Origin of the sequence: Micromonospora sp. WMMD1120 (genome assembly GCF_029626235.1) — a bacterium.
In the GTDB taxonomy this organism is placed as follows: domain Bacteria; phylum Actinomycetota; class Actinomycetes; order Mycobacteriales; family Micromonosporaceae; genus Micromonospora.
The window spans coordinates 4,560,001-5,021,373 of sequence record NZ_JARUBO010000005.1; the positions used below are offsets into that span (position 1 = coordinate 4,560,001).

330 protein-coding genes, 1 tRNA gene, 2 rRNA genes and 2 pseudogenes (2 of these 335 cut by a window edge) are annotated in these 461,373 nt (G+C 71.8%); 206 read left to right on the forward strand and 129 right to left on the reverse strand.

What is annotated here, in order from left to right; genetic code table 11:
• From O7634_RS21320 to O7634_RS21340, 5 genes are all read left to right on the forward strand, one after another.
• Window positions 1–1,300, forward strand: a 23S ribosomal RNA gene (locus O7634_RS21320) (it extends 1,813 nt beyond the left edge of the window).
• Between the two features lie 86 nt (window positions 1,301–1,386).
• Window positions 1,387–1,503 (forward strand): 5S ribosomal RNA (gene rrf, locus O7634_RS21325).
• A gap of 295 nt (window positions 1,504–1,798) precedes the next feature.
• Window positions 1,799–3,202 (forward strand): hypothetical protein, encoded by a 1,404-nt coding sequence (locus O7634_RS21330; RefSeq protein ID WP_278151872.1) that lies wholly within the window; start codon window positions 1,799–1,801, stop codon window positions 3,200–3,202.
• Window positions 3,203–3,222: 20 nt separating this feature from the next.
• Complete coding sequence (locus O7634_RS21335) at window positions 3,223–4,191, forward strand: Replicase polyprotein 1ab (RefSeq protein ID WP_278151873.1); 969 nt, start codon at window positions 3,223–3,225, stop codon at window positions 4,189–4,191.
• On the forward strand, window positions 4,188–5,219 hold the full coding sequence (locus O7634_RS21340) for an HAD-IIA family hydrolase (protein ID WP_278151874.1): 1,032 nt from the start codon (window positions 4,188–4,190) through the stop codon (window positions 5,217–5,219). The genes O7634_RS21335 and O7634_RS21340 overlap by 4 nt, the downstream gene beginning before the upstream one ends.
• Before the next feature lie 26 nt (window positions 5,220–5,245).
• On the opposite strand, the gene O7634_RS21345 is transcribed toward O7634_RS21340, so the two are convergent.
• Window positions 5,246–5,584, reverse strand: coding sequence for an SCP2 sterol-binding domain-containing protein (locus tag O7634_RS21345; RefSeq protein ID WP_278151875.1), 339 nt, complete (start codon window positions 5,582–5,584; stop codon window positions 5,246–5,248).
• Window positions 5,585–5,696: 112 nt separating this feature from the next.
• Here O7634_RS21345 and O7634_RS21350 point away from each other — a divergent pair, with 112 nt between their 5' ends.
• The 5 genes from O7634_RS21350 to O7634_RS21370 all read left to right on the forward strand — a co-directional run bounded on the left by O7634_RS21350 (window position 5,697) and on the right by O7634_RS21370 (window position 12,387).
• Complete coding sequence (locus O7634_RS21350) at window positions 5,697–6,323, forward strand: hypothetical protein (RefSeq protein WP_278151876.1); 627 nt, start codon at window positions 5,697–5,699, stop codon at window positions 6,321–6,323.
• Between the two features lie 28 nt (window positions 6,324–6,351).
• Window positions 6,352–6,651, forward strand: a complete 300-nt coding sequence (locus O7634_RS21355; RefSeq protein WP_278151877.1) for a hypothetical protein — start codon at window positions 6,352–6,354, stop codon at window positions 6,649–6,651.
• 39 nt (window positions 6,652–6,690) lie between these two features.
• A complete protein-coding gene (locus O7634_RS21360; RefSeq protein WP_278151878.1) occupies window positions 6,691–7,545 on the forward strand; it encodes a TlyA family RNA methyltransferase in 855 nt (284 codons plus the stop codon).
• A 46-nt stretch (window positions 7,546–7,591) separates the two neighbouring features.
• Entirely contained in the window at window positions 7,592–8,476 is an 885-nt protein-coding gene (locus O7634_RS21365; protein ID WP_278151879.1) for an NAD kinase, read from the forward strand.
• A gap of 191 nt (window positions 8,477–8,667) precedes the next feature.
• Complete coding sequence (locus tag O7634_RS21370) at window positions 8,668–12,387, forward strand: S8 family serine peptidase (protein WP_278151880.1); 3,720 nt, start codon at window positions 8,668–8,670, stop codon at window positions 12,385–12,387.
• Between the two features lie 48 nt (window positions 12,388–12,435).
• Here the strand turns inward: O7634_RS21370 and O7634_RS21375 are convergent, their stop codons facing one another.
• Window positions 12,436–13,455 carry a helix-turn-helix domain-containing protein gene (locus O7634_RS21375; RefSeq protein ID WP_278151881.1) on the reverse strand — a complete coding sequence of 340 codons (1,020 nt, stop codon included), beginning with the start codon at window positions 13,453–13,455 and terminating at the stop codon, window positions 12,436–12,438.
• 89 nt (window positions 13,456–13,544) lie between these two features.
• On the opposite strand from O7634_RS21375, the gene recN reads away from it, so the two are divergent.
• The 9 genes from recN (at window position 13,545) to O7634_RS21420 (ending at window position 26,297) form a co-directional block, all read left to right on the forward strand.
• The gene (gene recN / locus O7634_RS21380) at window positions 13,545–15,302 is read left to right on the forward strand and encodes a DNA repair protein RecN (RefSeq protein WP_278151883.1); all 1,758 of its coding nucleotides are present in this window, start codon (window positions 13,545–13,547) and stop codon (window positions 15,300–15,302) included.
• Window positions 15,303–15,421: 119 nt separating this feature from the next.
• Window positions 15,422–16,600, forward strand: coding sequence for a putative cytokinetic ring protein SteA (steA, locus tag O7634_RS21385; protein WP_278151884.1), 1,179 nt, complete (start codon window positions 15,422–15,424; stop codon window positions 16,598–16,600).
• A gap of 27 nt (window positions 16,601–16,627) precedes the next feature.
• Window positions 16,628–17,569 (forward strand): copper transporter, encoded by a 942-nt coding sequence (locus O7634_RS21390; RefSeq protein ID WP_278151885.1) that lies wholly within the window; start codon window positions 16,628–16,630, stop codon window positions 17,567–17,569.
• Between the two features lie 43 nt (window positions 17,570–17,612).
• On the forward strand, window positions 17,613–18,479 hold the full coding sequence (locus tag O7634_RS21395; protein WP_278151886.1) for a hypothetical protein: 867 nt from the start codon (window positions 17,613–17,615) through the stop codon (window positions 18,477–18,479).
• A 1-nt stretch (window position 18,480) separates the two neighbouring features.
• Complete coding sequence (locus tag O7634_RS21400; protein ID WP_278151887.1) at window positions 18,481–20,157, forward strand: lipid II flippase MurJ; 1,677 nt, start codon at window positions 18,481–18,483, stop codon at window positions 20,155–20,157.
• Window positions 20,154–21,359: a glycosyltransferase family 4 protein gene (locus O7634_RS21405; RefSeq protein WP_278151888.1), complete on the forward strand. Its 1,206-nt coding sequence runs from the start codon at window positions 20,154–20,156 to the stop codon at window positions 21,357–21,359. The genes O7634_RS21400 and O7634_RS21405 overlap by 4 nt, the downstream gene beginning before the upstream one ends.
• Entirely contained in the window at window positions 21,359–23,758 is a 2,400-nt protein-coding gene (locus O7634_RS21410) for a hypothetical protein (RefSeq protein ID WP_278151889.1), read from the forward strand. The genes O7634_RS21405 and O7634_RS21410 overlap by 1 nt, the downstream gene beginning before the upstream one ends.
• A 197-nt stretch (window positions 23,759–23,955) precedes the next feature.
• The gene (locus O7634_RS21415) at window positions 23,956–25,701 is read left to right on the forward strand and encodes a CTP synthase (RefSeq protein ID WP_278151892.1); all 1,746 of its coding nucleotides are present in this window, start codon (window positions 23,956–23,958) and stop codon (window positions 25,699–25,701) included.
• Window positions 25,698–26,297 carry an NUDIX hydrolase gene (locus tag O7634_RS21420; protein ID WP_278151893.1) on the forward strand — a complete coding sequence of 200 codons (600 nt, stop codon included), beginning with the start codon at window positions 25,698–25,700 and terminating at the stop codon, window positions 26,295–26,297. The genes O7634_RS21415 and O7634_RS21420 overlap by 4 nt, the downstream gene beginning before the upstream one ends.
• Before the next feature lie 85 nt (window positions 26,298–26,382).
• Here the strand turns inward: O7634_RS21420 and O7634_RS21425 are convergent, their stop codons facing one another.
• Window positions 26,383–26,685, reverse strand: a complete 303-nt coding sequence (locus O7634_RS21425) for a TM2 domain-containing protein (RefSeq protein ID WP_347404277.1) — start codon at window positions 26,683–26,685, stop codon at window positions 26,383–26,385.
• Between the two features lie 268 nt (window positions 26,686–26,953).
• On the opposite strand from O7634_RS21425, the gene ald reads away from it, so the two are divergent.
• From ald to O7634_RS21470, 9 genes and pseudogenes are all read left to right on the forward strand, one after another.
• A complete protein-coding gene (gene ald / locus O7634_RS21430) occupies window positions 26,954–28,069 on the forward strand; it encodes an alanine dehydrogenase (RefSeq protein ID WP_278151895.1) in 1,116 nt (371 codons plus the stop codon).
• A gap of 39 nt (window positions 28,070–28,108) precedes the next feature.
• Window positions 28,109–29,074 carry a site-specific tyrosine recombinase XerD gene (locus O7634_RS21435; protein WP_278151896.1) on the forward strand — a complete coding sequence of 322 codons (966 nt, stop codon included), beginning with the start codon at window positions 28,109–28,111 and terminating at the stop codon, window positions 29,072–29,074.
• A gap of 179 nt (window positions 29,075–29,253) precedes the next feature.
• Entirely contained in the window at window positions 29,254–30,177 is a 924-nt protein-coding gene (locus O7634_RS21440) for a ParA family protein (protein WP_278151897.1), read from the forward strand.
• Window positions 30,178–30,200: 23 nt separating this feature from the next.
• Window positions 30,201–31,112: pseudogene (locus tag O7634_RS21445) on the forward strand (segregation/condensation protein A); the annotation flags it as partial.
• 52 nt (window positions 31,113–31,164) lie between these two features.
• Window positions 31,165–32,049 carry an SMC-Scp complex subunit ScpB gene (scpB, locus tag O7634_RS21450; protein WP_278151898.1) on the forward strand — a complete coding sequence of 295 codons (885 nt, stop codon included), beginning with the start codon at window positions 31,165–31,167 and terminating at the stop codon, window positions 32,047–32,049.
• Entirely contained in the window at window positions 32,036–32,806 is a 771-nt protein-coding gene (locus O7634_RS21455) for a pseudouridine synthase (protein ID WP_278151899.1), read from the forward strand. The genes scpB and O7634_RS21455 overlap by 14 nt, the downstream gene beginning before the upstream one ends.
• A 196-nt stretch (window positions 32,807–33,002) precedes the next feature.
• On the forward strand, window positions 33,003–33,683 hold the full coding sequence (cmk, locus tag O7634_RS21460; RefSeq protein WP_278151900.1) for a (d)CMP kinase: 681 nt from the start codon (window positions 33,003–33,005) through the stop codon (window positions 33,681–33,683).
• 212 nt (window positions 33,684–33,895) lie between these two features.
• A complete protein-coding gene (gene der / locus O7634_RS21465) occupies window positions 33,896–35,302 on the forward strand; it encodes a ribosome biogenesis GTPase Der (protein WP_278151901.1) in 1,407 nt (468 codons plus the stop codon).
• Between the two features lie 182 nt (window positions 35,303–35,484).
• Window positions 35,485–35,558, forward strand: a tRNA-Pro gene (locus tag O7634_RS21470).
• 311 nt (window positions 35,559–35,869) lie between these two features.
• Here the strand turns inward: O7634_RS21470 and O7634_RS21475 are convergent.
• The 3 genes from O7634_RS21475 to O7634_RS21485 form a co-directional block, all read right to left on the reverse strand.
• A complete protein-coding gene (locus tag O7634_RS21475; RefSeq protein WP_278151902.1) occupies window positions 35,870–37,081 on the reverse strand; it encodes a hypothetical protein in 1,212 nt (403 codons plus the stop codon).
• A gap of 141 nt (window positions 37,082–37,222) precedes the next feature.
• Complete coding sequence (locus tag O7634_RS21480; protein WP_278151903.1) at window positions 37,223–37,627, reverse strand: DUF4265 domain-containing protein; 405 nt, start codon at window positions 37,625–37,627, stop codon at window positions 37,223–37,225.
• A gap of 192 nt (window positions 37,628–37,819) precedes the next feature.
• Window positions 37,820–39,502, reverse strand: coding sequence for a hypothetical protein (locus O7634_RS21485; protein WP_278151904.1), 1,683 nt, complete (start codon window positions 39,500–39,502; stop codon window positions 37,820–37,822).
• Window positions 39,503–40,042: 540 nt separating this feature from the next.
• Between O7634_RS21485 and O7634_RS21490 the strand changes: the two genes are divergently transcribed.
• The 5 genes from O7634_RS21490 (at window position 40,043) to O7634_RS21510 (ending at window position 46,591) form a co-directional block, all read left to right on the forward strand.
• Window positions 40,043–41,611, forward strand: coding sequence for a glycoside hydrolase family 43 protein (locus O7634_RS21490; protein ID WP_278151905.1), 1,569 nt, complete (start codon window positions 40,043–40,045; stop codon window positions 41,609–41,611).
• A 786-nt stretch (window positions 41,612–42,397) separates the two neighbouring features.
• Window positions 42,398–43,540 carry a sigma factor-like helix-turn-helix DNA-binding protein gene (locus tag O7634_RS21495; RefSeq protein WP_278151906.1) on the forward strand — a complete coding sequence of 381 codons (1,143 nt, stop codon included), beginning with the start codon at window positions 42,398–42,400 and terminating at the stop codon, window positions 43,538–43,540.
• 129 nt (window positions 43,541–43,669) lie between these two features.
• Complete coding sequence (locus O7634_RS21500; protein WP_278151907.1) at window positions 43,670–44,707, forward strand: PQQ-binding-like beta-propeller repeat protein; 1,038 nt, start codon at window positions 43,670–43,672, stop codon at window positions 44,705–44,707.
• Window positions 44,708–44,876: 169 nt separating this feature from the next.
• Window positions 44,877–45,449: a sigma-70 family RNA polymerase sigma factor gene (locus tag O7634_RS21505; RefSeq protein ID WP_278151908.1), complete on the forward strand. Its 573-nt coding sequence runs from the start codon at window positions 44,877–44,879 to the stop codon at window positions 45,447–45,449.
• Complete coding sequence (locus O7634_RS21510; protein WP_278151909.1) at window positions 45,446–46,591, forward strand: hypothetical protein; 1,146 nt, start codon at window positions 45,446–45,448, stop codon at window positions 46,589–46,591. The genes O7634_RS21505 and O7634_RS21510 overlap by 4 nt, the downstream gene beginning before the upstream one ends.
• A gap of 393 nt (window positions 46,592–46,984) precedes the next feature.
• On the opposite strand, the gene O7634_RS21515 is transcribed toward O7634_RS21510, so the two are convergent.
• The 3 genes from O7634_RS21515 to O7634_RS21525 are packed head-to-tail and all read right to left on the reverse strand — an operon-like array spanning window position 46,985 to window position 50,855.
• The gene (locus O7634_RS21515; protein WP_278151910.1) at window positions 46,985–48,976 is read right to left on the reverse strand and encodes a hypothetical protein; all 1,992 of its coding nucleotides are present in this window, start codon (window positions 48,974–48,976) and stop codon (window positions 46,985–46,987) included.
• Complete coding sequence (locus tag O7634_RS21520; RefSeq protein WP_278151911.1) at window positions 48,976–50,130, reverse strand: 5'-methylthioadenosine/S-adenosylhomocysteine nucleosidase; 1,155 nt, start codon at window positions 50,128–50,130, stop codon at window positions 48,976–48,978. Before O7634_RS21520 ends, O7634_RS21515 begins: the two co-directional genes overlap by 1 nt.
• Window positions 50,127–50,855: an NUDIX domain-containing protein gene (locus O7634_RS21525; RefSeq protein WP_278151912.1), complete on the reverse strand. Its 729-nt coding sequence runs from the start codon at window positions 50,853–50,855 to the stop codon at window positions 50,127–50,129. The genes O7634_RS21520 and O7634_RS21525 overlap by 4 nt, the downstream gene beginning before the upstream one ends.
• 304 nt (window positions 50,856–51,159) lie before the next feature.
• Between O7634_RS21525 and O7634_RS21530 the strand changes: the two genes are divergently transcribed.
• Window positions 51,160–51,537, forward strand: a complete 378-nt coding sequence (locus tag O7634_RS21530; protein WP_278151913.1) for a hypothetical protein — start codon at window positions 51,160–51,162, stop codon at window positions 51,535–51,537.
• Window positions 51,538–51,672: 135 nt separating this feature from the next.
• On the opposite strand, the gene O7634_RS21535 is transcribed toward O7634_RS21530, so the two are convergent.
• The 5 genes from O7634_RS21535 to O7634_RS21555 form a co-directional block, all read right to left on the reverse strand.
• Window positions 51,673–52,221: a cupin domain-containing protein gene (locus O7634_RS21535; protein WP_278151914.1), complete on the reverse strand. Its 549-nt coding sequence runs from the start codon at window positions 52,219–52,221 to the stop codon at window positions 51,673–51,675.
• Window positions 52,222–52,248: 27 nt separating this feature from the next.
• Complete coding sequence (locus tag O7634_RS21540; RefSeq protein ID WP_278151915.1) at window positions 52,249–53,706, reverse strand: MFS transporter; 1,458 nt, start codon at window positions 53,704–53,706, stop codon at window positions 52,249–52,251.
• Window positions 53,703–56,165 (reverse strand): AMP-binding protein, encoded by a 2,463-nt coding sequence (locus O7634_RS21545; RefSeq protein ID WP_278151916.1) that lies wholly within the window; start codon window positions 56,163–56,165, stop codon window positions 53,703–53,705. Before O7634_RS21545 ends, O7634_RS21540 begins: the two co-directional genes overlap by 4 nt.
• Window positions 56,152–56,856 carry a thermostable hemolysin gene (locus O7634_RS21550; RefSeq protein WP_278151917.1) on the reverse strand — a complete coding sequence of 235 codons (705 nt, stop codon included), beginning with the start codon at window positions 56,854–56,856 and terminating at the stop codon, window positions 56,152–56,154. The genes O7634_RS21545 and O7634_RS21550 overlap by 14 nt, the downstream gene beginning before the upstream one ends.
• A gap of 304 nt (window positions 56,857–57,160) precedes the next feature.
• Entirely contained in the window at window positions 57,161–58,021 is an 861-nt protein-coding gene (locus O7634_RS21555) for an oxygenase MpaB family protein (RefSeq protein ID WP_278151918.1), read from the reverse strand.
• A 335-nt stretch (window positions 58,022–58,356) separates the two neighbouring features.
• Here O7634_RS21555 and O7634_RS21560 point away from each other — a divergent pair, with 335 nt between their 5' ends.
• From O7634_RS21560 to O7634_RS21575, 4 genes are all read left to right on the forward strand, one after another.
• On the forward strand, window positions 58,357–60,312 hold the full coding sequence (locus tag O7634_RS21560) for a TetM/TetW/TetO/TetS family tetracycline resistance ribosomal protection protein (RefSeq protein ID WP_278151919.1): 1,956 nt from the start codon (window positions 58,357–58,359) through the stop codon (window positions 60,310–60,312).
• A 98-nt stretch (window positions 60,313–60,410) separates the two neighbouring features.
• Window positions 60,411–61,133, forward strand: a complete 723-nt coding sequence (locus tag O7634_RS21565; protein WP_278151920.1) for a class I SAM-dependent methyltransferase — start codon at window positions 60,411–60,413, stop codon at window positions 61,131–61,133.
• Window positions 61,134–61,370: 237 nt separating this feature from the next.
• A complete protein-coding gene (locus tag O7634_RS21570) occupies window positions 61,371–62,648 on the forward strand; it encodes an MFS transporter (protein ID WP_278151921.1) in 1,278 nt (425 codons plus the stop codon).
• Window positions 62,649–62,686: 38 nt separating this feature from the next.
• Window positions 62,687–63,709: a 3-oxoacyl-[acyl-carrier-protein] synthase III C-terminal domain-containing protein gene (locus O7634_RS21575; protein ID WP_278151922.1), complete on the forward strand. Its 1,023-nt coding sequence runs from the start codon at window positions 62,687–62,689 to the stop codon at window positions 63,707–63,709.
• 10 nt (window positions 63,710–63,719) lie between these two features.
• Here O7634_RS21575 and O7634_RS21580 read toward each other — a convergent pair whose 3' ends face one another.
• The 4 genes from O7634_RS21580 to O7634_RS21595 all read right to left on the reverse strand — a co-directional run bounded on the left by O7634_RS21580 (window position 63,720) and on the right by O7634_RS21595 (window position 68,255).
• The gene (locus tag O7634_RS21580) at window positions 63,720–64,811 is read right to left on the reverse strand and encodes a hypothetical protein (protein ID WP_278151923.1); all 1,092 of its coding nucleotides are present in this window, start codon (window positions 64,809–64,811) and stop codon (window positions 63,720–63,722) included.
• Window positions 64,760–65,953, reverse strand: a complete 1,194-nt coding sequence (gene metK / locus O7634_RS21585; protein ID WP_278151924.1) for a methionine adenosyltransferase — start codon at window positions 65,951–65,953, stop codon at window positions 64,760–64,762. The genes O7634_RS21580 and metK overlap by 52 nt, the downstream gene beginning before the upstream one ends.
• A 63-nt stretch (window positions 65,954–66,016) precedes the next feature.
• Window positions 66,017–67,750: a thiamine pyrophosphate-binding protein gene (locus O7634_RS21590; RefSeq protein ID WP_278151925.1), complete on the reverse strand. Its 1,734-nt coding sequence runs from the start codon at window positions 67,748–67,750 to the stop codon at window positions 66,017–66,019.
• A gap of 22 nt (window positions 67,751–67,772) precedes the next feature.
• Window positions 67,773–68,255, reverse strand: a complete 483-nt coding sequence (locus tag O7634_RS21595) for a nuclear transport factor 2 family protein (protein WP_278151926.1) — start codon at window positions 68,253–68,255, stop codon at window positions 67,773–67,775.
• Between the two features lie 582 nt (window positions 68,256–68,837).
• Here O7634_RS21595 and O7634_RS21600 point away from each other — a divergent pair.
• The 15 genes from O7634_RS21600 (at window position 68,838) to O7634_RS21670 (ending at window position 83,980) form a co-directional block, all read left to right on the forward strand.
• The gene (locus O7634_RS21600; protein WP_278151927.1) at window positions 68,838–69,533 is read left to right on the forward strand and encodes a methyltransferase domain-containing protein; all 696 of its coding nucleotides are present in this window, start codon (window positions 68,838–68,840) and stop codon (window positions 69,531–69,533) included.
• A 14-nt stretch (window positions 69,534–69,547) separates the two neighbouring features.
• On the forward strand, window positions 69,548–70,597 hold the full coding sequence (locus O7634_RS21605) for a saccharopine dehydrogenase (RefSeq protein ID WP_278151928.1): 1,050 nt from the start codon (window positions 69,548–69,550) through the stop codon (window positions 70,595–70,597).
• Window positions 70,594–71,745, forward strand: a complete 1,152-nt coding sequence (locus O7634_RS21610; RefSeq protein WP_278151929.1) for a saccharopine dehydrogenase family protein — start codon at window positions 70,594–70,596, stop codon at window positions 71,743–71,745. The genes O7634_RS21605 and O7634_RS21610 overlap by 4 nt, the downstream gene beginning before the upstream one ends.
• Window positions 71,746–71,853: 108 nt before the next feature.
• Window positions 71,854–72,843 carry a DMT family transporter gene (locus O7634_RS21615; RefSeq protein WP_278151930.1) on the forward strand — a complete coding sequence of 330 codons (990 nt, stop codon included), beginning with the start codon at window positions 71,854–71,856 and terminating at the stop codon, window positions 72,841–72,843.
• 11 nt (window positions 72,844–72,854) lie between these two features.
• A complete protein-coding gene (locus tag O7634_RS21620; RefSeq protein WP_278151931.1) occupies window positions 72,855–74,078 on the forward strand; it encodes an ATP-grasp domain-containing protein in 1,224 nt (407 codons plus the stop codon).
• Between the two features lie 102 nt (window positions 74,079–74,180).
• A complete protein-coding gene (locus O7634_RS21625; RefSeq protein WP_278151932.1) occupies window positions 74,181–74,453 on the forward strand; it encodes an acyl carrier protein in 273 nt (90 codons plus the stop codon).
• Complete coding sequence (locus O7634_RS21630; RefSeq protein ID WP_278151933.1) at window positions 74,450–75,556, forward strand: hypothetical protein; 1,107 nt, start codon at window positions 74,450–74,452, stop codon at window positions 75,554–75,556. Before O7634_RS21625 ends, O7634_RS21630 begins: the two co-directional genes overlap by 4 nt.
• Window positions 75,553–77,028 (forward strand): AMP-binding protein, encoded by a 1,476-nt coding sequence (locus tag O7634_RS21635; RefSeq protein WP_278151934.1) that lies wholly within the window; start codon window positions 75,553–75,555, stop codon window positions 77,026–77,028. The genes O7634_RS21630 and O7634_RS21635 overlap by 4 nt, the downstream gene beginning before the upstream one ends.
• The gene (locus O7634_RS21640; RefSeq protein ID WP_278151935.1) at window positions 77,021–78,295 is read left to right on the forward strand and encodes an alanine racemase; all 1,275 of its coding nucleotides are present in this window, start codon (window positions 77,021–77,023) and stop codon (window positions 78,293–78,295) included. Before O7634_RS21635 ends, O7634_RS21640 begins: the two co-directional genes overlap by 8 nt.
• On the forward strand, window positions 78,292–78,531 hold the full coding sequence (locus O7634_RS21645; protein ID WP_278151936.1) for a phosphopantetheine-binding protein: 240 nt from the start codon (window positions 78,292–78,294) through the stop codon (window positions 78,529–78,531). The genes O7634_RS21640 and O7634_RS21645 overlap by 4 nt, the downstream gene beginning before the upstream one ends.
• A complete protein-coding gene (locus O7634_RS21650) occupies window positions 78,528–79,712 on the forward strand; it encodes an acyl-CoA dehydrogenase family protein (RefSeq protein WP_278151937.1) in 1,185 nt (394 codons plus the stop codon). The genes O7634_RS21645 and O7634_RS21650 overlap by 4 nt, the downstream gene beginning before the upstream one ends.
• Window positions 79,699–80,784 (forward strand): acyl-CoA dehydrogenase, encoded by a 1,086-nt coding sequence (locus tag O7634_RS21655; protein WP_278151938.1) that lies wholly within the window; start codon window positions 79,699–79,701, stop codon window positions 80,782–80,784. Before O7634_RS21650 ends, O7634_RS21655 begins: the two co-directional genes overlap by 14 nt.
• An 11-nt stretch (window positions 80,785–80,795) precedes the next feature.
• Window positions 80,796–81,716, forward strand: coding sequence for a hypothetical protein (locus tag O7634_RS21660; protein ID WP_278151939.1), 921 nt, complete (start codon window positions 80,796–80,798; stop codon window positions 81,714–81,716).
• Window positions 81,713–83,299, forward strand: coding sequence for an amino acid adenylation domain-containing protein (locus O7634_RS21665; RefSeq protein WP_278151940.1), 1,587 nt, complete (start codon window positions 81,713–81,715; stop codon window positions 83,297–83,299). Before O7634_RS21660 ends, O7634_RS21665 begins: the two co-directional genes overlap by 4 nt.
• A 69-nt stretch (window positions 83,300–83,368) precedes the next feature.
• Window positions 83,369–83,980 (forward strand): DUF4240 domain-containing protein, encoded by a 612-nt coding sequence (locus O7634_RS21670; protein ID WP_278151941.1) that lies wholly within the window; start codon window positions 83,369–83,371, stop codon window positions 83,978–83,980.
• A 29-nt stretch (window positions 83,981–84,009) separates the two neighbouring features.
• Here the strand turns inward: O7634_RS21670 and O7634_RS21675 are convergent, their stop codons facing one another.
• A complete protein-coding gene (locus O7634_RS21675; RefSeq protein ID WP_278151942.1) occupies window positions 84,010–84,936 on the reverse strand; it encodes an SDR family NAD(P)-dependent oxidoreductase in 927 nt (308 codons plus the stop codon).
• A 166-nt stretch (window positions 84,937–85,102) separates the two neighbouring features.
• On the opposite strand from O7634_RS21675, the gene O7634_RS21680 reads away from it, so the two are divergent.
• Complete coding sequence (locus O7634_RS21680) at window positions 85,103–85,966, forward strand: helix-turn-helix transcriptional regulator (RefSeq protein ID WP_278151943.1); 864 nt, start codon at window positions 85,103–85,105, stop codon at window positions 85,964–85,966.
• 269 nt (window positions 85,967–86,235) lie between these two features.
• On the opposite strand, the gene O7634_RS21685 is transcribed toward O7634_RS21680, so the two are convergent.
• Window positions 86,236–87,156 (reverse strand): hypothetical protein, encoded by a 921-nt coding sequence (locus tag O7634_RS21685; protein ID WP_278151944.1) that lies wholly within the window; start codon window positions 87,154–87,156, stop codon window positions 86,236–86,238.
• Window positions 87,157–87,420: 264 nt separating this feature from the next.
• On the opposite strand from O7634_RS21685, the gene O7634_RS21690 reads away from it, so the two are divergent.
• Window positions 87,421–88,713: a serpin family protein gene (locus O7634_RS21690; protein ID WP_278151945.1), complete on the forward strand. Its 1,293-nt coding sequence runs from the start codon at window positions 87,421–87,423 to the stop codon at window positions 88,711–88,713.
• Between the two features lie 37 nt (window positions 88,714–88,750).
• On the opposite strand, the gene O7634_RS21695 is transcribed toward O7634_RS21690, so the two are convergent.
• Window positions 88,751–88,945, reverse strand: a complete 195-nt coding sequence (locus O7634_RS21695; protein ID WP_278151946.1) for a hypothetical protein — start codon at window positions 88,943–88,945, stop codon at window positions 88,751–88,753.
• Window positions 88,946–88,948: 3 nt separating this feature from the next.
• On the opposite strand from O7634_RS21695, the gene O7634_RS21700 reads away from it, so the two are divergent.
• Window positions 88,949–89,209, forward strand: coding sequence for a hypothetical protein (locus O7634_RS21700; RefSeq protein ID WP_278151947.1), 261 nt, complete (start codon window positions 88,949–88,951; stop codon window positions 89,207–89,209).
• Window positions 89,210–89,230: 21 nt separating this feature from the next.
• Here O7634_RS21700 and O7634_RS21705 read toward each other — a convergent pair whose 3' ends face one another.
• Window positions 89,231–89,734 (reverse strand): O-acetyl-ADP-ribose deacetylase, encoded by a 504-nt coding sequence (locus O7634_RS21705; RefSeq protein ID WP_278151948.1) that lies wholly within the window; start codon window positions 89,732–89,734, stop codon window positions 89,231–89,233.
• Between the two features lie 18 nt (window positions 89,735–89,752).
• Entirely contained in the window at window positions 89,753–91,288 is a 1,536-nt protein-coding gene (locus O7634_RS21710) for a hypothetical protein (protein WP_278151949.1), read from the reverse strand.
• 356 nt (window positions 91,289–91,644) lie between these two features.
• Between O7634_RS21710 and O7634_RS21715 the strand changes: the two genes are divergently transcribed.
• Complete coding sequence (locus O7634_RS21715) at window positions 91,645–93,390, forward strand: family 43 glycosylhydrolase (RefSeq protein WP_278151950.1); 1,746 nt, start codon at window positions 91,645–91,647, stop codon at window positions 93,388–93,390.
• 88 nt (window positions 93,391–93,478) lie between these two features.
• Here O7634_RS21715 and O7634_RS21720 read toward each other — a convergent pair whose 3' ends face one another.
• Window positions 93,479–95,488, reverse strand: a complete 2,010-nt coding sequence (locus O7634_RS21720; RefSeq protein WP_278151951.1) for an immunoglobulin-like domain-containing protein — start codon at window positions 95,486–95,488, stop codon at window positions 93,479–93,481.
• The gene (locus O7634_RS21725) at window positions 95,437–96,438 is read right to left on the reverse strand and encodes a LamG domain-containing protein (protein ID WP_278151952.1); all 1,002 of its coding nucleotides are present in this window, start codon (window positions 96,436–96,438) and stop codon (window positions 95,437–95,439) included. The genes O7634_RS21720 and O7634_RS21725 overlap by 52 nt, the downstream gene beginning before the upstream one ends.
• Before the next feature lie 245 nt (window positions 96,439–96,683).
• Between O7634_RS21725 and metH the strand changes: the two genes are divergently transcribed.
• Window positions 96,684–100,301: a methionine synthase gene (gene metH / locus O7634_RS21730; protein ID WP_278151953.1), complete on the forward strand. Its 3,618-nt coding sequence runs from the start codon at window positions 96,684–96,686 to the stop codon at window positions 100,299–100,301.
• An 8-nt stretch (window positions 100,302–100,309) separates the two neighbouring features.
• Here metH and zwf read toward each other — a convergent pair whose 3' ends face one another.
• From zwf to O7634_RS21750, 4 genes are all read right to left on the reverse strand, one after another.
• On the reverse strand, window positions 100,310–101,803 hold the full coding sequence (zwf, locus tag O7634_RS21735) for a glucose-6-phosphate dehydrogenase (RefSeq protein WP_278151954.1): 1,494 nt from the start codon (window positions 101,801–101,803) through the stop codon (window positions 100,310–100,312).
• A 231-nt stretch (window positions 101,804–102,034) separates the two neighbouring features.
• Window positions 102,035–103,816 (reverse strand): hypothetical protein, encoded by a 1,782-nt coding sequence (locus tag O7634_RS21740; RefSeq protein ID WP_278151955.1) that lies wholly within the window; start codon window positions 103,814–103,816, stop codon window positions 102,035–102,037.
• Complete coding sequence (locus O7634_RS21745; protein WP_278151956.1) at window positions 103,813–104,859, reverse strand: macro domain-containing protein; 1,047 nt, start codon at window positions 104,857–104,859, stop codon at window positions 103,813–103,815. The genes O7634_RS21740 and O7634_RS21745 overlap by 4 nt, the downstream gene beginning before the upstream one ends.
• Window positions 104,856–105,467: an NUDIX hydrolase gene (locus O7634_RS21750; RefSeq protein ID WP_278151957.1), complete on the reverse strand. Its 612-nt coding sequence runs from the start codon at window positions 105,465–105,467 to the stop codon at window positions 104,856–104,858. The genes O7634_RS21745 and O7634_RS21750 overlap by 4 nt, the downstream gene beginning before the upstream one ends.
• A 132-nt stretch (window positions 105,468–105,599) precedes the next feature.
• Here O7634_RS21750 and O7634_RS21755 point away from each other — a divergent pair, with 132 nt between their 5' ends.
• Window positions 105,600–107,729, forward strand: a complete 2,130-nt coding sequence (locus O7634_RS21755; RefSeq protein WP_278151958.1) for a TIR domain-containing protein — start codon at window positions 105,600–105,602, stop codon at window positions 107,727–107,729.
• A complete protein-coding gene (locus O7634_RS21760) occupies window positions 107,707–107,991 on the forward strand; it encodes a RyR domain-containing protein (RefSeq protein WP_278151959.1) in 285 nt (94 codons plus the stop codon). The genes O7634_RS21755 and O7634_RS21760 overlap by 23 nt, the downstream gene beginning before the upstream one ends.
• A 9-nt stretch (window positions 107,992–108,000) precedes the next feature.
• Here the strand turns inward: O7634_RS21760 and O7634_RS21765 are convergent, their stop codons facing one another.
• Complete coding sequence (locus O7634_RS21765; protein WP_278151960.1) at window positions 108,001–109,719, reverse strand: hypothetical protein; 1,719 nt, start codon at window positions 109,717–109,719, stop codon at window positions 108,001–108,003.
• A gap of 312 nt (window positions 109,720–110,031) precedes the next feature.
• Here O7634_RS21765 and O7634_RS21770 point away from each other — a divergent pair, with 312 nt between their 5' ends.
• From O7634_RS21770 to O7634_RS21805, 8 genes are all read left to right on the forward strand, one after another.
• Window positions 110,032–111,081, forward strand: coding sequence for a helix-turn-helix domain-containing protein (locus tag O7634_RS21770; protein WP_278151961.1), 1,050 nt, complete (start codon window positions 110,032–110,034; stop codon window positions 111,079–111,081).
• 11 nt (window positions 111,082–111,092) lie between these two features.
• Window positions 111,093–112,622, forward strand: coding sequence for an ABC transporter ATP-binding protein (locus O7634_RS21775; protein ID WP_278151962.1), 1,530 nt, complete (start codon window positions 111,093–111,095; stop codon window positions 112,620–112,622).
• The gene (locus O7634_RS21780; RefSeq protein WP_278151963.1) at window positions 112,619–114,367 is read left to right on the forward strand and encodes an ABC transporter ATP-binding protein; all 1,749 of its coding nucleotides are present in this window, start codon (window positions 112,619–112,621) and stop codon (window positions 114,365–114,367) included. The genes O7634_RS21775 and O7634_RS21780 overlap by 4 nt, the downstream gene beginning before the upstream one ends.
• A gap of 231 nt (window positions 114,368–114,598) precedes the next feature.
• Window positions 114,599–117,070, forward strand: coding sequence for a GDSL-type esterase/lipase family protein (locus O7634_RS21785; RefSeq protein WP_278151964.1), 2,472 nt, complete (start codon window positions 114,599–114,601; stop codon window positions 117,068–117,070).
• Window positions 117,071–117,280: 210 nt separating this feature from the next.
• Window positions 117,281–117,703, forward strand: coding sequence for a hypothetical protein (locus O7634_RS21790; RefSeq protein WP_278151965.1), 423 nt, complete (start codon window positions 117,281–117,283; stop codon window positions 117,701–117,703).
• A 274-nt stretch (window positions 117,704–117,977) separates the two neighbouring features.
• Window positions 117,978–118,319 (forward strand): hypothetical protein, encoded by a 342-nt coding sequence (locus O7634_RS21795; RefSeq protein WP_278151966.1) that lies wholly within the window; start codon window positions 117,978–117,980, stop codon window positions 118,317–118,319.
• Window positions 118,320–118,570: 251 nt separating this feature from the next.
• Window positions 118,571–119,365, forward strand: a complete 795-nt coding sequence (locus O7634_RS21800; protein WP_278151967.1) for an SGNH/GDSL hydrolase family protein — start codon at window positions 118,571–118,573, stop codon at window positions 119,363–119,365.
• 127 nt (window positions 119,366–119,492) lie between these two features.
• Entirely contained in the window at window positions 119,493–120,722 is a 1,230-nt protein-coding gene (locus O7634_RS21805; RefSeq protein ID WP_278151968.1) for a serine protease, read from the forward strand.
• Between the two features lie 283 nt (window positions 120,723–121,005).
• Here the strand turns inward: O7634_RS21805 and O7634_RS21810 are convergent, their stop codons facing one another.
• Entirely contained in the window at window positions 121,006–121,803 is a 798-nt protein-coding gene (locus O7634_RS21810; RefSeq protein WP_278151969.1) for a hypothetical protein, read from the reverse strand.
• A 437-nt stretch (window positions 121,804–122,240) separates the two neighbouring features.
• On the opposite strand from O7634_RS21810, the gene O7634_RS21815 reads away from it, so the two are divergent.
• From O7634_RS21815 to O7634_RS21850, 8 genes are all read left to right on the forward strand, one after another.
• Window positions 122,241–124,472, forward strand: coding sequence for an ATP-dependent RecD-like DNA helicase (locus O7634_RS21815; RefSeq protein ID WP_278151970.1), 2,232 nt, complete (start codon window positions 122,241–122,243; stop codon window positions 124,470–124,472).
• 79 nt (window positions 124,473–124,551) lie between these two features.
• Window positions 124,552–125,001, forward strand: a complete 450-nt coding sequence (locus O7634_RS21820) for a hypothetical protein (protein WP_278151971.1) — start codon at window positions 124,552–124,554, stop codon at window positions 124,999–125,001.
• A gap of 534 nt (window positions 125,002–125,535) precedes the next feature.
• Entirely contained in the window at window positions 125,536–126,360 is an 825-nt protein-coding gene (locus O7634_RS21825; protein ID WP_278151972.1) for a recombinase family protein, read from the forward strand.
• 52 nt (window positions 126,361–126,412) lie between these two features.
• Window positions 126,413–127,099 (forward strand): SGNH/GDSL hydrolase family protein, encoded by a 687-nt coding sequence (locus tag O7634_RS21830; protein ID WP_278151973.1) that lies wholly within the window; start codon window positions 126,413–126,415, stop codon window positions 127,097–127,099.
• Between the two features lie 274 nt (window positions 127,100–127,373).
• Complete coding sequence (locus O7634_RS21835; RefSeq protein ID WP_278151974.1) at window positions 127,374–144,107, forward strand: type I polyketide synthase; 16,734 nt, start codon at window positions 127,374–127,376, stop codon at window positions 144,105–144,107.
• The gene (locus tag O7634_RS21840; RefSeq protein ID WP_278151975.1) at window positions 144,104–150,622 is read left to right on the forward strand and encodes a type I polyketide synthase; all 6,519 of its coding nucleotides are present in this window, start codon (window positions 144,104–144,106) and stop codon (window positions 150,620–150,622) included. Before O7634_RS21835 ends, O7634_RS21840 begins: the two co-directional genes overlap by 4 nt.
• 3 nt (window positions 150,623–150,625) lie before the next feature.
• Window positions 150,626–174,316, forward strand: a complete 23,691-nt coding sequence (locus O7634_RS21845; RefSeq protein WP_278151976.1) for a type I polyketide synthase — start codon at window positions 150,626–150,628, stop codon at window positions 174,314–174,316.
• A 28-nt stretch (window positions 174,317–174,344) separates the two neighbouring features.
• Window positions 174,345–175,877 (forward strand): cytochrome P450, encoded by a 1,533-nt coding sequence (locus O7634_RS21850; RefSeq protein WP_278151977.1) that lies wholly within the window; start codon window positions 174,345–174,347, stop codon window positions 175,875–175,877.
• Between the two features lie 165 nt (window positions 175,878–176,042).
• Here O7634_RS21850 and O7634_RS21855 read toward each other — a convergent pair whose 3' ends face one another.
• Both O7634_RS21855 and O7634_RS21860 read right to left on the reverse strand, forming a co-directional pair.
• The gene (locus O7634_RS21855; RefSeq protein ID WP_278151978.1) at window positions 176,043–178,205 is read right to left on the reverse strand and encodes a UvrD-helicase domain-containing protein; all 2,163 of its coding nucleotides are present in this window, start codon (window positions 178,203–178,205) and stop codon (window positions 176,043–176,045) included.
• A gap of 103 nt (window positions 178,206–178,308) precedes the next feature.
• On the reverse strand, window positions 178,309–179,538 hold the full coding sequence (locus tag O7634_RS21860) for a helix-turn-helix domain-containing protein (protein ID WP_278151979.1): 1,230 nt from the start codon (window positions 179,536–179,538) through the stop codon (window positions 178,309–178,311).
• Window positions 179,539–179,757: 219 nt separating this feature from the next.
• Here O7634_RS21860 and O7634_RS21865 point away from each other — a divergent pair, with 219 nt between their 5' ends.
• From O7634_RS21865 to O7634_RS21875, 3 genes are all read left to right on the forward strand, one after another.
• Complete coding sequence (locus O7634_RS21865; RefSeq protein WP_278151980.1) at window positions 179,758–181,800, forward strand: M6 family metalloprotease domain-containing protein; 2,043 nt, start codon at window positions 179,758–179,760, stop codon at window positions 181,798–181,800.
• 76 nt (window positions 181,801–181,876) lie between these two features.
• Entirely contained in the window at window positions 181,877–182,308 is a 432-nt protein-coding gene (locus tag O7634_RS21870; RefSeq protein ID WP_278151981.1) for a hypothetical protein, read from the forward strand.
• Window positions 182,305–182,886 carry a TlpA disulfide reductase family protein gene (locus O7634_RS21875; RefSeq protein WP_278151982.1) on the forward strand — a complete coding sequence of 194 codons (582 nt, stop codon included), beginning with the start codon at window positions 182,305–182,307 and terminating at the stop codon, window positions 182,884–182,886. Before O7634_RS21870 ends, O7634_RS21875 begins: the two co-directional genes overlap by 4 nt.
• Window positions 182,887–183,038: 152 nt before the next feature.
• On the opposite strand, the gene O7634_RS21880 is transcribed toward O7634_RS21875, so the two are convergent.
• Window positions 183,039–184,283 (reverse strand): PQQ-dependent sugar dehydrogenase, encoded by a 1,245-nt coding sequence (locus tag O7634_RS21880; protein WP_278151983.1) that lies wholly within the window; start codon window positions 184,281–184,283, stop codon window positions 183,039–183,041.
• 186 nt (window positions 184,284–184,469) lie between these two features.
• Between O7634_RS21880 and O7634_RS21885 the strand changes: the two genes are divergently transcribed.
• The 8 genes from O7634_RS21885 to O7634_RS21920 all read left to right on the forward strand — a co-directional run bounded on the left by O7634_RS21885 (window position 184,470) and on the right by O7634_RS21920 (window position 199,645).
• The gene (locus tag O7634_RS21885; protein ID WP_278151984.1) at window positions 184,470–185,165 is read left to right on the forward strand and encodes a demethylmenaquinone methyltransferase; all 696 of its coding nucleotides are present in this window, start codon (window positions 184,470–184,472) and stop codon (window positions 185,163–185,165) included.
• A gap of 507 nt (window positions 185,166–185,672) precedes the next feature.
• Window positions 185,673–188,492 (forward strand): LuxR family transcriptional regulator, encoded by a 2,820-nt coding sequence (locus O7634_RS21890; protein ID WP_278151985.1) that lies wholly within the window; start codon window positions 185,673–185,675, stop codon window positions 188,490–188,492.
• A gap of 151 nt (window positions 188,493–188,643) precedes the next feature.
• Window positions 188,644–189,660: a hypothetical protein gene (locus O7634_RS21895; RefSeq protein WP_278151986.1), complete on the forward strand. Its 1,017-nt coding sequence runs from the start codon at window positions 188,644–188,646 to the stop codon at window positions 189,658–189,660.
• 166 nt (window positions 189,661–189,826) lie between these two features.
• Window positions 189,827–192,097: a TOMM precursor leader peptide-binding protein gene (locus O7634_RS21900; RefSeq protein ID WP_278151987.1), complete on the forward strand. Its 2,271-nt coding sequence runs from the start codon at window positions 189,827–189,829 to the stop codon at window positions 192,095–192,097.
• Between the two features lie 41 nt (window positions 192,098–192,138).
• Window positions 192,139–193,599, forward strand: coding sequence for a SagB family peptide dehydrogenase (locus tag O7634_RS21905; protein ID WP_278151988.1), 1,461 nt, complete (start codon window positions 192,139–192,141; stop codon window positions 193,597–193,599).
• Window positions 193,596–194,405: a hypothetical protein gene (locus tag O7634_RS21910; RefSeq protein ID WP_278151989.1), complete on the forward strand. Its 810-nt coding sequence runs from the start codon at window positions 193,596–193,598 to the stop codon at window positions 194,403–194,405. Before O7634_RS21905 ends, O7634_RS21910 begins: the two co-directional genes overlap by 4 nt.
• On the forward strand, window positions 194,402–196,588 hold the full coding sequence (locus tag O7634_RS21915; protein ID WP_278151990.1) for an NHLP family bacteriocin export ABC transporter peptidase/permease/ATPase subunit: 2,187 nt from the start codon (window positions 194,402–194,404) through the stop codon (window positions 196,586–196,588). The genes O7634_RS21910 and O7634_RS21915 overlap by 4 nt, the downstream gene beginning before the upstream one ends.
• Window positions 196,589–196,612: 24 nt before the next feature.
• Entirely contained in the window at window positions 196,613–199,645 is a 3,033-nt protein-coding gene (locus O7634_RS21920) for an ATP-binding cassette domain-containing protein (RefSeq protein ID WP_278151991.1), read from the forward strand.
• 9 nt (window positions 199,646–199,654) lie between these two features.
• Here O7634_RS21920 and O7634_RS21925 read toward each other — a convergent pair whose 3' ends face one another.
• Window positions 199,655–200,401, reverse strand: coding sequence for a MerR family transcriptional regulator (locus O7634_RS21925; RefSeq protein WP_278151992.1), 747 nt, complete (start codon window positions 200,399–200,401; stop codon window positions 199,655–199,657).
• A gap of 362 nt (window positions 200,402–200,763) precedes the next feature.
• Between O7634_RS21925 and O7634_RS21930 the strand changes: the two genes are divergently transcribed.
• From O7634_RS21930 to O7634_RS21950, 5 genes are all read left to right on the forward strand, one after another.
• The gene (locus O7634_RS21930) at window positions 200,764–201,126 is read left to right on the forward strand and encodes a hypothetical protein (protein ID WP_278151993.1); all 363 of its coding nucleotides are present in this window, start codon (window positions 200,764–200,766) and stop codon (window positions 201,124–201,126) included.
• A 145-nt stretch (window positions 201,127–201,271) separates the two neighbouring features.
• Window positions 201,272–201,646 (forward strand): class IIb bacteriocin, lactobin A/cerein 7B family, encoded by a 375-nt coding sequence (locus O7634_RS21935; RefSeq protein ID WP_278151994.1) that lies wholly within the window; start codon window positions 201,272–201,274, stop codon window positions 201,644–201,646.
• Between the two features lie 28 nt (window positions 201,647–201,674).
• Window positions 201,675–202,841 carry a YcaO-like family protein gene (locus O7634_RS21940; protein WP_278151995.1) on the forward strand — a complete coding sequence of 389 codons (1,167 nt, stop codon included), beginning with the start codon at window positions 201,675–201,677 and terminating at the stop codon, window positions 202,839–202,841.
• Window positions 202,834–204,228, forward strand: coding sequence for a TfuA-like protein (locus O7634_RS21945; protein WP_278151996.1), 1,395 nt, complete (start codon window positions 202,834–202,836; stop codon window positions 204,226–204,228). Before O7634_RS21940 ends, O7634_RS21945 begins: the two co-directional genes overlap by 8 nt.
• Window positions 204,229–204,238: 10 nt before the next feature.
• On the forward strand, window positions 204,239–206,365 hold the full coding sequence (locus O7634_RS21950) for a radical SAM protein (protein WP_278151997.1): 2,127 nt from the start codon (window positions 204,239–204,241) through the stop codon (window positions 206,363–206,365).
• Window positions 206,366–206,425: 60 nt separating this feature from the next.
• Here the strand turns inward: O7634_RS21950 and O7634_RS21955 are convergent, their stop codons facing one another.
• From O7634_RS21955 to O7634_RS21970, 4 genes are all read right to left on the reverse strand, one after another.
• Window positions 206,426–208,897: an ABC transporter permease gene (locus O7634_RS21955; protein WP_278151998.1), complete on the reverse strand. Its 2,472-nt coding sequence runs from the start codon at window positions 208,895–208,897 to the stop codon at window positions 206,426–206,428.
• Window positions 208,894–209,655, reverse strand: a complete 762-nt coding sequence (locus O7634_RS21960; RefSeq protein ID WP_278151999.1) for an ABC transporter ATP-binding protein — start codon at window positions 209,653–209,655, stop codon at window positions 208,894–208,896. Before O7634_RS21960 ends, O7634_RS21955 begins: the two co-directional genes overlap by 4 nt.
• 111 nt (window positions 209,656–209,766) lie before the next feature.
• Entirely contained in the window at window positions 209,767–210,423 is a 657-nt protein-coding gene (locus O7634_RS21965; RefSeq protein WP_278152000.1) for a response regulator transcription factor, read from the reverse strand.
• The gene (locus O7634_RS21970; RefSeq protein WP_278152001.1) at window positions 210,411–211,637 is read right to left on the reverse strand and encodes a sensor histidine kinase; all 1,227 of its coding nucleotides are present in this window, start codon (window positions 211,635–211,637) and stop codon (window positions 210,411–210,413) included. Before O7634_RS21970 ends, O7634_RS21965 begins: the two co-directional genes overlap by 13 nt.
• Before the next feature lie 168 nt (window positions 211,638–211,805).
• Between O7634_RS21970 and O7634_RS21975 the strand changes: the two genes are divergently transcribed.
• Window positions 211,806–212,051: a hypothetical protein gene (locus O7634_RS21975; RefSeq protein WP_278152002.1), complete on the forward strand. Its 246-nt coding sequence runs from the start codon at window positions 211,806–211,808 to the stop codon at window positions 212,049–212,051.
• A gap of 92 nt (window positions 212,052–212,143) precedes the next feature.
• Here the strand turns inward: O7634_RS21975 and O7634_RS21980 are convergent, their stop codons facing one another.
• From O7634_RS21980 to O7634_RS21990, 3 genes are all read right to left on the reverse strand, one after another.
• Entirely contained in the window at window positions 212,144–214,414 is a 2,271-nt protein-coding gene (locus O7634_RS21980) for a glycoside hydrolase family 44 protein (protein ID WP_278152003.1), read from the reverse strand.
• A 70-nt stretch (window positions 214,415–214,484) separates the two neighbouring features.
• Window positions 214,485–217,568 carry a hypothetical protein gene (locus O7634_RS21985; protein WP_278152004.1) on the reverse strand — a complete coding sequence of 1,028 codons (3,084 nt, stop codon included), beginning with the start codon at window positions 217,566–217,568 and terminating at the stop codon, window positions 214,485–214,487.
• A 115-nt stretch (window positions 217,569–217,683) separates the two neighbouring features.
• A complete protein-coding gene (locus O7634_RS21990) occupies window positions 217,684–218,367 on the reverse strand; it encodes a TetR/AcrR family transcriptional regulator (RefSeq protein ID WP_278152005.1) in 684 nt (227 codons plus the stop codon).
• 407 nt (window positions 218,368–218,774) lie between these two features.
• On the opposite strand from O7634_RS21990, the gene O7634_RS21995 reads away from it, so the two are divergent.
• The gene (locus tag O7634_RS21995) at window positions 218,775–219,233 is read left to right on the forward strand and encodes a hypothetical protein (protein ID WP_278152006.1); all 459 of its coding nucleotides are present in this window, start codon (window positions 218,775–218,777) and stop codon (window positions 219,231–219,233) included.
• Window positions 219,234–219,361: 128 nt separating this feature from the next.
• On the opposite strand, the gene O7634_RS22000 is transcribed toward O7634_RS21995, so the two are convergent.
• Window positions 219,362–219,673 (reverse strand): hypothetical protein, encoded by a 312-nt coding sequence (locus O7634_RS22000; RefSeq protein WP_278152007.1) that lies wholly within the window; start codon window positions 219,671–219,673, stop codon window positions 219,362–219,364.
• Between the two features lie 220 nt (window positions 219,674–219,893).
• Here O7634_RS22000 and O7634_RS22005 point away from each other — a divergent pair, with 220 nt between their 5' ends.
• Window positions 219,894–220,061 carry a hypothetical protein gene (locus O7634_RS22005; protein ID WP_278152008.1) on the forward strand — a complete coding sequence of 56 codons (168 nt, stop codon included), beginning with the start codon at window positions 219,894–219,896 and terminating at the stop codon, window positions 220,059–220,061.
• Window positions 220,062–220,088: 27 nt separating this feature from the next.
• Here O7634_RS22005 and O7634_RS22010 read toward each other — a convergent pair whose 3' ends face one another.
• Window positions 220,089–222,944 (reverse strand): BTAD domain-containing putative transcriptional regulator, encoded by a 2,856-nt coding sequence (locus O7634_RS22010; RefSeq protein WP_278152009.1) that lies wholly within the window; start codon window positions 222,942–222,944, stop codon window positions 220,089–220,091.
• A gap of 187 nt (window positions 222,945–223,131) precedes the next feature.
• Here O7634_RS22010 and O7634_RS22015 point away from each other — a divergent pair, with 187 nt between their 5' ends.
• The 4 genes and pseudogenes from O7634_RS22015 (at window position 223,132) to O7634_RS22030 (ending at window position 225,174) form a co-directional block, all read left to right on the forward strand.
• Window positions 223,132–223,986: a hypothetical protein gene (locus tag O7634_RS22015; RefSeq protein ID WP_278152010.1), complete on the forward strand. Its 855-nt coding sequence runs from the start codon at window positions 223,132–223,134 to the stop codon at window positions 223,984–223,986.
• Between the two features lie 135 nt (window positions 223,987–224,121).
• A pseudogene (locus O7634_RS22020) lies at window positions 224,122–224,406 on the forward strand (Scr1 family TA system antitoxin-like transcriptional regulator); the annotation flags it as partial.
• Entirely contained in the window at window positions 224,397–224,588 is a 192-nt protein-coding gene (locus O7634_RS22025; protein ID WP_278152011.1) for a DUF397 domain-containing protein, read from the forward strand. The pseudogene O7634_RS22020 and the gene O7634_RS22025, both read left to right, overlap by 10 nt.
• Window positions 224,589–224,763: 175 nt before the next feature.
• Window positions 224,764–225,174, forward strand: a complete 411-nt coding sequence (locus O7634_RS22030; RefSeq protein ID WP_278152012.1) for a hypothetical protein — start codon at window positions 224,764–224,766, stop codon at window positions 225,172–225,174.
• 25 nt (window positions 225,175–225,199) lie between these two features.
• Here the strand turns inward: O7634_RS22030 and O7634_RS22035 are convergent, their stop codons facing one another.
• A complete protein-coding gene (locus O7634_RS22035) occupies window positions 225,200–225,655 on the reverse strand; it encodes an NUDIX domain-containing protein (RefSeq protein ID WP_278152013.1) in 456 nt (151 codons plus the stop codon).
• A gap of 81 nt (window positions 225,656–225,736) precedes the next feature.
• Here O7634_RS22035 and O7634_RS22040 point away from each other — a divergent pair, with 81 nt between their 5' ends.
• Both O7634_RS22040 and O7634_RS22045 read left to right on the forward strand, forming a co-directional pair.
• Entirely contained in the window at window positions 225,737–226,984 is a 1,248-nt protein-coding gene (locus O7634_RS22040; RefSeq protein WP_278152014.1) for an NAD(P)/FAD-dependent oxidoreductase, read from the forward strand.
• Window positions 226,985–226,992: 8 nt separating this feature from the next.
• On the forward strand, window positions 226,993–227,478 hold the full coding sequence (locus O7634_RS22045; RefSeq protein ID WP_278152015.1) for a MarR family transcriptional regulator: 486 nt from the start codon (window positions 226,993–226,995) through the stop codon (window positions 227,476–227,478).
• On the opposite strand, the gene O7634_RS22050 is transcribed toward O7634_RS22045, so the two are convergent.
• The 3 genes from O7634_RS22050 to O7634_RS22060 are packed head-to-tail and all read right to left on the reverse strand — an operon-like array spanning window position 227,403 to window position 229,495.
• Window positions 227,403–228,398, reverse strand: a complete 996-nt coding sequence (locus O7634_RS22050; RefSeq protein ID WP_278152016.1) for a sporulation-delaying protein SdpB family protein — start codon at window positions 228,396–228,398, stop codon at window positions 227,403–227,405. The genes O7634_RS22045 and O7634_RS22050 overlap by 76 nt on opposite strands.
• A complete protein-coding gene (locus tag O7634_RS22055; RefSeq protein ID WP_278152017.1) occupies window positions 228,332–228,850 on the reverse strand; it encodes an SdpA family antimicrobial peptide system protein in 519 nt (172 codons plus the stop codon). The genes O7634_RS22050 and O7634_RS22055 overlap by 67 nt, the downstream gene beginning before the upstream one ends.
• A 6-nt stretch (window positions 228,851–228,856) precedes the next feature.
• Complete coding sequence (locus tag O7634_RS22060) at window positions 228,857–229,495, reverse strand: hypothetical protein (RefSeq protein WP_278152018.1); 639 nt, start codon at window positions 229,493–229,495, stop codon at window positions 228,857–228,859.
• 244 nt (window positions 229,496–229,739) lie between these two features.
• Between O7634_RS22060 and O7634_RS22065 the strand changes: the two genes are divergently transcribed.
• Complete coding sequence (locus tag O7634_RS22065) at window positions 229,740–232,544, forward strand: BTAD domain-containing putative transcriptional regulator (protein WP_278152019.1); 2,805 nt, start codon at window positions 229,740–229,742, stop codon at window positions 232,542–232,544.
• A gap of 127 nt (window positions 232,545–232,671) precedes the next feature.
• Here the strand turns inward: O7634_RS22065 and O7634_RS22070 are convergent, their stop codons facing one another.
• The 4 genes from O7634_RS22070 to O7634_RS22085 all read right to left on the reverse strand — a co-directional run bounded on the left by O7634_RS22070 (window position 232,672) and on the right by O7634_RS22085 (window position 239,902).
• Window positions 232,672–234,513 (reverse strand): bifunctional UDP-sugar hydrolase/5'-nucleotidase, encoded by a 1,842-nt coding sequence (locus tag O7634_RS22070; protein ID WP_278152020.1) that lies wholly within the window; start codon window positions 234,511–234,513, stop codon window positions 232,672–232,674.
• A gap of 113 nt (window positions 234,514–234,626) precedes the next feature.
• A complete protein-coding gene (locus tag O7634_RS22075; protein WP_278152021.1) occupies window positions 234,627–237,353 on the reverse strand; it encodes a molybdopterin cofactor-binding domain-containing protein in 2,727 nt (908 codons plus the stop codon).
• Window positions 237,350–238,171, reverse strand: coding sequence for an FAD binding domain-containing protein (locus O7634_RS22080; RefSeq protein ID WP_278152022.1), 822 nt, complete (start codon window positions 238,169–238,171; stop codon window positions 237,350–237,352). The genes O7634_RS22075 and O7634_RS22080 overlap by 4 nt, the downstream gene beginning before the upstream one ends.
• Before the next feature lie 156 nt (window positions 238,172–238,327).
• Window positions 238,328–239,902 carry a helix-turn-helix domain-containing protein gene (locus O7634_RS22085; protein ID WP_278152023.1) on the reverse strand — a complete coding sequence of 525 codons (1,575 nt, stop codon included), beginning with the start codon at window positions 239,900–239,902 and terminating at the stop codon, window positions 238,328–238,330.
• Window positions 239,903–240,035: 133 nt separating this feature from the next.
• On the opposite strand from O7634_RS22085, the gene uraD reads away from it, so the two are divergent.
• From uraD to O7634_RS22175, 18 genes are all read left to right on the forward strand, one after another.
• Window positions 240,036–240,539, forward strand: coding sequence for a 2-oxo-4-hydroxy-4-carboxy-5-ureidoimidazoline decarboxylase (uraD, locus tag O7634_RS22090; protein WP_278152024.1), 504 nt, complete (start codon window positions 240,036–240,038; stop codon window positions 240,537–240,539).
• Window positions 240,536–240,862 carry a hydroxyisourate hydrolase gene (gene uraH / locus O7634_RS22095; RefSeq protein ID WP_278152025.1) on the forward strand — a complete coding sequence of 109 codons (327 nt, stop codon included), beginning with the start codon at window positions 240,536–240,538 and terminating at the stop codon, window positions 240,860–240,862. The genes uraD and uraH overlap by 4 nt, the downstream gene beginning before the upstream one ends.
• 4 nt (window positions 240,863–240,866) lie before the next feature.
• A complete protein-coding gene (gene pucL, locus O7634_RS22100; RefSeq protein WP_278152026.1) occupies window positions 240,867–241,733 on the forward strand; it encodes a factor-independent urate hydroxylase in 867 nt (288 codons plus the stop codon).
• Window positions 241,730–243,100 carry an 8-oxoguanine deaminase gene (locus O7634_RS22105; RefSeq protein WP_278152027.1) on the forward strand — a complete coding sequence of 457 codons (1,371 nt, stop codon included), beginning with the start codon at window positions 241,730–241,732 and terminating at the stop codon, window positions 243,098–243,100. The genes pucL and O7634_RS22105 overlap by 4 nt, the downstream gene beginning before the upstream one ends.
• 47 nt (window positions 243,101–243,147) lie before the next feature.
• Window positions 243,148–244,710, forward strand: a complete 1,563-nt coding sequence (aceB, locus tag O7634_RS22110; RefSeq protein ID WP_278152028.1) for a malate synthase A — start codon at window positions 243,148–243,150, stop codon at window positions 244,708–244,710.
• Window positions 244,710–245,882 carry a hypothetical protein gene (locus O7634_RS22115; protein ID WP_278152029.1) on the forward strand — a complete coding sequence of 391 codons (1,173 nt, stop codon included), beginning with the start codon at window positions 244,710–244,712 and terminating at the stop codon, window positions 245,880–245,882. Before aceB ends, O7634_RS22115 begins: the two co-directional genes overlap by 1 nt.
• Window positions 245,879–247,195 carry an allantoinase AllB gene (gene allB / locus O7634_RS22120; protein WP_278152030.1) on the forward strand — a complete coding sequence of 439 codons (1,317 nt, stop codon included), beginning with the start codon at window positions 245,879–245,881 and terminating at the stop codon, window positions 247,193–247,195. The genes O7634_RS22115 and allB overlap by 4 nt, the downstream gene beginning before the upstream one ends.
• On the forward strand, window positions 247,192–248,190 hold the full coding sequence (gene alc, locus O7634_RS22125) for an allantoicase (RefSeq protein WP_278152031.1): 999 nt from the start codon (window positions 247,192–247,194) through the stop codon (window positions 248,188–248,190). Before allB ends, alc begins: the two co-directional genes overlap by 4 nt.
• Window positions 248,187–248,777, forward strand: coding sequence for a nucleotidyltransferase family protein (locus tag O7634_RS22130; protein ID WP_278152032.1), 591 nt, complete (start codon window positions 248,187–248,189; stop codon window positions 248,775–248,777). The genes alc and O7634_RS22130 overlap by 4 nt, the downstream gene beginning before the upstream one ends.
• Window positions 248,770–249,912, forward strand: coding sequence for an XdhC/CoxI family protein (locus tag O7634_RS22135; RefSeq protein ID WP_278152033.1), 1,143 nt, complete (start codon window positions 248,770–248,772; stop codon window positions 249,910–249,912). Before O7634_RS22130 ends, O7634_RS22135 begins: the two co-directional genes overlap by 8 nt.
• 55 nt (window positions 249,913–249,967) lie before the next feature.
• A complete protein-coding gene (locus O7634_RS22140) occupies window positions 249,968–251,500 on the forward strand; it encodes an RICIN domain-containing protein (RefSeq protein ID WP_278152034.1) in 1,533 nt (510 codons plus the stop codon).
• Window positions 251,501–251,632: 132 nt separating this feature from the next.
• Window positions 251,633–251,920, forward strand: a complete 288-nt coding sequence (locus O7634_RS22145) for a WXG100 family type VII secretion target (protein ID WP_278152035.1) — start codon at window positions 251,633–251,635, stop codon at window positions 251,918–251,920.
• Window positions 251,921–251,964: 44 nt separating this feature from the next.
• Window positions 251,965–252,246, forward strand: a complete 282-nt coding sequence (locus O7634_RS22150) for a hypothetical protein (protein WP_278152036.1) — start codon at window positions 251,965–251,967, stop codon at window positions 252,244–252,246.
• 121 nt (window positions 252,247–252,367) lie between these two features.
• Window positions 252,368–253,054, forward strand: a complete 687-nt coding sequence (locus O7634_RS22155) for a hypothetical protein (RefSeq protein WP_278152037.1) — start codon at window positions 252,368–252,370, stop codon at window positions 253,052–253,054.
• A gap of 3 nt (window positions 253,055–253,057) precedes the next feature.
• Window positions 253,058–255,430 carry a hypothetical protein gene (locus O7634_RS22160; protein ID WP_278152038.1) on the forward strand — a complete coding sequence of 791 codons (2,373 nt, stop codon included), beginning with the start codon at window positions 253,058–253,060 and terminating at the stop codon, window positions 255,428–255,430.
• Entirely contained in the window at window positions 255,427–256,173 is a 747-nt protein-coding gene (locus O7634_RS22165) for a hypothetical protein (RefSeq protein ID WP_278152039.1), read from the forward strand. Before O7634_RS22160 ends, O7634_RS22165 begins: the two co-directional genes overlap by 4 nt.
• Window positions 256,173–256,628 (forward strand): YbaB/EbfC family nucleoid-associated protein, encoded by a 456-nt coding sequence (locus O7634_RS22170; protein WP_278152040.1) that lies wholly within the window; start codon window positions 256,173–256,175, stop codon window positions 256,626–256,628. Before O7634_RS22165 ends, O7634_RS22170 begins: the two co-directional genes overlap by 1 nt.
• Entirely contained in the window at window positions 256,628–256,945 is a 318-nt protein-coding gene (locus tag O7634_RS22175) for a hypothetical protein (protein WP_278152041.1), read from the forward strand. The genes O7634_RS22170 and O7634_RS22175 overlap by 1 nt, the downstream gene beginning before the upstream one ends.
• Window positions 256,946–257,013: 68 nt before the next feature.
• Here O7634_RS22175 and O7634_RS22180 read toward each other — a convergent pair whose 3' ends face one another.
• Together O7634_RS22180 and O7634_RS22185 are read right to left on the reverse strand one after the other, a co-directional pair.
• Window positions 257,014–257,775 (reverse strand): hypothetical protein, encoded by a 762-nt coding sequence (locus O7634_RS22180; RefSeq protein ID WP_278152042.1) that lies wholly within the window; start codon window positions 257,773–257,775, stop codon window positions 257,014–257,016.
• A gap of 144 nt (window positions 257,776–257,919) precedes the next feature.
• Window positions 257,920–259,566 (reverse strand): hypothetical protein, encoded by a 1,647-nt coding sequence (locus O7634_RS22185; protein WP_278152043.1) that lies wholly within the window; start codon window positions 259,564–259,566, stop codon window positions 257,920–257,922.
• Between the two features lie 157 nt (window positions 259,567–259,723).
• Between O7634_RS22185 and O7634_RS22190 the strand changes: the two genes are divergently transcribed.
• From O7634_RS22190 to O7634_RS22210, 5 genes are read left to right on the forward strand one after another with little or no spacing between them, the layout of a single operon-like run.
• Window positions 259,724–273,016 carry a toxin glutamine deamidase domain-containing protein gene (locus O7634_RS22190; RefSeq protein ID WP_278152044.1) on the forward strand — a complete coding sequence of 4,431 codons (13,293 nt, stop codon included), beginning with the start codon at window positions 259,724–259,726 and terminating at the stop codon, window positions 273,014–273,016.
• On the forward strand, window positions 273,013–273,396 hold the full coding sequence (locus O7634_RS22195) for a hypothetical protein (RefSeq protein WP_278152045.1): 384 nt from the start codon (window positions 273,013–273,015) through the stop codon (window positions 273,394–273,396). Before O7634_RS22190 ends, O7634_RS22195 begins: the two co-directional genes overlap by 4 nt.
• A gap of 12 nt (window positions 273,397–273,408) precedes the next feature.
• Window positions 273,409–276,054, forward strand: coding sequence for a LuxR C-terminal-related transcriptional regulator (locus O7634_RS22200; protein WP_278152046.1), 2,646 nt, complete (start codon window positions 273,409–273,411; stop codon window positions 276,052–276,054).
• 28 nt (window positions 276,055–276,082) lie between these two features.
• The gene (locus O7634_RS22205) at window positions 276,083–278,485 is read left to right on the forward strand and encodes a right-handed parallel beta-helix repeat-containing protein (protein ID WP_278152047.1); all 2,403 of its coding nucleotides are present in this window, start codon (window positions 276,083–276,085) and stop codon (window positions 278,483–278,485) included.
• The gene (locus O7634_RS22210) at window positions 278,482–280,710 is read left to right on the forward strand and encodes an AAA family ATPase (RefSeq protein WP_278152048.1); all 2,229 of its coding nucleotides are present in this window, start codon (window positions 278,482–278,484) and stop codon (window positions 280,708–280,710) included. Before O7634_RS22205 ends, O7634_RS22210 begins: the two co-directional genes overlap by 4 nt.
• Here O7634_RS22210 and O7634_RS22215 read toward each other — a convergent pair.
• Together O7634_RS22215 and O7634_RS22220 are read right to left on the reverse strand one after the other, a co-directional pair.
• Window positions 280,688–283,084, reverse strand: coding sequence for a hypothetical protein (locus O7634_RS22215; protein ID WP_278152049.1), 2,397 nt, complete (start codon window positions 283,082–283,084; stop codon window positions 280,688–280,690). The genes O7634_RS22210 and O7634_RS22215 overlap by 23 nt on opposite strands.
• The gene (locus O7634_RS22220) at window positions 283,084–285,189 is read right to left on the reverse strand and encodes a hypothetical protein (protein WP_278152050.1); all 2,106 of its coding nucleotides are present in this window, start codon (window positions 285,187–285,189) and stop codon (window positions 283,084–283,086) included. Before O7634_RS22220 ends, O7634_RS22215 begins: the two co-directional genes overlap by 1 nt.
• A 26-nt stretch (window positions 285,190–285,215) precedes the next feature.
• Between O7634_RS22220 and O7634_RS22225 the strand changes: the two genes are divergently transcribed.
• The 7 genes from O7634_RS22225 to O7634_RS22255 all read left to right on the forward strand — a co-directional run bounded on the left by O7634_RS22225 (window position 285,216) and on the right by O7634_RS22255 (window position 291,272).
• Window positions 285,216–285,503: a hypothetical protein gene (locus O7634_RS22225; RefSeq protein ID WP_278152051.1), complete on the forward strand. Its 288-nt coding sequence runs from the start codon at window positions 285,216–285,218 to the stop codon at window positions 285,501–285,503.
• Window positions 285,500–285,802 carry a hypothetical protein gene (locus O7634_RS22230; protein ID WP_278152052.1) on the forward strand — a complete coding sequence of 101 codons (303 nt, stop codon included), beginning with the start codon at window positions 285,500–285,502 and terminating at the stop codon, window positions 285,800–285,802. Before O7634_RS22225 ends, O7634_RS22230 begins: the two co-directional genes overlap by 4 nt.
• Window positions 285,792–286,679, forward strand: coding sequence for a hypothetical protein (locus O7634_RS22235; protein ID WP_278152053.1), 888 nt, complete (start codon window positions 285,792–285,794; stop codon window positions 286,677–286,679). The genes O7634_RS22230 and O7634_RS22235 overlap by 11 nt, the downstream gene beginning before the upstream one ends.
• Window positions 286,680–286,802: 123 nt before the next feature.
• Window positions 286,803–287,360 carry a sigma-70 family RNA polymerase sigma factor gene (locus tag O7634_RS22240; protein WP_278152054.1) on the forward strand — a complete coding sequence of 186 codons (558 nt, stop codon included), beginning with the start codon at window positions 286,803–286,805 and terminating at the stop codon, window positions 287,358–287,360.
• A gap of 9 nt (window positions 287,361–287,369) precedes the next feature.
• The gene (locus tag O7634_RS22245; RefSeq protein WP_278152055.1) at window positions 287,370–288,926 is read left to right on the forward strand and encodes a S8 family serine peptidase; all 1,557 of its coding nucleotides are present in this window, start codon (window positions 287,370–287,372) and stop codon (window positions 288,924–288,926) included.
• A gap of 101 nt (window positions 288,927–289,027) precedes the next feature.
• Window positions 289,028–289,813 carry a zf-HC2 domain-containing protein gene (locus O7634_RS22250; RefSeq protein WP_278152056.1) on the forward strand — a complete coding sequence of 262 codons (786 nt, stop codon included), beginning with the start codon at window positions 289,028–289,030 and terminating at the stop codon, window positions 289,811–289,813.
• A 133-nt stretch (window positions 289,814–289,946) separates the two neighbouring features.
• Window positions 289,947–291,272, forward strand: coding sequence for a hypothetical protein (locus O7634_RS22255; protein WP_278152057.1), 1,326 nt, complete (start codon window positions 289,947–289,949; stop codon window positions 291,270–291,272).
• On the opposite strand, the gene eccB is transcribed toward O7634_RS22255, so the two are convergent.
• Together eccB and eccD are read right to left on the reverse strand one after the other, a co-directional pair.
• Window positions 291,247–292,653, reverse strand: a complete 1,407-nt coding sequence (eccB, locus tag O7634_RS22260; RefSeq protein ID WP_278152058.1) for a type VII secretion protein EccB — start codon at window positions 292,651–292,653, stop codon at window positions 291,247–291,249. The two genes, O7634_RS22255 and eccB, sit on opposite strands and share 26 nt — an antisense overlap.
• A 1-nt stretch (window position 292,654) precedes the next feature.
• Complete coding sequence (gene eccD / locus O7634_RS22265; protein WP_278152059.1) at window positions 292,655–294,049, reverse strand: type VII secretion integral membrane protein EccD; 1,395 nt, start codon at window positions 294,047–294,049, stop codon at window positions 292,655–292,657.
• Window positions 294,050–294,205: 156 nt separating this feature from the next.
• Here eccD and eccCa point away from each other — a divergent pair, with 156 nt between their 5' ends.
• Window positions 294,206–298,147: a type VII secretion protein EccCa gene (eccCa, locus tag O7634_RS22270; RefSeq protein ID WP_278152060.1), complete on the forward strand. Its 3,942-nt coding sequence runs from the start codon at window positions 294,206–294,208 to the stop codon at window positions 298,145–298,147.
• 30 nt (window positions 298,148–298,177) lie between these two features.
• Here the strand turns inward: eccCa and mycP are convergent, their stop codons facing one another.
• Window positions 298,178–299,416 carry a type VII secretion-associated serine protease mycosin gene (gene mycP, locus O7634_RS22275; protein WP_278152061.1) on the reverse strand — a complete coding sequence of 413 codons (1,239 nt, stop codon included), beginning with the start codon at window positions 299,414–299,416 and terminating at the stop codon, window positions 298,178–298,180.
• A gap of 13 nt (window positions 299,417–299,429) precedes the next feature.
• The gene (locus O7634_RS22280) at window positions 299,430–301,847 is read right to left on the reverse strand and encodes a hypothetical protein (protein WP_278152062.1); all 2,418 of its coding nucleotides are present in this window, start codon (window positions 301,845–301,847) and stop codon (window positions 299,430–299,432) included.
• 191 nt (window positions 301,848–302,038) lie between these two features.
• On the opposite strand from O7634_RS22280, the gene O7634_RS22285 reads away from it, so the two are divergent.
• Window positions 302,039–303,292: a hypothetical protein gene (locus tag O7634_RS22285; RefSeq protein ID WP_278152063.1), complete on the forward strand. Its 1,254-nt coding sequence runs from the start codon at window positions 302,039–302,041 to the stop codon at window positions 303,290–303,292.
• Window positions 303,293–303,304: 12 nt separating this feature from the next.
• Here O7634_RS22285 and O7634_RS22290 read toward each other — a convergent pair whose 3' ends face one another.
• Together O7634_RS22290 and O7634_RS22295 are read right to left on the reverse strand one after the other, a co-directional pair.
• Window positions 303,305–303,508: a hypothetical protein gene (locus tag O7634_RS22290; RefSeq protein WP_278152064.1), complete on the reverse strand. Its 204-nt coding sequence runs from the start codon at window positions 303,506–303,508 to the stop codon at window positions 303,305–303,307.
• A 35-nt stretch (window positions 303,509–303,543) separates the two neighbouring features.
• Window positions 303,544–304,176: a class I SAM-dependent methyltransferase gene (locus tag O7634_RS22295; RefSeq protein WP_278154043.1), complete on the reverse strand. Its 633-nt coding sequence runs from the start codon at window positions 304,174–304,176 to the stop codon at window positions 303,544–303,546.
• Between the two features lie 51 nt (window positions 304,177–304,227).
• Here O7634_RS22295 and O7634_RS22300 point away from each other — a divergent pair, with 51 nt between their 5' ends.
• The 3 genes from O7634_RS22300 (at window position 304,228) to O7634_RS22310 (ending at window position 305,857) form a co-directional block, all read left to right on the forward strand.
• Window positions 304,228–304,443: a hypothetical protein gene (locus O7634_RS22300; protein WP_278152065.1), complete on the forward strand. Its 216-nt coding sequence runs from the start codon at window positions 304,228–304,230 to the stop codon at window positions 304,441–304,443.
• Between the two features lie 209 nt (window positions 304,444–304,652).
• Complete coding sequence (locus tag O7634_RS22305; RefSeq protein ID WP_278152066.1) at window positions 304,653–305,204, forward strand: thiamine pyrophosphate-binding protein; 552 nt, start codon at window positions 304,653–304,655, stop codon at window positions 305,202–305,204.
• Window positions 305,153–305,857, forward strand: a complete 705-nt coding sequence (locus tag O7634_RS22310) for a hypothetical protein (protein WP_278152067.1) — start codon at window positions 305,153–305,155, stop codon at window positions 305,855–305,857. Before O7634_RS22305 ends, O7634_RS22310 begins: the two co-directional genes overlap by 52 nt.
• On the opposite strand, the gene O7634_RS22315 is transcribed toward O7634_RS22310, so the two are convergent.
• The 3 genes from O7634_RS22315 to O7634_RS22325 form a co-directional block, all read right to left on the reverse strand.
• Entirely contained in the window at window positions 305,851–306,336 is a 486-nt protein-coding gene (locus O7634_RS22315; RefSeq protein WP_278152068.1) for a GNAT family N-acetyltransferase, read from the reverse strand. The two genes, O7634_RS22310 and O7634_RS22315, sit on opposite strands and share 7 nt — an antisense overlap.
• A gap of 89 nt (window positions 306,337–306,425) precedes the next feature.
• Complete coding sequence (locus tag O7634_RS22320; protein ID WP_278152069.1) at window positions 306,426–306,614, reverse strand: DUF397 domain-containing protein; 189 nt, start codon at window positions 306,612–306,614, stop codon at window positions 306,426–306,428.
• Window positions 306,614–307,465, reverse strand: a complete 852-nt coding sequence (locus O7634_RS22325; protein WP_278152070.1) for a helix-turn-helix transcriptional regulator — start codon at window positions 307,463–307,465, stop codon at window positions 306,614–306,616. Before O7634_RS22325 ends, O7634_RS22320 begins: the two co-directional genes overlap by 1 nt.
• A gap of 443 nt (window positions 307,466–307,908) precedes the next feature.
• Between O7634_RS22325 and O7634_RS22330 the strand changes: the two genes are divergently transcribed.
• A complete protein-coding gene (locus O7634_RS22330; protein ID WP_278152071.1) occupies window positions 307,909–308,175 on the forward strand; it encodes a hypothetical protein in 267 nt (88 codons plus the stop codon).
• Between the two features lie 5 nt (window positions 308,176–308,180).
• Here the strand turns inward: O7634_RS22330 and O7634_RS22335 are convergent, their stop codons facing one another.
• Together O7634_RS22335 and O7634_RS22340 are read right to left on the reverse strand one after the other, a co-directional pair.
• Window positions 308,181–309,152, reverse strand: coding sequence for a zinc-binding dehydrogenase (locus O7634_RS22335; protein ID WP_278152072.1), 972 nt, complete (start codon window positions 309,150–309,152; stop codon window positions 308,181–308,183).
• Window positions 309,153–309,228: 76 nt separating this feature from the next.
• The gene (locus O7634_RS22340; protein WP_278152073.1) at window positions 309,229–309,585 is read right to left on the reverse strand and encodes a VOC family protein; all 357 of its coding nucleotides are present in this window, start codon (window positions 309,583–309,585) and stop codon (window positions 309,229–309,231) included.
• A gap of 248 nt (window positions 309,586–309,833) precedes the next feature.
• On the opposite strand from O7634_RS22340, the gene O7634_RS22345 reads away from it, so the two are divergent.
• Window positions 309,834–310,634, forward strand: coding sequence for a hypothetical protein (locus O7634_RS22345; protein WP_278152074.1), 801 nt, complete (start codon window positions 309,834–309,836; stop codon window positions 310,632–310,634).
• 21 nt (window positions 310,635–310,655) lie between these two features.
• On the opposite strand, the gene O7634_RS22350 is transcribed toward O7634_RS22345, so the two are convergent.
• Together O7634_RS22350 and O7634_RS22355 are read right to left on the reverse strand one after the other, a co-directional pair.
• Window positions 310,656–311,222, reverse strand: coding sequence for a GNAT family N-acetyltransferase (locus O7634_RS22350; protein WP_278152075.1), 567 nt, complete (start codon window positions 311,220–311,222; stop codon window positions 310,656–310,658).
• Window positions 311,223–311,285: 63 nt separating this feature from the next.
• Window positions 311,286–311,804 carry a phosphoesterase PA-phosphatase gene (locus O7634_RS22355; RefSeq protein ID WP_278154044.1) on the reverse strand — a complete coding sequence of 173 codons (519 nt, stop codon included), beginning with the start codon at window positions 311,802–311,804 and terminating at the stop codon, window positions 311,286–311,288.
• A gap of 163 nt (window positions 311,805–311,967) precedes the next feature.
• Here O7634_RS22355 and O7634_RS22360 point away from each other — a divergent pair, with 163 nt between their 5' ends.
• Both O7634_RS22360 and O7634_RS22365 read left to right on the forward strand, forming a co-directional pair.
• Window positions 311,968–312,321: a hypothetical protein gene (locus tag O7634_RS22360; RefSeq protein ID WP_278152076.1), complete on the forward strand. Its 354-nt coding sequence runs from the start codon at window positions 311,968–311,970 to the stop codon at window positions 312,319–312,321.
• Window positions 312,318–314,816 carry a hypothetical protein gene (locus tag O7634_RS22365; RefSeq protein WP_278152077.1) on the forward strand — a complete coding sequence of 833 codons (2,499 nt, stop codon included), beginning with the start codon at window positions 312,318–312,320 and terminating at the stop codon, window positions 314,814–314,816. Before O7634_RS22360 ends, O7634_RS22365 begins: the two co-directional genes overlap by 4 nt.
• A gap of 20 nt (window positions 314,817–314,836) precedes the next feature.
• Here the strand turns inward: O7634_RS22365 and O7634_RS22370 are convergent, their stop codons facing one another.
• From O7634_RS22370 to O7634_RS22380, 3 genes are all read right to left on the reverse strand, one after another.
• Window positions 314,837–315,391 carry a hypothetical protein gene (locus O7634_RS22370; protein ID WP_278152078.1) on the reverse strand — a complete coding sequence of 185 codons (555 nt, stop codon included), beginning with the start codon at window positions 315,389–315,391 and terminating at the stop codon, window positions 314,837–314,839.
• 170 nt (window positions 315,392–315,561) lie between these two features.
• Window positions 315,562–315,831: a GlsB/YeaQ/YmgE family stress response membrane protein gene (locus O7634_RS22375; RefSeq protein ID WP_278152079.1), complete on the reverse strand. Its 270-nt coding sequence runs from the start codon at window positions 315,829–315,831 to the stop codon at window positions 315,562–315,564.
• Between the two features lie 91 nt (window positions 315,832–315,922).
• The gene (locus O7634_RS22380) at window positions 315,923–317,770 is read right to left on the reverse strand and encodes a glycoside hydrolase family 15 protein (RefSeq protein ID WP_278152080.1); all 1,848 of its coding nucleotides are present in this window, start codon (window positions 317,768–317,770) and stop codon (window positions 315,923–315,925) included.
• A 222-nt stretch (window positions 317,771–317,992) separates the two neighbouring features.
• Between O7634_RS22380 and O7634_RS22385 the strand changes: the two genes are divergently transcribed.
• Window positions 317,993–319,180, forward strand: a complete 1,188-nt coding sequence (locus O7634_RS22385; protein ID WP_278152081.1) for a low temperature requirement protein A — start codon at window positions 317,993–317,995, stop codon at window positions 319,178–319,180.
• Between the two features lie 30 nt (window positions 319,181–319,210).
• On the opposite strand, the gene O7634_RS22390 is transcribed toward O7634_RS22385, so the two are convergent.
• The 3 genes from O7634_RS22390 to O7634_RS22400 all read right to left on the reverse strand — a co-directional run bounded on the left by O7634_RS22390 (window position 319,211) and on the right by O7634_RS22400 (window position 321,125).
• Entirely contained in the window at window positions 319,211–319,402 is a 192-nt protein-coding gene (locus O7634_RS22390; RefSeq protein ID WP_278152082.1) for a zinc-binding dehydrogenase, read from the reverse strand.
• Entirely contained in the window at window positions 319,350–319,784 is a 435-nt protein-coding gene (locus O7634_RS22395) for a hypothetical protein (protein WP_278152083.1), read from the reverse strand. Before O7634_RS22395 ends, O7634_RS22390 begins: the two co-directional genes overlap by 53 nt.
• Before the next feature lie 300 nt (window positions 319,785–320,084).
• Window positions 320,085–321,125, reverse strand: a complete 1,041-nt coding sequence (locus O7634_RS22400; protein WP_278152084.1) for a LacI family DNA-binding transcriptional regulator — start codon at window positions 321,123–321,125, stop codon at window positions 320,085–320,087.
• A gap of 523 nt (window positions 321,126–321,648) precedes the next feature.
• Between O7634_RS22400 and O7634_RS22405 the strand changes: the two genes are divergently transcribed.
• The 3 genes from O7634_RS22405 to O7634_RS22415 all read left to right on the forward strand — a co-directional run bounded on the left by O7634_RS22405 (window position 321,649) and on the right by O7634_RS22415 (window position 325,656).
• Window positions 321,649–323,358 carry a cellulose binding domain-containing protein gene (locus O7634_RS22405; protein ID WP_278152085.1) on the forward strand — a complete coding sequence of 570 codons (1,710 nt, stop codon included), beginning with the start codon at window positions 321,649–321,651 and terminating at the stop codon, window positions 323,356–323,358.
• A 298-nt stretch (window positions 323,359–323,656) separates the two neighbouring features.
• Window positions 323,657–324,430, forward strand: a complete 774-nt coding sequence (locus O7634_RS22410; RefSeq protein WP_278152086.1) for a hypothetical protein — start codon at window positions 323,657–323,659, stop codon at window positions 324,428–324,430.
• Window positions 324,431–324,561: 131 nt separating this feature from the next.
• Entirely contained in the window at window positions 324,562–325,656 is a 1,095-nt protein-coding gene (locus tag O7634_RS22415; protein WP_278152087.1) for an MFS transporter, read from the forward strand.
• Here the strand turns inward: O7634_RS22415 and O7634_RS22420 are convergent.
• A complete protein-coding gene (locus O7634_RS22420; protein WP_278152088.1) occupies window positions 325,653–325,910 on the reverse strand; it encodes a hypothetical protein in 258 nt (85 codons plus the stop codon). The two genes, O7634_RS22415 and O7634_RS22420, sit on opposite strands and share 4 nt — an antisense overlap.
• A 338-nt stretch (window positions 325,911–326,248) precedes the next feature.
• On the opposite strand from O7634_RS22420, the gene lanKC reads away from it, so the two are divergent.
• The 4 genes from lanKC (at window position 326,249) to O7634_RS22440 (ending at window position 332,537) form a co-directional block, all read left to right on the forward strand.
• Window positions 326,249–328,846 carry a class III lanthionine synthetase LanKC gene (gene lanKC / locus O7634_RS22425; RefSeq protein ID WP_278152089.1) on the forward strand — a complete coding sequence of 866 codons (2,598 nt, stop codon included), beginning with the start codon at window positions 326,249–326,251 and terminating at the stop codon, window positions 328,844–328,846.
• A gap of 5 nt (window positions 328,847–328,851) precedes the next feature.
• Entirely contained in the window at window positions 328,852–328,971 is a 120-nt protein-coding gene (locus O7634_RS22430) for a SapB/AmfS family lanthipeptide (RefSeq protein WP_013734295.1), read from the forward strand.
• Window positions 328,972–329,043: 72 nt separating this feature from the next.
• Complete coding sequence (locus O7634_RS22435) at window positions 329,044–330,774, forward strand: ABC transporter ATP-binding protein (protein WP_278152090.1); 1,731 nt, start codon at window positions 329,044–329,046, stop codon at window positions 330,772–330,774.
• Window positions 330,771–332,537, forward strand: coding sequence for an ABC transporter ATP-binding protein (locus tag O7634_RS22440; protein WP_278152091.1), 1,767 nt, complete (start codon window positions 330,771–330,773; stop codon window positions 332,535–332,537). The genes O7634_RS22435 and O7634_RS22440 overlap by 4 nt, the downstream gene beginning before the upstream one ends.
• A 29-nt stretch (window positions 332,538–332,566) precedes the next feature.
• On the opposite strand, the gene O7634_RS22445 is transcribed toward O7634_RS22440, so the two are convergent.
• The 3 genes from O7634_RS22445 to O7634_RS22455 all read right to left on the reverse strand — a co-directional run bounded on the left by O7634_RS22445 (window position 332,567) and on the right by O7634_RS22455 (window position 335,141).
• Window positions 332,567–333,142: a response regulator transcription factor gene (locus tag O7634_RS22445; protein WP_278152092.1), complete on the reverse strand. Its 576-nt coding sequence runs from the start codon at window positions 333,140–333,142 to the stop codon at window positions 332,567–332,569.
• A 120-nt stretch (window positions 333,143–333,262) separates the two neighbouring features.
• Entirely contained in the window at window positions 333,263–333,868 is a 606-nt protein-coding gene (locus O7634_RS22450) for a response regulator transcription factor (protein ID WP_278152093.1), read from the reverse strand.
• A 193-nt stretch (window positions 333,869–334,061) separates the two neighbouring features.
• The gene (locus O7634_RS22455) at window positions 334,062–335,141 is read right to left on the reverse strand and encodes a hypothetical protein (protein ID WP_278152094.1); all 1,080 of its coding nucleotides are present in this window, start codon (window positions 335,139–335,141) and stop codon (window positions 334,062–334,064) included.
• A 260-nt stretch (window positions 335,142–335,401) separates the two neighbouring features.
• Here O7634_RS22455 and O7634_RS22460 point away from each other — a divergent pair, with 260 nt between their 5' ends.
• The gene (locus O7634_RS22460) at window positions 335,402–335,953 is read left to right on the forward strand and encodes a hypothetical protein (protein ID WP_278152095.1); all 552 of its coding nucleotides are present in this window, start codon (window positions 335,402–335,404) and stop codon (window positions 335,951–335,953) included.
• 25 nt (window positions 335,954–335,978) lie between these two features.
• On the opposite strand, the gene O7634_RS22465 is transcribed toward O7634_RS22460, so the two are convergent.
• Window positions 335,979–336,623 (reverse strand): alpha/beta hydrolase, encoded by a 645-nt coding sequence (locus O7634_RS22465; RefSeq protein WP_278152096.1) that lies wholly within the window; start codon window positions 336,621–336,623, stop codon window positions 335,979–335,981.
• A 103-nt stretch (window positions 336,624–336,726) separates the two neighbouring features.
• Here O7634_RS22465 and O7634_RS22470 point away from each other — a divergent pair, with 103 nt between their 5' ends.
• Both O7634_RS22470 and O7634_RS22475 read left to right on the forward strand, forming a co-directional pair.
• Window positions 336,727–337,455: a hypothetical protein gene (locus tag O7634_RS22470; protein WP_278152097.1), complete on the forward strand. Its 729-nt coding sequence runs from the start codon at window positions 336,727–336,729 to the stop codon at window positions 337,453–337,455.
• Between the two features lie 69 nt (window positions 337,456–337,524).
• Window positions 337,525–337,830 carry a hypothetical protein gene (locus tag O7634_RS22475; protein ID WP_278152098.1) on the forward strand — a complete coding sequence of 102 codons (306 nt, stop codon included), beginning with the start codon at window positions 337,525–337,527 and terminating at the stop codon, window positions 337,828–337,830.
• Window positions 337,831–337,907: 77 nt separating this feature from the next.
• Here the strand turns inward: O7634_RS22475 and O7634_RS22480 are convergent, their stop codons facing one another.
• Window positions 337,908–338,264 (reverse strand): DoxX family protein, encoded by a 357-nt coding sequence (locus O7634_RS22480; RefSeq protein ID WP_278154045.1) that lies wholly within the window; start codon window positions 338,262–338,264, stop codon window positions 337,908–337,910.
• A gap of 270 nt (window positions 338,265–338,534) precedes the next feature.
• Between O7634_RS22480 and O7634_RS22485 the strand changes: the two genes are divergently transcribed.
• From O7634_RS22485 to O7634_RS22540, 12 genes are all read left to right on the forward strand, one after another.
• Entirely contained in the window at window positions 338,535–341,078 is a 2,544-nt protein-coding gene (locus O7634_RS22485) for an AfsR/SARP family transcriptional regulator (protein WP_278152099.1), read from the forward strand.
• 210 nt (window positions 341,079–341,288) lie between these two features.
• On the forward strand, window positions 341,289–342,869 hold the full coding sequence (locus tag O7634_RS22490) for an AMP-binding protein (protein ID WP_278152100.1): 1,581 nt from the start codon (window positions 341,289–341,291) through the stop codon (window positions 342,867–342,869).
• A gap of 50 nt (window positions 342,870–342,919) precedes the next feature.
• Complete coding sequence (locus O7634_RS22495) at window positions 342,920–343,675, forward strand: DUF3050 domain-containing protein (RefSeq protein ID WP_278152101.1); 756 nt, start codon at window positions 342,920–342,922, stop codon at window positions 343,673–343,675.
• Between the two features lie 170 nt (window positions 343,676–343,845).
• On the forward strand, window positions 343,846–344,919 hold the full coding sequence (locus O7634_RS22500; protein WP_278152102.1) for a type III polyketide synthase: 1,074 nt from the start codon (window positions 343,846–343,848) through the stop codon (window positions 344,917–344,919).
• Entirely contained in the window at window positions 344,916–345,473 is a 558-nt protein-coding gene (locus O7634_RS22505) for a cupin domain-containing protein (RefSeq protein WP_278152103.1), read from the forward strand. Before O7634_RS22500 ends, O7634_RS22505 begins: the two co-directional genes overlap by 4 nt.
• Window positions 345,474–345,478: 5 nt before the next feature.
• On the forward strand, window positions 345,479–346,636 hold the full coding sequence (locus tag O7634_RS22510) for a DegT/DnrJ/EryC1/StrS family aminotransferase (protein WP_278152104.1): 1,158 nt from the start codon (window positions 345,479–345,481) through the stop codon (window positions 346,634–346,636).
• Window positions 346,633–347,631: a class I SAM-dependent methyltransferase gene (locus O7634_RS22515; protein ID WP_278152105.1), complete on the forward strand. Its 999-nt coding sequence runs from the start codon at window positions 346,633–346,635 to the stop codon at window positions 347,629–347,631. Before O7634_RS22510 ends, O7634_RS22515 begins: the two co-directional genes overlap by 4 nt.
• Before the next feature lie 195 nt (window positions 347,632–347,826).
• Window positions 347,827–348,765: an aromatic prenyltransferase gene (locus tag O7634_RS22520; protein ID WP_278152106.1), complete on the forward strand. Its 939-nt coding sequence runs from the start codon at window positions 347,827–347,829 to the stop codon at window positions 348,763–348,765.
• A gap of 33 nt (window positions 348,766–348,798) precedes the next feature.
• A complete protein-coding gene (locus O7634_RS22525) occupies window positions 348,799–350,565 on the forward strand; it encodes an FAD-dependent monooxygenase (protein ID WP_278152107.1) in 1,767 nt (588 codons plus the stop codon).
• Window positions 350,566–350,627: 62 nt separating this feature from the next.
• The gene (locus O7634_RS22530) at window positions 350,628–352,142 is read left to right on the forward strand and encodes an FAD-binding oxidoreductase (RefSeq protein ID WP_278152108.1); all 1,515 of its coding nucleotides are present in this window, start codon (window positions 350,628–350,630) and stop codon (window positions 352,140–352,142) included.
• 79 nt (window positions 352,143–352,221) lie between these two features.
• Window positions 352,222–353,859, forward strand: a complete 1,638-nt coding sequence (locus tag O7634_RS22535) for a prenyltransferase/squalene oxidase repeat-containing protein (protein ID WP_278152109.1) — start codon at window positions 352,222–352,224, stop codon at window positions 353,857–353,859.
• 158 nt (window positions 353,860–354,017) lie between these two features.
• Complete coding sequence (locus O7634_RS22540; protein ID WP_278152110.1) at window positions 354,018–356,132, forward strand: MMPL family transporter; 2,115 nt, start codon at window positions 354,018–354,020, stop codon at window positions 356,130–356,132.
• Between the two features lie 73 nt (window positions 356,133–356,205).
• Here the strand turns inward: O7634_RS22540 and O7634_RS22545 are convergent, their stop codons facing one another.
• Complete coding sequence (locus O7634_RS22545; protein WP_278152111.1) at window positions 356,206–358,824, reverse strand: AfsR/SARP family transcriptional regulator; 2,619 nt, start codon at window positions 358,822–358,824, stop codon at window positions 356,206–356,208.
• Window positions 358,821–359,783 carry an AfsA-related hotdog domain-containing protein gene (locus tag O7634_RS22550; RefSeq protein WP_278152112.1) on the reverse strand — a complete coding sequence of 321 codons (963 nt, stop codon included), beginning with the start codon at window positions 359,781–359,783 and terminating at the stop codon, window positions 358,821–358,823. The genes O7634_RS22545 and O7634_RS22550 overlap by 4 nt, the downstream gene beginning before the upstream one ends.
• Window positions 359,784–360,028: 245 nt before the next feature.
• On the opposite strand from O7634_RS22550, the gene O7634_RS22555 reads away from it, so the two are divergent.
• Window positions 360,029–360,193 carry a hypothetical protein gene (locus O7634_RS22555; protein ID WP_278152113.1) on the forward strand — a complete coding sequence of 55 codons (165 nt, stop codon included), beginning with the start codon at window positions 360,029–360,031 and terminating at the stop codon, window positions 360,191–360,193.
• Complete coding sequence (locus O7634_RS22560; RefSeq protein ID WP_278152114.1) at window positions 360,193–360,966, forward strand: hypothetical protein; 774 nt, start codon at window positions 360,193–360,195, stop codon at window positions 360,964–360,966. The genes O7634_RS22555 and O7634_RS22560 overlap by 1 nt, the downstream gene beginning before the upstream one ends.
• A gap of 55 nt (window positions 360,967–361,021) precedes the next feature.
• On the opposite strand, the gene O7634_RS22565 is transcribed toward O7634_RS22560, so the two are convergent.
• Entirely contained in the window at window positions 361,022–362,113 is a 1,092-nt protein-coding gene (locus tag O7634_RS22565) for a LuxR C-terminal-related transcriptional regulator (RefSeq protein WP_278152115.1), read from the reverse strand.
• A 116-nt stretch (window positions 362,114–362,229) separates the two neighbouring features.
• Between O7634_RS22565 and O7634_RS22570 the strand changes: the two genes are divergently transcribed.
• The 3 genes from O7634_RS22570 (at window position 362,230) to O7634_RS22580 (ending at window position 366,695) form a co-directional block, all read left to right on the forward strand.
• Window positions 362,230–362,523 carry a hypothetical protein gene (locus O7634_RS22570; protein WP_278152116.1) on the forward strand — a complete coding sequence of 98 codons (294 nt, stop codon included), beginning with the start codon at window positions 362,230–362,232 and terminating at the stop codon, window positions 362,521–362,523.
• A 183-nt stretch (window positions 362,524–362,706) separates the two neighbouring features.
• Window positions 362,707–365,010: a LuxR C-terminal-related transcriptional regulator gene (locus tag O7634_RS22575; protein WP_278152117.1), complete on the forward strand. Its 2,304-nt coding sequence runs from the start codon at window positions 362,707–362,709 to the stop codon at window positions 365,008–365,010.
• Complete coding sequence (locus O7634_RS22580; RefSeq protein WP_278152118.1) at window positions 365,007–366,695, forward strand: AMP-binding protein; 1,689 nt, start codon at window positions 365,007–365,009, stop codon at window positions 366,693–366,695. The genes O7634_RS22575 and O7634_RS22580 overlap by 4 nt, the downstream gene beginning before the upstream one ends.
• A gap of 2 nt (window positions 366,696–366,697) precedes the next feature.
• On the opposite strand, the gene ispG is transcribed toward O7634_RS22580, so the two are convergent.
• The 5 genes from ispG to O7634_RS22605 form a co-directional block, all read right to left on the reverse strand.
• Complete coding sequence (gene ispG, locus O7634_RS22585) at window positions 366,698–367,855, reverse strand: flavodoxin-dependent (E)-4-hydroxy-3-methylbut-2-enyl-diphosphate synthase (RefSeq protein ID WP_278152119.1); 1,158 nt, start codon at window positions 367,853–367,855, stop codon at window positions 366,698–366,700.
• Between the two features lie 32 nt (window positions 367,856–367,887).
• Window positions 367,888–369,804: a 1-deoxy-D-xylulose-5-phosphate synthase gene (gene dxs / locus O7634_RS22590; RefSeq protein ID WP_278152120.1), complete on the reverse strand. Its 1,917-nt coding sequence runs from the start codon at window positions 369,802–369,804 to the stop codon at window positions 367,888–367,890.
• 75 nt (window positions 369,805–369,879) lie between these two features.
• A complete protein-coding gene (locus O7634_RS22595; RefSeq protein ID WP_278152121.1) occupies window positions 369,880–370,941 on the reverse strand; it encodes a polyprenyl synthetase family protein in 1,062 nt (353 codons plus the stop codon).
• A 41-nt stretch (window positions 370,942–370,982) separates the two neighbouring features.
• On the reverse strand, window positions 370,983–371,948 hold the full coding sequence (locus O7634_RS22600) for a 4-hydroxy-3-methylbut-2-enyl diphosphate reductase (protein WP_278152122.1): 966 nt from the start codon (window positions 371,946–371,948) through the stop codon (window positions 370,983–370,985).
• A gap of 257 nt (window positions 371,949–372,205) precedes the next feature.
• Window positions 372,206–373,261 carry an SMP-30/gluconolactonase/LRE family protein gene (locus tag O7634_RS22605; protein WP_278152123.1) on the reverse strand — a complete coding sequence of 352 codons (1,056 nt, stop codon included), beginning with the start codon at window positions 373,259–373,261 and terminating at the stop codon, window positions 372,206–372,208.
• Between the two features lie 214 nt (window positions 373,262–373,475).
• On the opposite strand from O7634_RS22605, the gene O7634_RS22610 reads away from it, so the two are divergent.
• The gene (locus O7634_RS22610; protein WP_278152124.1) at window positions 373,476–374,654 is read left to right on the forward strand and encodes an aminotransferase class I/II-fold pyridoxal phosphate-dependent enzyme; all 1,179 of its coding nucleotides are present in this window, start codon (window positions 373,476–373,478) and stop codon (window positions 374,652–374,654) included.
• 25 nt (window positions 374,655–374,679) lie between these two features.
• Here the strand turns inward: O7634_RS22610 and O7634_RS22615 are convergent, their stop codons facing one another.
• From O7634_RS22615 to O7634_RS22625, 3 genes are all read right to left on the reverse strand, one after another.
• Complete coding sequence (locus tag O7634_RS22615; RefSeq protein WP_278152125.1) at window positions 374,680–374,928, reverse strand: hypothetical protein; 249 nt, start codon at window positions 374,926–374,928, stop codon at window positions 374,680–374,682.
• 203 nt (window positions 374,929–375,131) lie between these two features.
• Window positions 375,132–375,323 (reverse strand): DUF397 domain-containing protein, encoded by a 192-nt coding sequence (locus O7634_RS22620; RefSeq protein ID WP_278152126.1) that lies wholly within the window; start codon window positions 375,321–375,323, stop codon window positions 375,132–375,134.
• Window positions 375,314–376,081, reverse strand: coding sequence for a helix-turn-helix transcriptional regulator (locus O7634_RS22625; RefSeq protein ID WP_278152127.1), 768 nt, complete (start codon window positions 376,079–376,081; stop codon window positions 375,314–375,316). The genes O7634_RS22620 and O7634_RS22625 overlap by 10 nt, the downstream gene beginning before the upstream one ends.
• Window positions 376,082–376,342: 261 nt before the next feature.
• On the opposite strand from O7634_RS22625, the gene O7634_RS22630 reads away from it, so the two are divergent.
• Window positions 376,343–376,564, forward strand: a complete 222-nt coding sequence (locus tag O7634_RS22630; RefSeq protein ID WP_278154046.1) for a hypothetical protein — start codon at window positions 376,343–376,345, stop codon at window positions 376,562–376,564.
• Window positions 376,565–376,908: 344 nt separating this feature from the next.
• Here the strand turns inward: O7634_RS22630 and O7634_RS22640 are convergent, their stop codons facing one another.
• From O7634_RS22640 to O7634_RS22665, 6 genes are all read right to left on the reverse strand, one after another.
• Window positions 376,909–378,372: a PepSY domain-containing protein gene (locus tag O7634_RS22640; RefSeq protein WP_278154047.1), complete on the reverse strand. Its 1,464-nt coding sequence runs from the start codon at window positions 378,370–378,372 to the stop codon at window positions 376,909–376,911.
• A gap of 133 nt (window positions 378,373–378,505) precedes the next feature.
• Complete coding sequence (locus O7634_RS22645) at window positions 378,506–379,051, reverse strand: copper resistance CopC family protein (protein WP_278154048.1); 546 nt, start codon at window positions 379,049–379,051, stop codon at window positions 378,506–378,508.
• 32 nt (window positions 379,052–379,083) lie between these two features.
• Complete coding sequence (locus O7634_RS22650; protein ID WP_278152129.1) at window positions 379,084–380,322, reverse strand: Dyp-type peroxidase; 1,239 nt, start codon at window positions 380,320–380,322, stop codon at window positions 379,084–379,086.
• Window positions 380,319–380,918, reverse strand: coding sequence for a copper chaperone PCu(A)C (locus O7634_RS22655; protein WP_278152130.1), 600 nt, complete (start codon window positions 380,916–380,918; stop codon window positions 380,319–380,321). Before O7634_RS22655 ends, O7634_RS22650 begins: the two co-directional genes overlap by 4 nt.
• Window positions 380,919–380,986: 68 nt before the next feature.
• Window positions 380,987–383,044, reverse strand: a complete 2,058-nt coding sequence (locus tag O7634_RS22660) for a copper resistance protein CopC (protein WP_278152131.1) — start codon at window positions 383,042–383,044, stop codon at window positions 380,987–380,989.
• 147 nt (window positions 383,045–383,191) lie between these two features.
• Window positions 383,192–384,277 (reverse strand): hypothetical protein, encoded by a 1,086-nt coding sequence (locus O7634_RS22665; protein ID WP_278152132.1) that lies wholly within the window; start codon window positions 384,275–384,277, stop codon window positions 383,192–383,194.
• Window positions 384,278–384,447: 170 nt separating this feature from the next.
• On the opposite strand from O7634_RS22665, the gene O7634_RS22670 reads away from it, so the two are divergent.
• A complete protein-coding gene (locus O7634_RS22670; RefSeq protein WP_278152133.1) occupies window positions 384,448–385,140 on the forward strand; it encodes a hypothetical protein in 693 nt (230 codons plus the stop codon).
• Window positions 385,141–385,155: 15 nt separating this feature from the next.
• Here the strand turns inward: O7634_RS22670 and O7634_RS22675 are convergent, their stop codons facing one another.
• Together O7634_RS22675 and O7634_RS22680 are read right to left on the reverse strand one after the other, a co-directional pair.
• Window positions 385,156–386,031 (reverse strand): alpha/beta hydrolase, encoded by an 876-nt coding sequence (locus tag O7634_RS22675; protein ID WP_278152134.1) that lies wholly within the window; start codon window positions 386,029–386,031, stop codon window positions 385,156–385,158.
• A gap of 10 nt (window positions 386,032–386,041) precedes the next feature.
• Window positions 386,042–387,064, reverse strand: coding sequence for a hypothetical protein (locus O7634_RS22680; RefSeq protein WP_278152135.1), 1,023 nt, complete (start codon window positions 387,062–387,064; stop codon window positions 386,042–386,044).
• Between the two features lie 396 nt (window positions 387,065–387,460).
• Between O7634_RS22680 and O7634_RS22685 the strand changes: the two genes are divergently transcribed.
• Entirely contained in the window at window positions 387,461–389,218 is a 1,758-nt protein-coding gene (locus O7634_RS22685; RefSeq protein ID WP_278152136.1) for an FG-GAP-like repeat-containing protein, read from the forward strand.
• 475 nt (window positions 389,219–389,693) lie between these two features.
• Window positions 389,694–392,690, forward strand: coding sequence for a glycoside hydrolase family 95 protein (locus tag O7634_RS22690; RefSeq protein WP_278152137.1), 2,997 nt, complete (start codon window positions 389,694–389,696; stop codon window positions 392,688–392,690).
• 68 nt (window positions 392,691–392,758) lie between these two features.
• On the opposite strand, the gene O7634_RS22695 is transcribed toward O7634_RS22690, so the two are convergent.
• Together O7634_RS22695 and O7634_RS22700 are read right to left on the reverse strand one after the other, a co-directional pair.
• Window positions 392,759–396,223: an alpha-glucuronidase family glycosyl hydrolase gene (locus O7634_RS22695; protein WP_278152138.1), complete on the reverse strand. Its 3,465-nt coding sequence runs from the start codon at window positions 396,221–396,223 to the stop codon at window positions 392,759–392,761.
• 183 nt (window positions 396,224–396,406) lie between these two features.
• On the reverse strand, window positions 396,407–397,489 hold the full coding sequence (locus O7634_RS22700) for a LacI family DNA-binding transcriptional regulator (protein ID WP_278152139.1): 1,083 nt from the start codon (window positions 397,487–397,489) through the stop codon (window positions 396,407–396,409).
• A 184-nt stretch (window positions 397,490–397,673) separates the two neighbouring features.
• On the opposite strand from O7634_RS22700, the gene O7634_RS22705 reads away from it, so the two are divergent.
• The 4 genes from O7634_RS22705 to O7634_RS22720 are packed head-to-tail and all read left to right on the forward strand — an operon-like array spanning window position 397,674 to window position 401,774.
• Window positions 397,674–398,894: an extracellular solute-binding protein gene (locus tag O7634_RS22705; RefSeq protein ID WP_278152140.1), complete on the forward strand. Its 1,221-nt coding sequence runs from the start codon at window positions 397,674–397,676 to the stop codon at window positions 398,892–398,894.
• Window positions 398,891–399,991: an ABC transporter ATP-binding protein gene (locus O7634_RS22710; protein ID WP_278152141.1), complete on the forward strand. Its 1,101-nt coding sequence runs from the start codon at window positions 398,891–398,893 to the stop codon at window positions 399,989–399,991. The genes O7634_RS22705 and O7634_RS22710 overlap by 4 nt, the downstream gene beginning before the upstream one ends.
• The gene (locus O7634_RS22715; protein ID WP_278152142.1) at window positions 399,988–400,887 is read left to right on the forward strand and encodes an ABC transporter permease; all 900 of its coding nucleotides are present in this window, start codon (window positions 399,988–399,990) and stop codon (window positions 400,885–400,887) included. Before O7634_RS22710 ends, O7634_RS22715 begins: the two co-directional genes overlap by 4 nt.
• Window positions 400,887–401,774 carry an ABC transporter permease gene (locus O7634_RS22720; RefSeq protein ID WP_278152143.1) on the forward strand — a complete coding sequence of 296 codons (888 nt, stop codon included), beginning with the start codon at window positions 400,887–400,889 and terminating at the stop codon, window positions 401,772–401,774. The genes O7634_RS22715 and O7634_RS22720 overlap by 1 nt, the downstream gene beginning before the upstream one ends.
• Here the strand turns inward: O7634_RS22720 and O7634_RS22725 are convergent.
• The 4 genes from O7634_RS22725 to O7634_RS22740 all read right to left on the reverse strand — a co-directional run bounded on the left by O7634_RS22725 (window position 401,752) and on the right by O7634_RS22740 (window position 406,003).
• A complete protein-coding gene (locus O7634_RS22725) occupies window positions 401,752–403,305 on the reverse strand; it encodes an FGGY family carbohydrate kinase (RefSeq protein WP_278152144.1) in 1,554 nt (517 codons plus the stop codon). The two genes, O7634_RS22720 and O7634_RS22725, sit on opposite strands and share 23 nt — an antisense overlap.
• Before the next feature lie 75 nt (window positions 403,306–403,380).
• Entirely contained in the window at window positions 403,381–404,094 is a 714-nt protein-coding gene (locus O7634_RS22730) for a hypothetical protein (RefSeq protein WP_278152145.1), read from the reverse strand.
• A gap of 99 nt (window positions 404,095–404,193) precedes the next feature.
• Window positions 404,194–404,856, reverse strand: a complete 663-nt coding sequence (locus O7634_RS22735; RefSeq protein ID WP_278152146.1) for a response regulator transcription factor — start codon at window positions 404,854–404,856, stop codon at window positions 404,194–404,196.
• A 16-nt stretch (window positions 404,857–404,872) separates the two neighbouring features.
• Window positions 404,873–406,003: a sensor histidine kinase gene (locus tag O7634_RS22740; RefSeq protein WP_278152147.1), complete on the reverse strand. Its 1,131-nt coding sequence runs from the start codon at window positions 406,001–406,003 to the stop codon at window positions 404,873–404,875.
• Between the two features lie 144 nt (window positions 406,004–406,147).
• Here O7634_RS22740 and O7634_RS22745 point away from each other — a divergent pair, with 144 nt between their 5' ends.
• The 9 genes from O7634_RS22745 to O7634_RS22785 all read left to right on the forward strand — a co-directional run bounded on the left by O7634_RS22745 (window position 406,148) and on the right by O7634_RS22785 (window position 414,981).
• Entirely contained in the window at window positions 406,148–407,140 is a 993-nt protein-coding gene (locus O7634_RS22745; RefSeq protein ID WP_278152148.1) for a carboxymuconolactone decarboxylase family protein, read from the forward strand.
• Window positions 407,141–407,149: 9 nt separating this feature from the next.
• Window positions 407,150–407,587 carry a DUF6220 domain-containing protein gene (locus O7634_RS22750; protein ID WP_278152149.1) on the forward strand — a complete coding sequence of 146 codons (438 nt, stop codon included), beginning with the start codon at window positions 407,150–407,152 and terminating at the stop codon, window positions 407,585–407,587.
• Window positions 407,584–409,326: a multicopper oxidase family protein gene (locus tag O7634_RS22755; protein ID WP_278152150.1), complete on the forward strand. Its 1,743-nt coding sequence runs from the start codon at window positions 407,584–407,586 to the stop codon at window positions 409,324–409,326. The genes O7634_RS22750 and O7634_RS22755 overlap by 4 nt, the downstream gene beginning before the upstream one ends.
• A gap of 40 nt (window positions 409,327–409,366) precedes the next feature.
• A complete protein-coding gene (locus tag O7634_RS22760; RefSeq protein ID WP_278152151.1) occupies window positions 409,367–409,792 on the forward strand; it encodes an OsmC family protein in 426 nt (141 codons plus the stop codon).
• Window positions 409,793–409,840: 48 nt separating this feature from the next.
• Window positions 409,841–410,926, forward strand: a complete 1,086-nt coding sequence (locus O7634_RS22765; protein ID WP_278152152.1) for a hypothetical protein — start codon at window positions 409,841–409,843, stop codon at window positions 410,924–410,926.
• Window positions 410,927–411,052: 126 nt separating this feature from the next.
• Window positions 411,053–412,456 (forward strand): non-reducing end alpha-L-arabinofuranosidase family hydrolase, encoded by a 1,404-nt coding sequence (locus O7634_RS22770; RefSeq protein ID WP_278152153.1) that lies wholly within the window; start codon window positions 411,053–411,055, stop codon window positions 412,454–412,456.
• A gap of 159 nt (window positions 412,457–412,615) precedes the next feature.
• Entirely contained in the window at window positions 412,616–413,230 is a 615-nt protein-coding gene (locus tag O7634_RS22775; protein ID WP_278152154.1) for a dihydrofolate reductase family protein, read from the forward strand.
• Between the two features lie 60 nt (window positions 413,231–413,290).
• A complete protein-coding gene (locus tag O7634_RS22780) occupies window positions 413,291–413,965 on the forward strand; it encodes a hypothetical protein (RefSeq protein ID WP_278152155.1) in 675 nt (224 codons plus the stop codon).
• A gap of 122 nt (window positions 413,966–414,087) precedes the next feature.
• Entirely contained in the window at window positions 414,088–414,981 is an 894-nt protein-coding gene (locus O7634_RS22785; protein WP_278152156.1) for an SGNH/GDSL hydrolase family protein, read from the forward strand.
• A gap of 54 nt (window positions 414,982–415,035) precedes the next feature.
• Here O7634_RS22785 and O7634_RS22790 read toward each other — a convergent pair whose 3' ends face one another.
• Window positions 415,036–415,764, reverse strand: a complete 729-nt coding sequence (locus tag O7634_RS22790; RefSeq protein ID WP_278152157.1) for a TetR/AcrR family transcriptional regulator C-terminal domain-containing protein — start codon at window positions 415,762–415,764, stop codon at window positions 415,036–415,038.
• Window positions 415,765–415,882: 118 nt separating this feature from the next.
• Between O7634_RS22790 and O7634_RS22795 the strand changes: the two genes are divergently transcribed.
• On the forward strand, window positions 415,883–416,863 hold the full coding sequence (locus tag O7634_RS22795) for an NAD(P)-dependent alcohol dehydrogenase (protein ID WP_278152158.1): 981 nt from the start codon (window positions 415,883–415,885) through the stop codon (window positions 416,861–416,863).
• Window positions 416,864–416,951: 88 nt separating this feature from the next.
• Here O7634_RS22795 and O7634_RS22800 read toward each other — a convergent pair whose 3' ends face one another.
• The 3 genes from O7634_RS22800 to O7634_RS22810 all read right to left on the reverse strand — a co-directional run bounded on the left by O7634_RS22800 (window position 416,952) and on the right by O7634_RS22810 (window position 419,914).
• Window positions 416,952–417,980 carry a glycoside hydrolase family 11 protein gene (locus tag O7634_RS22800; protein WP_278152159.1) on the reverse strand — a complete coding sequence of 343 codons (1,029 nt, stop codon included), beginning with the start codon at window positions 417,978–417,980 and terminating at the stop codon, window positions 416,952–416,954.
• Window positions 417,981–418,331: 351 nt separating this feature from the next.
• Window positions 418,332–419,498, reverse strand: a complete 1,167-nt coding sequence (locus tag O7634_RS22805) for a DUF6596 domain-containing protein (RefSeq protein WP_278154049.1) — start codon at window positions 419,496–419,498, stop codon at window positions 418,332–418,334.
• A gap of 8 nt (window positions 419,499–419,506) precedes the next feature.
• A complete protein-coding gene (locus O7634_RS22810; RefSeq protein WP_278154050.1) occupies window positions 419,507–419,914 on the reverse strand; it encodes a YciI family protein in 408 nt (135 codons plus the stop codon).
• A 197-nt stretch (window positions 419,915–420,111) separates the two neighbouring features.
• Here O7634_RS22810 and O7634_RS22815 point away from each other — a divergent pair, with 197 nt between their 5' ends.
• From O7634_RS22815 to O7634_RS22860, 10 genes are all read left to right on the forward strand, one after another.
• Complete coding sequence (locus O7634_RS22815) at window positions 420,112–420,567, forward strand: Fur family transcriptional regulator (RefSeq protein WP_278152160.1); 456 nt, start codon at window positions 420,112–420,114, stop codon at window positions 420,565–420,567.
• Window positions 420,564–422,840 (forward strand): catalase/peroxidase HPI, encoded by a 2,277-nt coding sequence (katG, locus tag O7634_RS22820; protein WP_278152161.1) that lies wholly within the window; start codon window positions 420,564–420,566, stop codon window positions 422,838–422,840. The genes O7634_RS22815 and katG overlap by 4 nt, the downstream gene beginning before the upstream one ends.
• 184 nt (window positions 422,841–423,024) lie before the next feature.
• Window positions 423,025–423,702 (forward strand): hypothetical protein, encoded by a 678-nt coding sequence (locus tag O7634_RS22825; RefSeq protein WP_278152162.1) that lies wholly within the window; start codon window positions 423,025–423,027, stop codon window positions 423,700–423,702.
• A gap of 197 nt (window positions 423,703–423,899) precedes the next feature.
• On the forward strand, window positions 423,900–424,718 hold the full coding sequence (locus tag O7634_RS22830) for a basic amino acid ABC transporter substrate-binding protein (protein ID WP_278152163.1): 819 nt from the start codon (window positions 423,900–423,902) through the stop codon (window positions 424,716–424,718).
• 77 nt (window positions 424,719–424,795) lie between these two features.
• On the forward strand, window positions 424,796–425,590 hold the full coding sequence (locus O7634_RS22835) for an amino acid ABC transporter permease (protein WP_278152164.1): 795 nt from the start codon (window positions 424,796–424,798) through the stop codon (window positions 425,588–425,590).
• A 5-nt stretch (window positions 425,591–425,595) separates the two neighbouring features.
• Window positions 425,596–426,435, forward strand: coding sequence for an amino acid ABC transporter ATP-binding protein (locus O7634_RS22840; RefSeq protein WP_278152165.1), 840 nt, complete (start codon window positions 425,596–425,598; stop codon window positions 426,433–426,435).
• Between the two features lie 293 nt (window positions 426,436–426,728).
• Window positions 426,729–427,733, forward strand: coding sequence for a multicopper oxidase domain-containing protein (locus tag O7634_RS22845; protein ID WP_278152166.1), 1,005 nt, complete (start codon window positions 426,729–426,731; stop codon window positions 427,731–427,733).
• Window positions 427,734–427,758: 25 nt separating this feature from the next.
• Entirely contained in the window at window positions 427,759–431,691 is a 3,933-nt protein-coding gene (locus tag O7634_RS22850; protein ID WP_278152167.1) for a ThuA domain-containing protein, read from the forward strand.
• A gap of 8 nt (window positions 431,692–431,699) precedes the next feature.
• Window positions 431,700–433,226 (forward strand): plastocyanin/azurin family copper-binding protein, encoded by a 1,527-nt coding sequence (locus O7634_RS22855; protein ID WP_278152168.1) that lies wholly within the window; start codon window positions 431,700–431,702, stop codon window positions 433,224–433,226.
• Between the two features lie 32 nt (window positions 433,227–433,258).
• Entirely contained in the window at window positions 433,259–434,236 is a 978-nt protein-coding gene (locus tag O7634_RS22860; protein ID WP_278152169.1) for a hypothetical protein, read from the forward strand.
• A gap of 131 nt (window positions 434,237–434,367) precedes the next feature.
• On the opposite strand, the gene O7634_RS22865 is transcribed toward O7634_RS22860, so the two are convergent.
• Window positions 434,368–434,991: an HD domain-containing protein gene (locus O7634_RS22865; protein ID WP_278152170.1), complete on the reverse strand. Its 624-nt coding sequence runs from the start codon at window positions 434,989–434,991 to the stop codon at window positions 434,368–434,370.
• The gene (locus tag O7634_RS22870; protein ID WP_278152171.1) at window positions 434,988–436,115 is read right to left on the reverse strand and encodes a helix-turn-helix transcriptional regulator; all 1,128 of its coding nucleotides are present in this window, start codon (window positions 436,113–436,115) and stop codon (window positions 434,988–434,990) included. Before O7634_RS22870 ends, O7634_RS22865 begins: the two co-directional genes overlap by 4 nt.
• A gap of 85 nt (window positions 436,116–436,200) precedes the next feature.
• On the opposite strand from O7634_RS22870, the gene O7634_RS22875 reads away from it, so the two are divergent.
• The 3 genes from O7634_RS22875 to O7634_RS22885 all read left to right on the forward strand — a co-directional run bounded on the left by O7634_RS22875 (window position 436,201) and on the right by O7634_RS22885 (window position 436,968).
• Window positions 436,201–436,407 carry a hypothetical protein gene (locus tag O7634_RS22875; protein ID WP_278152172.1) on the forward strand — a complete coding sequence of 69 codons (207 nt, stop codon included), beginning with the start codon at window positions 436,201–436,203 and terminating at the stop codon, window positions 436,405–436,407.
• A complete protein-coding gene (locus O7634_RS22880; protein WP_278152173.1) occupies window positions 436,404–436,583 on the forward strand; it encodes a hypothetical protein in 180 nt (59 codons plus the stop codon). Before O7634_RS22875 ends, O7634_RS22880 begins: the two co-directional genes overlap by 4 nt.
• Window positions 436,584–436,794: 211 nt before the next feature.
• Window positions 436,795–436,968, forward strand: a complete 174-nt coding sequence (locus tag O7634_RS22885) for a hypothetical protein (protein ID WP_278152174.1) — start codon at window positions 436,795–436,797, stop codon at window positions 436,966–436,968.
• Window positions 436,969–437,101: 133 nt separating this feature from the next.
• On the opposite strand, the gene O7634_RS22890 is transcribed toward O7634_RS22885, so the two are convergent.
• Window positions 437,102–438,238 (reverse strand): DUF1996 domain-containing protein, encoded by a 1,137-nt coding sequence (locus O7634_RS22890; protein WP_278152175.1) that lies wholly within the window; start codon window positions 438,236–438,238, stop codon window positions 437,102–437,104.
• Window positions 438,239–438,639: 401 nt separating this feature from the next.
• Between O7634_RS22890 and O7634_RS22895 the strand changes: the two genes are divergently transcribed.
• On the forward strand, window positions 438,640–439,890 hold the full coding sequence (locus tag O7634_RS22895) for an Ig-like domain-containing protein (protein ID WP_278152176.1): 1,251 nt from the start codon (window positions 438,640–438,642) through the stop codon (window positions 439,888–439,890).
• Between the two features lie 34 nt (window positions 439,891–439,924).
• Here the strand turns inward: O7634_RS22895 and O7634_RS22900 are convergent, their stop codons facing one another.
• Window positions 439,925–440,629 (reverse strand): SDR family oxidoreductase, encoded by a 705-nt coding sequence (locus O7634_RS22900; protein ID WP_278152177.1) that lies wholly within the window; start codon window positions 440,627–440,629, stop codon window positions 439,925–439,927.
• 113 nt (window positions 440,630–440,742) lie between these two features.
• Between O7634_RS22900 and O7634_RS22905 the strand changes: the two genes are divergently transcribed.
• A complete protein-coding gene (locus O7634_RS22905) occupies window positions 440,743–441,126 on the forward strand; it encodes a MerR family transcriptional regulator (protein ID WP_278152178.1) in 384 nt (127 codons plus the stop codon).
• An 83-nt stretch (window positions 441,127–441,209) separates the two neighbouring features.
• Here O7634_RS22905 and O7634_RS22910 read toward each other — a convergent pair whose 3' ends face one another.
• The gene (locus tag O7634_RS22910) at window positions 441,210–442,025 is read right to left on the reverse strand and encodes an ROK family protein (RefSeq protein WP_278152179.1); all 816 of its coding nucleotides are present in this window, start codon (window positions 442,023–442,025) and stop codon (window positions 441,210–441,212) included.
• On the reverse strand, window positions 441,958–442,272 hold the full coding sequence (locus O7634_RS22915) for a hypothetical protein (RefSeq protein WP_278152180.1): 315 nt from the start codon (window positions 442,270–442,272) through the stop codon (window positions 441,958–441,960). The genes O7634_RS22910 and O7634_RS22915 overlap by 68 nt, the downstream gene beginning before the upstream one ends.
• A 41-nt stretch (window positions 442,273–442,313) precedes the next feature.
• Here O7634_RS22915 and O7634_RS22920 point away from each other — a divergent pair, with 41 nt between their 5' ends.
• A complete protein-coding gene (locus O7634_RS22920) occupies window positions 442,314–443,540 on the forward strand; it encodes an MFS transporter (RefSeq protein ID WP_278152181.1) in 1,227 nt (408 codons plus the stop codon).
• Between the two features lie 37 nt (window positions 443,541–443,577).
• Here O7634_RS22920 and O7634_RS22925 read toward each other — a convergent pair whose 3' ends face one another.
• Entirely contained in the window at window positions 443,578–444,951 is a 1,374-nt protein-coding gene (locus tag O7634_RS22925; protein WP_278152182.1) for a serine hydrolase domain-containing protein, read from the reverse strand.
• A gap of 306 nt (window positions 444,952–445,257) precedes the next feature.
• Between O7634_RS22925 and O7634_RS22930 the strand changes: the two genes are divergently transcribed.
• Window positions 445,258–446,568: an FAD-dependent oxidoreductase gene (locus O7634_RS22930; protein WP_278152183.1), complete on the forward strand. Its 1,311-nt coding sequence runs from the start codon at window positions 445,258–445,260 to the stop codon at window positions 446,566–446,568.
• On the opposite strand, the gene O7634_RS22935 is transcribed toward O7634_RS22930, so the two are convergent.
• From O7634_RS22935 to O7634_RS22960, 6 genes are all read right to left on the reverse strand, one after another.
• Window positions 446,565–447,041: a heme-degrading domain-containing protein gene (locus O7634_RS22935; protein ID WP_278152184.1), complete on the reverse strand. Its 477-nt coding sequence runs from the start codon at window positions 447,039–447,041 to the stop codon at window positions 446,565–446,567. The genes O7634_RS22930 and O7634_RS22935 overlap by 4 nt on opposite strands.
• A 68-nt stretch (window positions 447,042–447,109) precedes the next feature.
• Window positions 447,110–448,567, reverse strand: a complete 1,458-nt coding sequence (locus tag O7634_RS22940) for an SDR family NAD(P)-dependent oxidoreductase (RefSeq protein ID WP_278152185.1) — start codon at window positions 448,565–448,567, stop codon at window positions 447,110–447,112.
• Window positions 448,568–448,841: 274 nt separating this feature from the next.
• A complete protein-coding gene (locus O7634_RS22945; protein ID WP_278152186.1) occupies window positions 448,842–449,747 on the reverse strand; it encodes a siderophore-interacting protein in 906 nt (301 codons plus the stop codon).
• Between the two features lie 27 nt (window positions 449,748–449,774).
• Window positions 449,775–451,874: an iron ABC transporter permease gene (locus tag O7634_RS22950; RefSeq protein ID WP_347404315.1), complete on the reverse strand. Its 2,100-nt coding sequence runs from the start codon at window positions 451,872–451,874 to the stop codon at window positions 449,775–449,777.
• A gap of 5 nt (window positions 451,875–451,879) precedes the next feature.
• On the reverse strand, window positions 451,880–452,863 hold the full coding sequence (locus O7634_RS22955; RefSeq protein ID WP_278152188.1) for an ABC transporter substrate-binding protein: 984 nt from the start codon (window positions 452,861–452,863) through the stop codon (window positions 451,880–451,882).
• Between the two features lie 33 nt (window positions 452,864–452,896).
• The gene (locus O7634_RS22960) at window positions 452,897–453,730 is read right to left on the reverse strand and encodes an ABC transporter ATP-binding protein (protein ID WP_278152189.1); all 834 of its coding nucleotides are present in this window, start codon (window positions 453,728–453,730) and stop codon (window positions 452,897–452,899) included.
• Window positions 453,731–453,832: 102 nt separating this feature from the next.
• Here O7634_RS22960 and O7634_RS22965 point away from each other — a divergent pair, with 102 nt between their 5' ends.
• A complete protein-coding gene (locus O7634_RS22965; RefSeq protein ID WP_278152190.1) occupies window positions 453,833–457,003 on the forward strand; it encodes a BTAD domain-containing putative transcriptional regulator in 3,171 nt (1,056 codons plus the stop codon).
• Here the strand turns inward: O7634_RS22965 and O7634_RS22970 are convergent.
• From O7634_RS22970 to O7634_RS22995, 6 genes are all read right to left on the reverse strand, one after another.
• Entirely contained in the window at window positions 457,000–457,827 is an 828-nt protein-coding gene (locus O7634_RS22970; protein ID WP_278152191.1) for an ABC transporter permease, read from the reverse strand. The genes O7634_RS22965 and O7634_RS22970 overlap by 4 nt on opposite strands.
• On the reverse strand, window positions 457,824–458,801 hold the full coding sequence (locus O7634_RS22975) for an ATP-binding cassette domain-containing protein (RefSeq protein WP_278152192.1): 978 nt from the start codon (window positions 458,799–458,801) through the stop codon (window positions 457,824–457,826). Before O7634_RS22975 ends, O7634_RS22970 begins: the two co-directional genes overlap by 4 nt.
• A 106-nt stretch (window positions 458,802–458,907) precedes the next feature.
• Complete coding sequence (locus O7634_RS22980) at window positions 458,908–459,711, reverse strand: methyltransferase domain-containing protein (protein ID WP_278152193.1); 804 nt, start codon at window positions 459,709–459,711, stop codon at window positions 458,908–458,910.
• Window positions 459,712–459,717: 6 nt separating this feature from the next.
• Window positions 459,718–460,449, reverse strand: coding sequence for an ABC transporter ATP-binding protein (locus O7634_RS22985; protein ID WP_278152194.1), 732 nt, complete (start codon window positions 460,447–460,449; stop codon window positions 459,718–459,720).
• Complete coding sequence (locus tag O7634_RS22990) at window positions 460,449–461,192, reverse strand: ABC transporter ATP-binding protein (protein ID WP_278152195.1); 744 nt, start codon at window positions 461,190–461,192, stop codon at window positions 460,449–460,451. The genes O7634_RS22985 and O7634_RS22990 overlap by 1 nt, the downstream gene beginning before the upstream one ends.
• A protein-coding gene (locus tag O7634_RS22995) for a branched-chain amino acid ABC transporter permease (protein ID WP_278152196.1) crosses the window boundary here: on the reverse strand, window positions 461,189–461,373 show its 3' portion. 832 nt of this gene lie beyond the right edge of the window; only the last 185 of its 1,017 coding nucleotides appear in the window; its start codon lies beyond the right edge, outside the window; it ends in the stop codon at window positions 461,189–461,191. The genes O7634_RS22990 and O7634_RS22995 overlap by 4 nt, the downstream gene beginning before the upstream one ends.

The window sequence follows — 461,373 nt, forward strand, 5'->3', positions numbered from 1 at the left end:
CCAAACCGACACAGGTGGTCAGGTAGAGAATACCGAGGCGATCGGGCGAACTGTGGTTAAGGAACTCGGCAAATTGCCCCCGTAACTTAGGGAGAAGGGGGGCCGGAGACGTGAAGCCCCGCGCGGGTGGAGCGTTGTATGGCCGCAGAGAGCAGGGGGAAGCGACTGTTTACTAAAAACACAGGTCCATGCGAAGAAGTAATTCGATGTATATGGACTGACGCCTGCCCGGTGCTGGAACGTTAAGGGGACCTGTTAGCTCCTTTTGGGGGCGAAGCGGAGAACTTAAGCGCCAGTAAACGGCGGTGGTAACTATAACCATCCTAAGGTAGCGAAATTCCTTGTCGGGTAAGTTCCGACCTGCACGAATGGCGTAACGACTTCCCCACTGTCTCAACCACAGGCCCGGCGAAATTGCAGTACGAGTAAAGATGCTCGTTACGCGCGGCAGGACGGAAAGACCCCGGGACCTTTACTATAGCTTGACATTGGTACTTGAGTTAGCTTGTGTAGGATAGGTGGGAGCCGGTGAAGCTCATACGCCAGTATGGGTGGAGGCAATCTTGAAATACCACTCTGGTTGATTTGGGTATCTAACTTCGGACCGTTATCCGGTTCAGGGACAGTGTCTGGTGGGTAGTTTAACTGGGGCGGTTGCCTCCTAAAGGGTAACGGAGGCGCCCAAAGGTTCCCTCAGCCTGGTTGGCAATCAGGTGTTGAGTGCAAGTACACAAGGGAGCTTGACTGTGAGACTGACAGGTCGAGCAGGGACGAAAGTCGGGACTAGTGATCCGGCACTTGCGAGTGGAAGCGGTGTCGCTCAACGGATAAAAGGTACCCCGGGGATAACAGGCTGATCTTCCCCAAGAGTCCATATCGACGGGATGGTTTGGCACCTCGATGTCGGCTCGTCGCATCCTGGGGCTGTAGCAGGTCCCAAGGGTTGGGCTGTTCGCCCATTAAAGCGGTACGCGAGCTGGGTTTAGAACGTCGTGAGACAGTTCGGTCCCTATCCGCCGTGCGCGTAGGATACTTGAGAAGGGCTGTCCCTAGTACGAGAGGACCGGGACGGACGAACCTCTGGTGTGCCAGTTGTTCTGCCAAGGGCACGGCTGGTTAGCTACGTTCGGAAGGGATAACCGCTGAAAGCATCTAAGCGGGAAGCCTGCTTCAAGATGAGGTATCCCACCCACTTTTGTGGGGTAAGGCCCCCAGCTAGACGACTGGGTTGATAGGCCGGAAATGTAAGCCCGGTAACGGGTTCAGTTGACCGGTACTAATAGGCCGAGGACTTGACTACTAAGCTGCTACGCGTCCACTGTGCAACTCTGAACGAGCGAACACCCGCGTGATCATGCCGTGGGTTGTTTGATATGTTCATAGTGTTACGGCGGTCATGGCGGAGGGGAAACGCCCGGTTACATTCCGAACCCGGAAGCTAAGCCCTCCAGCGCCGATGGTACTGCACTTGTGAGGGTGTGGGAGAGTAGGACGCCGCCGGACAATCTTCCAGTCGAGGGCCGCCCCATCCGGGTCGGCCCTCGACTGCGTAGCGCCATTGGTGGCGCAACTAGGAAGGATTTACCTGTGAGTTCAGGACCGCAGGGCGGAGACCGTCCCCGTCGTTACGAAGACCGTACTGACGGTGCGGGCGGACGCGACCGCGGCCCGCGTCGCGATGACCGAGACCGGCCCCCGTACCGAGGCGACCGCGACAGCGGTGGCGGCAGCCGAGGCGGATACGCCGGCGGCCGCGAGGGTGGTTTCCGCGGCGGCGAGCGCCGCGAGGGTGGTTTCCGTGGCGGTGACCGTGATGGTGGCTTCCGCGGCGGCGAGCGCCGCGAGGGTGGTTTCCGTGGCGGTGACCGTGATGGTGGCTTCCGCGGCGGCGAGCGCCGCGAGGGTGGTTTCCGGGGCGGTGACCGTGACGGTGGCTTCCGCGGCGGCGAGCGCCGCGAGGGTGGCTTCCGGGGCGGTGACCGCCGCGAAGGTGGCGCGCCGCGCGAGGGTGGCTTCCGCGGCGGCGAGCGCCGCGAGGGTGGTTTCCGGGGTGGTGAGCGTCGCGAGGGTGGTTTCCGGGGCGGTGACCGTGACGGTGGCTTCCGCGGCGGCGAGCGCCGCGAGGGTGGCTTCCGGGGCGGTGACCGCCGCGAAGGTGGCGCGCCGCGCGAGGGTGGTTTCCGTGGCGGTGACCGCCGCGAGGGTGGCTTCCGGGGCGGTGACCGTGATCGTGGCGGTGAGCGTCGCGAGGGTGGCTTCCGGGGCGGTGACCGTGATGGTGGCTTCCGTGGTGGTGAGCGTCGCGAGGGTGGTTTCCGGGGCGGTGACCGTGATGGTGGCTTCCGTGGTGGTGAGCGCCGTGACGGTGGCTTCCGTGGTGGCGAGGGTGGCTTCCGTGGCGGTGAGCGTCGCGAGGGTGGCTTCCGGGGCGGTGACCGTGACGGTGGCTTCCGCGGCGGTGAGCGCCGTGACGGTGGCTTCCGTGGTGGCGAGGGTGGCTTCCGTGGCGGTGAGCGTCGCGAGGGTGGCTTCCGGGGCGGTGACCGTGACGGTGGCTTCCGCGGCGGTGAGCGTCGCGAGGGCGGCTTCCGTAGCGGCGACCGCGATGGCGGTTTCCGTGGTGGTGACCGTCGTGAAGGTGGCGCGCCGCGCGAGGGTGGCTTCCGTGGTGGTGAGCGTCGCGAGGGTGGCTTCCGCGGTGGTGACCGTGAAGGTGGTTTCCGTGGTGGTGACCGTCGTGAAGGTGGCGCGCCGCGCGAGGGTGGCTTCCGTGGTGGTGAGCGTCGCGAGGGTGGCTTCCGCGGTGGTGACCGCGAAGGTGGTTTCCGTGGTGGTGACCGTCGTGAAGGTGGCGCGCCGCGCGAGGGTGGCTTCCGTGGTGGCGAGCGTCGCGAGGGTGGCTTCCGCGGTGGTGACCGCGAAGGTGGTTTCCGTGGTGGTGACCGTCGTGAAGGTGGCGCGCCGCGCGAGGGCGGCTTCCGGGGCGGTGACCGCCGTGAGGGTGGTTTCCGGGGCGGTGACCGCCGTGAGGGCGGGTTCCGCAATGATGACCGGCCGCGCCGCGACGGGGAGTTCCGTCGGGACGACCGCGCTGGTGGCGCCGAGTCGGCCGAGGGCGGCCGTGCTGCGGCCCCGGCGCTGCCGGATGACATCGTCGCGACCGACCTCGACAAGGACGTTCGCGCCGAGCTTCTCTCACTGAACAAGCCGGTCGCCGAGACGGTGGCCCGGCACCTGGTGGCCACCGGTCAGCTGATCGACGAGGACCCGGCCGAGGCGCTGGCGCACGCGCTGGCGGCCCGGCGGCTCGCGTCGCGTATCTCCGCCGTCCGTGAGGCGGTCGGGCTGGCCGCGTACCACGCGGGGGAGTGGCAGACGGCGATCGCCGAGCTGCGGACGTACCACCGGATGAGCGGGCTGCAGAGTCACCTGGCCGTGCTGGCGGACTGTGAGCGGGCGCTCGGTCGGCCAGAGCGGGCCATCGACCTGTTCCGGGGCGCCGACCGCGACAAGCTGGACCAGGCCGTGGCGGTCGAGCTGCTGATCGTCGCCGCCGGAGCGCGGGGAGACCTCGGGCAGAAGGACGCCGCCGTGGCGATGCTCCAGGTGCCGGACCTCACCAGCGAGACCACCGCGCCGTGGACGGCCCGGCTGCGGTACGCGTACGCCGACGCGCTGCTGGCCGTCGGACGCCGTGAGGAGGCCCGGGAGTGGTTCTCCCGTGCCGCTGACGTGGACACCGAGGGTGAGACGGACGCCGCCGAGCGGCTGCTGGAACTCGACGGTGTGGTCATCGAGGGCGACGACGAGGACGAGGACGCTACGGCGCCGGAGCAACCGGACGCCGCCGCCGGCCCTGCCGAAGACGAAGACGACCTCGAGGACGAAGACGACCTCGAGGACGAGGACTTCGACGACGACGAGGAGGGCGGCGCGGTCGGCCGTGCCGACGACGACGAGGGCTTCGACGACGAGGACGAGGACCGGCACCCGAGCGGAAGCACGGACGTGCCCGCCGCTGGCGAACGTGACGTGCCCTCCGCCACCGCGCTGAGCACCGATGCGACCGACGCCGACCGCGCGAGTGCCGACGCCGACCGGGCGGACACCGCCGTCGCGGACACCGACGCGGCGAGCGTTGGCGAGGCTGGTGCGGCCCGCACCGACGAGTCCGGGTCGACGCAGCGGTGAGCGGGGGCGGCGGGGAGCGCCTGGTTGACGGGTACAGCCTGGTCGTCTTCGACCTGGACGGTGTGATCTACCTGATCGACCGGCCGATCCCCGGCGCCGTCGAGGCGGTGGCCCGGCTGCACGACGAAGGGCGGGCGGTGGCGTACGCCACCAACAACGCGTCCCGGCGGTCCAGTGAGGTCGCCGACCTGCTGACCGGGATGGGTGTGTCGGCCCGGCCGGAGGAGGTGCTGACCTCTGCCGCCGCCTCGGCCGAGCTGCTGCGGGACCGGCTACCCGAGGGCGCGCCGGTGCTGGTGGTCGGCGCGGAGGCGCTGCGGGCGGAGCTGCGCGCGGTGGGCCTGACCCCGGTGACCCGGGCGGACGAGAACCCGGCCGCCGTGGTGCAGGGCTACGGGCCGCAGGTCGGCTGGGCAGAGCTGGCCGAGGCGTCCGTCGCGGTACGGGGCGGCGCGCTCTGGATCGCCACCAACACCGACCGGACCCTGCCCAGTGGGCGGGGCCCGTTGCCGGGCAACGGCTCGCTGGTGGCCGTGCTGCGGACGGCGCTGGAGCGGGACCCGGACGTGGTGGTCGGGAAGCCGGAGCCGGCGCTGTTCGAGACCGCCGCCCGACGTGGCGGCGGTGGCCGGAGTCTGGTGGTGGGTGACCGGTTGGACACCGACATCGAGGGCGCCCGGCGGGCCGGGCTGGACAGTCTGCTGGTGCTCACCGGTGTGCACGGCGTACCGGATCTGCTGGCCGCCGAGCCGGGGCGGCGTCCGACGTACGTCGCGAGGGACCTGGCGGGGTTGTTCGACCCGGCCGCCGCCGTGCGGGTCCCGGGCCCGGCGGACGCGGGCGGCTGGTCGGTGACCGACCGCGACGGCACGGTGGAGCTGGCCGGGTCGGGTCGGGCGCTGGACGCCCTGGCCGCGCTCTGCGCGGTGGCCTGGTCGGCGTCGACGCCGGGGCTGCCGACGATCCGCCCGGTGGGCCCGGACGCGGCGGACGCGGTGCGGAGCCTCGGTCTGACCGCCACCGCGTAGGCGGTGTCGCCGGCGGGGCTGGTCGGCTAGAGGAGCTTGCGCAACTTCAGCAGGTCGAACGGGTTGGCCTTGATCGACACGCGTCGAGACGCCACCGCGCTGGTGACGTCCAGCTCCCCACGGACCAGGGCGAGCAGGTCGTCGCTGGACGTGCTCAGCGCGATCCTGGCCTTGGGGTCGTCGCCGTCGGCCAGCTCGACCAGCCGGCCCCCGGTGATCCGGCCGTGGAACGCGGTGTCCAGGTCGGTGATCCGGCAGGCGAGCGTGCGGTCCAGGTCGATCCGCTCGCGCACGGTCTCGGCGTTGCGGTCCAGCCGGCCGGCCAGCTCCTGCAATGCCTGCCGGCACTCGTCCACGCTGGCCACATCGCCCCCTCGTTGATCGCCACGCCGTCCTCGGCACCGTACCGCACGGGACGGTCCGGGGTGCCCGGTAGCGTGACACCTGCACACCCCGCCCCCGTGGAAGGACTCAGGCATGCAGGACGCGTGGCGCGCCTACCTCGAACTGGCCATGGGCCTGACGGAGGCGCCCCGGAAGAAGGCCCAGGACGTGGCGCGCCGCCTCGTCGGCTCCGGCGGCGCGACCGCCGCACAGCTTCAGGCGCTCGGGGAGGAGCTGGTCAGCACCAGCGCCGCCAACCGGGAGGCGCTGACCAAGCTGGTCCGTTTCGAGGTCGACCGGGCCCTCGGCGCGGTCGGCCTGGCCACCGCCGACGAGGTGGCCGAGTTGACCCGGCGGGTGCGCGACCTGGAGCGGCAGCTCCGCGAGGCACGGTCGGCCGACCCGGCCGGCGGGTCGAGCGCCGGCCCCACCCCGCAACCCGACAGCACCCGCGTCGCGCCGCCCGACGAGGGCCTGGTGCCGTCGTCCGGCGAGTCGGGCGCCCCCGTGTCGGCGCCGGTCGCCGACGAGGCGGTGGCGAAGAAGGCGGTCGCCAAGAAGGCCGTGGCGAAGAAGGCCGTGGCCAAGAAGGCCGTGGCGAAGAGGCCGCCGGCGACGGTCAGTCGGACCGCCGACGAGCCGCCGACGCCGGCGGCGATGCCGGCCAAGAAGGCGGCCAAGAAGACCGTCGGCGAGCAGCGGCCGGACGGTTCCTCGTGAGCGCCGCGCCGACCGGTCGGAGGGCCCGGTGACCGGCGACGCCCGGCCGGGTCCGCCGCCCGGCGTGCGGCCGGGACCGCCGCCCGGCGTGCGACCCGGCCCGCCGGCCGGTGGGTCGTTCGCCGCCCGGCCGGGTCCGCCGCCGGTCAGCGCCCGGCCGGGTCCGCCGGCCGATCCCGCCGAGGACGACACGCCGCACCCCGCCGTCGAGGCCGCCGTACGGGCCATGGCCAACGCGGCGACACTCGCCCCGGCCGACCAGATCGCGCAGTACGAGGCGGCCTACCAGACCCTGCGGGAAACCCTCGCCACCATCGACCAGACCTGACCGGCAACGGGCGGGCCTGAGCAGACCGGAGAACCACCCATGGCACGTCGCAACCGGTTGGACGCCGAACTCGTCCGCCGCGGCCTGGCCCGCTCCCGCGAGCAGGCCGCCGCGTTGGTGGAGGCCGGCCGGGTCCAGCTGCGCGGTGTGGTCGCGCGCAAGGCCGCCGCGATGGTCGATCCCGCCGACCCGCTGCTGGTGACCGGTGCCGACCCGACCGAGGAGTACGTCTCCCGGGGCGGGCACAAACTCGCCGGGGCGCTGGCCGCTTTCGCGGGGCTGCGCGTGGCCGGGCGGCGGTGCCTGGACGCGGGCGCGTCGACAGGTGGATTCACCGACGTGCTGCTGCGCGCCGACGCCGCCGAGGTGGTGGCGGTGGACGTCGGCTACGGACAGCTCGCCTGGCCGCTGCGCACCAACGAGCGGGTCCGCGTCCTGGAGCGCACGAACGTTCGTACCCTCGAACCGGACGCGATCGGCGGGCCGGTCGACCTCACGGTGGCCGACCTGTCGTTCATCTCGTTGCGGCTGGTGCTGCCGGCGTTGGCCGGCTGCACCCGCGACGACGGCGACCTGGCGCTGATGGTCAAGCCGCAGTTCGAGGTCGGCAAGGAGCGGGTCGGCGCCGGCGGCGTGGTCCGCGACCGGGAGCTGCGGGCCGAGGCGGTGCTGGACGTCGCCGCGGCGGCCGCGCAGCTCGGCCTCGGGCTGGCCGACGTCGCCGCCAGTCCGCTGCCCGGACCGAGCGGCAACGTGGAGTTCTTCGTATGGTTGCGCCGGGGCGCGCCACCGGCCGACCCGCAGCGGGTGCGCGCGGTGGTGGCGGCCGGGCCGGACGGTTCGACGACGGCCGGTGACCTGCCGGACGTGGCGGCGGAGGAGGTCGCAGGGTGAACGCGCGCAGCGAGGGCACGTCAGCGGTCCACGGGCGGGCGGTCCGATGAGCCGCACCGCGCTGCTGGTGACCCACACCGGCCGTCGACGCAGCACCGAGCACGCCCGGTCGGTCGCGGCCGATCTGATCGCCGCGGGTTTCGAGGTACGGGTGGTGGCCGACGAGGCCGACGACCTCGACCTGCCCGGGGTGGTGCCGGTCGCCGGCCCGCAGGCCGCCGAGGGCGCGGAGATCGTCCTCGCGCTCGGCGGGGACGGGACGTTCCTGCGCGCCGCCGAGCTGGCCCGGCCGGCGAAGGCGCCGCTGCTCGGCATCAACCTGGGCAAGGTGGGCTTCCTGGCCGAGGCGGAGATCGACGACCTGGACACCGCGGTCCGGGACGTCGTCGGCCGTCACTACACGGTCGACGAGCGGCTCACCCTGGACGTCACCGCCGAGTTCGACGGCGGGCCGACCATCGAGTCCTGGGCGCTCAACGAGATCAGCATCGAGAAGGGCGAGCGGGCCCAGATGCTCGAACTGCTCGTCGACGTGGACGGGCGTCCGCTCTCCCGGTACGGGTGCGACGGGGTCGTCTGCGCCACGCCCACCGGCTCCACCGCGTACGCGTTCTCCGGCGGCGGTCCGGTGGTCTGGCCGGAGGTGGAGGCGTTGCTGCTGGTGCCGATCAGCGCGCACGCGTTGTTCAGCCGGCCGCTGGTCACCGCGCCGACCTCCACCTTCGTGATCACCGTCGATCCGTTCACCACCCTCGCGGTGCTCTCCTGCGACGGGCGGCGGGTCTACGACCTGCCACCCGGGGCGCGGGTGACGGTGCGCCGGGGCGCGCTGCCGGTGCGCATCGTGCGGTTGCGGCCCCGGCCGTTCACCGATCGGCTGGTCGCCAAGTTCGCGCTCCCCGTGCACGGTTGGCGCGGCAGCCGTCGGTGACCGGGCACGCCCGGCGGTGGCAGCCGCCGGTGACGGTGGCGCACACCGTCGGTGGATGAGGGGTGTCCACCTGACGACATGTCGCCGCTGCGGCGGATGGCGACTAGTGACCCGGTGACGTGCTGCGTCGCAGACTCCGATCGGCCCTCGTCTACGGATGATGGGCCTGGAGGAGTAGAGGAGCGCATCGCATGCACTGGTCCCCCCGCTGGCTCGCCGTCGGCGCGGTCGGCGCGCTGGTGGTCGGCCTCGCCGCACCGGCGTCCGCCGACCCGCCCGTCCGGCCCACCGGCCCGAATCCGGGCACGCCCGTTCCGGGCGCCGCACCCGTCCGCATCACGCTGATCACCGGCGACCAGGTCGACCTGGTGCCGGCGGCGCCCGGTCGGGTGGCCGCCACCGTCCGTCCGGGACCCGGGCGCGACCGGATCATCTTCCAGACCACGCAGGTCGACGGCACGCTGCGGGTGCTGCCCAGCGACGCCCTGCCCTACGTCTCCAGCGGGGTTCTCGACGGGAACCTGTTCGACGTGCAGGAGTTGGCCGCCGACGGTTACGGCGACACCGCGCGGGGCACCCTGCCGCTGATCGTGCGGTACCAGGAGCCGGCCGCCGGCCGGGTGCGCGCCCTCGCCGGCGCCACCGACGCCCGTCCCCTGGAGAGCATCAACGGTGCGGCGCTGCGGGTGGGCAAGGGTGACCTCGGCGGGCTGTGGAGCACGCTCGCCGGTACGCCGACCAGCCGGGCCACGGCCGGCGCGCCGCGGCTGGGCGGCGGCATCGCCCGGGTCTGGTTGGACGGACGGGTCCGTCCGACGCTGGAGCACAGCGTGCCGCAGATCGGCGCGCCGACCGCCTGGGCCGCGGGGCGGGACGGCAACGGCGTGACGGTCGCGGTGCTCGACACCGGCGTCGACGCCACCCACCCCGACCTGGCCGGTCGGGTCGCCGAGGCGCGGGACTTCTCCGGCAGCGGCAGCGCCCGCGACGGGCACGGGCACGGCACCCACGTGGCGGCCACCATCGCCGGCAGCGGGGCGGCGTCGGACGGGCTGCGCAAGGGGGTGGCGCCCGGGGCGCGGCTCCTGGTCGGCAAGGTGCTCGACGACGGTGGCTCCGGCTACGACTCGTCCATCATCGCGGGCATGGAGTGGGCCGCCCACTCCGGCGCGAAGGTGGTCAGCATGAGCCTCGGCGGTGATCCGACCGACGGCACCGACCCGATGAGCCAGGCGGTCAACGACCTGACCGCCGAGACCGGGGCGCTGTTCGTGGTGGCCGCCGGCAACGCGGGCGCGGCCCGGACCGTCGGCTCGCCCGGCGCGGCCACCGCGGCGCTCACCGTCGGCGCGGTGGACCGCGACGACAACCTCGCCGACTTCTCCAGCCGTGGTCCGCGGGTCGGCGACAACGGCCTCAAGCCGGAGATCACCGCGCCGGGCGTCGGCATCGTCGCCGCGCGGGCCGCCGGCACCACGATGGGTACGCCGGTCGGCGACGCGTACACGACCGCGTCCGGCACGTCGATGGCCACGCCGCACGTGTCCGGGGCGGCGGCGATCCTGGCGCAGGAGCACCCGGACTGGAGCGCTGGGCGGCTCAAGGACGCGTTGGTGAGCACGAGCAGGGCGAACCCGGCGCTGACGGTCTTCGAGCAGGGCGCCGGTCGGGTGGATGTGGCGCGGGCGCTCGGTCAGCGGGTGTACTCCTCCGCCACCGCCGACTTCGGTCGCGTCTCCACCGGCGGCGCGGCGGTCGAGCGGAGCGTGACGTACACCAATGGCACGACGGTGGCGCAGACCCTGCGGCTCGCCCTGGACCTGCGCAACCTGGACAGCGGCACGGCCGAGACGGACGGGGTCGCGGTCGGCTCCGGGACGGTGACGGTCCCGGCGGGTGGCAGCGTGGCGGTGCCCCTGCGGGCCGACCCGGCGAAGCTGGGCCGGGGCCCGCACGGTGGCTGGCTGGTGGCGACCGGAACCGACGGGGTGGCGGTGCGCACGCCCGTGGGGCTCACCGTCAGCGGCCCGTTGCACGAGGTCACCGTGAAGGTGTTGAACCGGCGGGGGGAGCCGGCCCTGTCGCCGGCGCTGACCCTCTTCGGTGAGCAGCCCGAGTCGGACTACTGGGGTTGGTGGCCCGGTGAGGGCACCCTGCGGGTCGAGGAGGGCACGTACGTGCTGACCGCCCTGATCGAGCACGGCGCGCCGCTGGACGAGCAGATGACCCAGGCTGTCGACCCGGAGCTGGTCGTCGACCGGGACCTGACCGTGGTGCTCGACGCCCGCACCGGCACGCCGGTGCGGATCGAGACGCCGAAGCCCAGCGAGCAGCGGGCCACGCTCAGTTGGTACGTGCACCGGGTGCTGGGCAACGGCCGGCAGATCGACCACGGGGTGATGGCCTACAGCACCGTGCAGCAGGTCAACGTCACGCCGACCCGGCAGGTGCGGCAGGGTGAGTTCGAGTTCGCGTCGCGCTGGCAGCTCGTCGCGCCCATGGTGGACGCGACGGTCAGCGGGGTGTCCGGTCCGTCGGACATCAACCTGCTGGGAACCTCGCCGGCGCCGACCGGTCGGCGCAGGCTGCCGCTGGTGTGGGCCGGCGTCGGTTCGCCGGCCGAACTGGCCCGGGTCCGGGGCGCCGCCGCTCTGCTCGCGACCGACCCGGACCGCGCCGAGGAGGAGCAGGTGGCCGCCGCGGCGGCGGCCGGCGCCGCCGCGGTGCTGATCGTCCGCCCGCAGGACCGGAGCGCGTGGACGGTCTGGCGGCCGGCCGAGGAGCAGTTGCCGATCCCGGCGATGGTGGTGGCGTACGACGACGGGCAGCGACTGATCGCGGCGGCACGCGGTGGCCGGGCGACACTGGACCTGACGCTGACGGTGGACAGCCCCTACCTGTACGACGTGTGGCAGGTGGCGAAGGGGCGGGTGCCGGAGCGGGTGGTGCACACGGTGACCGCGAAGAACACCGCGCAGGTGACCGCCAGCTACGGCGACCTGGGGGCGGGTTGGGCCACCGAGGAGCGGTTCGGCTGGCGTCCGTGGCAGACGTACGCCTGGAACGACGACCAGCGTCTGGTGCGCAACGGCACCACCCGGCAGGAGTTCGTCAGCGCCGGGGACAGCTGGTGGCAGCAGCGGGTGCTGCACAAGTCCATGTTCATGCTGTGGGGGCAGTTGACCGGTGGTCTGACCCAGGCGCCCCGGCGCTACGACGCCGATGACCGGGTGACCGAGACCTGGCACGCGCCGGTGGTCCGTCCGGCGGTGCCGGCCAGCGGGGCGCCGGTGCCCACGCGTACCGGTGACAGCCTGGACCTGCGGGTGCCCGAGTTCGTCGACGCCGGCGGGCACTACAGCGTGGCCGGCGCCAGCGAGGAGTCGGACGCCGTGCGGGTGGGGGTCAGCCGGGACGGGCGGCAGATCGCCGACCTGTCCGACGGCTGGGCGCCGGTGCCGACGACGGCCGGTCCCGCCCGTTACCGGCTGGACGTGAGCACGCGGCGGTCCTCCGCGCAGTGGCGCTACGGCACGCGTACCGACACGGCCTGGGAGTTCACCTCGGCCCGCCCGTCCGGCGCCGCCGCCCAGCCGTTGTCGCTGTTGCAGGTGGACTACCGGGTGCCGGCCGACCTGTCCGGCACGGTACGGGGCAACCGGCCGCACCGGGTGGGCCTGACGCTGCGTCAGCCGGCGGGGGTGCCCGCGCCGAGCGGCACCCGCGTCCAGGTGCAGGTGTCCTTCGACGGTGGTGTCACCTGGCGTAGCGCGCCGACCACGGGGTCCGGTAGCCGGTACACGGCGAGCGTGCCGGCCGGGCGCGGGACGGTGTCGCTGCGGGTGCACGCCACCGACCGGGCCGGGAACAGCGTGCGGCAGACCGTGATCGACGCGTACGGGCTGCGCTGACCGGAGGGGTGGGGCCCGTCGTCGTGCCGGCGGCGGGCCCCACCCGCGTCAGAGCCAGCCGCGTCGGGCGACCTGGAACGCCAGGCCGGGTCGGGTGTCGACGCCGGCGGCGGCCATCAGGTCGGCGATGCGCCGCTGCACGGTCCGCCGGCTCACCCCGAGCTGGGAGGCGATGGACTTGTCCGGTACGCCGGCCACGAACAGCGACAGCAGTCGGGCCTCGTCGGCGTCGGGTTGGTAGCCGTCGCCCGACTGCTCCGCGGGGTCCGGGCGGCGTCCCTCGGGTGTCGGCGCGGTGAGCGGGTCGTCGAGGCGGAGCCGGGTGGCCACCCGCCAGTGGCTCTCGAAGAGCGCGAGCAGCGCGTCGAGCAGTTGACTGCGGCCGATCACGGCGGCGCTCGGTTCGCCGCCGTCACGGTCGGGCACCAGCGGGCAGATGGCGGTGCGCGCGTCCACGATGGCCAGTCGGACCGGCAGCCGGTCCAGCACGCGGGCCTGCTCGCCGGCGGCGACGCCCTTGGCCAGGTCGGCCAGCGCGCCCGGTTCGAGCAGCAGGTCCCGTTCGTAGATGGCCCGGTAGCTCACCCCGCGGGCCAGCGCGTCGAACTCCTCGACGTTCTCCGGGCCGGCCATCGCCAGGGGGTTGGCCCGGCAGAACCAGAGCACCTCGTCGCGCGCCGTATTCTGCAGATCGCGCAGACGCTCGCGCAGCGCGCGGGCGCCGGTGATCACCTCGACGAGGTGGTCGACGTGGTGGCGGCGCAGGCCGGTGCGGTACTCCTCGGCGAGTTGGGTGACCCGGCGGCGGGCCGCCTCCAGGTCTGCCTGGTGGCGCAGCAGCGTCCCGCCGAGGGCGACGTCCGGGGCGGTCGGGCGCAGGGGGGCGTCCGGGTCGTTGTCGGTGGGCTGCACGAGGCCCTTGCCGCGTAGCGCCTCGACCTGGGCGACGACCTGCTCGCGTGGCCGGTGCAGGCGGTGGGCCAGCTCGTCGACGCGAGCTGTGGTGAGCTGGAGCAGGCAGCGGTAGAGCTCCTCCTCCGCCGAGGTCAGGCCGATCACGTCCAACACGGGGCAGAACTGTACGTCGGCTGGGAGCGCGACGCACCGGGGCCCGTCGGCTGGTCAACTGTCGGGCCTCGCGTCTACTGTCGGTTGCTGTGCTGGACGAGCTGCGCATCACCGGACTGGGCGTCATCGAGGACACCACCCTGCCGTTGACCGGCGGGATGAACGTCATCACCGGCGAGACCGGTGCGGGTAAGACGATGGTGGTGACCGGCCTCGGCCTGCTCTTCGGCGGCCGGGCCGACGCCGGGCGGGTCCGTGCCCAGCCGGGCCGGGCGGTGGTGGAGGGCCGGTTGCGGCTGCACGGGCGGGTCGCCGACGCGGTGCACGCGCGGATCAGCGAGGCCGGTGGTGAGCCCGACGAGGACGGCTCGGTGCTGCTGAGTCGCACGGTGACGGTGGAGGGGCGCTCACGGGCGCACGTCGCCGGCCGGAGCATGCCGGTGTCGATGCTGAGCGAGGTCGGTGAGCAGGCGGTCGCCGTGCACGGCCAGTCCGACCAGCTACGGCTGCTGCGCCCCGCCGAGCAGCGGGCGGCGTTGGACCGGTTCGCCGGCCCGGCGCACGAGAAGCTGCTCGACGCGCTGCGCGAGGCGTACGCGGGGTGGCGGCGGGTGGTCGACGACCTCGCCGACCGGCGGCGCAACGCCCGCGAGCGCAACCAGGAGGCCGACCTGCTGCGGCTCGGCCTCGACGAGATCACCCGGGTCGATCCGCAGCCCGGCGAGGACGACGAGCTGAAGACCGAGGCGCAGCGCCTGGAGCACGCCGAGGGCCTGCGGACGGCGGCCCAGATCGCCCAGCAGTGCGTGGCCGGCGGTGTGGAGGCGACCGACGAGACGCCGGACGCGGCGGCGCTGCTCGGCACCGCGCGCCGCACCCTGGAGGCGCAGGCCGGCACCGACCCGGCGCTGGGTGAGTTGGCGGCACGCCTGGAGGAGGCGGCGACGCTGGTCACCGACGTGTCGGCGGAGTTGTCGACATACCTGGCGGCGCTGGACGCGGACCCGGCCCGGCTGCAGCAGGTCTACGAGCGGCGGGCGGCGTTGCGGGCGTTGACCCGCAAGTACGCCGACGACGTCGACGGGGTGATCGCGTGGGCCGACCGGGCCCGCACCCGACTGTCCGACCTGGACACCTCCGACGACCTGCTGGACGAGTTGGAGCGGGAGGGGCAGCGGCTCGCGGTCGAGGTGGCCGACCTGGCCGGGCGGGTGTCGACGTCCCGGCAGGAGGCGGCGGTCCGGTTCGCCGACCAGGTGACGGTGGAGTTGGCCGGTCTGGCCATGCCGCACGCGCGGATCGAGGTGGCGGTGCTGCCGCGCCCGGCCGGTCGCGCCGAGCCGACCCTGAGCGTCAACGGGGTCGAGGTGGGCGTCACGCCGGATGGTGGTGACGAGGTGGAGTTGCGGCTGCTGGCCCACCCGGGCGCGCCGGCGCTGCCGTTGCAGCGCGGCGCCTCCGGCGGTGAGCTGTCCCGGGTGATGCTCGCCATCGAGGTGGTCTTCGCCGGCTCGGGTGGTCCGCCCACGCTGGTCTTCGACGAGGTCGACGCGGGTGTCGGCGGGCAGGCGGCGGTGGAGATCGGCCGGCGGCTCGCCCGGCTGGCCCGCAGCCACCAGGTGCTCGTCGTCACGCACCTGCCGCAGGTGGCGGCGTTCGCCGACCGGCACCTGGTGGTGGCGAAGGACACCGGTGGCGCGGTCACGACGAGTGGGGTGCGGGTGGTGGAGGACACCGAGCGCGCCCGGGAGTTGGCCCGCATGTTGGCGGGTTTGCCCGATTCGGATCTGGGTATCGCCCATGCCGAGGAGCTGCTGGCCGTGGCCGCCAAGGAAAGGCGGTTGTGACGCCCCGTATTGTGAGCGCAAGCACACCGCCCCGTGTCGTCGTGTGCTTCCCTGGGTAGGCGGCCCTGCTCAGGCATGTCGCGACAGAAAAGCCTGCCTCACATGCCAGGATGGTCACGATGCGTCTACCCACGTTGCGCCGGAACCGGAACGCCGAACCGGGCAGAGTCCTCGGCACCGCGCGTCTGGATCGCCGGACGAAACGCCTGGTCGGTCGGCTGCGCCCGGGTGACATCGCGGTCATCGACCACGTCGACCTGGACCGGGTCGCGGCCGACTCGCTGGTGGCTGTCGGTGTCGCGGCGGTCCTCAACGCGAAGCCCTCGGTCTCCGGCCGCTACCCGAACCTCGGGCCGGAGGTGTTGGTCGCCGCCGGCATCCCGCTCCTCGACGACCTGGGTGAGGGCGTCTTCGAGCGGATCCGCGAGGGCGACCAGGTGCGCCTGGAGGGCAACACGGTCTTCGCCGGTGACGAGCCGGTCGCGCACGGCAGTCTGCAGGACGCCGAGACGGTCGCCAAGGCCATGGCCGACGCCCGGGAGGGCCTGTCGGTGCAGTTGGAGGCGTTCGCCGCCAACACGATGGACTACCTGCGCCAGGAGCGCGACCTGCTGCTCGACGGCGTCGGCGTGCCGGACATCGAGACCCAGATCCAGGGGCGGCACTGCCTGATCGTGGTGCGCGGTTACGACTACAAGGCCGACCTGGACGTGCTGCGCCCGTACATCAGGGAGTTCAAGCCGGTGCTCATCGGCGTCGACGGTGGCGCGGACGCGCTGGTCGAGGCCGGCTACACCCCCGACATGATCATCGGGGACATGGATTCGGTCACCGACGACGTGCTGCGCTGCGGCGCCGAGGTGATCGTGCACGCCTACCCGGACGGCCGGGCGCCCGGTCTGCCGCGCGTCAACGGTCTCGGGGTGCCGGCGATCACCTTCCCGGCGGCGGCGACGAGCGAGGACCTGGCCATGCTGCTCGCCGACGAGAAGGGCGCGTCGCTGCTGGTCGCTGTCGGCACCCACGCCACGCTCGTCGAGTTCCTGGACAAGGGGCGCGGTGGGATGGCCTCGACGTTCCTGACCCGGTTGAAGGTCGGCGGCAAGCTCGTCGACGCCAAGGGGGTGAGCCGGCTCTACCGGCAGAGCATCTCCGGCTCGTCGTTGCTGCTGCTGGTGCTGTCGGCGATCGCGGCGATGGCGTCCGCGGTGGCCGTCTCGACAGTGGGGAAGGCGTACCTGGGCGTGGTCGCCGAGTGGTGGGACAATTTCGTGTTCCAGCTCTACCGGCTTTTCTAGTTCCCGACCGATCAAGAGGCTGCAAGCGTGATCAACTTCCGCTACCACGTGGTGTCCCTCACCGCGGTCTTCCTGGCGCTGGCGATCGGCCTGGTGGTCGGCACCGCCGCCCTCAACGGCCCGGTCGCCGACTCGCTCGAGGGCCAGGTCACCGGCCTGCGCAAGGACAACCAGCACTGGCGCCAGACGGTCAGCAACATGGAGAAGCAGCTCGGGCTGGAAGAGGAGTTCGCCGAGGAGATGTCGCAGGTCGTCCTGCCCGGCACCCTCACCGGGCGGCGGGTCGTGGTGCTCAGCCTGCCCAACGGGCGCGACCACACCGAGGGTGTGCTCAAGAAGCTCCAGCTCGCCGGGGCCACCATCACCGGCCGCGTCGATTTGCAGGACAAGTTCATCAACCCGGACAACAACACCAACCTGCTGGAGCTGGCGGTCACCGCGGCCCGCCCGACCGCGCAGACCACCGGCCTGCCCGGCAACGGGCACGGCGTGGAGACCTCCAGCGCGCTGCTGGCCAGCGTCCTGCTGGACCGGGCGCAGGGCACCGCGCCGGTCAGCGACGCCGACCGGCGGGCGGTGCTCGCCGCGTACAACAACGCCGGTTATCTGACCACCGACAACAACAAGGTCACCGGCTCGGCGGAGGCGGTCGTCGTGGTCAGCGGCCAGCCGTACGTCGACAAGGACTCGGAGAAGCGCGACGAGTCGGTCGTGAAGATCGCCGAGCAGTTCGACCGGACCGGTTCGATCGTGGTGGCCGGCAACGGCTCGGTCGGCGGCAACCTGGTGTCCGTGGTCCGGGGTGACCCGGTGCTGGCCCAGACCATCTCGACCGTCGACAACGCCAACACCGGGCAGGGGCAGTTGGTCACCAGCCTCGCCCTGGTGCAGCAACTCACCGAGAGGAAGGCCGGGCAGTACGGCGTCGGCGACAACGCCGCGTCCCTGCTGCCTAGACTGCCCCAGTGAGCGAACGACGTACCCCCGTGTCCGAAGCCGACGAGGTGCTGGCATGAGCATGCTGGGCCGGCTGTTGATCGCCGGGGCCGGTGCCGCCGCCGCCCGCTACGCGCTGCGGGAGACGCGGACGTCTCCGGCCGGGCCGGCGTTGCGGCGCACGAACTTCCGGGGCCGCACGGTGACCCTGGCGGCCGGGCCGGCGCTGGCCGCCGGCGCTGCCGCCGCCGGGGCGTTCGGCGCCACCAGTGGCGCGTCCGGCGCGGCCGCGATGGTCGCCGGTCTCGGCGCCGGTGGCGTCGGACTCTACGACGACGTGGTCGGCGCGCGGCCCGAGCAGAAGACGGCGAAGGGTTTCGCCGGTCACCTGGCGGCGTTGCGGGAGGGGCGGATCACCGCCGGTCTGGTCAAGATCGTCGGGGTGGGCGCCGCCGGGTTGGGCGCCGCGGCGCTGCTCGCCGCCGATCCGCGGGTCGCCGCGCATCCCCGCCGGCAGCGCCACGGCACTGTCGGTCGTGGTGTCGACGTGCTGCTCGGCGCCGGGGTGATCGCCGGCACTGCCAACCTGCTCAACCTGCTCGACCTGCGGCCGGGGCGCGCCCTCAAGTCCGGGCTGCTGCTCGCCGCGCCGCTGGCCGGCGGCCCGCACGGCGGGATCGCCGCGGGCGCCGCCGGGGCCGCCGCCGGGCTGCTCCGCGACGACCTGGCCGAGGACGTGATGCTCGGCGACAGCGGCGCGAACGCGCTCGGGGCGCTGCTGGGTGTCGCGCTGGCCGCCCGGTCCGGCCCGCTCGGCCGGGCCGGTCTGCTCGCCGTCCTCGCCGGGCTGACCGCCGCCAGCGAGAAGGTCAGCTTCACGGCGGTGATCGGGCGGACCCCGGGGCTGCGGGAGCTCGACGCACTGGGCCGGCGCGCCGACTGACGTGAACAGACCGGCACCTCTCGCCGGCGCCGGCCGGCTGGCCGGGGCAGCCGCGCTCATCGCCGTGCTCACCGTGGCCAGTCGACTCGCCGGTTTCGGCCGTACCGCCGCGTTCACCTGGAGCCTGGCGCCCACCGACCTCGGTGGCGCCTACGTGGTGGCCAACGCGGTACCCAACTTCATCTTCGAGATCGTCGCCGGTGGCGCGTTGGCCAGTCTCGTCGTACCGCTGCTGGCCGGCGCCGTCGCGGTCGGCGACCGGACGGCGGTGGCCCGGACCACCGGGGCGCTGCTGACCTGGACGTTGGCCCTGCTGGTGCCGCTCGCGGTGCTCGTGGTGCTGTGCGCCGGGCCGGTGGTCGAGGCCCTGGGGCACCACCTCACCGCCGCCCAGCAGCAGAGCGGCGTACGGATGCTGCGGGTCTTCGCGCCGCAACTGCCGCTGTACGGGGTCGGGATCGTGCTGACCGGGGTGCTCCAGGCGCACCGCCGCTTCGCCTGGCCGGTGCTCGCCCCGCTGCTGTCCAGCCTCACCGTCATCGTCGTCTACCTGGGCTTCACCGCGACCCAGGGCCGCTACGCCACCGTCGGCGGGGTGAGCCCCGGCGGTGAGCTGCTGCTCTCCGCCGGCACCACCCTTGGCGTAGTGGTGCTGTCGTTGTCGCTGCTGATCCCGGTCCGCGCGCTGCGCCTGGGCCTGCGACCCGGGTTCGGGTTCCCGGCCGACGCGCGGGCCCGGGTCGGCGGATTGGCGGTGGCCGGCGCGGTCAGCGTCACCACCCAGCAGATCGCCCTGATCGTCAGCCTGAACCAGGTCACCGCCGGGGCGCGGAGCAACCCGGGTGTCTACAACCTGGCGCAGACGGTCTACCTGTTGCCGTGGGCGGTGCTCGCGGTGCCGCTGGCCGTGGCCGCCTACCCGACCCTGGCGGCGGCGCGGTCCGCCGGTGACGAGCCGACCTACCGGGCGACGCTGGCCCCGGCCGTGCGGGGTGTGCTGCTGTTCAGCTGCCTCGGCACGGCCGCGTTGATCGGGACCGCCGCTCCGGTGGGGCACTTCTTCTTCCCGGAGTCGACAGCGCCGACGGCCGCCGCCGCGATCATCGGGTACGCCCCCGGCCTGGTCGGCTACGGCCTCTTCGCGGTGCTCACCCGGGCGCTGTACGCGCGGGGGGAGACCCGGGCGGCCACCCTCGCCACCGCTGTCGGTTTCCTGCTGGTGCCGGTCGCCGTCCTGGTGCTCGGCGCCCTCCTCCCGCTGGCCGACCGGGTGCTCGCGGTGACCGCCGCGAACTCGGTCGGGATGCTGGTGCTCGGGGCGCTGCTGCTCACGGCGGTGCGGCGCGGCGCCGGCTCCGCCGCGCTGGCCGGCGCGCGCCGGGCCGGACTGGCCGGTGGTCTCGCCGGCGCCCTCGCCGCACTCGCCGGGGTCGGCCTCACCCACTGGCTCGGGCCCACCCCGACGATCGCCGCGGCACTCGGTCAGGGCATGCTGTCCGGGGTTCTGGTTGGCGCCGTGTTCCTCGCCGTGGTCTGGTTCGTCGACCGGCGGGACGTGCGACCACTGCTCGCCGGGGTGCTCCGGAGGCTGGGCCGGCGAGGGCCGTCCGGCGGCGCGCCGACGCCGGGCGCGGACGCCCCGGGGCGGGGCGACGGGAAGGAGACGGTGGGCCAGTGAGCGCGCAGATCGAGCCAGCGCGGCCGACCGGCTGGTCGGGCGCCGTCGCGTTGGTGCTCGCGTCCAGCACCGGTGGAGTCGGCCAGCACGTCCGGTCGGTGGCCCGTGGCCTCGTCGAGGGCGGCGTCACGGTGCTGGTCTGCGGGCCCGCCGCCACCCAGGAGCAGTTCGACTTCGTCGCCGCCGGTGCGCGGTTCGTGCCGGTGGAGATCCCGGCCAGCCCGACCCCGGCTGACGCCCGCGCGGTGCTCGCGCTGCGCCGGGCGCTCACCGCCACCCACCTCGACGTGGTGCACGCGCACGGCCTGCGGGCCGGGCTGGTCGCCGTGCTCGCCCGTCCGCCCGCCCCGCTGGTCGTCACCTGGCACAACGCGGTGCTCGCCGGGGGCCTGCGCGGCGGGGTGTCCCGGCTGGTCGAACGGGTGGTGGCCCGCGGCGCGCGGGTGGCGCTCGGCGCCTCGACGGATCTGGTGGACCGGGCCGCCGCCGTGGGCGCCGCCGACGCCCGGCTCGCCCCGGTCGCCGCGCCGACGCTGCCCGCGCCGCGGCGGCGGGCGGCGGCGGTACGCGCCGAGTTCGGCGTACGCCCCGACCAGCCGTTGATCGTCTCGGTGGGTCGACTGCACCCGCAGAAGCGCTACGACGTGTTGATCGACGCGGCGGCCCGGTGGCGGACGCGTACCCCGCCGCCGGTCGTGGTGATCGCGGGCAGCGGGCCGGCCTACCTGCCGCTGGCCGCGCGGACGTCGGCGGCCCGCGCCCCGGTGACCCTGCTCGGGCACCGCACCGACGTGGCCGACCTGCTGGCCGGCGCCGACCTGGCGGTGGTGAGCAGCGACTGGGAGGCGCGGCAGCTCTTCGCCCAGGAGGCGTTGCGCGCGGGTGTGCCGCTCGTCGCCACCGCCGTCGGCGGACTGCCCGAGCTGGTCGGTGACGCCGCCGCGCTGGTGCCGGCCGGCGACGTGGACGCCCTCGACGCGGCGGTACGCGCCTTGCTCGACGACCCGGCGGCCCGCGCCGAGCTGGGCCGGCGCGGCGCGGAGCGGGCGGCGTCGTGGCCGACCGAGGCGGACACCGTCGCCGCGCTGGTCGACCTCTACGGCGAGTTGGCCGCGCGCCCCGACGATCCGACGTCCGTGCCCGGCACCGGCGGGTCGGCGTCCGCGCCGGACGCCGACGCCCCGAGAACGGGTCACCGGTGATGCTGCGCCGACTCGCCCCCGCCCTGCTGACGCTGCTCGTGGTGGCGCTGGGTGTCGCGGCGCTCGCCGCCCGCCCACCGCGGCAGGCGCCGCAGCGCACCGCCGACTTCGTGGTTCTCGCCGGGGTGGCGGGGCTGCGCTGGGAGGACGTCGACCCGCAGCACACCCCGACGTTGTGGCGGATGGCGCAGCAGGGGTCGATCGGCTCGCTGTCGGTGCGTTCCGCGCACCGGCCCACCTGCCCGGTGGACGGCTGGTTGACCCTGGGCGCGGGCAGCTTCGCCGCGTGGAACGGCAGCCGCTCGGCCGAGGGCTGCCCGGTGGCCGGCGTGGCGGTGGAGCAACCCGACGGCATCGGCGCGAACCTGCCCGACCAGGAGAGCGTGGTCCAGCACAACCAGCAGCGGCTGCCCTGGGGCACCGTGCCGGGTTCGCTGTCGGAGTCGGTGCGCTGCTCGGTCGCGATCGGCCAGGGCGCCGCGGTGGCCGCCGCCCGGCCGTTCGGCCGTGTCGACAGGTACGCCCCGGCGCTGCCCGCCGACCCCCGGGCGCTGCTGGGCTCCTGCGTGCTGAGCATCGTCGACCTGGGCACCGTGCGGGGGGACGATCCGGCGACCCGGGCCGAGGAGGCCCGGGAGGCGGACGCCGCGCTGGCGCGGGTCCTCGCGGCCCGGCCGCCGCGATCGTTGGTGCTGGTCGCCGGGGTCTCCGACACCGCCCAGCCGTCGCGGCTGCACGTGGCGGTCGCCGACGGGCCGGGCTGGGAGCGCGGGTGGCTCACCTCGGCCAGCACCGGCCGCGACGGCTACCTGCAACTTGTCGACCTCGCGCCGACCGCCCTGGCGGCGTTGGGCCGCCCGATGCCGGAGCGGCTGTTCCTGGGTCGTCCGGCGACCAGCGTCGGTGGCCGCCCGGCGGACCTGGCCGAGGCGATCGACGCCCCGGCGAGCGCCGACCGGGAGGCGGCCGCCCAGCGGACCGTCTCCGGCACGTTCTTCGCGCTGCTCGCCGGCGCGCAGGTGCTGCTGGCGGTCGCGATCCTGCCGCTGCTGCGCCGGGCCCGCCCGCACGCCGGCCCGGACGGCCCGACCACGATCGGTAGGCGGGTCGCGGCGGTGGTGGAGCTGCTGCTGGTGGCGGCGGCGTTGACGGTCCCGGCGGCGCTGCTGGCCGACGCGGTGCCCTGGTGGCGGGGCGCGTACCCGGGGTGGACCTTCGCCGGGGTCACCGCCGTGCTGGTGCTCGCCGGCACCGTGGCGGTGCGCCTCGCGCCCGGGTACGCGGGCACCCTCGGCCCGCTCGGCGCGGTGGCCGGTCTCACCACGCTCGTCGTCGGGCTGGACGTGCTCACCGGTGCCCGGCTGCAACTCAACGGGGTGGTCGGGTACTCCGCGTTGCAGGGCGGCCGGTACGCCGGGCTGAGCACCGTGGGGCTGGGGGTGTTCCTGGCCGGCGCGCTGCTCAGCGGAGGGTGGCTGGCCCAGCGGGTGCACCGGAGCTGGCGGCCGGCGGTGATGGTGGCGGTGGGTGGCCTCGCCGTGGTGGTGGTCGGCAGCCCGTACCTGGGCGCCGACCCGGTCGGCGCGATAGCGCTCACCGCCGGGGTGAGCGTCGCCGCGGTGATCAGCGCCGGCGGCTGGTTGACGATCAGCCGGTTGGCCTGGGCGACGATGGCCGCGTTGGCGGTCGGCACCGGGTTCGCCGTGGTGGAGCTGCGCCGTCCGCCGGCGGAGCGGGGCAGCCTGGGTCGTTTCCTCTCCGCGCTCGGCGACGGCACCGGCGGGTTCACCGTGCACCGCTCCAGCGCGGAGAACTTCGAGACGCTCGTGAACAGTCCGCTGACGGTGCTGGCGCTGGCCGGTGGGTTGCTGGTGTGGTTCGCCCTGTTGCAGCCGTGGGGCGGGCTGATGCGCCTGTTCGGCATCTACCCGGCGGTGCGGGCCGCGTTCGGCGGTACCGTGGTCGCCGCGGTGCTCGGCGGGGTCCTCGACGGCGCGGCGCTGGACGTGCTGGGCGCCGCGGCCGCGCTGGTGGTGCCGATGGCGGTCCTGGCGTCGCTGCGGGTGCTCGGGCACGCCGCCGACCGCACCCGCCCGGTCCCGGGTCGTGTCCTCGGCAGCGGCGCCGACGACGAAACGGGGCCCGGCGGGGTGGGACCGGCCCGGGGCGGTGACGGCCCGAGCGGTGGTGGCGGGCCGCTGGGCGCCGGGCATCCGCGTCCGATCAGTGGCCCGCCCGCCACCGGGGGGCCGGCCGGAGCGTCCCCCGCCGGGGTGCGGTCCCGGCCGGAGGACGCCGACGACCCCGACGACAGCGGGGACACCGACGGGCCGACGCCGTCCACGCCGGCGCCGCCCCGGCAGGTCTCCCGGTCATCGACGGAGGTTGCCACCTCCTGAGCGTCGGGCGTCGTCCGGATGTCCCGCGGGTGTCGCGGCCGGGCCTCGTCCCGATGCCCGGAGGTGTCGCCGCCGGGGTGCGGCCTGCGGGTACCCGCCCGGGAGGTGTTACCGTCGAATCCCGTGGATCGCGTGATCACTCTGCTGATCAAGCACGGCGGTCTGCATGACCGCGACAGACGACACGGGAGCAGGCCTTGGCCCCATCAGCACGGACGACCAGGCATATTTTCGTCACCGGGGGCGTCGCCTCCTCGCTGGGTAAGGGCCTCACCGCCTCCAGCCTCGGCAACCTGCTGACCGCGCGCGGGCTGCGCGTGGTGATGCAGAAGCTCGACCCCTACCTGAACGTCGACCCGGGGACGATGAACCCGTTCCAGCACGGTGAGGTCTTCGTCACCGAGGACGGCGCGGAGACCGACCTCGACGTGGGGCACTACGAGCGTTTCCTCGACCGGGCGCTGTCCGGCAAGGCGAACGTCACCACCGGGCAGATCTACTCCGACGTGATCGCCAAGGAGCGGCGCGGTGAATACCTGGGCGACACCGTCCAGGTCATCCCGCACATCACCAACGAGATCAAGTCGCGGATCTTGGCGATGGCCGACCCGGACGAGGACGGCCAGCTCCCGGACGTGGTGATCACCGAGGTCGGCGGCACCGTGGGCGACATCGAGTCGCTGCCGTTCCTGGAGGCGATCCGTCAGGTCCGTCACGACCTGGGCCGGGACAACTGCTTCTACCTGCACGTGTCGCTGGTGCCGTACCTGGCGCCGTCGGGTGAGCTGAAGACCAAGCCGACCCAGCACTCGGTGGCGCAGCTGCGCAACATCGGTATCCAGCCGGACGCGATCGTGCTGCGCTGCGACCGGGAGATCCCGGAGAAGCTCAAGGAGAAGCTGTCGCTCTACTGCGACGTCGACCGCGAGGCGGTGGTGGCCGCGCCGGACGCCCCGAGCATCTACGACATCCCGAAGGTGCTGCACCGTGAGGGGCTCGACGCGTACGTGGTGCGCCGGCTCGGGCTGTCCTTCCGGGACGTGGACTGGACCAGCTGGGACGACCTGCTGGAGCGGGTGCACCGGCCCCGGCACACGGTCACCGTCGCCGTGGTCGGCAAGTACGTCGACCTGCCCGACGCGTACCTGTCGGTCAGCGAGGCGATCCGGGCGGCGGGCTTCGGCCACCGGGCCCGGGTGCAGCTCAAGTGGGTGCCCAGCGACGAGTGCGTCACCCCGGCCGGGGCGGCGGCGTCGCTGGCCGGCGTGGACGGCATCCTCATCCCGGGCGGGTTCGGCGTGCGCGGGATCGAGGGCAAGATCGGCACCGCCCGGTACGCCCGCGAGAACGGCATCCCGCTGCTCGGCCTCTGCCTCGGCCTGCAGTGCATGACCATCGAGGTGGCCCGGCACCTGGCCGGCCTGGACGGCGCGAACTCGCTGGAGTTCGACGAGCAGGCCATCCACCCGGTGATCGCCACCATGGCCGACCAGGAGGACATCGTGGCCGGCCGGGGTGACCTGGGCGGCACCATGCGGCTCGGGGCGTACCCGGCGACGCTGACCGAGGGCTCGATCGTCGCCGAGGCGTACGGCAGCACCGAGATCAGCGAGCGGCACCGGCACCGCTACGAGGTGAACAACGCCTACCGGGACGCGCTGACCAAGGCCGGTCTGCGCTTCTCCGGCACCTCGCCGGACGGCCGGCTGGTCGAGTTCATCGAGCTGGACCGCAGTCTGCACCCGTTCTTCGTGGCCACCCAGGCGCACCCGGAGCTGAAGAGCCGCCCGACCCGCCCGCACCCGCTGTTCGCCTCGTTCGTCAAGGCCGCTGTGGCGTACTCCCAGGCCGACCAGCTCCCGGTCGACCTGGACGCGGCGACGGAGGCCCCGACGTCGCGCAAGGCCGCCCGCAACGGCGCCGCCACGAAGGCGTCGGCGTGACCGACCACCGCTACGAGGTCCGCTCCCGCGAGGAGCGCTACCGGGGGCGGATCTTCGACGTGGTCACCGAGGAGGTGACCATGCCGGGCGGCGGCACCGGGCTGCGCGACCTGGTCCGGCACGTCGGGGCGGTGGCCGTGGTGGCGCTCGACGACGCCGGTCAGGTGGTGCTGATCCGCCAGTACCGGCATCCGGTCGGTCGGCACCTGTGGGAGCTGCCGGCCGGGCTGATGGACGTCTCCGGCGAGGAGTTGCCGGCGGCGGCGCTGCGCGAGTTGGCCGAGGAGGCCGACCTGACCGCCGCGCGCGTCGACGTGCTCGTCGACCTGCACAGCTCGCCGGGCTTCACCAACGAGATCGTCCGGGTGTTCCTGGCCCGGGACCTCGCCGACGTGCCGGCCGACGAGCGGCACGAGCGCCGCGACGAGGAGGCCGACCTCCAGGTCGTGCGCATCGACCTGGACGAGGCGGTCGCGATGGTCCTGGCCGGGGAGATCACCAACGCGTCCGCGGTGGCCGGGCTGCTGGCCACGGCCCACGCCCGGGACACCGGTTTCGCGGCGCTGCGCCGGGCGCAGGCGCCGCTGCCGCGCTGAGCGCCGCCGCCGGTCCAGGCCGGTTCGGGAGTACGACGAGAGGGGCCCCGCGGTCAGCCGCGGGGCCCCTCGTCGTGGTGCCGGCTCAGGAGTCGCGCAGCGGACGGCCCTGCGCGTCCGTACCGCCGTTGACCAGGATGAGAATGCCGTCGATCAGGCCCCAGAAGCCGCCGAGGCCGCAGGTCACCAGGCTCACCACGAGCTGGAGAACGGCGATCTTGGTGTGTCCGGTGTAGAACCGACCGGCACCGAAGGTGCCCAGCAGGATGCCGAGGACGCCCGCGACGATCTTGCTCTTGTCGGAAACGCCCTGCGGGTACCCCGGCTGGGGGTACCCGGGCTGGTAAGGAGGAGTGGTCATGGGCGGACACACTAGTGATCGACTCATCAGCTGTCCGCACCGCCACCCGCCAGATGGGACGATGAGGGCCGAACACTGTCCTGTCGGCTGAGGTGGCGTCACGCGAGCGAAACGGGGCGGCACACCTGACACATCGTCAGGACACCCCGGCACCGGATGCCACTGTGCTGGCTCGCGGCGGCGCGCAGCGCGCCTAGACTGCCGCCGTCGGGACCGGTGGACCGCGGTGGCAACGGGGCCAGCCGCGGCGCCGCGCAGTCGGGGGAGCGCAGCCCCGAGGAGAGGTGTCTGCAACGTGAAGGTCGGAATCCCCCGCGAGGTCAAGAACCACGAGTACCGGGTGGCGATCACGCCCGCCGGCGTCAACGAGTTCACCCGCTTCGGTCACCAGGTGTTCGTCGAGGCCGGCGCCGGGGTCGGCTCCAGCATCACCGACGAGGAGTTCGCCGCCGCCGGCGCGACGATCCTGGCCACCGCCGACGAGGTGTGGGAGACCGCCGAGCTGGTGCTCAAGGTCAAGGAGCCGGTCGCCGAGGAGTACCACCGCATGCGCGAGGGGCAGGTGCTCTTCACCTACCTGCACCTGGCCGCCTCCAAGGAGTGCACCGACGCGCTGCTCGACCGGAAGGTCACGGGCATCGCGTACGAGACCGTCGAGCTGCCGGACAGGTCGCTGCCGCTGCTCGCCCCGATGTCCGAGGTGGCCGGCCGGCTCGCCCCGCAGGTGGGCGCCTTCTACATGATGCGTACCGGCGGTGGGCGCGGGGTGCTGCCCGGCGGCGTCTCCGGCGTGTACGCGGCCAAGACCGTGGTCATCGGCGCCGGCGTCTCCGGCCTGAACGCCGCCGCCATCGCGTTGGGTCTGCAGTCCGAGGTGCTGCTGCTGGACAAGAACGTCGCCCGGCTGCGGCAGGCCGACGCGATCTACCGGGGGCACCTGCAGACCGTCGCCTCCAACGCGTACGAGGTCGAGCGGGCCGTGCTCGACGCCGACCTGGTCATCGGCGCGGTGCTGGTGCCCGGCGCGAAGGCCCCGAAGCTGATCTCCAACGAGCTGGTGTCCCGGATGAAGCCGGGCAGCGTGCTCGTCGACATCGCCATCGACCAGGGCGGCTGCTTCGAGGACTCGCGTCCCACCACGCACGCCGACCCGGTCTACAAGGTGCACGACTCGATCTTCTACTGCGTGGCGAACATGCCCGGCGCGGTGCCGAACACCAGCACCTACGCGCTGACCAACGTCACCCTGCCGTACGCCCTGGAACTGGCGAACCAGGGCTGGCGCGAGGCGCTGCGCAACGACCCGGCGCTGGCGCTGGGCCTGAACACCCACGACGGTCAGGTCACCTACGGCCCGGTCGCCGAGGCGCACGGCATGGCCGTCCTCCCGCTGGCCGACGCCCTGGCCTGACGCGGTGGCGGGCTGAACGGCGGCACGGACTCCGCCGGCGTGGGTAGCGCGCCCACGCCGGCGCTGCGCCGTGCCGTCCGCGGCTACCTCGACCACCTGACCGTCGAGCGGGGCCTGTCGGCGAACACGCTCGCCTCGTACCGCCGGGATCTGGAGCGGTACCTGGCGACCCTGGCCGACGCCGGCGTCACCGACCTCGCGTCGGTCGGCGCCGGCCTGGTCGAGACGCACCTCGCGCGGCTGCGCGCGGGCGACGACGACCACCCGCCGCTCGCCGTCTCCTCCGCCGCCCGCGCGGCCAGCGCCGTGCGCGGCCTGCACCGCTTCGCCGTGCGCGAGGGCCTCACCGGCGCCGATCCCAGCCGCGACGTCCGCCCGCCCACCCCGCCGCGCCGGCTGCCCCGGGCGCTGCCCGTCGACGACGTGGTCCGGCTGCTGGAGACCGCCGGCCCGATCACCGCCACCGGCGACGACGCGCCCCTCGGGCTGCGCGACCGGGCGCTGCTGGAGTTCCTGTACGGCACCGGCGCGCGGATCTCCGAGGCGGTCGGCGCGGCCATCGACGACCTGGACACCGACGAGGGCACCGTCCTGCTGCGCGGCAAGGGCGGCCGGGTGCGGCTGGTGCCCATCGGCGGGTACGCGGTCGACGCCCTGCGCGCCTACCTGGTCCGGGCCCGCCCCGGGCTGGCCGCCGCCGGCCGGGGCACCCCGGCGGTCTTCCTCAACGCCCGCGGCGGTCCGTTGTCCCGGCAGGGCGCGTGGGGCATCCTGCGCCGCGCCGCCGAGCGGGCCGTGCTGCCCGTCGACGGGCCGGCCGCCGTGTCCCCGCACACGTTGCGCCACTCGTACGCCACCCACCTGCTCGACGGCGGCGCCGACGTCCGGGTGGTCCAGGAGCTGCTCGGACACGCCTCGGTGACCACCACCCAGGTCTACACCCTGGTCACCGTGGAGCGGCTGCGCGAGGTGTACGCCACCGCCCACCCGCGCGCCCAGGGCTGAACCGCTCGCGGTCGACGCCGACACGCCGGGCCGGTGCTGAACCCCCTGCTGGTCGGTGGCGTACAGTCGGCATCGGCGCGGACCTCCTGGAGCGACACGACCGGGGTGCGCAGCGGCGCCGCGAAGGACGTCGGACGGCTCCGACGCCGGGTGGGTCGTCGGGAGGGGGCAACGAGCACATGGCTGGCAACGGTGACCGTGCCGAGACCTGGACGTCGGAGCTCCGCGAGCAGCAGGCCACGCTCGGCGCGGACCTGGGTCCGGCGGACCCGGCTGCCTACACGATGCGCAAGCCGATCCCCGAGCCGATGCCCACCGACCGGCACGGCCCCGCGCGGATCATCGCGATGGCCAACCAGAAGGGCGGCGTCGGCAAGACCACCACCACCATCAACCTGGGCGCGGCGCTCGCCGAGTACGGGCGCAAGGTCCTGCTCGTCGACTTCGACCCGCAGGGCGCGCTGTCGGTGGGGCTGGGGGTCAACCCGCACAACCTCGACCTGTCCGTCTACAACCTGCTCATGCAGGACGACGTGACCGCCGAGGACGTCCTGATCAAGACCGACGTGGCCGGTCTGCACCTGCTACCGGCCAACATCGACCTCTCCGCCGCCGAGATCCAGCTCGTCAACGAGGTCGCCCGGGAGATGGCCCTGGCCCGGGTCCTGCGCTCGATCCGCAAGGAATACGACTACATCCTGATCGACTGCCAGCCGTCGCTCGGCCTGCTGGCGATCAACGCGCTGACCGTCGCGCACGGCGTGCTCATCCCCCTCGAATGCGAGTTCTTCAGCCTGCGCGGGGTGGCGCTGCTGCTGGACACCATCGACAAGGTGCGCGAGCGCCTCAACTTCGACCTGGAGCTCGAAGGCATCCTCGCCACCATGTACGACAGCCGCACCACGCACTGCCGGCAGGTGCTGCAACGGGTGGTCGAGGCGTTCGGCGACAAGGTCTACCAGACCGTGATCACCAAGACGGTGAAGTTCCCTGAGTCCACCGTGGCCGGCTCGCCCATCACGACGATGGACCCGGCGTCCTCCGGGGCGCGTAACTACCGTCAGCTGGCCCGCGAGGTGATCGCCGCCCAGTCGGAGCGGTAGCCGGAACGCCCGGTGCCCGCCTCGTGGACTACGGTCGTGCGGTGACCGCGCCACCAGTGGACCCACCCGAGGCCGCAGCGCCGGCAGTGGTCGACGGCGCGCCGCCCGCTGATCCCGCCGCGCCGCCCGCTGATCCCGCCGCGCCGCCGGTTGATGCCGCCGCGACCGGCTTCACGGTGCGGCTGGCCAACTTCACCGGCCCGTTCGACCTGCTGCTGCAACTGATCGGCAAGCACAAGCTCGACGTCACCGAGGTGGCCCTGCACACGGTCACCGACGAGTTCATCGCCTACATCCGGGCCATGGGCGACGACTGGGACCTGGGCGAGGCCAGCGAGTTCCTGCTCGTCGCCGCGACCCTGCTCGACCTGAAGGCCGCCCGGCTGCTGCCCGCCGCCGACGTCGAGGACGAAGCCGACCTCGCCCTGCTGGAGGCCCGGGACCTGCTCTTCGCCCGGCTGTTGCAGTACAAGGCGTACAAGGAGGCCGCCGCGCACATCGCCGAGCTGGAGGCCGTCGGCGGCCGCCGGTACCCGCGCGCGGTCAGCCTGGAACCCCGCTACGCCGAGGCGCTACCCGACCTGGTCCTCGGCATCGGCCCGCAACGGCTGCTGAAGCTCGCCGTGAAGGCGATGACCCCGAAACCGGTGCCCGAGGTCTCCATCGCCCACGTGCACATGGTCCGGGTCAGCGTCCGGGAACACGCCGCGATCCTCACCGCCCGGCTGCGCCGCGCCGGCACCGCCACCTTCTCGCTGCTCTGCGCCGACTGCGAGGCGACCCTGGAGGTGGTGGCCCGGTTCCTGGCGCTGCTGGAGCTCTACCGGGAGGGCCTGGTCTCCTTCGTGCAGGAGCAGGCCCTGGAGGAGCTGACGGTGCGCTGGACCGGCCCGGCCGACGGCGACACCGACCTGCACGTCGACGAGTACGCCGGCAACCCGGCCGACCCGGAGCAACCGGCAGCGGGCACGACGGAGGATGAGCGGGATGAGTGACGAGCAACGCCGGGAGTCGCTGGCCGACCAGGCCGCCGCGTGGGTCCCGCCGTGGGAACGCCCCCGCCAGCACACCCCGCCCCACGACGACACCGCTGACGACCCCCGGGCGGCGGCCGAGGGCGCGCCGGACCTGGCCGCCCCTGCTCCGGGTGAGGCGGGGGAGTCGGCCGAGGCAGAGGAGCCGGCTGGGGCGGGGGAGTCGGGCGAGACCGGAGAGCCGGCTGCGGCGGGGGAGCCGGCTGCGGCGGGGGAGGCTGCGGGCGTACCCGAGCGGCAGCCGGCGGGGCGGCGGCGGGTGACGGCCGCGCCGGAGCCGGCGCCGGAGCTGCCCGACGCCGAGCTGCGCGGCGCGTTGGAGGCGATCCTGCTGGTGGTCGACGAGCCGGTGAGCGAGCTGGTGCTGGCCCAGGTGCTGCAGCAGCCGGTGGAGCGGATCGGGCCGGTGCTCGACGAGATCGCCGCCGGGTACACGGCGGCGGGGCACGGGTTCGAGCTGCGTCGGGCGGCCGGTGGGTGGCGGCTGTACACCCGGCCGGAATACGCGACGTACGTCGAGCGGTTCGTCCTGGACGGGCAGTCCGTACGATTGACCCAGGCCGCGTTGGAGACGCTCGCCGTGGTCGCCTACAAGCAGCCGGTGACCCGTTCGCGCATCTCCGCGATCCGCGGTGTGAACTGCGACGGGGTGATCCGTACGCTGGTGACCCGCGGCCTCGTCGAGGAGTGCGGCACCGAACAGGACAGCGGGGCGTTCCTCTACCGGACCACCACGTTGTTCCTGGAGAAGCTCGGGCTGAACACCGTCGACGAGCTGCCGCCCCTCGCACCCTTCCTGCCCGACGACGTAGAAGAGCTTGCTGATGCGACCCGATAACCGTGCCCCGAAACCCGACGCCCCCGTCTACGAGGGGGCGGAGCGCCTGCAGAAGGTGCTCGCTGCCGCCGGCGTCGGTTCCCGGCGCGCCTGCGAGGACCTGATCTTCCGCCGCCGGGTCACCGTCGACGGGCGGGTCGCCAAGCTCGGCGACAAGGTCGACCCGGCCACCGCCGTGATCCACGTGGACGGCGAGCGCCTCCAGGTCGACGTCCGGCTGGTCTACGTGGCGATGAACAAGCCGCGTGGGGTGGTCACCACAATGGCGGACGACAAGGGCCGCAACGAGCTGGCCGAGTTCATCGGCAGGCGACTGGACCAGCGGGTCTACCACGTCGGGCGGCTCGACGCCGAGAGCGAGGGACTGCTGCTGCTCACCAACGACGGCACCCTCGCGCACAAGCTGATGCACCCCTCGTACCAGGTGCTGAAGACCTACCTGGCCGAGGTGGTCGGCCCGATCCCGCGCAACCTGAGCAAGCGGCTGCTGGCCGGCGTGGAGCTGGAGGACGGGCCAGTGCGGGTCGACTCGTTCAGGGTGGTGGGCACCCTGGGCAAAACCGCCCAGGTGGAGCTGAGCCTGCACGAGGGGCGCAAGCACATCGTCCGCCGGCTGATGGACGAGGTCGGGCACCCGGTGACCCGGCTGGTGCGTACCTCGATCGGGCCGATCCGGTTGGGTGACCTGCGCACCGGCCGGCTGCGGCGGCTGACCAACGCCGAGGTCACCGCGCTGTTCAGCGCGGTGGGTGACTGACCCCCGAGTTCCGGGTACGGCTGCCGGTAGGCTCCACCGATGGCCGGGACGCGGTCGCGGAGGTGGCGTGGGTCGCCTCCCGCGGCGGCGCACGCGGGTCCGCGGACGGGACCCGGCATGATTGATGACGATTGACCAACCGCTTGCGGCGCCGAATCACCGGGCGATCCGCGAGGTACGGGCTGAGGAGGACACGGTGGAGCAAAACGTACGGGCCGGGCGATGTGTGGTCGCAGTGGACGGGCCGTCCGGTTCGGGTAAGTCCACCGTGTCGCGGCGACTCGCCGCGAACATCGGCGCGCGCTACCTGGACACCGGGGCGATGTACCGGGCGATCACGTGGGCCGTGCTGCGCTCCGGCGTGGACCTCACCGACGCGGCGTCGGTGGCCAAGGTCGCCGGCGAGGCGGACCTGCGCATCGGCACCGACCCCGAGGGGTACGGCGTGACGGTCGACGGTGTCGGCGTGGACGCGGACATCCGGGGCGCCGAGGTGACCGCCGCGGTCTCCGCCGTCGCGGCGGTGGCGGCGGTTCGTGAGCTGCTGGTTCGCCGGCAGCGCGAGATGATCGCCAACGCCGGTCGGATGGTGGTCGAGGGTCGCGACATCGGCTCGGTCGTGGCGCCGGACGCCGACCTCAAGGTCTTCCTGACCGCCTCCGAGGCGGCCCGGGCGGCCCGGCGCAGCGCCGAGGACTCCGCCGACGTGGCGGCCACCGCCGCCGACCTGGCCCGCCGGGACCGCCTCGACTCGACCCGCAAGGTCAACCCGCTGGCGCAGGCGCCCGACGCGGTGGTGCTGGACACCACCGAGCTGGGCATCGACGAGGTCGTCGCCCGGATGCGTGACCTGCTGTCCGAGCGGGGCGTGGCATGAGGTTTGTCGTGGGCGCGGCGTGTGGCGCTCCGATGCGCAGCGGAGGAGCGGCATGAGCGAGCGTAGCGAGCGAATCATCGGGCTCAGCGTGGTTGTGCCTCATGGCGGTCCGGAGCGCAGCGGAGGAGCGGCATGAGCGAGCGTAGCGAGCGAATCATCGGGCTCAGCGTGGTTGTGCCTCATGGCGGTCCGGAGCGCAGCGGAGGAGCGGCATGAGTGGCGATGGTGGTGGCTGGGTCGAGCTGCGGGAGCCCGACGTCGCCGTCGAGGAGCCGTCCGGCCCGCAGCCGGTGGTGGCCGTTGTCGGCCGCCCCAACGTGGGCAAGTCGACGCTGGTCAACCGGATCATCGGCCGCCGGCAGGCGGTCGTCGAGGACGTCCCCGGGGTGACCCGGGACCGGGTGCCGTACGACGCGCAGTGGAACGGCCGGGCGTTCACGGTGGTGGACACCGGCGGTTGGGAGCCGGACGCGAAGGACCGCGCGGCGGCCATCGCCGCGCAGGCCGAGACCGCCGTCGTCACCGCCGACGTGGTGCTCTTCGTGGTCGACGCGATGGTGGGCGCCACCGACGTGGACGAGGCCGCGGTGAAGATGCTGCGGCGCAGCGCCAAGCCGGTGATCCTGGTGGCGAACAAGGCCGACAACGCGTCCATCGAGATGGAGGCCGTGTCGCTCTGGTCGCTCGGCCTCGGCGAGCCGTTCCCGGTGTCGGCGCTGCACGGGCGCGGTTCCGGTGACCTGCTGGACGCGATCCTCGCGGCGCTGCCGGAGGCCCCGACGATCGTGGAGAATCGCCCGCGCGGGCCCCGCCGGGTGGCGCTGGTCGGGCGGCCCAACGTCGGCAAGTCCAGTCTGCTCAACCGGTTCTCCGGTGAGGAGCGGGCGGTCGTCGACTCGGTCGCGGGCACCACTGTGGACCCGGTGGACAGCCTCGTCGACATCGGCGGGCAGACCTGGCAGCTGGTGGACACCGCCGGCCTGCGCAAGCGGGTCGGCAAGGCCAGCGGCACCGAGTACTACGCCAGCCTGCGCACCGCCGGCGCGATCGAGGCCGCCGAGGTGGCGGTGGTGCTGCTGGACGCCAGCGAGCCGATCAGCGAACAGGACCAGCGGATCCTGTCGATGGTCACCGAGGCAGGCCGGGCGCTGGTCATCGCGTTCAACAAGTGGGACCTGGTCGACGCCGACCGCCGGTACTACCTGGACAAGGAGATCGACCGGGAGCTGCGCCGCATTCCCTGGGCGATCCGGCTGAACCTGTCCGCGATGACCGGCCGGGCGGTCGACAAGCTGGCGCCGGCGCTGAACAAGGCGCTGACCAGTTGGGAGACCCGCGTACCGACCGCGCACCTCAACCAGTGGTTGACCGCGCTGGTGCAGGCCACGCCGCACCCGGTTCGCGGTGGGCGCGCGCCGCGCATCCTGTTCGCCACGCAGGCCGGCGTCGCGCCGCCGCGGTTCGTGCTCTTCACCACCGGCCCCCTGGACGCCGGCTACCAGCGCTTCGTCGAGCGCAAGCTCCGCGAGGAGTTCGGGTACGAGGGCAGCCCGATCGAGATCTCGGTGCGCCCGCGCAAGAAGCTCGGCCCCGGCGGCCGGGGCAAGGCGCACGGTTAGCCGTAACGCGGGAAACGCCGGACGGGCCTGGTGCCCGTCCGGCATTTCCGTGCCATCCTCCTAGGAAGCTTTAGGGGATGTGCTGTGGCTCCGGTGCTTGCGGCGCGGGTGGGGCCTGTGCGGACCGGATGGGGCGGCTGCGCTAAGCTGTACCGGCTGCCGCGGGGGAGACCACGCGGGGGCGGGACGTGGCGCAGCTTGGTAGCGCACTTGACTGGGGGTCAAGGGGTCGTCGGTTCGAATCCGGCCGTCCCGACACAGGTGAGGGGCCATCTCGGAAGATCGAGACGGCCCCTTTGTCGTGCCTGGGTTACTAACCCTCAGCGTCGGAGATCCGGTCCATGGCGACTGCGCCGCTCAGGAGCGCCGGCCGTAGTTGGTTTGCCGGTAGACGCTCTCAGTGACGGTCGTGCCGGAGTGGCCGCCGAGGGCCGCGATCTGCGACCTGGCGGCGCGCAGGGTCGGACCAAGACATCCGACCCTGCCGACGACCGCCTGGTCACCTGGCCGGCTCTGCGGCCGGCTCGCCGTCAGCGAGAGTGGCGGTTTCGCCCGCGGCCGTTCCCGCTACTGCGGGGCGGCTTTCTCGGCCTCCTTGAGCACGGCCAGACTCAGCCAGGAGGTGAACTGCTGGTCGATGATCTGGCGTGTGCGCAACGCGTTCAGCACTGCCTGTGGATCGGTGACCTGCCATACCCTGACGTCGAAGCAGGGCAGCCCGTCGTCGTTGAAGTTCTGTTTTGGCAGGAACGGCAGTGCCCGCCAGGCGATGCCGGCGTTGCGCAGTTGGTCGACCCCCATGAAGGTGCCGAGGTTGGTCAGTAGGGTGGGCAACGGCACTGCGCGGCCACCGCCGTAGGTGGTTCGCAGGTTCTGCAACGTGATCAGCTCGTTGCCGCTGACGGTGACCTCGGCCCGGTTGAGTTCGGCCCACCACAGCGCGTCGTACGCGCCGATATACCCCTGGAACAGCGCAGCCGTACCGTCGGTGGCCCGCTCCAGGACGAACTCGTGGATGGCGTCGTTCACCACGTTGATCAGTACCGGGCCCGGGTAGTCGGCCTGGACCAGCTGGGCCAGTTTGGCAGCGCCGTTGGGGCCGGACAGCCTGAACTCCTCGGCAACCAGCTGCACCTCGCCGCCGAGGTCCTGGACGCGGCCGAGGAGATATTTGGCGGTGGGGCCACAGGCGCCGAAGAAGTTGAGAAACTGGGACCGGCCGAATGTCATTGTCGCGGGGTCGTACCAGGCCAGCACACTCGGCGGGTGCCGGACCACGCGGTGGGCCGTCAACTGCTGCGAGTACGGGGCACCCGGCACCCAACCCTGCAACGCGTTGTCCACCTCGCCCCAGTCGGTGAATCGCCAGCGTTCGGCAACCGTGTCCGCGGCCAGCGCCGCGAAGCCGGGGCTGCCCAGCCACGCCGCGCCCTGGACCAGAGCCTGGTACACCTCGGTCTGCTGCAGGGCGAGCAAGGTGGGGTACTCGATGGCCGCCTGACCCCGGCCGATACGTACGGTGCCGGCTTTCTCCGCACCGGACGGAGCGGTGTGGTTCACCGAGAGCGCGCTGGGCGCCGTAGCAAGGGCGCCGGTCCAGTTCGCTTGCCGCAGCACTGCCAGCGCTTTGACCAGCGCGTCTGCATCGACGAACTTCCACAGCTTCGTCAAGCTGCCGAACAGCATCGCCGGTATCCCGTCTGACACCGCCCCCACCGCAGCAGCATGCTGCGGCAGGTTACTGGCCCGGTAGATGAGCGAGCCGACCTGTACCGTCACGTTGTCCCTCCTCCGTTGGCTCTGACAAGAGCCGCCGGGACCACGATGGGCCACAGACCGTGTTGAAGCAGTCACCCGGGCGACACGCCACAATCGAGCGGGCTCCTGCTGCCAACGATCGTCAGGAACCAGCGGTGGGCGCTACGGTGCCACCACCGTCCGCCAAGCCTCGGTGACACACAACTCGTCGTAACCCCACCAGCCATAGCGCTTGCCTGTGTCGAGCAGATGGCGCACACGTCGGAGATCGGCGTTGGGCGGAACGTCGATTGCCGTCACCCCGAACATGCCGGTGCCGGGGATGCCCAGCGCGCTGAATCTCTCGAGGATGGCTTCGGTACCAACATCGAGTGGGCCGAGCGGACTGCCGGGGGCAAGTGTCACCCGGATCGCGCAGTAACCGGATGCCTCGAGTTTCTCCCGTACCCAGAGCTGCCCGTCCTCGTCACGCTGAACTCGAAAGATGTCGCCCTTGGCGGCGTTCAGCTTGGCCCAAGGCGCGGATGGCAGCCGGACTCGGTCCGGCGCGAGAGGCTGGGCACCCATCCCGAGGGCTGAGGCTGGTCCACCTGACATCGGGAACCACACTTGCACCCGTTCCACTGCCGGTGCGGCCGGGACGTCGCTTGTCGGGGGCATCGCTTCAGTTTGCTACACCATTGAGGTACCAGCGTCGTATCGACGCACCTGGTAGTGGTGCAGGCCGGGCCGAAGCGCCATGGCGAGGATGTCCCAACATCACCTCCCTTTGGCGTCGATGGTGTAGACCACGTCTGACCCGACGTCGTGGCGGGTGATGCCGGGGACGTCGGCGATGTTGAGCAGTGGTTCGTATGGGGTCCCGTACACCCGGTCGCGCAGCAGGACGACGCTGCGGATGCCGAGCTGGTGTAACCGTTCCATGGCCGGCTCGCTGGGGAAGGTCGCCATGACGTCGCGGATCGCCTGACGGCTGGGCGTGGTGTAGCTGGCCGCACCGTTCACCATGGTGGGAAAACCGTCGGTCGACCACAGTAGGACGTTGAGGTCGTTGCCGTCGTCGGACGGCAATACCATGGTCGGAGCGTGCGCGGCGGCTAGCGCCATCGCGGCCGGTTTGGCTGGGGTTTGGGGGTGCTTCAGGTCAGGTAGACCCTCAGCCAGCACGAGAACCAGCAACGGAACGGTCAGTAACCGTGCCGCTTCCACCGACCATTCCGGCTTGGCGTTCCTGCGAGCCACCTCCGCCAGGTGGGAAACCAGGCCGGCCGCGAGGATGGCCATACAGAGAGTGGGCCACAAGATCAACCGACCTGGTGTACGGGAACCGTCGAACCCGGGCACGTAAAGATAGAGCAGACGGTAGATCGGCCCGTTCGTGCCCAGCGCGAACAACACTCCGACGACCGTCCCGAACAGCAGCAGGAGCCGTTGCACTGGTGACCAGCGGGATATGAACAGGCCGGCGAAGGCCAGTAGATACAGTGCGTACCCGCAGAGCAGCACCTTCTCCGTCGGTGCGCCACCAAGAGCGGTGCGGGCGTCGGTGTGCAGGGTGCCCCAGGGCAGCGAGGACTGCGGCGCCACGAGAAGTCCGCGCAGTGTCGGGGAGAAGTGCGCGACGTAGTCCCAGTCCCGGGTGACACGTGGGTTGAGCTCGCGCACGTGTTGGTACGCGTACGCGAAGTATCCGGTCACCGCGGTGAAGACCAGCCCGCCGATCAGATCACTGACGATCAGCCGGCGGTCAAGGCGTGGGCGGTGGATCAGCCAGGCTGTCAGTGTGATCAGGCAGAGAGTGGCGAGGACGTATACGAATCCCAGCCCCACGCCGAAGCCAAGACTGACCTGCCAGGCCGCGACGAGCCAGCCGGCGAACGCCCATCCCGGCCGGACTCGTTCGGCAAGGTAGCCGCGGGTCAACGAGAGTCCGTGGCCGCGCGCCAGCATCGCCAAGGCCAGAGTGATGCCACCGGTGGAGAGGATGTTCAGATGGCCGTCGTGGCCGTAGCGCCAGGGCGCGTAGGCGAGGGCGGCCCCGGCCACCGCGGCGGCGACCTTGTTCGCGCCAAGTTGGCGCAGGAGCGCGTAGCCGCCGAGGAAGGCGAGCGCGAAGGCCAGCACGAACAGGATGTTGTAGCGCAGCACGGCGGCGACCACACCGTTGCCTATCAGCCCTGCCGGGGCATAGCCGAGCAGGCTGTCGTTCAGGGCCAGGCCGTACTTGTCGGGATAGAAAGCGTTGGTATCCCAAAGGCCACGCAGACCGTGGGTGACAGCGTGGCCATTCCATCCCACCAGCCATGCTTGGGCGGTCGGGTCACCCACGTCACCGACGATGGTGTGGGCCGGGTCGGCGATCGGCGCGGTCTTGGCGCCGGCAGTCATCAGGCGAAGCGCGTACGGCGGAATCAGCCAGATCATCGCGACGGCGAGGAGCACTGAACCGAGGCTCGCGATACTCAGCTCCCGCCGATGGGCTCCACGTGTCAGCCGATCCCTCGTGCCTGAAATGGCACGCGCGAGTCGGCCATCGCGTCCGCGCTCGCGGGGAGTGACGGTTGATGTGGGGCCTTCTGCCGGTGGCTCTACCTGCGTCGTCACATTGACCCTCACTGTTGAACCGCCGCAGTAAATCATGAGCAGAGCGGCGCATAGAGTCAAGACCTCGATCAATGCCGATCAGCTAGCCAGGACTTACGCTACGTATCAATGGCGTCCTGTCATGCAGGAGTCGCGATCGGTGCAGCGGCGCGTCTTCCCGCTGTCGAAACAGGACCCGCCAGGGTCGCTGCAGGCCCTCACCGGGCTCCGGACCCACGGGACGCCCGCGGCCGGATCCATCCGCTGCCGGACTGCTCGCGATCGCGGTCGCGGCGGTGGCTCCGGGACCAAGCCGCGTCGTGGAGATCGTGGAACACCGTGCTGTCGGGGAAGCGCTCAGCGTAGTCGGGCATGGCGGACCGAGTAGAGTTCAGCCACGTGTCACCTGCGACCTTCCGCAATCCCGTGATTCCCGGATTCTTTCCGGACCCCAGCGTCTGTCGGGTCGGCGAGGACTACTACCTGGTCTGTTCGAGCTTCGAGTACTTCCCCGGCGTGCCGATTTTCCACAGCCGCGATTTGATTTCCTGGCGGCAGATCGGCAACGTGTTGGATCGGCCGAGCCAGCTCGACCTGCCGGCTGACACCTACGCGTCGCGGGGCATCTTCGCGCCGACGATCCGCCACCACAACGGCATCTTCTACCTGGTGACCACCAATGTTCGGATCTGGCGGCATCTGATCGTCACCGCGACCGACCCGGCCGGGCCGTGGTCGGAGCCGGTCCACTTCGAACTCCCGCTCATCGACCCGTCGCTGACCTGGAATGAGGACGACAACTGCTGGCTCACCCTGGCCGGCACATCGAACTACCGCATCGACCCGGCCGCCGGCGAGGTGTTCGAAGGACCAATCCCGCTGTGGTCCGGTACCGGCGGCCAGTATCCGGAAAGTCCGCACCTCTACCGGATCGGCGACTGGTGGTACCTGTTGCTCACCGAGGGCGGCACGCACACCGGGCACGCGGTGTCGGTGGCCCGGTCCCGCAGCGTCCGTGGACCGTTCGAGCCGGCTCCGGTCAACCCGATCCTCACCCACCGCGGCCTGCGGCGACCGATCCAGGCCACCGGTCACGCCGACCTGGTCGACGACCCGAGCGGCAACTGGTGGATGGTGCTACTGGGCATCCGACCCAAGGGACAGCGGCCGCCGTTCCACGTGCTCGGACGGGAGACCATGCTCGCCCCCGTGCGGTGGGAGGACGGCTGGCCGGTCGTCGGGCCGGTCGACGAGGAGGTGCCGATGCCACCCGGCGTCGCGGCACCGGCGGCGCCCGCGGCGCTTGACGTCCGCGACGACTTCGACGCCGACCGGCTCGATCCATCGTGGATCTCACCGCGCAGCCGTCCGGACGGAAGCTGGTCGCTCACCGAGAGGCCCGGCTGGCTCACCCTCACCGCCCTTGGTCCGACGCTGGACCGGCCGGGCGCCACCATCGTGGGGCGGCGTCCGCAGCACCACGACTGCCGGGCCTGCGTACGGATGGAAACCGATGGCCGCGCCGGCCTGACCGTCCGGATCGACGAGGCCCACCACTACGACCTGGAGATTTTTGACGGTACGGCGCGGGTGTGGGCCCGCATCGGCCCACTGCGCCAGAGCGTCGCCGAGTGCGCCGTACCGCCCGGCCCGGTGGACTTGGCCGTCACCGCCCGGTCGACCAACCCGCTCCCGCCGACGGTCACCTCGGCCGAGCAGTTCGCCCGGCGGTCGGGGCCACTCGGAATCCGGGCCGCGGGCCCAGACACGGTGACGTTCTCGGTCGACGCCGGCGACGGTCCCACCGTGCTCGCCGCCCTCGACGGCCGCTACCTGTCGACCGAGGTGGCGGGGGGTTTCACCGGCCGGGTTGTCGGCATGTACGTCACCGAGGGCACAGCCGCCTTCGACTGGTTCGACTACCGGGCGGAGCCGGACGCCGGAGCGGGCCCGGCTACCGTCGCCTGACGGCACGCCCCCGCCGGCCGATCCAAGGCTCGGCGTCTGGGCGTCGCCCGTGCCGAATGTCACCTAAGCGCGCGGAGCGCCTCGGCCGACAGCGCCGGTGGACCGGGCCGGAGCGGTACGCGGTGGCGGCGGATGCGGTCGGCGAGGTGGTTGGGTGCGACTGGTCAACGAGACCTCGTGTATCGATGCCCGAGCGGTGCCATCACCACCGGAGTCGGTAGCTGTCTGCTTCGTGGCAAGACGGGTGACCACGTACCGCAGCGGCGCCAAGGTGCGGAAGTGCACGGACTGGTTCCTGGTCCGGCAACGGGTCGGAATTTGGTGCACCAGCTGGCGCGAACCCGCGGGCCCATCGGTGAGGACCGCCGCACTGAGTCCCGCGACGGCGGGGAGTTGCTGGTCCTGCCGGCAACTCCCAGAGCCGGTTGGCCGAGTGCGCGCTCGCACGTTCGGCCGCGGCGATCCGAGCATGATCACCTGGATCGTCAGCACGTCATCACGGTGCGATCCCGGGGCGTGACCACTGCGCGGTGGGGCGGCCGTTGAGACGCCACGGGTGCCCGGTGAGCCGCGGCCAGCCCTCCGGCGAGTCGGGCATCGGCGCGCACCTGGTTCTACCGGATCGCCACGAACGTCTTTCTCGACAGCCGCAAGGCGGCCGGTCGCCGGACGACACCGTACGGTGACCCGCTGGAATGGTCCACCGAGCTCGGTCCCTATCCCGACGCCCTGCTGACCGACGATCCGCAGACCGCTCTCGCCGCCCGGGAGACCGTCGAGCTGGCCGTGATCGCCGCGCTCATGTACCTGCCGCCGCGGCAGCGGGCGGCCTTCGTGCTGCGCGACGTCCACGGCTGGACGCCGCAGGAGATCGCCGCCGCGCTCGACACGGTCGTAGCGGCCGTCAACAGTCTCCTCCAGCGGGCCCGCCACACCCTCCGGCGGCGCGCTCCGTCGAACCCACAGGACTGGTGCCGTCCGCAGCTCACCAGCACGGACAAAGAGATCCTGCGCCGCTACGCCAACGCGAAGGACCCGGAGACGATCCGGACGCTGCTCGCCGAGGACGTACGGATCACGATGCCGCCCGAGCCGCCGGTCGTCGGGATCGACGCGGCCGCGGAGTTCCTCGGCCGAGCGCCGGACTGGCGTACGCTCCCCACCTCGGCCAACGGACGCCCGACACTGATCAACTATCTCCGCCGGCCCGGCAGCCCGCACTACGAGGCGTTGGTCGTCGACGTACTCCGGATCGAGAACGGCAAGATCGTGGAGAGCAAATGCCTTCATCGGTGCCCATCACGTTGCCGCCTTCAACATGCCCGCCACGCTCGATTCGTAGACGAGCAAGGCTCAAGTTCAGTGACCGAGGAGCGCACCCGCCTGAACCAACCGGGAGGACACATGATCAAGGTCTTGTTTGAGAATCCCTGGCTGTCCCTGCGGACTGTCTACGCCCCCGACCGAGGGATCGACGGGTACGTGTTCAGCCACGAGGACCGCTGTCAGGGCCGCATCGTCGCCGTCCTGCCCTACCACGACACGCCCGCCGGTCGGCGGTACCTGGTGCGCAGCGAGGTAACCCCCTGCTGGTCGCTCGACCCACAACTGTCCGCCCTCACCGGCGGTTACGAAGGCGGCGACATCGAGGACGACGCCGTCCGCGAGGTCCTCGAAGAGGCCGGGTATGCCATCACCCGGGCGGACCTGGTTCCCCTCGGGGACAGCTACGCCAGCAAGTCCGCCGACACCGTCTACAGTCTGTTCGCGGTCAACGTCACCGGCCGAGCCCAGAGCGTGGCCACCGGAGACGGGAGCGCCCTGGAGGCGCGGGGGTCCACCAGGTGGCTCGACACCGCCGAGGTGTGCAAGGTCCGTGACCCGCAGGTCGCGGTGATGGTGATGCGGCTCGAACACCAGCGGCCCTGACCGGGATGCCAGCGCCCGCCGAGCCCCGCCCACGGTCGACCTCCTCGTGTGCTGTCCCGCTCGCCGGAGTCACCGTCTGCCGTGGCGGCCTGCCGTCAGAACCTCGGGGTCGTCCGCAAGACTAGGGTCGTGGATCAACGGCTCACGGTGCTGTGGTCACGGCTTCTGCATCTGCGTTCGAGCGCGGTGGCGTTGGCGGTGGCGTCCGGGGGGCTCGTCGTAGCGGAGCGGCACTCGCGTCTGGTTCGCCTGGTCCCCCGGAGCGGGGCACCGCTGTGGGAGCAGAACGTTGAGGACTGCTGGGGGACCACCGTCCTCGCGGGGGACCGCTGCCTCTATCTGAGTCAGGCGGGTGTCCTGCACTGTTTCGACGCGCACAGCGGGCAGCGGACGTGGTCGACGCCGAAGCTGCGCCTGCGCCACTACGTCAGTGTCAGTGGATCCTTTGCCTTCCTGGGCGGGTGGCGTGGCTACCGTCCGCTGATACGGGTGGATCTGGCGAACGGCGAGCCTCTTGTAGACCAGTTCCTGGGACCTCTGTCAGGCAGCAGCCTGGCCTGGCCGTTGGCCGTACCCTCACACCCGGAGCGGGACGGCATGGCCGATGCGATCCTCGTCGCGACTGCCACACGGGCGGCGCTGCTGCTGTTGGACGCTCAGACGGGCGTCACCAGAGGTGAGTGGATGCTGCCGGAGCCGGTGCGCTTCCCCGACTCCGGCATCGCCTTCAGCGCCAGCAGGGACGGCCGCATCGTCTTTGTCAGCGGTAGGCGCACGGTCATGGCTGTGCATCCGGCCAGCCGCGAAGTGGAGATCCTGTGGCGGCACGACCGTGACCTGCCACCGCTGCCACCTCTCCTCACCGCTGGGACGCTGTGGCTGGCTGAAGACACCGGCGTCACCATCATCGATCTCGGCCGCGGTGCCCGTACCGAGGTGACGCGTCTTCCGCACGGTGCTACCAGTGCGGGTGTCGCCGTGTCCGGAGGTGCGCTGTTTGCCCGCGCGCGAAACCAACTCATCCTGGTGGATCAGGCCGGGGAGATTGCCGCTCGCGTGGGACTGGGGGCACCGATCGCGCGGCTACTTAGCGACGGTCGGTCGCTGGTACATGCTATCGGCAAAGGTCACCTATCGGCGATCGGCATCTCGACCACGCCGATCTGAGCACTCTCGGTTCCTGGCCGACCTCACCAACGCTGATCGCGCCGCAGCCCGCTGCCCGCTCCCCGCGAAGTCACTTCGGGGCGACTGCTGGCCGTCGGACGTCGCGGCTGAACACTTTTCCGGCCGACCGGCAATGTCAGGGTGGAGCAGGACTTTGCCGAGGAGGGCCATGGCTTCGGATGCGGATCTGATCGGCCGGTCTCTGGATGGCGATGCCGACGCCTTCGTGGAGGTGGTCGAGCGTCATGAGGTCGCCGTCGGTTCGTATCTCGCTCGCCGGGTGGGGCGGGATGCGGCGGAAGACCTCCTGGGCGAGGTCTGGGTTGCCGCGTTCGAGTCGCGGCGATCGTACGACCGGTCGTACAACGACGCTCGCCCGTGGCTGTACGGGGTGGCATTGAATCGCCTGCGGCGCTACTGGCGGTCCCGGCCGGCCGAGGACCTGGTCGCGGACGTGCCCGACGTGGCTCCCGGATGGGACCAGTGGTCGGCGGTGGACCTCGGTGTGGACGCACGGGCGGTGCTCCGCTCGGCTCTGACGCGGCTCAAACCCGAAGAGCGGGAGGTCCTCAGGCTCGTCGCCTGGGAGGACCTGACCGCGGCCGACGCCGCGCGGGCACTCGGCATACCGGCCGGCACCGCACGGCGGCTGCTGAGCCAGGCCAGGACGGCGTTGCGCGACGCCCCGGGGGTGTCCGCGCTCCTCAAGGACCGCAACAGCGCGAAGGAGAGGCACCGATGACCGACGAGCTCGACCTGGTCGGTGCGTTGGACAGCGCCGAACCACTACGCCCGGAGGCGTACCAGCGGGCGCGGGCGGTGCTGCGGGCGGCTATGGCCGACCCCGGAACCGTGCGGCCGCTGGGCGCGACATCGACGCAGGACACGATCATGGAGGCGACCTCAACAATGGAAACGACGACGGCCACGCGGGATTACGAATCCAGCCCGGCGCCTCAGCGCCGCCGCAGGATCGGTATCGCGGGCCGATTGGGCATCGGCGCCGGGGTGGGGGTTGCCGCCGCGGCGGCGGTCGTCGCTGTGGTGCTCAACTCGTCGGCGCCCGTGGGCGTCGGGGCCGGCACGGATTCGTCAGCCGCCGCCCCGGGCTCGACCAGCGTCGACGGGACGGCCGAGCGCGCGCCGCTGATGACCCTGGCCGGGTCCATCAAGACGGTCGCCCCGGCGACGGGCGACGCGTGGCTGGTGAAGGCGACGCAGGTCCACGGCACCAAGACGATGCAGGTGGTCTACACGCTGTACACCGACAGTCACGCGATCTATACGGGCAACAGCGTACGGGACATCAAGCGTGCGATCGCCCGTGACCAGGACCAGATGACGGACGGCGGCTACGCCCCGCTGCTCAGGGCAGCTGTCGCCGCGGCGGACAGCAGCCCGACCGACGGCCGGACCCAGATGCTCAAGGCGGCCAAGGATCCGCTGGTGGGCCTCGACCCCGCGGCGCAGAAAGCGGTGTGGGACAAGCGGCAGGCGGACGCCCAGGTGATCATCAAGCAGAAGGGTGGCGACGCCGCGCCGAAGCCGTACAGCCCTCAGGCCGTTCAGCGGCACTTCGACAACGCCCTGTGGACGTACAGCACCCAGGCGCTGTCCGCCGGCGAGGGCAACAGGCGGGTACGCGCCGGTGTGCTGCGTCTGCTGTCCACCATCTCTGCGGTCAGCGTCACGGACTCGACCACCAACGGCAAGGCCACGCTGACGATCACCGCGGGCCCCGAGGTGTTCGGTGGCGAGGGCAGCGAGGTGCTGACCATCGACGCCACGACCGGCATGCTGGTCGAGGGCGTCTCTACCGTGCCGGGTCTTCCCCGAGCCGCCACGACGTACGAATCCTCCCGGGTGACGGAGGCCGACCTGTAGGTCGGGAACTCCCACCCGCCGGCACGCGGCATGCCAGCGGGTGGCGCGATGACGGTGCGGGCCGCCTCCGGGCGGCCTCACCGTCGTTCTCGTGTTCGCACGGCCTGTGCCGATTGCGATGATCGACGCGTGACGTCCACCCCGGACCCGGCGGCGTATGACGACTACCCGTACCCGCGAGACGTCCGAAATCGCTGTGCCGAACCGTGGGCAGCCGGCCCGCTACCATCCACCCGTGCTGCGGAAGCGTCGATGGTTGAGGTGGATCCTCCTCGTCAGCGGTGCGGGGTTTCTGCTGGTGGGCGGCTACTGGTTCTTGACTACCATGAAGTGCACGTTCCAAATAGGTCGACTCTAACGCAATCTCGGTAATGGGATTAATGCCAACCTGACCTAATTGAGCAACCCGCGAATGGCGCTCGCGAGGTTAGTGAGTTTCTCGTCTGCCCGGTGGCGTCGGTGCTTGACCCATTCCTTGCCTTCGGCGGCGATGCCTTCGAGGACGTGCAGGGTGTGACTGAGCCCGGCGGCGTCTAGCGATAGTTCAGCGATTTTGGTTGGGTTCTCGTCGTGCTGGAGTGTTCCGTTGTCAGGATCGCTTACTCGGATTGAGATGGGCTCTCCGTTGAACAGAGTCAGCTCGAAGGTCTGCTGTCGGGTGGCGATTCCGTCGATCCGTACGGCGGCGACGGCGTCAAAGCGGTAGTTGAGCCGTTGGGTGGTGCGGCTTGCGGAGGTTTCGAAGTCGAGATCGATGTTGACCTGCCGGACGCCGTCGTCAGTGAGGAGAAACAGCAGCAGGCGATACCGGGAGTACCGCCATGGTCCTTGCGGGTAGCGGGCCTTCTTGCAGGAGGGTGCCGGCGCCTCGATGAAGGCGTGTGCGATTACCTGGCTGGGACGGAGTCGGTATTGTTGCATGGCCTGGTCGACCAAAACCTTGCGGTCGCTTTCCAACCAGGTGGCCATGTCGGTGTCCGACGGCTTGTCGGACAGCTTGTGGCGCCACCGGTGGTATGCCGCCCAGCGAGCCGTGTCCTTGTCGCTGCGTTCCGCATGGTCGTCGGCGACCCTGCGTCGCTCGGCGATGATTCGGAACGACGAGCGCACCGCCGGCACCGCGGACGCCACCGCGAGCAGGAACCAACCTGTGCCGGACAAGGGTGCGCTGGTCACGACGGCAGGAATGGCCCAGAGGTTCCCCGCGACAAGGAGGGCCAGTCCTCCGACGTGGAGGGCCTTGGTCCTGGGAGGGTTACGCAGCTGCTGGCGGTACGCCGTCAGCGTGTCTCGATCCCATTGCCCTCGGACATCGCCCACCAGGTGTCGGACGAGCCAGGCGACCCGTTCAGCATCGATGCGCTGTTCCCGGTAGAGCTCGACCACCTCGTCGCGGAGGTGCCGCCGGATCCCCGCCGTCTGGTCGAGCCAATAGGCTCGGTCGGTTCCTTCGGGCACGTACCGGCGAAAGTAGCGGTCAAAGAGCCGGTCCACCTTGCGGGCAAAGCCTCCCGCTCGTGTATCTCGTCGTCGCTGCCGGGGTGGACGGATTTGGGCTTCCTTTGCGCGTAGCCGTGTCCCGCGGTAGTACCGGTCCGCCCCACCGACGCAGAACGCGGCCAGTCCGACCAGGCCGGCAAGTAAACCGAGGAGCGGTTCGAGCGTGCCGCGGGCTGTCACCAGCACGATTATCTGCACCACGGCGAGAGTGAATACAGCCGCGCCAGCGCCGGCGCGTAGCCAGTCGCGCAGCGCAACAGCAGCGGGTTGCACCGGTAGGGTCCGAGGCGGCGCGGGTGTGGGGTGAAAGAACTTCCAGACGCGGCTGAATCGGTCGTTCGCTGTGCGCTGCGAGTTCGCCAGGGCGACGGATTTCCGCCACATCTCTTCTTGCATCGCGCCTTCGAGTAGCGCCTCGAGATGGCCGTAAATCCCGTCGCGTTGACGCTGGTTCAGCGCGTCGATCTCTTCGACCACGAGATCCGGTTCAGCAGCGCCGGCAGGGGCCAAGAGGTGGCTGATTACCTTTAGCCCCGCAGTCCACTCGTCATGGTCGTCGAGATGGGGCAGGCTGGTGCAGATAGCGGTGAGGCGATCCAGCTCCTCGGGGGCGAGTTGGCGCAGGGTGCGCCCGCTCAGCAGGGCGATCAGCCGGTAGAACTGGACTTCGGTGGTCACATACCCACCGGCAACCGCCTTTTCGATGAGTTCGCGCGCCTGATCACGAACTCGCGCGTCGAGATACTTCAGCGCGAAGGCGAACTGCTCCTGCGGACTCGGGTTAGGCGGCAGCCGGTAGAAGTTGATGTCACCATGGACGACGCCTGCCTGTACGTCGACGTGGGCATTTCCTAGGGCAACGTTGGTCGCGGTGGAGGTCGTCATTACAGATCCCGCACCATGGCGATGATCACCGCGAGTCGCGCGGCCAGCTCAGACACGTCGGCTACCAGGCCCCGCAACCGCTTGAGCGCGACCATCAGGCCGCTCTTCTTCTCGGGCGTGCCTGCCGAGACGCATGCCGTTGCCGCTTCCAGTTCCGCCTCTGCGGCCGCGTAGGTCTCTTCGTCCAGTTGTCCGTCGAGGTGGGCCTGCTTGAGGCGGGTTCGCAGGTTCGCGATGCTCGCTGCCAAGTCGATCGGCTGATCGGTGCCAGCGCCGACGGTGACGTTGCCGTAGATCTGCCCGGCCTGCACCCCGACGTGGGCGTTCCCGGTGGCGATGTTGCGGCTGGTCATTGACATCGTGGGGCTCCTGTCCCGGTCCGCGCCGCCTCGGCTGGCCGGCCCGTCGATGATCAGTTCTCGCGCCAGTGCGGTGGCGAACGCGGCGGCGTGGCGTGCGGCCCTCGGTTGCCAGTCCTGTCCGTCCATGGCTGCCTTGCTGCCGTCCGCGTGGTCGCTGATGCCGCGTACGACCACCACGGGCAGGGCACGGTTGAGATGGCCCGCTTGGGCCACACCTGCCGCTTCCATCTCGATCGCTACGGCGTCGTTGTAGTGCTGGCGGATCCAGCGGGCCTGATCCGAGATTGCCGAGTCCTGCACCACTTCCCCTGCGGCGATCGGGCCGAAGTGGACCTGCGGGGCTGCTCCTCCGGGAAGATCACGACGCCACGCGGCGGACCTATCGACCTGGTGGGCGATCTGGTCGGCCTCGTGGGGGATCTCCCACGCCTTCGGTCGGGCCTTGAAACCGTCGTCCTCGCTGGTGCCGCCTTGGTAGGCATAGATTTTGCTGCCGATGACGACGTCACCGAGTCGGATGTTGGGCCAAAGGCCACCGGCAACCCCCACGAATAGCACAGCGGCCGGGGAGAACTCGGCCATCGCCCGCTCGGCGAGCACCGCTGCCGGATGATTTCCCTTACCGACCAACCCCAGGGCGACCCGGCAGTCGCTTTGGCTGATCCTGCCGACCTCGAAGCGGGTGCCGGCGGGGTGCCGCCGTACGCGTAGATCGATCAGTTGGTCGCGGACCGCTGCGTATTCGAGGCCCAGCGCCGTGAGGATCACGACAAGACGGCTGTTCGTGCTCACGCTGTCTCCCTGTCTGGCTGGCTGGGGGGTCGGATCATCGGAGGGTGAAGAGTCGTGCCGGGCCCGGGACGGAATAGCCGAGCGGGACGCCCACCATCGGTCTTGCGACTCGGCCCGGCGGGGACGATGAAGCCGTCCACGCTCTGCACTTTCCGGTAGAAGTTCCGCGCATCGAGCGGCGCGCCCCACACCGCCTCGTAGACGTCCTGGAGCTCCGAGATCGTGAAGGTCGGACCACAAAAGGCGGTGGCGAGCGCCGAGCGCTCCAACTTTTCCCGCGCCCGGTCGACCCCATCGGTCAGGATCTGCTCATGGTCGAAGGCGAGCTGCACGTCACCGGACAACACCTGCTCCACCGGGATCCAACACGCTAGGGATGCGTCGGTACCGGCGACCGGCTCGGGTAGTCGAGGGGCGATGGCCAGGTATGCCACAGAGACCACCCGCCCTCGGGGGTCACGATCCGGCGCACTGTAGACGCCAAGTTGTTCGAGGTGCAACCGATCCGGTCCCAAGCCCGCCTCCTCGGCAAGCTCTCGATGGGCGGCCGTCACGAGGTCTTCCTTGTCATGGCCGAGGAAACCGCCAGGCAGGGCCAAGGTGCCCTGATAGGGCTCAATCCCGCGCTCGATCAACAAGACATGAAGGCAGGACTCCCGCAAGGTGAGAATGACGAGGTCAACCGTCAGTAGAACCGGCGGTGGCACCCAGTGATCGTGAGGCATGGACCGACCTTAGACTTATTGTCACTCTGACAGCTAGCCTCCGGTGTGTCGGATTCCGGCGTTTCCCGCGCCTACGGAAGTGCGTTCCTCGCCGCTTGGCTCACCAGGCGCTGGCCAGGCGTCGACCGTGGCGGACGCCCGAGCACACCAGGAATGGTTTCCCTGAGCGTGCCGGAACCCGCCGCATTCACGCGGGGCCGTGACGAGATGGTGGGCGAACTCGCCGGGCTCGTCCGCCGACGGCACCCGCCAGCGGCGCGGGTACGGGTGCTGCACGGCAGGCAAGAACACCGTGGCTCAGCTGGTGGCCAGGCGATCCGCCGAGCGCAAGGAACAGGTCTGGTTGGGTCTCGGCGGCGAACGCCACTGCCCTGCAGACCGGAATGTGGCACTCGTCGCCGATCTCGCTGCCTCCAACCACTACATCCAGCGAGCCTGGCCGGGGCTCACCGGCGCTCCGGATCTGCTGTGGAGGCTGCTGTCCGCCATTCCCGGACGCTGGCTACTGGTTATCAACAACGCCGACGACGCCTGGTTGCTGGGACGGGCGACGAGCCGGCCGCGGGGTTCGGGCTCCCGGGCCCAGTTCGCCGCGCTGCTGCCCGTCCGCGAACGGGTGCTCGGCGCCGACCATCCCGACACCGCCGACACCCGTCGCGAACTCACCGAGCCCTGGTCGTGACCGCCAGACCCACCCGCGACGGATCAACACCCACTGACCGCGGCGAGCGACGCTGACGTGGGCGTCGTCGAGCGGTGACGGCGGCGTGTCCGCCGGCTGTTCGCACGCCGGACGGGTGGCCGCCCGAGGGTACCCCTACCGCGGGACGTGGGCCCGGTAACCGCAGAGCAGGCCCACGGCTCCGAGCACCGCGGTTCCGGCCAGCAGGATCGGATAGGGCGGTCGCGCCAGACGGTACTCGTGGCGGTACGCGAACATCAGCACGCCACCCTGGAGCAGTCCCGGCGGCGGCGAACCGTGCCGGCCCATCTTGCCCTCGTCGGCGAGGCTCCAGAGCTTCTCGTACATCGCCTCGGTCCGCAGTGCCGGAGTGGTGCGCCAGATGAACCGGTTCCGTTCGGCGCCTCCGTTCCAGGCCGTGTGCCGGAGACCTCTCGGCAGGTCCAGGGCGTCACCGGCGTGCAGGACCCTCCGCTCACCCTCGATGTCGAGGTGCAGCTCGCCGTCGAGCACCTCGAAGTGCTCGTCCTGCCTCGGATGGCTGTGCACTGGCGGCCGGATGTCGGGCATGGGGCTGTAGACCGCCTCCACCTCGACGTAGGCACCACCGCTGGCGGACGCCGGGTGCCGGAATGTCATCGTGTCGGTGTTCCCCTGGCGTAGGACGGTGCCCACCTCGGCCACAGCGACCTCCCATTGGTGTGTGCGTTGTCATCCGGTTGGCGGCGCGCCGGCCGGTCGACCCGGCAGCAACACCGCGTTGACCACGTTCAGCAGCGCGACGACCGCGGCCACGGCAAAGCCGAGGCGAAGGCCCTGGGACCAGGCTGAGGACGCCGGCGTCCGCGCCACCATCAGATCGGTCACCCGGTGCAGGGCCGGACTGGCCACCACCGCGACGCCCAACGACGTACCGACCTGGAACGACGCGGTCAGAGTGGCCGAGGCCACACCGTGCAGTTCGACGGGCACCTCGGAGATTCCGGCGACATTGACCGGTACGGTGCACGCCTGCATGCTGGCGCCGAGCACGAGCAGCGCGGGCAGGACGTACCCGGCGTACCCGCCGCTCTCCGGCGCCCACGCCCACCAGGCCAGCGCGGCGAGCGAGCCGACAGCTCCCATGAGGTAGACCGTCCGGGCGCCGAGCCGCTGCATCAGTCGCGGGATCACGAGAGTGATGAGGATGGCGACGACGCCCAGCGGCAGGAACGACAGGCCAGCCGTGAACGTGCTGTAGCCCATGCCGCGTTGCAGGTAGAAGCTGCCCAGAAACAGCACCGCGGCCTGGACGCCGGCGGTCAACAGCCGGCCGACGGTCGCGACCAGCATGCTGCGGTTACTCAACCGCCGGATCGGCACGAGCGGATCGGTCAGCCGCGACTCCAGCACCACGAAGGCGGTGAGCAGGAGCACCGCCGCGCCGAACGGGCCGAGCACCCACGGGCTGGTCCAGCCGTCCCCGGTGATGGTGATGGTGGCCCAGACCAGCATGGTCAGGCCGGCGGTGACCAGTATCGCGCCGACCACGTCCGGCCGGCCCCGGCGCGCGACGGGGGCGCTCGCACGCCCACCGGCGAACAACAGGACGCCGCCGACGACGAGCACGCCGACCGGCACGTTGACGTAGAAGATCCACCGCCAGCTGAACGCGTCGGTCACCAGGCCGCCGAGTACGACGCCCAGCGTGCCGCCGAGCCCGGACAGGGCCGCGAAGACACCCAGCGCGGTGGCGCGCTCGCGGGGCCGCGGGAAGGACGACGTCACCATCGAGAACGCGGCCGGTGCGAGCAGCGCCGCGCCCACGCCCTGCGCCGCACGGGCGGCGACGAGCATGGCGGCGCTGGACGCGGCACCACAGGCCACCGAGGCGGCCGTGAAGACGGCCACCCCGGTGATCAGCGTCGCCCGCCGTCCCCAGCCGTCCGCGAGCCGCCCACCGAGCAGCATCAGCCCGCCGAAGCACAGCACGTAGCCGCTGACGACCCACTCGATCGTGGTGGCGCCGGCGCCGAGGCTGTGCTGGATCGGCGGCAGGGCCAACGCCACCACCGTGGTGTCCAGCAGCACCATGAACTGGGCGAGCGACACCACCGCCAGCAGACGCCAGCGGTGGTGGCCACCGGGCCCGGTCCGCACCGCCGGTGGCGCCTGGGCGCCCTGCGTCACGCACCGGCTCCGGGCAGGTATTCCTCGTTCAGATAGCTCTGGGCGTTGAGGACGACCCGCCGCGGGTCGAGGATCTCGCGCCTGCCGTGCATCACCCGACTGTTGTCGATCACCACCACGTCCCCGTCTTGCCAGTCGACTTCCTCGGTGACGGCCTCGGTCACCTTGGCTGCCTCGTCGAGCAGCGCCTGCGGGATGTCGCTGCCGTCGGCGAACGTGATGACCGGCTGCTCGTAGTTGTACGACGGGCCGAAGATGCTGTTGGCCCAGGCGGGTCGACCACCCAGAAGCGTGGGATTCCGCACCGCCGGCTCGCGATGTGCATAGTAGACGGAGCCGTCGCCGTTGTCGCGCACCTCGGTGCGGTCCGGCTCGCGGATGAACGCGCGCAGGTCGTCCAGGGTCACGTCGTCGTACCCCTTGGCGCCGTTGAGCAGGTACAACGCCAGGCCCTTCCAGGCCCTCTCGCTGACATTGCGGGAGTAGACGATGTCCTGCGCGGTCCACGCGGCCCTCGACGTGGCGGGCAGCGACTCCCACACCTCGTAACCGTCGCAGACGGTGGTCTGCGAGCCGGCACCGGCGGCCCGCTGACAGAAGAACCAGGTGAGGTCCGGTCGGAAGGGACTGTTGCCGTTCTCCAGGTGCAGGCCGACAGGCAGCAGGCCCGCGTCCACCTTCTGCGCGGCCTCGCCGACGAACTCCCGGGCCGGGTCGGCGACCACCTGGCTGCTCAGCTTCCTCACGAAGCCGTTGAATCGGTCGATGTCGGCGTCGAAGCCCCTCAGCACCAGGAAGCCCGCGTCCGCCAGCAGCGCCACCGCCTCGCGCGGGTCCACGTCGTCGAGCTGTTCGCCGCTCGAACCGGTGATCAGACGCCCGGCGTAGGCGCCGAACGGCGCGATGGTCCTTCCCACGGTCTTCTCCTCGCTGTGCGTTGCGGATTCGGTGATCAGTTGCCAGATCCTGTCCCGTACGGGGCGGCCGGTCACGGTGAACAGCCCGGCCAGCCGCGGGTCCTCGACGCTGACCAGGTGCACGATGCGGACGCGTTCCACCTCGGAGAGCGCGGCATCACCGAACGCGAGGATCGCGGAGCGGATCTCGTCCGGCTTCGCGTCCTCTGCCGTCACGAAGAAACCGGTCAGCTCGTCAAGGCCGTCGCCGAAGACCACGGCGGCCAGCACACCGGGCACCTCCCGGTAACGGGACGCGACCCAGTCCGCCGCCACGTTGCGCCCGGCGGCGGTGATGACGATGTTCTTCTTGCGCCCGCGGACGTACAGGTAACCATCGGCGTCCAGGTCGCCGAGATCACCGGTGTGCAGCCAGCCCTCGGCGTCGACCTCGCAGCTGGACGGGTCGTCCACGGTGTAGCCGGCGAACACCGACGGGCTGCGGACCAGGATCTCCGCATCAGCGGCGATGCGTACCTCGACGTGGTCCAAGGGGCGCCCGACGCTGCCCGGACGGGGTGCCGAGGGGTCGTTCCAGGACACCACCGAGGTGTTCTCGCTCAGGCCGTACCCCTCGAAGACGGGAACGCCGCGTCGCGCCAACAGGTCCAGGACCCGCCGGGAGATCGGGGCGCCGCCGCAGGCCAGGAACGCCGCCGTCGATGTGCCGAACAGTCGCCGTGCCAGTGCCTGCGGGTCGTCCGTCGGGTTGGCCACGGCGATCTGCGCGAACGCCTCGAACAGGGCCGGTGGCCCCTGCATGGCGGTGACCCGGGCCTCCGGCACCCGTGCCGTCACGGCCGCCAACGCACCCGGGGCCGTGCCCAGCAGCGGCACCTCGGCCGGCAGGAGGACGAGGGTGCCACCGCCGAGCATCGTCAGGTACGTGCCGCTGATCTGCTCGATGAGCAGACTGAGCGGTACGACCGACAGGTAGCGCCGGTCCACCGCCGCCGGAATGCGGCGGTCCAGCGACTCCAGAACCTCGTCCAACCCCGAGGCGCGAATGCGCACACCCTTCGGGGCGGACGTCGTACCGGAGGTGTGAATGATCTTGCATGCCCAGTCCCCAGGTGGCGGGCTGATGACCCGACCGCGCCCACGGGCGCACAGATCCGCGAGATCAATGTCCGAGACCTGTGTGCCGGGCGGCAACACCCCGTCACCCCATGCCTCCAGCCGTTCCCGACCGGCCGCGTCCACCAGACACAGGTCCACCTCCCGCAGCAGCGAACGGGCCTGATCCGCGCTGAAGGCCAACGGCACCGGCACCTCGACCGCGCCGCCGATCATGCAGGCCAGGTCGGCGACCACCCAGTGCGGTGAGTTGTGGGCCACCAGGCCGACCCGACGACGCCGATTCCCCACGGCGGTCAACTCCGCCGCCAGCGCCGCCGCCGCGTCGAACGCCGACCGGTAGGTCACCACGTCCGCTCGACCCATCACCTCGATCAGCGGGGCATCGCTGTCCCGCCGGAGCAGAGCCCGCTCAAGCCACCGCAAGGCTGCTCTCCCTCCGGTCCGCGACGCGCAGGTTGCCGTCGTCGACCCCCGGGATGCCGTCGTCGACCCGCCGCAACGACAGGTCGACGGACCGGTACCGCCCCGCTGACTGGGCGAGCACCGGCGCCAGGTGTTCCAGCCGGATCAGGCCGGTCTGCGGGTCGTTGTCGTAATAGGTGCCCCAGCGCTCGCGCTGGTCCGGCGCCAGGCGCTCCGGCCGGGCATCGACGAGCGGCTCGAACGTGTAGCGCTGCCGGCGCAGCATCAGTGTCATCCGGCGGGTGACGGTCACCAGGCCGTAGCGCATGCCGCACTCCCAGGCGAACATCGGCAGTACGGCGAGGATTTCGGCGCCGGCGCCCGGTTCCTGTGCCGCGAACGGGCCGACCTCCATGATGTCCCGGCGGTGGGCCGGCCGACCCAGCCGCGCGCCCACCACCTGCTCGGCCGGCTCGTCGAAGTACTGCTCGCAGAAGAGCGGCCCGCGTGCCGCCGGGGTGATGCCGACGCAGGCCAGCACCGCGCCGTTGGCGGCCGACCCTTCGGGGGTCGACGGCTCGTAGGCGACCAGGAAGCTTTCCGGCGCTCCGGAGGTGACTGCGCCGAAGGCCGCGGCGAAGCTGTGCCGGACCAGGGTCATCGCCGACTCCCACAACGGGGTGTGGCGAAAGGCGTTGGTGAAGCACATCATGTGTCGGTATCTCCTCGGTCCGTGGCTCCGGCTGGCGAAGCGGGGCATGAGGGCACGGAGAACCGCCCCCGCCCAGGGCTGGTACGCCCGGGGCGGTAAGGGCCGGTGACCCATCTCAGTGCAGCCCACGGCGCTAGCGGCCTGCTTAAGCGGCACCAACACGGGCCGCCGACGGACGACCGGCAGGTCCCCAAGTCGTCCCCTGACAGGGAAAGCCGCTGGTCCGGCCCACCTGCTCCGGGGAGCTGCCCGGTTCAGCCAGCCGGGATTCCGGTATCGACCCGGCCCGGCTCCGGCCGGACGCTTACTCGTGCGCGCGGTTGTGCTGCGGGCCGAGGTGGCTGATCTCGTACCCGTCGGGGTAGCTCTTGGCGTTGATCCCGTCGGCGAACAGCGCCGTCGCCCGCGGCGCCCCGAACCACCGCTGCAACCGCGAGCGCACCCGCAACGCCACGTGCAGACCCGCCCGGACCGGCCACGCGGGGGTGTCGACCCGCGTCGCGCGCCGCAGCGGAGCGTCGTACATGGCGGTGACCAGCGCGTTGCCCAGCGGTCCGAACACACGGGGGATGCGGGTGAGCATCAGCGTCCGGGTGGCCCGCTCGATCGCCGCCGCGTCGTCGTTCGGCTCGAGGTGGGCCACGTCGTGGGCGTCGAACCAGGTCTCGAATTCCTCGTACGACCCGGGGATGTCAGTGATGCCCATCCGCCGGCCGAGATCCCGGTAGAAGAGGTACGTGGCCTGACGCTCGTGGCAACAGGGCGGGCGCCACCCGTACTCCGTCAGCCACCGCGTCGGGATGACCACCAGGCAGCCGAGGACGTACAGGAAGTCGGTGTTGCTGATGTCGTGGGGCCGGTGGATCTGGTTGACACGTCGCAACGCGTCCCGACCACGGGGCTGGTCGAAGCCGTTGAGCACCATCTCGTACATCAACAGGCCGGTGTCGTCGATCCGCTTCTGGGTGCGTCCGGTCAGTTCGCCGGTGGTCATGTGCACCGCGGCGATGGCGGGGATCGAGAAGGACCGGTTGAAGGCGAGGTTGAGGCCGAGCTTCATGTCCCACGGGAACTCGCGGCGCAGCATGGTCTGGTAGATGTCCAGATGGTCGCGCTCGGGGTCGAGGGTCCGGATGCGGGTCAGGTTGGCGTATCGGCCTCTCATCGGCGGGTGTCTCCTGCCGTCGGATGCGGGTGTCCTCGGTCGCGGGCGCTCGGGTCGCGGCGGGTGTCTCGGCGACGACCGGCGATGGGGCACCGGCGTTGCCGACGAGCGGCAGCCAGGCGACCTCGCCAGCGTAGCCACCCCCGGGCGGTGTGGTCGGCCGCCGGTCCGCGTACCGAATTCGGTGGTGGCGGTCGTGTCGGGCGTGCGAACCTGGCGACAGTTCACCGCCGCACGCCCGTCACCGGCGTCGGCGCCGTGACCACCACGAGGAGTGACAATGCGAGCAGCTTCCACGCTTCGGACCCCTGACCGTCCTATCGTGGAGTTCTGCCGTGGCATTGCTGAACCTCGGAATCGTCGCCCATGTTGACGCCGGAAAGACCAGCCTGACCGAACGCCTGCTCTACGAGGCCGGTGCCGTGTCCCGGCTGGGCAGCGTGGACGCCGGCACGACGCGGACCGACTCGATGGAGTTGGAGCGTCGGCGCGGCATCACCATCCGGGCCGCCGTCACGTCGATCACGATCGGCGGCCTGACCGTCAACCTGCTGGACACCCCCGGCCACCCCGACTTCATCGCGGAGGTCGAGCGGTCGCTGGCCGTGCTGGACGCCGCCGTGCTCGTGGTGTCGAGCGTGGAGGGCGTGCAGCCGCAGACGGTGGCGATCTGGCGGGCGCTGCGCCGCATCGGCGTACCGACGGTGTTCTTCCTCAACAAGGTGGACCGCCGCGGCGCCGACGTCGACCGGGTGGTGGCCCAGGTGGCCCATCGGCTCGGGGCGCGTCCGGTCGTGCTCGCCACCGTCGTCGGCCAGGGCACCCACGACGCCCGGGTGCGGACGGTGGGCCTCGACACCGAACCGGTGGTGGAGGCGGTGGCGGAGGTCGACGACGCGGTGGCGGCGCGGTGGCTGGCGGACGAGCCGGTCCGCGTCCGCGACACCCGGCGGGCGATCCGCGCGGCGGTCCGCGACGGCCGGCTCAGCCCGCTCGCCTGCGGCTCGGCGATCACCGGCGCCGGCGTACGGCAGCTGTGCGGCCTGCTCGCGGATCTGCTGCCCCGTTCGCCGCAACGCGAGAGCGCCCTCTCGGGAACGGTCTTCGCCGTCGATCGGGACGGGCAGGGCCGGCGGGCCTGGCTGCGGTTGTGGTCCGGGCGGCTGAGCGTGCGCGACCGGGTACGGCTCGCCGGCGCCCGCCCGCAGACGGTGACCCAGATCGCTGTCGTCGAGCCCGAGGGCGCTCTGGTGCGTCAGTCGGTGTCCGCCGGGCAGATCGCCGCGGTGCGCGGCCTGTCGGCCCGCATCGGTCAGCACGTCGGGGACCCGCCGCGGCGGCATGTCTACCGGTTCCCACCGCCGACCAGGCAGGCGGTCGTCGAGCCGGTGGACCCGGCCCAACGCCTGGCGATGTTCGCCGGTCTGGCCGAGCTGGCCGATGAGGACCCGTTGGTGGATCTGCGCCTCGACGAGCAGCAGGCGGAGGCGGTGGTCCGCCTGCACGGCGAGGTGCAGAAGGAGGTGCTCGCCGCGCTCCTTCAGGACCGGTTCGGCGTCCGGGTGCGGTTCTCCGGCACGTTGACGGCGTGCATCGAACGGGTGGCCGGTTCCGGGGCCGCCGAGGAGCGGGTGCGCGAGCGCGGCAACCCGTACCTGGCCGGGCTGGGACTGCGGATCGACGCCGCCCCGGTCGGGCACGGCGTCGAGTTCCGCGCCGGGGTCGAGCCCGGTCGGCTCCCGCCGGCGTTCGTCGCCGCCACCGAGGAGGGGGTACGGGCCGCGCTGCGGCAGGGCCGGCACGGGTGGCCGGTCACCGACTGCACCGTCACCATGACGGCCTCCCGGTACTGGCCGCGACAGAGCAAGCCGCACCAGAAGTTCGACAAGTCCATCTCGACGGTGGCGGCGGACTTCCGCAACCTCGCGCCGGTGGTGGTCGCGGCGGCCCTGTCCCGGGCCGGCACCCGGGTGTGCCAACCGATCGAGCGGTTCGAGGTGAACCTACCCCCGTACGCGGTGGAGACGGTGATGGCCGTGCTGGGGCGGCTCGGAGCGGTCGTCGACGCCACCGCCCTCGCCGGGGGATACCTCGAGGTGAGCGGCACGCTGCCGTCCGCGCGGGTGCCGCAGGTCGTCGCCGCCCTTCCCGACCTCACCGGCGGCGAGGCCGTGCTGACCACCAGCTTCGACCACTACGCGCCGGTGACCGGCGAGGACCCGCCGACGTTGCCCCGGCGCGGGCCCGACCCGGGGGATCGGGAGACGTGGTTTCGTGCCGTACCCCGGTAGGCCCTGCCGGCGTCGCGGCGTCGCGGCGTCCTGGTCCGGCCGGCGGCGCCGTGGTCGTCTCGGAGGGCATGGCGGGCTCCGGCAGGTACCCTCGGCTGGTGTTCTCGCCTCAGGGTCCGTCGCTGCGGGAACTCTTCGTGCAGGCGTTCTCCTCGGTCGAGCGCGGCTACGACCTGCTGGCCCCGAAGTTCGACCACACACCGTTCCGCACGCCGGACAGCTACCTCGCCGCGACCGCCGACGCGCTGTCCGATCTGGGACCGTTCGACCAGGGGCTGGACGTCTGCTGCGGTACCGGCGCGGGCATGACGGTTCTCCGGGCCGTGTGCCGGGGAGGCAGCACGGGGGTGGACTTCAGCGCCGGCATGCTCGCGCAGGCGCGCGACGCTCACCCGGACGCCACCTGGGTCCAGGCCGACGCCCGAGCCCTGCCGTTCGGCGAGCACTTCGACCTCGCCGTGAGTTTCGGAGCGCTCGGGCACTTCCTGCCCACCGAGCGACCGGCGCTCTTCGCGGGGGTGCGCCGCGCGCTGCGGCCCGGTGGGCTCTTCGCCGTCCTGGTCGGTGCGCCGCCGCCGCTGACCTCGGTCTCGCACTGGGCCACGCTCGGATTCGACCTGGCCATGCGGGTACGCAACGCGCTGTGGCGACCCCCGTTCGTCATGTACTACCGCACGAGCCCGCTGCCCGCGCTCCGCGACGACCTGACCGCGGCCGGCTTCACCGTGACGACAGCCGACCTGCCCGCGCTGGGACGACGCCGGGACGGCAGCCCACGATGCCGGATGCTCATCGCGCGTAAGCCGACAGACCCGCACTGACCCCCGACCCGTGGGCTCACCACGCCGCCCGCCGGACGTCGGCGTGGTGAGAGTTGGTTCACAGCGGCACCGTGGGACATCCATTGTGGTCGTTGGATGGTCGACCTAGGATCCGAACACGGATCGCTGCGGGCCGATCAGATCGCCGCCGTTGATCTGTTTCCGCGAGATCTGCGGTGCCGAACATCGGGGGAAGGGTCGGCGAATGATCGTGGCTGTTGTTCGGGGTGGACGGCGGTGAACCGGCTGCTCGGGCTCGACCTGCATCTGCTTCGCCGGCTGTCCCGTGGCAGAGCCGCCCGGGCCTTCCTGCTGGCGGTGTTCATCGACGCAGCGGGCCGGGGGATCTTCCTCACCGGGTCGGTCCTCTTCTACACGCAGGTGATCGGGCTGTCCAGCGCGCAGGTGGGCACCGGGTTGTCGATCGCGGCGCTCTGCGGGCTGGTCTGTGTCGTACCCATCAGCCGGCTCGCTGACCGGTTCGGAGCGCCCCGGATGCTCATCGCGCTCCAGGTGTGGCGTGCTGCCGGTTTTCTCGCCTATCCGCTGGTCGACGATTTCCGCGGCTTCCTGATCGCCGCGTGTTTCATCGGTATGGCCGAGAACGCGGCCACCCCGCTGCTGCAGTCGATCGCTGGTTCGATCGCCGAAGACGACACGCCGGTCGGCACGATGGCGGCGGTCGCGGTGGTGCGTAACACGGCCTACGCGCTGGCCACGCTCGCCGCCACGCTTTTCATCTCCCTGGCCGACGCCTCGGCGTACATCGGATTCGTGCTGGTCAACGCGGTGTCTTTTCTGGTCACCGCGTTCCTGCTGCTGCGGGTGCGCGGGGAGCTGCCGCGGGGCGTCGCGGTACGGCAGCCCGGCGCCGGTGTCGGGGCGCTGCCCTGGCGGGACCTTCGTTTCGTGTCGCTGGCCCTGCTCAACGGCATTCTGTTCCTGCACGTCGCGATCCTCGGTGTCGCACTGCCGCTGTGGATCGTGACCCAGACGTCGGCGCCGAAGCCAGTCGTCGGAGTCGTCCTGCTGATCAACACCGTCCTCGCCGTCGCGCTGCAGGTCCGGTTCAGCCGTGGTGGTGACGACCTCGGTCATGCCGGTCGGCTCCAGCGTCGCGCGGGTGTGACTCTCGCGGTGTTCTGCGTCCTGGCCGCGGTGTCGGGCGGATTGGGCCCGGTGGCCGCGACGGGTGTCCTCCTCCTCGCCGCCGTGGCGTTGACATTCGGGGAGCTGTGGCAGTCGGCCGGGGGATGGGGGGTGTCCTTCGGGCTGGCCCCGGTGGATCGACGCAACTTCTACCTCGGTCTCTACAACCTCGGTGCGGGTGGCTTCGCGGTCATCGGGCCAGGGCTGCTCACCGTGGCCGTCGTCGGCCCCGGGCCGGTCGGCTGGCTGGTCCTGGGTGCCGTCCTTCTCGTCGCCGGGGTGCTCACGTCGGTGCTCACCCAGCGCTCGGCACGGTCCGGGGAACCCGGTGACGTCGGCGTGCCCAGCCGGGCCGCGGAAGCCTGAGGCGAGCGCGCAGCACCGCCGCGACGAAGGGAAGTGCCATGCCGCCTGTGCAGTTCGGCGTCGTCTCGCTGGGCGCCGCGTTGGGGGAACCTCAGGATGTCGCCGAGCTGGCACCGAGTTACGTGAAGGACCCCGAGCGGGTGCTGGCGTGGGGCTATCGCACGTTCCATCGGGTCGTCGACGGAACCACGTCGGCACATCTCGGTGCCCGAGCGGCCGCCCGGGCGTTGGAGCGGGCACGGATCGAGATCGGCGAGATCGATCTGCTCGTGGTGGCCGCCAGCGACGTCCCGGACTACCTGCAGTGGGACGTCTCCTCGGCGGTCGCCCGCGAGCTGGGGATGACCGGGACGCCGACCCTGCTGCTCACCCAGGCCTGCGCCGCCACGGTCACGGCGTTCCAGCAGATCGCCGGGACCTTCGCCGTTCGTGACGACGTGCGGACCGTCCTGCTCGTCGCTGTCAACCAGGTCAGCGAGGCACACGCCAACCGGATGAACACCAACACGTGTGTCTCCAGCGACGGGGCCGCGGCCGCCGTGTTGCGGCGGGACCACACGACGTTGCGCTGGCTGGCGACCGACCAGTTCACCGATCCCGAATGCGTCGACTTCTTCCGGGTGGAATACGGCGGGGCCGCCGCACCGATCGCCCCCGACGGCCACGGCAACCTCGAATTTGACCGGCTTGCCGCCGTCTACCGGCAGTTTCGCCGCGACCCCGACCACTTCGCCCGGTTCACCCGGGAGCTGAACCAGCGGGTCGCCCTGGTCGTGAACAACGCCTTCGCGCGCTCCGGCCTCGACCGGTCCCGGCTGACCCGACTGATCTATCTCAACGACAACCACAAGGCGATGGTCGACGTGGCCGAGGCGGTCGGGTTGCCGCTCGACCGGACCAACGCCGAGCTGGGGGCCGCGATCGGGCACTGTGGCGCGGCCGACCAGCTGATCTGCCTGGACACCTACGTCGAGCGCGGCGATCTGCACGAGGGCGACGTCGTGGCACTGGCCGGCATCGGGTACGGCATGCACTGGTTCTGCACCCTGCTGGAGGTGTGACCGCCTCCGCTCAACGCGGCAGAGAGGCGGCCACCAGGTGCATCTCCTTCTCCGATTCCCGGTAGTCGGCGCGAATCTGGATGGAACGCAGCTGCCCGAGGCTGCTGACGTGTGTGCCGCCACACGGCATCGTCGCCACGGGCGAGATCTCACAGCGCCAGACCCGCTGCGCGGTGAAGGTGTCCGACGAGCCGGTGAGATGAACCGGGGCATCGGCGGCAACCCAGGAGGCCAGCAGATCATTGGCCCGAGCGAGGTACGAGTCGAGGTCGGCGAGCATCCGGGCGTGGTCGAAACCCTTGCGTCGCAGAGACTTCCCCAGGCGGTACCGGTCCACGCTGCTGCCCAGGTCGTGCCGGCTGTCGATCAGCGCGGCGGCGTCGAAGTTGCGGCTTCCCCGTGAGTCCCGTGGCGCGTCCTTGCTCCACAGCTCGTCGGTGGCCTCGTTGAACGCGTACGCCACCAGGTGGCATCCGGTGTGCGCGGCGCTCAACCACCGGCGCCGGTGATCGTCGACCGTCAGCTCGACGGTCCGACCGATCCAGGACTCCTCCGGCTGCTTGACGATGAGGTGAGCGACAGCGAACACGTGCTCGGTGTCGCCACGGCGCGCGGTCACCTCAGGCCCGATCGACACCGCGCCGTCGGCCGGCCGGAACGTGAGGATCTGGGTGTCGACGACCGGGGTGACCTGATCGCCCACGGTCAGGTCACCATGGTCTCCCGGTTGGTCCGGCCATGCGGCGTCGACCGGGTGGAACGGGGTCGCGTCGGTGACGACGGCCCAGCGCCCGGCGCCGGCCGGCAGGACCGCCTCGATCCGTGCCTGCCCGGCAGTGTCACCCCGGTGATAGGAGATACGGGTCTCGGTGATCTCGTACAAGGCTTCTCCATCGAGCAGCGTGTGGGCAGTGCCTTCGACAGTAGGGCGTTCAGCTCGCGTCGGTGCGACCGACGGCCGCACACGCGGCGATTCCTGACCACCTTCGTGTCGCGCGGCCACGTCGTGCCCGTCCGCGCCGACCAGACCCGGCCGAAGGGCGCCCCAGGTCAGCTGGTCGCCGAGTTCTTCAGATCGGCCGCGCGGTCGGTGCTCTCCCACGTCAGGTCCGGCAGCTCACGGCCGAAGTGGCCGTACGCGGCGGTCTGCTGGTAGATCGGACGCAGCAGGTTCAGATCGCGGATGATCGCGGCCGGGCGCAGGTCGAACACCTCCTTGATCGCCTTCTCGATCCGCTCGACCGGCACGTTCTCGGTCCCGAACGTCTCCACGAACAGGCTCACCGGGTGTGCCTTGCCGATGGCGTAGGCCACCTGCACCTCGCACCGCTCGGCCAGGCCGGCCGCCACCACGTTCTTGGCGACCCAGCGCGTCATGTATGCCGCCGAGCGATCCACCTTCGACGGGTCCTTACCGGAGAAGGCGCCGCCACCGTGACGGGCGTAGCCGCCGTACGTGTCCACGATGATCTTCCGGCCGGTCAGGCCCGCGTCACCCATCGGACCGCCGATCTCGAACCGGCCCGTCGGGTTCACCAGCAGCCGGTACCCCTCGACGTCCAGGCCCAGGGCCTCCAACTCGGGAGCGATGACGTGGTCGCGGACATCCGGCGTCAGCAGCGACTCCAGCGAGATGTCGCCCGCGTGCTGCGACGACACCACGATCGTGTCCAGGCGCACCGGACGCAGACCGTCGTACTCGATGGTGACCTGCGTCTTGCCGTCAGGGCGCAGGTAGGGGATCGTGCCGTCCTTGCGCGCGGCCGACAGCCGGCGGGCCAGGCGGTGCGCCAGCGCGATCGGCAGCGGCATCAGCTCGGGCGTCTCCGAGCAGGCGAAGCCGAACATCATGCCCTGGTCCCCGGCGCCCTGGCTGTCCAGCGCGTCGCCGGCCCGACCCTCGCGCTCCTCGATGGCGGTGTCGACACCCTGCGCGATGTCCGGCGACTGCGATCCGATGGAGACGCTCACGCCGCAGGAGGCGCCGTCGAAGCCCTTCCTCGACGAGTCGTAGCCGATCCGCAGGATGGTGTCGCGAACGACGCTCGGAATGTCGGCGTAGGCCTGGGTGGTGACCTCGCCCGCCACGTGCACCTGGCCCGTGGTGATCAGGGTCTCCACCGCGACGCGGCTGCGCGGGTCCTGCGCGAGCAGGGCGTCGAGAATCCCGTCGCTGATCTGGTCAGCGATCTTGTCCGGGTGGCCTTCGGTGACCGACTCGGAGGTGAACAGGCGGCGTGCCACGACGTGTCCTTTCGATATCGGCGTCGTCCCGGGTGGGGCGCGCCGGCGGGAGGATGACGGTTCTCAGTGGATCGGGCGTCGGGTGGCGGTGCCGGCGAGGGCTGCCTGCCACGCCTCCACGGGCGGCGGATTGTCCATGTGCTCGGGAACCCGGACGTGGATGACCGACGGTCCACCGCCGGCGGCCGCATCCTTGATCATCACGCTGAACTGCTCCAGGTCGAACGCGCGTGCCGCGGGCAGTCCCATGCCGTTGGCGAGCAGCACGGGGTCGATGCGCCCGGGGTCGACGGCGAAGTAGCGCCCGCCGGCGTAGAGGTGCTGGATCATCTTGATCCAGCCGAGTGAGGTGTTGTCCAGCACGACGTAGGTGATCGGCAGCCCGAGCCGGCCGGCCGTCTCCCAGTCGCCGAGACCCATCGCCACGCTGCCCTCGGTGGTGAGGCAGAGGATCCGCTCGCCGGGATGCGCGACGGCGACGCCGATCGCGGCCGAGATGGCGAAGCCCAGGGGCCCGTGACCGCGCGGGATCACGACTCGCCACCCGTCACCTGACGATTCCCAGAAGGAGGCGAGGAAGGGCGTGGGGGTTCCGGCGTCCGCCACGACCCAGGTGGAGCCGCCGAACTCGGCGTGCAGCGCACGAACCACGTCCCGCGGCTGAAGCCGCTGGTCACCCGGGTCCGGCAGGGGCGACGAGTGCGCAGCGACCCAGCGCTGCCGGGCGGTGGCGAGAGCCCGGACACGGCCGTCGCGGGTCTGCTCGTCCGCGGCGGGTAGCGCCTGGCGGAGCTGGTCGAGAGCCGCCCTGACGTCCGCGACCAGGGGTGTGCTCCCGGGGTAGTTGCGCCCGGCCCGCTGCGCGGAGAGGTCGATGTGTGCGATCCGGGTGCCCGAGCGGGGCGGGGCCGTGAAACTGGCCGTGTCGGTGGCGTTCGCACGGGTGCCGGCGAAGAGAACGAAGTCGGCGGTGCGCAGATAGTCGTTGGCGTACTCCCGGGCGCCGTTGGCGCCGACGACTCCGAGGGCGAGCGGGTGGTCCTCGGCGAGGGCGCCCTTGCCGTGGATGGAGGTGCCGACCGGGATGGCCCCGTGCTCCGCGAGGTCGGTGAGGGCGCGCCAGGCACCCGACAGGTGCACGCCGCCACCGGCGACGATCGCGGGGCGTGCGGCCTGGGTGATCTGTTCGGCCACCCGGTTCACGGCCTCGGCCGGCGCGACCGGGCGTGCGGCGGGCACCGTGCTGCCGCCGGTGCCGACGGCCCGGTCGGCGGTCTCCTCCAGAACGTTCTCCGGGATGATCAACACCACCGGGCCGGGACGGCCGCTCGTCGCGGCGGTGATCGCCTCCGCGACCGCGCCGGGCAGCTCAGCCGCCCGGTCCACGGTCCGCCGCCACTTCGTCACGCCGCTGAACAACGCCATCTGGTCGATCTCGCTGATGGCGCTGGTGCCTCGGCTGCCGTGCGGATTGTCGGTGGCGATCGCGAGGATCGGGATGCCGGAGGCAAATGCCTCGCCGAGGCCACTGGCCAGATAGACGGCGCCCGCGCCGCTCGGCGCTTCGCAGACTCCGAGGCGACGGAGGGTACGCGCATAGCCGTCCGCCATGTATGCCGCGTGGCGTTCGTCGCGGGCGAGCACGTGCCGGACGTCCTGCGGGCGCCTGGCGATGACGTCGTAGAAATGGATGCTGGTGTCTCCGGGGAATCCGAAGATCGTGTCGACACCGTGCCGGACCAGCGCTTCGACCAGAAGTTCCGCGCCGACGGGCGCCGCGCCCTCAGCTGCGTTCATTGATTTCTCCCCGGGGGAGTCGCTAGGCGAATGGAACGAAGAAGAACGTTCGTCGGTACGCGAACCGGCCGGTTCCGGAAACGGTGAAGAAGTCGGCGAAACCGATTGTCGAGTGCTGTCCGTCCAGGGTGGTCCGGTCGGCCGTTCCGTGCACCGCCACCTCGAACCCTTCGACGATCAAGGACGTGATGCTGTGCCGGCGGCTGCGGATCGCTGGCTGGGATCGATAGAACTCGGCAATGGCTGATCGCCCGACGATGGATTCCTGACCTGGTCGGTCGTAGATCGAGTCCGGTTCGAAGAGAAGCATCATCCCGTCGATGTCATCGGCGTCGACCCGGTGGTAGTACGTGCGCACCACGTCGTCGAGGTGACTGCGATTCATCGTTTGTGCCACGAGCGTCTCCGGAATGAATTCGCGGCTCACCACAGAGCGGCTCCGGCCGTGGTGATCACCGATCAGGGGACGGTGAAGTGCAGGCTCGTCGGTGCGGACAAAATGCATGATGCGGCATCTTCTTCACGTTTGTCGCCCCACACGGTGTGGCTCTCGTCACAGTGCGTGCTTCCGCGAGGGCGGTGGTGGCCCGGCATGCTGATGCGGTGCCTCCAAGCAGCATCGATGCAAGTGATCGCCAAAACGGTGGGATTCCCATGCTGCGACGCCATTGTGAGCACGGGATGTCAAGGGGGCGGCAGGTGTGTGGGGTGGTGCCCTCCGGACCTTCGGCACGGTAGCTTATCGCGGCTCAGGCGTGGGGTACGCACAGCATTCTCCAAGGTCGTTATCGGCTTTCTGCTGAGCGTCGAGTCAAGTTCCCACATATTAGGAGATCTTGCTTGCGCCCCCAGGGGTGCATGTGCTTGCATCGATCCCTGTCGGGCCGGAGTGCCTTTTGACGGGGGTGGGGCGGAGTCCGAATCGGCGAGAGTGGCCCGGTGTTTCCTGGTCATCTCGTTCACCTGCGGTGACTCCGGCTAATCCCGTGAACCGTCAAGGCGACGTAGTGGTCGCTGTATGCCTGTGCATCACGCAGTAATTCTCGTCGCGTGGTTCTGTGAACAACCGGTAGATAACGGGGGAAGAATGAGCACGGCCAGTCAACAGAACACGGAACTCCTGGATTTCTATCGGCCGCAGGGCGACGGAGAGCCGAATCTCTTCGAGATCTGGGAGAAGGGCGGAGCCCGTGGCGACTCCGTGACACCGTCGACCTACTCCACCGAGTACCGCGCCTGGATGACGAGCATCCTGGTGAGCCGGTTGCAGAGCAACAAGGTCACCGACCTGCTCAGCCTCGGCTGCGGCAACGCCGTGGTGGAGGCGGACACGGCCAAGGCCGGCTACCGCGTGCTCGCGGTGGACGCGCTGGAGGAGGCGGTCGGGCTCGCCCGAGCCAAGGGTCTGGAGGCGCTGCAGGCGGATCTGAACACCTGGACGCCCGACGAGAAGTGGTCGGTCATCTACATGGACGGCGTGCTCGGGCATCTGTACAACCCCGAGGACGGGCTCCAGTCGATCCTCAAGCGCATTCTCACCTGGCTCGAACCGGGGCCTGCCGGCGTGGCGTCCTTCGTGGCGTCCAACGACGACACCCAGAACGGTGAGTGGGTGCAGCCGGCCTCGAACGTCAAGGGCTTCTACTGGCTGTCCGCCGGCTACCTCGGCGAGCAGGCGCTCGCCGCGGGCTTCGACCGGGTCGAGATCCAGCACTTCCACTACCGGCGCCCGCAGTCAGGTCCGCGCCGCCGGTCAGTGGTCGTGGCGCAGCTGCACGCCTGACCAGGAGATCTGTGATGAGCGATGGTGAGCTGTGGTTACGCGAAGAGATCAACCCGGACGAGCACCGCACCGTCCTGACCCCCGACGACGCCCGGGTGCTGATCGCCGACGGCGTGCGGCTGACCGTCGAGGAGTCGGCGCACCGGGTCTTCGACACCGGGGAGTACGCGGCGGCCGGTGCCCGGATCGTCGCGGCCGGCACCTGGCCGCAGGCGCCGGCCGAGACCGTCATCGTGGGACTCAAGGCCCCCGCCGACGAGCCGGAGCCGCTGCGCCACCGACACATATTCTTCGGGCACGCCTACAAGGGCCAGCGCGACGGTGCGGCGCTGCTGCGCCGCTTCCGGGCCGGTGGAACCCTGCTGGACCTGGAATACCTGACCGACGACACGGGCCGCCGGGTCGCCGCGTTCGGCTACTGGGCCGGCTACGTCGGCGCGGCGTTGGCGCTCCTGCATCACCGGGGGCGGCTCGTCGCGCCCCTGCGGGCGATGACCCGTCCGGAACTGGACGAGGCTATCGCCGCGTCCGGAGACAGCCGTGTGCGGGCGTTGGTGATCGGCGCGCTGGGCCGGTGCGGCCGGGGCGCGCGGGACGCGCTGTCAGTGGGCGGGGTCGAGCCCACGGCGTGGGACGTCGCCGAAACCCGCGATCTCGACCGCAGGGCGATCCTCGACCACGACGTGCTGGTCAACACCGTGCTGTCGAACGAACTCGCGCCTGCGTTCGTGCGCCCGGAGGATCTCGACGACCCGGCTCGCACGCTGTCCGTGATCAGCGATGTGACCTGTGACGTGACGTCCGAGTTCAACCTGCTGCCGATCTACCGGACTCCGACCGACTGGGCCCGGCCGGTGCGCCAGTTGCGCGCCGAGCCCAGGCTCGACCTGATCGCCATCGACAACCTGCCCTCGTTGCTGCCGCGGGAGGCGAGTCTGGCCTTCTCCGCCGACCTGCTGCCGCACCTGCGCACCCTGCCGGACGACACGCCGGTCTGGCGACGGGCGTACGACCGGTTCGTGACCGCGACCGCCGAACTCGACCTGATGGGAAGCCTCTCGTGACATCCACCCTCCTCGGGCCGACCGGCCGGGTTCACTGGCTCGGCACCGGCCTGTCGACCGGAAGTGGGCTGGCCCTGGTCTGCGCCAGCGCGGCCGAGACCACGGTCTGGGGACGCACCCGGGAGAAGGCGCAGGCCTGTCTCGAGCGGCTCGGGCTCACCGGTCAGGCCGAAGCGCGGGCGCTCGACTGGGCGGTCCTCGCCGACGCCGTACGCCCGGGTGATCTCGTGGTCTCCATGCTGCCGGCCGTCGAGCACCCTGCCGTGCTCCGGCTCTGCCTGCGTCGGTCGGCGCACTTCGCCAGCTCCAGCTACGTCTCGCCGGAGGTCGCCGAGCTGGCCGCCGACGCGCGGCGGGCCGGGCTCGTGGTGCTGACCGACGCGGGGCTCGACCCCGGCATCGATCATCTACTGGCCCACCGGCTCGTTCAGGCCGCGGAGAAGACCCTCGGCGATGCTCCGGCGTCGGTGTCCTTCACGTCGTACTGCGGGAGCTTCCCCGCGGTGCCGAACGACTTCCGCTACCGGTTCAGCTGGGCGCCCCGAGGTGTCCTGACCGCGCTGGGCACTCCTGCCCGCTTCGTGGAGGGCGGTCGCGAGCGGACCGTCGACCGGCCGTACCGCGCCGTGGAGAAGCTCACCCTGGGTGGCGAGCCGTTCGAGGTCTACCCGAACCGGGACAGCATCCCGTACATCGCTACGTATCAGTTCCCGAAGTTCTGGGAGGTGGACACCTTCGTTCGCGGCACGGTCCGGCTCGACGGATGGACCGACGCCTGGCAGCCGGTCTTCACGCAGTTGGAGAACGGCACCGCCGACGAGATCACCGCCCTGGCCGCGCGGCTGGCCGAGCAGTACCCGGCGACCAGCGAGGACCACGACCGGGTGGTCATGTTCGTGCGGCTGGAGGCGGTGACCGACGACGGAGCGCGCTGGTCCGGCGGTTACGCCATGGACGTCGAGGGGGATGCCACCGAGAACGCGACACCTCGGCTGGTCTCGGTGGCCCTCGCCGGCGGGCTCGCCGAGGTGCTGGCCGGCCGGTTGTCTCCCGGTCTGCACCAGGCGACCTCCGACCCCGAGTCGATCGACAGCTGGCTGGACTTCCTGTCCGCCAACGGCATCGTCTGTCAGGAATATGCGCCATAGGCCGATGATCTAGTACACGGTTGGATTTCGATCGCCTCTCATCGTTCCGACGTAAGTACACTTCGGATGATTTGGCGTGAGTCACAGCCAGTTACGGGGGGCCAGAACATGGCGCAGCAGTCGGGGACCAGGCAATCGGCGACCATTCGGCGCGGCATCTTTCCGCTGCTGCTGTTTGCCGCATTCACCGCCGCGATGGACGTGTACGGCAGCAACCGGCTCCAGGTGGTCAGCCCGGAGAGCCTCACCGCGGTCTCCTTCACGTTGACGGCGGTCTTCTTCCTCGCCCTGGAGATGACGCGCAACGGCACCGCCTTCCTGACGATGCTGCGCGACTCACGCCACGACGTCATCGCCATCAACATCACCACCGCCGTGACGTGGCTCGCCACCTTCTACGCCCTGCGCAACCTGGAGCCTGCGGTGGTGAACGTGGTCGGTTTGGCGCTCGGTCCGGTGTTCATCCTCGTGACCGGGGCGATCCTGCGCCGGGGGGCGTCCGTGATCGCCGCCGAGGTGGTTGTCGCGTTGGGGATCTGCGTGTTCCTCAGCGTCCTGGTGTGGGGCTCCTTCACCGGTGAGACCGCCGTCGGGGACATCGGTGAGAGCACCGCCGCCTGGGGCCTCTTCTTCTCGGTGGTGTGCGCGATCGGATCGGCGGCCAACATCACCTACATGAAGCGGCTCAGCGACAGCGGTCGCAGCCCGCAGGAGGTGCTGGCGGTGCGGTTCTTCCTGATGATCGCGATTGGCTGGGCGATGACCGCAACCAGTTCGCTGGACGAGGTGAGAGCCGCGCTCGTGCCCGGCGCGGTGGTGGCCGTCATCGGTATCGCGCTCCCGATCTACCTCCTGCAGATCGGGATCAGGCACACCGAGCCCATCACCACGGCGCTGATCGTCTCGCTCTCACCGATCTTCGCCTACTTCATGCAATTCCTGGACGGGCGGCTACAGCCGTCCGCGCTGACCATCGTGGGAATCGTGGGCATCGTGGCTCTCGCGACCGCCGGGACGCTGGCCCGGGCACGCCACGACAACCGGTTGGAAGCCGTGACAGTGCCGTCGGCGTACGAGACCGCCGGAGACCGGCGATGAAGGAGTCCTCCATGAAATGTGCCATCGTCGACGCGTACGGCGCGGGCCGGCACCTGCCGGCCGCGTTGCGGCGTCACGGCATGGAATTCATCCACGTCCGCTCGGATGCTCCCGACTGGCGGCTCAGCTACCGGCCCGAGGAGTTCACCGTCGACCTGAAGCACGAGGAAGACCTGGACGCCACAGTCGCCCGGGTCCGGGAGCACGGCGTCGGCATCGTCGTGGCCGGCGCCGAGTCCGGGGTGTTGCTGGCCGACCAGTTGTCGGCCGCCCTGGGCACACCGGGCAACGGAATGCGCGATCCCTTGGCGCGCCGCGACAAGTTCGTGATGCATCAGGCGATCCGGGACGCCGGCCTGGCGTCCGCCGCCGGTTTCCGGTCGGAGTCGGTCGACGCGATCCTGGACTGGGCGGCCGACCGGGGGCAGTGGCCGGTGGTCCTCAAGCCGCCGTCCAGCGCGGGCGGGGACAACGTCTACGTCTGCGACACCCCGGACGAGATCAGGGACGCGTACGCGCGGATCACCGGCACCATCGACCGGTACGGCCGCTCGAACAGCGTCGTGCTCGTGCAACAGTTCCTCGCCGGCGCCGAGTACTACGTCAACTCGGTCAGCAGGGATGGCGTGCACCGGATCGTGGAGGTCTGGCGCTACCACAAGCGCTCCACCGGCGGTCGGACCATCTACGACTACGAGGACCTGCTGGCCTGGGACGACCCTGCCGCCAGGCAGATCGCCGACTACACCCTGGCGGTTCTGGACGCGCTCGAGATCCGCAACGGCGCGGGGCACACGGAGGTCATGCTGACCGCGTCCGGACCGGTCCTGGTCGAGTGCGGAGCCCGCCTCGGTGGTGGCCAGATGCCGGAACTGCTGACCCGCTGCACCGGCACCAACCAGGTCGACAGCCTCGCCCTGGCGATCGCCGACCCCGAGGCGTTCACGCGTCAGGGAACCAGCGGTTACCGGCTCGACGCCAACCTGCGCTGCGTCAACCTGATCACCGAGCGGGACGGCGTCATGCCGGGTGCCGACGCCTGGGAGGCGGTCCGGGCGCTGCCGTCCTTCGACAGCCTGGTGCTCAACATCCCGGAGGGCACCCCCCTGTCGCCCACCACCGACATGGCCACCTGCCCGGGCACGCTGTACCTGTGTGCCCCTGACCGGCAGCAGGTCCTCGCCGACTACGACCGGCTGCGCTCGCTGGAACTCGCCGACCTCTACGGCGGCTGATCGGCACGTCCTCGCCTCGGTGGAGCACACGCCGAGGCGCGGGACGGGCGTGCCCGGTTGCCCTGATTCGGCACCACCGTCCACTCGGAGAGGAGCGTCAGAGTGCCCACCGGGACCGCCGACCGCGCCACCGTCGCGGACACCGTCAAACGGCTCGCCATCGCCCACTCCAAGCTGACGATCAGCACCGATGGGATCACCGAGGCGGAGCCGCTCGCCGGGCCGCTGCTGGACGTCACGTCGCTGGGCCTGCTCACCGTACTGCTCAAGATCGAAGAAGAGCTCGGTGTGACGCTGCCCGACGACCTGTTCTCCGCCCCCCTGCCGCGCACCGTGGGCGACCTGGTCGACCTCGTGCAGCGGGCCGCCCGATGAGCGGCTCCGCCGCCGACCTCGGTGCGGCCCTCGACGCGCTGCCCGCCGAGCTGTTCGACTGCGTGCAGGTCAACCTCGCGCTGCTGGCCGACGTGCGGCACGGACCCGGCACCCATCTGCGACTCGGCGCCCGGCTCACCTTCCGGCCCCGGTTCCAGGACGGTTGGTGGACCGTCGAACCCGCAGTGGTCGACCAGGTGCGGCACTCGGCCGGGCTCCTCGGACTCGACGTCGACCAGCGCTGGGACGCCTGCCCGGCGGACCGGATGCCCGAGTTGATCGCCCGGTACGAGCCGCTCTACGTCGTGGCCGACGCCTATCACCTGCCGTGGCTTCCCTACGCCGGGCAGCAGCACATGCGGCACAGCTTCCTCGTGCACCCGCACGACGACGGCGTGCGGGTCTGGGACGCCTACCGCAACGACACCCGATGGGGACCGGCGGTTCCGGGACACTGGGACCTCAGCGAGAAGGACCTGATCGCCGCGCTCGGCGACACCGCCGACGTGATCAGCTTCGGCACGGCGGCGCTGCCCGAACCACTGCCGGCAGTCGAGCTCGACGACCCGAGCGAATACCTGGCCTCGTACGCCGCCGCCCCGGACCGGGCCGCCGCGCTCGCCCGCCTGACCCTGGAGACGTGGCTGCTCGCCCGGTCCCGGCTGCTGCACGCCGCCTGCCGCGACATGGCGCTCCAGGAGCATCTCGAGGCCTGGCAGGGGCTGGTGCAGCAGACGTACGTCGCGTGGCGGATGGTGCAGCGGGGCCGACCCGCGCCGGAGGCCCCGCTGCGGCGACTCGGTGACCTGCTGAACCAGGACCGGGTGCTCTTCGCCGTACCGGTGGCCGATGGGCAGCCGTGGCGACAGCGCGTCGCCGAGGCCGCCGCGTCCGTCCTCGGCCTGCCCGTGCCCGCGGTGCTGGGTGGCGCCCGGTTCGACACCGCCCCCGGGTACGGCTCGTTGCGGATCGTCGAGATCGTCGAGCTGGTGGAACGGGTGGTCGGTGTGGAACTGTCCGCCGACGATCTCGTACCCGAGAACCTGCGGGACCTCGACGGCCTGTGCCGGATCGTGGCCCGCGCCGGGGTCGGCGCCCGATGACAGTGCTGCACCGGCTCTTCGACACGGCGGCGCGGCGTGCCCCCGACGACGTGGCCGTCACCGTGGGCGAGGACCGGGCCACCTTCGCCGAGCTGGTGACATCGGGTCGCCGGATCGCGGCCGGCCTGCTCGATGCCGGCCTTCGCCGCGGTGACCGACTGGTGATCGTGTCACCGCCGTCGGTGCTCCTGCCCGCCGTCCTGTACGCCGCGGCCCGAGTCGGCGTGGTCTTCGTCGTCCTGCACGAACAACTCCGGGGTGAGCCGCTGCGGCATGTGCTCGATGACTGTGAGCCGGCCCTGGTCCTCAGCGACGACGCGCAGGTCAGAGCCGTGGCGGCCGAGTTCGGGTCCGCCACCGGCGACCTCGGTGGCCTGGCTGCGCGGGCGCCACTGGACGGCCTGCCCCCGGGTGGTGAGCCGCTGACCGTGGACCCGGTGTGTCTGGTCTACACCTCCGGTTCCACGGCCCGGCCCAACGCGGTGGTCTCCACCCACCAGCAGATGCTGTTCGCTGTCGCGGCCATCCAGGAGGCCGTCGGCTACCGCCGCGACGACGTGGTGTTCTGCCCGTCACCGGTCTCCTTCGACTACGGGCTGTACCAGCTCTTCCTCGGCGCGCTCAGCGGCGCCCGGATACACCTGGCCGGTCTGACGGCCACCGGGCCCGGCCTGTCGGCGGCGCTCACCGCGACCGGCGCGACAGTGCTCGCCGCAGTCCCGTCGACGGCCGAGATGCTGGCCCGGCTGCTGGGCCGGGGTGGTGAGCCACCGAAGCTGCGGCTGCTCACCACCACCGGCGCGGCGATGCCCGCCGACCTGCCGCGGACGCTGCGAGCACGGATGCCGCAGCTGCGGATCCAGGTGATGTACGGCCTGACCGAGTGCAAGAGGGTCGCCATCATGCCCCCGGACGGTGACCGGGAGCGGCCCGGGTCGAGCGGCCGCCCGCTGGCCGGTACCGAGGTGTTCGCCGTCGACGACAAGGGACGTCGTCTGCCCGACGGCGTCGTCGGTGAGCTGGTGGTCCGTGGTCCGCACGTGATGTCCGGCTACTGGCGGCGTCCGGAGCTGACCGCCGACCGGTTCCGGGTGGAGGAGGGGCTCACCATCCAACTGCGCACCGGCGACCAGGGCCGGGTGGAACCCGGAGGATGGGTCTACGTCGACGGTCGGACCGACGACATCTACAAGGAACGCGGATACCGGGTGAGCGCCACCGAGGTGGAGGCGGCGGCCCGTCGGATACCGCGGGTCACGTCCGTCGCGGTGCTGCCGCCCCGCGACGGCGTCCGATCGGTGCTGGTCGCGGTCACGGAGCTGGCCCCGGAGACGGTGCTCGACCGGTTGCGTGACCATCTCGAGGTGTTCAAGATCCCGCAACGGTGCGTGGTCGTCGACACCCTGCCGCTGACCCGCAACGGCAAGATCGATCGCGCGGCGCTGACCACAATGGTGGCCGGCCGTGCTTGATCCCGCTCTGGCCCGGCACGTCGCGGCCACGGCCGGAACCCCGGCTTACGTGTACGACCTCGCGGACGCCCGGGACAGCCTCGCCGCCCTGCGCGACGCGGTTCCCGAGGGGACCGACACCTACTACTCGGTGAAGGCCAACCGTCACCCGGAACTGCTGCGGGCGCTGCACGACGCCGGCAGTCGGGCCGAGGTCTGCTCGCCGGGCGAACTCACCGCCGCCCTGGCGGCCGGCTGGGAGCCCGGCGCCATCCTGTACGCCGGGCCCGGCAAACGCGACCTCGATCTGCGCACCGCGCTCGCTGCCGGAGTGCGGCACTTCTCGGTGGACTCGCCGTACGCCCTGGACCAGCTGAACCGGTGCGCGCAGGCGGCCGGCGCGCCGGTGCGGTGCCTGCTGCGGATCAACGCCGACGCGCCCGCGTCCCGGCCCGGCCTGACCATGACCGGGGTGTCGTCGCCGTTCGGTGCCGACGCCCGCTGGGTGGCGAGCGCCCCGGAACGGTTCGGGCACCGGCCGCACGTGACAGTGGTCGGACTGCACCTCTACATGGGCACCAACCTGACCACTGTGGATGATCTTTTCGCCCAGTTCACCAGCAGCCTGCGAACCGCCGCCGACCTGCGCGAGGCGCTGCGCGCCCGAGGGGTACGCCTGGACGTGCTCGACCTCGGCGGCGGGTTCGGCGCGCCGTTCGCCCGCGCCGGCCGTCGCCTCGACCTGTCCGGGCTGCGTGAACCGCTCACCGCCCTGCTCGACGCGGAGGTGCCGGCCTGGCGGGAGGGCCGACCCCGCATCGCCTTCGAATCGGGCCGCTACCTCGTCGGTACCGCCGGTACCCTGCTCACCCGCGTCCTCGACGCGAAGACCTCGCACGGCAGCAACCTGGTCGTGCTCGAGTCGGGCATCAACCACCTCGGCGGCCTGTCCGGGCTGCGTCGCCTGCCGCCGCTGGTGCCGAGCCTGATCCCGGTCGACGCGGCGGCACCCCCGGCGGACACGGTGCCGACCACTGTGTGCGGCCCGCTGTGCACCCCGCTGGACGTGTGGGCGCGGGGCGTCGAACTGCCCCGGCTCGGTCCCGGCGACCTGCTGGCCGTGCCCAACGTCGGCGCCTACGGCCTGGACGCGAGCCTGATCGCCTTCCTGGGCCACCCGCCGCCGGTCGAGGTGGTCATCGACTCCACCACCCCGGACCCGGCCACCTGGCACGTATCCCGGCTGGACCTGGTCCGTACCCCGATCGCCCTGGGAGAACCGCTGTGAATCCGGAGTACGTCGCGCTGTTGTCGCGCTTCCTCAAGTACGCCACCCCCGACCAGATCACCGCCGACGCGTCACTGCACGACCTGGGCCTGGATTCGATGCAGTCGATCGAACTGCTCTTCGCCATCGAGGACGACCTCGGTGTCAGCCTCCCCGACGAGGCGTTGACCGAGAGCACGTTCGCCACCGCCGGAAGCCTCTGGGCGGCCGTGTGCCACGCTCGCGGTGACGCATGACGGCGGCGGCCACGGCCGTCGACCTGACCGACCGGGTACGACGGGTCGCGGCGGTGGCCCGGGAGCACGCGCGGCGTACCGACGACGAGGCGGTCTTCCCCACCGAGGCGCTGGCCGAACTGCGCGCGTCCGGGCTGCTGGCGTTGGTCGTGCCGGCCGCGTACGGCGGGCTCGGTGGCGGGCCGGCAGAGCTGGTCGACTGTGCCGAGTCGCTGGCCCGCGCCGATCTGTCGGTGGCTCTGATCTTCGCGATGCACTGCCAGCAGGTCGCCACCGTCGCCAGGTACGGCGGCGATGAGCTGCGGGCCACCCTTCTGCCCCGCGTCGCCGCGGGCGAACGCTACCTGGCGTCGGTCACCACCTCCGCGGGCACCGGTGGTCATCTGTTGTCCGCGACCGCGCCGCTGCGTGACACCGAGGAGGGGCTTCTGATCGAGCGGTTCGCGCCGATCGTCACCGGCGGGGCCCACGCCGACGGCTTCCTCATCACCATGGGCAGCCCCGGCGCTGACGCGTCCGGACAGGCCGGACAGGTCTGCCTCGTCTATGCCGAGCGCGAGCAACTGCGGATCACCGAGTCGGGCCGGTGGCAGCCGATGGGCATGCGGGCCAGCCACAGTGTGGCGCTACAGCTCACCGGCACGGTCCCCCGCCACCAGATGATCGGCCCGGAGCACGGCTTCCGGGAGATCTCGCTGGCCCTCTTCTCGCCGCTGGCGCACCTCGGCTGGGCCGCCTGCTGGCTGGGCTCCGCCGCCGGGGCGCTCTCCCGGGTGGCGACCCTGCTGCGCAGCCCTGAGGGCCGGCGACGATTCGACCACCGCTCCGAGCTGCTGCTGACCCGGCTGGCTCGGGCCCGCCACCGGATCGACGCCGTCCACGCGTTGCTGCGGCACACCCAGCACGTCGTCGAGGAGGGCGGTGAGCTGTCGACCGCGCCGGTGCAGATGCTGCTCAACGGCCTGAAGGTGACCGCGGCGGAGTCGTGCCGCCAGGCCGTCGAGGAACTCGTCGACGCGGTCGGGTTGCGGCACGGCTACTTCAAGGACTCGGACACCTACCTCGAACGGGTCCTGCGCGACCTGCGGTCCGCGTCGCTCAACTACCACAACGACCGCCTCGACCTTGCCGACGGACGGCACGTGCTGCTCGACCGGAAGGTCACCCATGTCGGTGGGTGAGCGGACGGCCCGGTCCGCTGCCGCGCTGACCCGGGCGGTGGCCGGTGACCGTCCGGTCTGGCCGGCTCTCGGGGCGTCCGGCCTGGTAGCGGCGCTGTACGAGTCGGGCGGACGCGTCGATCCGGAACGGCTCGGCCGGCTGCTGGCAGCCGTGGACACGGTCCACCCGATCGGGGTCACGTTGGGCGTGTGTGTGCAGGTCGCGGCGGCGCTGCCGCTGCTGCGTTCGACGCTGCCGGACCATCCGCTGACGGCCGAGGCGACCGCCGGACGGGCGGTGCTGGCGCTCGCCGCCACCGACAGCGGTCGCGGGTCGCGCCTCAGCTCACTGGCCACCGGCTATCGGATCGACGGCGACCGGCTCACCCTGACCGGCTCGAAACGGTGGATCACCAACGCGCGCACGGCGGACGCGTTCCTCGTGCTGGCCCGGCACGAGGAGGGTCCACACTTCACCAACTTCAGCTTCGTGCTGGTCCCGGCCGGCGCGCCCGGCGTGACAGTGACCCCGACCCGTACCGGACTGTTCGGCGGTGCCGAACTCGGCGACGTGACGTTCAGCGACGTACAGCTCCCCGCCACCGCCGTCATCGGCGGCCGTGGCCGGGGGATGGCACTGTTCGCCAGGCACATCGGCACCGAGCGGCTGGCCGGTGGTCTGTGGGCGGTCGCCCTGTGCCGGCGGGTGCTGGTCGACACCGTGGAACGCCTGCGCCGGCCGGACGACGGCGGCACCTGCCTCTGGCAGGACCCGGGCGTACGGCGGCAGGTGGCCGCATGCCTGGCCCGTGTCCACGAGCTCCGCGCCGTGTGCGTGACCGCCGGCCCATGGGTCGTCGAGCGCCACGACCCCGCCGCCGCGGCCCGGGTGAAGATCGCCACCGCCGACACCGTCGACCGGGTGCTCGGTGAGTGCGCCCGCCTGCACGGCGCGGCCGGGTTCGTCGACGGGGGCATCCAGCGACTGCGCACGGAGGCGGCCGTGTTCGGCATCGGTGGCGGTGTCGGCGAGGTGGCCCTGGAGCTGGTCGCCGACCGGGTCGATGACCTCCTGCACGGTCTCGCCTGGTGACGGTGGCCGAGATGGACACGGACGGAGGCGCCGCCGGCCGTGGCCCACGGGAGGGGGAGACGATGGCGACCTGGGCGGAGTTGAGCTGCTACACCAGCAACCTGGCGGCCTACCTGGCGCCCGGACGGCCGCGCCTACGGTTCGAGCTGGCTGACGCGGTCCGTCTCGCGGTCCTCCCCGCGACGACGGCCCTGTCCCATCACGACCGCGTCGACGGCGGCAGCCTGGGATATCGCGGGGCGGCCCGGTGGGCGGAGGCCACGGCCGGGATGGCCGCCGAGCTGGAGACCAACGGTTCGGTCCTGGCGGTCGCGAACACCCACCAGATGCCCTGGTCTCCCGACTACCAGCGCCGCGCGACACCGCACTGGGTGCTGCTGACCGGTCGCCCCGGGGGCGGCTGGCAGGTGGCGGACCACTTCGCCGCGACGACGCCGCACGGCGAGCATCGGCCGTACCACGGGCAGGCCACCGAGGACGAGCTGCGGGCGCTGCTCACGCCGGTCGGCACAGTGTCCGACGAGGTCGCCAACCGCGACCGGTACGCCCTCGGCGAGCCGGTCGAGGTGCCACCGCCGTCGCAGTACCGGTGGCTGGTCCGTACCGCTGCGGTGCGTACCACCGCGCGGCCGGGATGGCTGACCGGCTCGGACGCCGTGGCACACCTCGCCGCGATGGTCGAGGACCGGGAAAGGCTCGCCGCCTTGACCGACGACCTGTGGGCGGCGAGCCGGCACCAGCTGTTCCGGCACCGGGTCCGTTCGGCCGCCGGACTGACCGACCCGGAGGCCACCTCGGCCGCCGTGTCAGCGTGGGAGGAACTGCCACGGGCGCTGCGGTTCGCCGTGGAGTCGGCCGGCCGTGGGCGGCCCCGCCCGGGTCTGGTCCGTGCCGCGTTCGACCGGATCATCACCGCCGGGGCAACCGCGTGAACACCCTGTACGACTGGTTCGCCGAGTCCGCCGACCGGCATCGAAACCGGATCGCGCTCGATCTCGGCGCCAACCGGCTCCGGTACGGAGAACTCGACGATCTCGCCGAGCGGGTCGCCGCCGCGACGGTGCACCTGCTCGGACGGCCCCCGCGCCGGCTGGGGCTGCTCGCGGCACGCAGCGCCGGCGCGTACGCCGGATATCTCGCCGCGTACCGGCTGGGCGCCACGGTCGTGCCGCTCAACCCGGCGTATCCGCCCGCGCGAACCGCGGCCGTCGCCAGGGCGGCCGAGCTGGACCTGGTCCTGGCCGACGCTGGCGGCAGCGCCGGTGCGGTGCCGGTGCTACCGGTCGACGACCGCGCTCTCGCCGCGCTCGCACCGGCGAACGGTGTGCCCGCACCCGGCGCGGACGCGGTCCGTCCGGCGTACATCATGTTCACCTCCGGGTCGACCGGCACCCCGAAGGGTGTGCCGGTGACCCACGCCAACGTGCTCGCCTTCCTGCGGGCGGTCGCCGGTCGCGCGGAGCTGACCAGCGACGCCCGGGTGTCGCAGATGTTCGACCTCACCTTCGATCCGTCGATCTTCGACCTCTTCGCCACCTGGGGCGCCGGAGCGACAGTGGTGGTGCCGCAACCGGCCGACCTGATGGCGGCGGTCCGCTTCGTCCGGCAACGCGAGATCACCCACTGGAGTTCGGTGCCGTCGGCGATCGCCATCGCCCGGCGGCTACGGCAGCTCGGCCCGGACCGCATGCCGACGTTGCGATGGAGCATGTTCTGCGGTGAGCCGCTGTCCGCCGACGCCGCGGCCGCCTGGCGGGAGGCCGCGCCGAACAGCGTCATCGAGAACATGTACGGACCCACCGAGCTCACCGTCACCTGCACCGGCTACCGACTGCCGGCAGCACCCGCCGACTGGCCGACCACCAGGAACGGCACAGTGCCCATCGGGGAGCCGTACCCGGCGGTCGACTGGCTGCTGCTGGACGAGGACCTGCGGCCCGCGGTCGAGGGAGAGTTGTGCGTCCGGGGCCCTCAGCGGTTCCCGGGTTATCTCGATCCGGCGGACGACCGTGATCGGTTCGTCACCGGCGCCTCGGGCCGCTATCGGCTCCGCCGTGGCGCGCCGACCGGGTCGGACTGGTACCGGACCGGGGACCGGGTCCGCCAGGAGAACGGTCGGCTGATCCACCTCGGCCGGCTGGACCACCAGGTGAAGGTGTCCGGATACCGCGTCGAACTCGGCGAGATCGAGGCGGTCGCCCGGCGCCACCCGGAGGTGCAGGAGGCGGTTGCCCTGGCCCTCGCCGTGCCGGCGGGCGGCGTGGATCTGCACCTCGCCTACACGGGGCCGGTGGTCGACGAAGGGGAGCTGCTGGCCCTGCTGCGGTCCACGCTCGCCCCGTTCATGGTGCCCCGCCGGCTCACGCGGTTCGAGGCCCTGCCGCTCACCCCCAACGGCAAGATCGACCGCGGCCTGCTCGGCCGTGTCCTGGGTTCCGCCCGTCCTCCGGGCCAGGGCCCCGGTGCCGCGTCGCAGCAGATGCTGAACGGCGGGGGACCGGTCGCTCCGTCCTGACCCGAACGACGGGCCGTCGCGGAGATGCGGCGCAGCCCCGGCTCTCCTGCCCGTGGCAGACCCTCCGGGGTGCGGGTGGACGAGTTCTGGTCACTGATCGAGAGGGCCCGCGAGGACGTGCCGGACGATGCCGGGGCGTGGCCGTCGGGCTCGATGATCGGTGCAGCCTTGGCGGCGAGGCTGGCGCAGCTGCCGGCGGAGCGCATCGTCGAGTTCCAACGCTGTTACGAGCGGGTGGCCGCACGGGGACATCGGTGGGGCTTGTGCGCGGCGGCCTACGTGATCTGGGGGTACGTCTCGGATGACGCGTTCAGTGACTTCACGGCCGGCCTGATCGGCCTGGGGCGTGACGCGTTCGAGCGGGCGGTGACCGATGCGGACTCGTTGGCGGAGCACCCGATGGTCCAGGCGATCGCCGCCGGCCACGTCGACCGATTCGCGCTGGCAGCCGAGGCGATCGAGTTCGCGGCGCCCACCGCGTTCGGCCAGCACAGTGACGATGCCGACGGTTTCTGGGAAGCGTCGGAAGCCCAGCCTGACGGATCTGGTGACAGGGACGAACCCTCGGCTGAGCACCAGTGGTCGGGGAGATTCGGCAGCGCCGACGACGCTGCCCAGATTCCCCTGCGGCTACCCCGCCTGCTCGCTCTGTACCCCGACCGCGTACCCGGCGATCACTGATCGATCGGGTCCGGGGGAGTCCTCCCCGGTCAGGCCGCGGCCTTCGCGGAGACCTCCCAGAGGCGGTCGGCGTTGCCCGGGTCGAGGGAGTAGTCGGCGACCGCGTTCACCAACTCCGGGATCGTTGCCGGGCGACGGTTGACGGGGGTGGCTTCCTGGTTGTCGTTGAAGTAACGGCCGCCGATCCCGTTCAGCAGGGGTGACGTCGCGAGCAGCACGGTTGTCGAGGCGCCCTGGGCGGGCGTCTTCTGCAACTCGACGGGGGTGGCGAGTTTGCCGCCCACGTGCCGCTGAAGCGGCGTGGCGATCGCCCCTGGATTGACGGCGTTGACCGTGATCCCGTCGCCGGCCCAGCGGGCCGACGCCCCTACCGCGAAAAGGTTGACGGCCGTCTTCGACTGGGCGTACGCCTGCTGTGGGTCGTACGGGCGGAAGCTGAAGTTGATGTCGTCGAAGACGACCGGGGAGAACAGGTGACCCGACGAGCTCAGCGACACCACCCGTGCCCCGTCCGCCGCCGCGAGGGCGCGGTGGAGGCCGACAGTGAGCGCGAAGTGGCCGAGGTGGTTCGTGGCGAACTGCGCCTCCCAACCCGCCTCGGTGAGGGTCCGTTCCTGGATCGCCATCACGCCGGCGTTGTTGATCAGCAGATGGAGTGGCCCGTCCCATTCGGCGACGAACGCGGCGATGGAGGACGGCTGAACCAACTCGAGCCGCCTGACGCCGATGTTCGGGTTTCCGGTCTCCTGGGTGATCTGGGCGGCGACCCTCGCCCCGGAGTCCGCGTCGCGAACCGCCAGGGTGACCGCCGCGCCGAGACGGGCGAGCGTCTTCACGGTCTCGACGCCGATGCCGGACGCGCCGCCGGTGACGATCGCGCGCTTGCCCGTCAGGTCGACTCCGGCGCTGACCTCATCGGCTGTGGACTGGGCGGTGAACGGCGTACTGATCCGCATGATAAATCCTCTTCCTCACCTTCGGTCTGGGATAGGCGGTCCCGGACTTCTCAGCCCCGGGGCCACGGACCACGTTGCCACCGCTCGGTGACCTGTGCGGGTGTCCCGCTGATCCTGGGTCTGTCAGGGCCAGGAAACCAGGCCGACCCGCCGCTACGTTGGGAACATGACCAGCACCAACGCGCTCGGTGAGTACCTGCGGAGCAGGCGGGAACTGGTCCGGCCGCAGGATGTCGGCCTACCCGCCGGCGGCCGACGCCGGGTCGCCGGCCTGCGCCGCGAAGAACTCGCGATGCTCGCCGGCATCAGCGCCGACTACTACCTACGCCTCGAGCAGGGACGCGGCCAGCGCCCCTCCGCGCAGGTGCTGGACGCTCTCGCCCGCGTGCTGCAACTCGACGCCGACAGCACCGCCTACCTACACGAGCTCGCCGCACCGAAGCCACGCCGCCGCGCACGCCGACGAACCGAACAAGTACCGGTCGGCATCGCCCAGATGATCGACCAGATGCCCCTACCCGCGTTCGTCCAGAACAAGTACCTCGACGTCCTGGCGGCCAACGCCCTCGGCCGGGCACTCTCCCCGAGCTACCACCCCGGGACGAACCTGCTGCGCGCGGTCTTCCTCGACCCCGCCGAACGCGACCTACACCAGGACTGGGACCGCGCCACCGCGGACGCCGTCGCCGGCCTTCGCGCGGTTTCCGCCACCGACGTCGAGGACCCGTACCTCGCCGCGCTCGTCGGCGACCTGTCACTGCGCAGCGAACGGTTCCGACGCCTGTGGGCCCGCCACGACGTCCACAAACGCGTCGGCGGCACCAGCTCGATCAAACACCCCGAAGTCGGTCTCATGCACCTCCGTCACGAGAAACTCGCGATCACCGGCACCGACGGTCAGCTCCTGGTCATCTACCACGCCGAGCCCCACACCGCAGCCGCGCAGGCCCTCGCCCTGCTCGGCAGCATCGCCGCCAGTGCCGGCCCACCCGCCACCCCGGCGGTGCGTGATTCGGCGACACGGACCTGACCTGGTGTGCCACGCCGCAGTCCACGTGGGCCACGCCGCCAGGGCGGTGGTCCCGTCTGCGGCCGGTCTGGATCGTGGCCCACGACGCCGTTCCGGCGCGTGCACTACCGGTGTTGCGCGTAACCCATGCATGTCGACGCGGCGACCAGCCGGGTGGCGGAGCAGCCGGGGACGCGCGGAGGGTGCGCTTGCCCGAGGACGCTGGCGCCGGCGATCGTGAGCGTGCCCCGAGCCACGCCGCTGTGGCGAGCCAACGCTGAGGTGGCACGTCACGTGAGCGCCGTCTCGCGGGCCCAGTAGTCCCGGTCGGGCAGGAGGACCCAGTGGTCGGCGGGGCCGGTGACGCACCGGGCGTCGACGGGACGCAGTCCGACGAACGCGCACGCGTAGGCGGGGGCCTGTAGCGGGTAGAGGTAGCTGAGCAGGACCATCAGGCTGGTGTCTGTGCTTCTCGGGGCGCCGCCCGGGTGCAGGTCCCAGCCGATCGTCTCCCCATCGCGATAGATGCTGCCCTGGTTGCCGCTCTTCGGGTTGGCGTAGAGGCCGTAGGCGACGGTGCCGGCGGACAGCAGCCGACCTATCAGGGGCGTCTGTGGCTGGTATCCCCACGGCTGGGTGATCACGCAGCCGCCTGGGGTGTCGGTGACGCCGACGAGTAGCGGGTCGCGCACCTCGGCGAGCCAGTCCCAGTCGTGCTCGTCGCCTGGCTCGGCGTCCTCGTCGACGTCGATGTCGTAGTAGGCGAGAAGCTCGTCCTCGGTCATCGGTGTGGCGTCGAGCCGGCGGATCGCCTCGATCGCGTCGATCCGGGCAACCGAGAGCAGCCCGGTCCCGTCGTAGTAGTCGACCCGCAGACGTTCGCTCAACTCACCGGCGGACGCGACGAACTCCCGTTCGGCCGGGCTCAGCTCGACACCGGCAGGTGCGGCGCCGAACAGGTCGGGCTCGGGGCCGGCGAGGCACAGCCGACCGGGTGACCAACCGGCCATCATCGGCTGCCACGGGTCCGCGCCGGCGGCTGCCAGCACCCGGGCGTTGTCGTGCCGTCGCGAGTGGACCGCCAGCCACAGCGGGGAGCGGCCGTCGGACAGGCAGTCGACATCCGTTGTCGCCGCGGCCATCGCTGCCACGACAGCGGGCGGCCAGTGCTCCGCCGCGACGTGCAGGGCCGTGTCAAGACCGAGGGGCATGCAGGGATCGGCGCCCGCCGCCAGGCGAGCGCGCACCTCAGCCTCGTTGACGCGCCGCAACGGCACGCCAGCCCATTCCGCCACGACCCGTCCCCCCATCGCCTGCCACCATCCGCGACGCTAAACGGCGCCTGCGACATTCGCCGCGAGCGATTGCCGACAGCTCCGGCGGAGCACCGGCGGCCCGAACGAGACATCGTCGAGGCTCGATTAATTCTTTCCGCGACCTGGCGGTTCTCCGAGCGACTGCTCTACTGTCGAGACATGGTCTCGCGTCGATCGCTGCTGCGGGCGGTGCCAATCGCGGCCGCTGCCCTCACCGCCGCCCCCGGTGCCCCCCGATGGCTCGGCCCCTCGTCGACCTCGACGAGCGCGGATCGCGTACCACCCGACCTGACCACGATGCAGGCCGCCGCCACCGCGGTTCGCGGATTCACTGCCGACCTCTACCGCACGGTGGCGTCGACCCGCTCCGGCGGCAATGTGGTGTGCGCACCGTATTCCGTCGGGCTCGCGCTGGGTATGACCAGGGCGGGTGCCGGCTCGGTCACGGCGGACGAGATGGACGCCGTGCTCCACGCGCCGCATCCACGCCCCAGCGCGCTGGACAGCGGGCTCAACACCATCGATCAGACGCTCGCCGAGCGGTACCAGGACGGCGACGGGACACGGCGGCCCCGGCTGACCACCGCCAACGCCCTGTGGACGCACGTCGACCTGGGCCTGCGACCCGGATTCCAGGAAACCCTCGCCGGCTACTACGGCGCCGCACCGCACCCGGTCGACTTCCGCGACGCCCCCGAGGCGGCCCGTCAGCAGATCAACACCTGGGTCTCCGACCGGACCAACGCGAAGATCCCCGAGCTGCTGCAGTCCGACGCCGTGAACTCCGACACCCGGCTGATCCTCACCAACGCGCTCTATCTCATGGCTGCCTGGAAGTACCCGTTCACCGCCGCAGCCACGGCGGTAGAACCGTTCACCCGGGATGACGGCGGCATCGTCAACGTGCCGATCATGCGTGGGCCGTTCGACAGGATGGGCTACCTCGAAGGGGACGGTTGGCGCGCGGTCGACGTGCCGTACGCGGGCGACGGGCTCGCCATGGCCATCGTCATGCCGACCCGGGGCGATCTCGCCGCGGTCGAAGCGAACCTCAACGTGACCTGGCTGGGCGCGCTGCTGGCCGGGTTCCAGATCACCGACGTGCAACTACGGCTGCCCCGATGGAGGTTCCGCCTGCCGGTCGAGCTGCGGGCCGCGTTGGGCAGCCTCGGCATGCCCACCGCGTTCACTCCACAGGCCGACTTCACCGGCATGAGCACCGATACTGCCCTGTGCATCGACGACGTGGTGCACGAGACGTTCATCGCGGTGGACGAGAAGGGCACCGAGGCCGCCGCCGCGACGGCAGTCATCGTCCGGCCGCCGTCGGTGCCCCAGGGGCCGCAGTTCTTCGTCAACCGACCATTCCTGTACGTCATCCACGACCTGCTCACCGGCGTACCGCTGTTCCTCGGCCGGGTCCACGACCCCCTGGTCGCCGGCCAGGCCTGACCGCAACCACTCGACGTCGTCACAGCCGCATCCTGCGTCACGCGTCGCGGCGACGGAACACCACGGCGGCGAGCGTCAGGGCGGCGCAGGTCCACGCGATAGTGGCGGCGGCGCCCCGCGACGGGTCGAGGGCGGCGGTGTCCGGCAGGTAGGCGGCGCTCGTGCTGGACGACGCCCGTAACAGCGGGCCGGCGACGAAGTAGAGGCCGAGCAGCACAATCGCGGCGGGCACGGCGTGGCGGAGAAGGTCGGCGACCGCCGCCGCCGGCCGCTCAACGACGGCATGCTCGGTGCGCTACGCGGCATGAACACCAAGTCGGAGATCAATTCTCCCGACCTCTTCGCCGACGTGGTCTGGCAGCTCGGGCTGATGGACTCGCCGCCGCTGCGGCTGCCGATCGGAGCCGACTCGGAGGCGTTCCTGGAACCCGCCTACGACGCTCGTCGCAGAGAGTATGACCAGGTCATCAAGGATGGTCACCACACCGTCTCCTGAGCAACGTCCTCTGATCGCTGGTCACGCCTGCGCCGCCGCGTTCAGCAACTCGTAGGTCTCCTGGTCGAAGGCGACCAGGCGGACGTGCTCGACATCTGTAGGTGTCGCCCTGATGGTCGAGATCGCGATCTTCGCTGCCTCTGCGGGTGGGAAGCCGTAGACGCCGGTGGCGATAGCTGGGAACGCGACGCTGCGGGCACCGACCTCGTCGGCGACCTCGAGGCTGCGCCGATAGCACGACGTCAGGACGTCAGCCTCACCATGGCCACCGCCCTCCCACACGGGTCCGACGGTATGAATGACGTGGCGTACCTGTGGCTCCAGGTCGAACGCCGGTGTGGCGACCGCGTCGCCGGCATCGCAGGGTGCGAGCGCGGCGCCGGCCCGGGCCAGTCGCGGTCCTGCCGCACGGTGGATCGCTCCGTCCACCCCGCCGCCACCCAACAGTGACTCATTGGCCGCGGTAACCATGGCGTCGACGTGCTCGCTGGTGATATCACCACGCACCACTTCAATCACAGGCATGCCGTGATGATGTCAGGCTCAACCCAGGGTGGTGTGGGCGTCGGCGAGGAAGTGGTCACGGTCGGTCCCGTGGGCGATTGCCGCGTTGTAGACGGCATCGATCGCGGCGGCCAGCGGATCGTCATTCGCCAGCGCGAGCAGGGCGGGGAACGCGGCGGCCTGCTGCAGCATCTCGGTGACGGCGAGTGTGCTGGGGACTTCTGGGTCCAGGGGGAGCCTGACGGTGGTGTGCGGCACCTCGGGATCGGACAGGAGCCGGCGAAACGCGGCAGCGCCGCCCTGTTCGGTGAAGGATCGGGGCAGCGGGTGGTCGGCCTCGGCGTCGGCGAGCGCGTCGACGATCCAGCCGATCTGCTCCAGTCCTGCCACCCGCATCGCCCGCCGGGCAGCCCAGCAGGCTACCTCCCGCTGGCGGGCGGCGGGCAGTGCGTCGACACGGTCGAGCAGCCGGCGGTCGATGCGGGCCAGGGACGCCGCCTGGCCGAAGAGCCGGCGGACACGATCCGACGGGGGAGCACCTCCCCACCGCTTGGCGTCGCGCTCGGCCTGCAGGCGGCGGTATTTTTCGGCCAACGCGGTCGCCTCGGCCGCCTGCTCACGCAACGTCGTCATCCACGGATGCGACCCCCCGTCGCTGTCGAGGAGATGGTCCCAGATCAGACCGAGGGCGAGGGCGTGCCGGCCCAGCACTCCCTCGTGCCGCAGAGTGAAGCCGTCGGGGCCGGACATCAGCCGTACGGTGCTCGGCTCGTCGTCCGGCAGCGTCACCAGCGGACGGGGGAAGAGCGGTTCGTCGGCGGTGGACCACGACCACAGCAGGGTCTCGTCGTCGACCCGCTCAAGCCTGGCCTCGAGGTCGCCGGCGGGCAGCACGTCCGGTACCTCGACCGGCGCGGGCCGGTGTCGGACCACGGTTACCCGGGGCAGGCCAGCGTCGTCCTCGTACGGGTCGGGCGGCAGGGTCGTCGGACGACCGGAGGGGCGCGGAACCAGCGACAGTATGGCCCACTCGGCGGCCTTCGTGGGCTTCTGCTCCCAGTCGCGGCCCCCCGGGTCCGCCAGTACGGTGCGCCATGGCGTTTCCTCGGACACCGCCCAGATGTGCAGCTCGTGCTGCTCGGGCGGGTCGTCGTCGGTGCGTACGCTCTCGTGCAGGCGGTTGCGCGCGTGCACCCGCACCCGGATCAGCCCGCGTGGGACAGCGATGTCGGTGAGGGCGTCCGCGGTACCGCCCATCAGGCCGATGACCGACAGCCTGCCGCTGGGGCTCCACAGGGACGCCTCACTGATCGCGTCCCAGCCGCTGTCGACCTCCGCCGGCGGCCCGGGCAGCACACGGACGCGTACGTCGATCCAACCGGTGTGGATGCCGCAAAACCCGGTGAACTGATATGGCGCGACAACGTGTACGAGGTCGTCGCCGAGCATGTAGATCCCCATGCCGGACGCGCCGGGCACGGCCGTCACCTCGTACTGACAGTAGCTGACCGACAGGCTCGTCCAACTGCTGCCCGACGCCGGATCACGATGATCCGCATCAACCAATTCGGCCACTCGCACATCCTACGGCCCTCCACCACCGGCCTTCACGGTGCGCGACCGCGCTCCTGTCTTGAACCGGCTCGCCTCATCGCGCGGCATTGACGCTCTTGACAGGCTCCAGATAGCACGATTAACATCACCGCAACATTGTTAGCGCTAACAGATGCCGGTCACCGATCCCCCCGCGATGAGATCGACCCGATGGACCTGTGCGCTGGAAGCTGAACTGGCCGAGCGGATTCGTTTTTCCCACCCCTCGTGTACGACGTCGCTGACACCCAGCAGTTGACCGTGCTCGGCCGGTCTCGGACGTCGGATGCCTCTGCCCGTTGTTAGCGCTCATACGCCTAGACGGAAGGTAGGACCTGATGGTTTTCGAAAGGGATGCCGGCAGGCGACGTCGAGGTCTGGCGGCGGTCGGCCTCGCGCTCCTGGTGGGATTCGGGGTGGGCCAACTGGCGCCGGTCGTGCCGGCCGCCGCGGAGAAGCCCACGCCGCCGGGCATCGGACCGCAGACCCCGTCCGCCAAGGTGCCACTGGCCGGTGTCGACATGGCCCAGACGTACGTCAACCCGATCAACCTGCCGGGAATGGCCGTGCGCAACATCGTCGGAACGATGCCACCGACGGACGCGAACGTCGCGAACACGTCGCAGATCCCGGCCAGCCTGAACCTGGAGACGTGGACGGCGGCGTCCGGGCGGACTCTGGCGAGCCGATCCACAGTGGGCTTCACGAGGATCTCGGAGAACTCCGCCCGGACCGGGGCGGACTGGTCGGCGCTGAACGTCGACGGGACCATTTATCTCTACGCGTCGGGCGCCATGCAGAACGCGCCGAACAACAACCGCACGGTGTGGTCCACCACCGACTACCTCACCTGGACACCGCACGAGATGAACCTGGGCCTGGTCGCACCGACCGTCGTCCAGCTCGGCGACAAGTTCTACATGGCCGGCAACAACACGCCGGTCTATCAGGCGGACTCGCCGACCGGCCCGTGGACCAGCATGGGGAGTTTCCTGCGCCCGAACGGCCAGACGTTGAGCGTTGGCGACGTGCAGTTCTTCCCGGACACGGACGGCCGACTGTATCTGACGTACAACATCGGCTCGCCGATCATGGGTGTCGAACTCGACCCGAACAACCCTCGGCAGCTGATCAGCGAACCGGTCGTGCTCTGGACGTTCGATCCGCGTCAGGAGTGGCAGCACATCGGTGACAACAAGGCCACCTACACGCACGGGTACGTGGAGGGCTCGCAGCTGTTCAAGGTGGGGGACACCTACTACCTCTCGGTCGCGTCCGGTGGCACGGAGTTCACCACGTACGCGACCGGCGTGATGACGTCGAAGAAGCCCCTGTCCGGGTTCACGGTCACCCAGCAGAACCCGATCGGTTACGGGAACAACCATCCGAGCGCGGTGTATCCGAACGCCGGTCACGGCAGCTTCGTCCTCGACAAGGCCGGGAACCTGGTCTTCTTCTACACGTATGTCATCGCGTACGAGGAGTTCTTCGAACGGCGACTGGGGATGGACATCTGCACAGTGACTCCCGCCGGTCCCAAGCGGGGAGCGATCGACTGCGAGTTGTCCAACACCCCGCAGCTGGCGCCCGGGAAGAAGATCTCGGGTCGGGACGATGTCGGCCTCTACAACGTGGCCACCAACAGCCAGGCGTACTGGGCGAGCAGCTACGCGCCGGGGCGCAACCCGTACTACGGCGGGGACCGCTTGCTGTCCACCTGGTGGGAGCCGGCCGACGGCGACACCACGCCCACGTACATCAGGGGTTTTGGGACCGTCTTCCACATCTCCGCCGCGCAGATCCAGTGGAAGGAACTCGGGCGGACGTTCACCAGTGCCAACGCGGTGCGGTACACGCTGGAGTACAAGGACATCCCCACCAACACCTGGCGGCCCCTGGTCGACAGGAGCACGAACACCACCGCCTACACGGCTGACTACGTCACCTTCGACCGGGTGCTGACGAACGCGGTCAGGCTGAAGGTCCTGGGCACGACCGAGGCGGTCAAGGTCGGGGTGCACGAACTCAACGTGTTCGGCGAGAACTACAACCTGGCCGCCTCGAAGGGCATGATCACTCCGTAGTCGGGTTGCGGGGCCGCACACAGGGCGGCGGGCGGGATCGAAAGATCCCGCCCGCCGCTTCGGTCGGCGCCCGTCGATGCGCCCCGGGCTAGCGCACCCGCACCTTCTGGTGGTTGCCCGCCTGGGGCCGGTAGGTTGGGTTGCCGGAGTAGGCGACGTGGACCTGGTAGACCCCGGGCCGCAGGTCGGCGGTCCGCAGTTCGACGACGGCCTTACCGTCGGCCAGTGGCACGACCTGCTCGGTGCCGCCGAAGGTGACGGTGACCTCGCCCGTGGGGGTCGGAGCGTGCGGCCTCGGTCGGCCGGTCGGCTCGACTGTCACGTTCAGTGTGGACGTGTCCCCACGGACAACCGACGCCGGCGTGGCCTTCGCCCTGACCTTGACGGCGGCCGAGCCGGAGGGGACCTCGAACGACGCCGTACCCTCCGACGCCTTCAGGTAGTCGAAGCCGAGGTACTCGGCCTTGACCGCGCGGGAGCCGGCGGGCAGGCCCGTCGGCAGCGTGACGGTGGCGGTGCCGTCCTCGAGGTGGGCGAGCGTCGACCACGAGCCGACGCTGAACCGCACCTGACCGCCGGTCTCGAATCCGTCGGCCGCCGTCACCGTCGCGGTGACCGTGGTCGTCTGCGCGGTGCCCGCGTACGGTTTGACCGCCACCTCGGTGGTGGTCGCGACGTCGCTGTTCGGGATACCGCGGATGTCGTTCCACTCCCGGACGGTCAACGGGATCACGGTGCCGTGCCGGGGCCGGACCACACCCGCGTTGGTCATCGTGATCGCCTTGGCGTTCCAGGTCGGCGCCTCGATGTTCTCGTGGCACGCGGCCTGGTAGCCGCCACCGTTGGTGTACCGGTCACCCCAGAGGTAGAACTGGCCGGGGCAGGAGGTGTCCCCGGGGTTGGCCTTGAAGATGACCGGTCCCTCGTACCCCTGGTTGGCGACCCACGTGGTGCGCCCCAGAGCCGGCGCGACCATCGTCCAGTTGTCGATGTCGCTGTCCAGGAAGTCGGTGTGCTTCTCCGAGAAGATGTCCGAGCCCTGGTTGCCGGCCTCGTTCTTGGTCACCCGGTAGTACTGGTCGCCGACCTTGATCGCGGTGGTGTCGATCCGCGACAGCGGGGCCGGGTCCTGCCAGACCTGCGGGGCGGAGAACGTCCGGAAGTCCCGCGTCGTGGCGTACCACATCTGCGCGTTGCCCTGACCGGTGCGGTTCACCGGGTCGCTCCAGAGCGACTGTGCCCAGAACACGACGTAGGCGCCGATCTCCTCGACCCAGAGCGACTCCGGGGCGAAGGCGTTGCCCGCGTTGTCCGGCGCGACCTTGACGTGCCGCTGAGGCGTCCAGTTCACCAGATCGTGCGACTCGAACACCTCGATGTACTGGGTGTCGTTGATGGCGTACCCGCCCTGGTCGTACCAGTTCAGGTCGGTGGCGATCATGTAGAACGTGTCGCCGTCGGGTGAGCGCACGATGTGCGGGTCACGGAGGCCCTGGTCGCCCAGTTGGGAGATGAGCGACGGCCGGCCTCCGGTCAGACCGGTCCAGTCCAGGGCGGTGTTCCCGTTGGAGGTGGCGAACATGATCTGTTCGCCGTCCGCGATCCCCTCACCCTTGAAGTACCCCATGAAGTACCGCTCGTACTCCTCGGAACGCGGCATCGCGGTGATGGTCACCGGGAACGACTTCCACTGCGAGGCCGCGCCCTTGGTGATGGTCGCCGTCACTGTGGCGGTGACATCGTCGTGGCCGAAGGCCGGTCGGGTGACCTCGCCCGTGGGGGTGACGAGGTCGGTGGTCGAGCTCCAGGTGATCGTGGAGCCGAACTCGCCCCGGGCCGGGAGGTCGAGGTTTCCGCGTACGTCGTCGGTGGCCTGCAGGGTCAGGTCGGAGGTGTCGCGGTCGACCGCACGGGCATCGTCGAACTCGGCCTTGACCACGATCGGGATCTCCCGTGTGGTGACCTCCTGGGCGCCCTTGCGGACAGTCGCCGTGAGCGTGGCCGTCGCGTCGGGCTGCCCCTGGGCGGGTCGTTTGATCTTGCCGGTCACCGCGACCTTGCGGGCGCTGGCGACGGCGGGCGGCGTGTAGACCTCCACGACCGACGGGTCCGAACTCGTCCAGGTGATCGCCGAACCGCCACCGCGCCGGTCTTGGGCAGCACGAGATCGCGTACGACCGCACTGGTCAGCCCGAGGTCGATGGCGGCGGCGTCGGCGCGGACGCCGTCGGAGACGGTCGTCTCCGCCCGCGCGAGCGTCTCGTCGGGGCTCAGCGCCCGGTCGTACACCCGGAAGTCCCGGATCGTTCCCCGGAACGAGTAGTGGCTCGACGTCTGGGACCGACCGAGGAAGTTGCAGTTGGTCCCCGCGGCGTTCACCGACGGCGGCGTGGTCAGGTTCGTCGACGTCGCGTGCGGCACGCCGTCCAGGTAGAGCCGGCCGGTCCAGCTCGTGCCGTCCGAGTTCAGGGACTGGGTGTAGGTGACATGCGTCCACGCGCCCTCGAGCATGCGGACCCGGTTCTGCTGGACGTTCGTCGAACCCACCGCGACGCGGAACCGCTGGGTGTTCGACGCGAAGATGGATCCCTCGGCGCCGGTGTCGACGTCACACGAGCCGGACTTGCGGCCGAAACCCCACATGTGGTGCTCGCCGACGTTGGCCGGGTCGATCCGCACGGCGTAGTCGACGGTGAGGTTGGACATGCCCGCGGTGATGTTGTTCGGCAGCGCCACGTACGCGCCGTCGAGGGCGCCCTCGTAGGAGTCGGGGTTCAACCTGACTCCCTCGCCGGTCAATGTCGCCTTTCCGGGATTCACCAGCGTGGCGTTCGCCGCCGCGCCCGCGCTACCCGAGTTGACCAGCGTCGTCCCGCTGGTCTCGTCGAGGGCGAAGTGGTGTACCAGACCCTCGTCGAGCTGCTTCCCGGCCGCGTAAGAGGGTGTCGCCGCGACCGAGACCGAGAGAAGCGCACCCAGTGCCAGGACCGCGACGCCTCGGTCCTTCCGACTCGACCCGAGACGTGGCCTTCGCTGTCGCAGTCGCAATTGATCCTCCTTGGCCGGGGGACTCGCTCCTATGTAAACGGCGTGTTAACGCTAACTACCGGGTGCTGTCAGGTCAACGCAGCGCGTTGCAGTCGCCGTCGGTCCGGGCGCCGGCCGGGACGCGGAAGACCGGGTATCCTCGTCAACACCCGGGGCGAGAGGCGCTGCGACGGGGCCCGGTCCCCGCCACGCTCGCCCGATGACACCGACCAAGGGCGCCTCCGTCGATGCGGAGGTTGGTCAGCATGGATCGAGAGTCGACAACTGCCGAGCTGCGGCGTCTGCTGGACGAGCGGATCCTGGTGCTCGACGGCGCCTGGGGGACCATGTTGCAGGGCGCCAACCTCGCTCCGGAGGATTACCGGGCCGACGGTGTGGTCGGTCCCGACCATCCGCGAGACGTCACGGGCGACCCCGACCTGCTGATCCTGACCCGCCCCGACCTGATTCTCGACGTCCACCGGCAGTACCTCGCGGCCGGCGCCGACATCACCACCACCAACACGTTCACCGCCACCAGCATCGCCCAGGCCGACTACGGGCTGGAGTCGCTGGTCCGCGAGATGAACGTCCGCGGGGCGCAACTGGCGCGGCAGGCGGCCGACGAGGTGGGCGGCAGGTTCGTGGCCGGCTCGGTCGGTCCGCTCAACGTCACCCTGTCGCTGTCGCCCAAGGTCGACGACCCGGCGTTCCGGACCGTCACCTTCGACCAGGTCAAGGCAGCGTACGCGGAACAGATCGACGCGCTGCGCGAGGGCGGGGTCGACCTGCTGCTGATCGAGACGGTCTTCGACACGTTGAACGCGAAGGCCGCCATCGCGGCGGCCCACGAGGTGGCCCCTGACCTGCCCCTGTGGATCTCGTTGTTCGTCGACGTGTCCGGGCGGACCCTGGCGGGCCAGACCGTGGAGGCGTTCTGGCGCACTATCGAGCGGGCGCGTCCGCTGGTCGTCGGCGTGAACTGCTCGCTGGGCGCGGCCGAGATGCGTCCCCATGTGGCCGAGCTGGCCCGCATCTCGGACGGCTACGTCGCCTCGCACCCGAACGCCGGCCTGCCGAACGCCTTCGGCGGCTACGACCAGCGCCCCGAGCAGACGGCCGAGCTGCTCGGTGAGTTCGCGCGCGCCGGGCTGGTCAACGTCGTCGGCGGATGCTGCGGCACGACCCCGGCGCACATCGCCGGGATCGCGGCAGCAGTCGTCGGGCGAGCGCCGCGTCGCGTGCCGTCGGCCCGCCCGGCGACCCGGTTCAGCGGTCTGGAGCCGTTCGAGATCGGCCCGGACACCGGGCTCGTGATGATCGGCGAGCGGACGAACGTGACCGGCTCGGCCCGCTTCCGGCGGCTGATCGAGGCCGGTGACTACCAGGGCGCCGTCGACGTGGCGCTCGACCAGGTGCGTGGGGGCGCCAACCTGCTCGACGTGAACATGGACGCCGACCTGCTGGACAGCGAGCTGGCGATGACCACGTTCCTCAACCTGATCGCCACCGAGCCCGAGGTGGCCCGCATCCCCGTCATGATCGACAGCTCGAAGTGGAGCGTGCTCGAGGCCGGGCTGAAGTGCGTGCAGGGCAAGGGCGTGGTCAACTCGATCAGCCTCAAGGAGGGCGAGGAGGTCTTCCTCGACCACGCCCGCCGGATCCGCGACTTCGGCGCCGGCGTGGTGGTGATGGCCTTCGACGAGCAGGGCCAGGCCGACACCCGGGACCGCAAGGTCGAGATCTGCGGCCGGGCCTACGACCTGCTGGTCAACGTGGCCGGTTTTGCTCCCGAGGACATCATCTTCGACCCGAACGTGCTCGCCGTCGCCACCGGCATCACCGAGCACAACGGGTACGCGAAGGCGTTCGTCGAGGCGCTGCCGTTGATCAAGCAGCGGTGCCCCGGCGCGCGCACCAGCGGCGGCATCTCCAACCTGTCCTTCTCGTTCCGGGGCAACGACGTGGTGCGCGAGGCGATGCACTCGGCGTTCCTGTTCCACGCCGTACGGGCCGGGTTGGACATGGGCATCGTCAACGCCGGGCAGCTCGCCGTCTACGAGGACATCCCGGCCGAGCTGCTGGAGCTGGTCGAGGACGTGCTCTTCGACCGCCGGGCCGACTCCACCGACCGGCTGGTCAGCTATGCCCAGACGGTGACCGGTAAGGGTAGGCAGCGCGAGGTCGACCTCTCCTGGCGCGTGGCGCCGGTCGCCGAGCGGCTGTCGCACGCGCTCGTGCACGGCATCGTCGACTTCATCGAGGCCGACACCGAGGAGGCCCGCCAGCAGTACCCGCGCCCGCTCGACGTGATCGAGGGCCCGCTGATGGACGGCATGAAGACCGTTGGTGACCTCTTCGGGTCCGGCAGGATGTTCCTGCCGCAGGTGGTCAAGTCCGCGCGCGTCATGAAGCGCTCGGTGGCGTACCTCGAGCCCTTCATGGAGGAGGAGAAGAAGCGGGCACGCGCGGCCGGCCTCGTTCCGGCCGACCGTGGCCAGGGCAAGGTCGTGCTGGCCACCGTCAAGGGCGACGTCCACGACATCGGTAAGAACATCGTGGGCGTGGTGCTGGGCTGCAACAACTACGAGGTGATCGACCTGGGCGTGATGGTGCCGGCCGCCACGATCCTCGACACCGCCGTGGCCGAGGGGGCCGACGTGATCGGCCTGTCCGGTCTGATCACCCCGTCGCTCGACGAGATGGTCTCGGTGGGCGCCGAGATGCAGCGGCGCGGCCTCGGGCTGCCGCTGCTGATCGGTGGCGCGACCACGTCGAAGCGGCACACGGCGGTGCGGATCGCACCGGCGTACGGCGGCAGCACCATCCACGTGCTCGACGCGTCCCGGGTCGTCGGGGTGGTATCCGAACTGCTCGACGCCGACCGCGCCGAGAAGCTCGACGCCGCGAACCGGGCCGACCAGGAGCGGCTGCGCGAGGAGCACGCCAACCGGCACGCCCAGCCGCTACTCACCATCGGGCAGGCGCGGGCCAACCGCGAGGTGGTGGACTTCGGCGACCTGCCCACGCCCGCCTTCACCGGCGTACGCGTCGTGACGCCCACGATCGCCGAGCTGCGCGAGCTGGTCGACTGGACCTTCCTCTTCCTCGCCTGGGAACTCAGGGGCAAGTTCCCGCAGATCCTCGAACAGCCGGTCGCCCGCGAACTGTGGAACGACGCGAACACGCTGCTCGACACAATCATCGCTGACGACTCGTTCCAGGCCCGTGGCGTGTACGGCTTCTGGGGCGCGCACTCCGAGGGTGACGACATCGTGCTCGACAACGGCACGAGATTCCCGATGCTGCGCCAGCAGACCGAGAAGGCGGCCGGCCGCGCCAACCGATGCCTGGCCGACTACGTCGCCCCTCAGGGTGATCACCTCGGCGGCTTCGCAGTGGCCATCCACGGCGCCGACGAGCTGGCGGCGGCGTACGAGGCCGAGCACGACGACTACCGCGCCATCATGGTCAAGGCGCTGGCCGACCGCCTCGCCGAGGCGTTCGCCGAGCACCTGCACCTACGGGCCCGGCGCGAGTGGTTCGAGCCCGACGCCACGCCCGCGCTCGAAGACCTGCACGCCGAGCGGTTCCGCGGTATCCGCCCCGCCCTCGGCTACCCGGCGAGCCCCGACCACAGCGAGAAGAAGGATCTCTTCGAGCTGCTCGGCGCCGATGAGATCCGGGTGGGTCTCACCGAGTCGTACGCCATGACGCCGGCCGCCGCGGTCAGCGGCCTGATCTTCGCCCACCCGCGGTCCCGCTACTTCACGGTCGGCCGGATCGGCAGGGACCAGGTCGTCGACTACGCCCGCCGCCGCGGCATGCCGGTCGCCGAGGTGGAGCGGTGGCTGCGCCCCAACCTGGCGTACGACGTCGACTGAGCGCGCGCTCAGGCGGAGTTGCGCCACTTGCGGCCGTGCCGACCGATGAGTCGGTCGGCGTCGGTCGGGCCCCAGGAGGCGGCCTCGTAGGTGGGGATCGGCGAGTGGTCCTTCGCCCAGTTGTCGATGATCGGGTCGACGATCCGCCAGCACTGCTGCACCTCGTCGCTGCGGATGAACAGCGACGCGTCACCGATCAATGCGTCCAGGAGCAGGCGCTCGTACGCCTCCGGGGACTCCTCGGCGAACGTCTGGTCGTAGGAGAACTCCATCGTGGCGGTGCGGACCCGGAAGGAGTGGCCCGGCACCTTGGCGCCGAAGCGCAGCGAGATGCCCTCGTTCGGCTGGATGCGCAGGATCAGGGCGTCGGCGTCGAGGCCGGTGAGCTGGTCGGTCGGGATCGGCAGGTGCGGCGGCCGCTGGAACTGTAGCGCCACCTCGGTGAGCCGGGCGGGCAGGCGCTTGCCCGTGCGCACGTAGAACGGCACCCCGGCCCAGCGCCAGTTGTCCACATTGAGCCGCATGGCGGCGTAGGTCTCGGTCCGCGACAGCGGGTCGACACCGGCCTCCTCGCGGTAGCCGGCCATCAGCTCCTCGCGGGTGCCGCCCCGGGTGTACTGCCCCCGGACCGCGGCCTCGGCGATGTCCCGGTCGGTGGGGAGCCGAATCGCCTGCAGCAGCTTCACCTTCTCGTTGCGCAGACCCTCGGCCTCGAATGAGGCCGGTGGCTCCATCAGCGCCAGCGCGAGGACCTGGAGCACGTGGTTCTGCACGATGTCCCGCATCGCGCCGGCGTCCTCGTAGAAGCCGCCGCGGCTGCCGACGCCGAGAGTCTCGGCGACGGTGATCTGCACGTGGTCGACCCAGGACCGGTCCCAGATGGGCTGGAAGATCGAGTTCGCGAAGCGCAACGCGAGCACGTTCTGGACGGTGTCCTTGCCCAGGTAGTGGTCGATGCGGAAGACCTGGTGCTCGTCGAAGGCGCCGTGCACGACAGCGTCCAGCTCGCGGGCCGTGACCAGGTCGCGCCCGTACGGCTTCTCGATGACCAGGCGCGAGAAGGAGCCTTCGCGTGGCTGGTTGAGCCCGACACCGGCCAGCCCGTTGATCACCGGCTCGAAGGCTCCGGCCGGGGTGGACAGGTAGAAGAGCCGGTTGCCGGCCGTGCCCCGCTGTGCGTCCAGCTCGTCGAGGGTCTCCACGAGCCGCTTGTAGGTCTCCGGGTCGTCGTAGCCGCCGGCGACGTACCGCACGCCGCCCTGGAGTTGACGCCTGCTGGCCAGCGTGCGTTCGCCGAGGGCGCTCTCGGCGAACTGCTCGTCGGTCATCGACGTGCGCGCGACGCCGACCACCGCGAACTGGTCCGGGAGCCGCTCGTGCCGAGCCAGGCTCTCGACCGCGGGCAGCAGCTTACGCCGGGTCAGGTCGCCGGAGGCACCGAAGATCACCAGCGTGGCCGGCGGGGCACTCCGCTCCTGGATGAGCTGAGATGCGTGGTCCATGGTCTGCGTTCCTCCGGGCACAAGGGGTGGCCACGCGGCGTGGCTCGTCGGTCACGGAGCTTGAGCGTCGCATGCCGGGCTGAGAGGTCAAGCTCTCGGTGGGCGATTCGATGCGGTCGGTCGGCGGACGGAGTTGGTGCTACGAATGATCATGCCAGGCGGCCGGCGTGGGTCAACGGGTTCATCGACGGCCGTGCCGGGAACTGCCGGCACGGCGGCGGTGGACGGTTGTCAGGGGCGGGTGCGGGACCGGACCCGGTCGAGCAGGACGCGACCGAGCAGGCGTACCCGGTGCCAGGCGCCGAACTGCACGGCGGCGCACCCGACGACCGCCTCGCGCAGCGTGAACACCTGCCCGGCCCGGGGGAGCAGGAGCACCCGCCAGGACGCCGCCGTCGAGCCCAGGATCTCCGCCCGGCGCTGTTGGGCGCGATAGAGCCGGCCCAGCTCAGCGACGGGCGTCGTGACGCGATGGTTGTCCCGCAGACGCCGGTGTTGGTAGGAGAGGGCGGCATGGACGTTGCCGGCCTCCAGGAACCACTCCTGGGTCTCGGCCGCCTCGGACTCCGGCCGGGAGGTGGCCGGCGTGGCGTGCCGCAGGCTCGTGGAGACGTCGGCGAGCCGCCGGAACTCGTGCAGTCCGTCGCGCTGGCGGGGCTCGGGCAACCAGCGAGCAGCCCTGCGGCCCAGGTGGCGGCCCAGCCAGCGCAGGTCGGGCACCAACCTCATGTGCTCGATGACCCGAGCCTCGGTTTCGGCGATGACCCGCAGCTCCGTCTCGTCCGAGACGCGCCGCCGCTGCCACGTCAGCCACGCGTACGCGGGCAACAGGCGGCCCTGGACCCACAGTGTCGCCCCGATGCGTTCGGTGCGGCGCAGCGACCGTGGCTGCTGCCGCCACCAGTGGCGCAGGTCGGCGTACCGGCCCTCCTCCCACATCAGGTCGGATCGGGCCAGGATCAGCTCCTCGGCGGGCACGTCAGGTTCCTCCGCCAGCAACCGACGGACCTCGGGGACGAGACCGACAGCGCGGAAGTACAGGAAGGTGGCGGCCAGCCGGCGCCGGTCGTCCACATCGATGCTGACGGCGCGCGGTGGCCGCAGGTCCGGCGCGGGAACTCGGTCGAAGCCCCAGCGGGTGGCGAGCCCGTCGAGGAGTTCAGTGGTCGGCCCGCAGAGGAACTCGACAGTGGCCCCGGCTCTGCGCAGGTGCCCGGCGAGGGCGGGCAGGGTGCCGTCCCGGTTGCCGTGCTCGACTCCGAAGACGGCGGTGGACGGTCGCGGCGTCGGTCGGTGCCAGGCGCAAGACGAGTGGTTGACCCAGTGGACGGTCCGGCCGTCCAGCGCGCCCGGCGCAAGATCGGCGACCGCGACATCCACGTCGAAGAAGTCACTGCCGCTGTAGCCCACGATGACGATCCGGCGGGCCGGCCCCCGCAGTCGGTCGACGAGCGCCGCCCGGTCGGTGTCGTCGAAGCCGCGTTCGATGCGCGCGAGGGTGGCGCCCAGGCGGGCGGGGTCCGCCCCGTCGGAGAAGGCGTTGTGGAAGTGGTGGATCTGACCGGGCAGCGGCGACCGCCCGTGCCGCTCGACGTGCGCGCGTTCGACGCACAGATCGAAATTCGCGGTGAGCTGATGCCCGCCCGCGTGCAGGTGCGCGGCGAGGAACTCGTGCACCGGATTCGGACGGGCGCCCCGCACGTCGGCAAGAATCTCCCCGACCAGGTCGGGCGTCTGCTGCGCGCCGAGCGCCGTCTCCAGCCGGGGCAACCGGGTCCGGGCCGGCTCCGCCGGGCAGATGGACCCGCGCCGCCAGCCCAGCAGTTCGTGGTACGCGAGGACGGTGTCCAGGGTGAACGGGCGGAACAGCGCCGCGAAGGCGCGCTCGGTGAGCTGCCATCCCGTCGGCAGACAGCTCGGCGCACCCCGGGAGATGCCGGCTCCGGTCCAGAAGAGAGCGTCCGCCGGGCCCGCTTCCGCCATCGTCGCGACGGCCTCCTCGAGCACGCTCATGCGGGGTCGAGACCGCTGACGTCGTGATGCTCGGTCAGCACCAGTCGGACGATCTGCTCCTCCAGGTCGGTGAAGGCGAGCAGGTAGACGGTGCGTACCCGGCTGCTGGGATGCGCCCGGAAGTAGTCCAGAGCCGCCTCGACCATGATCTGGGCGGTCCGCTGCGGATCACCACCACCGTTTCCGGTGCCGAGGAGCGGCAGGACGACCGTTCGTAGCTCCTCGCCGCCGGCGTTGAGCCGGTCCATCTCGGCCAGCACGTTGCGCATGCAGCCACTGATGTCGGCGACCTGCCGGTAGCCGGTGCCCGGTGAGCCCTCCACCGAGGCGACGTGCAGGATCCGCTTGACGCTGTTGCTCTCCGCGAGCCTGCCGGAGGAGGTGGTGAAAACCGTGGCGGGGGCGACCGGAGTGCGCAGCGCCACCTCACGCAACTCGTCGTAGACCAGGTCGTCGACCAGGTTGCCGGCCGTGTCACGCCGCCCGCCCCGGTAGCGGATCGTGCCGGAGATGGTCGGCTCCGTCGGACGGGCCATCTCCATCTGGACGTTCTCCGCGTTGACCCAGACGTCGACGCCGGTGACGTTGGAGATGTTGCCGGTGATGATGCCGAGCCGGTGCCGGCGGTCCTGCCTGATCGACGCGTGCGCTCGGGTCGTGCGTTGCAGGCGTTGGGGCTGCTGCGCGGCCTCGACGATGGTCAACCGCCGGTTCAGCCGCTCGACCTCCTGCCTGGCCTGCCGGACCTCGGCTTCGAGCGCGTCACGCTTGCCCGCGCGCGCCAACCACTGGAAGGAGAGAGTGGTGAAGACCAGCACGAACGCGGTGGCCCCGCCGATGCTGAAGCCGAGCGCGCGACCGTCGGCGTACGACTCCGGGAAGATGGAGAACATCAGCAACGAGACCGCGACCGCGTAGAGCAACACCGACGGCAGTTGCATCGCGGCCTGCCGGCCGGCGCGTCGCGGATCGGAGAACCACACCTGGAGCAGGATTCCGATCAGCATCAGGGCGCCCGTGACGCCGAGCAGTTGCGAGTTCACCGGTGTGTCCTGTTGCGGTCCAGCCAGAACAGCCCGGTCAGGGTCTTCGCGTCCCGGATCGCGCCGCTGTCGAGCAGCTCCGCCAGGTCGCCGAGTGGCAGCACGCGGCGGGCGATGTTCTCCGCCTCGTCCGCGCGACCGCCTCCCTCGCCCACCCGCAGACTGTCGTCGACCTCCGCGTAGAAGAGGGTGACGCGCTCCGACGATCCCCCCGGCGAGGGGTAGACCGTCGAGATCCTCTCCAGGGCGCGCACGTCGTACCCGATCTCCTCCTGGATCTCGCGGCGGATGGCGGCCTCCGGCGTCTCGTCGGCGTCGACCATGCCGGCCACCAACTCCACCAACCATCCCGACCCGTGGCCGAGGGTCGGGAACCGGAACTGCTCGACGAGGATGAGCTCCTCGCGCGCGGTGTCCACCACGACCGCTGCCACGGAATTGCCACGATCGGCGTTGACGAGGGTGACCGGCCTGCTCCAGTCGCCGGACAGGGAGCGGTCCGGCGCATAGGTGCGATATCGGAGTGTGGCTTCCCGGATGGTGAAGATCCGGGTGGTGAGGAGCACCTGCTCGGAGAAGACTTCGACGTCGCGCTGACGATCGGGCACGTTGCCGCTCCTTGATCGAACAAACGCCCGCTTTCCTCACGAAGCGCGGCGCTTAACCTAAGCATAACTCCGAATCCAACGTCGTTGATGTTGCGGCGATCTGTCGGAAGATGGCGGCAAAGGGGACCACAAATGCTCGACGAGCGACCGGCGGCCTACTTCAGTCACAGCTACGACGTCCTGGACCGGCGGGTCACCGACTTCTTTTTGGAGACGCTGTCGGAGCGGTTCGCGCTCGCCGTCGATCCGCGCTCCGCGACCCTGTCCACGATGCACCTTGAGTTGATGATGCGACGAACCGCCTGTTTCGTCGCTGTGGTCACCCGCCGGGAAAACCAACCACAGTATCGTTGTTCGCCATTCGCCGTACACGAGTACGGCCTGGCGGTGCTGACAAACCGGCCGAGGCTGGTGATTCCGGAGATCAACATTCCGGCACGCCATTTTATTGGCGCGGACCTGGCCCGTCCGTTCAACCGCAATCGGCTCGCCGCGTACCGGATGCCCGTGGAGGCGCTCGACGAGCTGGTGGCCCGCGCCCGGGAACACGCGGACGAGGTGGACCGACCGCTGGGCGCCGCCGCGCTCATGCTCCCACCCACACCGGAGTACGCGGCGGCCGAACCGGAGCTGCGCCGGCTCATCTCGCAGGCCGGTTGGCAGGTGGACAACATCTCCGAGGCGCTGCTGCGCGACGAGGTCGACGCCGCCGGAGCGGCGACACTGCTGGATCGGTACGACTTCGTCCTCCTCGACGTCCTGGACCCACGGACCCCGTCCTGGGTGTTGCCGTTCCTACAGGCCCGTGGCGTGCCGATGGTCCGGCTGGTGTGCCACCGCGCCGACGACCACGCGATCCGGCAACTGCCTCGGCTCGCCGTCAGCCAGGCGCTACAGGCGTCCAGCGCGGTCAACCGACACGCCATCTGGTGGTCCGGGCTGGACGTGCTGCTGCCGGAGCTGGGCCGGGAGATCGGTCGGTTGCAGATGCCCCGGCTCCAGTTCGCCGGCCTACCGGAGGCCCGCCGGTATGTCTGGAGCCTCGGCCGGGACCAGGGCCCGGTCTTCCTCAGCAGCGCCCAGGGCGACAACGACCTCGCCCAACTGATCGCCCAGGAACTGGACCTGCGCAACGTCGAGCACTTCCACTACCTGTTCAACAGCGACCTACCGCGGGGCAAGGCGTGGGAGCACCGCCTGCTCGCCAAGGTCGGTGAGTGCCGGATCTTCGTGCCGCTGGTGAGCCGGCACTATCTGCACAGCGCGTGGTGCAGGAAGGAGATGGACATCGCGCTGGAGTTGAGTGGTCAGGGGCGGATGCGGGTGTTGCCGTACTTCCTCGACCACGATGCCGGCGCCACAGTGCCGATCCAGGGCACCTCGATGATGCACCTGAACGCGGCCGCACGGGTCCGGCGCGTCGTCGACGACGTGGATCGGGCGCTCACCGACCTGACCGACCGGCGGCACCGTCCGCGCATCGAGATCACCGTGGCGGGTGGGCGGACGGCGCCGGACGTGGACGTGGTGGTGCTCGCCACCGGCCCGACGGAGTACGCGGCGGCGGCCCGCACGCTGCGGGATCCGTCCCCGGTGGTCGGCACGGCCGAGCATCCCAACCGCTTCGACTGGCTCGCCGGCACTGTCGCCCGCCAGCAGGGCAGCGGCTACCAACTGGTGCTCTGCCGGGCCGGCGCGGACGGCGGCCGGGAAGCGTTGCGGGCCGCCGTCGAGGCGTTCGGGCCCGAACACGTCGTGCTGCTCGGCGCCGCGTCGGCGTTGGTGCCGGCCGGCGTGGTGGTGGCCGACCGGATCTGCGGCTTCCACAGGTTCAGCGTCGACAGCTCGTTCGTGCCCAGCCCGCACCGGGACTACCCGACCGATCCCGGTGTCGCGGCGTCGGCGGAGGGGCTGCCGTCGGTGGTACGGGGAACAGTGGCCGTCGGTGACGAGGTGGTGCCCGCGCCGGACGCCCCCGCCTTCGCTCGGGTGCTGAACACGTGGCCCGACACGGTGGCGGTGGGCGTGCTGTCGGTGGACACCGTCGAGCAGTTGGAGGACTTCCGGGCGTACGGTCGGATCAACCACTTCAGCGCTGTCGTCGGCATCGCGCCGCCCGACGCGGGCGATGCCGCCCGCGCGGCGGCGGCAGAGCACGCATTCACCGTCGTCAGCCGGCTAGTCTCGGCGCACTGGCCGCGACCGCCGCGCACCGACGCGGCAGACGAGGGGGCATCCGGTGTGGCAGCCACAGCCGATTGACACCGGCGGCGTCGAGGTGCCGCAGGCGGTGCGGGGGGAACAGGAGACACTCGCCCGCCAGGCGCACGACATCTGGGCCGCGAAACGGCTCGCGGACGGCTGGAGGTACGGCGAGCGCCGCGACGACGCCGAGAAGACCCACCCGAACCTGGTCGCCTACGAGGAGCTGGACGAGAACGACAAGTCCTACGACCGGGAGCTGATCGACGGGACCATCCGGCTCCTGATCAAGCTGGGCTTCCGGATCGAGCGCGACACCTGAACAACTCCGTCAGTCGAGGGCAGGTGTCGGTGCCGTTACGTCGGTCGGCGCCGCCGAGACGGCCGTCCATGGGAGTGCCCCTGCGTGAATGCAGGGGCACTCCTTGACGCTGTGGTTGTTGACCGCCGCATGACCGGGTACGGCTATGGCAGCCACCACGGTGCGAAGTACGGCGCCGACGCTCCCTCGGTCGAGAAGGACCACCCGCCCGCCGGCGCGCTCTGCAGCCTGACGACGACGTTCGCGACGTACGTCGAGCTGACCGGGCGGAAGTCGACCTCGCTGTACCAGGGCCCCCCGTTCGGGGCGCAGAAGTCCGACGCGTTGTCGGTGTAGGTCACCACCACACCGTTCTGGTAGGTGACGACCGGCCACGCTGAGGCAGAGGGCGACGCTGAGGTGGGTGCAGGCCAGGACATCGTCCTGACCGGCACTGGTCGCGGCGGCGAGCGCCTGCCGTGCGCATGCGGTGGCGGCGTCGGTGTCGCCGGCCAGCAGGTGCGCGTGGGCGGTCCAGGCGAGCAGCAGCGCCCGATCGGTGAGCGGGGCGGATCGGGCGAGTGGCCGGTCGAGGATCGCCAGGGCCGCGCGGGCGTCACCCCGCTGGTAGTGGATCCGGCCCAACCGCCAGGCGACGCCGGCGTCCCAGGCATCCTCGGCGACGGCGTCGTACTCGCGGGTGGCCGCGCCGAGGTCGCCGAGGGTGCGCAACGCGTCGCCGAGCAGCAGACGCAGCCGGCGGCTGCGCTGCCGTTCCGGCAGCATGCGGACGAGCTCGGCCACCGCGGTGCAGCGACCTGCCGCGATCATCCGATCGCCGTACGCGTCGAGCACCCGGGCGCTTGCCGCATGGTCCCTGGCCCGCAGGTACTCCCGGGCCGCGGCGACCGGCGGTCCGTGCTCGTCGTACCAGTCTGCCGCGGCGGCGGCCGTGTCGCGGAGCTGATCGGCGGTCGGTGCCCGGTGTCCGTGCCGGGCGGTCTCGACGACGATCGGCACGAAGAGTTCTTCGGGTGCCGGTGCGCCCGGCCCGGCCGCGGCCCAGGCCGTGCGGGTCAGCAGGCCGGTGCGGCGGAGCCGGTCGATGACGCGCGGGGCGCCGCGGTGGCCGAGCGCACGGCACAGCCCCACACTCACCGGCGCCAACGCACCGACCTGACGCAGCAGCCGGTTCGCGTCCGCCGGTTGCGCGGCCAGCACCTCGTCGGCGACGTACCGCGCGAGCGGCCCACCTGGCTCGCTGAGGATCGGGGCGAGCGGCCCGGGCGGCACCCCACCCAGCCGCAGGGTCTCGGCGGACAGGTGGACGAGCGCCGGCCAGCCGCCGGTCGCCGCGTACAGCCGGTCGGCAAGGTCCGGTGTGGAGAGGCCGTACTCCTCGGCGATCAGGTCGGCGATCCGTTGCGGGGGGAGCGCCAGGTCGGCCGGGCCCACCTCGGTCCAGAGGCCGCTGCCGAGCAGGCGCGTGGTCGGTGCGGACAGCGGCCACCGCGAGGCGAGGATGACGGTGACGTCGTCCGCCCACCGCGCGACCTCCTCGACTAGGAGGTGCAGCTGCTCCGCCGAGGTCGGCGGCAGGTCGTCGACCACGACCAGACGGTCGCCGGCCGCGACGGCGTCGGCGACGAGCTGGCGTACGGGTGCGTCGTCCCCTCGGCACCAGCGGGCGCCCGCAGGAGGAAACCAGCGGCGCAGCGCGGTGGTCTTGCCGTATCCGGCGGCGGCCACGACGCAGCAGACTCCCCGCTGGTGACCTGCCCGTAACGGATGCACAGCGCTCCTTCCGGACGACCGGCTCGCCGCTGGGATTAAGGTTCACCGGCGACGTCCGGGCAGGCAAGGCCCTGGCGGGTCGCGTACCCGATCCTCGGCGCGCCCGCCCGGCATCATCACCGCCCCGGCTGTCACGCGACGCGGTCGGGAACCTCGACGAAATGACCTCAAGCGGCTCTTCACCGAACGCGGCCGTGACCGGACGGCACCATCGCGAAGCATGCTCGACGGCGAGGAGGGCTCCGGCGCCGAGCTAAGCTCCCCGGCGTGATCCGGATCCAGTTCGACGATTCCTCGATCGACCGCACCCGGATCGCCGTCAGTCCGATCACCGAGCTGGTCAGCGGCTTGGACATGGTGCATCGCGAGCGGGCCCGGCGGGCCGCGCCATGGCCGTACACGGCATGGGTCGGGCGGGCCCGCGAGGTGCTGCGGACGGTCCCCGAGACGGCCCCGCTGAGGGTCTACGCGCAGTTGTACGGTGAGAGTCACAACCGGCCGACCCCGGACGTGTTCACCCCGGTGCCAACGGCGGCCAACCCGACCTTCGGTGAGCAGCTCGACAACCTGCGCCGCACGCCGCACGCCCTCGTGCGGGAACAGTTCGCGAAGCATTATCCGCAAGAGCTGCCCGCCTTCCTCGCGCCCTATCGTGACGATCCGGATCGCGCCTTCGGCCGGCTGGGCGATGCCCTGGCCGCGTTCTGGGAGCTGACGACCGCCGCGCACTGGCCGGCCATGCGGGCCGCGCTCGACGAGGAGGTGCTCCTGCGGGCCCGCACGCTAGCCGTGGCCGGCCCCGAGGCTCTGCTGAGCGGCCTGCGCGGCGCCGCGTGGTGGCAGCGGCCCGTGCTGTCGCTGTCGAGGCAGCACGAGTCGGTGCTCGACGCGCGCGGGCGGCGTCTGGTGCTCGTGCCCGTGCTGCTCCTGCAAAACAGGATGACCTGCTCGACGGACCACCCCGAGATCCTGATGGTGACCTATCAGGCCCGGGGGGCGGCGGCGCTGGCCGAGCGCCCGGCGCCAACCGATCGTGAGCGCGACCGGCTCGCCCGGCTGATCGGGTCAGGACGCGCCACCGTGCTGCGCGCCCTGACCGAGCCCATGACCACCACGAGCCTGGCTGCGGCGCTCGGCCTGTCGTCCGGCACGGTCTCCGAGCACCTGACTGCCCTGCGACAAGCCGGCGCCGTCAGCCGGACACGCTTCGGGCGGCAGGTCTTCTACGCGCGCCGCCCGGAGGGCGACACGCTGCTGGTCACGTTCGGGGATTCGGCATCTGCCGAGGAGTTAGAAGCGGCCGCGGGCGACTCCTAGCGTCCGGAGTCATGCATCCCGTTCTCACGGGCGTCCTGCACCGCAGGGCACGCTCGCTCGCCCTTGCCTGTGCCGCCTCGGCCGGACACCAGATCTGCGAGGCCCTGATCCCACTGGCCATCGGACTGGCCGTCGACCACGCCGTCAACGGTGGCCCGCCGATGTCGATCGTGCTGGCTGTCGGGGGAGTGCTGGCCCTGTTCGCCGTGCTGGCCACCGGCGGTGGCGTCAACTACTGGCGGCTGACCTCCGCCACCACACGCGAAGCCCACGATCTGCGCGTCCGCGCTGCCGGCCGCATCCTGACCGATGGTGCCGGCGCGCAGCGGCAGCCCGGCGACCTGTCGACGGTCCTGGTCTCCGACGCCAAGGCCACCGCCGAGGTGCTGCGGGCGGCCGTGCTGCTGGTTTCGGGAGTCGCTGGTCTGCTCGTCACCGTGGCCGTGCTGCTGTCGATCGATCCCTGGCTCGGCCTCGGCGTCGCCGCGGGGGTGCCTACGCTCGGACTGGCCGTCAGTCGGATCAGCCCCGTGCTCGAGCGCAGGATCGCCGATCGGCAGCACACCGCCGGGTCAGCCGCAGCCCTCGCCGCCGAACTGGTCCAGGCCCTGCGACCGCTGCGCGGCTTCGGCGGCGTCGCTGAGGCGGTCCGCCGCTACCGTACGGTGAACCTGACCTCCCGCGACACCGCGCTGCGAAGCGCGACGGCAGCAGCGGCCGCAGTAGGTATCGGCGCGATGGTCAGCGGCCTCGTGCTGGTCGGCACCACCGCCGTCGCGGCCGCCATGACGCTCTCCGGACGCATCGGCGTCGGCGGCTTCGTCACCGTCGTGGCCATGGTCGCGTTCGCCGGCGAGCCGGTCGACCGTATCGCCACCGGCATCAAGCAACTGGCGATCTCCAGGGCCAGCGCCATCCGCATCGCCGTCCTGCTCGATGCCGCGCCGCCGAACCGTGATGACCCGCCACGCACGGACGCCGTGTGCGGTCTCGCCGTGCGAGAGGGTGAACTGCTCGGAGTCGTCGCCACGGTCCCCGACGCCGCCGACGCCCTGATCAACTCTTTCGCCCGGACGCACCCGGACGTGCTGGTGGAACCGCACCTGGTGCACCTGTTCGGCCGTACCGTGGCTGAGGCCCTCGACACCGGCCGCGACACCGATCCGGCCGCCCTGCGTCGTGCCCTCGGCGCGGCACAGGCCACCGACGTGACGTCGGCGCTGCTCGACGGCGGCGCCAACCTCTCCGGCGGACAGCGCCAGCGGGTGGCGCTCGCCCGCGCCCTGGCCGCCGAGCCGTCGCTGCTGATCCTGCGTGACCCGCTCACCGCCGTCGACGCGGTCACCGAGGACCGGGTTGGCGCGGGGCTGGCCGGCACGCGACGCGACGGCCGCGCAAGCACCGTCATCGTGACCACGTCGCCCACGTTGCTCGCCCGTTGTGACCGCGTCGCCTTCCTGTCCGACGCCGGGGCCGCGCACGTGTCCACCCACGACCGACTCGTCACCGACGCCGCCTACGCCGCGGCGGTCCTGCGATGACGACGCTTCCGATCGCCACCGGCCGGCAAAGCCTCACCCTGCTTGCCAGGATCCTGAGCTGCCATCGCGCCATGGTCGTCGCCGCCCTGCTCTGGACCGCGCTGAGCGCCGCCGCTACCGTTGCCGCCCCGCTGCTGCTGGGCTCGCTGGTCGACGCGGTCCGTGCCAGCAACGCGCCCCAGACGACCGGTGTGGCCGCCGGGATCTGCGCGGTGGCCCTGGCCGGTGCCGCCGCTACCGCGCTGGTACTGCGTGCCACCGAGCGCCTCGGCGCGCACGTTGCGGCGGACCTGCGCGCCCAGGCGGTCCACCGCACCCTCGAGCTGCCACCGGCCGTCCTGGAGAACGCCGGTCGCGGCGAGGTGGCGTCACGGGTCACCGAGGACCTGGAGAATCTCGTCACCTCGGTCCCGTTGGTGGCCGAGGTCCTGCGCGCACTGGTCACCGTCATGCTGTCCGCCGCGGGCTTCCTGACCCTGGACTGGCGGCTGGCGCTCGCCTTCGTGGTGGTCTTCCCGATCTACGCACTCAGCCTGCGTGCCTATCTGCCGCGGGCAGCCCTCCTTTGGACACAGGAGCGGTCGCTCGCCGCCGAGCGCGGACGGGTGCTGCTGGAGTCACTGCACGGTCGTAACACCGTGTCCGCGTATCGGATGGCCGCGCTGCAGACCCGGCGGCTGGCCACGGCGTCGGGGGACAACCTGGCCGCATCCCTGCGCGCCGCGCGCAGCTACCTGTGGTTCAGCAAGAGCATGAACGCGGCCGAGGCGATCGGGCTGTCCGCCGTCCTGCTGACCGGTTACTGGCTGGTCCGCGCCGATCTGGTCACCGTCGGTGCGGTGACGGCGGCCGCCCTGCTGTTCCACCGCCTGTTCACGCCGCTGGGCACCCTGCTGCTCTCCTTCGACGCCGTGCAGCGCGCGCAGGCATCGATGGCGCGTACCGCCGGAGTTCTGCTGGTGCCGCCGCCCGCCGCGGGCCGGCAGGAACGACCCGGCGCGCCGGGGACGGTAGCGGTCACCGTCTGCGGGCTGCGGCACGCGTACGACGGCGTACCCGACGTCCTGACCGGCATCGACCTCGACATACCGGCGGGCACCTCGCTGGCGCTGGTCGGCGGCAGCGGCGCCGGCAAGACGACACTCGCGAACCTGATCGCCGGCACCTTCCCCGCGAACGCCGGCCGGATCACGCTGACCGGCCCGGACACCACCGTCGACGTCGCCGACCTGGACCCCGCCGTGCTGCGCGACTGGATCGGCCTGGTGTCGCAGGAGACCCATGTTTTCACGGGCACGCTGCGCGACAACCTCACCTACGCCGCGCCGGACGCCGGCGACGACCGCCTCCTCAGTGCCCTGGCGGCGGTCGGCGCGCGCGACTGGGCGTCGCGCGATCTGCTGGACACGGCAGCCGGCCCGCTGTCGCCCGCACAGGCGCAGCAGCTCGCGCTGGCGCGGCTGCTCCTGCGTGACCCGCCCGTCGTCGTGCTCGACGAGGCGACCGCCGAGGCGGGCAGCGCGGGTGCCGGTGATCTGGAGCGGGCCGCCGCGGGGCTGATCGAGGGCCGCACGGCCGTGGTGATCGCGCACCGGCTGACCCAGGCCCGTGCATGCGATCGCATCGCCCTCCTGGAAGCCGGAACCATCGTCGAGATCGGTACGCACGACGACCTCATCGCGCGCGGTGGCGCCTACACCGCTCTCTGGTCGGCCTGGTCGCACTCGGCGACGTCAACGACCTGACCCGCCGGAATCCTGTCGTCAGTCGACGTCGCGATCCGTCGAAGGCAGTGTCGGAAACATCAACCGTCCATTATGGACAACCGATCGGGCGACCCGTACCGCCGATCCGGGCCCTACGTCGCGCTCACTCGAGGAGAACACATGTCAATCCGATCCGGCCGAACATCGTCATTCGCGGTGCTGCCACGACAACGAAAGCTCCTGGCGGGCATTCTCTGTGTCCTCGTACTGGTGCTGGGACTGGCTCCCGGCCGGCCGGCGCTGGCCGCGGGCCTCGACCCTTGCGACCGGGGGGAGAGCGCGTTCACCCTGCCGTCGGGAACGTCGGCCGGCGACGTCACCCTGCGCCTGGGCTGCGCCAAGGACGCGGGCGACCTGCGCACGCTGGCCGACAGCGGCGACGACGCGATGTTCCAGATCACGGGTCACGGCGCCGAGTACCAGGACGAGTTCCACGACTACATGCAGAAGCTCACCGACGAATCGCGGCGGGCGAAGGCCAGCGGCACGTCGCTCGGCACGTTCCTCGGGGACCGGTTCACCCTGAACCTTCCCGGCGTCGTGCCGCCCACTGGTGAACCAGCCGCGCCTACTCTCGATTTCGACGGGAAGCTGGTCACCGTCGATGCCACCCTCGTGGTGGTGATCCCCGCCGGCGAGGTCCAGGCCAACGCGAACTGGTGGCAGAAAGCAGTCGCGGCGATCGGCGGTACGGCGATCGGCGCCCTGATCGGGGCCGCCTGCGCAGCAGCGATCCCCGTCATCCCGGCGCTCGCTCCTGCCTGCGGCGCACTCGGTGGTTTCTTCATCAGCCTGTTCATCGATCTCTTCAACTCGATGTTCGACGGCAGGTCGCTCGGCAGCCGCGATGTCTGGGTCGAGGCGATCACACAGGGTCTCCTCGGTGCCGCGCTGGGCGCTGCGGTAGGTGCGGTCCTCGCCTGGGCCGAGAAATATGGTGTGCCCGTCTTCACCAGCCTGCAGAACTACCTGAAGGACTCGTTCCGCGCCCTGCTCACGTGGTTGGGGACGAAATCGGGGACGCTGTCGGTGTTCGCCTTCATCGAAGAGGAGATGCAGCGGTTCTTGTTCGACTTCGTCGCACGTCTGCGGCGGGCAGTCGGACAAGCCTCCACCGAGCTGCGGGTCATGCCTCTCGGTGATTCGATCACCGCAGGTGTGGAGAGTTCGGACAACAACGGCTATCGCGGAGAACTGTTCGACGCGCTGGACATCGTCGCCGGTGACGTCGACTTCGTCGGCTCGCAGGAGGCCGGCACCATGGACGATCCCGACCACGAGGGTCATCCCGGGTGGCGGATCGACCAGATCACCCGGGTCGCCGACTGCAAGGTGGCCCAGTACAAACCGAACGTCATCACGCTGATGGCCGGTACCAACGACATCAACCAGAGCTACGACCTGTCCGGCGCACCCCAACGCCTCAAGAACCTGATCAACAAGGCGCTTGCCTACTCGCCCCGGGCCACGGTCGTCGTCGCCAAGCTGTTGCCCACCGACAAGTCCGGCCTGCAACCCCGCATCGACACCTACAACCCGGCGATCTACAACGTGGTGCGCGACCTGCGGGCCGAGGGCAAACACGTGATCTGGGCGGACACCAGCAACATCCAGGCCAGTGAGGGCATGCAGAACGACGCCCACCCGAACGACGGCGGCTACATGAAACTCGCCCACGCCTTCTATTTCGGCGTCCGGGAGGCCATGGACGGGGGCTGGATCCAGACGCCCGAGATGCCGGAGCCGAGCGAACCGTGCGACGCGACCGGCAATCCGGTCGACGACGGCACGGCGCTGGGGTCCGGCTGGAGTCGGATCGGTGTGATCGCTCCGGGCATGCCACGGCCGGCGAACTACGTCCGGACCGAGATCGCGGAGATGAACGGCGACCGGCGGCAGGACTACGTCCAGATCCGCCAGGACGGCTCGATCCGGGTCGCCATCAACACCGAGGACGAGCCCGGGCACATCACCTGGCCGCTCTGGCTCGGTGGCACCGGGGTGTTCAACCCGTGCTCCACCTGCGCACAGGTCGGCACCGGCTCGAACCCACCCGCGTACGGCAACCAGATCCGTCTCGCCGACATCGACGGCAACGGCCGAGACGACGTCGTCTTCGTCAGCGAGGACGGCAACATGGACGCCTACCTCAACCTCTCAGTTACGAACACCTCACCCCCGGGGTGGACCAAGATGGCGAACGCCGGCCCGGCGCAGTTGCAGGGCGTCAAGCGCGCGCACATCCGGTTCGCCGACATCAACGGCGACGGGCGCGACGACGCCCTGCGCATCGGCGACAACGGCCGGGTCCACGCCTACTACAACATCGCCGACGGAGACTCGGGCACGCTGATCAAGAAGCCGAAGTGGGTGGAGAAGCTGAGCTGGGCCCCCGGCGTCAACGGCGCCTCGCTCAACAGCCTGCGCTTCTCCGACGTCGACGGCGACGGCCGGGCCGACTACCTGATGGTCGGCACCGACGGCAGCGTCCACGCGTTCCTCAACCGGGGCGGTAAGGACGCCGGCGGCTTCGAGCAGCACCTGAACTGGTCCAACGCCTCGAACTACCCGCGCGAGTACATCCAGTTCAACGACGTCACCGGCGACGGTAAGGCCGACTACCTCGTCGTCTACCGCCAGGGTGCGGTCCGGGCCTGGCTCAACCGCGGCGGAAACCTCTAACCGGCAGCGGGCCGCCGTCCACCCGGACGGCGGCCCGCGCCAGGCCCACCGACCGCACTCACATCCAGTGCCAAACTCGAACAACTCACTGCCTCGACAGTAGGGGCCACCTCACGTGCAGGGGAGTTGCAGACACCGGCCTCCGCGTCGGACGAGTCGTCGTCGAGCGGCGCGCAGCCGCCGGAAGGCCCGTCTCGTTACCCTGTGGGTGTGTGGCTGCCAGAGACGTGGTGTGCTCCGGTCATTCGCGCGGACTTCCGTGATGACGAGGTGTGGGAGCGGCTCAAAGACGAGATCGTCGACCCCACGGCCGAGGGCTTCAGGGCTGGCGTCGAGTTCGTCGAGGACCGAGCGCTGATCGGTCTTGACGAGACCGCGATCGCAGCCGGCTATCCTCGCGCCTACCCAGGTCAGTACCGGCACCCCGTGCTGTTCGTCGTCGACACCGTCACCGTCTCGCTGCCCGAACGTCCCCTGCTCGTCGTCAATCTGAACGACAGGATCGAGACGGGTCCGTTCCGAACCGTGCCGCAGCAGGTCCAGGCAATCGAGAACAACCTGTCGATAGCGAACATGGACTTCTTCGAGTTCGCGCGAGCGGCGGACCCGGACGGCGTCTTCCGAGGCTTCTGAGCGGCATGCCGGCCGCCCATCGACAGCCGGCCATCACCTCTCGACATATTGTTTCCGGGCGCCGGAACCTTCCTCGCACCCCGTAGGTGGGAGTGGTGACGAGGGGAGGTGACGGTGTCCGACGGCGATCTGATCTCCGAGCTCTACCGGCGGGGGCGCGACCTGGACCAGCTGGGAGACGGGCGTCGACGCGGCCGCGATCGCGGCGGTCGGGCTCAACGACCGGGAGGGCTACCTGCTGACCGCGTCGGGAACGCACGCTGAGGTGCGGTTATTGCGCACGACGAACGGCGCGAAGACCTGGACGGACACCGGCGCCGACCTGCCGGCGCGGACGCACTGGGATCTCACGGTGGGGGCGGACGGGTCACTGCTGGCGATCACTCCCGGCGGTGACGGCGTGGCGGCCGACGTCCTCGCGCGACTGCTGGTCAGCCGCGACGGCGGGAGACACTTCACGACCGCCCGGGAGTACGGCCCGCTCGTCGGCTCGGTCAGCGTGGCACCCGGGTACGCCTGGCTGTTCGGACGCGACGACGGGTCGGCCGGGGAACCGGACCACGTCCTGGTCACCACCGACGCGGTCACCTGGACCCGCTTCCCGCTCGCACCCTGACCCAGGTGCGGTCCGACCGGGCTCGCCGGGTTCGGCGCCGTTCGTCTTCCGCTGTCGGCGCGTCCCGCGCCACCGCCGCGTTCACGCCGTCGGCCGGTCGACGCAAAGAATCCATATTCATCGATCTAGTGGGAAATGACAACTGCGGTGTTCGATTTTGCGCGCGGGTCGTGCAATCCGCCGCTGCCGTTGTTACCGGCGAGTAGCCGATGTGTTACGACGTGGACCCCGGCTATCCCTGGAGGTCCTGAATGCGTCGTCGGCTCCTGCCCACCCTCGGCGGACTCGCCACCGGTCTGCTGCTCAGCCTCGGACTCGCCGTGCCGGCCGCCGCCGCCAGCACCGACTATGCCGCCCTCGGCGATTCCTACTCCTCCGGCGTCGGCACCAACAACTACGACAGCAGCAGCGGATCGTGCTTGCGCAGCCCGCAGGCCTACCCCCGGCTGTGGGCCAACGCGCACGCGCCGACGAGCTTCCAGTTCGTCGCGTGCTCCGGCGCGACCACCAGCGACGTGCTCGGCAGCCAACTCGGCGCGCTGAGTGCCGGCACGGACCTGGTGACCATCTCGGTCGGCGGCAACGACGCCGGATTCGCCAATGTGGTGACCACCTGCCGGCTGGGCAGCGACAGCTCGTGCCTCTCGGCGGTCAACAACGCCAAGTCCTACATCACCAACACGCTGCCCGGGCGGCTGAACGAGACGTACCAGGCGATCCGCAGCCGGGCCCCGTCGGCGCAGGTCGTCGTGCTCGGGTACCCCCGCCTCTTCGAGCTCGGCTCCTGTGGCTTCGGCAGCATCAGCGAATACAAGCGTGGCCTGCTCAACGGCGGTGCCGACACCATGTCCGGCGTGATCTCCGCGCGCGCCGCCGCTGCGGGCTTCACCTACGCCGACGTCCGCACCCGCTTCGCCGGCCACGGCGTGTGCGCGAGCAGCCCGTGGATCAACGGCACCACCTGGCCGTTGACCGAGTCGTACCACCCCAGGGCCAGCGGACACTCCTCCGGCTATCTGCCCGCGCTGACGGCCGTCACCGGCTGACCGGCAACGTGGCCGGGGCCCGTGCGCGAAGGGCTCCGGTCGCGTGGTGCCACAGCGCGTCATTTATCGATAGTCTTCTATCCAAAGGGCAGGGGCGGCGTCTGCCGTCCATTGGAAGGGAGAGCGGATGAGGGACATGTTGCGGCGCCGCGTGCGGGACGCCGCCGTCGTGCTCGGTGTCTGGGTCCTCGGAGCGAGTCTGGTGCCGGCGCCCGCCGCCGGCGCGGAGCCGGCTCCGCCAACCGCTCCGGCATCCGTGCGGGCCCCGGAGGTCGCGCAATTCTCCGCCGAGGGCGTCACCACGGTGGGGGAGCTGCGCGTCCTCGACGCCACCCGCGCCGCCGTCCAGTCGGGGTCGCCTCAGGTCATCCGGCACCCCGGCGCCACGTACATCAAGGTCCACTTCCGGTCGCTGCGACTCGACGAGGGCGACCACGTCACGGTGTCGAGCCCGGACGGCCAGGAAACCTATCGGTACGACAGGAATCTCCACCGGGCGGCCGGCTCGGACTACACCACCGATGGCGAGCCGGGCTTCTGGGCGATGTCCGTGACGGGGGACACCGCCGTCGTGACGCTACACAGCAGGCGGCCCGCACGCGCGATCGTCGACGTCGACCGGTTCTGGCGCGGCTACGACCAGGCCGAGATCGCCGAGCACAACTTCTCGACCACATCCGTCTGCAGCACCGACGCCCGTCGGGACGTGGTCTGCTACCAGAACAGCCACCCCACCGAGTACGCCCGTGGCCGCGCCGTGGCACGGTTGCTGATCGGTGGCGGTGGCCTCTGCACCACCTGGCGGGTCGGTGACACCAACCGGATGCTCACCAACAAGCACTGCGTGTCGACCCAGTCCACGGTCAGCGCCAGCGAGGTCCAGTTCAACTACCAGTGCGCCACGTGCGGAGGCGGCAATCCCGGATCGGGCACGAAGGTGAGCGGTGCGACCCTCTACCGGGTGAGCAGTGGTGGCTCGGGCGAGCTCGACTACGCGCTCTACTCGGTGAACAACTTCTCCACGATCCAGGGGTTCGGCACGCTCTACCTGAGGACCACCGCCACCAGCACCGGCACGCGGATCTACATCCCCGGACACGGGGACGGCAGTCCGAAGCGGCTGTCGATCTACGAGGACACCCAGAACGGTGGCCTCTGCACCGTACGCAATGCGAACTACAACACCTGGAACATCAGCTACAGCTGCGACACCTCGGGTGGAAACTCGGGCTCGCCGGTGCTCGACGCCGCTCACCGCGTCGTCGCCCTGCACCACCTCGGCGGCTGCCCGTCCAACCAGGGCGCCAAGGCGCACCTGATCTACAACGAGATCGCCAGCCTGATCGACAACGGCTGACGACGTACTCCGGTGGCTCGTCCTGACGGCGAGCCACCGGAGAGGCGCCGGATCGGCGCCGATCGGGCATCATCCGTCGGGCCACCGGGCCCGGCCGCTGCCTCCGTCCAGCGGCGGCAGCGGCCGCTGTCGCTCACTCCAACCAGCGACGACTGGAACGCCAGCCGGTGGGACCCCGACGTGCTGCGCGACATCGAAGCCCGCCGTCATCGCGACAAGAGCCTGATCCCGAGGTCTGGTCGGTGTTCGGCGCGACGACGTCCAGGCCGACGGTCGTCATCGGCTACCGGCGGTCCGCGCCGAGCTGGGCTCGGGTACAGCTGCGGTAGAGGATCGTCGCGTCGTCGGTGGCGACGTCCTCGCGCACCTCAGTCTCTCGGACCCGGCGGATGGCCGCACCGGGCCCGTCGGTGTCCAGCAGGTGCAGCAGTCCGGCCCAGTCGGTCAGTCCGAAGATGTCCACGATTCGGCTTGCGCCGTTGCTGAGCAGCGCGCCCACTGTCGCCTCGTCCACCGGGCGGCTACCGGTGATCGCCTCGTCCACTACCCGCGGGTCGTCCTTGGCCACCCAGAAACCGCCCGGGCTGTTGCGACGAGCGCGCAGTTCCCGCAGGAGCAGGCGGTATTCGTCACTGCCCTCCGGAACACCCGCGAGCCGGGTCTCGAAGGACCGGGCGATCACCGCCTCGCGCGGATCGCGGACGACCCGTGGCGTGGCCCCCGCGCTGCCGACGACCGCAACGGCATCACCGAGAACCAGATACTCGACGAGACGGTCCGAGAATCGGAGCATCGCCACGGCCGCGTACGGGCTGTTCGGATGGGCGACGTCGCAGGTGTCGCGATGCTCATCGGTGATTCGCTCGATACTGTCGGCCAGCACGTCACGCAGGGGTCGGTCATCGGACAGCGTGCCCAGCAGAGCGCCGCCGAGGCGAGTCGCGTACCACGCCACGCCGTGATGACAGACCTTCTCCGCGCCGGCGATGCCACCCGCGCCGTCAACCAGGACCATTGCGGATGTAACGGCCCCTGCGAAGTCCTCGTTCGTGCGCCCCGGGTGTCCCGCGTCGGTCGCCATCGTCACCCGCACCACCCGATCATCACACGGCCGATACCTCGCCTGGCGCCGCGGGACCGCGTACTCGCCCTCGGGTACGCCGTACCGCTGTCCGGCGTCGGCTACCTTCTCATGGCCGCCACCGCCTTCGGACGCAAGTAGCGGCGCTCACCCGCACCGGGTCACGGCCCGAGGTAGGAACGGCCTTCGCCGTTCGCGTACGCGGTCGTGAGCAGCGCGAATCCCGCTACCCGCACGCGGTCGGCGTACCGTTGCGTCTCGTTGCCGCCACCGGCGCAACCGGCCCCGGCGACCGCTCACCCATCCGGTGCTGGTGGGTGTCGGCACGCCGGTCTTCACCGCCCTGGAAGAACGGGCGCGCCTGACTCTGGCGGAGACCCGGGGATCAAGCCGACTTATCGTCGGTATTTTGCCGTGGGGATGGTGTCGGCGGCACGATGGTGGGCGTGTCCGCGCCGGTGTCGTCCCGCCCGTCTCCGCATGTTCTCGAGGCGGTGTTGGAGCGGCTGACCTACGTCAACGAGGAGACCGGGTACACCGTCGCCCGGGTCGCGACCGGCCGTGGTTCGGATCTGCTGACGGTGGTCGGAGCCCTGCTCGGCGCGCAGCCCGGCGAGAGCCTGCGATTGCAGGGTTGGTGGTCGTCGCATCCGCAGTACGGCCGGCAGTTCGAGGTGGTCTCCTACACCACAGTGCTTCCGGCGACGATCCAGGGCATCCGCCGTTACCTGGGCTCCGGGTTGGTCAAGGGCATCGGGCCGGTGTTCGCCGAGCGGATCGTGGAGCACTTCGGCCTGGACACGTTGCAGGTCATCGAGGACGAGCCGGGCCGACTGGTGGAGGTTCCGGGGCTCGGTCCCAAGCGTACTGCGAAGATCACCGCGGCCTGGGCGGAGCAGAAGGCCATCAAGGAGGTGATGGTGTTCCTGCAGGGTGTCGGGGTGTCCACGTCGATCGCGGTGCGGATCTACAAGAAGTACGGTGACGTCTCGATCAGCGTGGTGCGCAACGAGCCGTATCGCCTGGCCGCCGATGTGTGGGGGATCGGGTTCAAGACCGCTGACACGATCGCCCAGGCTGTCGGCATCCCGCACGACAGTCCGCAACGGGTCAAGGCGGGGTTGCAGTACACGCTGTCGCAGGCCACCGAGAATGGCCACTGCTACCTCCCCGCCCCGCAGCTGGTCGCGGACGCGGTGAAGATCCTCGACGTGCCGGCCGGGCTGACCATCCGCTGTCTCGACGAGCTTGTCGGTGAGGAAGGCGTCGTCCGCGAACGTGTACCCGGCACGGAAGGACTGGTTGAGGCGATTTATCTGGTGCCGTTTCACCGCGCGGAACAGTCCCTGGCCGGTTCGGTGCTGCGGCTGCTCGGCGCGCGCGCGGACCGGATGTCGCAGTTCGCCGGCGTCGACTGGGACAGGGCGCTGGGCTGGCTGAAGGCACGTACCGGTGCCGCCCTGGCTCCGGAGCAGGAGCAGGCCGTCCGGTTGGCGCTGACGTCGAAGGTCGCCGTGCTCACCGGAGGCCCTGGTTGCGGTAAGAGCTTCACCGTCCGCTCCGTCGTCGAACTCGCCGTCGTGAAGAAAGCCAAGGTGCTGCTCGTCGCGCCGACCGGGCGGGCCGCGAAACGCCTCGCCGAACTGACCGGCCAGCCCGCCGCGACGGTGCACCGGCTGCTGAAACTGCAACCCGGCGGTGAGCCCACCTACGACCGGGACACCCCCCTGGACGTCGATCTGCTGGTGGTGGACGAGGCGTCCATGCTCGACCTGATCCTGGCCAACAAACTCGTCAAGGCCGTCCCGCCCGGGGCGCATCTGCTGCTGGTCGGTGACGTCGACCAGCTCCCGTCGGTCGGCGCCGGTGAGGTGCTGCGGGACCTCCTCGCCGCCGACCCGATTCCCCGGGTCCGGCTCACCCAGGTGTTCCGCCAGGCCGCCGACTCCGGGGTGGTCAGCAATGCCCACCGGATCAACGCCGGCCTACCGCCGATCCTGCGGGGCATGAGCGACTTCTTCCTCTTTTCCTGCGACGACACCGAGGCGACCGCCGCGTTGACCGTCGACGTCACGTGCACCCGCATCGCGAAGCGCTTCGGGCTCGACCCGCGCCGTGACGTGCAGGTCCTCGCTCCGATGCACCGCGGCCCGGCCGGGGCCGGCGCGCTGAACACGCTGCTGCAGCAGCAGCTCACCCCGGCGCGGGAGGGCATGCCCGAACGTCGGATCGGTGGCAGAGTGTTCCGCATCGGCGACAAGGTCACCCAGATCCGCAACAACTACGACAAAGGTCAGGCAGGAGTGTTCAACGGCACCGTCGGGGTCGTCACGGCCCTCTCCACCGACGAGCAGACCCTGACCGTACGCACCGACGAAGACGAACTCATCGACTACGACTTCGACGAACTCGACGAACTGGCCCACGCCTACGCGATGACGATCCACCGCTCGCAGGGCTCCGAGTACCCGGCCGTGGTCATCCCCATCACGACCAGCGCCTGGATGATGCTGCAACGCAACCTGCTCTACACCGCCGTCACGAGGGCGAAGAAACTGGTCGTGCTCGTCGGCTCCCGGCGGGCACTGGCCGCCGCCGTGCGTACCGTCGGCGCCGGGCGCCGGCACACCGCTCTCACCCACCGACTCGACCCCCCACACCAGGCGTGACAGGCCATGAGTGTGGGAACCCGCTCTCGCGCCGGTGCCGGGTCGCGCCCGGAACCGACCGGACTCCACGGAGGCACAGATGCGGATCGCCTCGTTGTCGTACCTCGACGAACACGCCACCGTCATCGGGGCCGGTGTCGACGAGGTGTGGTCGGTGCTGGTCGACACTGTCGACCGGTCGTTCTCGCGCGGACCCATGGCCAGGTACGCCGGCCTGATCGGGGCGACCGATCCCACCGCGACCGGCCCGCGCCCGCTCACCGAGGGCTCGACGGTGCCCGGGTTCCGGGTGGCCGCCGCGATCCCGGGTCGTGAGTTGGTGTTGGTCGGGCGGCACCGCTTCTCGACCTACGCTCTGATCTTCCACCTCGAGCAGGTCACGACGGGCCGGACGCGGCTGCTCGCCGAGAGCCGGGCGGACTTCCCGGGCCTGGCGGGGAAGTTCTACCGGCAGCTCGTCGTGGCTACGGGTGGCCATGTGATCGCGGTCCGACGACTCCTCGAGGCCGTCCGCCGCCGGTCCGAGTGACAGGCGCCGGATCGGAAAGCATTTCGCCGCATCGCTACCGGCCTATCGCGCGACGAAGCCCGGTAATTCGGGATCTTGGGCGGATTGGTGCCCTGCGTCGGGAACGGCCATCGACAGTTAACAATCGGACAGCTTTGCCGGTGGTGGCCCGCCGGTATGCTGAGGCGAACCGAGTGTCTGGCGGGGGAATTCGTCATCGGATCACTGGTCCCTGGGGGGGGATTGTTGTCTAGCACCTTGATTCGGGCCGGGGATGGCCCTCCGTGTGCCACGCCGAGGCCCGGCCCTGAGCCGGCTCAAAACGGCCGGGCCTCGTGACTTTCGAATCTTTGATTCGGTGCGCCGGGCTGCGTATCGCGGCCTGATACTTGGCGTACCTGTCTACCTGCTGGCGGCATCGAAGGCCCGTGAGCGCGCTGCTCCGAGGCCATATCCCGATGCCCCGGAACGGGCTCTCAGGATCTCCCGATCACCAGAATCTGGAGCCCGCGCGCCTACGGAATTGGCAACTTGCTGCACGAGGAGGACGGCGGGATGAGCGACGTGGGGGTCCGGGTCGAGCGGGCGAGTACAAGGAGACGGCCGCCGTACGGCTACCGCCAGGTCGAAAAGATGTTCACCGGCGGTACGACGGCGACGGTCCTGGAACCGGACGCCGTCGCGGCATCGGTGGTGCGGCGGATCTTCGAAGAGTACGTCGGCGGCCGCGGGCTGCAGCTCATCGCCGAATCGCTCACCGCGGACGGCATCCTCAGCCCGTCCGCCTACGACCGGGCGCGTAATCCACACTTCGGTGGGGTGGCCTGGCCGAAGGGAACGGTCCGGGCGATCCTGGTAAACAGCCGCTACACCGGTTACGAAGACCACCGGCAGGTGTACCCCCCGCTCATCCACGAGGAACTCTTCACCCGTGCCCAGGAGGCCATTGCCAGCAAGCGGGTGGTGTCGGTCGACGACTCCGCCAGCGGCCGGCCGTACCTGTTCCGCGGCATCCTTCGCTGCGGATTCTGCAACCGCGTCATGCAGGGCTCCCGCAAGGGCGGCGAGTCGTACTACCGGTGTCGGTTTCCCGAGCGCTATGCCGACGCCAACGGGATCGCCCATCCCCGCAACGTCTACCTGAGGGAACAGCGCCTGCTCGGCCCACTGCGTCGGTGGCTCGCCGCAAGTTGCCCGCTCCGCCACCTCCCTGACGGATTCGGGCGAGCGTCGCCGCACCGTGCCGATCCAGCCGACGAGGTCGGGCTCTACCAGGCGCTGCACCTGCGGTTGACCTACCTGGCGCCCGGGTCCACGGTCCAGGCCAGGATCGCCGTCGCGCCAACCGGTGCGGTGCTGCGCACCGCCCTCGCGCTGTGATCTGCTCGGTAACGACTGTCCGGCCCGCGTGTCCAGGTGAAGGGACGTGCCGATGAATCCCCTGCTGATGCCGATCATCGCGATCCAGGGCAGGCGCCTGCGGCCGTCGATCGAGATGCTCTCGCCGGCCAGCGGCCCGGAGAGCGGCACCGTGGGCGACGCCTCCCGTTCGCCGGTACACATCGCGGTCCTCGGTGAGTCGACCGCCGCCGGCTACGGGGTCGACACCCACGACGAGGGCTTTCCCGGTTGTCTGGCCCAGGAGCTCGTCGCCCGGACCAACCGACCGGTCGGCTGGGAGGTGGCCGGGCAGCACGGCGCCACCGCCCGCCGGATCCGTCATCGGTTGCTGCCTCGGCTCGGGTCGAGCCTGGATGTCGCGGTGGTCCTCGCGGGCGCCAGCGACGTGCTCGTGCGTCGTACGCCCCAGGAGTGGGGTGCGGATCTCTCGGCCATCGTCGACGAACTGGCTACCCGCGCCAACCAGGTGCTGGTTGCGGGGATCCCGCCGTTCCGGTCCTTCCCCTCGATCCCGACCCTGCTCGGTCGCTACCTCGCCGCCAGGGCCGACGCTCTCGACGCGATGTCCCGCCAGGTGTGCGCCGAGCGTCCACGGGCCACGTGGGTCGCCGCGATGGACATCTCCTCGCCGGAATTCTTCGCCCGGGACCGCTTCCACCCCTCGGCATCGGGCTACCGACGGTGGGCGCAGGGGGTCGCCGAGCACATCACCATCTGATCCGATTTTCCGCATCTGGTGTGGCAATTTCACGAATCCGGAGCCACGCCCAGTAATGCGCTACGTGACGCGGGTTGTGTTTCCGGAAAGTGACCGTAACGTCACGCTCGCTTTGTGTCCGTATTCACGGAAAGTGGCCGCCGATCAGGTCAATGATTGCCCTGTGTGGCCCGTCCGCAAATCTGAACCCCCACCGATCGTAAGACGAAGCGCCATCGCGATGCGTACTGTCCGGACGTAGCTGTAATCACGCGTTTTGTGAGCGGGGGATGCCATGACGAGTGCGGATTCGATTGCCATCGTGGGTATCGCCTCCCGCATGCCCGGCGCCTCCGGGCCGGATGAGTTCTGGCAGTTGTTACGCGGCGGAGTGGACGCGGTCCGGGAGCGCGACAGGAGTCGGCGCTTCGGTCCTGACCGTGGCGGTTTCGTGACAGGTCTGGACGAGTTTGACGCCGACTTCTTCCAATTGTCCCCCCGGGAAGCCGCGGACATGGATCCGCAGCAACGACTCGCCCTCGAACTGGCCTGGCAGGGCCTCGAGGACGGCGGTGTCGTCGTCCAGAAGACGTCGACGGCGAAGATCGGCGTCTTCCTCGGTGTCATGGCCGCCGACCACGCCGAGCTGGTGGCCATGGCGGGCGCCGACGGCATCACCCGCCACACGCTGACCGGGGTCGGTCGGTCGATGGTCGCCAACCGGGTCTCCCACGCCCTGGGCCTCGGCGGTCCGAGCATGACAGTCGACACCGGACAGTCGTCCTCGCTCGTCGCCGTCCACCTCGCCTGCGAGAGCCTGCGCAGATCGGAGTCGGAGATCGCGCTGGCAGGCGGTGTCCACCTGAACGTCTCCCCCCTCAGCAGCGCGGTCGTCGAGGCGGCCGGCGCGCTGTCACCGGACGGCAAATGCTACGTCTTCGACGAGCGGGCCAACGGCTACGTACGCGGTGAGGGCTGCGGCATCGTCGTCCTCAAGCCGCTCGCGCGTGCGGTCGAGGACGGCGATCGCATCTACGCGGTCATCCAGGGCAGCGCCTTCGGCACCGGCTCCGGCGCCGGTGGGCTGACGGTGCCGAGCGCCACGGTTCAGGCCCGTACGATCACCGAGGCGCTCACCCACGCCGGGGTGGACCCCGCCGAGGTGCAGTACGTCGAGCTGCACGGCACCGGCACCCGGGTCGGCGATCCCATCGAGGCCGAGGCGCTCGGCGCTGCCTACGGACCGGCACAGGCTCGCCGGAGCCCTCTCGTCGTCGGCTCGGTCAAGACGAACATCGGCCATCTCGAAGGCGCCGCCGGCATCGCCGGTCTCATCAAGACGGCGCTCTGCATCCACCGACGCGAGGTCGTGCCGAACCTCAACTTCACGCGCCCGAACCCGCAGATCGCCCTGGACGAGTTGGGCCTGCGGGTGGCCGCGCGGAACGAGCCGTGGCCGGACGCCGGCCACCCCGTCGCCGCGGGCGTGACCTCGCTCGGGATCGGCGGTACGGCCTGCCACGTGGTCCTCACGGCCGCCCCCGCCGTGACCCGGCCCGCATCCACGGCGGTCAAGGGTTCGGTGGGTGCGGTGCCGGTCCTGTTGTCGGGTCGTGGCGATGTGGCGGTGCGGGCGCAGGCGCAGCGGTTGCGGTCGTTCCTGGTCGATCGGCCGGGTGTTGCTCTGGTGGATGTGGGGTGCTCGGCGGCGACGTCGCGGGCGCACCTGTCGCATCGGGCTGCGGTGGTGGCTGGTGATCGGGAGTCGTTGCTGGCTGGTTTGGCGGCGTTGGCTGCGGGTGAGCCTGCTGGTCGGGTGGTGGTGGGTTCGCCGGTGTCGGGTAGGACGGCGTTCCTGTTCACCGGTCAGGGTGCGCAGCGTCCTCGGATGGGTGTGGCCCTGGCCGGGGTGTATCCCCGGTTCGCCGAAGCCCTGGACGAGGTGTGCGCGGAGCTCGATCCACGTCTGGGCCGGTCGGTGCGGGAGTTGTTGGCGGCGGCGGAGGGTTCGTCTGAGGCGGGCCTGTTGGATGCGACGCAGTTCACGCAGGCGGCGTTGTTCGCGGTTGAGGTGGCCCTGTTCCGGTTGGTCGAGTCCCTCGGTGTGCGTGCGGATTTTCTGATCGGTCATTCGGTGGGGGAGATCGCCGCGGCGCATGTGGCTGGGGTGTTGTCCCTCGCGGATGCGTGTGAGTTGGTGGTGGCGCGGGGTCGGTTGATGGGTGCGCTTCCCGCTGGTGGTGGGATGGCCGCGGTTCAGGCTGGCGAGGATGAGGTTGTTGCTTCCCTGGCCGGGTTCGAGGGCCGGTTGTCGATCGCTGCGGTGAATGGTCCGCGTGCGGTGGTGGTGTCCGGTGACGCGGACGCTATCGAGCGGTGGTTGCCGGTGTGGGAGGGCCGTAAGAGCAGTGTGTTGCGGGTCAGTCATGCGTTCCATTCGCATCTGATGGATCCGATGTTGGATGGGTTCCGGCGGGTGGTGGGCGGGTTGACGTTGAACCCGCCGAAGGTGGCGGTGGTGTCGAACCTGACCGGGCGGGTCGTCGGTCAGGAGTTGACCGATCCGGGGTATTGGGTGGCGCACGTGCGTCAGCCGGTGCGGTTCTTCGACGGTGTGACCACTCTGCACGGGTTGGGGGTGCGGCGGTGGTTGGAGCTGGGGCCGGATGCGGTGTTGACCGCGATGACCCGCCACTGCCTCGACACCGTCGACGAGTCGGGTGTCGTGTTCGCCGCCGCTCTGCGGGCAAGGCACCCCGAGCCGGATACCTTCGCCGGGTTCCTGGCCCAGGCACACGTCAGCGGCACCGACGTCGACTGGCCGGCCTTCTACGCCGACACCCACCCGCAACGGGTCGACCTGCCGGCGTACGCGTTCCAACGGCAGCGTTTCCGGCTGGAGCGGCGGACGGCGGCGGGCGACCCGGCCGCCGCCGGGTTCGGACGTGTCGACCACCCGCTCCTGCGTGCGGCGGTCCAGATCGGTGACCGGGACGAATGGCTGCTCACTGGCAGGGTTTCCGGGGACACCGCACCCTGGCTCCGCGACCACGCGGTGCTCGGCATGGTCGTGCTGCCGGGCGCCGCGCTCGTCGAACTCGCGATCGCCGCCGGCCGGCACGTGGGCAGCCCAGCCCTCGCGGAACTCACGCTGGACGTACCACTGGTCCTCGACGAGGAATCGGTCACCGAACTCCAGATCACCCTGGCCGAGCCGGATCAGAACGGTCAGCGTGCGGTCGCCATCTATGCCCGCCCGCACACCCCGGAGAACGACGAGCAGTCGCCGGTTACCTGCCTTGCCCGAGGAAGGCTCGCGCCGGAAGACCAGCCACTCGTGGAGCCGCTCACCGAGTGGCCACCGGCAGGCGCGAGGTCGGTCGTCGTCGACACCTTCTACAAGCGGTTGGCGGAGATCGGCCACGACTGCGGGCCGCTTTTCCAAGGGCTGCGGGCAGCGTGGTCCGACGACACCCACCTGTACACGGAGGTGACGCTCCCCGTCGGCACCGACATCGACGGGTTCGGGATCCACCCGGCGTTGCTGGAGTCGGCGGTGCACGGCTGCCTGCTCGACAGGTCGACGACCCCCGTTGTGGCGATGCCGTCATCGTGGTCCGGCGTACGCCTCGGACCCGGCGGACACCGGCGGGTCTGGGCCCGGATCGGACCCACCGACGGCGGCGCGCTCCAGGTCGACCTGTTCGGCGAAGATGGCGAGCCGGCGGCGAGCGTGACCAGGCTCGCCTTCCGCCCGGTCGACCAGGAGCGAATCGAGAGCACGCAGGGCGGGCAGCGACGCTCGTTGCTCCAGATCGACTGGGTACCGGTCGAGCACGGCGCGGTATCGGGGCGGGTCGTGCTCCTCGGCGACCTCGACGGCCGGGGCGAACGCTACCGGGACCTGGACGCGCTCGAGCGGGCGCTGGCCGATGGCGCCCCGGCGCCGACTGCCGTCCTCACCGCTGTCGCGTCTTCCGACGCGGCCGGTGACCTCGCACAGGCCGCCCAGGTGACGGCCGAGCAGACGCTGGCGTTGCTCCAGCGTTGGCTGACGAGCGAACCTCTGACCGACACCCGACTGGTGCTGGTGACCAGCAACGCGGTCTCGGTGGGTGCGGAGGCGGCCGACCTGGCTCAGGCAGCGGTCTGGGGACTGGTACGCAGCGCCCAGTCGGAGCACCCGGGCCGGTTCGTCCTGGTCGACGTCGACGCCGACTGTGTCACTCAGGACTGGACGCCCTTTGTCGGGGCGGACGAGCCCCAGATGGCCGTACGCGGGGGTCGGTTGTTCGCGCCACGCCTCGCCCGCCTCGGTGCGCCGCAGATCTCCCCGCCACCCCTCGATCCGGATGGGATCGTGCTGATCACCGGCGGGACCGGTGCTCTCGGAACGGCAGTGGCGCGGCACCTCGTCCGGACACGTGGTGCCCGTCGGCTCCTGCTGGTCAGCCGGCGTGGTCCCGCCTGGGCGGGTGCCGACGAACTCATCAGCGAACTCGCCGCGTCCGGCTGCGAGGCGCGGATCGTCTCGGCCGACGTGACGGACCGTACGCAGCTCGTGGGGCTGCTCGAAGGGCTGGAGCGCCCGCTCACCGCGGTCGTGCACGCCGCCGGTGTGCTCGACGACGCGGTGGTCGAGACGCTCACGCCGGAGCAACTGGCCCGGGTGATGCGTCCGAAGCTCGCCGCCGCGCTGCACCTGCACGAGCTGACCTCGCAGATGCCACTGGCGGCCTTCGTGCTCTTCTCCTCGGTGGCGGCGTTGGTCGGCAGCCCCGGGCAGGGTAACTACGCGGCGGCGAACGCATTTCTCGACGCCCTGGCAGCGAACCGGCGAGGGATGGGCCTCCCGGCGATATCGCTGGCCTGGGGCCTGTGGGCAGACGCGACCGGCATGGCCGGAATCCTGGACGAGGCGGGCACCGCCCGTTGGGCGCGGATGGGAATCCAGCCCATGCCCGCAGCGCTCGGGCTCGACCTGTTCGACGAGGCGCAGCGGTGGGACCGCCCGGTGCTGGCGCCGGTACGGCTCGACCTCGCCGCGCTGCGTACCACGGCACGTCAGGGGATCGTGCCGGCGCTACTGCGCGGGCTGGTTCCGGTACCCGTACGCCCCAGCGCAACCGTTCGCGGCACCCTGGCGCAGCGGTTGGACGGGGTGCCCGACGGTGACCGGGAGCGGGTTGTCGCCGGGCTCGTCCAAGCCGAGATCGCTGTGGTCCTCGGCCACACCTCACCCGCCGCGATCGACCCGACTCGGACGTTCAAGGAGTTGGGCTTCGACTCCCTGGCCGCGGTCGAGCTGCGGAACCGACTGTCCCAGACCACCGGTCTCCCGGTGCCGTCCACCCTGGTCTTCGACCACCCGACCCCCGCAGCGGTCGTCCGGCTGCTGATCACCCTGACCGCCGGAGGCGAGCAGGGCGGTGCTGGTCCCGCCACGCTGCGGCCTCGGCGGGTGGTGGTGAATGAGCCGTTGGCGATTGTGGGGATGAGTTGTCGGTATCCGGGTGGGGTGGGTTCGCCGGAGGATTTTTGGCGGTTGTTGGCCGACGGTCGTGACGCGATTTCGGGGTTGCCCGAGGATCGTGGGTGGGATGTGGAGCGGTTGTATGACCCGGATCCGGAGCGGTTGGGTTCGGTGTATGCCCGTGGTGGTGGGTTCCTGCGGGGTGCGGGTGATTTTGATGCGGGGTTTTTCGGGATCAGTCCGCGTGAGGCGTTGGCGATGGATCCGCAGCAGCGGTTGTTGTTGGAGGGTGCGTGGGAGGCGTTCGAGGACGCCGGCATCGACCCGACCTCGCTACGCGGCACCGACACCGGTGTCTTCTGCGGCGTCATGTCCTCGGAGGACTACGGCGGCCCGGCCCGGTCGGAGTTCGAAGGGTTCCGCCTGACCGGCACCACCAACAGCGTCGTCTCCGGCCGGGTCGCGTACAACCTCGGGCTCGAGGGCCCGGCGGTGTCGGTGGACACGGCGTGTTCGTCGTCGTTGGTGGCGTTGCACCTGGCCGCGCAGGCGCTACGGGCCGGCGAGTGCTCGATGGCGCTGGCCGGTGGCGTGACGGTGATGGCGGCCCCGTTCCTGCTAGTCGAGTTCAGCCGGCAGCGCGGCCTGTCCCCGGACGGGCGGTGCAAGCCGTACGCGGCGGCAGCCGACGGGACCGGCTTCTCCGACGGGCTCGGACTGGTCGTGCTGGAGCGATTGTCGGACGCACGCCGTAACGGCCACCGGGTGCTCGGTCTGCTGCGCGGCAGCGCGATCAACTCCGACGGTGCGAGCAACGGACTCACCGCGCCGAACGGGCCGTCCCAGGAGCGACTCATCCGTCAGGCGTTGGAGAGCGCCGGATTGTCCCCGGCGGATGTGGATGTGGTGGAGGGGCACGGGACGGGGACCCGGTTGGGTGATCCGATCGAGGCCCAGGCGTTGCTGGCCACCTACGGCCGCGAGCGTACGGACGGCCCTCTGCGGTTGGGGTCGGTGAAGTCGAACATCGGCCACACGCAGGCCGCGGCCGGTGTCGCTGGTGTGATCAAAATGGTGTTGGCGATGCGGCACCAGATGCTGCCGGCCACCCTGCACGTCGACGCGCCGTCGCCGCACGTGGACTGGAACATGGGGCAGGTTCAGCTGCTCGACCGGGCGGAGCAGTGGCCGGCGTCGAGGCGTCCGCGTCGTGCGGGTGTGTCGTCGTTCGGAATCAGTGGCACCAACGCCCACGTCATCCTCGAAGAAGCACCGGTCGACGGTGAGGCACCTGTCGAGCGTCCGGTCGGGCGTCCGGTGGGTGTGGTGCCGGTGCTTGTGTCGGGTCGTGGCGATGTGGCGGTGCGGGCGCAGGCGCAGCGGTTGCGGTCGTTCCTGGTCGATCGGCCGGGTGTTGCTCTGGTGGATGTGGGGTTCTCGGCGGCGACGTCGCGGGCGCATTTGTCGCACCGGGTTGCGGTGGTGGCTGGTGATCGGGATGCGTTGTTGGCTGGTTTGGCGGCGTTGGCTGCGGGTGAGCCTGCTGGTCGGGTGGTGGTGGGTTCGCCGGTGTCGGGTAGGACGGCGTTCCTGTTCACCGGTCAGGGTGCGCAGCGTCCTCGGATGGGTGTGGCCCTGGCCGGGGTGTATCCCCGGTTCGCCGAGGCCTTGGACGAGGTGTGCGCGGAGTTGGATCCACGTCTGGGCCGGTCGGTGCGGGAGTTGTTGGCGGCGGCGGAGGGTTCGTCTGAGGCGGGCCTGTTGGATGCGACGCAGTTCACGCAGGCGGCGTTGTTCGCGGTTGAGGTGGCCCTGTTCCGGTTGGTCGAGTCCTTCGGGGTTCGTGCGGATTTTCTGATCGGTCATTCGGTGGGGGAGATCGCGGCGGCGCATGTGGCTGGGGTGTTGTCCCTCGCGGATGCGTGTGAGTTGGTGGTGGCGCGGGGTCGGTTGATGGGTGCGCTTCCCGCTGGTGGTGGGATGGCCGCGGTTCAGGCTGGCGAGGATGAGGTTGTTGCTTCCCTGGCCGGGTTCGAGGGCCGGTTGTCGATCGCTGCGGTGAATGGTCCGCGTGCGGTGGTGGTGTCCGGTGACGCGGACGCTATCGAGCGGTGGTTGCCGGTGTGGGAGGGCCGTAAGAGCAGTGTGTTGCGGGTCAGTCATGCGTTCCATTCGCATCTGATGGATCCGATGTTGGATGGGTTCCGGCGGGTGGTGGGCGGGTTGACGTTGAACCCGCCGAAGGTGGCGGTGGTGTCGAACCTGACCGGGCGGGTCGTCGGTCAGGAGTTGACCGATCCGGGGTATTGGGTGGCGCACGTGCGTCAGCCGGTGCGGTTCTTCGACGGTGTGACCACTCTGCACGGGTTGGGGGTGCGGCGGTGGTTGGAGCTGGGGCCGGATGCGGTGTTGACCGCGATGACCCGCCACTGCCTCGACACCGTTGACGAGTCGGGTGTCGTGTTCGCCGCCGCGTTGCGGGCAAGGCACCCCGAGCCGGATACCTTCGCCGGGTTCCTGGCCCAGGCACACGTCAGCGGCACCGACGTCGACTGGCCGGCCTTCTACGCGGGCACCCACCCGCAACGGGTCGACCTGCCCACCTACGCGTTCCAGCACGAGCGGTACTGGTTGATGCCGGGCACGACGGCAGGCGACGCTGCCGCTGTCGGGTTGGGGCGTCTCGATCACCCGCTGCTCGGGGCCGCCGTGCCGGTCGGTGACCGGGACGAGTGGCTGTTCACCGGGCGGATCTCGCAGGATTCGGCGCCGTGGGTGCGCGACCACGGCGTACTCGGGATGGTGATCGTGCCGGGTACGGCGTTGGTGGAGTTGGCGTTGACCGCTGGCCGGTACGTGGGGTGTCCGGTGGTGGAGGAGTTGGTGCTTGAGGCGCCGCTGCTGCTGGCTGAGCACGCGGTGGCGCAGCTCCAGGTCACCGTGGGTGAGTCTGATGAGGATGGTCGCCGGGAGGTGGCTGTCTACTCGCGTGCGGAGAGCACTGGTGATCATCCAGAGCGGGTGGTGACGTGCCACGCCCGGGGCTGGCTCGCCACCCAGGCGGCACCCGTCACGGCCTTCGGCGCCCAGTGGCCACCGGCAGGCGCCGAACAGATCGACGTCGACGAGCTGTACGCCCGGCTGGCCGACGCCGGCTACGAGTACGGCCCGGCCTTCCAGGGCGTCCGCATGGCGTGGCGCGTTGGCGCGGACGTCTACACCGAGGTGGCGCTGCCCGAGGACGCTGCCGGCGACGGGTTCGCTGTCCACCCTGCCCTGTTCGACGCGACCCTGCACGGAGGGCTCGAAGGTCTGGCCGGCGGCGACGCCTCCTCGGCCGGGTTGCCGTTCTCCTGGTCCGGGGTGCGTATCGAGCAGCGGGGCGTCGGCGTGCTGCGGGTGCGGATCGGCTCCGCCGGTGACTCCGCGTTGCGGATCGACCTCGCCGACGAAGCCGGCAGCGCGTTTGCCGGGGTGGACACGCTCGTCTTCCGCCCGGCCGAGCAGGCCCAGCTCAAGGGCGGCGGGCGGCCGGAGGCGAAGGCGCTGTTCGGTGTCGACTGGACCGAGGTTGCGACCACCGCGCCCGGTGGAGCGCGACGGATCGCGGTGCTCGGTGACCTCCTGGGCGCCGACGAGCGCTACCCGGATCTCGACGCGCTCGACCGTACGCTCGCCGACGGTCATCCGGCGCCCGACGCGGTCGTCGTCGCGGTCCAGACGACCGGAGACACCATCCGGACAACAGCGGCGGCCACCGCCGTCGCCGTCGACGCGCTCGCCCTGGTGCAGCGGTGGTTGGCGACAGAGGCCCTGGCCGCGTCGCGACTGGTCGTGGTGACCCGCAACGCTGTGGCGGTCGGCGACGAGTCGCCGGATCTGACGCAGGCCCCGGTGTGGGGTCTGCTGCGCAGCGCCCAGTCGGAGCACCCCGACCGTTTCGCCCTCGTCGACCTCGACGGCAGCGAGGTGCCGCCGTGGGAGGCGCTGCTCGGGCTGGACGAGGGCCAGGTGGCGGTTCGCGCGGGGCGGGTGCTCGTACCCCGGATCACGCCGACCGAGGCGTCCGTGGTGTCCGATGAGTCCGCGTGGCGGTTGTCAGCCGTACGAAAGGGATCGCTGGAGGATCTCGCGGTCGTCGCGTCGGACGCCGACCGTCCGCTGGCGGCTCACGAGGTACGCGTCGGCGTACGCGCGGCGGGTCTGAACTTCCGCGACGTGCTGATCGCCCTCGGCATGTACCCGGAGGAAGCCCCGCTGGGCAGCGAGGCTGCCGGTGTCGTGCTCGAGGTCGGCGCCGACGTGCACGACCTGGCCGTGGGTGACCGGGTGATGGGTGTCGTCACGAATTCGTTCGGGTCGAGGGCGGTGGCGGACCGGCGGATGGTGGTGCCGATGCCGGCGGGGTTCTCGTTCGTCGAGGCGGCGGCGGTGCCGTTGGTGTTCCTGACTGCGTACTACGGCTTGTTTGATCTTGCGGGTTTGCGGCGGGGTGAGCGGTTGTTGGTGCATGCGGCTGCTGGTGGTGTGGGGATGGCGGCGGTGCAGTTGGCGCGGCATGCGGGTGTGGAGGTGTTCGCGACGGCGAGCGCGCCGAAGTGGGACGCGGTGCGTGGCTTGGGTGTGCCTGATGATCGGATCGCCTCCTCGCGTGACCTCGGTTTCCGGGAGGTGTTCCTGGCGGCGACCGGTGGTGCGGGTGTGGACGTGGTTCTGGATGCCCTGGCGGGTGAGTTCGTGGACGCGTCGTTGGATCTGTTGCCGCGTGGTGGTCGATTCGTCGAGATGGGTAAGGCCGACATCCGTGATCCGCAGGTCGTGGCGGAGTCGCACCCGGGCGTCCGCTACCGCTCCTTCGACCTCTTCGAGGCGGGTCCGGAGCGTATTCAGCAGATGTTGTCCGAGATCGTGTCCCTGTTCGAGCAGGGTGTGTTGCGGCATTCGCCGGTGCGGGCGTGGGATGTGCGTCGGGGTGTGGAGGCGTTCCGGTATCTGCGGGAGGGCCGTAACACCGGCAAGGTGGTGCTGACGGTTCCGGCGCCGTTGGACCCGGATGGCACGGTGCTGATCACGGGTGGCACGGGTGGTTTGGGTGCGGTGTTCGCCCGGCACCTGGTGACGGCCTACGGTGCCCGGCATCTGGTGTTGGTGAGTCGTCGTGGCCTGGCCGCCGATGGCGCGCAGCAGCTCGTTGATGAGCTGACCGGGCTGGGGGCCAGGGTTCGGGTAATGGCGTGTGATGTCACGGACCGGGATCAGGTCTCAGACCTGATCGGGTCGGTGGATTGTCCGTTGACCGCGGTGGTCCATGCGGCGGGTTTGTTGGATGACGGTGTGGTGCAGTCGTTGTCACCGGAGCAGGTGCGGCGGGTGATGGCGCCTAAGGTCGACGCGGCGGTGCATCTGCACGAGTTGACCGCCGGGCTGGACCTGTCGGCGTTCGTGGTGTTCTCGTCGGTGGCGGCGTTGATCGGCAGCCCCGGCCAGGGTAACTACGCCGCGGCGAACGCGTTCCTGGACGCGCTCGCGGCGAGTCGCCGGGCGGCCGGGCTGCCGGCCACGTCACTCGCCTGGGGCCTCTGGGCCGAGGAACGCAGCATGGCCGGCACCCTCGACGACGGCAGCGTCGCGCGCTGGGGCCGGATGGGCATCACACCCCTCTCGAACGAGCGTGGCCTGGAGCTGTTCGACACGGCCCAGCAGCTCGACGAGGCGCTGCTCGTCCCGGTCCAGCTCGACACCGGGGCGCTGCGCGCCCAGGCCCGCTCCGGAATGCTGCCGGCGCTGCTGCGTGGACTGGTCCGGGCGCCGGCGCGACGCGCCACCGCCACCGGCGGTTCGCTCACCCAGCGGCTGGCCGCCGCCGCCCCGGCCGACCGGGAGACCATCGCGCTCGACGTGGTGCGCGCCCAGGTCGCGGCGGTCCTCGGCCACGCCTCGCCGGACGCGATCGACGTCAACCGCACGTTCAAGGCACTCGGGTTCGACTCGCTCGCCTCGGTCGAGCTGCGCAACCGGCTGACCCGGGCCACCGGGCTACGGCTGCCCACCACGCTCATCTTCGACCACCCCACCCCGGCCGCGATCACCCAGCTCCTGCTCAGCGAGGTCGGCGGGGCGGAAGCGACGGACGCCCCGCCGGCGAACCACATCCGCGATCGGGAGCAGCGCGACCTTGATCCGGTAGCCATCGTCGGGATGAGCTGCCGGTATCCCGGTGGGGTCAGCTCACCGGACGAGCTGTGGCAACTGGTCGCCGAGGGCCGCGACGCGGTCTCCGCCCTGCCCGACGATCGTGGCTGGGACCTCGACCGCCTCTACGACCCCGACCCGGAGAAGGTCGGCAGCGTCTACACCAGCGGTGGCGGGTTCATCGACGACGCTGGTGACTTCGACGCCGAGTTCTTCGGGATCAGCCCACGGGAAGCCCTGGCCACCGACCCGCAGCAGCGGCTGATGCTGGAGGCCGCCTGGGAGGCGTTGGAGGACGCCGGCATCGACGCGGACTCGCTGCGCGGCTCCGACACCGGCGTCTTCTGTGGTGCGCTGACCTCCGACTACGGCGGATCGATGCCGCCGGAGCTGGAGGGGTTCCGGCTCACCGGCACCACGACGAGTGTCCTGTCCGGTCGGGTCGCCTACACCTTCGGCCTGGAGGGGCCCGCCGTCACCGTCGACACGGCGTGCTCGTCGTCGCTGGTCGCGCTGCACCTGGCCGCCCAGGCGCTGCGGAACGGGGAGTGCTCGCTCGCCCTCGCCGGCGGCGTCACGGTGATGGCCGGGCCGTTCCTGCTGGTGGAGTTCAGCCGGCAGCGAGGGCTGGCGTCGGACGGCCGGTGCCGTTCCTACGCCGCCGCCGCGAACGGAACCGGGTTCTCCGACGGGCTCGGCCTGCTGGTGCTGGAGCGGCTGTCGGACGCACGCCGCAACGGCCACCAGGTCCTGGCGGTGCTGCGCGGCAGCGCCGTCAACTCCGACGGCGCGAGCAACGGGCTGACCGCGCCGAACGGCCCCTCCCAGGTGCGGGTGATCCGGCAGGCGCTGGCCAACGCGGGTCTGAGCGCCGCCGAGGTCGACGTGGTCGAGGGACACGGGACCGGAACCCGACTCGGCGACCCGATCGAGGCACAGGGTCTGCTGGCGACGTACGGGCAGGACCGCACGGACGGCCCGCTGCGCCTGGGGTCGATCAAGTCGAACATCGGCCACACCTCGGCAGCTGCCGGCGTCGCCGGAGTCATCAAGATGGTGCAGGCCATGCGGCACCAGATGCTGCCGGCCACGCTGCACGTGGACGCACCGTCGCCGCACGTCGACTGGGACTCCGGTGAGATCAGGCTCCTCACCCGGGCAGAGCCGTGGCCGCTGTCGCAGCGACCCCGCCGGGCCGCCGTCTCGTCGTTCGGGATCAGCGGTACGAACGCGCACGTGATCGTCGAGGAGCCGCCCCGGGAGGAGGCGTCGCCGGTCCACCTCGCCCCGACCGAGCGGCGGGTGGGCGCCGTACCCGTGTTCCTCTCCGGGCGTGCTGACGCGGCCCTGCGCGCACAGGCGGACCGGCTGCGCGCGCACCTGCTGGCCCGACCGGAGTGCGAACCGCTCGACGTGGGCTTCTCGTCGGTAGCGAGCCGGGCGCAGCTCGCGCGGCGCGCGGCGGTGGTGGCGACCGACCGGGACGGGTTGCTCGCCGGCCTGGCGGCGCTGGCCTCCGGGGAATCGGCCGCCGGGGTGTTCACCGGTGCCGCGGCGGCCGGCAGGACCGCCTTCCTCTTCACCGGACAGGGCGCGCAGCGCCCCGGTATGGGCGTGCAACTGGCGGCGGCCCAGCCACGGTTCGCCGAAGCCCTCGACGAGGTCTGCGCCGAACTGGACCCACACCTCGGCCGCCCCCTGAAAGAGCTGCTGGCAGCCCCGGAGGGCAGCGCCGAGGCGGAGCTGCTCGACGACACCGCGTACACCCAGGCGGCGCTCTTCGCCGTCGAGGTCGCGCTCTACCGGCTGGTCGAGTCGCTCGGTGTCCGCGCCGACTACCTGATCGGGCACTCGGTCGGGGAGCTGGCCGCCGCGCACGTGGCCGGCGTGCTGTCGCTGCCGGACGCGTGCGCGCTGGTCGCCGCCCGGGGCCGACTGATGGGCGCGCTGCCGGCCGGGGGTGGCATGGCGGCGATCCAGGCGACCGAGCAGGAGATCACCGACTCGTTGACCGGGTTCACCGACCGGTTGTCGATCGCCGCCGTCAACGGGCCGCGGTCGGTGGTCGTCTCCGGTGACGCGCAGGCGTTGCAGGACTGGCTGCCCCGCTGGCAGGAGCGCAAGCACACGCTGCTGCGGGTCAGTCACGCGTTCCACTCGCACCTGATGGACCCGATGTTGGCCGAGTTCCGCCGGGTCGCCGAGGAGCTCACCTTCGCCGAACCGAGCATCCCGGTGGTGTCGAACCTGACCGGTGATCTCGCCGGAGCGGAGTTGACCGACCCGGACTACTGGGTGGACCACGTCCGCCGGGCCGTCCGGTTCCTCGACGGGGTACGGACTCTGCGGGAGCTGGGTGTGCGGCGACTGTTCGAGTTGGGCCCCGACGGCGTACTGACCACGATGGCCCGGCAGATCCTCGACGAGGACGGCACCGTCCTCGCCCCGGCCCTTCGCGCCCGGCACGCCGAGCCGGAGACGTTCGCCGCCCTCCTCGCCCAGGCGCACCTGGCCGGGGTGCCGGTGGACTGGTCGGCGTTCTACGCCGGCTCCGGCGCCCGCCGGGTGGAGCTGCCGACGTACGCGTTCCAGCGGCAGCGGTACTGGGTGCCCTCCGGCGCCCGCCCGGGTGACCCGGCCGCCGCCGGCCTCGGCCGCCTGGACCACCCGCTGCTGGCGGCGGCGGTCCGGGTCGGTGACCGCGACGACTGGCTGCTCACCGGACGCCTGTCCCACGAGACCGCGCCGTGGCTGCGCGACCACGCCGTGCTGGGCACGGTCATCGTGCCGGGGACGGCCCTGGTCGAGCTGGCGTTGACCGCCGGTCGGCGCGCGGGAAGCCCGGTGCTCGAGGAGCTGCTGCTGGAGACGCCGTTGGTCCTGCCCGAACGCGGCGGCGTGCAGCTCCAGGTCACCGTCGCGGAGCCGGACTCCGACGGCCGACGCGAGGTCGCGATCTACTCCCGCCCGGAGGCCGACCGGGGGGACGACGGCGACGAGGGTACGGCGAGCTGCCACGCCCGGGGCGTCCTCGCCGTGGCGGCGGAACCACTGACCCCGTTCGCGACCACCTGGCCGCCGGCGGGCGCCGAGCCGGTGGCGGTCGACGCGCTCTACGCGCGCCTGCACGCGGCCGGCTACGACTACGGGCCGGTCTTCCAGGGCGTACGCGCCGCCTGGCGGGTCGGTGAACACGTCCACGCGGAGATCGCGCTGCCCGAGGAGCACACCGACTCCGCCGGCCGGTTCGGGCTGCACCCGGCGCTGTTCGACGCGGCGCTGCACGGCGGACTGGTCGACAAGGAGGTCGGCTCCCGGACCGAGCTGCCGTTCTCGTGGTCCGGCGTACGGATCGCGCAGCCCGGCGTCGGGCGGCTCCGGGTCCGGGTCGGCCCGGCCGGTGCCACCACCCTCCGGGTGGAGGTCGCCGACGAGCACGGCAACCCCGTCGCCGCCGTGGACGGCCTCGCCTTCCGCCCGGTCGACCAGGAGGCCCTCAGCGCCGCCCTCCGCGCGGGACCCAGCTCCCTGTTCGCGGTGGAGTGGACCGAGGCCACGGCCGGGTCGGAAAGCCGCCCGGCGCGGATCGCCCACCTCGGCACCGGCCCCGGTCACCACGCCGACCTGGGTGACCTCGACCGGGCGCTCACCGCGGGCGCGCCCACCCCGGACGTGGTCGTCGCCACGATCCCGACGCCGGCCCGGACGTCTGATCGGGCCGAGGCGGCCCGTGCGGTCGCCGAGCAGACCCTGGAACTGCTTCAGGGGTGGCTGGCCAACGAACGGCTCGCGGACGCCCGTCTGGTCGTCGTGTCGCGGCTCGGGATCGGCGTCGGCGACGAGGCCCCGGATCTCGCGCAGGCCGCGATCTGGGGACTCGTCCGCAGCGCCCAGTCGGAGCACCCCGGCCGATTCGTCCTGGTCGACCTCGACAGCGCCGGCGCTGTCGACCATACCGACTGGAGCGCGCTGACCGGCCTCGACGAGCCGCAGGTGGCCGTCCGCGCCGGCCGGCTGCTCGCCCCCCGACTGGTCCGGGCACCGGCCGCACCCGCCGACGCCGAACCGCCGTCGTTCGACCTCGACGGCACCGTGCTCGTCACCGGAGGCACCGGCGGTCTGGGGGCGGTGTTCGCCCGACACCTCGCCGAGGTACGCGGAGCGAAGCGACTGCTGCTGGTCAGCCGCAGCGGCGCCGCCGCGGACGGCGTACCCGAACTCCTCGCCGACCTGGCGGCCCTCGGCTGCCAGGCGCGGGCGGTCGCCTGCGACGTCGCCGACCGGGACCAGCTCGCCCGACTGATCGACGGGCTCGACCATCCCCTCACGGCGGTCGTGCACGCCGCTGGCGTCCTCGACGACGGGGTGATCGAGTCGCTGACACCGCAGCGGCTCGAACGGGTCCTGCGACCCAAGGTCCACGCCGCCCTGCACCTGCACGAGCTGACGGCGGATCTGAAGCTGTCGGCGTTCGTGCTCTTCTCCTCGGTGGCCGCCCTCGTGGGCAGTCCCGGACAGGCCAACTACGCCGCCGCCAACGCCGTCCTCGACGCCCTCGCCCAACAGCGCCGGGCCGACGGACTGCCCGCCACCTCGCTGGCCTGGGGCCTCTGGGCCGACGCGGGCGGCATGGCCGGCGAACTCGACGAGACCGACGTCGCGCGACTGGAACGGATCGGGGTCCAGCCGCTGCCGACCGGGCAGGGGCTGGAGTTGTTCGAGCACGCCCAGCGACTCGACGCCGCACTGCTGGCGCCGGTCCGACTGGACCTCGGGGCCCTGCGGACCCAGGCCCGCGCGGGGACGCTGCCCGCGCTGCTGCGCGGGCTGGTCCGGGTGCCGACCCGCTCCGTCGAGGCGGAGGTGTCTCTCGCGCAGCGGCTGGCCGGCGTCCAGGACGCCGAACGGGAGGCGGTCGTCCTCCAGATCGTCCGGGCCCAGGTCGCGGCGGTTCTCGGGCACGCCTCACCCGGCACCATCGACCCGAACCGCTCCTTCAAGGACCTCGGCTTCGACTCGCTCGGCGCTGTCGAACTGCGTAACCGGCTCACCCAGGTCAGCGGCGTACGGCTGCCGCCGACCCTGGTGTTCGACCATCCGTCGTCCGTGGCGGTCGCCCGGCTGCTGCTGACCGAGGTCGGCGGCGGCCCCGCCGCGGAACCGCCCGTCGACCGGACGATCCAGCAGCTCGAAGCCCTGCTCACGACCGCCGCCAGCAGCGAGAAGCAGCGGGTCGCCGGTCGGCTGCGCGCGCTGCTGGCCGGACTCGGCGACGGCCCACAGCACACGAGCGACCTGATCGAGGCGGCCACCACCGTCGACGAGGTCTTCGAACTCTTCGACGCCGAATTCGGTGAGGCATGACGAGCACCAGCGCACGCCCGAACCAGCAGGGGGACAAGGTAATGAGCGTCGAGGGCAACGACCCACAGCAGGAGAAGCTCGTCCGGTATCTGAAGCGGGCCGCCGCCGACCTCAGCACAACCCGGGCGCGGCTCAAGGCACTCGAGGACCGCGCGAACGAGCCGATCGCCATCGTCGGCATGGGCTGCCGCTACCCCGGAGGCGTGATGTCCCCGGACGATCTGTGGCAGCTCGTCGCCGACGGGCGCCCGGGGACCTCGGAATTCCCCGACGACCGCGGCTGGGACGTCGAGAACCTGTACGACCCCGACCCGGACCACCCCGGCACCTCCTACACCCGCGCGGGTGGCTTCGTGGACCGGGTCGGCGATTTCGACGCGGACTTCTTCGGCGTGAGCCCGCGCGAGGCGCTGGCCATGGACCCGCAGCAGCGGCTGCTGCTGGAGGTGGCCTGGGAGGCGCTCGAGGACGCCGGCATCGACGCCACGCCCCTGCGGGGAAGTGACACCGGTGTCTTCTGCGGCGTGATGTACCAGGACTACGGGTTCGTCGCGGGCACCAGCGACCGGCGACCCGAGATCGAGGGCTACCTGTCGATCTCGTCGGCGGCCAGCGTCGCGTCCGGCCGGCTCAGCTACATCTTCGGGTTCGAGGGGCCGGCCATCACCGTCGACACCGCCTGCTCGTCGTCGCTTGTCGCGTTGCACCTGGCGGCGCGGGCGCTGCGCGCCGGTGAGTGCGCGATGGCGCTCGCCGGTGGCGTCACGGTGCTGGCCCGGCCCAGCGTCTTCGTCGAGTTCAGCCGGCAGCGCGGGGTCTCACCGGACGGGCGTTGCAAGGCGTACGCCGCCGCCGCCGACGGGGTCGGCTGGGCCGAGGGTGCCGGCCTGGTGGTCCTGGAACGGTTGTCCGACGCGCGCCGTAACGGCCACCGGGTACTCGGGCTGCTGCGCGGCAGCGCTGTCAACCAGGACGGCGCGAGCAACGGGCTGACCGCGCCGAACGGGCCGTCCCAGGAGCGGGTGATCCGTCAGGCGCTCGCCAGCGCGGGGCTGAGCACCACCGATGTGGACATCGTCGAGGGACACGGGACCGGCACCCGGTTGGGTGACCCGATCGAGGCCCAGGCGCTGCTCGCCACCTACGGGCGCGAGCGCGCGGACAACCCGCTGCGGCTCGGCTCGATCAAGTCCAACATCGGCCACACCCAGGCCGCCGCCGGAGTGGCCGGCGTGATCAAGATGGTGATGGCGATGCGGCACGCGACGATGCCCCGCACCCTGCACGTCGACGCGCCGTCGCCGTACGTCGACTGGACGGCGGGCAGCGTGCGCCTGCTGACCGAAGCGGAGCCGTGGCCGACCGGCGACCGGCCGCGCCGCGCCGGCGTCTCCTCGTTCGGCGTCAGCGGCACCAACGCTCACGTGATCCTCGAAGAGCCGCCGGTCGAGGCGCCGGAAGACACCGACCCGACCCCGGCGCAGACGCCGCACGTGGTGCCGGTGCCGATCTCCGCACGCGGAGAGGCAGCGCTGCGGGCCCAGGCCGACCAACTGCGCGCGCACCTGATCGCCCATCCCGACGTCGGGTTCGTCGACATCGCGTTCTCCCAGGCGACCACCCGGGCGCACCTGGAACGCCGCGCGGTGGTCGTCGCCACCGACCGGGGCACGCTGCTGACCGGCCTTCGGGCGCTGAGCGCCGCCGAACCCGTGACCGACGTCATCGAGGGCCAGGTCGGTGGAGACCGGACCGTCTTCGTGTTCCCCGGCCAGGGTTCGCAGTGGGAGGGCATGGCGACCGCACTGCTCGACACCTCACCGGTCTTCGCCGCGCAGATCGCCGCCTGCGGTGCGGCCCTGTCCCGCTACGTCGACTGGCGGCTGGAGGACGTCCTGCGCGGGGTACCCGGCGCGCCGTCGCTGGAGCGCGTCGACGTGGTGCAGCCCGTGCTCTTCGCGGTGATGGTCTCCCTGGCCCGACTCTGGCAGTCGTACGGCGTGCAACCGACGGCGGTCCTCGGACACTCCCAGGGTGAGATCGCCGCGGCGTACGTCGCCGGCGGGCTGTCCCTCGACGACGCGACCCTGGTCGTCGCGCTGCGCAGCGGCGCGGTACGCGAGCGGCTGGCCGGCCGGGGCGGCATGGTCTCCGTGGCGCTGCCGGTGGACCAGGTCGAGCGTCACCTCGAACCGTACGGTGGGCGCGTCTCCGTCGCCGCCGTCAACGGCCCGGCCGCGGTCGTGGTCTCCGGTGAGCCCGACGCGCTCGACGAGCTGATGGGCGTCTGCGAACGCGACGGCGTCCGCGCCCGGCGGGTACCGGTGGACTACGCCTCGCACTCCGTCCAGGTCGAGGCGATCGAGGGCGAACTGCTGAAGCTCCTCGCGCCGATCGTGCCGCAGCCGGGGCAGATCCCCTTCTACTCCACGGTTCGAGGTGAGTTCGTCGACACCAGCACGCTCGACGCCGCCTACTGGTACGAGAACCTGCGCGGCCAGGTCGGCTTCGAGCCGGCGGTCCGGGCGCTGGTCACCAACGGCACCACCTGCCTCGTCGAGGTGTCCCCGCACCCGGTGCTGACCATGGGCATCCAGGACACGGTCGAGGCGCTCGACGACGCGCCCCGGGTCGCGGTGACCGGCACCCTGCGCCGGGGCGAGGGTGGCCTCGAACGGTTCGCGGCGTCGTTGGCCGAGGCGTACGTGGCAGGCGTGCCGGTGGACTGGTCGGCGTTCCACGCCGGGGCACGCCGGGTGAAGCTGCCGACGTACGCCTTCCAGCGGGAGCGCTACTGGCTGGTGCCCGGCGCCGACGTCGGCAACGCCGCCGGCGCGGGCCTGGGCCGTGTCGAGCACCCGCTGCTGGTCGGTGCGGTGCAGGTCGCCGACCGGGACGAGTGGGTGTTCACCGGTCGGGTCTCGCAGGACATCGCGCCGTGGGTCAGCGACCACGCGGTGTTCGGGATGGTGCTCGTACCCGGCGCGGCGCTGGTGGAGCTTGCCCTGACCGCCGGCCGGCACGTCGGCGCTCCGGCGGTGGAGGAGCTGGTGCTGGAGGCGCCGCTCGTCCTCACCGATCGGGCGGTGACGCAGGTGCAGGTCACCGTCGGGGAGCCCGACGACAACGGCCGTCGCGAGGTCGCCGTCTACTCCCGACCGGAGAGCACGGGCGAGGACGGCGACCGTACCGTCACCTGCCACGCTCGCGGCTGGTTGGCGGTGTCGGCGGCGCCGCTGACCGCGTTCCCGCCGGCGTGGCCACCGGCCGGCGCCGACCAGGTGGCGGTCGACGCGCTCTATCCGACGCTGGCCGAGGCCGGCTATGAGTACGGGCCGATCTTCCAGGGCGTGCACGGGGCGTGGCGCGCCGGTGAGCACCTCTACACCGAGATCGTGCTGCCCGACGAGGAGGCCGACACCGCCCGCCGGTTCGGGCTGCATCCGGCCCTGTTCGACGCGGCGTTGCACGGCTGCCTGATCGGCAAGGGCCCCGGCTCCCCGGCGGACCTGCCGTTCTCCTGGTCCGGGGTGCGATTCGGCCCCGGCGGCGGCTCGCGGGCCCGGGTCCGGATCAGCCCGGCCGAGGACTCGACAGTCCGGATCGACGTGGTCGACGAGCGCGGCGAGCTGGTCGTGGGCGTGGAGAGGCTGGCGGTACGCCCGGTCGACCAGGCGCAGCTGGAGAACGCGCAGGGCGGCGGGCAACGTTCGCTGTACCACCTGGAGTGGACGCCGGTCCCGATCGGTGCCGGCGCGCCGGTCCGGGTCGCGCTCGTCGGTGACGTGCACGGATCGGGCGACAGGTTCGCGGACCTGGACGCGCTGCGGCAGGCGATGGCCGACGGCGCCCCGGCGCCCGAGGCGGTCGTCGTCACGGTCGAGGCTCCGGCGACGCCGGACGACCTGGCCGCGACCGCCCGGGATGTGGCCGGATCGACGCTGGCGCTGCTGCAGGGCTGGTTGTCCGACGAGCGGTTCGCTGACGTACGGCTGGTCGTGCTGACCCACGACGCTGTGGCGGTCGGCGGTGAGTCGCCGGATGTGGTGGTGGCTCCGGTGTGGGGTTTGGTGCGGTCTGCGCAGTCGGAGCATCCGGGTCGGTTCGTGTTGGTGGATGTCGATGGTGGCGAGGGGCCGGACTGGGCCGGGGTGCTCGGTGTGGACGAGCCGCAGTTGGCGGTCCGTGACGGGCGGTTGTTGGCGCCTCGGTTGGGTCGGGCGCCGTCGGCGCCGACCGGTGCTGCGTGGCGGTTGTCGGTGCAGCGCCGGGGCTCGCTGGAGGGTCTGGCGATCACCGGGTCGGCCGCCGACCGTCCGCTGGGCGCCCATGAGGTACGCATCGAGGTCCGCGCGGCGGGCCTGAACTTCCGTGATGTGCTGATCGCCCTGGGTCTCTACCCGGGGGACGCGCCGCTGGGCAGCGAGGCGGCCGGTGTCGTGCTCGACGTCGGCGCCGACGTGCACGATCTGGCCCCGGGTGACCGGGTGCTGGGCCTGGTGCTGGACGCCTTCGGGTCCAGGGCGGTCGCCGACCGGCGCACCGTCGTGCCGATGCCGGCGGGGTTCTCGTTCGTCGAGGCTGCCGCGATCCCGGTCGTCTACCTGACCGCGTACTACGGCTTGTTTGATCTTGCGGGTTTGCGGCGGGGTGAGCGGTTGTTGGTGCATGCGGCTGCTGGTGGTGTGGGGATGGCGGCGGTGCAGTTGGCGCGGCATGCGGGTGTGGAGGTGTTCGCGACGGCGAGCGCGCCGAAGTGGGACGCGGTGCGTGGCTTGGGTGTGCCCGATGATCGGATCGCCTCCTCGCGTGACCTCGGTTTCCGGGAGGTGTTCCTGGCGGCGACCGGTGGTGCGGGTGTGGACGTGGTTCTGGATGCCCTGGCGGGTGAGTTCGTGGACGCGTCGTTGGATCTGTTGCCGCGTGGTGGTCGGTTCGTGGAGATGGGTAAGGCCGACATCCGTGATCCGCAGGTCGTGGCGGAGTCGCACCCCGGGGTTCGTTACCGCTCGTTCGACCTGTTGGAGGCGGGTCCGGAGCGTATCCAGGAGATGTTGTCCGAGATCGTGTCCCTGTTCGAGCAGGGAGCTTTGGCTCACTCGCCGGTGCGGGCGTGGGATGTGCGTCGGGGTGTGGAGGCGTTCCGGTATCTGCGGGAGGGCCGTAACACCGGCAAGGTGGTGCTGACGGTTCCGGCGCCGTTGGACCCGGATGGCACGGTGCTGATCACGGGTGGCACGGGTGGTTTGGGTGCGGTGTTCGCCCGGCACCTGGTCACCGGTCACGGTGCCCGGCATCTGGTGTTGGTGAGTCGTCGCGGCCTGGCCGCCGAGGGCGCGCGGCAGCTCGTTGATGAGCTGACCGGGTTGGGCGCGTCGGTTCGGGTGGTGGCGTGTGACGTCACGGACCGGGATCAGGTCGCCGGGCTGATCGCGTCGGTGGATCGTCCGTTGACCGCGGTGGTTCATGCGGCGGGTTTGTTGGATGACGGTGTGGTGGAGTCGTTGTCACCGGAGCAGGTGCGGCGGGTGATGGCCCCGAAGGTCGACGCCGCTGTGCATCTGCACGAGTTGACCGCCGGGCTGGACCTGTCGGCGTTCGTGCTGTTCTCGTCGGTGGCGGCGTTGATAGGCAGCCCAGGTCAGGGCAACTACGCCGCGGCGAACGCCTTCGTCGATGCCCTGGCGGCCAGTCGCCGCGCGGCGGGACTTCCGGCGACGTCGCTGGCCTGGGGTCTGTGGGCGGACGCCACCGGCATGACGGGTGAACTCGGCGAGGCCGACCTGGCCCGGCTGGAGCGCACCGGTATCGGCGCGCTGTCGAACGAGCGTGGCCTGGAGCTGTTCGACACGGCCCAGCAGCTCGACGAGGCGCTGCTCGTCCCGGTCCAGCTCGACACCGGAGCGCTGCGCGCCCAGGCCCGCTCCGGCATGCTGCCGGCGCTGCTGCGCGGACTGGTCCGCGTACCGACCCAGCGTGTCGAGACCACTGGCGGTTCGCTGCCGCAACGACTGGCCGGCCTGCCGCAGGCCGACTGGCAGCAGGTCGTCGTCGACCTGGTACGCGGCCAGGTGGCCGCCGTGCTCGGCCACTCGTCGGCCGAGGCGGTCGACCCGGAACGGGCATTCAAGGAGCTGGGCTTCGACTCCCTCGCCGCCGTCGAGCTGCGGAACCGGCTGAGCCGGAGCACCGGCCTGCGGCTGCCCACCACGCTCGTCTTCGACCACCCCACCTCGATGGCGGTCGCCCAGTACCTGATCCCGGCGGCCATGCCAGGCGTCGTGCCAACCGGCCAGCGGTCGTCGGAGGAGGACGAGATCCGCGACATGCTCGCCACGATCCCGATCAGCCGTCTGCGCAAGGCAGGGCTGCTCGACATGCTCGCCGAACTCGCCAAGGGCGAACCGGACGACACCCCATCCGACGACGACGTCACATCGATCGACGACATGGACGCAGAAGCCCTGATCCGGATGACCGAGGACCCGCTCGCCGCGAGCATGGAGGTGCGGTAACCCATGGCCGCCGATCAGAAGAGTCTCATCGAGGCCCTCCGCAAGTCGCTGAAGGAGACCGAGCGTCTCCGGCAACAGAACCGGCTGCTGCTGGCACAGTCGACAGAACCACTGGCGATCGTGGGAATGAGCTGCCGGTACGCCGGCGGTGCCACGACGCCGGAAGACCTGTGGCGGCTCCTCGACGAGGGCCGCGACGCGATCGGCGGCCTGCCCGAGGACCGTGGCTGGGACCTGGACCGACTGTACGACCCGGACCCGGAGCGCGTCGGGACGGTGTACGCCCGGGGTGGCGGATTCCTGAAGGCTGTCGGCGACTTCGACGCGGACTTCTTCGGCATCAGCCCGCGTGAGGCGTTGGCGATCGACCCGCAGCAACGGCTGATGCTGGAAACGGCATGGGAAGCGCTCGAGAACGCGGGCATCGATCCCACCTCGCTGCGAGGCAGCAGCACGGGTGTGTTCTGTGGGGCGGGAACCTCCAGCTACGGCGGTTCGACGACGCCGGAGGTCGAGGGTTTCCGGCTGACCGGCACGACGACGAGCGTCGTCTCCGGTCGGGTGGCGTACTCCCTGGGGTTGGAGGGCCCGGCCGTCACCGTCGATACGGCGTGTTCGTCGTCGCTTGTGGCGTTGCACATGGCCGTACAGGCGCTGCGGGCCGGCGAGTGCTCCACGGCGCTGGTCGGTGGCGTGACCGTGTTGTCCAGCCCGTTCCTGCTGTTGGAGTTCAGCCGGCAACGCGGTCTGGCCGTGGACGGTCGGTGCAAGCCGTACGCGGCGGCAGCGGACGGGACCGGATTCTCCGACGGCGCAGGGATGCTCGTCCTGGAACGCCTGTCGGAGGCGCGCCGCAGGGGCCACCGGGTGTTGGCGGTGGTGCGCGGCAGCGCGGTCAACCAGGATGGCGCGAGTAACGGGTTGACCGCCCCGAACGGACCGTCCCAGGAGCGGGTCATCCGTCAGGCGTTGGAGAGCGCCGGGCTGACGCCGGCCGACGTGGACGCTGTGGAGGGGCACGGGACCGGGACCCGGTTGGGTGACCCGATCGAGGCCCAGGCGCTGCTGGCCACCTACGGCCGCGAACGCGAGAACGGCCCGCTGCGGCTCGGGTCGATCAAGTCGAACATCGGCCACACCTCGGCGGCGGCCGGTGTCGCTGGTGTGATCAAGATGGTGCTGGCGATGCGGCATGGCCGGTTGCCAGCCACCCTGCACGTGGACGCACCCACGCCACACGTGGACTGGGACAGCGGCGAGGTCAGGCTGCTCACCCAGGCCGAGCAGTGGGAGAGCACCGCTGAGCGTCCGCGTCGGGCGGGGGTGTCGTCGTTCGGGATCAGTGGGACGAACGCGCACGTCATTCTGGAGGAGGCGCCGGTCGACGGTGAGGCACCTGTCGAGCGTCCGGTCGGGCGTCCGGTGGGTGTGGTGCCGGTGCTTGTGTCGGGTCGTGGGGACGTGGCGGTGCGGGGGCAGGCGCAGCGGTTGCGGTCGTTCCTGGTCGATCGGCCGGGTGTTGCTCTGGTGGATGTGGGGTTCTCGGCGGCGACGTCGCGGGCGCATTTGTCGCATCGGGCTGCGGTGGTGGCTGGTGATCGGGATGCGTTGTTGGCTGGTTTGGCGGCGTTGGCTGCGGGTGAGCCTGCTGGTCGGGTGGTGGTGGGTTCGCCGGTGTCGGGTAGGACGGCGTTCCTGTTCACCGGTCAGGGTGCGCAGCGTCCTCGGATGGGTGTGGCCCTGGCGGAGGTGTATCCCCGGTTCGCCGAGGCCTTGGACGAGGTGTGCGCGGAGTTGGATCCACGTCTGGGCAGGTCGGTGAAGGGCCTGTTGGTCGCGGCGGAGGGTTCGTCTGAGGCGGGCCTGTTGGATGCGACGCAGTTCACGCAGGCGGCGTTGTTCGCGGTTGAGGTGGCCCTGTTCCGGTTGGTCGAGTCCCTCGGTGTGCGCGCGGATTTTCTGATCGGTCATTCGGTGGGGGAGATCGCCGCGGCGCATGTGGCTGGGGTGTTGTCCTTGGCCGATGCGTGTGAGTTGGTGGTGGCGCGGGGTCGGTTGATGGGTGCTCTTCCCGCTGGTGGTGGGATGGCCGCGGTTCAGGCTGGCGAGGATGAGGTTGTTGCTTCCCTGGCCGGGTTTGCGGGCCGGTTGTCGATCGCGGCGGTGAATGGTCCGCGTGCGGTGGTGGTGTCCGGTGACGCGGACGCTATCGAGCGGTGGTTGCCGGTGTGGGAGGGCCGTAAGAGCAGTGTGTTGCGGGTCAGTCATGCGTTCCATTCGCATCTGATGGATCCGATGTTGGATGGGTTCCGGCGGGTGGTGGGCGGGTTGACGTTGAACCCGCCGAAGGTGGCGGTGGTGTCGAACCTGACCGGGCGGGTCGTCGGTCAGGAGTTGACCGATCCGGGGTATTGGGTGGCGCACGTGCGTCAGCCGGTGCGGTTCTTCGACGGTGTGACCACTCTGCGCGGGTTGGGGGTGCGGCGGTGGTTGGAGCTGGGGCCGGATGCGGTGTTGACCGCGATGACCCGCCACTGCCTCGACACCGTTGACGAGTCGGGTGTCGTGTTCGCCGCCGCGTTGCGGGCGCGGCATCCGGAGCCGGACACGTTCGCCGGGTTCCTGGCCCAGGCACACGTCAGCGGCACCGACATCGACTGGCCGGCCTTCTACGCCGGCACCCACCCGCAACGGGTCGACCTGCCGACGTACGCGTTCCAACGGCAGCGGTACTGGATCTCCCCGGACGCCGGCACGAGCGATCCCGGCGCGTCGGGTCTCGGCCGGATCGACCACCCCCTGCTGGCCGGGGCGGTGTCAGTCGGTGACCGGGACGAATGGCTGCTCACCGGGAAACTGTCGACGCAGACGCAGCCCTGGGTCGCCGAACACGTACTCCTCGGAAACGTCGTGGTGCCCGGCACCGCGCTCGTCGAGCTGGCGCTCACCGCAGGTCGGCACACGGCGACCCCGATCGTCGAAGAACTCGTCATCGAGTCCCCGTTGCTCCTCCAGGACGGCATCGCACTTCAGGTCCAGGTGACGGTTGGCGAGCCCGACGACGACGGACGCCGCGAGGTCGCCATCTACACCCGTCCGGAGAACCCGGCGTCGCAGGACGGTTCCCCCGAAACCACCCGCCACGCGCGAGGCACGCTCACCCGTACCGCCCACAGCACCTCGCCCTGGCCAGCAGAGTGGCCACCGGACGGCGCGGAGCCGATCCCTGTCGACTCGCTCTACGCCCGTCTCACCGAGATCGGCTACGACTACGGCCCCGTCTTCCAGGGCCTGCGTGCCGCATGGCGTGACGGCGACGAGATCTACGCCGACGTGGCGCTCTCCGACGACCACGTCGACCTCGCCAGGGGATTCGGCATCCATCCGGCGCTCTTCGACGCCGCGCTTCAGAGCGGTGCGATCCTGCTCAGCGATGGCGAGGGCAGCCCGCACCGGATGCCGTTCAGCTGGTCAGGCGTTCACCTCGACCGTCAGGGCACCTCGCGGCTGCGCGTCCGGGTCGTCGCGGTGGGAGATTCCGCGCTGCGACTGGACGCGGTCGACGACACCGGCGTCGCGATCGTGTCGGTCTCGTCCATCGTGACCCGACCTGTCGCGCAGGCGCAGCTTGAGAGCGCTCAGGCTGTGGGGCGGAACTCGTTGTTCCGGGTCGAGTGGGCTGAGGTTTCGGTCCCGGATGCTGTGGAGTCGGTGCGGGTCGCGTTCGTTGGCGATGGTCTGGCCGGTGCCGGTGAGCGGTACGCCGATCTGGCGGCGTTGGAGCAGGCGGTTGCCGAGGGTGCGACGGCTCCCGACGGTGTTGTCGTCATGCTCGGCGGTGCTGCCGACGGGCCGATCGATGTGGCGGCGCGTGCGTCCACCGAGACCGTTCTGGCTCTGTTGCAGGGCTGGTTGGCGAGCGAGCGGTTCGCTGGCGTGCGCCTGGTCGTGGTGACCCGTGAGGGTGTGGCGGTTGGTGGTGAGTCGCCGGATGTGGTGGTGGCTCCGGTGTGGGGTTTGGTGCGTTCTGCGCAGTCGGAGCATCCGGGTCGGTTCGTGTTGGTGGATGTCGATGGTGGTGTCCTGCCGGACTGGGCAGGGGTGCTCGGTGTGGACGAACCGCAGTTGGCGGTGCGTGCAGGGCGGTTGTTGACGCCTCGGTTGGGTCGTGTGGGTGCGGTGTCCGGTGCGTCGTTGGTGCTGGACCCGGATGGCACGGTCCTGGTCACGGGTGGCACGGGTGGTTTGGGTGCGGTGTTCGCCCGGCACCTGGTGACGGCCTACGGTGCCCGGCATCTGGTGTTGGTGAGTCGTCGTGGCCTGACCGCCGAGGGTGCGCAGCAGCTCGTGGATGAGCTGGCCGGGTTGGGCGCGTCGGTTCGGGTGGTGGCGTGTGATGTCGCCGACCGGGTTCAGGTCGCCGGGCTGATCGCGTCGGTGGAGCGTCCGTTGACCGCGGTGGTTCATGCGGCGGGTTTGTTGGATGACGGTGTGGTGGAGTCGTTGTCACCGGAGCAGGTGCGGCGGGTGATGGCGCCGAAGGTCGACGCGGCGGTGCATCTGCACGAGTTGACCGCCGGGCTGGACCTGTCGGCGTTCGTGGTGTTCTCGTCGGTGGCGGCGTTGATCGGTAGTCCGGGTCAGGGTAACTACGCGGCGGCGAACGCGTTCCTGGACGCATTGGCGGCGAGTCGCCGGGCGGCGGGACTGCCGGCCACGTCCTTGGCCTGGGGTCTGTGGGCGGACAGCACCGGGATGACCGGTGGCCTGAGTGAGGCCGAACTCGTCCGTCTGCAGCGGATGGGTGTGAGTCCGTTGTCGAACGAGCGTGGTCTGGAGTTGTTCGACACGGCCCAGCAGCTCGACGAGGCGCTGCTCGTTCCCGTTCTGCTCGACACCGGGGCACTGCGCGTCCAGGCCCGGTCGGGCGTGCTACCGGCGTTGTTGCGCGGACTGGTCCAGTCGGCGGTGAAACGCGGTTCGACGGCTGTTGGTTCGTTGGCGCAGCGGTTGGTCGGGGTGTCCGAGGACGATCGGGAACGGATCGTGTCGGAGTTGGTGCGGGCGCAGGTGGCGGCGGTGCTGGGGCATGCGTCGGTGGAGGCGGTGGATCCGGGTCGGGCGTTCAAGGAGTTGGGTTTCGACTCTTTGGCCGCTGTGGAGTTGCGGAATCGGTTGTCGCAGGTCAGTGGGGTGCGGTTGCCGTCGACGTTGGTGTTCGATCACCCGAGTTCGGTGGCGGTTGCTCGGTTTCTGTTGGCCGAGGTGGGTGTGGTGGAGCCGGCGGCGGCGGCGGTGGTGAAGTCGCGGCCTCGGCGGGTGGCGGTTGATGAGCCGTTGGCGATTGTGGGGATGAGTTGCCGGTATCCGGGTGGGGTGGGTTCGCCGGAGGATTTTTGGCGGTTGTTGGCCGACGGTCGTGACGCGATTTCGGGATTGCCCGAGGATCGTGGTTGGGATGTGGAGCGGTTGTATGACCCGGATCCGGAGCGGTTGGGTTCGGTGTATGCCCGTGGTGGTGGGTTTTTGTCGGGTGCGGGTGATTTTGATGCGGGGTTTTTCGGGATCAGTCCGCGTGAGGCGTTGGCGATGGATCCGCAGCAGCGGTTGTTGTTGGAGGGTGCGTGGGAGGCGTTCGAAGACGCCGGTATCGACCCGACCTCGCTACGCGGCACGAACACCGGCGTCTACTGCGGCGTGGTGGCAACTGACTACGGTCCCCGCTCTACTCCGGAGTTGGAAGGCTTCCGGCTGACCGGTACGACCTCCAGCGTTGCCTCCGGACGGGTGGCGTACTCCCTCGGGCTCGAGGGTCCGGCGGTGTCGGTGGACACGGCGTGTTCGTCGTCGCTGGTGGCGTTGCACCTGGCCGCGCAGGCGCTACGGGCCGGTGAGTGCTCGATGGCGCTGGTCGGTGGCGTGACAGTGATGGCCAGTCCCTTCCTCCTGTTGGAGTTCAGCCGGCAGCAGGGACTCGCGCCTGATGGTCGGTGTAAGTCGTATGCCTCCGGGGCGGACGGGACCGGATTCTCCGACGGTATGGGTCTGCTCGTTCTCGAGCGGCTGTCCGACGCTCGTCGTCATGGTCATCGGGTGTTGGCGGTGGTGCGGGGTAGTGCTGTCAATCAGGATGGTGCGAGTAACGGGTTGACCGCGCCGAACGGTCCGGCGCAGGAGCGGGTGATCCGTCAGGCGTTGGACAGTGCCGGCTTGTCCCCGGCGGACGTCGATGTGGTGGAGGGGCACGGGACCGGGACCCGGTTGGGTGACCCGATCGAGGCCCAGGCGCTGCTCGCCACCTACGGGCGTGAGCGTGCGAACGGCCCGCTGCGGTTGGGGTCGGTGAAGTCGAATATCGGTCATGCCTCGGCGGCGGCTGGTGTTGCTGGTGTGATCAAGATGGTGTTGGCGATGCGGCACCAGATGCTGCCGGCCACCCTGCACGTGGATGCCCCGTCGCCGCACGTGGACTGGGACAGCGAGCAGGTCACCCTGCTGACCCAGGCCGAGCAGTGGGACAGCGAAGGGAAGCGGTTGCGCCGCGCCGGTGTGTCGTCGTTCGGCGTCAGTGGGACGAACGCGCACGTCATTCTGGAGGAGGCGCCGGTCGAGTCCGAGGTGCCGGTCGAGCGTCCGGTCGGCCGTCCGGTGGGTGTGGTGCCGGTGCTGCTGTCGGGTCGTGGGGACGTGGCGGTGCGGGGGCAGGCGCAGCGGTTGCGGTCGTTCCTGGTCGATCGGCCGGAGGCGTCGGTGGTCGATGTTGGTTGGTCGTTGGCGACGTCGCGGGCGCATTTGTCGCATCGGGCTGCGGTGGTGGCTGGTGATCGGGAGTCGTTGCTGGCTGGTTTGGCGGCGTTGGCTGCGGGTGAGCCTGCTGGTCGGGTGGTGGTGGGTTCGCCGGTGTCGGGTAGGACGGCGTTCCTGTTCACCGGTCAGGGTGCGCAGCGTCCTCGGATGGGTGTGGCCCTGGCGGAGGTGTATCCCCGGTTCGCCGAGGCCTTGGACGAGGTGTGCGCCGAGCTCGATCCACGTCTGGGCAGGTCGGTAAGGGGCCTGTTGGCGGCGGCGGAGGGTTCGTCTGAGGCGGGCCTGTTGGACGCGACGCAGTTCACGCAGGCGGCGTTGTTCGCGGTTGAGGTGGCCCTGTTCCGGTTGGTCGAGTCCCTCGGTGTGCGCGCTGACTATCTGATCGGTCATTCGGTGGGGGAGATCGCGGCGGCGCATGTGGCTGGGGTGTTGTCCCTCGCGGATGCGTGTGAGTTGGTGGTGGCGCGGGGTCGGTTGATGGGTGCCCTTCCCGCTGGTGGTGGGATGGCCGCGGTTCAGGCTGGCGAGGACGAGGTTGTTGCTTCCCTGGCCGGGTTCGCGGGCCGGTTGTCGATCGCTGCGGTGAATGGTCCGCGTGCGGTGGTGGTGTCCGGTGACGCGGACGCCATCGAGCGGTGGTTGCCGGTGTGGGAGGGCCGTAAGAGCACCGTGTTGCGGGTCAGTCATGCGTTCCACTCGCATCTGATGGATCCGATGTTGGATGAGTTCCGGCGGGTGGTGGGCGGGTTGACGTTGAACCCGCCGAAGGTGGCGGTGGTGTCGAACCTGACCGGGCGGGTCGTCGGTCAGGAGTTGACCGATCCGGGGTATTGGGTGGCGCACGTGCGTCAGCCGGTGCGGTTCTTCGACGGTGTCAGCACTCTGCACGGGTTGGGGGTGCGGCGGTGGTTGGAGCTGGGGCCGGACGCGGTGTTGACCGCGATGACCCGCCACTGCCTCGACACCGTCGACGAGTCGGGTGTCGTGTTCGCCGCCGCGTTGCGGGCAAGGCACCCCGAGCCGGATACCTTCGCCGGGTTCCTGGCCCAGGCGCACGTCAGCGGGACCGACGTCGACTGGCCGGCCTTCTACGCGGGCACCCACCCGCAACGGGTCGACCTGCCCACCTACGCGTTCCAGCACGAGCGGTACTGGTTGATGCCGGGCACCGACGTGGCCAACGCCGCCGGTGCCGGCCTCGGGCGGATCGACCACCCCCTGCTGACTGCTGCCGTTCGGGTGGGCGACCGGGACAAGTGGCTGTTCACCGGACGCCTCTCGCAGGATTCAGCGCCGTGGGTGAGCGATCACGGCGTACTCGGGATGGTGATCGTGCCGGGCACCGCGCTGGTCGAACTGGCGATCGCCGCCGGCCGGCACGCGGGCAGCCCGATGGTGGAGGAACTGGTGCTGGAAGCACCGTTGGTCATGGCGGAGCACGCCGCCGTCCAGATTCAGGTCACCATCAGCGAGGCAGGCGAGGACGGTGGCCGCGAGGTCGCGATCTATTCGCGCCCGGAGGGCGGCGCCGAGCAGGACGCAACCTGCCACGCGCGCGGCGTGCTCAGTACGGACGAGTCGGCCACGGCCTTCTGGGTGCCGGCCGAGTGGCCGCCGGTCGACGCCGAGCCCATCGCGGTCGACGCCTTCTACGCGAGGCTGGCCGAGATCGGCTTCGACTACGGGCCCGTGTTCCAGGGGGTTCGGGCTGGTTGGCGCAGCGGTGACGAGGTGTACGCCGAGGTGGCGTTGCCCGAGGAGCATGCCGGATCGGCCCGTGGGTTCGGCATCCATCCGGCGTTGTTCGACGCGTCGCTGCACGGCGGGCTGGGTTGGCTCGATCGGGGCGAGGGGTCTGCACTAGGGCTGCCGTTCTCCTGGTCGGGAGTGCGTTTCGCGCAGGGTGGTCTGGCCCAGGTGCGAGTGCGGATCAGCTCTGCGGGCGAGCAGGCGTTACGGGTCGACATCGCCGGTGTCGAGGACGAGCCGGTCGCGAGTGTGGGCAAGCTCGCCTTCCGGCCTGTCGAGCAGGCGCAGCTCGACAGCGCCCAGAGCGCGGGGCGGAACTCGTTGTTCCGGGTCGAGTGGGCTGAGGTTTCGGTCCCGGATGCTGTGGAGTCGGTGCGGGTCGCGTTCGTTGGCGATGGTCTGGCCGGTGCCGGTGAGCGGTACGCCGATCTGGCGGCGTTGGAGCAGGCGGTTGCCGAGGGTGCGACGGCTCCCGACGGTGTTGTCGTCATGCTCGGCGGTGCTGCCGACGGGCCGATCGATGTGGCGGCGCGTGCGTCCACCGAGACCGTTCTGGCTCTGTTGCAGGGCTGGTTGGCGAGCGAGCGGTTCGCTGGCGTGCGCCTGGTCGTGGTGACCCGTGAGGGTGTGGCGGTTGGTGGTGAGTCGCCGGATGTGGTGGTGGCTCCGGTGTGGGGTCTGGTGCGGTCTGCGCAGTCGGAGCATCCGGGTCGGTTCGTGTTGGTGGATGTCGACGGTGGCGACGTTCCGGATTGGGCCGGGGTGCTCGCTGTGGACGAGCCGCAGCTCGCGATCCGCGACGGGCGGTTGCTGACGCCTCGGTTGGGTCGTGTGGGTGCGGTGTCCGGTGCGTCGTTGGTGCTGGAACCGGATGGCACGGTCCTGGTCACGGGTGGCACGGGTGGTTTGGGTGCGGTGTTCGCCCGGCACCTGGTGACGGCCTACGGTGCCCGGCATCTGGTGTTGGTGAGTCGTCGTGGCCTGACCGCCGATGGCGCGCGGCAGCTCGTTGATGAGCTGACCGGGTTGGGTGCCACGGTTCGGGTGGTGGCGTGTGATGTCGCCGACCGGGATCAGGTCGCCGGGCTGATCGCGTCTGTTGACCGGCCGTTGACCGCGGTGGTTCATGCGGCGGGTTTGTTGGATGACGGTGTGGTGGAGTCGTTGTCACCGGAGCAGGTGCGGCGGGTGATGGCGCCGAAGGTCGACGCGGCGGTGCATCTGCACGAGTTGACCGCCGGGCTGGACCTGTCGGCGTTCGTGGTGTTCTCGTCGGTGGCGGCGTTGATCGGTAGTCCGGGTCAGGGTAACTACGCGGCGGCGAACGCGTTCCTGGACGCGCTGGCGGCGAGTCGCCGGGCGGCCGGGCTGCCGGCCACGTCACTGGCCTGGGGCCTCTGGGCCGAGGCCGGTATGGCCGGGGCGTTGGACGAGGCCGATCTGGCGCGATTGGAGCGGATGGGCACCGAGCCGTTGTCGAACGAGCTCGGTGTGGAGCTGTTCGATCAGGCGTTGCGGGTGGATGCGGCGTTGGTGGTGCCGGTGCGGCTGGAGTTGGGCGCGTTGCGGTCGCAGGCGCGGGTGGGGTTGTTGCCGGCGTTGTTGCGCGGACTGGTCCAGTCGGTGGTGAAACGCGGTTCGGCGGCTGCTGGTTCGTTGGCGCAGCGGTTGGTCGGGGTGTCCGGGGGTGATCGGGAGAGGGTTGTTCTCGATCTGGTGCGGGCGCAGGTGGCGGCGGTGTTGGGGCACGCCTCGGTGGAGGCGGTGGATCCGGGTCGGGCGTTCAAGGAGTTGGGTTTCGACTCTTTGGCCGCTGTGGAGTTGCGGAATCGGTTGTCGCAGGTCAGTGGGGTGCGGTTGCCGTCGACGTTGGTGTTCGATCACCCGAGTTCGGTGGCGGTTGCTCGGTTTCTGTTGGCCGAGGTGGGTGTGGTGGAGCCGGCGGCGGTGGTGGTGAAGTCGCGGCCTCGGCGGGTGGCGGTTGATGAGCCGTTGGCGATTGTGGGGATGAGTTGTCGGTATCCGGGTGGGGTGGGTTCGCCGGAGGATTTTTGGCGGTTGTTGGTTGAGGGTGGTGACGCGATTTCGGGGTTGCCCGAGGATCGTGGGTGGGATGTGGAGCGGTTGTATGACCCGGATCCGGAGCGGTTGGGTTCGGTGTATGCCCGTGGTGGTGGGTTTTTGTCGGGTGCGGGTGATTTTGATGCGGGGTTTTTCGGGATCAGTCCGCGTGAGGCGTTGGCGATGGATCCGCAGCAGCGGTTGTTGTTGGAGGGTGCGTGGGAGGCGTTCGAGGACGCGGGTATCGACCCGACCTCGCTACGCGGCACGAACACCGGCGTCTACTGCGGCGTCGGACCGTCGGACTACGCGGCGATGCCGGCCGGCAGCCTGCCCGAGATCGAGGGCTTCCGGCTGACCGGTTCGACGACCAGCGTGGTGTCCGGGCGGGTCGCCTACACGCTTGGCCTGGAAGGTCCGGCGGTGTCGGTGGATACGGCGTGTTCGTCGTCGTTGGTGGCGCTACACCTCGCCGCGCAGGCGCTAAGAACCGGTGAGTGCTCGATGGCCCTGGTCGGCGGGGTCACGGTGCTTGCAGGGCCTTCGTTGCTGATGGAGTTCAGTCGGCAGCGTGGCCTGTCGCCGGACGGGCGGTGCAAGCCGTACGCGGCGGCAGCGGACGGGACCGGATTCTCTGACGGCATGGGTCTGCTCGTTCTGGAGCGGCTGTCGGACGCGCGTCGTCACGGCCATCGGGTGTTGGCGGTGGTGCGGGGTAGTGCGATCAATCAGGATGGTGCGAGTAACGGGTTGACCGCGCCGAATGGTCCGGCGCAGGAGCGGGTGATCCGTCAGGCGTTGGAGAGCGCCGGGTTGTCCCCGGCGGACGTCGATGCGGTGGAGGGGCACGGGACGGGGACCCGGTTGGGTGACCCGATCGAGGCCCAGGCGCTGCTCGCCACCTACGGCCGCGAACGTGCGAACGGTCCGCTGCGGTTGGGGTCGGTGAAGTCGAACATCGGCCATGCCTCGGCGGCGGCTGGCGTGGCTGGTGTGATCAAGATGGTGTTGGCGATGCGGCACGGCATGCTGCCGGCCACCCTGCACGTGGATGCCCCGTCGCCGCACGTGGACTGGGACAGCGAGCAGGTCACCCTGCTGACCCAGGCCGAGCGGTGGGACAGCGACGGGAAGCGGTTGCGCCGCGCGGGCGTGTCGTCGTTCGGCGTCAGCGGCACCAACGCCCACGTCATCCTCGAAGAAGCACCGCTGGACATCGACGAATCGAACGTCGACACCGCAGAGCCGCAGCACCTGCCGGCGGTGCCAGTCCTGCTCTCTGGTCGGGGTGAGTCGGCGGTGCGGGCGCAGGCAGAGCGGTTGCGCTCGTTCCTGGTCGGTCGGCTTGAGGTGACGGTGACCGACGCTGGTTGGTCGTTGGCGACGTCGCGTGCGCACCTGGAGCACCGGGCCGCGGTGGTGGCCGGTGATCGAGAGTCGTTGCTGGCTGGTCTCGCGGCGGTGGCTGCGGACGGATCGGGCGTGGGGGTGGTAACGGGTTCGACGGTGTCGGGCAAGACGGCGTTCCTGTTCACCGGTCAGGGTGCGCAGCGTCCCCGGATGGGTGTGGCCCTGGCCGGGGCGTATCCCCGGTTCGCCGAGGCATTGGACGAGGTGTGCGCCGAACTCGATCCGCGTCTGGGCAGGTCGGTGAGGGACCTGCTGACCGCGCCGGAGAGTTCGTCTGAGGCGGCTCTGTTGGATGCGACGGAGTTCACGCAGGCGGCGTTGTTCGCCCTCGAGGTGGCCCTGTACCGGCTGGTGGAGTCCCTGGGCGTGCGCGCGGACTACCTGATCGGGCATTCGGTGGGAGAGATCGCCGCCGCGCACGTCGCCGGGGTGCTGTCCCTGCCGGACGCCTGCGCGTTGGTGGTAGCCCGCGGTCGGTTGATGGGGGCCCTGCCTCCTGGTGGTGCGATGGCGGCCGTCCAAGCTGGTGAGGACGAGGTCCTCGCCTCCCTGACCGGCTTCGACGGTCGGCTGTCGGTCGCAGCGGTCAATGGCCCGCGCGCGGTGGTGGTGTCCGGCGACGCCGACGCGATCGAGCAGTGGTTGCCGGTCTGGCAGGGTCGTAAAAGCAGCGTGTTGCGGGTCAGTCACGCGTTTCACTCGCATCTGATGGACCCGATGTTGAGCGAGTTCCGGCAGGTCCTGGACGGGTTGACGTTCCATCCGCCACGGATTCCGGTGGTGTCGAACCTGACCGGGCAGGTTGTCGGGTCAGAGTTGGCGGATCCGGGCTATTGGGTGGCGCACGTGCGACAGCCGGTTCGGTTCTTCGACGGCGTCACCACCTTGCACGACCTGGGTGTGCGTCGGTGGTTCGAGTTGGGTCCGGACGCGGTGTTGACCGCGATGACCCGCCAGTGCCTCGACACCGACAGCACCGACTCCGACGAGACCGTGTTCGCCGCCGCGTTGCGGGCCCGGCACCCCGAGCCGGACACCTTCGCTGGTTTCCTGGCCCAAGCCCATGTCTCAGGCACCGCCGTCGACTGGCCGGCCTTCTATACCGGCACCCACCCCCGCCGGGTCGATCTACCCACGTACGCCTTCCAGCGCGAGCGGTACTGGATTTCCCCGGGCACGACGACAGGCGACGCTGCCGCTGTCGGGTTGGGGCGTCTGGACCATCCGCTGCTCGGGGCCGCCGTGCCGGTCGGTGACCGGGACGAGTGGCTTTTCACCGGGCGGATCTCGCAGGATTCGGCGCCGTGGGTGCGCGACCACGGCGTACTCGGGATGGTGATCGTGCCGGGCACCGCGCTGGTCGAACTGGCGACCGCCGCCGGTCGGCACACGGGCAGCCCCGTGGTGGAGGAGCTGGTGCTGGAGGCACCGCTCGTGCTGGCCGAGCACGCGGTGGCTCAGCTCCAGGTCACCGTCGGCGAACCGGACGACGGCGGCCGTCGCGAGATCGCGATCTACTCCCGGCCGGAAGCCGCAGATGAGGACGGCGGACGTGTGGTGACCTGCCACGCGCGCGGGGTGCTCGGCACGGACGAGTCGGTCACCGCCTACTGGGCGCCGGACGAGTGGCCGCCGGCGGACGCCGAACCCATCGACGTGGACGCGCTCTACGCCCGAACCGCCGAGGTCGGCTTCGACTACGGGCCCGCGTTCCAGGGGGTACGGGCTGGTTGGCGCAGCGGTGACGAGGTGTACGCCGAGGTGGCGTTGCCGGAGGAGCATGCCGGGGCGGCCCGTGGGTTCGGGATACACCCGGCGTTGTTCGACGCGTCGCTGCACGGTGGGCTCGGTTGGCTCGACCAGGGGGAGGGTTCCTCATCCGGGCTGCCGTTCTCCTGGTCCGGGGTGCGTTTCGCGCAGGGCGGTCTGGCCGAGGTGCGGGTGCGGGTCAGGTCCGCGGGTGAGCAGGCGTTGCGGGTCGACATCGCCGGTGTCGAGGGTGAGCCGGTCGCAAGTGTGACCAAACTGGCCTTCCGGCCCGTCGAGCAGCAACAGCTCGACAACGCCCAGAGCGCAGGTCGGAAATCGTTGTTCCAGGTCGACTGGACTGAGATCACGGCCGAGCCCACCTCCGGGTCGACGGCGGTCGCGTTCCTCGGCGACGGCCTGGCCGGAACCGGCGAGCGTTACGCCGACCTGGACGCGTTCGAGCGTGCCATCGCCGATGGCACGGTGACCCCCAACGGCGTTGTCGTCACGCTCGACAGCGCCGCCGGCGAACCGGTCGGTACGGCAGCACACACCCTCACCGAGGACGCTCTCACTCTGCTACAGCGGTGGTTGGCCAACGAGGCGCTCAACAATGTGCGGTTGGTCGTGGTGACGCGTGAGGGTGTGGCGGTCGGCGATGGGTCGCCGGATCTGGCGGTGGCTCCGGTGTGGGGTCTGGTGCGGTCTGCGCAGTCGGAGCATCCGGGTCGGTTCGTGCTGGTGGATGTCGACGGTGGCGATGCTCCGGACTGGGCCGACGTGCTCGGTGCGGACGAGCCGCAGTTGGCGGTCCGGGACGGGCGGTTGCTGGCACCCCGACTGGGTCGGGCGCCTTCGGCGCCGACGGGTGGGACATGGCGGCTCTCGGTGGAACGCAAGGGGTCGCTGGAGGGCCTGGCGATCACCGCGTCGGACGCCGACCGTCCGCTGGGCGCCCATGAGGTACGCATCGGCGTACGCGCGGCGGGTCTGAACTTCCGCGACGTCCTGAACGCCCTCGGCCTCTACCCCGAAGAGGTGCCGTTGGGCACCGAGGCGGCCGGTGTCGTGCTCGACGTCGGCGCCGATGTGCACGATCTGGCCCCGGGTGACCGGGTGATGGGCCTTGCCCCTCATGCCTTCGGGTCGAGAGCGGTGGCCGATCGAAGCATGATCGTGCCGATGCCGGCGGGCTTCTCGTTCGTCGAGGCTGCCGCGATCCCGGTTGCCTACCTGACTGCGTACTACGGCTTGTTTGATCTTGCGGGTTTGCGGCGGGGTGAGCGGTTGTTGGTGCATGCGGCTGCTGGTGGTGTGGGGATGGCGGCGGTGCAGTTGGCGCGGCATGCGGGTGTGGAGGTGTTCGCGACGGCGAGCGCGCCGAAGTGGGACGCGGTGCGGGGTCTGGGTGTGCCTGATGATCGGATCGCCTCCTCGCGTGACCTCGGTTTCCGGGAGGTGTTCCTGGCGGCGACCGGTGGTGCGGGTGTGGACGTGGTCCTGGATGCCCTGGCGGGTGAGTTCGTGGACGCGTCGTTGGATCTGTTGCCGCGTGGTGGTCGGTTCGTCGAGATGGGTAAGGCCGACATCCGCGACCCGCAGGTCGTCGCGGAAACCCACCCCGGGGTCCGTTACCGCTCGTTCGACCTGTTGGAGGCGGGTCCGGAGCGTATTCAGCAGATGTTGTCCGAGATCGTGTCCCTGTTCGAGCAGGGAGCCTTGACCCACTCGCCGGTGCGGGCGTGGGATGTGCGTCGGGGTGTGGAGGCGTTCCGGTATCTGCGGGAGGGCCGTAACACCGGCAAGGTGGTGCTGACGGTTCCGGCGCCGTTGGACCCGGATGGCACGGTGCTGATCACGGGTGGCACGGGTGGTCTCGGTGCGGTGTTCGCCCGGCACCTGGTCACCGCCTACGGTGCCCGGCATCTGGTGTTGGTGAGTCGTCGTGGCACGAAGGCCGAGGGCGCGCGACAGCTCGTTGATGAGCTGACCGGGCTGGGGGCCAGGGTTCGGGTGGTGGCGTGTGATGTCACCGACCGGGATCAGGTCGCCGGGCTGATCGGTTCCGTCGAGCGGCCGTTGACCGCGGTGATCCACGCGGCGGGTTTGTTGGATGACGGTGTGGTGCAGTCGTTGTCACCGGAGCAGGTGCGGCGGGTGATGGCCCCGAAGGTCGACGCGGCGGTGCATCTGCACGAGTTGACCGCCAGCCTGGAGTTGTCGGCGTTCGTGCTGTTCTCGTCGGTGGCGGCGTTGATCGGCAGCCCCGGCCAGGGTAACTACGCCGCGGCGAATGCGTTCCTGGACGCGCTCGCGGCCAGTCGCCGGGCGGCCGGGCTGCCGGCCAGTTCGCTGGCCTGGGGTCTGTGGGCGGACAGCACCGGCATGACCGGCGAACTCGGCGAGGCCGACCTGGCCCGCCTGGAGCGCACCGGCGTCGGCGCGCTCTCGAACGAGCTCGGTGTGGAGCTGTTCGATCAGGCGTTGCGGGTGGATGCGGCGTTGGTGGTGCCGGTGCGGCTGGAGTTGGGCGCGTTGCGGTCGCAGGCGCGGGTGGGGTTGTTGCCGGCGTTGTTGCGTGGGTTGGTGCGGGTGCCGGCGCAACGTACGGCGGCTGCTGGTTCGTTGGCGCAGCGGTTGGTCGGGGTGTCCGGGGGTGATCGGGAGAGGGTTGTTCTCGATCTGGTGCGGGCGCAGGTGGCGGCGGTGTTGGGGCACGCCTCGGTGGAGGCGGTGGATCCGGGTCGGGCGTTCAAGGAGTTGGGTTTCGACTCTTTGGCCGCTGTGGAGTTGCGGAATCGGTTGTCGCAGGTCAGTGGGGTGCGGTTGCCGTCGACGTTGGTGTTCGATCACCCGAGTTCGGTGGCGGTTGCTCGGTTTCTGTTGGCCGAGGTGGGTGTGGTGGAGCCGGCGGCGGTGGTGGTGAAGTCGCGGCCTCGGCGGGTGGCGGTTGATGAGCCGTTGGCGATTGTGGGGATGAGTTGCCGGTATCCGGGTGGGGTGGGTTCGCCGGAGGATTTTTGGCGGTTGTTGGTTGAGGGTGGTGACGCGATTTCGGGGTTGCCCGAGGATCGTGGGTGGGATGTGGAGCGGTTGTATGACCCGGATCCGGAGCGGTTGGGTTCGGTGTATGCCCGTGGTGGTGGGTTTTTGTCGGGTGCGGGTGATTTTGATGCGGGGTTTTTCGGGATCAGTCCGCGTGAGGCGTTGGCGATGGATCCGCAGCAGCGGTTGTTGTTGGAGGGTGCGTGGGAGGCGTTCGAGGACGCCGGCATCGACCCGACCTCGCTACGCGGCACGAACACCGGCGTCTACTGCGGCGTCATCGCCTCCGATTACGGGCCCCGATCGGCACCCGAGTTGGAGGGCTTCCGGCTAACCGGCGGCACCGCCAGTGTGGTGTCGGGGCGGGTCGCCTACACGCTCGGCCTGGAAGGCCCGGCGGTGTCGGTGGACACGGCGTGTTCGTCGTCGCTGGTGGCGTTGCACCTGGCCGCGCAGGCGCTACGGGCCGGTGAGTGCTCGATGGCGCTGGTCGGTGGCGTGACAGTGATGGCCAGCCCGACCCTGCTGCTCGAGTTCAGTCGGCAGCGCGGCCTGGCCGAGGACGGGCGGTGCAAGTCGTACGCCGCCGGGGCGGACGGGACCGGCTTCTCTGACGGTCTCGGAGTGCTGGTGGTGGAGCGGTTGTCGGACGCGCGCCGTCATGGTCACCGGGTGTTGGCGGTGGTGCGGGGTAGTGCGATCAACCAGGATGGTGCGAGTAACGGGTTGACCGCGCCGAATGGTCCGGCGCAGGAGCGGGTGATTCGTCAGGCGTTGGACAGTGCCGGGTTGTCCCCGGCGGACGTCGATGCGGTGGAGGGGCACGGGACGGGGACCCGGTTGGGTGACCCGATCGAGGCCCAGGCGCTGCTCGCCACCTACGGCCGCGAACGCGAGAACGGTCCGCTGCGGCTCGGCTCGATCAAGTCGAACATCGGTCACACATCAGCCGCCGCTGGCGTGGCTGGTGTGATCAAGATGGTGTTGGCGATGCGGCACGGCATGCTGCCGGCCACCCTGCACGTAGACGCGCCGTCGCCGCACGTGGACTGGGACAGCGAGCAGGTCACCCTGCTGACACAGGCCGAGCAGTGGCACAGCGACGGGAAGCGGTTGCGCCGCGCGGGCGTGTCGTCGTTCGGCGTCAGCGGCACCAACGCCCACGTCATCCTCGAAGAAGCACCGCTGGACATCGACGAATCGAACGTCGACAGCGCAGACCCGCAGCACCTGCCGGCGGTGCCGGTCCTGCTCTCTGGTCGCGGTGCGTCGGCGGTGCGGGCGCAGGCGGAGCGGTTGCGCTCGTTCCTGGTCGGTCAGCCGGATGTTGCTCTGACGGACGTGGGTTGGTCGTCGGCGACCACGCGGGCGCAGCTGCAGCACCGGGCTGCGGTGGTGGCTGGTGATCGGGAGTCGTTGCTGGCGGGTCTGGCGGCGTTGACTGCGGGTGAACCGGCTGGCGGGGTGGTGACGGGTTCACCGGTGTCGGGTAAGACGGCGTTCCTGTTCACGGGTCAGGGTGCGCAGCGTGCCTGCATGGGCGTTGCCCTGGCCAGGGCGTACCCCCGGTTCGCCGAAGCCCTTGATGAGGTGTGTGCCGAGCTCGATCCGATTTTGGGTCGGTCGGTGAAGGATCTGCTGACCGCGTCGGAGGGTTCGTCTGAGGCGGCTCTGTTGGATGCGACGGAGTTCACGCAGGCGGCGTTGTTCGCCGTCGAGGTGGCCCTGTGCCGGCTGGTGGAGTCCCTGGGCGTGCGCGCGGACTACCTGATCGGGCATTCGGTGGGAGAGATCGCCGCCGCGCATGTGGCCGGGGTGCTGTCCCTGCCGGACGCCTGCGCGCTGGTGGTAGCGCGGGGCCGGTTGATGGGGGCCCTGCCTCCTGGTGGTGCGATGGCCGCCGTCCAAGCAGGCGAGGACGAGGTCGTCGCTTCGCTGACCGGGTTCGAGGGTCGATTGTCGATCGCGGCGGTGAATGGTCCGCGTGCGGTGGTGGTCTCCGGTGACGCCGACGCCATCGAGCGGTGGCTACCGGCCTGGGAGGGTCGTAAGAGCACTCTGTTGCGGGTCAGTCATGCGTTCCATTCGCATCTGATGGATCCGATGTTGGATGAGTTCCGGCGGGTGGTGGGCGGGTTGACGTTGAACCCGCCGAAGGTGGCGGTGGTGTCGAACCTGACCGGGCGGGTCGTCGGTCAGGAGTTGACCGATCCGGGGTATTGGGTGGCGCACGTGCGTCAGCCGGTGCGGTTCTTCGACGGTGTGACCACTCTGCACGGGTTGGGGGTGCGGCGGTGGTTGGAGCTGGGGCCGGATGCGGTGTTGACCGCGATGACCCGCCACTGCCTCGACACCGTCGACGAGTCGGGTGTCGTGTTCGCCGCCGCTCTGCGGGCCCGGCATCCGGAGCCGGACACGTTCGCCGGGTTCCTGGCCCAGGCGCACGTCAGCGGCACCGACATCGACTGGCCGGCCTTCTACGCGGGCACCCACCCGCAACGGGTGGACCTGCCGACGTACGCGTTCCAGCACCAGCGGTACTGGTTGATGCCGGGCACGACGGCAGGCGACGCTGCCGCTGTCGGGTTGGGGCGTCTCGATCACCCGCTGCTCGGGGCCGCCGTACCGGTGGGGGACCGGGACGAGTGGCTGTTCACCGGGCGGATTTCCCGGGATACCGCGCCGTGGGTGGGCGATCATGCGGTGTTCGGGATGGTGATCGTGCCGGGTACGGCGTTGGTGGAGTTGGCGTTGACCGCTGGCCGGTACGTGGGGTGTCCGGTGGTGGAGGAGTTGGTGCTGGAGGCGCCGCTGCTGCTGGCTGAGCACGCGGTGGCGCAGCTCCAGGTCACCGTGGGTGAGTCTGACGACGATGGTCGCCGGGAGGTGGCTGTCTACTCGCGTGCGGAGAGCACTGGTGATCATCCAGAGCGGGTGGTGACGTGCCACGCCCGGGGCTGGCTCGCCACCCAGGCGGCACCCGTCACGGCCTTCGGCGCCCAGTGGCCGCTGGCAGGTGCCAAGCCGGCGACGGTCGACACGCTCTACGACCGGCTGGCCGACGCCGGCTACGAGTACGGCCCGATGTTCCAGGGGCTGCGGGCCGCGTGGCACGCCGGGGAGGACATCTACACCGAGGTGGCGCTCCCCGAGGACGCTGCCGGTGACGGGTTCGCTGTCCACCCTGCCCTGTTCGACGCGGCGCTGCACGGTGGGCTGATCGGCAAGGACGCCGGCTCCTCCGCGGATCTGCCGTTCTCCTGGTCCGGCGTACGTCTGGGCTCCGGTGGTGGCTCCCGGGTACGGGTCCGGATCAGCCCCGCGGAGGGCTCCGCGCTGCGGGTCGACGTGACCGACGAATCCGGGGCGCTCGTCGTGAGTGTCGCGAAACTGGCGGTACGTCCGGTCGACCCGGCGCAGTTGCAGGGCGCCCAGGATGGCGGGCAACGGTCGCTGTTCCGGCTTGACTGGACGCCGGTACCGATCGCGAACGGCGTACCGGTCCGGGTCGCGCTCGTCGGTGACGTCAGCGGATCGGGCGACAGGTTCACGGACCTGGACGCGCTGCGGCAGGCGATCACCGACGGCACACCGGCACCGGACGCGGTAGTGGTCGCGATCGGCCCTCCGGCGACCACCGATGACGTGCCGCTGGCCGGCCGGACCAGCGCAGCCGAGACGCTGGCGCTGCTGCAGGGGTGGTTGGCCGACGAGCGGTTCGTCGACGCGCGGCTGGTCGTGCTGACCCACGACGCTGTGGCGGTCGGCGGTGAGTCGCCGGATCTGGCGGTGGCTCCGGTGTGGGGTTTGGTGCGGAGCGCGCAGTCGGAGCATCCGGGTCGGTTCGTGTTGGTGGATGTCGATGGTGGCGAGGTGCCGGACTGGGCCGGGGTGCTCGGTGCGGACGAGCCGCAGCTCGCTGTGCGGGCTGGTCGGTTGTTGGCGCCTCGGTTGGGTCGGGCGCCGTCGGCACCGCGCGGCGGGGCGTGGCGGCTGTCGGTGGCACGCAAGGGTTCCCTGGACGGTCTCGCGATCACCGCGTCGGCGCCCGACCGTCCGCTGGAGGCTCACGAGGTACGCATCGGCGTACGCGCGGCGGGTCTGAACTTCCGCGACGTGCTGATCGCCCTCGGCCTCTATCCCGGAGACGCGGAGATGGGCACCGAGGCGTCAGGTGTCGTGCTCGAGGTCGGCGCCGACGTGCACGACCTGGCGCCGGGTGACCGGGTGATGGGCCTGGTCATGGACGCGTTCGGCACCCGGGCCGTCTCCGACCGGCGGATGGTGGTGCCGATGCCGGCGGGGTTCTCGTTCGTCGAGGCGGCGGCGGTGCCGTTGGTGTTCCTGACTGCGTACTACGGCTTGTTTGATCTTGCGGGTTTGCGGCGGGGTGAGCGGTTGTTGGTGCATGCGGCTGCTGGTGGTGTGGGGATGGCGGCGGTGCAGTTGGCGCGGCACGCGGGTGTGGAGGTGTTCGCGACGGCGAGCGCGCCGAAGTGGGACGCGGTGCGTGGCTTGGGTGTGCCCGATGATCGGATCGCCTCCTCGCGTGACCTCGGTTTCCGGGAGGTGTTCCTGGCGGCGACCGGTGGTGCGGGTGTGGACGTGGTCCTGGATGCCCTGGCGGGTGAGTTCGTGGACGCGTCGTTGGATCTGTTGCCGCGTGGTGGTCGGTTCGTCGAGATGGGTAAGGCCGACATCCGCGACCCGCAGGTCGTCGCGGAAACCCACCCCGGGGTCCGTTACCGCTCGTTCGACCTGTTGGAGGCGGGTCCGGAGCGTATTCAGCAGATGTTGTCCGAGATCGTGTCCCTGTTCGAGCAGGGAGCCTTGACCCACTCGCCGGTGCGGGCGTGGGATGTGCGTCGGGGTGTGGAGGCGTTCCGGTATCTGCGGGAGGGCCGTAACACCGGCAAGGTGGTGCTGACGGTTCCGGCGCCGTTGGACCCGGATGGCACGGTGCTGATCACGGGTGGCACGGGTGGTTTGGGTGCGGTGTTCGCCCGGCACCTGGTCACCGGTCACGGTGCCCGGCATCTGGTGTTGGTGAGTCGTCGCGGCCTGGCCGCCGAGGGCGCGCGGCAGCTCGTTGATGAGCTGACCGGGCTGGGGGCCAGGGTTCGGGTAATGGCGTGTGATGTCACGGACCGGGATCAGGTCTCAGACCTGATCGGGTCGGTGGATCGTCCGTTGACCGCGGTGGTTCATGCGGCGGGTTTGTTGGATGACGGTGTGGTGGAGTCGTTGTCACCGGAGCAGGTGCGGCGGGTGATGGCCCCGAAGGTCGACGCCGCTGTGCATCTGCACGAGTTGACCGCCGGGCTGGGGTTGTCGGCGTTCGTGGTGTTCTCGTCGGTGGCGGCGTTGATCGGTAGTCCGGGTCAGGGTAACTACGCGGCGGCGAACGCGTTCCTGGACGCATTGGCGGCGAGTCGCCGGGCGGCCGGGCTGCCGGCGACGTCACTGGCCTGGGGCCTCTGGGCCGAGGCCGGTATGGCTGGTGGCTTGGACGAGGCGGACCTGGCCCGGCTGGAGCGCACCGGTATCGGCGCGCTGTCGAACGAGCGTGGCCTGGAGCTGTTCGACACGGCCCAGCAGCTCGACGAGGCGCTGCTCGTCCCGGTCCAGCTCGACACCGGAGCGCTGCGCGCCCAGGCCCGCTCCGGCATGCTGCCGGCGCTGCTGCGCGGACTGGTTCAGGCAGCGGAGCAGCGCGGCTCCACGGCTACTGGTTCGTTGGCACAGCGGTTGGTCGGGGTGTCCGAGGACGATCGGGATCGGATCGTGTCGGAGCTGGTACGGGCGCAGGTGGCGGCGGTGCTGGGGCACGCCTCGGCCGAGGCGGTCGATCCGGATCGGGCGTTCAAGGAGCTGGGCTTCGACTCCCTGGCCGCCGTCGAGTTGCGGAACCGGTTGACGCAGGTCAGCGGGGTGCGGTTGCCGTCGACGTTGGTGTTCGACCACCCGACCTCGGCAGCCGTCACCCAGCTCCTGCTGGCCGAGGTGGGTGCTGCCGACGTGCGGACCGTACCGGTCGAGGTCGGCGTCAGGCAGGGCGAACCGGGCACGTTCGGCACGCTCCTGCGCCACGCGTACGCGGCAGGGTCGATCGCGCAGACGGTGTCGTTGCTGACCGAGGCGTCCCGGTTCCGTCCCGCCTTCGCCTCGTCCAAGGAACTGGGTGACGACGGCGGATACGTCGTCCGGCTGACCACGGGCAGTGCCCTGCCGAAGCTCGTCTGTCTACCGTCCTTCGTGGTCGGCTCCAGCCCGCACCAGTTCATGCGGTTCGCCGAGCGTTTCGAGGGCGTACGGGACGTCTTCGCCTGCTCGCTGCCGGGGTTCCGGAGCACCGAGCCGGTCCCGGCCACGTGGGACGCCGCCATCGAGGTCCTGGCGGGGTCGATCCGTCAGGTGGTCGGTGACGATCCCTTCGTGCTGGTCGGCTATTCGACGGGAGGCGTCATCGCCCACTCCCTGGCTGCCTGGTTCGAGGAGAGGGGCCTCGTACCCGAGGGTGTCGTCATGATCGATACCCCGATGCCGCAGAGCGGGGAGGTGACCGACCGGGTCTTCTCCCTGGTGATGACCGAGATCCTCGACCGCGAGAGCGACGCCCAGGTGATCGACGACGCCAGCTGGCTCACCATGGGCGCCTACATGCGGCTGTTGGCCGAGCACCGCCCCGAGCGGATCGCCGCGCGGAGCCTGTTGATCCGTGCGGGCCGACCGCTCGGTGGGAGCGCCGGAGCCGACTGGCCGGCGTGGGACGTCACCGACGATCACGTCGTGGTGGCCGGTGACCACTTCGCGCTGATCGAAACCGCCGCCCGGGCGACCTCGGAGGCGACCGAAGGATGGATGAGGGTGTGAGTGACACGAGCCGTTCCACCACCACGTGATGTTCGAGAAGGGATACCAGGAGATGGATGTTTCCAAGCCGACCCTTGACGGGGCGCCGGACAGCCAAGCGGGCCAGGGCGTGACAGCGGCCGCGCCGGCTGAGCGGTGTCCGGTCGACCACACCGCGGCTGGCTCGGCCGCACCGAAGGCCGCCGCCGCGCCGCAGCGGGCGCCGATCCCTGCCGAGTCGCTTCCGGGGTCGAACAAGCACGCCCTGCGGCAGCTCGTCTCGTACTGGCGGCGGCCGGCCGCCTTCGTGGAGGAGAACCACAAGAAGTACGGCAGCCGCTTCAAGGTCAGCATCAGGATCCCTCCCCGGGCCGTCTACGTGATCTCGGACCCGGACGAGGTTCGGCAGATGTTCCTGGCTCCGGCCGACGTCCTGCACACCGGCTACGGCTCGGCGACCCTGGAGAAGTACTTCGGCCAGACCGGGCTCGCGTGGCTCGACGAGGAGGAGCACCGCATCCGCCGCAAGCTGCTGATGCCGAGCTTCCACGGCTCGGCGCTGGAGCGCATCGGGGCCTCGATCGTCGAGATGGCCAAGAAGGACATCGCCGGCTGGCAGACCGGGCAGGCCGCCCCGCTGCATCCTCTGATCCACCGGTTCACGCTCAACGTCATCCGCGAGGTGATCTACGGCCGGGTCGTGCCGAAGCAGTGGCCGGCACTGCTTGACCTGTTGACCGGGATGATGCGCTTCAACGACAGCGTCGGCTCGGCGATGATGATCCACAAGATGCCGCCGGCCGCGGTGAAGGTGCTGACCGCGTTCCGGCCCCTCGGTCTGCACACCTTCCTCCAACTGCGGGAGAAGGCCGATGCGCTGATCATGGAGACCATCGAGGACCGGCGTAGGTCGGGCGAGGCCGGTGACGACATGCTGGCCGTGCTCCTCGGTATCACCCACGAGGACGGCTCCCCGCTGAGCATGCAGGAGGTGCGCGACGAGATGATGACGATCTTCCTCGCCGGCACCGAGACGACCGTCGCGGCCATCACCTGGGCCTTCGAGTACCTGAGCCACGCCACCGAGGCCCGGGAGCGGCTGGTCGCCGAGATCGACGCGGGGGAGAGCGACGACTATTTGACCGCCACTGTCAACGAGGTGCTGCGTCTGCGGCCGTCGATCCCGCAGATCATCCCCCGCGAGGTGATGAAGCCGATCGAGATCGGTGGGGTGCGGTACGAGCCCGGGATGCACCTGTGGGCCAGTGCCTACCTGATGAACCGGGACCCCAATCTCTACGCGGACCCCGAGGTGTTCCGTCCGGAGCGGTTCCTCGGCGTCAAGCCCGGCACCTACACCTGGATTCCGTTCGGTGGCGGTCGCATCCGCTGCCTCGGTGACCGGATCGCCCTGATGGAGATGAAGACCGTGATCCGCGAGGTGTTGAGCCGGTACGAGCTGCACCGGGCCGACCCGCGTCCCGAGGGCACCCGGAGCCGGATCGTCGTCACCGTCCCCGAGCACGGCGCGCGCCTCATCCTGCGGCCCCGGGAAGCGCGGGTCGGCACGGCCGGAGTCTGATCGCCGGAGGTCACACACCCGGGACCAGTGCCGGGGCCCTCTTCGGGTCAGCCCGAGGAGGGCCCCGCGCGTCGACCGGCCAGCGGACTCCAGCGACCGGCCCGAGCAGGGCGGAAGTGGCCGGGCGTGCGGCGGCGGTGGCAGACCGGCGCTACCTCGCGGCGCCTACCGCGGCGTGACCATCAGCTGTCCGAGTTCCTGGGTGCATCGGGTCAGCGCGACGTAGAGGCCGTTCCAGCCGCGCGGCTCGGCGGCGATGCCCTGGGGGTCGACGAGGAGCGTGGCGTCCCATTCCAGGCCCTTGGACTGGGTGGCGGTCAGCACTGGCACGTCACTCAGCACGGAGCGGAGCGCGGCGACGCGGTCGGCGGGGGCGATGACGCCGACGCTGCCGCCGTGCCACCGCTGCCGCAGTTGCCGCACCGCTCGGGTGGCGGCGTCGGCGAGGTCCGCCGGTGTGACGGCGAGTTCCCAGGGGTCGATGCCGGAGGAGCGTACCGCCCGTGGCGGCGTGTTGTGGCTGCCGGCCTTCCTGAGGACCGATTCGGTACGGCTCATCACCTCGCGCGGGGTCCGGTAGCAGATGGTGAGTTCGGCGGCGGTCCAGCGGTCGCCGAAGACCGCCCGTACCGCCTGTGCCCAACTGGTGTGTCGGTGCGCCGCCGAGGCCTGGTCGATGTCGCCGACGGCGGTGATGGAACGACTGGGGCAGCGCCGCAGGACCATGTGCCACTGCATCTCGGACAGCTCCTGCGCTTCGTCGACGACCACGTGGCCGTACACCCAGCCGCGCTGGCGGCGGGCGCGGTCGGCGGCGAACTCGCCCTGTGGTCGCGGGGCGTCGACCTCGCCGAGGAGGTCGGCGAGGGCGTCGAGAAGAGGAATGTCGCTCGGTGTCCATCCGGTGGGTTCGGCTTCGGCCGCAACCGCGACGATCTCCTCCGGGGACAGCTGCGGGGCGAACCGGGCCAGCAGGGCGCGGTCGGTGAGGAGATCCCGCAGCAGGGTCTCGGCGTCGAGGGTGGGCCACAGCGCCTCGACGAAGCGTGCGATGGTGGCGTTTTCGGCGATACGGCAGCGCAGCTGCTCGACCTCCTCCTCGGAGAGCAACCCGTCGACGTCGCTACCGGTGGCCCTCGCGCCACCGGTGTGCTCCTGCCGCATGCTCTGGTCGACGCGGGCGAGGATGTCCTCGAAGCCCTCCTCCATCTCGTTCATCAGCGCCTCGCGCCGCTCGACGACGGCCTCGGTGAGGACGTGGTGCACCTGCTCGGCGAATACGGTCCGGGCGCGGTGGTACGGACGTCCCCGCACCGCCGAGGCGAGCGCGTGCCCCACCGTGGCGGCGGGAATGACGTGGAACTCGCCCTCCCAGCGCAGCTTCAGCTCGCGGGGCCGGGGAAGCAGCGACGTGACGTAGGTGTCGAGCGCGAGCTGCCAGAGGGCGCGGCCCTTGACCTCGGCGAGAAGCCGGCTCTCGGCACGGCTCACGCGGACCCCTGGCAACAGGGTGTCGCAGGTCGCCGAGACGACAGCCGTCTCACCGAGCGCCGGCAGCACCTGGGCGATGTACTGGAGGAACCGCGGTGAGGGGCCGAGGATCAGGACCGCCTGGTCGGCCATCGTCCGGTGCGTGAACAGCAGGTAGGCGACGCGGTGCAGGGCGACCACCGTCTTGCCGGTGCCGGGGCCGCCCTGCACGATCAGCGGTCCGGTGGCCCCGGCCCGGATAATGTCGTCCTGTTCGCGTTGCAGCGTGGAGATCGCCGTCGACATGCGGCCGGTGCGCCGCTGGTCCAGCGCGGCGAGGAGGGCGCCTTCACCGACGAGATTCGTCGCCACTGTCCCGTCCAGCGGCTCGTCGTCCACGCCGACGACAGTCGCCCCCGTGGTGCGGATGTGACGACGCCGTGCCTGACCCTGCGGGTCGACAGCCGTAGCGGTGTAGAACGGTCGGGCCGCCGGAGCGCGCCAATCGACGAGCAGCGGCTCGCCGTCCTCGCCGTCGGCGCGGAGGCCGACCCGCCCCACGTGTCGCACGGTGCCGTCGAGGCCGTCGAGGCGGCCGAAGACCAGCCCGTCCGCCGCTCGTCGCAGCTCGTCGTGCTGCTGGCGGAGCATCCGCTGCCGGGCCTGCTCCACCGCGTCCCGGGCCTCGGTGGCGAGTTCGGCTCGCAGGTGGTCGACCAGCGCCTCGCGCCGGGTCGTGGCCAGGTCGAGAAATGCCTGTTCCTCGGCGACCGCCGAGCGGCGTGCGACGTCCGCCGGGAACGGGGCGGGTGGCTCGGAGTCAGCAGTGCTGTCGCGCAGAGCAGAGTTTCGCCGCATTCGCCGTCCTTGCGTCGGTGTTCCGCTCGGAACGGAAATCGTTCCGGCCCATGCCGGCGGCAAGCATAGGTTCGGTTTCCCCGACCGACCACCGAATCCGGTGTCAGGTCGTGCGGTAGCGGCCGGTGAGCCGGCCGAGCTTCATGGCCAGGTGCAGGCACAGCCGTTCGTTGCCGTCCTTCAGGTCGGTGTCGGCGAGCTGCTCCACCCGCTGCAGCCGGTAGTAGAGGGTGGTCCGGTGCAGTCGAAGCTTCTCGGCTGTCGCGTGCGCGTTGCCGGCCAGGTCGAGATAGGCCTCCAGGGTCTCCAGCAGCACCTGGTGGGCGTCGTCGCGGAGCAGCCGCTCCAGCCCGGGATGGACACCCGCGACGTCGAGGTGCTGACTGTCCAGCCGGGACAGCACCCGGTAGATGCCCAGGCCGGCCCAGGAGACCACCCGCCCCAGCGCGGGCAGCTGCGCGCCGACCCGGGCGGCGTGCGCGGCCTCCTGGTAGGACTCGACGGCGCTGGACAGCCCGCCGCGCGGCTGCCCGATCCCGGTCACGGCCCGTTCCACCGACACCAGGCCCCGGTTGGCGGCGTACAGCGCCTCGTCCAGGTGCGCGGCGGACGCCTCCGGTGTGGGCCGACCGGCGCCCCGGTCACCGCAGAGCAGCAGCACCCCGTGGTCGTGCCAGACGAGGTGCAGCGTCTCGCGTACCCCGATCCACCGGCGGGTGGTGACCAGGGCCTGTTCCAGGGCGATCCGGGCCACCTCGTCGGGTTGCCGCCCGCCCGCCGGCACGAGCTGCGCGACGAGCGCGACGGTCGACCCGTCGCCGGCCACCACGCCCTCCTCCAGCAGCGCCCGCACCGCGTGTTCGCGGGCCTGCCGGCTCTCCACCAGCAGGGTACGGGTGGCCTCGGTCTCCCGCTGCGAGGCGAGCTCACCGAGCAGGTTCTCCCGGTACAGGGCCAGCGACAGGTCGCTGAGCGGGCCGGTCGCGGTGGCGATGTCGGCGTCGGTCATCGAGCCGTCCGCGTCGATGAACCAGACGAACCCGAGCAGCAGGTCGTCGTGCCGGATCGGCACGCAGACCCGCGCGAGCAGGTCCAGCTCGGCGCAGGCGGGGGTGCGGATCGGCGCGTGCGCGGTGAGCACCCCGATGTCGCGGAACCAGGCGATCACCTCCGGCGTCGTCTGCCGGCGCAGGATCGACGTCCGGCGGACCTCGTCCATCGGGCCGTCGTGCTCGCTGTAGGCGACCACCCGCTGTCGCCGGTCCTCGATGAGGGCGGGCCGCCCCACCCGGGCGGCGACGGCATCGACGATTCGTTGGAGCTCGCCGTGCATGTGACTCCTCTGCCCGCGTCTCTTTCCGGGCCCGCTGACTGACCTGTCCGGAGCCGCCGATCCGTCAGGTGTCGGAAGCCGTCGGCCCACCTGCCGACATCTGCACAGTGACCGCCACCGGCCCACCCTCCTAGATTCGCTGCGCGGCCTGCCGACAGGCGTCTTCGCGAACCCCCCACCGGGCGCCGGCGCCGCGTTCCTCCGACGAGAGGTGGTTCCGTGCACCGTACCCCCCATCGAACCCGGCTGCGGCGGGCCGTGCTGGCCGCCGCCGTGGTGACCACGCTCGTGGCGACCGGGGCGGCGCAGGCCGCCGCGGCCCCGGCCAACCCGGCCGGCGGCACCGGACCGTTCCAGGTCCTCGACCCGCAGGCGTGGCAGAACCCGGACACGATGACCTGGGACGACTACCGGGCCGTGCCGGGCAGGAACTGGGCGGACCCGAGCGTGTCCGGTTCGGTGCGCAACTTCAGGATCGCACTGGTGGCGCTCGACTACCCGGACCAGACGTTCGCGGTCTCCCAGCCGGCCCGCTCGACGGTGTTCGGCAATCCCCAGTCCGTCGCGACGAACATCGCACGGGCGGACGTGCCGACGTTCTACCAGGACTTTCTGAACACTCCGAACGCCCTGAACAAGGGCCACACCCTGCACGAGTACTGGATGCAGGACTCCAACGGCCGCTACGGCGTCGACCTCACCGGGTTCGGGCCGTACCAGATGCCGGCGAAGTCCTATCAGTACGGCCTGGACAACGGGTTCAACCCGGGCGCCTGCCCGAGCGGTGACGTGTGTGGCAGGAACATCCGCACCGACGGCCTGGGCGCCTGGCGGGCCGCTGTCGGCGAGGATGTCGCCAACCAGTACGAGTTGGTGTTCATCCTCAGCGCCGGTCAGGACGAGTCGTCGACCTGGCAGGAGTTCGGACAGATGATCTTCCAGAACAAGGAGGACGTGCCGGACTCCTGGGGTCCGCCGGACCCGAGCCTGCCGAACTGGGCGAAGACCCGGTACGTGGAGTGGACCTCGTGGAAGGCCGCGGCGACGCTGTGGCCGAACGCCGGCGGCGGCTCCTCGACACAGGGGGAGAGCTCCGGCATGGGCGTCTACGCCCACGAGCTGACCCACCTGCTGGGCATCGGCGACAACTACAACAATCCGTACGGCGAGCCGCTGCGCAGGGCGTACACCGGGATCTGGAGCATGATGTCGCGGGGGTCGTTCAACGGTCCGGGCGGTCCGCACACCCGCTGGCAGATCCCGCCGACGAACGGCGGCTCGATGGGTTCGCTGCACACCGTCCGGGACAAACTCAAGATCGGACTGCTCGGCGAGGAGCACGTGCTGCGGCTGTCCCGGGAGTCGCTGGCCTCCTCGGGCATGGTGGTCGCGCAGGTCACCGCGCGGGCGGTGGACGCCGGCCCGAAGGGCCTGACCGGGGTGAACATCGCGCTGAACAAGGACCTGTCGCCGGCCTGTGCCGTCACCACCGACCCGCTGTGCGACGGGGGCAACTTCAACAACTACACGGTCGAGGTCGTCGACCGGATGGGCGCGGACTCCTTCACCCCGGACAGCGGTGTGCTGGTCAGCAAGACGAAGAACGCCGACAGCGCGCCGTTCCAGTGGGTGGTGGACGCCAACCCGCAGGACATCGACATGATCGACTTCTACCGGCCGGACGGCACCCCGCAGAAGATCACCATGGGTGACTACCGGCAGCTCTCCGACGCGCTGTTCCACGCCGGCGCGGACACCGGCAGCGAGTACGAGTACGTCGACGAGGCCAACCGGCTGCACTTCTACGTCATCGACCTGAAGCGCAACTCGGCCGGCTCGCTGTCGTACACGGTGGGGGTCCGCTCGTTGGACGGCGCCGGCGGACCGAGCAGCCACGGCGTGGCGCTCGGCAAGGGCGCGGTGACCGGCGGCGGCAAGCCGACCAACCGTGGGGTGACCTGCTCGTTCGAGCTGATCAACACCGGTTCCTACTCGGCCGGCGGGCAGCAGCACCCCGAGGACGCGAGCGCGTACCTGAGGTCGGATGTCTACCGCCTGTCGGCGGAGGTGGCCGGCAAGGGCTGGCGGAGCTGGCTGCCGAACCGGCTCACCACCGCGCAGTTCGGCAAGGCCACCACGGTCAGGGTGTCGGTGGGCGCCACCGCCGCCGCCGCGGACACCGGTGTCGTGAAGCTCACCGCGACCTCGGAGAGCGACCCGACGAAGACGGTGACCACGCAGTGCCGGGTCGAGAAGTCCTGACCGGCTGACCCGATCCGGCCGGGTCCGCGGCGGCAGCAACACCGCGGACCCGGCCGGTGGGCGAGAGGAGGATGACGTGCGGCGACGCGTCGTGACCCTGCTACCCCTGCTGCTGGCCGGAGCGACCGGCTGCGGCCCCGCAGACGCGGCCCCGGAGGCGGTCTCCCCGACGACGGTCCGGGTCCTGGTCCGTGACATCAACATCCGGGCCGCCGGTGTGGACTGCGCCGGCACCGGCCCGTACCAGCACTTCCACAACCGGGCGTCGTTCCGGGTGCTCGACCCGGACGGGGCGGCGGTGGCCAGCGGGCGGCTGCCGGCGGGGACCGCGGTGGCCGCCGTCGGAGAGGACCTGAGGGTGGAGCGGGTGCCCACCTACTGCGAGTTCGCCGTCGGAGTGCGGGTGCCGCAGCGGACCTCGTACCGGTTGGAGGTGGACGGCCGGGCGGCGCTCGACCTGACGTCGGACAGCAGTGAGGGGCCGGCGCTGGTGGCGGTGGTCCCGTGAGAAGGCGTGGCATCCTGCCGTTGGTGCTGGCGGCGGCGCTGCTGGGCGGGTGCGGCACGGCCGAGCCCGAGCCGGCGCCGGCGCCCGTCGGTGGGGCCGCCGCGCTGCCCGGGCCGGTCCCCGCCGACCTGGCGTTGCGCCCGGCGCCCGGCACGGCACCGGCCGCCCCGGTGTTCACCGGCGCGCTCACCGACGGCACACCGCTCGCCGCCGCCGAGCTGTGGGCGCACCGTCCCGTCGTGTTGACCTTCTTCACCTCGTGGTGCACCACCTGCGCCAGCCGCCAGGCCGCCCTCAGCGAGCTGGCCCGCAGCTACCGCGACCGGGTGGTCTTCGTCGGCGTGGCCGGCGCGGACCAGGCCGACGAGGTCCAGGACTACCTCCGCGCGCACCGGGTGGACCATCCGGTCGTCCTGGACGACCAGCAGACGATCTGGCGGTCCTACGCGGTGCGGGAGCCGCCCGCCGTCGTGCTGGTGGCCAAGGGCGGCGCCCTGCTCCGCGGCTGGCCGGGTGGCCTGGACGCCTCGGCCCTGGACCTGCGACTGCGCGAGCTGGTGCTGGCCGGTCCGCGGTAGTCCGTGCCGCACAGACACCTCGGTGCGACGCCGACCCGGCACCGGTCGGCGTCGCACCGGGGCACCGCCGCTGCCACAAACGCTGCCGGTGGCTCACCGGGTCGGGGACGGCCGCCCACGGGCGGCCGTCCCCACGGCTGTCAGAATGCTGCTCAGCGGGTCGCCGCGCCGCCGGCTGCGGGCTGGACCCGCTCGAACCGCACCTTGCTCAGCCAGCCCGGGAGGTCGCTGAGCACGTACAGCTCGCCGTTCACGTCGGCGCCGAACGCCGTCGGCTGGGTGGGGAAGGTGCCGATCTCCGCCGACTCGTAGCCACCCGTGGACTTCGGACGCACCGCGAACGCGCGGGTCGAGCAGTAGTCGCTCGCGATGTAGGTCCCGCGCGCGTCCGGCGTGACCGACCCCCGGTAGACCAGACCGCCGATGATCGAGCAGTTCTCGGTCATGTAGTGGTCGTACTCGACGATCGGGTCGGTGAGCCGTACGCCCGGCCGGCACTGCGTCTGGTCGAACACCGGCGTGCCCTCCTTGCAGGACCAGCCGAGGTTCGCGCCCCGCTGCGCCGGACGGATGTGGTTGATCTCCTCGATCAGACCCTGACCGACGTCACCGATCCACAGCGAGTTGTCCGCCGGGTCGATGGAGAACTTCCACGGGTTGCGCAGACCGTAGAGCCAGATCTCCGGTCGCGCGCCCGCCGTACGGACGAACGGGTTGTCGTAGGGCACGCAGTAGGGCTTGCCACCGCAGCTGCGGTTGACGTCGATCCGCAGGATCTTGCCGAGCAGGGTCCCGAGGTTCTGGCCCGACTTGAACGGGTCGTTCGCGCCGCCGCCGTCGCCGGTCGACCAGTAGAGGTAGCCGTCGCGGCCGAACGCCACCTGGCCGCCGTTGTGGTTGCCGTACTCGGCGTGCTCCTGGGTGAGCAGCACCTGCAACCGGTCCGGCGCGTTGAGGGGCACCCGCGCCAGGGTCAGCGCGCCGGCCGGCAGGCTGGTGTAGGCCACGTAGAGCATCCCGGTGCGGGTGAAGTTGGGCGCGGGCGTGATGCCCAGGAGGCCACGCTCGTTGTCCGACGTGTCGATCCGGGCGCTCAGGTCGAGCACCGGGTCGGCCGCCAGGCCGGTGTCGGGGTGGTAGGCGCGGACGGTGCCGGCCTTCTCCGCGATCAGCATCCGGCCGTCCGGCAGCCCGGTGATCGCGATCGGACGCTGCAGACCGAACGCCACCCGTTCGGAGACCACTGTCAGCTCGGTGAGTGGCGCCGCACGGGTGTGGGACGGGCCGGCTGCCGCGGCGGCGCCGGTCATCGACCCCGGCGGCAACAGCAGCGCGGACAGGACGAGAGTGAGTAGTCCGGCCAGGACGGTGGCCGGGCGACGACGTCGTCGCGACATGAGCGGCTCCTCGATCAGTGGGGTGGTGGTAGCGGTCTGGGAGCGTTCCCACGATACATTGGGTTGGATCAATATCCAACCGGTCCGCTGTCGTCGTCGAGGTCGGGGCGACCCGGCCCCGCTCGCCCGGGACCCGCCGCCGGCGGCCGGCCTGGTGGCGTCGGGGGTTGCGCTACTGTGCTGGCCATGCCCCGCGCCGATCTGGACAAGAATCCACGTGACGTCGCCACCATGTTCGACGGGGTGGCGCGACACTACGACCTGACCAACACGGTGCTGTGTTTCGGACTGGATCGTTATTGGCGGCGGGAGACGCGTAGGGCGCTCGGTCCCGAACCCGGCGACCGGGTTCTCGACCTGGCCGGTGGCACCGGCGCGTCGACAGTGGAGTTGGGCCGGTCGGGCGCTTTCTGTGTGTGCGCGGACTTCTCCCAGGAGATGCTCAGGCGCGGGCGTGACCTCGGCCGTGACGTTCCGATGGTGGCGGGGGACGGCCTGTCTCTGCCGTTCCGGGACGAAGCCTTCGACGCCGTCACGGTGTCGTTCGGGCTGCGGAACATGAATGACACCCGGCTGGCGCTCACAGAACTGGCACGGGTCACCCGGCCCGGCGGTCGACTCGTCGTCTGCGAATTCTCGACTCCCTTGTTCGCGCCTTTCCGGACGGTCTACCAGAACTACATCCCACGGGCGCTGCCCGGCCTCGCCAAGATCGTCTCCTCCAATCCCGAGGCGTACGAGTACCTGGCCCAGTCCATCCGCGACTGGCCGAGTCAGCAGCAGCTCGCCGCCACCATCGCCGCCGCCGGCTGGAGCCAGGTGAGCTGGCGCAACCTGACCAACGGCATCGTCGCGCTGCACCGCGCGACCAAGCCCGCCTGAGCGCTCGTCGTCGCGCGTGTCCGGCGGACCCGCCGTGGCGGTACGGCCGGAGTCGTGCCGGGTGTGACCCCGGAACGCGTTTCCCGGTGCTGTCGCGCGCGCCGTTCTTCCGGGCGGCTTGCGTGGTGCAAGTTGCCCGGGTGCGCTGCCTACTCCGGTCGACCCGGCTTCGCCATTCCGCCCCGGCGGCGTCGGCGCTCATGATCTCCCCGATATCGGGACAGGTGGCACTTGTGCGCACCCCGGTGCCGTGGATCGGTGGGCGAGAGGTGATTTATTGGGTTTCACGGATATGGTTCCGAGCTTTTGCTGACCGGTCCCCTTCCGCGGGTTGTGATGCGAGTCCGGGCAGAATCCGCGCCGCATTGCTTCCGGTAATGGACTGATCGCATCGACATTCGCCGGTGCTTCGGTATAGTGCGACCAATCCCCTTGGCGTGTGCCAGAAAGCGTCCGATCCGCGTGCTGAATCCTGGGCTGGAAAATACGTCGACAGGTCTGTGCTTCGTGGGGCGACGAGCCCAGTTGGCGCGTATCCAGGAAGCCCAGGCCGCTGCTGTCCGCCGGGGCCGACAGGTGGTGTGCGAGGTCGTCGGGGAGCCGGGAATCGGCAAGACCCGTCTCGTCCGCGAGGCGCTGCGGCGCTGCGGTCCCACCTTCGCGTACGCCGTCGGGACGTGCGCGCCGGACGAGCGGGGAGTTCCGTTCCACGTGTTCCGACACGCCTTCACCGGAGGTCAGCCGCCGCGCGGTGGGCGCGGTGTCGAGGGGCGCACCGGGCAGACCTGGCTGGAGTCGGCCGTCGCCATGACGCCGGAGCCGGGGTCGGACGCCCAGCGGTTCCGCACGTTCCAGTTGGCTCGTCGGCTGATCGGTTTGTCCGCCCGCGACGGCCTGGCGCTGGTCCTCGACGACCTGCACTGGGCGGACGCCTCCTCCACCGGCCTGATCGCCCACCTGCTGCGATATCCGGTGCCCGCCCCGCTGCTGCTCGTGCTCGTCTACCGGCCGCGGCAGATGGCGACCCCGATGCCGTTCGGCCCGCCGGACCCCGGTGACCAGGCGGCGGCACACGAACGGATCGAACTCGACCCGCTGAGCCTGGCCGAGGTCGCGCCGCTGCATCCCCACCTCGACCAGGCGGAGCTGCGCGCCCGGTACGACGTGACCGGCGGCAACCCCGGTTACCTGGCAGCCCTGCCGGGTGGCCCGGGGGCGGGCGGCGCCGACTGGATCCGGGGCACGCCGGGCGGCCTGCTCTCCGACGCCGTGGTGGCCGTGCTGCGCCGCGAGTGGGCCAACCTGCCGTCGGTCGAGTTGGCCTGCCTGCGGGCCGGGGCGATCGTCGACGCGCCGTTCGCCGTGGACCTGCTCGCCGCCGTCGCGCAGCTCCCGACGGCACGCGCCGTCGAGGCCGGGTGGCGACTGGCCCGACTCGATCTGATCCGGCGGGTGCCGGGCACCGCCCGGTTCGCCTTCCGGCACCCGGTGCTGCGGCTGGCGGTCGTGCAGGACACCGACCCCGCGTGGCGGGCCGAGGCGTCCGCGCGGGCCCTCACCGCGCTGGTCGAGATGGGCGCGCCCGCCACCGACCAGGCCCGCTACGCCGAGCGTCTGCTGGCCGTGCCGCACGGCCGCTGGGCGGAACGCTGCGTCGACGTGCTCTGTCGGGCCGCGCAGGAGATCCGCCGCGAGACACCGGAGCTGGCGATCCGCTGGCTGCGGTTGGCGCTGCGGGTGCTGCGCCCGCCGTCCGGCTCGGCGCAGCGGCGCCGGGACGTGGCGCTCGCGCTCGCGCAGATCACCGGGGAGGCCGGCGACCTGGCCGAGAGCAGAGCCCTGCTCCAGGAGATCGTGCCGCTGTTCCCCACCGACCCACCGGGACGACGGGCCCAGGCGGTCGCCCTCTGGGCACGCGTGGAACGGCTGCTCGGCAACTACCCCGAAGCGGTCGCGATCGGAAGGCGTGAGCTGGCCGCCCTGCCGGCCGACAGCACGCCCGGCGTCGGCTACCGCCTCGCCACCGAGATCGGCGTCGCCGGCATCCTGGCCGGCCGTCCCATCGTCGGTCTGCCGGACGCGCTCGCCGGCGATCCCGGCGGCTCCGCCGCCGACCGGGCCGGCCTGCTGGCGGTGCGCAGCCTGGCCGCCGCTCACGACGGCGCGCTCGCTGACGCCCGGGATCTCGTCGACGCCGGCGCCCGGATCGTCGACGCGTTGCCGGACCGGGACGTGCGCGACCACCCCGACTGCCTCACCGCGCTCGGCCTGACCGAGCTGTACGTCGAACGTCAGGCCGACGCGGTGCGCCACCTCGACCGCGGGCTGACGCTCGTCCGCGCCGCGCACCGCGACGACGGGCTGTGCCAGCTCCTGCTCGCGCGGGCCCAGGTCGCCTACCACGGCGGTCAGCTCACCACCGCCATCACGCTGGCCACCGAGGCGGGCATCGTGGCACGGCGTATCGGCAGCCACCACCTGCTGAGCTTCGCCCTGGCGTTCGAGGCGGAGGCGACGGCCTGGCGGGGTGGCCCCCGTGACGACGAACGGGCGGTGGCCCTGGCCCGCAGCGCCGTCGCGATCACCACCGACCTCGCCACCTGGTGTGGCCGTACCGGAGCGTTGGCGCTGGCGACCGCGGCCCTGCTCTCCGGTGATCCGGCCACCTGCGCCGAGCTGGTGCGCTCGGCCGGCGGCGACGACCGGCTGAGCCGCCTGCAGACCACCCTCCGGCCGATGTGGTTCGAGCTGCTCAGCTCCGCCGCGCTCGCCGCCGGTCAGTTGACCGAGGCCGAACGGCAGGCGCGGCGGGCCATGGCCGGGGCGGACCAGGTCGGCCTACCCGGGCAGCGCGGCTTCGCCGAGTCGGCGTACGCCGAGGTGCTGCTCGCCCGCGGTGAGGCCCCGACGGCGCTGCGGCACCTGGAGACGGCGGCCGACCTGTTCCGCGCCGGCGGGATGGCGCTGCGGCGCAGCCTCGTGCTGGCCTCCCTGGCGCGGGCCGCCGAAGCCACCGACCAGGCCGGACGGGCGGCACGGGCCCGCCGTCAGGCCCTGGAGTTGGCCGGGTGGTGCGGGACGGAGCGGGTGGCGCTGCGACTGGCCCGCCCGGTCGGCACGGGTGAGGTGGCCGCCCTGACCGACCGGGAATGGCACATCGCCCGCCTGGCGGCCACCGGGGCCACCAGTCGACTGATCGGGCGGCAGCTCAGCATCAGCCCCCGCACGGTCGAGGCGCACCTGACCCGGATCTACCGCAAGGCCGGCGTGGCCTCCCGGTCCGGTCTGGTCGCCTGGGTCGCCCGGCTCGATGACACCGATCGGTGACGTCGTTCCGGGCCGGATGACGCCGTCGCGTGCAACGCCGACGGGCCGGGCAGCACCAGGCCGCGCCGCCCCCGGCCCGGCCCGACAGTCGCTCACATACTCGACTGCATCGGGCACGATCCCCGTGCGCCGGTGGTGGATGGAGGACGACATGCTGGGCAAGAGATCCGCCAGGAGCCCCGGTGCCCCAGCCGTGCCGGTGCCCCTCGTCGCCGCCGCGATGACGCTGCTCGTGCTGGCCGGCTGCGGTGGTGGGCCGGTCGACGCCGCCACCCCGGCGCCCGCCGGTTCGGCCACGTTCGGTCGGGAGCGCGCCGCGCTGGTGCTCACCGCCTTCGACCAGGCGGACTCGGCCGCCTCGGTGGCCGGCGACGTCGAGGCGTTGCGGACGCAGGAGGTGTCGCCCTCGCTGGACCTCAGCATCGCGGCGATCCGTCGCGCCGCCTACAACCAGCGTCCGCAACCGTCGTTCCAGCACATCAACCCGGCCTTCGCGGTGCCACCCGGCGACCCGTCCTGCTTCCTCGCCACGGCCACCCTCCGGCTGGCCGGCTCGGAGTTGGCGCCCACCGACGTCAGCCAGTTCGTGCGCGGCGACGACGGCCAGTGGAAGCTCAGCCACAACGTCCAGGTCACCCAACCCGCGCTGGTGGTCGCCCGCAGCATCGACGGCCGGCCCGCCACGCAGGGCGCGACGGCGGTGGACGAGACCACCGGCCGGGCGCTCGCCGCCGAGGTCTTCGCCCGCAGCATCGGTTCCACGACCGGCAACAGATCCCTGGTCGCGTCGAGCCCGCTGCTGGACGGACAGTTCGCCGGTGGGTGGGAGGTCTACGGGCAGCAGCTCGCCGGGGTCGGCGCGAAGGTCGAGCGGGCCATGGACCGGGCCGAGTGGTCGGACTGCGCGGTCGCGGCGCCGGCCGGCACGCTGACCTTCCTGACGATCCACGCCACCGACACGCTGCGCCCGGCGCCCGGCGGTCCGGCCACCGTGCGCATGGTGCCGCAGAGCCCCGACCTGATCGCCACCGGCCACCGCACGGCGATCAGCGGTACGTCGATCCGGGTGACCCGGGTGGAGACGTTCCTGCTGCTCGTACCGGCACAGGGCACCGGCGCGACGGTGCTCGGGCTCAACGACACCGCGCTGAGCGTCACCACCGGGTGACCGTGCACCGGGCGTACGGCGGCGTCGCCGCCCGACCGCGCACCGCCCGTCAGGCGTCACCGCCGGCGGCAGAAACCGGTGGCATCACTCGGATCGGACGCCCGCTACCGCGACGATGGCAGCAGCCGTGCTCGCGCGGTCCGGCCCACCAGGCTCGGGAGGAACCATGTGGCGTCCGCGCTTCCGATCGGACTACCTGCCGGTACGGCTGCCGGACGGTCCGCTGGTGGTGCTGGGGGAGACCCGCAGTCTGCTCATCGACGATCCGGTCGCCGCCGACCTGGCCGACCACCTCGACGGCAGCACGCCGTTGGCGGACGTGGTCAGCCGGCTGGCGACCCGGCACCCGGTCGCCGCCGTCGCCGCCGCACTCGCCCGACTGCGCGACCACGACCTGCTGGTATCCGGCGCGGCGACAACGTCGCACGCGGAGGCCGCCGGCTGGGACGCCCGGGGCGTCCCGCCCGAGGCCGCGCAGCGGTGGCTGACCGAGGGCACCGTCACCATCGTGGACCTCGGCGCGCCCCGGGCGACGGAGACCGCCGACGCGCTGCGTGCCCTCGGGGTCGCCGTCACGCTGGTGGGACCGGAGGACGACGCCCCCGGCACGAGTCAGGTGCTGGTGCTGCCGTCGTCGATGACCGACCCCCGGCTGGCGCTGGTCAACGAGCGTCACCTGGCCGCCGGTCGCCAGTGGACGTTGGCCCGGCCGCACGGCAACGTGGTCTTCCTCGGCCCACACCTGGTCCCCGGCAGCACCGGCTGCTGGGCCTGCCTGCGTCAACGCTGGCAGGAGAACGAGCAGGTCAACGCCTTCCTGGACGGGCAGGACCTGGGCCGCCCGCTACCCGAACCCGGTCGTGCGGCGGTGCCCGGACCGGCCACCATGGTCGCCGGGCTGCTCGCCACCGAGCTTGCCGTGCTCGCCGTCCGGGGCACGTCACCCCGCCTCACCGGCCGGATGGTCGCCGTGGACACCCGGGACCTGAGCACGGAGACCCACCGGTTGGTACGCCAGCCGCAGTGCCCCGCGTGCGGCGACCCGGACCTGATTCGCAAGGCCGAGCCGCGGATCGACCTGCCACCCGGCGGCGCCGAGCCCAGCCGGGCCGGCGACTCCCGCACCCGGGAACCGGCCGAGGCGTACGCCGCGCTCGCCCACCACGTCAGCCGCTACCTGGGCGTGGTGAGCCGGCTGACCCCGCTGGAGGCGACCGACAACGGCGTCACCCACACCTACTCGGCCGGGCACAACTTCGCCCAGCCCCGCCAACTCGCCGGGTTGCGTCGCAACCTGCGCGGGCAGAGCGGCGGCAAGGGCCGCACCGACCTGCAGGCCCGGATGAGCGCGCTCGGGGAGGCCGTGGAGCGTTACTGCGGGGTGTGGCGTGGCGACCGCCCGGTGCACCGGGCGAGCTACCGGCAGCTCGGTCCGGACCGCGCCGTACACCTGCGGGATCTGCTGCTGTTCTCGCCACGCCAGTACGCCGACCGGGACCGGCTCAACGCCGACCTGGGTCACCTGCACCGGATTCCCCGCCCGCTCGGCGACGAGGTGGAGCTGGACTGGAGCACCGGTTGGTCGTTGACCCGGCGGACGCCGCGCGAGCTGCCCGCCGCGTACTGCTGGTACGGGCATCCGGAGCTGACCGGCCTCGCGGTGTGCTCGGCCGACTCCAACGGCTGCGCGGCCGGCGGCACCCTGGCCGAGGCGATCCTGCAGGGCTTCTGCGAACTCGTGGAGCGCGACAGCGTTGCCCTGTGGTGGTACCACCGGTCCCGGATGCCCGGCGTGGACCTCGGCTCGTTCGCCGACCCCTGGACCGCTGCCTGCGTCGACCACCACGCCAACGTGCTGGGCCGGGAGCTGTGGGCTCTCGACCTGACCGCCGACCTCGGCGTGCCCACGTTCGCCGCGGTGTCCCGACGGACCGACACCCACCCGGAGGACGTCCTGGTCGGCTTCGGCGCGCACCTGGACGCGCGGGTCGCGCTGACCCGGGCGCTCACCGAGGTGAACCAGTTCCTGCCGGCCGTGCCCGGCCCCACCTCGCCACGCCACCGGTACGGCGTCGACGACCCGGACAGCGCCCGCTGGTTCGGCACGGTGCGGGTGGCCGAACAGCAGTGGTTGACCCCCGACCCGACCCGGGCGACACGCACCGCGGCGGACCACCCACCGCTGAGCACCGGGGACATCGGCGACGACGTACGGCGGTGCGTACGGCGGGCGGAGTCGGCCGGGCTGGAGGTGATCGTCGTCGACCAGTCCCGGCCGGACGTCGACCTGTCGGTGGTGAAGGTGATCGTGCCGGGCCTGCGGCACTTCTGGCGCCGGCTCGGTCCCGGCCGGTTGTGGGACGTGCCGGCCCGACTCGGCCGGGAGCCGCTGGCCGCTGACGAGTCGTCGGCGAATCCGCTGAACGTCTTTTTCTGACCGGCGCTCCCGGGCGACCGGGACGCGGAAGGGATGTGGGGATGACCACCGTCGGCGGTCCGCTGGTCCAGGAGGCGTACCGGCTGCGCCGCGACGCCGAGCTGCGCCTCGGCGAGGACGGCTCGCTGACCCTGCGGCAGACCCGCTTCCAGCTCACCCTGGAACGGCCCGGCATCAGCCGGAGGGCGCTGCTGTTGCAGCTCGCCGCCGACTGGGTCAGCGACGTGGAGGTCGGCCGGCTGATCAGCGGCCTGGAGGGGGAGAGCCGGGTGCTGGCCGCGCAGCTGCTGCTGCGCCGGCTGCTCGCCCACTCCTGGCTGGAGCGCCGCGTCCAGGTAGACGACCGGGCGCTGCTCGATCTGGTGCCCACCGGGCTGGGACGGGGCAGCCTGCCGGAGAGTCGTCTGCACACCCCGGGGGCGCGGCACCGGCTCTCCCGCTTCGCCACCCTGCACCACGAGCGGGGCCGGCTGGTGGCGTCGTCACCGCTGAGCACCCTCACGGTGGGCTGCGCCGACGGCGCGATCGGCGCGCTGCTGGTCGCGGCCGTGCCGGGAGTCGGCCCGGACACGGTGGCCCGCACGCTCGGCGTACGACCGGCGGTCGCCGGCCGGGTGCTCGACGAGTTGACCACCGCCCGGGTCCTGGTCAGCGATGCCGAGTTCGAGGCGGAGTGCGACGACGCGCCGCTGGCCTACTGGTCGCCGGAGGAGCTGCGGCTGCACCACCGCTCCCGGGCCGGCCGGCACGCGCTGCCGGTGGGCGGCACCTACCGGATGCGGGAGCGGTTCGCTCCGCAACCGCTGCGCCGCCCGTACGACGGGGGCCGGGCGATCGAGCTGCCGCTGCCGGATCTGGCCACGATCGCCAAGGCGGAGCCCACCTTCAGTCAGGTCGTCGCGGACCGGCGCAGCGTACGCGAGCACGACGACGAGGCGCCGTTGCCAATGGAGCGGCTGGCCGAGTTCCTGTACCGCTCGCAGCACACCAGCGCCGTCGGCGAGGCCGGCGGGCAGGAGGTCGGCCGTCGGCCGTACCCCGGAGGGGGTGGGGTCTACGAGTTGGAGGTCTACCCGCTGGTGGCGCGGTGCGCCGGGCTGGACCCCGGGCTCTACCACTACGACGCGGTCGGGCACCGGCTGGAGCCGGTGGCCGGCTGGGGGGCCGCGGCGGACCGCCTGCTGTCGTACGCCCGGGCGGCCGGCGCCATGCCGCGGCCGCCACAGACGGTCCTGGTGGTCACCGCCCGCGTGCAGCGGCTGATGTGGAAGTACGAAGGGATGAGCTACGCCATGATTCTCAAGGACGCGGGTGTGCTGACCCAGCAGATGTATCTCGTCGCCACCGCCATGGAGCTGGCGCCGTGCGCTCTCGGCGCCGGCGACAGCGCCGCCTTCGCCGAGCTGTCCGGGCTGGACCCGCTCGTCGAGCCGAGCGTCGCCGACTTCCTGCTCGGCTCGCGCCGGGTCGCCGGCCCGCCCGCGACGGCGGATCGGCCATGAAGTTCCGACAGCAGGCGCTGCGTCAGTTGGAGGCGCCCGAGCAGCTGGACCGGGCGGTCCGGTTGACCACGGTGCCGAACTGGCTGGCCACCGCCGCGCTGGCCATCATCGTGGTGGCAGCGGGGGTCTGGTCGGTACGCACCGTGGTGCCGCGCACCGTCGAGGCGGCCGGGGTGTTGATCCACTCCAACGGGATCTCCGCCCTCGACGCGATCGACAGCGGTCAGGTCACCAAGGTCTGGGCCGCGCCACACCAGCGGGTGACGAAGGGCACCCCGCTCTACAGCCTGCGCGGCGAGGACGGCAGGGTGCGGGTGGAGAACGCGCCGGGCGACGCGTACGTGGTGGTCTGGCTGGTGTCGGAGGGGGAGATCGTCACCCCCGGCACGCACCTGGCCGACCTGGAACGCCTCGACACCGCCGGGGACGCGTTGCAGGCCGTCGTCTACGCGCCCGCCGTCGCCGCGCCGCTGCTGCAACCCGGGGTGCCCGTCGAGGTGGCGGCCGCCGCGGCGCCCCGCAACGTGTTCGGCACCCTGGCCGGGCAGGTGGCCACCGTCGGCGCGTTCCCGGAGACCGAAGCCTCGCTGCGCGCCTTCCTGGGCACCGGGCCGGACGTCCGGCGGCTGCTCGCCCACGGCAGCGTGATCCGGGTGACCGTCGCCCTGGAACCCGACCCGGCCGCGCCGGGCGGCCTGCGCTGGACGAAGGCCCCGCCGCCGTTCCAGCTCAACTCGGCCAGCGAGGTCACCGCCTGGTTCACTGTGGACCGGGAACACCCGATCGACTGGTTGCTGCGGCGATGAGCGCCCCGACGACCACCGCCGCCACCGGCACGGCCGCGCTGCCCAGGATCCGGCGTCGACGGGTCCGCACACCCACCCTGATCCAGATGGAGGCGGTGGAGTGCGGCGCCGCCGCGCTCGGGATCCTGCTCGCCCACCACGGCCGACACGTGCCGCTGGAGGAGTTGCGCCGGGTGTGCGGGGTGAGCCGGGACGGCTCCACCGCCGCCACTGTCCTCAAGGGCGCCCGCCGGTACGGGATGGTGGCCAAGGGCTTCCAGATGGACCTGGCCGGTCTGGCCACCGTCGCGCTGCCGGCGGTGCTGTTCTGGCGCTTCGAGCACTTCGTGGTGCTGGAGGGGCTCGGCCGCAAGGTGTCCATCAACGACCCGGCCACCGGCCCTCGGGCGGTGAGCTGGGAGGAGTTCGACGGCGCCTTCACCGGGATCGTGCTCACCATGGAGCCCGGGCCGGACTTCCGGCCGGGCGGCGCCCGGTACCGCCTGCTGCGGGCGCTGGCGCAGCGGTGGCGCGGGCCGGGCTCGGCGATCGCGCAGATGCTGCTGCTCGGGCTGCTGATCGCGGTGGTCGGTCTGACCATCCCGGTGATGGCCCAGGTCTTCGTCGACCGGGTGCTGCTCCAGGAGGACCGGGCCGCGTTGGCCGGTCTGGTGGCGGCGGTGGCGGTGGCCACCGTGCTCACCTTCCTGGCCAGCCTGCTCCAGCAACGCCTGACCGTCCGCGCGGAGACGGCGCTCGCCCTGGCCAGCGCCGCCCGTTTCTTCCGACATCTGCTCCGGTTGCCGCCGACCTTCTTCGACCAGCGCCAGGCCGCCGACCTGGGACAGCGGGTCCGCGGCAACGAGGTGGTCGCCGAGGTGCTCACCCGCCGCGCGGCCACCACGGTCGTCGACACCGGCCTGGTGCTGGCGTACGGGGCGCTGCTGTGCCAGTACGACCTGCTGCTCGGGCTGTGCGCGGTGGTCCTCGCCGGGTTGAACGTCAGCGTGCTGCGGTACGTCGCCTCGACCCGGTCGACCGCCGTCGCCGGGCTCCAGGCGGACCGCAGCAAGCTGGTGACCACCGTCTACACCACCGTTCAGTTGATCGAGACGGTGAAGGCCGGTGGTGAGGAGGAGCGCGCGGTGGCCCGCTTCGCGGCGCGGCACGCCACCGTCGCCACCCGTCAGCAGCGGCTGGGGGTGCCCACCGCGGTGCTCTCCGTCCTGCCGGCGTTCCTCGCCTCGGGGACCACAGCGATCCTGCTGGGGTTGGGCAGCCGCGAGGTGGTGGCGGAGGCGATGAGCGTCGGTGTGCTGGTCGCCATGCAGAGCCTCGCCGCGGCGATGAATCGGCCCCTGGGCAACCTGACCGCGCTGGGGTCGCGACTACAGGACATGAGCGCCGACCTGAACCGGCTGCGGGACGTGGAGCGGTACCCGCTGCCGTCGACCGGGGAGCGACCCCCCCGAGCGTTGGCGCCGATGGAGGGGCACCTGCGCATCGAGGACGTCACCTTCGGCTACAACCCGCTGGGCCGCCCGCTGCTGGAGAACTTCAGCCTGGACCTGCCGCCCGGCGCCCGGGTGGCGCTCGTCGGGCGGTCGGGCAGCGGCAAGTCGACAGTGGGCCGGCTGGTCGCCGGGCTCTACCGGCCGTGGAGCGGGCGGGTCACCGTGGACGGCCTGGACCGGCCGGGCGCCGACGACGGCCTCTGGGCGGCCACCGTCGCCATGGTCGACCAGGACCAGCGGCTGTTCGAGGGAACCATCCGGGACAACGTCACCATGTGGGACCTCACCGTCGCGGACGAGGACGTCGTCAGCGCGCTGACCGACGCGTGCCTCTACGACGACGTCGCGGCCCGCCCCGGGGGTCTGGCCAGTCCGGTACGGGAGAACGCCCGCAACTTCTCCGGCGGACAGCGGCAGCGCCTGGAGATCGCCCGCGCGCTCGTCCGCAACCCCCGGGTGCTGGTGCTCGACGAGGCCACCAGCGCGCTGGACGCCGAGACCGAACGCCGCATCGACAGGCACCTGCGACGGCGGGGCGCGACCTGCCTGATCGTGGCCCACCGGCTGTCCACGATCCGCGACTGCGACCTGATCGTCGTGCTCGACGGCGGTCGCGAGGTGGAGCGCGGCACCCATGAGCAACTTCTCGCCCGGGACGGGGCGTACGCGCGGCTGGTCCGGGACCAGTGACCACGACGATCCGAGGAGACGCTGATGAGCGGCGCGGTGTCCGAGCCCCCGGCCGGCGGCCTGATCGGCTTCTGCGCCGACGGGACACGCGAGGTCTGCCGCCTGGACGGCCCGGTGGCCGGCTGGCTGGTGACCGGCGGCGAGGCCGATCTGTTCGCGGTGCGCCGGGCCGGTTTGAGCCCGTCGCGCCGGCACCACGTGGCCCGGCTGCCAGCCGGCGGCCTGGTGCCGACCTCCACCGCGATCGGCGCGTGGCAGTTGATCGTGGCGCCGCTGCCCGGCACTGAGCTGCACGGGCTGCCGCAGCGGCAGCTGGCGGTGCTGCAACGGCACGTCCGGCACGGCCATCCGGCGGACGAGGTCCCGCCGTCGCGGGCCTGGACGGCGGCCACGGAGCTGGTCGCGGCGGTGGACCTGGTGCTGGTGACCATCGCCGACGCGCTGCGCCGCGGGCAGGCCCCGCGGGAGGCGTCCACCCTGAGCGGCCGTGAGATCGTCTCGCTGGCGCAGGGCAGCGCGCTGACCTCCACCGGCGGCGCCTGGTGGCTGCGCAGCGCCGGTGGCCAGCTCCGCCGCAACGACGGTGGACCGGTGGAGATGTCCGGCGAGCGGGAGCTGCTGCTGATCGCCGAGCGGGACTGGGTGGTGGCCGAGTCGGCGTGCGCGGTGGAGAGCCACAGCAGCGGTGATCTGCTGGTCGCCGGTCAGCTCCGCGCGGCCGTCGACCAGCACGTGGCCCGACTGCTACGGGTCGTGGAGAACCGGATCGAGGAGGCCGACGCGGCGGTGTTGGCCGCTGTGCGGCGGCGCCGGCAGCTCGACGCGGCGGTCCTCGCCGCGGCGGCCCGCCGGTCGATCGGGGTGATCGGCGCGGGCGGCGCGGTCGCGGCGCCGGACGCCGAGGAGGGCTTCGACAGGTACGGGCGGGCGGCGGCGGTGCTGCGGGTGGTCACCGAGGGGATGGGAAACCCGGTCAACGAGCCGGCCGACCGCAGCCGCGCGCCGCTGGGCGACCGGGCCGCGCTGCGTGCGGTGTCCCGCGCGTCCAGCCTGTTCCTGCGGGAGGTGCGGCTGCCGCACCGGTGGTGGCGGCGGGACCTGGGGGCACTGGTCGGGTGGCGCGGCGGCGAGGACCCGGAGGCCGCCGTCGCGGTGCCGCTGGTGTTCAAGCGCGGTCGCTACCACCAGGTCGACCCCGACACCCGGGTGTACGACGCTGTCGACACGACGGTGGCGGCGACGTTCGCCGTCGAGGCGACCCAGGTGCAGGCGCCGCTGCCACCGACCGCGCGGATGCGTCACCTGCTGCGGGCCGGGCTGGTCGGCGCGGGGCGTGACGTGCGGGGCCTGCTGCTCGCCGCCGCCTGCGTGGCGCTGCTCGGTCTGGGTGTGCCGCTGGCCACCGGCGAGGTGCTCGGTCAACTGGCCCGGCAGGGCGAGGTGGACGGCCTGTTCGGCTTCCTTGCGCTGCTGCTCAGCGCCGCCGTGGTCGCCGGGTTGGTCGGTGTGGTGCAGAATCTGCGGCTGCTGCGGTTGGACGGCCGGTTGCAGTCCGGCGCGCAGTTGGCGATCTTCGACCGGCTGCTGCGGCTGCCGGCCCGGTTCTTCACCGGCCGCAGCAGCGGCGAGATCGCCAACTCGATGCTGGGCATCTCGTTCGTCGGCGAGGCGTTGAGCGCGTTGCTGCCCCAGCTCGTCTCGGCCGGCGCGACGGTCGCGGTGACCCTCGGCATGCTCCTGCTGGTGGAGCCCGTGCTCGGGCTGTGGGGGACGGGGATCGTCGCCGTGACGCTGCTGACCTTCGGCGCGTTCGCCGTGCTGATCGTGCGCCGGCAACGCTCGGCGTTGCCCGCGGAGCACCGGGCGGCGGCGATGACCAACCAGTTGCTCGGCGGCATCGTCAAGATCAAGGTGGCAGCCGCCGAGGCGCGGGCGTACGCCCGCTGGTCGGAGGTGGCCGCCGTGGCCCGGGGCACGCTGCAACGGGTCCGGCAGAGTCAGGCGAGCCTGGTCGCCTTCGCCACGGTGCTGCCGGTCGCCGGCCAACTGGTCCTGTTCGCCGTGCTGATGGGACCACTCGCCGGTCGGGTCTCGCCAGCCGACTTCTTCATCCTCAACGTCGGCTTCGCGATGCTGCTCGGCGCGCTGCTGGTGCTGGTGTCCGCCGGGGTCGAGGTGATCGCGGCGGTGCCCCGGCTGGGCGGCCTGCGCGACGTCCTGCGCGCCGACCCCGAGGCGCGGCCCGACCGGGTCGACCCGGGCGAGCTGCGCGGCGAGATCGCGCTGCGCCGGCTGACCTTCGCGTACCAACCGGACGAGCCGCCGGTGCTCGTCGACATCGACCTGCACGTCCGTCCGGGTGAGTTCGTCGCGATCGTCGGCCCGAGCGGCTGCGGCAAGTCCACCCTCCTGCGGTTGCTGCTCGGCTTCGAGCGCCAACAGCAGGGCGCGGTGCTCTACGACGGTCAGGACCTCGCCGAACTCGACGTGCACGCGGTCCGCCGGCAGTGCGGGGTGGTCCTGCAGGACGGCCAGCTCTTCGCCGGCTCGGTACGGGACAACATCTGCGGCGCCGGCAGTTTCCCGCTGGACCAGGTGTGGGAGGCGGCCCGGATGGCAGGTCTCGCCGACGACCTGGAGGCCCTGCCGATGGGGATGAGCACGATGGTGCCCTTCGGCGGCGGGACGCTGTCGGTCGGGCAGCGCCAGCGGGTGCTGATCGCCCGCGCGTTGGCGCCCCGACCCCGGGTCATCTTCTTCGACGAGGCGACGAGCGCCCTCGACAACCGTACCCAGGAGGTGGTCACCCGCAGCACGGCGACCCTGGCCGCGACCCGGATCGTCATCGCCCACCGATTGTCCACGATCCGCGCGGCGGACACCATCGTGGTCCTCGATGCGGGGCGGATCGTCCAGCGGGGCAGCTACGACGAGTTGATGGACCAACCCGGTGGGCTGTTCCACCGGTTGGCGCAGCGGCAACTGCTGACCGGGAGCGGCGGGCTGGACACCGCGGCGCCGGGCCGACAGCCGGACGAGCAGCCCGCGACCGGCTGAGCGGACCGGTCAACCGTTGTCGATGGTGGTGCCGTCCTCCAGGCACACGTCCGTGTCCAGGTGGTTCTCCAGCAGCTCCGCGACGTGCGTCTCGGCCTGGTTCTCGGCCGCGAGCCGGAACGCCTCGGTGAGCACGTTGACCACACCCTGGGTCAGCAGCAGGGTCTCCCGGTCGAGGTCGGCCCAGGACGCTCCGGCGCCACTGCGGACCAGCTCCGGCGCGAGGGCCAGCAGTCGGGCGGTGACGGCGGCGACCAGCTCGTCGGCGACCGGCCGGAGACTGTCCAGCACCTCGCTGAGGGTCTGGAGCGCCGGCACCGTGCCGACCCGTACCCGGTTGAGGTCCAGGGCGGCGCGCAGCGGACGGGGCCGGACGGTGCGCACGGTGCCGTCGGTGGTGCGTCCGATGACACCGTGCCGGGTCAACGCGTGCGCCAGCGCGGGCCGGTCGACGGTCAGCCGTTGCAGCATCGCGGTCAGCCCGTCGGGCGCCTCGTCGCCGGCCCGCACCCCGAGCATCGCCTCGATGGAGACCAGGTTGAAGCCCTGCCGTTGCAGGGCGAGGATGGTGTCCAGCCGACGGACGTGCGAGTCGTCGTAGAGCGCGGCCCGACCACGTCGTACCGGTGGGGGCAGCAGCCGCCGGGCCTGGTGGGCGCGGATGTTGCGCGGCGACATCCCGACCTTGCGGGCGAGCTGCTCCACGCTGTACCCGGCCGGGCCGCCGGGCGTCGTCGTCACCTCGTCGATGGTCACGGTGGCCTCCGGCAGCACTCGGTGGCGAACAGGGCACCCGTCGAACCGCTGTCACGGCGGTCGGTCCGTTGCTCGCAGCGTAGGTGTCGCACCCGGCCGATAACAGGCGGGGAATTACTACTTGTTTGCACAGGCGTAATTCTCTAGAATCGCAAACCGCCGAACGTCACTGATTCCCAATTACCCGGCTTTCGCCGCAGGGCGACCTTTTCGCGGCCACATTCGATGAAATTCCCGCCGACGACACGGACCGGACCGGTCGGTGGCCCACGATGAAGCGAAACCGGCGGCCCGACATCCAGGCCGCCGGTCGCCGCCGCGGTGTCGGCCGTCGGCGGCCGCGCATCGAGGGGAGCAGGGATGTGACACCTATCGATCGAGCGGTCTTCGTGGCCGCGTACAGCCGGCTGGTCGCCGACGTCTGGGCCGACCCGGTCAAGGAGCAGGCGCTCGAACGCGACCCCCGGGGGTTCCTCGCCGGGTACGGGCTGCCACTGCCCGAGGACGTGCAGGTGCGGGTGGTCCGGGACGCCGCCGACGCCGACCCCGACCTGGAGGTGCAGGTCGAGTCGTGGGAGCGGGCGTCCACCACCGGCACCTTCGTGCTCTTCGTGCCGTCGCTGCTGCCGGTGGCCCAGGCGGAGTTGGCCGAGGACGAGCTGGACAGCGTCGTCGCCGGCCTCGACTCCAGCTGCGCCTGCTGCTGCCCGTGCTGCTGCACCTGACACCGATATCTGCCGCCGGTCGACCTGCACGGCAGATTCTGATGGCAGTCAACCGAAATCCTTGATTGCCGAACCTCGATCTTTTTAGCTTTCTGCACACAGATTTGGCCGCCCACCCAAGGCGTTCCCAGGAGAGGACCGAACGATGAGCAACGACGCACAGGAATACGGCGCGAGGTTCGTGACGAAGTATTCGGAACTGGTTACCGCCGTATGGCGCAGCGACGAGGAACTGCAACGCCTCCTCGCCGATCCGACCGCGTACGCCACCGCGGCCGGCCTGCCGGTCGAGCCCGGCGCCCGCGTCGAGGTCGACCGCGCCCAGCCCACCACGCTCTACACCAAGGACCAGATCGTCGCCGACTGGTCCGGCACGCCCGGCCTGCACGTGCTGCACGTGCCCGAGGTGCCGCTGGTCGACCTCAACGAGCTGACCGAGGCCGAGTTGGAGACGGTCGCCGGCGGCGTCGCCCCGATCGCCGACAACAACGTCAACATCATCGCCGTCCTCATCGTCTGAGTTCCCCCCACCCCCGCCGGGAGCCTCGATGACTGACACGACCGACACCATCGCGTTCCGGACCGGCACCTACCGGACGGCCACAGTGGAGCAGACCTGGGAACGGGTCGGCGGGATGCTCGACCGGTTCCGGATCACCCGGGTCGCCGACATCACCCGACTCGACGAGATCGGCCTACCGGTGCACGTCGCCTACCGGCCGGTCGGCGCCACGATGGCGGTGAGCGTCGGCACCGGCGCCACGGCGACACAGTCCCGGGTCAGCGCGGTGATGGAGAGCATCGAGTCCTGGCACGCCGAGAACCTCCGGCCGGGGACCGTCGTGCGGTCCCCGGCCGCGGCGCTCGACCTGCCGTACGACGTGCGGTGGCTGCACCTGGCGGAGCGGTCACCGCTGACCCCGGCCGTCGCGCTCGACTGGGTGGCCGGCCGTGGGCTGGTGACCGGTGCGACGTGTCTGGTGCCCCGCGCCACCATCGAACTCGACTTCACCATCCGACGGGGCTGGGACCGCGCGCTGTTCACCCCCAGCAGCAACGGCCTCGCCACCGGAAACACCCTCGCCGAGGCCAGCCTGCACGCCCTGCTGGAGGTCGTCGAACGCGACTGCATCGCCCCGTACTGCACGGCCCCGTTGACCGAGCGCGTCTACGCCGACCCGGCCACCGCCACGAACGCGATGACCCGGACCGTGCACGACGCCCTCCTCGCTGCAGGCTGCTGGGTGGAGGTCTGCGACATCACCAACGCGATCGGGGTGCCCTGCTACGCCGCCTCGATCTGGTCGCCGGACCTGCCGGTCACCTTCGGTGGCTTCGGTTGCCACCTGGACCCGCAGATCGCCGTCGGTCGGGCCATGTCGGAGGCCGCCCAGTCCCGGCTGGTGATGGTCTCCGGGGCGCGCGACGACATCGACGCCACCGCATACCACGACGTCGGCGCGCCACCGGTGCCGCCACCCACCGTCGACCGGCCCGTCCGGCCGGTCCGCCGCGACAGCCCGCCCCGCGGCGGGGTGACCGAGGTGCTGCGCGAGCTGGCCTCGCGGGTGCGGCGGATCACCGGAGTCGAGCCGTTCAGCGTCGACCTGACGCACGACGACATCGGCATTCCGGTGAGCAAGGTGTTCGCCCCCGGCCTGCGGATGTTCGACGAGCGGGCCCTGAGTACCCGACCGGGAGCGCCCCGTGACTGACGTCGTCTTCATCGGTCCGAGCCTGCCGGTCGAGGAGGTCGGCCGGTTGCTGCCCGACGCGGTGGTGCTGCCGCCGGTAGCGCACGGTGACCTGCTCCGTCTGGACGTCGGCCCCGGCGACCGGGTCCTCGTCATCGACGGCTTCTTCCTCCAGCACCCGCCGGTGCGGCACCGGGAGATCCTCGACCTGCTCGACCGTGGCGTGACGGTGGCCGGCGCGGCCAGCATGGGCGCGCTGCGCGCCGCCGAGCTGTGGCAGTTCGGGATGCGCGGCGTGGGCGAGGTGTTCCAGCTCTACCGCGACGGGGTGGTCACCGGCGACGACGAGGTGGCGGTGGTGCACGGGCCCGCCGAGGAGGGCCACCGGACGCTGAGTGAGCCGCTGGTCAACATCCGGGTCGCGCTGCGCCGGGCCGTGGCCGCCGGCGTGCTCGCCGACACCGAGGCCGTCCTCCTGCTGGACATCGCGCGGGACCTTCCCTTCCGGCGGCGGTCCTACCGCGCGCTGGAGCGCACCGCGCCGCCCGCCGCCACGGCCGTGGTGGACCGGTTCCTCGCCTGGCACCGGCGCAACCCCACGGACGCCAAGGGCGCCGACGCGCGACTGCTGCTGTCGATGGCGGCGGACAACGCGCCCGAGCTGTGCCCGACGCACGGCGGCGACCAACCGATCGACAATCTGCACACCCGCTTCCTGGACAGTTGGCGTGCCCGCTTCGCCGGTCAGTCGGCCGGCGCGCACTGGGTGAGCGACCGGGAGGCCGCCGGGGTGCTGATGCTGCTGCATCCCGACGAGCCGGCCTGGCACCGGCGCGAGGTCCTGGCCGGGGTCGCCGGCGTCGACAGCGCCGACCCGACCGTCGAGGAACGCGCCCACCAGGCCGCCCGCGAACGGGGACTCGGCGCCGCCCCGCCGGGCGGGTGGGACTGGCTGACCGACCGGGAGAGAACCCTCGACGACCGCGAGGCGCTGCTGCGGATGGTGGTGCGGGCGTTCGGCACCACACCGCACCGCAGCCTGGCGTTGTGGATGGTCGCGGCGCCGCTGCGCACGCCCGAACTGCTCGCCGCGGCGCGGCAGGTCGCGGCCACCGCCGCGGCGCTGAACGAGGCGCTGCCCCGGACCACCGGCCACCGCCGCCCGGGTGGCCGGCTGCACTTCCGCACCGAGGTCGTCGACGCCTGTTTCGCCGCCCTGTGGAGCTGCGACACCGGCGAGCTGGAGGCGGCCGCCTGGGACCGGGGATTCGTCGACCTGACGGCGTTCCGGTACGCCGCCGAACCGCTGGTGGCGTACCTCAAGACCTTCGGCGCTCCGCGGCTGCCGCAGGTGGCGACACCCCCGCTGGACATCATCCCGGCCGGCCCGCCGGCCCGGGTCGGCTGAGGAGGAGTCGATGAGCGGCACCGTCAAGGCGGCACTGATCTACCCCCCGCTGACCGATCCCACCTCGGGATACCACTCGCTGAACTACCTCGACTCGTACGCCCGCGCGCAGGGGCACCGGCCGGCGGAGATCATCGACGCCAACATCGAGGCGTTCCACCACTCGTACACCCCGTCGGCGTACGAGTGGCTGCGGCGGGAGCTGTCCCGGCTCACCACCGACGACCTCAGCGGCCCGGACGCGCTGATGGCCCGGGCGAACCTGCTCAACCTGCCCGAACCAGACCCGGAGCGGCTGCGCCGGTCGATCGGGGTGTTGCAGGACCCCACCCTGTTCTACGACTACCGGCACTACCAGGACGCCGTCGAGGGCGTCATCTCCTGGATGGACGCGCTCGGCGCGGTCGGGTTCCCCGGGCAGTTCCACGCCGGCTTCCGGCTGCACCCACCGCCGATGATCTCGATCGGCTCGGTCGCCGCGCTCACCGACGAGACGCTGCTCGGCCGGCTCAACCGACCGTTCCAGCCGTACTACGAGGACGTGCTGATCCCGCGCCTCGTCGCCGGCGGCAACCAGGTGATCGGCATCAGCGTCACCTACCAGTGGCAACTGCCGTTCGCGCTCTGGATCGCCCGACTCGTCCGGCGGGCCTGCCCGGACGCCTTCCTGATCGCCGGCGGCACCGAGATCTCCGACGTCTGGAAGTGCGCCAGCAGACCCGAGTACGTCTTCCAGGTGCTCGCCGACCTCGACGCGATAGTCGTCGGCGAGGGGGAGAGCGCGTACACCGAGATCCTGGACGCGGTGGCGGCCGGCACCCTGCCGGCCGGGCATCCCAACGTCCGCCTGCACCCGAAGTACGGTCGCCAGCGTCAGCTACCGCTGCGCTACGAGCGCCTGGCGCAGGTGCCCGTCCCGGACTTCTCCGGCCTGCCCTGGGATCTCTACCTCAGCCCGGAGCGGTTCGTCTACTACTCGCCGACGCGCGGCTGCTACTGGAACAAGTGCACGTTCTGCGACTACGGCCTGAACACCGACGGCCCCACCAGCCCCTGGCGGCAGGACACCGTGGACAACATGATCGCCGACGTCACCGAGCTGTCGAGGTTCGCCAAGTTCATCTACTTCTCGGTGGACGTGCTCGCGCCCGCCACCATCCTGCGCTTCGCCGAGCGGGTCGTCGAACAGGGGTTGGACTTCCGCTGGGGCGCGGAGATCCGGCTGGAGAAGTACTGGTCCGACGAGCGCTGCGAGCTGTTACGACGCAGCGGCTGCGTGGCGGTGTCGGTCGGCTTCGAGTCCGGCAACCAGCGCATCCTCGACCTCATCGACAAGGGCACCAAGCCCGAGCAGGTGCGGCGCACGATGACCGCGATGACCAAGGCCAACATCGGCGTACAGATGATGGGCTTCACCGGCTTTCCCACCGAGACCCGCGAGGAGGCGCTGGACAGCATCACCTTCCTGCGGGACAACCCGGACCTGTGGACCCTCGGCGGGCTCGGCGACTTCATGCTGACCCCGGGCGCCATCGTCGCCAAGGAGCCGGAGCGGTTCGGCATCACCAACGTGCGGCCCGTGGAGGGCTCCGACATCGTCCGGATGCTGAACTACGACGAGCCGGTCACCGAGGCGGCGCGGGACGAGGTCGCCAAGGCCAAGGCGAACCTCAACCCCGGGCACTTCCACCGACCGTGGCTGGGCAGCACCGACACCCCGCACACGTTCTTCTACCACGACCGCTACGGCACCGCCGTGCGCGGCGTGCTCGCCCACGACCGGGTACGCCACGACACCGACGACCAGACGCACTTCCTCGCCAACGGCACCTTCGTCGACCGCGACGACGAGCAGGTCTGGGAGGCGTACCGGCGGATCCGCTCGGACGAGCAGGACGGCGTCCCCGGCGAGCTACCGGCGGACCGGCACCTGTTCCGCCGCGCCGACGGCCTGGTCTTCGCGCTCAACCGCAGCAGCCGACTGTTCCTGGACCTCTTCCACGCGCCGCTCACCCTCGCCGAGGCCCAACGCCGGCTGTGGATCGTCGAACCGGCCGTCGCCGACCGGGTCTGGCGCACCTTCATCGGGCAGCGGCTGATCCGCCGCCACCAGCTCCCGGCCGAAGCGGGGCGATGACCCGACAGTGCCGCCGCCGCGACGACCGCGGCGGCGGCACTGTCGCCGGTGTTCCTCGCCCTACTCCCGTACCCCGATGTTCTCGATCGGTGGGGTGTCGAGCAGCCGCCGGACGGGCCACACGGTGGTTGCCAACGCCAGCAGCGCCGCGCCGCCGAGCACCGCCACCGCACCGAGCGGTGGAATGTACGGGATGGGGCTGCCGGTCAGCCCGTTGACGATCGCGCTGAGGGTCAGCGCCGCGATCACCGCGCCGATCAGCACCGCGGTGCCGAGCAGCCCGGCCTGTTCGGCCTGGACCATCGCGCGAATCTGACGGCGGGTGACCCCGACCAGTTGCAGCGACGCCAACTCACGGCGGCGGGCCAGCGCGGCCATCACCATCGTGGTGGCCGCCGCCAGCGCCGCGTACCCCACCAGCACGCCGATCAGCAGACGGTTCAGCCAGGCGCCGAGCGCCAGATCGGCGCCGACCAGGCGGGTCCGGGCCGCGGCGTCGAGCACCTCGGCGCCGGGCTGCCCGGCCGCCCAGGCGGCCAACGCGGCATCCGCCTCCGGCCGGGCGCTGACCAGGACCTCGTCGGCGGTGCCCGCGGCCGTGTGCCCGGCGACCGTCTCGGTGGCCAACGTGACGTCACCGAAGCCGAGGCCACGGCCGTAGATCGCGATGACGTCCAGGGTCACAGGGGTGCCGTCGCCCAGCCAGAGGTGCGCCTTGTCGCCGACGTCCCAGCCGGACGACGACGCCTGTGTCACGGACACGGCGACGGTACCGGCACGCAGGTCGGCCAGGTCGCCCTCGCGGACGGCGAGGTCCAGTGTCGAGCTGATCCCGGCCGGATCGACCGACTGCGCGCCGACCGGCTCGATGCCGCCGAGCATCCCCACCACCACCTGCGTACGGTGCACGGCGGTGGCGGCCCGCACCCCGGCCAACTCGCTGATCTCCCGCGCGGCGTCCACCGGCAGCCCACCCGGAGCGACGACGACCCGCTCGGCGCGGGTTCCCGCGCTGCTCTGCGTGGTGGTCTGCCGCTCCAGGTTGGTCTGGAGGAACCAGACCGAGCCGCCGAACCCCACGGACAGCACGAGGGCGGTCAGGACCGTCGCCATGCCCCGCGCGTTGGCCCGCAGATTGGCCGCGGCAAGGTAGCCGCTGACCCGCCAGATCCTCGGCAGCAACGGTGTGAGCAGACGGGCCGCGTACGCGTTGATCATCGGTGCCAGCAGTGCCACCGCGATGACGAACAGGTACAGCATGCCGACCGCGCCGGCCAGTGCCCCGGTCGACCCGGCGGCGCCGAGCGTGACCGCCCCGGAGGTGCCGGCCCCCGCCAGCGTCAGCACGCCGGCGACCAGCCGCACCCGGCCGGTACGCCGAGGCTCGACGGCGATCTCGCCGAGCGCCTCGACCGGCTTGATCCCGGTGACCCGACGTGCGGCCACCAGCGCGGCCAGCATGGCGACGAGGACCGCTGTGGCGACCGCGGCCGGCAGGGCGATCGGGCCGCCGGTCATCGGGAAGCTGGCCGGCACGAACCCCCTGTCGACCAGCTCGCCGTGCACCCAGTGGGCCGCCAGGAGGCCGGCCGGGCCGCCGAGCGCGGCGCCGACCAGGGCCAGCAGAGCGGCCTCGGCGATCAGCATGCGGCGCACCTGCCCCGGCGTGGCCGCGACCGCGCGCAGCAACGCCAGGTCACGTCGACGGTGCCGGACGGACAGCCCGATGGTGCCGGCCACCACGAAGACGATCAGCAGGACGACGTACCCGCCGAAGGCCGATCCGGCCTCCACGAGCAACGTCCGGGCGGCCTGGTTCTCCGACTGCTCCACGTCTCCCCGGTCCTGCCCCGCGTACGTCGTGGCACCGGCCGCCGACGCGATAGCGCGTACCGCCCCGATGTCGGCGTCGGGCGTCATCCGCACTCCGATCGCCGTGACCCGGCCCGGGTGGGCGGACAACCGGGCGGCCTGCGCGTCGGTGAAGAACACCTCCGCGGCGCCGGTCTCGGCGGTCCCGCTCACCCGGTACGACCGCCCGACGCCGCCGACGACCAGGTCGATGCGGTCACCGGGGACGACGCCGAGCCGGGTGTCGGCAAGCACCTCGTCGTCGGCCCGGGGCGCGACGCCCGCGGCGATGGGACGCCCGGTGAAGGAGTACGTGGCCCAGCCGTGACCGGTGGCGGCGGGGAAGCCGATCACCAGCCCGTCGTCGCCGGTGACGGCCGTGACGCCCGGCACCTGGCGGATCCGGTCCACCAGCGCCGCGTCCACGGTGCCGCCCTCGGTCAGCGTGACGGTGCTCGTGGTGGTCTCGCCGTCGAACTCCCGGGACGTGTGGCTGAGTGTGTGGTTGGCGACGACCACGTCGGCCGTCGCCCAGAGCCGTGGCTCCGGTCGGAAACGCAGCCCGGACTCGATGAGGGTGCCCAACGCCACCAGGATCAGCACGCCGACGACCAGGGCCAGCAGGGTCGCGACGACGGGGCCCGAGCGGTGCCGCAGCAGGCGGGCGGCGAAACCGGTCATCGCAGGGCCCGCCGATCCAGCGAGGCCAGGTACTCGGCGATACGGGTGGCGCCGAGCTGCGGAAGGTCGGCGACGATCGCGCCGTCGGCCAACACGAGCACGCGGTCCGCGTACGACGCGGCGACCGGGTCGTGGGTCACCATCACCACCGTCAGCCCGTGTTCGTCCACGACCGCGCGGAGCAGCGTCAGCACCTCCGCCGCGCTGCGGGAGTCGAGCGCGCCGGTGGGCTCGTCCGAGAAGATCACCTCCGGGCGGGTGGCCAGCGCCCGGGCGATCGCCACCCGCTGCTGCTGCCCGCCGGAGAGCGCCGCCGGCCGGTGGCGCAGGCGGTCGGTGAGCCCCACCCGCTCGATCACCTCGGTCAGCCAGGCCCGGTCCGGGAGGACGCCGGCCAGGCGCAGGGGCAGCACGATGTTCTCCTCGACGGTGAGCGCGCCGATCAGGTTGAACGCCTGGAACACGAACCCGATGCGGTCGCGCCGCAGCTCGGTCAGGCGGGTCTCGGACAGCCCGGACAGGTCCGTGCCGCCGATGACCACCCGACCGGTGCTGGGCCGGTCGAGACCGGCCGCCGTCTGGAGCAGCGTGCTCTTTCCGGAGCCCGAGGGCCCCATCACCGCGGTGAAGGTGCCACGCTCGAAGCCGACATCGATGCCGGCGAGCGCGGTCACCTGGTCGGGGCCGGCGTCGTACACGCGGGTGAGGTGTTCGACGCGTACCGCCGGTTGGTTGGTTTGTTCCGGATAGTCCGGCATCCTGGTGCCTCTCTCCGTGTCATCGGCAAGAACCGCGCGCACCAGAAACGCTATTGACCTGGGAGAACGGCGACCATCCCGCGGGCTGCCCGACTCGGGGTACAGCAGGCGCTACCGTCGCTCGCCGTTGAGGTAGCGCAGCACCGCGGTGACCCGCCGGTCGGTCTGGTCGTCCGGTGGAAGCCGGAGCTTCGAGAAGATGCTGCGGATGTGCTTGTGCACCGCGCCGTCGGTGACGAACAGCCGTTCGGCGATCGCGGTGTTGCCGAGCCCCTCGGCCATCAACCCCAGCACCTCGCGTTCGCGCGGTGACAGCTCGCCCAGCGCCGTGTCCGTGCGACGGTTGCGGGCGAGCAGTTGCGCCACCACCTCCGGGTCGATCACGCTGCCGCCGTCCGCGACGCGGTGCAGCGCGGTGAGGAACTCCTCGACCCGGCCCACCCGCTCCTTCAACAGGTAGCCGAGCCCGACGGCGCCGACCGAGAACAGCTCGGTGGCGAACGCCTGCTCCACGTACGCCGACAGGACCAGCACCGCGAGGCCGGGGCGCCGTCGCCGCGCCTCCACAGCGGCCACGATGCCCTCGTCGGTGTGGGTCGGCGGCATCCGCACGTCCACGATCGCGACGTCCGGCCCGTGCTCGTCCACGGCGACGAGGAACTCGCCAGGGGTCGCGGCGGTGGCCACCACGTCCAGATCCTCCGCCCGCAGCAGCAGCGCCAACCCCTCCCGCAGCAGCGGGTCGTCCTCGGCGATCACGATCCGCACGGCAGTTCCACGTCCATTCTCGTCGGCCCGCCCGATGGGCTGGTCAGTGTCATCCGGCCGTCGTACGCCTCGACCCGTCGGCGGATGCCGGTGAGCCCTGAGCCCCGAGTCTCGTCGGCGGCGCCGCGCCCGTCGTCCTCGACGCTCACCAGCAGCCGGCCGCGTTCCCGGCGTACGGCCACGTCGACCTGGCTCGCGCCGCTGTGCCGGACGACGTTGGTCAGCGCCTCGGCCACCACGAAGTACGCGGTGGCCTCGACCGAGGCCGCACACCGTACCGCCACGTCCACCTCGAGTCGGCAGGGCACCGAGCAACTGCCTGCCAGGCCCGCCAGCGCGCCGGCGAGGCCCCGGTCGTCGAGCACCGGCGGCAGGATTCCGCGCACCACCGTACGCAGCTCACCGAGCGCCTGCTCCGCGGCGTCCTGTGCCCGCCCGAGGATCTCGTCGGCGCGGTCCGGATCGCGGCGCACCGCGCGCCGTGCGGCGCCCAGCAGCACGTTCAGCGCGACCAACCGGTTCTGGGTGCCGTCGTGCAGCGACCGTTCGATCCGGCGTAGTTCGACGGCGTGCGCGTCGAGCGCCGCGGCGCGGGTGGCGGTCAGCTCGGCCACCCGCAGCGACAGGTCGACACCCGGCGGTGGGGACAGCAGCCACCGGCTCGGCCAGGCCTGAATCCGGGCCAGGACCGGACCGAACCAGATCGCGGCGGCCAGCCAGCCCACCCCGAGCAACCCGACCGCGAGCGCGTCGGGCAGGTCCTCGATGCGCCACCAGACGATCGTCGGCGCGCCGGCGTCGGCGGGGATCAGCCGGTACCAGAGCGGGAACGTGACGTCCTGCACGGCGTAGATCGGCAGCGAGAGCCCCACCAGCCCGGTGATCAGGCCGATGACGGAGTACAGCGCGACCCAGCCGAGCTCCCGGCGCACGAAGGGATCTCGCGCCGCCGTCCGCAGCCCGGCTGGCGCCGGCCCCGGGGTGGGGATCGGGTCGCCCCAGCGGGACAGCCGGGCCCGCTCGCGGTCGGCCACGAAGCGCACCGCCCGCACCGCGCCGGGCGCCGCCAGCAGCCCCACCCCGACCAGGCAGGCCACCGCGACGATCGCCGCCCAGAGCAGCGCGCCCAGCGCCAGCGTGGCGGTGCCCAGCCCGCCGACGAGGCGCTCCAGGGCCTCGACCGAGGCGCGCACCCGCCCCCGCACGTACGGCATCGACCCACCTCCCCGGCCAACATAGGCCACCACCGGCGGCGGTCGGCAACGCTCGGCGCGGAAGGTACAGCCTGCTGTACCGCGACTGTCGAGCTGAGGGGATCGTCGTCGCGGTGGCGTCTGCCTAGCGTTGACGGGGTCGAGGAACGTTCGCCGAGGGAGGCAGACATGACCGATCCGTACCGCATCACCGAGGCTCCGGCCACCGCGCCCGAGAAGCCGGGCGGTCTGCTCCGCCCGCTGCTGTGGCTGGTGCTCATCGTCACCGCGGCAGCCAACATGGTGCTGTCGGCAGCACTGGACGACCCGTGGCTCAGCTCCGCCTTCGGCCTGGTGGCGGTCCTCTGCGCGGTCGCGCTGATAGTGCACCACCGGCGTAACCGCGTGCCGGGGTCGGGAGCCGCCGGTTCCTGACGCCGGCGGCGCGACGTGCGCGAGAGCGCGGGGTCCGGGGTGCCACGACGCCCCGGACCCCTCCGATCCGCCCCGCCGGTGTCTGTTTCAGATCACCCGCACCGTTGGCCGTTCAGGGTGAACGCGGTGGGTGCCGGGTTGGTGCCGCTCCACGTGCCGTTGAAGCCGATGCTGGTGGACGCGCCGGGCGCGAGTCTGCCGTTCCAGCTCATGCTGTCCGCGGTCACGCTCGTGCCGTTCTGTTTCCAGGTGGCCGACCAGCCCTGGCTGACCTTCTGGCCGGCGGTGGGGAAGTCGAAGGCGAGTGTCCAGCCGTCGATCGCCGTGGCGCCGGTGTTCTTGATCGTCACGGTCGCGGTGAAGCCGCCCGGCCAGCTGTTAGCCGCGTAGCCGACGGCGCAGCCGCCGGTCGGTGCGGTGGGCGCGGTCCGCACCGTCAGGCCGGGCGAGGCCGCCGAGACGTTGCCCGCCGCGTCGCGGGCGGTCACCACGAAGGTGTACGACGTGTCCGGCGTCAACCCCGTGACGGTGTACGCGGTGCCGGTGGCGCTGCCCACCTTCACGGTGCCGCTGGCGTCGACCCGGTGCACGTCGTACCCGGTGACGGCGGTGTCGTCGGTGGACGGCGTCCAGGTCAGCGCGACGCTGTCGCTGGTGGTCGTGCCGGCGGCCGGTGTGCCCGGGGTGGTCGGGGCCTCGGTGTCGCCGGGCGTGGTGTCGCGCGGCAGCACCAGGTGGGTGATCGAGTTCGCCGGGAAGGTGGTGGTCAGGCCGCTGGCGGTCACCGGCTGGTCGGCCTCCCGGACGACGCGGGTGAGGTCCGCCGCGCTGTACCGGTAGACCTGGGCGGTGCTGGCCGAGGCGCCGGTGAGGGCGACCGGGCTGGTCAGATCCTCACCGGTCTTGTTGACGACGACCACGGTGAGCGCCTTGTCGGCGCTCCGCTCGGCCGCGTACACCGCGAGTTTGCCCTGGTCGGCGCTGCTTGCCCGGACGGAGGTCTCGCCGAACGCGCCGCCCGCGCCGTCGTAGTTGCGGTAGATCCGGAACGCGTTGGACACCGGCTGGTCGGCCGTCGGCGCGGTCCACAGGGCGGCCAGGTCGAGCCCTTCGCGGCCGAAGATGCCGAGGACGTCCGCCTGGGTGAGCGCGCCGTTGAGCGACCCGAAGCCGCCCCAGTTGTACTCGGTCATCGCGATCTTCGTGCCCGGGTAGTGCTGGTCCACCAGCTCGCGCAGGCGCGGAATGTAGCGGACCGGCTGGTTGATCCAGCTCTCGTCCACGTAGGTCGGGTCCCAGAGCTGGCGGGTCGAGCGCAGCCGCAGCGCCTGGGTGTTGGCGTCGCCGGCCGCGTCGCCGAGCACGCCGGACTGCTGTGGGTAGAGGTGGACGTCGAAGTAGTCGAGGATGCGGGTGCCGTGCTGCTGCTCGTACTCGCGCATCCGGTCGAGGTACCACGGGCCGAGGTCCTGGCCGCCGTGCGCGGCCTTGTCCGGGGGGTTCGACCAGCAGCCGGTGCGCGAGCAGGTGTCCTGGTCGAGGCCCGAATAGAAGATCGAGTTCAGGCCCCAGCCGACCGGACCGAGCGTCTTCGCGCCGGGGTCGGCGGCCTTGATCGCGGCGGCGTACTCGTAGGTGCGGTCGCGTAGCTCGTCGTAGCCCAGCCCGGTCGGGCGGACGTCGCGGTGGGTGGAGTGCCACAGGTCCGGTTCGTTGTCCAGGTTGTAGAACTGCACTCCGCCGTCGGCGGCGGCGCCGAACCGCGACTTGAGGTGGTTGACGAAGTCGGTGGCGTACTCCGGACCGACGGCGACGCTGGTGTCCGTCGGGTCGTTGCCGGTGACCAGCGACCCGTCCGGCTTCTTGCCGTTGCCGCAGTCCGGCGCCCATTGGTCGGTGGACTCCTGCGGGCCGTACTTGGCCACGCTGAAGCCACACGCCCGCGACCGGTCCTTGGCGATCCAGCCGAGCATCGGCATCGTCATGACCGTGGCGGCCCCGATGGCCTTGTTCTGCTGCACGAACCGGTCGCTCTCGGAGCCCGCAGGGAGGTCGTCGGGGTTCGGGTTCTCGTTGGGGATGTTCTCGAAGTACCAGTCCGCCGCGCGGTTGGTGGTGTCGGCACGGAAGTTGTAGCGGGTGGTGGCGTTGCCGCCGTAGCGGTGCACCGGCAGCCGCAGGTCGCGGGCGAGCGCCTCGTCGGCGAAGTTCATGCCGTAGATGTACGGACTGATCTGGTGCCGGGCGGCGGTGGTGTCGACGGCCAGCGCGGGACCGGGCGCGGCCAGGGCGGGCTGCGGCAGGGCCAGACCGCCGAGAGCCGTGGCGAGCACGACGGGGAGTAGAGCGGTGGTGGTTCGCACGAGCATTCCTTTCGGATAGAAGCTCGACGATGGGAGCGCTTCCACAGCGTTCCGCTTTCCGGCCGCCGCGTCAACGCCGGGCGGCGCCTCCGGCGACCCGGGACAGGAGCAGGCCACCGGCGGCGAGGGCGGTCCCGGCGGCGGCGGCGTACGCAGGGAGCTGGGCGGGGATGCCCAGGTGGACCGTGATGCCGAGGATCCGGGACAGGCCCCAAGGCAGCAGCGCGAGCTGGTCGTTCCACACCGTCAGCGCGCGTTCCAGGCCCACCGCCGAGACCACCGCGGACAGCACGCCGAGGGGCACGCCGACGGCGGTGAGGGTCAGCCCGACGGCGCTTCGACGGCGCAGGCCGTACCGGTCCCGCAGGACCACGGCGGTGACCACGAACAGCCAGCAGAACGCCGCGAAGGCGACGGTGACGTACGCCGCGCGCGGACTCGGCGCGGTCCAGAAGGCGAACCAGTAGCCGCCCGGCCCGCTCCAGGCAAGCGCCGCCAGCAGCAGCACGCTGCGCAGCAGCGCGACCCCACCGACGACGGCCCACAGGTGGAACGGCTCCCGGCGGCCGACGACCAGGCGTACGACGAGGGCGAACAGCGCCCACCCACCGAGGGTGACCAGCAGGTGCGCCGGAGCGGCGAACCAGGTCAGCACGAGGCGGCTCGCCACCAGCGCCACGGTCGGGACCAGCCACACCAACACCCGGTCCGTCCGTGTCGGGGGCGCCGGCAGGGTGGCGACCCGCCACGGCCGGAGCGCGCCGAGCAGCAACCCACGGGCGGCGGCCGCGCCGAATCCGCGCCTGCGCAGGCCGAGCAGCGCCACCAGCAGGATCGCCCCGAGCGTCGCCCGCGCCGCCCAGGCCATCGCCGGGTCCCGGTCGGCGCGGCGCGCCCCGAGGTCGGCGGCGGTGAAGTTGTACGCCGGCAGGTCCAGGTCGCCGCCGTAGCGCTGCCGGTGGACGTCGCGCGCGTGGTGGTAGGACGCGGTGGCCGCCCGCCAGTCGTGACGGGCGGCCGGTGAGCCGGTGTCCAGCCACTGCGTGTGCCGCAGCACCATGGTCCGGTACGCGCTCAGCGTCTCGAACAGGTTGACCTGGTAGTCGAGGGTCGCGGTGAAGCGCGTGCGCAGCTCGGCGTCGCGCCAGGTCGCCGGCTCGGTCGCGGTGACGAGGTCGCGCATGCGCCGGGCCAGCGCGACGGCCTCCTCGCCCTCCTCGATCGCCGCGTCGACACGGTCGCCGGTCACCGCGTAGATGCTGCCCAGCGCGGCGGAGTCACCGGTCAGGATGTCCCACTCGAAGATCCACATCATCGGCGGCGGTTCCAGCCCGAGAGCCCGCACGGACCGGTCGGCGTACGGTCCGACGTAGAGTCCCTTGCTCACCGCCTGCCGGGACAGCGCCATGGCCTGCCCGATCGCGGCGACGGTGGCCGGGTCGTCGGAGAAGGTGCGGTACGCCCAGTCCGCCGTGATCCGCGCCGGGTCGACGTCCGGGTCCCAGGCCAGGCGGCCGACGGCGTACGTGTTGAGGTCGTAGAGCTGCCAGAACCCGGCGCGCAGGTACAGCGACATCGGTCCGGCGCGCAGTGGCCCGCCGTCCTGGGTCCAGTTCCAGACGCCCTCGACGTTGGGGTTGGCGGCGAGGAAGGCGCGCAGCGCCTGGCGGTGCAGCGGGCCGAGGTCGTTGGGGAGTGAGCCGAACGCCTCGAACTCGCGCCGCGCCTGGAACTCGACGATGCGGCGGTGCCCGCCGCCCAGCAGCGTGGTGTTCAGCGGTAGGTGGCTGTAGAAGTCGCCGAGTGTGTACTTCGTGGACACGATCAGGTGCCTGTCGTCGAGCCCGCCGAGGACCTGCGCGTACGACAGCGGGTTGGTGTGCAGGTCGCCGACGGCGCCGACGCCCACCGTCCAGGTACGGAAGATGATCTCTTTCCCGGCGGGGCCGGCGGTGTCCAGCAACGCCCGCAGCATCGCCCGCACCGAGGCTTCCGTGGTGACGGCGAGCTTCGAGGAGTAGTCCCAGCCGGCGCCGGCGTACACCGCGCCGCCCTCGCCGACGCGGACCATCAGGCCGTCGACGAACGGCATGCTCTCGAACAGCTCGGCCAGACCGGCCTGGTAGACCGCCCACAATCGAGGGTCGGACGTGTCGAGACCCCCTACGGTCCGCGTCAGGTAGTCCTCCAGCGGGGGCGACACCGCGAGCATGTCGGTCAGCAGGAAGACGCGTACGCCCATCTCCTCGGCGTACCGGAAGACCGGGCCGAACGCCGCGACCATCGCCCGTGCCCGGTCCACGTGCGGGTCGCCGGGCGGGTAGACGGCGCGGCCGTCGCCGACCGACGCGAAGGTGACGTACTCCAGGAAGCCGGGTACCACGATCCCGTTGAATCCCTGGGCCACCGAGTGGTCGACGAACTGCCGGAACTGCGCGTCGAGGCGGGCCACCGCGGCGGCGTCCACCCACGGGGCGCGGGGCAGCACCGCCGGCTGGACGATGTCGGTGTTGAGGCCGTAGTCGTCGCCGGCGGCGAAGACGGCCGGGTCGGGTTCGCGCCCCACCGAGCCCGCGTCGGTCAGCCGTAGACCGAGCCGGGGGGTGATCACCCGACCCGCGTCCGCCGCCGGAAGGATCTCGGCGCCGGAGCGGATCCGGTCGGCCAGCCGGTACAGGCCGGCCGCCACGCCCGCGACGTCGCCACCCTGGACGGTCAGTTCGCTACCGCGCACGTCGAGCCGGTACGACTCGGCTGGTCCGCCGAGTGCTGCCGGTACGTCGGCCCGCAGCGTGCGTACCGTCGAGAGGTTCGGAGCCGCGCCGGTGGTCGGCGCTGTCAGCGCGGACTCGGCCGGCGCGGACGGGGTGAGCGCCGGCCGGGGCAGGCCACGGGAGGCGACCGCGTCGGCGACGGCGGTCGCGGCCTTCCTGACCCGCGGCTCGTCGGGCACGACGAGGGACGCCAACGGTGGGACCGGGGCGGGGGTCCGCGCGGGCGCGGCGACCGCGTCCTCGCGTGGCACCGCGGCGGGGCTGTGGCTCAGTCCCAGCGTGTCGCCGACTGTCCAGGCCGTGGCCGCGCCGAGCGCCACCAGGACCGCCGCGGCGATGAGCAGCGGGTACGGCCTGCGGGCCGCAACAACGTGAGCCACGCTCGCATGGTAGCGGCCGCACCGGCCGCTGTCCCTCGTCTGGGCTGGTCAGCGTGGGTGGCGATCGGCCGGTGCCTATCTACGTCAATTCGTGGTAACCCCGGCCCGACATCGGTTATCCGGCAACTCGACTCACCGCTGCGCCTTCGTTCGTGCGGAGGTCGCGCGGCACACGTAGGACCGCGAGACGATCGCGGGTGATCTGGACGGCGTCGTCGATCAGCGAGAGACGTGACCCAGTCTCCATTGCCACGCTAACGAGGCCCACGATGCCGCACAGGAGGAACCTCGCTTCGACAGTTGGGTCGGTCACTGGTGAGATGAGGTGCTTGAGCCGGGCCTCTTCGAGGTAGTCGGTGAGCCTGGCATGCCACCCGGACAAGCGGCCGCTGAAGCCCTTGTGGCCGGAGAACTGCTCGCCGAGTTTGATCGCCGCCCGAGCCAGGGGGCTGTAGAGCACGTTTGTGGTCACATGCTCGGCAACCCACAGGATCGCGTCGAGCGGGTCGTCGACGCGACGCCGGGTCCCCATGAAGACGCCCCCGGGATACGCGAGATCCATTACCGCGGACGCCAACGTCTGTTTGGTGGGGAAGTAGTAGGTGACCAGCGATTTCGAGGTGCCAGCCAGCTCTGCGATGTGTTTGATGCTCGCCTGCTCGTATCCTGCCTCGTCGAAAGCGCGAACCGCGGCCTCGAGGATCTCGGGTGCGGCGTTGTCCTCGCGATCGTCACGCAGACTTACCTCGACCGCTCGTAAAGCAGTATGCCTGGGTAAACCACTTTCGGTGATGCCCATGAGTCTTCTGATCCTCCCCGACGGAACGAAGTGCAGGGACAACTCACACGTCCAGCGACGACTTCTCGGTCGATGGACGTGGATATGAAGATCCTAGACCCTGGACGGGTGGTCAGGGCAACACCCGCCATTCCGGACGGTCGAGCGTGGAGCCCGGAGGGAGTCGGCAGGATGGGTTTACTCGATCTCCGCGCCACGTTCCGGGTTTTTCTCACCGGTCGCCAGGCCGCTACCTCAGCCGTTTCATCAGTGGCTCGTTCGGTGCGGTGCACTCAGCCGGCGCTGGACGTCCTCCCGGGGCAGAGAGAAATTGCCGTGTTCCCTGGTCGCCCGTCCAGCAAATAGCTTCCGAGCAATGCGGCAACGATGTCGCGTCTCGACGAAGGGAAGCATCAATGAGAAGGCTCATGACGACCCTGGCCGCGTTGATTGTCGCTGCGGGGGTCGCCGTCGCACCCCAGACGGCCAGTGCCGCGACCGTGGCGCCGGCCGCCAGCACCACCAAAGAGCACCGGGCGACCACCGACGTGCCGCCGATCCCGCTCGCGCCGACAGCACTCGACACCGGCGAATACGACTACTTCTGTCTGGGCGCCGATGGCAGCGGCTTCTGGCTCAGTCAGGGGGAGCCGACCACCAACTGTCACGGTAGCTACCTGTTGAAGTACATCGACGGAAATCAGGTGGGCAGCTATAACCTGGCCTACGGCGGAGGGGCCGCGCAGACGCCCCCGTGGAACACCGGATGCGTCCTGGCGCTCGCCAGCGGGGTCGCGCTTTTCATCTTCCCCCCGAGTGGAGCCACGGCGTGGGTCGTGCAGGGTGCTCTGGCTGGGGCAGGCCTTCTCGTCTCATGCGTGGTTTAGTGCGCTGACCAGAACGTGATGGTGCGGGTCAGGCTGCCACTCGTACGGCTGTCTGGCCCCACTGTCGTCGGCGTTCGGAATCGAGCGGTACGGCGGCCGCCAGATGGGACATCAGCCAGCGACGAGCGTTATCCTCTGATCGCGGCTCGCCCGGTCTGCGCCACCCATGTCCCGGCGAGGGTGACCACAAAGACGAGCGCAGCAAGCGCCCAGGCGAGCCAGGAAGGACCGTCGGGGCGTACCACGGTCCATGCAACGGCCAAGGACCCGATCAGCACCACCGACAGGGCCACCAGATAACCGACGCCTGCAACGCTGGCCGGAATGGGCAGTTGACTCCCCGTGTGCTTCGCCGCGATACGGCTGGTCAGCCCCACGCACAGGGCTGCGGCGACCAGAAAAATGCCCGCGAGTTGCTGGGACAGAAGCCCACTTGCCACGATTGTGGAGCCTGCGACCATTCCGGTTATCGCATAGAACCACCAGGGTGTGACTGCGTGGTGGTCAGTCTTATTCGACCGGGCAAACGATTCTTGTTCTTCTGCTGAGGCCCGTCCCATAACGCAAGTCAACACCTGGCCCCATGCGGTGTCAAGCGGACCGGACGGCCACCGAGTGCAGCTTCGCAAGCCACGCGACCGGCTTCCATTGTGGAGCGTCGTGGTTCTCACCGAGTTCGGAGCCGAGGCGGTTGAGCGCCGCCGCGAGATGGTGTTGCTTCACCTCCTCGGCGTCACGCGCCGACAGATTCGCGCGATCATCCAGCGTCAGCAGCCGGCCATCCGTTTACGACATCAGCTCCACAGGCCGGCGCACTCACACGTCTGACCTCTGGCCCACCGAGAGCAGGTGGCGTCAGATCTCGCCACCGCCCGGCGACGTTGCCGGCACGGCAGGGGCGGTCAGCTTGAGCCGGGGACGGTCGGCGTCCGGATGGCGCAGCTCGTCGAAGATCGTCAGCGCCTCCCGCCACGCCCGGCGCGCGCCGTCGAGGTCGCCCGCGGCCCGCAGGCTGTCGCCCAGGTTGTCCAGCACCTCCGCCTCGTCGTAGCGGTCGCCGAGTTCCCGGTGCAGCGCCAGCGCCCGCCGGTAGCAGTCCGCGGCCTCGTCGTGGTCGCCGAGGCCGTGCCGGACGTAGCCGAGGCTGTCCCAGGTCAGCGCCGCGCCGTGCCGGTCACCGGTCTCCGCGTGCAGCCGCAGGGCCTCCTGGCAGCAGCGCAGGGCCGGCTCCGGCTCGCCGAGCCGGGCGTGCATCCACCCCAGATTGTTGAGCGCCTTCGCCTGCCCGACCCGGGAACCGGTGGCCCGGTACAGGTCGAGCGCCAGCCGGGTCTGGTTCAGCGCCTCCCGCAGCCGACCCTGCCGGGCGAGCACCCAGCTCACCCCGATGTGCGTGTGCGCGCGGCCGGTGTCGTCGCCCAACTCGCGGTACAGCTCCAGGTCGCGCCGGTAGTGCCGGTGCGCCTCCTCGTGCTCGCCCGACCAGGTGCAGGCGATGGCGAGACCACGGTGCGCCAGGGCCTGACCGGCCCTGTCACCCCGGCGCAGCGCCGCCGCCAGGGCGGTCCGCTGCGCGCCGGCCAGCTCCGGCCAGTGCCCGCTGCGATCGAGGTACGTGGTGAGCGTCGCCGCCAACGTCCAGGCGTGTCGGTCCAGGCCGGTGCCCGCTGCCCGCTCCACACAGGCCAGCAGGACGTGGTGCTCGGCGGCGAACCACGCGCTCGCCCAGGCGTGCTCCGGGCGGTCGCCCACCGTCACCCCCGGCTGCGGCGGCGGCAGCGCGGCCGGCCGCGTCAGCCGGTACGGGTCGAGCAGTTGATCAGCCGCGTGCGAGCCGTGCAGGTAGTGGTCGAACAGGCGGCGCCGGGCGGCCTCCCGCTCGGCCTCGGGGTCGCTGCCGTGACACAGCTCCGAGGCGTACGCGCGCAGCAGGTCGTGCATCGCGTACCGGCCGGGAACGCGCTCGGTGAGCAGGTTCGCCCGGGTGAGGTCGGCCAGCAGCGGGGCGACCCGGGCCGGTGGCAGTCCGGCGAGGCTGGCCACCGCCGCCAGTCCGGCGTCGGGGCCCGGGTGCAGGCCGAGGAGCCGGAACAGCCGGGCCGAGTCGGCGTCCAACGCCCGGTACGACCAGGAGAAGACCGCCCGTACGTCGGTCACGGGGTCGCCGGTGGTCAGTGCGGTGAGCCGGTCCGGTTCGGTGTCGCGCAGCTCGGCGGCGAACGCCGACAGCGGCACGTCGGGCTGCCCGACGGCGCGGGCCGCGACGACGGCCAGGGCCAGCGGCAGGCCGGCGCAGCGGCGCACGATCTCGTCCAGGGCCGCCGACTCGCGCACGGCGCGCCCGCGACCGAGCCGACCGATCAGCAACTCCCGCGCCTCGGCCGGCGGCAGCAGGTCCAGCGGCACCGGGTGGGCCCCGGCGTTGACCACCAGGCCGGTGAGCCGGTGCCGACTGGTCACCACGACCAGACTGCCCGAAGACCCCGGCAGCAGGGGACGCACCTGCTCGTCGTCGCGGGCGTTGTCGAGCAGCACGAGGACCCGGCGGTCGGCGAGCAGGGTGCGGAACAGTGCGGCCTGCCCGGCCAGATCGGTGGGCATCCGCTGGGGCGGCACGTGCAGCGCCTCCAGAAAACCGCGCAGCGCCTCGCCCGGCGACACGGCCCGACCGTCAAGGTCGAACCCGCGCAGGTTGACGTAGAGCTGACCATCCGGGTACCGGTGCGCGACCCGGTGCGCCCAGTGCACCGCGAGGGTGGTCTTGCCGACCCCGGCGGTGCCGGCGATGGCGGAGATGACCACCGCCCGGCACGGACCGCCCCCGCCGCCGTCCGGGGAGGCTTCCGCGGGGTCGGCGGGGAGTAGCGCGTCCAGTTGCCGCAGCGCGGCCGTACGTCCGGTGAACCAGGCGGGGTCGCCGGGGAGCTGCGCCGGACGCGGGCCGGCGGGTGGGCCCGGCGCGGGCTCGGCCGGCGCGCGCCCCCGCAGCACCCGCAGGTGGGCATCGCTCAACTCGGGGCCGGGTTCCACGCCCAACTCCTCGACGAGGTGGCGGCGGGTCTGCGCGTAGAGCCGCAGCGCGGCGGCCTGCTGGCCGCAGCCGGCCAGGGCGAGCAGGTACCCGGCCACCAGCGGTTCCCGCAGCGGATGCTCGGCCACCAGGGGACGCAGCGCACGTGCGGTCGCGGCGAACCGGCCGAGGTCGAGTTCCACGGCGGCGAGCCGCTCGTACGCGAGCAGCCGCTGCTCGTCCAGGCCGGCGGCGGCGGAGTCGACGAAGGCGCCGGCGGCGCCGGCCAGCGCCGGACCCCGCCACAGCGCCAGGCCGTCACGCAGCAGACGCGCCGCCTCCGCCCCCCGGCCGGCCGCCTCCTCGGCGCGGGCCCGCTCGACCGCCGCGGTGAACTCGGCGAGGTCCAGCTCGCCCGCCGGTACGGTGAGCCGGTAGCCGCCGCCCTGGGTGGTGAGCAGGTGGTCAGCTCCCACCTCGCGCAGGGCCGCCCTGATCCGGGAGACGCAGACCTGAACCTGGGTCCGGGCGCTGGCCGGCGGATCGTCGGCCCAGAGCGCCGACACGAGCTGCCCGAGGGGCACCAGTCGGTCCGGGTTGAGGAGCAGGAGCGCGAGCACCGCGCGTTGCTGTGGGCGGTCGATGGGAAGGACCCGCCCTCCGGCGGTCACCTGGACGGGGCCGAGGAGGGACCACCGCATGGCTTTCCTCGTCAGTCGTGATCGGACGACCACAGTCTATGAACGGCGTGGCCCGGGTGGCCGATGACAAGCGGTCGGATAGCGGACGGCAAGCGGCCCCGCCCAGGCTCTCCTCAGTCGCCGGCGGTGGGTCCGGCGCGATCGTCGGCCGGCGCGACGTCGGTCGACGCGGACAGGGGAGAGTGACATGCGAGCAACAAGGAGACGGGGTGTTCTGACCGCCGTTGTCGCGACGGCTGCGGTGGTGGCCGGCCTGGGCTGGGCGGCACCGGCGTCGGCGGTGCCGGCGGGGTTGGTCACTGTCGCCCAGTCGGCGGCCGAGAGCAGCGCGGACAAGTCCGCGTTCGCCTCCTGCCCGGCGGGCAAGGTGGTCACCGGGGGCGGCGGCTACCTTCCTGCCGGCTCGTCGGCCGCGGGCCGGGTCGGGCTGGACCGGCTGGAGCCACTGTCGAACGGCACCGGGTTCTTCGTGACGATGCGGGAGGTGGGCCCGGTCAACTTCGCCGGTGACTGGGGGCTGCAAGCCCTGGCGCAGTGTGCCACCGCGCCGGCCGGCTACCAGGTGGTGGCCGCCACCGGGGCGGTCGGGACGCAGTACGTGACGGCGAGCTGCGGGACGAAAAAGGTCATCGGCATGGGCGGGCGGATCAACAGCGGCCTCGGCGATGTCGTGCTCGACCAGGTGGTCCCGTCGTTCGACCTGGCCTCGGTGACCGTCCGGGCGGTCCCGGTGCAGGGGACCTCGCCGGCCGGCTGGAGCGCCACGGCGGTCGCTGTCTGTGCCACCGCGCCCGCCGGGCTGGAGCGGATCGCGAGGATCGGGACGAGCGCGAGTGACCCGTCCGACAGCGGCCTGAAGGCGTGCCCCGCCGGGAAGGGCCTCTACAGCGCGGGCGCGGACATCAACGCCGGCAACGGTCAGGTGCTGCTGACCGCGATCAACATCACCGGCGGGAACACCGTGCGGGTGCGGGCGGACGAGGACGCCGACGGCCTGGCCGGCTCGTGGAGCCTCAACGGGTACGGCATCTGCGGGAGCTGACGAGGGGCCGGGGCCGCCACCGGCGGCCCCGGTCGCCGGACCGGGCGGACGTCAGCCGGAGCCATGGGAAAAGGCCGAGAGCGAGAGCGCCTTGGAGAGTCAGATCATGTCGCTGCGGCGCGGGCGGCGGACCAGCGCGAGCAGTGCGAGCACATCGCGGCCTGCGCCGAGCTGGTGCAGGTCCATGTGGTGCCGCGCGATACCCCGATGTACCTGGGGATGGGCGGCCCGTTCATCCTCGCCGAAGTGCCCGACGGTACGAGAGTCGGGCACCAAGACGGCCAGGTGAGGGCGCACATCACTGACGAGGCGTCGGAAATTGCTACCCTCGAACGGCGGTGGGCGCGCATAGTTGGCGAAGCTCTACCAAGGGCGCAGTCACTCGACCTCATCAGGGAAGCAGCATCATCATGGATATGACCGGTGCACAGTGGCGTAAGAGCACGAAGAGCGGCAGCAACGGCGGCGCGTGCGTTGAGGTCGCCGACAACCTTCCCGGTGTAGTCCTGGTCCGCGATACGAAGGACCGTGACGGCGGAACCCTGAGCTTCACGTCCGGCGTGTGGCGGGCGTTCGTCGCCCGGGTCGCCGGGCGTGCGTAGCCGGCATAGACGCACGACAGCGCCCGTCCTCATCCTGAGGCGGGCGCTTCGCGTATCCGTTCAGCGGGGCGACAGCGCTCAGGATGTCCGGCCCGCATATTGGGACGGCAGTCGGATGAGCGGTGACACTCGAACTGCGCGGTGACCAGACTCTGCGGCTGAGGGGCGTGGTGACGTGACCCACGAGCACGGAACGTTTCGCAATCCTCCGCCGGCCCGGCCCACCGATGTGCGGGCGGCCCTCGACTGTCACGACATCACGGGCGCGTTGGACGCCATGGTCGGGTGCGCGTTGTACGGCGACGGCGACTGGCGCGAGTCACAGGAGCTTTACCTGACTCTGCTTGATGATGATGACCGTCAGGTTCAAGCGTTGTCGGCTACCTGCCTCGGGCACCTGGCGAGGGTCTACGGGCAACTCGACGAGGGCCGGGTCGTTGTCGCTCTGCGCGAGGCGCGCGTGAAGCCGCACGTCCGGGCCGCTGCCACCAACGCGCTGGACGACATCGAGATGTTCCTGCACCCCAGACGTGCGCGTTGGCGTGGACGTCTGTGGCGACTCGTCCGTCCGTGGACCTGGTTCTGACGCCACCTGGCGAACCGCTACGGAGCTAAGGTCCGCCCGGCGTTGTGGTTGCCCGTGCGTCGCCTCGGCCAGGCGGCCGGCCAGGCTCAGGTGCGGGACGGAGCAGCGCCGGCAGGGCCGCGAACACGAGGGGACGGCTGCTCAGCTCGCTGAGCCCGACCCAGGCGATGTCGTCATGCTCCTCGGGCGCGCGGTTGGTGGGAGTGCCGATCCAGTCCCTGATGTGCCAGACGCTGACGTGGACGGCGTCGTCGCCGCTGCCGCCGTGCAGATCACCCAACCGCGTGGAGGACTCCACCACGATGTGGACTCCCAGCTCCTCGTGCATCTCACGAGCGAGGGCCTGTGGTTCCGACTCGCCCGCGTCGACGTGTCCTCCGGGCAGGTCCCAGAGATCCGGGTACGCCCGGCGGGTCGGGCTGCGGTGCACCAGCAGGACCGTGTCGTTCTTGACCAGCGCACCGCAGACGACGACATGCATGACGGGAGTAGAGCACAGGGGTGGGACAACCTGACGCCCGACGGCCCTTGCCGAAATCATCTTAGTCATTAAGATAATCGCATGGGCACATCGACGAACTTCTCGGTGGCGATCGCCGGTGCCGGCCTCTCCGGCCTCTGCCTCGCCCAGCACCTGCTGCGGGCCGGCATCGACGTGCACGTCTACGAGCGGGACCCGGGCCCCTTCGTTCGGCGGCAGGGTTACCGGATCATCCTCGACCGGCACGGGCTGGGGGCGCTGCGCGAGAGCCTGCCCCGGCAGCTGTACAACCTGGCGCTGGCCACCGGCGACGAGCCCGGCGGGCAGCTGCGCTTCACCGACAGTCGACTGCGGGACGCCTTCACCATCGCCTTCAAGGACGAGCCGCACGCGACCCGCCAGGTCGATCGGCTGACCCTGCGGTCGATCCTGCTGTGTGGACTCAACGGTCGCATCCACTACGGCAAGGACGCCGTCGCGGTGGACGACGCAGGCCCGGCCGGGCTGCGGCTGCGGTTCTCCGACGGCGGGGCCGCCGCGGCGACCGTCGTCGTGGGCGCGGACGGGGTCGGCTCCGCGTTGCGCGCGCAGCTCATGCCGGACGCGGAGCCGGCGAACACTTCCATGGCGGGCATCTACGGCCGGTCGCCCCTGCTGCGCAACGGCGAGAGCGTCATTCCGGAGGCGCTGCGGAGCAGCGGGGTTCTGGCCATCGCCGGCCGGCCGGGCCGCGCCTTCTTCTTCACGTCCATGCGGTTCGGTGAAGGCCCGCCGGAGGCGTTCGCGCGGCTGGCTCCGGGCAACTATGCGCCAATCGGCGACGACTACGTGATGTGGGGCATGCTGCTCCGGCAGGAGGAAGTGCCACAGGGCGTCCGTGGGGACCTGCTGGCGCTGTGGCGACTGGCCTCGCGGATGAGCGACGATTTCCACCCGCTCATCCGGCGGTTGGTCGGCACCGCCGAGCTGGACTCAACGGTGCTCAACCTCTTCGCCACCGGCCGGCGCCCGCGCCGATGGGCGGTGCCCCGGGCGACGATGATGGGCGATGCCGTCCATGTCATGCCGCCGTTCGGCGCGCACGGCGGCAACACCGCGCTGCGCGACGCCGCGGCGCTCGGGCGCAGGCTGGTCGAGGCCCGCGCCAGCGGTACGCCGGTGGAGGAGGCGATCGCCGGCTACCAGGACGAGATGGTCCCCTACGCCTTCCGCGCCGTCGACACCGCCGCCGGGCTGATGCGTCGCCTCACCGGCGGCGCGGCCGTACCGCACTGGGTGTTGACCCGGGTGTTACCTCGGCTGCACCGGGTCACCGTGCCGGAGGCATGATTGCGGGCGTGTCCGACGAGCCGACCCGTGCGTCAGCGGTCGCCGACCTCCTGCGCGCCGGGCGGGAGATGTCGCGGCTGTCGATGGTGTTCCGGTACGCCATCGCGGAGCGGTTGGGCCTCGCCGTGAGCGACCTGGAGTGCCTCGACTACCTGGCGGACGTGGGGTCGGCCAGCGCGGGGCAGGTCGCCGAGCGGACCAACCTCACCACCGGCGCGGTGACCAGCATGCTCCGCCGGCTCCAGCAGGCGGGTTACGTGACGGCCGAGCGCGATCCGGCGGACCGCCGACGGTTGGTCGTCACCCTGCGGCCGGAGCGGGTCGCCGAGCTGAGGCGACCGTACGAGGCGTTCGCCGAGGGGGCGGAGCGGCTCGTCGAGGGCTACCGCGTCGACGAGATCGATCTGCTGGTCCGGCACTACGACCGCATGCGGGCGATGTACCTCGCCGAGCTGGACCGGCTCCGCGACGGCGACACCGGCAGCCGGACCTGATGACCCACCGGCAGCAGGTAGAGCAGCAGCGCCCCGCTCATCGCGAAGCCGAAGGTCACCAGCTCCAGGACGACGGCGATACCGACGTGGAACGCCAACCCGGCGACCAGTAGCACGCGGCGCGCCCCGGCGGGCAGCAGCCGGGCGACCGCCAGCACGAACTCCAGCACCAGCACCGACCAGGTGAAGACCGTCACCCCCACGGCGGAGCCGGTGACCGCGTCGAGCAGCGGGCGCAGCGGTTCGGGCGGCTCGTACCCGGGCGTACGGAGCCAGTAGAACATCGCCGTGCCGTCGGCCCACTCGGTGACGCCGAGCTTCGCGACGCAGGCGTGCAGGTACACGATGGCGACCTGGAGCCAGACGAGGACCAGCGCGGCGTACGCGACCACCCGGCCGACGCCGATCGCCGGGTCCGCCGGTGGTGGTTGCCAGTGCCACCGGCGGGGGTCGGTCAGCGCCACGGGAAGCAGCAACAGACTGAGGGTGGCGGTGATGTGGTCACCGCCGTCCAGCGCGGACAGGTTCGCGATCACGCTCCAGGAGACGTACCAGTGCGGCACCGCGGTCCACCGGGGGCGCCAGCCGCTGGCCACGACCACCAGCACGCCGATCGCGATCCACGCGGCGAGCTGCCCCTGCCCGCCGGGCAGCACGCACCAGATGCCGGCGGCGGCCGGCCCGGTGCACCCTGCGGTGCCGTCCATCGACAGCAGGATCGCCGGCGGGTTGACCAGCAGGGTGGCGCAGGTGCCGGTGGCCAGCAGCGTACGGGCCAACCCGAACCCACTCGACCAGGGCGCGACGGTCAGGGCGGGCCGGCACCGCCGGCCGAGCCGGGCCAGCCAGCGGTCTAGCAGGTCACCGTGAGCCGGGCCACCCGGGACGGGAGCACGGTCGGCAGGTCGTTCCAGGCCCATGGCAGTACCTCCTGAAGGACGATCCCGATGTCGCCGCAGAGCGTGCGTACGGTGGCGGTGTTGGCCGCCGCGACGGCCGGGGCGGCGGCCAGGCAGGTGGCGGGCTCGCCGGCGCACTCGCTCCACAAGGACGCGTCCAGCCGGCGGGTGAGCAGCGAGATCTCCGCGCTGCGGGCGCGGTCCCGCTTGTCCAGCCCGGCCGGGCCACGGCTGCTGCCCGGGGCGGGGCGCCACCGGCCGTCCCGGTCCGGGGCGTAGGCGACCGGGCTGGGACGGCGGGGGTCGCGGGTGAAGAACGCCCAGCCCTCCGGCACCAGCGCGCGGGCCACCGTCCGGCCGGGTGGGGCCGGCATCGCGGCCACCGGCAGCACCGCCCGGGTGAGGTAGCCCACGAGGAGCACTGCGACCACCGCGATCCCGGCGACCAGGCGACCCAACCGCGTGTCGTCCACAGTGAACTACCTGGTCCGCAGGTCGCGGGCGACGATGGCGATCAGTTGGTCCTGCACCAGTTTGGCCCGTGGCGCCGGGTTGCCGGTCATGTCCCAGGACCAGTCGGCGAAACCACCGGCGAAGATGGCTCGGATGGTGCCGACCTCCAGCGGAGTCCGGTTGTTGTTGTCCGTGTCGATGTACGAGTCGGCCCGGACGACCTCGTACGCGTTCTCCAACAGGGCGTCGTTGACCAGGAGCACGGCGGCGTCGACGGTCTCCTTGCCGAAGGTCCGGTTGAACACCTCGCGGGCCACCGCCACGAGGGTGACCAGCCCGTCGCGCACCACGACCGGGTTGCCGCTCTGTATCCGCTGTCCGATCGCCGCCTCGGACCAGGAGCCCCGACGGGTCAGCTCCGCGTTGAGCGCGCTCTGGGCGTACCGCAGCGCCGGCGTCCACCGGGTCGGCGGACGTTGCAGGTGAACCAGCCAGTTGGCGACCGGCCCGTCGTTGAACAGGACCGCGTCGGAGATTTCGGTGGCCCGGTACCGCGGCGGCGGCGCCGGCCAACCGGGATCGGCCTGGCCGCGCGCCCCGAAGCCGAGGGACACCGTCGCCAGGACCAGCACGAGCAGCCCGAACCACACCTTGCGGTGACTCATCATTACCCCCTCGAAGAACAGTGGTGGTGAGGAGCACCCTGCGCCGGAGCGTCCCCGAACCGTCCCCGAACCGTCCCCGGCCCAGCCGGAGGCGCCGGCGGACGCTCATCGGCGGTCGGCTATGCACGAGATCGTGGCGGTGTGACAATCCGACGTGTCACGGCCCGGTCCCGAGGGCGGCCGATCCGTCGGTCACCCGACGTCCGGACCGGACGGACCGGTGCACGGACGGGGCGGGAGGTACGTGAGGTTCGAGGTGCTGGGCCCGCTCAGCGTGCGGCTGCACAGTGATCAGATCGCCCTGGGCGCGGCACGGGAGCGACGTGTCCTGGCCGCCCTGCTGCTCGATGCCAACCGGGTGGTGACGGTGTCCCGGCTGGCCGAGGCGATCTGGGACGAGCGCCCGCCCACCAGCTCGGTCAAGGTGGTGCGCAACTGCGTGTCGACCCTGCGCGGGCGGCTGGCGACGGCTGGCGAGATCACTACCGACTCCGGCGGGTACTCGCTGCGAGTCCCGGACGAGGAGATCGACCTGCGGGTCTTCGCCGAGCGGGCCCGGCAGGGCCGCCGGCTCGCCGCCGCCGGTGAGCTGGCCGGCGCGGTCGCCCACCTCCGGCAGGCGCTGGCGCTGTGGCGCGGGCCCGCCTTCACCGGAGTGACCGGACGGCTGGTCGAGGCGGCGGCGGCCCAGCTCAACGACCAACGCCGCAGCCTCCAGGAGGAGCGCATCTCCCTCGAGCTGACGCTCGGCGGCGGAGTCGAGCTGGTGGACGAGATCGCCGACCTGGTCGCGGCGGAACCCCTACGCGAACGGGCCCACGCGCACCTCATGCTCGCCCTCTACCGGGCAGGCCGCCGCAGCGAGGCGCTCCAGACCTACCACCGGGTACGCCGGCTGCTGGTGACGGACCTGGGGATCGAGCCGGGACCGGAGCTGACCGACCTGCACCGCGCGATCCTCAACGACGACCCGCGACTCGCGCCGGTCAGCACGCCCGTGACCATCTCCCGAGCGGAGGCGCCGACCCCGGCCAAACCGGTCCCGGCGCAGCTACCCGCCTCGCCGTACGCGTTCAGCGGACGCGCCGCGGAGCTGGACGAGTTGTGCGGGGTGCTGGACGCGGCCACCCGGGCCGGCGCGGCCACCGTGGCGGTCATCTCCGGCATCGCGGGAGTGGGGAAGACGTCCCTGGCGGTCCACTTCGCCCGCCTGGTGGCCGACCGGTTCCCGGACGGGCACCTCCACGTCGACCTGCGCGGATTCCACCCGACCGGCCCTCCGCTCGAGGCCGGTGAGGCGGTCCGTGGCTTCCTGCAGGCGTTCGAGGTGCCCGCGCGGCACCTGCCCGAAGGGCTCGCCGCCCAGTCGGCGTTGCTGCGTACGCTGCTGGCCGGGCGTCGGGTCCTGCTGGTGCTGGACAACGCCCGTGACAGCGAGCACGTCCGCCCGTTGCTGCCGGGCGGCCCCGGCTGCCTCACCCTGATCACCAGCCGGAACAGGTTGACCGGCCTGGTGATGACCGAAGGGGCGCACCCGCTCACCCTCGACCCGCTGCCGTTCGACGACGCGTACGGCATGCTGGTCCGTCGACTCGGCGCGTCCCGGCTCACCGCGGAGCCTGCCGCCGCCACGACGATCGCGGCCCGCTCGGCGGGGCTGCCCCTGGCGCTGGCGATCGTGGCGTCCCGGCTGGTCAGTCACCCGCACTTCGCCCTACGGGCCATCGCCGAGGAACTGGACCGCACCCACGGAGGGCTGGAGGGGTTCACCGGCACGGACGCCGGGACCGACGTCCGCTCGGTCTTCTCCTGGTCGTACCGCGCGTTGAGCGCTGCGGCCGCGCGCCTGTTCCGACTGCTCGGCACACACCCCGGCCCGGAGGTGAGCGTGGCCGCCGCGGCCAGCCTGGCCGGTGTCGCCCCCGCGCGGGTACGCCCGCTGCTGGCCGAACTGGCGCACGCGCACATGGTCACCGAGCACACGCCCGGCCGGTACGCCATGCACGACCTGCTCCGCGCGTACGCGGTGGAGCGCGCGGACAGCGAGGAGGACGGCGCCGAGCGGCTGGCGGTGACCCACCGGATGGTCGACCACTACCTGGGCGGCGCCCACCTCGCCGACCTGCGGCTGCACCCGCACCGGGACCCGATCCGGCTGCCGGCGGCGGCGCCGGGGGTGACCGTCGCGGTCATCGCTGACCGCGAGGCGGCCTGGACCTGGTTCCGCCAGGAGTATCCGGTGCTGCTCGGCCTCCTGCGCCGGGCCGGCGACGACGGGTACGACGTGCACGCGTGGCAGCTCGGTTGGGCCATGACCACGTTCCTGGACCGGAGTGGCCGCTGGCACGACCAGGCGATCGTCCAGCAGCTCGCGCTGGAGGCGGCCGGCCGGATACGCGACCGCGACGGGCAGGCGCGCGCGCACCGCAACATCTCCATCGCGCGCCTGCGGCGGGGTCTGCACGGCGAGGCCCGCGACCACCTGTGGCACGCGGTGCGGCTCTACCGCGACCTCGCCGACCAGGTCGGGCAGGCCCGCACCCTGCTCAACCTCGGTACGGTCGCCGAGCACCGGGGCCAGCCCCGGCTCGCCCTGCGCTACGCCGAACTGGCGCAGCGGCTGTTCCGGGCGGCCGGGCACCGATCGGGGCAGGCGAACGCCTTGAACAACGCGGGCTGGTACCACAGCCAGCTCGGCGACCACGAACGCGCGCTCCACCACTGTCAGCGGGCGCTGCTGCTGCAACAGGAGGCCGGTGACCGCTACTGGCAGGCCCACACCTGGGACAGCCTCGGGTGCGCGCACCACCACCTGGGCCAGTACGCCGAGGCCACCGGGTGCTACCGGCAGGCTTTGTCGCTCTGGCGGGAGACGGGCGAGCGCTATTTCGAGTCGACAACGCTGACGCACCTGGGCGACACCCACCTCGCCGCCGGCGAACGCTCGGCGGCGGGTGGGGTGTGGCGGGAGGCGCTGGACATCCGCGTGGAGTTGGGCCAGGACACCGGACACCTCCTGGAAAAGATCCGCGCGGTGACGACGGGCTGACCCGATCGGGACGCGGGTCGCGCGGCCAGCGTCGCTGTCCGCTTGTCCGGGGCACCAGCGCTCAGCGGCCGCGTCGTCTCCGGAAGCCGTCGAGCGGCTCCCGGAGACGACCGTGCTCAGACCCGCGTCACTTGACGGTGAGGCGGATCCGCCGACGCCGGGCCAGCAGGAGCGCGACGACGCCCGCCAGCACCAGGACGATGCCGGCGCCCACGATCGTGAGCACCTTGGCGCCGGTGATCGGCAGGCCGGGGTCACCGGCGGCGCCGCCGCCGTTGCCGGGTCCGCCGGTCGGGCCGCCGCTCGGACCGCCGCCGGCGACCGGGGCGCCCGGCTGACCGACGGTGTACGCGCGTTCCACGGTGTCGGCGGTGACCGGCGACTTCGTCGTGAAGTAGTCGACCAGCACGGTGAGGTCGTTGTCGCCGGTGGCGAACTGGTCGGCGCCGTCGCCGAGGGCGTCGAAGTTGTCGCCGCCGGAGGCCAGGAACGAGTTGACAGACACCCGGTAGGTGGCGTTCGGGTCGAGGACCGTGCCGTTGAGGAAGATGCGGTCGGCGATGACCCGGTTACCGGCGGAGCCGTTCGGGTCGTAGACGTAGCTGAAGCCCTTCGAGACGCCCAGGTGCAGGAAGGGGCGCGACGCGCCCGTCGGTTGCCACTGCTGCTCCAGCGCCGCCTTGATCTCCTTACCGGTGTACGACTTGGTGATCACGTCGTTGGCGAACGGCTGGACGGTGGCGGCGTCGGCGAAGGTGACGGTGCCGTCCGGACGCTTGACGAAGTCGGCACGCAGGCCACCGGGGTTCATGAGAGCGATCTGCGCCCCGCCCCGGTTAGCGGCCTTGGTGGCCTCCAACTGGACGTCGGCGATGAAGTTGCCGAGGCTCGACTCGTTGCCTCGGTCCTCGACGCCCTCTGCGGTGACGGCGCGCTTGATGTCGGCGGTGATCTCGCCGATCTTCACCTTGCCCTGCACGTCCGCCTCGGCCTTGGCGTCCGCCACGAACTGCGCGACCGCAGGGTCCTCCGGGTAGCCCTTGATCGGCAGGACGGCACCTTCGGCGGCGGTGACCTTGCCGTCGGTGATGGTGAGCTTGATCTGGTCCAGCGCGTCCCCGTACCGACCGGTCTGCAGCACCGGCCGCTTGTGCCCCAGCTTCGCAACGTCGTACGCGCAGTTGTACGGGACGTGCGTGTGCCCTGAGATGATCACGTTGATGTCGGCGCTGGCACCGGTCACGATCTTGCCGAAGGGGGTCTTCGGGTCCGCCACGCTGGCGCACGCGGTGGCGTCCGTGCCGCTCGCCTCGGAGCCCTCGTGCACCAGGAGCACGACGGCGTCCACGTCGCCGTCGGCCCTCAGCTTCGCCGCGACGCGGCTCGCCTCGGTGGTCGGGTCCTTGAACTCCAACCCTCGGATACCGGCCGGCGACACCAGCGACGGCGTCTCGACGGTGACCGCTCCGACGACGCCGATCCGGACGCCGCCGATCGTCAGCACCGTCGACTCCTCCAGCCGCCCGGGAGCCGGCTCGGCGCCCCGGTAGACGTTCGCCGCGAGGTGCGGAAAGCCGGCGCGGGGGATGACCCGGTCGTCGAGGTCGTCGAAGCCGCGGTCGAGTTCGTGGTTGCCGATGCTCGACGCGTCGACGCCGATCGTCTTGAGGAAGTCGATGGTGGGCGCGTCCTGCTGCACCAGCGAGATGAACGGGGACGCGCCGATGCTGTCACCGGCGGAGAGAAGCAGCGTGTTGGCGTTGGCCGCCCGCAACTGCTTGATCATGCCGGCCATCTGGGCCGCACCGCCGACCCCTGCGGTGGGGGCCTCCAGGCGGCCGTGGAAGTCGTTGAAGCCGAGGATCTGCACCTCGGTCTCCGCGGCCTGCGCCGGAGCCGGCGCGATGCCGAGGACGACAAGCGTGGCGGCGGCCGTGGCCAGCGCCGCGCGGACGGGTAGGAAACGCAACTGATACTCCTCAGGTGAACCATCGGGGATGCGCTGCTCTGGTGAACCCGAACGAGCGCTCTTGGGTAATCAGTCATCGTGAATGGCGAGTAACGTACCCGCTCTCGCGCCGGTCAGATAATCCGGCGCTGCTCGTCGAGAGCGAGCCAGACCCGGTCGGCGGTCAGGGGCAGATCGGTGAAGCGGATGCCGGTGGCGTCCCGCAACGCGTTCGCCAACGCGGGAGCGACCGGGTTGAACGGGCTCTCGCTCATCGACTTCGCGCCGAGCGGCCCGACGTCGTCTCTGGTGCGCGCGAAGTGGATCTCGGTGCGCGGAATGTCGGCGAAGGTCGGCAGATGGTACTGCCGGAACGCGGCGGTGGTGACCGCGCCGCCGGCGTCGACGCGTACCTCCTCGTGCAGGGTGGCCCCGATGGCCTGCGCGACGCCCCCCTCGACCTGGCCCCGGCACTGCATCGGGTTGACGACCGTGCCGGCGTCGGCGGCGTGCACGCTGCGCAGGATGCGGACCTCGCCCGTCTCGGGATCGACCGCCACCCGGAACCAGTGCGTGTTGAACGCCACCGATCGTGGGGTGCCCGCGCACTGCCCGCCGGCAGCCACCGACTGGCCGGCGGTCCGGGCGAGGTCCCACAGATCCCGCAGCGGCAGCCGGGCGCCGGCGCAGTCGACGACGTCGGGGCCGAGCCGGCAGCGCCCGGCCGGCACGCCACTGTGCGTGGCCGCGAGGGCGCGCAGCCGTTCACGCAGCTCCCGGCAGGCCCGCAGCACCGCCGTGCCCGCGACGATCGTGCCGGTGGAGGCGAACGCCCCGGTGTCGTGGCCGACCAGGTCGGTGTCGGACTGGCGGATGGTGACCCGCTCGGGTGTGGTGCCCAGCGTCTGCGCGGCGAGCTGCTGGTGCACAGTGGTGCTGCCGTTGCCGAACTCCGCGCTGCCGACGGCCACCTCGTAGCGTCCGTCCGGAAGCAGGGTGACGCGGGCGTCCGCGTGGTGCCCGCCAGGCGGCGCGGTGGCGATCATCGACACCGCCATACCGTGTCCGGTCAACCAACCCGCTGGTGCCGGCGGGCTCGGCTCCCGCTGCGCGGTGGCCACGACGTCCAGGCACTGGTCCAGCCCGTAGCTACCGATGGTCAGGTCCTCGTCGGGGCCTGCGGGCGCCACCAGTGCCTCGCCGGGCCGCACCACGTTGCGGGCGCGGAAGGCGACCGGGTCGATGTCCAGGCGGCGGGCGATCTCGTCGAGGACCGATTCGACGGCGAAGCTGACCTGTCCGAGGCCGTAGCCGCGGAACGCGCCGGCGGGCACGGTGTTGGTGTAGACCGCGTACCCGTCGACCTTTTTGTTCGGGCACCGGTACACCGACAGCGATTCGTGGCAGCCGTGGAACAGCACGCCCGGCCCGTGGTTGCCGTACGCGCCGGTGTTGGAGACGACCCGCAGCCGGATGCCGGTGAGGGTGCCGTCGCGGCGCGCGCCGGCGGTCACCCGGACGGTGAACGGGTGGCGGGTGGTGGTGGCGGTGAACTGCTCCTCACGGGTGTGTTCGAGCTTGACCGGCCGGCCGGTACGCAGGGTGGCGAGGACGACGAGGTCTTCCACGAGCATCTCCTGCTTGCCGCCGAACCCGCCACCGACGCGACCGGCGACCACCCGTACCCGGTCGTCGGGCAGATCGAACAGTCGACACAGCGAGCGTCGGGTCAGGAACGGGGTCTGGGTGCTGGAGCGGACGACGACGCGCCCGTCGTCGTCGACGTACGCCAGCGCGCCGTGCGTCTCCAGGCTGGCGTGCTGCACCCGCTGGGTGCGGAACGTCTGCTCGTAGACGAGGTCGGCGGCCGCCAGGCCGGCGGCGACGTCGCCCACCTCGGCGTGGATCTCGGCGACCACGTTGTCGCCCGGGCGGGCGATGCCGCTCTCGCCGCCCTTGTCGGCGTGCAGGACCGGCGCGCCCGGCGACATGGCGTCCTCGGGATCGGTGACCGCCGGCAGCGGTTGGTAGTGGACGACGACCCGCCGACAGCCCTCCTCGGCGGCGGACTCGGTGTCCGCGACGACGGCCGCGACCCGTTGGCCGACGTGCCGCACCACGTCGTCCAGGAGGCGCGTGTCGGCCGGGTCGTCGCCCACCTGCTCGTGCTGCGCGCTGGAATAGAGCCGGTCGGGGACGTCCGCGTGGGTGAGCACCGCGTGCACGCCCGGCAGGGCGAGCGCGGCGGTGGCGTCGATGGACAGGATCCGTGCGTGCGGATGGGGGGAGCGCAGCACCTTCAGGTGCAGCAGGCCGGGCACGTGGACATCGAAGGTGTACCGGGCGGCGCCGGTGACCACGTCCGGTCCGGCCGGCGCCGCGACGTTCACCCCCACCGTCGTGTCCGGGTGCGGCGCCTCGACGTGGCGGACGCCGTGGATCGCGTCCGCGATGGCCCGGTAGCCGGTGCAGCGGCAGAGGTTGCCCTTCAACGCCTGCGGCAACGAGTGACGCTGGTCCTCGTCCAGCGCCGCCGCCGTCATGATGAACCCGGCGGTGCAGAAGCCACACTGGAAGCCCTGCGCGTCCAGGAAACGCCGCTGCACCGGATGCAACCCGGCGGTCGGAGCAAGACCAGAGATCGTGGTCACCCGGCGGCCCGACGCCCGGACCGCCGGGAACACGCAACTGTGCACGGGCTGCCCGTCGACGTGCACGGTGCACGCCCCGCAGTCGCCCGCGTCGCAGCCCTTCTTCACCCCGAAGCGGCCGTGCTCACGCAGGTAGGTGCGCAGGCACTGGCCGGGCCGTGGCGCTGCCGAGCAGGACTCCCCGTCGACGACGATGGGTCCGGTGCTCATCGCGTGCTCCCTGCGGCGAGTTCGGCGCGGATCTGCTCGGCGAACAGGACTGTGAGCTGGCGTCGCCAGGCCGGCAGGCCGTGCACGTCGTCGACGTACAGGTCGGCGGGGACGCCGTGCTCGACGGCCTCCCGTAGCGCCCCGGCCGACGGCACGGCGTCGAACCGCACCTGCACCGGCCGTACCGTCGACGCGGTCACGGTCAGCAGGAACGACCCGTCGTCCGCGTCGACGCGGCCGATGAGCAGCGCCGCCGAGCGACCCAGGGGGAACAACGACCCCTTGCGGAACGCGGTCCGGCTGCGCAGCGCGGCGGCGGGCAGGGTCATCGACCGTAGGAACTCACCGGGTACGAGGGCGGTCGTGCCCACGCCCGTGACGAACTCGGCGACTGGAAGCTCGCGTCGGCCACCACCGGCGTCCCGTACGAGGCAGGTGCCGTCCAGGGCCGCGCCGAGCGAGATCATCGGGCCGGCCGGCAGGGCGGTGCACACGTTCCCGCCCACTGTCGCCGTGTTCCAGATCTTGAACGAGGCGAGGAACGCCTCGCAGCACTGCCTGATCAGCTCCCGCTGCGCGGCGCGGGGCGACGCCGCATGGCCGGCCAGCTCGGCGATCGTGCAGGTCGCGGCGATGTCCAGGCCGTGCGGTGTGACGGTCAGCGGGGGCCAGCCCGCGCCGGCCAGGTCGCGGAGCCGGCGCAGGTGCCGCTGTGGCTCCGAGAACAGGAACGTGCCACCGGCCAGCCAGGCGTCCCCCGGCCGCCACGGGCCCGCGGCCTCGGCCGGAACCACCGCTCGCACCGTGTTCAGATCCACCGCCCACACCCCGTCCCGCGAACCCGGTAGCTCACCTGCCAGCAATCTCAGCAGTGCGCGACGTCGTCGCCCATTGGCGCAGGACACGAACGCTGGCGGTCCGGCGCCGCCGGAGGTTGGGCGTTCGCACAGCCGGGCCGGTGGCGGGCAGGGGTCTCAGTGGCGTTGCAGTTCGAGGGCGAGATACAGGTCGACGCGGTCGTCGAAGCGGTGCAGCCGGCGACCGGTGAGCTGTTCGATGCGTTGGATGCGGTACCGCAACGTGTTGACGTGGACGTGCAGCGCCTTCGCCGTGCGGGTCCAGGACCCGTCGCAGCGCAGGAACATGTCCAGGGTGTGCACCAGGCGGGCGTCGTGGGACCTGTCGTAGTCGGCGAGAGGGTGCAGCAGCCGCTGGTGGAAGGCCCGCCGGGCCTCGACCGGCACGCTGGCCAGCAGCAGCGCGTGGGAGGAGAGCTCCGCGCTGGAGACCACCGCCACCTGGTCCTGCCCGGTCACCGCGTACCGGTAGGCGTGCCGTGCCTCCTCGACCGCTCTGTTCACCGTCGCGACGTGGTGCGCCGGAGCGCTGAGCCCGATGGCGATCCGTTCGCCCCGCAGCCCCGGGGTCAGTGCCCGGGTCGACTGGCGGATCCGCTCGACGACGTCGGTCGGGCCGGCTCCGGTGCTCGCGGTGTCGTCGTCGGACCGGGGGTCGACGGGGATCACCGCGTGCACCTCACCACCAACCGCCGCGATCGCGGCCGAGGGTGCCAGCGGTCGCACGATCTCCTCGACCACGGTGAGCGCCAGATCGTCGGGTGCTCCTCCGCTGGTCCCGGCGGTGAGGACGACGACGGTGGCGTCCGGGTCGAGGTGGCAGGCCTCGAGCCGGGCCGCGATCTCCCCGGGTGGGGCGCCGTTGACGAGCGGCTGGATCAGGAGCGCGGCGAGGCGTCGCTCCACGTGCAGATGCCGGTCGAGGTGGGCACGTTCGAGGGTGAGCAGGGTGAGCAGGCCGTCGACGGCCTGCCGGCGGTCGCTGCTCCAGGTTGTCGCGTCGCCGGCGCACGCGAACAACCAGGCGCCGAGACGCCGGCCGGGACGGGTGCCGGCGGCGAAGAGGGAGTACCGCCGGTTGCGCGCCGTGCCGAGCACGTGGGGCAGTTGGGGGGCGGTCAGGAAGGTGCGGGCCAGGCGGGCGCGCAGGTCGTCGGCGATCGGGGCGGTGCCCGCGACGAGCCGACCGGTCGGCGACAGGACCCAGCAGGGGATCTCGGCGGCGGCCGAGGGCAGCAGATCGGCGAGGTGCGCGTCCTCGGTCAGCGCGGCGATCAGGCCCCGGTGTCGATTCACGATCGCCGTCAGGTTGGTGGCCTTCTCCACCCGCAGTGCGGCGCCGATGGCGTCGCTGATGGCGGTGAAGGACACCTCGACGGGCACCTCGAAGACGGGGACGCCGTGGCGGGTACACGCCTCCACGACGTCGACCGGAACCCCACCGAAGGCGGCCGCACCGGCCCCGACCGCGCTGACGCCGGCTCGCGCGACAGCCGTCGCGAACACCTCGGAATCCTCGGGGACGCGCCTCCACATGAGACCGGTGAGCACCACCTCGCCACCGGAGAGATAGCGGCTCGGGTCGAGCAGATCGGTGGTGAAGAACTGCTGGATCACACGCTCACCCTGGCCGTGGCCGCTGAGCATCGTCAGTTTGAGGTTGGCCTGGCCCAGGAGGTCGCTGAGCCGCATCGACAACTCCTTGCCTTGGAGGAAGCTCCAGAGACCGTAGGGCGGGAATGTTTCAAGTTCGGTTCGCTCGCCCAATGCTCCCGGCCCCCGGCGCTGTTTGACTACCGCCACCGACGGGTGGAGGGGAGGACCGGTGGACCAGCGTCTGGGGTGGTTCAACGCGTTGCCCACGATCGACGCCGAGCGGGCGTTGTCGGCCTGCTGCGCGTCGCCGTCGTGGGCGCGGGCCGTGGCCGCCGCCCGTCCCTACGCCGACCAGCGGGCGCTCGTCCGTACCAGCTCGGAGGTGCTCGCCGGGTTGCCCTGGTCGGACGTTGCCCAGGCGCTGGCGGCGCACCCCCGGATCGGGCAGCGCGCCGCCGGGACCGACCGCGACGCGGTCTGGTCCCGGCGCGAGCAGGCCGGCGTCGCCGACAGCGCCGATACGGCCCGGGTCGCGCTGCGCGAGGTCAACCAGGCCTACGAGGACCGCTTCGGGCACGTCTTCCTGATCTTCGCGAATGGACGGTCGGCAGCGGAGATCCTCGCCGCCGCCCGGTCCCGGCTCGACAACGACACCACGACCGAGCGGGAGGTGGTCCGGGCGGAGCTCACCCGCATCACCGAGCTGCGACTGACCAGGCTGGTGACCGAGTGAGCCTCTCCACACACGTCCTCGACACCACCCGTGGTGAACCGGCCCAGGGCGTGCTGGTCCACCTGTACCGCTGGGCCGGCGACGGGTGGATCGACGTCGCCACGGGGCGGACCGACACCGACGGGCGACTGCGCGACTGGGTGCCGAAGCGGCGCTGGGCCCGGGGGACGTACCGGCTCTGCTTCGACACCGCCGGCTATCTCGGCCTCGGGGCGTTCTTTCCCGAGGTGTCGGTGGTGTTCGTGGTCACCGACGCCTGGCGGCACCTGCACGTGCCCCTGCTGCTGAGCCCGTACGGCTATTCGACCTACCGAGGGAGTTGACCCGATGGACATCGTGCTCGGTCCCCACCAGTACGGAAAGGCCGAGGTGCGGCTGGTCCACGTCGTCCGCCACGGCGAACGGCACCACCTGACCGACCTCACCGTCGGCGTCGCGCTCGCCGGCGACCTGGCCGACACCCACCTCACCGGCGACAACTCCCGCGTCCTGCCGACCGACAGCCAGAAGAACACGGTGTACGCGTTCGCCCGCCGCCACGGCGTCGGCGAGATCGAGGAGTTCGGTCTGCTCCTGGCGCGACACTTCGTCGAGTCCCAGTCCGCCATCAGCCGGGCGACAGTCACCATCGAACAGCACGCCTGGGGCCGCCTGGGCGAGCACTCGTTCGCCCGCGCCGGAGCGGAGACGCGTACGACGACTGTCACCGTCGACGGGTCGGACGCCGTGGTCGTCTCCGGGCTGACCGGGATGGTGCTGATGAACACGACCGCCTCGGAGTTCTTCGGCTTCGTCCGGGACGAGTACACGACCCTGCCGGACGCGCACGACCGGATCCTGGCCACCGCGGTGGACGCCCGCTGGCGACACGCGACGAGCGACAACGACGACTGGGCGGCCTCGTTCGCCGAGACCCGCCGTCACCTCGTCGAGGCGTTCGTCGGCACGCACAGCCTGTCCCTGCAGCAGACCCTGTACGCGATGGGTCGACAGGTCCTCGCACACCGCCCGGAGATCACCGAGGTGCGGCTGTCACTGCCTAACAAGCACCACTTCACCGTCGACCTCGCACCGTTCGGGCTCGACAACCCGAACCAGGTCTTCCACGCCCCCGACCGACCGTACGGGCTGATCGAGGGCGCGGTACGCCGCGACGACGCCCCACAGTGGGCCGACTCGTGGTGGGACTCGTGAGCACGCCGCCGGGGCAGCGGATCCTGCTCGAGGGCTGCGCGATCGCGACCGTCGACACCGACGGCCGCGAGTACCAGCAGGGTCACATCCTCATCGCCGACGGTCGGATCGCCGCCGTCGGGGCCGGCGCGGCGACCCCGATCGACGACGCCGGGCCACTCCGTCGGGTCGACGCCTCCGGCTGCCTCGCCACGCCGGGCCTGGTCAACACCCATCACCATCTCTACCAGTGGGCGACCCGCGGCCTCGCGCAGCAGGCCGACCTGTTCGGTTGGCTCACCGAGCTGTACCCGATCTGGGCGCGCATCGGCGCGGAGGACGTCGCGGCGGCCGTCGGCGCCGGCCTGGGCTGGCTGGCGCTCTCCGGCTGCACCACGACCACCGACCACCACTACGTGTTCCCGCCCGGCGCCGGCGACCTCTTCGCGGCCGAGGTGGCTGAGGCGGGCCGGGTGGGCCTGCGCTTCCACCCGGTCCGCGGATCCATGGACCTCGGCGCGTCGGCGGGTGGCCTTCCTCCCGACCACCTGGTGGAGGACACCGACGCCGCGCTCGCCGCGACCGCCGAGGCGATCCACCGCTTCTCCGATCCGTCGCCGGACGCGATGGTCCGGGTCGCGGTCGGCCCCTGCTCCCCGTTCTCGGCGAGCGAGCGGCTGATGCGCGAGGCCGCCGCACTGGCGCGGAACGCCGGTGTGCGACTACACACCCACCTGGCCGAGACCGTCGACGAGGAGGCCTACTGCCGGGCCACGCACGGGTGCACACCCGCCGAGTACGCCGAGCGGCTCGGCTGGCTCGGCGACGACGTCTGGCTCGCGCACGGCGTGCACCTGGACGCCGAAGCCGTCAAGCGGATCGCTGAGACCGGCACCGGCCTCGCACACTGTCCCAGCTCCAACGCCCGCCTCGGCGCCGGCATCGCGCCGGTGCGGGACCTGCTCGACGCCGGAGTGCCCGTCGGCCTCGGTGTCGACGGCCCCGCCTCCCAGGAGGCCGGGCAACTCGTCGCCGAGCTGCGCCAGGCACTGCTGGTGGCCCGGTTGCGGGGCGGTCCGACCGCACTCACCGCCCGGGAGGCGCTGACCCTCGCCACCCGCGGGGGCGCCCGCTGCCTCGGCCGCGAGGACGACCTGGGATCCATCGAGGAGGGCAAGCTCGCCGACATCGCGCTCTGGCGTCTCGACGGGCTCGGCCACGCCGACATCGCCGACCCGGTGGCGGCCCTGGTCTTCGGCGCTCCGCCACCGCTGGAGCTGCTCCTCGTCGGCGGAAGACCGGTCGTCGAGGGCGGCCGGCTGACCACCGTCGACGAACGGGACCTGCTCGTGCGCGCCCGGCACGCAGCGGGCCGGCTGCGGACCTGAACCCCGACGCCACCGACAGCGCTGCGACAGCGAGGACAGGAGCGGATGTGCCGACGACCACCGAACGGGAAATCCTCAGCCCCGAGGCGCGGGAGTTCGTCAGCGACCTCCAGCGGCGCTTCGGCGCCCGCCGGGCGGACCTGCTCGCCCGCCGGACGTGGCGGCGCGCGGAGATCGCCCGTACCGGCCGGCTCGACTTCCTCCCCGAGACCACGCACATCCGCGACTCCGCCTGGCGGGTGCCACCACCACCGCCGGGCCTCGTCGACAGGCGGGTGGAGATCACCGGACCCACCGACCGCAAGATGGCCATCAACGCCCTGAACTCCACGGCGAAGGTCTGGCTCGCCGACCTGGAGGACGCCAACACCCCGCACTGGGCGAACGTGGTGGCAGGCCAGGTCAACCTGTACGACGCGACACGCGGCACGCTCCGCTACGACGCACCGGACGGGCGACGCTACACCCTGCGCGCCGACCGGCCGCTCGCCACCGTGGTCGTCCGCCCCCGGGGCTGGCACCTCGACGAGCGCCACCTGCCGGTCGACGGAGCACCGGCCAGCGGCGCTCTCGTCGACTTCGGACTGCACGTCTTCCACAACGCGCGCGAGTTGGTCGAGCGGGGGACCGGCCCGTACTACTACCTGCCGAAGCTGGAGAGCCATCGGGAGGCACGGCTCTGGCACGACATCTTCGCGTACGCCGAGGACACGCTCGACATCCCGCGCGGCGCGATACGCGCGACAGTGCTGATCGAGACCATCACCGCCGCCTTCGAGATGGACGAGATCCTGCACGCGTTGGGGCCACACGCCGCCGGCCTCAACGCGGGCCGCTGGGACTACCTGTTCTCCATCATCAAGACCTTCCGCGAGCGTGCCGTCCTCCCCGACCGCGCCGCGATCACGATGACCGCGCCGTTCCTGCGGGCGTACACCGAACTGCTCGTCGCCACCTGTCACCGCCGTGGCGCCGCGGCCATCGGCGGCATGTCGGCGTTCATACCCGGCGGTGACCCCGCGCAGAACGAGCTGGCCCTGGCACGGGTGCGCGCGGACAAGGAGCGCGAGGCGACCGACGGCTTCGACGGCTCGTGGGTGGCCCACCCCGGGCTGGTCGCGGTCTGCCAGGAGGTCTTCGACGACGTTCTCGGCGAGCGGGACAACCAACTGGACCGCACCCGCGACGACGTGCGGGTGCACGCCGGCCAGCTGCTCGACTTCACCGTCGAGGGCGGCGAGGTCACCTCGGCCGGGCTGCGGACCAACGTCTCGGTCGCGCTGCGCTACCTGGAGGCCTGGCTACGTGGCGTCGGCGCGGTCGCCATCAACAACCTGATGGAGGACGCCGCCACCGCGGAGATCTCGCGCGCCCAGGTCTGGCAGTGGGTGCACCAGAAGGTCCCGCTCGTCGACAGCGGTGAGACAGTCTCCCCGGCCCTGGTCCGACGCGTCCTCGACGAGGAGTTGGCCGGCATCCGGCACACCGTCGGCACGGACGCCTACGCGGCCGGGCGGTGGCCGGACGCCCGCGCCCTCGTCGAGCGCGGCGCCCTGGCCGAGGAGTTCGTCGACTTCCTCACGGTGCCCGCGTACGAGGTCATCGACTGATGGGCCGCCGACTGGACGCCGGGACCATCGCCGAACTGGACCGCCGCCTCGCGCCCGTCGACGCGGCGCTGCGGCAGCACTACCCGGGCGCGGTCCCCGGCCGGCAACCGGTGCACACCGTGTACGTGCCGGCGGACCGGTTCACCCCGGGCCTGTGCCCGACCTGGGGTGCGCAGGCGCTCGACGCGCTCGACGCCTGTCCACCCCTGCCGTTCCCCACCCACCTGCGCGACCGGGTGGTGGCGAAGCTGTCCCGCGAGCCCATTGAGGACCTTCGCCTGGACTTCGAGGACGGTTACGGCGTACGCGACGACGAGGAGGAGGACGACGCGGCCCGCGCGGCCGCGACCGGGCTGCGGGACGGGCCGACCCCCGCCTTCGTCGGGCTGCGCTGCAAGAGCCTGGAACGGGACAGCCGGGACCGGGCGGTCCGGACCCTCGAGGTGTTCCTCGACGCTCTCGGCCCGCTCCCGTCCGGCTTCGTCATCACCGTTCCGAAGGTCCGGGCCGTGCCGCAGGTCGCGGCGATGGCCCTGCTCTGCGCGCAGTTGGAGGCCGCGTACGCGCTGCCGACCGCGAGCCTGCGCTTCGAGTTGCAGATCGAGACTCCCGAGGCGGTGCTGGGCGCCGACGGCACAGCCACCGTCGCCCGCATGATCACCGCTGCCGAAGGGCGCTGCGTGGGGCTGCACTACGGCACCTACGACTACAGCGCCGCCTGTGGCATCGCGGCGGCCCAGCAGTCTCTCGACCATCCCGTCGCCGACCACGCCAAAGCCGTCATGCAGGTCGCGGCGGCCGGCACCGGCGTACGCCTCTGCGACGGCTCGACGAATGTGCTGCCGGTCGGTGACCCGGCCGCCGTGCACGCGGCCTGGCGGCTGCACGCGAGCCTGGTCCGCCGCTCCCTCGAACGCGGCTTCTACCAGGGCTGGGACCTGCACCCGGCGCAGCTGCCCACCCGGTTCGCGGCCACCTACGGTTTCTTCCGCGAGGGTCTGCCCGGCACCGTGGCACGCCTCTCGGCCTATCTCGACCGCCGCGCAGGGGGCGTGCTGGAGGAGCCGGCGACCGGCCACGCGCTCGCGCTGTTCCTCCGCCGTGGTTTGGACTGCGGCGCACTCGACCCGGACGAGGTGCCCGTCGACAGCGCCACACTGGAGGCGATGTGAGCTACGACCTGGTCCTGCGCTCACCGCGGGTCGTCACTCCGCAGGGGGAGCGGCCGGCGACGGTCTGCCTCGCCGATGGCCGGATCCAGGCGGTGACCGACTACGACGCGGCGCCCGACGGTCCGACCACCGATCTCGGCGACCTGGCGTTGCTGCCCGGCGTCGTCGACACCCACGTACACGTCAACGAGCCGGGACGCACCGAGTGGGAGGGATTCGCCTCGGCCACCCGCGCCGCGATCGCCGGTGGCGTGACCACGATCGTCGACATGCCGCTCAACTCGATCCCACCGACCGTGTCGGTGCCGGCGCTGGAGACGAAGCGGCGCGTCGCCGACGGCGCGGTCCACGCGGACGTCGGGTTCTGGGGTGGCGCGGTGCCCGGCAACGCCGCGGACCTTCCCGCACTGCACCGCGCCGGTGTCCTCGGCTTCAAGTGTTTCCTCGTGGACTCCGGGGTGCCGGAGTTCCCGCCGCTGGACCCGACGGCGTTCGACGACGCCCTCGACGCGGTCGACGCCCTGTTCATCGTGCACGCGGAGAGCCCGGACCAGATCAGCGTCGCGCCGCCGTCGCGTCGCTACGCCGACTTCGTGGCGTCCCGGCCACCGGACGCGGAGACAGCGGCCATCGCCCGGGTGCTGGACGCCGCCCGACGCCTCGGCGCGCGGGTCCACATCCTGCACCTGTCGTCGGCGGACGCCCTGCCACTGATCGCTGCCACGAGGAACGCGGGCGTCCGGGTCACGGTCGAGACCTGCCCGCACTACCTCTGCCTGTACGCCGAGGAGGTGCCGGACGGCGCCACCGAGTACAAGTGCTGCCCGCCGATCCGCGACCAGGCGAACCAGGACCGCCTCTGGGCGGGCCTCGCCGCCGGGGTCATCGACTGCGTCGTCTCCGACCACTCACCCAGCACCCCGGCGTTGAAGCGACCTCCCGGCGGTGACTTCGCGGCCGCCTGGGGAGGCATCGCGTCGTTGCAGATCGGCCTGCCGGCGGTCTGGAGCGCCGCCCGGCGACGCGGGTACCGGCTCGCGGACGTCGTCCGGTGGATGGCGCAGCGCCCTGCCGAGATCGCCGGGCTGGGCGGCAAGGGGCGCATCGCCGCCGGCTTCGACGCCGACCTGGTCGCCTTCGCGCCGGACGAGCCGTTCGCGGTCGACCCCGCCGCGCTGCGGCACCGCCACCCGGTCACCCCGTACGCCGGCCGGACACTGCACGGCGTCGTGCGATCCGTGTGGCTGCGCGGCCAACCGGTGTCGCCCGACGGCCCGCCACGCGGGCGGCTGATCTCCCGGAGCGACCGATGACCGCACACAGCGCTCTGCCCGACCTGGCCTCCCGGGCGCTGTCCGGCGGGGTAGTCCACGCCAACGACGAGTTCTTCGCCCCGAGCGATCACCTCGTCGACCCGAACCCGCCGGCGTTCACCCCGCGCACCTTCGGCGCCAAGGGGCAGGTCTACGAGGGTTGGGAGACCCGCCGGCGGCGTACGCCCGGGCACGACCACGCCATCGTGCGACTCGGCGTTCCCGGGATCGTGCACACCGTGGTCGTCGACACCAGCCACTTCACCGGCAACTACCCGCCGTACGCGGCGGTGGACGGCTGCCGGCTGGACGGGCACCCGTCGCCGGGGGAGTTGGCCGAGGCGCCCTGGACACCGCTGGTGCCCCGGGCGGCCCTCGCCGGTGACACCCGCAACGTGTTCCCCGTCGACCCGAGCCACCGCATCACCCACGTACGACTGTCGATCTTCCCGGACGGTGGTGTCGCGCGGCTGCGGGTGCACGGCGAGGCCATTCCCGACCCACGGTTCCTCAGCGGCGGCCTGGTCGACCTCGCGGCCCTGGAACACGGCGGGCTGGTCGCCGACTGCAGCGACATGTTCTACGGCACGCCGAACAACCTGATCGCTCCGGGCCGGGCGCGCACGATGGGGGAGGGGTGGGAGACCGCCCGCCGCCGCGACGACGGCAACGACTGGGTCCTGCTCCGCCTGGCCGCCCCCGGCGTGGTCCGCCTCGCCGAGCTGGACACCAGCCACTTCAAGGGCAACGCGCCCGGGGCGGCCGCGCTGCGTGGCTGCGAGACCGACCCGGACGACCCGGACGGCTGGTTCGACCTGCTGCCGGTGACCCGGCTGCAACCCGACACCCGGCACCGCTTCCTGGTCACGCAGGTGCGCCCGGTGAGCTGGGTGCGGCTCGACGCGTACCCGGACGGTGGGATGGCCCGCCTGCGCCTTCTCGGCGAGATCACCCCGGCCGGCCTGGACTCCCTGTACCAGCGGTGGTCCACGTGAGCGGCGGCGTCGGGGGAGTGCTGCTCGCGGCCGGCGCGGGCCGGCGCTACGGGCTGCCGAAGGCGCTCGCGGTCGCGCACGGCCAGCTCTTCCTGGAGATCGCCCTCGCCGCGCTGCGGGACGGCGGTTGCCACCCGGTCGTGGTCGTCCTGGGCGCCGCGGCCGACCGGATCCGGCTCGTCGCCGACCTCGACGGCGCGACCGTCGTGGTCAACCGGGACTGGTCGACCGGGATGGGGTCGTCCCTGCGGGTCGGGCTGCACACGCTCCGGCCGGCGGGCGTCACCGCCGCCGTCGTGCAGGTCGTCGACACGCCCGGCGTCTCCGCGGCGGCCGTGGCCCGCTTGGCGGCTCACGCCGGCGAGCGGACCATCGCCGCCGCCACCTACCGGGGCAGGCAGGGCCACCCGGTGCTGCTCGGCCGGGCGCACTGGCCGGGTGTGACCAGGATGGCGGCGGGTGACACCGGCGCCCGCCCGTACCTCGTGGCCCGCGCGCGGACGCTGCTCGCCGTGCCCTGCGACGACCTGGGCGACGGCGTCGACGTGGACCGGCCCGCCGGCCTGCCGGATGGCTCCGATGCGTGACGTGCTCGACGACGTCGAGCGGTGGTGGCGGGCCGGGCAGCCGACCGGGCTGGCCACCGTCGTCGCCACCTGGCACTCCGCGCCGCTGCCGTCCGGCACCACGATGCTCGTCGCTCCCGACGGCACGGTGACCGGCAACGTCTCCGGGGGCTGCGTCGACAGCGCGGTGTACGAGCTGGCCCGCGAGGTCATCGACACCGGCCGTCCCGGCCTGCACCGGTACGGGGTCAGCGGCGACGAGGCGTTCGCTGTCGGTCTGACCTGTGGCGGCACCATCGACGTCTACGTCGAACGGGTCGACCCGAACACCTTCCCGGCCCTGCCCGAGGTAGCCGACGCGATCCGCTCCGGCACACCGGTGGGATTGGTGACCTGCGTGGACGCCGGAGGCGATGCCCCGGGAGGACTACTCGGCCGACGGCTCGTCCTCCTGCCCGACCGGACCGTCGGCACGCTCGGCGGCACGGATCTGACGGCGGCCGTTGTCCGGGAGGCCAGGGACCTGCTCCGGGCCGGCCGAACGGCGACAGTGCACGTGGGCCGCGACGGCCAGCGCCACCGGGACGACCCGACCTTCCTGGTCGCCAGCATCGTGCCGCCTCCCCGCATGATCATCTTCGGGGCGACGGACTTCGGGAAGGCACTGGCCCGGATGGGCGCGTTCCTCGGCTACCGCACGACGATCGTGGACGCCCGCCGCGTCTTCGCGACCACGCGCCGATTTCCCGACGCGGACGAGGTTGTCGTCGACTGGCCACACCGCTACCTCTGTGCCGAGGTCGAGGCCGGACGGGTCGACGAACGGACCGTCCTCTGCGTCCTCACCCACGACCCCCGCTTCGACGTCCCGCTGCTGGAGCTGGCGTTACGCCTGCCCGTCGCCTACATCGGCGCGTTGGGCTCCCGGCGTACCCACGACGAACGGGTCGCGCGGCTCACCTCCGCCGGCGTGACCGGTGCCGAGCTCGGCAGGCTGACCGCGCCGACGGGGCTGGACCTGGGCGCCCGCACGCCGCAGGAGACAGCGGTCAGCATCGCCGCCGAGCTGGTGGCGCTACGCTCGGGCTGCACCTGTCGGCCGCTGCGCACGCTGCGCGGCCCGATCCACCAGAGCACCGGGGTGCCGCAGCGGTGAACCGGACGACCCGGCACCTCGTTGCAGGTGGGTGGCGTCGTCGAAGGGGCGGAAGGTGCGGATTGCTGGACTGTTGCCGCATGGTCGCGGCTGGATCGCCGGCCTGATCGCGGTCGGTGTCGCCGCCGCCGTGGGCGCCGGCGTGATCGCGTACGCCGGTCAGGACGACCTGGTCGGCCGGCCGCTCTCCGACGAGCAGATGTCCGCCGTACTCGCCGCCGGGCACGCCTGTCCGATGCTCTCCTCGGCACGGGTCGCCGGGCAGTTGATGGCCGAGTCGGGCCTGGCCGCCACCGCTACCCGCACGGAGTCCGGCGGCAGCGGCCTGGCCGGCCTGGACGAGCAGCAGTGGCGGCGGTGGACGCCGTGGCAGGGCGCGCAGCGCACCGAACCGGTGGCCGCCGTGGCCGCGCTGACGCACCTCATGTGCCAGCTCAGCGGTGAGATCCGGCAGTCCGGTGTGAAGGGCGACCCGTGGCGGTTGGCGCTGGCCGGCTTCCGCGTCGGCGTGCCGGCGGTCACCGAGGCCGGCGGCGTGCCCGACGCGGCGTCCGAGTACGTGCGACGGGCCGTCGGCTACGCGAGCCACTACCAGGGGCTTCCGCACTTCGCCTCGGCTGGCGCCGGCGCGCTCACGGCCGCGGCGGTGCCCGACGCCGTACCGCTGCCCGACGCGCTCGTACCCCCGATCGCCCGCGTCGGCCGGCGGTGCCCCCAGGTGCCCGCTGCCGCTGTCGCCGGGCAGTTGATGGCGGTGTCCGGCCTGCGTACGGACCCCCCGGACGCCGCCGTGCCCCTCGAGCTGTGGCAGCGGTACGCGCCCGCGAAGGCGTCCCGGGCCGACGCCGCGGACGTGATCGGTGTGCTCGGTGCGGGCATGTGCCAACTCGCGCAGGAATTGGACGGGTTGCCGGGTGACCCGTACCTGCTCGCGCTCGCCGCCTGGCACTCCGGCGAGGACACCGTCCGGCGCGCCGGCGGTGTCCCGGACGCGATGACCCAGTCCTTCCTGGAGCGGGTGCGCCGCTACACCGACTACTACCGGCTGGACACCCGCCTCGGCGCGGCTTCCGGCCCCGCGCCGTCGCCGTCCGCGTCGCGTACCCCGTCGGGGTTTTCGTCGGCCACCCCCGGGCGGCCGACGGCCGCGCCGCCCAGCCCCCCGTCGCGCAAGCCGGCGCCGCCCCAGCCCACCCCGCGTCGTAAGCCGGCCGGGACGATGTTCGCGCACGGGCGGTCAGGCAGTTGCCTGGACGCGGGGGCCGCCACCGACCTGCTCGCCTCCCGGATCGAGTCCTGTGACCCGTACCGGGTGTCGCAGCGTTGGAACGTGCGGTCGGACGGCACGATCCGGTCCGCGCGCAGCGGACTCTGCCTCGACGTCAACGACAGCGGTGTCACCGACGGCACCATCGTGCAGACCGCCACCTGCAACAGCGCGGCCACCCAGCGCTGGACGGTCCGCGACAACGCCCTGATCAGCGTGGTGAACGGCGGCATGTGCCTGGACATCGGCTGGGACCTGGCGACCACGGCCATCTGGACCTGCAACTACGACGAGGACCAGACCTGGCGGCCGACCACCTGACGCGCCGCCTGACTCCTGGGTGAGGGAAATCCCCGGAGAACGACCGGCGAGCTTCCCGGACGGTCCTGTGTTCGCCCGCCGGCTGGTTGTCTACCGGTGCCAACGATCATCGGCGCACAGGAGGCAGCCAGCATGGCGATCACCGACATCACCCCGCAGGACATCGAGAACGCGGCCAACAACCACGATGCGGCCGAGCAGGACCTCGACGGTCAGCGTAAGGGTCTCGACGACACGGTCAACGCCCTCTACGCCGCCAACAGCGGGCAGCTCATGGAGAAGCTGAACACCCTCCAGGACCAGTGGAGCGTGGACATGCGCCGCGTCCTCGACCTGCTCAACGACTGCGAGGAGTACCTGCGCCACTGCAAGACCGAGCTGGAACGGCTCAACCAGGACCAGGGCGGCGCCCTCGTCTGATCGCCGCACCCCACATCCCCTGACTGCCCGAAGGAGCTTCTCCGATGTCGGATTTCATCAAGTACGACTACTCCTCGATGGACCTCGCGTACGACGAGATGAAGCGGATCAACGACGCCGTGCTCGCCCAGTTGGACGTCCTCCAGCAGGAGGCCCAGAAGGTCCTCGCCTTCAACGGTGACTACGTCACGAACTACGACCAGAAGGCCCAGAAGGTCCGGGACGGGATCACCGAGCTGAACGACGTCACGGTCAAGCGCAGCAACGACCTGGCTGACATGTTCGGCGACTACCAGGCGACTGACCGGAAGCTCGGCGGGATGTGACGGGCGGGGGCGGCGGGAGGTGCCTGTGCCTCCGCCGCCCTGGTCGCGTAACGCCCACACCGCGTTACGTCCACATCGACACCGTGTGACGCACGCACCGGCCCGGAAAGGAGCAGTGCAGATGGCCAGCTCGGACAGCACCGAGATCGACCTCGCGGCGTTGCGCGACGCGGCGGAACAGATCGAGGACCTGATCACCGACAGCAGCATGACGATCTTCGAGACGGCAGCGGACACCAGCACACTGGAGGCCGGCAAACTCGACGCCGCCCAGTGGCTCGAGGCCATGGTCGCCGACCGCGGCGCCGGCCTGCGCCAGCACGCCCTCGACCTACAGGCGTCCTTCGAGGCGCTCGGCACGCGGCTGCGCACCATCGCCGACATCTTCGCGGAGCAGGACCAGTCGAACGCCGACTCGCTGCAGGGCAAGGCCGTCGACGAGATCGAGACCTGGACCGGATCGGTCGGTGGTATCACCATCCCGCCCGCGGAGGGCGAGGAAACCTACGACACCGGAGACAACGTCAATCGCGACGGCGCGCGTTTCGGCTTCGAGATCGACCCGATGACGGGCGAGGCGAAGAAGGCCGACGACGGGACCATCGCGGTCACCCTGCCGGCGCCCGAGGACCTGAACGTCACCGTCTTCCCGGACACCTCGATCACCCCGGACCTGCTCTTCACCGGCACCGACGTCATCGACTACGACTACGAGGGCGGGTTCTTCACCGAGGGCGCGAACAACCAGGCGGTGCCGCAGAGCACAAGCGTCACCGCGAACGTCACGCCCGAGGACGACGAGAAGTAGGCCATGCCCGAGGATTCGGTCGGCTCACTCCAGACGCCCGCCCCCCGTGGGCAGACGTTCGCCGCGCTGCACGTGTGGACGGACCTGCATCCGTACGTCAGCGAACTGGTGGACAACACCGCTGAGACCGGCAACGCCTGGCACGACGCGGGGGCGGCCTTCGAGAAGGCCGCCGCCGAACTCGCCCGCATCAACGACGAGTTCGACCGGATCAAGACGGCGCTGGACCCGGGCTTCATCGGCAAGGCCGGTGACGCGTTCCAGGAACGGACGGCGGAGCTGCTCAACCACAGTCGGGCCGTGCACGACCGGTTGGAGGGGTACGGGCAGCTGGTCGGCGACGTCGGGCACGACATCAAGGTGTTCGCCACCGCCTTCTGGGAGGCGGTCGAGACGTTCCACCAGCTCACCGACCAGCAGGAGCAGCTGTTCGAACAGGCGGTGTACAACGCGTACAACGCTGTCGAGATGTCGCCGCCGGCGGACATGTTGCAGAAGGCGCGCGACGCGGCGTACCAGATGGTCGAGCAGAACATCATGATGCCGCACATGCGGCAGCTCCTGATGACGCTCAGCGACAAGTACGTGATCAAGGGCGAGGCGTTGGACCCGCTGGAGATCACCCCGCCGAACGTGTTCACCAGCGCGGCGGACGACTCCTCGTCCTCGTCGAACGACGACGACGAATCCTCGTCCTCGGGGAACGATGACGACTCGTCGTCGAGCAACGACGACGAGCGGGACAAGGCCGAGGCCCAGGCGCAGGACACGATCGACGATCTGGAAGACGCCGCGCGGGACGGCGGCCTGGGCGGGTCGACGGGTGGCTCCTCCGGCGGCGGCGCCGGTGACGGCGCGCTGAAAAGCGACGGCTCGGGGGCGGGTGGCGGCGACGGTGCGGCGGAGCGGCAGGCCGCCCTGCAGGACGCGCAGAAGGCGGCGAACGACGCCATGGACGGCCTGTCCAAATCTGCCGGGAGTACGTCCGGCAGCGGTGGGGCGCCGAGCGGTGAGACCTCCGGCGCTGGTGCGGGCGGCGGCATGCCGGGCATGGGCAGTGGCGGCAGCCCCGGGTCCGGCAGCTCGGGTGGTGGCAAGGGCAGTGGCAGCAGCCCCGGCAGCGGCAGTGGCAGCAGTCCCAGCAGCGGCAGTGGCAGCAGTCCCAGCAGCGGCGGTGGCAGTCCCGGCGGTGGCATGCCGAGCGGCGGATCGGGCAGCCCCGGGGGCGGCAAGGGCAGCGGCGGCGGTGCCGATCAGGCCCGCCAGAAGGCGTTGGACGACGCGCAGAAGGCAGCCACCGACGCGATCGAGGGCTTGCAGTCGGCCGGCGGTGGCATGCCGGGCGGCGGCTCCTCAGGCGGCGGCCTGCCGACCGAGTCCTCCGGCCCGTCGAGCGGCAGCGGGCCCGGCACGGGCGGCGGGCAGCCATCCGAGGCGGCCCGGCAGCAGGCCCTGAACGACTCCAAGAAGGCCGCCGACAAGGCGATCGCCGACCTGTCGGATAAGCCGGGCGGGCCCGGCGCCGCCGAGCGTCAGCAGGCGCTCGACGACGCCCGGGAGGCCGCGGACAAGGCCATCGAGGACCTGCTGGGTCAGGGTGGCGCGAGCGCCCCGGGGGAGGCGGTGCAGGACGCCCGGGACGCGGCCACCGACGCCATCGACGATCTGTTGGAGGAGAACGAGGCCAGTGACGCGGATCCGGAGACCAAGGAGCAGCGTCGCGCGGCGCTTGAGGACGCCCGGGACGCGCTCGACGACAGCCTGGAAGAGATGGCTCGCTCGACGCACACCGTGGACCCGGAGGACGCCCGGCACGACGACGCCGTCCGCGGGGCCCGGCAGGCGGTCGACGCCGCGATCGGAGACCTGATCGAGGAGGCCGAGGCGCAGCCGGGCGAGAGCGCCGAGGAGAAGGCCCGGATCGAGGCGCTGGAGGACGCCCGAGACGGCGCTACCGGCGCCCTCGACGACCTGATCGAGGAGAACGGCGTCCACACCGGGGACGGCCGGCCGACAAGCCTCGCCGACTTCCTCAGCGGGGCACGCTCCGGTGGGGGCGGCGGCTCGGGCGCGTCGGGCGGGCTGGGCTCGGCCGGCGGCGGGGGCTCGGCCGGCGGGGCCGGCGGTGTGGGTACCGCCGGCAGCCCGCTCACCGACCTGCGCCCGCCCGTCCCGGTGGCCCAGGCCGGCCCGACCGGCCCGGCCATCGACCCGTCCGCCGGGCAGGGCATGCCGATGATGCCGCCGATGGGTCAGGGACACGGGCAGCAGCCGTCCCGCGACCGGGAACGCAGCATCTGGTTGGAGGGCGACGACGAAGCCTGGCAGGACGACAGCGACGGGGCCTCCGCCGAGGCGATCGGCCGGCCCTCGTGACAGTTCTGTTGCTGGAGGAGGCGGTCGCCCGACTGAGCCGTACCCCGCCCGCGGCGCTCTACGCCGCCGCGGACCGCTTCGAGGACCGGCGGCAGACCTTCGCCGAACTCGCCGACCGGCTCCGCCGCGCCCTGCGCGACGCCGAGGACGCCTACCGGTCGATCAGACCCACGTCCTCGGTACCGGCGTCGTCCGCCCACGTCGCGGCGGTGCTCGACCAACTCGCCGCTACCGACTTCGCGAGCGCGCTGCGCCGGGCCGGCGACTCACTGGCCGACGCCCGCGACCGCCTCGGCGAGCTGGTGGCCCGCCAGGCCGTCGACCCGCAGACGCGACCCAACACGTACGACGTGCAGGGCCAGGTGGTCCTGTCGTCCGCCGGGGCGGCGCTCCTGCGGGCCGGGCAGGACCTCCCGCCGCCACCCCCGGTCACCGCGACCGGGCGGGAGCTGACCGGGTCGGCGCCGCCCGGCGTCGAGTTGTTCGCCAGCGATCTCGACCCGGACCGGGACGTCCCGCCCAGCCCGCCGGGTGGCGCCTCTCCCGGCGCGGGCGCGCCGATGATGCCGATGATGCCGATGCACGGGATGGGCATGGGCGCGGTCGGTGCCCACCAGCGCGACCGGCGCGTGGTCGTCCCCGCGCCGGTCGACCCCGGCCCCTGGGCCGAACCGTCGGACGGTTGGGGAACCCCCGGACGCGGCCGGCCCTCCACACCAGTACGCCCCGAGAGGAGCCCCTGATGACCGACCAACGGACCCCCGGCGACGCGACAGCCGGCTTCGAGGCCGCCCTGCAGACGCTGGCCGAGGAACGGGAACGGCTCGGACGCCTGCACGAGCGGATGGCGCAGGGCACGACAACCACCTCGAAGGACCGGATGTTGTCGGTCGCCATGAACGGCCGCGGCGAGATCCTCAAGCTGACCTTTCACAACACCCGGTACCGCCAGATGGCACCGGCCGAGCTGGCCTCGCTCATCACCGAGACGATCGCGGCGGCCCGCGTCGAGTCCCTGAACCAGCTCGCCGACGTCGCCGGCGGGGAGGTGCTGCCCGGCATCTCGTTGCAGGACCTGGCCGGCGGCGAGGTCGACCTGGAACGCATGGTGAGCAGCTTCCTCAACGCCTCGCTGGACGTCCTGCCGCCTGGCGCGGTGTCCACCGGCGACCAGGCGCGACTGCGGGGAGAGAGCTGATGTCCGAGATCACCTCCGCGGACGTACCCGGGGTGCGCGCGATGGCGGACCGGCTCGGGGCCAGCGGCGACCGGCTCGGTGAGGCATTCACGGCGTTGCAGCGGGACCTCGATGCCGTGTACGGCTGCTGGGGCGACGACGCGTCCGGCAAGTCCTTCGCGAACAACTACGTCGGGCCCGCCGAACAGCAGATCGCCGACATCGGCACCACCGTCGAGACCCTCGTCGGTGTCGCCGACAATCTGCGCCTCATCGCCGACGCGTTCCAGCAGCTCGACGCCCAGGGCGGCGGCACGTTGGAGCTGCAGAGCGAGTAGCGGAAAGTCGCGGAGGACCAGATGGCGGAGGATTCCGGGCCCGGGGTCGTCGACCTGCCCCCCGACCTTCAGCGGCTGCTGAAGGTCGTGGTCGGCATGGAGTGGCCAGAGGGCAACGAGGCGATGCTGCGGAGCATGCACCGGATGTGGAGCGACCACGGGGACGTTCTGCGGGCGCTGCGCGACGACATGCCCGGACTGGCCCGCTCCCTCGGCGACGCGATGACCGGGTCGGCCGCCACGACGTACACCGATCTGGTCCGCTCCGACCTGCCCGCCGTCCTCGACGCCCTGGCCAGCGTGACCGACGAACTCGCCAAGACCTCGATGAACGCCGCCGCGGACATCCAGAAGACCAAGGTGACGATCATCGTCCAGTTGGTCGTGTTGGCGGCGTCCATCGCCTGGCTGCTGGCCACTCTCTTCGGTGCCCTGTTCATCCCGATCGTGGTCGCTACGGCGCGCGGCATCCTGTATGCGATCCTCCGTACCCTGATCACGGAGCTGGCCGCCGAGGTGGTCATCGGCTTCGGCGTGGACCTCGCCACCCAGCTCGCCCAGATCGCCCGTGGTCTGCGCATCGGCGGCCTGGACACGCAGTCGTTGCTGGTGTCCGGCGTCGGGAGCGTGATCGGTGGTGTCGCCGCCGGCGCCGGTCGCCTGGTCGCCGGCGAGGCGGCCCGGCACCTGGCGAACAGGTGGACGAGCACCACCCAGAGCATCACCTCGGACGGAATGCGCCAGATCACGGACATCCAGTTCAAGGGGGCGTACGCCGCGATCTCCGCGACCGCGCAGGGCGCGGGCGGCGCCATCGCGGACGCGGGCACCGGCGCGATCTTCGGGCAGGGGTTCAACTGGGGTTCGGTGACCGCGGCGACGATTGGCGGAGCGTCCGAGGGCGGGCCGTCCACCGGCGGTCGAAGCGGTGGCGTGGGCGAGGTGGGGGTGCCCAGTGTGGACGGGCTCCCCAGCTATGCCGAGGCGGTCGGCGACTCCGACGCGAAGCCCGGCGACCAGGTCGGTGAGAAGTCCGACGCGGACGTCACGGAGAAGCCGGGCGCGAGTGGATCGGACACGTCCGCTGACGTCGCCGCCGGGTCGGACAGCGCCGCCACCACGGACGCTGCGCGGTCCAGCTCGGACGAGGCACAATCGGTGGCGGCCTCTGGTTCTGGACCGGTGGGTACGTCCACCACCGGGCCGGCCGTCGCCCCGGTGGCGTCCGCCCGTGCGGGCGGAGCGTCCCCGACCACTACCGTCCCGACGGCGGCGTCCACCGGACCTTCCTCGGCGGCGTCGACCTCAACCCCGGCTTCGGCGGCTTCCTCGTCCAGCCAAGCCCCGTCGGCCGGTTCTTCGGCCCCAGGCTCGGCCTCGGCCCCGTCGGCGTCGGGCTCTGCTTCGGCCCCGTCGGCGTCGTCGGCGTCGGGCGCGGCGTCGACGGCGGCCTCCTCCGCGTCGGGGGGCTCCTCGGGGGCGAGTCCCGAGGCCGCTGCCTCGACGGGTCCCTCGACCGGCGCCGCGCAGGCAGCCGCCGCCGGCGGGGGATCGGCGACGGTTCCGACGTCCGGCACGACCACCGGCGGCTCGCCGGTCGCGACGGTGGGAGGGGCGAACGCGGGGCAGGGTGGCGGTGCCCCGTCCACCGGCGGTGCCCCGTCCACCGGCGGGGCGTCGTCGTCCGCCTCGTCGTCGGCCTCCTCGACGCCCGCTGGCACGCCCGCCGCAGCGGGTGGGTCGGCGAGCGCGGCAGGCCCGGCCACCTCGGCACCCACCCCCACCTCCGCCTCCGGCAATCCGGCGGCGGCGACCTCGACGGCATCCGGATCAGCGGCCACCTCGTCCTCGGCTACTTCGCCTTCTGCCCCATCCGCCGCGACCTCGACGTCGGTCTCGTCGGCCACCTCGCCGTCCGCGACAGCGCCGTCGTCGACGGTCGCGCCCGGCACGCCGGTGACCGCTTCGACGGCGACGGCGAATCCCGCCTCGGCCACAGCGCAGTCATCGGGGACCGCTGTGCCGTCGTCGACGCCGGCAACCACGTCGACCCCACCGGTCGCGCCGCCCTCGACCTCGACGGCAGCCTCCCCGTCGACCGTCAGCTCGCCATCGACTTCGGCGGTCGGTTCCTCGTCGGCAGCTTCGCCGGCACCAGCAGCGACGTCCACCCCGGCCCCGACAGCATCCCCGCCCACGACGTCCGCTCCCGCTCCGACAGCATCCGCGACCACGACGGCGACTCCGTCCGCCGCGGCGACTCCGTCCGCCGCGGCGACTCCGTCCGCCACGGCGACTCCGTCCGCCACGGCGACTCCGTCCGCCACGGCGACGCCCTCGACCGCAGCTCCGGCACCTACCTCGACCCCGGCCCCGACCGCTACTCCGACGCCGACGTCCACGCCGACGTCGACGCCGACCTCAACCCCGGCACCGACAACAACGCCAACCCCGGCACCGACAACAACGCCAACCCCGGCACCGACAACAACGCCAACCCCGACGACAACGCCAACCCCGACGACAACGCCAACCCCGACGACAACGCCAACCCCGACGCCGACGACAACGCCAACCCCGACCCCGGCGGCCACGCCGTCGGCTGGGGTGGGGGACGTCACGGGGAAGCCGGTGCCCGTCGTCTCGGCCGGTGATGCGGCGACGGCTCATCGACAGCACGCTCCGACCGCCACCACCGGCCTGACCGTGACACCGCACGTCAGCGGCCCTGTACCGGCGACACCCGCACGCGACAGCGGCGGCGACGTGGGTGGGGTCGTGTTCGCGTACCCGCCGCCGCGCCCCGCCCGGCCGCGTACCGACGCGACTTCGACGCCGTCACCCGTGCCGGACGAGTCCAGCGGCACCGCACCGACCGCCGCCGACGTCGCCGGCGCCGTGCCCGTCGATCGCAGCGGCTGGGTGCCGGTCGGTGATCCGCTCACCGTGGAACAGATGCGCGCACGCTTTCCGTATCTGGACCGGGCCAATCCGGAGCGGGCGCTGCTGAACTGCGTATTCGCGGCGATCGTCACCGATCTGTTGGTGCGCTTCGGTGGGCGGGACCGGTTCGAGGCGCCCGCATCCGTCGCCACCGAGGTGGGTGTGCTGAGCTTCTACGCGGGGCGGCCCGTTCAGGAAGCCGACGGATACCAGGCCGTCATCGACGCGATGCGCGCGTCTCCACCGGGCTCGCGCGGTGTCCTGGTGGTCAACGACGCCGCGGGGTCGCTGGCCCACGCCGTCAACGTGGTACGTGACGAGCACGGCGTGTTCTTCCTGGACGGCCAGACGAACGCTCCGGCGACTGTACCGCCCGTACCGTCACGGGTTCGTTTCGTCGCCACCACCGCCGACGTGCCGGCGCCGGCCGTTTCGACGGCGCCGACGTCGGCGGCGGATGCCGACCTCGCGGGATCGGACCACGCGGCGTTGTTCGGCCTGCAACCCCTCGGCGACCGGCCGCGTGACCTCGTTCAGGCGGTGCACGCCGCGACGGGCCGCGACCAGGAACCCGGCCCGGTGGCGCAGCGCTGGGGGACGACCGACCCCGGCCGTCTTGCCGAGGGCCTCCGGCTCCGGCTCGTCGTGGTCGGCGAGGACGGGGCGCTGCGGGCGTACGGCGATCCCGGCCGGCCCGAGGCGTTCCTCGCGCGCAGTGGTGGCGGCTACCTGGCGCTGACCCCGACCGCGGGTCGCGAGCCGGAGCTGCCGGGTGACCGGGACGTCGAGGAGATCGGACGGCCGCGGGGACTGACCGGTCGGGACGGCGGGGAACCGGTCCGCGCGGTGGCGTCGGAGCTGCTCGACGCCCACGACGGCGGTCTCGGCCGGTACCGCTGGACGCTCGACGGCCACCAGGTGAACCTGAGCGCGCTCCTGACGTTGCCGTCGGTACACCGTCACCTGCCCCGGTTGCTCGGCGGCGGGGGCCTGGTGTTGCGGTCGGACCGGGCCGGCCCGCGGGCCCACCGCTTCGAGTTGCGGCTGACCGGCCGCCGTGCGAGCGGCTACGACCTTGTCGTCGACCATCTCGCCAGCCGGGTCGATGTCACAGTGACCCTGCACCGCGTCGGCAGCACCACGCGCGAGTGGCAGCGAATCGTGACGCTCACCGAGCAGTTCCAGCGGACCGTCCCGTTGCTGCCGCTGCCGCCGTCCGGGATGCCGGAGCCGACCGGCGTCCCGTTCCCGGTCACGCCCGACCAGCTGCGCACCGGCGCGGTGACGGTCGGCGCGACGCGTACCCCGTCCGGGGAGCCCCGGGCCAGGGCGTTCACCGACGCCGTACCCCTCGGGTTCGTGCAGATCGGTGACCACTACCGCCTGGTGGTCCGGGCCGTGCGGGTTGATGCTCCGGTGGAGCTGCTGCTCGACGTCACCGCCGTCGCCGACCTGCGTGGCCATTTCGTCGGGCCGGGTCTGGACGGCCTGGTGCCGTACGAGGGCCCACCGGGGTACGCGGGGCCGTCGCGCACCCTCGGCCCGACACCGGAGGGGGTCGGCGACGCGAACTGGGCCGCGCTGCGCGACGACCCGGCCGTCGACGTCGACCGGCCCCGGTGGGACGCGCTCACCACGCTCGCCCCGGACGTGCCCACCGCGCGGCTACTCAGCTGGGTCCGGGCGATCGGCCACGCGCCCGACGACGTCGCCGCCCTGGCCGACCGGATCGGCGTCGCCCCACGATCGTTGCTGACCCTCGCCGTCGACATCGGCGTCGACCCGCAGGCGCTCACCGTGTTCGCCAGCCGTCTCGGACGGCTCGACGAGGTCACCGTGCCGGAGCTGCGCGGCAGTCTCGACCCGTACGGTCGGATCACCGACGACGACGTGGTGGCGATCGCGGACATCGCCGGTCGGTTGGGCCTCGCCGCCGACGCCCTACCGCCGCTCCTCGACTTCGTCGCCTACGGCGTGCCGTTCGACCTGCTTACCGCGCTACCGGACACCCTGCTCGCCGCGGCGGTGGCGGTGGCCTGGCTGCGGCACGACATCGACACCCTGCCCGACCGGGCCGCCGAGGCGCTCGGCCTCGACGACCGTGACCAGGTCGAGGACCTGGCGATGGCGCTGGGCGTGCTACCCGGTCACCTGGCGGTGATCGCGCCGGAGGTCCGGGATGCCGTGCTGCCGGACCTGGACGTGCCTGGTTCGAGCAGCGCTCCGGCGGCGGGGCGGGCCGAGGCCGTCCGGGAGAATTTGCGCCGCAGTGGCTACCTGCCGCACGACAACCCCGCCGGCCTCACCCGTCAGTTGACCCTGGCCGGTCGGCTCGGCTTCCACCCCGGTCAGCTCTCCTTCCTGCTGCCGTCGCCGCACGTCGTGCTGCTGGCCCACGAGTTCCTCGTCGACGTGCCGCTACAACGGGTCGAACTCACCCTGCGGCTGCTCGCCGAGGACCTGACCCGCCCATCCGAGGCGTTGCTGAGCGGCCTGCCGCGTACCGAGTTCAGCGACGCCGAGCTGACCGAGTGGGTGGACTCGCTGACCAGCACTGACACCGTCGCTGAGGAGTTCCGGGCAACCGCCCGCGCACTACTGAACCGGCCGTGGGGCGACCTGCGCGGGGCGACAGCCCTCGGCTACCGGGCCGGTTCGCCGGAGCTGAACCGCTTCCTCGACGTCGTCCAGGTCGCGGTGGCCTCCGGCCGGATGCCGGTGGACCTGCTTCGCATCGCGCACCGGCTGAACCTGTCGCCGGACACGGTGCTCGTCGCGGCCCGTGTCATCGGCACCGACCCGCGCTACCTGCACCCGTTCACCGCGCCGCTGCTGCGCAGCGAACTGCCCGCGTCCGACCCGGACCACCAGAACGTTCTGGACGTCGCCGCGACGCTCCGGACGTACGCGGCCCGCCGGTCGCCGCTGCACGACGAGGCGTTGCGCGTGCCGTGGATGTTCCGGCAGACGGCGCGGGGTGTCCTCGGCGCGTGGGGCGCGGTGGTGACCCCGGCGGTCCTGACCACGGCGCTGGCCCAGTTGGGGCGCGCGGAGGTGCCCGAGTCCCACACCGACGTCCTGCACAATCGGGGCAGACAGCTCAGCGAGGCGACGCAGCGGTTCGACAACGACCTGCCCGCCGACCGGATCGGCGCTCTCGGTGACCTCGGTGGCCTGCTCGGCCGCTGGATGGCCGGGCTGCGGCAGATCACCGGCATGCATCGGGCCGTGGAGGCGGCGGCCCCCGGCAGCCGGAATCCGCTGCGCAATGCCGTGGTTGCGCGCGACCGGCTGGAACGCGCGATCATCCAACTCCTAAACGCCCAGGCCCGGCCGACGCCGGAGTTGCGCGCGGCGTGGGCGGACCGGGATCAGGCGGTGCGAAATCTGACCCTGGAGCCGCACGCCCGGCTGTCCCGTACCCTGCCCGGGCTGCTCCTCGCGGTCCTCACCGCCGACGCCCGGTACGCCCGGCTGCTGTCCGCGGCCGTCGCCGCCAACCTGCGGCAGCGCCCTGAGCTTCGTGAAGCGGATGGCACACCGCACCCCGCCGTCGCCGAGCTGGCCGGCGCGGTCGAGTCGGTCGGGAGGACGTTCGAGGCGATCCTGCAGGACCAGCCGTTCTTCCAGCGGCCGGACGACCTGAGCGCGCTGGAGCTGGACGAACGTCTCGCCAACGCGTTGGCGGATGCGCACGGCAGCGCCGTGCAGGGGCAGCGCTCCGGTGAGGCGTGGCTGGGGACGTACTGGGCCGGGCGGTTCGCCGATCCGCGGTTCGACGCGTCCACCTTCGCCCTGGACCACCAGGCGCGGCCGTGGCTGGACCACGGTGCGGTTCTGGCGCTCGCCCGGGCCGCCGGTCAGCCGCCATGGACCGTTCACCGCCTGGTCGCCGACGAGCTGGAGCGGACCCCTGTCGAGCTGCTGGACCCGGCCAACCGGCACGGCGTCCCGCTCGGACGCCTGCTGGAATACGCCGCACGCTGGTACCTCGACCCGGCCGTCTTCGGCTTCCTGGACCGCGCTGCCCTTGCTGACGACGACCGGCACGCGGAGTACGCCGCGCAGCTCGAGGACCACCTGAACGACCGGGACAGCGCGGTGACCGCGTTCGTGTTGGCCCGCGCGACACAGGGGCGGTTTGCCGGCCCGCCGGCGGACACCCTGCTGTTCGACAGCCCGACGGCCGTGGCGCTGAGCATGGGTCTGCCCCGGGCCTGGGGCACGGGCGACCCGGTCCCGCGCGAGGCGCTGGTGGAGTTCGACGAGCTTGAGGTGTCGCTCATCGCCCTGATGGACGTTCAGGAGCCGTCCATCGTCCTGGCAGCCGAACTCGGCGTGCCGGCGATGTGGGTGGCACTCGTCGGCACGCGGGTCGGCCGGGTGCCGCTGGACCTGGCGGCGCACGCGGCGCGACTCGGGGTGGCGGACCCGCTGCTGCTGTTCGCGCTTGTCGCCGAACTCGGCGTCGACCCCGCCGTGTTCACCTCGGCCGACGGACTGGCGGCGCTCAACGACCCCGCCCCCGCGGAGGACCGGTACGCGCCGGTACGCGCCCTGCTGACGGACCCGGCGACCGGCCCGCCACTTGCCGTCGCGTGGGCCCGACCGGGGGCCCGGGTCGATCCGGTACCGGGCGGGGACCGACCGACACGGCCGTTGCCGGAGTCGCTCTGGCAGATCTACCGGACGACCGGCCGGGTGCCCACCGACATCATCCGGCTCGCGGCCAGCGCGTACCTGCACCCGGCGGTGCTCGCCGATGTGGCCGCCGACCTGGGAATGGACCCGCGTACGGTGTCGGTGCTGGCGCAGTCTCTGCCGGACGCCCCGCAGCCGGACGCGGCACCCACCGCGCCCCCCGCGCCGCGTGTCGACCGGGCCGCCCGGGTACGTGACGTGGCCGTCGAGTGGGCGGACCGGCTCCAACGCCGCTGGTCGATCACCGCCGACGAGATCTTCTCGCTGTTCCACTTCCTCAGAGGTGAGGGGCACACCCTCACCGTCCTCGACAACGGGTCGACTGCCCAGGTCACGGACCTACTGACCCAGTGGCGGGCGGAGCTGGCGGCCCGGCAGGGACGCTCGGCCATGACCACACCGGCGAACTCGCTCGACCTGGACGAGGTCATCAACTCCGCGGACGCCCCCGGAATCCGGCCCACCGAGATCGAGGATCCGCCCGGTCTGCTGGAGCTGCTGCGCGCCATCCCGGGTGTCGAGGTCACCGACTTCGCGGACAGCGCGCAGGCGGACGCGGCGGCGCAGTGGGGAGCGGCCGGGGGGCGGACCGACCCGGCAGACGACTCGTCGGACAGCGACGGGGACAGCACCGTCGACGCGCTGACGCCGGCGCGGCGATCTCCCGCCGAGCCCGGAGCGATCGGCGATCCGGAGGGCACCGGACGGCCCCGACTGTCAGCCGGAGAGCTCGTCGGTCGGGCGTTGCCCGGTCTGGGCCGTGCCGGTGGCCGTGATCCCGGACGGCTGCGGCAGTGGGTGGCCGCTGTGGAGCCGGACCGGCCCGGCGCGGAGGTGACGCTGGGCGAGATCGACTGTGTGGTGCGGGCGTACGCGGCGTTCGTCGCCCTGCACGGCCGCAGCGCGAACGTGGTGGACAACCGGGTCGTCGCGGCGCCGGAGTCGATGACGGTGCGGGATCTTCAGGAGCTGTTGGACGGCTCGCTGCGGCCGTTGGAGGACTGGTCAGCTCTCGTCGACGGGCTGCGTGCCACCCCGGGGGCGATGGCGCTGATCCACCTGCCCGCGAACGACCTGGTGCTCGCGCCGGACGCCGGGCCGGACCGTGGTCACGTCTTCTGGCTGTGGTCCGATGTCCGGGACGGGACGCCGGCGCTGCGGGTGATCGACACGCAACGCGCGGGCCTGCTCGCCGACGAGGCGTTCACCGGTCCGCCGAACACCCGCTGGGAGCAGGCGTTGACCGGGCACGGGGTTCGTGCCCTGCTGCTCGACGCGGACGGCCGCCCCCAGACACAGCCGACACCCGACACCGTCGAAATGAATGCGCTGGCCCTGGCGTCGCGATCACCCGCCGAGCCCGGCGTGCTGGGCCTGCTGGAGACGCGCCACGGGACCGGCTCGGACGCCGTGGCGGCCGCACTGACCCTGCCCGGTCGACACACCGGGCGGGATCCGGACCGATTGCGTGACTGGGTGCGTACGGTCGAGGCGCAGCGGCCCCAGATGGTGCTGCAACACGACGTGGCCCGTGCGTACGGGGCGTTTGTCGCGATGCACGGCCGCGCGGCGAACGTGGTGGACAGCCGCCGATCGCCGGACGTCGCGCGGCTCACCCTGCCGGAACTCCAGCAGTTGCTCGGAGGCACGGTGCGCCCGTTGACCAACGTACCGGGCATGCTCACCGCGCTGCGGAACGCGCCCGGCGCGATGGCCCTGGTGCACGTGCCCGACCGCGACCGCGTCTTCTGGCTGTGGTCCGACGACACCGGCGACGCCCCGGTCCTGCGGGTCGTCGATCCCACCCACGCCGGGCTGCTGGGACGGCCCGCGCCCAGCGTCCTCCGGGAGATGCTGCGCACGCCCGATGTCACAGTCCTGGCGCTCGACCCGGACGGGCGGTCCATCGGCGAGCGGCCAACCGAGACGCTGCCGTCGCCGGTCGCGACGCGGGGGGCGACGGTGCCGTGGTATCTCCAGGACGGGGCGCTCGGTCAGTTCACCGTCCTGGCCGCCGGGCGACCGGCCAGCGCCCGTGTCGGTTCCGCCGCGCAGATCGCGAGGAGCCTCGTCGCCAGCCTGCCCGTCCTGCCCGGCGTGCCGGCCGTCGACGCGGGGGCGATCCGGGCCGAGGTGCGGCGGGAGATCACCCGGGCGTTGGAAGCGCCGGAACGCGGCACCGGTCCGGCCGACGCCGCCTACGAGCAGTACCTGGAACACTGGGACGAGCGTCTCACCGGCGGTATCCACCTCAGTGCCGGCGACCATCTGGTGTGGATCCTCCCGGTGCCCCGGGCGCCCCGCCCCGCCCCGCCCGCACCCGAGCAGGACGCCAAGGTCTACAAGGTCAGTTTCGGCTCCACGTCCCGCGGCTGGACCACTGACAGCGAGCGGCCGTCCGGCGGCGTCTCCAGCTGGGACACCGCGCTCGGGGGGATCAGCCGGCACCTCACCCGGGTGATCTTTCAACTGCCGGACATCACCTTCGGCAGCCACCGCGAGCACGGCAGCTCCGAGGGTCGCAAGGTGCTCGCCGGTCGTCAGATGTTCGTCACCGACTCCACCCCGTTCCAGGCCGGTCTCGCCTTCAAGGTGTACATCGACGGCCGGCTCTGGGCCACCACGGCGACCCGGCCCGCCTCCGACGACCTGCTGCTCATCCAGTTCCCCACGCCGTACACCGATCCGGCGAACGGGCAGTACCGCCCGGCCCGCGCCGCCGCTTCCACCGACGGCTCACCACCCCGCACCTCGTACGCCGACCGGGTGTTCAACGCTCTGGCCACCGAACAGTTGATCGCCAGCTGGCACCGGGCCCTGCGGGAGAGCCTTGGCGCGGCCGCGGCCGCCGACTTCGCCCGCCAGGGCGTGGCGCAACTGCTCAACGAGCGGACCGCGCTCAACCGCGACCGACGCCTGTTGAACGGCTCGGACCGCGCCACCGGCCTGCACCACGGCAGCACGACCATGTCGCTGCACCTGATGCTTCAGCCGATGAGTTTGCAACACCTCGGTGACACCCCGGACGTGGCGGTCCGCGACGACCTCGGCGTCATCGCGGAGGCCGGTACCAGCACCGACGGCAGCCGGCACGTCGCGCTCGCCGGCGAGGTGGCGTCGTACGGCATCAGCCACATCGCCCGTGCGCTGCCCAAGACGGGCGAGAAGCTGCCCAAGGACAACAGGTGGCAGGGCACTGTCAGCGGCGAGTTGGGCGGCAGCGTCGGTCGCGATGCCGGCGTCGAACTCGGCGAGAGCGTGCTCAACCACACGGTGTTCAAGCGCACCGACGCGCAGACGCGCTACCGCCAGCAGTTCGAGGCGGTCCTGGTGACCCAGCTCAGTTCCGGGGAGGTGCGGCCGGTGGTGCTGCTCGGGATGCCCGGGGAGGTGGGTGTCTGGCAGGAGCAGCGCGGCGCGTACGAGCAGGCCTTGCTCGGTGCCCCCATGGACGGTCCGATCGTGGCGGTGCCGCCGGCGGCTCGGCGGATCGGGCGACGTGTCGACGAGGAGGAGATTCGTAACCGTCTCGGGCCGCGGGCCGTCGAGGTCCTCACGGGTGGTCGGGTCGTCGACCCGAAGACCCGACGGCTGATGCCGACCGTCGAGACGCCGCAGATGCGGGGTCGTTTCCCGGCGACACCCGTGCCCGGCGAGCCTCTGGCCCTGGCCACCCGGCGCGGGTTGGGCCCGAGCGCGCCCCTGTCGTTGCCCGGCGCGGAGGTGGTGCTCGACACCGCCACCGAGGGGCTGCTCGCCCTGTCGCACCGCGACGAGCTGCCGGTCGACGTCATCGAGGACCTGGAGATCCACATCGGGCGTGACGCCATGGAGGCGGACCCGAGCCGGTTCCAGACCGGCGACCCGTTCCAGGTGATCATCGACGGTGTCCCGTACGACGTGCTCGTTCTCGCGTACGTGGAGGAGTTGCGTGACACGAGCGCCTATTCGATGGACGTCAACCTGCGCGCGTTGCAGGGCAGTTCGGTGGAGGGCTCGGTCGGCACCTCCAGCGGTGTGGGCGGCGGCTTCGGTGGTGGTCTGCTGGTCCCACTGCCGCTGCAGGAGTGGAAACTCCAACTGGGGCGGGCCGAGCTGCAGGGCGAGTGGGAGTGGTCCCAGTCCGACGCGTACGACGGGGCGGTCAAGCACTACCGGCGTACCGAGACGACGGGGGACGTGACCGAATATCGGTACCGGACGATCTACGAGGTCGTGCTGCGCCGTGCGGTGACCTGGGACCATGCGGCGGGACCGCGGGTGACGTACCTGATCGGCGACGAGCCGACCGAGCCGGATGAGCCGGACGTGACCGCGCTGCGTACCGTGCTGCCCGACGAGCACCGGCTGGACCGAACTGTCACAGCGGATGAGCAGGACCTCGCCGGCCGGGTGGCCATCGTGACCTTCCGCGAGTGGGACCAGGCCAACCCCATCCCGTACGAGAAGGAGTCCGCGGCCGGGGTGTTCCCCTTCCTGCCCGGACTGCCCGAGGTCGCCGCTCAGGCCGCATACATGTACGCGCAGCTCAACAACCTGGGTCGCCGGTGGTTCGCGGAGCCGCTGAACTGGCCGCGTCCGATGTGGGGTCTGGGCATCGCCAGCCAGGTCGCCGGTCATCTCGCCGAGCTGACCGACGGCTACGGCTGGCTGATCGCGCTACCCGACGAGGGCGGGCACCACCAGGCCGTACGGGTGCAGATGCGCGCGTTCGACCCCACACAGATCCGGCCGCCCTCGAACGTCGAGATCGAGCACTACCAGCAGTTCAGCGCCGGGCACAAGTGGTCGCACGACACCGGCAGGAGCGCCGGATTCGGCATCTCCACCGGTCCGGTCTTCCCGCTCGGCGGCTCCGGCAAGGCCGACGACCCGACGGACCAGGTGGCTCCGTCCGACCCGTCCGGCCCGACCCGCCGGCAGATCGGCGGCATCGGCAGCGGCGGTCCGCTGCCCGGTGGCGACACCGCGGGCGAGGGCGGTCTCGGTCGCCTCGCCGTCGGCCCGTCCGGTGGCTACCGGTGGTCCCGCGAGGACGGCATGTCCGACGAGTCCGGGTACATCGACATCACCCGGGCCACCTACGGTGGGCTCACCCAGCACCACCGCAGCAACCTCGTCTTCAAGATCACTGCGGAGCGGTGGGACGGTGAGCAGGGCGAGGTCACCCGGGCCGTCCGCTACCTGCGCGTCAACCTCGGCAAGGACTTCATCACACCGGACCGCCTCGCGGCGGCCCTCGGACTGCCCGGCGCCAGCACCGTCACGCCGGCCAGCCCACCGGCCCGTCGCCCGGTCGACCCGGAGCCGGTCCGGGCCTGGTCGCACCCGGAACGGCTCGCCGCCCGCGCCGTGCTGCCCGCCGTCACCCGCGCGCTGTCGGTCTGGAAGCTGCTACCGCGCCGCGCCGACCCGGTCGACCTGCCCCCCACGCTCCTGGTCCGCGCGCTCACCGCCCGGTTGCGGCCCGCAGCCCTGGACGGGCAGTCCGCCACCCTGACCGGCACGGGCCTGCGGGTCTGGCAGCCGGTCGTTACCGACGGGAAGATCCGGTTCCTACTCGTCCAGGTGACCGGCGACCTACAGGCGCCGACCGCGGACCTGCCCCGTGACGACGTCGCCCTGACCGAACGCAGCGAGGCGGTGACGGCGCACTCGACCGATACCGCGCACTCGGGCATCCTGCACGTGGGCGGTCGGGCCCGGGCCCGTGGCGAGATCGCCTCGAAGGCAGACCTGGCCGGCGAGTTCCGGGCCGAGTGGCAGCACATCACCGGCGTGGGCAGCGGCCTGGCCGACGAGACCAAGGACATCATGCGGCTCGGCATCAAGCAGTCGCACGAGTTCACCCAGCCCATCACCTTCCGGGTCGACATCGGCCTCACCACCGAACTGCCGGAACTCCTCCGGTTCCTGACCACCACCGGCGCCAACCTCTACCGCGCACTGGAAGGGCTGGTGTTGCGGGACGCCGGCTGGTGGAGCCGCTGGTCGGCCGACGCGCCGGTGGTGGGCCGGGCCGCATGGTGGGAACGCACCACCACGATCACCGGCATCACCGGCGACGCGCGGCTCGTCGTTCCCGCGTACCTGACGATCGCGAACGCCCTCTCGGCCGCGACCGGGCCGGTGGACGGCAGTTGGGCGCCGGCCGGTCCGTCCCGGCCGGCGGCCGTGCCCGCGGTCCGGGTCGAGCGTGGGCCGCATCCGACCCCGCCAGCCCTCAACGCGGCGGTGCTGGCCGATCCCACCTTCACCCCGCAGTCGGTGCGCCCGATCGCCCGTGCCGCCCACACCTGGGTCAAGCTGGTCACCGAACCGCTGCGGAGGTGGCCGAGCACGTTCGACGAGAACCATCCGCCGCGGATCGCCCGCAAGGACCACCTCAGCTCGCTGGAGCGCACTGTCGCCCACCACACCTCGGACCGGCAGCTCAACCGCCGGTTCGACGAACTGCTCGAACACCGCTACCAGGTCGGGAACACCGGCGTCCGGCTGGGTCTGGACCTCCGTGGCGCGTCGTTCAACGTGGACCTCGCCCCGGACGGCACGGTGCGGCCCCGCGGCTACACCCACAAGGGCCGCAACTACCGGCAGCGGGACACCAAACCCAGCTACGAGGTCTCCACGAGCACCAGCTCCTCGGTGGGCGGCGGAGTGACGCTGCGTGGCACGAGCGGCAACGTCCGCACCGGCCCGGGTGGCTCCGGGTACGGCGGCTTCGGCGCCGGCCGGGGGTACGAGGGCGAAACCAGCAACGTGGGCGAACGCAACAGCGAACGGCGGGCCCAGTACCACCTCATGCGCTACGACGCGACCCTGGTGATCTATCCGCCAGGAGATCCGGGCTACCGGCTGCTGATCGACCGGGACGGAGGGCTGTTCGCGGTGACAACCGTGCGACCGGACACCACCTACCAGCCGCCGGCCCGGTTCGCGCCGACAGTCGTCGACCCCGTGCAGGGCATGGAGATGGGTAGCCGCATCGACCCCGGGCCGTCCGGCCGGCCGAGCACGTCAGCCCAGGCGGCCCCGCCGATCGTACCGGTGCAGGCCGCCCCGCCGAGCGCACCGGTCCCGGCCACCCCAACCAGCAGGCTGGACGAGTCGGCTTTCCGGCGGACGGTCGACGAGGTGGCCGAGGCTGGGCAGGCGGCGTCGGTGCGCGCCGGTCTGTTGTCTCTGGCGGAGTGTCTGGCATTGGCAGAGCGGATGGTCACCCGGCTCTATCCGGCCGCCACGCCGGCGTTGCACGCGCTGCGCCCGCGTCACACACAGGAGGCGGAGACGGCCCGGTCCTGGCTGACCGGGCAGACCGACTGGACGCCGGTGACCGACTGGGACACGGTCGAGGCCGACCTGCGCGACCGCCCCGGCGCGACCGCCGTCGTGCTGGTGCACCGACCGAACCAGACGGTGCACCACATGTTCCTCGCGCACACCCTCGCCGACGGGCGGGTGCTGTGGGCCGACCCCGGCCGGGCACCCGGCGAACGGGTCTTCGCGCACCCGGAGCCCTTCACCGACTCCCGGCTGGAATCGCCCGTCGCCGCGCGTACCCTCGTGATCGGCCCCGACGCCACCGTCGCGCCCGGCCGGGCCGCTCCGGAATCCTCCTCGACCGCTCGTGCGGTGGTGGACGCGCCGCTCGGCCACGACGTACGCGGCAGCGTTTCTCCCCGGGCGACCTGGCGTTCGGAGCTGCCGACCGCCGGGCCGGTGGTCGACCTCGAGGCGGTACGGGCCACCCTGCACGACCGGGCAGCGGCCGGCGACGACCCGATCCCGTACCGGATCGCAGACGTCCTGCCCGGCCCCGATGCGCCCGGCCTCACGCTGACCCTGGGTACGGCCGCACCGGTGGACCTCGCCGGGCTCACCCCACGGCTGGCCAACCCGGGGGCGGTGACCGCCGCCCCGGACGACAACGGTGTGACATTGCGCCTGTCCGACACCCGCGACACCTGGACGGACCTGCGGGCCGTGGCCCGGCACCTGCGGGCGTCCGGCGAGCGGACCGTCTCCGCCACTGTCGAGGCGGCGCTCGGGCCGGGCGACCACGGCGCGCTCGCCGGGCTGGTCTCCGCCTACCGGTCGGCGCTCGCACGGATGGTCGGCAGCACCGCGACGACCGCCGACGCGCTGCGCGCCTCGGTGGCCCGGACGAGCCTCAACCTCGGCGTCCTGCAGGCCCAGATCCGGCTGGTGCACGCGCTGCGCGGCGCCGGCGCGGCCGCCGCGCCGGCCTGGGTCGGCAACCACCACTACTGGTGGCACGACGACGAGCCGGCCGACGTGTCGGGGGAGGCCCGACGCCTGCTGGAGATCATCGCGGCGGTGCTGCCCGACCACGCCGATCTGGCCGCCCTCGCCTTGCTCGCCGACGGCGTGAACCCGGGCGACACCGTCCTCGTTGGAGAGTCATGACCATCCGCATGATCTGGGCCGGTGGCCGTCAGGACGTGTCGGCGGAGCATCCGGAGGACCTACTCGCCGAACTGATTCCCGGGTACACCGGGCTGCCGCCGCAGCACCGCCGTACGGCCCGGATCCGGCATGCGGAAGGGTCACTCACCCGGATCCGGCAACGGCTGGCCGCCGCGTTCGCGCCGCACGGCACCGCGCCGACGGTCCTCGTCGACGCGCGGCACCCGGGCGACCCCGCCTCGTCGGTGCTGTGGTTGTGCACCGACGACGACGAACGTTACCTGCGCTCCCTGGCCGCCGTCGGCGACATCTTCCTGACCCTGGGCGTAGCGGACGTCCCCGACCCCGTGGTGTCCCGTCCGGCCGCCGCCATCCGCTGAGAGGGACGGGACATGTCGAGACGACATCCGGTGGTGGGCCGGCAGGCGGAACTCGGCGCCCTGGCCGCCGCCGGACGCGACACCTCCGGTAGCGGACGGCTCGCGCTGGTTCGTGGCGTCGCCGGAAGCGGTCGAACGGCGCTGCTGCGGGCCGCCGCCGACGCCTGGCGGGACGAGGGCGCCGTGGTGCTGTGGTTGCCGCCGGCCGAGCCGGGCGAGAGCTCCGAGGGCGGCTTCGAGGCGCTACTGCACACCGTCCGGCAGCACTACGAGCTGCTGGGCGAGCCCAGTTTGGCCGTACCCGTGGCAGACCTCGGCGCGCTGTGCGCGTCGCCCGCCGACCGGTCGACGGGTCGGACCGCGGCGCTGGCCCGGGAGGCCGCGACGCTTTTTCACCGGATCGGCAGCCACGGCCGGGCCGTCCTGATCACCGACGACGCCGGCGGCGCGCCCGGCCGCGCGCTCGCGCTCGACGCCGCCACCCGGCCGGGCGTCCTGGTCGTGGCCGCCACCGAACCGGACGCGCCCGCCGCCGGTCGCCTCGACGCGATGGCCGAGGTGGTCATCGAACTGCCAGCGCTTGCGACCCCGGCGGTACGGGACCTGCTCGACCGCCGACACGGCACGCCTGTCGACAACGCGCTCGTCACCACGCTGGCGCAGGCGCTCGGCCCGCTCGCCGGGCACCCGGCGACCGTCGTGGCGACCGTCGAGGCGCTGCGTCAGGACGACCGGCTCACCGTCGCCGGCGGGCACCTGTGCCTGCGGGACCCGCACGAGCCGATCCCGTTGCCGCCCGGCCACCCCCTGACCGCCCGCCTGTACGGGTACGGCACCCCCGCCGTCCGCCTGGCCACGATGGCGTCGGTGGCCCGATTCGGCCTGGCCGACCTGCCGCTGTTCGCCGCCGCGACGCTCGGCGACCCGGACGGGTACGGCGCGATCCTCGACGAACTGGTGTCCGCCGGGGTGCTGGTCGCCGACCGGCTCGGCGACATCCGGCCACAGAGCCCCGCCCTCGCCGCCCGTCTCGTCCGTGACGCCGGGCCGCGGGCGGTGGCCCGGCTGCACCGCGCCTGTGCCGCCGCCCTGTTGCGCCGCGCCGGCGCGGGTGAGGCCGGGGACCGGCTTCGGCTCGCCGACCACGTCACATCGGCCGGCACCGCCATGCCACCGGACCGGCGTACCGCTGTCACGTTGTTGTCCACCGCGGTGCGCGCGGCCGAACGGGAGCCGGGCCGGGCGGCGCACTGGCTGACCGCCGCGCTGCGCCACTGCGACGACGGGGACACGGCTGGCGACATCCAGGCGCGGCTGCTGCGGCTGTTGGTCCGCACGGGTCAGTTCAGCCGGCTCGCCGCCGAGGTGGACCGGATCGTCGCCCGTGGTGTCCCGGCGGCGGACCGCGCCGACCTGGCCGCCGCCGCGTTGCTCGCCGCCCTGCACACCGGCGACCCGCTGCCGCAGCGGGTGCGTGCCGCCTTCGCCGGCCCGGACGCGACGGTGGCGTTCGGGGACGCCTGGCCGGCGGCAGCTGCGGCCGCGACCGCCGAGCCGGCGGTAGCTCCGGCCCCGACCGCCGCGCTGCTGGCGGCGCACGAGGTCGCGGTCGTCCGGCGGGCGCTCACCGGTGGTCCGGCGGCCGACCCGCTGCTGCGTGCCGGGGGCCTCGGCGACGTGGTCGAGGTGTTACGGCTGGTGCTGGGCGACGCCCGGTACGGTCCGCCGGTCGACGGTGCGGCCGCCGCGTACCACCGGCTGCACGAGCACCGCTGTCGCGGCGACCTCGCCGGTGTGCTGTCCGCCGCCCGGGAGGCGAACCTCACCGGAGCACCGGACCAGGTCGTGCCACGCCTGGCCCGGCTGTGGGCGGCCGAGGTGCTGGCGCTGAGCGGCCAGACCGAGGCAGCCGCCGAGTGGGTGCGGTCGGTGCCGGCCGAGCCACCGTACGCCGCGCTGCGCTGGTGGGTCACGAACGGCCCCGGCGGCGAGCCGCGCGACGCGACGGACGCGGTCGGGCGGATCGCCGCCGGCTGGCGAGCCTACGACGCCCAGCGGGCGTACGGCAGCCCGATCGGCGTCGAGTACCTGCTCGTCCGGATCGCCGACCTCGCGGCCCGGTTCGGCGTCGACCCGGCGGCCGACCGGCTGCGCGCCCTTCGCGCCGACGACGGGCCACTGTTCACCAGCGAGGCGGCGGCGCTGATCCGGGCGCTCACCGACGGCGACCCGACGGCTGCCGCGCAGGGCGCGGGCCAGGCCCGGACGCGCGGTCACCGCCTCGACCTGTGGTACGCCACCCTCGCGCTCGGTCGCACCGCCGAGGACGCGGGTCCGTGGCTGCTGGAGGCGCACGCGGTGGCCCGGACGCTCGGCGCGCCGGTGGCCCGGTCGGTGGTCGCCGGGGCACTGCGTCAGCGGGGGATGGCACCGCCGCAGGCGCGCGGCGCCCGACCCGCTTTCAGCGCGGTCGAGGTGCAGATCATCGAGCTGCTGCGGGGCGGACGCACCAACCGGCAGATCGCCGCCCGCCTCCGGCTCAGCGAGAAGACCATCGAGAACCACCTGACCCGACTGTTCGCCCGCACCGGCCTGCGCTCCCGGGTGGAGTTGGCCGCGGCGACAGTGCAGACGGACGTTCTCGGTGCGGCGTCCTGACCGGCTGACGATGGAGGTACCACCCGGCGTGAAGAGCAAGAGGATCGTCGTCTCCCGGACCGCACCAGGATCCTGCCGCAGCATCCGCGAGGCGTTGCAGCGGGCGGAGCCCGGCGCGCTCATCATGGTGACGCCGGGCCACTACCCGGAGAACCTGGTGCTCGACAAGGTCGTCACCGTGGCCGCCGAAGAGGGCCCGGGCACCGTGAAGATAACCGCGGCCAGTGGTCCTGCGGTCGTGCTGACCGCCGAGTCCGCGGCGCTCAACGCGCTGACCATCGAGGCGCTCGACGCGGCCAGCCCGGCCGTGGCCTTCGAGGCCGGGCAGCTCGCGATGACCGAGTGCGAGTTGACAGCGAGCGCGTGGGCGACCGTCTTCGTCCTCGGCCGCGCCGCCCTCACCATGCGCGGCAGCCGGGTCACCAACCAGGCCGGCGCCGGAGTGGTGGTAACCGCCGCGACCGGCAGCGTCCTCGACGACTGCCGTCTCGTCCAGCTCGGCACCTCAGGGGTGGTGGTCGGCGAGAGCGGCGTTCTGCGGATGCGGGCCAGCACCGTGCAGGGCGCCGGTGGCAACGGCGTGTGCCTCAACGGGCGCGCGTCCATCGACCTCGAGGACTGCGAGATCATCGGCGCGGCCAAGCCGGCCCTCGCGGTGGAGCAACAGGCCGCCGCGGTGATCCGCCGGCTGACCGTCAGCGGCGGCGACGGCATCGGGGCGTACCTGGCCACCAGCGGGGCGGTGTCCGTCGAGGACAGCACGATCGCCGGAATCGGGCACGACGGAGTGTTCGTCAGCAGCCGGTGCGCGCCGCGGCTGACCCGGACGACGGTGCGCTCTCCCGGCCGGCACGGCCTGCGCTTCGTCGGGCAGGCCGCCGGTGTGGTCGAGCGGTGCGCGGTCCTCGGGGCGGGCGCGGCGGCGGTCAGCGTGGACGAACGCTCCACACCCGAGTTCAGTGAGCTCGAGGTGGAGGGCGGGGCCGACGTGGCGGTGCGGATCGAGGGGGGCGCCGACCCGTTCTTCCGTCGCCTCCAGGTGTCCGGTTGCAACGGCACGGCCGTCGTGGTCACCGGTGGCGCCCGCGGCACACTGGAGAACATCACCTTGGACCGTCCCGGCGGCCACGGCCTCGCCGTCGCCGACGCGGCCCGCACCACGGTCACCGGGCTGAGCCTGCGCGGTGCGACGGGCGTCGGCCTCCACGTCGCGAACGCCGTCCTGACCTGCACCGACGTCGACATCGCCGGCTGCGGCGACGCCGGGGTCGAGGCCGGCGCCGGCGCCGAGGTGTCGCTCACGCAGTGCCGGGTGCGCGAGAGCCGGGCCGACGGGTGCCTGGTGGGCGCCGGCGGCACCGGCCTGCTCGCCGACTCGGAGTTCGACGGCAACGCCGGCAACGGCGTCACCATCGCCACCGCCGAGCCGGTACGCCTGACCGGCTGCGCGGTACGCGACAACCGCGGGTCGGGGCTGCGCCAGCTGGTGCCGGGCGAGCTGACGGTGGACGGGCTGACCAGCGCCCGCAACGCCGCCCCGGACGCGTACGGCACGAGCGCCGCCGGCACCGCCTCCGCGTACGCCGACGCTCCGCCACCGGACCGTGCCGAGATCCGCCGGGCCAGTGACCCGCTCACCGAGCTGCACGACCTGGTCGGCCTGTCCAGCGTCAAGCACGAGGTGTCGTCGCTGATCAATCTCAACAAGATGTCACAGCGCCGCAGGGAGGCCGGGCTCAGCGCCCCGCCGATGGCCCGGCACCTCGTCTTCGCCGGGCCGCCCGGCACCGGCAAGACCACCGTCGCCCGGCTCTACGGCGCGATCCTCGCCGACCTGCGCGTGCTGCGGTCCGGGCACCTCGTCGAGGTGGCCCGTGCCGACCTCGTCGCCCAGATCATCGGCGGCACCGCGATCAAGACCACCGAGGCGTTCAACCGGGCGCTCGGTGGCGTGCTGTTCATCGACGAGGCGTACACCCTCAGCACCGGCCGGGGCGGCACCGGCCCCGACTTCGGCCGGGAGGCGATCGACACCCTGGTCAAGCTCATGGAGGACCACCGCGACGACATCGTCGTCATCGCCGCCGGCTACTCCGCCGAGATGCAGCGCTTCCTGGACACCAACCCGGGGCTCGAGTCACGGTTCAGCCGGACCATCGAGTTCCTCAGCTACAGCGCCGCCGAGCTGGTGACGATCGTCGAGGAGCAGTGCCGCCGCCACGACTACCACCTGGACGAGGAGGCCACGGCGCTGCTGCTGGACCACTTCGAGGCCATCCCCAAGACGGGGACGTTCGGCAACGGCCGTACCGCCCGGAAGGTCTTCGAACGGATGGCCGATCGGCAGGCGTCCCGGCTCGCCGCGTCCGACCGACTCACCGACGCGGACATGCGCCTGCTCACCGCCGCCGACTTCAGCGCCGACGCATGAGCGCTGTCGACCTGCTCAGCGGGCCGGCGCTCACAGTGGTCACCGGGCCGGCCGGGGTCGGCCGCAGCCACGCGCTGCGGCTCGCCGCGGACGCCGCCGCCCGGCAGGGCACACCCGTGCTCGCGCTGCGGCTGGCGCCGGAGGATCGCGCCGAGCCGTGGTACCTGGTCGGACGCGTCCTCGCCGCGCTCAACCCGTCCGGCCCGTCCGGTCGGGCCGTCGAGCCGCCCGCCGCCACCCTCACCGGCCTGCTGCGCCGCCGGGCCGGGCTGGTGCTCGTCCTCGACGACGCCCAGTGGGCCGACACCGAGTCGGTGCGGGTGCTCCGGGACGTCCTGGCCGACCCGGCCGGTCCCGCCATTCGCTGCCTGGCCGCCGTCCGCACCGGTGGTGGCGCGCCGGTCCCGCGCCCACGGCCCGGTCTGGCCGCCCGGGTCGTGCCACTGCGTCCCCGGCCGCCCGACGACACCGACGCGCTCGTCGCCCGGCTGCTGCGCGCCACGCCGCACCAGGACCTGGCCGCCGCGGTACGCCGGTACGCCGTCGGGGTGCCCGCCGCCGTCGACGCGGTCCTCACCGGCTACCGCGCCGCCGGGCACCTCGTGCTGGCCGACGGGCGCGCCGGGCTGCGCGACCCGAGCGCCGTCCCGGTCATCCCGCCCGGACACCAGCTCCTGCGACCGGTGCACCGGCTCGGCCGATCGGCGCGCGCGGTCGCGCGGGCCCTCGCCGTGCTGCAACCGTTCGGTCCGGCCGCGCCCGCGCTCATCGCGCGTGCCCTCGACCTGCCCCCCGAGCAGGTACGCCGACAGCTCGCCACGGCGCGGACCGAAGGGGTGGTCCGCACCCGGTCGGGCTGCTGGACCGTGACCACACCGGCTCTGGCGCTCGGTCTCGTCGCCGGACACGGCCCGTACGAGCGGCGTCGGATCGCGCAGGTCGCCGTCGAGGCGCTGTGCGACGACCCGTCCGCCGTGCCCGACCCGCACTACCTACCGGACCGCCTCGTCGAGGCGGGCGGGTCGGTCGACCCGGCGCGGGCGGTCGCGCTGCTGCGGGAGGCCGCCGCCGGAGCGGGCGGGTCACCGGCCGACGCGGCACGCTGGTGGGCCGCCGCAGCCGACCTGAGCGGCTCGGCGACCGACCACGTGGAGGCCGCCCTGAGCGGGGCGGCGGCCGCACTGCGGCGCGGGCTGCGCGACGAGGTGGGTCGCGTCCTGGAGCCTGTGCTGGCCGCCTACGCCGACGACCTCACTCCGGGACAGCACACCGAGGCCGCGGCTCTGCTCGCCGGGACCACCCGGCAGAGGGACGCCGAGAGCGGCGACGGAACACCGAGCCGTGTCGCCGCGCCGCTGCCCCTGGCCGACCGTTGCCTGCTCGACTTCCGTGCCGGCCGATGGACCGCTGCCCTCGACGGGGCCGTCCTCGCCGAGGCCGCCGGGCAGGCGGGAACCGACCCGCCGGTCGCCGCCGTCGCCGCCCAGGTGTTGCTGGCCCAGGGTCGGCCCAACCGTGCCCGCGCCGTGCTGGACGCCGCTGACCAACCGGCGCACCTGCTGGCACCGGCCCGCGCCGACCTGCACCGTGCCCTCGGTGACGCACGAGCGGCGTCCGGCGTGCTGCGCGCCGCGCTCGACCGCTTCGCCACCGCGGAGCTGTGGGTGCTCGCCGCCGAGTTGGCCGCCGAGCACTATGACGCGGGCACCGTGCGGGCCGCGCGCGAGGCGTCGCTGTCCGCGTACCCGGAGGCCCTCGTCCGCATGATCGTCGACCGCGACGCCGACGCGGCGGCCGAGGCGGTGCGGCGGGCACGGGCGTTGAACCAGCCGTACGAGCTCGCGCGCACGCTGGAACGCGCGGTCCGTTGGGTGGGGCACGACCCGACGGCGCTCGCCGAGGCGTACCAGATCCTCGGCGGCCTCGGGGCGCTGCTGCACCGGTCCCGGCTCCGGCAGCTCGCCCGGGAACATGACGCTCCGGTCGCCGGCCGCGCGGAGACCGTCGCCGAGGGCGACCGGCTGCTCGCCGTGCTCGTCGCGGACGGACTGTCCAACCGGGAACTGGCCGCCGCGACGCAGAACAGCGAGAAAAGCGTCGAAGGCCGCCTGAGCCGCCTGTTCGCCCGGACCGGTTACCGCTCCCGGGTGGAGCTGGCCACGGCGGTGCTGGCCGGGACGTTCGGCACCGGAGCCGCCACCGTCAACGGCGGTCCGGCGCGATGAGGCTGGACAGCGGCAGCTCGATGCCCTTGGCCCGGGGCCGCCACCGGCCGTCCTCCGCGTGCAGCACCTGGTCCACCGTCGTCCGGTCGTAGTAACGGCTGGGCAGCAGCATCGTCACCCCGTCCGCGACCAGCTCGGGCAGTCGCGACCGCACCGACGTCAGCCCGGCCAGCGAGGCGGCGCTGGCCACCACGTCCACCGCGCGGTTCGGCGCGACCTGGAGTCGGACCAGCCGGTGGCCGTCCCGGACGGCGGGACGCCGGGCCAGCAGCACCAGCAGGTCGGACGTGCCCGCGGTGTCCGGCCGGTCCGGCACCACCGCCCACATGCGCCCGCCACGCGGTGTGAACACCACCTCGTTCGGCATACCGTCGGCGCCGTGCCGGGCGCCGCGGCAGCGCAGCGTCAGCGGATGACCGGGCAGGTCGACCGGATCGCGCGGATGCCCGGCCTCGTTCACCCGGTAGCCCTGCTGCAGGCGGGCCAGGTCCAGCCAACCCGCCGGCAGCAGGAACGTGCCCTCGGTGGCCTGGTGGCGCAGATCGGCGGGCAGGTCGGCACCCACTCGGCTGAGGTCCACGGCGCCACCCGCCTCGACCCGCAGGCACAGCAGGTGCCGTTGCGGCGCGGTCCGGGCCAGTGGACCGCCCGCCAGATGAGCGACCAGATAGAGATTCGCCGACGGCACCCCCTCGACCGCGACCCGCTGCGCCGGCCACAGCGACGACAGCCACAGCCGTACCGGGGCCGCGTTGACCTCGGGGCGTTCGGTCAGCCACCGCACACCGTGCGGTCGGCTGCCTCGCGCGGACACCGCCAGCGGCGGGCGCGGACTGGGCGGCGGCAGCGGCCCGCCGGTCTGCGGAGCCGTCGCAGCCGGTTGCGCCACGACGACGCTGTCGGGCGACGGTCCGGTGACCGGCTGCCGCAGCGGAATCAGCCAGCCGTCCTCGTTACGCCAGCGGCCGCCCTCCGGGTCCGCACCCGCGCCGGCCGCCCGCTGCCAGCGCGCCGCGAGCCGTTGCCCGTCGACCGCGCGTGGCAGACCGTCCTGGACGGACATCACCGCCCCGGGGGCGAGCGTCCACACCTCGACCCCCAGCTCGTCCTCCAGCACTCGCAGGTGCTCGTGCAGACCGTCGGTCCGCTCCGGGGGCACCGGAGTGAGCAGCATCAGGTCACCGCCGCGCCACCCGGACATCTCCAACAGCCGGCGCAGCTGCGCCGTGCCCGCCGCCAGCACGCTGCCGTCACCGTGGCGTAGCCCCAGCCGCCCGTCCTCCAGGATGGTCAGGTCGACCAGGGTGAGGCCCGGCTCGGCGGTCAACTCCCGATACCTGGTGCGCAGCGCCACCTCCCGCCGCTGCGACATGCTCATCAACGCGACCTCGCCGGCCGAGGCGATCGTCACGCCGTCGGCCGGCGTGAGCCGCCCGTCCAGGTCGGTGTCGAAGATCGACGCGTCGGACGCGTACCGGGGACGGGTCGGCCGCCACGGCACCGCCTGCCCCGACCGGTCCCGCGCGGCCAGGTCCTGGCAGCCGCGCAGCAGCACCGCCTCCGCGCCGACCGGCGGGGTCCACACCGTCGCGCCGGTCGCCTCGGCCAGCGCGCGCACCTGGGCGTCGAGCAACCCCTGCTCGGCCGTGTCCACCGGCCAGCGCAGCCACAGTCGCAGGTCACCGCCGTAGAGCGGGATCGAGGACAGTGCCGCGGCGACCTCGTCGGCACCGTGCACACCGCTGCGTCCCCGGTAGGTGGACAGCACGAAGCCGCCACCGCGTGTGGCGAGCGCCACGGTGACCAGATCCGGGTGCGCGGCGCCCAACCGGGCTGCCGCCGCCCGCCGCACCACGTAACCCTCCCGGTCGGCGAACTCCAGACCGTTCGGCAGCGCCAAGGTGACCAGCCCGCCCCGGTGTAGGACCAGGCCGCCCGCCAGCTCGTACCAACCCGGCAGCTCGGTCCGCAGTGACGCCGGCTGCACCAGCACCCAGTCGACCACCTCGCCGCTCGCCCGGTTGACCGGCATCGCCTCGGTGCGACCCCCGGCCGCCGGAGTGGGCTGCACCGTCGCCCCCGCCGGGGTCACCAGAACGTCGCGACCCAACGCGTCCGCCAGCCGGCTGAACAGCGTCGCCTGCCGGGCGCCATCGTCCATGAGCACCCGCAGGTCCTGCTCGCCGGCGCCCGCGGCCCGGGCGAGATCGGCCAGCGCGTCGACGGTGAGTGCCACGCCCGGCTCGTCCGGCAGGGCCAGTCCGCCCTCGTCGGAGCGGACCAGGACCAGGTCGGCGACGCCGGGAACCGCGGCGGGACGGTCGTCCCGGGTCAGCACGTCCGCCGGAGATTGCGGGGTACGGGGCTGTCGCATCAACTCGCCCGCCCTTCTGCCATCGCGCGTACGGACCATCGCGCCGGTGGGGCGTCGCCGACCACCACCGAAACGGTGCGGTGGGCGGACGCCGCGAACGACCGACGCTTCCGCCACAGGATGCCCGCCGACGTCCCGGGGCAGAAGACCACCCGCAACGCCGCCGCGTCCAGCCCCGCCACCTCATCCACGGAACCCAGGCGGCGGCACCGCTCGGGCAGCGGCTCCCCACCCAGGGCGTCGTCGACCACGACGACGTCCACCGTCGGGGCGAGCTGCGCGAGCAGGCGTACGCCCAGACGTTGGCAGGCGTGCGGGTCACCGCCGAGGGTGAGCACGTCGGGGGCGGCGGCCAGATCCACCCACAGTCGGCGGCCGTCGTGCTCGCCGAGCACCACCGGAACTGTCGACGGTGGCGGATGCCATCCCTCCTCCAGCCACCCGTACGCCGAGCCCCAGCGCGCCGGCCGTGCGCCGACCAGTCGTACGGTCATCGGGATCGAGTCGGTGTCCAGGTCGGTGACCAGGGGAGGGAACCAGCCCGGCGCCGTCGCCGCCAGCGAGCCGATGCCGGCGACGCGTTGCAGGTCGCCGGTGGGCAGCGCGATGGCGCGTCGCAGCCCGGTGACCACCGGTGCGGGCGTCGCCGCTGCCGGGTCGACGGTCTCGCGGTCGTCGTCCGGAGTGGGTTCGGCTGTCGACTGCGGCGACTCGACCGGGATCAGCCGGGCGGTGGAGGCCGGTGGGTCGTCCGCCGCCGGGCGGGGCGCGGGCAGCGGCGTGGGGCGGGCGGACGCGAGAGGCGCGGACACGCGCTGCGGCGGGGTGGTGGGCGTCAACGGGGTGACGGGTCGAGGTGCGGCTACCGGCGGCGGGCTGACCGGTTGCGGGGCGGCGAGCTGCGTCGCGGGCTGAGGTCGTACACCGGTTTGCGGTGGGGTGGGCGCAGGCCGCGCGGCGGGTTGCGGCGCGGGCGGCTGCGGCTCCGAGGCCCGGGGTGGCGCGGCTCGCGGTGCCACCGGGACGGAGAGCTGCCGCTGCGCCGGAGCTGTCGGCGGTTCCGGCACGCGCACCACCGGCGGGCCGGTCGGTGCCGTGGCCGGCGGGTGGCGGTCGGGCCCGGTCAACGGGTCGGCGTCCGGCGCGGCGGCGCCCGGCGCGGCGGCCGCTTCGGTGGGTGGAACGCCGGTGGGCGGCGCGCCGATCGCGCCGGTGGGTGGAACGGCCGTGGCCGGCGTGGCGCGGGGGGTGGCCGGCGGGGGAGCGGCCGGGGCGTCGGGAGGGCCCGTGAAGGGGAGTCGGGGCGGGGTGGGCGGTGGTGTGTCCGGGCCCGCGGTGGCGGGCGGCAGGGAGGCCACGGGAGCGGCGGATGGGCGGGTGGTGACCGGCGGCTGCGAAACCGGCTCCGGCCTGGACGGCCCGGGGTGCTGCGGCAGCGTGGCGGTGACGGTCGTGGCGGACGGGGTGACCGGGGCGGCCGTCGCCGTTGTGGGCTCGCGCGCGGGACCGGCGGCCGAGGCGGTGGGACCGATCGACGCCGCAACGCGTCGGCTGCGCCGGAGCAGGAGCGGGACGGCCAGCGCAGCCAGCAGCAGACCGGCCACCGTCGCGAGCAGACTCGGGGAGATCCCCCCGTCGTGGGCCTCCGGCTGGGCCCCGGCCGTCGCTGCCGGCGCGCTGGCGGACGGGAGGTCGCTCGGCGGCGCGACGGACGGCAACGGGCCGGTGCGCACACCGGGGCCCCGGGCGTCGTCAGGTAGGAGCAGGATCCAGCCGGGCTCGACGATGGTCGGGTCGTTCATGACCCGGCCGTCGGGCTGCGGCCGCCCCCGGTTGAGATCGAAGATCTCGCGGTAGCGCTTACCGTCGCCGAGGGTCTGTGCGGCGATGGCGAAGAGGAACTCGCGCTGGCCGTCGACGGGCGCACCGACCACATAGAACTTCCCGGCGGCGGCCGAGGGCGCCGGTGCCGCTTCCGCCGCGCTGGCGAGGGCCGAAGTCAGCATCAGGAGTACGGCGAACACCGCCCCGGCCAGGACGGCCGCAGTGTTCGCGCGATCCGTGGTCCGGATCGTGAACAGCCGAGCCCTGCCGTCCGTTTCCATGGTGAGCTCCTGAGTGTGGAGGCATTATGAGCGGAATTACACCGTATTCGTCCGGCGAGGGCAATGTTGCCGACCGATGCTGTGCCGCCGTCGCGGAGATCGGTGAACAGGTCGACCGGCTACGCGTCCAGCTGGGACGGCTCGACCCCGAGCGACTGCGGATGTCCCCCCTACGGTTGCAGGCACTGCTCGTCGGGTTCGACATCTACGCTCGGATGCTCGACGACGCGTTGAACGACATCGTCGCCGACCTCCGGGCGTCCGTCGCGCCGTCGGGCCGCGACCTGGAGTCGGCTGCGGGTGAGCGACGATGACCGGCACACCATACGAAGTGGACCCCGGCTCCGCCATCGGTGAACTGGCTGCGGGCCTCGCGGACCGGTTGGCCACCCTGCGGCGGATGGTGGAGCCGGTGGCGGCGTCCACCCAGGACGCCGAGCGGGCAGCGCTGCGGCCGTCGCACGAGTGCGCCATCGCGGTGGACGGGCTGCTCGGCCGTACCGGCATCCTCACCCTCATCGGCGGCGCGCTGGACACGAGCTGGCCGGTCGGTGGCGATTCCGGCTGGGACGCCGACGACGTGCCGGGCCGGGGTGACCGCGATGCACTGTGAGGACGCCATCATGCGGGCGAAGGTGGGTCTGCTCACCATCGGCCGGGTGAGCGACACCGAACGTACGGAGGTGGCCCGCCACCTGACCGACTGCCCGTCCTGCCGCTCCGAGCGCGAGGACATCGCACGGGTCGTCGACCTGCTCGACGTGCTGCGGTCCGCGCCGGGCACCGTGCTGCGCGAGCTGCCCGCCGGTCCCTCGCCCGCAGTCGTCGCGCCGCTGCTGCTCCGCCCGACAGCACAGCAGTTCGGAGTGCCGGGCGCCGCGGCGCGAGCGCCGTCGTACCCGCGTGTCCTCGCGGCTCTTCCGCCGGCGGTCGCGGCGCGGCCGGTCCCGGCGGTCATCGCGGCCCGGCCGGCTGCGCCCGTGTCGCGCCCGTCGTCACTGACCTCGCTGCCGCCCCGCCCGGCCACCGGTCGGCTCTCCGTCGGTCCGCACTCGCACCGCCGCCCCCGCCGCTGGTCGCCCGGGATAGCGGTGTCGTCGGCCCTGCTCGTGGTGGCAGTGGCCGCCGGCACCACCGTCCTCTACCGGGCGTCGCAGGCGGATCCGCCGGGCCCGATCGTGGCGACCGCCGCGTCCAGCGACGCGTCCGGGGTCGACCTGCGGGCGGTCGTCCGCGGCGAGACCGACGGCGTGGGCGTGGAGTTGACAGTCGGTGGCCTGGTCCGGGGCTCCTCCTACCAGGTGTACGCGGCCACCGTCGACGACGATCTGCGCCTCCTGGGGGAGATCACCGGCGGTGCCGGCGCGGTTCGCTGGTCGGGGCCGGCGGACCTGCCGGTGGACGACCTCGCCTACCTGAGCGTCTCCGAGGCGAACGGCGCGGTGGTGGCGATGGCGACGGTCGTCCGCGACGCGTCCGCGCCACTGTGACATATGACACACATCGATGGTGAAGGGGGTTTACCCAGGTCCCGGTCCCCAGTGGAGCAATGGTTCTTGAGTAGGGTGTCGCCGTCCGTGAACCCGGCATTCGGCGGCGTCGTTATGGTTTCCGTGGATCAGGTCACCGCGCAGGCGGCGTCCGGCGAGCTGACGCGCCCTCCGGCGAACGACGAGGCGCTCGGGGTCGCGTACCGGACCCATGGTCCGGTCGTGCTCAATTACCTGTCGCGCATGTTGCTGGGCAACCGCGCGCTGGCCGAGGACATCCTCCAGGAAACGCTGGTGCGCGCCTGGAACCATCCGGAGGCGCGCACAGCCGACGGGCAGTGGAGCCGGGGTTGGCTGCTGACGGTCGCGCGGCGCATCGCCATCGACCACATCCGGTCGGCGCAGGGGCGTACGACGGAGGCGCTCGACGAACGCATCGCCGACCAGGAGGTGGTCGAGGACGACGTCGACCGGATGCTGAACGCGCGGACCGTCCGGGAGGCGGTCGCGTCCCTGCCGGAGCGCCTGCGCGGCGCCCTGATCGAGATCTACTTCCGGGAGAGCTCGGTCGCCGAGGCGGCCCGCAACCTGTCCGTTCCCGAGGGGACGGTGAAGTCCCGGACGTTCTACGCGTTGCGGGCGCTGCACGAGGAGCTGGTGAAACGTGACTTCGCGCTCTAGGAGGCCGGCGTGACCCTCCGATCGACGCACCGCTGGGCGGTGGCCGGCCTGGTGGTCGCGCTGCTCGCCGTGCTGACGCCGGCCGCTCCGGCCACCGCAGCGGTCGACGAGTACGTGCTGTACGCCACCGTCACGGCGAACAGCTCGGGTCAGGGGCAGACCCTCGCCGACATCGCCGGACGCTACCTGGGCGACGCCGAGCGCGCCGACGAGCTGTTCAACCTCAACAGCGGCCGCCGGCAGCCCGACGGCAAGGCGCTCACCGACGCGGACCGGTTGACCCCGGGGTGGTACGTCGTGCTGCCCTGGGACGCCGTCGGACCCGGGGTGCAGTACGGCGTCCTGCCGACCCGGCCTCCGGACCCCTCCGCCACGGCGTCGCCCCCGTCCACCGCCACCGGACCGGGAACTCCACCGTCGAGTCCCGACCCGCTGCCGACATCCCGTCCGGGCGGCAAGTGCGTCGCGGCCACCGTCGCGAGCGACAGGTCCACCTGGGCCACCACGCGCCTGGCCGCGGACCGGGTGTGGCCGCGGACCAGGGGCGCCGGGCAGCTCGTGGCCGTGGTGGACTCCGGTGTCGACGGCCGGCTGCCGCAGTTGACCGGTCGGGTCGCGCAGGGCGCCGACCTGGTCACCGGTGGCCGACGCGGAGACACCGACTGTCTCGGCACCGGCACCGCGATGGCCGGCCTGATCGCCGCGAGCGCCCCACCGGGCGGTGGCTTCGCCGGCATCGCGCCCGACGCGGTGGTGCTGCCCATCCGGATCGCCACCGACGGCAAGCCGGTGGGCCCGGCCGACCAGGCCGCGGCCATCGAGGTGGCCGCCTCCGCCGGCGCCACCGTGATCGCCCTCGGCGACCACGTCACGGTCACCGACGAGGCCGTACGCCGGGCGATCGAGCAGGCGCTGTCCCGCGACATCGTGGTGATCGCGGGCGCGCCCGCCGGCGCCGCGAACGCCGGGGCGGCGGACCTGCTGCCGGAGTACCTGCTGCTGGTCGGCGGGGTGAGCGCCGACGGCAAGGCGGCCGAGGAGTACGCGACCGACACCGTGGACGTCGTCGCGCCCGGCGTCAACGTCTCCAGCCTCGGCATCACCGGCACCACCGGGTTCGTCGGCAGCGGCACGCGCTACGCGGTGGCGCTCGCCGCCGGGGAGGCGGCCCTGGTGCGCGCCGCGCATCCACGGTTGTCGGCGGTCCAGGTGGCCCGCCGGATCGTGCTGACCGCCGACGAGATGGGCGGTGCGCAGGCCGGCAGCCCCTACGGACACGGCATGATCGACCCGGAGGCCGCCGTCATCGAGGACCTGCCGGACGAGACCGAGTCGGTGCCGCCGGAGTCGGCCGGCACCAGCGGTGGCGTCGCCGGCGCCGGCACGGTGGCGCAGATCGCCATCCTGCTCACCATGGTGGCAGCGCTGGTTGCCGGCGCGCTGCTGGTGATCCGGCTGCGCCGCTCCACCCGCCGCCCGTCCGACGGCACCGGCGAGCCACCTGTCGCCGCCGAACCCACCGGTGCTCCCGAGCCGCAGACGTCGACACCGAGCGGCGGACGATGAAATCTTCCATGGCTGAACCGGCACTCGGTCGTACTCGTTCTCCAGGTGGCAGGGGGACGTGCGGACGGGGGGCGACCAGGGACATGAGGATTTGATGCCCAGTGGGCGACATCGGATGTGAGGAGCCGGAGCTGCGCGGCAAGATCGCGCTCTACGTCACCGGCCGGATCTCGGGCAGCGAGCAGTGGGAGGTGGAGGAGCACCTCGCCCACTGCGCCGACTGTCTGGAGGAGAGCCGGATCCTCGGCGACGCCGTGCTCGCGCTGGCCGTGCTCGGGGAGGCGGACCGGCGCGAACTCGTCGCCGACTTCGGCGTGCCGGTCGCCGCGACGACGGCGCACGGCGGTGCGCGTCCGGCGGGCTCGTCCGCTCCGCGGTCGCGCGACGACGCGGACCGACGCCCGTCGACCCGCCCATCGGGCCCGGGCCGACCGGGGTCGCGCTCCGGCCGTCGACGTCCCCGCAAGCCGATGCTGGCCGCCGGGGGCCTGGTGCTTGTCGTCCTGCTGGCCATCGGTGGTGTGCTCGGCCAGTCCGTTCTGAACGACGCGCCGCCGCCGGTAGCGCTGGTCGCCGACTCCGGAGGAAGCGCCAGCGGCGCCGTGTTGTCGGTGACCGTGTCGCCCGATGGCGGCGACGCCGCCATCCGGGCCACGGTCTCCGGTCTGGAAGCAGGCCGCAGCTACCGCTTCTACGTCACCGACGTGGCCGGTAACAGCTACGACATCGCCGGGCTGACCGGAACCGGGCAGGCCCAGGACCTCACCGGCGCGTGCCCGGTGCCGTTGGACCGGTTGGAGCGGTTCAGTGTGACGGCCGCCGACGGCGCGCTCGTCGTCGCCGCGACGGTACGCCGCACCGGCAGCACGCCGGCCGCGACCGGTTAACCATTCAACAAACTCTCAGTCGCCGGTACCCCACCAGAAATATCGAACGTCTACGATCGCCTGATGCCCATTCCTGGCGGCGCTCGCCACGCCGGTCCGAGGTCGTCGTCTGCATGACGTCTGACCAGTCCCGTTGGACGAGCCCACCGGCGGCCCGCCCCTGATGTCACCGCCCGCAGCCCCCTACGCCGGGCCGCGCCGACCCTCCTCCGGTGCCCTTCGCTGGCTCGCCGACGGTCTCGCCGTGGTCGGCCCGGATCCGGGCGGCGTCGTCGCCGTCGGGGCGGCCCAGTTGCCCATCGAAGCCGGCGTGGTCACCGTCGTGGGTGAGGTCGCCGGTCCGGAGGACTGGGCGGCGATCACCGAGGCCCTGCCGGCGCTGGTCCAGCCCGGCACCGCGGTCCGGCTGGGCATCTCCGGCGCCGGCACCGCGCTCGGGCCGAGCGTCACCTCGCACCACGACGCGTCCCCGGCCGCCGCCCTGTCCCGGCAGGTGCAGGCCGACGTGTACGCCCCGGACGGACCGGTCCTGCTCGTCCCCGGCGGCACCCTGTACGCGGACGCGGGCTGGCGGCGCTCCAGCGGAGCCGGACCGTCGGTGCCGGCCGGCCTGCGCCATCCGCGACCGGGTTGGGAACCGGAGGTCGACACGGTCGCCCGGCACACCGCGGGCGCGCTGCGGGCGCGGTCGGTGCCGGCGGGGCTGTGGGTGCACCGGCAGACCGCGGACCGGGCACCGGTCCCGTACGACGACCCGGTGTACGCCATCCCGGCGGACAGCGAACGGGCCGTGGTGGTGGTCGGCCGCCCCGGCCTCGCGCCGCCGGACCCGCGGGCCGTCCGTACCGTCCTGGACGCGCTCGACCCGTCGGTGCTGCTGGCGCCGTACGGCGTGCCGCTGTCGCTGGTGGTGGATCTCGCCAGCGATCTCGGCGGGCGGTGGGGACGACCGGTGGAGGTGGCGACCGGTCTGCCGACGCTCGACGACGAGCACCGCCTGGTGTCCGCCGCTGTGGACCCGGACGGCCGCGACTGGTGGATCCCTCCGGTGACCCGGCTGCGCTGCGCGCCGGGGCGGGCGCCGACGCCGGTCACGCCACCAGCGGTCGTCGCCGGGCTACCCAGAGAGGGGGACACCCACCGACTCGGCCACGGCTGGGTCGTGGAGCCGACCGCGTGGGGCCTGTGGGTCCGACCACCGCACGCCCGCGACCGGGACGACCTGCGCCGTCGCCCCACCGATGGCACCCGGCTCGACATCCTGGTCGGTCTGCCGGGTGAGACCCCGCCACCCGAGGTCCGGACGCTGCTCGCCGCGCTCGTCGCCCGGCTCACCCCGCAGCAGCGGGCGCGGACCACCATCGCCCCGGACGAGGCCGACATCCTGTTGCGCCCCGGTGAACCAACGCCGGCGGCCACGGATGGCGGGCGCATCAGCGGCCCCAGGTCCGCCCGGTGAGCGCGGCGTCCCGGTCGAGCGCCGGCCCGCTGGGCAGCAGCGCGAGGAACTCCCGGGGCACGTCGGTGGGGGACACCCCGGCGTAGCCGAGCGATTCGGTCGTCTTGTCGTCCGGGAGCGGGAACTTGACCCCGAATTCGGACACCAGGTAGACGCCGGTCGGCACCGCTCCGGGCGCGGGCCGGTCACGCAGCAGCATTCCGCTGCCGGTGCGCAGCACCACCTCGTCCGCGAGACCGGCCGTGCCGGCCGCGGTGGGCACCGTGACGGCCCGGTCCAGCGCAGCGCCGCTGACCGCGAGCGCCTCGGACCGTACGCTGCCGGAGGCGATGCTGTGCCGCACGCACGGCACAGCCGCACGCAGGTCGTTGATCTGGGGCGGGGGTTCGGCGGGGAAGCCGGTGACGTACTCGCCCCCGCCGACCATCGGCGCGGCCTGCATCGCGTCGGCGTCCACCAGGATCGGGCGGGGTGCCGAGCCGGGGTAGGAGCGCCGGCTGGCCGGATCGCCCAACAGCAGCGCGCCGACCGTGCGGCTGACCGGGGCGAACCCGTCGGTCCGGGCCAGGTACAGCTCGCGGGTGGCGAGCACCGGGTTCGCCACCTCGAAGATCTGCCCGACCACCGACGGGACGCCGGCGACCGTCGGTCCGGCCCGGCCGCGCCCGGCTATCACCGGTACGACGAGGTCACGTCCGGAGTCGATCGGGTTGAGCCACGCCTCGGTGACCCGTACCGGGGGCACGCCGCCGTAGCCCAGCGCGACCCGGCTCTGGTCACCGGCGAGACGGTACCGGCGGCCCTGCCACACGAGGTGCAGCCCGTTGTCCGGAGTCGACACCAGCAGCGCGCCCGGATCGCGGCCCGCCACGTCGTCGAGCACCAGCGTGGTGCGTTCGGTCCGGGTGCGGTCCAGCGGGCGTCGGGCGCACACCGTCCACGCGCCACGGTAGAGCTGCTTGCCGGTCGGCACCGCGTCCGGCGCGTCCGGGATCCCCACCGGCGCCCCGATCGGCACCCCGGTCAGCGAGTTGCGCGAGACCGACCGCACCGGGGCGGTGCTCTGCAGGATCAGCGCCGCCGACGTGTAGTTGAGCACCGGACGCAGCTCGCTGCCGAGCAGCAGGTACCGGGCCCCGGTCTCCTTGACGACGATGATCGAGCCGGGCCTGCGCCACTGGTCGCTGCCGCCGGGTCGCAGCAGCCCGTAGATGCCGAACCCGGCCGCGATGAGCACGGTGAGCAGCAGGCCCACGGCCGTCCCGATGGTGAACCGCCGGTGCGGCGGGTCGTCACCCTCCGGGCGGCCCTTCATCAGCGCGCCGATCAGCCGCCCGGCCTCGAACAGGTACGCCTGGACCTGGTCCCTGCGCGAGCGCACGTCAGCCGGCCCAGGCGCGGATGGCGGCGTACACGCCGAGCACGGCGCCGAGCACCGGCAGGACCGCGAGGGCGACGACCAGTTCGAGGATGTCGGCGGCCCGCGCCCAGTACGGGCGCAGCCGCCGCCCGGGCAGGATCGTGCTCGCGGCGAGGAACGCCAGGCCGATGGTGGCGAGCACCGGCAGCGCCACGACACGCAGGTAGAACTGCTGCTCCCCGCCCCAGCCGAGCAGCACCAGGACGACGAGGCCGGTGGCCGGGATCAGCACCGTCCAGCGTTGGATGGCGCTGGTCAGGTGACGCGCGCGCAGCAGGAGCAGGGCGGCCGTGACCAGACCCAGGACGCGTGGCCAGGCGCCACCGGGCAGCACCAGGAACGCGACCAGCGGCAGCTGTGCCACCCCGACCCCGAGCAGCAGCGCGGACTGGTGACCGACAGCGGCGTTGCCGCGCTCCACCACCAACCGGTACGGGATCGGGTCGATGTCCTCGCTGAGCTGCTCCGGCCGACGCGGCATCATCGGCAGCAGCAGCCCACCGAGGCGGAACGCCAGCAGCGGCACCACCATCATCACGACGAGCGTCACGACGAGTGTGGTGCCGGCGACGCGCTGGGTGTCGTAGCCGCCGGCGGCGGCGACCACCGCCGGTGCGCCGGTCAGCAGCAGGGCGGTGATCGCGCCGGTGAACAGCAACGCGCCGTCCGCGACGGCGGCGAAGCCGGCGCAGACCGTGGCGAGCGCGCAGAGGCAGACCGCCGAGACGGTGACCGTCCAGGACGCGCCGGGCGCGGCCCACTGGGTCGCCGTCCACCCGGCCGCCGCGGCGTACGCGGCGGCGCAACCGGCCAGCAGGGTGCCCGCCACCGGATCGGCGGCGGCCCGGCTCGCCAGGCCCGCGGCACCGACGAGCAGCAGCGTGGCCGTCGCGGCGGCCAGCGCCCGGTACGCCGCCGGCCCGCCCAGCGCGAGCACCGGTAACCCGGTCAGGACGGCGAGCCCGCCGAACGTCAGCAGCATCGCCCGCAGCCGACCCGCCGACCAGGTGCCCTGGTGTTTCTCGACCTGCTCGGCGAGCCCGTCGATGAGGTCGTCGTAGCCGATCGGAGGCAGCGCGGCGGCCCGTGGCCGCAGGTGCACGGTGTCGCCGTCGAGCAGGTCGAGGTCGGCAGGGGTGCGTTCCTCGTCGAGGGGGGCCGCACCGATCCGTTGCAGGACCCAGCCGTCGTGGCCGGCGCCGTGGTCACCGGCCTGTGGGTCGAGAGTGGACAGGACCACGGGGAGGACGTCGATGAGCGGTGTCTCGACCGGCACCGCCATGTCAGCAACCGCATCTTTCAGGACAAAACGTAGCCTTACCGGCGCTGCCGTGCGATGCTGAACCAGTTCGTCCATCGTTCGGACCCGATTCCCTCCTGTCGCTGGAACGCCGACCAGATCTCGCCAGATCAGGGCCGCCACGCTAATGGCGGCGGCGTCCCACCGGTCCCGCCGTCGCGGGGCCGGCCTCAGGTCGGGGGGAAAACCTCCACGAACGACGGGAGTACGCGGGTGGGCACCACGCCTTTCGTCCGCCGGCCACGCACCGCGGGCCCGGTGGCCCCGCCGGGGGAGATCGAACTCCAGCCGCCACCACCGGTGCCGGAGCCCGCCGCGGGCGGGATGGGGCAGATCTGGCTCTACATCCCGATGGGCCTCGCCTCGATGGCGATGATGCTCGTCTTCGTCCGGCGCGACGCGGGCGTGCTCGCGTACATCGGGATGGGTCTGATGGCGGTGTCGGTGGTCGCCGGTGTGATCGTGCCGTTCTTCCGGCAGGCCAGTGAGCACAAGGAACGCATGCACGGTGACCGGCGCGACTACCACAGGTACCTCACCCAGATCCGCCGCCGGGCCCGCGCCGCGCTCGTCGACCAGTACCGCGCGGCGCGCTGGCAGCACCCCGATCCGCGGGCGCTCTGGTCGCACGCGCTGAGCCGCCGACTGTGGGAACGCCGTACCGCGCACGAGGACTTCGGTGAGGTCCGGGTCGGCGTCGGCATCCGTAGGTCGACGACGGCACTCGTCGCGCCGCAGAGCAAACCGGTCGAGGAGCTGGAGCCGATGGCCGCGCACGCGCTGCGCCGCTTCATCCGCGCCTACTCCACCCTGCGTGAAGCCCCGGTCGCCATCTACCTGCGGGGCTTCGCCCGGGTCCAACTCACCGGCGACCCGGCGGCCGCCCACGGTCTCGCCCGCGCGATGCTCGCCCAACTCGCCGTGGCGCACGCCCCCGGCGACCTGGTCGTCGTGTGCCTGGCCGCGCCCGGTAGGGAGCCGGGTTGGGACTGGCTCAAGTGGCTGCCGCACGCGCAGAACGACGACGAGCCCGACGGCGCCGGCGCCCGCCGCCTCGTCACCGCGGACCTGCCCGGGCTCGACGCGCTGCTCACGACACTCGGCGTGGCCGACCGCCCGGCCTTCGAGCCGGACACCCCGATCACCGCGTCGGAGCCGCTCACGGTGGTCGTACTCGACGCGCCGACGATCCACGCCGAGCACCGGCTCGCGGTGGAGGGCTACCGCAACACCGTCGTCCTGGACACCGCCGGCGCTTTCGACATGCAGGCCCGACCGCAGACCCTGATCGCCGAGGTGACAGCGGACGACCTGCACCTGGTGACCTTCGACCACCTCGGCAAGCCGTCCCGCGACCGGCTGTGCCGCCCGGACGCCCTCGGGCTGCCGATGGTCGACGCCCTGGCGCGCAGCATCTCCCGGTACCGCATCGGCCAGGCCGTCGACACCGAGGAACCGCTGGCCACCGACTACGACCTGGCCGGTCTGCTCGGTATCAGCGACCTGCACACCTTCGACCCGGACGCCTACCGGGCGAATCGTCCGGCCGCGCAACGGCTGCGCGTCCCGATCGGCATCTCCACCTCCGGCGCCCCGATCGAACTCGACCTCAAGGAGGCCGCGGAGAACGGCATGGGCCCGCACGGCGTCCTCATCGGCGCGACCGGCTCCGGCAAGAGCGAGCTGTTGCGCACGCTCGTGCTCGCTCTCGCCACCCGGCACACCTCGGCCGAACTCAACCTCGTCCTCGTCGACTTCAAGGGCGGCGCCGCGTTCCTCGGCTTCGACCGGCTGCCACACACCTCGGCGGTGATCACCAACCTGGCCGACGAGCTGGAGCTGGTCGACCGGATGCGCGACGCGCTCACCGGAGAGCTGGTCCGCCGCCAGGAACACCTGCGGGCGACCGGCAACCACGCCTCCCGCCGGGACTACGAACGGGCACGCGTCGAGGGCGCCCCGCTGGAGCCGATGCCGGCCCTGCTCATCGTGGTCGACGAGTTCAGCGAGATGCTGACCAGCAAGCCGCAGTTCATCGAGGTCTTCGCGATGATCGGCCGGCTCGGGCGCTCCCTGGGCGTGCACCTGCTGCTGGCCAGCCAGCGGCTCGACGAGGGACGCATCCACCAGATCGAGTCGCACCTGTCGTACCGGATCGGGCTGCGCACCTTCTCGGCCATGGAGAGTCGCAGCGTGCTCGGCGTGGTGGACGCGTACGAGCTGCCGAACGTGCCGGGCAACGGTTTCCTGCGCTCGGACATCCAGACACTGACCCGGTTCAAGGCCGCCTACTCCTCCGGCCCGTACCGGCAGACCGGCCGGACCCGCCGGGGTGCCGCGCAGGCTGGCCTGGTCGCCTTCGGCACCGGTCACGTCGAGCCGGTCGCGCCGCCGCCCGACCTTCCCGACGACGAGGACGGCGAGAAGCCACCGATGCTCGCCGAGGTGCTGCTCCAGCGGTTGCAGGGCCTCGGCCCCGCCGCGCACCAGGTGTGGCTGCCGCCGCTGCGGGAACCGGCCACGCTGGACCGGCTGCTGCCGCCGCTCACCGAGGACCCGGACCGCGGGCTGTGCCCGATCGGCGGCTACCAGCCGCTGACCGTCCCGGTCGGGTTGCTCGACCTGCCCGCCCAGCAACGTCGGGAACTGCTCCTCGCCGACCTCTCCGGCGGGCGCGGCAACGTCGGCGTGGTGGGTGGACCGCAGAGCGGGAAGAGCACCCTGCTGCGGACGCTGATCTGCGCGCTCGCGCTCACCCACGGCCCCGACGACGTGCAGTTCTACTGCCTCGACTTCGGCGGCGGCAGCCTCGCATCGCTCGCCGGGCTCCCGCACGTCGGCTCGGTCGCCAACCGCCTCGACCGGGACCGGGTCACCCGGACCGTGCTGGAGTTGTCCAACGTGCTGGCCGCCCGGGAGAACCTGTTCAGCAGGCACAACATCGACTCGATGGCGAGCTACCGGCGGATCCGCGCCGCCGGCGGGCTGCGCGACCAGGACCCGTACGGCGACGTGTTCCTCGTCGTCGACGGTTGGTTCTCGGTACGGCAGGACTTCGAGGAGTTGGAGCCCCGGCTCACCGACATCGCCGCCCGCGGCCTGGGCTTCGGCGTACACCTCGTCGTCGCCGCGCGCCGCTGGGCGGAGATGCGGCCCTGGCTGCGGGACGTCCTCGGCACCCGGTTCGAGCTGCGGCTCGGCGACCCGGTCGACTCCGAGATCAACAGCAAGTTCGCGGCCACCGTGCCGGCCATTCCCGGGCGGGGCATCGTGCCCGAGCGCCTGCACTTCCTCGGCGCGCTGCCCCGCGTCGACGGCGACAGCGGCACCGAGGACCTGGCCGACGCTGTCACCGACCTTGTCGACGCGGTCGCCGCCGGAGCACTGCCCCGCGCGCCCGAGGTGCGGCTGCTGCCGAGCCGGCTACCCGCCACCGCGCTGCCCGCGCCGACCGCCGCCCGCCCGAGCGCGGACGTCCAACTCGCCCTCGGCCTCGACGACGTCAAGCTGGCACCGCTGTGGCACGACTTCGACACCAACCCGCACCTGCTGATCTTCGGCGACGCCGAGACCGGCAAGACCACCCTGCTGCGCCACCTGGCCCGGTCGATCGCCGCGCACCACAGCGCCGACGAGGCGCGGATCATCTTCGGCGACTTCGGCCGCGAGCTGTACGACGCGGTGCCGCAGGAGCACCAGATCGGCTACTCGGTCGGCGCGGGCTCGCTCTCCTCGGCCCTGCAGGAGGCGGCCGGGCTGCTCAAGGACCGGGTGCCCGGCCCGGAGATCATCCCGAGTCGGCTGCCCTCGCGGGACTGGTGGACGGGCGGTCGGATCTTCGTCCTGGTCGACGACTACGAGCTGGCCGAGGCGGAGAAGCCCCTGCAACACCTCCTGCCGCTGCTGCCGCACGGCGCCGACATCGGGCTGCACCTGATCGTGGCGCGGCGTACCGCGGGCGCCTCCCGCGCCATGATGGACCAGGTCGTCCGGCGCTGCTGGGAGCTGGGCAGCCCGGCGACGCTGTTCTCCTGCCCCCGGGAGGAGGGCGCCTTCCTCGGCGGGGTGCGGCCCCGCACCCTGCCGGTGGGTCGGGCCCAGTACATCGACCGCCGACGCAGCGTACGTCTGGTGCAGACCCCCGTCATCGAGTGAGCCCGGCGGACGAGTACCCCGCCGGCCCGGTCACCGTGCCGGCGGGGTGGGCTCCGGCGCGGGAGGGGCGGGGTCCGCGTCGTACGGGCTCACCGTCCGGGCCGGCCGCCAGCGGCGGCGGTGACCGGCCGGGCCGAGGACGGCCAGCACCGCCCCACCCGCCGCGGCCAGCAGCACCAGCGTCACGCCGGCGGCCAGGAACGGCCCCACCTCCACGGTGTCCGCCAGGTCCGGGGCCGCCGCGCGCCGCGCCGCACCCGGCACCGTGCCCGCCCTGCCCTCCTCGGGCAGCACCGTCGCCACCGCGGCCATCGGGTTGACCACGCCCCAACCGAACAGCGCGTCCGGCAGCTCCGCGGCGGGCAGATCGGCGGTCGCCTGGAGTCGGTGCCGGACCTGCGCCGCGCTCAACCCCGGCCGGTAGGCCCGGACCAGCGCGGCGGTCCCGGCAACGAACGGCGTCGCGTAGCTGGTGCCGCTGCCCTGCCAGTGACCGGGACCGCGCGGGCCGATGCTGACCACGTCCTCACCCGGGGCGACCAGGGCGACCGGTGCGCTCTGTGCCGCCGCGTCGGAACGCCGGCCGCCGGTGTTCATCGCCCCGACGGCGACGACACCGGGCAGCGCCGCCGGGTACGTGCGCACGCCGCTCCCCTCGGCGCGGTTGCCGACCGCCGCGACCACCACGACGTCGCGCTGCTCGGCGTAGCGGACCGCCGCCTCCATCGCCGCGCTCCGCACCGTGGTGCCGGCCGAGACGTTGATGACGTCGGCGCCCCGGTCCACCGCGGTACGGATACCCCTCGCGATCGCCTCCGGCGCCCCGTCCGGCCGGTCGGTGATGCGAATCGGCAGGATCCGGACCTTCGGCGCGACCCCCACGAACCCGGTGCCCGTCGCGGGCGCCGCCGCGATGAGGCCCGCCACGAACGTCCCGTGCCCCAGACAGTCGGAGTCGGCGCGCCCGCCCCCGGCGGTCGTCAGGTCGACGCCCGGCAGCACCCGGCGGGAGAGCTGAGGGCTGCGGGCGTCCACCCCGGAGTCGAGGACGGCGACGACGACGCCCGCGCCCTCGGTGAGCGTCCACGCCCGCTCCGGCGTCAGGTGCCGCTGCGGCCACGGGATGTCCGGGTTCGACCCGGTCGGCGCCGGCAGACACTGCCCGGTCCGCAGCGGTGGCGCGACGGGTGCCGCCCACGCCGGGCCGGTGCCGAGCAGGACGGCCGAGAGCCCGGCCGTCGCGGCGGAGAAGAGCCGTCGACTGCCCATCCGAAGTCACCTTTCACGAGGAGGCGTTGGCGGTGAGGTTCCGTTCGACGAAACCCAGTGGTGGCCCGGCGAGGCGGTCGGCGGTGCGCGCGTCCGTGACCATCCGGGGCGCGGCGGCACGTCGCCGGTCCAACGCCCGATCCAGCCGGCGCAGCGCCGCCCGGTCGTCGTCGTCGAGACCGCGACCGCTGCCGGTGTCACCGGGTAGCAGCTCCCGCAACAGGACCGCGGTGGCGGGCAGCGCGCTCCGGTCGGCGCTCGGGTCGTCGCGGATGGCCAGCACCTTGAACCGCGAGCCGGCGAGGAACACCGCCTCGTCCAGATCGCTGCTCTCGGCGAGCACCCCGAGCTGCCGGGCGGTGCGGGACCACACCACGAAGTCCACGTCCGCGTCCTTGACGGCCACGTCCGTGCGGGCGCTGACGCTGCGGAACGCCGGCTCGACGAGCGTCGTACCCTCCGGGTAGAGCCGGCGGGCCGGCACGCCCAGCCGGCCCTGCCCGAGCACCGCGCGGCGGCACGGCGGCAGTCGACGCAGCCCGGACACCAGGCAGGGCAGGTAGCCGGGGGTGCCGGGCGCCTGCCCCGCGCGCACCGCGGCGTTGACCTCGGCGGCCGACGTTTCGCTGTGGCCGAGGAACGCCCGGACCGCCACCAGATCCGACTTCTCCGCCACCGCGATCTCCTGACGCAGCGCGGGCCAGGCGGCGAGGGCGGCGTTCACCGTGGTGATCGAGTCGTGGAATGCGGTCCCCAGGGCCGTGGCCAGCGCGTTCTGCTCCTCCAACGTGCTGGGCCGATCGACAACCGGCACGGCGGACGCCGGGACCCACCGTCGGTCCTCGTCCGACGAGGGCGGCTCGGCGACGTCCGGACCGGAGATGGTGCGCACTGTCGGGATCGGCCCGATCCCGGCCAACCCGAGCGGCGGTGCCGGCTCGCTTACCGAGGGCTCGGCGGCGGCCTCCGGCGCGTCCGCGACGGGCCGTGGCGGCGGCACCGGGTCCGCGACCGTGGCGCTCGGCGCGGGAACGGGTGGCGCGGTCGCCGCAGCAGGTGGCTCGGGTGACTCGGCGGGTGCCGCTTCGGCGACGACGAGCCGCGACGCGGGTGTGTCGGGGGACGCCGGGTCGGCGACGACGAGCGTCGGCACGGGGGCCGTCGCGGGGATCGGCGGGGGAGTGGGCGGCTCCGGGGGGATGGTCGCCTCGACCACCGGGACCGGCGGGCTCGCCGGCCGCGGTGGCAGTGGAAGGGTCAGCGTGACCGACTCCGACCGCGCCCAGGAGGGTCGTGCGCGCTGCGGCGCGGTCTCCGCCGCCGCCGATGCCGTGGTCAGGTCGTCCGGAACCGCCTGTCCCAGCGACCCACCCGCCTGTCGGACCGCCGCCAGCATCGCCGGAGACGTCTCCGACCCCAGTACGAGACGCCCCGCCGCCGGATCGACGAACGCCAGGTCCGGTGAGGCGTACCCACCGTCGCGGCGCAGCAGCACGCCCATCGGCACCACCTCGGCGAGCAGCCCCGGCACCGTGTGATGCCGGTACAGCCGGGCCCCGGTGCGACACCAACCGTCCCTGATCACCGGCACCGTGTCCCAGACCGGCTCGGCCGCAGCGGGCTCGGGCAGCCGCGCGTCGCCGAGCAGTGCGGCCAGCGCGTCGAACCACGCCGGCTCCGGCGCGGCGTCCGACGGGTCCAGCAGCGCCGTCTCCACCCGTACCGGAAAATGGGCCGGCAGGCCGGCGAAGAGCGCCGCCACGTCCGCCGGCGACACCGGCGGACGGCCGGTGTGACGCAGCACGAGCACCGGTCCGCGCGGATCGACGGGCACCTGGTACGCCGGGTCCCCGGTGGCCGCCGGCACCGCGGTGGCGGCGCGCAGCAGCAGGCCGGCGGGCACCGGGTCCGCGACCAGCCGCCCGAGCGTCGTCGGCCGGTCGGGTAGGGCCGGCTCCCACGCCGGGGTTGGGCAGCGGTTGGCGCTGACCGGACATCCGACCCCGCGACGGAACGAGCGCCAACCCCAGGCGCCGGTGCCGCCCGCGGCGTACCAGGTCCCGCCCGGCACCGCGACGACCGGGCCGTCCGGAGCGAGCAGTTCCACGCCGGTACGGGCGGCGAGATCGGAAAGCCACGGAGCGAACGCCTCGTCGGGACGGCCCACCCGGTCAGCGGCCACCCACACCCGCCGGGTCCCGCTGACGTCCGCGGCGCCCTGCACCACCGCCCGCAGCAGCGCGGCGCAGCCCGGCTCGCCCAACGCGCGAGGCGACGGCACGACCAGGACGTCGGGCGGCGCCTCGGCCCGCAGCAGCCGCCACAGGTCCAGCGGCTGATCCAGGGGATGCGAGATGACAGCCGTCGCACCGTGCCGCTCACTGTGCAGTGGTACGCCTCGTCGGCGGCTCCTCAGCCCGATCGCAGTCACGCTCTCTCAACGGGACCGGCACCCCGCCCGGTTCACACGGAAAGGCACCCGGCAAAATCCTCGTCGTCGATGTCCGTCGAAGTGAACGAACGCGCTCCCGTCCACGTTGACAAGACGTGGCTGCTACCGGGAAAGGGTGGGACACGGTGCGGGGCTTCGGGCTACGGACGATCACCGGGACAGACCGCGGCATGCGCGCGGGCGTGGCGGCAGTGGTCGCGCTGGTGCTGGTCGTCGGCCTCGGCTGGGGCTTCGCCTACGCGGACAAGGACGATGTCGTTGGCCGCGCGCTTTCCGGGGAGCAGCTCACCGCGCTCTACCGCGCGGGTCATGCCTGCCCCGCCCTGACCTCCGCCCGACTCGCCGGTCAGCTCATGGCCGAATCCGAACTGGACCCGGCGGCGGCACGCACCAGATCGGGTGGCCGGGGCATCGCCGGGCTCACCGACGAGCAGTGGCGGCAGTGGGCGCCGTGGCCCGGCGCGCAGCGTGAGGACACCGCCGCGAGTGTGCTCGCGCTGGCGCACCTGATGTGCAACCTCGTCGGCCAGGTCCGCGCGAGCGGCATCGACGGCGACGGCTGGCGGCTGGCGCTGGCGGCGTTCCTGTCGGGTGTCGCCACAGTGCGCGAGGCCGGCAAGGTGCCCGGCAAGGCCACCGACTACGTCGGTCAGGCCGGCAAGTACGCGGCCTACTACGAGAGCCTGCCGCAGTTCGCGTCGCCCGGGTCGACCACGTTCACGCCGGCCGGCTCGGTGCCGGAGGCGGTGCCGCTCCCCGACGAGTTGGTCGGCGCGGTGGTCGCGGCGGGGAGCCGGTGTCCGGAGGTGAGCCCGGCGGCGATCGCCGGACAGCTGATGGCCCTGTCCGGCTTCAACGCGGAGCAGCGGGGCACGTCCGGGCAGTTGGGCATCGCGGGCTTCTCCGACGACCTGTGGCAGGAGAACGCCCCGAAGGGCGCCTCGGTGTGGGACCCGCAGCAGGCGGTGCCGGCGATGGGGAATGCGCTGTGCCGCCTGGTCCGTGAGCTCACCGCGCTCCCGGGGGACCCCTACCTGCTGGCGGCGGCTGCCTGGCAGTCGGGTGTCGACACGGTACGCCGGGCCGGCGGCGTGCCGGACGTGATGACCCGGGCCTACCTGGAGGCCGCCGCCGCGTACACCGAGTACTACCGACTCGACACCCGGCTGGCCCCTCCGTCGGTCCCGTCACCGTCGCCGTCGTCGGTCTCCGCGACACCGTCCGTGCGCCCGTCGGCTCCGGCGAAGGGCACGCCGGCCACCACCCGAGGCGCCACCAAGCCGGCCCCACCGCCGGCCACGACCGCGAAGGCTCCCGCGACGACGTCGGCGCCAACGTCCGCGACCACGGCTCCGAACACCGGCTACGGCCCCCGCGGCCCGGGCGGCGGTAGCTACCCGTGTCGACGCCGCTGCCGGTGGTGAGTGTCTCGGGCCTCAGCTGCTGCCGGTTCCAGCTCCGCGCTTTCGCCTGGCCTCGCGCTGGCCGCGTCTCGCGTAGTCGGGGAGGAACACGCCCACAGCTACCACCACGGCCACAAACAGTGCCGACCAGTACGAACGATCGGTCATCAGCGAGTAGACAAGAGGGACGACCAAGACCAGCAGCACGATGACTGCAACCTTGGCTACTTTGGACATCGGTGCCCTCCGGAAGCAGTCCGATCGGCTGGTGGTCAGTAGGCGCGTTGCGCCACGAGGACGTACTCCCGCCCGGGGCGATCCGGGGCTTCCCGAACGTCGAGGGTGGTGAAGCCGTTCGCCGCAAGCGTCTCCTCGATCTCTGCGCGGCTGCGAAACCTGAGTGTGGAGTCGGAGGACAGCTCCAGGCCATCCGAGGCGAAAACGTAGGTGTGCCGGAAGAACACGTACGGCAACGCCACACGGGTGACATCCAGACGCCGTTCGACCCTGCCGAGCCCAGGAATGTCACGGATGACGGGGCTTTCCCCGGACCACTCCTTCCAGGCGCGGTACTCCGGGCGTCTCGTCTCGAATACCAGGTGGCCGCGCTCGCGAAGCGCCTCCCGGATGCCGTTCAGCGTCGCGTCCCAGTCGTCGCCGAGGAACACCTGAGCGACGTTGCCGGTCATCATCGCGACGTCGGCTGACAGCGCCGGCAGGGTCGTGGCGTCGCCGTGCAACCACTCGACCAGTGCGGCGCCGGGTTTCGACACCGCCACGTCGAGAGACGCCTCGGCGGGATCGACAGCTGTCACCTGTCGCCCGCTCCCCGCCAGCAGGATGGGCAGGGAGCCGGTGCCGCAGCCGACGTCGAGGACGTGCTGGGCGTCGAACTCCTCGGCGATCCGGAGTGCGCCCGCTGGCTGGCCGAGGAGTCGCCGATCTAGGGCGTCGGTGTGGAGACGGTTGGCACCGACGCGGGGGCGGCCCACTCGTTCGACCCGCCGTTCCCGTGCCACTCGTTCCTGCTCGGCCAGGACAAGTACGGCCTGACCCAGCTCCGCAACCTGGCGCAGCTGCCGACGACCGGCGCGGTGGTGATCGCCGGGCCGCTGCCGATCGTCTCCGGGTCAGGCAGCCCGTGCCGGGTCCTCGCGCTCGTTGAACGGTAGGGCCGGGCCACCGATGCGGGTAGCCGAGGTGGTCGGGCGGGTGCTCCACGCGCACGGCGCACGGTGCGTCTTCGGAGTCGTCGGCAGCGGCAACTTCCATGTCACGAACGCGCTCGTGGCGGCCGGCGCCCGCTTCGTGGCGGCTGCCCACGAGGGCGGCGCGGCGAGCATGGCGGACGGCTACGCCCCGCACCTCCGGGTCGGTGGGCGTGCTCTCCGTACACCAGGGTCCGGGTGTCACCAACGCGCTGACCGGCCTCACCGAGGCCGCGAAGAGCCGTACCCCGATGGTGGTCCTGGCCCCGGAGGCGACCGCGCCGCGATCCAACTTCTTCCTCGACCTCCCGGCGCTGGCCGCCGCGATCGGCGCCGACTTGCATCGGGTACGCGCGGAGCACGCCGCCGAGGATGCCAGCGCCGCGTATCGGGCCGCCGCCCGGGGCGCGACGGTGGTGCTCGCCCTCCCGTTGGAGGTGCAGAGCGCTATGGCCAACCCATGGTCCGGCCCGATCTCCGCGGTCGCGCCGGCTTCGTCCACCGTCCCGCAGGTCGAGCCGTTGCTGGCGGCGTTCCGGGCCGCCCGTCGAGCGGTCTTCATCGCGGGCCGGGGCGCTCGGGCCGCCCGGGACCCGCTGACCCGGCTCGCCGACGCGTGCGGCGCGCTGCTCGCGGTCTCGGCGGCGGCGAAGGGACTGTTCGCCGGCAACCCGTGGAACCTCGACGTTACCGGCGCTTCGCCACCCCGCTCGCCGCCGAGCTGATCGGCGCGGCGGACCTCGTCGTCGCGTGGGGCAGCACGCTGAACATGTGGACCACCCGGCACGGCGAACTGATTTCGCCCTCCGCCGTTGTCGCCCAGGTGGACAACGATCCGGCCGCGTTCGGGGTGAACCGCCCGGTCGACCTGGCGGTGGCCGGCGAGGTGACGGCGGTCGCCGAGGCGGTGCTCGGTCGGCTGGACGCCGCCGCGACCGGCGATTGGCGTACGCCGGAGCTGGCCCGACGGATTCGCGAGCACGGCCGCTGGCGGTCGGTCCCGTGCTCCGACGAGGGTGTGCCGCCTCGCGACGACGCCCCGGCGACGATCGACCCGCGGACGCTTTCGGCCGCCCTGGACGACCTGCTGCCGCCCGAGCGGACGGTGGCGGTCGACTCCGGGAACTTCATGGGTTACCCGTCGATGTGGCTCGACGTGCCGGACGTTGCCGGGTTCTGCTTCACCCAGGCGTTCCAGTCGGTCGGGCTCGGCCTGGCCAGCGCGCTCGGCGCGGCGGTCGCCCGTCCGGACCGTCGACGACTCGAACCGGTGCGCGGCTGGCTCGCCGGCCCGCGTACCCGACCGTTGGTGATCGACGCGAAGGTCTCCGGCGCGCGCGGCTCGTGGTGGCTGGAGGAGGCGTTCCGCGGTCATTGAACAGAGGCCGGGGTCCAGGCGAACCGGATGGCTGGCGCCTTCTCCTCGTTGCCGGACCCGTCATCAGTCTCGAGTCTGGTGAAGCCGTGACGGAGGTAGAACCTCTGCGCCGCGACGTTCGTCGCGAACGTCCAAAGCTGAAGTCCCTCCGGTCGACGCGACTTGGCAAGCGCGACGAGCTGCGAACCCAGCCCGCGACCGGTGACGGATGGTTCGACGTAGAGCTGGTCGAGCCAGTCGTCGTGGAGGACCAGCACCGCCAACACAGCGCCGTCGCGCCTCTCCGCCAGCCATACCTCACGCTGGGGGATGACGACCGCCCTCAACCAGTCGCGCACCTCGGCATCCGAGTGGACCGCCGGGGGAATCGCGGCGGCGCGACGTGACCGGATGAGGACGTCCGCGACCGCCGGGGCGTCGTCGGGCCCGGCGCGACGAGGAGTTGCCGCTGCCAGTTGCCGATCGTCTGAGGGATCCATGGCGCTGATGCTCCTCGTCTCCACCGCGGCACGGACACTTTCGGTAGCTGGGTGCGGTCGTTGAGGGTCACCACACCCGGCACCGCCGTTCAGGCGTTGAATTCGCCAGCCTTCATGCCCTGTACGAAGTCGACCCACCGGTCGGCGTCGAAGGACAGCATCGCTCCCTCCCGGTCCTTGGAGTCTCTGACCAGGACGACCTGGGACGGTCTGGCAACCTCGACGCAGTTGCCGCCCCCGTTGCTGCGCGTGCTCTTCTTCCACTTGAGCGTGGTCATCACTGTTCCTCTGCGATCGTTGCTATGAGTTTGCGGGACTGCGCCTGGGTGAGCGCTGGCGACTCCATGGCGGCCCACGCCTCCCCGTACGCTGCGACCTCACCTGGTTTGTCGAGGTACAAGGCCCCGGTGAGACTGTCGGAGTAGACGATTGAGGGCTCAGTTCCTCCTTCGAAGTCAAGGATCGTGAACGTGCCGCTGGTCATGTTGCCTTTGTGTAGGCCCACGGCGAGCGGGATCACCCGCAGCGAGACGTTTGGCTGCCGACTGACCGTGACCAGGCGCTGTAATTGCTCCACGTCTACGCCGCGCCGCAGGACGGCCTCGTCGAGCAGCACGTCAAACTGCGGCGCACGTGGGGTGAGACGGGTCAGAAGACCTTGTCGACCGAGGCGTACGGCTACCCCACGCTGTCTCTCCTCGTGGGTCATGTCGGGGCGGGCTACCTCGTAGACGCGGGTGGCGTACGCCTCGGTCTGCAACAGACCGGGGACAAGTTGGACCTCATAGGTTCGGAGGCGGGCGGCAGCGGCTTCCAGCCCCACGTACAACTCGAACCATTCAGGGATGGCGTCACCATAGGAGTGCCACCAGCCGCGGCCCTTCGTCTCCTTGGCGAGACCCATCAGAGCCACGGTCAATTCTGGTGACGCCCGGTAAACCTTGCACATCGCTTCCACGTCGAGCGACCGCATCGAGGTGGCACCAGTCTCGATGCGCCAGATCTTCGGGGTGGACCACTCCAGAGAGTCGGCTGCCGCCTTGACCGTCATGCGTGCTTCCTCGCGAAGTTGCCGCAGGTATCGCCCGAGCTGACGCCTCGGAACTGTTGATCCGGTGTCTGTCGTCACTGGCTACTTCCTCTCCGTGACTACATACCGGGCGAAACCTGCGCTCGGTATGTAACACCTGTCGGCCACTCTTAGCAACGGAGTGGGTCAATGTGAAATCTACTATATCGTTTCATCCAAAATGTAATATTGCATCTGTCGCCGCGTGAGTAAACGATGACGTTGGGTGTGGCGATCGAGTGGCCGTGCGTGGACCAGTCGCCACCTCCCATCTCCGAGGGAGGACAGATGGGCAGGCGCATCTCTTACAACCAGTACCTCACGGCAGTAGCCACAACCCTGGCCCGCAGGCACAAGCCGGTGTGGTCGTGGATCAAGTGGCGCAACGTCTGTAGGTGCGGGAACGAGCTGCCGTGCCGCACCAGACACAAGGTCCCGATCAACCGTGGTCACTGGCCAGGTGAGAGCCGGTGACCAGGCACGGACCGGTCGCCGTGGCCTCCATGACCGCACTCCGTCCGGGAGACGTCGTGCTGGTCGGGTCGGCCTGCTCGGTGCAGTTCGGGGGGGACCGGGAGCTGAGGCTGCGCGTGGTGTCAGTCGGCGAGGTCGACCCGTACACCGGCTGGCTGTGGATCACGGGCTACGTGCTCGACGCGCGGGGATTGGCCAAGGCCAAGCGCGAGCTGTACGTGCTCAGGGCCGGGCTGCGCGTTCAACGGCGAACCGCCCCGGCGGTCGACGTCCGAGGCGGTCCGGTGCGGGTCTGACGGCATCAGATCAGCAGCAGGGTCTTGCCCACGGCGGTGCGGTTCTCGATTGCGGCGTGCGCGTCGGCGGCACGTTCCAGCGGGAAGGTCTGTCCGATGACCGGCCGAACGAGTCCCACCGCAGCGTGCGACATCATCCGCTCCGCCCACCGCACCATGTGTGGCCTGAAGCTGAAGAGCTGTTCGATGCCGATCACCGTCACCCCTCTCCGATGCGCCTCCGCCGGGTCGATGAGCGTGGGCTCACCGCTGGAGGCGCCGTGCACCGAGAACCGGCCGCCTCGGGCGGTCACCGCGAACGCGGCACGCCCGATCTCGCCACCGACACCGTCGAACACCACGTCCGGTCCCGGGCCACCCGTCGCCTCGCGTACGTGGTCGGCCCATCCCGGTTCGGAGTAGTCGACGGTCACGTCGGCACCGAGCTTCCTGGCCACATCGAGCTTCCGGCTTCCGCGCGCCGCCCCGACGACCCGCGCGCCCGCCGCTTTGGCGAGCTGCACCAGCAGGCTGCCGACCCCACCCGCCGCCGCTTCCACCAGAACCCAGTCGCCAGGTCCGATCGTGACGCGCTCGGCCAGCCCCTGCGCGGTGCTGCCGTCGCCGTAGAGGGCGATGGCCTCCGGCAGGCCGAGACCGTCCGGCACCGGGAAGAGCTCTCCGACCTGGGCCGCCGCCCGCTCGGCGAAGCCGCCGGTCTGTCCCGTGCGGGCCAGGACCTGCCGCTCCAGCCAGGCCGGATCCACGTCCGGGCCGACCGCGCTCACGGTCCCGGCCACCAGGCCGCCCGGCACGTACGGCAGCTGCGGCCGTTCATGCCATCGGGCGGTACCCCGCCGGATCTGCGTCTCGACGAACGTCATGCCCGCCACGGCCACCTCGACCACGACCTGACCCGGACCAGCCACCGGGTCCGGTGCCTCGCCCGGGACCAGCACTTCAGGACCCCCGAACCGGATCGCCTGGACGACTCGCATGCCACCTGCCTCCAACCGTTCGCCGACGCGAACTCCGGAAGCGTGCAACCTCAAGTCCGCTCGAAGTCAACCAGCGTCAGCGGTAGTACTGGACCAGGCAGAACTCGTGGCCCTCCGGGTCGGCCATGACGACTACCACGCCCTCGTCGTAGTCGTGTCGCTCACCGGTGGACCTGCCACCGAGGCCGACCACCATTGCCACAGCCTCGTCGATGTCGTCGACGGTGACGTCCAGGTGAATGCGTACCTTGTGCGCGCTGGGCTCCGACACCGGCTGGAACACCAGGCGCGGCTGCGGATCACCGCGTTCACCGAGGTAGACCCAGCCGTCCTGCGACGGCCCCGACTCGCGACCGAGCAGAGCGCTCCAGAATCGCGCCACCCGAACGGGGTCGAGGCAGTCGATCGTCACTCCGGACCAGACGTTCACCACGCGCCGATCCTGGCAGAGTCTGATGCCGCCGTGGACCGACCTGGCGCGCCGCACGGCATCTCGCGCGTTCGCCAGGTATTGGAGAATGCGGTCCGCGTCGTACCCGGTCGCGGCGGACAGTCGCTCGACGTTCTCATCCGCAGGCTCCCACCGCCCAAACCGGTTGTTCGCTCGGTAGCCCGCTGGTTACCGTGCCTCCCGTGGCGATGGAGGGAATACCTCGCACCGACAACCGGTAAGGAGAATCTGTGGCGAGGAGCAGGCCGCCGTTCCGGATGAAGGCGATGCTCAGCCTGGAACGCGGCACCGCGACCGCCGCCGACACCGTGCGTCGCCACGCTCCACTCGCTGACGAGATCGGCGCCGACGGGATCGACGTCGATGACGACCGCGCAGACCTGCTGCTGTCGGGCTACCGGGTGGCCGGGAGCGAGGAAAGCGCGATGCACTCCCTGGCGGAGCGGCTGCTGCACCGCTTCGGCTGGCGCGAGCAGGACTTCACCTACGCGCGAAACGTCCGCTACGCGGAGACCGGCGTACCCCCGCCCGGTCCGCCGGCCACCCGGCTGGTCATCGACCGGGCCGACCAGGACCTGGGCATCGAGGGTACGACCCACGGGGCCGGCCGCACTCCCGACCGCACCCTGCACATCGGGCCGGCCCAGGCCGACGTCGTCGCGCGGCTCTTCGTCACCCTCCCGGCGAGCACGATCGTCGGGACGGTGGAGGCGCTGGGGCCGTGGCTGACCCGCATCGAGCCCGCCGCGGTCAGCGTGGACCCGGGCCGCGCGGCCCTGCTGTTCCTCGCCCGTGCCGACCTGGCGACCGAGGCGGAGCGGCTCGGCCTGGGGCCGGTGAAGATCGGCCGGATCGAGGCGGACGCCGACCACGTCATCGACACCGCCACGGCCGCCGACGGCACCAGCCTCTGGCTTCGCCGGGGCACCGACCCGGTTTCCCGGTACTGGCCCGGCATCATCGAGATCCGAGAGATGGTCATTCGCGACGTCGACCCGGACGGGCTCGGTGGCAGTGCCACGGCCAGTTAGACGACTGTCACACGGTTTGGCCTACCTCGATGGCGTCGTCTCTCGACGCCACTGCGCGGCGAGCAGGGCGTAGGTGTAGCCGTCGACCCAGCCCAGCTCGGCGTGCCAGGAGTCGCCGACGCCGTGCTGCTCACGACGCATGCCGACCTTCTCGAGGATCCGCACCGAGGCGAGGTTGTCGGCGAAGCAGCCGGCGGTGATCCTGCGGATGTCCAACCTGTCGAACCCGTGCGCGACCATCGCGGTGACCGCCTCGGTCGCGTAGCCGTGGCCGCCGTAGGCCGGATCGAAGATGTAGCCGAGTTCGGCCTCCGTCCGCGCTGGCATGCCGGGCTGCCCCATGCCGTCGACGACGTCGAGCGAGACGGTTCCGATCACCACGCCGTCGAGCGTGACCGCGACGCTGTGGTCGTTGGGGTCCTCCGCCGCACGCTGCCACGCTGCCCGAAAGGACGCGGGCTCCACCGTCGTGCGCAGGAGCCAGCGGGTGACCTCGGGCAGGTTGCGGTACTCGAGGATGCGGTCGACGTCCTCGCTACGTACCGGACGAAGTTCGAGGCGTGCGGTACGAAGGGTGGTGTTCTCCATGGGGCGGCACGGTAGTGGACGCGCCACGGCGAGACGCCCGATTATCGGACCGGGTCAGAGGTCTCAGCGAAGCAGCAGGAACGTCGGCGCCGCGACAGCGAGCCCGACGGCGGCACCGGCGACGACCTGACCGGTGGTGTGCTCGCGTAACTGGACGCGGGACCAGCCGACCGCGGCCACCACAGGGATGAGTATCAGCAGCACCACTCCGTGGACGATGACCAGGATCGCCGCCGATCCGGCGGCGACGGCGGCGTGGATGCTGAGCTTCCAGAGCAGGTTGATCACGGTCACGGCGACGCCTACGCCGAACATCACGACGACCACCGCAACCACCGTACGGGGGGCGTCCAGACCGACAAGGACGGCCAAGCCGACCAGAACGGAGAGGAGTCCGTACGCGAGAGGTTTCGCCCGCTGCCTGCGCTCGCGGATGTGGTGGTCGGTCAGGCGCCCTCTCCGGACCTGGTACCAGATGAGGCTGTTGGGGATGACGGAGCAGAACAGTGTCGCCAGCAGAGCCCAGCCCAGGTCGCCGTGCGCCAACGGTCGGGTGGTGTCGATGGTGGCCGCGACCGGCATGAGGGCAGCCAGGAGCGCTGGCGCGAACACTTCCGTCACGACCCGGGCTGCCGTGCGGGACGCGTCACTGGTGGGAGAGTCGACAGTGTTCAGCACACACGGCATTCTGCACGTCTCGCCAGTCATCAGCCCCACCACTTGACGGGCACGTCACGATGACCGTATGAGATCCCGCCGTCACCTCGTGTTGTTGATCACCGGGCTGCTGGTCGCGGTGCTGGCTACGACCTTCGTCGTTCTGCGGTGGGACTCGGCCGACAGGATCGCGACCGGTGTGTCCGCGTTGGCGGGGCTCGCCGGTGTCGGAGTGGCCCTGTGGGCGGCGCTCCCGGGGGCGCGGCCCGGGCTCCGTGCCCGCGACACCGGGGCGGCCCGGGCACGAGGCGCAGGTTACGCCACCTCCGGCATCGATGCCCCTGCCGACGACGCCACGGCGATGGAGGTCTCCGGCACCGGGGATTCCACCGCCGAGGACGGTGGGCAGGCGGTCAGCGGGATCGTCCGTCGCCGCCGATGAGACGCGATCCGGCCGCCGGGCCGACTCCGGGCGGGTACTTCCTGCGTAACACCGGCGACGCCTGGGCTGCCGCCCCGGGCAGCGTGGCCATATCCGGGTTCGTCGACGGCGACATCACCGTCGGGCTGCCGCGGTATCGACTGACCACGGTGGACGACACGGCGCCCCGTCCGGTGGAGACACTGCGCCTCGCCGAGCTGCTCGACGCGCGGCACCGGGTTGTCGAGTTCTTCGGCCGCGACGACGAGCGGCGGGCGCTGCTGGAGTGGCTGACCGTCGAGGACGACCGGCCCGACCGCGCGGTGCGGCTGATCCACGCGCCGGGCGGTCAGGGCAAGACGCGCCTCGCCGACCAGTTCGCGGAGACGGCCCGGCAGGCCGGCTGGGAGGTGGTGCGGGCGCACCGTGATCCGGGTGGCCCGGACCGCCTCGCCGCCCGCGACTCCCACCAGGCCGCCGCCGGGCTCCTGGTGCTCGTCGACTACGGCGACTGGTGGCCGGCCGGCGACCTCCAGGCGCTGTTCACCGATCCCCGACTCCACCGCGACGGCCCGGTGCGGGTGCTGGTGCTGGCCCGGGCGGTCGGGTACTGGTGGCAGGAGTTGCGGCACTGGCTGCCGGCCACTCTCAGGGTGTCGGTCAGCGAGTGCGAGCTGGCCCCGCTGGCGCCCGACGTCCCCGCCAGGGAACGCCTCTTCGACGTCGCCGCGGCCCGCTTCGCCGCGCTCGTCTCGGGTGCCCGCATCGACGCGGTGCGCGCTCCGGACCTGGCCGATCCGGCGTACGGATCGGCGCTGAGTCTCCAGTTGGCCGCGTTGGTCGCGGTGGCGGTCAGTCACGATCGGGACCTGCCGCTGCCGTCCACGGTGGTGGAGATGTACGGGTACCTGCTGGACCGGGAGGTCGGGCACTGGCGGCAGTTGCGGGCGGGCGGGGCGGTCACGAGCTCAGTGGAGCAGCTCGATCGAGCGGTTCTCATCGCGGCGCTCACCGGTGCGGTCCCGTACCCCGTGGGGCAGGCGGTCCTGGATCGAGCCGGTGTGGGCGGCGGTCCGGACGTCGTCGCTCAGCTTCTGGCCGACCACTCGACCTGCTATCCGCCCCGAGACGCGGGCTGGGTGCTGGAGCCGTTGCAGCCCGACCGCTTCGCGGAGGCGTACCTGGCGTTGGCGATCCCTGGTCATGGTCGGTCGTCGTACGTGCCGAAGCCGTGGGCGGTCGCGCTCGTGCGTGCGATGCTGCGCGGGCCGGTCGCATCCGCGGAGGAGGCGCGGATGCGGGCAGCCGCCCTCACGATGCTCGTCGAGGTGGCGTCGAGCTGGCGGCACGTGGCCGCCGCGGTGGTGCTGCCGGCCCTGCGTGACGATCCGGCGCTCGCCACCGCTGCCGGCGGGTCGGTGCTCGCGCGGATCATCGACCTGCCGGACGTGGACGTCGGGCTGTTGGCGCGGATCGAGCCGTTCCTGCCGCCCCGGCGGCACGTCGACTTCGACGTCGTGGCGCGCGAGGTGGTCGCCCGCGTCGTAGCGGCCCGCCTCGCCGCTGATCCGGGCCCGGCCGAGCGGGCCCGGCTGCACATCGCGTACGGGCGGCGGCTGGCCCAGGCGGGGGAGCGCGAGGCGGCGCTGGAGCAGGCCGATCTGGCGGTCGCGGCGGGAGAGGCGGCGGCCGCCGCCACCGCCTCGGCGGACACGACCGAGCTGCTCGCCCTCGCCCTGCACCTGCGGGCGCACCGGCTGGCCGCGGTGAACCGTTACCCGGAGGCGTTGGAGAGCGCGCAACGGGCGGTGGAGCTGCTCACCCCGCTCGCCGACGGGCCGGGCGAGCAGGGCGGGTCGATGCGATGGGCGCTGGCAGAGGCGTTGAACAGTCTCGCTCTCCGGTTGTCGAATCTCGAGCGGCACGAGATCGCCGAGCGGGCGGGTCGACGGGCTGTCGAGTTGTTCACCGCTGGTCGCCGGAGCGTGCGCAGTGAGCAGGGTCTGGCCGGGGCGCTGACCAACCTGGCGGTGATCGAGGCGCACCTGGGCCGGGGCGTGGACGCGCTGATGACGGTCCGCCGAGCGGAGCGGATCTGGCGTCGGCTCAGCGCCGACGCGCCGGCGGTCCACCTGCCCGAGTTGGCGCTCACCCTGAACACGGTCGGCCTGCGGCACGCCGAGCTGGGGCAGCCCGGCGCGGCGGCGACGGCAGCCGACGAGTCGGTGGAGATCTTCCGCGACCTGGTTCGGGCCAACGCTGTGGCCTTCGAGCTCGACCTGGCAGCCGTGCTGGCGAACCTCAGTGGCTACCTGTGGCAGTTGGGCCGTCGGACCGAGGCGTTGCAGCACAACGCGGAGGCCGAGGAGATCTTCGGCCGCTGGGGTGGGGCGCACCCGGCGGCGTTCTCCCTGCACCTGAGCCACCTGCGGGAGAACATCGCGGCGATGCGCGCCGAGCAGTCCCCTGTCGACCTGCGCCGGTGGGAGTTGGGCGCGCAGTCGTTCAACAGTTGACGGCCGGTCGCACCTGGCGATCAGCTCAACGTGTGGGTCACGTCGTCGACGTCGAAGGTCGTGACGCCATTCCCGGCCGCCTCGCTGCCGAGGAAGCTGACCGTCGCGGTGCGCTCGGTCGTCGCCGTCCCGGTCGACATGCTGTATTCCCGCCACTGCGACCCGCCGTCGAAGGCCAGCGAGAACCGGGTCTTCGGGGGTATGCCGGTGACCGCCAGGCCGACGTTCAGGTAGTCGCCGCGGGTGGTCTCGGTGGTGGTCGTCCGAACCCAGAAGCGGACCGTCAGGTCGCAGTTGGCCGGCACGGTGACGGTGGTGCGCAGCAGGTCGCTGCGCGTGACGTCCAGCCCCGCGAAGGTGGCGTACGCGCGGCCGGTGTGCGCGGGCCGGGTCGCGTCGCCCAGCACGACGATACGGGGTCCGGCGGTCCAGCCGGTGGTGCCACGTTCGAACCCCGGGTTCGGGTGGACCTGCCCGGCGCAGGGCGCGTCGGCCGCTGGCCGGCCGTAGGACGCGCTGCCGGTGGCCAGGAGCAGCAGGGCCGCAGCCGAGGCGGCGGTCACGAGGGCCTTCATCGGTTCTCCCGGGTCAATCCATTCGAGTCTGTCGATTCATCTCGACCTTGCGTGATGGACGTCGACCCGTCAAGCCCTTCCCGATGTCGACACCGATCGCCCCCGTGGGAGGGGCCCGGACAGCGCCGCGCGGGCCGGTCCGGGAGGACGGGCCCGCGCGGCGGAGGTGATCAGTGGGTACGGCGGCCGTAGGTGCGGTCGAGGATCGCGACGCCGGCCACCGCGAAGGCGAGTTGCAGGGCCAGCTCGATCCAGTCGACGCCGGCGGTGTCGTCCACGCCGAGGGCGCCGGCGAGCAGCGTGCCGAGGATCGCGGCGACGATGCCGACGGCGACCGTCACCAGGAACGACAGGTTCTGCTTGCCGGGCAGGATGAGTCGTCCCACCACACCGATGATCAGGCCGATGATGATCGCGCTGAAGAAGCCAGCGATTTCCATGGTTATGTCCTCCCGCCGAGTTGTCGTCGGGCTGATCACTGCCCGGGTCGGCCCGCCGCTAAACGACGCGGCGCCGGTCGGGCACCAGACGCTAGCGGCGGCGGCGGGCGTCGGCCTCGGCGTCGAGCAGGTCGTTGAGCGTCAGCGCCGAGTTGATCAGTGAGAGGTGGCTGAACGCCTGGGGGTAGTTGCCGATCTGCTCGCCGGTCGCGGCGATCTCCTCGGCGTAGAGGCCGAGGTGGTTGCTGAACGTGAACATCTTCTCGAGGGTGAGCCGGGCGTCGTCCAGGCGGCCGGAGCGGGCCAGCGCCTCGACGTACCAGAAGGTGCACATGTTGAAGGTGCCCTCGTGGCCGGGGAGCCCGTCGGGGGAGTGCACCGGGTCGTAGCGGTGCACCAGGCTGTCGGAGACCAGTTCCCGCTCGATCGCGGCCAACGTGGAGAGCCACAGCGGGTCGCTCGGCGTGACGAAACCGACCGACGGCATGGCGAGCAGCGCGGCGTCCAGCACGCTCTCGTCGTACGCCTGCACGAAGGAGCCGCGGCCCCTGTCGTATCCGCGCTCCATGACCTGGCTGTAGATGAGGTTGCGCTGCTGGGTCCAGCAGGTGATGTCCCCGGGCCGGCCGGTCCGGGTGGCCAGCCGGATCGCCCGGTCCAGCGCGACCCAGGACATCACCCGCCCGAAGGTGTAGTTCCGGGGGTGGTGGCGGCTTTCCCAGATGCCGGCGTCGGCCCGGTCCCAGTGGCGGCAGAGCCAGTCGACGAGCCGGACGGTGCTCTTCCACACCTGGTGCGAGACGCGGATGCCCTGCTCGTCGGCGAGATGCATGGCGTACAGCGCCTCGCCGTGGATGTCGAGTTGGAGTTGGTCGGCGGCCCCGTTGCCGATCCGCACCGGCCGCGAGCCCCGGTAGCCCTCCAGATGATCGAGCACCTCCTCGTGCAGGTCGGACGAGCCGTCCACCCGATACATGATCTTCAGTGGGTCCTGGAGGTCACCGGCCTCGCGGATCCGCTCGTCCAGCCAGTCCATGTACCGGCTGACCTCCTCGGTGAAACCGAGGCCGAGCAGGGCGTGCACCGAGAACGAGGTGTCCCGCACCCACGTGTAGCGGTAGTCCCAGTTACGCGTGCCGCCGACCAGCTCGGGCAGCGCGGCGGTGGGCGCGGCGATCATCGCGCCGGTCGGCGCGTACGTCATGAGTTTGAGCGTGATGGCGGACCGCTCGACCATTTCCCGCCAGCGACCGGTGTAGCGCGAGCGCTCCACCCACCGCCGCCAGTAGTCCCGGGTCCACTCGAACATGCCCTGGACCTCTTCCGGGGGGACGACCCGCGGCTCGCTACCGCCCGTCTCCAGGACCACCCCGCCGGTGTCACCCTGGTTGAGGGTGCCGTACGCGACGAGATCGCCGCCCTCCAGGTGGACGTCGCCCTGTTCGGCGATCAACCGGCGCACCGGGTCGACCGGGTTGAACGTCAGCGTCGCCGACCGGCCGCGGAAGACGAATCCGGAGCGGTGGGTCTCCACCTGGTGCGGCTCGCGGGCGTAGTCGAACCGGGGTCGGCACTCCACCCGGAAACGCATGCTGCCCCGGACCATGTTGACGATGCGGACCAGGCGGTGCACGTCGGTGGCCCGCTCGCCGGTGACGGGCATGAAGTCCATCACCTCGGCCACGCCGTCGGCGCTGATGAAGCGGGTGATCAGGATGGGTGTGCCGGGCAGGTAGAGCTGCTTGGTCACGTACTCCACGTCGCAGGGCGCGATCCGGAAATAGCCGCCCTTCTCCTTGTCTAGCAGCGCGGCGAAGATGCTTGGCGAGTCGAAGCGCGGCGCGCAGAACCAGTCGACGGTCCCGTCGCAGGTCACCAGCGCGGCGGTCTGCAGGTCGCCGATGAGCCCGTGATCCTCGATCGCCGGATAGCTGTCCACGTCTCTCCCCGGTTCGGCGGCGTCCTGCGCATCGAACCTAGGGGGAGAATGTTCGGATCAGGTGCGATTCACGTTCTGCCACCCTGTCGCGTGGCTCGCTGTCGCACCGCCGCCCGAGCAGGTCCGCCACCGTCGCCCCGTAACGGCCTCGACGGGAGGCGGGGCGTGGTATCAATGCCCGGGGACGGAACATAGCAGGCGGAATCGGGCGGCCGTATGTCAATGAGGGCGGAGGCCGTACTCCGTAAGCCGGGGCAGCCGGAGCGGCCGAGCCTGCTGGAGCTCTTCTTCGACCTGGTCTTCGTCTTCGCGCTGAACCGGGTCTCCCACCGGTTGGTGGAGGACCTCACCGACCGACGGACGGTCGTCGCCGAGGCCGGCGAGACGCTGGTGCTGTTGCTGGCCTTCCTCCTGGTCTGGTTCGTCACGGCGTGGGTCACCGACATCTACGACGCGTCGGCGCCGCAGCTTCAGGCGCTGGTCTACGTGGCCATGCTCGGCGCGATGACGATGGCTGTCGCCGTGCCCCGGGCGTTCGGCGACAGCAGCCTGGTGTTCGCCGGCGCGTACGTCGCGGTCCACCTCATTCGTGGTTGCATCATCGTGCCGTCGTTGCGCGGTCACCCGGCACAGCGCCGCGCGGCCGGGGTGCTGCTCTGGTTCTCGCTGTCCGCCGTGCCGTGGATCGTCGGCGCGATCCTGCCGGACCCGGCGCGCGGGCTGCTGTGGGGCATCGCCGTCGCCATCGACGGGACGGCGCTGGTGCTCTTCTACCCCGCCCCGTGGACCCTCGCCACCCCGCAGCAGTGGCCGGTCTCCGCGGAGTACATCTCCGAGCGCTACCGACAGTTCTTCATCATCGGCCTCGGCGAGCTCATCCTGACGACCGGTTCGGCCTACAGCGACACCTCGTTTCGAGGGAGTGGCGCCGTCGCCGCCTTCGCCGTCGCGTTCGCCACCACGGTGCTGCTGTTCCGCGTCTACGTCTACAAGGCGGGCCAACTGTTGCCGCAGGCGCTCGCGGCCGCCCGCGAACCGTCCCGCCTCATCCGGGAGGTGTTCATCGCGCACGTCCTCATGATCACGGGCATCGTCGCGGTCGCCGTCGGCTACGAGATCGTGATCACGCACCCGTTCGGGCACACCGAGCCGGACTGGATCGTCGCCATTTTCGGCGGGCCGATCCTGTTCCTGGCCGGGCGTGCCCTGATGGAGCACGCGGTGTTCGCCCGGGTCTCCCGTTCCCGGCTGATCGGCGCGCTCGTGCTCGCCGGGATCTCGCCCGCCATGATCTTCGTGCCGCCGCTGACCGTCGCCGTCGCCGCCGTGGCTGTTCTGGCCGGTATCGCCACCGCCGACGTGCTGCGCGCCAGAGGCAAACCCCCCGAGCGGCCGTCAGTGCCCCACTGAGTACGGCAGAGGCCGGCAACGCGGCTGGACTCAGGGCACGAGGATCACCTTGCCCGCCACCGTACGGGACTCGGCGAGCGCCAGCGCCGACGCGGCCTCGGCCAGTGGGATGCGCGCGGCGATCTGCGGGTCGAGCACGCCGTCGGCGAGCAGCCGGACGGTATTCCTCTCAGCGGTTGTCGTTGGGTCCGAGCGCCCCGCGGCGCCAGGTGTGCCAGCCACGGCAGAGCAGGTAGGCGGCGATGGTCATCAGCGAGACGAACCCGTCGGCGATCACTGTGAGTTTCGCGTGCGGAACATCGATGATGAACGCCGCCTGGATGGTGACCGCGATCTTGTGGAGCAGCAGGAGTTCCCACATGCCGCGCTGCTTGCGGGGCGCGACCGCCAGCAGGGCCCACATCCCGGCGAAGACCAGGTAGGCGCAGGTCCGCCAGTACTCCGTCAGGATCAGGTCGTCGGAGAGGTCACCGAGGCGGGTGACGCCCTCGACGAACGGCACCAGGGTGGTGGCTGCCGTGATCGCCATCAGGATGCGCCCGGTCAGGTCCTGCCAGCGGGGCGGTGCCGTAGCGGCGGTGGCGACGTCGGTCTGGGTGATCATGAAGCTTCCCCGTCTGCTCGATCACGTCGAATTGGTGGACAGCTAGACCATCCGTCAGCGGGGCTCGGCACCGCGTCGGTGAAAATTGCGTAGTTGCGCGCGCGGGAACAGGGGGCCCGAGTCGGCAGCGCAGGTCTTGAACAGTGCGATTCCGGGCGTCTGCCGCCGGACGTCCTGGACGCGCTGGACGTGCTCAGCACGGCGGGTCACAGCCGGGCGATGCTGCTGATCCGGCAGGTCCTCGACGGGGCGCGCTGGACCGAGCACCCCGCGCTCGCCCTGGTGTCGGCGGTTTCGGGCTCAGCGGATGGCGGGCGGCGCGGTGCTGCCGCGCACCACGAGGGTGGTGCCGAGTTCGTACCGTTCCTGGGTCAGGCGCCCGCCGTCGGCCAGGGCCAGGGCGAGCCGGGCGGCTGTCGCGCCGATCTCGCCGAAGGGTTGGCGCACCGTGGTCAGCGGCGGCGACAGCCATGCGGCCTGGTCGATGTCGTCGAAGCCGACGACGCTGAGGTCCTCCGGAATGCGCAGGCCGCGCTCCCGCGCCGCCGCGTAGACGCCCAGCGCCTGGAGGTCGTTTCCGCAGACGACGGCGGTCGGCGGCGCGTCTCGGGCGAGCAACTCCCTGCCGAGCTCGTGGCCACCGTCGAAGCTGAAGACGCCGCGCCGTTCGAGGGTCTCGTCGAGCGGGACGTCGGCATGGTCCAGCGCGGCGCGGAAGCCGTCCAGTCGCGCCCGTGCGGACAGGTCGTCGCCGGGGCCGGTGATCACGCCGATCCGCCGGTGGCCGAGGTCGAGAAGGTGCCGGGTGGCGGCGAGAGCGCCACTCCAGTTGTTGGCCCCGACCGCGGGCGTGGGGGACAGGTCCCCGCTGGGATCGATGGCGACCAACGGTATGCCGGCCGCCGCGAACCGCTTGCCGTGCTCGGCGGTGACCAGGGCGAACGCCGTGATGACGGCGGTCGGTTGACGCAGCAGCAACGACTCCACCCACGGCTGGCCGGCCAGTACGCGTCGTCGGATGTCGGTGAAGCCGACGGTGTGGTCGCGTACGCCGGCGATCTCCTGCACACCTCGTAGGATCTCCATGGCGATCGAGGGCAGCATCTGGTGGAAGACCACCTCGACGCAGCGGGTCGCGCCGCCGGTGCGTTGTCGACGGTAGCCGTGGTCGCGCAGCAGCGCCTCCACCCGTTGCCGGGTCTGCTCGCCCACGCCGCTGCGACCGTTGAGGACCTTGGAGACCGTCGGCGGGGAGACACCGGCGAGTTCAGCGATCGTGGCGATGGGCAGGTCACCGCGCCAAGGCTTGCGGGAGTGGCGCCCCTGACCCTGCTCGATCACGCGAGAAATTCTACGGGTGAGCGGTGGCTCGCTCAGCGGATCGGTGCACCGCACCCCTGCGGCGGCCGGGGCGCAGGAAATGTTCACGACAACATTTCGTGCCCGCGACCCTGCTGGTGCCCTCTGGTCTCCGCTGTGCCTGCGGTGGGCCCAGCCGGGGCGAGACGGGGAACGATACTTTCGCGAAACTTCGTCGTGGCGTCTTGACGGGCAGAGGGCTATCCACGAAGGTCGATGTGGGTAGGTCGGCGCGTCGTACGGGAGCACGGGCGTCGGCACGACACCGATGACCTTGGCGCTGGGTGCGACGGGCCGCACGTGTGAGCGCTAACGGTGAACCGGCGGTTGATCCGATCAGGGCGTCGGGTCAACCGCGGTGATCCCTCCACCAGACGCGGCTGTCCGCTTCTCCGAAAGTCCTCTTCGGTGCGTTCACGGCCCCGGGCCGTACCGCCGACGCCACGTGCCCCGCATCTGCGCCCGGCTGTCGATCCGGGCGGCCCGACACCCCAGGAGAATGTCGATGAGAAGACCGAGAAAGACCACAATGGCCCTGACGTCGGTGGGAGCCGTCCTGCTGGCTTCGGCGGCGGTGGCCACGGCCGTGCCGGCCGGCGCCGCCGCGGCCGGCTGTTCGGTGGATTACGCGGTGTCGTCGCAGTGGCAGGGCGGCTTCGGGGCCAACGTCACCATCACCAATCTCGGCGACGCGATCTCGGGCTGGACGCTCACCTGGTCCTACGGCGCCGGACAGACGGTGACCCAGGCCTGGAACGCGACGGTGACCCAGAGCGGCGCGGCGGTCACCGCGAAGAATGTCAGTTACAACGGGGGCATCGCCACCAACGGCACCGCGTCGTTCGGCTTCAACGGATCGTGGACCAGCAGCAACCCCGCCCCGACCAGCTTCGCGTTGAACGGGGTGACCTGCACCGGCGACACCGACCCCACCACTCCGCCGACCGATCCGCCGCCGACCGACCCGACCACCCCGCCGCCGAGCGGGCCGGCGGACATCACCGTGAACAGCGCCACCCGGTATCAGACCGTCGACGGGTTCGGGGCGGCACAGTCGATCTGGGGAAGCGCCTGGTCGACCGCTGAGACGCAGACGCTCGTCGGGATGGGCGCCAACCAGTTGGGCCTGTCCATCGTGCGCACCGGTCTCTCGCCGGTGTCCAGCGAGTGGGCGACGCACGTCAACTCGTTGAAGACCGCGAAGGCGTCCGGGTCGAACGTGAAGATCCTCGCGTCGCCGTGGACCGCTCCCGCGGCGTGGAAGACGAACAACAGCAGGGTCAACGGCGGGAAGCTGAGGACCGACTACTACGACGACTACGCCAACCACCTGAACAGCTACGTCCAGTACATGCGGGGCCAGGGAGTGACCATCGACGTCACCTCCGTGCAGAACGAACCGGACTGGCACCCGGACTACGACTCGATGGACTGGAGCGGCACCGAGCTGCGCAACTTCGTCCGGGACCAGGGCGCACGGGTGCAGAACACCAGGCTGATGGTCGCCGAGGCGGTGAACCTGAACTACAACTTCACCGACCCCACGCTGAACGACACCACCGCCCGCAACAACATCGGCTACATCGGCGGCCACCTGTACGGCACCGAGGACGCCGGCCGACTGCGGCCGTACAACCTCGCCGCGCAGTACAACAAGCCGGTGTGGATGACCGAGTGGAACCTGCACGCCGCCGACGGTGGCGGCTCCAACATCTGGGGCAACCCCGCCAACACGGCGGTCTGGAACGAGACGCTCGACGACATCATGCGTACGGTGCACAGGTCGATGGAGGCCAACTGGAGCGCCTACATCTGGTGGTACGGCAAGCGCTACTACTCGTTCATCGGCGACGGCGAGTCCGCGTACGGCACGGTGGCGGGAGCGCCGCTCAAGCGGGGGTACGCGTTCTCCCAGTACGCCAAGTACGTCCGCCCCGGCTACCAGCGCGTCGCCCTGACCAAGAGTTCCAAGGCGTCGCCGCTGGAGGTCACCGCCTACCAGGGCGGCGGCAAGGTCACCCTGGTCATCCTCAACCGCTCGAACAGCGCGGTGAACAACGCCGTGGTTCAGGCCCCGCAGAACGTGACGGCGGCCGAGCACTACCTGACCTCGCTGAACGCCAACGCGGCCAGCCAGCCGACCAGCGTCAACGGCGGTCAGGCCACCATCAACGTCCCGGCGCGCAGCATCTCCACACTCGTGTTCACCCTCTGAGCCAGCCCCGCCGGCCGGCGGGTGCGATCACCGGTCGTACCCGCCGGCCCGGCGGCCCGGACCCGCCGGCAGCGGCTCCTGTCGATGTTGCCCGGTGGTCGCGGGTGTGCTGGAATGGCGGGCATCGCCGCAGCGCGGGGGCAACCGCGCTGGCAACGGCCAGCACGGGAGCAGCGCAGTGCCGGCGACGCGCCGCATCGTCGGGCGCGCGCCGCATCGTCGGGCCCGCCGCACGACGACGGGCAGGTGTCCGCCGTACGTGCCCCGACCACACCTTCCCGCGTTCTGGAGGATCACCATGCGCCGTCTTGTCGCGGTGTGCGCCGCCGCCCTGATCATCGGTACCACTGCCGGCAGCGTCCCGGCCGGAGCGTCGGGTGCCGCCCCGCGCTCGTGCACCAGTGGCCTGCTCTTCTGCGAAGACTTCGAACGTCTGCCGGTCGGCGGCGCCAGCACGTTGGACTGGGGCATCGACACCCGCAACGGCACCCTCACCGTGCAGCGCGCCCACCGCGGCAACAAGGTGTTGCACGTCCGGACCGTCGACAACGGTCGCGCCTTCCTGCGCGTCGACGACTTCGCGGCCCCGGGCAACCGTTTCTACGGTCGGATGCGACTGCGCGTCGACGCCTTCCCCACCGCCCCGGACTGGGCGCACTTCACGCTGGTGGAGGCGACCGGCACCGGCAGCTCCGAGGTCGTCCGCCCGGTCGGCGGCCAGTACGCGCCCACGGTCCCGGGGATCTTCTGGGGGGTGGGCGCCGACGGCGGACCGACCGGTGACTGGACCAACTGGCGGGAGTCCGCCCCGGTCACGGAGGACACCTGGCAGTGCGTCGAGTGGAAACTCGACCCGACCGACAACCGGGTCGCGGTGTGGTTCGACGGTGTGGCCAACCCGGAGCTGACCGCCTCCACGACCGAGCACGGCGGCAACGACGTGCCGTTCGTCCTGCCGGCCGTCAACACGGTGAAGATCGGCTGGCAGCTCTACCAGGGCGGGACGACCCCGGGCCAGTTCGACCTCTGGATCGACGACATCGCCCTCTCCACCAAGCGACTCGGCTGCTGACGCCGGTCACCAGGTTCCACCGCGGCCACCTGGTCGGCGACGCTCGGCCCGCCGGGTGCTGCCGGCCAGGTGGCCGACCTGCGCGATGACGGCCAGCACGTCGTCACCAGGGCCCGAGCAGCGCGACAGCTTTGGTCCGCGCCGTAGCGTGGTGCAGTGGCAACACAGCGCACCGAGCCGTCCGCGACGCCGAGCCCTCGGCTGATTCTCCTCTTCGCGGTGACGGCCGGGGTCGCCGCCGCCTCGTCCCGGTGCTGCTGCTGGCCTCGGCGGTGGCGCTGCTGTCGTGCGCGGTCGCGCCGACGATCGGCGTACTCCTGCTCGCGCTGGTGGTGCTCGGCGTGACGACGATCTCCGGGCAGCTCGTCACCCCCCTCGCCGGGGACCTGGCCGGCGACGACCATCGCGGTCGGATCGTCGGTCTCGTCGGGTCCGGGACCCTGACCGGCATCCTTGCCTCCCGTACCATCAGCGGGCTCGTCGCCGGCGCCGGCGGCTGGCGGTCGGTCTTCGTCGTCGCGGCGGTCGTCGCCGTGCTGCTCGCCGTCCTGCTGCACCGCGCGATTCCACAGCTACCACCGCGGACGCGTATGCCCTATCCGCGGCTCATCGCCTCGGTCGGCGCCGTGCTGCTCCGCGAGCGCGCGGCCCGCTGGACCATGGCCCTCGCCGCCATCGGGTTCGCCACGTTCTCACTGTTCTGGACGGCGCTGACGTTCCTGCTCAGCGGCCCACCGTTCGGATACCCGGTGACGGTGATCGGTCTGTTCGGGGTGGCCGGCCTCGCCGGTGTCCTCTTCGGGCTGCACGGTGGTCGTCTGCACGACCGCGGCTGGTCCCTTCCCGCAACCGGTGTGGCCTGGGTTGTCGCCCTCTGCGCCTTCGTCGTCGCGGCGTTCGCCGGCCGGTCCGTGGTGCTCGTCGTCACGGCGATCGTCCTGGTCGACGTCGCCCTGCAGACGCAGGCACTGCTCAACCGGGCGCGACTGTTCGCCCTCTCGGACGAGGCTCGCAGCCGACTCAACACGGCACTGGGCGTCGGCAACTTCCTCGGCGGCGCGATCGGCTCCGCCGCCGCGACAGCGCTCTGGTCCGCTGGTGGTCGGACGGCGGTCACGGCGGCCGGCGCGGCGCTCTGCGGATTCGCGCTCACCGTGTGGGCGCTGGGGCGTCGAGGGCCACTCGTGCCGACCGGGCGCCGAGTGGCCCCGTCCGGAACCGGCTAGTAGGTGAAGGTCCAGAGGAAGTAGAAGCCGGGAGCGGTGGGGTTGTACTGGCGGTACTCGCAGTAGTACCAGCTCCACTGCCCGGTCTGGACGCCCTCGCTGCCGTAGCTGTTGCAGAACTGGCCGTCGTAGTAGACGCCGCGCAGCGTGCCGCCGGGCGGGTCGGCCGCGGCCGGGGTGGCGCCGACCCCGACCAGCCCGCCCAGGGCGAGAGCCGCGCCCGCCACCACTGTCGCCCATCTGCGTCCGCGCATGAATGCCTCCTTCACCACCGCCCTCGGCGTACGACGGCTGCCCGTCGAACCGGGAACGGACATCGAAGTTCGTGAAAGTCAGGCTGTCACGGGGCGTGCGCGTCCCGACTCCCGACAACAGGCGGCGCCGCCGCGATGATCCGCCAACGCGGTCTCCGTCGAACGGGCAACCGCCCTGACCGGACGGCACGTCGTTCGGGCCTGACTAATGTCACGGCCGCCTGTGCGCCGCGCATCGAACGTCGTGACTAAGTGCACTGGAGCGGACTGCGTCCCGTCGATGAGACTCGATGCAACGCCGGAACACGAGCCGGCCGAGTGCGAGAGGCGGCGAGACGGTGGACGAACGCTACGACAGCTACTGCGCCGCGGATCGGCTGTTCTACGACTCGCTCGGCAGCGCCGTCGCGCAGCCCGTCTTCCCGGCGGCCGAGCGGCAGGTGCCGACCGGCTGGCGTCGTGAGCCGCTCGACGACTGGCTGATCTACGCCCCGGACGGTGGCTCACTGCCCCAGCAGGGCTGGAAGATCCACATCTCGGCGGGCCTGGCGAACGCGGAGCGCGTGCTGGACGCCGTCTGGGACTACTGCGTCCCGCGCGGCCTGTCCTTCAAGTTCCTCATCGGGCCGCGCACGTTGCTCCTGCGCAACTCGAAGTACGCCGCCCGGGCCGCCAGCGGCAAGTTCATCACCGTCTACCCGCGCGACGACGCCGAGCTGGAGCTGACCTGCAAGGAGCTCGACGAGCTGCTCGCCGGTGAGACCGGGCCGTACGTCCTCAGCGACCTCCGCTACGGCAACGGCCCGGTCTACGTGCGCTACGGCGGCTTCGCCGCCCGCTACTGTCACTCCGCCGACGGTCAGGTCGTGCCGGCCATCGAGGACGACTCCGGGGTGCTGGTCCCGGACCGCCGTGAGCCGGTCTTCCACGTGCCCTCCTGGGTCACCCTGCCGGACTTCCTCGGCCCGCACCTGGCCGCCCGCAACGACACCAGCACCAACGAGGTGCCGTACCGGATCGAGCGGGTGATCCACTTCTCCAACGGCGGTGGCCTGTACGTGGGCAGGGACCTGCGTACCGGTGTCGAGGTGGTGTTGAAGGAGGCCCGGCCGCACGCCGGCCTGGACGCCGACGGCACCGACGCCGTCGCCCGGCTGGCCCGCGAGGCGGCGGCCCTGCGGCAACTCGCCGACCTGCCGCAGGTGCCCAGGGTGCACGACGAGTTCAGCCTCGGCGAGCACCGGTTCCTCGCGCTCGAGTTCGTCGAGGGCCGACCACTGAACAAGGTGCTCGTCGACAGGTATCCGCTCATCGACGCCGACGCGACAGACGACGACCGGGCGGCGTACGTGCGCTGGGCCCGGCACATCCACCAGCAGGTGGAGACCGTCGTCACGGCGATCCACGAGCGCGGCCTGGTCTACGGGGACCTGCACCTGTTCAACATCATGGTCCGACCGGACGACCGGATCGCCCTGGTGGACTTCGAGGTGGCCGCCCCGATCGCCGACCACCGGCGTCCCGGCCTGCGCAACCAGGGCTTCGCGGCGCCACGCGACCGGACCGGGCCGGCCGTCGACAGGTACGCCCTGGCGTGTCTGCGGCTGGCGTTGTTCCTCCCGCTGACCCAGTTGGTGCGGCTCGCCCCGACCAAGGTCGCGCACCTAGCCGACATCATCGCCGCGAACTTCCCGGTGCCGAGATCCTTCCTCACCCCGGCGGTCGAGGAGATCACCGGCGGCACGCCGGAGCCCGAGGACCAGGGCGAGATCCTGGACGCCCGGGACTGGCCCGCCACCCGGGACCGGCTGGCCACGGCGATAGTGGCCAGCGCCACCCCCGAACGGACCGACCGGCTCTTCCCCGGCGACATCGAACAGTTCCGCAGCGGCGGCCTCAACCTCGCCCACGGGGCGGCGGGAGTGCTGTACGCGCTCGACCGCAGCGGCGCCGGACGCTGGCCGGACCACGAGGACTGGCTGGTACGGCGCGCGACAGCGCCCCCGTCCGGCACCCGCTGCGGCTTCTACGACGGGCTGCACGGCGTCGCGTACGCGCTCGAACACCTCGGACGCCGGCAGGACGCGCTGGACGTGCTCGACATCTGCCTGCGCGAACCGGTGGACGGGCTCGACCACAGCCTGGCCAGCGGACTGTCCGGCGTCGCCCTCAACCTGGCCGAGATGGCCGCGCGGACCGGCGAGACACGGCTGCGCGACGCCGCGTGGCGGGTCGCCGAGCGGGTGATCGACCAACTCGCCGAGGACCCGGGCCCGGACATCAGTGGCGGACGCAACCCGTACGCCGGCCTGACCCGTGGTCGGACCGGACCGGCGCTGCTGCTGCTGCGGCTGTACGAGCTGAGCGGCGACGACGGGCTGCTGGAGCACGCCGCCACGGCGCTGCGCCAGGACCTGCGCCGGTGTGTGCTGCGCCCGGACGGCGCGCTGGAGGTCAACGAGGGTTGGCGGACCATGCCGTACCTGGCCCACGGCAGCGTCGGCATCGGGCTGGTCCTCGACCAGTACCTGCGCCACCGCGCCGACGACCGGTTCGCCGAGGCCAGCGCGGGGATCCGCCGCGCGGCGCGGTCACCGTTCTACGCGCAGTCCGGTCTCTTCGCCGGACGCGCCGGCATCATCGCCTACCTCGCCGCCTCGACCGACGACGCGGACCGGCGGGAACTCGCCGCGCAGGTGGATCGGTTGAACTGGCACGCGTTGCCGTACCGGGACGGGATCGCCTTCCCCGGTGAGCAGTTGCTGCGGCTGTCCATGGACTTCGGCACCGGCACCGCCGGCGTGCTGTACGCGCTGGCCTGCGCGCGGTCCGACGAGCCGCCGGTGCTGCCCTTTCTCGCGCCCCTGCCGGGCGCGCACAGACTCCCCCGCGATCGCGGGGGCGACGTGATCGGCGAACGGAAGGAAGGGAGGTGAACGACATGGCGCTTCTGGACCTCCAGGGCCTGGAGATGGCTCCGGCCGACCGCACGGGTGGCGGTAGCCGGGCGAGCCTGCTGCTCTGCGGCGACAGCTCGCTCTCCGTCACGACCTGCAACTGATCCATCGCAAACGCGGTCCCTGGGTGGGCAGACGTGCCCACCCAGGGCATCCGCGTCGCACCGGGAGGACCGATGCCGACGTTCCACGCGGGGGACCGCCTGCTGCGACGGACGGTCCGGGCGGGCGGCGGCTGGACCATCGGACTCGCGGCGGTCGCGCTGCTCGGCGCGGCCGCCGAACTGCTGCTACCCGCGTTCCTCGGCCGCGCCGTCGACGCCGCCCTCACCGGCGGCTCCGGTTGGTGGGCGGCATCGGCGTTCGGTCTGGTCATCGTCCTCATCAGCGTCGACACCCTCACCGACCTGGCCAGCGGGTTCGGCGCCGCGCGGGCCACCGCCGGACTGCGCCGCCACCTGCTGCGCCACCTGTTCGCAGTGGACCTGCGCGTCACCAGCCGCCATCCGGTGGGTGACCTCGTCGGGCGGCTGGTCAGCCAGGCCGCCGACGCCGGGCAGGCCGGAAACGCCGTGGTGCTCGCCGTGGTGGCGGTGCTCCCGCCGCTCGGCAGCGTCGTCGCCCTCACCATCCTGGAACCCGTCCTCGGCGTCACCCTCCTCGTCGGCCTCGGTCTGCTCGCCGTGCTCCTGCGCGCCTTCGTGACCGACGCCTCGACAGTGACCGCCGGCTACCAACGGGTGCTCGGCGACATCGCCGGCCGACTACAGGAGTCGCTGACCGGCGCCCGGACCATCGCCGCCGCCGGCACCACCCGTCGCGAGCAGGAGCGGGTGCTGACGGCCCTGCCCGAGGTGGGTCGGCACGGCCGTCGCGGTTGGGAACTGCTCGCTCGGGCGAGCGCGCGCACCTCGGCCGTGGCGCCGCTGCTGAACCTGAGCGTCATCGCCGTCGGGGGGTACGCCCTGACCGCCGGTTGGCTCACACCCGGTCAACTCGTCACCGCGGTCCGGTACGCGGCGCTGGGCGCCGGCCTCGGCGGTGTGCTCGCCTCGCTGAACCACCTGGTCCGCAGCCGCGCGGGAGCGCACCGGCTCGCCGAGCTGCTGGCCCAGCCCGTCACGCCGGACGGCGACGAGCCGCTCCCGCCCGGTGCCGGCGCGCTGCGGCTGCGCGGCGTCAGCGTGTACGCCGACGACGGTCGGCCCATCCTGGACCGCATCGACCTGGACGTACCGGCGGGCGCGACGGTCGCCGTCGTCGGAGCGTCCGGCGCCGGCAAGACCACGCTGGCAGCCGTGGCCGGACGGCTGCACGATCCGGACGCCGGCGAGGTGCTGCTGGACGGCGTGCCGCTGCGCCGCCTCGACCGGGCGGCCCTGCGCCGGGCCGTGGGGTACGCCTTCGACCGGCCGGTGCTGATCGGCGCGACAGTCCACGACGCCATCGGGCTGGCGATGCCGGTCGAGTCGGCGACGCCGCCCGCCGACGAGGCCGCGCCGGCCACCCCGGCGGTCCTGCGGGCGGCCCGCATGGCGGCGGTCGCCGAGGTGGTGGACCGGTTGCCCGAGCGGTACCGCACCCCGGTGGTGGACGCGCCGTTCTCCGGGGGCGAGGCCCAACGTCTCGGCCTGGCCCGGGCGTTCGCGGCCGAGCGACTGCTCATCCTGGACGATGCGATGTCCAGCCTGGACAGCGCCACCGAGCACCGGATCACCCGGGCGGTGACCGGGCGGGGCGGTGCGCGTACCCGGCTGGTGGTCACCCACCGCACCGCGACGGCCGCGGCGGCCGACCTGGTCGCCTGGCTGGACGGCGGCCTGCTGCGGGGCGTGGCGCCACACCGGCGGCTCTGGGCGGACCCGGACTACCGGGCCGTCTTCCAACCCGCCGGCGGTGCGTCGTGACCGGACCCGGCGTACGGCGGGCGACCTGGCGGGCGTTGCGGTCCCGCCGGCGTGACCTTGCGGCGCTCTGCTGGTGGTCGGCGATCGAGGCGGTGCCCGCCCTGCTCTCCGGCTACCTGGTCGCCCGCGCCGTCGACGAGGGCTTTCTGGCTGGACGCCCGCTCGCCGGCCTGGCCTGGCTGGCTGCCCTCGCGGTGGCCGTGCTGGTCGGCGCCGCGGCCACCGGACGGACCTACCGGAGACTCGGCGCCGTGGTCGAGCCGTTCCGGGACGAGCTGGTCGGTCAGGTGGTCCGGGGCGCGTTGAGCGACGCCACCGGGGCCGGCGGCCGCCCGGACAGCGCCGCGGTCGCCCGGCTGACCCACCAGGTGGAGGTCGTGCGGGACACCTTCGCCGGACTGTTGATGGTCACCCGTGGGTTCGTCTTCGCCGCCGGGGCGGCGCTGGTTGGCCTCCTCGCCCTGGCCCCGGTCGTGGCCGCGCTGGCCGCCGCGCCGCTCGTCGTCGGCCTGGCCGTGTTCCTCGCCGCGCTGCCGGCGATGGTCGGGCTCCAGCGCGCCTACGTCCGCGCCGGTGAGCGGCTCGGCCGGTCGGCGGCGGTGACGCTGGCCGGGCATCGCGACGTGGTGGCCTGCGGTGCGCGCGAACGCGTCACCGCGGAACTGGACCGTCAGGTGGCGGCGCAGGCCGCCGCGGAACGCGCCCTCGCCCGGATGGCGGCGATCCGCAGCCTCAGCCTGGGCATCGGCGGCTGGGTGCCGCTGGTGGTACTGCTCTCGGCCGCCCCGTGGCTGGTCGACCGGGGGCTGACCGCCGGCGCGGTGCTGGGCGCGCTGATCTACGTCTCCACCGGGCTGCAACCGGCCCTGCACACCCTGGTGCAGGGCCTCGGTGGTGGCGGCCTCCGCTACGCGGTCACGCTGGAGAACCTGCTACGTGGCTACCCGCCGCCCGACGCCGCGTCCCGGCCCGACCCCGGCACCGCACGCCCCGGCACCGCTCCGCCGGGCCGCTGCCCGGCCGTCGAGGTCCGGGAGGTGACCTTCGGGTACGGTCCGCGCGCCCGACCCGTCCTGCGGAACTTCTCCATGACCCTGGCCGACGGCGAGCACCTCGCAGTGGTCGGCCCGAGCGGCGTCGGGAAGTCCACACTGGCCGCGCTGATCGCCGGCCTGGTGCCGCCACAGGCCGGCACGGTACGCCTGGGCGGCACGACAACCGCCGACGCGTCGCCGGCCGCCCTCGCCCGGCTACGGGTGGTGGTGCCGCAGGAGGCGTACGTCTTCAGTGGCCGCCTCGCCGACAATCTCCGCTATCTCCGGCCGGGAGCGGACGACGACACCGTGCAGAACGCCCTCGACGTCCTCGGCGCGCGTCCGCTGGCAACCCGGCTGGGCGGCCTGGACGCGCCGGTCACGCCGGCCCTCCTCTCCGCCGGCGAACGGCAGCTCATCGCGGCGACCCGGGCCTGGCTGGCCCCCGCCCCACTGGTGCTCCTCGACGAGGCGACCTGCCACCTGGACCCGGCATTGGAGGCGACGGTCGAGGATGCCTTCGCCGCGCGACAGGGCACCCTCGTGGTGGTCGCGCACCGGATCACCTCCGCGCTGCGGGCCCGTCGGGTGCTGGTCATGGACGGCGACGATCCGGTGCTGGGCACGCACCAGGAGTTGCTGAGCCGCTCGACCACATACCGGCTGCTCGTCGGCTGCTGGGACGACAGGTCGGCGCCGCAGCGGGCGGTGCCGGCGCGGCCGGGCTGAGGCGACGCCGACCCGCCACGCGACGGCGCTCAGATCCAGCCCGCCTCACCGGCTATCCGTACCGCCTCCACCCGGGTCCGCGCGCCCACCTTGCGGGTGATGCGGGCGAGATGGTTGCGAACGGTGCCCCGGGAGAGCTTGAGCGACAGTGCCACCTCCGCGACCGGCGCTCCGGCCGCCGTCAACGTCAGGACCTCCGTCTCGCGGCTGGTCAACGGTCCGTCGGAGCGCAGCGCCGCGACGACGAGTTCGGCGTCGAGCACCGGTTCCCGACGGGCGAGCCGACGGATTCCGTCGATGACCCGCTGCGGGGCCGTGTCGCTGCGCAGCATCCCGACCATGCGGCTGGCGCAGGGCAGTCTGCGCAGCCCTCGGGCGCGATGCGGATGCGCCAACACCAGGACGGGACACGCGCCGGGGGTGAACCCCTCGACGAGATCCAGGTCGGCCACGACCACGTCGGGGCGTTGGTCGCGCACGGCCGCGGGGACCTCGTCGGCACGGTCCACCTTCGCCACCACGTGGATGTCGTCCTCGGCGGCGAGGACGAACGACAGCGCGCCCAACACCAGGGCGCCGTCCAGGGCAAGCAGCGTACGGATCACGGTGAACCTTCCCGTACTCCGGCGGCGATCACTCAACGTCAAAATTCAAACACGCGCGCGGCGGGTCCGCACGGCGAGGGCGGCGGGCCGGGACAGGTCGCCCGCCCCGCCGCCCGGCGGCTACAACCAGCCGTTACGCCGTGCGTGCCAGACCGCTTCCGACCGGTTCCGGGCACCGGTCTTGCGCAGGATCATCGACAGATGGTTGCGCACCGTGCCGTGCGCCAGAAAAAGGCGGCAGGCGATCTCCTTCAGGGGTGAGCCCTCGGCGGCCATCCGCAGCACGTCCATCTCCCGGGGAGTGAGCGGGATCTCCGGCGGACTCAGCGCCGCCACCGCGGCGGCCGGGTCGATCGCCCGTTCGCCGGTGGCGAGCGCCCGGATCGCCCGTACCAACTCCTCCAACGAACTCTCCTTGCCGACCAGACCGCGCGCTCCGGCGGCCAGCGCCGCCTCCACCAGGGCCGGACTCCAGCGTGGGCTCATCGCCAACACCGCGGCGTGCGGCGCCTCGACGCCAATCCTGGCCACCATCTCCACCGGGTCGGGCAGTTCCGGCGTCAGCGCCAGCACCACCACCTGCGGGCGGTGCCGCCGGACCACAGTCAACAACTCGCCGACGCCGTCGACGTCGGCGACCACCTCCATGTCCTCCTCTCCTGACAGCGCGGCGCAGAGCGCACCACGCAGCAAACCCATGTCCTCAGCGACCACAACGTGGATCACCACGTCTCTCCGATCTCGGGTGCGCGTCACGACGGCGGCGACCCGGATCAACCACGGGCTCGCCGGAGCCGGTCGTGCGCGACGGACGGACGGGTATCGGTCACCGCGCCGCCACGATGGCGGGCGCGGGCACCGATCGACCACGCCAGCGGGTGGAGCCGGCCTGGCGGCCACCCGGGGACGTTGGCCCGCCTCAGCCAGGTCGGGCGATCGTCGACAGGGGTCTGCTCTTCAGGACGAGAGGCGCCAGGTCACAGGGTTGTTCGGCGGCCGGTGGGAGCTGCCGACGGACGGACCGGGTCAGCCCGTGTCCGGACGTCGAACCGTCGTTGACGCAGGCGGCGTCCTGGTCCACCGGCGCGACGGGCTGGCGCGGAGCATCGACCCGGGCGGCGATGGCGGTCGGCGGTGCGGCGCGGTGCCCGGTCGAGGCCGGTTGGGCCGCCGGATCGTGAACGGACGACAACGGCGGCGCGGCCGTCGCCTCGTGCGGGTGCGCCGACGTCGACTCCGGTGCCGACGGCGGCACCGGCGCCTGTTGTGGCGCCGGAGCGCTTCCGGGCGTGGAGACCGGCAGGGGCGTCGGCGGATCGGGCATCGGCGGTGACCGCGGGACGATCACCGGGCCGGGCGCAGGCGGCAGGACGGGGGTGACGAGCCGGAGCAGCGTCCGGACGACGGGTCGGATCGGCACGATGTCCACGACGTGCGGCAGTGGGGCCGTGACCAGGTCCAGCACTGGCCAGCCGGCGGTGTCGCGCAGCACGTGGGGGTCGGGCAGCACGTGGGGGTCGCGCAGCACGTGGGGATCGGGCAGCAGGGCGGCCGGCGGGCCGGTGTGGCGGTGGGCCGACCGTCTCAGGTCACGGACCGGATGCTGCTCGGGGCGTGCGCCGGAGGCCCGCCGCTGGTCGCCGTGCCGCACCGGAGGCGGTGTGGCAGGCGCGGCGGCCCGGACCCGGCCCCGCGTGCCGGCCGTCGACTCTCGGGGCTCCGCCGGTGGGGTGGCGCGGCGTGTGGGGACGACGCCGTCACGGCCGGCCGGAGCGGAGGAGGGCTCGCCGCGACGGCGGTCGTCGGCGCCCGTCGCGGGCGGGTCGTGGTGGGCCGGGAGTCGGCCGACCGTCAGTCGCACGATCGGCTCGGTCAGGTCGTTGATCGTCCGATCGGCCTCGTGGCCGGGCCCGCCGCGCGCACCGTCGGCGGCGGCCGGCTCCTGCGTGAGGGCAGCCAGAAGGAAGCCGGCCCCGACAGCCACAGCGATCAGCGCCATGCGCCGGGTGAGCCGCGACAGCCGACCGGTCGCAGGCGACGCGGATCGCACCGGCGTCGACCTCGGCACGGTTGCACTGGCGGAACATCGCACGCGGGCAGGACCCCTTCTGTGGATTGCTGACCCATAGTAGCGGCGCACTCACGTATGTGCATCCAATGGTGGTGTCGCCAGCTGTCTCTTGACCCGTACCGGCCGCCATAATCCTGGTAGGGCACACTGCCGAGGAGGCCCCGGTGCGGCCAACCACCACTGACGACATGAGCGACGCGGAGAACTGGTGCGGCGGCTTCTACGAGTTGCTGCTGGAGTTGGGCGCGACCGACGACCTCCGCCTCGACCGCGCCGTGCGGTCGCTGTGGCGGGCGGCCGGCGTGCGGGAGTGCCGGGTGGGGCCCGACCTGGTCGAGGTGGCCCCCGGCGCGGACGCGTTGGCGGTGGACGGGCACCTGCGCGGGACAGTGACCCTGCCGTCGGGCGACCGGGTGGTCTGCGGCGGCTACGCCCACCGGTACGACAGCACCGACAGTGTGGAGCTCTATCTGCCGCTCGGTGCGCTCGAACGGATCGACCGGAGGATCGGCGGGTATCCCTTCAATGATCGTGGCGGCGTCGAGTCACTGGCGTGGCGGGCGCCGCTCGACCGATGGCTGGCCGACGTCGCCATCCGGGTGTACGACGAGGTGCCGTTCGAGCGCGCCCTCATCGGCTTCGAGGTCGACGAGGATGTCGAGAGCGGCGATGACCCCGGACGCGCCGCTCGGCTGCTGCCGACGACCGACGGCTGGGACTATCGCCCCGCGACCACCTGAGCTTCTGCCCGGCCACGCCGCTAACTCAGCGTGCCAGGTAGGAGGTCAGCCGCTCGGCGAGCTGCCGAGGGTGGCTGAGCGCCACCGCGTGACATCCGTCGATCTCGTCAGGTGTGACTCCGAGCCGGTCGGCGGCCACCCGGCGCTGGAAGTCGGCCGGGAAGAACCGGTCCGCACGGGCGATGAGCACCCGCGTCGGCACGTCCGGCCAGGCGGCCAACGGCCACGGCTCGTCCCACTCGGCGCTGATTTGGGCCCGACCGTGCGCCGCCGCCTCCGCCACGACCTCGGCCGGCACGCCGTTGTAGAACTGCTGCTCCTCGGTGAGCCCTTCCGCGCCGCGATAGCCGGTGTTGTCCCACCAGTCGCCGGGCTTCTCGCCGGGCTTCGGGACCATCGGCGTGAGCAGGACGATCAGCCGCACCGACAGGCTGTCGGCGAGCAGCGGCGCGGTGAACGCGCCGTACGAGTGGCCGACGACGACAAGGTCGCGCCGGTCGCCGACCGCGCCGACAACCGTGTCACGGAACTCGGCGAACCCCGCCGAACTGTCGTCGATGGGCAGCTCCGGCACCACCACGTCGTGGCCCCGGCGGGCCAACTCGGGGACCAGGAGGTGCCAGTCCCACGCGCTGCCTCCGCCGCCGTGGATCAGAACGAACGTCGCCATGACCCGAAGCCTCACCGATGGGTACGACAGTTCCACCGGGAGGCGCACCCGTGGCTGCGGAAAGGGTTCGAGCCGGGGCGGGTCGACGGTGCAGGATGCCGGGGTGGACTCACGCAAACGCGCCGGCCGACTGTGCCCGCCTTCGACGGTCAACAGCCGCATCTCGATCGAGGTCACGACCGCCGATCCGCGGTATGCCGGTGCCGTGCAGACGAGGGTCGTTATCGACGGCCGACCCATTGTCGCGGAGAACTTCACCGAAGGACCCGCCGAGCCGCCCGAATACCTGCTCGGTCCCGCCCGTCGGCTGCGCGCCCGCGCCGAGCCGCACGAGGTTCGACTCGCCGAGGCCGAGTGCACCGTGGGTTGCTGCGGTGCGCTGTACGTGACGATTCAGCGGCACGGCGGAGACGTCGTCTGGCGCGATTGGCGCAACCCGGATGACATCGACCTCGCCATACCGGCGTTCACGTTCGACGCCACGCAGTACGATGCCGAGATCCACCGCGCCGAGTCGGACCGCGCCTGGGAGTGGCACGAACGGACCGTGGCTCGGATCGTGCATGAGCGACTGACTGACGAACCCGAGTTGCTGGCCAGATGGGACTGCCGATTCGGCTGGGCGGCAGCCCGCCCGAATGACCGGGAACGCATCCATGTCGCGTGTTTCTCTCCGCGCCTCCCCGCCGTCGGCGACGACCGTCAGTGGCTTGAGTACCTGGCTGTCGTCGGGGTCCCCCCGGGCGACCCGGCAACGGTGGCCGACGACATCGTCCAGCAGCTCTGTGCCAACGACCCGCGCAGCACGTTCCGGCTGGTCGGCGGTGCCTAGCAGGCAGCGCGGCCGGAGGTGACCACGGACGGCTGTGCCGGCAGGTCAGGCGTGTGGAGGGAGATCGGCGTGGACGACTGGGCGGACAATCCGCGGCTGAACGCCTGGCTGGCGGCCCAGCGGAGAGCCTTTCCGGCCTGGTCGCGTCAGTCGGGGCAGGCGTGGGACTTCACCGTGACGTCGGTGGACCGGCTGGAGCGGCTGCTGCGTGCACGGTTCACCGGCTGGGATGACCTGCTCAGCGCCGAGGAGGCCGAGCAGCCCGCCGTCCTGGTGCCGGGGTGGTACCTCGGCGAGGTGCTCAACCGACGACATCCCGCCGCTCTGCAACCCGTTCACCGAGATCCGTGGCCTGTTCGTCCGCGGACCCGATGATCACCTTCGGGGCGTGGTGGCCCGATTCGAGCGATCAGGGGGAATTCGATAGCTTCAGCGGGGCCGGCAGCCGATTATCACCAGATGCCGTGGTAGGCCAGATTCACCACGAACGTCGCCGTGACGGTCACGAAGAAGACCGCCCATCCGGTGAGTTTGCGGGAACCGACCCGTGCGTGGGCGATGAAGGCGCCGATGAAATACAGCACGAGGCCGAGGGAGGCGAGCGTGCCGATCAGCGGCACCGCGAAGCCGACCAGTAGACCGAGGGAACCCGCCGCCAGCGTCGCACCCAGCCGGGGCATCCAGGAGAGCGGTAGCCGCTTCATCTCCATCTGCTCGCGAGGGTACTCATGATTGATGAGGTACGTGGTGGCGGCGATGGCGGTGAAGAGCGACGCGAGGATGTTGAGGGTGACGTAGGCGGCGAACACGTAATTCCCTTCCACGGTAATCAACGACTCCCGACGATACCGTTCCCGTGATGATCCGTGTGATCCGCTCGGACTTCCCCGTCCGATCCAGTTTCCTGAATCGGGCCAATGGCGATCATTGCGGAGCCACTTCGGGCTTTTGAGCGTCGCATTGCGGCTGTCTCCGCATCGTCGATAGCCTCTGACCGCCAGCTGGGTGCAGCCTCACAGTCTCGGGGGAAGGGGCGCCATGGTGCGGCCGATGTCCGCTGACCGCGTTGTGGGCGACGAATGACCGGGGCGCGTTTCGCCAGAGGCGCGCGCCACCCCCTGCCGGCCTCCCTCCGCTGGACCGAGGCGCCGGCGTCGCGGCTGCCCGGCGAGTTGCCGGCCATGGTGGAGTTCCACGCGCTGGGTCCACTCGAGGCGGTGGTCGCCGGGCAACTGGCCAACCTCGGCACGCCGAAGCAACGCGCGCTGCTCGCCCTCCTGGTGAGCCGGATCGGTCAACCGGTCGCCGTGGAGATGATCCTGGAGACGCTGTGGGCCGGCCACCCACCGCGCTCGGCGATGACCTCGCTGCAGGCGTACATCGCCAACCTGCGTCGGGTCCTGGAGCCGGATCGCGGGCCGCGCAAGCCGGCCGCCGTGCTCCGCACCTGTCCGGGCGGTTACCTGCTGGACGGGCGGGTGGTCGACGTCGACGTCCGCCGGTTCGGTGAGCACGCCACGGCTGGCTGGCAGGCGTGGGACCGCGACGACCCGTCGCAGGCGCTCACCGAGTTCGAGGCCGCGCTGGCGTTGTGGCGCGGAGGGGCGTATTCGGAGGTGGCCAGCGTCGCGCACGTGGCCGGCGAGGTCGCGCGCCTGGAGGAGCTACGGCTGTCGGTCATCGAGGCGCGGTGCGCCGCGCTGCTGGCCGTCGGCGCCCACGCGCGGGCGGTACCCGAGTTGGAGGCGCTGGTCCAGGCCCACCCGCTGCGGGAGTACGGCTGCGAGCTGCTGAGCCTGACGTTGTACCGCACCGGCCGGCAGGCCGACGCGCTGGGCGTGCTGCGGACCGTCCAGCAGCGACTCGCCGACGAGGTGGGCGTCGACCCCCGGCCGGCGCTGCAACTCCTGCAACACGAGATCCTGAGCCAGACGCCAGGCCCGCAGCGGCCCGCGGAGCCGGCGGCGACGCCCTCCGACGCCTCGACCGGCTCGCCGGGCACCTCGATTCCCGACGCCGACGTGTTCGTCGGCCGGGAGCGCGAGCTGCGGCAGTTGGCCGCCGCGTCGGCCGCCGCGGCCGCCGGGCGGGGCCGGGTGGTGACGGTGTACGGCGAGTCGGGTATCGGGAAGACCCGCCTGCTGCGGCACTTCGCCGCGCTGACCGACGCGCCGGTTCTCTGGGGCGCCTGCCCCGAGCATGTGCAGGCGCCCGCGTGGTGGCTGTGGGAGCAGGTGCTGCGAGCGGCGGTCACCGCGTTCCCGGGCCAGGCCGTGCCGGCGACGCTGTCGGAGCTGCTGGCCGGCCACCGGTGGCCGGCACGCGCCGACGCGGCCCTGCGCGCGGTCGAGGAGATCGTCCGATACCTGACCGACATCGCCCGGGACGCCCCGCTGGTGGTGGTGCTGGACCACGTCCACCGCGCCGACCCGAGTTCCCTGCGGCTGCTGGCCCACCTCGCCGACTCGGCGGCGACGAGTCGCCTGCTGGTCATCGTGTCCTACCGCGCGGGGGAGTCGCCCGCACTGGCCGAGACACTGGCGGCCCTGGCCCGGGCCGGGGCGACCGGCGTGGAACTCGACGGCCTGGACGTCGACCAGGTCCACGACCTGGCCCGCGCCGTCCTCGACCGGGAGGTCGACCGGCAGGCGGCGGACGAGCTCTGGGACCGTGGCCGTGGCAACCCCTTCTTCGTGCGGGCGCTGCTCACGCAGCTCGGCGGCGTACCCGATCCGGAACACGTCCACCCGGCACCGGTTCCGGCGCCGATTCGGGAGGTGGTCCTGCACCGGGTCGCCCGGCTACCCACGGTCGCGGCGGAGCTGCTGCCGCTCGCCGCCGTCGCCGGGCGGCACTTCGACATCGCCATCGTCGCCGAGGCCGCCTCGACCGGAATCGAGACGGCCCTGGCGGCGATGGACGCCGCGGTCGCCGCCGGTCTGCTCGTCGAGGACCGGCAGCGGCTGGGGTGGTTCCGCTTCACCCACCCGGTGACCGCCGACGTCCTCTACGAGACGACCGGACGGTTGCGTCGGCTCCGTCGGCACCGCCGGATCGGCGCGGCGGCCGCCCGGGCCTGGGCGGGCGACCCGGTGCGGGCCGCCGAGACGGCCCGGCACTGGCTGCTCGCCGCCGAGCTCGACCCCGCCACCGCCGCCCGTGCCGTCCCGCATGCCGTCGCCGCCGCCCGCGTTGCCGACACCAATCTCGCCTTCGACGACGCCGCCGCGTGGTGGCGGCAGGCGCTGGCCACCGCCGAGCTGACCGACCGGGCCAGGCTCGACCGCTACCCGCTGCTGGTGGGCCTGGGCACCTCGCTGTGCCGGGCGGGCAACCACCACGACGGCCTTCCGGCGCTGGTCGAGGCCATGGAGGAGGCCCTCCCGGGGTACGACGGCAGCGGCGACGGGGACGCGGCCCGGCTGGTCACGGCGGCCATCGCGGCGGTCGGCGAGCTGACGTCGTACCCGATCGGGCACGGCGCGATCCGCCGGCGGCTGCTCGCGGTGCTCGAGCACGCTCTGCCGCAGGTCACCGATGCCGCGCAGCGCTCGCTGCTGGGCTCCTGCCTCGCGGTCGTCGGCAACCACGACCGCGGACGGCGCCCCGGCGCCCCGGCCTGACCCGGTTACCTCGCGCGCCGCGCCCGCCCACCAAGTCGGCACCAATCCGCTGCTCGGCCGCGCTTAAGGCCGCCGGCCGACACTACCTACACATGATGGCGGGCAGTGGACCTCGGGCGGCGTCACCCGGACGCCTGTCGAGCGGGGTCCGCTCGCGCCGCTGACTCACGCCCGGACGTTCGTCAAAGACCCGCAGAGGAGGCGGTCCGTTTGAAGAGCGCCGAGATCCACCGAACGGTACGGAGCAAGGGCCTGCATCTCGGCAGCCTGCCGGAGATGGCGGCGGCCCGTAACGGCTCCACGTCGCTCAGCCTCGACCATGATCTGGATGTCCTGCCGGAGGCGGGACGGCGGATGACGGTACGCCAGGTCGCCGAGCACGTGGACGACCTGGCCGGCCGTCTGGCGGCGGCCGAGATCCGGGCCGGGGACCGGGTCGCCATCTACAAGACGGCGAACTTCGACGTGTGGCTGATCGCCAGCGCGGTCTCGCGGGTCGGGGCGGTTCCCGTGCTGCTCTCACCCGCGCTGAACGCCGCGACCGTCGGCGCTCTGCTGAGCCGGCTGGACCGGCCGGCGTTGGTCACCGACGAGCACATGTTCGACGCGCTCGCCGGTGAGCGCCTGGCGGACCGCGCCGCCCGGGTCGTCCTGGTGGCCGGAGAGCGTCCGGGTGCGCTGTCCCTCGGCGACCTCGCCGGCTCGGCACGGATCACGCCGGTCCACCGGCCGCTGGACGAGGCGGCCATGATCACGCACACGTCCGGCACCACCGGCCTGCCCAAACTCGTCGTGCACACACCGCGGACCATGGGTACCCGGCTCACACCGCAGTGGCGGCTCCTGTCGCTGATGCGCCGACGCGAGCGCGAGACGGTCGCCATCCACATCTCGTTCGTCCATTCCCGGATGTTCGCCGCGATGGCCCTGGTGCTGCTGCGGGGAATGCCGGTGCTGCTGCTGAACGAGTCCGACCCGGAGAGCATCGCCGAGTCGTTCCTCGCCCACCGTCCGGGGTTCGTCGAGGCGCTGCCGAACTCGCTGATGGAGTGGGAGTGCCTGGCCGACGATCCCCGCCGGCCGTTCGCGTCGGTGAAGTACTTCAGCAGCACGTTCGACGCGATCCACCCGCGGACGATGGGTCGGCTGCTCGAGTCGTCCGACCGGCGCGCGCCGATCTTCTTCCAGATCTACGGGCAGAGCGAGGTCGGCCCGGCCGTCGGCAGGCCGTACTTCCGCAAGTCCGCCCACCAGGCCAACGGGCGGTGCGTGGGCTACCCGATGCCCGGCTCGGCGAAGGTGCGCGTGGTGAGCCGCAACGGCCAGCCGCCGTCCGAGGCCAACCCCGGCTACATCGAGGTCGGTTGGGCCGGGCTGGCCAAGACCTACCTCGGCGAGCAGGACCGCTACGACGCCAACCGTTTCGGCGACTGGTGGCGCACCGGCGACGTCGGTTACCGCACCAGGCTGGGCTGCCTGCACATGCTCGACCGGGAGATCGACATGATCCCCGGCCTGCGCAGCATCCTGGAGGTGGAGGACCTGGTGCTGGGCCGGCTCGACGAACTCAGCGAACTCGCCGTGGTGCCCGGCCCGAACAGGACGGCGGTGCCCGTCCTGTGCACCCACGACGACCAGCCGGTGGACCCGGAGCGCTGGCGGGCGGCCGTCGCCGACCTCCCGCAGCTCGCCGAGCCCGTCCAGATCCGCCAGGCCGACCTGCCGCGGACCGGCACCTTGAAGGTGCAACGCACCGAGCTGTCCCGCCGGCTGGTGCAGGCGGCCGGCTGAGGCACCACGTACGGCACCTCACACGCGACCAGAACCCACAGGGAGGAAAGTTGACCGCGAACGCTGAGTTCGACGCGGCACGCGCCAGGCTTGTCGCGCACCCCCTCTACCGACAGATCACCACCGAGGACCGGCTGCGTGTCTTCATGAAGCACCACGTCTTCGCGGTCTGGGACTTCTTCACGCTGCTCAAGCGCCTGCAGACCGAGGTCACCACCGTCACGCTGCCGTGGCAGCCGCGCGGGCACGCCGACCACGGCAGGTTCATCATGGAGATCGTCCTCGCCGAGGAGACCGACGAGGACATCGGTGGGGGCTACATCAGTCACTTCGAGCTGTACCGCCGGGCCATGGTCGAGCTGGGCGCCGACACCGAACCGATCGACGTGTTCCTCGCCGCCCTCGACAACGGCGTCGGGCCGATGGCGGCGCTCAAGGACGAGCGCATTCCGCCCAGCGTCCGCGACTTCGTCAGCCACACCCTCGACGTGGCCCTCACCGGCGCCCCGCACGAGGTGGCGTCCTCGTTCTGCCACGGTCGGGAGAACCTGCTCCCGGACGTGTTCTCCGAGGTCCGCGCCAACGTGGACGAGGTGTTGGCGAACGCCCCGGTGTTCCGGCACTACCTGGACCGGCACATCGCCCTGGACCACGACGAGCACGGGCCGCTCGCGCTGCGCCTGCTCGCGGCCCTGTGCGACGGGGACCCGCACCGCGAGGAGGAGGCGGCCGTGGTGAGCATCGGGGCGATCAACGCCCGCATCGGACTGTGGGACGGCGTGCTCGCGGAGTTCGACGCCGCCTAGGCGGTCGCGCACACGAACGTGGTCGGTGGTCGTGGCCGTCGCTGGCGTCTCTGGCCAGCGACCGGTCCACCCAGCGTCTCCGGACCTTGCGGTATCACAGACAAAAGGGGACTCCATACATGGCAACGTTGTGCAAACCCTCGGTGAGGGTGCCGGAATATGTCGTCACGATGGAAGAGACGCTGGCATTCGCCGAACGGATCCACGCCGGGAAGCCGCAGCTTCCGCTGGCGCTGCGTCTGATCCAGAACACCGGCGTGCTGAAGCGTCACATCGTCCAACCGATCGATCAGACGTTGCACCACCCCGGCCTCGCGGAACGCAACCGCATCTACGAGATCGAGTCGAAGAAGCGCTGCCCGGAGGTCATCGAGGAGGCGCTGGCGAACGCGGGCGTGTCGGTGACCGACATCGATCTCATCGTCTACGTGTCCTGCACCGGCTTCCTCATGCCGTCGCTGACCGCATGGCTCATCAACGAGATGGGATTCCGGTCCGACACCCGGCAGATGCCCATCGCGCAGCTCGGCTGCGCGGCCGGAGGCGCGGCGATCAACCGGGCCCACGACTTCTGCACCGCCTACCCGGACCGCAACGTCCTCATCGTGTCGTGCGAGTTCTGCTCGCTGTGCTACCAACCGGTCGACGACAACATCGGGGCGTTGCTCTCCGACGGGCTGTTCGGCGACGCGGTCGCGGCGGCCGTGGTCCGGGGCATCGGCGGAACCGGCATAGCGCTGGAGCGCAACGCCTCCTACCTGATCCCGAACACCCAGGAGTGGATCTCGTACGCCGTGCGGGCCACCGGCTTCCACTTCCAGCTGGACCGCCGGGTCCCCGGCACCATGGAGCCGCTGGCCCCGGTGATGCGTGACCTGGCCGCCGAGCATGGGTGGGACATCGGGCACCTCGACTTCTACATCGTCCACGCGGGCGGCCCGCGCATCCTGGACGACCTGGCCAAGTTCCTCGACGTGGACCGGAGCATGTTCCGGCACAGCTGGGCGACCCTGACCGAACACGGCAACATCGCCAGCGCCGTCGTACTCGACGCGGCGCGGCGACTCTTCGAGGAGCAGGCGCTGACGCCCGGGGCGACCGGTGTGGTCGCGGGCTTCGGCCCCGGGATCACCGCCGAGATGGCGATGGGCACCTGGGCCGTCGACCCGCTCGCCGCCATCGACCTGGCCGCGCTCGCCGGGCAGCGTGACCTCACGCCGGTCACCCCGGTGGCAGCGCGATGACCGGCCTGGTGGTCCCACCCGGTCAGGGCCGGAAGCTGACGACGAAGGCGCAGGAGGTCACCTTCAAGGTCACCGCCGCCGACGGCTCGGTGGCATCGATCTTCGAGGTGGTGGTGCCGCCCGGCTTCGACGTCGGGGCGCACACCCACGGGCGCTCACAGGAGTTCTTCTACGTGCTCGAGGGCACCCTCGACCTGTTCGCGTTCGAGCCGACCGAGCGTGCGGGGGAGAGCTGGCACGACTGGGAGTCGCCCGACGGCACGCAGGTGGTCCGGGCGGGCGCCGGCAGCTGCATGTTCGTCCCACCCGGTTGCCCGCACGCGTTCCGCAACCCGAGCGACCGGCCGGCGCGCATGCTGTTCCAGAGTTCGCCGGCGCCCGACCACGAGCGCTACTTCGAGGAGATCTGCGAGATCTTCGCCGCCGGCGGGACTGTCGACCCGGACGCCGTGCAACGGCTCCGGGACCGCTACGACGTCCGCCAGATCACCCCACTCCGCTACGGACCACCCGTACCCGCCGAGCCCATCGGCGTATCGCGCGGCGGGAGCTGACGACGATGACACCTATTCCCCTGGTCCACGCCAGCCTCGGTGAGCGGGAACTCGCCGCGGTCGCGCAGGTGTTCGCCTCGGGCTGGCCCGCCGGTCAGGGCCCCCGGGGCAAGGCGCTGGAGGCCGACCTCGTGGCGCGCTACGGCGTCGGCGGCGCGGTCGCCGTCAGCAACTGCGGCGCGGCGCTGCACCTGGCCCTGCTCGCCCTCCGGGTACAACCCGGCGACGAGGTGATCGTCGCCGACTACACGTTCCCCGCGCCGGCGCACGCCGTGCGGTACGTCGGCGCCCAGCCGGTCTTCGCCGACGTACGGGCCGACACCGGAACGATCGATCCGCAGGCCGTGGCGGACCTTGTCGGTCCCCGCACGGTCGGTGTGATCGCTGTCGACACGGTCGGCCTGCCCGCCGACTACGCCGAGCTGACCGCGCTCACCGAACGGCACGGCCTGTTCCTCGTCGAGGATGCGGCCTGCGCCGTCGGCGCCACCTACCGCGGGCGGGAGGCGGGGGCGCTGGCCCCGGTCGCGTGCCTGTCCTTCCACGGGCGCAAGGGTGCCACCAGCGGTGAGGGAGGGGCGTTGCTCGCCACCGATCCGCTGCTCGCGGCGGACGCCCGGCTGCGCTCCTCCTTCGGCATCGGCAGCATCTTCGACCAGGCGCAGATCGTCGGTCTGCCGATCCCGGAGTTCACCGAGATCGGCTACAACTACAAGCTGTCCGACATCGCCGCCGCGATCCTCCAGGTGCAGTTGAGCCGGGTCGACGAGCTGCTGGCACGCCGGGTCGCCGTCGCCGCGCGGTACGCGGAGCTGCTCGCCGACGAGCCGCTGCTCACACTCCCGCACGTGCCGGACGACCGCACCCACGCCTGGCAGACCTTCATGGTCACGTTGGATTCGACGGTGGACCGGGCCGCGGTCGCCACCGCGCTGCGCGCCCAGGGGATCGGCAGCGGACACGGCACCTGGGCGACCCACCTGCAACCGGTGTTCGAGACCAAGCAGAGCTGCCCGGTGTCCGCGGACCTCTTCGCCCGCAACCTCGCCATCCCGATGCACGCCGAGCTTGAGCTGGACCAGGTCGAACGGGTGGCCACCGCGTTGCGGTCCGCGTTGCGGGCTAACGCCCGTCCACTGGCGAGCCGGGGAGGAGCCGCATGAACGCCGACGAGCCGACACCCGACCGGATCCTGCAACTCATCTTCGGCTACTGGGCCACCGGCGTCCTCGGCACGGCCGCGAGCCATTCCCTGTTCACCCATCTCGACGCCGGGGTGGGGACCGTCGAGCCGCTGGCCGCCCGCGCCGGGATCTCGGTGCGCGGCGCGCAGGCGCTCCTCGACGGCCTGGTGAGCCTCGGGCTGGTCGAGGTGCGCGACGGCGTCTACCGCAACAGCGCCGAGGCGGCGGCCTTCCTGGTCGAGGGCAGACCGACCTGCCTGAGCGCGTTCGCGGCGCTCAAGCTCGGCCACCTGGGCAGTCTCGCCGGGCTGCCCGACGCGGTCCGGGACGGCGGGCCGGCGAACGTCGCGACCGTCGAGGTCGTCGACAACCCACACTGGGAGAACCTGGTCCAGGCCATCGCCGCGCAGTCGGTGCCGGTGGCGACGATCGCCGCGGACATCCTGCGCCTGGCCGACGCCGGCGAGGTCTCGATCCTGGACGTCGGCGGCGGCTCGGGCGTCTACTCCGCCATCTGGCTCGGCCTCAACCCCCGGGCCCGCTGCACCCAGCTCGACTGGGCGCCGATCAACTCGATCGCCCGCCGCCTGCTGGCCGAGCGTGGCGTCGGCGACCGGTTCGCCAGCATCGACGGTGACCTGCACACGGCGGACTTCGGCACCGCCGCCTACGACGTCGCCGTGTACTCCCACATCGCGCACCAGGAGGGGCCGGAGGACAACATGGCGGTCTTCGCCAAGCTCCGGGCCGCCCTGAAACCCGGCGGCACGCTCGTGGTGAACGACTACGTGGTCGACGACGACCGCAGCGGTCCTCCGTTCGCGCTGATCTTCGCCAGCGAGATGCTGCTGAAGAGCAGGCAGGGCGGAACCTGGCGACGGGCCGAGTACCAGAGCTGGCTCACCAAGGCCGGCTTCGACGACGTCACGTTCCATCCCACCCCGTCGCCCGCCACGCTGGTCATCGCCCGCTGACGGACACCACCCCGATCGTGCCCGGGTGATCGGCACGGACAGCGCAGGCCGTAGCCGGCTGCCCCGTGGCGGGCAGCCGGCTCGCTTGGCGTGCCCGCCGGGCGCGGTCGCGGCGCGTCGACCGCCCCGACCCCGCCAAGCCGACGTCAAGTCGCGCATAAGTGCCGGCCATGTGCGGTGCCCGAGGGTGGGGGCATGGAGCGCCAGATTGCGGACAAGGTCGAGTCGGACGAACCGGTGGAGAGCCTCTACGCGGCCATCGAGCGGTCCGCGCGGGTCCTGGATGTGCCCTGTTCACGGGAACGGGTGATGCCCATCCTGACCGTCTACGGCGGCGCGCTCGCGCGGGCGGTCGTCGCCTTCCGGGTGGCGACCGGTCGAGACCACTCGGGCGAGCTGGACTGCCGGTTCACCGTCCCCCTGGAGGTCGACCCGTACCTGCTGGCCGTCGACAACGGCCTGCTCGAGAAGACCGACCACCCGGTGAGCGAGTTGCTCACCGAGGTACGCCGGCACTGTGCTGTCGACAGCTACGGCATCGACTTCGGCGTCGTCGGCGGCTTCAAGAAGGTCTGGCTGGTGCTGCCGCGTGGCGAACTGCAGGCGGTGTCGGCGCTCGCCGACATCCCGGCGATGCCGCGCAGCCTGGGGCAGAGCCTCGACTTCTTCGCCCGGTACGGACTGGGCGACACGGTCGGGCTGCTCGGGATCGACTACCGGCGCAGGACGGTGAACGTGTACTTCGGCGAGCCGCCCGCCGGGGGGTTCGCGCCGGAGTCCGTCCGGTCGATGCTCCGCGAGGTCGACCAGGCGGAGCCGAGCGCCCAGATGCTCGAGCTGGGTCAACGGGCGTTCGGCATCTACGTGACGCTCAACTGGGAGTCGCCGCAGGTCGAGCGGATCTGCTTCGCCGTGGCGACCACCGACCCGACCGAACTCGCCGTGCCCCTCGACCCCACCGTCGAGCGGTTCGTCACGCACGTACGGGAGTCCGAGCCGCACACCCGGTTCGTCTACGCCGTCGCCTCCCAGCCGGACGGCGAGTACTACAAGCTCCAGTCCTACTACCGCTGGCAGCCCGAGGTGCTGGACATCATGCAGCTGTCCGACCGGGCCGTCGCGGACCCCGTTTAGCCAGGCACACATCCACTGCTCGAAGGGACAGACATGGGTGCTGTAGAGGTTCCGGTTCTGATCGTGGGCGGCGGCGGCAGCGGGTTGTCCGCCTCCATCTTCCTGTCCGACCACCACGTCGACCACCTGCTCGTGGAGCGGCGCTCCGACACCTCCAACCTGCCGAAGGCGCACTACCTGAACCAGCGCACGATGGAGATCTTCCGCCAGCACGGCCTGGAAGCGGACGTCGCCGAGCTGGCGGCGCCACCGGAGAAGTTCGGCAAGGTGCGCTGGCAGACGACGCTGACCGGTCCGGGACCGCTGGACGGGAAGCTGATCCACGAGATGGACGGCTTCGGCGGCGGCGCGCTGCGCGAGACGTACGCGGCGGCCGCGCCGGTCCTGCCGGTCAAGCTGCCACAGGTACGACTGGAGCCGATCCTGCGTCGCCACGCCGAGCAGCGCAATCCCGGCGGCGTGCGGTTCGGCCACGAGCTGACCTCGCTGACCGAGACCGGCGACCGGGTCGTCGCGGAGATCCGCGACACCGCGAGCGGGGAGACCACCACTGTCACGGCCCGCTACGTGGTGGCGGCGGACGGCGGTCGCACCGTCGGCGCGGCGGTCGGGGCGCAGCTCCAGGGCCCGCCGCCCCTGTTCGACGCCACCACCGTCTACTTCGCCGCCGACCTGTCGGAGTACTGGAACGAGGGATCGATCATCACCTGGTTCCTCAACCCGTACCGGCCGGACCTCTCCAGCGCTCTCATCGAGATGGGGCCGACCTGGGGCAAACACTCCGAGGAGTGGGGGCTGCACGTCTCCCTGGCCGGGGTGGACCGCACCGACGAGCAGGCGGTGCTCGCGAAGGTGCGGGCCGTCCTCGGTCTGCCCGAGCTGGAACTCCGCCTGCTCGCGGTGACCACCTGGTCCGTGGAGGCGGTGCTCGCCGAGCACTACCGCTACGGGCGGGTGCTGCTCGCCGGTGACGCGGCGCACCGGCAGCCACCGGCCGTCGGCCTGGGACTGAACTCGGGCGTGCAGGACGCGCACAACCTGGCGTGGAAGCTCGCCGCCGTGCTCGGTGGTGAGGCCCCGGACGGCCTGCTCGACACGTACGAGGCGGAGCGGCGTCCGGTCGGGCAGTTCAACCTCGGTTGGGCGATGTCCGCGGCGGCCCACCACCAGGTGGTCATCGACGCCGCCGTCGGCCTCGGTCAGCACCTTCCGGCGGAACGCCGGACGCCGATGTTCTTCGGGTACTTCGCGCCGACCCCGATGGGTGTGGCCCAGCGCACCCGGGCGGCGGAGATCTTCGCCACCCACCGTGGGGAGTGCCAGGCGCACGATGTCGAGATCGGTTTCGCCTACGAGGCGGGCGCCGTCGTGCCGGATGGCAGCAGGCCGCCGGCCCGCGCGCCACTCGGTGACGTGTACCAGCCGACGACCCGCCCGGGACACCGACTGCCGCACGCGTGGATCGAGCGCGACGGCCAACGCCTGTCCACCCAGGACCTGACCGCACCCGGCGCGGGCTTCGTGCTGATCGCCGGCGTGAACGGTGAGCCCTGGGTCGAGGCGGCCGCCCAGGTGGCGGAGAAGCTCTCGGTGCCGATCGTCGTGGCCCGGATCGGCGCGGGCGAGGAGTACGCCGACGTCGACGGACGCTGGGCGACCGTGCGGGAGATCACCGACGCCGGAGCGGTGCTGGTCCGGCCCGACCACCACGTGGCGTGGCGCAGTGTCGGGGGCAGCGAGGACCCGGCCAGCGGACTGGGCGACGCGATCGCTCGGGTCCTGGGTCACCAGGCCACCTGACCACGATCCCGGCCCGCACCGCGGTACGGCCGACAGAACCATCCGAGCGAAAGAGGCACTGCGTGATTACTCGAAGGTCCCTTCTCGGCGCGAGCGGCGCGGCTCTGGCGACTCTCGCCCTGCCCGGTGCCGCGAGCGCCCGGAGCACCACCACCAACAAGTGGAGCCGCCTGAGCCAGCACCTCCAGGGTCGGCTGGTGCTGCCCTCGGAGGCGGACTACCAGAAGGCGAAGCAGCTCTTCCAGGTCCAGTTCGACGACACCAGCCCCCGAGCGGTCGCGTACTGCGCCTCCGCCGCCGACGTGGCCCTGTGCCTGCGCTTCGCCCAGGACCACGGGCTGCCGATCGCCGCGCGCAGCGGCGGCCACAGCGCCGGCGGGTACTCCACGACCCCGGGTCTGGTCATCGACGTGGCCGGACTGAACACCGTCAGTCTCGGCAACGGCAGCGTGACGATCGGGCCCGGCGCGCAGCTCATCGACATCATGAACACGCTGTCCCCGTCCGGGCTGGGCATCTCCGGTGGCTACTGCCCGACGGTCGCGGCCGGTGGCTTCCTCCAGGGCGGCGGGATGGGCCTGTTCACCCGCAGCATCGGCATGGCCTCGGACAAGGTCACGTCGGCCCAGGTGGTCCTCGCCAACGGCAGGGTCGTCACCGCCGCGCCGACCGAGCACCCCGACCTCTACTGGGCGCTCCGCGGGGGCGGCGGCGGCAACTTCGGCATCGTGACCTCCTACCAGGTCACGCCCAGCCCGCTGACCACGGTCGGCGCCGCCAACCTGGCCTGGACCTACGACCAGGCGCTCGACATGCTCGACGGCTGGACCCGGTGGCTCGTCGACTCGCCCTGGTCGATCGGCGGCGGCGCCAACGTCACGCTGCTGGACGCCGGTCCGGGCAAGGTGCCGACCGCCGGGATCTTCCTCGGCTCGGTGGACACCGGTCCCGCCTTCGCCGCCGAGATCCAGCGGCTCATCTCGCTGGTCGGCCACGCCCCGGTGGTCAACCAGGCGTTCACCGCCCCCTACCAGCCGGTCATGATGAACCTCTACCGGTGCACCGACCTGTCGGTCACCCAGTGCCACCGTGACGACATCTCGCCCGGGGGGCAGATCCCGCGGCCGGCGTTCGGCGCCTGGCGGGGACGGCTGTTCGGTGCGGTCATGCCGCGCGAGGGTTGGGCCCGGGCGCTGGACGTCGTCGAGAACACCGCACGGATCGACGGGCAGGGCCGGCAACTGCAGATCTCCGCGCTCGGCGGCGCCGCCAACACGGTGTCCCGAACCGCCACGGCCTACGTGCACCGCGACACCCACTACTCGGCCAGCTTCCTGACCTCGAACGCGGTCGCGCCGGTCTCCGCCGAGGCCGTCTCCGCCGCGTACCAGTTCGTGGACGGCGGCTTCGCGGCCATCGACCCCTACTCCAACGGTGAGACGTACCAGAACTTCATCGACCCTCGCCTGACCGGCTGGAAGCAGTCGTACTACGCCGAGAACTACCCCCGGCTGAGTCGGATCAAGGACCGCTACGACCCGTACAACGTCTTCCGATTCGCGCAGAGCGTCCGCTGATCGGCGGGCCTCGCAGGCGTGGCTCGGGGAGCCGGTGGTGGTCCACCGGCTCCCCGCCCCGCCAGTTAGGAGCATTGCTATGAGAGTTCCGTACGTGCAGCGTTCGGCTCCGATCGAGTGGCCGGTCGAGGTGGACCGGGATCAGGTACGCGACGCCACGTCCCGTCTCGTCGCGCACGTCAGCGGGCGGGTCGAGCCGGACGGCGCGATCCGTGAGCAGTGCCAGAGCCGGGTGCTGGAGTCGGCGCTCGCGTTGTCGCTGTTGACACGCGTCGGAGTGACAGCACCGGCCCGGGACCGTCTGCTCGCCTTCCTCGACGCGCATCGGGACTCCCCGGAGCGGCTCGACCGGGTCCTCGCCCGACTCGCGGTGTCGCGGGCCACCAGCGGTGGCTCGACTGTCGACGCCACGCTCGTCGCCAGGCTGACCGACGGCGTGCTCGGCGCCGCGCCGGGCTTCATCTCGGGCCGTCGTCGCAGGATGGTGGGCGCGGTGCTGTCGGTGCTCGGGTGCCCGCTGCCGGGCGACCTCGGGGCGCCGGCCGACGGCGCGGTGCCGACCGACCCCATGCACTCCTGGGCCGTCGTCCAGCAGGCCGCCGTGACGCTGATCCTCGCCGCCGCGGCGGGCGTCAGCAACCCGGTCACCGACGACGCGCGGGACACCCTGCTCGCCATCGAGCCCGGCACGTCGGTGTGGGAGGGGTACGTGCTGATGCACCTGCTCGCCCTGCACGGGCTCGCCGGTGTCCCCGGGCAGGAGGCCACCGTACGCGACGGCGTGCGGACCCTGCTGCGCTACCAGCGCGACGACGGCGGCTTCCCGTTCGTGGTGGAGATGCACCACTGGTGCACGGCGACCGCCGGGCTGGGCCTGGCCGCGGCGGGGGCGCCGACCAGCCTGCTGCGGTCGATGGGCCGCATGCTCGTCGTCCACCAGGGCGGCGCCCCGCTGGCGCGCTCCCTGTCCCGTGGCACGCCGCTGACCGACGGCTGGTCCATGTCGGTGGGGGTGGCCCAGAACGACGTCGACTGCACCGCGTGTGCGCTGGAGTTCCTCCAGGTCACCGATCCGGTCGGATTCGGCGGCGCGGTGCGCCGCGGCGTACGGTCGCTGCTGGCGGTGCAGGGCGCGGACGGCGGCTTCCCCACCTTCGTCGCCGGTGCGGCGTCCGAGCCGTGCATGACCGCCGCGGCCGTCGGGGCGCTCGCGTCGATCCCCGCCACCGCGCCCGCCCGGGCCCGCGCGTTGGCGTTCCTCGCCGACAGCCAGCTGGCCGACGGCGGCTTCGAGCCGGGCTGGAGCCGCAGCCGGCTGCACGCGCTGTTCCGGGCGCGTCTCGCCGCGTACACCGCGCACCCGGACGACTGTCGCAGCGCGACGATGGCGGAGCGGATCGAGCGGACCGTGCGCGAGACGCAGAACGACGACGGCGGGTGGGGAATGCAGCCCGGCGATCCCAGCGACGACGTCAGCACCGCGTACGGATTGATCACCCTGTGCTACGGGTCCGAGTCGCGGCCGGTGGGCCGCGCCCTGTCCTGGCTGCTCGGACAGCAGCACGCGGACGGCGGTTACCGCGGCGTGCCCGACATGGTGGGACCCCGCCCGTTCACCTACCACCTGCCCGTGCTGACCGACGCTCCGGTGCTGCTCGCGTTCGGCCACGTGCGCTGCCGGACCCGGGACCGGGTGGCCGTCGCGCTGGGGGCGTGACGACAAGGGGCACCACGCCGATTAGAGGTTGTTTAACCTAGGGTGCGGATTCGGTTGCGCTGCGGTACACATCCCGATGTCTGCCCACATCGTTGTCGGCACCGACGTCGTCGCCAACCTGACCCGATCCCGGACACTGAACACGAAGGACACGTTGCATGATCCGAAAACTCGCGTCTGTGCCCGCAGGCAGGTTGGCGAAGTGGGTGGTCGTCGCCGTCTGGCTGGTCCTGCTGATCCCTGCCAGCTCGCTGGCCGGCAGGCTCAGTGAGGTCCAGCAGAACGACAACTCGGCCTGGCTGCCCAGCAACGCGGAGTCGACGGAGGTCGTCGATCGGGCCGCGAAGTTCCAGACCACCGACACCCTGCCCGCGATCGTCATCTACGACCGGCCGGAGGGCATCACCCCGGCCGACATCGCCAAGGCGCGGGCGGACGCCCAGGCCTTCACCACCGTCACCAACGTCGTCGGGCAGCCCCAGGAACCGGTGGTGTCCCAGGACGGCAAGGCCATCCAGACCGTCGTGCAGGTCCGCAAGGACAACCGGGGATGGGACGGTCTGGGCGAGGTCGTCGACTCGATGACAGCGATCGGCACGGCGAACGCCAACGGGCTGAGCTTCTATGTCACCGGCACGCCCGGCTACGCGTCCGACTCGATCAAGGGGTTCGGCGGAGGTGGCGGGCTCACCACGATCACCGCGGTGGTGGTGGTGCTGATCCTCCTGCTCACCTACCGCAGCCCGTCGTTGCCGTTGCTTCCGCTGCTGACCGCCGGTGGCGCGCTGGTCGCCTCGGAAGCGGTGATCTACCTGTTGGCGAAGAACGCCGGGCTCGTCGTCAACAACCAGACCAGCTTCATCCTGACCGTGCTGGTGTTCGGCGCCGCCACCGACTACGCGTTGCTGCTCACCTCACGCTACCGCGAGGAGTTGACGCGACACGAGGACCGGCACGAGGCCATGGCCGAGGCGTTGCACCGTTCCGGGCCCGCGATCGTCGCCAGCGCCGCCACTGTCGCGGTCAGCCTGATGTTGCTGACGCTGGCCAGCCTCAACTCCACGAAGGGGATGGGGCCGGCCTGCGCGATCGGCATCCTCGTCGGCCTGCTGGCCATGGTCACCCTGATGCCGGCGCTGTTGGTCATCTGCGGTCGCTGGATCTTCTGGCCGGTCAAGCCGAAGTACGGCGTCACCCCGTCGACCACCGGCGGCCTGTGGACCCGACTCGGCACCGCCATCGCGGGCCGGCCCCGGCTGGTCTGGATCAGCACCGCCGTCGTGCTCGGCGTGATGGCGCTCGGCATGCTCGGGCTGCGGGCCGACGGGCTCGCCAACAAGGACCAGTTCACCAACAAGCCGCAGATGGCCGTGGGTGAGGAGGTCAAGGCCCGACACTTCCCGGCCGGCTCGGGTGACCCCCTCTACGTGGTGACGAACGCCGCCTCGGCCGAGCAGGTCAGAACCGCGCTCTCCGGTGTCGCCGGGATCGGCGAGGTCTCCGCGCCGGTCGTCAAGGACGGTGAGGCGATCATGCTGGGCCAGATGATCGACGACCCCACGAGCAAGGCGGCGACGCGTACCGTCGAGCAGGCCCGCGAGGCGGTCCGGCAGGTGCCCGGCGCGGACGCCCAGATCGGCGGCAACACGGCGATCGTCCTGGACACCCGGACGGCCGCCGCCCGGGACTCCAAACTGATCATTCCGATCGTGTTGGTGGTGGTGCTGCTCATCCTCGCGCTGCTGCTGCGGTCGATCATCGCGCCGCTGCTGCTGATGGCGACGGTGGTGCTGTCGTTCGCCGCGGCCCTCGGGGTGAGCAGCCTGGTGTTCAACAACGTGTTCAACTTCGCCGGGGCTGAGGCGTCCTTCCCACTGCTGGCGTTCGTCTTCCTCGTCGCCCTGGGCATCGACTACAACATCTTCCTGGTCACCAGGGTCCGTGAGGTCGCATTGCGGCACGGCACCCGGCGCGGCGCGCTGACCGGGCTGACGGCCACCGGCGGCGTGATCACGTCGGCCGGGCTGGTGCTGGCGGGCACCTTCGCGGCGATGGCCTCGCTGCCGCTGGTGTTCGCGGCCCAACTCGGCTTCGCTGTGGCGTTCGGCGTACTGCTGGACACCCTGGTCGTCCGCTCGGTGCTGGTCACCGCGCTGACCCTGGACGTGGGCCGGTGGATGTGGTGGCCCAGCAAGCTGTTCCGACAGCACGACGCCGACTCCCAGCCGTTGACGGCGGTGACGCCCGATCTGGAACCCGCTCGGGGCGTCTGACGCCCCGCGACACCGATGAGGCCCTCCGGCACGCCGCCGGGGGGCCTCGTCGGTGTCGCGGTCCGGCCTCGGTTCAGGCGGAGAGACGCCACAGGCCGGGCTGGATCTCCAGCTCCGGGGCGTCGGTACGGCTGCCCACCGCGGCGACGCGCTGCGCGGAGGCGAGCGCGAAGCTCTCGAAGCGGTGGTGCCGGACCTGTCCGGCGAGCGCGGCGCACTCCATGAAGCTGCGGATGGCGTGCTCGGGACGGTTGTCGTCGAGCTGGCCCAGGGCCAGCGACCGCAGCGCGTTGCACAGCCCCCAGGTGTCCCCGGCCGCGCTCGACAACGACACCGCCTGCTCGGCGAGGGACCGGGCACGCGCGTGCGCGTCGTCGGCGAGACGGAGGTCGGCCAGGCCGACCAGGGCGCGGCTGTGCGGATGGGGGAGACCCGCCCGGTCGGCGAGGGTCGCCGCCTCCTGGTATCTGGTCTCCGCCTCCGCGTAGCGACGGCGCTGCCAGGCCAGATCACCCAGCGAGCAGAGGCTGACGGCGGTGGGCACCGGATCGTCCAGCCGCGCCGCCGCGTCCAGGGCCAGCTCGTGGGTCTCCTCCCAGTCGTGCCACGCCGCGATGGTCTCGAAGAAGCTGCCTAGGCTCTCGGCGAGCTGCCACGCGGGTCGCCACCGCCTCGTCCGGCAGAGGGTGCGTACGAGGTCGACGAGCGCGCGTCGCTCCTGGGCGAACCAGCGCAGCGGATCGTCCCCGACGATCGCGGCGGCGCCGTCCGACGCGGCGGTCGTCACCCAGAAGGACCGACCGGGCGACAGCAGGTGGTCGGCGTGCTGGCACAGTCGCAGGTACGTCGAGGCGACGCGCTCGGCGGCGTCCCGGGTGAGTGACGCGTCGTCGTGGCGGCCCGACAGCTCCCTGGCGAGCACGCCGAGCAGCTCCTGGTAGTGGAACCGCGCGCCGCGGCCGGTGCCCGCCGTCTCCAGCAGCTGGGCATCGACCAGGGTGTCGACGACGTCGGCCGCCTGGCGGGTGTCGGCGTCCAGCACCGCCGCCACCGCCCACAGCGGGAAGTCGGCGGCGGGCAGCAGCGAGAGCCGCCGGAAGGCCGTCCGGACATGCGCGGCAGAGCCCCGGTAGGCGAGCATCAGGCTGGCGCGGACGTCGAGGTCGCCGATCCGGAGCTGGTCCAGCCGGGACTCCTCGTCGCGCAGCAGCGCCGCGACGTCGGCGACGTCCCAGTACGGACGGGCGGCCAGCCGCAGCCCGGCGACGCGCAGCGCGATGGGCAGGTGGCCGCACAGCTCGGCGACCTGTCGCACCGCCTCGGCCTGGCCGGCCACCCGGTCACTGCCGGCAGCCGTGGACAGCAGCCGGTCGGAGTCCTCCGGGCCGAGGACGTCGAGACGGTGGGGCTGCGGGCCGCCGAGGCCGGTCAGCGGTACGCGACTGGTGACCAGGACGGCGCTGCCCGGCGCGGCGGGCAGGAACGGCCGTACCTCCTGCTCGGTCGAGACGTTGTCGAGCACCAGCAGGATCCGGTGGCGGTTCAGCAGGTGGTGGACGGTGGCGGACAACTCCTCCACGTCGGACGGCAGATGGCCGGTGACGCCCGCCCGACGCAGGAACGTGGCGAGCGCGTCGGCGCGGGAGCGCGGTTGACCGGGCGCGGCCTGCATGTCGACGAACACGCGCCCGTCGGGGAAGGTCGGCGCCGCGGCATGCGCGATCTGGAGCGCCAGGGCGGTCTTTCCGATGCCGGCCCTGCCGACCACGCGTACGCAGGCCGGTGCGACGAGGCCCGCCGCGGCCTCCCCGAGGTCGGTCCGCACCGCTGTCGTGACGTCGTCGCGACCGACGAAGTCGAGGACCGGAGGGGGCAGGTGGAGCGCGCCCAACGGCGGCGACCCGGCGGCCGCGACGTCGCGCTCCGTCGGCCCGAGCAGCCCGGCGTCGCCCTCCAGAACCTGCCGGTGCACCTCCCGCAGCGGCGTGTTCGGTTCGATCCCGAGTTCGTCGATCATGGCACGGCGCAGGTCGGTGAAGACCCGCAGCGCGTCGGCCTGTCGACCCGAACGGTACAGCGCCGTCATCAGGTGGGCGTGCAGCTCCTCGTGCAACGGGTACTCGCCGGTCAGCGCCCACAGCTCGCTCACCAGGGCGTGGTGCCGACCCAGGCGCAGGTCGGCGCGGACACGGTGTTCCAGCGCGGCCAGCCGCAGCTCGCTCATCCGTACGGCGGTCGCCTCCAGGATCGGCCCGTGCGGCACGTCGGAGAGCAGTGGTCCGCGCCACAGCTCCAGCGCCTGGCGCTGGAGGTCCGCCGCGAGGGTGTCATCGCCGGCCCGGGCGGCCTCCAGCCCGCGCTGGTGGCGCCCGAGGAAGACGGCGAGGTCGAGCTGTTCGGCGTCGATGCGCAGCAGGTACCCGGGGGCCCGGGTGACAAGTGCGTCGCGGCCCTGTGCCGGATCGACCTCCTGCAGGATCTTGCGCAGTTGGGACACGTACACCTGGAGCGTCATCATGGCCGTGCGTGGTGGTCGGTCCGCCCAGAGTTCGTCGGCGAGCGCCTGCACCGACACCACAGCGTTCGTCTGCAACAGGAGAGTGGACAGGACGACGCGCAGCTTGGCGGCGCGGGGTGTGCCGGCGACGGTGTCGCCCCGCACCTCCATCGGTCCCAGTACCCGGTACCTCACGATCCCCCCGAGGACGTGCTGTGTGCCACGGTCAGCTCGGCCTCGGCGACGACGCTTCCGAGCTGGGTGACCGACGAGCGGATGCTCGTGCTGGGCGCGTCGTCGCCGGGGTCGACCCGGGCGGCGCAGGTCAGCGGGAGGCCGAGTGCCGCGTCGCGCGGGAAACGCACCGACGCGCGGACGACGTGGGTACGCGACGCGTCGTACCCGCGGATCCTCGTCGCGGCGAGCAGCGCCGTCTGGCGGATGGCCTCGATCAGCAGGGTGCCGGGGACGAACTCGCCGCTCTCGGCGAAGAAGACCGGGTGGCCCGGGTCCACCAGCAGTTCGGTGCGGAGCGTGTCGTCGGTGCGCGCCGGTGCGGAGACGACCACGTTGCGCGGATCGCACCGACCGACGGTGTGCGGATCGACCGGGGGCGGGCCGTGCCGGCCCGTGGTCGGCGACGACCACCGGGTCGGCGCCGGTCGCCGGGGCCCGCTCGGCGCCAGGAAACGCAGGTCGGCGTGGCCCGTGCAGCCGGCGGTCCCGTCGATCTCCATCGTGCCGCGCAGCCGTAACCCACCGGGTATCCCGCTGGTCACCGACAATGCCGAGGCGTGCAGGTCGACCGCCATGTGCGACGGATTCTCCCGCACCCGCCAGGCCGCCGGGGTGGTCAGCGCGAACTCGACGCTCTCGAACCGGCAGCGGCGGTCCAGCGGCACCCGGAAGTACCGGCCACCGACGAAGGTGCCCACCTGTCGTACGGTCTCGACGAAGAGTTGGACGTCGTGGACGTGCCCGAGGCCGTCGTTGAACAGCGGATGGTCGTACGGCATGTCGCCGGCCAGCGCGAACCGTTCCTCCCGGCTGACGCCGTACTCCGGCGCGGCCTGGACCGCCGATCGTGGCCGGTGGATCAGGTGCCGGGTGGCGGCGGGACGGACCCGCTCGGCCACCGTCAGGTGTCGTGCCATCTGGACTCCCCCGTGGTGTCGTGCCTCCCCTCGGTAAAGACTGACCAGCACGTCGCGCGTCGGCCACCCGTTCCCGCTGGCACCAAACTGCACTACAGGTAGTCCCGGCCGCGCCGTCCGCTGGGCGCACGCCGATGCCAGGTCGCCGTTAAGGCCCGTCCATGTTCCGCGCTCCATGCTGTCCCCGGAACGCGGTAACCGCTGGAACCGTGGAGGTGCTTGTGGCCAGAGTGCGTGGATGGTCGATGCTGACCGATGGGTTGACGGCGCTCGGGCTCATCTGGGCGCCGGTGGACCCGCTCAGCCCGCTACCGGGCGGGCGATCCGGCGGCTCCCCGCAGGGGCGGCCCCGACAGCCTCCGGTCGAGGAGACGGCCGACCAGCCACCGGCGGGGATCGGTGTGCCCTGATGGCCGGTCACTGGACGCCGCTGCCCGACGGGATGGCCTTCGTGTCGATACCGGCCACGCACGGGCTGGACACCTGGGAACGGGCGCGCCGCGAGTTGGCGGACAACTGGGTGGTGCTGCTGCACGCCCGTCTGGTCGACTGGCTGCCCGAGCAGATCGACGACGCCGCCCTGCGGGTGCTGCTCGGTCAGGGCTGGTGCCGCTACCTGGAGATGGTCAGGGGTGGGCTGGGAGCCCGGACCGTAGCCACCAGGGCGCTGCTGCGGCATGCCGCGGCGAACCTGGTGGAGGAGGACGGCGAACTACTCGAGTTGAGCTACGGCCCGACCGGGCGGCCCTACCTCTCCGGCTGCCAGTGGCTCGACATCAGCCTCAGCTACGTCGACGACCTGGTGCTGCTGGGGGTGACGACCCGGGGTCTGATCGGGGTGGACGTCGAGCGGCTGGACCGCGACCTCTACCGGACCGGGCAGAGCGGACGCATCTGCTCCCCGTACGAGTTGGTCACCCTCGCCGGAATCGCCGAGGAGGAGCGCAACCGCGACCTCGTGCGGCTGTGCACGCTCAAGGGCGCGTACGGCAGTGCGATGGGGGTGCCGTTCTGCCCGAGCGAGATCGGCTTCGGGCCGGACGGGCGGGCGGTGCGGGTATGCCGTCCGGACGGTACGCCCGCCGACGGTGACGAGTGGACGTTCCGCTCGTTCGTCCTCGACGACGAGTATCTGGTGGGCGCGGCCGTCTACGACGCTGATCGCGAGTCGTGCCGACCCTGACCGGTCGGATCGGGTCGGGGTGACAGCCGTCGACGCGATGCGCAACGTCCGCAGCTCACGCCGACATGTCCAGCGCGCCATGGCCGTGTCGCCCGTCGTCGGTCTTCGCGGCGGGCGGGTCGTCAGCGACCACGTCGTCGATCAGACCCATTCGGGTGGCCTCCACGCCGGCCTGGAAACGGCTCGTGGTGCCGAGCCGGTCCATGAGTTCGGAGATGTGCCGGCGGCACGTGCGCACCGACATGCCCAGGCGGCGGGCGATCGTCTCGTCCTTGTATCCCTTCGCCAGGAGGCGGATGACGGATCGTTTCACGTCCTCGTCCACCGGCGCGGCCCGATCGGCGTCGGGCTGGAAGGGGACCGCGGTGTTCCACAGGTGCTCGAAGACGTCGCACAGGTAGCCGACGAGCGCCGGTTCCCGGATGACGACCGCCCCGGCGGCCCGGGAAGCGACCCCTCGTTCGGGCACGAACGCTACCTCATGGTCGAAAATGACCATGCGATCGATGACTTCCTGGGTTGTGCGGACGCAGGCGCCCCGCTTCGTCACGTCCGATACGTAGGCCCGGGTAACCAGGTCGGTGCGTGCCGGATGTTGGTAAATGGTGCGGTTGTCGACGCCGCGCTCCAACGCCTCCACCAGTGGCCCCCGGGTAGCGGACAGCAGGTGCGCGGGTCGGGCCCCACCGGGTTGGATCGTCATGATTTCCGACTCGCACCGGCGGGCGTGCTCATTGAGCACCGGCTGCACCATGGCGGCGTCGGTAATGACGTCGAAAGCCTCGCTGTGATTGCGGTCCCGGCGGTCCTCGAAATAGGCGGGCGCCAGTGCCATGATCTGTGTGCGGACTTCGGTCACGGCAGACTGAAGATCGCGAATCTGATTCTCCGCCGGCGCGACGAGGCCCGAGGCGGCAGCGTCGGGGCCGACCGGAACCAGCACCTCCGGGCAGCCGGGCATGGGGCGGATGAGCCGCAGGGCACTGAGGACCCGTTCCGCGCGGGCGATGGCCGGCGGGTCGAGGCCCAGGCGTTCCGCGATCGTGGCCGGGATGAACTTGCCGCGCCGGACCGCCTCCCGGTAGACGCGCACACTCACGTCATCCAGCTCCGGAAACATCATCTGTTCGTGCTCGCCTGCTCGCATCGCGATCGCCTCCTCCCCCGAACGAAGTGGTCGCACAATGCGCAAGTCTTACACGTCGGTCCACCGTCCGGGGGGCACCGATGCTTACCCGAACGGATACACATTCAGGATAAACGATGCTGGCCATTCACCCCTTCGGGGTTTTCCGCACGGCTGGCTTCGCGACGTGCGACGAATGTCGGCGGCAGTGTCAGTTACTGAACTACAGCTTTTTCTATTCACGTCTGGTGGCCGGATTGGACTCCGGCAGAGTGTCCGGTGCGCTCGCCCGCCCGCAGCACCGGCACCCATCCGGCGGACGGCGCGTGACCGAGAAGGACGGTGTCGAAGGAGAGGGCATGATGGCCTCAGCTGTTCGGAGCAACACTGTCAGCACCGCGCCCGCGCGCCGGGACATCGGCTGGGGTTAGCCCGGCTCCGACGCGACAACCCCGCCCGGCCCCGCCCGCTGCCCGGCCACCCGATGCCGACAGCGCGCGGGGCCGTCGTCGTCGCCCCCGGTGCTGGCTGTGTTCGGTTAAAGAGCCACGCAAGGCCGGCCCCCTAGCGTGGTCCCGGAACCGTTGAACCCGAGCACGTCGTCTGGGGGGACCATGCGGGTCGAGTTGAAAATGCCGGCGTCGCGCGAGGCCAGCGCGTTGCCCACGGCGTCGCCGTGGCCGTCCCGGTCCGCTCTGGTGGGTCGGGAGTGGGAGCTGCTGGCGGTCGAGGGCAAGCTGCTGGACCGTTCGGTACGGTTGATCACGCTGGTGGGCGCCGGTGGGGTCGGCAAGAGCCGGCTCGCCGTCGAGGCGGGACGCGCGGTGTCCGGCGAGTTCGCCCGGGGCGTACGGGTCGTCGACGTCGCCGCCCTCGGGTCCGCCGAGGCGGTGCGGACGCTCGTGGGCCACGCGACGGTAGACCCCACCGGTGACTCCCGCGCGCTGCTGGTGTTGGACGGTGTCGAGCACCACGCGGCGGAGTTGGCCCAGCCGGTCGCCGATCGGCTGGCCCTCGATCCGGGACTCACCGTCCTGGCGACCGGCCAGCGGGCGCTGCGGATCTACGGTGAGCGGGTCGTCCCGGTGGTGCCGTTGACACCGCCCGGCCCGCTGGTCGAACCGGATGTCGCCGAGGTGCAGGACAACCCGGCGGTGCTGCTGTTCAGCCAGCGGGCGCACGAGGTGAATCCGGACTTCACCCTGACGGCGGAGAACGTGGCTGCCGTCCTCGACATCTGCAACCTCCTCGAAGGCGTACCGCTGGCGCTGGAGCTGGCGGCGGCGCGGCTCCGGCTGTTCCCGGTGTTCGAACTGCGCTCCTGGCTGCGTCGCGGCGGCGACAGCCATCTCGCCGGCCCGGTCGACGTGCCGGGCCGGCAACGCTCGATCCGCGCGGTGGCCGAGTGGAGTTGCCGCGGGATCAGCCCCGAGCAGCGCCGCCTGCTGGCGTGGCTGTCGATCTTCGAGGGCGGCGCGACGGTGGCGACGGTGGAGAAGGTGTCCCCGCTGGCCCCGGCGGACACCGCCCAGGCGATCGAGGCGCTTCTCGACCGGAGTCTGCTCACCCTCGTCGAGCAGCCGCGCGCGGACAGCCGCCTCACGGTGTCGCGCGTGCTGCGCGCCTACGGCCGCGCGCTCCTCGACGAGCAGGGTGACGCGCGGAAGGCGCGCGACGCCCACGCCCGGTACTTCGGCAGGTTGCTGCGGACGATCGAGGGCCGTTTCCACGGTTCGGAGCAGCGGCGGTGGCTCCGGGTCGCCTGCCTGGAGCACGACAACATCCTGGCCGCGCTCGACCACCTCCAGCAGGTCGGCGACATCGAGGAGCAGGCGTCGTTGCTGGTGGCCTGCCAGCGGCCGTGGCTGATCCGGGGCGAGTTGCGGGACGGGCTGCACCGGTGCGACAGCGCGGCGGCGGCGCTCGCGCACGACGACAGCGAACGGGTGCTGCGCCTGCGCGCCCGGCTCCACACGGCCGCCGGCTACCTGGCGTCCGCGCGGGGCGACCACGACGGCGCCGCGCACCGACACCGGCGGGCGGTGACGATCTACAAGCAGCTTCGCGACGCCCAGCAGGGTGCCCGCGCCTCGGCGCGGTTGGGGCGGTCCCTGGTCGCGGCCGGCGACCGCGAGGCCGGCCAACCGTTGCTCACCTCCGCCCGGTCCACCCTCGAGTGGTGGGGCGACACCGCCGGGTCGGCGGAGGCGGCGGCCGGGCTCGCCGAGGCACTGCTCGACGCCGGCGCGCTGACCGAGGCCGGCACGCTTCTCGACCGGGCGTTGCGGATACACCGACAGAACGGCGAGATTCGGGATCTGGCCGAGGTGTTGCTGGTCAGCGCCCGGCTCGCGGGACGCGCGTCGGACGGGCCGGCGGCACAGTCGGCGCTGCGCGAGAGCCTGCGCCTACTGGACTCGATCGACGACCGCAACGTGCTGGCCGACGCGTTGGAGGCGTTCGCGGTGGCGGTGCAGGACGGCGCCGGCCATCCGCAACAGGTGACGCGGCTGCTGGCCGCCGCCGACGCGATGCGCCGGCGGGCCGGCACCACGGCGCCCGGGTCGCGCCGTGACGGGATCGACGAGGTCGTCTCGGCGCTGCGCCGCCAGCTCGGTGCGACGGTCTTCGCCGGGGCCTGGGCGGAGGGCGCGCGGCCACGACCGGAGGTGCTGGTCGCCGAGGCGCTCGCGGTCGGGGAGTCCCGCCCGGCGGGCGTACGAACCGAGGCCGGGCTGCTGACGCCGCGCCAGTTGCAGGTGGCGTTGAGCGTCGCCGAGGGCATGACGAACCGCCAGATCGCGAACCAGTTGTGTATCGCCGAGTGGACGGTCGTGAACCATGTGCGACAGGTGATGCGCAAGCTCGGCTGCACCTCCCGGGTGCAGGTGGCCTGGGCGGTCGGCAGGCGCCGATGAGGACAGGGTCCGGCGACCCGCGGCCCACCTCGGCCGGCACCGACCCGCAGCCCGCCTCCGCCGGCACTGACCCGCTCGCACGCCTGCTCGCCACGGTGCGGCCTCCCGTCGAGCCTGCCCGGACGTTCCGCGAGCGCGGCTGGTGGCAGACCCGCAGCGTGGTCCACGACCTCTACCGGGCCAGCGCCGCGCACCCGAACCGGACCGCGATACTGGCGCACCGCGTCCGGGACCACGCGGGCACACCGACCGTCCGTGTCTCGTACGCGCAGTTGACCGGGTACGTCGAACGGTTCGCGCACGCTCTCGTCGCGCTCGGCGTCGGCCCCGGCGACCCGGTCGCGTTCTCCCTGCCCAACCGGTGGGAGGGCTCGGCGCTGTTCTTCGCGTGCCTGCGCATCGGCGCGGTCGCCGTGCCGGTCCTGCCCAGCTACGGCGCGCGGGACCTGGCAGCGGTGCTGGAGGCGGCCCAACCACGGGTGTGTGTGGTGCCGGACAATTGGGCGGGTGTGCCGCAGGCCGAGGTCCTGGCGGACCTGGCGGCATCGCTGCCGTGGCTGCGCCGCCGGGTGGTCGTCGGTGACGCCGCCGCCACCGGAGCGCTCGACTTCGCCGACTACTTCATGCGTACGCCGCACGAGCGCCACGACCGCGGCGCGTGGCTGCGGGTGCCGACGGACCTGGCGGACCGGGTCTGCCTGATCGTGACCACCGTCGGCCTCGACAACGCCCACCGCATGTTCCTGCACACCCCCAACTCGCTGCGGGCGGGAGTCCGGTCGCCCGACGTCCCGCACCGCGACGTGACCTACTCGGCGGTGCCGATCGCCACGCTGCCGTCGCTGCTGCACGCCGTGGTCGGTCCCGCGCTGCGCGGCGGCACGTCGGTGTTGCAGGACGTGTGGGACCCGGAGGTCGCGCTGGACCTGTGGGCGCAGGGCGCTGTCGGTCAGGTCTACGCCCTCGCGGTGCAGTGGTCCGAGCTGGTCTCCGCGCAGCTCGAGCGCCCCCGTGAGCTGGGTGCGCTGCGGCGGGCGCTGGCGGCCGACCCGTCCGGCACGTCGACCCGGCTGACCCGGCAGGTGGCTGAGGTTCTGCGCGTTCCGCTGCGTGCCGAGTGGAGTTCGCCGCAGGTGGGCGCCGCCACGACCGGGTCCGGTCTGGAGACGGTGCTGACCGCCGTGGACGGTCCCGAGGGGCTGTTCCGGGTCCGTGTCCGGGGACCGTCGACGTGCCTCGCGGTGTGGCAGCGGGACGCCGGGTCGGTGCGGCTGGTCCGGCAGCAGCAGGACGGCTGGTCCGACACCGGTGACCTGGTCCGCGTGGACGACACCGGCCAGATCGAGGTGGTGCGGCGGGCGGCCGGGGAGGTCGGGGGCCTGTTCCTGGTCCCGGTCGCCGAGATCGAGGACCACCTGCTCGTGCACCCTCGGGTCGCCGAGGCGGCGGTGGTGCCCACCCCGGATGTCGAGTACGGCGAGCTGAGCTGTGCGGTGGTGGTGCCGGCGGGCGATCCTCCCGATCTCGTCGAGCTGCGGACGTACCTCCGGGGTCGGGGTGTGCCCCCCGAACACCTGCCGGCCCGCCTCGAACTGCTGGGTGCGCTACCCCGCGACGAGCTGGGGGAGATCCGCCGGGCCGAGCTGCGCGACCAGTTGGCACGGCGGCGGGCCCGCAAGCCCTGATCTCACCGTACGACGACGGTCGGCGCCCCGGAGACCTCGCGTTCCTCGTCCGGCATCTGCTCGACCAGCTTCAGCGCCTCCTCGATCAGGGTCTCCACGATCTGCGACTCCGGCACCGTCTTGATCGGGACGCCCTTGATGAAGATCTGGCCCTTGCCGTTGCCGGAGGCGACGCCGAGGTCGGCCTCGCGGGCCTCACCCGGGCCGTTGACCACGCACCCCATCACGGCGACCCGTAGGGGCGCGTCGAGGCCGTCGAGCCCGGCGGTCACCTCGTCGGCCAGCTTCCAGACGTCCACCTGGGCCCGACCGCAGCCCGGACAGGAGACGATCTCCAGGCCGCGCTTCTTGAGGTTCAGCGACTCCAGGATCTGCTGCCCCACCTTGACCTCCTCCACCGGAGGGGCGGACAGCGAGACCCGGATGGTGTCGCCGATCCCCTCGGCCAGCAGGGCGCCGAAGGCGACGGCCGACTTGATGGTGCCCTGGAACGCCGGTCCGGCCTCGGTGACGCCGAGGTGCAGCGGATAGTCGCAGCGCTGGGACAGCAGCCGGTACGCCGCGATCATGACCACCGGGTCGTTGTGCTTGACCGAGATCTTGATGTCCCGGAAGCCGTGCTCCTCGAACAGCGAGCACTCCCACAGCGCGGACTCGACGAGCGCCTCCGGAGTGGCCTTGCCGTACTTCGCCAGCAGCCGCTTGTCCAGCGACCCGGCGTTCACCCCGATCCGGATCGGAACGCCGGCCGCCGAGGCGGCGGCGGCGATCTCCTTGACCTTGTCGTCGAACTGGCGGATGTTGCCCGGGTTCACCCGGACGGCGGCGCAGCCCGCGTCGATGGCGGCGAAGACGTACTTCGGTTGGAAGTGGATGTCCGCGATGACCGGGATGCTCGACTTGCGGGCGATCTCGGCCAGCGCGTCGGCGTCGTCCTGCGAGGGCACGGCGACGCGGACGATGTCACAGCCGGCGGCGGTCAACTGCGCGATCTGTTGGAGGGTGGCGTCGACGTCGGAGGTGAGCGTCGTCGTCATCGACTGGACCGAGATCGGGGCGTCCCCGCCCACCGGCACGTTGCCCACCATGATCTTCCGGGTGGTGCGGCGGGTGGCGACGGGCCTGGGGGGCATCGCGGGTGCGGTCAACGGTACGGGCATGGCGAAGTCCTTGTCGCGTCGAAGGAGAGGGGTCAGGCGCGCTGTACGGCGGATCGTTCGAGGTCCGGGCTGATGTGCGCGGCGATGTCTCCCGAGGTGAGGCCGAGTTCGCGCAGGATGTCGGCGCGCTTGCCGTGGTCCAGGAACTCCTGCGTGATGCCGAAGTCCCGGACCGGGGTGTCCACCCGCGCGGCCCGTAGGGCCTGCGCGATCGCCGCCCCCACCCCGCCGACGACCCCGTTGTCCTCGACCGTGACGACCAACCGGTGCCGGGCCGCGAGCGGGACCAGGGCCGGGTTGACCGGCTTGATCCAGCGGGGGTCGACGACGGTGCTGCCGATGCCCTCCGCCGCCAGCAGCGACGCGAGGTCGAGGCAGGTGTGGGCCATCGCCCCGACCGCGACGACGAGGACGTCCTCGTGCTCGCCGCGGTGCAGGATGTCGAGACCGGCGACGCTGTCCACCGCCGGCAGGTCGCTCGGGGCCGGCCCCTTGGGGAAGCGGACCGCCGTCGGCCCGTCGTCGACGGCGACGGCCTCGCGGAACAACTCGGCGAGCCGCGCGCCGTCGCGCGGCACGGCGATCCGCATTCCCGGGACCAGTTGCAGCAGCGACAGGTCCCACATGCCGTTGTGGCTGGCGCCGTCGTCACCGGTGATCCCGGCCCGGTCCAGCACGAACGTCACCGGCAGCCGGTGCAGGGCCACGTCCATCAGCGCCTGGTCGAAGGCCCGGTTGAGGAAGGTCGCGTACACCGCCACCACCGGGTGCAGGCCACCCATGGCGAGCCCGGCGGCGGACGTGACGGCGTGCTGCTCGGCGATGCCCACGTCGAACGTCCGCTCGGGGAACCGGAGGGAGAAGTCACGCAGGCCGGTCGGTTGCAGCATCGCGGCGGTGATCGCCACCAGGTCCGCCCGGCGTTCGCCGGTCGCCACCAACTCGTCGCTGAACACCGAGGTCCAGGAACGCCCGACCGGCGCGCCGATGGACCGGCCCGTCTGCGAGTCCATCACCCCGACCACGTGGAACCGGTCGAGCTCGTGGCTCTCCGCCGGGACGTACCCCGCGCCCTTGGTGGTGATGCAGTGCACCAGGACCGGTCCGCCGTAGTGCCGGGCCCGGTCGAACGCGTACTCCATGGCGGCGATGTCGTGGCCGTCCACCGGTCCGATGTACTTCAACCCCAGATCGTCGAACATGTTCTGCGGCACGAGCATGTCCTTGAGGCCGTGCTTGGCGGCGTGCAGGGCGGTGTACAACGGCTCGCCGACGACCGGTCGGACCTGGCCCTTGCCCCACTCGAGCACCCGCTGGTAACGACGTGACGTGCGCAGCCTGGTGAGCTGGTCGGCGAGGCCGCCGACGGTGGGGGCGTAGGAGCGTCCGTTGTCGTTCATGACGATGATGACCGGCCGGTCCTTGGCGGCGGCGATGTTGTTGAGGGCCTCCCAGCACATCCCGCCGGTGAGGGCGCCGTCGCCGACCACGGCGACCACGGCCCGGTCGGTCTCGCCGGTGAGCTGCGCCGCCTTGGCCAGACCGTCGGCGTAGGAGAGCGCCGTGGAGGCGTGCGAGTTCTCCACCAGGTCGTGGACCGACTCGGCGCGGGACGGATACCCGGAGATGCCGCCCGCCTTGCGCAGCCTGTCGAATTCGTCCACCCGGCCGGTGAGCATCTTGTGGACGTAGCTCTGGTGCCCGGTGTCCCAGAGGATCCGGTCCCGGGGCGACTCGAAGACCCGGTGCAGGGCGATGGTCAGCTCCACCACCCCGAGGTTGGGCCCGAGGTGGCCGCCGGTGCGCGACACCTTCTCCACGAGTGTGCTGCGCAGTTCCTCGGCCAGTGTCGGCAACTGTTCGGGGGTGAGGGCCCGGAGGTCGCCCGGCTGCCGGACGGACTCCAGCAGGTGGCGGCCGGGGACGTCGTCGTTCTCGGGTGCGGCCATGGTCGATCAACTCCTCTCGGGAGCGGGGGAGCGGGGGAGCGGGGGAGCGGGGGAGCGGGAGAGCGGGGGAAAGGGTCAGCGGTCGCGGTAGGCGACCAGGGTGGCGAGTCGGGTGAACTCGTCCTTCCACGCGTTGTCGAGGTCGGCCGCCGCGATGGAGGTCACCGCGCTGTCGACGAGTTCGGCGATGGTGCGCTCGACAGTGGCGCGGACCCCGGTCTCCTCCAGCACCGAACGGATGAGGTCGCCGTCCCACGGATCGTCGCCGCCGAGGAGGTCGCGGATGCGGGGGTCGCGCTCGACGGCCAGGGCCAGCAACAGGGTCATCTTGCGCTCGGCGAAGTCCAGGCCGGCCGGCTTGCCGGCGGTCGCGGTGGTGCCGAAGGCGTCCATCAGGTCGTCGCGCAGTTGGAACGCCTCGCCGAGGGGCAGGCCGTAGCCCTCGAACGCGTCCGCCAGGTCAAGCCGGCCGGCCAGGGTGGCGCCGAGCACCAGCGGGCGCTGGATCGAGTAGCGGCCGGACTTGCAGACGGCGATCCAGCGCGACAACCGGGCGTCGACGACGGCCTCGGCGGCGACCGCGACGTCCAGGTGCTGCCCGATGATCAGTTCGGTCCGCATCTCGTTCCACAGCCGGCGGGCCGGTGGCGCGAAGTCGAAGGTGAGCTGGTCGGCGTAGACGAGCGCCAGGTCGCCGGCGAGCACCGCCACACCCTCGCCGAACCGGCGGGCCTCGCCCTGCCAGCCTCTGGCGGAGTGCTCGTCGGCCTGCTGGACATGGATCGTCGGCGCGCCCCGCCGGAGCGCGGAGTTGTCGATGACGTCGTCCTGGATCAGCGCGAACGCCTGCAGCAGTTCCAGGGCGGCTGCGGCGTCCACGACGACGGGGGACTCCGGCGCTCCGCCGCTGGCGAGGAAGCCGCTGAGGCAGAAGATGGGGCGCAGCCGCTTCCCGCCGCGACTCACCATGTCGATGATCGCCGCGATCGGCTGCGCGGCGCGCGGGTTGATGCCCCGCCAGCGCGCCCGCTCCGCGTCGGTGAAGCGGTCCAGTCGTTGCTCGACCTGGTCGAGGAGGTCCTGACGGGTCTGCTGAAGCTCGGTCCCGGACGTCGGACGGGTGGCGATGATGGTCATGGGAACCCTTCCTCTGGCTGTTCGGGCAGGGCGTACGCGGATCAGGAGGCGTGGGCCGACTCCCCGTTGGTGAGGCTCGACGGCAGTCCGAAGACGACGTTCTCCACCGCCGTCTGTTCCAGTTCGAGGTCGCGGAACCCGTGCTCGGCGAGTCGGTCGAGTAGCTGCTCCACCAGGATCTCCGGGGCGCTCGCGCCGGCGCTGACGCCGACCACCGACACGTCGCGCAGCCATTCCTCGCGGAGGTCGGCCACCTCCGGCACGAGGTGGGCCGCCGCGCCCGTGTTCCTGGCCACCTCGACCATCCGGATCGAGTTGCTGGAGTTGGTCGAGCCGACCACCAGGATCAGGTCGCTGCGCGCGGCGATGGCCTTCACCGCGTTCTGGCGGTTCTGGCTGGCGTAGCAGATGTCGCCCTTCGCCGGGCCGGCCATGGCCGGGAAGCGCGCGTTCAGGGCGTCCACGATGTCCGAGGTCTCGTCCAGGGACAGGGTGGTCTGAGTGAGGTAGCCGACCGTCGCGTCCGGCGCCAGCGTGAGGTTCTGGGCCGTCTCCACCGAGTCCACGATGATGGTGCGGTCCGGGGCGTGCCCGAACGTCCCTTCGACCTCTTCGTGGTTCGCGTGACCGATCAACAGGATGGTCTTGCCGTCGCGTGCGTGCCGGCGCGCCTCCTGATGGACCTTCGCGACCAGTGGGCAGGTGGCGTCGATGACGGTGAGTTCGCGTCTGGTCGCGTTGGCCCGGACCGCTGGCGACACGCCGTGGGCCGAGAAGATGCAGACAGCGCCCTCGGGAACCTCCTCCTCCGACTCCACGAAGACGGCCCCCCGCTGGCGCAGTGAGCGCACCACGTGCTGGTTGTGCACGATCTCCTTGCGCACGTACACCGGGGGGCCGTACTTCGTCAGCGCCTCCTCGACGATCAGGATCGCCCGCCGTACGCCGGCACAGAAGCCACGCGGCTCCGCGAGGATCACTTTCTTCGATCTGCCAGTCCGTGTCATCGGCACGCTCGCTCCCCGTCGGTGGGTCAGACAGCGAGCGTGCCGATGGGCGGGGATCAATGTCAACGACGGGCGTCGGGTGCGGGCCATTCGGGGTTCCGACGGACCGTTCACCCCCCCGCCTGTTGTCATGGCGGACCGCGACGGGGGGCAGGTTGTCATGGGGTTGCTAGGGCGTGTGTCAAAGCCCCTTGCCGGACCGCTGCCCGGACTCCGCCTCGGCTCGACCGAGGACTTTGACACACGCCCTAGGGCCGTCAGTACGGGTACCCGGGAACGTTGAGTCGCACGCTGTACACCCCGGAGTCGCCCCACGGGCCCGACGTGACGTAGAGGGTCTGCCGGTCCGGACCACCGAAGGCCACGTTCGTCGTACCGGTGAAGCCGGGCCGGACCGTGCCGAGCTGGACGCCGGCGGGGGAGTAGACGTGGACCAACGAGTCCCCGCCCGACGCCCAGTACACGTTGCCGGCGCAGTCGATCGTGGCGCCGTCCGGGCCGCCGATGTAGTTCACGAAGACGCTGCGCGCGCCGATGCTGCCGTCGGCCTGCACGGCGTACTTGTAGATCTTGTTCTCCGCGTACGCGCCCACGTAGAGGGCGGTGCCGTCCGGGGAGAGCGCGATGCCGTTGGGCTGGCGCAACCTGTCGTCCACCAGCGACACCTGGCCGCCAGAGACCCGGAAGACGCTGGTACGCCCGTTCATCTGGTCCGGTCGGTTGCCGCGCTGGAAGTTGGGGTCGGTGAAGTAGACGACGCCGTCGGAGCGGACCGCGACGTCGTTGGGCGAGTTGAACGCCCGGCCCTGGTAGTTCGCGGCGACGGTGCTGCGGGCCCGGTCGTTCAGCCGGTACGCGGACACGCTGCGTTGGTCGTGGGTGGCCGCGATGAGCTGTTGGCCGTCGGCGCTGAGGGCCAGGCCGTTGCTGCCCGCGTTGGCGAGGAACGTGTCGAAGGTGGCCGGCGGGGTGAGCCGACGGATCGTGGACGGCTGGACGTTGTACGGCCCGGTGCCGGGGGCCATGTCCGACACCAGCAGGTAGCCGCCGTCGGCGATCCACACCGGCCCTTCGAGGAAGTTGAAGCCGCCCTGGATCCTCGGTGCCGTGACCGAGCTGGAGGGCAGCGGGGAGCCGTAGACGGCCCCGGTCGGGCAGACTCCGGCAGGTGCGCCGGGCGGATTGGCGAGCGCGGCGTGAGCGCTAACACGCGCGACGCGCGGAGGTGCCGCGGTGGCGGCGGTGGCGATCGGCGCGGTGCTGAGCGCGAGGCACAGGCCGGCGAGCGCGGCGGTGGTGGAACGCCAGGTCATGGGTACTCCAATCGACGTCGGCGGCCACGCGCGGCGGCGGGACGACGTCGGATGCTGACGGGACGGGCGTGGCGGCGGCCGTCGGAACGGATGTCCGCAGCGTATGTGATGAACCAGGGGCAATAGAAGACAATGACACTAGTCAATACATAAAGGTGGATGCCCGCCATCCGGAGGGTCCGTGCCGCCCAGGGTGGCGGAATAGGCTTCGGCCATGAGTAGCGTGCTGAGCGGTGCCCGAGACGTGACGAACCCCCTACGCCAGCTCACCATCGACCAACTCCGCCAGCGGACCAGCCTCAAGTGGCGGGAGTACCCGGCGGACGTGCTGCCGCTCTGGGTGGCCGAGATGGATGTTCCGCTGGCCGAGCCGGTCGCGCGGGCCATCGCCGACGCCGTCGCGCGCGGCGACACCGGCTACCCGGCCGGCACCGCCTATCCCGAGGCGCTGGCCCGGTTCGCCCGTCGCCGGTGGGGCTGGGACGGGCTGGCCGTGGAGCGCGCCGCGCTGGTGCCCGACGTGATGCACGGCGTCGTCGAGGCGCTGCGCCTGGTCACCGAGCCCGGGGACGCGGTGGTCGTCAACAGCCCGGTCTACCCGCCGTTCTACAGCCATGTGGCGCACGCCGACCGGCGGATCGTCGAGGCCCCGCTCGGTGCGGACCTGCGGATCGACCTCGCCACGCTCGACGACACGTTCCGGCGGGCCCGGGCCGGAGGGCGGGCGGTCGCGTACCTGCTGTGCAACCCGCACAACCCCACCGGGGTCGTGCACACGGTCGACGAGTTGACGGCCGTCGCCAGTCTGGCCGAGCGGCACGGGGTGCGGGTGGTCGCCGACGAGATCCACGCTCCCGTTGTGGACGCGGGGGCGCGATTCGTGCCGTACCTCGCGGTGCCCGGCGCGGAGAACGGCCTGTCGCTGATGTCGGCCTCGAAGGGGTGGAACCTGCCCGGCCTGCGCGGCGGCCTCCTGGTCGCCGGCCCCGCCGCGGCCGACGACCTCGCCCGTGTCCCGTACGACGTCAGCGTCAGCACCAGCCACCTCGGCGTGATCGCCCACACCGCCGCGTTCCGCGATGGCGGCGACTGGCTGGACGGGCTGGTGGCGGGCCTGGCCGACAACCGTCGGCTGCTCGCCGCGCTGCTCGCCGAACACCTGCCGGCCGTGCGGTACCGCCCCGGCGCGGCCACCTGCCTGGCCTGGCTCGACTGCCGCGCCCTGGACCTCGGAGAGGACCCCGCCGCCGTGTTCCTGCGCAAGGGTCGGGTGGCGCTGAACTCCGGGTCGGACTTCGGCACCGGCGGGGCCGGCCACGTCCGGCTGAATCTGGCCACCGCGCCCGAGCTGATCACCGAGGCGGTGCGCCGGATGGCCGCCGCCGTCGCCTGAACCCGGCCACGCCGCCCCCGGCCGCTCAGTCGGCGACGACGAGCGCCTGGGGGGCGGCGGCCTTCATCCGGGTACGCAGCCACCTGAGCTGAAGGGCGGTCTCGCCTTCGCAGCGCCGCACCACGGTGAGCAGGTCCTCGTCGCGGGCGCCCAGCGGTCGATGTCGGCATCGGTCGTGGACGTCGGCCAGGTACCGGTCCACCCGTACCGGCCACTCCTGACCCGGTCCGTACGGGGTCCGTTCACCCCACGGCTCGGCGATCCGATCCACCACGACGTACCCCCTCCGACGACAGCGAGCGCGCCGTGCCGCGTCGGACGACTCGACCTCCGCTCACCCTGAGTCAACGACCGAACGCGACGGAAGATCGGTTCGGGCGCCGCCAAGCGATACATCTCCCGAAAATCGGCAGTCACACCTGCGAACCGTCAGCGGAGAGCCGGGGTGGGAGCTGGAAGGGTGGTTGGCGTGTCGGGCTACGGCCGTCCGGCGACCTGGGCGACGAACGTAGCCCACGCCGTCGGGGGGAAGGTCAGCGCCGGCCCCGACGGGTCCTTCGAGTCGCGTACCGCGACGATGCCCACGAGGTTGTCAGCAACCTCGACGCAGTCGCCGCCGTTGCCGCTGCTACGGGTGCTCTTGCGCCACTGCGCGCCGGTCAGTTCCATGTCCCCGCCATCTCCGTCAGTAAATCCACCGATTGCCAGTGGGAGAGCGCCTCACCACGTACGTTTTCCCACGCCGCCAGTATCGCTGCGATGTCGTCGGTCCCGGTAACAACATTTCCCTGAAGCTGGTTGTCGAGATAGCCGGCGGTGCGGTGCTCCGGTCCGACGGCGATGACGAACGGCCCGTTCAGTCCGGCGTACGCACCGACAGACGAGGGAACGATGTGGACGCGCACGTGTGGTGCTTCGCAGGCGACGAGGAGAGCCTGAATCTGTGCGCGCATGGTGGCCCGACCGCCGACGGGTCGCCGTAGCGCGGCCTCGTCGACAACGGCGGTGAAGTGCGGCGGGTTGTCACGCGTCAGGATGCTCTGCCGAGCGAGCCGCGTAGCGAGGTGCCGCTCGATGTCGCCTCGCGCGATGACGTCGGCTCCGGCCAGCACGGCACGGGCATACGCCTCGGTTTGCAGCAGACCCGGCAGAACGACGGACTGGTACGAACGCAGCGAGATCGCATCCCGCTCGATCTCCTGCCACGGCCGGAACCAAATTGGTTCACGACGTCTCGACGTGTCCGGCCAAATGTCCCCGATGGGTCGACGCAGAGCGCTGGCCGCCGCCTCCCGATGGCGCGGATGCGGTATGTGGTCATGGTTGAGCCAGCGAGCGACGGTCTTTCTGTCGACCCCGACCCGCTCGGCCAGCGACTCGATGGTGTGGCCGGTCTCGTCGAGGGCGACCCGCAACGCGTCGTTCACAGCCACTCCCATCGGTATACGTGGAATGTCTTACGACCATATCTTCTACGGGCTGTTTCTGTCTCATCACGCCGCGCAGGGTGTGTGTAGACGGCGCGGCCGGCAGGACCGAGACCCGGCGGTCGCGTTCGTGAGCGGGGCTGCCCTGGCGGGCGAGCACTCACAGGGCAGCCCCTTCCCAGCGACGATCAGGGGAGCACCGTGCGAAAGGTCCAGGCGGGCGACGTCCTGCGCCTCACTACGGCCGCGAGCGTCCAGTTCATGCATCCGATCGTCGTGCGTGTCATCCGCGTTCTCGACTGGACGACGTACGACGGATGGCTCTGGTTTGACGGTTACCAACTTGTCCCTAACGGAGATGCGGTCGCTCGCCGAACCCTGTTCGTGATGACGAGCGGTCTCATCTGGCAGGACCCTTCCGCCTTCGTAGGCCGGAAGAACGCCCGTCGCCCGGTCGCCCGTATGTCGCTGGGGATCGGGTGATGCGGAGCGCATGGAAGCACAGGCCCCTACGCCCGTCGTGGCGCTGTCCTAACTGCGGTACTCACTGGCCCTGCTCGGCGGCGAAGCTGCGCCTCCTCGGTCAGTTTCGCGAGGACCGGCCGGGCCTGCTGGCGTACCTGACAAAGGTTCAGAGGGAGGCCGAGGCGGACCTGACGAAGCTCAACCCAGACGCGGCGCTGCCCGACCTGACCTCGCGCTTCGTCGGCTGGGCCGGACGTCGCTAACCACTCAATCACTCACTCACCCGCCTGGCCCGGACACTTCGTAGCCGGGAGGAGAGTTTGGCCGCCCGTCCGGTGACGGGCGGCCGAATCCGGTGGCCGTCAGCGACCGGCCGGTGCGGGGGAGGTGGGAACGGCTGTGGAACGTCGGCGTCGGGACACCGCGCCGACGATGACGTCGATGACGAGGAAAGCCAGCACTGTGAGCCCGAACAGCGGCAGCGCCCAGCCGACCGCCACGATCACCGGTACGCCGATCAGCAGCGCCCAGATCGGCAGGCCACGGACGCCGCCGCGGGCCGGTGGGGCGCCGGCCAGGGCGCGCCGGTCGGCGCGGGTGGGGCGGCGTTGCCACCACATGCGGTAACCCCAGACGATGACGCTGAGCAGACCGAGGGCGAGCGCGGCGAGCAGGATCTGGTTGATCGGGCCGAAGAGGATGCCCATGTGCGCCTGGATGCCGAGCCCGCTGAGCTTGGCCAGCACGGGCCAGTCGGCGAAGTCGCTGCGGGCGGTGACCTGCCCGCCGGCCGGGTCGACGGCGACGCGGTCCTTGGCGACCGGCCAGGTGTTGTCGATCTGCGTCACGGTCCAGGCCGAGCCGGGCGCCGCGGCCGGTGCGATCTCGACCGGCCCGGACAGGCCGGCCGCGCGGGCGGCCGCCGACACCCTGTCGAAGGCGGCCGACTCGACCGTCCCCTCCGCCCCGGAGCTGCCGTGGTGGCCTCCGCCGGCGGCCGGCGGCGCGCCGTCCAGGCTGGTGGAGATGACCGGGGTACGCGCGTCGAGCGCGTCCAGGCCGGCGCTGAAGTTCGCCCCGGCGTAGCGGGACCAGGTCAGCCCGGTGGCGGAGAGGAAGAGCAACCCGATGGTGAGCCAGATGCCGGTGGTGGCGTGCCAGCCCCGGGTGCGCCGTACGCCCTTGCCGGCGGACAGGTCCGGGACGAGCAGGTGCCGGGCGGCGGCGCGGGTGGCGCTGCGGCGACGCCACCAGAGGATGACCCCGCCGAGGGCGAGCACCCAGAGCCAGCTCGCGGCCAGCTCGGAGTAGTGCTCGCCGACCGTGCCCAGGTGCAGGTGGCGGTGCAGGTCGTCCAGCCAGGTGGTGGCCGGTGTGGAGCCGAACCAGGTGGTGAGCTGCCCCTTGACCTCCGCGGTGTACGGATCGACGTAGACGGTGTGCTGGTTTTCGCCCAGCTCGGGCAGCGCGAACGCCACCCGCGTGCTCTGGTCGCCCTCGCCGGGCTGCACGCTGGCGATGCTGCCCTCGGGGTGGGCGTTGCGCGCGGCGCCGACCTGCTCGGCCAGTGGCAATGAGCGCTCACCCACCTGGGCGACGGTCAGCTTGTCGCCGTAGAGGAGCTGGTCGAGCTGCGGCGTGATGGTGAACGCCAGCCCGGTCAGTGCGGCGGTCACCAGGAACGGGGCGACGAGAACACCGGCGTAGAAGTGCAACCGGAGCAGCAGCGCCCCGAACGCCGACGGCCGGCGGGCTGGCTGGGGCGACGCGTCGGCGCTGGTGGACGGTTCCGGCGTGGACGCGCCGGACAACTCGGTGAGAGACATGGTCATCCGATCGGATCGAGCGAGAAGAACCTTGTCAGGTGCTTCTCCGGTTGGCGTGGTCGCCCGGTGGTGTCGCGTCAGCTCCGGCCCTGTGGGGGTAGTCGGGGCGCGGGCGTGTTCGGTTCCCGATCCGTCAACGGGTCCTACGCCGCCGCCGCAGCCCGACCGCCCCCACGGCGGCGACGGCCAGCGCGACGCCGGTGATCAGGATGCCGATGCCCCGGCCGCTGGTCGCCGTCGCCGCTCCGAGGGCCTCCGCCGGGCTGGCGTCGCCGAGCGGTGCGGCGGTGGACGCGGGGTCGGCCACCGTGAACGGGTACGACCCCTGTGCCGGGTGCCCGTCGGTGGAGACCACCCGGTACGCGACGGTGTAGGTGCCGTTCGGCAGCGCGTCGGTGACCTGGACGGTTCCCGTCGCCCCGCTGACCACCGGGTCGCCGGTGGGAACCTTCCGCTTCGCGCCGTCGGTGAGCACGATCGTGGTGAACGTGGGGTCGAGCCGCTGCATGAACTCCAGGACGATCTCGCGCGGCGCACGGGGCACCGTCGACTCCTGGACCGGTGCCGCCGAGCGGAGGGAGTTGTGCGCCCACGCGGGCGTGGCGGGGATGAGCGGTGCCGCCACGATGGCGAGCGCCGCCGCGCCGAGTCGGACGGCGACGCGGCGCGACGACCGCACGCTCAGTGCGGGAACAGCGCTGCACCGATGTCTCATCCGAGCACCTGCTCGCCGATCCAGCCGCCCGGCTGGCAGCCGGGCGGGATGGCGAAGACGGCCGAGCCGATCGGGGTGGTCCATTCGTTGAGCAGGTCCCGCTCGGCCAGGCGGCGTTGGATCGGCAGGAACTGTCGGGCGATGTCCGCCTGGTACGAGGCGAAGATCAGGCCGGCGTCGGCGTGACCCTCGGCGGTCGGCACCCCGTCGTAGTTGTACGGCCGGCGCAGGATCCTGAGCCGGTCGTCGGTGACGTGGGCGCGGGTCAGGTGGGAGAAGTCGGGGATGACGGTGAGACCGTGGGCGTCGGTGGCGGCGAAATCGGGTTCGTCGTGTTCGGCCGTGCCGGTCAGCGGCGCGCCGGTGTCGAGCCGCCGCCCGACGGCGAGTTCGCGGTCGGTGCGGCCGAGCAGATCCCAGGTCTCCAGGTTCATGCTGATGCGCCGGACGACGAGCGTGGTGCTGTCGCGCAGCCACGCCGGCCCGTCCGGCACCCAGACGGCGGTGTCCGCCGGCGTACCCGGGCGGGGGTTCGCGGTGCCGTCGAGCTGGCCGAACAGGTTGCGTTGGGTGTGGCCGCGCGGCTCGACGCCCGGACTGCGGCGGAAGCCCTGCTGCACCCAGCGGACAGTGGCGAAGGGCCGGCTGTCCTTGAGCAGCACCCGTTGGGCGTGGGCGACGGTGATCGCGTCGTCGGCGCAGATCTGCAGCAGCAGGTCGCCGCCGGTCCAGGCTGGTTGGAGCCGGTCGACGCGGAACGCGGGCAGCTCGGTGACCGATGCTGGCCTGCGGTCGTCGACTCCGGCGGCGCGGTAGAGGCCCGGTCCGAACCCGAAGGTCACTGTCAGCCGGGCGGGCAACAGCCCCAGTTCGGCCTCGGTGTCGGCCAGCGCGGGTCGCCCCTGGGTGAGGCGGGCCGCGTCGTCGCTGAGCAGCCGCAGCAGCCGACCCAGCGCGGCCCGGTCGGTGCCGGCGCGCAGTGTCAACGCGACGAACGCGGCGTGTGCCTGCGGTTCGGTGGTGACCCCGGCCTGCCGGACGCCGTGGAACGGCTCGACCAGGCCGCCGACACTCGCCACCGCTGTCGTGCCGGCGCCGGCCGTCGGCTCCCCGGTCTTCTCGGCGCGGGTCGCGGCAAGCGTCGCGCCGCAGCCCAGAGCCCCTCCGGCGACCAGGGCCCCGCCGGTGAGCAGACCCCGCCTGCTCACCGGCCGGGCCGCTGACGTGCCGGTCACGATGCCGGGCTCATGCTCATCTCCGGCGTGGCGCTCGCGCCGGGCAGGGGCTGGCCGTGCCCGGGGGCGTAGCTCTCCTGAGCGCCGGTGAACGGCTTCGCCACGGCCCTGAACTGCTGGGACCTGCCGTCGGCGAAGGTCAACGTGAACGTCAGCTCGTCACCGGCCTGCACGGGCTTGGTCAGGTCCATCAGCATCAGGTGGTCGCCGCCGGGCTCCAACGCGTGCGTGCTCTTCGCCTTGATTACGATGCCGCCCTGCTTGGCCTGCATGACCATCTTGCCGTCCTTCATGGTCATCTCGTGCAGCTCCATCGGCGACACCGACGTCGTGACACCCGTGACGATGACATCGGCGTCGCCGTCGTTGACGAGCGTCCCGAAGGCCGCCGTCATTCCCGTCTCGGCAGCCTTCACCCACGGGTCACGGACGCCGAGCACGCCCGCCGCGGCGCTCGCGGAGGCCGACGGGCTCGGCTGCGCCGCGGTTGACGGCTCGGACGAGCCGCAGCCGGCGACGCCGACCGTCAGGAGCGCGGCGATGGTGAGGATGCCGGCCGAGGCTCGGCGCGGTCCATGGGGACTGGCGGTGCGCATGTGTTCTTCCTCCGATTGTTGCTGCTGGAGGAAGAGTCGGGCGCGGTACGTCGAAAGTTCCGGACCGGTCAGGGCAGGTTGATCGTGTACTCGGCGGTGTGCACCTGCCCGCCGACCTGGAAGTCGAAGAACGCGCGGTACCGGCCGGAACTCGGCGCGGTCAGCCAGAACTTGACCTGTCCGTCGACCAGCTCCGGTTCGGGGTGGACGTGCACGTACCCGAGGTCCCCCTCGCGGACGACGACGAGGTGCCCGTACGCGCCCAGGTAGCGTTCGAGCGCCGCCGACCCCGCCCCGCCGGCGCGGGTGACCTGGAAGTGCACCGGCGCCGTCACCGCCGCCGTGGGTGTGCCGATCATGGACACCTCGAACGGCCCCGCCGTCGCCGTCGTCTGCGCCGGAGGCAGTGGTGTCGGCGCGTACGCCCCGGGCACGTCGTGGTCGACGCCCAGGACGAGGGGCCGCGCGCTGCCGTCGTTGGCGGTGACGGAGAAGTCGGCGTAGACGCGGTAACCGCCGGGGCGGTTCAGCGTCAGGGGCACACTCCAGGTGCCGTCGGGCGCCATGGTCGGGTGCAGGTGCTGGTAGCCCCCCAGGTCGCGACCGACCACGATCAGGTGCAACGGCTTGTCGTGCACGACGGCGAAGCGGGTCGCCGGCTGTTTGTCGGTCCCGATGATGCGGAACCGGTAGTCCGTGCGTACTCCCTTGGGTTGGGACCGCTCCAGGGGTTGCAGCGTGTAGCCGCCGGCGCTGACCGTCGTGCCGGTTGCCAGGGTCTCGCCGGTGCCACCGTCGCCGGGGTGCGAGTGCGGCCCGGTGCCGGCGGGGTGTTGGTGCCCGTCGCCCGCGGACACCGCGCTTCCGGAGGCGGGCGGTCCGCCGGCCGACCGCGCGGTGCCGGCCGGGTCGGCGTCGTTCGTGCCGATGCGCGCCAGGCCGAAGCCGGCCAGCAGTGCGGCCACCAGCCCTCCGACGAGCAGCGCCAGGCGGGCGTTGCTGAGCCGCGGTCCCTCGGCGACGGTGTCGTCCCGCTGCGCCGGCGCGTCGACCGATGCCGGACGCGACTCGTCGGCCCCGGGGTCCAGGGTCTGTGTCGACCCGGTCGCCCGCACGGACTGCTGCCCGCTCGTGGCCGGCTGGGCCGGCGCGGCCGTCGTCGCCGTCGCGGGCGTCGCGGCGCTCTGTGCGCTGACGACCGGACGACCCGCACGTGCGGCCGGCACCGCGGTCTTCTTCTGCCGGCCGGCGGAGGCGGGCGTGCCGCCGCCGCGACCGCCACGGCCGCCGCCCGCGCCGGCCTTGCCGCCGACGGGTCGCTTCCCGGACCGGCCCTGCGGGCCGCGTCGAGGGCTGGATGCCGTCAACGGACGGGTCCGCCGGGGCGAGCTGCCGGCGGGCGCGCGGTGGCGTCGCCACGCGAGGAACCCGACCGCCGCCGCTGCCAGCGCCGCCGCCAGGCCGGCCCAGAGCAGCGGGTTCGGCCCATCCTCGTCCTCCGACACGATGGGCAGGGGCACCGCCGTCACCGGCGTGGGCTCGACCGCCGCGACCGTGGGCGCGGACTGCTGGCCGGACGAGTGCTGCTCGATGGCGGCCAGGAGCTGCGGGTCCGGCTGGTTGGTCGGTGTGCTCCACCCCTGCGGCGCGGGCGTCGGCCGGCCGGTGTAGCGGAAGGTCGAGGTGCCCCGTACCGCGTCGCCGTCCGAGGCGACGGACAGATAACTCACCGAGTACTGGCCGGCCGCCGGGAGATGGGCGACGGTCACCACCGCCGGGAAGCCGGTGGTGTATTCCTTCGGTTCGAACTTCCCGTCCACCATGAAGTACTCCCGCACCGGCTTGTCCAGCGGCTTGGGCTCGCCGTACGCCCAGCCGTTGTCGACCCGGGCGCCGCCGGGAGCGGTGATGGTGAAGTACGCGTTCGGGGCCACCTTCTCGGTGAAGTAGAGCTGCACCGTCGTCAGCGGCTCGCGCACCGTGCCGCCGTCCGCCGGCGTGGACATCGCGAGGGTGCCGTGAGCCGCCGCCGGGGTGACCGTCGTGAGGAGAGCGACAGCGCAGGCGAGGACGAGCGCGAGGAGGCCCGAGAGCACTCGCACCGGAGCCGGGGGGAGACGACGCATCTGAATATCCTCACCAAGGCGAGGCTTTTTTCAAAGAGGCAACCTGCTTTTTACCAAGATGACCGAAGTTGGCGGCGGGCCGGCGCAATGGTCGTGCCATCGCCGGGCCGGCGGCGACCGGGTGGGACCGCCGCCGGCGGGCGTGCGTCAGAGCCGGGAGGTGAAGGTGGCCAGGAACCGGTGCGGCGTTGGCGTGCCGGTGTTGTCGAAGCAGATGATGTCGACGTCGACGTTCGTGGCGTACGTCCAGGGTTGGGTGAGGTGGCAGTAGGTGTTGCCAGCGCCCTGCGCCACCACCTGGGCGTGGGTCTCCTTGACACCGATCTGCGGGAAGGTCGCCAGGTAACGGCCGGACGGGGCCAGCGGCGCGACGGTGTTCACACCGACACCGAGCACCGAGTTGTCGTTCGTCGGTCCGCCGACCGCCGTGCCGAGGTAGCCGAAGTACGTCGGCGGGCCGAGCGAGCCGATCACCGGCCGCCGGCGGTGGTAGGAGAGGACGAAGTCGGTGTTGACGAACGCGCCGGCCTGGTCGTAGCAGAAGACGTACACCTGGATGTCGCTGCCGACCGCGCCCCACGAGTAGACCTTGCACCGGCGGGGTCCGGCGTTGGGCTGTACGGCGGTGACCTGGACGTTGCCGGCGAGCACCCCGGCCAGTCCCACCCCGGGCACCCGCACCAGGTACTGCCCGACCCCCACCGGCCCGGCCGTGTTCACCACGCCCGTCGAGTTGTACGACTGCGCCACGGCGCCGCTGACCCACTGCAGGTAGGCGTGGGAGGTGCCGGCCGGCAGCACCCCGGAGCTGGTCGTCCAGAGCACTGTGAACGGGGTGTCGTCGCGGGTGCCACCGGGCTTGTGGCACTGCACGTCGACGATCTCGTCGGCGCCGGACTGGAACCAGCGCACCACCTCGCAGTAGTGCCCGGTCCGGTTCACCGGTGTCACGTGCGGCACGCCCCGCGAGCTGGCCCCGACCTGGGGGAAGCGCACCTGGAACCGGCCCGGCGCGAGCTTGATGCCGTCGGCCCAGGCGGCCGGGAACGCGGTCTTCCAGCTACCCCACTGGCGGGTGGTGTCCAGCACGGTCCAGGCCGTGACGGTGGGGTCCTTGACGTACGCGAAGCCCCAGCGGTCGGCGGTGGCCGCCGCTGCCGGCGCCGGTGGCACGAGCGCGCCGGCGGCCAGGACGGCGGCGAGCGCCGCCGTCACGAACGATCGAAGACGCATGTGTTCCTCCGTTCGACGGGAACATGTCGGGGAGGAGTGTGCTGGCGGTGATGGCATGCTCACAGTCGGCAACATCACCGACGGCTGTCGGGTGTCCGCCACCGCGCCACAGTGGATCAGGTGCCGCGTAGAGTCGCCCCAGCGGCGTACCGGTCAGCAGGGAAGTTCTCGTGCACGTGCTCGACGATTCCGACGGTTTGTCACCGAGGGCGCAGGCGTTCCTCCGTCGCGCCGGCACCCGGGAGCCCCAGCAGCCACCGCCGCCGACCGAGCTGCTGCGCGTAACCGACCAGCACGGACGGGTGATCGCGGCACCGCCCGAGGTGATCGTCCGCAGGGAGGGCTTCACCGCCCGCTTCGGCGGTCTGCGCTACGACGTCCGCCGCAGCGTCCGGATCGGCGACGACCGCCTGGACATCCACCGCCGCTGGCAGTTCGACCTGCTGGACACCGTCCGGGCCGAGCGCGGCGGATGGTCCTTCGCCTGGTACGGCGAGCGGGTGTCCTCACCCGTGTCGTACCTCGTGCACACCGACGGCCGGTTCGGGGTGAGCGACGGCGGCTCCTTCCTGGACGTCTGTCCCTCGATCGCGCACCTGATCGAGGGGCACGCCCTCCTGGACGAGCTGTCCGACTGGGAGCCGGTCGCACCCAGCTCGTTGGAGGCGTGGGTCCCGACCGACATCCCCAGCGGGTATCTCGGCGAGCTGGTGGCCGCGCTACCGCTGGTGACGGAGGCGTCGGGGCCGTTTCAGCGGTGGTGGCGCTCCGACGAACTCGCCGTCTGCCTCTTCCGGGGGTGGACCGGCCGTCGACCGCGCCCCACCGGCGTCATGATCTGGAGCCGGAACGGCCGGATCTGACGCCACCCCGGATGGTCAGCGGCCGTCCAGCACCTCCCGCAACCGCGCGGCGAACTCCTCGGGTTTGCCCGCGTAGCCGAACTCGCCGCCCATGAAGCCGCCGTGGTGGCTGGGGAACACGGTGGCCTCCTGGCCGAGCAGCGCCGCGGTGCCCAGGGCGGTGCGCGCGGTGTACGTGCCCGCCGACTCCTCGCCGACAGCGATCACGATCCGGGTCGGTGCCGCGGTGAGCAGGTCCGCGTCGGGCCGGTAGTCGCTGATCGCCCACGAGTTCTTCGACAGCAGTGGGTCGTCCCGCCTGCCGTCGTCCTCGGTCGGCATGCCGAACATCGCCGGGTCCGACGCGGGTTGGGCGAAGTAGGCGTCGGTGAACTCGCCCTGCCACGACGTCATCGCGATGAACGCGGCCATCCCCGCGCCCGCGCCCTTCGCCTGGTACGCGTCGTAGAACCCGGCCCGGGCGCGCTCGGCGGCGGTGGCGTCGGGCAGCACGGCGTTGATCGGCGGTTCGTGCGCGACCAGCGTCACGACGTCGTCGGGGTGCGTGGCGACCAGTTCGAGTCCGGTCACCGCGCCGCCGCTGCTGGCGAAGACGTCGACCGGGCCCGCGCCGAGCGCCTCGATGAGCAGGTGCAGGTCCGCCGCCTGCTGCTGCGGCGTGTGGTCGGTCCGGCCGTCCGTCCGCACGCTGCGGCCGAGGCCACGCGGGTCGTAGGTGACGACGGTACGGTCGGTGAAGTGCGGGGCGAGCGCGGTGAAGCCCTCCGCCGTCATCGGCTGACCGATCATCAGCAACGCCGGTCGACCGTCGGCCGGGGGCAGCGGCCCGCGCACGTCGTAGACCAGGTCGACGCCGGGTAGGGCAAGGGTCTCTGTCCGGATGTCCGTCATGGCGACGAGACTACGGCCGGCCGAGCCCCGATCGGCGCACGTCACGCCCCGCCACCGGGGGCGGCGGCTGCCGTAACGCGTCGTCGATGATCTCCGGCAGCCGTCGGGCGACCCCGGCGAGGAGATCCGCGACCTGCACCCGCGGGTCGTCGCGGGAGTCGACCATGACCAGGCCCGCCAGCGGCGACACGCCGCTCGGCAGTGCTCCGACCGGTGTGGCGTCCGGACCGCTTGCCAACGTCCGCCGCAGGCGGGTCAGCCGGTCGGCGGTCAGCGCGCTCTGCTCGTCGTGGGTCACCAACACCTGCCGCCGGCCGTCGCTCCAGGCCAGGACCGTCTCCGCGAGCGCCGGCAGCAGTGGCTCCAGCGGTGGGGGGATCGACCGGTCGTCGTCGTCGAGTCGGGCCACCACGGCACGCACCCGGTTCGGGTCGAGCCCGTCGAGGACGTCGTCGGCCGGGCGGCCGAGCCGGTGCCGTCGCAGCACGTCGCGGGCCTCGAAGAACCGCCGTACCGTCTGCTGCGCCGGAAGCCGGTGCTTCATGCGTACGAGGTCGACGAACGCCGCCAGGAACGCGGTCCAGTCCGCACCGGCCGAGCGTCCCGCCGCGTGCAGGGCGAGCGCGGCCGGACGGTGCTCGTCGGCCAGCCGGGTGCCGGCCGCGTACGACGGCTCGACGAGGAGGAGGTCCACGACCCGGGTGACGAGGAAGAACTCCTTGTCGATCAGGTGCACGTGCGCGCGGCCCGTCAGCGCAGCCCGAAACCACTCCAGGGCCTCGGCGGCCCCGGACCGGCGCAGGAACTGCCCGGACTTCACCTCGTGTGGCGCGAACCGGAACCCGGACCGCAGCGCGGTGATGACGGCGACGGCCTCGTCGACGGACAGGTCGACGCTCGCGTGCGTGATCACCGGTGCGGACGAGCGCAGCAGGTTGGTGCCCGAGAAACCCGACTCGTCGCAGGCGATCTCCACGACCGGACCCACCACCGCGCCGCGTGGCGGCAGCCCACCCTGAAGGGGAGTCCTCACCTCCCGGCACCCGCCATGTCGACCATGGTCACCCGCCGACCCGGCCGGAACAAGCCGATTGTGGGCGTGGCCCGGCGGTCTCACCTGTTGTGGGATAGGTCACAGCTCTCCGGGACGTCTGCCGGTGACCGATCCACCTAGAGTCATGACCCGATTTCAAAATTGGAAACCAGCAAGGACCACGGGGGCCCTTGTGGACGGAGCACGATGATCACTCCCGGTCGCCGGAGGCGGCTCGGGGGCGGTGCTGTGGTGTGACGGGTCCTGACCCGATTCGGCCGCCAGGATCACGTCCGCGCACTCCTCTCCGCCCTCGCGTCCGGATGAGAAGGGGTCGCATTGCCATCGTTCACCTCTCGGCGCGCCGCACGAGGCGCCGGCCTGGTCGTTGCCGTCGTGGCTGCGGGGCTGCTCAACGCCATGCCATCCCAGGCGGTCAGCTCGGGGACCGTCGTCACTGACGGCTCCTTCGACTTCGCGGCGAAGATAGAGATCGGCAACGGCCTGCGCGGTTGCAGCGGGGCCCTGGTCAACCCGTACTGGGCGCTCACCGCGAAGAGCTGCTTCAGCGTCGACGGCCAGCCGGTCGTCGCAGGCCCGCCGTCCACGCCGGCCACCGTCGTCGTCGGGCGTCCCAACCTGACCACCGCGACCGGCGCGGTCCGCTCCGTGGTGCGGTTGGTCCCGCATCCCGACCGGGACGTGGTCCTGGTGCGGCTCTCCGACCGCGTGGCGGCGGCCCCGGTGCCGCTGGCAACCGGCGCTCCGAGCGTCGGCGAGCAGTTGGCGGTCGCCGGCTTCGGGCGTACCGCCACCGAATGGGTGCCGGACCAACTGCACGTGGGCACCTTCTCGGTGCAGTCCGTGGAGAGCGCCACCATCGGCATCGCCGGGCTGGATCAGGCCACCGTCTGTCGCGGCGACCTGGGTGGTCCGGCTGTGCGGCTGGTCAGCGGCCGGCCCCAGTTGGTCGCCCTGCACCGTAGCTCCTGGCAGGGGGGCTGCCTGGGCGAGACCGAGACCCGCCGGGACGCGGTGGAGACCCGGGTGGACGATCTCGGCGCCTGGCTCGGCGCCAACGCTCCGTTGCCGGCGGACGACCGCAAGACCGACGTCAACGGCGACGGCCGGGACGACGCGGTGATGCTCTACCGCTACAACGACGGTGCGATCGAGTTGTTCACGTCGTTGGCTGACGCCGCCGGCGGGTTCGCGGCGTACGACGGCAGCTACAAGATCCCCGGGGGCTCGTGGGGTTGGGATTCGTTCAAGACGATCGCCGGTGACTTCAACGGTGACGGGCATGCGGATCTCGCCGCCATGTATTACCAGAGCAACGACACGATCACCATGAACACGGCGCTCGGCAATGCCGACGGCGGGTTCGGCGCCTTCACCGGGAGCCTGACCATCCCGGCCAGCCAGGGTCGGAAGTGGGACTCGATTCGCCTGTTCAGTGGTGACTTCAACGGTGACGGTCGTACCGACGCCGTAATGGTCTACAAGAAGGACGACACCTCGATCGAGTTCCTGACGTCGCTGGCCAACGCCGCTGGCGGGTTCGGGGCGTTCACCCTCAGTTACACGATCCCGGCGAAGTCGTGGGGCTGGGACTCGTTCAAGATGATCACCGGCGACTTCAACGGTGACGGTCGCTCGGATCTTGCCGCCATGTATTACCACAGCAACAACACGATCTCCATGAACACGGCTCTCGCGAACGCCAACGGAGGGTTCGGCGGGTTCACCGGGAGCCTGACCATTCCCGCCGGCCGGAAGTGGGATTCGATCCGGCTGCTCGGTGGTGACTACAACGGTGACGGCCGCGCTGACGCCGCGATGGTCTACAAGAACGACGACACCTCCATCGACCTGCTCACGTCGCTGGGTAACGCCGCCGGCGGGTTCGGGGCGTTCACGGCCAGCTACACGATCCCGGTGCGGTCGTGGGTCTGGGACTCGTTCAAGACGATCACCGGCGACTACAACGGTGACGGGCGCTCCGACCTCGCCGCGATGTACTACCAGAGCGACGGCTCCATCACCATGCACACCGCCACGGCGAACGCGAGCGGCGGGTTCGGCCCCTTCACCGGAAGCCTGACGGTGCCGAAGACCGCCGGCTGGAAGTGGGATTCGATCCGTCTCTTCTGACCGGTCCTGCCAGCGGCCGAGCCAGGACGGCTCGTCGACACGCCGCCACAGCCAGCAGTAGGCGCCACCTGATGGGCCTCCGTCGAGCGGACGGGGGCCCATCACGCTGTTCGAGGTCGGCATGCCTGCCCGCCCATCTACACGTCGACGATCCGTACATCGGATGTATCTGGTTCTTGGCAACGTGCGCCCTGGTGACCTGCCGGGGAGAGGGCGAGATGTGGCTGCGGACCGCGGGCCGATGTCGTCCGCGAGCAGGGTCGTAGGGTGCATGTTCCATCATGTATCGACCATTGCCTATTCTGTGGCCCCGGAGTAACCTTCGCGAAACACATCGGATGTCTGGCTCACTCGGAGCCCGACGTCGGCCTGCTCAGCAAGGGTCCCGGTTGGCCCCACCAAGCGGATCCCCATGTCGGGTCCCACAGTTAGTCACGCTTCGGGGTGGCCGGACTGGTCACCGTTTGGAGGATCGATGTCAGACCTGACCCGACGGCAAGCCCTCAAGGTCGGCGCGGCCGGTGCGGGCGGCGCTCTCCTGCCGCTGCCCTGGACGGCCGCGGCCCGAGCGGACGCCACGGCCCCGCCGCAGGTGCTGGCCGCCGGGGACATGGCGCTCTGGTATGACGAGGGCGCCGGCACCGACTGGCTGCGGGCGCTCCCGATCGGCAACGGCCGGCTCGGCGCCATGGTCTTCGGCAACGTCGACACGGAGCGTCTCCAGCTCAACGAGGACACGGTCTGGGCCGGCGGTCCGCACGATCCGAGCAACCCTCGGGGCGCGGCGGCGCTGCCGGAGATCCGGCGGTTGGTCAACGCCAACCAGTGGACCCAGGCCCAGGATCTGATCAATCAGACCATGATGGGCAACCCGGGCGGCCAGCTCGCCTACCAGACGGTCGGCAACATCCGGCTCGCCTTCGGCTCCGCCAGCGGGGCCTCCCAGTACGACCGGACGCTCGACCTCACCACCGCCACCGTCACGACCTCGTACGTACTCAATGGCGTGCGCTACCAGCGTGAGGTGTTCGCCAGCGCGCCGGACCAGGTCATCGCGATGCGACTGACCGCGGACCGCGGCAACTCGATCAGCTTCACCGCCACCTTCGACAGCCCGCAGCGGACGACAGTGTCCAGCCCGGACGGCAGCACCATCGGCCTCGACGGCGTGTCCGGAAACCAGGAGGGCGTCACCGGGGCGGTCCGCTTCCTCGCCCTGGCCAACGCCACCATCAGCGGTGGGTCGGTGTCCAGCTCCGGTGGCACCCTGCGGGTCACCAACGCCACGAGCGTCGTCTTGTTGATCTCCATCGGGTCCAGCTACGTCAACTACCGCAACGTCGGCGGCGACTACGGGGGCATCGCGCGGCAGCGCCTCAGCGCCGCCCGGGCCAGCAGTTTCGACCAACTGCGCAGCCGGCACGTCGCCGACTACCAGGCGTTGTTCAACCGGGTGACGCTGGATCTGGGCCGCACCTCCGCCGCCAACCAGACGACCGACGTCCGGATCGCCCAGCACAACAGCGTCAACGACCCGCAGTTCTCGGCGCTGCTGTTCCAGTTCGGCCGTTACCTGCTGATCTCGTCGTCACGGCCGGGCACCCAGCCGGCGAACCTCCAGGGCATCTGGAACGACTCGCTGACCCCGTCCTGGGATTCGAAGTACACGATCAACGCGAACCTGCCGATGAACTACTGGCCGGCCAACACCACGAACCTGGCCGAGTGCCACAACCCGGTGTTCGACATGGTCCGGGAGCTGTCGGTCGCCGGTGCCCGCACCGCCCAGCTCCAGTACAACGCCGGCGGCTGGGTCACCCACCACAACACCGACGCGTGGCGGGCCACCGCCGTCGTCGACGGCGCGTTCTGGGGCATGTGGCAGACCGGTGGCGCCTGGCTGTCCACCCTGATCTGGGACCACTACCTGTTCAACGGGGACATCGAGTTCCTCCGCACGAACTATCCGGCCATGAAGGGCGCCGCCCAGTTCTTCCTGGACACCCTGGTCACCGAGCCGACCCTCGGCTACCTGGTGACCAACCCGTCGAACTCGCCGGAGCTGAGCCACCACGCGAACGCCAGCGTGTGCGCCGGCCCCACCATGGACAACCAGATCCTGCGCGACCTCTTCGACGGCGTCGCCCGGGCCAGCGAGATCCTCAACGTGGACAGCACCTTCCGGGCCCAGGTCCGCGCCACCCGGGACCGGCTCCCCCCGATGAAGGTCGGCTCGCGCGGCAACATCATGGAATGGCTCTACGACTGGGTGGAGACCGAGCCCAACCACCGGCACATCTCCCACCTGTACGGGCTCGCGCCCAGCAACCAGATCACCAAGCGCGGCACCCCACAGCTGTTCGAGGCTGCCCGTCGGACCCTGGCGTTGCGCGGCGACGACGGGACGGGCTGGTCGCTGGCCTGGAAAATCAACTTCTGGGCGCGGATGGAGGAGGGCAAGCGGGCCCACGACCTGATCCGCTACCTCGCCACCACCGCCCGGCTCGCGCCGAACATGTTCGACCTGCACCCGCCGTTCCAGATCGACGGCAACTTCGGCGCCACCGCGGGCATCGCCGAGATGCTGCTCCAGAGCCACACCGGTGAGCTGCACATCCTGCCCGCCCTGCCGCCGGCCTGGCCGAGCGGTAAGGTGACCGGCCTGCGGGGTCGCGGCGGGCACACCGTCAGCATCACCTGGAGCAACGGTCAGGCCACCGAGGTGCTCGTCCGGCCGGACCGTGCCGGCGCCGTCCGCCTGCGGGCCCGGATCCTCACCGGAACCGTCACCGTGGTCGACACCGCCGACGGTTCGTCGCCCCGGGTCACCCGGATCGAGTCCGACCTGATCGAGGTCGCGGTGCAGGCCGGCCGCACCTACCGGGTCACCAGCACGGGCGTCGCCACGCCGACGCTGGAGCAGAGCTTCACCAACGCCGGCATCACCAACGACACCAACACCAACGTCGGCAACTTCGACGGCAACGGGGCCAGCCTCTCCGCGCAGGCCCTGGCGGCGGCCGGCGCCAGTCCGGGCGGCACGGTGAGCCGCAACGGGGTGAACTTCCGCTGGCCCAACGTCAGCCCCGGCACCGCCGACAACGCCGTCGCCTCCGGCCAGACCATCGGCATCAGCGGCACCGGCAGCACGCTCGGCTTCCTGCTGACCGGGACCTATGGGGCCGTCTCCGGAACCGGCACCGTGGTGTACGCCGACGGCACCCGGCAGACGTTCACGCTCAGCTCGCCCGACTGGTACGGCGGGCCGCACTCCGGTGGCACCGCCGCCATCGTGTCCGCGTACCAGAACCGGCCGAACAACGCCCGCCAGGCCACGGCCGCCTGCATCTACTACGTGGGGGTGTCGTTGCAGAACAAGGCGGTCGCCCAGGTCGTGTTGCCGAACGTCAGCGCACGACCGGCCGCCAACGTACCGACGATGCACATCTTCGCCATCGCGATCGGGGGCTGACCGCGGCGGATACCGCACACGGTGGGAGGCGATCGGGCCCGTCCCCGAGGGGACGGGCCCGATCGTGCCTACCGCTGACGGATGTGCTCACCCCGGCTCGCGATCCGGAAGTGGTCGAAGGCGACGTCGAGATCGGTGGACGTGCCGGCCCTGTTGAACGCCAGCAGCCCCGCCTTCGTCGCCTCCGCGGTGAGCGTCGTCGAGCCGATGAAGCGCCAGACGCTGCCGTCGCTGGAGTAGTAGGCGCGGTAGCTGTCACCGATCTTGGTCAGGCGCAGCCAGATGGCGCCGTCGGCCCCGACGATCCGCTGCGCGTCCGCCCCGGTGATCTCCAGTGTCGACGTGGCGCCGTTCTGTTCGCGGAGGAAGACGACGCGGGTCCTGTTGACGGGCGCTGTCGCGTTGCCCATCTCCCAGGCCAGCTTGACGTAGTTGTCGTCGTCCGCGTACCCGAGGATGCCACCCTGCTCGTTGTTGCCGGCGAGGGGACGGGAGAAGACGATCCTGGTGTCGGCCGTCCAGTCGCCGTCGACGTCCTGGAGCGCCAGGTTCCGCGCGGTGTTGGTGCCGCCCTGCAGGTCGCCCTGCTGCGCCGTGACGACCAGGGACCCGTCGGCCAGCCGCCACCTGCTGTCGTCCGGCCGCACCCACTGCCACTGCGGGCCGAGGGAGCCCGAGGTGAAGTCGTCGCTGCCGGTGAGGGTGGTGTTCAGGTCCACCGTGTAGACGGTCGACGCCGCGCCGTTCGTGACGGTGACCCGTGCCTGTCCGGTGGCGCTCGTGGGCTGCTCGACGGAGACCGCGGCGGCCGGATCGGCGGCGCTGGCGGTGACCGCCGGCACCGTCGTCGTCCCGGCCGGCACGAGGACGTTGTAGTGCGGCACCGACGGCGTGAACGTCGCCAACGGCGCGTCGTCGACGCGTAGCGCCGCCAGCGTCGTGTCCGGCACCAGGTTGAAGACGTAGTTCTTCACCAGCGGCCCGAAGAAGCCCTTCGTGGTGACCTTGACGATCGCCTGTCCGGGCACACCGGCCGCCTGGGAGATGATCTGGTAGCGGGCCTTCCGGTCGGCCGTCCGCACCGCCGTGATGGTCGGCGACGCCCCGGCCGGCACCGGGATCGTGTACGAGGCGTCCGACAGGTTGAAGCCGCCGTACTCCCTGCCGTTCACCACAATGGTGGCGGAGAGCGGCGCGTCGTCGACCGGAACCTCCCGCCCGCTGAACTCCTTCCAGTAGTTGACCGAGGTGTCCCGCCAGTCGGCCGCGTCCGCCTCGTGGACGGCCAGCTTGGCGCGTACCTCAGCGAACCGGCGCGCGTCGATGTCGGGTCGCAGCGTCTCCCAGGTCTCCCGCATCCACGTCACGTACTGCACGCCCATCTGGTAGCGGTAGACCAGCTCGTCCCAGAACGTCCGCCCGCTGTCCATCCGGTGGCCCCACGGCACGTGGTGGAACCACATCAGCAGGTTCTCCGGGACCGAGTCGATGTCGCCGTAGCGCCGCTGCAACCGGGGGAAGTACTGGGCGGCCAGATTGCTGCCGGTGGGGGAGCGGTCGAAGCCGAGGCCGACGCTGTCGGCCTTGTTGTAGTAGATCGGGCTCCAGTCGTCGCGGCCCGCCCAGTCGGCGGGGTCGGGCCGGTAGTGGGCGCCCTCCGCGAACTGGTGGCCGATGCCCAACGGGGTCTGGTAGCTGACCAGCGACTCCCACGAGCCCATCATCATCGACCGGATGGTGTCGACGACACGCCTGTCGTTGCTCCAGGTCATCCGGACCCAGTCGGTCGCGATGTCGGCCGCGTCGAGCGTCCAGTCCCACGCCTGACGGCCGAAGGCGAAGAGGTTCGCCTGGGAGAAGTGGTGCCCGGTCAGGTTGTCGGCGTTGCCGAGGTTGGCGACGCCGACGATCGCGGTGTCCGTGTGGTGCTGGGCGCTGCCGTCGACGATGTCGCCGACCAGGCGCTCGCGCAGCAGCTTCCCGTTGGCGTCGGTCGCGTACGTGTCGGTCTTGAGGACCTCCTCGTACATCGGGCCGAGGTAGGCGAGCATCCAGTTCTGGCCCGTGTACTCCTGCGTGATCTGGAGTTCCAGGGCCTGGTTGGTGTTCTCCATCCGGCCGAACATGGGATGGACGGGCTCCCGGGCCTGGAAGTCCAGCGGCCCGTTCTTCGTCTGCAGGAACACGTTGTCGGCGAAGCGCCCCCGGCTGCCATCCGGTTGGACCTCGTCGTCGATCGGCCCGAACTCCAGGTAGGCGCGCTTGAGCCGGTCGTTGTCGACCTCGGCGTTGTAGACGAACGTCCGCCAGTGCACCGTCATCCCGAGGGGCGCCACCGCGGCGGCGATGGCGTTGGCCCCGTCACCGTGGTCGTACCCGAAGTCCTGGGGACCGGGCTGGCCCTCCGAGTTGGCCTTGACGGTGAGACCCATGAAGTCCGGGATGGCGGCCTGGATCTGCTGGGCCCGACGCTGCCACCAGCCGCGGAAGTCGGCGCCGTACGGGTCGAGTTGGCTGTTGGTCAGGGTGTCCGGCGCGAAGCGACTGTCGGTCGGCGCCGTGTAGCGGATCGACAGCCCCAGCCTGATGCCGTACGGGCGCAGAGCGTCGGCGAGCGCGGCCTCCTGCGCGATGCGCGCGCTCGTCAGGTACGCGTTGTCGGCGTTGACGTTGTTGATGGTGATGCCGTTGATCCCCAGGGACGCCAGCGCGCGGGCCATGACCAGGTAGCGGTCCAGGATGACGGGCAGGTTCCGCCCGGCGCTGGCCCCGGTCGCGGCGAAGTTGAAGATGGCCCCGCTCTCCCCGTTCAACCCGCCCAGCCCGGTGGCGTTGTTGCCGGCGTAGAGCCGCTCGGTCTCCCAGTTGTTCAGCAACCGGTGCTTGATCTTCGGTGACTCGGCGACGCGGAGGTGGTCGACGGGTTTCTGGGTCTGCATGCGCCGCAGGAAGGCGAAGGTCCCGTACAGGGCGCCGAGGTCGGTGTTGCCGGCGATGACGGTGAACCGTGCCCTCCCTCGGGACACCGTGCGGACGAGGTAGCCCTCGTCGCCGACCCGGGCCAGGTCACGCGCCGGCACGGCCCGGCCCACCAGCGGTGAGCTCGCCGGAGTGCCCACCACCACCGCGCCGTCCGGGACCCGGTCGCCGTCGACTGTCGTCACCGGTGTCGGTTGGCCGAGCAGACCACCCAGGCCGCGGACCAGTTCGTCCCGGGCGGCGCCCAGTGTCGTCTCGGCGAGCCTCTCCCGGGACCCGGGCGCCATGGCGAGGTCGGTGGTGTGCCGGTGGACCTTCGTGGCGTCGGCGTTCTCCACCACGATGGCCGAGGCGGCCCGGCGGTAGTCCCGCAGCAGTTTCGCGTCGCTGACCGGCACGTAGCGCAGCCACAGGTCGGAGCCGCTGTAGTCGTCCGGCGACCCGGCCGCCGCGACGGGGGCCGTGGCGACCGTGAGGGTGGCCGCGACGGTGGCGAGCGCCGTGCCCAGCACGATCAGTGTTCGTCGTAGCCTCGGCACCGAACGTCGGTTCATCGCCGTCTCCTCGTTCGTCCGCTGGGAGACGCCGCACGGCTCGCCGCGCGAGCGCGACGACGTCGATAGATGGGTGCCTGTCGATTCTTTGCCATCCCGTTGCGGCTCGGCAACGAGTTGTCGTTTCTTGTCGCGGCGTCGGGCGGCCCCGCTGCGCCAGGCGCCTGGCCGCGCCGGGCGGCCTCAGCGCAGCTGGACCGCCGGGCCGGACGTGGGCGGCCGGCGGGCCCACTGTGGTCGGGCCCGAGGGGAGACGACGGCCCGCGCGGCGGTGGAGCGGCGGACGACCAGGCGAACCGGGAGCACCATGGGACGGCCGGCGTGCCCCGGCGCCCCCTGGATCATCGTGAGCAGGTGCCGGGTCGCGGCCGAGCCCTCCGCGTACAGCGGCGCCGCGACGGTGGTCAACCCGGGCGTGACGAGGTCGGCGGCCAGGATGTTGTCGAAACCCACGATGCTCACGTCACCCGGAACCTGAACACCCAACCGGCTGAGCCCACGGATGAGCCCGATGGCCATCTGGTCGTTGAAGGCGAGGACCGCTGTGGTCGGTCGGGCGCACAGCTCCCGGGCGGCCCGTTCGCCACCCTCGATGGTCGGGCTGAACGGCCCGATCTGGCGCACCTTGATCTCCAGCTCGATGCCGGCCTCGAGCAGGGAACGCCACCGGATGCCGTTGGGCCAGGACGCCTGCGGCCCGGCGACGTAGGTGATGTGGTCGTGCCCCAGCTCGCCGAGGTGCTCGACGGCTCGCCGGACCCCACGGGGGTTGTCCGTCACGACGCACGGCACGTCCGCGACGGCCCGGTTGAGGACCACCACCGGCCGCTGCTTGGCGAACATCCGGATGGCCGAGTCGGACATCCGGCTGCTGGCCAGCACGATGCCGTCGACGGTGGACATCGTCCGCTCGACCGCGGCCCGTTCCAGTCGGTCGGACTCCTGGGCGTCGATCAGCACGGTGGTGTACTCGCCCTCGGTCGCGGCCTCCTGCGCGCCGCGCACGATCTCGGCGTACACCGGGTTGGTGATGTCGGCGATGACCAGCGCGATCATTTGGGTCCGGGCGGGGGTGACGGCGCGGGACAGCGGGCTCGTCCGGTAGCCCAGCCGCTCGGCGACCCGCCTGATCCGTTCGGCGGTCTCGGAGTTGACCCGGCTGGGCCTGGAGAAGGCACGCGACACCGTGGACGGTGAGACGTCGGCCTCGACCGCGACGTCGTAGATCGTGACCCTCTTGTCCGGCGGCCTGGTGTGGTCGGGCATTGTCATGCTCCTCCCGGCTGCGCGCCGTGATCATCTTATGGCGTCGGTCGATGCCCGGCAATGCCCGCGTAACAATCCGGCGACCCACGGCATTCGCGCGAGGCAATACATGGCAACCCGTTGCCGTCGCGACCCGCCGGCTGTCCCAATCGGGTACGGATGTCTCCGGTGGGAGGGAACGGCTATGGGTATGACGCGGCGCGGCGCTCTCCTCGTCACGGCATCGTCGCTCCTGGTGGGCGCGGTCGGCTGCGGGGCGCCCGAGGCCCCCGGCGGCAGCTCGGGTGACAGCACCGGCGAGGTGCCGCAACGGCCCGGCAAGCCGGTCACGCTCAACGTCCTCGACGTGGCGGGTAACCTCCAGTTGACCCAGGGCATGATCGACGAGTTCGTCGCGAAGAACCCCGACGTGATCTCCCGGGTGACCTACTCGAAGGCGCCGGCACCCGAACTGGCCGGGAAGATCAAGGCACAGCAGGGGGCGGACCGGGTGGACATCGGTCTCGTGTTGACCGGCGTCGACGGCCTGGCCGCCGGCATCGAGCAGGGACTCTGGATCGACCTCCTGCCGGCCTTCGAGGATCGCCTCGCCGGCATGCGCGACTACCTGGAACCGGCCGCCGCCATGCAGAAGCTCGCCGGCAACGCGGGCGTCACCGTCACCTACTATCCGTCCGGTCCGCTGCTCGAATACCTGCCGTCCCGCCTCGCGACGCCGCCGACCAGCGCGGACGCGCTGCTCGCCTGGGCCAGGGCCAACCCCAGACGATTCCAGTACGCCCGCCCGGCCAACTCCGGGCCCGGCCGCACCTTCCTGATGGGTCTGCCCTACATCCTGGGCGACAGCAACCCCAAGGACCCCACCGCCGGGTGGGACAGGACCTGGGCCTTCCTCAAGGAACTGGGCCAGTACGTCGACTACTACCCCTCCGGCACCACCGAGACGATGAAGAACCTCGCCAACGGCACGGCGCGCCTGATCGTCAGCACCACCGGTTGGGACATCAACCCGCGCGTGCTGGGCACGGTGCCGAAGGAGGCCCGGATCGCCACGATCGACGGCTTCCACTGGGTCACCGACGCCCACTACGCCGTCCTGCCCAAGGGCGTGTCGACCGACACCCAGGCCGCGGTGCTGGCCCTGCTGGCGTTCATGCTCACCCCACAGCAGCAGGCGAAGGCGTACGACGAGGGCTACTTCTACCCGGGCCCGGCGGTCCGGGGCGTCGACCTGTCGTCGGCGCCCCAGAAGAGCCAGGACGCGATCCGGGAGTTCGGACGCCCCGAGTACGACGCGCTGATCTCCGGGCACCCGACCGAGGTTCCGCTGGACGCCAAGAGCCTGGTGGCGGCGTTCAGCAGGTGGGACCGTGAGATCGGCGGCGGGAAGGTCAAGCAGGGATGAGCGCGTTCTCCCGGCTGCGGCTGGACGGGGTGTCCCGCCGGTTCGGCGGCCAGGTCGCGCTGACCGACCTGGACCTGACCATCGCGGCGGGTGAGTTCATCGCCCTGCTCGGCCCGTCCGGGTGTGGCAAGTCGACGGCGTTGAACTGCCTGGCCGGGCTGCTGCCGTTGACGGCGGGGAGCATCTGGCAGGACGAGCGCCGGATCGACACGCTGCCACCGGAGCGTCGTGGCTTCGGCATGGTCTTCCAGAGCTACGCCCTCTTTCCGCACCTGACGGTGCGGGCGAACATCGCCTTCGGGCTGCGCATGCGGCGGCTGCCCCGGGAGGAGACGCGCCGGCGTACCGAGGAGGCGGTGCGGCTGGTGCGGTTGGAGGACCACGTCGACAAGCTTCCCGGCCAGCTCTCGGGTGGTCAGCAGCAGCGCGTGGCGATCGCCCGCGCCGTGGTCTTCGAGCCGTCGCTGGTGCTGATGGACGAGCCGTTGAGCAACCTCGACGCGAAACTGCGCCTGGAGATGCGTACCGAGATCCGTCGGCTGCACCAGTCGCTGGGGCTCACCACCGTCTACGTCACCCACGACCAGGAGGAGGCACTGTCCCTGGCCGACCGGCTGGTGGTGTTGCGCGAGGGCCGGGTGCAGCAGATCGGCTCCCCGCGTGAGCTGCACACCCGACCGGCGAACTGGCACGTCGCGGACTTCATGGGTTACCGCAACCTGTGGCGGGGGCGGGTGACGCGGCGCGACGGCGACCTGGTCACCGTGGACGCGGCCGGTGAGCGCCTGCTCGGCGAGGCGGTGCGGGACCTCCGGCCCGGAGCGGGCGCGGTCGTCGCGGTACGCCCCGAGGACATCCGTGTCGATGCCGCCGGGGAGAGCCGCAACGCCCTGTCGGCGACCGTCGAGGTGGTCGAATACCAGGGCCGTGAGCTGGCGGCGGAGGCCCGCACCGACACCGGCCTGCTGCTGCATCTGCGCACCGAGCAGCGGATCACGCCGGGGGACCAGGTCAAGCTCGCGATCGACAGGCGACGGCTGCTCGTCTACGCCGACGACCGGGCGGACTCCGCTGCGGTTCCGGGGGTGACCGGGTGAGCGCCGTCGAGCCCGGCGAGCCGGCGGCGCACTGGCGGCACCGGCTCGCCGAGCGGGGCGTCGACCGTCAGCTCTGGTTGCTGGTCCCGGCCCTGGTCTTCGTCGTCGCGCTGTTCCTCTACCCGTTCTTCTACGGGCTGACCCTGTCGTTCCAACCCACCACCGGTGGGCCGTTCAGCGACTACGCCCGCTTCTTCTCCGACGCGTACGAGCGGGGCACGATCGGGATCACCCTGCGCATCGCGCTGCCCGCCGCGCTGCTGAACGTCCTTGCCGCGGTGCCGATCGCGTACCGGATGCGCGGTCGGTTCCGGGCCAGGCGACTGGTCACCACACTGCTGGTCGTGCCGATCACGCTCGGCACCGTCCTCACCGCGCAGGGCCTGCTCAACTTCCTCGGCCCGACCGGCTGGTTCAACCGCGTCCTGCTCGCCACCCACCTGGTCGACGAGCCGGTGCGGCTGACCCACAACTACTGGGGTGTCTTCTTCTCGCTGGTCATCACCGGCTTCCCGTTCGCGTTCCTGCTGGTGCTGTCGTACCTCTCCGGCATCGACCCCACCCTGGAGCGCGCCGCCGCGACGTTGGGCGCGGACTGGCGTCGGCGGTTCACCCGGGTGACCCTGCCCCTGCTGATGCCCGGCCTGGCCACCACCTTCTGCCTGACGTTCGTGCTGGCGTTCAGCGTGTTCCCGTCGGCCGTCCTGGTCGGCAACCCGGCCGGTGAGACCCGGGTGATCTCGCTCGCCGCCTACCAGGCGGCGTACGAGCAGTACGACTACCCGTACGCGTCGGCCATCGCCATGATCATGGGCTTCGTCGAGCTGGTCATCATCGCCGTGGTGCTGGCCGCGCGGAGCCGCTTCTACACCGGCTCCACCGGAGGCAAGGGCTGATGGCGACGACGACCCAGGCGCCACCGGCGCGCCCCGCCGCCAGCACCGCACGACGGCGGCGCATCGCCGCGCGCCCGTCCGCCTGGATCGTCTGGGGCGTCGTCGCGTTCTTCTTCCTCAACCTCCTGGGCGTCGTGGCGTCCGTGCTGGTCAGCTCGTTCGGCGAGCGCTGGTTCGACACCTGGCTCCCGGACGGCTACACCACCGACTGGTACGGCCGGGCCTGGGACGAGTTCGCGCTGCTGTCGGTCATCGTCGTGACCCTCGAGGTCTCCGCCCTCGTCGTCGGCCTGTCGCTGCTGATCGGCGTGCCGGCCGCCTACGCCCTCGCGCGGCGGTCGTTCCCCGGCAAGCGGCTGGTCTTCCTCGTCTTCCTGCTGCCCATCCTCATGCCACCGATCACGTACGGCATCCCGCTGGCGACGGTCCTCTACAAGTTCGGGTTCGCCGGGAACATGTCCGGGGTCGTGCTCGCCAACCTCGTGCCGTCGGTGCCGTTCGTCATCCTGACGATGACCCCGTTCATCGAGCAGATCGACCCCCGGATCGAGAGCGCCGCCCGGATGTGCGGCGCGAGCCTGGGCAACGTCTTCCTCCGAGTCCTCACGCCGTTGCTCGTGCCGGGCATCCTCGCCTCGGCGATCCTCGTCCTGGTCCGGACCGTGGGCATGTTCGAGCTGACCTTCCTGACCGCGGGGCCGGACTCGCAGACCCTCGTGGTGGCGCTCTACTACTCGATGTCCGCGTCCGGGATCAGGGCGCAGCAGTCGGTCGACGCCATGGCGGTCATCTACACCACGATGATGCTCGTCCTGCTCGTCGTCGCGCTGCGCTACGTCAACCCGACCCAACTGGTCGCGCGGGTCAAGGACGAGCCCGAGCACTGAGGCCGACCGTCGTCTCGGCGAGGATCTCGCCGGTTCGGCAGGCGAGCGAGACGAGTGCGGGCAGCTTCGTCCGCAGACCCCGGTAGGTCGCGGCGAGGGCGGGGTCGACAGGCACGGGATCGGTGTCGGCGCACTGCGGGGCGAGCCGGGTCACGGCCTCCCGAAGGTCGGCTGCCTCGCCGATGGCGAAGAGCCCGAGCGCCGCCGCGCCCAGCGTGGCGTCGTCGGTCGCACCCACCACCCGCGCCGGGCGGCCCAGCACCGCTGCCATCACCGCACGCCACAGCGGAGACCGGAACGTCGCACCGGCCAGTCGAACGTCGTCGACCGGCGTCAACGCGGCCAGTCGGTCGCAGAGTTCACCGAGTTGCAGGCAGACACCCTCCACGGCAGCCCGCGCCAGGTGGCCGCGGGAGTGCGCGGCGCGTAACCCGAGAAGCGCGCCCGGCGGGCCGGCAACCTCGTCCGTGCCCTGGTCGGGGAGCAGGTACGGCAGCATGACGAGGCCGTCGCTGCCGGGCGCCACCCGCTCGGCCAGATCCAGGAGCGCGGGGGTCTCCCCGTCGTCACCGGGCGACGGCGCGAGATCGGGCGCGAGGGTTCGCGCCGCCCACCGTACGACGTCGCCCCCGTTGCGCACCGCCCCGCCGACCACCCACGCGTCCTCGGTCAACGCGCCGCAGCAGAAGGACTCGTCCGGGTCGACGAGGGGCGCCGCGACGACGGTCCGCACGGCCCCGGTCGCGCCGAGCGTCAACAGGCCGACGGTCCGGTCGATGGCCCCCGCGCCCAGACTGCCCGAGGGGCCGCTGCCCGCGCCCACGACGACCGGTGTGCCGGACGGCAGTCCGACCGCGCGACCGACCGCCGCCGAGAGCCGCAGCACCGCCGTCGTGGGCAGGACCGAGGGCAGTTGACTCTCCGACACCCCGGCCAGATCGAGGATCGTACGGCTCCACTCCCGGCGGCGCACATCGAACAGCCCGGTGCCGGACGCCGCGGACAACTCCGTCACCATCGTGCCGGTGAGCCGATGGAGCAGGTAGTCCTTGAGGTCGACCCACCACCGCGTCGCCGCGCAGAGCCGGGGTTCGTGCCGGGCGAACCACAGCAGCTTGCAGAGCGGGCTCATCGGGCGCACGGGTGTGCCGGTCAGCCGGTGCAGCTCCCGGCTCTGACCGGAGGCCCGCAACTCGCGGGCCGCCTCCGACGATCGTGAGTCACGCCCGGTCAGCAGCGGCGTCACCGGCGTCAGTGTCGCGTCCAGGCCGATCAGGCCGTGCCGGGCGGCGCTCAGCGCGAGGGCGACCACCTCCGCACCGGCGGTGTCGGCGACACACGCCGCCGTCGCCGCGAGGGTGGCCGCCACGAGCACGTCCGGTTCCTGCACCTGCCAGCCGGGCGCCGGCTCCAGCAGCGGATATTCCCGAACCGCCTGGTGTCGCCCGGTGCCGTCGACAGCGAACGCGGTGGCCCGGACGGCGGTGCTGCCCACGTCGATCCCGAGGATGACACGACGGTCCGGCGCCATCAGCACATGGTCGAGAAGTGCCCGACGGTCCGGCAAGCGATTGCGCGCAGTTGTCGTCGTCGCGCTCGGTCGACCTCAGACCAGGAACTGCTCCCGCATCGTCGCGCCCAGGTTGATCCCGCCGACCGCCCGGGGGCTGGCCGGGTCGTGCACGGCGACGGTGTTGTTGCGCCGCATCAGCTCGCGGACCGCGGGCGGCAACCGGGGCGGGTCGTCCATGGCGGTGAGGACCTGCGCCGCGCTGGCGATCAGCCGGTCGACCAGGGCGGCGGCGTCGGTGTCCACCCGCACCCGGCCGTACTCCCAGCCGGCGGTGGTGAGGTCGAGCACCTCGAACACCCGGGTCAGCAGCGGGTTCGGGTCGGTCACCTGCTCCAGCCGGGGCGCCCGGTCGCCGACCACCGCGACAGCGGCGGTCACCTGCGCGTACGGGTGGAACCCGCAGGGCAGCGCGAACAGCGGCCAGCGCAGGGCCGGGCCGGCCTCCTTCCACAGCGGCCGGTAGTTGCGGCGGTGCACCAGCAGCCGCCGGCCGGTGCGCTGGTGGATCTGGTGCGCCTGGGCCTGGAGGTCGACGTGGGCCTCGTCGGCGACCTGGCTCACGATGCGGGCCGCGACCACCAGGCCGTCGTCGCTGTTCAGAGTGCCGGTCAGCGCCTCGACCTGCTCGGGGAAGCGGATCCGCGCGTGCGCGCCGTAGCGGGTCTGGACGTCCCGTAGCAACGCCTGCTGGTGACCCGGGTCAAGCTGGACGCGCTTGGTGCCAAACAGTCGACGCAGCCAACGCATGTCGCCTCGTTTCAGCAGAGCCGTCGCGGACGGCGGCAATGCTAGTGCGTCGACCATCGCCCGTGTTTCCAAGGGGTGGCTGGGAGACGTCGACACGTGTCACCGTCGGCGCGGCGCGACCAGTCCCGACTCGTACGCCCACACGACCAGCTGGGCGCGGTCACGGCAGTGCAGTTTGGTCATCGCCCGGTTGACGTGGGTCTTGGCGGTCAACGGGCTGATCACCATGCGGGCGGCGATCTCGTCGTTGGTCAGCCCTCGGGCGACGAGTTCGACGATCTCCCGTTCCCGGGTGGTCAGCACGTCCTGGCCGGCGGTCGGCGTGGCCGGTGGCGGGCCGGCCACGAACTCGCTGATCAGTGTCCGGGTGACGGTCGGCGCGAGCAGCGCGTCGCCGCGGGCCACCACGGCGACGGCGTGCAGCAGGTCGGCGGGGTCGGCGTCCTTGAGCAGGAAGCCGCTGGCGCCCGCGCGGAGAGCGGCGAAGACGTACGAGTCGAGCCCGTAGTTGGTCAGGATGAGCACCCGGACCGCGGCGAGGTCGGGGTCCGCCGCGATGCGGCCGGTGGCGTCGATGCCGTCGAGACCGGGCATCTGCACGTCCATCAGGACCACGTCCGGCCGTAGCCGTCGCGCGAGGTCGACAGCCGAGGCGCCGTCGGTGGCCTCGCCGACGACCTCGACGTCGTCCTCGGCGTCGAGCAGCGCCCGGAAGCCGGCCCGCATGAGCGCCTGGTCGTCGGCGAGCAGCACCCGGATCACGCCCGGCCCCCGTTGCTCACGCGGACTCCCGCAGCGGGATGGTCGCCCGTACCGTGAAGCCGTGGTCGTCGTTGGCGGCGGCCCGCAGCGTGCCGCCCAGCGCGGTGACCCGTTCCCGCATGCCGCGCAGCCCCACCCCCGGCGTGGGCGGCCGGGCGGACGACGCCTGCCCGTCGTCGGTGACCGCCACGGTGAGCCCGGTCGGGGCGTACTCGACGAGGACCTGCGCGGTGGCCGGGCCGGCGTGGCGGGCCACATTGGTCAGGGCCTCCTGGATGACCCGGTAACCGGCCTGGTCGACGTCGTCGGGCAGCCCCCGTGCCTGCCCGACGACCGTCACCCGCACCGGGACGCCGACCGCCCGGGTCCGTTCGGCCAGCTCCTCCACCCGGGACAGCCCGACCCGGTCACCGTCCTCGGGAGCGCGCAGGACGTCGAGGGTCGTCCGGAGTTCCCGCATCGCGGCGCCGCTGGCCTCCTGGATCGCCAGCAGCGTGGCCGACGGCTCCTCACCGTGCTTGCGGGCCAGGTGCACCGCGATCCCGGCCTGCACCTTGATCACCGAGATGCTGTGGGTCAGGGAGTCGTGCAGGTCGCGGGCGATGCGCAGGCGCTCCTCCCCGGCGCGGCGCAGGGCCACCTCCTCGCGGGTGCGTTCGGCCTCGATCGCCCGTTGTTCGACCTGCTCCAGGTACGCCTGGCGCTGCCGCGCGACGAGCCCGGCCACGTTCGCCGCCACGAACCAGCCCAGCAGCAGCGCCGTCCGTTCGGCGACCAGTTGGGCGGGACGGTCGCCCGGCGCGCTCGCGACGTCGCGGGCCAGGAAGCCGCCGAGGAAGGCGAGACTGGCCACGAGCGCCGCCGCCCGCTGCCCCCGCCAGGCGGCGACGTAGACAGCGCCCAGGACGGGAAACGCGGCGGACGCCCCGGGGTGCACCCGGAGATGGACGGCCAGCATGGCGGCGGTTACCACGCCCAGCGCCGGCACCGGGTACCGCCGGCACGCCGCCACGGCGACGACCATGGCCACCACCAGGACGACGTCGAGCACACCGATCCGCGCGGCGTCCGGGGTGAGCGCGGCGTTGCCGAGCAGGAGGGCGCCGAGGGCGAGGCCACTCAGGGCGTACGGGAGGTCGCGGCGCATTGTCGCACTGTAGAACGGTCGTCCCCGGCGTAGCGTCCCGCCAGCGTGGTAGATGCGGCGTACCACGGACGCGGTAGCGGCGGCGCCGCAAGTGTCCACGACGGAACGACGCTTTCCCCGGCCGCCGTGGCGAGCATCGAACCCATGACCTACCGCTTCTTCGCCCCGCCCCCCGCGAGGGCGGCGACCGGCCGCACCGCGGCGGTGTACCAACAGACGCGCGACGACTTTCTCGGGCCGCTGCCCACCTTCCAGGCCCTGTCGGCAGTGCCGGAGGTGCTGGCCGGGACGTGGTCGCTGATGCGGGAGGCCCTGCTCGCCGGGGACGCGTCCCGCACCGAGCGCGAACTCGTCGCGGCGGCGGTCTCCCGGGCCAACCGCTGCCAGTTCTGCCTCGACGCCCACGTGCTGCTGCTGCACGCGCTCGGCGAGCCGCGGCTGGCCGCCGCCGTCGCCCGTGGTGACACGCCACCCCAGCAGAGGCACGCCGAACTCGTCCGCTGGGCGCAGTCCAGCCGCAACCCCCGGGCCGCCGGCTGGAGCAGCCCGTACCGCCCGGAGATCACCGGCACCCTGCTCGCCTTCCACTTCATCAACCGGGTCGTCTCGGCCCTGCTCGACCCGGACCTGCTCCCCGGCGGCCTGCACCGCGCCCCGCTGGTGCGCTCGGTCGGCGGCCGGTTCTACGCCAGGGCGGCCCGGGAACCGAAGGAACCCGGTCGCAGTCTCCCGCTGCTCGACGCCGCCGACGCCACGACGCCACCCGGCTGGGCGGGGGACAGCCCGGTGGGCGTCGCGTACGTGGCCCTGCGGCACGCCGCCCTGCGGGGCGGGGAGCTGCTGGGCGAGGTCGCCCGCCAGACCGTCACGGCCACCGTGCGCTGGGAGGACGGGCGGTTCCCGGCCCGACCCGCCGACTGGGCCGTCGACCTGGTCCGGGACATCCCCGGCACGGACCGCATCGGCACCCGGATAGCGCTGCTGGTGGCGTTCGCGCCCAGCGCCGTCAGCCCGGGTGACGTCGCGCTCTGGCGACTGTCGCACCCGCACGACGCCGACCTCGTCCGGCTGGTCGCCTTCGGGGCGATCGCCGCCACCGACCACGTCGCCCGCGCCCTGGCGACGGCCCACAGCTAGGAGACCCCGATGCGTAAGGCATTCATGATCAGCAGCGGCCTGTTGCTCACGGCGTACGCCCTCCAGTTCGTGTTCGCCGCCATGGGCGGGTTCACGAAACCCGCCGGCGACGACGCGTACACCCTGCACAGCGTCAACGGCATGGCGGTCATCCCGGCCCTCAGCCTGCTCACCGTCCTGTTCGCGGCCCTGGCGAAGGCGCCCGGCCGGCTGGTCGGGCTGGCGACCCTCCCGCTCGGCCTGGTCGTTCTCCAGCCGGTCCTCGCCATGCTCGCCAACGGGTCCGCCGACGCCACCGGCGCCAGCACGCCCCTCGGGTTGGTCATCGGTGGGCTGCACGCGCTCAACGGGATCGTCGCGGTGCACGTCGTGGCCGCCGTCATGCGGGGAGTGGGTCGGTTGAGCAGCGACGCTCCGGCGGCCGTCCGGGAAGAGGCCCCGGCGTGAGCACCGGATCGCTGCTCGTGGGAGACCTGCTGCTGACGATCCTCGCCGCCGGTGGGTGGTTGGGAGGCGGCGCCGCGGCGGCCGTCCGCCGTCGGGGGCTCGCCCGGGGCCTGGCGGCCCTCGGGCTGCTCGCCACGCTCGCCCGCGCGATCACCATCGCCGCTCTCGCCCGCGCCGGCTGGTGGTTCGCCGCCGAGAAGGTCCTGATCGCCGCGCCGCTGTCCCTCGTCGCGGTGGTCGTCGCGGGGCCGCGGGCGCTGCGGCCCCCGGGCGACATCCGGGCCGTCGCGGTCGGGCTCCTGTTCGCCGGGTACGCCACGAGCGCCGGCCTGCTCGTCACGGTCCTGCACGGCTACCCGGCGTCGGCGGGCACGGGACTGCTGGCGGTGGCCGGCGTCGTCGCCGCGACTGTCGTGACGTGGCGCGCGCTCGGCGCACGGCCGCCCCGCGCGGCGTCCCGGGTCGCCGTCGCGGTAGTTGTGGTGGCGTTGGTGACCGGAACCGGCCTGACCGCCGCCGCGGGCGGACGTGCCCCGAGCGCGCCGCACGCGCACGACCACCCGGTGGACCGGATCGCCGCCGAACCCACCCGGCTGTTCACGCTCACCGCCGCGACCGCCACCGTACGCGTGAGCGGCCGGGACGTCGCGGCGTGGGCGTTCAACGGGCAGGTGCCCGGCCCGGAGCTGACCGCCACCGTCGGCGACGTCGTGCAGGTGACGCTGCGCAACCGGGACATCGGACGTGGCGTCACGCTGCACTGGCACGGGTACGACGTGCCGAACGGTCAGGACGGGGTGCCCGGCGTCACCCAGGCGGCGGTGCTGCCCGGCGAGGAGTTCGTCTACCGGTTCCGGGCCGAGCAGGCCGGGACGTACTGGTACCACACGCACTCGGTCTCCGACGTCGGCGTGCGCAGGGGTCTCTACGGGGTCCTGGTGGTGCGCCCGCAGCCGCCGACCGGCCTCGACCTCACGGTGCCCGTGCACACGCTGGCGGGCCTCGCGCTACCACCGGCGCGCTCGGAGCAGGTCCGGGCCGGCGCGCCCGTACGGTTGCGTCTGATCAACACCGACAGCACCACCCACCGCTACGCCCTCGCCGGCACCGCGTTCCGGGTCGCCGCGATCGACGGCGTGGATCTGCGGGGGCCGACGCCGCTCGCGGACACCGCCGTGCTGATCCCGGCCGGAGGCCGCTACGACCTCGTGTTCGACGCGCCGCCCACACCGGTGGCGCTGCTCGTCGACGGACGGGTCGTCTTCTCGACCGGCCCGGTGTCCACCGCGACCGGGGACTGGCCGCTGCTGGATCCGCTGCGCTACGGCGTGCCCGTCCCGGTGCCGTGGTCCCGGTACGACCGGAGGTTCACCCTCGTCCTGGACCGTGGTCTCGACCTGCGCGCCCTGGTGCCGCGCTACGCGCACACCGTCAACGGCGCGGCCGACAGGGACATCCCCCCGCAGGTCGTCCGCCTCGGCGACGTCGTCCGCTTCACGATCGTCAACCGGTCGCAGGTCGTCCACCCCTGGCACCTGCACGGTCACCACGTCCTGGTGCTGTCCCGTGACGGCGAGCCGGCGGCCGGCAGCCCGCTGTGGCTGGACTCGTTCGACGTCCGCCCCGGGGAGGTGTGGGAGGTGGCGTTCCGGGCCGACAACCCCGGGGTGTGGGCGAACCACTGCCACAACCTGGCGCACGCCGACGCCGGGATGACGACGCACCTGATGTACTCGTGACCGCCGCCGTCGTCGGTCGCCCTCCGGGTAGGTTCGTGCCATGAGTGACGACAGCTTCCGCTCGGTGGAGATCGAGCGCGCCAGCCTGGGCAGCTACTTCGTACGCAACGTGCGGGGCGGGTCGGTGACGGTGGGCACCGGTGACGACGCCAGCTTCACACCGGTGGAGCTGCTGCTGGCCGCCATCGGCGGCTGCACCGCCGTGGACGTCGACTACATCACCAGCCGTCGCGCCGAGCCGACCCGCTTCGTCGTCCAGGTCACCGGCGACAAGATCCGGGACGAGGCCGGCGGTAACCGGATGCAGAACCTGAAGGTCGAGTTCTCGGTGACGTTCCCGGAGGGCGCCGAGGGCGACAGGGCCCGAGAGGCGCTGCCCCGGTCGCTCCAGCAGTCGCACGACAGGTTGTGCACCGTCTCCCGCACCGTCGAGCTGGGCACTCCGGTCACCACTGTCAGCGCCTGAGCACGGCTACTCAGGTTCCGCGCGGTGCGCTTGTGTGAAGGTGACAGGATGCGTCGACTGCTGGTGCCGCTGCTGATGGTGTTCGCTGTCGGCGCGGCGTGCGCCGAGCCGACCGCTCCGGCGGACCGCGCGGAGGGGTCGGTCGCGGAGGCTGCGCCCACCGCGCTGCTCCCCGACGGCAGTGTTCCGTGGGCCGACCTGAGGATCACGGCGGAGGACCTCAACGGTCGTCCCGCCGGGCCGCGTGTCCCGGCCCCCGGAAGTGCGCCGTGCCGGGCCGAGCAGCTGTCCGGCCGGCTCGACACCTGGACGCGTCCGGGCGCCGGTGGCGAGACTCCCCGAGGCTTCGACGCGGCGATCGGCAAGCTCATCGGAGAGGTGGACGTGCGCAACACGTCCACTGTCGAGTGCACAGTGCGGGGTGAGGTGCCCACGACCATGCTCGCCGGTGAGCGCGAGATCCCCATGCACTACACGCACGACATCGACGAGGCGGGGCGGAGCCGGGTCGTCGCGGTGCCGGCCGGTGGGCACGCGCGCCTGCGCCTGGACTGGTCGGGGCCGTTCTGCCAGTCCGTGCGACCGCCGGTGGAGCTGGCGATCGAACTGCCGGACGACGGCGGCACCCTGCGAGCGCCGGTCACCGCCGACGACCGTCCGGGCTGCCCCCAGGGGGAGGGGGTCAACCCCCGTGCGCGGGCGACGTTGTACGCGAGCGGATTCACCGAACCGGCGGTGGTGCCGACGCCCCGGTCCTCGCCACTCGACCAGCTCACCGTCGATGTCCAGGGCCCGACGACGGTGAAGGCCGGCTCGCCGGTCACGTTCCGGGTCACGCTCGGCAACCCGACCGGACGTCCGCTCGCGCTGGACCCGTGCCCCGGCTACCTGGTGGAGCGCTTCTCGCTCGGCGACGCGACGAACGAGGCGGTGAACACGGCACAGCTGTACCGGTTGAACTGCCACCCGCTCGCCCAGATCCCGGCCCGCGGCGTAGCCGTGTTCGAAATGGTCGTCGAGGTACCTGCCGCGATGCGTTCGGGTCGCGAGCTGACCATTACCTGGAAGCTTTATCTGCCGCACTACGGGCAGCGTGGCAACCAGTTCGACGTATTTTCGACGACGGTCTCCTGAGCGCGTGTCTTGAGGGTGTGGGAGCGCTCCCGTAGCATGTCGGACGCGGCCTGTTAACGCTCACAAGCATCATGCGGCAGCGACCACCACCAATGCATGGGCCGCCGTCCCGTCAGGAGGGTGCTAATGAAGAGATCCAGAGCCACCAATGTCGGCCTGGTATCGGCCGGCGTCGCGTTAGTGGTGTCGTCCTCGATTGTCGCGGCGTTGCCGGCCGGCGCCGCCGCCGCCGGGTGCTCGGTGACGTACGCCGTGTCGTCGCAGTGGCAGGGCGGGTTCGGGGCCAACGTGTCCATCACGAACCTGGGTGACGCGGTGAGCAGTTGGACGTTGACGTGGTCCTACGGCGCCGGGCAGACGGTGACGCAGGCCTGGAACACGACGCTGACGCAGAGCGGCGCGGCGGTGACGGCGCGGAACGTGAGCTACAACGCCGCGATCCCGACCAACGGCAGCGTGTCGTTCGGCTTCAACGGGTCGTGGACGGGCAGCAACCCCGCGCCGACGACCTTCGCCCTCAACGGCGTCACCTGCACCGGCGGTACGACGAACCCGCCGACCGACCCGCCGACCGACCCGCCTACCGACCCGCCGACCGATCCGCCCACGACGCCGCCGACCACGTGTAACCTGCCGTCGACGTACCGCTGGTCGTCGACCGGCGCGCTGGCGCAGCCGAGGTCGGGTTGGGTCTCGCTGAAGGACTTCACCGTCGCGCCGTACAACGGCCAGCAGCTCGTCTACGCGACGACCCACGACACCGGGACCAGGTGGGGTTCGATGAACTTCAGCCTGTTCACGAACTACTCGCAGATGGCGTCGGCGACGCAGAACCCGATGAACTCCGCGACCGTCGCGCCGTCGCTGTTCTACTTCGCGCCGCGCAACATCTGGGTGCTGGCGTACCAGTGGGGCGGCCCGGCGTTCTCGTACCGGACGTCGACCAACCCGACGAACGCGAACGGGTGGTCGTCGCCGCAGACGCTGTTCAGCGGCAGCATCTCCAACTCCGGCACCGGCCCGATCGACCAGGCGTTGATCGGTGACGACCAGAACATGTACCTGTTCTTCGCCGGTGACAACGGCCGGATCTACCGGGCCAGCATGCCGATCGGGAACTTCCCGGGCAGCTTCGGCTCGAACTACACCACGATCATGACGGACTCGACGAACAACCTGTTCGAGGCCGTTCAGGTCTACAAGCTCCAGGGGCAGAACCGCTACCTGATGATCGTCGAGGCGATCGGTTCGCAGGGCCGCTACTTCCGGTCGTTCACCGCCAGCAGCCTGGGTGGCACCTGGACGCCGCAGGCCACCAGTGAGAGCAACCCGTTCGCCGGCAAGGCCAACAGCGGCGCCACCTGGACCAACGACATCAGCCACGGTGAGCTGCTGCGGACCAACGCGGACCAGACGATGACCGTCGACCCGTGCAACCTGCAACTGCTCTACCAGGGTCGCTCACCGAACTCCGGTGGCGACTACGGGCTGCTGCCGTACCGGCCGGGTCTGCTGACCCTGCAACGCTGACCGCACAACCCGACCATCCGGGCGGGTCCGGCAGGACGCCGGGCCCGCCCGCCCCGTTGCGGCGCGACCTGCGGCGCCGGAAACGGGATTGTGTCCGACGGTTCTGGGATGATGCGCCGGTCGATCTGTCGACATCACCTGACTCGAAGGGGCACCGCGATGGCACCTGTCATCTCCACGCTGTTCATCTCGGCCGACGGCGTGGCCGAGATCGACCCGGACTGGCACTTCCCGTACTTCGACGAGAACATGGGTCGCGCCGTCACCGAGGACTACGCAACCGCCGACGTGCTGCTGATCGGTCGCGAGACCTATGACAGCTTCGCCGGGGCGTGGCCTGACCGGGAGGCCGCCGGTGGCGAGGACGCGCCGTTCGCCAAGCAGCTCGGCGACATGCGCAAGGTCGTGGTCTCGCGCCAGCCGCTGGAGTTCTCCTGGCGTAACTCGGAGCTGATCCAGGGGGAGCTGCCCGCCGCCGTCGCCGCCCTCAAGGCCGACGCCGGTGTGCGCGGCATCCTCATCCCCGGGTCGATCTCCGTGGTGCAGCAACTGCTCGCCGCGGGGCTGGTGGACGAGCTGCGGCTGCTGGTGCACCCCGTGGCGGCGCGCAAGGGTCGCCGGCTGTTCGACGAGGGCGACGCCGCGTACCACCTGCGTGTGGTGGCGTCCGAGGCGTTCCCGACGGGTGTGCTCCGCGTGATCTACGCGCCGGCGCCGGCGCCGGGCGCGGCCGGCTACGACGACGTCAAGGACCAGGTGCCCGCCGGCGCCTGACGGCCCGCGCCGGGCGTCCTCGTCTCCGGATCGTCGGAGGTCCGTGTGACGATCTCCGTCGTGACCGCGTGGACCTACAACGACCGCCCCGAGGGCGTCCGCTTCCTCACCGACCGCATTCCCGAGCCCGACCGCACCACCATCGAGGACGAGCTGTGGTCCTGGATCGTGCGCGGCGAGACCGACGCCGACGAGTTCGTCGATTTCTTCGACGACGAGGAGGAGCGCTGCGGCACCACCGACGACGAGTTGCGGGAGGCGCACGACAGGGCGCTCACCGCCCGGCGGGCGCAGCAGCGTGAGTGGGGCGAGGTGCACGGCAACATCAGCCGTGCCTTCGCCGAGCTCAACGACCTGGGGGTGTTGGCCCGGGCCAATTTCAGCTGTTGTGGCACCTGCGCGGGGGCTGAGATCGACGACGAGCGCGACGACTCCCGGCACTGGCGCGGATACCTCTGGTTCCACCAGCAGGACACCGAGTCTCTGCTCGCCAGTGCCGACGGCGAGGTCTACCTCGGCTACGGCGTCTACCCTCCGCCCGACTTCGACGAGGCCGCCTACGAGCGCCTGTCCGAGGCTGAGCAGCAGGCCGGCTACCAGGCCGATCTCGAGCGGCTGCTCGACGACGTCGCGTTCCCCGTGCTGCGCCGGCACGGCATGCGGGTGGAGTGGAACCGCAAGCAGTCCCGGCGGATCAGGGTCACCGGCGCGCAGTGGTATGCGCCGGTGGATTGAGCGACACCGATCCATCCCACACTTCGGGCGGATTTTTAGTGAGGTTCATCGATATTGACGAGCGGCGTCGGCGGCGAAAGGATCTCGGCACCACCCCACCGTGATCCCTCCTGGGAGGCGCCATGACCCGTCCCCGCCTGCCCCTGCTGCGGGCAGCCACCCGGCTGGCCGCACTCGCCGTCGCCACCGCCGGTGTGCTGCTCACCGTCGCCACGCCCGCCAGCGCCGCCGTGCCCACCGGCCGCTACGTCGCGCTGGGTGACTCGTACACCGCCGGGCCGCTGATCCCCACCCAGGTCGACCTGAACTGTCTGCGGTCCAACCGGAACTACCCGTCGCTGGTGGCGGCGTCCGCCGGCTCCTCGTCGTTCGTCGACGTGAGCTGCTCCGGCGCCACCACCGACGACATCCTCTACGGCGGCAGCGGGCAGCTGGGCATCACGCTGCCGCCGCAGCTGAACGCGGTCACCTCGAGCACCGCGCTGGTGACGGTGCAGATCGGCGGCAACGACATCGGCTTCTCCGGAATCATCAGCGCCTGCGCGGAGGCGAGCGTCAGCAGTCCTCTCGGGTCGCCGTGCAAGAACCAGTACACCGCCGGTGGCGTCGACCAGTTGCAGCAGCGGATCGTCGCCGCCACGCCGAAGATCACCGCCACGCTCCAGGCGATCCGGCGTGCCGCGCCGAACGCCCGGGTCGTGGTCCTGGGCTACCCGGCGATCCTGCCGGACACCGGCTACGGCTGCTGGCCCGTCGTGCCGATCGCCTACCAGGACGTGCCGTACCTGCGCACCATCGAGAAGTCCCTCAACGCGATGCTGGCCACCGCCGCGAGCGCCAACGGCGCCACCTACGCCGACGTCTACACCCCGTCGATCGGCCGGGACGCGTGCAAGAGCAGCGGCACCCGGTGGGTCGAGGGGTTGGTGCCGCAGAACTCGGCAGCGCCCTTCCACCCCAACGCCCGTGGTGAGCAGGGCATGGCCACCGCTCTGCTGGCCCGGCTGAGCAGCTGAGCGGCCGGTGACCTGACGGCGGGGCGGGCGCCCGGTGCGCCCGCCCCGCCGCTGTCATCCGTCGCTCTGCCGGCCCTCGCGGGGCGACGCCCAGCCCTGCCGGTGCAGGCGCTCGATGCCGTCCAGCAGCAGGTCCAGCGCGAACTCGAACTCGAACTGGTCGTCGCAGCCCTGGCCGAGGACCGACCCGTCGTCGTGCGCGGCCGCCAGAGCCACCTCCGCGACGTGCGGGAACCGGGCCGCGATCTCCGGTGGTAGAGCGGCCGGCGGGTCCGGCTCGCCGCGGCCGGACCGGCCGGCGCGTCGGGAGGCGTCGAAGAGTTCCTGGCTGAAGCCCAGGACGCGACTGCCCATGGCGTGCATCACGTGGTGGGCGAGGTCGACGGAGAACCCTCCCGCCCGCAGTGTCCCGATCACCCCGTCGAGATAGGCGAGGATGGCCGGGGTGGCCATGTTCCGCGACTCGATCGCGAGCGGCGCCCAGGGGTGCCGGCGCAGCGTCCGCCGAGCCGAGAGGATGCGCTGTCGGACGGCGGACTTCCAGTCGGCGTCCGACCCGGGCGCGTCGATCTCGCCGACCACCACGTCGATCATGCCGTCGAGCAGCTCGTCCTTGTTGGACACGTGCTTGTAGAGGGCCATCGGTACGACGCCCAGGTCCTGGGCGAGGTTGCGCATGCTGAGCGACTCGATCCCGGTCTCGTCGGCGAGCGCGACGGCGGCGCGTAGCACCCGATCCCTGCTCAGCGGTGTGCGGCGCAGCGTCTCCGCCTGCTCGGCCATCTCGCTCCTCGTCGTCCGTCGGTCAACCGAACCCTAATCTCCTTGACAGGTGTACGGCGTACACCTAGCCTTTTCCGCAGGAGGGTGTACGCCGTACACCAGGGGAGGGGTGACCCGCATGAAGGCGATCGTCCAGGACCGGTACGGCCCACCCGAGGCGCTCACGCTCGCCGACGTGGACCCGCCGACGCCCGCCGCCGACGACGTGCTCGTCCGCGTCGAGGCGGCCGCGCTCAACGCGTACGACTGGCATGTGATGCGGGGTGATCCCCGGATGGCGCGGTTGGCGATGGGGTGGTCGCGGCCCCGCGCGCGCATCCCCGGCCGGGACTTCGCCGGCCGGGTGGAGGCGGTGGGCGACCGGGTGCGACACGTCCGCCCCGGCGACGCCGTCTTCGGCGATCTCGGAGAGGCCGGCGGCGCGTTCGCGGAGTACGTGTGCGTGCCGGAGGGTCTGGTCGCGGCGCGACCGGCGAACCTGACCCCGCAGCAGGCCGCCGCCCTGCCGCTGGCCGGCGCCACCGCGCTCCTGGGTCTGGAGGCGGGGCGGGTCGGCCCCGGCTGCCGCCTCCTGGTCAACGGGGCGTCCGGTGGCGTCGGCACGCTGGCGACCCAGCTGGCGACGGCGCTCGGCGCGACGGTGACCGCCGTGTGCGGCACCCGCAATGTCGAGCTGGTCCGGTCGCTCGGCGCCGCGCACGTCGTCGACTACACACGCGCCGACTTCGCCACTGACACCCGCCGCTACGACGCGGTGTTCGACCTGGTTGGCAACCGTTCACTCACGGCGCTGCGCCGGGTGCTCACCCCGACCGGGACGCTGGTGCTCTCCGGCGGCGGTGTCTACCGCGGCGGCAGCCTGATCGGGCCGCTCGGGCTCATCGCGCGGGGGCGGTTGCTGGCGCCGTTCGTGCGGCACCGCGTCGTCGTCCTCGCGGCCGTGCCCGGTCGGCGGCACCTCGACGCGCTCCGCGTCCACGCCGAGAGCGGCCGCCTCACCCCGGTCATCGACCGGGCCTATCCGCTGCGCGACGTGCCCCGGGCCCTGCGCTACCTCGAGGTCGAGCACGCGCGGGCGAAGGTGGTCGTCACCGTCTGACGCCCGGTGCCGGTCGGCGGCCCCGGCACACCTCTGGCGTGACGGCCGGGGGCCGCCACGCCAGAGGTGTGGTGTCAGACGTTCGGTGTCAGCTGGTACGGCAGCTGACCGTCGGCCAGTTCCAGTTGCCGTTGGCCATGATCGTGATGCCGAAGTTGTTGCCGTTGCCGTTCGGCCTGGCCGTGACGGTGCCGCTGGTGCCGCTGACGGAGGCGTTCCAACTGTTCTGGATGCTCTGGCCGCCACCGAGGCCGAGGCTGACCACCCAGTTGTTGGTGCCGCTGACCGCGACGTTCAGGTTGAAGCGGTCACCCCACGACTGACCGGCGGAGAGCACCGCGGTGCAGTTGCCGGTGCCCGGGTTGCCGGTGGTCGGCGGGGTGGTCGGGTTGCCGCCGCCGCCCTCCCAGACGTTGATGTCGGAGCTGCCCTGGCTCTGGTAGCCCTCGGTGGCCATGATCTGGTACGAGTGGTTGCTGCCGAGGTTCAGGCCGGCGCGGGCCCAGGCGTCGAAGTGGTTGGCGGTGGTGATGGTGCCGCTGGAGCGCTTCTGCTGGCGGACGCTCCAGTACTGGTAGAACGTCTGGGTGCCGTCGATCGACGGGGCGTTGACCCGCTGGCTGCGCAGGATGTCGTAGGTGCCGCCGTCGGTGGTGACGGTGCCCAGCCGCTGGGCGCCGCTGCTCGGGTTGTAGTTGCCGAAGTTCTCCACCACGTAGTACTCGATGAGCGGGTTGCGCGTCCATCCGTACAGGGCGAGGTAGGTGTTGTTGTTACCCGGGTTGTAGCTGCCCGAGTAGCTGACCGTACGCCGGTTGCCGGTGGCCCAACCCTTGCCGCCGACCCAGTTGTTGGTGCTCCGGTCCCAGCTGCTGGAGTAACGGCCGTTCTCGCGCAGCGTCATGCTGGCGTTGCCGCTGTCCTTCCAGAACGAGAAGTAGTAACCGTTGTGGGTGCCGGTGGTGCTCGAGCTGACCGTGCGGTCGGCCTCGGCGTACGCGTTGGTGGCCGTCACCGTGCCGGTGACCGCCAGGGCGACGGCGCAGGCGGCGCCGAGGAGCAGCCGCATGCGGCCGCGTCTTCCCGGGGTGATCGGGGTGTGGCTGGTGTCGCTCATGGACGTGTTTCCTCCTTGTGACAGCTGGCCGGAGGCCAGCGGCGCGGTACGCCCCAGCAGGCTGCCGGTGGCCGGGTAACGGCCACGGGCGTCATACCGCTCGGTGGTGGTGGCCGGTCGTCCTGCACGACGACCGGAGGAGTGGGTCGCGCTGACTGACATTGACGGCGATTGAGTGCCGTCGATGGGGACCGTATTGACCCGGCCGTTGTCTTGTCAACAAGTTCCGGAAACACGTCGGCAACAGCGGCCCCGGCCATGATCCAGTGGCGGAAAGCATCAACCGAGGTCAGTAGTCGATCAGTGGTCCAGGCCGAGTCGGCGCGATCTCGCTGCTGGATCAGGTCCCGATCAGAATTGGTCGGAAGTTCCGGAGACTTTTCGGAGGGCGTGCAGGCGGGCGGCCGAGCGGGTCAGGTGATCGCGTTCGGCGAGGTTCGGCGCCTTCTGGGCTGCCGTGGCGTACAGCCGTGCCGCCGTCGCGAGGTCGCCGTCACGCTCGTGCAGGTACGCCGACACCGCCGTGTGCCGGGGCAGCGTGTCGTCCAGCGCCGCGAGCGCCGCCAGGCCGGCGCGCGCCCCGTCCGCCTCGCCGACGGCCACCGCCCGGTTCAACCGGACGACCGGGCTGTCGGTCAGTCGCGTGAGTTCGTCGTACCACTCGACGATCTGCACCCAGTCGGTGGCCTCCGCCGTCGGCGCGTCGGCGTGCAGCGCCGCGATGGCGGCCTGGGCCTGGAACTCGCCCAGCCTGTCGCGAGCGAGGGCCGCCTGGAGGATCCGCACGCCCTCGGCGATCATCCGGGTGTTCCAGCGGCCGCGGTCCTGATCCGCCAGCGGCACCAGGCTGCCGTCGGCCGCCGTACGGGCGGCACGCCGGGCGTGGTGCAGCAGCATGAGCGCGAGCAGCCCCGCCACCTCGGGGTGGTCGATCACGGCCGCGAGTTGCCGGGTGAGCCGGATGGCCTCCGCGGCGAGGTCGACGTCTCCCGAATAGCCCTCGTTGAAGACCAGGTAGAGGACGCGCAGCACGGTGGCGACGTCGCCGGGTCTGTCGAGGCGTACGCCGGTGACGGTGCGTTTCGCCCGGCTGATGCGCTGCGCCATGGTCGCCTCGGGGACCAGGTAGGCCTGTGCGATCTGACGGGTGGTGAGCCCGCCGACGGCGCGCAGCGTGAGCGCGACGGCGGACGACGGCGTCAACGACGGGTGCGCGCAGAGGAAGTAGAGCTGGAGCGTGTCGTCGGCGCTGGGAACGGGCCCGGGCGCCGGCTCCTCGTCGACGAGATCCTCGCGCCGACGCCGTGCGGTGTCGGCGCGGGCCGCGTCCAGGAACCGGCGCCAGGCCACGGTGACCAGCCAGCCGCGCGGGTCGCGCGGGGGATCGGCCGGCCAGGCGCGGACCGCCTCGACCAGCGCGTCCTGCACGGCGTCCTCGGCCGCCGCGAAGTCGACTCCGCGGCGGACGAGGACTCCGAGCACGCCCGGCGTGAGGCTGCGCAGCAGCGCCTCGTCCAGCTCGGTGGTCATTCGGTGACGGTCGGCGGCTCGGTGAGGAAGGGTCGCAGTTCGAGCCACTCGTGGATCGGCTTGCCGCCCGCCCCGGGAGCGGCGGACAGCTCCCCGGCCAGCTCGACGGCCCGCTCGTAGCTGTCGACGTCGATCACCATCCAGCCGGCGATGAGGTCCTTGGTCTCGGCGAAGGGGCCGTCGGTGACCGGCGGTCGCCCCTCGCCGTCGTACCGGACGAAGGTGCCTTCGGGGGCGAGCGCCTGGGCGTCGACGAACTCGCCGGTCTCCTCCAGCCGGGCCGCGAAGTCGTTCATGTACCGCATGTGGGCCGAGATCTCCTCCGGCGTCCACTCGGTCATCGGCACGTCGTTGACCGCGGCCGGGGCGCCCCGGTAGTGCTTCAGCAGCAGGTACTTGGCCATGTGCTTCTCCTTGGTGCGGTGGCGACCCTCTGTGGTCACGTTCACCTCGGGGACGGAGCCGATCGCCGGGTCTCGACATCGCTGCCCGGATTTTTTCCTCAGGCAGGTTAACCTCGGGTGAATCGTCCGGTGTTGCGGCATCCCGAGGTGGTGCCAAACTTGATTCGTTCCAGAATAGTGGGCTAGTGTTCCTACCCGTGACGACCGACTTCGAGGCGCAACTTCGGGCCGCCTCGTTGCGCGTGACCCGACCACGGTTGGCGGTGCTCGCGGCGCTGCGCGACCACCCGCACATCGCCACCGACGCGGTGATCGCGCTGGTCCGGGCCGATCACCCCACGATCTCCCACCAGGCCGTCTACGACGTGCTGCGGGTGCTCACCGACACGGGCCTGGTGCGACGCATCCAGCCCGCCGGGGCGATCGCCCGCTACGAGTCCCGCGTCGCGGACAACCACCACCACATCGTGTGCCGCTCCTGCGGCGCCATCGCCGACGTCGACTGCGCCGTCGGTCACGCCCCCTGTCTCACCGCCTCCGACGACCACGGCTTCGTGGTCGACGAGGCGGAGGTCGTCTACTGGGGCACCTGCCCCGACTGCGCGACCGCCCGCACGCCCCAGAGATCCGCAAGCTCGGAAGGAAGTTCATGAGCGACACCCAGGACAACGGCCCCGTCAGCGCGCAGGGTGTGGACCAGAAGGCAGCCGCCGGCTGCCCGGTCGCGCACGACTCGGTGACCGCCCACGGCAGCGAGAGCGAGAACCCGGCGATCGACTCGCCGACCCCGAAGACCGGTGGCCGCCCGCGCACCAACCGTGACTGGTGGCCCAACCAGCTCGACCTCTCGGTGCTGCACGCCCACTCGCCCAAGGGCAACCCGCTGGGCGCGGACTTCAGCTACGCCAGGGAGTTCGCCAAGCTCGACGTCGAGGCGCTCAAGCGGGACATCGTCGAGGTGCTCACCACCTCGCAGGACTGGTGGCCGGCCGACTTCGGGCACTACGGCGGCCTGATGATCCGGATGAGCTGGCACGCCGCCGGCACGTACCGGATCGAGGACGGCCGCGGCGGGGCGGGCGACGGCGGGCAGCGGTTCGCGCCGCTGAACAGCTGGCCGGACAACGCCAACCTGGACAAGGCCCGCCGGCTGCTCTGGCCGGTCAAGCAGAAGTACGGCCAGCAGATCTCCTGGGCCGACCTGCTCGTGCTCGCCGGCAACGTCGCCCTGGAGTCGATGGGCTTCAAGACCTTCGGCTTCGGCTTCGGTCGCGAGGACGTGTGGGAGCCGGAGGAGATCTTCTGGGGTCCGGAGGACACCTGGCTGGGCGACGAGCGCTACACCTCCGAGAAGGAGATGTCCGCAGGCGTCGGCTCGACCGAGATGGGCCTCATCTACGTCAACCCGGAGGGTCCCCGCGGCAACGCGGACCCGGCGGCGGCGGCGCACTTCATCCGTGAGACCTTCGGCCGGATGGCGATGAACGACGAGGAGACCGTCGCCCTCATCGCCGGTGGCCACACCTTCGGCAAGACCCACGGCGCCGGTGTCGCCGACAACCACGTCGGTCCCGAGCCGGAGGGCGCCCCGCTGGAGGCGCAGGGCCTGGGCTGGCTGAGCACCCACGGCAGCGGCAAGGGCGCCGACACGATCACCAGCGGTCTCGAGGTGACGTGGACCGACGTGCCGACGCAGTGGAGCAACCGCTTCTTCGAGATCCTGTTCGGCTACGAGTGGGAGCTGACCACCAGCCCGGGTGGCGCGAAGCAGTGGGTCGCCAAGGACGCCGAGGCCATCATCCCGGACCCGTTCGACCCGTCGAAGAAGTACAAGCCGACGATGCTCACGACCGACCTGTCGCTGCGCGTCGACCCGGCGTACGAGAAGATCTCGCGCCGCTTCCTGGAGAACCCGGACGAGTTCGCGCTGGCCTTCGCCAAGGCGTGGTACAAGCTGCTGCACCGCGACATGGGCCCGATCGAGCGCTTCCTCGGACCGTGGGTGGCGGAGCCGCAACTGTGGCAGGACCCGGTGCCGGCCGTCGACCACGAGCTGGTGGGTGACGCCGACGTCGCCGCCCTCAAGGCCAAGGTGCTCGAGTCCGGTCTCACCACGGCCCAGTTGGTCTCCACCGCCTGGGCGTCCGCCGCGAGCTTCCGCAACACCGACAAGCGCGGTGGCGCCAACGGCGCGCGGATCCGCCTGGAGCCGCAGCGCAGCTGGGAGGTCAACCAGCCGGAGCAGCTGGCGAGCGTGCTGAGCACGCTCGAGGGCATCCAGCAGGAGTTCAACGCCGCCGGTGGGGCGAAGATCTCGCTGGCCGACCTGATCGTGCTGGCCGGCTCGGCCGCGGTGGAGAAGGCGGCGCGCGACGCCGGTGTCGAGGTGACAGTGCCGTTCCGGCCGGGCCGCACCGACGCCAGCCAGGAGCAGACCGACGTGGAGTCGTTCCGGGTCCTGGAGCCGCGTGCCGACGGGTTCCGTAACTACCTGCGTCCGGGCGAGAAGACCCAGCCGGAGGTGCTGCTCATCGACCGCGCCTACATGCTCAACCTCAGCGCGCCCGAGATGACCGTCCTCGTCGGCGGTCTGCGCTCCCTCGGCGCCAACACCGGTGGCACCCAGCACGGGGTCCTCACCGACCGGCCGGGCGTGCTCACCAACGACTTCTTCGCCAACCTGCTGTCGCCGGGCACCCGGTGGGCCGCGTCGAAGACCGACGAGCACGTGTACGAGATCCGCGACCTGGCCACCGACGAGGTGAAGTGGACGGCCACCGCTGTCGACCTCATCTTCGGGTCCAACTCGCAGCTGCGGGCCCTCGCGGAGGTCTACGCCAGCCAGGACGGCCGGGACAAGTTCGTCACCGACTTCGTGGCCGCCTGGACCAAGGTCATGGAGCTGGACCGCTTCGACCTGGTCTGACAGGTTCCCACTGACGAGCCCCGGTCAACCCGACAGCGGTTGGCCGGGGCTCCGTCGGATCCGGCCGTCGGGCCTGGTGTGGGTGCCACCGCCAGGTTGCGACCACGTCGCGGTCGGCTATCGACGGATCTCGCCGTCGGCGGCTACCCTGTGGCACCCAGGAGAATCGATGTGAGGAGATGCGATGGCGCGTCGCACCGGCCGGCCTTCCTATCTGGTGGACAGGCCCGACACGCGTCAGCGCCGGACCCTGACTGTCGTGCTCGTCGCCGGCGCGGTCGCGCTGGTCGCCGCGCTGCTCGGTGGGTTGGTCGGGCACGCGATCGGGCAGCCGGACGCCACCGAGTCGACCATCGCGAGCCTCAAGGAGGCGGAGGCGAAGCGGGACAAGCAGCAGATCGCGGACCTGATCGGGACGGCCCGCCGGGTCCGTGACCAGGTCGCTCCCGTCCTCACCGCCATCGAGGAGGAGAAGACCTCCGGGCGGGCGCCGGACCCGGCCCAGGCCCGCCGTTGGCAGGAGACCATGCTCGAGGCGGCCAAGCCGTTCGCCGACCCGCCCTCGGGCACCACCGCGACGAACGTGGCGCGCGGCGGCCTGCGTGCGGCGGTCCAGCAGGCGTCGCTGGCCGCCGACGCGTACGCGCTGGCCGCCGGCGTTCCGGTGGCGCAGCGGGCGGCGTTGCTCGATCTCTGCGCCCGGCAGGCGACCGAGGCCGCGACGCTCTGGTCGGTCGCGGCGACCCAGCTCGACCAGATCAGCATCGACGCCGGCCACGGCCACCAGCACGTGTTCCTGGACACAGACCAGCACGAGGGAGCCCTGACCCCGGACGGTGCGGCCGAGGGAACCGGCGGCTAGGACCTGTTGCTACCCGAACGTCGGGTTTGCCCACGCCGGGTTCCCACCACGTCGGCGGAACCCCGGTCCCGCAGGCGAACCGACGGTCCGTCGTGATCTGGGTCTGGCACGGGGAATCGGGTAGCGTCGCCTCGCACAAGTCCACGCACCAACCTGGCTTCCCGCGATCAGGGGGGCCGAACCGGAGGGGCACAGCCGTGAGGTTCCCAACCGCCGTCCGTCAGGCCGGCCTCGTCGTGGCCGTCGCCGCCCTCGCCCTGACGGCGGGATGCGCCAAGAAGGACGACAGCGAGGTTCAGGCGAACGGGGTCAAGCTGGTCCAGGCCGGCAAGTTGACCGTCTGCACCCACCTGCCGTACCCCCCGTTCCAGTCGAAGGACGCCAGCGGCACGGTGACCGGCTTCGACGTCGAGGTCATGGACCTGGTCGCCAAGGAGCTGGGCGTCCAGCAGACGATCATCGACACTCCGTTCGAGGGCATCAAGTCCGGTCAGGACCTGAACACCGGCAAGTGCGACGCCGCCGCCGCGGGCATGACGATCACCGACGAGCGGCGAAAGGTGATGGACTTCTCCGACCCGTACTTCGACGCCACCCAGGCCATGCTGGTGAAGGCCGGCAAGCCGTACACGTCGCTCGACGACCTCCGGGGCAAGAAGGTCGGTGTCCAGGCGGCCACCACCGGTCGCGACTACGCCCGCAAGTTCGAGAAGGAGAAGGGCCTCCAACTCGTCGAGTTCGAGGACCTCGCCGCCGAGCAGCAGGCGCTCGCCAACGGCCAGGTCGAGGCCGCCATCAACGACCTGCCGGTCTGGACGGAATACCTCAAGAAGAACCCGGGCGGGTTCCAGGTGGCGGCCGAGTTCGACACCGGCGAGCAGTACGGCTTCTCGGTGAAGAAGGACGGCAACCCCGAGCTGCTCAAAAAGATCAACGAGGCGCTGGCCAAGGCCAAGCAGGACGGCACGTACAACACGATCTACGAGAAGTGGATCGGTAAGCGGCCGAGCGCCTGAGCACCGCGCAGTGACGCCTGGCGCGCGACCCGCGCGCCAGGCGTGTCGGTAAACCTCCGGGAAGGCAACGAGCGAACGTGAAGCTGCGACGCCGCCAGCGGGAGCGGCTGTCCCTCGGGCTCCAGTACCTGGTGTTCATCGCCGTCATCGCCGCGGTGCTCTTCGCCGCGGACTGGGGTCGCCTGAAGGACGCGTTCTTCCGGGTCGACATCATCGAGTCGATGTTCCCGGAGATCATCACCGTCGCGCTGCGCAACACGATCCTCTACACCCTCGGCGCGTTCGCCTTCGGTCTCGTGTTCGGCACCATCCTCGCGCTGATGCGGTTGTCCCGGGTGGCGCCGTACCGCTGGGTGGCGACCGCGTACATCGAGCTGTTCCGGGGTCTGCCCGCGCTGCTGGTGCTCTTCCTCGTCGGGTACGGCATCCCGATCGCCTTCCCCGAGCGGGAGATTCCGGGCGGGGTGTTCGGTTCGATCGCCATCGGTCTCGGTCTGACCGCCGCGGCGTACATGGCGGAGACCATCCGGGCCGGCATCCAGGCCGTCCCCAAGGGACAGATGGAGGCGGCCCGGACGCTCGGCATGTCGCACTTCACCGCGATGCGCACGATCGTCATCCCGCAGGCGTTCCGGATCGTGATCCCGCCGCTGACGAACGAGTTGATCCTGCTCACCAAGGACTCGTCGCTGGCGTACGTGCTGGGTGTCACGGCGCAGACCATCGAGGTGACCAAGTTCGGTCGGGACATGCTGAACGACCGGGTGAACGCCACTCCGCTGCTGGTCGCCGGTCTCGCCTACCTGATCATCACGCTGCCGCTGTCCCAGGTGGTACGACGCCTCGAACTCCGTTACGCCAAGGCTCGGTGACCCGCATGACGACCACGCCCAACCGCCCCGCGGTGGAGATCCGTGACCTGCACAAGTCCTTCGGGTCGTTGGAGGTGCTCAAGGGCATCGACTTCGAGGTCGGCCAGGGCGAGGTGGTCTGTGTCATCGGGCCGTCCGGCTCCGGCAAGTCGACGCTGCTGCGCTGCGTCGACCTGTTGGAGCAGCCGACGGCCGGCACGATCTGGGTGAACGGGGTCGAGATGACCGACCCGGACGTCGAGATCGACGCGGTCCGTCGGGGCATCGGCATGGTCTTCCAGTCGTTCAACCTGTTCCCGCACCTGACCGTCCTGAACAACCTCACCGTCGCGCAGCGCAAGGTGCTGCGACGTGGCCGCGCCGAGGCCGAGCGGATCGCGCGGGCCAACCTGGAGCGGGTCGGCCTGACCGACAAGGCCGATGTCTTCCCGGCGCAGCTCTCCGGCGGGCAGCAGCAGCGGGCGGCGATCGCCCGGTCGTTGTCGATGGAGCCGAAGCTGATGCTCTTCGACGAGCCGACCTCCGCGCTCGACCCGGAGCTGGTCGGCGACGTGCTCACCGTCATGCGCGCGCTGGCCGAGGACGGCATGACGATGATGGTGGTCACCCACGAGATGGCGTTCGCCCGTGACGTGGCCGACCGGGTGGTCTTCATGGACGGTGGTGTGGTGGTCGAGCAGGGGCCACCGCAGGAGGTGCTGGGCGCGCCGAAGCACGAACGGACCCGTGCGTTCCTCTCCCGGGTCCTCGACCCGACTCATGTCGCCCAACTCGGGCAGCCGGACCAGGCGCCGGAGCCGCCGCAGGCGCCCAGCCTGCCGACGGACGACCGCCACCAGCTCTGACGCACGAGACACCGCTGTGCGGCCGGGTTGCCGCATCGACGGCGGCCCGGCTGCTGTCTCCGTGTCAGCTCCATGTCAATCGACTGTCGTCGTGATGTCAAGGTAATCTTTCTGCAATCAGAGCTGTACTTTTGTCGATGGATTACATAAGTTGCTGTCATCCATCGAAAGTTCTGAGTCTTCCGAGCAAGCACGCGACGAGCCTCACCCTCGGTCGTGCCACCGCCCCTCACGCTCGGCGGTCGATGCACAGTGCCATCGTCGCGTCTTCGCCCGGTCGGGAACGGAGACCCATGGACGATCACGCCGTTGGCTCCCACCGCCACCTGTCCCGCCGATCACTGTTCGCCACCGGAGCGCTCGCCGCCGGGGCGATGGGCGCCGCCGCCCCGGCGATCGGCAGCGCCCTCGGAGGCAGCCCCGCCCGGGCCGCCGCGGGCGTCACCAAGAAGATCACCATCTACGCCGAGCAGTTGCCGGGCAACCTGTTCGGCTACGGCCTGGCGCCCGGCCAGGCCACCGTCCCCGGCCCGGTCCTCGAGATGTACGAGGGCGACACCCTGGAGATCACCCTGGTCAACACCACCGACCAGCGGCTGTCCATCCATCCGCACGGGGTGGACTACAGCACCGACTCCGACGGCAGCCCGTTCAACGCCTCGTTCAACAACCCCGGTGAGACACGGACGTACGTCTGGCGCTCGCACGAGATGGTGGCCGCCGCCGGCCGGCGGTACATGCCGGGCAGCGCGGGCTACTGGCACTACCACGATCACGCGATGGGCACCGACCACGGCACCGCCGGCGTCGCCAAGGGCCTCTACGGCGCGCTGATCGTCCGGCGGCGCGGCGACATCCTGCCGTCGAAGCAGTTCACCGCCGTGTTCCACGACATGACGATCAACAACCGGATGGCTCCGGCGACCCCGATGTTCGAGGCCAACCTGGGCGAGCGCGTCGAGTGGATCGCCATCGGCCACGGCAACCTGTTCCACACCTTCCACCTGCACGCGCACCGCTGGGCGGACAACCGCACCGGGATGCTGGAGGGGCCGAGCGACCCGAGCCTGGTCGTCGACAACAAGGACCTCAACCCGGGCAGCTCGTTCGGTTTCCAGGTGCTGGCCGGGGAGGGCGTCGGGCCCGGCGCGTGGATGTACCACTGCCACGTGCAGAGCCACTCCGACGGCGGCATGGCCGGCATCTTCCTGGTGCGCAACGCCGACGGCAGCATGCCGCCGGGCGCCGAGGAGGCGATCCACCGGTTCCAGGGCCACGCCCACACGCACGGAAGCTGACCGCACCGACAGTGGGGATCCGATGATGAGAACACCACGACGAACTCTCGCCGCGATAGCGGCCCTCGTGACACTGCTGCCGGCGACGAGCGCGGCGGCGGCGCCCCGACCGGCGGCCGCCCCGCAGGCGGCACCGCCAGCCCGGACGGCGGTCCTCGTGTTCCACGGCCCGGCGGCCGAGCAGCAGGACCCGGTTTCGCGCGCCGTCGACACCATCCGACAGCTTGCCGCCGGTCATGACATCGATGTCACGGCCACCACCGACCCGGCCACGTTCACCGCGGCCGCACTGTCGGCGTACCGCAGCGTGGTCTTTCTCTCCGCGACGGGCGCCGCGCTCAACCGCGACCAGGAGTCGGCGCTGCAGAGCTACGTCAAGGCCGGCGGCGGCTTCGTCGGCATCGCCGACGCGGCCCGCGCGCAGGTCGACTCCACCTGGTTCACCGGCCTGATCGGCGCCCGCCCGGCGGGCGCCATCCCGGTGGCCGAGCCGGTGGCGAAGGTGACCGCCAGCGGCGAGAACCCGCCGAACGAGACCAAGGAGAAGTTGACCGACGCGGACGCCAACACCAAGTGGTTGGTCCGCACCCCGACCGCCTGGGTGGCCTACGAGCTGGCCGCCGCCAAGCGGGTGACCGGGTACGCCCTGACGTCGGCCAACGACTCCTCCGGCCGCGACCCGAAGGACTGGACCCTGCAGGGCTCCACGGACGGTCAGAGCTGGACCGATCTGGACAAGCGCACCGGCCAGACCTTCCCGGACCGGTTCCAGACCCGCCGGTTCGACATCGCCACCCCGCAGGAGTTCACCCGCTACCGCCTGAACATCACCGCCAACAGTGGAGAGCCGCTGACCCAGCTCGCCGACCTGCGGCTGTTCACCGGCAGCACCACCGCCCCCGAACCGCCAGCGGTGAACCGCGCGGTGGTGAACATCCTGGACCGCAAGCACCCAGCCACCGCGTCGCTGCCGCTCACCCTGACCCGCTCCGACCGCTGGGAGAACTGGGACCCGAACCCGATCGGCAGCGTGCACACCCTCGCCCAGGTCGAGGAGCGGCACTACGACGCGGGGGCGGGCGCCAACGGCGCGTTCCACCCGGTGTCCTGGTGCCGGGACTACGACGGGGGCCGGTCGTTCTACACCGGCATGGGTCACACCGAGGGCAGCTACGGCGAGGAGGCGTTCCGCGCGCACCTCGCCGGGGCGCTGAACTGGACCACCGGACGGGTACGCGGTGACTGCCAGGCCACCATCGCCGCCAACTACAAGGTGGAGCGGCTCACCGCCGCCAACCAGACCGGGCAGCTCGACCAGATCGGCGAGCCGCACGGGCTCACCATCGCACCCGACGGCACCGTCTTCTACGTCGGCAAGGCGGCCTGCCCGAGCGGCCCGATCGCGGACTGGACCAACCCGAAGGTCGGCCTGGGCTGCGGCACCATCCACTCCTGGGACCCGCGGACCAAGCAGGTCAAACTGCTCACCACCCTGGAGGTGATGGGCAACCGGGGCAGCGGCTCCGAACTGGTGAAGAACGAGGAGGGTCTGCTCGGTATCGTGCCCGACCCGGCGTTCGCCGAGAACGGCTGGCTCTACGTCTACTGGATGCCGCACGAGTCGATCGACAGGGAGAAGCGGGTCGGGCAGCGGACCGTCTCCCGGTTCACCTACGACCGCCAGGCGCAGACCATCGACCAGGCCACCCGCAAGGACCTGCTGCGGTTCCCGGTGCAGATCCACAGCTGCTGCCACGCCGGCGGCGGCATGGCGTTCGACGCCAAGGGCAACCTCTACGTCGGCTCCGGGGACAACAACTCCTCGGAGGGGTCGCAGGGCTACTCCGGCAACAACTGGACCCAGGAGTACCAGGGCATCTCCTTCCAGGACGCCCGCCGTACGTCGGGGAACACCAACGACCTCGCCGGCAAGATCATCCGGATCCACCCGGAGCCGGACGGCACGTACACCATCCCGGAGGGCAACCTGTTCCCGCCGGGCACCGAGAAGACCCGGCCGGAGATCTACGTGATGGGCGTGCGCAACATCGCCCGGCTCCAGATCGACCCGGTGCACCAGTGGTTGACCGCCGGCTGGGTCGGCCCGGACGCCTCGTCGCCCAGCCCCACCCTGGGCCCGGCCAAGTACGAGACCGCCACCATCATCACCTCGGCCGGCAACCAGGGCTGGCCGTACTGCATGGGCAACCGGCAGCCGTACCGGGACCGCAGCAGCACCGACGCGACGGTGCTGACCGGCTGGTACGACTGCGACAACCTGAAGAACACCTCACCCCGCAACACCGGGCTGGTGGACATCCCGGCGGCCCGGGACAACATGATCTGGTATTCACCCGACGGCGGCGGCCCGGTCTTCCCGACGCGTACCGACGGCAGCGGCCTGCCCACCTACGTCGCCGCCGACGCCACCTACACCCAGCCGTACCTGCGCGGCGGCGGGCAGGCGATCATGTCCGGCCCGACCTACCACCGGGAGCTGGTCGACACCACCAGCGGGGTGGCCTGGCCGGAGCACTGGGACGGCAAGTGGCTCATCGGCGACCAGTCGAACGCGTCCAACCGGGTCGCGGTCACCGTCGACCCCGCCGGCGTGCCGCAGGCCGCCCCACCGGTGTACGCCGAGTCGCTGCGGGCCATCATCCCGGGCGGCAACGGCGACACCCGTCTGCAGAGCTGGATGGACGCCAAGTTCGGCCCGGACGGGGCGCTCTACCTGCTGGACTACGGCGGCGGCTTCTTCAGCCTGCACCCCAACCAGAAGCTGATCCGGGTCACCTACACCGGCGGCGCGCCCACCCCGGCGCCGGCGGCCACCGCGGTCGCCGTACAGAACAAGCCGCTGACCATCGCCTTCACCGGCGCCCGCTCCGGCGGGGTCAGCTACCGGTGGGAGTTCGGCGACGGCGCCACGTCGACCGAGGCGAACCCCCGGCACACGTACGCCGCCGTCGGCAGCTACACCGCGAAGCTGACCGTCACGTACGCCGACGGTGAGACGGCGACGGTGCCGACCGCGGTGACGGTGGGCTGCGCTGTGGCCGACGACCGGGCGACCGTGTGGCTCGGTGACACCGACACCGGTGTGCCCAGTCGCGCGGTCGGGCAGGGCTGCACCGCCAACGACCTGATCGACGACGAGAGCACCTGGGCCGACCACGACGGATTCGTCCGGCACGTCACCGCGGTCGCCCGCGCGTTGCAGGACGACGACCTGCTGAGCAGCCGGGAGGCCGGCACGCTCACCCGGATGGCCGCCGCGTCCCCGATCGGCCGGGACGGGCACACCGGGTACGAGCCGCTCTTCGACGGCACCGCCGAGTCGCTGCTCGGCTGGCAACAGGCGCCGACGGGATCGTTCGCCATCCAGCCGGACGGGTCGCTGCGGCCCAGTGGCGGTCTGGGGATGCTCTGGCACACCAGGGAACTGGGCGACTTCTCGCTGCGGTTGCAGTTCAAGGACATCGCGCCGGGCACCGGCCGGGCCAACACCGGCGTCTTCGTCCGGTTCCCGGACCTGCGAACCCCTCTGGAACAACGACCGCCGGGCAGTTGCGGCACTGTCGGCTCGGCGCGGACCTCCACCGCCTGGATGGCGATCTACTGCGGACACGAGATCCAGATCTACGACGGCGATAGCGGCGAGCCGCAGAAGACCGGGTCGGTCTACAACTTCGACCCGGTGCCGCTGGCCCAGGCCGGCGTGACGCCGAAGAACGAGTGGAACGACTACGAGATCCGCGTGGTCGGGCAGCACTACACGATGATCCGCAACGGAGTGGTGATCAACGAGTTCGACAACACGCCCGGCAAGCAGTCGTCGCGTGCCGGCGACCCGCCGACCGATCTGCGGCAGTTCCTGCGCGGCTTCATCGGTCTGCAGAACCACGGTGACAACGACCTGGCCGAGTTCCGCAACGTCCGCGTACGGGAACTCTAGGAGTGACGATGACCAGACGACTGACCGCCGCGTTGGCGGCGCTGCTGCTGACGGTGATCCCGTTGACAGCGCCGTCCGCCTCCGCCGCCCCCCGCGCCGAGGAACAGGTGCTGACCTGGACCGCCGACGACGACATCACCCGCTACAAGTCCGCGCCCACCACCGCCGTGGCCGGGGCGACCACGATCATCTGGGAGAACAGCGCGGCCACCGGCAACACCACCGGCATGCCGCACACGCTGACCTTCGACACCAGCACCGAGGGCTACAACCACGACGTCACACTCAACATCCTGGCCAGCCCGTTCGACGCCAGCAACGGCCGCCACCAGGCGACGGTCACCCTCACCCCGGGCCGGTACCGGTACTTCTGCTCGATCCCCGGCCACAGCCAGATGGTCGGCGAGCTGGTGGTGACCGACGGCGGCGGGGGCGGCGACACCACGCCGCCGACGGTCACCGCCACGGTGGCCGGTGACCAGGACCCCGACGGCAACTACCTCGGCGCGGCGACGGTGACCGTCACCGCCACCGACGCCGACTCGGGGGTGGAGACCGTCGAGTACCAGGTCGACGACACCAGCTTCACGCCGTACACCGCGCCGGTACGGGTCACCGCGATCGGCGACCACTCGGTGCAGTTCCGCGCCACCGACGGGGCCGGTAACACCAGCGCGGTCGGGTCGGTGTCGTTCCGGATCGTCGAACCGGGGGAGGAGGACACCACCGCGCCGGAGGTCACCGCCGCGCTGGCCGGGGACCGCGACGGCGACGGCAACTACATCGGTACGGCCACCGCCACGTTGACCGCTACCGACAGCGGCTCCGGCGTCGCCACCGTCGAGTACTCGTTGGACGGGGCGGCCTTCACCGCGTACACGAACCCGGTCGTCGTGACCACTGTCGGGATGCACATGCTGCACTACCGGGCCACCGACGTCGCCGGTAACACCTCGGCCGAACAGATGGCCCACTTCACCGTCGTCGCTCCACCGGCCGAGGACACCACCCCGCCCACCGTCACCGCCACGGTGGCCGGTGACCGCAACGACGACGGCGCGTACGTCGGCGCGGCGACGGTGACCGTCACGGCCACCGACGCCGACTCGGGTGTGGCAACCGTCGAGTACGCGCTCGACACCGGCGCGTGGACCGCGTACACCGCGCCGGTCACCGTGCGCGCCACCGGGGCGCACACTCTGCGCTACCGGGCCACCGACACCGCCGGGAACGCCGCCGCCGAGCAGTCGACCACGTTCACGGTGGTGGCCGACGGCACCGACGCCTGCCCCGACTCGGACACCCGGGCCACTGTGGTCATCGACGGCGACGACACCGGGGTGGCCAACGTGGACACCGGCGACGGCTGCACCATCAACGATCTGATCGACGAACACGCCGACTACCCCGACCACGCCGCGTTCGTCCGGCACGTGGAGGCGGTCACCGCCGCGCTCCTGACCGGCGGCACGCTCGACCGACGGCAGCAGGGCGCCATCGTCCGGGCCGCGGCCCGATCGGACGTCGGCGCATGAGTCCTCGAACCTCACCGACAGGGAGTGCAACGATGCCCGGACGTACCGTCGCCAAGCTGGCCACCGTGAGCGCCGTCATCGCGGCCTCGGTGCTGGCCGTGGCGCCCGCCGCTCACGCCGACCTGGTCACCCACTGTGTCGGCACCGGCGGCGCGGTGACAGTGCCCAACGACCTGCTCGTGCCGGCCGGCGAGTCCTGCGCGCTGACCGGCACCACGATCACCGGCAACGTCACCGTCGCCGCCGGCGGCAACCTGGTGGTCGACGGTGGCCGGATCAGCGGCGAGGTACGCGTCGCCGCGGACGGCTACCTCGACGCGACCGAGACGACTGTCGACGGTCAGGTGGTGCTCGCCGCCGGTGGGTACGGGATCTTCCTGAAGGACGCCCGCACCGGCACGGTCACCGTACGGCCGAAGGGCACCGCCACCATCGACAGCTTCCTGTTCGCCGAGGGGGCGACGGTCACCGGGCACGTCACCGTCGACGCCGGTGAGGTCCGGCTCGACAACGGCACGCAGGTGCAGCGCAACCTCAGCAGCACCGGCACCTACTACACCGACCTGCACGACTCGTTCGTCGACGGGACGCTGTCGGTGCTCAACAGCGCCACCGGCAGCGTGGTGTGCGGCAGCGCGGTCCAGGGCCGGGCCACCTTCGCCGGCAACCTGGGCGGCGTGCAGCTCGGCCCGAACGGCGCTCTCGACAGCTGCGCCTCCGGCGGCTACTGGGGCGGGGACGTCAGCGTCACCAGCACCACCGGTGGTGTCACCGTCGACGACAACATCATCAACGGCCAGTTGGCGGTGACGTCCAACGACCCGGCCGCCCAGGTGGCCGCGAACAACCGGATCCGCGGCGGCGTGACCGGTGACCAGGCGGCCCCGGCCGCCAACCGGGCGGCCCGGGTGGCCGCCCCGGACCGCGAGGAGGCCGGCGACGAGCGGGCCGAGGTCCGTCGTACCTCGGCGGTGCAGGAGGCCACCGAGGCGGGCGCCGCGAAGCTCTAGCTGATCGACGCGACGGCGGCCGGTCACCATAGGTGATCGGCCGCCGCCGTCGTACCGGGTCGGGCCCGTCGCGGCGGCGTCTGCGTGGTTGGTGCCGGCGTCGGAAGCATCCCGGATCGTGTTACAGGTCGCTAGTCGGAGCCTGGTGACGATGAGCCCGTGTGGGCCGGCTGGTCCGCCAACCGTGGCGGGGGTGTGAGCCAGGCGAGTGGTTGTCCGGTAAGGGCGGCGTCGGCGAGGCGGTGGGCGCTGGCGGTCTTGAGTGCTGCTCGTGAACTGTCGATCCAGCGCTGCACGTTGTCGATGCCCTGGTGGCGGTATTCGACGGCTTGAACGAGGCATTCCAGTTTGTCAGCGTCGCGGGCGACGACAGCTTCTGGTGTCTCGCCGGCTTCGTATTCGGCGACTGCGGCGGTGATGGCTTCGGCGACGGCTGGGGGACAGGCGGCAACCTGGTCGGCGGTGACGGCGGTGTTTGGTACGGCGGTGAGATAGCGCTTGGCGATGTGGGGGATGTCGGTGATTCGGGTTTCCTGGGTGTCGTGCAGGGTGCAGAGCATCGACACTCGGGCTGGATCGGCGCCTTCCATGGCGGCGAGCATCATTCCGATGAGCGCGGTCCGGAAGGAGTGTTCGGCGATGGATTCGGGGTGCTTGACGCCGGCGAACCACCAGCCGGTGCGGGCGGCGCGTTTGAGGACGCCAGCTTCGAAGATGAAGCTCATCGCTCCGGCGGCGTCGTGGTCGTCGGTCATCTGCCCGTCCCTGTGCCGGTGAGTCCGTCCGCCCGCAGGCGGTAGACGATAGAGGTTAGTTCCTGCCGCGACTGCGCGGAGATCCGGTCACCGTCCAGGAGCGGGACGCTGCGGTCGAGGAGCGCCCGAGCCGCGGCGGGGTTGTCGAGGGCGAGATTGCGTCGTGCGGCCAGCAGAGCCCAGACGTTGTGGACATTGAGGTCGACGAAGGGATGCCCTGGTTCGAGGCGATGGACCAGGTGCCGAAGAAGGGTTGAGCCGTGCCAGTCAGCGAGCGCGTCGGGCATGAAGGAGTCGTCGCGGTGGCGGTACGGGATCTCGCCCACCCAGTAGGCCGAGTAGTTGAGAGCCGCCCGCTCGCAGGCGTCGTCGGGATGTGCGCGGGCGATGAAGTTGCGTAACGGTTCCGGGTCCCCTTGGTTGGCGAGGGAGGTGACGACGGAGCGGGCGTCGGGCCACAGCGGTGACCAGGTGCGAAAGGTGGTCGTGCGGTGTGCTCGGGCGGTGGTCTGGGTGAGCCAACCTGCTGCTGCCTTGGTGGGGTCCATGCCGGCGAGGAAGCAGGCTTGCCGGTGCAGCAGCACGTTCCGATACCGTCCGGTTGCGGCACGATTGGCGAGCACGTGCAGGTGAGCGAAGAACGCATATTGCTCGTCGACGGGCAGGGTTGGCCCGGACGCGACTGGGCCTCGGCGGGCATGAGCGATGGGTAGCCCTCTGGTGAATGTCGGCGTCTGCCCGAGCACGGCCCAGAGGATCAGGTCGGTCAGACGGTGGGTGAGTACGGACCACCCCAGCGGCTGTTCGGCGATGTCGCAGCGGTCCACATGTTCTTGCAGGACGGCAGCGAGGATGAGATCCGCCTCGGCGGCGTCGTCGAGTGCTGTGAGTAGGAGGGTGTTCGCGCCGAGCCGCCCGAGCCGGCGTCGGACGGCGATCGCCTGCCCGAGCGGTACCGCGGTGAATGGCCGGCGCCCGGATTCCCAGCTCTGCACGGTTACGCGATCGACCTCCAGGTCGACGGCAAGCTGCTCCTGCGTGAGCGGGATGGATTCCCGGATCAGCTTCAACAGGTAGCCAATTATCTCGCCGCGATGTGGCGTTGACCGTCCGCGACCCCTCATACGCCATCCCTACATTGACCCGTGGTCGACGTTCCGCCCGTGAGAACGGGTGCTGTGGCAGCGCTGCGCGGTGGAGGAGCCAGCGATGCGGAACGGAACACCGCCATGGCGACGTGTCACCTACGACCAGTATCTGATCGCCGTCGCGATGACCCTGGCGCGGCGACACCGCCCGACCTGGTCGTGGCCGAAGTGGAGGTGGATCTGTCGCTGCGGGGCCGACCTGCCCTGCCGTAGCCGGCACCGCATCCCGATCAATCGGGGGCACTGGCCCGCCGAGGAGGAGCAGTGAGCAACCAAGCGAGGCGGCGGATCCGTGTCGTGCATCTGCCGGCCAAGGACGGTCTGCGCGACGGCTACCGGGCATGGTGGGCGCACTTCACGCCGTACCTGTGCTGGCAGGTGGGCTGGGCGACGAGCCGGCAGGCGCGCTACCTGACGGCGGCGCTCCTCGGAGGCCGCGCATGACCACGCATGGCCCGGTGCTGCCGATCTGGAGTTGCGGCGGTTGCGATGCGCCCTGGCCCTGCCGCACGCGGCAGCGCGAGCTACGTGCGGAGTTCGACGACGCTCCGCTCTCCCTGGCTCTCTACCTGGGTGCCCAGTTGGTGCGGGCCTCCGAAGACCTGACCTGGGTGCCGGCGGGGACGTTGCACAGACGCTTCCTTGGCTGGCTACGGTGAGCATCCTGCGGTCCGGCGACGAGAAGTTCCACTACAGCGACGGCTCCCACAGGTGGATCCCGCCAGATCCTGACTACGACCAAGAGGTCTGGGACGAGCAGGTCCGCCAACACAAGCAGGGACATCTGAGAAACGTGCCCCCGAAGGTGCGGATCCAGCGTCTCGTCTGAGGCCAGACCTCCGACTACGCGAGGTCTCCGGTCTCCGATTCCTGCGGTGCTGAGCCGTCCACCGGAGACCTCGCCACGTGTCGATCACCGGCCCGCGGCGAACCGTGGGCCAGCTCAGACCGGCCGCCGTTGCCTAGAAGTTACCGGCGGAGTCGCACTTCACGCCCTGGTCGAGGCAGTTGCGTACCCGTGCGGCGAGCGCCTCGTCCTTCCAGGCGTTGAAGAAGTCCGCGTGCATGGAGAACGAGGTGCCGGACGCGAGGGTGATGCCGTCGGTGTTCGCGCTCAACGGGTAGGAGATCACGAAGGACACCGACGGGACGGGCACCGGGTGGCTCTTCGGGCAGGCGCCGGTGTGGTCGCCGTTCGCCATGTGCGCCTTGTGGTCGGGGCTGTCCAGGTGCTTGCCGTCCCAGCAGTCCGGGAAGGTGATCTGCCGGACGATGTGGGCGGTCTTCGCGCAGACCGGGAAGGTCCTGTCGGCGCTGCGGCCGACCTCGCCGCCGATGCCGGCGCACCAGAAGTGGTTGCCCTGCTTGTCCGGGGTGTCCACCTGGTTCTTCGCGTTGCCGGTGATCATCCGTAGGCCGAACGGGAAGGGTTGGGTCTTGCTCGGGTCCTTCAACCGGGATCCGTAGTAGACGGTCACCTCCTTCGGGTCCACGACCTTGCCGTTCTGGTACATCGTCGGCACCCAGTAGGCGGACTGGTCGTCCGGCGAGTTGCAGGTGGTCGCCTTCGACGCCCGCAGCGATCCGGCTGTCGAGTTCGCGTCGGTCGACCTGTTGCCCCAGAAGGTGTGGTTGTGCGAGCCGCCGACCAGCTTGGGCAGGACGATCGGGTCCTCGCTGTTGTGGTGGCTGACGGTGCAGCCGACGTTGAACTCCGGAACCTTGACCGGGTTCCCGGTTACCGGCTTGGGCTTGCGGGCGAAGAACGCCCTCGTCGCGGCGGCCTGCGCGGCGGCGTCGATGGTGATCCAGCCACCCGACGCGGTCGGCGGGGCGGCGCTCGTCGACGGGGTGCCCGGCTTGGCCGGAGCGGACGGGCTGGTCGAGGTGCCCGGGGTGCTCGGCGTGGCCGCCGCGTCGCCCGGTGCGACGGTCGTCGGCGCCTGAGGGCCGGACGAGCCGATGCCGGTGTCGCTGGAAGGGCTGGACGCGCCGGGGGTTCCCGGCGCCTCCTTGCAACCGCCGGCGAACGCCAAACCCACCACCAGCAGGGCGGTCAGGGCGTGCCGGTGTCGAGGGGTGGTACGCAGATTAATCAACGAGGGTGCACCTTTCTTCCGAGAGGGAAGAGTACGAGCCGACCCCCTGCGGCTATCCGGTGGGAACGATTAAATCTGCCTTAAATATCGCTCCGCTATTGCCCGGTCGACTGTGCGCGCCACCAATTCTGTCGATTGGATATCGGTTCCGGAAAAAACTGTAATCCTGGGCTTCGGCGGCGCTCCGCCGTCGCGCGTGGCCGATCGGCTGTCCCGCGGTCTGCGCTGAGCTGGCAGCATCCCACGTCGGGGCGAGCTGCGGTGCCCCGCCCGGCCCGCCAGGCGTACGACGCCGACCCGACGGTTCCCCCCTTCGCTTCGTGATTTCCGGAAACAGCGCGAGAAGTCACCGGCGTGGAGAGAATTGCGGCCACGGAAAACGGGAGAGCCGGGGGCGGTCGATGGGGTTGCGAAGGCGAATGGCGCTCGTGGCGGTGATGGCGCTGCTCCTGGGTGGGTGCACCACCGGGCGGCAGCCCGCCCAGCGGGACATCGCCGCGCCGCCCACCGAGCGGGAGGCGCCGCCGCCGGAGCTGACCCTCACGCCCGCGGACCGGTCCCGGGACGTCCCGCTCAGCGCCGAGGTCGTCCCGCTCGTCACGGGCGGGACGATCACCGCCGTGCGGATCACCGACGACGAGGGGACGCCGGTCAGAACGACGCGACGGGAGGACGGCTCGGCCTGGGTGCCGACCGCTCCGCTACGGCCGCAGCGCACCTACACGGTGCGGGTGACCGCCGCCGGTGACTCCGGGAGGACCACCACCCGCACCACGACCTTCACCACCATGGCGGCATCGACCAAGCCGCAGGTGAGCAGCACCCTGTACTTCGCCGACAAGCGCACGTACGGCACCGCCATGCCGGTGACCATCGGATTCGACCCGCCCATCGCGAAGGCGGCCCGCGCCGACGTGCAGCGCCGGTTGTTCGTCACGACGAGCCCGCCGCAGCCGGGGGTGTGGTCCTGGCTGGACGACGGTAGCCAGGTCTCCTACCGCGCCCCCGACTTCTGGCGGCCGGGCACGACCATCAGCGTCCGGGCCGGCCTGGAGGGTCTGCCGATCGGCACGGACCGGGTCGGTGACGCCGACCGCGTCGCGACCTCCAGGATCGGGCGGCAGGTGGCGATCGAGGTCGACAACGCCACCAAGCGGATGCGTGTGCTGCGCGACGGCAGGCTGATCCGCACCATCCCGGTCAGCCTGGGCAAGCCGAGCACACCGACGTCCAGCGGCAAGATGGTGATCATGGAGAAGTACCAGCGCACCACGTTCGACACGCGCGGCGAGCCGAACGGCGGCTACGTGGTGACGGTCCAGGACGCGCAACGGCTCACCTGGGGTGGCGAGTTCATCCACGGCGCGCCCTGGTCGGTGGCGGATCAGGGACGCCGCAACGTCTCACACGGGTGCACGAACATCTCGCCCGCTGCCGCCGACTGGTTGATGGGCATCACCCAGGTTGGTGACCTGGTGACCTTCACCGGCACCGAGGTCCGGCTGGAGCAGGGCAACGGCTGGACGGCCTGGAACACCAGTTGGGACCGCTTCGTCCGGGGCAGCGCGCTGCCCGTACCCCCGGATCTCGCCGCGGCGGCGCCGCACCCCCGGCCGTCGCCCACGCCGGTGCCGCCCGCCACGGGCGGCTGACCGGCACGCATGCCGCGTGGCCTGGCGGGCCGACCTACCGCCCGATGCTGGTGTAGAAGGCGCTCGGATCGCTGGCGAGGGACGCCTTGACCAGCGCGCTCCACTCGTCGGCCAGGACCTCGATCCGACCGGCCTCGATGCCGTCGAGCGCGGCGCGGACGACGTCGGCGGGGTCCATCTTGTCGCCGTCGTAGTGGGCCATCATGTCGGTGTCGGCGGCGCCCAGGTGCAGGCCGGTCACCAGGGTCCCCTGGCCGGCGAGTTCCAGCCGGATGCCGTTGGTCAGGCTCCACTCGGCCGCCTTCGCCACGCCGTAGGCGTTGGCCCCGTCGTGGGAGAACCAGGACAACGCCGACAGGACGTTGAGGATCGCCCCGCCACCGTTCGCGCCCAGCACCGGCGCGAACGCCCGGACCATGCTCAGGGTCCCCCAGAAGTGCGTGTCGAGCTCGGACCGGATCTTGCCGAGGTCCCCGGTGACCAGGTTGGTGGAGGTGGTGATCCCGGCGTTGTTGACGAGCAGGCTGACGTCGGTGGCGACGGCGGCCGCCGCCTCGACCGACCGCGCGTCGGTGATGTCCAGCCGGAGCTTCTCGACACCGGGAATGTCGATCTGCTCGGGGTTGCGCGCGGTGGCGTACACCTTTGCCGCTCCGCGCTCCACCAACTGCCTTAGGAAGTGCCGGCCGATGCCACGGTTGGCCCCGGTGACCAATGCGATCGAACCGTTGATCTGCATGATGTGGTGCCTCCTGAAAAGCGGGGACGAGCGGTACGCGGGCTACGCTAAAACCTGACGTGAACGTGAGGGACAAGGTCGTGTGGCAGGGGTCACCGACCGGGGGAGGATCCATGCGTATCGGCGAGCTCGCCACGACGACCGGGGTGTCGGTGCGCGCGCTGCGCTACTACGAGGAGCAGGGCCTGCTGACCGCCACCCGCAGCAGTGGCGGGCAGCGCCACTACGGCGACAGCGCGGTCGAGCGGGTGCACCTGATCCAGACGTTGTACGCGGCCGGCCTGTCCAGCCGCACCATCCTGGACCTGTTGCCCTGTGTCGACGCGAAGGTCAACACACCGGAGTCCCGGGCGCTGCTGCGCGCCGAACTGGCCCGCATCGACGAGCAGATCAACCACCTCCGCGACGCGCGGAACCGGCTCGACGCGGTCATCGCCCTCAGCGAGAGCCCCGACAACGGGTGCACCCACGTGGAGTCCGCCGCGCTCGTCGGGTAGCGGCCTGTGCCGGGCGTCCCGTCCGACGGTGGCAGACGTCCCGCGCCGGCCGCGGTGCCCGACAGTGCCGCGACGGCCGGCGCTCAGATCGGGGCGAGTTCCGGGATGCCGTAGTGCCGGTCGAGGACCTGCATGGCGGCGCCCGCCGCGATCACGTCCGCGCCGAGGCTGGACAGTGCCACCTTCGTGGTGAGCCAGTCGGCGCGTCGGCTGTCCGCCCGGACGGCCTCGACGGCGGCCGCGAGGTAGGTCTGCGAATGGCGCAGCAGGTCCGCGCCCGCCAGCACCACGTGGGCCAGGTCGAGGGTCTGCAGCAGGTTGACGACCCCCACCGCCAGCACCCGGGCGGCCCGGGCCAGGTCACCGGCCTCGGCGGCGTGGTGATGGACGATCTCCAGGCATCCGTGGCGACCGCAGACACAGAGGGGTCCGTCCAGGTCGACGACGGTGTGGCCGAACTCGCCCGCGTTGGTGTGCGCGCCCCGGTGGGCGGTGCCGCCCAGCCAGAAGCCGCCCCCGATGCCGGACTCGACCATGATGAGGGCCGCGTCACCGAACGTGGCGCCGTGGCGCCAGGCTTCGGCGGTGATGCCGGCGGTCACGTCCTTGTCGAGGTGGACGGGCAGGCCCAGGTGCTTCTCTGCGATCTCGCGCAGCGGTACGTCGTGCCAGTGCCGCAGGCCGTGGGCGTCCCGCACCAGGCCGTGGGCGTGGTCCAGTGGGCCGATCATGCCGATGCCCACCCCGGTGAGCCGGTCCCGCAGGTCACCGATGCCGGTCAGCGCGGCGATGCCGGCGCTCAGGGCGTCGAGGAGCTGCTCCGGTGTGAAGTCACCGGGCAGGGGGCTGACGGCCGACTCGTGCACGGTGCCGGCCAGGTCGACCAGGACCAGCCGCAACGTGCGCCGGGCCCACGAGTTCGTAGACGACAGCGGGCTTGCCGATGCCGGGACGCCGGACACCGGTGGGACGGATCAGGCCGTCGGCGCTCAGCCGGGCGATGACCTTGGAGACCGCCTGCGGGGTCAGCCCGGTGGCCTCCACCACTGTCGACCGCTCGAACGTGCGAACGGTCCGCCCGACGGCCATGACCAGGGCCTGGTTGTAGTCGCGGAGGAAGGTGACGTCGGCAGTGACGCGGGTCATCTCACCACCCTATTACGCAACGCTGTTGCTAAATTTTCTCGGTGATCGAGTTGAGCACTGGTCGACGGGTGGCGGCATTGGTCGCCCTGGCACTGGGCGGCGTCGCTGTCGGCCTGACCGAGTTCGTGGCGATGGGCCTGTTGCCCGAGATCGCCCGCGATCTGCTCGCGCCGGAGTACGCCCGGTCGTCCTCGGACGCGGTCGCCAGCGCGGGTTGGATGATCACCGCGTACGCGCTCGGTGTGGTCGTGGGCGCACCCCTGATCGCCGCGCTGAGCGCGCGGATGCCCCGCAAGAAGCTGGTGCTGGGGCTGCTCGTGCTCTTCGCCGTCGGCACCGTCGCGTCCGCTGTCGCCTCCACCTTCGAGCTGGTGCTGGTGGCGCGGTTCGCCGCCGCGCTGCCGCACGGCGCGTACTTCGGCGCGGCCGGGCTGCTCGCCGCCACCCTGTGGGGCCCCGGCAACGAGGCGCGGGGCTTCGCCACAGTGCTCAGCGGCCTGACGGTGAGCAACGTGGTCGGCGTACCCCTCATCACCCGGCTCGGGCAGGCGGCCGGTTGGCGGGTCGCGTACCTGGTCATCGCCGGCGTCTTCCTGCTCACCCTGCTGGCGGTGCTGGCGGTCGTCCCGGAGGTCGCGGCGGCGGTCGACGGGTCGCCGGCCGCCGAGTTGCGGGCGCTGCGGACCTCCCAGGTCTGGCTGGTCGCCGCGACCGGGGCGATCGGCTTCGCCGGGTTCTTCGCTGTGGACAGCTACATCGCGCCGGTGACCACCGACGTCGCCGGCCTCTCCGCGGCCACGGTGCCGTGGGTCCTGGTCGCGGTGGGTCTCGGCATGACCGTCGGCAACGCGCTGGGCGGCTGGTTCGCGGACCGCGACCTGCACCGCAGCATGGTCATCGGTTTCCTGGCGATGATCATGAGCATCGCCGCCTTCGGCCTGGTGGCGTCGACCGGCGTCGGCCTGTTCGTGGGCGCGTTCCTGGTCGGTGCGACGAGCCTCTACCTCGGCCCGGTCCTGCAGGCGCGCCTGATCACCGTCGCGCCGGGGGCGCAACTCATGGGCGCGGCGCTCAACCAGTCGGCCATGAACATCGCGAACAGCCTGGGCGCCGCCCTGGGCAGCGTGGTCATCGCGGCCGGGCTGGGCTACCTCGCGCCGGCCTGGGTCGGCCTGGTCCTGGCGGTCGTCGGGCTGGCAGTGGGGCTGGTCAGCTTCGCCACCGCACGGCGTGCGCCCGAGCGGGTCCCGGCCACCGTCGCGACCTGACCCGGCCGGCTCGCCGGCACACTCCGCAGGCGTGCGGTCAGTTGACCTCCTTGGCGAGCAGGTCGCCGACGGCGGCCCGGACCGGGTCCGGGTCCGACCAACTCCAGTTCGGGTGCGCGCGGTTGGTGAGCAGGGCCAGCACGAGCCTGCGGTCGGGGGCGACAAGCAACGACGGTCCGGCGAACCCGGTGTGGCCGAACGTCCGGGGGGAGGCGAGCCGTCCCATGAACCAGGTCTGGTTGAGCACGACGCCGAGGCCGTGCGCTGCCGTACGGTTGGGCCGCTCGGGGTCGATGGCCGGCTTGCCGACGTTGTGGTCGGTGAGCATCCGGCGCACCGTCGCCGCGGCGAGGACGCGCTTGCCCTGGTGGGTGCCCTCGTTGAGCAGCATCTGACCGATGACCGCGAGGTCCATGGCGCTGGCGAAGATCCCGGCGTGACCGGCGATGCCGCCGAGGTGGTTGGCGACGTCGTCGTGGACGACGCCCCGCAACAGTCCCCGAGACGAGCGGGCGTCGGTGGCGGCCAGGCGCGTGGCCTGCGTGCTGGCCGACATCCAGCCGGTGGGGTTGAAGCCGGTGTCCCGCAGGCCGAGCGGACCGGTCAGGTTGCGCTTGAGCGCGCTGTCGAGCCGCTGACCGGTGACCTTCTCGACGATCTTGCCAGCGACCATCAGCCCCACGCTCGAATAGCGGAACGTGTTTCCCGGCACGGCGCCGGAGACCAGCGGCGTGGTGAGCACGGCGTTCCAGCGGGCCGCGTTGTCGGGCAGGCCGGTGACCTTCGCGCCGACCGGGAGACCGCTGGTGTGGGTGAGCAGCATCTCCACGGTGACCTTCTCCTTGCCCGTGCCGGTGAAGCCGGGCAGGTAGTTACGCACCGGGGCGGCGAGGTCGACACGGCCCTTGTCGACCTGCTGCAACAGCAGGATCGCCGTGTAGACCTTGGTGACCGAGGCGAGGTCGAAGACGGAGTCGGGGCGAGTGGCGACGCGCTGACCGGTCGGAAGCAGCTTCGGGCCCGCGCCGTAGCGCAGCGCCTCCCCGACGGCGGTGTGCACGGTCCGCCGCCCGTCGACGAGGACGACAGCGACAGCGCCGGGGAAGCCCTTGTGCTGAAGGGTCTGCGGCGTGGCCGGCAGGTGCTGCCGGAGCAGCGCCGTCACGTCCTGCGCGTAGTCGGCCTGACCGGCCAACGGGTCACCGGCCGGGGGCGCTGTGGTGGTCGGCGCGCCGGGCGGCGGCCGGCGGGTCGGAGCCGCGCCGAACCCGGCCCGGTTCCCCGCCTCGGCCGCGGCCGCCGCCTCGCCGGCGCCGGCCGGGTCGGGCCCGCCCCTGACGCCGCAGCCGGTCAGAGCGGAGGTCGCTGCGGCCAGGCCGGCACCGAGCAGGGTACGACGCGCGAGGGACATGCCGGAGATCGTGACAGCCGACTCCGGCAACCGCCAACCGGCCCGCCCGAAAAGCCGGGGCGTTCATCCCATCGTCCGACGGGTGGTCATCTGGCGGACACATTCGGTTGGCCTTCAGCCGGTTGTGCGACGATCGGCGGGCGTCATTCCGATCGACCGTCCACCGGTCTGCCCGCGCACCGATCGTGGGCCGACACGGGGAAGGACTCCACATCTCGTATCCCTCTGGAGAGCATGATGTCCCTTTCCCCGGCCCGGGTCTTCGCGGAGCTGAACGCGGTTCGGCCCCCGGCCCAGCCTTCCCCCGTGCTGGGCACGGCCGTCGTGGTGGGGGGCAGTGTGGCGGGTCTGCTGGCCGCCCGGGTGCTGTCCGACCACGCCGACACCGTCGTCATCATCGACCGCGACGACCCGCAGGTGACCGGAACGCGGCCCGGCGTACCCCAGGGCACCCAGCTGCACGCTCTGCTGCCCGGTGGCCTCTTCCAGTTGGAGAGCCTGTTCCCGGGATTTCGCGCCGAGGCCCTCGCGCGCGGCGCGATCGAGGCGCCGCCGACGGCCCGGCGCAACTATCTCGACGGTCACCTGAAGGTCGTCGTCCCAGACGACGACCACAGCCTGGCGGGCAGCCGCCCGCTGCTGGAGGGGGTGATCCGTCAGCAGGTCCTCCGGCTGCCCAACGTCAAGACGGTCACCGCCCGCGCCACCGGCCTGGTGCTCGACGGCTCCACAGTCACCGGGGTCCGCTGCGACGTCGGCGGGGTGCCCGGCGTCGAGAACGGCGACCTCGTGGTCGACGCCATGGGGCGGTCGAGCAGGCTCTCGGACTGGCTGGAACAGGCCGGCTGGGAGCGGCCGGTCACCCGTCGGATGACAGTGCACCTGAACTACGCGACAGCGCTGTTCCGGCGACCGGCAGTCGCCCCGGAGCCGACTGTCGTGCTGGCCCTGCACACCCCGCGCTCCGGCGTCGACGTGGCCGGCGCCGCGTTCTTCGCCATCGAGGACGGCCAGTGGATGGCCATGATGGCCGGCTACGGGGACAACCGGCCGGGGCGGACCGCCGACGACTTCGTCCGCCGCCTGCGCGAGCAGTTCCCGCCGGAGTTCGGCGAGCTCGCCGACCAGGAGATGCTCGGCGAGGTCCAGACCTACCACCACGCCGACAGCCGGCGGCGCGACTATCACGCGCTGCGCCGCTTCCCCGCGGGCCTGCTCAGCGTCGGGGACGCGGTCGCGTCCTTCAACCCGGTGTACGGGCAGGGGATGACCGCGGCGGCCCTGCACGCCGCCTGCCTGTCGACGTACCTGCGCTCCGGTCCGGACCTGCGGGCGCCCGCGCGTGACTTCCTCGCGGCGCAGAAGGTCGTCGTCGACGCCGCCTGGTCGATCTCGACCTCGGCGGACCTGGCGTTGCCGCACGTCGACGGGCCCTACCCGCGCGGTTATCGGCTCTCCAGCTGGGCCAGCCGGCAGATCATCACCGCGACGGTCACCGACGTGGCGACCGCCCGCCGGTTCAACGACGTCGTCTCGATGCTGGAGCATCCGAGCACACTCGCCCGGCCCGGGGTGGTGCTGGCCGCGCTGCGCGCCAACCGACGCGCCGGCCGCTAGCGGGGAAGCTTGCGCAGGATGTCGACGACGAAGCGGTGGTCGTCCAGTTGCGGCAGCCCGGAGACACCGACCCAGCCCACCACGCCGGTGCCGCGCACGCGCAGGGGCAGCGCGCCACCGGCCGCCGCGTACCGTTCGGCCGGCAGACCGTACCGCTCGGCCAACGTGACCTGCTTGTCCTGGCAGAGCCGGGCCATGTAGAGCGACGAGCGCTCGAACCGCATCACCACCCGCCCCTTGCGGCGCAGCCAGGCGTCGTTGTCGGCGGTCGACCCGGGCAGGCCGCAGTGGAACAGCTGGCGTCCGGCCCGCCACACCCCGACCGACACCGGCAACCGCTGCTCGCGCGCGGCGGCGACGGCGAGCATCCCCAGCTCGTATGCGTCCGTCTCGGACAGGCCGGCGAGCTCCAGCTCGTCCTCCTCGCGGGACAGCTCGTCAAGCGTCGGCCAGGCGGCACTGTCAGCTGACATGTTCTTCTCCTCGTCGTTGCGGTCAATGGACAGTCGCCGGCACGGGCGGCCGGCAGTCGTCCTGGCGGTCACCAGGCGCAGGGCGCGTAGTCCTTCAGGAAGCAGCCGTACACGTCCTCGCCCCGCTCGCCGCGGACGATCGGGTCGTACACCCGCGCCGCGCCGTCGACCAGGTCCAGCGGGGCGTGGAAACCCTCGTCGGCCAGGCGCATCTTCGTCGGGTGCGGACGCTCGTCGGTGATCCAACCGGTGTCCACGCTCGTCATCAGGATGCCGTCGGTGAGCATCTCCTCGGCGCTGGTCCGGGTCAGCATGTTCAACGCCGCCTTGGCCATGTTGGTGTGCGGGTGTCCCGGTCCCTTGTAGCCGCGCCCGAACTGCCCCTCCATCGCCGAGACGTTCACCACGTACTTGCGCCGGGCCGGCGCGGCGGCCATCGCCGGGCGCAGCCGGCTGACCAGGACGAACGGCGCGGTGACGTTGCACAACTGCACTTCGAGCAGCTCGACCGGGTCGACCTCGTGCACCCGCTGGACCCAACTGTTGACCGAGTCGAGATCCGGCACCAGCCCGCCGGCGTCGATGGCGGTGGACGCGGCGATGCGTTCCGGGGAGGCGGAGCCACTGGTGAGCGCCAGCGCGGTCAGCGCGTGCGGACTCAGCGTGGACGACGCCCCGGCGGTGAGGCTGCCCACCGCGCCGCCCTGCCCGTCCGGCTTGGTGAACGTGATCAGCTCCGGCAGCGGGCCGTCCGGCAGGGCCGCGGCCTCGGCGGCGACGAGGTGGGCGTACGCCCCGGGGGAGCGGCGGACCGTCTGCGCCGCGTTGTTGATCAGGATGTCGAGCGGGCCCTGGCTGCTGACCGAGTCGGCGAGGGCGATCACCTGGGCGGGGTCGCGCAGGTCGATCCCGACGACGCGCAGGCGGTGCAGCCAGTCGGCGCTGTCCGGCATGGCGGCGAACCGGCGGACCGCGTCGTGCGGGAAGCGCGTCGTCACCGTCGTGTGCGCGCCGTCGCGCAGCAGCCGCAGCGCGATGTACATGCCGATCTTGGCCCGGCCGCCGGTGAGCAGCGCCCGCCGACCGGTCAGGTCGGTACGGGCGTCGCGGCGTTCCCGGTTCAGCGCGGCGCAGGTCGGGCAGAGCTGGTGGTAGAAGGCGTCCACCTGGCGGTAGCGCTGCTTGCAGACGTAGCAGCCGCGCGGGTTGTGCAGGAAGCCCGCCGTCTCGCCCGCGACGGAGGACGCGAGGGGAATGCCCTGGGTCTCGTCGTCGATCCGCCCGGGAGCGCCGGTGGCGGTGGCCTCGGTCACCGCCCGGTCGGCGGCGAGGATGGCGTCCCGTCGCTCCTCGCGCCGCCGCTGCTTGACCACCTTGTAGAGCCGCGCGGTGGCCCGCTGCACCCGCACCACGTCGGGGTGGTCCGACGGCAGCGACTCCAGCTCGGCGAAGACGCTGAGGCAGGCCTCCAGCCGGTCCCGGTCGATGCCGTCCTGACCGTTTTCGGTAATGCTGTCCACCGTCATGCGTCGTCGTCTCGTCCCGTATTCCGTGCCGGCCCGCGCCGGCCCGCCCCAAGTCCGACCCGAAACTGTACGCACCACGCGGCGCCCGCCGCACCTCGCCGCCGTTCGGCCCCCGGACGCCGCTCGCGGCGCCGGGGGCCGGGGTCGGCCGGCGCCGGGGGCCGGGGTCGGCCGGCGCCGGGGGCCGGGGTCGGCCGGCGCCGGGACCGGGGTCGGCCGGCGCCGGGACCGGGGTCAGCCGGCGCCGGCGGGGCGGCGGCGCGACTCGCGGTGCTCAGGCGGCGTCGGCGTGACCGAGACGCCAGTAACCCATGAAGGCCACCGCCCGCCGGTCCAGGCCCCGCTCGGCGACCAGGTGCCGACGCAGGGTGCGGATGACGCCGGCCTCGCCGGCCAGCCACGCGTACAGCGGCACCGGAGCCACCACGTCCGGGACCTCCCACAGGATCTCGCTGTCCACGTCCACGTCCGGAACTGACGTGACGACCGGGGACGCGTCGGGGGCCAGCAGCCGCTCCGCCGCGGCGGCGACGGCGGGTACCAGCCGGCTGCCGTGCCCGTCGTTCCCTCGGGGCAGCCACCGGACCTCGATGCCGGGCGGCGTGACCAGCGGCAACACGTCGTCGGCGGTGGGCACCTCCAGCAGGACCGCGCCCCGGGCGTCGAGCGGGAGTCGTGCGCAGATGCCGGCGATCGCCGGTACGGCCGTCTCGTCCCCGGCCAGCAGCAGAGCGCCCGCCGCCGACGGCCGGAACTCGATGCCGCCGTGGTTGCCGTCGTAGCCGCTGTCCGGGCCGACGAGGGCGATCTCGTCGCCGACGCTCGCGCGCCGGGCCCAGCGCGTCGCCGGACCGCTGTCGCCGTGCAGCACCAGGTCGACGTCGACCTCGGCCAGGTGCGGCCGGACCGCGCGCACGGTGTAGGTGCGCACCGGGTTGCGCAGCTGCTCCGGCAGGGCCCGCCAGGCCGCATACCAGTCCGCGCCGCCGGCGAGGTGCACCCCGCGCTGACCGGGCAGCGGCAGCACCAGCTTGATTCGCTGGTCGTATCCGTTGTCGGCGAAGCGGTCCAGGTCGACACCGGTGAAGGTGACCCGGGTGAACGAGGGGCTGAGTCGGCGTACCGCCGCGACGGTGACGGTGAACACGCGCCACGGGGCGATGGGCAGGGTCTCGGTCATGGTGCCTCTCTCGGCTCGGGTCGACGGTTAGCGGGAGTTGGTGGTCACGGCGCGGGAGCGCCACAGCAGCCACACGAAGTACGGGGCGCCGATCATGGCGGTGACCAGACCGGCGGGGATCTGGGCCGGTGCGATGACCGTCCGCCCGAGGGTGTCGGCGAGGCTGACCAGCGCCGCGCCGAGCAGGGCGGCCACCGGCAGCACCCGAGAGTGTCGCCCGCCGACGAGCGCCCGCGCGGCGTGCGGGGCGACCAGGCCGACGAAGCCGACGACCCCGACGGCCGAGACCGCGGTGGAGGTGAGCAGCGCCGCCGCGCCGAGCGCGACCAGCCGGGTGCGCTCCAAGCGGACGCCCAGCACCCGGGGGGTGTCGTCGTCCAGCGCCAGCAGGTCGAGTTCGCGTCGGGCGGTGACCACTGCCGGGGTGAGCACCAGCAGCGCGATCAGCACCGGAAGCACCTGCGTGGGCAGGCGGCCGTAGGTGGAGCCGGACAGCCAGGTCAACGCCTTGCCGGTGTTCCACGGGTCGAAGGCGACCACCAGGTACGTGATCACCGCCATGCCGCCCTGCCAGGCGCCGAAGCCGATCAGCACCAGCCGGTCCGAGCTGAGCCCGCCGCGCCAGGCCAGGCCGTAGACCACTGCGAACGCCAGCATCGCGCCGAGGCCGGCGACGCCGGAGAGCGCCCACACCCCGGCCAGCGGCACGAAGGTGAGCAGGGCGACCGCGCCGAGCCCGGCGCCGGCGGTGATGCCGAGGATGCCCGGCTCCGCCAGCGGGTTTCGGCAGACCGCCTGCACCGTGGTGCCGGCGACCGCGAGCGCCGCGCCGGCCAGGACCGCCGCGGCGACGCGCGGCCACCGTTGGTCCAGCACGAAGGTGTACGCGGGCCCGGTGCTGCCGTCGACCCAGTTGACGATGTCGCCGAGCAGGACCCAGGTGTCACCGGCGAGCATGCCGACCGTCACGGCGACGACGGTGAGGACGACGGTGGTGGCGACGACAGCGCGGTGGAAGGTGGCGGAGCGCACCGCCGCGTGCCCGCCGGGCGGGCGGCGGGTGGGGCCGGCGTCGCGGTGGCGGCGGGCCAGCCAGATGAGGATCGCCGCGCCGAACGACGTGGTGACCACACCGGTGGGGATGTCGACACCGGCCTGACCGCCCAGCACGGCGCGCAGCAGCACGTCCGAGCCGAGGACGATGACGACCCCGGCGATGCCGGACAGCGGCAGCAGGACGCGCTGCCGGTGCACTCCCGGCACCACGGGCGCGAGCAGACGGACGATCACCGGGGCGCACAGGCCGACGAAGCCGACCGGTCCGGTGAGGGTGACGGCCGCGGCGGACAGCAGCACGGACAGCAGCAGCACGGTGAGCCGGGTCCGCCGTACGTCCAGGCCGAGCACCGTGGCGGTGTCGTCGCCCAGCGCGAGGATGTCGAGGCGGTGCCCGAGCAGCACCAGCAGGACGGCGGCACCCACGATCACCGGGGCGAGCTGGGTGAGCGCGGTCAGGTCGCTCTGCACCAGCGAGCCGTTGCCCCACGCGAAGAGGCCGATGGTCGCCTGCTCGAACAGGAGCAGCAGCAGGGTGGTCACCGAGCCGAGGGCCAGCGCGGTGGCCGAGCCGGCGAGGACCAGCCGGGTGGTCCCGGCCTGCCCGCCGGAGGACATCGCCAGCACCAGACCGGCCGCGGCCAGCCCGCCGCCGAAGGCGAGGCCGCCGGCGGGCAGCGCGGGCAGCGAGACGCCGAACGCGGCCACGGCGACGATCGCCAGGTGGGCGCCCGCGTTGACGGCGAGGGTGTCGGGGGAGGCGAGCGGGTTGCGGGCGATCGACTGCAACGCCGCTCCGGCGAACCCGAGGGCGACACCGACGGCCAACCCGGCGAGGAGCCGGGGCAGCCGGGAGGCGATCAGGACACGGGCCGCCTCGTCGTCGGTGCCGGTCGCGAGCCGCAGCAGGTCGAGGGCGCCGACGTTCGAGGTGCCCTGGGTGAGGTGCACCGCGCCGACGACGATCAGCAGCACCGTCGCGACGACGAACACTCCGACGACCCGGGGTACGGCGGGGCGACCGCCCGGAGCCGGCCGGGTGGCCGGCTCCGGGCGAGGGGGTGCGTTCAGCACGCTCACACCGCGTAGGTCTTGACGAGCTCGTCGATGTACTGCTTGCCGGAGAGCGGCCCGCCGAAGGTCCAGATGCCGTTGGGCATCCGGTGCAGGTTGCCCTTCCGCACGAACGGCAACGACGTCCAGACGGCGTTGCCGGCCAGCCCGTCGGCGAACACGTCGTCGCCGTCGGAGGCGTTGTAGAAGAGGTGGGTGTTCGGGTCCTTGAGGACGGTCATGCCCTCCACGTCGGTCTGGCCGAGGCCCCACACCTCGTCGGTCTTGCCGGTCCACGCGTTGGTGAGGCCGAGCTGGATGCCGATCTGGGAGACGAGGGCGCCCTTCCCGAACATCCGGATGCTGACGGTGCTGCCCTCCTTCCAGCCGTCGGCGATGGCGAACGGACGGCCGGCGGCCCCGGCGTCGGCGATCTTCTTCTTGCCGTCCGCGATGGCCGCGTCGAAGTCGCCGAGCAGCTTCTCCGCCTCGCTGGTCCTGCCGACCGCCTTCGCGATCATGGTGAGGTCCGCGCGCATCCGGCCGAGGTTGTCGGTGGCGTCGCTGCCCTTGGCCACCACGACGGGCGCGTACTTCTCCAGCTGGCTGATCATGTTCGCGCCCCGGTCGTCCTCCATCACGATGAGGTCGGGCTGGAGGGCGACGATCGAGTCGACGCTGGGCTCGCCCCGGGTGCCGACGTCCTTGACCCCGGGGTCGAGCTTCGCCGAGGTGACCCAGGTGCCGTACCCCTTGGGGTCGGCCACGCCGACGGGCATGACGCCCAGGCTGACCAGCATCTCGACCTCACCCCACTCGAGCCCGACGACCTTGGTCGCCGGGGCCTTGAGGGTGATCTCCTTGCCCCGGCTGTCGGTGAGGGTGACCGGCCCGCCGGCCGCCGGGGCGGAGGTGTCGGGGGTGGCGGTCTTCTCTGTGGTGCCGCAGGCGCCGAGCGTCAGCGCGGCCACGACGGCGAGGAGGGCGGTGAAACGGGTACGGGTCATGACGGTCTTTCTCTGCTGTGGATGAGGGGTGTTTCAGACCAGGGCGCGCGCGGCGTGCCGCCCGACCGGGCGGGTGGTGACCAGTCCGCTGACCGGATCGGTGGTCACCTCGATACGGATGCCGTAGGTCTCGGTGAGGGCGTCCTCGGTGAACACGGCGGCCGGGGCGCCGGTGGCGCGGACCCGGCCCTGGTGCAACAGGACCACCTCGTCCGCCACGGCGGCGGCCTGGTTGAGGTCGTGCAGGACCACGCCCACGGCGACGCCGTGGTCGTCGGCGAGGTCACGGACCAGGTCGAGGATCTCCACCTGGTAGCGCAGGTCCAGGAAGGTGGTGGGCTCGTCGAGCAGCAGCACCGGAGTGTCCTGGGCCAGGCAGGTGGCCAGCCACACCCGCTGCAACTCGCCGCCGGACAACTCGTCCACCGGGCGTTCGGCCATCGCGGCGACGCCGGTGACCTCCATGGCGCGGGCGATGGCGGCCGGGCCGGTCGGGTCCTCCGCGCGCCACCGCCCCCGGTACGGGTGCCGGCCGTATCCCACGACGTCGCGGACGGTGACTCCGGTGGGCACCGGCCGACTCTGCGCGAGCAGGGTGACCCGACGGGCGAACTCCCTGGACGGGAGGCTGGCGGCGGTGACGCCGTCGGTGAGGTGCACGGTGCCGGCCTGGATCGGGTGCAGCCGGGCCAGGGCGCGCAGCAGCGTGGACTTGCCGCTGCCGTTCGGCCCGACGAGCGCCGTCACGGCGCCCGCCCGAAGGCTGATCATCGCGCCGTGCACCACCGGCACACCGTGATAGCCCAGTCGGAGGTCGACGCCGGACAGGCTGTTCTCCCCGTTGGCCGACGCCAACTCGCTCTGCATGAGGTTAGGCTAACCTAACCAAACGTCGGTGTGTCAAGCCGCCCGATCCGGCGGGGGCCGGTGGGGCGCAGGGGCGGTGCGCAGGTGAGGGATGCTGGTCCCGTGCAGATCACCACCCTCGGCCCACTCGCCGTCGACGGCCGGCCCGTGCGGGGTGAACGGCTCGCGGCGGTGGTGCGCGCGCTCGTCGATGCCCGGGGGCGGGCGGTCTCCACGGCCCTGCTGGTGGACGCGGTGTGGGACGGCGCGCCACCGGACGACGCGAACGGCGCGGTCCAGGCGCTCGTCTCCCGGGTACGCCGTCTCGGGTTGCCAGTGCTCGCCGCGCCCGGCGGCTACCGCCTCCCCGCCGAGGAGGTGACCGTCGACGCGGTCGAGGCGCGGACGCTCGTCGACAGTGCGCGGACCGTGCTGCACACCGGCGACGCGTCCGGCGCCCGCGATCTGGCCGACCGGGCGCGTGCCCTGTTCCCCGAGGTGCCGGAGTTGGCCACCGCCGAGGACACCCGGCTGTTCGCGGACGTGACCGCGCTGCGCGCCCAGGCGGCACTCGCCGGTGCCGGCCCGTACGACGAGGTCGACCTGGGCCGGCTCGTGGCGCGTACCCCGCCGGACGAGCCGTCGGCCGCGCTGCTCGTCCGGGTGCTCGCCGCGCAGGGGCGGGAGGCCGAGGCGCTGGAGGTGGTCGAGCGGCTGCGCACCGACCTGGCCGACCGGTACGGCACCGACCCGTCGCCGGTGATCGCAGAGGTGCACCTGGCGTTGCTGCGCGGCGAGCTCACCACCCCGACCGGCGGTACGCCGCCCCGACGACCGGCCCGCGGCGCGCTGCCCGCCGCGTGGCGTCGCCCGCTGACCACCCTCGTCGGGCGGGAGCGGGACGTCGAGAGCGTCACCGACTCGCTCGCCGAGACACCGCTGGTGACCATCGTGGCGACCGGCGGGGCCGGGAAGACCCGACTCGCGGCCGAGGTGACCAGGCACGCGGTGGCGGCGGGGCAGACCGTGCGCGTGGTCGAACTCGCCGGCCTGCGCTCGCCCGACGAGGTGCTGCCCACCGTCCTCGCCGCGCTCGGCGGTGCGGACACCACGCCGACCGGTGGCAACCTCGGCCTGGAGCGGCGGGTCCTCAACCCCGAGGAGCGCCTGCGCGCGGTGGCGCCGGACCTCGACGGGCTGGTGGTGCTGGACAACTGCGAACACGTCCTCGACGCGGTGGCCGTCGTCGTCGCGGACCTGCTCGCCGCGACGTCCGCCGACGTCGCGGTGCTCGCGACGAGCCGAGCCCCGCTGGGTCTGGCGGGCGAACGGGTGCACCGACTGACCACCCTGCCGGACGCGGACGCGCTCGCGCTGATCGAGTCCCGCGCCCGAGCGGGCGGCGCGGTGTCCACCGGGGACACCGAACGGACCCTCGCGCTGTGCCACCGGCTGGACAACCTGCCGCTGGCGCTCGAACTGGCCGCCGCCCGGCTGCGCCACATGCCGATCGACGACGTGCTCAGCGGACTCACCGACCGGTTCGCGTTGCTCGACGACGCGCTGCGCGGGCTTCCCGAGCGGCACGCGAGCCTCTGGGCGATGGTCGACTGGAGCCGGGAACTGCTCGCGCCCGACGACCGTCAGCTACTCCAGCGGGTCGCCGTCATCCCCGCCGCGTTCACCGCGGACCTCGCGGCCGCCGTCGCCGGGCGTCCGGACGTCCGGCGCGGTCTGGCGACGCTCGTCGAACAGTCCCTGCTCACCCTCGTCGAGGGGGAGGGGCCGCCGCGCTACCGGATGCTGGAGACGGTCCGCGAGTACGGGGAGGCCCGCCTCGACGAGACCGGCGACCGGGAACCGGCGACGGCCGGCCTGGTCGACTGGGCGCGGGGCGAGTCGGTGGCGCTCGCCGGCCGGTTCGTCGGCCCGGACCAGGTCGAGGCGCTCAACCGCTGCGCCGCCGAGCAGGACAACCTGGTCGCGGCGCTGCGGTGGTCGCTCGCCGGCGACGACGAGCCGGCCTCGATCGACGTCGCCAGCGCGCTGTTCTTCCTCTGGACGGTACGGGGCCTGCACGTGGAGGTCCTGGGGTGGGCGCGCGGCCTGCTGCACGTCGACGAGCCGCGGCGACGGCGACACTCGGCGATCCTCGGCGGTAGGTCGGCCGGACGACCACTGCCGGACGCGGACCGGCTCGTGCGCACCGGTCTGGTGATCGGGGTCAACGCCGGGATCAGCGGCGACCTGCGGCTCGCCGTGATCGCCCGTCGGGCGCTGCGCACGACCCTCGCCGAACGCCGTACCGAGGTGTCGGCGCGGCAGGCCGCGCTCGCCTCGGCGTTGCCCGGCTTCGACACCGCCGACCCGGAGCAGTCCATGAAGGGCGCGAGCGAGATGATCGCCCACCCCGACCCGTACGTCCAGGCGCTCGGCTACTTCGCCCGCGCCGCCGTACGGGAGAACAGCGGTTCTCCGCAGGCGTCGGTCGGCGACGCGGAGCAGGCGTACCGCCGCTTCGAGGCGACCGGCGACCACTGGGGCATGGCGATGGCGGCGGGGGTCGTCGGGCAGTTCCTGACCCTGCGCGACGGCGCCCGGGCGACCGACTGGCTGACCCTGAGCCTTCAGCACATGGAGGTGATCGGGGCGGCGCAGGACGCCCGCTCGATCCGGGTGCGGCTGGACGCGCGGCTCGCGCTGGACGGTGACCGGGATGCCGAACGGCGGCTCACCGACACGGCGGCGGGCGACGCCGAGGCGATGGACATCGCGCAGGCCCGACTCGGGTTGGCCCACCTCGCCTGGCAGCGGGAGCGCTACGACGAGGCTCTCCGGCACGCCGAGGCGGTGACCCGGGTCCTGATCGGTTGGGCCGGCGCGCCGCCGCAGCCGCGCGTCATCTTCCGGGTCGCGGTGGCCGTGCTGCGCCTACGGTTGGCGCGGGTGCGACCGGGCGCGGAGCCGTTCGACCAGGCCGCCGCGTTGCTGGCGCTGGCCCGGGACGAGGCGCTCGGCTCCAACGACCTGCCGGTGATCGGGGCGTGGGCGCTGGGTGGCGCCGAACTGGCGGCGCACCGGGGCGACGCGGCGACCGCCCGCGACCTGTTCGTGCTCGGGTCGCGGATCGGCGGCCACGTCGGGATCTTCCTCCCGCCCGGCGACCAGGAACGGCTCAGCGCCGCCCTCGGCACCGAGGAGCAGCGTGAGCCGTTGCAGGCCGCGTGGCGCGAGCGGCCGGTCGCCGCGGTCGTCGCCCGCATCCGCGAGCTGATGGACGACCTGCTGGGTTAGATCTTCTTCCGGTACGCGCGCAGCGCCAGCGGCATGAAGAGCACCACGAAGCCGACGCACCAGGCGAGCGTCCACCACACGTGCGAGCCGAGCGGGGTGCCGAGGAACAGCCCCCGTACCGAGGCCACCAGGTGGGTCATCGGGTTGACGTCCACGAACGCCCGCATCCACCCGGGCAGGGTGTCGGCGGCGACGAACACGTTCGACGCGAAGCTCAGCGGCATGATCAGCGCGAACATCAGGCCCTGCACCGCGCCCGGGGTGCGCACCTTCATCGACACGAGCACCGGCAGCCAGCTCAGGCAGAGCGCGAACAGCACCGCGAGCAGGCACCCGCCGACCGCCCGGAACAGGTCGGTCTCGATCCGGAAGCCCATCGCGTAGCCGATCGCGAGGGTCGACACCGTGACGATCACGTAGCGGACCACGTCGCCGAGGACCGCGCCCAGCAGGGGTGCGGAGCGGGGGATCGGCAACGAGCGGAACCTGTCGAAGATGCCCTTGGCGATGTCGGTGTTGAGGTTGACGCCGATCGCGATGGCACCGGTGGCGATGGTCTGCACCAGGATGCCGGGCAGCAGGAACTGGAGGTAGTCGTGGGTCGAGCCGGCGACCGCGCCGCCGAAGACGTACACGAAGATGATCAGGAACAGCACCGGCTGCAACGTGACGTCGATGAGCGCCTCGGGCGTGCGCCAGGTCTTGATGAGGCTGCGCTTGGCGAGCGCCAACGAGTGCCGGACCAGCCGGAACGGCCGTGGGTTCGGCACCGGGCTGGTCAGCCCCCGGGTTCTGGTGGGTCCTGCGTCGATCAGTGTGCTCATGCCGCGACCTCCGTGCGGGTGGTGTCGTCGTCGGACGCCGTACGTCCGGTGAGGGTGAAGAAGACCTCGTCCAGGCTCGGCAGGTGCAGGGAGAGTTCGGTGACGGCGATGCCGGCCGAGGCGAACCGCGCGACGCTCTCGGTGAGCGCCGCGTCGTCGGTGACCGGCACCGCGAGCACGCCCCTGCGGATCTCGTCGGCCTGCGCGCCGGAGCCGACCCGGGTCAGGATCTCCGCGGTCCGGGGCAGGTGCGCCGGGTCGGACGGTCGAACCTCCAGGGTCTGCCCGCCGACCACCCGCTTGAGTCCGTCCGGGGTGTCGTGCGCGATGACGCGGCCGTGGTCGATGACCGTGATCGCGTCGGCGAGCGCGTCGGCCTCCTCCAGGTACTGCGTGGTGAGCAGCACCGTCGAGCCGTTGCCGACCAGGGAGCGGACCACGTCCCACATGTCCTCGCGCTTGGCCGGGTCGAGGCCCGTCGTCGGCTCGTCCAGGAAGATCACGTCGGGGGAGCCGACGAGGCTGGCGGCCAGGTCCAACCGCCGCCGCATGCCGCCGGAGTAGGTCTTCGCCGGCCGGTTCGCGGCGTCGGTCAGGTCGAACCAGTCGAGCAGCTCGGCGGCGCGTCGCCGCGCCCCGGCGCGCCCCAGCTCCAGCAGGGTGCCGAACAGCTCCAGGTTCTGCCGCCCGGTCAGGTCCTCGTCCACCGAGGCGTACTGGCCGGTGAGGCCGATGCTCTGCCGGACGCGCTCGGCGTCGCGCACCACGTCGTACCCGCCGATCCGGGCGCTGCCCCCGTCGGGGGTGAGCAGGGTGGAGAGGATCCGCACGGCGGTGGTCTTGCCGGCGCCGTTCGGACCGAGCACGCCGAGCACCGTCCCCCGGGGTACGGCGAGATCGACGCCCTGCAACGCTCTCGTCCTGCCGAACGTCTTGACGAGGCCCTCGGCCTCGATCACCAGGTCAGCTGTCATGCCGGAAGTCTGCGCGGCTCGGCTGACACCGTCCCGACACGGCGCCGACACCGGCGCCGACACGCGCTGACAACCGGGCGACCCCGCCCTGCGCCCCACCTGCCGGTCAGCCCGGCAGGCGACCCCGCGTGGAGACGAAGTGGTACGACATGGCGGCGAAGCCGGGATCACGGACCAGCCGCCGGAAGGCGTTCAGTTGGTGCGGGGACAGCCCGGCGGCCAATAGGTCGGGCTCCAACTGCCGCGAATTGGTCTCGTAAAGCGAGGTGCCGGTCGAGCCGCCGGCCCAGCTCTGCGAGTGGGTGATGGTGTCCAGGTCGGTCAGGCCGGCCAGGGCCATCTCGGTGTGCACGTCCTGCGCCCACCCGAGGTCGGCGCCGTGGTCCTCCAGGACCCCCATCATGGCGTCCATCACCTGCGCGAAGAGCTTCGCCGCGTCGTCGCTCGGCGCGGTCAGCACGCGCGGTGTCGCGGTGCAGTCGAACTCCTCGACCACCAGCCAGCCGCCGGGGGCCAGGGCGCCGGTGAGCATCCGCAGGACCCGCCGGCGCTCCGGGAGGTGCAGCAGCACCAGCCGGGCGTGGATCAGGTCGAACGCGTCCCCGGGTGGCGGCTCGGTGCGCACGTCGTGCCGGCGCACGCGCAGGTTGTCCGCGGCGACGAGGTGGGTGGGGTCGATGTCGGTGGCCAGCACGTGGCCCTCGTCGCCGACCGCGCGGGCGATCCGCCGGGCCATCGAGCCGCCGCCCGCGCCGACCTCCCAGCAGGTCGCGCCGGCCTCCAGCACCGGACGGGCCAGGCGGCGCGTCGTGATCGGGTCCAGGAACGACTCCAGCGCGTGCATCTGCGCGACGGCGTCCGGCGCCGCGTTGTCGAACGTGTAGCTGCCATCGTTCTCAACGGTTGTCATCGGTGTCTACCTCTCCAGAGGGTCGGCGGCGATGCCCACCATGGCCGCCAGCGGGGTCGGGTCGAGGCGGGCCTCGGCCGTCGGTCGGTCGTAGACCACCCGGCCGTACTCCAGCACCGCCACCCGGTCCGCGATCTCGATCGCGTGCTGGAGTTGCTGCTCCACCAGCAGCACGGTCAGGCCGTCGGCGGCGAGACCGTTGACGAGCGCACGGACCCGCGCCGCCAGGTCGGGTGAGAGCCCTTCGCACGGTTCGTCGAGCAGCAGCACCCGCGGTTGCCCGAGCAGCGCCCGGGCGATGGCCAGCATCTGCTGCTCACCGCCGGACAGCTCGCAGCCACGGTGCCGCAGCCGCGCCGCCAGTCTCGGCAGCAGTTCGAGGGTCCGGTCGACGGTCCAGCCCGCACCGCCGTACGTGCGGGCCCGCCACGGCGCGGCCGCCAGGTGCAGGTGCTCGGCCACCGTCAACCGGGAGAAGACCCGCCGGCCCTGCGGAACGAGACCGACGCCGGACTGCGCGATGCGGTGCGGCTGCCGGCCGGTCACCGGCACGCCGCCGACCTCGATGCGACCACTGGAGGCCCGCACCAGCCCGGCGATGGTGTGCACGAGGGTGCTCTTGCCCGCGCCGTTGCGACCCACGACGGCCTGGATGCTGCCCGGTCGCACCCGCAGGCTGACCTCGTGCAGCACGGTCCCACCGGCGTAGCCGGCGGACACACTGTCGACCGTCAACATCAGGCCACCCCCTCGGCGTATGCCTGGCGCACCAGCGGCGAGGCGCGGATCTCCTCCGGGGTGCCGGTGGCCAACGTCCGACCGTCGCGCAGGACGCTCACCGCGTCGGAGAGGGCGTACACCAGGTCCAGTCGGTGCTCGACGAGCAGCACCGCGACGGCCCTGGGCAGCGCCTGGAGCACCGCGACCAGATGGGCGACCTCGATGGCGGACAGCCCGGCGGCCGGTTCGTCGAGCAGCAGCAGCCGGGGACGGCCGGCGAGGGCCATCGCGATCTCCAACTGGCGGCGCTGCCCGTGGGCGAGGTGCCCGGCGGGCACCGCCGCGACGTCGGCCAGGCCCATCTGTTCCAGCAGCGCGTCCGCGCGGTCCCGCGCGGCGCGCCGACGTCGGCCCGGCCACCACCCCCGGTGTACGGTCACCCGCGGCAGCGCGGCCACCACCACGTTCTCCGCTGCGGTGAGCGTCGCGAAGACCGCCGGGCGTTGGTGGATGCGGTTGATGCCCCTCCGGGCCCGAGTGGTCGGTCCGAGCCGGCTGACCTCCCGTCCGGCGAAGCGCACGGTGCCGCGCTGCGGCTTCGTGGACCCGCCGATCACATTGAGCAGTGTCGTCTTGCCCGCGCCGTTCGGGCCGATCAGCGCGTGCCGCTGACCGTCGTGCACGCACAGGTCCACGCCGTCGAGCGCGGCGAGCGAGCCGTACCGCACGGTGACCTCCTTGACGTCGAGCAGACAGGTCATCGGCGCAGCTCCGCGACTGTGGCCCGGTCCGGTACGGCCGGCGTGTCCCGGCGTCGCGCCGGGAGGCTCGGGCGCCACCGGCCGCGGCTCCGGTCGATCCCGGTGGGCAGCAGGTAGACAGTCGCCACGAACAGCGCGCCCAGCACCAGCGGCGCGTGACCGGGCAGGACGCCGAACAGCC

What these genes read in the sequence shown, in the direction of transcription:
- O7634_RS21350 (WP_278151876.1), top strand. Translation starts at nt 5,697, where the DNA reads ATGCAGGACGCGTGGCGCGCCTACCTCGAACTGGCCATGGGCCTGACG.
- O7634_RS21360 (WP_278151878.1), top strand. Translation starts at nt 6,691, where the DNA reads ATGGCACGTCGCAACCGGTTGGACGCCGAACTCGTCCGCCGCGGCCTG.
- O7634_RS21365 (WP_278151879.1), top strand. Translation starts at nt 7,592, where the DNA reads ATGAGCCGCACCGCGCTGCTGGTGACCCACACCGGCCGTCGACGCAGC.
- O7634_RS21370 (WP_278151880.1), top strand. Translation starts at nt 8,668, where the DNA reads ATGCACTGGTCCCCCCGCTGGCTCGCCGTCGGCGCGGTCGGCGCGCTG.
- steA (WP_278151884.1), top strand. Translation starts at nt 15,422, where the DNA reads ATGCGTCTACCCACGTTGCGCCGGAACCGGAACGCCGAACCGGGCAGA.
- O7634_RS21395 (WP_278151886.1), top strand. Translation starts at nt 17,613, where the DNA reads ATGAGCATGCTGGGCCGGCTGTTGATCGCCGGGGCCGGTGCCGCCGCC.
- O7634_RS21410 (WP_278151889.1), top strand. Translation starts at nt 21,359, where the DNA reads ATGCTGCGCCGACTCGCCCCCGCCCTGCTGACGCTGCTCGTGGTGGCG.
- O7634_RS21425 (WP_347404277.1), bottom strand. Translation starts at nt 26,685, where the DNA reads ATGAGTCGATCACTAGTGTGTCCGCCCATGACCACTCCTCCTTACCAG.
- O7634_RS21440 (WP_278151897.1), top strand. Translation starts at nt 29,254, where the DNA reads ATGGCTGGCAACGGTGACCGTGCCGAGACCTGGACGTCGGAGCTCCGC.
- scpB (WP_278151898.1), top strand. Translation starts at nt 31,165, where the DNA reads ATGAGTGACGAGCAACGCCGGGAGTCGCTGGCCGACCAGGCCGCCGCG.
- O7634_RS21455 (WP_278151899.1), top strand. Translation starts at nt 32,036, where the DNA reads ATGCGACCCGATAACCGTGCCCCGAAACCCGACGCCCCCGTCTACGAG.
- der (WP_278151901.1), top strand. Translation starts at nt 33,896, where the DNA reads ATGAGTGGCGATGGTGGTGGCTGGGTCGAGCTGCGGGAGCCCGACGTC.
- O7634_RS21480 (WP_278151903.1), bottom strand. Translation starts at nt 37,627, where the DNA reads ATGGGTGCCCAGCCTCTCGCGCCGGACCGAGTCCGGCTGCCATCCGCG.
- O7634_RS21505 (WP_278151908.1), top strand. Translation starts at nt 44,877, where the DNA reads ATGGCTTCGGATGCGGATCTGATCGGCCGGTCTCTGGATGGCGATGCC.
- O7634_RS21510 (WP_278151909.1), top strand. Translation starts at nt 45,446, where the DNA reads ATGACCGACGAGCTCGACCTGGTCGGTGCGTTGGACAGCGCCGAACCA.
- O7634_RS21515 (WP_278151910.1), bottom strand. Translation starts at nt 48,976, where the DNA reads ATGACGACCTCCACCGCGACCAACGTTGCCCTAGGAAATGCCCACGTC.
- O7634_RS21525 (WP_278151912.1), bottom strand. Translation starts at nt 50,855, where the DNA reads ATGCCTCACGATCACTGGGTGCCACCGCCGGTTCTACTGACGGTTGAC.
- O7634_RS21550 (WP_278151917.1), bottom strand. Translation starts at nt 56,856, where the DNA reads ATGATGTGCTTCACCAACGCCTTTCGCCACACCCCGTTGTGGGAGTCG.
- O7634_RS21555 (WP_278151918.1), bottom strand. Translation starts at nt 58,021, where the DNA reads ATGAGAGGCCGATACGCCAACCTGACCCGCATCCGGACCCTCGACCCC.
- O7634_RS21575 (WP_278151922.1), top strand. Translation starts at nt 62,687, where the DNA reads ATGCCGCCTGTGCAGTTCGGCGTCGTCTCGCTGGGCGCCGCGTTGGGG.
- O7634_RS21590 (WP_278151925.1), bottom strand. Translation starts at nt 67,750, where the DNA reads ATGAACGCAGCTGAGGGCGCGGCGCCCGTCGGCGCGGAACTTCTGGTC.
- O7634_RS21595 (WP_278151926.1), bottom strand. Translation starts at nt 68,255, where the DNA reads ATGCATTTTGTCCGCACCGACGAGCCTGCACTTCACCGTCCCCTGATC.
- O7634_RS21600 (WP_278151927.1), top strand. Translation starts at nt 68,838, where the DNA reads ATGAGCACGGCCAGTCAACAGAACACGGAACTCCTGGATTTCTATCGG.
- O7634_RS21605 (WP_278151928.1), top strand. Translation starts at nt 69,548, where the DNA reads ATGAGCGATGGTGAGCTGTGGTTACGCGAAGAGATCAACCCGGACGAG.
- O7634_RS21615 (WP_278151930.1), top strand. Translation starts at nt 71,854, where the DNA reads ATGGCGCAGCAGTCGGGGACCAGGCAATCGGCGACCATTCGGCGCGGC.
- O7634_RS21620 (WP_278151931.1), top strand. Translation starts at nt 72,855, where the DNA reads ATGAAATGTGCCATCGTCGACGCGTACGGCGCGGGCCGGCACCTGCCG.
- O7634_RS21630 (WP_278151933.1), top strand. Translation starts at nt 74,450, where the DNA reads ATGAGCGGCTCCGCCGCCGACCTCGGTGCGGCCCTCGACGCGCTGCCC.
- O7634_RS21635 (WP_278151934.1), top strand. Translation starts at nt 75,553, where the DNA reads ATGACAGTGCTGCACCGGCTCTTCGACACGGCGGCGCGGCGTGCCCCC.
- O7634_RS21650 (WP_278151937.1), top strand. Translation starts at nt 78,528, where the DNA reads ATGACGGCGGCGGCCACGGCCGTCGACCTGACCGACCGGGTACGACGG.
- O7634_RS21655 (WP_278151938.1), top strand. Translation starts at nt 79,699, where the DNA reads ATGTCGGTGGGTGAGCGGACGGCCCGGTCCGCTGCCGCGCTGACCCGG.
- O7634_RS21660 (WP_278151939.1), top strand. Translation starts at nt 80,796, where the DNA reads ATGGACACGGACGGAGGCGCCGCCGGCCGTGGCCCACGGGAGGGGGAG.
- O7634_RS21675 (WP_278151942.1), bottom strand. Translation starts at nt 84,936, where the DNA reads ATGCGGATCAGTACGCCGTTCACCGCCCAGTCCACAGCCGATGAGGTC.
- O7634_RS21680 (WP_278151943.1), top strand. Translation starts at nt 85,103, where the DNA reads ATGACCAGCACCAACGCGCTCGGTGAGTACCTGCGGAGCAGGCGGGAA.
- O7634_RS21685 (WP_278151944.1), bottom strand. Translation starts at nt 87,156, where the DNA reads ATGCCCCTCGGTCTTGACACGGCCCTGCACGTCGCGGCGGAGCACTGG.
- O7634_RS21690 (WP_278151945.1), top strand. Translation starts at nt 87,421, where the DNA reads ATGGTCTCGCGTCGATCGCTGCTGCGGGCGGTGCCAATCGCGGCCGCT.
- O7634_RS21705 (WP_278151948.1), bottom strand. Translation starts at nt 89,734, where the DNA reads ATGCCTGTGATTGAAGTGGTGCGTGGTGATATCACCAGCGAGCACGTC.
- O7634_RS21715 (WP_278151950.1), top strand. Translation starts at nt 91,645, where the DNA reads ATGGTTTTCGAAAGGGATGCCGGCAGGCGACGTCGAGGTCTGGCGGCG.
- metH (WP_278151953.1), top strand. Translation starts at nt 96,684, where the DNA reads ATGGATCGAGAGTCGACAACTGCCGAGCTGCGGCGTCTGCTGGACGAG.
- zwf (WP_278151954.1), bottom strand. Translation starts at nt 101,803, where the DNA reads ATGGACCACGCATCTCAGCTCATCCAGGAGCGGAGTGCCCCGCCGGCC.
- O7634_RS21740 (WP_278151955.1), bottom strand. Translation starts at nt 103,816, where the DNA reads ATGAGCGTGCTCGAGGAGGCCGTCGCGACGATGGCGGAAGCGGGCCCG.
- O7634_RS21755 (WP_278151958.1), top strand. Translation starts at nt 105,600, where the DNA reads ATGCTCGACGAGCGACCGGCGGCCTACTTCAGTCACAGCTACGACGTC.
- O7634_RS21775 (WP_278151962.1), top strand. Translation starts at nt 111,093, where the DNA reads ATGCATCCCGTTCTCACGGGCGTCCTGCACCGCAGGGCACGCTCGCTC.
- O7634_RS21780 (WP_278151963.1), top strand. Translation starts at nt 112,619, where the DNA reads ATGACGACGCTTCCGATCGCCACCGGCCGGCAAAGCCTCACCCTGCTT.
- O7634_RS21800 (WP_278151967.1), top strand. Translation starts at nt 118,571, where the DNA reads ATGCGTCGTCGGCTCCTGCCCACCCTCGGCGGACTCGCCACCGGTCTG.
- O7634_RS21805 (WP_278151968.1), top strand. Translation starts at nt 119,493, where the DNA reads ATGAGGGACATGTTGCGGCGCCGCGTGCGGGACGCCGCCGTCGTGCTC.
- O7634_RS21810 (WP_278151969.1), bottom strand. Translation starts at nt 121,803, where the DNA reads ATGGCGACCGACGCGGGACACCCGGGGCGCACGAACGAGGACTTCGCA.
- O7634_RS21815 (WP_278151970.1), top strand. Translation starts at nt 122,241, where the DNA reads ATGGTGGGCGTGTCCGCGCCGGTGTCGTCCCGCCCGTCTCCGCATGTT.
- O7634_RS21820 (WP_278151971.1), top strand. Translation starts at nt 124,552, where the DNA reads ATGCGGATCGCCTCGTTGTCGTACCTCGACGAACACGCCACCGTCATC.
- O7634_RS21825 (WP_278151972.1), top strand. Translation starts at nt 125,536, where the DNA reads ATGAGCGACGTGGGGGTCCGGGTCGAGCGGGCGAGTACAAGGAGACGG.
- O7634_RS21830 (WP_278151973.1), top strand. Translation starts at nt 126,413, where the DNA reads ATGAATCCCCTGCTGATGCCGATCATCGCGATCCAGGGCAGGCGCCTG.
- O7634_RS21835 (WP_278151974.1), top strand. Translation starts at nt 127,374, where the DNA reads ATGACGAGTGCGGATTCGATTGCCATCGTGGGTATCGCCTCCCGCATG.
- O7634_RS21840 (WP_278151975.1), top strand. Translation starts at nt 144,104, where the DNA reads ATGACGAGCACCAGCGCACGCCCGAACCAGCAGGGGGACAAGGTAATG.
- O7634_RS21845 (WP_278151976.1), top strand. Translation starts at nt 150,626, where the DNA reads ATGGCCGCCGATCAGAAGAGTCTCATCGAGGCCCTCCGCAAGTCGCTG.
- O7634_RS21850 (WP_278151977.1), top strand. Translation starts at nt 174,345, where the DNA reads ATGTTCGAGAAGGGATACCAGGAGATGGATGTTTCCAAGCCGACCCTT.
- O7634_RS21855 (WP_278151978.1), bottom strand. Translation starts at nt 178,205, where the DNA reads ATGCGGCGAAACTCTGCTCTGCGCGACAGCACTGCTGACTCCGAGCCA.
- O7634_RS21860 (WP_278151979.1), bottom strand. Translation starts at nt 179,538, where the DNA reads ATGCACGGCGAGCTCCAACGAATCGTCGATGCCGTCGCCGCCCGGGTG.
- O7634_RS21880 (WP_278151983.1), bottom strand. Translation starts at nt 184,283, where the DNA reads ATGTCGCGACGACGTCGTCGCCCGGCCACCGTCCTGGCCGGACTACTC.
- O7634_RS21885 (WP_278151984.1), top strand. Translation starts at nt 184,470, where the DNA reads ATGCCCCGCGCCGATCTGGACAAGAATCCACGTGACGTCGCCACCATG.
- O7634_RS21895 (WP_278151986.1), top strand. Translation starts at nt 188,644, where the DNA reads ATGCTGGGCAAGAGATCCGCCAGGAGCCCCGGTGCCCCAGCCGTGCCG.
- O7634_RS21900 (WP_278151987.1), top strand. Translation starts at nt 189,827, where the DNA reads ATGTGGCGTCCGCGCTTCCGATCGGACTACCTGCCGGTACGGCTGCCG.
- O7634_RS21905 (WP_278151988.1), top strand. Translation starts at nt 192,139, where the DNA reads ATGACCACCGTCGGCGGTCCGCTGGTCCAGGAGGCGTACCGGCTGCGC.
- O7634_RS21910 (WP_278151989.1), top strand. Translation starts at nt 193,596, where the DNA reads ATGAAGTTCCGACAGCAGGCGCTGCGTCAGTTGGAGGCGCCCGAGCAG.
- O7634_RS21915 (WP_278151990.1), top strand. Translation starts at nt 194,402, where the DNA reads ATGAGCGCCCCGACGACCACCGCCGCCACCGGCACGGCCGCGCTGCCC.
- O7634_RS21920 (WP_278151991.1), top strand. Translation starts at nt 196,613, where the DNA reads ATGAGCGGCGCGGTGTCCGAGCCCCCGGCCGGCGGCCTGATCGGCTTC.
- O7634_RS21935 (WP_278151994.1), top strand. Translation starts at nt 201,272, where the DNA reads ATGAGCAACGACGCACAGGAATACGGCGCGAGGTTCGTGACGAAGTAT.
- O7634_RS21940 (WP_278151995.1), top strand. Translation starts at nt 201,675, where the DNA reads ATGACTGACACGACCGACACCATCGCGTTCCGGACCGGCACCTACCGG.
- O7634_RS21950 (WP_278151997.1), top strand. Translation starts at nt 204,239, where the DNA reads ATGAGCGGCACCGTCAAGGCGGCACTGATCTACCCCCCGCTGACCGAT.
- O7634_RS21955 (WP_278151998.1), bottom strand. Translation starts at nt 208,897, where the DNA reads ATGACCGGTTTCGCCGCCCGCCTGCTGCGGCACCGCTCGGGCCCCGTC.
- O7634_RS21960 (WP_278151999.1), bottom strand. Translation starts at nt 209,655, where the DNA reads ATGCCGGACTATCCGGAACAAACCAACCAACCGGCGGTACGCGTCGAA.
- O7634_RS21970 (WP_278152001.1), bottom strand. Translation starts at nt 211,637, where the DNA reads ATGCCGTACGTGCGGGGGCGGGTGCGCGCCTCGGTCGAGGCCCTGGAG.
- O7634_RS21975 (WP_278152002.1), top strand. Translation starts at nt 211,806, where the DNA reads ATGACCGATCCGTACCGCATCACCGAGGCTCCGGCCACCGCGCCCGAG.
- O7634_RS21990 (WP_278152005.1), bottom strand. Translation starts at nt 218,367, where the DNA reads ATGGGCATCACCGAAAGTGGTTTACCCAGGCATACTGCTTTACGAGCG.
- O7634_RS21995 (WP_278152006.1), top strand. Translation starts at nt 218,775, where the DNA reads ATGACGACCCTGGCCGCGTTGATTGTCGCTGCGGGGGTCGCCGTCGCA.
- O7634_RS22010 (WP_278152009.1), bottom strand. Translation starts at nt 222,944, where the DNA reads ATGCGGTGGTCCCTCCTCGGCCCCGTCCAGGTGACCGCCGGAGGGCGG.
- O7634_RS22015 (WP_278152010.1), top strand. Translation starts at nt 223,132, where the DNA reads ATGCGAGCAACAAGGAGACGGGGTGTTCTGACCGCCGTTGTCGCGACG.
- O7634_RS22025 (WP_278152011.1), top strand. Translation starts at nt 224,397, where the DNA reads ATGGATATGACCGGTGCACAGTGGCGTAAGAGCACGAAGAGCGGCAGC.
- O7634_RS22035 (WP_278152013.1), bottom strand. Translation starts at nt 225,655, where the DNA reads ATGCATGTCGTCGTCTGCGGTGCGCTGGTCAAGAACGACACGGTCCTG.
- O7634_RS22040 (WP_278152014.1), top strand. Translation starts at nt 225,737, where the DNA reads ATGGGCACATCGACGAACTTCTCGGTGGCGATCGCCGGTGCCGGCCTC.
- O7634_RS22050 (WP_278152016.1), bottom strand. Translation starts at nt 228,398, where the DNA reads ATGGGCCTGGAACGACCTGCCGACCGTGCTCCCGTCCCGGGTGGCCCG.
- O7634_RS22060 (WP_278152018.1), bottom strand. Translation starts at nt 229,495, where the DNA reads ATGAGTCACCGCAAGGTGTGGTTCGGGCTGCTCGTGCTGGTCCTGGCG.
- O7634_RS22075 (WP_278152021.1), bottom strand. Translation starts at nt 237,353, where the DNA reads ATGAGCACCGGACCCATCGTCGTCGACGGGGAGTCCTGCTCGGCAGCG.
- O7634_RS22085 (WP_278152023.1), bottom strand. Translation starts at nt 239,902, where the DNA reads ATGCGGCTCAGCGACCTCCTGGGCCAGGCCAACCTCAAACTGACGATG.
- pucL (WP_278152026.1), top strand. Translation starts at nt 240,867, where the DNA reads ATGGACATCGTGCTCGGTCCCCACCAGTACGGAAAGGCCGAGGTGCGG.
- O7634_RS22115 (WP_278152029.1), top strand. Translation starts at nt 244,710, where the DNA reads ATGGGCCGCCGACTGGACGCCGGGACCATCGCCGAACTGGACCGCCGC.
- alc (WP_278152031.1), top strand. Translation starts at nt 247,192, where the DNA reads ATGACCGCACACAGCGCTCTGCCCGACCTGGCCTCCCGGGCGCTGTCC.
- O7634_RS22135 (WP_278152033.1), top strand. Translation starts at nt 248,770, where the DNA reads ATGCGTGACGTGCTCGACGACGTCGAGCGGTGGTGGCGGGCCGGGCAG.
- O7634_RS22145 (WP_278152035.1), top strand. Translation starts at nt 251,633, where the DNA reads ATGGCGATCACCGACATCACCCCGCAGGACATCGAGAACGCGGCCAAC.
- O7634_RS22150 (WP_278152036.1), top strand. Translation starts at nt 251,965, where the DNA reads ATGTCGGATTTCATCAAGTACGACTACTCCTCGATGGACCTCGCGTAC.
- O7634_RS22155 (WP_278152037.1), top strand. Translation starts at nt 252,368, where the DNA reads ATGGCCAGCTCGGACAGCACCGAGATCGACCTCGCGGCGTTGCGCGAC.
- O7634_RS22160 (WP_278152038.1), top strand. Translation starts at nt 253,058, where the DNA reads ATGCCCGAGGATTCGGTCGGCTCACTCCAGACGCCCGCCCCCCGTGGG.
- O7634_RS22170 (WP_278152040.1), top strand. Translation starts at nt 256,173, where the DNA reads ATGACCGACCAACGGACCCCCGGCGACGCGACAGCCGGCTTCGAGGCC.
- O7634_RS22175 (WP_278152041.1), top strand. Translation starts at nt 256,628, where the DNA reads ATGTCCGAGATCACCTCCGCGGACGTACCCGGGGTGCGCGCGATGGCG.
- O7634_RS22195 (WP_278152045.1), top strand. Translation starts at nt 273,013, where the DNA reads ATGACCATCCGCATGATCTGGGCCGGTGGCCGTCAGGACGTGTCGGCG.
- O7634_RS22200 (WP_278152046.1), top strand. Translation starts at nt 273,409, where the DNA reads ATGTCGAGACGACATCCGGTGGTGGGCCGGCAGGCGGAACTCGGCGCC.
- O7634_RS22210 (WP_278152048.1), top strand. Translation starts at nt 278,482, where the DNA reads ATGAGCGCTGTCGACCTGCTCAGCGGGCCGGCGCTCACAGTGGTCACC.
- O7634_RS22215 (WP_278152049.1), bottom strand. Translation starts at nt 283,084, where the DNA reads ATGCGACAGCCCCGTACCCCGCAATCTCCGGCGGACGTGCTGACCCGG.
- O7634_RS22220 (WP_278152050.1), bottom strand. Translation starts at nt 285,189, where the DNA reads ATGGAAACGGACGGCAGGGCTCGGCTGTTCACGATCCGGACCACGGAT.
- O7634_RS22225 (WP_278152051.1), top strand. Translation starts at nt 285,216, where the DNA reads ATGAGCGGAATTACACCGTATTCGTCCGGCGAGGGCAATGTTGCCGAC.
- O7634_RS22230 (WP_278152052.1), top strand. Translation starts at nt 285,500, where the DNA reads ATGACCGGCACACCATACGAAGTGGACCCCGGCTCCGCCATCGGTGAA.
- O7634_RS22235 (WP_278152053.1), top strand. Translation starts at nt 285,792, where the DNA reads ATGCACTGTGAGGACGCCATCATGCGGGCGAAGGTGGGTCTGCTCACC.
- eccD (WP_278152059.1), bottom strand. Translation starts at nt 294,049, where the DNA reads ATGGACGAACTGGTTCAGCATCGCACGGCAGCGCCGGTAAGGCTACGT.
- mycP (WP_278152061.1), bottom strand. Translation starts at nt 299,416, where the DNA reads ATGGGCAGTCGACGGCTCTTCTCCGCCGCGACGGCCGGGCTCTCGGCC.
- O7634_RS22285 (WP_278152063.1), top strand. Translation starts at nt 302,039, where the DNA reads ATGCGCGCGGGCGTGGCGGCAGTGGTCGCGCTGGTGCTGGTCGTCGGC.
- O7634_RS22290 (WP_278152064.1), bottom strand. Translation starts at nt 303,508, where the DNA reads ATGTCCAAAGTAGCCAAGGTTGCAGTCATCGTGCTGCTGGTCTTGGTC.
- O7634_RS22315 (WP_278152068.1), bottom strand. Translation starts at nt 306,336, where the DNA reads ATGGATCCCTCAGACGATCGGCAACTGGCAGCGGCAACTCCTCGTCGC.
- O7634_RS22320 (WP_278152069.1), bottom strand. Translation starts at nt 306,614, where the DNA reads ATGACCACGCTCAAGTGGAAGAAGAGCACGCGCAGCAACGGGGGCGGC.
- O7634_RS22330 (WP_278152071.1), top strand. Translation starts at nt 307,909, where the DNA reads ATGACCGCACTCCGTCCGGGAGACGTCGTGCTGGTCGGGTCGGCCTGC.
- O7634_RS22335 (WP_278152072.1), bottom strand. Translation starts at nt 309,152, where the DNA reads ATGCGAGTCGTCCAGGCGATCCGGTTCGGGGGTCCTGAAGTGCTGGTC.
- O7634_RS22350 (WP_278152075.1), bottom strand. Translation starts at nt 311,222, where the DNA reads ATGGAGAACACCACCCTTCGTACCGCACGCCTCGAACTTCGTCCGGTA.
- O7634_RS22355 (WP_278154044.1), bottom strand. Translation starts at nt 311,804, where the DNA reads ATGCCGGTCGCGGCCACCATCGACACCACCCGACCGTTGGCGCACGGC.
- O7634_RS22360 (WP_278152076.1), top strand. Translation starts at nt 311,968, where the DNA reads ATGAGATCCCGCCGTCACCTCGTGTTGTTGATCACCGGGCTGCTGGTC.
- O7634_RS22365 (WP_278152077.1), top strand. Translation starts at nt 312,318, where the DNA reads ATGAGACGCGATCCGGCCGCCGGGCCGACTCCGGGCGGGTACTTCCTG.
- O7634_RS22370 (WP_278152078.1), bottom strand. Translation starts at nt 315,391, where the DNA reads ATGAAGGCCCTCGTGACCGCCGCCTCGGCTGCGGCCCTGCTGCTCCTG.
- O7634_RS22375 (WP_278152079.1), bottom strand. Translation starts at nt 315,831, where the DNA reads ATGGAAATCGCTGGCTTCTTCAGCGCGATCATCATCGGCCTGATCATC.
- O7634_RS22385 (WP_278152081.1), top strand. Translation starts at nt 317,993, where the DNA reads ATGAGGGCGGAGGCCGTACTCCGTAAGCCGGGGCAGCCGGAGCGGCCG.
- O7634_RS22395 (WP_278152083.1), bottom strand. Translation starts at nt 319,784, where the DNA reads ATGATCACCCAGACCGACGTCGCCACCGCCGCTACGGCACCGCCCCGC.
- O7634_RS22405 (WP_278152085.1), top strand. Translation starts at nt 321,649, where the DNA reads ATGAGAAGACCGAGAAAGACCACAATGGCCCTGACGTCGGTGGGAGCC.
- O7634_RS22410 (WP_278152086.1), top strand. Translation starts at nt 323,657, where the DNA reads ATGCGCCGTCTTGTCGCGGTGTGCGCCGCCGCCCTGATCATCGGTACC.
- O7634_RS22420 (WP_278152088.1), bottom strand. Translation starts at nt 325,910, where the DNA reads ATGCGCGGACGCAGATGGGCGACAGTGGTGGCGGGCGCGGCTCTCGCC.
- O7634_RS22430 (WP_013734295.1), top strand. Translation starts at nt 328,852, where the DNA reads ATGGCGCTTCTGGACCTCCAGGGCCTGGAGATGGCTCCGGCCGACCGC.
- O7634_RS22435 (WP_278152090.1), top strand. Translation starts at nt 329,044, where the DNA reads ATGCCGACGTTCCACGCGGGGGACCGCCTGCTGCGACGGACGGTCCGG.
- O7634_RS22455 (WP_278152094.1), bottom strand. Translation starts at nt 335,141, where the DNA reads ATGGCGCTGATCGCTGTGGCTGTCGGGGCCGGCTTCCTTCTGGCTGCC.
- O7634_RS22460 (WP_278152095.1), top strand. Translation starts at nt 335,402, where the DNA reads ATGAGCGACGCGGAGAACTGGTGCGGCGGCTTCTACGAGTTGCTGCTG.
- O7634_RS22465 (WP_278152096.1), bottom strand. Translation starts at nt 336,623, where the DNA reads ATGGCGACGTTCGTTCTGATCCACGGCGGCGGAGGCAGCGCGTGGGAC.
- O7634_RS22485 (WP_278152099.1), top strand. Translation starts at nt 338,535, where the DNA reads ATGACCGGGGCGCGTTTCGCCAGAGGCGCGCGCCACCCCCTGCCGGCC.
- O7634_RS22500 (WP_278152102.1), top strand. Translation starts at nt 343,846, where the DNA reads ATGGAAGAGACGCTGGCATTCGCCGAACGGATCCACGCCGGGAAGCCG.
- O7634_RS22505 (WP_278152103.1), top strand. Translation starts at nt 344,916, where the DNA reads ATGACCGGCCTGGTGGTCCCACCCGGTCAGGGCCGGAAGCTGACGACG.
- O7634_RS22510 (WP_278152104.1), top strand. Translation starts at nt 345,479, where the DNA reads ATGACACCTATTCCCCTGGTCCACGCCAGCCTCGGTGAGCGGGAACTC.
- O7634_RS22515 (WP_278152105.1), top strand. Translation starts at nt 346,633, where the DNA reads ATGAACGCCGACGAGCCGACACCCGACCGGATCCTGCAACTCATCTTC.
- O7634_RS22520 (WP_278152106.1), top strand. Translation starts at nt 347,827, where the DNA reads ATGGAGCGCCAGATTGCGGACAAGGTCGAGTCGGACGAACCGGTGGAG.
- O7634_RS22525 (WP_278152107.1), top strand. Translation starts at nt 348,799, where the DNA reads ATGGGTGCTGTAGAGGTTCCGGTTCTGATCGTGGGCGGCGGCGGCAGC.
- O7634_RS22535 (WP_278152109.1), top strand. Translation starts at nt 352,222, where the DNA reads ATGAGAGTTCCGTACGTGCAGCGTTCGGCTCCGATCGAGTGGCCGGTC.
- O7634_RS22540 (WP_278152110.1), top strand. Translation starts at nt 354,018, where the DNA reads ATGATCCGAAAACTCGCGTCTGTGCCCGCAGGCAGGTTGGCGAAGTGG.
- O7634_RS22550 (WP_278152112.1), bottom strand. Translation starts at nt 359,783, where the DNA reads ATGGCACGACACCTGACGGTGGCCGAGCGGGTCCGTCCCGCCGCCACC.
- O7634_RS22555 (WP_278152113.1), top strand. Translation starts at nt 360,029, where the DNA reads ATGCTGACCGATGGGTTGACGGCGCTCGGGCTCATCTGGGCGCCGGTG.
- O7634_RS22560 (WP_278152114.1), top strand. Translation starts at nt 360,193, where the DNA reads ATGGCCGGTCACTGGACGCCGCTGCCCGACGGGATGGCCTTCGTGTCG.
- O7634_RS22565 (WP_278152115.1), bottom strand. Translation starts at nt 362,113, where the DNA reads ATGCGAGCAGGCGAGCACGAACAGATGATGTTTCCGGAGCTGGATGAC.
- O7634_RS22570 (WP_278152116.1), top strand. Translation starts at nt 362,230, where the DNA reads ATGCTGGCCATTCACCCCTTCGGGGTTTTCCGCACGGCTGGCTTCGCG.
- O7634_RS22575 (WP_278152117.1), top strand. Translation starts at nt 362,707, where the DNA reads ATGCGGGTCGAGTTGAAAATGCCGGCGTCGCGCGAGGCCAGCGCGTTG.
- O7634_RS22580 (WP_278152118.1), top strand. Translation starts at nt 365,007, where the DNA reads ATGAGGACAGGGTCCGGCGACCCGCGGCCCACCTCGGCCGGCACCGAC.
- ispG (WP_278152119.1), bottom strand. Translation starts at nt 367,855, where the DNA reads ATGCCCGTACCGTTGACCGCACCCGCGATGCCCCCCAGGCCCGTCGCC.
- dxs (WP_278152120.1), bottom strand. Translation starts at nt 369,804, where the DNA reads ATGGCCGCACCCGAGAACGACGACGTCCCCGGCCGCCACCTGCTGGAG.
- O7634_RS22595 (WP_278152121.1), bottom strand. Translation starts at nt 370,941, where the DNA reads ATGACCATCATCGCCACCCGTCCGACGTCCGGGACCGAGCTTCAGCAG.
- O7634_RS22600 (WP_278152122.1), bottom strand. Translation starts at nt 371,948, where the DNA reads ATGACACGGACTGGCAGATCGAAGAAAGTGATCCTCGCGGAGCCGCGT.
- O7634_RS22605 (WP_278152123.1), bottom strand. Translation starts at nt 373,261, where the DNA reads ATGACCTGGCGTTCCACCACCGCCGCGCTCGCCGGCCTGTGCCTCGCG.
- O7634_RS22610 (WP_278152124.1), top strand. Translation starts at nt 373,476, where the DNA reads ATGAGTAGCGTGCTGAGCGGTGCCCGAGACGTGACGAACCCCCTACGC.
- O7634_RS22620 (WP_278152126.1), bottom strand. Translation starts at nt 375,323, where the DNA reads ATGGAACTGACCGGCGCGCAGTGGCGCAAGAGCACCCGTAGCAGCGGC.
- O7634_RS22630 (WP_278154046.1), top strand. Translation starts at nt 376,343, where the DNA reads ATGCATCCGATCGTCGTGCGTGTCATCCGCGTTCTCGACTGGACGACG.
- O7634_RS22640 (WP_278154047.1), bottom strand. Translation starts at nt 378,372, where the DNA reads ATGTCTCTCACCGAGTTGTCCGGCGCGTCCACGCCGGAACCGTCCACC.
- O7634_RS22655 (WP_278152130.1), bottom strand. Translation starts at nt 380,918, where the DNA reads ATGCGCACCGCCAGTCCCCATGGACCGCGCCGAGCCTCGGCCGGCATC.
- O7634_RS22660 (WP_278152131.1), bottom strand. Translation starts at nt 383,044, where the DNA reads ATGCGTCGTCTCCCCCCGGCTCCGGTGCGAGTGCTCTCGGGCCTCCTC.
- O7634_RS22665 (WP_278152132.1), bottom strand. Translation starts at nt 384,277, where the DNA reads ATGCGTCTTCGATCGTTCGTGACGGCGGCGCTCGCCGCCGTCCTGGCC.
- O7634_RS22675 (WP_278152134.1), bottom strand. Translation starts at nt 386,031, where the DNA reads ATGACGGACATCCGGACAGAGACCCTTGCCCTACCCGGCGTCGACCTG.
- O7634_RS22690 (WP_278152137.1), top strand. Translation starts at nt 389,694, where the DNA reads ATGTCAGACCTGACCCGACGGCAAGCCCTCAAGGTCGGCGCGGCCGGT.
- O7634_RS22695 (WP_278152138.1), bottom strand. Translation starts at nt 396,223, where the DNA reads ATGAACCGACGTTCGGTGCCGAGGCTACGACGAACACTGATCGTGCTG.
- O7634_RS22700 (WP_278152139.1), bottom strand. Translation starts at nt 397,489, where the DNA reads ATGCCCGACCACACCAGGCCGCCGGACAAGAGGGTCACGATCTACGAC.
- O7634_RS22705 (WP_278152140.1), top strand. Translation starts at nt 397,674, where the DNA reads ATGGGTATGACGCGGCGCGGCGCTCTCCTCGTCACGGCATCGTCGCTC.
- O7634_RS22710 (WP_278152141.1), top strand. Translation starts at nt 398,891, where the DNA reads ATGAGCGCGTTCTCCCGGCTGCGGCTGGACGGGGTGTCCCGCCGGTTC.
- O7634_RS22720 (WP_278152143.1), top strand. Translation starts at nt 400,887, where the DNA reads ATGGCGACGACGACCCAGGCGCCACCGGCGCGCCCCGCCGCCAGCACC.
- O7634_RS22725 (WP_278152144.1), bottom strand. Translation starts at nt 403,305, where the DNA reads ATGGCGCCGGACCGTCGTGTCATCCTCGGGATCGACGTGGGCAGCACC.
- O7634_RS22730 (WP_278152145.1), bottom strand. Translation starts at nt 404,094, where the DNA reads ATGCGTTGGCTGCGTCGACTGTTTGGCACCAAGCGCGTCCAGCTTGAC.
- O7634_RS22740 (WP_278152147.1), bottom strand. Translation starts at nt 406,003, where the DNA reads ATGCGCCGCGACCTCCCGTACGCCCTGAGTGGCCTCGCCCTCGGCGCC.
- O7634_RS22745 (WP_278152148.1), top strand. Translation starts at nt 406,148, where the DNA reads ATGACCTACCGCTTCTTCGCCCCGCCCCCCGCGAGGGCGGCGACCGGC.
- O7634_RS22750 (WP_278152149.1), top strand. Translation starts at nt 407,150, where the DNA reads ATGCGTAAGGCATTCATGATCAGCAGCGGCCTGTTGCTCACGGCGTAC.
- O7634_RS22760 (WP_278152151.1), top strand. Translation starts at nt 409,367, where the DNA reads ATGAGTGACGACAGCTTCCGCTCGGTGGAGATCGAGCGCGCCAGCCTG.
- O7634_RS22765 (WP_278152152.1), top strand. Translation starts at nt 409,841, where the DNA reads ATGCGTCGACTGCTGGTGCCGCTGCTGATGGTGTTCGCTGTCGGCGCG.
- O7634_RS22770 (WP_278152153.1), top strand. Translation starts at nt 411,053, where the DNA reads ATGAAGAGATCCAGAGCCACCAATGTCGGCCTGGTATCGGCCGGCGTC.
- O7634_RS22775 (WP_278152154.1), top strand. Translation starts at nt 412,616, where the DNA reads ATGGCACCTGTCATCTCCACGCTGTTCATCTCGGCCGACGGCGTGGCC.
- O7634_RS22785 (WP_278152156.1), top strand. Translation starts at nt 414,088, where the DNA reads ATGACCCGTCCCCGCCTGCCCCTGCTGCGGGCAGCCACCCGGCTGGCC.
- O7634_RS22790 (WP_278152157.1), bottom strand. Translation starts at nt 415,764, where the DNA reads ATGGCCGAGCAGGCGGAGACGCTGCGCCGCACACCGCTGAGCAGGGAT.
- O7634_RS22795 (WP_278152158.1), top strand. Translation starts at nt 415,883, where the DNA reads ATGAAGGCGATCGTCCAGGACCGGTACGGCCCACCCGAGGCGCTCACG.
- O7634_RS22800 (WP_278152159.1), bottom strand. Translation starts at nt 417,980, where the DNA reads ATGAGCGACACCAGCCACACCCCGATCACCCCGGGAAGACGCGGCCGC.
- O7634_RS22810 (WP_278154050.1), bottom strand. Translation starts at nt 419,914, where the DNA reads ATGGCCAAGTACCTGCTGCTGAAGCACTACCGGGGCGCCCCGGCCGCG.
- katG (WP_278152161.1), top strand. Translation starts at nt 420,564, where the DNA reads ATGAGCGACACCCAGGACAACGGCCCCGTCAGCGCGCAGGGTGTGGAC.
- O7634_RS22825 (WP_278152162.1), top strand. Translation starts at nt 423,025, where the DNA reads ATGGCGCGTCGCACCGGCCGGCCTTCCTATCTGGTGGACAGGCCCGAC.
- O7634_RS22840 (WP_278152165.1), top strand. Translation starts at nt 425,596, where the DNA reads ATGACGACCACGCCCAACCGCCCCGCGGTGGAGATCCGTGACCTGCAC.
- O7634_RS22845 (WP_278152166.1), top strand. Translation starts at nt 426,729, where the DNA reads ATGGACGATCACGCCGTTGGCTCCCACCGCCACCTGTCCCGCCGATCA.
- O7634_RS22850 (WP_278152167.1), top strand. Translation starts at nt 427,759, where the DNA reads ATGAGAACACCACGACGAACTCTCGCCGCGATAGCGGCCCTCGTGACA.
- O7634_RS22855 (WP_278152168.1), top strand. Translation starts at nt 431,700, where the DNA reads ATGACCAGACGACTGACCGCCGCGTTGGCGGCGCTGCTGCTGACGGTG.
- O7634_RS22860 (WP_278152169.1), top strand. Translation starts at nt 433,259, where the DNA reads ATGCCCGGACGTACCGTCGCCAAGCTGGCCACCGTGAGCGCCGTCATC.
- O7634_RS22865 (WP_278152170.1), bottom strand. Translation starts at nt 434,991, where the DNA reads ATGACCGACGACCACGACGCCGCCGGAGCGATGAGCTTCATCTTCGAA.
- O7634_RS22870 (WP_278152171.1), bottom strand. Translation starts at nt 436,115, where the DNA reads ATGAGGGGTCGCGGACGGTCAACGCCACATCGCGGCGAGATAATTGGC.
- O7634_RS22875 (WP_278152172.1), top strand. Translation starts at nt 436,201, where the DNA reads ATGCGGAACGGAACACCGCCATGGCGACGTGTCACCTACGACCAGTAT.
- O7634_RS22895 (WP_278152176.1), top strand. Translation starts at nt 438,640, where the DNA reads ATGGGGTTGCGAAGGCGAATGGCGCTCGTGGCGGTGATGGCGCTGCTC.
- O7634_RS22900 (WP_278152177.1), bottom strand. Translation starts at nt 440,629, where the DNA reads ATGCAGATCAACGGTTCGATCGCATTGGTCACCGGGGCCAACCGTGGC.
- O7634_RS22905 (WP_278152178.1), top strand. Translation starts at nt 440,743, where the DNA reads ATGCGTATCGGCGAGCTCGCCACGACGACCGGGGTGTCGGTGCGCGCG.
- O7634_RS22915 (WP_278152180.1), bottom strand. Translation starts at nt 442,272, where the DNA reads ATGACCCGCGTCACTGCCGACGTCACCTTCCTCCGCGACTACAACCAG.
- O7634_RS22925 (WP_278152182.1), bottom strand. Translation starts at nt 444,951, where the DNA reads ATGTCCCTCGCGCGTCGTACCCTGCTCGGTGCCGGCCTGGCCGCAGCG.
- O7634_RS22935 (WP_278152184.1), bottom strand. Translation starts at nt 447,041, where the DNA reads ATGTCAGCTGACAGTGCCGCCTGGCCGACGCTTGACGAGCTGTCCCGC.
- O7634_RS22940 (WP_278152185.1), bottom strand. Translation starts at nt 448,567, where the DNA reads ATGACGGTGGACAGCATTACCGAAAACGGTCAGGACGGCATCGACCGG.
- O7634_RS22945 (WP_278152186.1), bottom strand. Translation starts at nt 449,747, where the DNA reads ATGACCGAGACCCTGCCCATCGCCCCGTGGCGCGTGTTCACCGTCACC.
- O7634_RS22955 (WP_278152188.1), bottom strand. Translation starts at nt 452,863, where the DNA reads ATGACCCGTACCCGTTTCACCGCCCTCCTCGCCGTCGTGGCCGCGCTG.
- O7634_RS22960 (WP_278152189.1), bottom strand. Translation starts at nt 453,730, where the DNA reads ATGCAGAGCGAGTTGGCGTCGGCCAACGGGGAGAACAGCCTGTCCGGC.
- O7634_RS22970 (WP_278152191.1), bottom strand. Translation starts at nt 457,827, where the DNA reads ATGAGCACACTGATCGACGCAGGACCCACCAGAACCCGGGGGCTGACC.
- O7634_RS22975 (WP_278152192.1), bottom strand. Translation starts at nt 458,801, where the DNA reads ATGACAGCTGACCTGGTGATCGAGGCCGAGGGCCTCGTCAAGACGTTC.
- O7634_RS22980 (WP_278152193.1), bottom strand. Translation starts at nt 459,711, where the DNA reads ATGACAACCGTTGAGAACGATGGCAGCTACACGTTCGACAACGCGGCG.
- O7634_RS22985 (WP_278152194.1), bottom strand. Translation starts at nt 460,449, where the DNA reads ATGTTGACGGTCGACAGTGTGTCCGCCGGCTACGCCGGTGGGACCGTG.
- O7634_RS22990 (WP_278152195.1), bottom strand. Translation starts at nt 461,192, where the DNA reads ATGACCTGTCTGCTCGACGTCAAGGAGGTCACCGTGCGGTACGGCTCG.